The 427,382-nt window shown below is 62.3% G+C and carries 393 protein-coding genes, 1 tRNA gene and 1 pseudogene; 213 read left to right on the top strand and 182 right to left on the bottom strand.

Going from position 1 to position 427,382, the window contains the following annotated elements:
• Positions 1 to 18: 18 nt before the first annotated feature.
• Positions 19 to 1,062, bottom strand: a complete 1,044-nt coding sequence (locus AC1DYR_RS15780) for a porin (RefSeq protein WP_477705911.1) — start codon at positions 1,060 to 1,062, stop codon at positions 19 to 21.
• 468 nt (positions 1,063 to 1,530) lie between these two features.
• On the opposite strand from AC1DYR_RS15780, the gene AC1DYR_RS15775 reads away from it, so the two are divergent.
• The 6 genes from AC1DYR_RS15775 to AC1DYR_RS15750 all read left to right on the top strand — a co-directional run bounded on the left by AC1DYR_RS15775 (position 1,531) and on the right by AC1DYR_RS15750 (position 7,172).
• A complete protein-coding gene (locus tag AC1DYR_RS15775) occupies positions 1,531 to 2,502 on the top strand; it encodes an ABC transporter permease (protein ID WP_477705910.1) in 972 nt (323 codons plus the stop codon).
• Positions 2,503 to 2,518: 16 nt separating this feature from the next.
• Positions 2,519 to 3,460 carry an ABC transporter permease gene (locus AC1DYR_RS15770; protein WP_477705909.1) on the top strand — a complete coding sequence of 314 codons (942 nt, stop codon included), beginning with the start codon at positions 2,519 to 2,521 and terminating at the stop codon, positions 3,458 to 3,460.
• Entirely contained in the window at positions 3,457 to 4,431 is a 975-nt protein-coding gene (locus AC1DYR_RS15765) for an ABC transporter ATP-binding protein (protein ID WP_477705908.1), read from the top strand. Before AC1DYR_RS15770 ends, AC1DYR_RS15765 begins: the two co-directional genes overlap by 4 nt.
• The gene (locus AC1DYR_RS15760) at positions 4,428 to 5,432 is read left to right on the top strand and encodes an ABC transporter ATP-binding protein (RefSeq protein ID WP_477705907.1); all 1,005 of its coding nucleotides are present in this window, start codon (positions 4,428 to 4,430) and stop codon (positions 5,430 to 5,432) included. The genes AC1DYR_RS15765 and AC1DYR_RS15760 overlap by 4 nt, the downstream gene beginning before the upstream one ends.
• Before the next feature lie 73 nt (positions 5,433 to 5,505).
• Positions 5,506 to 6,402 carry an AraC family transcriptional regulator gene (locus tag AC1DYR_RS15755; protein ID WP_477705906.1) on the top strand — a complete coding sequence of 299 codons (897 nt, stop codon included), beginning with the start codon at positions 5,506 to 5,508 and terminating at the stop codon, positions 6,400 to 6,402.
• Positions 6,403 to 6,473: 71 nt separating this feature from the next.
• Positions 6,474 to 7,172: a B3/B4 domain-containing protein gene (locus AC1DYR_RS15750; protein WP_477705905.1), complete on the top strand. Its 699-nt coding sequence runs from the start codon at positions 6,474 to 6,476 to the stop codon at positions 7,170 to 7,172.
• Positions 7,173 to 7,341: 169 nt separating this feature from the next.
• On the opposite strand, the gene AC1DYR_RS15745 is transcribed toward AC1DYR_RS15750, so the two are convergent.
• From AC1DYR_RS15745 to AC1DYR_RS15730, 4 genes are all read right to left on the bottom strand, one after another.
• Positions 7,342 to 8,262, bottom strand: coding sequence for a hypothetical protein (locus AC1DYR_RS15745; RefSeq protein WP_477705904.1), 921 nt, complete (start codon positions 8,260 to 8,262; stop codon positions 7,342 to 7,344).
• Between the two features lie 238 nt (positions 8,263 to 8,500).
• Positions 8,501 to 9,400 (bottom strand): hypothetical protein, encoded by a 900-nt coding sequence (locus AC1DYR_RS15740; RefSeq protein WP_477705903.1) that lies wholly within the window; start codon positions 9,398 to 9,400, stop codon positions 8,501 to 8,503.
• A gap of 106 nt (positions 9,401 to 9,506) precedes the next feature.
• Positions 9,507 to 9,875, bottom strand: coding sequence for a hypothetical protein (locus AC1DYR_RS15735; protein WP_477705902.1), 369 nt, complete (start codon positions 9,873 to 9,875; stop codon positions 9,507 to 9,509).
• Between the two features lie 246 nt (positions 9,876 to 10,121).
• Positions 10,122 to 11,021, bottom strand: coding sequence for an AraC family transcriptional regulator (locus AC1DYR_RS15730; RefSeq protein ID WP_477705901.1), 900 nt, complete (start codon positions 11,019 to 11,021; stop codon positions 10,122 to 10,124).
• Between the two features lie 101 nt (positions 11,022 to 11,122).
• Between AC1DYR_RS15730 and AC1DYR_RS15725 the strand changes: the two genes are divergently transcribed.
• Positions 11,123 to 11,869 carry an SDR family oxidoreductase gene (locus AC1DYR_RS15725; protein ID WP_477705900.1) on the top strand — a complete coding sequence of 249 codons (747 nt, stop codon included), beginning with the start codon at positions 11,123 to 11,125 and terminating at the stop codon, positions 11,867 to 11,869.
• On the opposite strand, the gene AC1DYR_RS15720 is transcribed toward AC1DYR_RS15725, so the two are convergent.
• The 7 genes from AC1DYR_RS15720 to AC1DYR_RS15690 form a co-directional block, all read right to left on the bottom strand.
• Positions 11,861 to 12,676 (bottom strand): tRNA-uridine aminocarboxypropyltransferase, encoded by an 816-nt coding sequence (locus tag AC1DYR_RS15720; protein ID WP_477705899.1) that lies wholly within the window; start codon positions 12,674 to 12,676, stop codon positions 11,861 to 11,863. The two genes, AC1DYR_RS15725 and AC1DYR_RS15720, sit on opposite strands and share 9 nt — an antisense overlap.
• The gene (locus AC1DYR_RS15715; RefSeq protein ID WP_477705898.1) at positions 12,673 to 13,059 is read right to left on the bottom strand and encodes a VOC family protein; all 387 of its coding nucleotides are present in this window, start codon (positions 13,057 to 13,059) and stop codon (positions 12,673 to 12,675) included. The genes AC1DYR_RS15720 and AC1DYR_RS15715 overlap by 4 nt, the downstream gene beginning before the upstream one ends.
• Before the next feature lie 183 nt (positions 13,060 to 13,242).
• Entirely contained in the window at positions 13,243 to 15,972 is a 2,730-nt protein-coding gene (locus tag AC1DYR_RS15710; protein ID WP_477705897.1) for a polysaccharide deacetylase family protein, read from the bottom strand.
• Positions 15,973 to 16,332: 360 nt separating this feature from the next.
• Positions 16,333 to 17,241: a DNA adenine methylase gene (locus AC1DYR_RS15705; RefSeq protein ID WP_477705896.1), complete on the bottom strand. Its 909-nt coding sequence runs from the start codon at positions 17,239 to 17,241 to the stop codon at positions 16,333 to 16,335.
• Positions 17,242 to 18,666, bottom strand: coding sequence for a hypothetical protein (locus AC1DYR_RS15700; protein ID WP_477705895.1), 1,425 nt, complete (start codon positions 18,664 to 18,666; stop codon positions 17,242 to 17,244).
• Between the two features lie 124 nt (positions 18,667 to 18,790).
• On the bottom strand, positions 18,791 to 21,061 hold the full coding sequence (locus AC1DYR_RS15695; protein ID WP_477705894.1) for a UvrD-helicase domain-containing protein: 2,271 nt from the start codon (positions 21,059 to 21,061) through the stop codon (positions 18,791 to 18,793).
• A 2-nt stretch (positions 21,062 to 21,063) separates the two neighbouring features.
• Positions 21,064 to 21,903: a hypothetical protein gene (locus AC1DYR_RS15690; RefSeq protein WP_477705893.1), complete on the bottom strand. Its 840-nt coding sequence runs from the start codon at positions 21,901 to 21,903 to the stop codon at positions 21,064 to 21,066.
• A 235-nt stretch (positions 21,904 to 22,138) separates the two neighbouring features.
• Here AC1DYR_RS15690 and AC1DYR_RS15685 point away from each other — a divergent pair, with 235 nt between their 5' ends.
• Entirely contained in the window at positions 22,139 to 22,555 is a 417-nt protein-coding gene (locus AC1DYR_RS15685; protein WP_477705892.1) for a YybH family protein, read from the top strand.
• 124 nt (positions 22,556 to 22,679) lie between these two features.
• Here AC1DYR_RS15685 and AC1DYR_RS15680 read toward each other — a convergent pair whose 3' ends face one another.
• On the bottom strand, positions 22,680 to 23,465 hold the full coding sequence (locus tag AC1DYR_RS15680) for a DUF4189 domain-containing protein (protein ID WP_477705891.1): 786 nt from the start codon (positions 23,463 to 23,465) through the stop codon (positions 22,680 to 22,682).
• Between the two features lie 242 nt (positions 23,466 to 23,707).
• On the opposite strand from AC1DYR_RS15680, the gene AC1DYR_RS15675 reads away from it, so the two are divergent.
• On the top strand, positions 23,708 to 24,085 hold the full coding sequence (locus AC1DYR_RS15675; protein WP_477705890.1) for a nuclear transport factor 2 family protein: 378 nt from the start codon (positions 23,708 to 23,710) through the stop codon (positions 24,083 to 24,085).
• A 41-nt stretch (positions 24,086 to 24,126) separates the two neighbouring features.
• On the opposite strand, the gene AC1DYR_RS15670 is transcribed toward AC1DYR_RS15675, so the two are convergent.
• The 4 genes from AC1DYR_RS15670 to AC1DYR_RS15655 all read right to left on the bottom strand — a co-directional run bounded on the left by AC1DYR_RS15670 (position 24,127) and on the right by AC1DYR_RS15655 (position 26,254).
• Complete coding sequence (locus tag AC1DYR_RS15670; protein WP_477705938.1) at positions 24,127 to 24,513, bottom strand: Hsp20/alpha crystallin family protein; 387 nt, start codon at positions 24,511 to 24,513, stop codon at positions 24,127 to 24,129.
• A gap of 112 nt (positions 24,514 to 24,625) precedes the next feature.
• Positions 24,626 to 25,063 carry an Hsp20/alpha crystallin family protein gene (locus AC1DYR_RS15665; RefSeq protein WP_477705889.1) on the bottom strand — a complete coding sequence of 146 codons (438 nt, stop codon included), beginning with the start codon at positions 25,061 to 25,063 and terminating at the stop codon, positions 24,626 to 24,628.
• Positions 25,064 to 25,350: 287 nt separating this feature from the next.
• Positions 25,351 to 25,596 (bottom strand): GlsB/YeaQ/YmgE family stress response membrane protein, encoded by a 246-nt coding sequence (locus AC1DYR_RS15660; protein WP_457282025.1) that lies wholly within the window; start codon positions 25,594 to 25,596, stop codon positions 25,351 to 25,353.
• Positions 25,597 to 25,669: 73 nt separating this feature from the next.
• Entirely contained in the window at positions 25,670 to 26,254 is a 585-nt protein-coding gene (locus AC1DYR_RS15655) for a DUF4142 domain-containing protein (RefSeq protein ID WP_477705888.1), read from the bottom strand.
• Between the two features lie 304 nt (positions 26,255 to 26,558).
• On the opposite strand from AC1DYR_RS15655, the gene AC1DYR_RS15650 reads away from it, so the two are divergent.
• From AC1DYR_RS15650 to AC1DYR_RS15640, 3 genes are all read left to right on the top strand, one after another.
• Entirely contained in the window at positions 26,559 to 27,191 is a 633-nt protein-coding gene (locus AC1DYR_RS15650; protein ID WP_477705887.1) for a helix-turn-helix transcriptional regulator, read from the top strand.
• A 260-nt stretch (positions 27,192 to 27,451) separates the two neighbouring features.
• Positions 27,452 to 29,551 carry a D-(-)-3-hydroxybutyrate oligomer hydrolase gene (locus AC1DYR_RS15645; protein WP_477705886.1) on the top strand — a complete coding sequence of 700 codons (2,100 nt, stop codon included), beginning with the start codon at positions 27,452 to 27,454 and terminating at the stop codon, positions 29,549 to 29,551.
• 198 nt (positions 29,552 to 29,749) lie between these two features.
• The gene (locus tag AC1DYR_RS15640; RefSeq protein ID WP_477648761.1) at positions 29,750 to 29,944 is read left to right on the top strand and encodes a CsbD family protein; all 195 of its coding nucleotides are present in this window, start codon (positions 29,750 to 29,752) and stop codon (positions 29,942 to 29,944) included.
• A 122-nt stretch (positions 29,945 to 30,066) separates the two neighbouring features.
• Here AC1DYR_RS15640 and AC1DYR_RS15635 read toward each other — a convergent pair whose 3' ends face one another.
• From AC1DYR_RS15635 to AC1DYR_RS15610, 6 genes and pseudogenes are all read right to left on the bottom strand, one after another.
• Positions 30,067 to 31,275, bottom strand: coding sequence for an NnrS family protein (locus AC1DYR_RS15635; RefSeq protein WP_477705885.1), 1,209 nt, complete (start codon positions 31,273 to 31,275; stop codon positions 30,067 to 30,069).
• Positions 31,276 to 31,348: 73 nt separating this feature from the next.
• Positions 31,349 to 31,816, bottom strand: coding sequence for an RrF2 family transcriptional regulator (locus AC1DYR_RS15630; RefSeq protein WP_477695111.1), 468 nt, complete (start codon positions 31,814 to 31,816; stop codon positions 31,349 to 31,351).
• 85 nt (positions 31,817 to 31,901) lie between these two features.
• Positions 31,902 to 32,093, bottom strand: a pseudogene (locus AC1DYR_RS15625) (hypothetical protein); the annotation flags it as partial.
• Between the two features lie 41 nt (positions 32,094 to 32,134).
• Positions 32,135 to 32,422 (bottom strand): DUF2249 domain-containing protein, encoded by a 288-nt coding sequence (locus AC1DYR_RS15620; RefSeq protein ID WP_477705884.1) that lies wholly within the window; start codon positions 32,420 to 32,422, stop codon positions 32,135 to 32,137.
• 295 nt (positions 32,423 to 32,717) lie between these two features.
• Positions 32,718 to 33,122, bottom strand: coding sequence for a response regulator (locus AC1DYR_RS15615; RefSeq protein WP_477705883.1), 405 nt, complete (start codon positions 33,120 to 33,122; stop codon positions 32,718 to 32,720).
• A gap of 170 nt (positions 33,123 to 33,292) precedes the next feature.
• Entirely contained in the window at positions 33,293 to 33,769 is a 477-nt protein-coding gene (locus tag AC1DYR_RS15610) for an FKBP-type peptidyl-prolyl cis-trans isomerase (RefSeq protein WP_477648765.1), read from the bottom strand.
• 218 nt (positions 33,770 to 33,987) lie between these two features.
• Here AC1DYR_RS15610 and ypfH point away from each other — a divergent pair, with 218 nt between their 5' ends.
• Positions 33,988 to 34,635, top strand: coding sequence for an esterase (ypfH, locus tag AC1DYR_RS15605; protein ID WP_457282039.1), 648 nt, complete (start codon positions 33,988 to 33,990; stop codon positions 34,633 to 34,635).
• A 514-nt stretch (positions 34,636 to 35,149) separates the two neighbouring features.
• Here ypfH and AC1DYR_RS15600 read toward each other — a convergent pair.
• The 3 genes from AC1DYR_RS15600 to AC1DYR_RS15590 are packed head-to-tail and all read right to left on the bottom strand — an operon-like array spanning position 35,150 to position 37,434.
• Positions 35,150 to 35,815, bottom strand: coding sequence for an SPOR domain-containing protein (locus tag AC1DYR_RS15600; RefSeq protein WP_477705882.1), 666 nt, complete (start codon positions 35,813 to 35,815; stop codon positions 35,150 to 35,152).
• Entirely contained in the window at positions 35,809 to 36,705 is an 897-nt protein-coding gene (locus tag AC1DYR_RS15595) for a biotin--[acetyl-CoA-carboxylase] ligase (RefSeq protein ID WP_477705881.1), read from the bottom strand. The genes AC1DYR_RS15600 and AC1DYR_RS15595 overlap by 7 nt, the downstream gene beginning before the upstream one ends.
• A gap of 48 nt (positions 36,706 to 36,753) precedes the next feature.
• Positions 36,754 to 37,434: an SET domain-containing protein gene (locus tag AC1DYR_RS15590; protein WP_477705880.1), complete on the bottom strand. Its 681-nt coding sequence runs from the start codon at positions 37,432 to 37,434 to the stop codon at positions 36,754 to 36,756.
• Positions 37,435 to 37,508: 74 nt separating this feature from the next.
• Here AC1DYR_RS15590 and AC1DYR_RS15585 point away from each other — a divergent pair, with 74 nt between their 5' ends.
• Positions 37,509 to 38,042 carry a TlpA family protein disulfide reductase gene (locus tag AC1DYR_RS15585; protein WP_477705879.1) on the top strand — a complete coding sequence of 178 codons (534 nt, stop codon included), beginning with the start codon at positions 37,509 to 37,511 and terminating at the stop codon, positions 38,040 to 38,042.
• Positions 38,039 to 40,993 carry a DNA topoisomerase III gene (locus AC1DYR_RS15580; protein ID WP_477705878.1) on the top strand — a complete coding sequence of 985 codons (2,955 nt, stop codon included), beginning with the start codon at positions 38,039 to 38,041 and terminating at the stop codon, positions 40,991 to 40,993. The genes AC1DYR_RS15585 and AC1DYR_RS15580 overlap by 4 nt, the downstream gene beginning before the upstream one ends.
• A 139-nt stretch (positions 40,994 to 41,132) precedes the next feature.
• On the opposite strand, the gene AC1DYR_RS15575 is transcribed toward AC1DYR_RS15580, so the two are convergent.
• The 7 genes from AC1DYR_RS15575 to AC1DYR_RS15545 all read right to left on the bottom strand — a co-directional run bounded on the left by AC1DYR_RS15575 (position 41,133) and on the right by AC1DYR_RS15545 (position 48,735).
• Positions 41,133 to 41,792, bottom strand: a complete 660-nt coding sequence (locus AC1DYR_RS15575; protein ID WP_477687568.1) for an HAD family hydrolase — start codon at positions 41,790 to 41,792, stop codon at positions 41,133 to 41,135.
• 2 nt (positions 41,793 to 41,794) lie between these two features.
• The gene (locus AC1DYR_RS15570; protein ID WP_477705877.1) at positions 41,795 to 43,168 is read right to left on the bottom strand and encodes an aldehyde dehydrogenase family protein; all 1,374 of its coding nucleotides are present in this window, start codon (positions 43,166 to 43,168) and stop codon (positions 41,795 to 41,797) included.
• The gene (locus AC1DYR_RS15565; RefSeq protein WP_477705876.1) at positions 43,146 to 43,964 is read right to left on the bottom strand and encodes a gamma-glutamyl-gamma-aminobutyrate hydrolase family protein; all 819 of its coding nucleotides are present in this window, start codon (positions 43,962 to 43,964) and stop codon (positions 43,146 to 43,148) included. Before AC1DYR_RS15565 ends, AC1DYR_RS15570 begins: the two co-directional genes overlap by 23 nt.
• Before the next feature lie 235 nt (positions 43,965 to 44,199).
• Positions 44,200 to 45,333, bottom strand: coding sequence for an iron-containing alcohol dehydrogenase (locus AC1DYR_RS15560; protein WP_477705875.1), 1,134 nt, complete (start codon positions 45,331 to 45,333; stop codon positions 44,200 to 44,202).
• Positions 45,330 to 45,851, bottom strand: coding sequence for an N-acetyltransferase family protein (locus tag AC1DYR_RS15555; RefSeq protein ID WP_477705874.1), 522 nt, complete (start codon positions 45,849 to 45,851; stop codon positions 45,330 to 45,332). Before AC1DYR_RS15555 ends, AC1DYR_RS15560 begins: the two co-directional genes overlap by 4 nt.
• Positions 45,838 to 47,223, bottom strand: coding sequence for a glutamine synthetase family protein (locus tag AC1DYR_RS15550; protein ID WP_477705873.1), 1,386 nt, complete (start codon positions 47,221 to 47,223; stop codon positions 45,838 to 45,840). The genes AC1DYR_RS15555 and AC1DYR_RS15550 overlap by 14 nt, the downstream gene beginning before the upstream one ends.
• 21 nt (positions 47,224 to 47,244) lie before the next feature.
• Positions 47,245 to 48,735 carry an amino acid permease gene (locus tag AC1DYR_RS15545; RefSeq protein WP_477705872.1) on the bottom strand — a complete coding sequence of 497 codons (1,491 nt, stop codon included), beginning with the start codon at positions 48,733 to 48,735 and terminating at the stop codon, positions 47,245 to 47,247.
• Positions 48,736 to 48,925: 190 nt separating this feature from the next.
• Between AC1DYR_RS15545 and AC1DYR_RS15540 the strand changes: the two genes are divergently transcribed.
• Complete coding sequence (locus AC1DYR_RS15540) at positions 48,926 to 49,882, top strand: helix-turn-helix domain-containing protein (protein ID WP_477705871.1); 957 nt, start codon at positions 48,926 to 48,928, stop codon at positions 49,880 to 49,882.
• Between the two features lie 162 nt (positions 49,883 to 50,044).
• Here AC1DYR_RS15540 and AC1DYR_RS15535 read toward each other — a convergent pair whose 3' ends face one another.
• The 5 genes from AC1DYR_RS15535 to AC1DYR_RS15515 form a co-directional block, all read right to left on the bottom strand.
• Positions 50,045 to 51,163 (bottom strand): 2-aminoethylphosphonate--pyruvate transaminase, encoded by a 1,119-nt coding sequence (locus AC1DYR_RS15535; RefSeq protein WP_477705870.1) that lies wholly within the window; start codon positions 51,161 to 51,163, stop codon positions 50,045 to 50,047.
• A 32-nt stretch (positions 51,164 to 51,195) separates the two neighbouring features.
• A complete protein-coding gene (locus tag AC1DYR_RS15530; RefSeq protein WP_477705869.1) occupies positions 51,196 to 51,708 on the bottom strand; it encodes a DinB family protein in 513 nt (170 codons plus the stop codon).
• Between the two features lie 7 nt (positions 51,709 to 51,715).
• On the bottom strand, positions 51,716 to 53,431 hold the full coding sequence (locus AC1DYR_RS15525; RefSeq protein WP_477648791.1) for a putative 2-aminoethylphosphonate ABC transporter permease subunit: 1,716 nt from the start codon (positions 53,429 to 53,431) through the stop codon (positions 51,716 to 51,718).
• Entirely contained in the window at positions 53,431 to 54,483 is a 1,053-nt protein-coding gene (locus AC1DYR_RS15520) for a putative 2-aminoethylphosphonate ABC transporter ATP-binding protein (RefSeq protein ID WP_477705868.1), read from the bottom strand. Before AC1DYR_RS15520 ends, AC1DYR_RS15525 begins: the two co-directional genes overlap by 1 nt.
• A gap of 135 nt (positions 54,484 to 54,618) precedes the next feature.
• Complete coding sequence (locus tag AC1DYR_RS15515; protein ID WP_477670581.1) at positions 54,619 to 55,677, bottom strand: putative 2-aminoethylphosphonate ABC transporter substrate-binding protein; 1,059 nt, start codon at positions 55,675 to 55,677, stop codon at positions 54,619 to 54,621.
• 189 nt (positions 55,678 to 55,866) lie between these two features.
• Between AC1DYR_RS15515 and AC1DYR_RS15510 the strand changes: the two genes are divergently transcribed.
• The 6 genes from AC1DYR_RS15510 to AC1DYR_RS15485 all read left to right on the top strand — a co-directional run bounded on the left by AC1DYR_RS15510 (position 55,867) and on the right by AC1DYR_RS15485 (position 63,537).
• Positions 55,867 to 56,673, top strand: coding sequence for a phosphonate utilization associated transcriptional regulator (locus tag AC1DYR_RS15510; protein ID WP_477705937.1), 807 nt, complete (start codon positions 55,867 to 55,869; stop codon positions 56,671 to 56,673).
• Positions 56,660 to 57,898 carry a phosphonoacetate hydrolase gene (gene phnA / locus AC1DYR_RS15505; protein WP_477705867.1) on the top strand — a complete coding sequence of 413 codons (1,239 nt, stop codon included), beginning with the start codon at positions 56,660 to 56,662 and terminating at the stop codon, positions 57,896 to 57,898. Before AC1DYR_RS15510 ends, phnA begins: the two co-directional genes overlap by 14 nt.
• 98 nt (positions 57,899 to 57,996) lie before the next feature.
• Complete coding sequence (phnY, locus tag AC1DYR_RS15500; protein ID WP_477705936.1) at positions 57,997 to 59,418, top strand: phosphonoacetaldehyde dehydrogenase; 1,422 nt, start codon at positions 57,997 to 57,999, stop codon at positions 59,416 to 59,418.
• A 128-nt stretch (positions 59,419 to 59,546) separates the two neighbouring features.
• Positions 59,547 to 60,116, top strand: coding sequence for a phosphonate degradation HD-domain oxygenase (locus tag AC1DYR_RS15495; RefSeq protein ID WP_477705866.1), 570 nt, complete (start codon positions 59,547 to 59,549; stop codon positions 60,114 to 60,116).
• A complete protein-coding gene (locus tag AC1DYR_RS15490; RefSeq protein WP_477705865.1) occupies positions 60,106 to 60,963 on the top strand; it encodes an EamA family transporter in 858 nt (285 codons plus the stop codon). Before AC1DYR_RS15495 ends, AC1DYR_RS15490 begins: the two co-directional genes overlap by 11 nt.
• Before the next feature lie 36 nt (positions 60,964 to 60,999).
• Complete coding sequence (locus AC1DYR_RS15485) at positions 61,000 to 63,537, top strand: GcvT family protein (RefSeq protein ID WP_477705864.1); 2,538 nt, start codon at positions 61,000 to 61,002, stop codon at positions 63,535 to 63,537.
• A 100-nt stretch (positions 63,538 to 63,637) separates the two neighbouring features.
• On the opposite strand, the gene AC1DYR_RS15480 is transcribed toward AC1DYR_RS15485, so the two are convergent.
• The 3 genes from AC1DYR_RS15480 to AC1DYR_RS15470 all read right to left on the bottom strand — a co-directional run bounded on the left by AC1DYR_RS15480 (position 63,638) and on the right by AC1DYR_RS15470 (position 66,612).
• On the bottom strand, positions 63,638 to 65,095 hold the full coding sequence (locus AC1DYR_RS15480) for a sensor histidine kinase (RefSeq protein ID WP_477705935.1): 1,458 nt from the start codon (positions 65,093 to 65,095) through the stop codon (positions 63,638 to 63,640).
• Positions 65,096 to 65,320: 225 nt separating this feature from the next.
• A complete protein-coding gene (locus AC1DYR_RS15475) occupies positions 65,321 to 65,995 on the bottom strand; it encodes a response regulator (protein ID WP_122954839.1) in 675 nt (224 codons plus the stop codon).
• A 107-nt stretch (positions 65,996 to 66,102) separates the two neighbouring features.
• On the bottom strand, positions 66,103 to 66,612 hold the full coding sequence (locus AC1DYR_RS15470) for a MarR family winged helix-turn-helix transcriptional regulator (RefSeq protein ID WP_477705934.1): 510 nt from the start codon (positions 66,610 to 66,612) through the stop codon (positions 66,103 to 66,105).
• 176 nt (positions 66,613 to 66,788) lie between these two features.
• On the opposite strand from AC1DYR_RS15470, the gene recA reads away from it, so the two are divergent.
• The 3 genes from recA (at position 66,789) to AC1DYR_RS15455 (ending at position 70,537) form a co-directional block, all read left to right on the top strand.
• Complete coding sequence (gene recA, locus AC1DYR_RS15465; RefSeq protein WP_477705863.1) at positions 66,789 to 67,925, top strand: recombinase RecA; 1,137 nt, start codon at positions 66,789 to 66,791, stop codon at positions 67,923 to 67,925.
• 104 nt (positions 67,926 to 68,029) lie between these two features.
• Positions 68,030 to 68,527 (top strand): recombination regulator RecX, encoded by a 498-nt coding sequence (gene recX / locus AC1DYR_RS15460; protein WP_477705862.1) that lies wholly within the window; start codon positions 68,030 to 68,032, stop codon positions 68,525 to 68,527.
• Positions 68,528 to 68,683: 156 nt separating this feature from the next.
• On the top strand, positions 68,684 to 70,537 hold the full coding sequence (locus tag AC1DYR_RS15455; RefSeq protein WP_477705861.1) for a tetratricopeptide repeat protein: 1,854 nt from the start codon (positions 68,684 to 68,686) through the stop codon (positions 70,535 to 70,537).
• A 39-nt stretch (positions 70,538 to 70,576) separates the two neighbouring features.
• Here AC1DYR_RS15455 and argC read toward each other — a convergent pair whose 3' ends face one another.
• Positions 70,577 to 71,488: an N-acetyl-gamma-glutamyl-phosphate reductase gene (argC, locus tag AC1DYR_RS15450; RefSeq protein ID WP_477705860.1), complete on the bottom strand. Its 912-nt coding sequence runs from the start codon at positions 71,486 to 71,488 to the stop codon at positions 70,577 to 70,579.
• A 239-nt stretch (positions 71,489 to 71,727) separates the two neighbouring features.
• Between argC and sucC the strand changes: the two genes are divergently transcribed.
• From sucC to AC1DYR_RS15390, 12 genes are all read left to right on the top strand, one after another.
• Entirely contained in the window at positions 71,728 to 72,888 is a 1,161-nt protein-coding gene (gene sucC, locus AC1DYR_RS15445) for an ADP-forming succinate--CoA ligase subunit beta (RefSeq protein ID WP_477705859.1), read from the top strand.
• A gap of 16 nt (positions 72,889 to 72,904) precedes the next feature.
• Positions 72,905 to 73,798 carry a succinate--CoA ligase subunit alpha gene (gene sucD, locus AC1DYR_RS15440; RefSeq protein WP_477705858.1) on the top strand — a complete coding sequence of 298 codons (894 nt, stop codon included), beginning with the start codon at positions 72,905 to 72,907 and terminating at the stop codon, positions 73,796 to 73,798.
• 147 nt (positions 73,799 to 73,945) lie between these two features.
• Positions 73,946 to 74,647 (top strand): TerC family protein, encoded by a 702-nt coding sequence (locus tag AC1DYR_RS15435; protein WP_477705857.1) that lies wholly within the window; start codon positions 73,946 to 73,948, stop codon positions 74,645 to 74,647.
• A gap of 321 nt (positions 74,648 to 74,968) precedes the next feature.
• Positions 74,969 to 77,689: a CHASE2 domain-containing serine/threonine-protein kinase gene (locus tag AC1DYR_RS15430; RefSeq protein ID WP_477705856.1), complete on the top strand. Its 2,721-nt coding sequence runs from the start codon at positions 74,969 to 74,971 to the stop codon at positions 77,687 to 77,689.
• 13 nt (positions 77,690 to 77,702) lie between these two features.
• Positions 77,703 to 78,488: a Stp1/IreP family PP2C-type Ser/Thr phosphatase gene (locus AC1DYR_RS15425; protein ID WP_457282073.1), complete on the top strand. Its 786-nt coding sequence runs from the start codon at positions 77,703 to 77,705 to the stop codon at positions 78,486 to 78,488.
• 37 nt (positions 78,489 to 78,525) lie between these two features.
• Positions 78,526 to 79,182: an FHA domain-containing protein gene (locus AC1DYR_RS15420; RefSeq protein ID WP_477705855.1), complete on the top strand. Its 657-nt coding sequence runs from the start codon at positions 78,526 to 78,528 to the stop codon at positions 79,180 to 79,182.
• Between the two features lie 59 nt (positions 79,183 to 79,241).
• Positions 79,242 to 81,491, top strand: a complete 2,250-nt coding sequence (locus AC1DYR_RS15415) for a CHASE2 domain-containing protein (RefSeq protein WP_477705854.1) — start codon at positions 79,242 to 79,244, stop codon at positions 81,489 to 81,491.
• Between the two features lie 35 nt (positions 81,492 to 81,526).
• Positions 81,527 to 82,318: a 3',5'-cyclic-nucleotide phosphodiesterase gene (locus AC1DYR_RS15410; RefSeq protein WP_477705853.1), complete on the top strand. Its 792-nt coding sequence runs from the start codon at positions 81,527 to 81,529 to the stop codon at positions 82,316 to 82,318.
• Positions 82,315 to 84,720: a GspE/PulE family protein gene (locus AC1DYR_RS15405; RefSeq protein WP_477705852.1), complete on the top strand. Its 2,406-nt coding sequence runs from the start codon at positions 82,315 to 82,317 to the stop codon at positions 84,718 to 84,720. Before AC1DYR_RS15410 ends, AC1DYR_RS15405 begins: the two co-directional genes overlap by 4 nt.
• Positions 84,721 to 84,866: 146 nt before the next feature.
• Positions 84,867 to 85,367 carry a pilin gene (locus AC1DYR_RS15400; protein ID WP_477705851.1) on the top strand — a complete coding sequence of 167 codons (501 nt, stop codon included), beginning with the start codon at positions 84,867 to 84,869 and terminating at the stop codon, positions 85,365 to 85,367.
• 57 nt (positions 85,368 to 85,424) lie between these two features.
• Positions 85,425 to 87,236, top strand: a complete 1,812-nt coding sequence (locus AC1DYR_RS15395) for a PglL family O-oligosaccharyltransferase (protein ID WP_477705850.1) — start codon at positions 85,425 to 85,427, stop codon at positions 87,234 to 87,236.
• Between the two features lie 130 nt (positions 87,237 to 87,366).
• Complete coding sequence (locus AC1DYR_RS15390) at positions 87,367 to 88,959, top strand: PglL family O-oligosaccharyltransferase (RefSeq protein WP_477705849.1); 1,593 nt, start codon at positions 87,367 to 87,369, stop codon at positions 88,957 to 88,959.
• A gap of 8 nt (positions 88,960 to 88,967) precedes the next feature.
• On the opposite strand, the gene moaC is transcribed toward AC1DYR_RS15390, so the two are convergent.
• Positions 88,968 to 89,456 (bottom strand): cyclic pyranopterin monophosphate synthase MoaC, encoded by a 489-nt coding sequence (gene moaC, locus AC1DYR_RS15385; RefSeq protein WP_477705848.1) that lies wholly within the window; start codon positions 89,454 to 89,456, stop codon positions 88,968 to 88,970.
• A gap of 42 nt (positions 89,457 to 89,498) precedes the next feature.
• Here moaC and tfpZ point away from each other — a divergent pair, with 42 nt between their 5' ends.
• Both tfpZ and AC1DYR_RS15375 read left to right on the top strand, forming a co-directional pair.
• Entirely contained in the window at positions 89,499 to 90,278 is a 780-nt protein-coding gene (gene tfpZ / locus AC1DYR_RS15380; protein WP_477705847.1) for a TfpX/TfpZ family type IV pilin accessory protein, read from the top strand.
• 64 nt (positions 90,279 to 90,342) lie between these two features.
• Positions 90,343 to 91,896, top strand: a complete 1,554-nt coding sequence (locus AC1DYR_RS15375) for a M48 family metallopeptidase (protein ID WP_477705933.1) — start codon at positions 90,343 to 90,345, stop codon at positions 91,894 to 91,896.
• On the opposite strand, the gene AC1DYR_RS15370 is transcribed toward AC1DYR_RS15375, so the two are convergent.
• From AC1DYR_RS15370 to AC1DYR_RS15360, 3 genes are all read right to left on the bottom strand, one after another.
• On the bottom strand, positions 91,852 to 92,205 hold the full coding sequence (locus AC1DYR_RS15370; protein WP_477705846.1) for a phage holin family protein: 354 nt from the start codon (positions 92,203 to 92,205) through the stop codon (positions 91,852 to 91,854). The genes AC1DYR_RS15375 and AC1DYR_RS15370 overlap by 45 nt on opposite strands.
• 167 nt (positions 92,206 to 92,372) lie before the next feature.
• On the bottom strand, positions 92,373 to 92,822 hold the full coding sequence (locus AC1DYR_RS15365; RefSeq protein ID WP_477705845.1) for a hypothetical protein: 450 nt from the start codon (positions 92,820 to 92,822) through the stop codon (positions 92,373 to 92,375).
• Between the two features lie 79 nt (positions 92,823 to 92,901).
• Positions 92,902 to 93,630, bottom strand: a complete 729-nt coding sequence (locus AC1DYR_RS15360) for a TerC family protein (protein WP_477705844.1) — start codon at positions 93,628 to 93,630, stop codon at positions 92,902 to 92,904.
• Positions 93,631 to 94,143: 513 nt separating this feature from the next.
• Between AC1DYR_RS15360 and AC1DYR_RS15355 the strand changes: the two genes are divergently transcribed.
• Together AC1DYR_RS15355 and AC1DYR_RS15350 are read left to right on the top strand one after the other, a co-directional pair.
• Entirely contained in the window at positions 94,144 to 94,611 is a 468-nt protein-coding gene (locus tag AC1DYR_RS15355) for a DUF3717 domain-containing protein (RefSeq protein WP_477705843.1), read from the top strand.
• Positions 94,612 to 94,688: 77 nt separating this feature from the next.
• Positions 94,689 to 94,994 carry a DUF2007 domain-containing protein gene (locus AC1DYR_RS15350; RefSeq protein ID WP_477705842.1) on the top strand — a complete coding sequence of 102 codons (306 nt, stop codon included), beginning with the start codon at positions 94,689 to 94,691 and terminating at the stop codon, positions 94,992 to 94,994.
• A 293-nt stretch (positions 94,995 to 95,287) separates the two neighbouring features.
• On the opposite strand, the gene purB is transcribed toward AC1DYR_RS15350, so the two are convergent.
• Positions 95,288 to 96,679 carry an adenylosuccinate lyase gene (gene purB / locus AC1DYR_RS15345; RefSeq protein WP_477705841.1) on the bottom strand — a complete coding sequence of 464 codons (1,392 nt, stop codon included), beginning with the start codon at positions 96,677 to 96,679 and terminating at the stop codon, positions 95,288 to 95,290.
• Positions 96,680 to 96,855: 176 nt separating this feature from the next.
• On the opposite strand from purB, the gene AC1DYR_RS15340 reads away from it, so the two are divergent.
• Positions 96,856 to 97,473, top strand: a complete 618-nt coding sequence (locus tag AC1DYR_RS15340) for a glutathione S-transferase family protein (RefSeq protein ID WP_477705840.1) — start codon at positions 96,856 to 96,858, stop codon at positions 97,471 to 97,473.
• A 626-nt stretch (positions 97,474 to 98,099) separates the two neighbouring features.
• Here the strand turns inward: AC1DYR_RS15340 and AC1DYR_RS15335 are convergent.
• Complete coding sequence (locus tag AC1DYR_RS15335) at positions 98,100 to 98,684, bottom strand: glutathione peroxidase (protein ID WP_477705932.1); 585 nt, start codon at positions 98,682 to 98,684, stop codon at positions 98,100 to 98,102.
• Positions 98,685 to 99,100: 416 nt separating this feature from the next.
• Between AC1DYR_RS15335 and AC1DYR_RS15330 the strand changes: the two genes are divergently transcribed.
• The 3 genes from AC1DYR_RS15330 (at position 99,101) to rfaE2 (ending at position 100,836) form a co-directional block, all read left to right on the top strand.
• Positions 99,101 to 99,970: a ferritin family protein gene (locus tag AC1DYR_RS15330; RefSeq protein ID WP_477705839.1), complete on the top strand. Its 870-nt coding sequence runs from the start codon at positions 99,101 to 99,103 to the stop codon at positions 99,968 to 99,970.
• Positions 99,970 to 100,320 carry a Rid family hydrolase gene (locus AC1DYR_RS15325; RefSeq protein ID WP_477705838.1) on the top strand — a complete coding sequence of 117 codons (351 nt, stop codon included), beginning with the start codon at positions 99,970 to 99,972 and terminating at the stop codon, positions 100,318 to 100,320. The genes AC1DYR_RS15330 and AC1DYR_RS15325 overlap by 1 nt, the downstream gene beginning before the upstream one ends.
• A gap of 96 nt (positions 100,321 to 100,416) precedes the next feature.
• A complete protein-coding gene (gene rfaE2, locus AC1DYR_RS15320) occupies positions 100,417 to 100,836 on the top strand; it encodes a D-glycero-beta-D-manno-heptose 1-phosphate adenylyltransferase (protein ID WP_477705837.1) in 420 nt (139 codons plus the stop codon).
• Positions 100,837 to 100,904: 68 nt separating this feature from the next.
• Here rfaE2 and AC1DYR_RS15315 read toward each other — a convergent pair whose 3' ends face one another.
• The 8 genes from AC1DYR_RS15315 to glnE all read right to left on the bottom strand — a co-directional run bounded on the left by AC1DYR_RS15315 (position 100,905) and on the right by glnE (position 113,203).
• The gene (locus AC1DYR_RS15315) at positions 100,905 to 102,137 is read right to left on the bottom strand and encodes a beta-ketoacyl-[acyl-carrier-protein] synthase family protein (RefSeq protein ID WP_477705836.1); all 1,233 of its coding nucleotides are present in this window, start codon (positions 102,135 to 102,137) and stop codon (positions 100,905 to 100,907) included.
• 26 nt (positions 102,138 to 102,163) lie between these two features.
• Positions 102,164 to 102,403, bottom strand: coding sequence for an acyl carrier protein (locus AC1DYR_RS15310; RefSeq protein ID WP_477705835.1), 240 nt, complete (start codon positions 102,401 to 102,403; stop codon positions 102,164 to 102,166).
• Between the two features lie 114 nt (positions 102,404 to 102,517).
• Positions 102,518 to 103,564: an SDR family oxidoreductase gene (locus AC1DYR_RS15305; RefSeq protein ID WP_477705834.1), complete on the bottom strand. Its 1,047-nt coding sequence runs from the start codon at positions 103,562 to 103,564 to the stop codon at positions 102,518 to 102,520.
• A gap of 156 nt (positions 103,565 to 103,720) precedes the next feature.
• Positions 103,721 to 106,843, bottom strand: a complete 3,123-nt coding sequence (locus tag AC1DYR_RS15300; RefSeq protein ID WP_477705833.1) for an efflux RND transporter permease subunit — start codon at positions 106,841 to 106,843, stop codon at positions 103,721 to 103,723.
• 10 nt (positions 106,844 to 106,853) lie between these two features.
• A complete protein-coding gene (locus AC1DYR_RS15295; RefSeq protein WP_477705832.1) occupies positions 106,854 to 108,032 on the bottom strand; it encodes an efflux RND transporter periplasmic adaptor subunit in 1,179 nt (392 codons plus the stop codon).
• Between the two features lie 49 nt (positions 108,033 to 108,081).
• On the bottom strand, positions 108,082 to 109,608 hold the full coding sequence (locus tag AC1DYR_RS15290; protein WP_477705831.1) for an efflux transporter outer membrane subunit: 1,527 nt from the start codon (positions 109,606 to 109,608) through the stop codon (positions 108,082 to 108,084).
• A complete protein-coding gene (locus AC1DYR_RS15285) occupies positions 109,595 to 110,353 on the bottom strand; it encodes a DUF1956 domain-containing protein (RefSeq protein WP_477705830.1) in 759 nt (252 codons plus the stop codon). Before AC1DYR_RS15285 ends, AC1DYR_RS15290 begins: the two co-directional genes overlap by 14 nt.
• Positions 110,354 to 110,398: 45 nt before the next feature.
• A complete protein-coding gene (gene glnE, locus AC1DYR_RS15280) occupies positions 110,399 to 113,203 on the bottom strand; it encodes a bifunctional [glutamate--ammonia ligase]-adenylyl-L-tyrosine phosphorylase/[glutamate--ammonia-ligase] adenylyltransferase (RefSeq protein ID WP_477705829.1) in 2,805 nt (934 codons plus the stop codon).
• A 73-nt stretch (positions 113,204 to 113,276) separates the two neighbouring features.
• On the opposite strand from glnE, the gene AC1DYR_RS15275 reads away from it, so the two are divergent.
• From AC1DYR_RS15275 to AC1DYR_RS15260, 4 genes are read left to right on the top strand one after another with little or no spacing between them, the layout of a single operon-like run.
• The gene (locus AC1DYR_RS15275) at positions 113,277 to 117,482 is read left to right on the top strand and encodes a YhdP family protein (RefSeq protein WP_477705828.1); all 4,206 of its coding nucleotides are present in this window, start codon (positions 113,277 to 113,279) and stop codon (positions 117,480 to 117,482) included.
• A gap of 2 nt (positions 117,483 to 117,484) precedes the next feature.
• Positions 117,485 to 118,291, top strand: coding sequence for a carbon-nitrogen hydrolase family protein (locus tag AC1DYR_RS15270; protein ID WP_477705827.1), 807 nt, complete (start codon positions 117,485 to 117,487; stop codon positions 118,289 to 118,291).
• A 10-nt stretch (positions 118,292 to 118,301) separates the two neighbouring features.
• A complete protein-coding gene (locus tag AC1DYR_RS15265) occupies positions 118,302 to 120,395 on the top strand; it encodes a two-component system sensor histidine kinase NtrB (RefSeq protein ID WP_477705826.1) in 2,094 nt (697 codons plus the stop codon).
• A gap of 10 nt (positions 120,396 to 120,405) precedes the next feature.
• Entirely contained in the window at positions 120,406 to 121,032 is a 627-nt protein-coding gene (locus AC1DYR_RS15260) for a response regulator transcription factor (protein ID WP_477705825.1), read from the top strand.
• Positions 121,033 to 121,051: 19 nt separating this feature from the next.
• Here the strand turns inward: AC1DYR_RS15260 and AC1DYR_RS15255 are convergent, their stop codons facing one another.
• The gene (locus AC1DYR_RS15255) at positions 121,052 to 121,255 is read right to left on the bottom strand and encodes a hypothetical protein (RefSeq protein ID WP_477705824.1); all 204 of its coding nucleotides are present in this window, start codon (positions 121,253 to 121,255) and stop codon (positions 121,052 to 121,054) included.
• On the opposite strand from AC1DYR_RS15255, the gene mltA reads away from it, so the two are divergent.
• Together mltA and AC1DYR_RS15245 are read left to right on the top strand one after the other, a co-directional pair.
• Entirely contained in the window at positions 121,245 to 122,390 is a 1,146-nt protein-coding gene (gene mltA / locus AC1DYR_RS15250) for a murein transglycosylase A (RefSeq protein ID WP_477705823.1), read from the top strand. The genes AC1DYR_RS15255 and mltA overlap by 11 nt on opposite strands.
• Positions 122,391 to 122,425: 35 nt before the next feature.
• The gene (locus AC1DYR_RS15245; RefSeq protein ID WP_477705822.1) at positions 122,426 to 122,764 is read left to right on the top strand and encodes a hypothetical protein; all 339 of its coding nucleotides are present in this window, start codon (positions 122,426 to 122,428) and stop codon (positions 122,762 to 122,764) included.
• A gap of 81 nt (positions 122,765 to 122,845) precedes the next feature.
• On the opposite strand, the gene AC1DYR_RS15240 is transcribed toward AC1DYR_RS15245, so the two are convergent.
• Together AC1DYR_RS15240 and AC1DYR_RS15235 are read right to left on the bottom strand one after the other, a co-directional pair.
• Positions 122,846 to 123,502 carry a hypothetical protein gene (locus AC1DYR_RS15240; protein ID WP_477705821.1) on the bottom strand — a complete coding sequence of 219 codons (657 nt, stop codon included), beginning with the start codon at positions 123,500 to 123,502 and terminating at the stop codon, positions 122,846 to 122,848.
• 137 nt (positions 123,503 to 123,639) lie between these two features.
• A complete protein-coding gene (locus AC1DYR_RS15235; protein ID WP_477687518.1) occupies positions 123,640 to 124,125 on the bottom strand; it encodes an Lrp/AsnC family transcriptional regulator in 486 nt (161 codons plus the stop codon).
• Between the two features lie 185 nt (positions 124,126 to 124,310).
• Here AC1DYR_RS15235 and AC1DYR_RS15230 point away from each other — a divergent pair, with 185 nt between their 5' ends.
• The 5 genes from AC1DYR_RS15230 to AC1DYR_RS15210 all read left to right on the top strand — a co-directional run bounded on the left by AC1DYR_RS15230 (position 124,311) and on the right by AC1DYR_RS15210 (position 133,877).
• The gene (locus AC1DYR_RS15230; RefSeq protein WP_477705820.1) at positions 124,311 to 127,877 is read left to right on the top strand and encodes an indolepyruvate ferredoxin oxidoreductase family protein; all 3,567 of its coding nucleotides are present in this window, start codon (positions 124,311 to 124,313) and stop codon (positions 127,875 to 127,877) included.
• Between the two features lie 230 nt (positions 127,878 to 128,107).
• Positions 128,108 to 128,449 carry a preprotein translocase subunit YajC gene (gene yajC, locus AC1DYR_RS15225; protein WP_477656808.1) on the top strand — a complete coding sequence of 114 codons (342 nt, stop codon included), beginning with the start codon at positions 128,108 to 128,110 and terminating at the stop codon, positions 128,447 to 128,449.
• Between the two features lie 68 nt (positions 128,450 to 128,517).
• Positions 128,518 to 130,392 (top strand): protein translocase subunit SecD, encoded by a 1,875-nt coding sequence (gene secD, locus AC1DYR_RS15220; protein ID WP_477705819.1) that lies wholly within the window; start codon positions 128,518 to 128,520, stop codon positions 130,390 to 130,392.
• Positions 130,393 to 130,429: 37 nt separating this feature from the next.
• Entirely contained in the window at positions 130,430 to 131,383 is a 954-nt protein-coding gene (secF, locus tag AC1DYR_RS15215; protein ID WP_477705818.1) for a protein translocase subunit SecF, read from the top strand.
• A gap of 28 nt (positions 131,384 to 131,411) precedes the next feature.
• Positions 131,412 to 133,877 (top strand): DUF1631 family protein, encoded by a 2,466-nt coding sequence (locus AC1DYR_RS15210; RefSeq protein WP_477705817.1) that lies wholly within the window; start codon positions 131,412 to 131,414, stop codon positions 133,875 to 133,877.
• A 61-nt stretch (positions 133,878 to 133,938) separates the two neighbouring features.
• Here AC1DYR_RS15210 and AC1DYR_RS15205 read toward each other — a convergent pair whose 3' ends face one another.
• The 3 genes from AC1DYR_RS15205 to AC1DYR_RS15195 all read right to left on the bottom strand — a co-directional run bounded on the left by AC1DYR_RS15205 (position 133,939) and on the right by AC1DYR_RS15195 (position 136,988).
• The gene (locus AC1DYR_RS15205; RefSeq protein ID WP_477705816.1) at positions 133,939 to 134,451 is read right to left on the bottom strand and encodes a Smg family protein; all 513 of its coding nucleotides are present in this window, start codon (positions 134,449 to 134,451) and stop codon (positions 133,939 to 133,941) included.
• Positions 134,452 to 134,510: 59 nt separating this feature from the next.
• Positions 134,511 to 135,659, bottom strand: coding sequence for a DNA-processing protein DprA (gene dprA / locus AC1DYR_RS15200; RefSeq protein ID WP_477705815.1), 1,149 nt, complete (start codon positions 135,657 to 135,659; stop codon positions 134,511 to 134,513).
• 105 nt (positions 135,660 to 135,764) lie between these two features.
• The gene (locus tag AC1DYR_RS15195; RefSeq protein WP_477705814.1) at positions 135,765 to 136,988 is read right to left on the bottom strand and encodes a LysM peptidoglycan-binding domain-containing protein; all 1,224 of its coding nucleotides are present in this window, start codon (positions 136,986 to 136,988) and stop codon (positions 135,765 to 135,767) included.
• Between the two features lie 216 nt (positions 136,989 to 137,204).
• On the opposite strand from AC1DYR_RS15195, the gene def reads away from it, so the two are divergent.
• The 6 genes from def (at position 137,205) to pyk (ending at position 143,019) form a co-directional block, all read left to right on the top strand.
• The gene (gene def / locus AC1DYR_RS15190) at positions 137,205 to 137,726 is read left to right on the top strand and encodes a peptide deformylase (protein ID WP_477705813.1); all 522 of its coding nucleotides are present in this window, start codon (positions 137,205 to 137,207) and stop codon (positions 137,724 to 137,726) included.
• A 76-nt stretch (positions 137,727 to 137,802) separates the two neighbouring features.
• The gene (gene fmt / locus AC1DYR_RS15185; protein ID WP_477705812.1) at positions 137,803 to 138,789 is read left to right on the top strand and encodes a methionyl-tRNA formyltransferase; all 987 of its coding nucleotides are present in this window, start codon (positions 137,803 to 137,805) and stop codon (positions 138,787 to 138,789) included.
• Positions 138,786 to 139,571: an AzlC family ABC transporter permease gene (locus tag AC1DYR_RS15180; RefSeq protein WP_477705811.1), complete on the top strand. Its 786-nt coding sequence runs from the start codon at positions 138,786 to 138,788 to the stop codon at positions 139,569 to 139,571. The genes fmt and AC1DYR_RS15180 overlap by 4 nt, the downstream gene beginning before the upstream one ends.
• Positions 139,568 to 139,903, top strand: a complete 336-nt coding sequence (locus tag AC1DYR_RS15175; protein WP_477647217.1) for an AzlD domain-containing protein — start codon at positions 139,568 to 139,570, stop codon at positions 139,901 to 139,903. The genes AC1DYR_RS15180 and AC1DYR_RS15175 overlap by 4 nt, the downstream gene beginning before the upstream one ends.
• 309 nt (positions 139,904 to 140,212) lie before the next feature.
• Positions 140,213 to 141,406 (top strand): phosphoglycerate kinase, encoded by a 1,194-nt coding sequence (locus tag AC1DYR_RS15170; protein ID WP_477705810.1) that lies wholly within the window; start codon positions 140,213 to 140,215, stop codon positions 141,404 to 141,406.
• Positions 141,407 to 141,585: 179 nt separating this feature from the next.
• A complete protein-coding gene (pyk, locus tag AC1DYR_RS15165) occupies positions 141,586 to 143,019 on the top strand; it encodes a pyruvate kinase (protein ID WP_477705931.1) in 1,434 nt (477 codons plus the stop codon).
• Positions 143,020 to 143,143: 124 nt separating this feature from the next.
• On the opposite strand, the gene AC1DYR_RS15160 is transcribed toward pyk, so the two are convergent.
• Positions 143,144 to 143,887, bottom strand: a complete 744-nt coding sequence (locus AC1DYR_RS15160) for a phosphatase PAP2 family protein (RefSeq protein ID WP_477705809.1) — start codon at positions 143,885 to 143,887, stop codon at positions 143,144 to 143,146.
• Between the two features lie 128 nt (positions 143,888 to 144,015).
• On the opposite strand from AC1DYR_RS15160, the gene AC1DYR_RS15155 reads away from it, so the two are divergent.
• From AC1DYR_RS15155 to AC1DYR_RS15140, 4 genes are all read left to right on the top strand, one after another.
• Positions 144,016 to 144,711 carry a response regulator gene (locus AC1DYR_RS15155; protein WP_477705808.1) on the top strand — a complete coding sequence of 232 codons (696 nt, stop codon included), beginning with the start codon at positions 144,016 to 144,018 and terminating at the stop codon, positions 144,709 to 144,711.
• A complete protein-coding gene (locus AC1DYR_RS15150) occupies positions 144,708 to 146,045 on the top strand; it encodes a histidine kinase dimerization/phospho-acceptor domain-containing protein (protein ID WP_477705807.1) in 1,338 nt (445 codons plus the stop codon). The genes AC1DYR_RS15155 and AC1DYR_RS15150 overlap by 4 nt, the downstream gene beginning before the upstream one ends.
• Positions 146,046 to 146,191: 146 nt before the next feature.
• Positions 146,192 to 147,256, top strand: a complete 1,065-nt coding sequence (gene fba, locus AC1DYR_RS15145) for a class II fructose-bisphosphate aldolase (protein ID WP_477705806.1) — start codon at positions 146,192 to 146,194, stop codon at positions 147,254 to 147,256.
• A 122-nt stretch (positions 147,257 to 147,378) separates the two neighbouring features.
• Entirely contained in the window at positions 147,379 to 148,287 is a 909-nt protein-coding gene (locus AC1DYR_RS15140; protein WP_477705805.1) for a phosphoribosylaminoimidazolesuccinocarboxamide synthase, read from the top strand.
• A 111-nt stretch (positions 148,288 to 148,398) separates the two neighbouring features.
• Here the strand turns inward: AC1DYR_RS15140 and trxA are convergent, their stop codons facing one another.
• A complete protein-coding gene (trxA, locus tag AC1DYR_RS15135; protein ID WP_477705804.1) occupies positions 148,399 to 149,298 on the bottom strand; it encodes a thioredoxin in 900 nt (299 codons plus the stop codon).
• Between the two features lie 167 nt (positions 149,299 to 149,465).
• Between trxA and purE the strand changes: the two genes are divergently transcribed.
• From purE to AC1DYR_RS15105, 6 genes are all read left to right on the top strand, one after another.
• Positions 149,466 to 149,987 carry a 5-(carboxyamino)imidazole ribonucleotide mutase gene (gene purE, locus AC1DYR_RS15130; protein ID WP_477705803.1) on the top strand — a complete coding sequence of 174 codons (522 nt, stop codon included), beginning with the start codon at positions 149,466 to 149,468 and terminating at the stop codon, positions 149,985 to 149,987.
• A complete protein-coding gene (locus AC1DYR_RS15125) occupies positions 149,984 to 151,252 on the top strand; it encodes a 5-(carboxyamino)imidazole ribonucleotide synthase (protein ID WP_477705802.1) in 1,269 nt (422 codons plus the stop codon). The genes purE and AC1DYR_RS15125 overlap by 4 nt, the downstream gene beginning before the upstream one ends.
• On the top strand, positions 151,252 to 152,247 hold the full coding sequence (locus tag AC1DYR_RS15120; protein ID WP_477705801.1) for an L-threonylcarbamoyladenylate synthase: 996 nt from the start codon (positions 151,252 to 151,254) through the stop codon (positions 152,245 to 152,247). The genes AC1DYR_RS15125 and AC1DYR_RS15120 overlap by 1 nt, the downstream gene beginning before the upstream one ends.
• Positions 152,248 to 152,328: 81 nt before the next feature.
• Positions 152,329 to 152,616, top strand: a complete 288-nt coding sequence (locus tag AC1DYR_RS15115; protein WP_477705800.1) for a hypothetical protein — start codon at positions 152,329 to 152,331, stop codon at positions 152,614 to 152,616.
• Between the two features lie 39 nt (positions 152,617 to 152,655).
• Positions 152,656 to 153,279 (top strand): LysE family translocator, encoded by a 624-nt coding sequence (locus AC1DYR_RS15110; RefSeq protein WP_477705799.1) that lies wholly within the window; start codon positions 152,656 to 152,658, stop codon positions 153,277 to 153,279.
• 78 nt (positions 153,280 to 153,357) lie between these two features.
• Complete coding sequence (locus AC1DYR_RS15105) at positions 153,358 to 153,846, top strand: glutaredoxin domain-containing protein (RefSeq protein ID WP_477705798.1); 489 nt, start codon at positions 153,358 to 153,360, stop codon at positions 153,844 to 153,846.
• On the opposite strand, the gene cutA is transcribed toward AC1DYR_RS15105, so the two are convergent.
• The 3 genes from cutA to dacB form a co-directional block, all read right to left on the bottom strand.
• Complete coding sequence (gene cutA, locus AC1DYR_RS15100; RefSeq protein WP_477705797.1) at positions 153,816 to 154,313, bottom strand: divalent-cation tolerance protein CutA; 498 nt, start codon at positions 154,311 to 154,313, stop codon at positions 153,816 to 153,818. The genes AC1DYR_RS15105 and cutA overlap by 31 nt on opposite strands.
• A 149-nt stretch (positions 154,314 to 154,462) precedes the next feature.
• Positions 154,463 to 154,726 carry a SemiSWEET transporter gene (locus AC1DYR_RS15095; RefSeq protein WP_457282398.1) on the bottom strand — a complete coding sequence of 88 codons (264 nt, stop codon included), beginning with the start codon at positions 154,724 to 154,726 and terminating at the stop codon, positions 154,463 to 154,465.
• Positions 154,723 to 156,228, bottom strand: a complete 1,506-nt coding sequence (dacB, locus tag AC1DYR_RS15090; protein WP_477705796.1) for a D-alanyl-D-alanine carboxypeptidase/D-alanyl-D-alanine endopeptidase — start codon at positions 156,226 to 156,228, stop codon at positions 154,723 to 154,725. The genes AC1DYR_RS15095 and dacB overlap by 4 nt, the downstream gene beginning before the upstream one ends.
• 176 nt (positions 156,229 to 156,404) lie before the next feature.
• Here dacB and tsaB point away from each other — a divergent pair, with 176 nt between their 5' ends.
• From tsaB to AC1DYR_RS15075, 3 genes are read left to right on the top strand one after another with little or no spacing between them, the layout of a single operon-like run.
• Positions 156,405 to 157,160, top strand: coding sequence for a tRNA (adenosine(37)-N6)-threonylcarbamoyltransferase complex dimerization subunit type 1 TsaB (gene tsaB / locus AC1DYR_RS15085; RefSeq protein ID WP_477705795.1), 756 nt, complete (start codon positions 156,405 to 156,407; stop codon positions 157,158 to 157,160).
• Positions 157,157 to 157,636, top strand: a complete 480-nt coding sequence (gene rimI / locus AC1DYR_RS15080) for a ribosomal protein S18-alanine N-acetyltransferase (RefSeq protein WP_477705794.1) — start codon at positions 157,157 to 157,159, stop codon at positions 157,634 to 157,636. The genes tsaB and rimI overlap by 4 nt, the downstream gene beginning before the upstream one ends.
• Positions 157,633 to 158,412: a uracil-DNA glycosylase family protein gene (locus tag AC1DYR_RS15075; protein ID WP_477705793.1), complete on the top strand. Its 780-nt coding sequence runs from the start codon at positions 157,633 to 157,635 to the stop codon at positions 158,410 to 158,412. Before rimI ends, AC1DYR_RS15075 begins: the two co-directional genes overlap by 4 nt.
• Before the next feature lie 153 nt (positions 158,413 to 158,565).
• On the opposite strand, the gene AC1DYR_RS15070 is transcribed toward AC1DYR_RS15075, so the two are convergent.
• From AC1DYR_RS15070 to AC1DYR_RS15060, 3 genes are all read right to left on the bottom strand, one after another.
• Positions 158,566 to 159,456: a DMT family transporter gene (locus AC1DYR_RS15070; RefSeq protein WP_477705792.1), complete on the bottom strand. Its 891-nt coding sequence runs from the start codon at positions 159,454 to 159,456 to the stop codon at positions 158,566 to 158,568.
• A gap of 234 nt (positions 159,457 to 159,690) precedes the next feature.
• Positions 159,691 to 160,470: a hypothetical protein gene (locus AC1DYR_RS15065; protein WP_477705791.1), complete on the bottom strand. Its 780-nt coding sequence runs from the start codon at positions 160,468 to 160,470 to the stop codon at positions 159,691 to 159,693.
• Between the two features lie 21 nt (positions 160,471 to 160,491).
• Positions 160,492 to 161,316, bottom strand: a complete 825-nt coding sequence (locus tag AC1DYR_RS15060) for a cupin-like domain-containing protein (RefSeq protein ID WP_477705930.1) — start codon at positions 161,314 to 161,316, stop codon at positions 160,492 to 160,494.
• Between the two features lie 269 nt (positions 161,317 to 161,585).
• On the opposite strand from AC1DYR_RS15060, the gene pyrF reads away from it, so the two are divergent.
• Positions 161,586 to 162,425: an orotidine-5'-phosphate decarboxylase gene (gene pyrF / locus AC1DYR_RS15055; protein ID WP_477705790.1), complete on the top strand. Its 840-nt coding sequence runs from the start codon at positions 161,586 to 161,588 to the stop codon at positions 162,423 to 162,425.
• Between the two features lie 105 nt (positions 162,426 to 162,530).
• Here pyrF and AC1DYR_RS15050 read toward each other — a convergent pair whose 3' ends face one another.
• Entirely contained in the window at positions 162,531 to 163,433 is a 903-nt protein-coding gene (locus AC1DYR_RS15050; protein WP_477705789.1) for a LysR family transcriptional regulator, read from the bottom strand.
• A gap of 163 nt (positions 163,434 to 163,596) precedes the next feature.
• On the opposite strand from AC1DYR_RS15050, the gene AC1DYR_RS15045 reads away from it, so the two are divergent.
• A complete protein-coding gene (locus AC1DYR_RS15045) occupies positions 163,597 to 165,045 on the top strand; it encodes an MFS transporter (RefSeq protein WP_477705929.1) in 1,449 nt (482 codons plus the stop codon).
• Here the strand turns inward: AC1DYR_RS15045 and AC1DYR_RS15040 are convergent.
• On the bottom strand, positions 165,035 to 165,964 hold the full coding sequence (locus tag AC1DYR_RS15040) for a DMT family transporter (RefSeq protein WP_477705788.1): 930 nt from the start codon (positions 165,962 to 165,964) through the stop codon (positions 165,035 to 165,037). The genes AC1DYR_RS15045 and AC1DYR_RS15040 overlap by 11 nt on opposite strands.
• Positions 165,965 to 166,028: 64 nt before the next feature.
• Entirely contained in the window at positions 166,029 to 169,067 is a 3,039-nt protein-coding gene (uvrA, locus tag AC1DYR_RS15035; protein ID WP_477705787.1) for an excinuclease ABC subunit UvrA, read from the bottom strand.
• 209 nt (positions 169,068 to 169,276) lie between these two features.
• Between uvrA and AC1DYR_RS15030 the strand changes: the two genes are divergently transcribed.
• Both AC1DYR_RS15030 and ssb read left to right on the top strand, forming a co-directional pair.
• Complete coding sequence (locus AC1DYR_RS15030; protein ID WP_477705786.1) at positions 169,277 to 170,509, top strand: MFS transporter; 1,233 nt, start codon at positions 169,277 to 169,279, stop codon at positions 170,507 to 170,509.
• Between the two features lie 22 nt (positions 170,510 to 170,531).
• Positions 170,532 to 171,023 carry a single-stranded DNA-binding protein gene (ssb, locus tag AC1DYR_RS15025; RefSeq protein ID WP_477705785.1) on the top strand — a complete coding sequence of 164 codons (492 nt, stop codon included), beginning with the start codon at positions 170,532 to 170,534 and terminating at the stop codon, positions 171,021 to 171,023.
• Between the two features lie 76 nt (positions 171,024 to 171,099).
• On the opposite strand, the gene AC1DYR_RS15020 is transcribed toward ssb, so the two are convergent.
• The 3 genes from AC1DYR_RS15020 to AC1DYR_RS15010 all read right to left on the bottom strand — a co-directional run bounded on the left by AC1DYR_RS15020 (position 171,100) and on the right by AC1DYR_RS15010 (position 173,100).
• Entirely contained in the window at positions 171,100 to 171,489 is a 390-nt protein-coding gene (locus AC1DYR_RS15020; protein ID WP_477705784.1) for a nuclear transport factor 2 family protein, read from the bottom strand.
• A gap of 4 nt (positions 171,490 to 171,493) precedes the next feature.
• The gene (locus AC1DYR_RS15015; protein WP_477705783.1) at positions 171,494 to 172,393 is read right to left on the bottom strand and encodes an MBL fold metallo-hydrolase; all 900 of its coding nucleotides are present in this window, start codon (positions 172,391 to 172,393) and stop codon (positions 171,494 to 171,496) included.
• A gap of 68 nt (positions 172,394 to 172,461) precedes the next feature.
• Entirely contained in the window at positions 172,462 to 173,100 is a 639-nt protein-coding gene (locus AC1DYR_RS15010; RefSeq protein ID WP_477705782.1) for a DsbA family protein, read from the bottom strand.
• Positions 173,101 to 173,186: 86 nt separating this feature from the next.
• Here AC1DYR_RS15010 and AC1DYR_RS15005 point away from each other — a divergent pair, with 86 nt between their 5' ends.
• A complete protein-coding gene (locus AC1DYR_RS15005; protein ID WP_477705781.1) occupies positions 173,187 to 174,146 on the top strand; it encodes a LysR family transcriptional regulator in 960 nt (319 codons plus the stop codon).
• A gap of 202 nt (positions 174,147 to 174,348) precedes the next feature.
• Here AC1DYR_RS15005 and AC1DYR_RS15000 read toward each other — a convergent pair whose 3' ends face one another.
• Together AC1DYR_RS15000 and AC1DYR_RS14995 are read right to left on the bottom strand one after the other, a co-directional pair.
• A complete protein-coding gene (locus AC1DYR_RS15000; RefSeq protein ID WP_477705780.1) occupies positions 174,349 to 174,810 on the bottom strand; it encodes a universal stress protein in 462 nt (153 codons plus the stop codon).
• A 70-nt stretch (positions 174,811 to 174,880) separates the two neighbouring features.
• The gene (locus AC1DYR_RS14995; RefSeq protein WP_477705779.1) at positions 174,881 to 175,276 is read right to left on the bottom strand and encodes a TraR/DksA family transcriptional regulator; all 396 of its coding nucleotides are present in this window, start codon (positions 175,274 to 175,276) and stop codon (positions 174,881 to 174,883) included.
• Positions 175,277 to 175,520: 244 nt separating this feature from the next.
• Here AC1DYR_RS14995 and AC1DYR_RS14990 point away from each other — a divergent pair, with 244 nt between their 5' ends.
• From AC1DYR_RS14990 to AC1DYR_RS14975, 4 genes are all read left to right on the top strand, one after another.
• Positions 175,521 to 176,126, top strand: coding sequence for a hypothetical protein (locus tag AC1DYR_RS14990; RefSeq protein ID WP_477705778.1), 606 nt, complete (start codon positions 175,521 to 175,523; stop codon positions 176,124 to 176,126).
• Positions 176,127 to 176,156: 30 nt separating this feature from the next.
• A complete protein-coding gene (locus AC1DYR_RS14985) occupies positions 176,157 to 178,706 on the top strand; it encodes a cation-translocating P-type ATPase (protein WP_477705777.1) in 2,550 nt (849 codons plus the stop codon).
• Between the two features lie 153 nt (positions 178,707 to 178,859).
• Positions 178,860 to 179,390, top strand: coding sequence for a flavodoxin family protein (locus AC1DYR_RS14980; protein WP_477705776.1), 531 nt, complete (start codon positions 178,860 to 178,862; stop codon positions 179,388 to 179,390).
• 54 nt (positions 179,391 to 179,444) lie between these two features.
• Positions 179,445 to 180,095, top strand: coding sequence for a poly-beta-hydroxybutyrate polymerase N-terminal domain-containing protein (locus AC1DYR_RS14975; protein ID WP_477705775.1), 651 nt, complete (start codon positions 179,445 to 179,447; stop codon positions 180,093 to 180,095).
• A gap of 2 nt (positions 180,096 to 180,097) precedes the next feature.
• On the opposite strand, the gene AC1DYR_RS14970 is transcribed toward AC1DYR_RS14975, so the two are convergent.
• From AC1DYR_RS14970 to AC1DYR_RS14910, 13 genes are all read right to left on the bottom strand, one after another.
• The gene (locus AC1DYR_RS14970; protein ID WP_477705774.1) at positions 180,098 to 181,027 is read right to left on the bottom strand and encodes a ribose-phosphate pyrophosphokinase; all 930 of its coding nucleotides are present in this window, start codon (positions 181,025 to 181,027) and stop codon (positions 180,098 to 180,100) included.
• Between the two features lie 11 nt (positions 181,028 to 181,038).
• Entirely contained in the window at positions 181,039 to 182,568 is a 1,530-nt protein-coding gene (locus AC1DYR_RS14965) for a thymidine phosphorylase family protein (protein ID WP_477705773.1), read from the bottom strand.
• Between the two features lie 76 nt (positions 182,569 to 182,644).
• The gene (locus AC1DYR_RS14960; RefSeq protein WP_477705772.1) at positions 182,645 to 184,126 is read right to left on the bottom strand and encodes a bifunctional aminoglycoside phosphotransferase/ATP-binding protein; all 1,482 of its coding nucleotides are present in this window, start codon (positions 184,124 to 184,126) and stop codon (positions 182,645 to 182,647) included.
• A gap of 157 nt (positions 184,127 to 184,283) precedes the next feature.
• Entirely contained in the window at positions 184,284 to 186,848 is a 2,565-nt protein-coding gene (mgtA, locus tag AC1DYR_RS14955; RefSeq protein WP_477705771.1) for a magnesium-translocating P-type ATPase, read from the bottom strand.
• 13 nt (positions 186,849 to 186,861) lie between these two features.
• A complete protein-coding gene (locus AC1DYR_RS14950) occupies positions 186,862 to 187,236 on the bottom strand; it encodes a hypothetical protein (RefSeq protein WP_477705770.1) in 375 nt (124 codons plus the stop codon).
• Positions 187,237 to 187,401: 165 nt separating this feature from the next.
• Positions 187,402 to 188,055: a BON domain-containing protein gene (locus AC1DYR_RS14945; protein WP_477705769.1), complete on the bottom strand. Its 654-nt coding sequence runs from the start codon at positions 188,053 to 188,055 to the stop codon at positions 187,402 to 187,404.
• Between the two features lie 131 nt (positions 188,056 to 188,186).
• The gene (locus AC1DYR_RS14940; protein ID WP_477705768.1) at positions 188,187 to 189,599 is read right to left on the bottom strand and encodes a trypsin-like peptidase domain-containing protein; all 1,413 of its coding nucleotides are present in this window, start codon (positions 189,597 to 189,599) and stop codon (positions 188,187 to 188,189) included.
• A gap of 82 nt (positions 189,600 to 189,681) precedes the next feature.
• The gene (gene arcC / locus AC1DYR_RS14935) at positions 189,682 to 190,608 is read right to left on the bottom strand and encodes a carbamate kinase (protein WP_477705767.1); all 927 of its coding nucleotides are present in this window, start codon (positions 190,606 to 190,608) and stop codon (positions 189,682 to 189,684) included.
• A complete protein-coding gene (gene argF / locus AC1DYR_RS14930) occupies positions 190,605 to 191,603 on the bottom strand; it encodes an ornithine carbamoyltransferase (RefSeq protein WP_477705766.1) in 999 nt (332 codons plus the stop codon). The genes arcC and argF overlap by 4 nt, the downstream gene beginning before the upstream one ends.
• Before the next feature lie 41 nt (positions 191,604 to 191,644).
• Positions 191,645 to 192,853 carry an arginine deiminase gene (locus AC1DYR_RS14925; RefSeq protein ID WP_477705765.1) on the bottom strand — a complete coding sequence of 403 codons (1,209 nt, stop codon included), beginning with the start codon at positions 192,851 to 192,853 and terminating at the stop codon, positions 191,645 to 191,647.
• Complete coding sequence (arcD, locus tag AC1DYR_RS14920; RefSeq protein ID WP_477705764.1) at positions 192,853 to 194,337, bottom strand: arginine-ornithine antiporter; 1,485 nt, start codon at positions 194,335 to 194,337, stop codon at positions 192,853 to 192,855. Before arcD ends, AC1DYR_RS14925 begins: the two co-directional genes overlap by 1 nt.
• Positions 194,338 to 194,398: 61 nt before the next feature.
• Positions 194,399 to 194,821, bottom strand: a complete 423-nt coding sequence (locus tag AC1DYR_RS14915) for a universal stress protein (RefSeq protein ID WP_477705763.1) — start codon at positions 194,819 to 194,821, stop codon at positions 194,399 to 194,401.
• A 39-nt stretch (positions 194,822 to 194,860) separates the two neighbouring features.
• Positions 194,861 to 195,304 carry a universal stress protein gene (locus AC1DYR_RS14910; protein ID WP_477705762.1) on the bottom strand — a complete coding sequence of 148 codons (444 nt, stop codon included), beginning with the start codon at positions 195,302 to 195,304 and terminating at the stop codon, positions 194,861 to 194,863.
• A gap of 502 nt (positions 195,305 to 195,806) precedes the next feature.
• Between AC1DYR_RS14910 and AC1DYR_RS14905 the strand changes: the two genes are divergently transcribed.
• Genes AC1DYR_RS14905 through AC1DYR_RS14885 form a run of 5 tightly spaced genes read left to right on the top strand, consistent with a single transcriptional unit; the run spans position 195,807 to position 199,536 of the window.
• Positions 195,807 to 196,235, top strand: a complete 429-nt coding sequence (locus tag AC1DYR_RS14905; protein WP_477705928.1) for a DUF1924 domain-containing protein — start codon at positions 195,807 to 195,809, stop codon at positions 196,233 to 196,235.
• 31 nt (positions 196,236 to 196,266) lie between these two features.
• On the top strand, positions 196,267 to 196,746 hold the full coding sequence (locus AC1DYR_RS14900; protein ID WP_477705761.1) for a diheme cytochrome c: 480 nt from the start codon (positions 196,267 to 196,269) through the stop codon (positions 196,744 to 196,746).
• A complete protein-coding gene (locus AC1DYR_RS14895) occupies positions 196,718 to 197,473 on the top strand; it encodes a cytochrome b/b6 domain-containing protein (protein WP_477705760.1) in 756 nt (251 codons plus the stop codon). The genes AC1DYR_RS14900 and AC1DYR_RS14895 overlap by 29 nt, the downstream gene beginning before the upstream one ends.
• A gap of 33 nt (positions 197,474 to 197,506) precedes the next feature.
• Positions 197,507 to 198,178 (top strand): winged helix-turn-helix domain-containing protein, encoded by a 672-nt coding sequence (locus AC1DYR_RS14890; protein WP_477705759.1) that lies wholly within the window; start codon positions 197,507 to 197,509, stop codon positions 198,176 to 198,178.
• Positions 198,178 to 199,536 (top strand): ATP-binding protein, encoded by a 1,359-nt coding sequence (locus AC1DYR_RS14885; RefSeq protein ID WP_477705927.1) that lies wholly within the window; start codon positions 198,178 to 198,180, stop codon positions 199,534 to 199,536. Before AC1DYR_RS14890 ends, AC1DYR_RS14885 begins: the two co-directional genes overlap by 1 nt.
• A gap of 275 nt (positions 199,537 to 199,811) precedes the next feature.
• Here AC1DYR_RS14885 and AC1DYR_RS14880 read toward each other — a convergent pair whose 3' ends face one another.
• Together AC1DYR_RS14880 and AC1DYR_RS14875 are read right to left on the bottom strand one after the other, a co-directional pair.
• Positions 199,812 to 200,501: a VIT1/CCC1 transporter family protein gene (locus AC1DYR_RS14880; protein WP_477705758.1), complete on the bottom strand. Its 690-nt coding sequence runs from the start codon at positions 200,499 to 200,501 to the stop codon at positions 199,812 to 199,814.
• A 33-nt stretch (positions 200,502 to 200,534) separates the two neighbouring features.
• Positions 200,535 to 201,083: a cytochrome b gene (locus AC1DYR_RS14875; RefSeq protein ID WP_477705926.1), complete on the bottom strand. Its 549-nt coding sequence runs from the start codon at positions 201,081 to 201,083 to the stop codon at positions 200,535 to 200,537.
• 269 nt (positions 201,084 to 201,352) lie between these two features.
• Between AC1DYR_RS14875 and AC1DYR_RS14870 the strand changes: the two genes are divergently transcribed.
• From AC1DYR_RS14870 to AC1DYR_RS14805, 14 genes are all read left to right on the top strand, one after another.
• Positions 201,353 to 203,650 (top strand): heavy metal translocating P-type ATPase, encoded by a 2,298-nt coding sequence (locus AC1DYR_RS14870; protein WP_477705757.1) that lies wholly within the window; start codon positions 201,353 to 201,355, stop codon positions 203,648 to 203,650.
• Positions 203,651 to 203,788, top strand: a complete 138-nt coding sequence (gene ccoS / locus AC1DYR_RS14865; RefSeq protein WP_431095040.1) for a cbb3-type cytochrome oxidase assembly protein CcoS — start codon at positions 203,651 to 203,653, stop codon at positions 203,786 to 203,788.
• Positions 203,789 to 203,853: 65 nt separating this feature from the next.
• Entirely contained in the window at positions 203,854 to 205,287 is a 1,434-nt protein-coding gene (gene ccoN / locus AC1DYR_RS14860) for a cytochrome-c oxidase, cbb3-type subunit I (RefSeq protein WP_477705756.1), read from the top strand.
• Between the two features lie 21 nt (positions 205,288 to 205,308).
• A complete protein-coding gene (gene ccoO / locus AC1DYR_RS14855; protein ID WP_477705755.1) occupies positions 205,309 to 205,938 on the top strand; it encodes a cytochrome-c oxidase, cbb3-type subunit II in 630 nt (209 codons plus the stop codon).
• 11 nt (positions 205,939 to 205,949) lie between these two features.
• A complete protein-coding gene (locus tag AC1DYR_RS14850; RefSeq protein ID WP_477668804.1) occupies positions 205,950 to 206,087 on the top strand; it encodes a cbb3-type cytochrome oxidase subunit 3 in 138 nt (45 codons plus the stop codon).
• Between the two features lie 68 nt (positions 206,088 to 206,155).
• The gene (gene ccoP, locus AC1DYR_RS14845) at positions 206,156 to 207,073 is read left to right on the top strand and encodes a cytochrome-c oxidase, cbb3-type subunit III (RefSeq protein ID WP_477705754.1); all 918 of its coding nucleotides are present in this window, start codon (positions 206,156 to 206,158) and stop codon (positions 207,071 to 207,073) included.
• 7 nt (positions 207,074 to 207,080) lie between these two features.
• Positions 207,081 to 208,508 carry a cytochrome c oxidase accessory protein CcoG gene (gene ccoG / locus AC1DYR_RS14840; RefSeq protein ID WP_477705753.1) on the top strand — a complete coding sequence of 476 codons (1,428 nt, stop codon included), beginning with the start codon at positions 207,081 to 207,083 and terminating at the stop codon, positions 208,506 to 208,508.
• A 10-nt stretch (positions 208,509 to 208,518) separates the two neighbouring features.
• On the top strand, positions 208,519 to 208,776 hold the full coding sequence (locus tag AC1DYR_RS14835; protein ID WP_477705752.1) for a nitrogen fixation protein FixH: 258 nt from the start codon (positions 208,519 to 208,521) through the stop codon (positions 208,774 to 208,776).
• A gap of 27 nt (positions 208,777 to 208,803) precedes the next feature.
• Entirely contained in the window at positions 208,804 to 209,055 is a 252-nt protein-coding gene (locus AC1DYR_RS14830) for a hypothetical protein (RefSeq protein WP_457281521.1), read from the top strand.
• A gap of 27 nt (positions 209,056 to 209,082) precedes the next feature.
• Positions 209,083 to 210,357, top strand: coding sequence for a PAS domain-containing sensor histidine kinase (locus AC1DYR_RS14825; RefSeq protein WP_477705751.1), 1,275 nt, complete (start codon positions 209,083 to 209,085; stop codon positions 210,355 to 210,357).
• Positions 210,354 to 210,998 (top strand): response regulator, encoded by a 645-nt coding sequence (locus AC1DYR_RS14820; RefSeq protein ID WP_477705750.1) that lies wholly within the window; start codon positions 210,354 to 210,356, stop codon positions 210,996 to 210,998. Before AC1DYR_RS14825 ends, AC1DYR_RS14820 begins: the two co-directional genes overlap by 4 nt.
• A gap of 146 nt (positions 210,999 to 211,144) precedes the next feature.
• Positions 211,145 to 211,990 (top strand): universal stress protein, encoded by an 846-nt coding sequence (locus tag AC1DYR_RS14815; RefSeq protein ID WP_477705749.1) that lies wholly within the window; start codon positions 211,145 to 211,147, stop codon positions 211,988 to 211,990.
• 111 nt (positions 211,991 to 212,101) lie between these two features.
• On the top strand, positions 212,102 to 212,572 hold the full coding sequence (locus AC1DYR_RS14810) for a response regulator (protein ID WP_477705748.1): 471 nt from the start codon (positions 212,102 to 212,104) through the stop codon (positions 212,570 to 212,572).
• Entirely contained in the window at positions 212,563 to 213,336 is a 774-nt protein-coding gene (locus AC1DYR_RS14805) for a helix-turn-helix domain-containing protein (RefSeq protein WP_477705747.1), read from the top strand. The genes AC1DYR_RS14810 and AC1DYR_RS14805 overlap by 10 nt, the downstream gene beginning before the upstream one ends.
• Positions 213,337 to 213,341: 5 nt before the next feature.
• Here the strand turns inward: AC1DYR_RS14805 and AC1DYR_RS14800 are convergent, their stop codons facing one another.
• Positions 213,342 to 214,442 (bottom strand): fatty acid desaturase, encoded by a 1,101-nt coding sequence (locus AC1DYR_RS14800; protein WP_477705746.1) that lies wholly within the window; start codon positions 214,440 to 214,442, stop codon positions 213,342 to 213,344.
• A 206-nt stretch (positions 214,443 to 214,648) separates the two neighbouring features.
• On the opposite strand from AC1DYR_RS14800, the gene hemN reads away from it, so the two are divergent.
• Both hemN and AC1DYR_RS14790 read left to right on the top strand, forming a co-directional pair.
• A complete protein-coding gene (gene hemN, locus AC1DYR_RS14795) occupies positions 214,649 to 216,031 on the top strand; it encodes an oxygen-independent coproporphyrinogen III oxidase (RefSeq protein WP_477705745.1) in 1,383 nt (460 codons plus the stop codon).
• Between the two features lie 14 nt (positions 216,032 to 216,045).
• Complete coding sequence (locus AC1DYR_RS14790; RefSeq protein WP_477705744.1) at positions 216,046 to 216,726, top strand: sulfite exporter TauE/SafE family protein; 681 nt, start codon at positions 216,046 to 216,048, stop codon at positions 216,724 to 216,726.
• A 31-nt stretch (positions 216,727 to 216,757) separates the two neighbouring features.
• Here the strand turns inward: AC1DYR_RS14790 and AC1DYR_RS14785 are convergent, their stop codons facing one another.
• The 4 genes from AC1DYR_RS14785 to AC1DYR_RS14770 form a co-directional block, all read right to left on the bottom strand.
• Positions 216,758 to 218,119, bottom strand: a complete 1,362-nt coding sequence (locus AC1DYR_RS14785) for an MBL fold metallo-hydrolase RNA specificity domain-containing protein (protein ID WP_477705743.1) — start codon at positions 218,117 to 218,119, stop codon at positions 216,758 to 216,760.
• A gap of 165 nt (positions 218,120 to 218,284) precedes the next feature.
• The gene (locus AC1DYR_RS14780) at positions 218,285 to 218,746 is read right to left on the bottom strand and encodes a DUF2917 domain-containing protein (RefSeq protein ID WP_477705742.1); all 462 of its coding nucleotides are present in this window, start codon (positions 218,744 to 218,746) and stop codon (positions 218,285 to 218,287) included.
• Between the two features lie 30 nt (positions 218,747 to 218,776).
• Entirely contained in the window at positions 218,777 to 220,603 is a 1,827-nt protein-coding gene (locus AC1DYR_RS14775) for an AfsR/SARP family transcriptional regulator (RefSeq protein ID WP_477705741.1), read from the bottom strand.
• 8 nt (positions 220,604 to 220,611) lie between these two features.
• Positions 220,612 to 220,887, bottom strand: coding sequence for a DUF4242 domain-containing protein (locus AC1DYR_RS14770; protein WP_477705740.1), 276 nt, complete (start codon positions 220,885 to 220,887; stop codon positions 220,612 to 220,614).
• A 234-nt stretch (positions 220,888 to 221,121) separates the two neighbouring features.
• Between AC1DYR_RS14770 and AC1DYR_RS14765 the strand changes: the two genes are divergently transcribed.
• A complete protein-coding gene (locus tag AC1DYR_RS14765; RefSeq protein ID WP_477705739.1) occupies positions 221,122 to 222,537 on the top strand; it encodes a MipA/OmpV family protein in 1,416 nt (471 codons plus the stop codon).
• A 73-nt stretch (positions 222,538 to 222,610) separates the two neighbouring features.
• On the opposite strand, the gene mnmA is transcribed toward AC1DYR_RS14765, so the two are convergent.
• Complete coding sequence (mnmA, locus tag AC1DYR_RS14760) at positions 222,611 to 223,825, bottom strand: tRNA 2-thiouridine(34) synthase MnmA (protein WP_477705738.1); 1,215 nt, start codon at positions 223,823 to 223,825, stop codon at positions 222,611 to 222,613.
• Between the two features lie 111 nt (positions 223,826 to 223,936).
• Here mnmA and AC1DYR_RS14755 point away from each other — a divergent pair, with 111 nt between their 5' ends.
• Complete coding sequence (locus tag AC1DYR_RS14755) at positions 223,937 to 225,538, top strand: OpgD/OpgG family glucan biosynthesis protein (protein ID WP_477705737.1); 1,602 nt, start codon at positions 223,937 to 223,939, stop codon at positions 225,536 to 225,538.
• 73 nt (positions 225,539 to 225,611) lie between these two features.
• On the opposite strand, the gene AC1DYR_RS14750 is transcribed toward AC1DYR_RS14755, so the two are convergent.
• Both AC1DYR_RS14750 and AC1DYR_RS14745 read right to left on the bottom strand, forming a co-directional pair.
• On the bottom strand, positions 225,612 to 226,127 hold the full coding sequence (locus AC1DYR_RS14750) for an NUDIX hydrolase (protein WP_477705736.1): 516 nt from the start codon (positions 226,125 to 226,127) through the stop codon (positions 225,612 to 225,614).
• Between the two features lie 8 nt (positions 226,128 to 226,135).
• Positions 226,136 to 227,137 carry a LysR family transcriptional regulator gene (locus AC1DYR_RS14745; protein WP_477705735.1) on the bottom strand — a complete coding sequence of 334 codons (1,002 nt, stop codon included), beginning with the start codon at positions 227,135 to 227,137 and terminating at the stop codon, positions 226,136 to 226,138.
• Between the two features lie 137 nt (positions 227,138 to 227,274).
• Between AC1DYR_RS14745 and AC1DYR_RS14740 the strand changes: the two genes are divergently transcribed.
• The 6 genes from AC1DYR_RS14740 (at position 227,275) to AC1DYR_RS14715 (ending at position 234,727) form a co-directional block, all read left to right on the top strand.
• Positions 227,275 to 228,810: a CoA-acylating methylmalonate-semialdehyde dehydrogenase gene (locus AC1DYR_RS14740; protein ID WP_477705734.1), complete on the top strand. Its 1,536-nt coding sequence runs from the start codon at positions 227,275 to 227,277 to the stop codon at positions 228,808 to 228,810.
• A gap of 251 nt (positions 228,811 to 229,061) precedes the next feature.
• Complete coding sequence (locus AC1DYR_RS14735; protein WP_477705733.1) at positions 229,062 to 230,177, top strand: Re/Si-specific NAD(P)(+) transhydrogenase subunit alpha; 1,116 nt, start codon at positions 229,062 to 229,064, stop codon at positions 230,175 to 230,177.
• An 82-nt stretch (positions 230,178 to 230,259) separates the two neighbouring features.
• On the top strand, positions 230,260 to 230,586 hold the full coding sequence (locus AC1DYR_RS14730; protein ID WP_477705732.1) for an NAD(P) transhydrogenase subunit alpha part 2: 327 nt from the start codon (positions 230,260 to 230,262) through the stop codon (positions 230,584 to 230,586).
• Positions 230,583 to 232,007 carry an NAD(P)(+) transhydrogenase (Re/Si-specific) subunit beta gene (locus tag AC1DYR_RS14725; protein ID WP_477705731.1) on the top strand — a complete coding sequence of 475 codons (1,425 nt, stop codon included), beginning with the start codon at positions 230,583 to 230,585 and terminating at the stop codon, positions 232,005 to 232,007. The genes AC1DYR_RS14730 and AC1DYR_RS14725 overlap by 4 nt, the downstream gene beginning before the upstream one ends.
• 162 nt (positions 232,008 to 232,169) lie before the next feature.
• Positions 232,170 to 233,858, top strand: coding sequence for a long-chain-fatty-acid--CoA ligase (locus AC1DYR_RS14720; protein ID WP_477705730.1), 1,689 nt, complete (start codon positions 232,170 to 232,172; stop codon positions 233,856 to 233,858).
• A gap of 110 nt (positions 233,859 to 233,968) precedes the next feature.
• The gene (locus AC1DYR_RS14715; protein WP_477705729.1) at positions 233,969 to 234,727 is read left to right on the top strand and encodes a 5'-methylthioadenosine/adenosylhomocysteine nucleosidase; all 759 of its coding nucleotides are present in this window, start codon (positions 233,969 to 233,971) and stop codon (positions 234,725 to 234,727) included.
• A gap of 96 nt (positions 234,728 to 234,823) precedes the next feature.
• Here AC1DYR_RS14715 and AC1DYR_RS14710 read toward each other — a convergent pair whose 3' ends face one another.
• Positions 234,824 to 235,813: a magnesium and cobalt transport protein CorA gene (locus tag AC1DYR_RS14710; protein WP_477646712.1), complete on the bottom strand. Its 990-nt coding sequence runs from the start codon at positions 235,811 to 235,813 to the stop codon at positions 234,824 to 234,826.
• A gap of 242 nt (positions 235,814 to 236,055) precedes the next feature.
• A complete protein-coding gene (locus AC1DYR_RS14705; RefSeq protein WP_477705728.1) occupies positions 236,056 to 237,270 on the bottom strand; it encodes a patatin-like phospholipase family protein in 1,215 nt (404 codons plus the stop codon).
• Between the two features lie 461 nt (positions 237,271 to 237,731).
• On the opposite strand from AC1DYR_RS14705, the gene hpf reads away from it, so the two are divergent.
• The 3 genes from hpf to hprK all read left to right on the top strand — a co-directional run bounded on the left by hpf (position 237,732) and on the right by hprK (position 239,760).
• Positions 237,732 to 238,061, top strand: coding sequence for a ribosome hibernation-promoting factor, HPF/YfiA family (gene hpf / locus AC1DYR_RS14700; protein WP_007872838.1), 330 nt, complete (start codon positions 237,732 to 237,734; stop codon positions 238,059 to 238,061).
• Between the two features lie 241 nt (positions 238,062 to 238,302).
• Positions 238,303 to 238,776: a PTS sugar transporter subunit IIA gene (locus AC1DYR_RS14695; RefSeq protein WP_477705727.1), complete on the top strand. Its 474-nt coding sequence runs from the start codon at positions 238,303 to 238,305 to the stop codon at positions 238,774 to 238,776.
• A gap of 33 nt (positions 238,777 to 238,809) precedes the next feature.
• The gene (gene hprK, locus AC1DYR_RS14690) at positions 238,810 to 239,760 is read left to right on the top strand and encodes an HPr(Ser) kinase/phosphatase (RefSeq protein ID WP_457281495.1); all 951 of its coding nucleotides are present in this window, start codon (positions 238,810 to 238,812) and stop codon (positions 239,758 to 239,760) included.
• Between the two features lie 201 nt (positions 239,761 to 239,961).
• Here hprK and fur read toward each other — a convergent pair whose 3' ends face one another.
• Positions 239,962 to 240,414 carry a ferric iron uptake transcriptional regulator gene (fur, locus tag AC1DYR_RS14685; protein WP_457281494.1) on the bottom strand — a complete coding sequence of 151 codons (453 nt, stop codon included), beginning with the start codon at positions 240,412 to 240,414 and terminating at the stop codon, positions 239,962 to 239,964.
• A gap of 127 nt (positions 240,415 to 240,541) precedes the next feature.
• Between fur and AC1DYR_RS14680 the strand changes: the two genes are divergently transcribed.
• The 6 genes from AC1DYR_RS14680 (at position 240,542) to AC1DYR_RS14655 (ending at position 246,509) form a co-directional block, all read left to right on the top strand.
• Positions 240,542 to 241,114: an outer membrane protein assembly factor BamE gene (locus AC1DYR_RS14680; RefSeq protein ID WP_477705726.1), complete on the top strand. Its 573-nt coding sequence runs from the start codon at positions 240,542 to 240,544 to the stop codon at positions 241,112 to 241,114.
• Positions 241,111 to 241,953, top strand: a complete 843-nt coding sequence (gene dapB / locus AC1DYR_RS14675; protein ID WP_477705725.1) for a 4-hydroxy-tetrahydrodipicolinate reductase — start codon at positions 241,111 to 241,113, stop codon at positions 241,951 to 241,953. The genes AC1DYR_RS14680 and dapB overlap by 4 nt, the downstream gene beginning before the upstream one ends.
• A gap of 40 nt (positions 241,954 to 241,993) precedes the next feature.
• Positions 241,994 to 242,644: a MotA/TolQ/ExbB proton channel family protein gene (locus AC1DYR_RS14670; RefSeq protein ID WP_477705724.1), complete on the top strand. Its 651-nt coding sequence runs from the start codon at positions 241,994 to 241,996 to the stop codon at positions 242,642 to 242,644.
• 106 nt (positions 242,645 to 242,750) lie between these two features.
• Entirely contained in the window at positions 242,751 to 243,197 is a 447-nt protein-coding gene (locus AC1DYR_RS14665; RefSeq protein ID WP_477705723.1) for an ExbD/TolR family protein, read from the top strand.
• 125 nt (positions 243,198 to 243,322) lie between these two features.
• Positions 243,323 to 245,965: a leucine--tRNA ligase gene (gene leuS / locus AC1DYR_RS14660; protein ID WP_477705722.1), complete on the top strand. Its 2,643-nt coding sequence runs from the start codon at positions 243,323 to 243,325 to the stop codon at positions 245,963 to 245,965.
• Between the two features lie 37 nt (positions 245,966 to 246,002).
• Positions 246,003 to 246,509 carry an LPS-assembly lipoprotein LptE gene (locus tag AC1DYR_RS14655; protein WP_477705721.1) on the top strand — a complete coding sequence of 169 codons (507 nt, stop codon included), beginning with the start codon at positions 246,003 to 246,005 and terminating at the stop codon, positions 246,507 to 246,509.
• A 13-nt stretch (positions 246,510 to 246,522) separates the two neighbouring features.
• On the opposite strand, the gene rocF is transcribed toward AC1DYR_RS14655, so the two are convergent.
• The gene (gene rocF / locus AC1DYR_RS14650; protein WP_477705720.1) at positions 246,523 to 247,437 is read right to left on the bottom strand and encodes an arginase; all 915 of its coding nucleotides are present in this window, start codon (positions 247,435 to 247,437) and stop codon (positions 246,523 to 246,525) included.
• Positions 247,437 to 248,525 (bottom strand): ornithine cyclodeaminase, encoded by a 1,089-nt coding sequence (locus AC1DYR_RS14645; protein WP_477705719.1) that lies wholly within the window; start codon positions 248,523 to 248,525, stop codon positions 247,437 to 247,439. The genes rocF and AC1DYR_RS14645 overlap by 1 nt, the downstream gene beginning before the upstream one ends.
• A gap of 139 nt (positions 248,526 to 248,664) precedes the next feature.
• Here AC1DYR_RS14645 and AC1DYR_RS14640 point away from each other — a divergent pair, with 139 nt between their 5' ends.
• The 26 genes from AC1DYR_RS14640 to AC1DYR_RS14515 all read left to right on the top strand — a co-directional run bounded on the left by AC1DYR_RS14640 (position 248,665) and on the right by AC1DYR_RS14515 (position 280,537).
• Positions 248,665 to 249,087, top strand: coding sequence for an Lrp/AsnC family transcriptional regulator (locus AC1DYR_RS14640; RefSeq protein ID WP_431098733.1), 423 nt, complete (start codon positions 248,665 to 248,667; stop codon positions 249,085 to 249,087).
• Positions 249,088 to 249,096: 9 nt separating this feature from the next.
• Positions 249,097 to 250,206, top strand: a complete 1,110-nt coding sequence (gene holA, locus AC1DYR_RS14635) for a DNA polymerase III subunit delta (RefSeq protein ID WP_477705718.1) — start codon at positions 249,097 to 249,099, stop codon at positions 250,204 to 250,206.
• A 57-nt stretch (positions 250,207 to 250,263) separates the two neighbouring features.
• On the top strand, positions 250,264 to 252,219 hold the full coding sequence (locus AC1DYR_RS14630) for a type IV pili methyl-accepting chemotaxis transducer N-terminal domain-containing protein (RefSeq protein WP_477705717.1): 1,956 nt from the start codon (positions 250,264 to 250,266) through the stop codon (positions 252,217 to 252,219).
• The gene (locus tag AC1DYR_RS14625; RefSeq protein WP_477705716.1) at positions 252,206 to 252,913 is read left to right on the top strand and encodes a response regulator; all 708 of its coding nucleotides are present in this window, start codon (positions 252,206 to 252,208) and stop codon (positions 252,911 to 252,913) included. The genes AC1DYR_RS14630 and AC1DYR_RS14625 overlap by 14 nt, the downstream gene beginning before the upstream one ends.
• Positions 252,914 to 253,074: 161 nt before the next feature.
• Positions 253,075 to 254,337, top strand: a complete 1,263-nt coding sequence (locus AC1DYR_RS14620) for an MFS transporter (protein WP_477705715.1) — start codon at positions 253,075 to 253,077, stop codon at positions 254,335 to 254,337.
• Between the two features lie 28 nt (positions 254,338 to 254,365).
• Positions 254,366 to 256,030, top strand: coding sequence for an MFS transporter (locus AC1DYR_RS14615; protein WP_477705714.1), 1,665 nt, complete (start codon positions 254,366 to 254,368; stop codon positions 256,028 to 256,030).
• 50 nt (positions 256,031 to 256,080) lie between these two features.
• Positions 256,081 to 259,899, top strand: a complete 3,819-nt coding sequence (locus tag AC1DYR_RS14610) for a nitrate reductase subunit alpha (RefSeq protein WP_477705713.1) — start codon at positions 256,081 to 256,083, stop codon at positions 259,897 to 259,899.
• Positions 259,896 to 261,428: a nitrate reductase subunit beta gene (gene narH, locus AC1DYR_RS14605; RefSeq protein ID WP_477705712.1), complete on the top strand. Its 1,533-nt coding sequence runs from the start codon at positions 259,896 to 259,898 to the stop codon at positions 261,426 to 261,428. The genes AC1DYR_RS14610 and narH overlap by 4 nt, the downstream gene beginning before the upstream one ends.
• Positions 261,429 to 261,431: 3 nt before the next feature.
• Positions 261,432 to 262,139 carry a nitrate reductase molybdenum cofactor assembly chaperone gene (gene narJ, locus AC1DYR_RS14600; protein ID WP_477705711.1) on the top strand — a complete coding sequence of 236 codons (708 nt, stop codon included), beginning with the start codon at positions 261,432 to 261,434 and terminating at the stop codon, positions 262,137 to 262,139.
• The gene (narI, locus tag AC1DYR_RS14595; protein ID WP_477705710.1) at positions 262,136 to 262,858 is read left to right on the top strand and encodes a respiratory nitrate reductase subunit gamma; all 723 of its coding nucleotides are present in this window, start codon (positions 262,136 to 262,138) and stop codon (positions 262,856 to 262,858) included. Before narJ ends, narI begins: the two co-directional genes overlap by 4 nt.
• Positions 262,859 to 262,883: 25 nt before the next feature.
• Positions 262,884 to 263,744 carry a peptidylprolyl isomerase gene (locus AC1DYR_RS14590; protein ID WP_477705709.1) on the top strand — a complete coding sequence of 287 codons (861 nt, stop codon included), beginning with the start codon at positions 262,884 to 262,886 and terminating at the stop codon, positions 263,742 to 263,744.
• Positions 263,741 to 264,436 carry a carbonic anhydrase gene (locus tag AC1DYR_RS14585; protein ID WP_477705708.1) on the top strand — a complete coding sequence of 232 codons (696 nt, stop codon included), beginning with the start codon at positions 263,741 to 263,743 and terminating at the stop codon, positions 264,434 to 264,436. Before AC1DYR_RS14590 ends, AC1DYR_RS14585 begins: the two co-directional genes overlap by 4 nt.
• A complete protein-coding gene (locus AC1DYR_RS14580; RefSeq protein WP_477705707.1) occupies positions 264,414 to 265,670 on the top strand; it encodes an NAD(P)H-dependent flavin oxidoreductase in 1,257 nt (418 codons plus the stop codon). Before AC1DYR_RS14585 ends, AC1DYR_RS14580 begins: the two co-directional genes overlap by 23 nt.
• The gene (locus tag AC1DYR_RS14575; protein ID WP_477705706.1) at positions 265,667 to 268,093 is read left to right on the top strand and encodes an adenosylcobalamin-dependent ribonucleoside-diphosphate reductase; all 2,427 of its coding nucleotides are present in this window, start codon (positions 265,667 to 265,669) and stop codon (positions 268,091 to 268,093) included. Before AC1DYR_RS14580 ends, AC1DYR_RS14575 begins: the two co-directional genes overlap by 4 nt.
• On the top strand, positions 268,090 to 269,412 hold the full coding sequence (locus tag AC1DYR_RS14570) for an NnrS family protein (RefSeq protein ID WP_477705705.1): 1,323 nt from the start codon (positions 268,090 to 268,092) through the stop codon (positions 269,410 to 269,412). The genes AC1DYR_RS14575 and AC1DYR_RS14570 overlap by 4 nt, the downstream gene beginning before the upstream one ends.
• A gap of 9 nt (positions 269,413 to 269,421) precedes the next feature.
• Positions 269,422 to 270,093: a nitroreductase family protein gene (locus AC1DYR_RS14565; RefSeq protein WP_477705704.1), complete on the top strand. Its 672-nt coding sequence runs from the start codon at positions 269,422 to 269,424 to the stop codon at positions 270,091 to 270,093.
• A gap of 21 nt (positions 270,094 to 270,114) precedes the next feature.
• On the top strand, positions 270,115 to 270,519 hold the full coding sequence (locus AC1DYR_RS14560) for a ribonucleotide reductase subunit alpha (RefSeq protein WP_477668754.1): 405 nt from the start codon (positions 270,115 to 270,117) through the stop codon (positions 270,517 to 270,519).
• 10 nt (positions 270,520 to 270,529) lie between these two features.
• On the top strand, positions 270,530 to 271,099 hold the full coding sequence (locus tag AC1DYR_RS14555; RefSeq protein ID WP_477705703.1) for a hemerythrin domain-containing protein: 570 nt from the start codon (positions 270,530 to 270,532) through the stop codon (positions 271,097 to 271,099).
• 33 nt (positions 271,100 to 271,132) lie between these two features.
• The gene (locus AC1DYR_RS14550) at positions 271,133 to 272,443 is read left to right on the top strand and encodes a glutamate-5-semialdehyde dehydrogenase (protein ID WP_477705702.1); all 1,311 of its coding nucleotides are present in this window, start codon (positions 271,133 to 271,135) and stop codon (positions 272,441 to 272,443) included.
• 86 nt (positions 272,444 to 272,529) lie between these two features.
• Positions 272,530 to 273,273, top strand: coding sequence for an FkbM family methyltransferase (locus AC1DYR_RS14545; RefSeq protein ID WP_477705701.1), 744 nt, complete (start codon positions 272,530 to 272,532; stop codon positions 273,271 to 273,273).
• Between the two features lie 138 nt (positions 273,274 to 273,411).
• The gene (locus tag AC1DYR_RS14540; RefSeq protein ID WP_477705700.1) at positions 273,412 to 273,594 is read left to right on the top strand and encodes a hypothetical protein; all 183 of its coding nucleotides are present in this window, start codon (positions 273,412 to 273,414) and stop codon (positions 273,592 to 273,594) included.
• Complete coding sequence (gene gshA / locus AC1DYR_RS14535; protein ID WP_477705699.1) at positions 273,567 to 274,862, top strand: glutamate--cysteine ligase; 1,296 nt, start codon at positions 273,567 to 273,569, stop codon at positions 274,860 to 274,862. Before AC1DYR_RS14540 ends, gshA begins: the two co-directional genes overlap by 28 nt.
• Before the next feature lie 421 nt (positions 274,863 to 275,283).
• Positions 275,284 to 277,152, top strand: a complete 1,869-nt coding sequence (locus AC1DYR_RS14530) for a potassium transporter Kup (RefSeq protein ID WP_477705698.1) — start codon at positions 275,284 to 275,286, stop codon at positions 277,150 to 277,152.
• Between the two features lie 159 nt (positions 277,153 to 277,311).
• Positions 277,312 to 278,169 (top strand): creatininase family protein, encoded by an 858-nt coding sequence (locus AC1DYR_RS14525; RefSeq protein WP_477705697.1) that lies wholly within the window; start codon positions 277,312 to 277,314, stop codon positions 278,167 to 278,169.
• Positions 278,170 to 278,489: 320 nt separating this feature from the next.
• A complete protein-coding gene (locus AC1DYR_RS14520) occupies positions 278,490 to 279,398 on the top strand; it encodes an RNA ligase family protein (RefSeq protein ID WP_477705696.1) in 909 nt (302 codons plus the stop codon).
• Complete coding sequence (locus AC1DYR_RS14515) at positions 279,395 to 280,537, top strand: AAA family ATPase (RefSeq protein ID WP_477705695.1); 1,143 nt, start codon at positions 279,395 to 279,397, stop codon at positions 280,535 to 280,537. The genes AC1DYR_RS14520 and AC1DYR_RS14515 overlap by 4 nt, the downstream gene beginning before the upstream one ends.
• A gap of 32 nt (positions 280,538 to 280,569) precedes the next feature.
• On the opposite strand, the gene AC1DYR_RS14510 is transcribed toward AC1DYR_RS14515, so the two are convergent.
• The gene (locus tag AC1DYR_RS14510) at positions 280,570 to 281,994 is read right to left on the bottom strand and encodes a hypothetical protein (RefSeq protein ID WP_477705694.1); all 1,425 of its coding nucleotides are present in this window, start codon (positions 281,992 to 281,994) and stop codon (positions 280,570 to 280,572) included.
• Entirely contained in the window at positions 281,994 to 283,274 is a 1,281-nt protein-coding gene (locus AC1DYR_RS14505; protein WP_477705693.1) for an SPFH domain-containing protein, read from the bottom strand. The genes AC1DYR_RS14510 and AC1DYR_RS14505 overlap by 1 nt, the downstream gene beginning before the upstream one ends.
• Positions 283,275 to 283,482: 208 nt before the next feature.
• On the opposite strand from AC1DYR_RS14505, the gene AC1DYR_RS14500 reads away from it, so the two are divergent.
• From AC1DYR_RS14500 to AC1DYR_RS14485, 4 genes are all read left to right on the top strand, one after another.
• On the top strand, positions 283,483 to 284,208 hold the full coding sequence (locus AC1DYR_RS14500; protein ID WP_477705692.1) for a response regulator transcription factor: 726 nt from the start codon (positions 283,483 to 283,485) through the stop codon (positions 284,206 to 284,208).
• Positions 284,205 to 286,334 (top strand): sensor histidine kinase, encoded by a 2,130-nt coding sequence (locus AC1DYR_RS14495; RefSeq protein ID WP_477705691.1) that lies wholly within the window; start codon positions 284,205 to 284,207, stop codon positions 286,332 to 286,334. Before AC1DYR_RS14500 ends, AC1DYR_RS14495 begins: the two co-directional genes overlap by 4 nt.
• A gap of 203 nt (positions 286,335 to 286,537) precedes the next feature.
• Positions 286,538 to 286,996, top strand: coding sequence for an Lrp/AsnC family transcriptional regulator (locus AC1DYR_RS14490; protein WP_092132085.1), 459 nt, complete (start codon positions 286,538 to 286,540; stop codon positions 286,994 to 286,996).
• A gap of 134 nt (positions 286,997 to 287,130) precedes the next feature.
• Positions 287,131 to 288,480, top strand: coding sequence for a PQQ-dependent sugar dehydrogenase (locus tag AC1DYR_RS14485; RefSeq protein ID WP_477705925.1), 1,350 nt, complete (start codon positions 287,131 to 287,133; stop codon positions 288,478 to 288,480).
• 97 nt (positions 288,481 to 288,577) lie between these two features.
• Here AC1DYR_RS14485 and AC1DYR_RS14480 read toward each other — a convergent pair whose 3' ends face one another.
• The 14 genes from AC1DYR_RS14480 to AC1DYR_RS14415 all read right to left on the bottom strand — a co-directional run bounded on the left by AC1DYR_RS14480 (position 288,578) and on the right by AC1DYR_RS14415 (position 299,377).
• Complete coding sequence (locus AC1DYR_RS14480; protein WP_477705690.1) at positions 288,578 to 289,738, bottom strand: hypothetical protein; 1,161 nt, start codon at positions 289,736 to 289,738, stop codon at positions 288,578 to 288,580.
• A 76-nt stretch (positions 289,739 to 289,814) separates the two neighbouring features.
• A complete protein-coding gene (locus AC1DYR_RS14475; RefSeq protein WP_477705689.1) occupies positions 289,815 to 290,483 on the bottom strand; it encodes a histidine phosphatase family protein in 669 nt (222 codons plus the stop codon).
• A gap of 52 nt (positions 290,484 to 290,535) precedes the next feature.
• Complete coding sequence (locus AC1DYR_RS14470; RefSeq protein ID WP_477705688.1) at positions 290,536 to 291,537, bottom strand: threonine dehydratase; 1,002 nt, start codon at positions 291,535 to 291,537, stop codon at positions 290,536 to 290,538.
• A gap of 55 nt (positions 291,538 to 291,592) precedes the next feature.
• Positions 291,593 to 292,231 carry a LysE family translocator gene (locus AC1DYR_RS14465; protein ID WP_477705687.1) on the bottom strand — a complete coding sequence of 213 codons (639 nt, stop codon included), beginning with the start codon at positions 292,229 to 292,231 and terminating at the stop codon, positions 291,593 to 291,595.
• Position 292,232: 1 nt separating this feature from the next.
• A complete protein-coding gene (locus AC1DYR_RS14460) occupies positions 292,233 to 292,946 on the bottom strand; it encodes a VOC family protein (protein WP_477705686.1) in 714 nt (237 codons plus the stop codon).
• Between the two features lie 15 nt (positions 292,947 to 292,961).
• The gene (locus AC1DYR_RS14455) at positions 292,962 to 293,876 is read right to left on the bottom strand and encodes a PhzF family phenazine biosynthesis protein (RefSeq protein ID WP_477705685.1); all 915 of its coding nucleotides are present in this window, start codon (positions 293,874 to 293,876) and stop codon (positions 292,962 to 292,964) included.
• A 35-nt stretch (positions 293,877 to 293,911) separates the two neighbouring features.
• Entirely contained in the window at positions 293,912 to 294,532 is a 621-nt protein-coding gene (locus AC1DYR_RS14450) for a glutathione S-transferase family protein (RefSeq protein ID WP_477705684.1), read from the bottom strand.
• Between the two features lie 21 nt (positions 294,533 to 294,553).
• Positions 294,554 to 295,747: an aminotransferase-like domain-containing protein gene (locus tag AC1DYR_RS14445; RefSeq protein WP_477705683.1), complete on the bottom strand. Its 1,194-nt coding sequence runs from the start codon at positions 295,745 to 295,747 to the stop codon at positions 294,554 to 294,556.
• A 183-nt stretch (positions 295,748 to 295,930) separates the two neighbouring features.
• Positions 295,931 to 296,575, bottom strand: a complete 645-nt coding sequence (locus AC1DYR_RS14440; RefSeq protein WP_477705682.1) for a DJ-1/PfpI family protein — start codon at positions 296,573 to 296,575, stop codon at positions 295,931 to 295,933.
• Positions 296,576 to 296,614: 39 nt separating this feature from the next.
• Positions 296,615 to 296,944: a DHCW motif cupin fold protein gene (locus AC1DYR_RS14435; protein ID WP_477705681.1), complete on the bottom strand. Its 330-nt coding sequence runs from the start codon at positions 296,942 to 296,944 to the stop codon at positions 296,615 to 296,617.
• A 5-nt stretch (positions 296,945 to 296,949) separates the two neighbouring features.
• Positions 296,950 to 297,411, bottom strand: a complete 462-nt coding sequence (locus tag AC1DYR_RS14430) for a RidA family protein (protein WP_477705680.1) — start codon at positions 297,409 to 297,411, stop codon at positions 296,950 to 296,952.
• Positions 297,412 to 297,480: 69 nt separating this feature from the next.
• Positions 297,481 to 297,813: an antibiotic biosynthesis monooxygenase family protein gene (locus AC1DYR_RS14425; protein ID WP_457281414.1), complete on the bottom strand. Its 333-nt coding sequence runs from the start codon at positions 297,811 to 297,813 to the stop codon at positions 297,481 to 297,483.
• Positions 297,813 to 298,769: a DMT family transporter gene (locus AC1DYR_RS14420; RefSeq protein WP_477705679.1), complete on the bottom strand. Its 957-nt coding sequence runs from the start codon at positions 298,767 to 298,769 to the stop codon at positions 297,813 to 297,815. The genes AC1DYR_RS14425 and AC1DYR_RS14420 overlap by 1 nt, the downstream gene beginning before the upstream one ends.
• Entirely contained in the window at positions 298,766 to 299,377 is a 612-nt protein-coding gene (locus tag AC1DYR_RS14415; protein WP_457281412.1) for a LysE family translocator, read from the bottom strand. The genes AC1DYR_RS14420 and AC1DYR_RS14415 overlap by 4 nt, the downstream gene beginning before the upstream one ends.
• A gap of 121 nt (positions 299,378 to 299,498) precedes the next feature.
• Here AC1DYR_RS14415 and AC1DYR_RS14410 point away from each other — a divergent pair, with 121 nt between their 5' ends.
• The 5 genes from AC1DYR_RS14410 (at position 299,499) to AC1DYR_RS14390 (ending at position 313,607) form a co-directional block, all read left to right on the top strand.
• Entirely contained in the window at positions 299,499 to 300,989 is a 1,491-nt protein-coding gene (locus AC1DYR_RS14410) for an aminotransferase-like domain-containing protein (RefSeq protein WP_477705678.1), read from the top strand.
• Positions 300,990 to 301,656: 667 nt separating this feature from the next.
• Entirely contained in the window at positions 301,657 to 302,157 is a 501-nt protein-coding gene (locus tag AC1DYR_RS14405) for a hypothetical protein (protein WP_477705677.1), read from the top strand.
• A 118-nt stretch (positions 302,158 to 302,275) separates the two neighbouring features.
• The gene (locus AC1DYR_RS14400; RefSeq protein WP_477705676.1) at positions 302,276 to 304,921 is read left to right on the top strand and encodes a beta strand repeat-containing protein; all 2,646 of its coding nucleotides are present in this window, start codon (positions 302,276 to 302,278) and stop codon (positions 304,919 to 304,921) included.
• A 116-nt stretch (positions 304,922 to 305,037) separates the two neighbouring features.
• Entirely contained in the window at positions 305,038 to 311,076 is a 6,039-nt protein-coding gene (locus AC1DYR_RS14395; protein WP_477705675.1) for an SdrD B-like domain-containing protein, read from the top strand.
• A 71-nt stretch (positions 311,077 to 311,147) separates the two neighbouring features.
• The gene (locus tag AC1DYR_RS14390; protein WP_477705674.1) at positions 311,148 to 313,607 is read left to right on the top strand and encodes a hypothetical protein; all 2,460 of its coding nucleotides are present in this window, start codon (positions 311,148 to 311,150) and stop codon (positions 313,605 to 313,607) included.
• A 253-nt stretch (positions 313,608 to 313,860) separates the two neighbouring features.
• Here the strand turns inward: AC1DYR_RS14390 and fusA are convergent, their stop codons facing one another.
• From fusA to AC1DYR_RS14375, 3 genes are all read right to left on the bottom strand, one after another.
• A complete protein-coding gene (gene fusA / locus AC1DYR_RS14385; RefSeq protein WP_477705673.1) occupies positions 313,861 to 315,966 on the bottom strand; it encodes an elongation factor G in 2,106 nt (701 codons plus the stop codon).
• Between the two features lie 128 nt (positions 315,967 to 316,094).
• Positions 316,095 to 316,799 carry a glutathione S-transferase family protein gene (locus AC1DYR_RS14380; RefSeq protein WP_477705672.1) on the bottom strand — a complete coding sequence of 235 codons (705 nt, stop codon included), beginning with the start codon at positions 316,797 to 316,799 and terminating at the stop codon, positions 316,095 to 316,097.
• A gap of 40 nt (positions 316,800 to 316,839) precedes the next feature.
• The gene (locus AC1DYR_RS14375; protein WP_477705671.1) at positions 316,840 to 317,418 is read right to left on the bottom strand and encodes a methylated-DNA--[protein]-cysteine S-methyltransferase; all 579 of its coding nucleotides are present in this window, start codon (positions 317,416 to 317,418) and stop codon (positions 316,840 to 316,842) included.
• A 324-nt stretch (positions 317,419 to 317,742) separates the two neighbouring features.
• Here AC1DYR_RS14375 and AC1DYR_RS14370 point away from each other — a divergent pair, with 324 nt between their 5' ends.
• Positions 317,743 to 318,306, top strand: a complete 564-nt coding sequence (locus AC1DYR_RS14370; protein ID WP_477705670.1) for a bactofilin family protein — start codon at positions 317,743 to 317,745, stop codon at positions 318,304 to 318,306.
• Positions 318,307 to 318,360: 54 nt separating this feature from the next.
• On the opposite strand, the gene AC1DYR_RS14365 is transcribed toward AC1DYR_RS14370, so the two are convergent.
• The 9 genes from AC1DYR_RS14365 to purU all read right to left on the bottom strand — a co-directional run bounded on the left by AC1DYR_RS14365 (position 318,361) and on the right by purU (position 327,636).
• Entirely contained in the window at positions 318,361 to 319,146 is a 786-nt protein-coding gene (locus AC1DYR_RS14365) for an LrgB family protein (protein WP_477705669.1), read from the bottom strand.
• Complete coding sequence (locus AC1DYR_RS14360) at positions 319,139 to 319,510, bottom strand: CidA/LrgA family protein (RefSeq protein ID WP_477705668.1); 372 nt, start codon at positions 319,508 to 319,510, stop codon at positions 319,139 to 319,141. The genes AC1DYR_RS14365 and AC1DYR_RS14360 overlap by 8 nt, the downstream gene beginning before the upstream one ends.
• Positions 319,511 to 319,603: 93 nt before the next feature.
• Complete coding sequence (locus tag AC1DYR_RS14355) at positions 319,604 to 320,884, bottom strand: serine hydrolase domain-containing protein (protein ID WP_477705667.1); 1,281 nt, start codon at positions 320,882 to 320,884, stop codon at positions 319,604 to 319,606.
• 59 nt (positions 320,885 to 320,943) lie between these two features.
• Complete coding sequence (locus AC1DYR_RS14350) at positions 320,944 to 322,446, bottom strand: FAD-linked oxidase C-terminal domain-containing protein (RefSeq protein WP_477705666.1); 1,503 nt, start codon at positions 322,444 to 322,446, stop codon at positions 320,944 to 320,946.
• A gap of 275 nt (positions 322,447 to 322,721) precedes the next feature.
• Positions 322,722 to 323,948 (bottom strand): S1C family serine protease, encoded by a 1,227-nt coding sequence (locus tag AC1DYR_RS14345; RefSeq protein ID WP_477705665.1) that lies wholly within the window; start codon positions 323,946 to 323,948, stop codon positions 322,722 to 322,724.
• 24 nt (positions 323,949 to 323,972) lie between these two features.
• On the bottom strand, positions 323,973 to 324,533 hold the full coding sequence (locus AC1DYR_RS14340; protein WP_477705664.1) for a DUF2846 domain-containing protein: 561 nt from the start codon (positions 324,531 to 324,533) through the stop codon (positions 323,973 to 323,975).
• Positions 324,534 to 324,670: 137 nt separating this feature from the next.
• Positions 324,671 to 325,459, bottom strand: coding sequence for a carbonic anhydrase family protein (locus tag AC1DYR_RS14335; protein ID WP_477705663.1), 789 nt, complete (start codon positions 325,457 to 325,459; stop codon positions 324,671 to 324,673).
• 280 nt (positions 325,460 to 325,739) lie between these two features.
• Entirely contained in the window at positions 325,740 to 326,639 is a 900-nt protein-coding gene (locus tag AC1DYR_RS14330; protein WP_477705662.1) for a LysR substrate-binding domain-containing protein, read from the bottom strand.
• A gap of 148 nt (positions 326,640 to 326,787) precedes the next feature.
• Positions 326,788 to 327,636, bottom strand: a complete 849-nt coding sequence (gene purU, locus AC1DYR_RS14325) for a formyltetrahydrofolate deformylase (RefSeq protein ID WP_477646659.1) — start codon at positions 327,634 to 327,636, stop codon at positions 326,788 to 326,790.
• 140 nt (positions 327,637 to 327,776) lie between these two features.
• Between purU and aptA the strand changes: the two genes are divergently transcribed.
• Positions 327,777 to 329,117 carry an omega-aminotransferase AptA gene (gene aptA, locus AC1DYR_RS14320; protein WP_477705661.1) on the top strand — a complete coding sequence of 447 codons (1,341 nt, stop codon included), beginning with the start codon at positions 327,777 to 327,779 and terminating at the stop codon, positions 329,115 to 329,117.
• Between the two features lie 31 nt (positions 329,118 to 329,148).
• On the opposite strand, the gene AC1DYR_RS14315 is transcribed toward aptA, so the two are convergent.
• The 4 genes from AC1DYR_RS14315 to AC1DYR_RS14300 form a co-directional block, all read right to left on the bottom strand.
• Positions 329,149 to 330,012: a ChaN family lipoprotein gene (locus tag AC1DYR_RS14315; protein ID WP_477705660.1), complete on the bottom strand. Its 864-nt coding sequence runs from the start codon at positions 330,010 to 330,012 to the stop codon at positions 329,149 to 329,151.
• A gap of 281 nt (positions 330,013 to 330,293) precedes the next feature.
• Positions 330,294 to 330,575, bottom strand: coding sequence for a BTH_I0359 family protein (locus tag AC1DYR_RS14310; protein ID WP_477705659.1), 282 nt, complete (start codon positions 330,573 to 330,575; stop codon positions 330,294 to 330,296).
• A 156-nt stretch (positions 330,576 to 330,731) separates the two neighbouring features.
• The gene (locus AC1DYR_RS14305; RefSeq protein ID WP_477705658.1) at positions 330,732 to 331,811 is read right to left on the bottom strand and encodes a DUF3108 domain-containing protein; all 1,080 of its coding nucleotides are present in this window, start codon (positions 331,809 to 331,811) and stop codon (positions 330,732 to 330,734) included.
• Positions 331,808 to 332,620 (bottom strand): IclR family transcriptional regulator, encoded by an 813-nt coding sequence (locus AC1DYR_RS14300; protein ID WP_477705924.1) that lies wholly within the window; start codon positions 332,618 to 332,620, stop codon positions 331,808 to 331,810. The genes AC1DYR_RS14305 and AC1DYR_RS14300 overlap by 4 nt, the downstream gene beginning before the upstream one ends.
• Positions 332,621 to 332,794: 174 nt before the next feature.
• Between AC1DYR_RS14300 and AC1DYR_RS14295 the strand changes: the two genes are divergently transcribed.
• Entirely contained in the window at positions 332,795 to 333,790 is a 996-nt protein-coding gene (locus AC1DYR_RS14295; protein WP_477705657.1) for a fumarylacetoacetate hydrolase family protein, read from the top strand.
• 93 nt (positions 333,791 to 333,883) lie between these two features.
• Here the strand turns inward: AC1DYR_RS14295 and AC1DYR_RS14290 are convergent, their stop codons facing one another.
• The 3 genes from AC1DYR_RS14290 to AC1DYR_RS14280 are packed head-to-tail and all read right to left on the bottom strand — an operon-like array spanning position 333,884 to position 336,100.
• Positions 333,884 to 335,059: a toxin-antitoxin system YwqK family antitoxin gene (locus AC1DYR_RS14290; protein WP_477705656.1), complete on the bottom strand. Its 1,176-nt coding sequence runs from the start codon at positions 335,057 to 335,059 to the stop codon at positions 333,884 to 333,886.
• Entirely contained in the window at positions 335,056 to 335,661 is a 606-nt protein-coding gene (locus AC1DYR_RS14285; protein WP_477705655.1) for a MarC family protein, read from the bottom strand. Before AC1DYR_RS14285 ends, AC1DYR_RS14290 begins: the two co-directional genes overlap by 4 nt.
• A gap of 16 nt (positions 335,662 to 335,677) precedes the next feature.
• The gene (locus AC1DYR_RS14280; protein WP_477705654.1) at positions 335,678 to 336,100 is read right to left on the bottom strand and encodes a VOC family protein; all 423 of its coding nucleotides are present in this window, start codon (positions 336,098 to 336,100) and stop codon (positions 335,678 to 335,680) included.
• 297 nt (positions 336,101 to 336,397) lie between these two features.
• On the opposite strand from AC1DYR_RS14280, the gene AC1DYR_RS14275 reads away from it, so the two are divergent.
• Both AC1DYR_RS14275 and AC1DYR_RS14270 read left to right on the top strand, forming a co-directional pair.
• Positions 336,398 to 337,255: a PhaM family polyhydroxyalkanoate granule multifunctional regulatory protein gene (locus AC1DYR_RS14275; protein ID WP_477705653.1), complete on the top strand. Its 858-nt coding sequence runs from the start codon at positions 336,398 to 336,400 to the stop codon at positions 337,253 to 337,255.
• Between the two features lie 37 nt (positions 337,256 to 337,292).
• Entirely contained in the window at positions 337,293 to 338,570 is a 1,278-nt protein-coding gene (locus AC1DYR_RS14270; protein WP_477705652.1) for an FIST signal transduction protein, read from the top strand.
• A 111-nt stretch (positions 338,571 to 338,681) separates the two neighbouring features.
• Here AC1DYR_RS14270 and AC1DYR_RS14265 read toward each other — a convergent pair whose 3' ends face one another.
• Both AC1DYR_RS14265 and AC1DYR_RS14260 read right to left on the bottom strand, forming a co-directional pair.
• A complete protein-coding gene (locus AC1DYR_RS14265) occupies positions 338,682 to 339,839 on the bottom strand; it encodes a hypothetical protein (protein ID WP_477705651.1) in 1,158 nt (385 codons plus the stop codon).
• A gap of 232 nt (positions 339,840 to 340,071) precedes the next feature.
• The gene (locus AC1DYR_RS14260) at positions 340,072 to 340,803 is read right to left on the bottom strand and encodes a helix-turn-helix domain-containing protein (protein WP_477705650.1); all 732 of its coding nucleotides are present in this window, start codon (positions 340,801 to 340,803) and stop codon (positions 340,072 to 340,074) included.
• Positions 340,804 to 340,915: 112 nt separating this feature from the next.
• On the opposite strand from AC1DYR_RS14260, the gene AC1DYR_RS14255 reads away from it, so the two are divergent.
• The 6 genes from AC1DYR_RS14255 (at position 340,916) to AC1DYR_RS14230 (ending at position 346,842) form a co-directional block, all read left to right on the top strand.
• Positions 340,916 to 341,827 carry a hypothetical protein gene (locus AC1DYR_RS14255; RefSeq protein WP_477705649.1) on the top strand — a complete coding sequence of 304 codons (912 nt, stop codon included), beginning with the start codon at positions 340,916 to 340,918 and terminating at the stop codon, positions 341,825 to 341,827.
• A 15-nt stretch (positions 341,828 to 341,842) separates the two neighbouring features.
• On the top strand, positions 341,843 to 343,801 hold the full coding sequence (locus tag AC1DYR_RS14250) for an MFS transporter (RefSeq protein WP_477705648.1): 1,959 nt from the start codon (positions 341,843 to 341,845) through the stop codon (positions 343,799 to 343,801).
• Between the two features lie 113 nt (positions 343,802 to 343,914).
• Positions 343,915 to 344,379, top strand: coding sequence for a YiaA/YiaB family inner membrane protein (locus tag AC1DYR_RS14245; RefSeq protein ID WP_477705647.1), 465 nt, complete (start codon positions 343,915 to 343,917; stop codon positions 344,377 to 344,379).
• 26 nt (positions 344,380 to 344,405) lie between these two features.
• Positions 344,406 to 344,864, top strand: coding sequence for a hypothetical protein (locus tag AC1DYR_RS14240; RefSeq protein ID WP_477705646.1), 459 nt, complete (start codon positions 344,406 to 344,408; stop codon positions 344,862 to 344,864).
• 48 nt (positions 344,865 to 344,912) lie between these two features.
• Entirely contained in the window at positions 344,913 to 345,728 is an 816-nt protein-coding gene (locus tag AC1DYR_RS14235; RefSeq protein WP_477705645.1) for a DUF2145 domain-containing protein, read from the top strand.
• A 43-nt stretch (positions 345,729 to 345,771) separates the two neighbouring features.
• The gene (locus AC1DYR_RS14230; protein ID WP_477705644.1) at positions 345,772 to 346,842 is read left to right on the top strand and encodes a serine endopeptidase; all 1,071 of its coding nucleotides are present in this window, start codon (positions 345,772 to 345,774) and stop codon (positions 346,840 to 346,842) included.
• A gap of 89 nt (positions 346,843 to 346,931) precedes the next feature.
• On the opposite strand, the gene AC1DYR_RS14225 is transcribed toward AC1DYR_RS14230, so the two are convergent.
• Positions 346,932 to 347,933, bottom strand: coding sequence for an aldo/keto reductase (locus AC1DYR_RS14225; RefSeq protein ID WP_477705643.1), 1,002 nt, complete (start codon positions 347,931 to 347,933; stop codon positions 346,932 to 346,934).
• A 253-nt stretch (positions 347,934 to 348,186) separates the two neighbouring features.
• Here AC1DYR_RS14225 and AC1DYR_RS14220 point away from each other — a divergent pair, with 253 nt between their 5' ends.
• Positions 348,187 to 348,660: a hypothetical protein gene (locus AC1DYR_RS14220; protein ID WP_477705642.1), complete on the top strand. Its 474-nt coding sequence runs from the start codon at positions 348,187 to 348,189 to the stop codon at positions 348,658 to 348,660.
• 47 nt (positions 348,661 to 348,707) lie between these two features.
• Here AC1DYR_RS14220 and AC1DYR_RS14215 read toward each other — a convergent pair whose 3' ends face one another.
• The 6 genes from AC1DYR_RS14215 to queA are packed head-to-tail and all read right to left on the bottom strand — an operon-like array spanning position 348,708 to position 355,414.
• Positions 348,708 to 349,520, bottom strand: coding sequence for a YiiX/YebB-like N1pC/P60 family cysteine hydrolase (locus AC1DYR_RS14215; protein ID WP_477705641.1), 813 nt, complete (start codon positions 349,518 to 349,520; stop codon positions 348,708 to 348,710).
• A gap of 55 nt (positions 349,521 to 349,575) precedes the next feature.
• Complete coding sequence (locus AC1DYR_RS14210; RefSeq protein ID WP_477705640.1) at positions 349,576 to 351,378, bottom strand: ArnT family glycosyltransferase; 1,803 nt, start codon at positions 351,376 to 351,378, stop codon at positions 349,576 to 349,578.
• Positions 351,365 to 351,904, bottom strand: coding sequence for a GtrA family protein (locus AC1DYR_RS14205; protein ID WP_477705639.1), 540 nt, complete (start codon positions 351,902 to 351,904; stop codon positions 351,365 to 351,367). The genes AC1DYR_RS14210 and AC1DYR_RS14205 overlap by 14 nt, the downstream gene beginning before the upstream one ends.
• Positions 351,905 to 351,914: 10 nt before the next feature.
• A complete protein-coding gene (locus AC1DYR_RS14200; RefSeq protein ID WP_477705638.1) occupies positions 351,915 to 353,147 on the bottom strand; it encodes a glycosyltransferase family 9 protein in 1,233 nt (410 codons plus the stop codon).
• Positions 353,147 to 354,310, bottom strand: a complete 1,164-nt coding sequence (tgt, locus tag AC1DYR_RS14195; RefSeq protein ID WP_477705637.1) for a tRNA guanosine(34) transglycosylase Tgt — start codon at positions 354,308 to 354,310, stop codon at positions 353,147 to 353,149. Before tgt ends, AC1DYR_RS14200 begins: the two co-directional genes overlap by 1 nt.
• A gap of 42 nt (positions 354,311 to 354,352) precedes the next feature.
• Positions 354,353 to 355,414, bottom strand: coding sequence for a tRNA preQ1(34) S-adenosylmethionine ribosyltransferase-isomerase QueA (gene queA / locus AC1DYR_RS14190; RefSeq protein ID WP_477705636.1), 1,062 nt, complete (start codon positions 355,412 to 355,414; stop codon positions 354,353 to 354,355).
• Between the two features lie 17 nt (positions 355,415 to 355,431).
• Between queA and recG the strand changes: the two genes are divergently transcribed.
• The 4 genes from recG (at position 355,432) to ubiA (ending at position 360,106) form a co-directional block, all read left to right on the top strand.
• On the top strand, positions 355,432 to 357,582 hold the full coding sequence (recG, locus tag AC1DYR_RS14185) for an ATP-dependent DNA helicase RecG (protein WP_477705635.1): 2,151 nt from the start codon (positions 355,432 to 355,434) through the stop codon (positions 357,580 to 357,582).
• Positions 357,583 to 357,629: 47 nt separating this feature from the next.
• A complete protein-coding gene (locus AC1DYR_RS14180) occupies positions 357,630 to 358,628 on the top strand; it encodes a LysR substrate-binding domain-containing protein (protein WP_477705634.1) in 999 nt (332 codons plus the stop codon).
• Positions 358,629 to 358,719: 91 nt separating this feature from the next.
• A complete protein-coding gene (locus AC1DYR_RS14175) occupies positions 358,720 to 359,232 on the top strand; it encodes a Dps family protein (protein ID WP_477646630.1) in 513 nt (170 codons plus the stop codon).
• Positions 359,233 to 359,245: 13 nt separating this feature from the next.
• A complete protein-coding gene (gene ubiA, locus AC1DYR_RS14170) occupies positions 359,246 to 360,106 on the top strand; it encodes a 4-hydroxybenzoate octaprenyltransferase (protein ID WP_477705633.1) in 861 nt (286 codons plus the stop codon).
• 102 nt (positions 360,107 to 360,208) lie between these two features.
• Here the strand turns inward: ubiA and AC1DYR_RS14165 are convergent, their stop codons facing one another.
• From AC1DYR_RS14165 to AC1DYR_RS14145, 5 genes are all read right to left on the bottom strand, one after another.
• Positions 360,209 to 360,421 carry a hypothetical protein gene (locus tag AC1DYR_RS14165; RefSeq protein ID WP_477666459.1) on the bottom strand — a complete coding sequence of 71 codons (213 nt, stop codon included), beginning with the start codon at positions 360,419 to 360,421 and terminating at the stop codon, positions 360,209 to 360,211.
• A 239-nt stretch (positions 360,422 to 360,660) separates the two neighbouring features.
• Complete coding sequence (gene proC / locus AC1DYR_RS14160) at positions 360,661 to 361,497, bottom strand: pyrroline-5-carboxylate reductase (RefSeq protein WP_477705632.1); 837 nt, start codon at positions 361,495 to 361,497, stop codon at positions 360,661 to 360,663.
• Positions 361,498 to 361,503: 6 nt separating this feature from the next.
• Positions 361,504 to 362,688, bottom strand: coding sequence for an esterase-like activity of phytase family protein (locus AC1DYR_RS14155; protein ID WP_477705631.1), 1,185 nt, complete (start codon positions 362,686 to 362,688; stop codon positions 361,504 to 361,506).
• Between the two features lie 73 nt (positions 362,689 to 362,761).
• Positions 362,762 to 364,255, bottom strand: a complete 1,494-nt coding sequence (gene glpK, locus AC1DYR_RS14150) for a glycerol kinase GlpK (RefSeq protein ID WP_477705630.1) — start codon at positions 364,253 to 364,255, stop codon at positions 362,762 to 362,764.
• Between the two features lie 48 nt (positions 364,256 to 364,303).
• The gene (locus tag AC1DYR_RS14145) at positions 364,304 to 365,071 is read right to left on the bottom strand and encodes a DeoR/GlpR family DNA-binding transcription regulator (protein ID WP_477705629.1); all 768 of its coding nucleotides are present in this window, start codon (positions 365,069 to 365,071) and stop codon (positions 364,304 to 364,306) included.
• Between the two features lie 268 nt (positions 365,072 to 365,339).
• Here AC1DYR_RS14145 and AC1DYR_RS14140 point away from each other — a divergent pair, with 268 nt between their 5' ends.
• From AC1DYR_RS14140 to AC1DYR_RS14015, 26 genes are all read left to right on the top strand, one after another.
• A complete protein-coding gene (locus AC1DYR_RS14140) occupies positions 365,340 to 366,425 on the top strand; it encodes an ABC transporter ATP-binding protein (protein ID WP_477705628.1) in 1,086 nt (361 codons plus the stop codon).
• Positions 366,426 to 366,464: 39 nt separating this feature from the next.
• Positions 366,465 to 367,544, top strand: a complete 1,080-nt coding sequence (locus AC1DYR_RS14135) for an ABC transporter ATP-binding protein (RefSeq protein WP_477705627.1) — start codon at positions 366,465 to 366,467, stop codon at positions 367,542 to 367,544.
• A 172-nt stretch (positions 367,545 to 367,716) separates the two neighbouring features.
• Positions 367,717 to 368,607, top strand: a complete 891-nt coding sequence (locus AC1DYR_RS14130) for a carbohydrate ABC transporter permease (RefSeq protein WP_477646620.1) — start codon at positions 367,717 to 367,719, stop codon at positions 368,605 to 368,607.
• The gene (locus tag AC1DYR_RS14125) at positions 368,604 to 369,425 is read left to right on the top strand and encodes a carbohydrate ABC transporter permease (protein ID WP_477646619.1); all 822 of its coding nucleotides are present in this window, start codon (positions 368,604 to 368,606) and stop codon (positions 369,423 to 369,425) included. The genes AC1DYR_RS14130 and AC1DYR_RS14125 overlap by 4 nt, the downstream gene beginning before the upstream one ends.
• 132 nt (positions 369,426 to 369,557) lie before the next feature.
• The gene (locus tag AC1DYR_RS14120) at positions 369,558 to 369,866 is read left to right on the top strand and encodes a DUF2160 domain-containing protein (RefSeq protein ID WP_477668673.1); all 309 of its coding nucleotides are present in this window, start codon (positions 369,558 to 369,560) and stop codon (positions 369,864 to 369,866) included.
• 84 nt (positions 369,867 to 369,950) lie between these two features.
• Positions 369,951 to 371,681 carry an ABC transporter substrate-binding protein gene (locus tag AC1DYR_RS14115; protein ID WP_477668672.1) on the top strand — a complete coding sequence of 577 codons (1,731 nt, stop codon included), beginning with the start codon at positions 369,951 to 369,953 and terminating at the stop codon, positions 371,679 to 371,681.
• Between the two features lie 130 nt (positions 371,682 to 371,811).
• Positions 371,812 to 373,398 carry a glycerol-3-phosphate dehydrogenase/oxidase gene (locus AC1DYR_RS14110; RefSeq protein ID WP_477705626.1) on the top strand — a complete coding sequence of 529 codons (1,587 nt, stop codon included), beginning with the start codon at positions 371,812 to 371,814 and terminating at the stop codon, positions 373,396 to 373,398.
• Between the two features lie 429 nt (positions 373,399 to 373,827).
• A complete protein-coding gene (gene rplN, locus AC1DYR_RS14105; RefSeq protein ID WP_007869247.1) occupies positions 373,828 to 374,196 on the top strand; it encodes a 50S ribosomal protein L14 in 369 nt (122 codons plus the stop codon).
• A 9-nt stretch (positions 374,197 to 374,205) separates the two neighbouring features.
• The gene (gene rplX / locus AC1DYR_RS14100) at positions 374,206 to 374,526 is read left to right on the top strand and encodes a 50S ribosomal protein L24 (protein WP_477705625.1); all 321 of its coding nucleotides are present in this window, start codon (positions 374,206 to 374,208) and stop codon (positions 374,524 to 374,526) included.
• A 1-nt stretch (position 374,527) separates the two neighbouring features.
• The gene (gene rplE, locus AC1DYR_RS14095; protein ID WP_092130238.1) at positions 374,528 to 375,100 is read left to right on the top strand and encodes a 50S ribosomal protein L5; all 573 of its coding nucleotides are present in this window, start codon (positions 374,528 to 374,530) and stop codon (positions 375,098 to 375,100) included.
• An 8-nt stretch (positions 375,101 to 375,108) separates the two neighbouring features.
• Positions 375,109 to 375,414 carry a 30S ribosomal protein S14 gene (gene rpsN / locus AC1DYR_RS14090; RefSeq protein WP_188709725.1) on the top strand — a complete coding sequence of 102 codons (306 nt, stop codon included), beginning with the start codon at positions 375,109 to 375,111 and terminating at the stop codon, positions 375,412 to 375,414.
• 17 nt (positions 375,415 to 375,431) lie between these two features.
• Positions 375,432 to 375,827: a 30S ribosomal protein S8 gene (rpsH, locus tag AC1DYR_RS14085; RefSeq protein WP_371436766.1), complete on the top strand. Its 396-nt coding sequence runs from the start codon at positions 375,432 to 375,434 to the stop codon at positions 375,825 to 375,827.
• A gap of 24 nt (positions 375,828 to 375,851) precedes the next feature.
• Positions 375,852 to 376,385 (top strand): 50S ribosomal protein L6, encoded by a 534-nt coding sequence (rplF, locus tag AC1DYR_RS14080; RefSeq protein WP_457281396.1) that lies wholly within the window; start codon positions 375,852 to 375,854, stop codon positions 376,383 to 376,385.
• An 11-nt stretch (positions 376,386 to 376,396) separates the two neighbouring features.
• Positions 376,397 to 376,762, top strand: a complete 366-nt coding sequence (gene rplR, locus AC1DYR_RS14075; protein ID WP_457281395.1) for a 50S ribosomal protein L18 — start codon at positions 376,397 to 376,399, stop codon at positions 376,760 to 376,762.
• Positions 376,763 to 376,779: 17 nt separating this feature from the next.
• On the top strand, positions 376,780 to 377,298 hold the full coding sequence (rpsE, locus tag AC1DYR_RS14070; protein WP_457281394.1) for a 30S ribosomal protein S5: 519 nt from the start codon (positions 376,780 to 376,782) through the stop codon (positions 377,296 to 377,298).
• 13 nt (positions 377,299 to 377,311) lie between these two features.
• Entirely contained in the window at positions 377,312 to 377,494 is a 183-nt protein-coding gene (gene rpmD / locus AC1DYR_RS14065) for a 50S ribosomal protein L30 (protein ID WP_122954340.1), read from the top strand.
• A 13-nt stretch (positions 377,495 to 377,507) separates the two neighbouring features.
• Positions 377,508 to 377,939 (top strand): 50S ribosomal protein L15, encoded by a 432-nt coding sequence (rplO, locus tag AC1DYR_RS14060; RefSeq protein ID WP_122954339.1) that lies wholly within the window; start codon positions 377,508 to 377,510, stop codon positions 377,937 to 377,939.
• 19 nt (positions 377,940 to 377,958) lie between these two features.
• Entirely contained in the window at positions 377,959 to 379,278 is a 1,320-nt protein-coding gene (secY, locus tag AC1DYR_RS14055) for a preprotein translocase subunit SecY (protein ID WP_348045246.1), read from the top strand.
• 18 nt (positions 379,279 to 379,296) lie between these two features.
• The gene (infA, locus tag AC1DYR_RS14050) at positions 379,297 to 379,515 is read left to right on the top strand and encodes a translation initiation factor IF-1 (protein WP_007869286.1); all 219 of its coding nucleotides are present in this window, start codon (positions 379,297 to 379,299) and stop codon (positions 379,513 to 379,515) included.
• A gap of 30 nt (positions 379,516 to 379,545) precedes the next feature.
• Entirely contained in the window at positions 379,546 to 379,659 is a 114-nt protein-coding gene (gene rpmJ / locus AC1DYR_RS14045; RefSeq protein WP_028820150.1) for a 50S ribosomal protein L36, read from the top strand.
• Positions 379,660 to 379,683: 24 nt separating this feature from the next.
• Positions 379,684 to 380,049 carry a 30S ribosomal protein S13 gene (gene rpsM, locus AC1DYR_RS14040; protein ID WP_074579313.1) on the top strand — a complete coding sequence of 122 codons (366 nt, stop codon included), beginning with the start codon at positions 379,684 to 379,686 and terminating at the stop codon, positions 380,047 to 380,049.
• Positions 380,050 to 380,062: 13 nt separating this feature from the next.
• Entirely contained in the window at positions 380,063 to 380,467 is a 405-nt protein-coding gene (rpsK, locus tag AC1DYR_RS14035) for a 30S ribosomal protein S11 (protein WP_007869288.1), read from the top strand.
• Positions 380,468 to 380,599: 132 nt separating this feature from the next.
• Positions 380,600 to 381,223 (top strand): 30S ribosomal protein S4, encoded by a 624-nt coding sequence (rpsD, locus tag AC1DYR_RS14030; protein WP_477705624.1) that lies wholly within the window; start codon positions 380,600 to 380,602, stop codon positions 381,221 to 381,223.
• A gap of 95 nt (positions 381,224 to 381,318) precedes the next feature.
• Positions 381,319 to 382,308, top strand: coding sequence for a DNA-directed RNA polymerase subunit alpha (locus tag AC1DYR_RS14025; RefSeq protein ID WP_122954336.1), 990 nt, complete (start codon positions 381,319 to 381,321; stop codon positions 382,306 to 382,308).
• A gap of 85 nt (positions 382,309 to 382,393) precedes the next feature.
• Positions 382,394 to 382,795 (top strand): 50S ribosomal protein L17, encoded by a 402-nt coding sequence (gene rplQ, locus AC1DYR_RS14020; protein ID WP_122954335.1) that lies wholly within the window; start codon positions 382,394 to 382,396, stop codon positions 382,793 to 382,795.
• An 18-nt stretch (positions 382,796 to 382,813) separates the two neighbouring features.
• Positions 382,814 to 382,890: transfer RNA gene (locus AC1DYR_RS14015), tRNA-Met, on the top strand.
• Between the two features lie 144 nt (positions 382,891 to 383,034).
• Here the strand turns inward: AC1DYR_RS14015 and AC1DYR_RS14010 are convergent.
• The 8 genes from AC1DYR_RS14010 to AC1DYR_RS13975 all read right to left on the bottom strand — a co-directional run bounded on the left by AC1DYR_RS14010 (position 383,035) and on the right by AC1DYR_RS13975 (position 391,351).
• Entirely contained in the window at positions 383,035 to 383,430 is a 396-nt protein-coding gene (locus tag AC1DYR_RS14010; RefSeq protein ID WP_477649086.1) for a RidA family protein, read from the bottom strand.
• A complete protein-coding gene (locus tag AC1DYR_RS14005) occupies positions 383,427 to 383,864 on the bottom strand; it encodes an acyl-CoA thioesterase (RefSeq protein ID WP_477705623.1) in 438 nt (145 codons plus the stop codon). Before AC1DYR_RS14005 ends, AC1DYR_RS14010 begins: the two co-directional genes overlap by 4 nt.
• On the bottom strand, positions 383,861 to 385,522 hold the full coding sequence (locus tag AC1DYR_RS14000; protein ID WP_477705622.1) for a benzoate-CoA ligase family protein: 1,662 nt from the start codon (positions 385,520 to 385,522) through the stop codon (positions 383,861 to 383,863). The genes AC1DYR_RS14005 and AC1DYR_RS14000 overlap by 4 nt, the downstream gene beginning before the upstream one ends.
• A complete protein-coding gene (locus tag AC1DYR_RS13995) occupies positions 385,519 to 386,700 on the bottom strand; it encodes an acyl-CoA dehydrogenase family protein (RefSeq protein WP_477705621.1) in 1,182 nt (393 codons plus the stop codon). The genes AC1DYR_RS14000 and AC1DYR_RS13995 overlap by 4 nt, the downstream gene beginning before the upstream one ends.
• 26 nt (positions 386,701 to 386,726) lie before the next feature.
• Entirely contained in the window at positions 386,727 to 387,581 is an 855-nt protein-coding gene (locus AC1DYR_RS13990; RefSeq protein WP_477705620.1) for an enoyl-CoA hydratase family protein, read from the bottom strand.
• Entirely contained in the window at positions 387,578 to 388,066 is a 489-nt protein-coding gene (locus AC1DYR_RS13985) for a MarR family winged helix-turn-helix transcriptional regulator (protein WP_477666480.1), read from the bottom strand. The genes AC1DYR_RS13990 and AC1DYR_RS13985 overlap by 4 nt, the downstream gene beginning before the upstream one ends.
• 37 nt (positions 388,067 to 388,103) lie before the next feature.
• On the bottom strand, positions 388,104 to 390,443 hold the full coding sequence (locus AC1DYR_RS13980) for a bifunctional salicylyl-CoA 5-hydroxylase/oxidoreductase (protein WP_477705619.1): 2,340 nt from the start codon (positions 390,441 to 390,443) through the stop codon (positions 388,104 to 388,106).
• A gap of 158 nt (positions 390,444 to 390,601) precedes the next feature.
• A complete protein-coding gene (locus AC1DYR_RS13975) occupies positions 390,602 to 391,351 on the bottom strand; it encodes a 2OG-Fe dioxygenase family protein (RefSeq protein ID WP_477705618.1) in 750 nt (249 codons plus the stop codon).
• A 141-nt stretch (positions 391,352 to 391,492) separates the two neighbouring features.
• Here AC1DYR_RS13975 and AC1DYR_RS13970 point away from each other — a divergent pair, with 141 nt between their 5' ends.
• Positions 391,493 to 391,795, top strand: coding sequence for a DUF1840 domain-containing protein (locus tag AC1DYR_RS13970; RefSeq protein ID WP_436156923.1), 303 nt, complete (start codon positions 391,493 to 391,495; stop codon positions 391,793 to 391,795).
• A gap of 83 nt (positions 391,796 to 391,878) precedes the next feature.
• Here AC1DYR_RS13970 and AC1DYR_RS13965 read toward each other — a convergent pair whose 3' ends face one another.
• The 9 genes from AC1DYR_RS13965 to AC1DYR_RS13925 form a co-directional block, all read right to left on the bottom strand.
• Positions 391,879 to 392,832 (bottom strand): Bug family tripartite tricarboxylate transporter substrate binding protein, encoded by a 954-nt coding sequence (locus AC1DYR_RS13965; protein WP_477705923.1) that lies wholly within the window; start codon positions 392,830 to 392,832, stop codon positions 391,879 to 391,881.
• A 231-nt stretch (positions 392,833 to 393,063) separates the two neighbouring features.
• A complete protein-coding gene (locus tag AC1DYR_RS13960) occupies positions 393,064 to 394,059 on the bottom strand; it encodes a tripartite tricarboxylate transporter substrate-binding protein (protein WP_477705617.1) in 996 nt (331 codons plus the stop codon).
• Positions 394,060 to 394,235: 176 nt separating this feature from the next.
• A complete protein-coding gene (locus AC1DYR_RS13955; RefSeq protein WP_477705616.1) occupies positions 394,236 to 395,495 on the bottom strand; it encodes a phenylacetate--CoA ligase family protein in 1,260 nt (419 codons plus the stop codon).
• 145 nt (positions 395,496 to 395,640) lie between these two features.
• Positions 395,641 to 396,450, bottom strand: coding sequence for an ABC transporter ATP-binding protein (locus AC1DYR_RS13950; protein WP_477705615.1), 810 nt, complete (start codon positions 396,448 to 396,450; stop codon positions 395,641 to 395,643).
• Between the two features lie 190 nt (positions 396,451 to 396,640).
• Complete coding sequence (locus tag AC1DYR_RS13945) at positions 396,641 to 397,975, bottom strand: ABC transporter substrate-binding protein (RefSeq protein WP_477705614.1); 1,335 nt, start codon at positions 397,973 to 397,975, stop codon at positions 396,641 to 396,643.
• A 202-nt stretch (positions 397,976 to 398,177) separates the two neighbouring features.
• Entirely contained in the window at positions 398,178 to 399,254 is a 1,077-nt protein-coding gene (locus tag AC1DYR_RS13940; protein ID WP_457281379.1) for a branched-chain amino acid ABC transporter permease, read from the bottom strand.
• Between the two features lie 25 nt (positions 399,255 to 399,279).
• The gene (locus AC1DYR_RS13935; RefSeq protein ID WP_477649096.1) at positions 399,280 to 400,209 is read right to left on the bottom strand and encodes a branched-chain amino acid ABC transporter permease; all 930 of its coding nucleotides are present in this window, start codon (positions 400,207 to 400,209) and stop codon (positions 399,280 to 399,282) included.
• 164 nt (positions 400,210 to 400,373) lie between these two features.
• The gene (locus AC1DYR_RS13930; protein ID WP_457281377.1) at positions 400,374 to 401,156 is read right to left on the bottom strand and encodes an ABC transporter ATP-binding protein; all 783 of its coding nucleotides are present in this window, start codon (positions 401,154 to 401,156) and stop codon (positions 400,374 to 400,376) included.
• Between the two features lie 148 nt (positions 401,157 to 401,304).
• Positions 401,305 to 403,251, bottom strand: a complete 1,947-nt coding sequence (locus AC1DYR_RS13925; RefSeq protein WP_477705613.1) for an AMP-dependent synthetase/ligase — start codon at positions 403,249 to 403,251, stop codon at positions 401,305 to 401,307.
• Between the two features lie 175 nt (positions 403,252 to 403,426).
• Here AC1DYR_RS13925 and AC1DYR_RS13920 point away from each other — a divergent pair, with 175 nt between their 5' ends.
• Entirely contained in the window at positions 403,427 to 404,140 is a 714-nt protein-coding gene (locus AC1DYR_RS13920) for a Crp/Fnr family transcriptional regulator (protein WP_477705922.1), read from the top strand.
• 204 nt (positions 404,141 to 404,344) lie between these two features.
• Here the strand turns inward: AC1DYR_RS13920 and AC1DYR_RS13915 are convergent, their stop codons facing one another.
• Genes AC1DYR_RS13915 through AC1DYR_RS13905 form a run of 3 tightly spaced genes read right to left on the bottom strand, consistent with a single transcriptional unit; the run spans position 404,345 to position 406,300 of the window.
• Positions 404,345 to 404,701 carry a hypothetical protein gene (locus AC1DYR_RS13915; RefSeq protein WP_477705612.1) on the bottom strand — a complete coding sequence of 119 codons (357 nt, stop codon included), beginning with the start codon at positions 404,699 to 404,701 and terminating at the stop codon, positions 404,345 to 404,347.
• Complete coding sequence (locus AC1DYR_RS13910) at positions 404,698 to 405,366, bottom strand: HD domain-containing protein (RefSeq protein WP_477705611.1); 669 nt, start codon at positions 405,364 to 405,366, stop codon at positions 404,698 to 404,700. Before AC1DYR_RS13910 ends, AC1DYR_RS13915 begins: the two co-directional genes overlap by 4 nt.
• Before the next feature lie 4 nt (positions 405,367 to 405,370).
• Positions 405,371 to 406,300: a LysR family transcriptional regulator gene (locus AC1DYR_RS13905; RefSeq protein ID WP_477705921.1), complete on the bottom strand. Its 930-nt coding sequence runs from the start codon at positions 406,298 to 406,300 to the stop codon at positions 405,371 to 405,373.
• Positions 406,301 to 406,405: 105 nt separating this feature from the next.
• On the opposite strand from AC1DYR_RS13905, the gene AC1DYR_RS13900 reads away from it, so the two are divergent.
• The 12 genes from AC1DYR_RS13900 to AC1DYR_RS13845 all read left to right on the top strand — a co-directional run bounded on the left by AC1DYR_RS13900 (position 406,406) and on the right by AC1DYR_RS13845 (position 420,309).
• Positions 406,406 to 407,191, top strand: coding sequence for a sulfite exporter TauE/SafE family protein (locus AC1DYR_RS13900; protein WP_477705610.1), 786 nt, complete (start codon positions 406,406 to 406,408; stop codon positions 407,189 to 407,191).
• A 43-nt stretch (positions 407,192 to 407,234) separates the two neighbouring features.
• Entirely contained in the window at positions 407,235 to 407,399 is a 165-nt protein-coding gene (locus AC1DYR_RS13895; RefSeq protein WP_477705609.1) for a hypothetical protein, read from the top strand.
• Between the two features lie 218 nt (positions 407,400 to 407,617).
• On the top strand, positions 407,618 to 407,716 hold the full coding sequence (locus AC1DYR_RS13890; protein WP_457281368.1) for a potassium-transporting ATPase subunit F: 99 nt from the start codon (positions 407,618 to 407,620) through the stop codon (positions 407,714 to 407,716).
• Positions 407,716 to 409,515, top strand: a complete 1,800-nt coding sequence (gene kdpA, locus AC1DYR_RS13885) for a potassium-transporting ATPase subunit KdpA (protein WP_477705608.1) — start codon at positions 407,716 to 407,718, stop codon at positions 409,513 to 409,515. The genes AC1DYR_RS13890 and kdpA overlap by 1 nt, the downstream gene beginning before the upstream one ends.
• A gap of 25 nt (positions 409,516 to 409,540) precedes the next feature.
• Positions 409,541 to 411,616 carry a potassium-transporting ATPase subunit KdpB gene (kdpB, locus tag AC1DYR_RS13880; protein ID WP_477705607.1) on the top strand — a complete coding sequence of 692 codons (2,076 nt, stop codon included), beginning with the start codon at positions 409,541 to 409,543 and terminating at the stop codon, positions 411,614 to 411,616.
• A 24-nt stretch (positions 411,617 to 411,640) separates the two neighbouring features.
• Complete coding sequence (kdpC, locus tag AC1DYR_RS13875; protein WP_477705606.1) at positions 411,641 to 412,213, top strand: potassium-transporting ATPase subunit KdpC; 573 nt, start codon at positions 411,641 to 411,643, stop codon at positions 412,211 to 412,213.
• A 221-nt stretch (positions 412,214 to 412,434) separates the two neighbouring features.
• Positions 412,435 to 415,143, top strand: coding sequence for a DUF4118 domain-containing protein (locus AC1DYR_RS13870; RefSeq protein ID WP_477705605.1), 2,709 nt, complete (start codon positions 412,435 to 412,437; stop codon positions 415,141 to 415,143).
• A 19-nt stretch (positions 415,144 to 415,162) separates the two neighbouring features.
• Positions 415,163 to 415,867, top strand: coding sequence for a two-component system response regulator KdpE (kdpE, locus tag AC1DYR_RS13865; RefSeq protein ID WP_477668642.1), 705 nt, complete (start codon positions 415,163 to 415,165; stop codon positions 415,865 to 415,867).
• An 84-nt stretch (positions 415,868 to 415,951) separates the two neighbouring features.
• The gene (locus AC1DYR_RS13860; RefSeq protein WP_477705604.1) at positions 415,952 to 416,812 is read left to right on the top strand and encodes a pseudouridine synthase; all 861 of its coding nucleotides are present in this window, start codon (positions 415,952 to 415,954) and stop codon (positions 416,810 to 416,812) included.
• Between the two features lie 110 nt (positions 416,813 to 416,922).
• Positions 416,923 to 417,300 carry a response regulator gene (locus AC1DYR_RS13855; protein ID WP_477668640.1) on the top strand — a complete coding sequence of 126 codons (378 nt, stop codon included), beginning with the start codon at positions 416,923 to 416,925 and terminating at the stop codon, positions 417,298 to 417,300.
• Positions 417,301 to 417,567: 267 nt separating this feature from the next.
• Positions 417,568 to 418,794 carry a serine hydrolase domain-containing protein gene (locus tag AC1DYR_RS13850; RefSeq protein WP_477705603.1) on the top strand — a complete coding sequence of 409 codons (1,227 nt, stop codon included), beginning with the start codon at positions 417,568 to 417,570 and terminating at the stop codon, positions 418,792 to 418,794.
• A gap of 171 nt (positions 418,795 to 418,965) precedes the next feature.
• Complete coding sequence (locus tag AC1DYR_RS13845) at positions 418,966 to 420,309, top strand: esterase/lipase family protein (RefSeq protein ID WP_477705602.1); 1,344 nt, start codon at positions 418,966 to 418,968, stop codon at positions 420,307 to 420,309.
• 34 nt (positions 420,310 to 420,343) lie between these two features.
• Here AC1DYR_RS13845 and AC1DYR_RS13840 read toward each other — a convergent pair whose 3' ends face one another.
• The 7 genes from AC1DYR_RS13840 to AC1DYR_RS13810 form a co-directional block, all read right to left on the bottom strand.
• Entirely contained in the window at positions 420,344 to 420,865 is a 522-nt protein-coding gene (locus AC1DYR_RS13840) for a hypothetical protein (RefSeq protein WP_477705601.1), read from the bottom strand.
• Between the two features lie 261 nt (positions 420,866 to 421,126).
• Positions 421,127 to 423,223, bottom strand: a complete 2,097-nt coding sequence (locus AC1DYR_RS13835; protein WP_477705600.1) for an SdrD B-like domain-containing protein — start codon at positions 423,221 to 423,223, stop codon at positions 421,127 to 421,129.
• Positions 423,220 to 423,963 (bottom strand): COG1470 family protein, encoded by a 744-nt coding sequence (locus AC1DYR_RS13830; protein ID WP_477705599.1) that lies wholly within the window; start codon positions 423,961 to 423,963, stop codon positions 423,220 to 423,222. Before AC1DYR_RS13830 ends, AC1DYR_RS13835 begins: the two co-directional genes overlap by 4 nt.
• A gap of 80 nt (positions 423,964 to 424,043) precedes the next feature.
• Positions 424,044 to 424,535, bottom strand: a complete 492-nt coding sequence (locus AC1DYR_RS13825; RefSeq protein WP_477705598.1) for a hypothetical protein — start codon at positions 424,533 to 424,535, stop codon at positions 424,044 to 424,046.
• Complete coding sequence (locus AC1DYR_RS13820; RefSeq protein ID WP_477705597.1) at positions 424,532 to 425,194, bottom strand: hypothetical protein; 663 nt, start codon at positions 425,192 to 425,194, stop codon at positions 424,532 to 424,534. Before AC1DYR_RS13820 ends, AC1DYR_RS13825 begins: the two co-directional genes overlap by 4 nt.
• An 83-nt stretch (positions 425,195 to 425,277) precedes the next feature.
• Positions 425,278 to 425,925 carry a hypothetical protein gene (locus AC1DYR_RS13815; RefSeq protein ID WP_477705596.1) on the bottom strand — a complete coding sequence of 216 codons (648 nt, stop codon included), beginning with the start codon at positions 425,923 to 425,925 and terminating at the stop codon, positions 425,278 to 425,280.
• A gap of 28 nt (positions 425,926 to 425,953) precedes the next feature.
• A complete protein-coding gene (locus AC1DYR_RS13810; protein ID WP_477705595.1) occupies positions 425,954 to 426,601 on the bottom strand; it encodes a hypothetical protein in 648 nt (215 codons plus the stop codon).
• Between the last annotated feature and the right edge of the window lie 781 nt (positions 426,602 to 427,382).

Here is a 427,382-nt window from a genome sequence, read left to right as displayed (position 1 = left end):
TACGCCAGCTCCTGGCGCTCAGAAGTTGTGCTGAATGCCAACCCCGTAAACACGGATCACGTCATTGGCGACGCGGTTGTTGGGATCGTTCCGGTCGTAGAAGGCGTACAGCGAAGTGCGGTTGCTCATCTTGTAGGAATAGCCCGCCTGGAAACGCTTGAGCTTGGCCGCAGGATCGCTCTGCACATCCTTGCGGATGTAGTTGGCCATGACCTTGCTGCTGGGCGTGATGTCCCAGGAGGCGCCGATCATCTGCGCCGCCACCTTGCTGCGCGACAGCGCGTTGCCCTCAAAATTGTCACGGTTGTAAACCGCCCAGGCCCGGATATCACCGAAGTCATAGGAGCCCACCAGCATCCACTTGTTCCTGAAATCATTGAGCAAGGCACCACCGCGTTTGCTGTCCCTTCCGTAGCCGACGCCCAGGCCCAGCGGGCCGCCGCCTTCGCCGTAGCTCAGCGAGACATCGGTCTGCTTGTAGTCGCTCTCAAAGCGGACCGGGCCGGCCGGGGCTTCGGTCAGGCCTTCACCGTTGAAGTAATGGCCGGCGCGGAAGACGAAGTTGCTGATCACCGGGCTGGCGTAGCCGATGGCGTTCGAGACACGTGTGCGCGCGTTGAAGATGGAGGAGCCAATCGCGGTGGCACCGGCATCGTGGATGACGTACTCCACATTGCGGCCCAGGATCGCATAGATCGGCGTGCGGCTGGGCGCGGCTGAGTCGATGCGCCCGATATTGACCACCCCGAAGTCGCCGCCTAATCCCACGAACGAATTGCGGTACATCGGCGAGGTCGTCGCTCCGGTGTCGGAAGAGATCGCGGCCTCGATCCCAAAGAAGGCTTTAAGCCCTCCGCCCAGGTCCTCGGTTCCCTTGAAGCCGAACCGGGACGCGTTGCCCGTGATCAGCGTCTGCGAGACCGAGCCGGTCTTTGAGTTCTCAAAGCTCGTGTCAACCCTTCCGTATAGGGTTACTGTGCTTTGCGCCAGCGCGGCAACAGGGGCTATTGCGGTTATTGCGCCGGCGCCAATCGCAGCCAGGCAGGCTATCTTCAATTTCATTTCTCACTCCTGAAAAGTTTTGTAAATGGCGGCGAATCATTCGCCGCCGCACGGGTGTTCACGGGCGCAGTTCGCCCTGGTCTTTCCTGCTTCCCTCCTCGCCGACCGTCATAAATCCTGAAAAATTCGCTTGCTTTGTTGTATTGACTAGCGATACACTGTATCAAACAGCGTTACAACTAGATCATGAAGCGGTGATGACTGTCAAGAAATTTCGCGGCGCTGTTGCCGCGAATGCACAAGGTGAAAGCTGGCAAGGGTGTTGGTTGGCCCCTAAATTGCGAGCAGTTGTGCGAACGTGACGTATCAGCGGGAGGCCTCCCGCTGACTGGAGTTTTTGATGAAAGTGACGTGCAATAGGGGGCCTGTTGCGGCCTCCCCGGGTGGAGGCCGCGGGCTCGAGCGAAGCGGCGTGCGATGTGGGCGGGTGTTGGCCCGTGTCGCAGGCAGAGATAAGGACGCAATCTGATGTTTGGCCCCATATTCCAGCGAATGCGCGACAGTCTCGTCGTTGTTGCGCTGATGTCTGCCATCGCGTTTACGGGCATTCATCTCATTGGCGACCCCATACACCTGCTCGTCAGCCCGAATGCCTCCACCGAAGAGGTGGAGGTCGCGGCGCGCAGCCTGGGGCTGGACCGGCCGATCTACGAGCAATACGCGCTGTTTGTGAAACACGCTGCCGAGGGAGACCTTGGCAAATCGTTTGTCTTCAACCGGCCGGCGCTGGGAATTGTCCTGGAGCGCATGCCCGCAACCCTGGAGATGGCGTTTGTCGCGCTGATACTGGCGCTGGCCATCGGTATCCCTCTCGGGCTCGTCGCGGGCTTGATGCCGGACTCCTGGGTTCACAAGCTCATTGCCGGATTTTCGATCGCGGGGGTCACCATTCCCACCTTCTGGAAGGGGCTCATCCTCATCCTCATCTTTTCCGTGAACCTGGGATGGCTTCCGTCGGGCGGGCGAGGTGACACCGAACAGCTCTTCGGCATCGCCTTCAGCTTCCTGACATGGGACGGCCTCAAGCACATGATTCTTCCGGCGACGACGCTCGCCATATTCCAGATCGCCATGGTGATCCGCCTGACGGAGACCGGAACCCGCGATGTGGTGCAACAGGAATACGTGCGGTTCGCGCGTGCCAAAGGCGTGTCCGGGCTAAGGCTCCTGATGAGGCACATTGCCCCGAATGTGATGATCCCCGTTGTCACCGCCGTCGGGCTTGAGTTCGGTCACCTCATCGCTTTCTCCGTGGTGACCGAATCGGTCTTTGCATGGCCGGGCATGGGCAAACTCATCATTGACTCGATCCTTCATCTCGACAGGCCGGTTGTCGTGGCCTACCTGATGGTCACCGTCCTTCTGGTGGTCTCCATCAACCTTCTGGTCGATCTCCTGTATGTGATTCTTGATCCCCGGCTCAGAGCCCGCAGCAAATAAAAAAAGAGGTGACCCCATGATCCAGACCGAATCATTGAATCCGGAAAAAAAACCGGCGGACCCGCCGGCACCGCAGCCGGCGCAAACCCCCTGGAGCCGCATCCGTCGGCAATTCCTGCTCAGCAAAATTGCATTCGCAGCGCTTGTGGTCTTCGGGCTGCTGCTCATCGTGGCATTGGGCGCACCGCTTTTCTCACCGCAGAATCCGTACGACCTGGCCTCCGTATCCATCGTGGACGCCGAACTCATTCCGGGTGCGCGCAGCGAAGTGAGCGGGATGCTGCACGTCCTCGGCACCGATGGCGCCGGGCGGGACCTGATCAGCGCAATCTTCTACGGGCTTCGCATCAGCATGGCGGTCGGCCTTCTGAGTGCACTGGCCGCGCTTTGCATCGGAACAACAGTGGGGCTGACGGCCGCCTATTTTGGCGGGCGTGTGGATTCATTTTTCATGCGCATCGTCGACTTGCAGCTGAGCCTGCCGGCCATCCTGATCGCCCTGGTGCTTTTGGCGTCGCTGGGCCAGGGCGTCGACAAGACCCTGCTGGCCCTGATCATTGTTCAATGGGCTTACTACGCCCGCAACGTGCGCGGGGCCGCGCTGGTGGAGCAACAGAAGGAGTACGTGGAGGCCGCGATGGGGCAAGGCCTGCCTCCCAGGCGGATCATGTTCAGGCACGTGCTGCCGAACTGCATGGGAACGCTGATCGTCACGGGCACCCTGCAGACGGCGCACGCCATCAGCCTGGAGGCAACGATGAGCTTCCTGGGCATAGGGCTTCCCCAGACAGAACCTTCGCTGGGGCTGCTGATTGCCAATGGCTTCGAGTACATGCTCACGAACAAATACTGGATCTCGGTCTATCCGGGGTTGGCATTGGTGCTTCTGGTGGGGTCGATCAACCTGATCGGTGATCGCCTGCGTGTTGTTTTCAACCCCAAGCTGGATCAGGTATGAGCACAAGTGCGTTAAAGGTCAGTGGGCTCACGACCCATTTCGAGACCAAGGCCGGTGTCGCCAAGGCGGTGAACGACGTTTCCTTCTCCGTCGGGCAAGGGCAAATCGTTGCCCTGGTGGGCGAGTCGGGATCGGGGAAGTCCGTGACGGCAATGTCCCTGATGAACCTGGTGGATCCTCCCGGTCGAATCGTTGCCGGTGAAATCCTCCTTCGGGGAAATAACCTGCGCTCCGTCTCCGCACGCGAATGGAACAGGATTCGGGGCAAAGAGATGGCGATGGTTTTCCAGGACCCCATGATGTCGCTCAACCCTGTTATCCGGGTAGGAGACCAGTTGACGGAAACCATCCGGATTCACGCCAAAGTATCCCGGTCAGATGCCACGGAGCGGGCATGCGCTGCGTTGGCCGCGGTGGGAATACCAGCGCCGGCCGAACGGATGCGGGCGTATCCGCATGAATTGTCGGGTGGCATGCGCCAGCGAATAGCGATCGCAAACGCCATCGTCAATGAGCCGGCCGTGATCATCGCCGACGAGCCAACGACCGCCCTCGACGTCACGATCCAGGCGCAGATCCTTTATCAGATCCGCAAGCTGACAAAGGAGCGAGGAACGGGACTGGTATGGATAACGCACGATCTGAGCGTGGTGAAAGACCTCGCGGACTACGTGTGTGTGATGTATGCCGGCCGCATTGTCGAGAAAGGCGCGGTCGCAGACGTGATCAGGTCGCCAAGACATCCTTACACACGCGGGTTGATCGACTCATTGCCCAAGTCACAGGATCGCGGCTCCCTGCTCAAGCCCATTCCCGGAAGTACGCCACCCTTGCTCAACCTGCCGTCCGGTTGCGCGTTCGCACCCCGATGCAGCCGGGCAACGCAAGCGTGCACAAAGATGCCCGGCCTGACCCGGACAGATGACCGGGAGTTTCTTTGCTTTCATCCCTATACCACCCACAACTCATGACCACGATACTTGAAGCTGCCAATGTCTCGAAACGGTTTGGTGCCGCGCAAACCTGGAGCGGGCAACTGGCGCATAAATTGAAGCTGGCCCGCAAGACACCAAAGCAGGTGTCCGCAGTGAGTGACGTCAGCCTGCAGATCGAGGCGGGGGAGGTGGTCGGCCTGGTGGGTGAGTCGGGCTGCGGAAAATCAACCTTCGGGCGGATTGTGGCGGGCATTCTGGAACCGTCCAACGGTGACGTTGTGGTTCACCAGGTGCCAGGCAAGCCCTATCTTTCGGATGTCCATCGAAACGTCCAGATGGTCTTTCAAAACCCCTATGGCTCGCTCAATCCGCGGTTGCGTGTTGACCAGCTCCTCAGCGAGGCGGCGATCTATCACGGGCTGATTTCCGCAAAGGACAAGGCCCCGTTCGTGAGAGGCCTCCTGGAACAGGTGGGTCTTGACGCCAGTTACGGCGAACGCTATCCGCACCAGTTCTCGGGTGGGCAGCGGCAGCGAATCGCCATCGCAAGGGCGCTGGCCCTGAAGCCGTCGCTTGTCGTCTGTGATGAGGCCGTTTCGGCGCTTGACGTGTCCATCCAGGCGCAGGTTCTCAATCTCTTCCAGAAGCTCAGGCGGGAGCAGAACCTTGCCTACCTGTTCATCAGCCACAACCTGGCGGTGGTGGAATACCTGGCCGACCGGGTCGCGATCATGTACCTCGGCCGCATTGTGGAGCTGGCCAAAACAGAGACGCTCTTCAATCAACCCAACCATCCCTACACGAAGGCACTCATTGCCGACGCGCCGCGCATGGATGCAAAACCGCTGACGTACAGGCCGATTGCAGGCGAGATGCCGAGCCCGATGAACGTGCCCAGCGGCTGCGCATTTCACCCCCGGTGTCCGCATGTCATGCCCATTTGCCGGGAAGTCCGGCCGGCCCTGATCGAAGTCGCGCCGTCGCACATCTCGGCCTGCCATCTGAATACCACCGTTTCAAAAGCCGCGGAGCCCTGACACCGGGCGCCGTCTTGAGGGAGGGCGCCGGGAGGGCTGGTGCGTCGCGTATTCCCGAGGCATCATGGCGCCCATGCCCTCCTCAGCTGCACCACCCGCCCACCAGGGCCGCGTCTTCGGCTCGCCGTGGGCCGGCATTTACGCCACGCAGATGGAAAGCGCGCGCCACTTCGGTCGCCACTGGCATGCGGTGTATGGCGTGGGGCTGATGGAGCAGGGCGCGCAAAGCTCGGCCAGCGGGCGCGGCCTGGTCAATGCCTATGCGGGTGACGTCATCATGTGCAACCCTGGTGAGGTGCATGATGGCCGGCCGCTGGGCGGCCCTTCGCGTCGCTGGCGCATGCTGTACTTTGAGCCCGCGGTCATCGCGTCCCTGGTGGCCGATGCGCCAGGTAGCTCGCTGGCCACAGACATCGAACTCACGCGCCCCGTCACGCAAGACGTGCGCCTGCGCACAGCGTTGCAACACCTGCTCGGCCGCCTGCAGCAGTGGGACGCCGGTGCGGGGCGCAGCGGGGTGGATGCCCTCGCGTGTGAAGAGTCGCTGGTCCGCGCCTGCGCCCTGCTGCTACACCGCCATATTGTTTCACCCGTCACGCCATCGCAAGTCTCATCGCACACATCAGCTCTTTCATCGTCTTCACCTGAGCTGCTCCGCGCCCGCGACTACCTGGCCGCAGACTTGCTTGCCCCGCCCACGTTGACGGAGCTGGCGCGCACGGCTGGCCTCAGCAAGTTTCAGCTGCTGCGCCGTTTTGAAAAAGCTTTTGGCCTCACGCCCCACGCCTGGTTGCTGCAGAAGCGTGCCGAGCGTGCGCGCAGCCTCATTCGCAGCGGCGCCGGGCTGGCGCAAGTGGCCGCCGCCTGCGGCTTTGCCGACCAGAGCCACATGACGCGACTGTTTGCCCGCCAGTTTGGCTTTACGCCCGGCGCGTGGCAGCAGGCCATGAATAAAACCCCGCTGCAATAACGTTCAAGACGGCCGGCGTACGCGGCGGCATGCTGGCCGCTGTGTCACTTTTTAAAAGAAGGCAGCCGCGCATGTTCTTCCGCCATTCCCCGGCCATCTGGGCCGACTACCCCGAACTGGTGCCTGGTGTGCTGGCCGTCAGCGGCATCACGGCCGACGCAGACGTCTCAGCCCAGGTTGCCCGCTTCAACGCCATCGCCGCTGGCCGCCTGGCCACGCGTGCCGAAGGCGAGCTGCCCGAAGTGCAGGCCTGGCGCCGTACCTTTTCAAGAATGGGCCTCAAGCCCACGCAATACCGCTGCGCATCTGAATCACTGCTGCGCCGCTTCCGCAAGGAAGGTTCGCTGCCGCAGCTGCACCCGCTGGTTGACCTGTGCAACGCCGTGTCAATCGCGTTCGCCATTCCCATCGCCGTGTTTGATGTCACGCATGTGGCGCAGCAGCTGGAGGTGCGCTACGCCACCGGCGCTGAACACTACCTCACCTTCGGCCACGAAACAGAAAACCCCGAGCCGCACGAAGTCATCTTTGCCGACGCAGCCCAGCCGCCCGCAGCCCACGCCCGCCGCTGGACTAATCGGCAAAGCGGTCTCTCGGCCGTCAGCGCCGCCACGCACAGCGTCCTCATCGTGGCCGAAGCCCTGCACGCCACGGCGGCAGACGACGTGCGCCACCTCATCAGCACACTCGCTGCCGAGCTGGGCGCCACCTGGCCGGCCGCGCCTGTCACCGCGGTACTGAGCAGCAGCGCGCCGCAGTTTGATTTTTAGCGTGCTGGAAGGCTGCGGCAAGCTTGCCAGGCCGTCTGGGGCATATTTTTGACCTGTTTTGGTCGTTTTCAAGGGTCAAAAGGGGCTGCGGCCCAATCAGCGCATGCACGAGCAGCTATTAATTTGGTAGCAGCGTGAGGCTGCCCCGCGCAGCCAATGTGAACTGGATTTACTTCTCCGTGCCGGGAAAGTACGGCGCCCCCTGCATCGCCGTTAGCGGCAGGTAAAACGTTTTCACCGGCACCAGGGGTGCATTCTTCACCACCACCTTGCCAATGGCCGCTGCGGCTTTTTCTGCCGCTTCTTCTTCGCTGCCCTCTTCCGCCGGGCGTTTGGCGCCCGGCACCAGCGCCGGCCGTATGCAGGCTGCGCGTATGCCTTCAAGGATTTCGCCCGGCAGCTCGTCGCGTTTGCCAAAGCGGCTGCCGTCCACATGCAGCACCTCGCCCTTCAGCGTGGCAGAGAGGTTCAGCGGCGGGTTGCCAAACGACTGGTCGTAGCCCACGGCCAGCGTGTTCGCGTCGCCGCGCCGGTACTGCACCACGCGCAGCCGTTTGGGCTGGCGGTTGGCGTCCACCTCCACGTCGCCTATATAAAAGTAGCGCACCTGCGCCACCGGCAGGGGCGGCAGCTTGTAGCTGTCAGACCAGTTGCTCTGGTCTTCCTTGAACAGCGGCCGCAGCGTAGTGGGCAGCGCGTCGTTGCCGGAAGTGGCAAACACGGCAGACGTTGCGTTGGAAAGCGAATAGCCGTGAAAGTCAAACGCCACCGTCTCTTTCTGCTCAGGCACCTGTTTGCCGTAGGCGGGGAAGATCGCACCGTTTTGCCGAACTTCCTGCAGGCGCACACCGTTGCCCTCGGCCTTCCAGCGCCCGCCGGCCAGCATGTCGAGCGAGCCGCCCATGAAGGTAAAGCAGAAGGTGTTGTCGTCCAGCAGCATCAGCTGCGCACGCGAATCGACCGAGCCTTGCGTGTAGCCACCCACATAAGGCTTTTCATCCGCGGTCACCGCGTGCGCGCCGGCCATCGGCAGCAAGGTGAGGGCGAAGGCGGCAAGCGTGGTGCCAAGAGGCTGGGAGATGGAGCGCATGGGCAGTGAGTCCGGTGGGTGTTGAAGCCCATGAATGTATTACAGCGGGTGCCCTGGCTGCGCCGGTATCAATAACAGGACTTCAGTGCGCTGAAGCGGCCCGGGCAGTGGAAACAGGCTTGTAGAGCATTTTCAGGCATCAAATATGCCTGCAGCCCAATAAGAATGTGCGCGAGTCGCTATTAATTCAGGAGCAGCGGGTGGCCGCTCTGGCAGCCACTCCGGCAAATCATCCGGCCTACTTGTCTTCAGAAAAGTAAGGCGCGCCCTGCAGGGCCGTCAGCGGCAGATTAAAAGTTTTCACCGGCACCAGCGGCGGCTGTTTCACGGACGTCGCGCGTCCGGCCGCTATCTCTGCGGCTTCTTCTTCGCTGGGGCGTTTGGGCTCGGCCAGCGCTGGCCGTATGCAGGCCGAGCGTATTCTTTCCAGGGCTTTTTCCGGCAGCTCCTTGCGCGGGCCAAAGCGGCTGCCGTCTACATGCAGCACCTCACCATCTTTCAGCGTGGCAAGCTGGTTCAGCGGCGGGTTGCCAAACGCCGGGTTGTAGCCCACGCGCAGCGTGTTCGCGTCGCCGCGCCGGTACTGCACCACGCGCAGCTGTTTGGGCTGGCCGTTGGCATCCACTTCCGCGTCGGCGATATAAAAGTAGCGCACCTGCGCCACCGGCATGGGCGGCAGCTTGTAGCTTGATGACCAGCCGTTGTGGCCGTCCTTGAAGAGCCGGCGCAGGCTGGTCGGCAAGGCCTCGTCGGTGCCCGTGGCAAACGCGACCGACGCCGCGCGCGAGAGCGAGTGGCCATGAAAGTCAAACTCCACGGTCTGTTTCTGCTCAAGCACCTGCTTGCCAAAGACAGGGAAGACGGAGCCGTTTTGCCGTACCTCCTGCAGGCGCACACCGTTGCCCTCGGCCTTCCAGCGCCCGCCGGCCAGCATGTCGAGCGAGCCACCCATGAAACTAAAACAAAACGTGTTGTCGTCCAGCAGCATCAGCTGCGCACGCGAATCGACCGAGCCCTGGGTGTAGCCACCGACATACGGCTGTTCAGCCGGGGTAACCGCCTGCGCGCCGGCCAGCGGCAGCACGGTGAGGGCGAAGGTGGCAAGCGTGGTGCAAAGAGGCCGGGAGCTTGGGCGCATGGGTATCCAGAAGGTGAAGAAGGAAGTGACTGTATTGCAGCGGCAGCATGGTTGCGCCGGGCTCAATGCAAGCAGATGTCAGTACGCGGACCAAGGCACCAAGGCACTAAGGCACAAAGCGCGAAGCCACAAACGCCAGCCCCGCCAGCCCGCCCCACAGCAGCGCCGTTACCAGCCGGTTGCGTTCGTTTTCATGGTGCGTCATGAAGAGGTGGCCCAGCAGCCAGGTGATGCCGTTAAAGCCAAACAGCAAACCAACCAGCGCGGCCGTGCCTGCGTACACACCGTGCATCCACAGCGGGATCGACAGGAAAACGTACGCCATGCCGCGTGACGGATAAAGCAGGTACAGGCCCAGAAGCAGTGACACTTCAAAAAGCGGCACCGCCACCAGCGCAGCCACCAGCCGCCACAACAGGCCTTCGCTCTCGTCCGACGAAGAAGGCCGCTTGCGCAAGTAGGTGGGTCTGTTCATGAATAGGTGCTGAGTTGATGGCTGATAGTGTGGACGATGTGGCAATGAGGCTGCGTGCGCCGTTTGCGTTTCGCGGGCCGGCTAAGGCGACGCTGAATAAGTCCCCGCGATGCGGCGCGCCCTGCATGGGGATGGGATGCAAGGCGCAAACCGCAGCCATAGCCATAGCTATGGCGAGGATTTGCAACGCCGCAGACCGTTCCAGGCAGGGATGCGCAGCGCGCGCGGGACTTGTTCAGCGTTGCCCTAAGCCTGCTCCCTGGCATAACGCCCCGGCGGCAGCCCAACATACCGGGTGAACGCCACGTTGAACGTGCTGGCCGAGCTGTAGCCGACGCGTTGCGCCACTTCGGCAATGCCAGCTTCCTTGCGGCGCAGCAGGTTTTTGGCCATGGCCATTCGCCAGGCCAGCAGGTATTCCATCGGCGCGACACCCACGGCACGGCTGAAGCGCTCAAAAAAAGTCGAGCGGGAAAGGGCGGCTTCTTTTGCCAGTTGCGCGACTGTCCAGGGCTGGGTCGGGTTTTCGTGCATCTTTCGAATGGCCACCGCGAGCCGTGCGTCGGCAAGCCCGCGCACGAGGCCTGGCGACGCCGCGGTTCCAGCGCTTGACCGGAGGGCTTCAATAAACAGCACCTCCAGCAAGCGCGCCAGGATGACATCGCGCGCAGGCCGCTGCGCGCGGGACTCGTCCACCACCAGCTGCACCAGGGCGGCCAGCCGGCTCTCGCCGCGAACATGCACGAGTTCTGGAAGGAGCGTCACCAGCAGGGCCGCATCCGGCGAGCCAAAGGCGCAATAGCCCACCAGCAAACGAACGTCGGGCGGGCCGCCCGGAATGCCGTGCCGCGTTTCACCCTCAAGGAAGGAGATGGTTGAGGGGTCAACCCCATCAGGGGTCGGCATTTCAAGGCTCGACATCGTGAAGCCATGCGCCGACGGAATCAACACAAAGTCGCCTTCCTGCAGAGTGATCGGCTCCTGGCCGTCAGCGTCGAGCCGGCAAGAACCCTCCAGGATCACGCAGTAAAAGGGCCGCCCCGCTTCTTCGCGGCGCACAGCCCAGGCGCCTGCGCCGCTGACGATCTTGGACAGCTGGGCCCCCGGTTGGAGCAGTGTGACCACCTCAGTGAGCGGATCAGTCATGGACGGACTCTCAGACAAGAAATACGGACTTTTGGTTGTAGAAAGTCCGGCCATTAAGCCCTAATCTTCCCGGTACCGCAACTACTGAGATGGATTTTGGTATGAAAACCGTTCTGATTACCGGATGCTCATCCGGCTTTGGCCTTGAGACCGCCAGGTATTTTCTGGACCGTGACTGGCATGTCGTCGCCACGATGCGCACCCCGCGTGAGGACGTGCTGCCCCGCTCCGAGCGCCTGCGCATCCTCGCGCTCGACGTCGCCGATCCGGAAAGCATCCGGCAGGCCGTGGCAGCCGCAGGGCCCATCGACGTGCTGGTCAACAACGCGGGCATCGGCTTGCTGGGTGTTTTTGAAGGCAGCTCCACCGCGCTGGCCCGCGAGGTCTTCGAAACCAACACGATGGGCACGTTGATGATGACCCAGGCAGTGCTGCCCCAGTTCACGCAGCGCAGGTCGGGTGTTATCGTGAATGTCTCGTCAAGCACCACCCTGAAGCCGCTCCCGCTGCTTTCGGTGTACACCGCCAGCAAGGCGGCCGTCAACGCCTTCACCGAGTCGCTTGCGCTTGAACTCCAGCCCTTCAATGTCCGCGTGAACCTCGTCCTTCCCGGGCGGTCTCCTGAAACGCCTTTCAGCAAAAACGCCCAGCTCCGCATGCAGGCAGGGGCACCAGAGGCGTATGCCGGTTTTGTGCAGAGTGTCTTCGCCGCGATGGGGCAGTCGTCGGGCCCGGTCACGCACGCGCGGGACGTGGCAGAAGCAGTGTGGCGAGCAGTCACTGACCCTTCGTGTCCGCTTCGAATTCCCGCCGGTGCAGATGCCGAGGCACTTGCTCAGTTACGCTGAAGCCGAGCCGCAAAGCTGCGCAATGCTGGCAGATGCCAGCCCGCGCAGTCGCTGGTGTGCCGCATCTTCCAGATCCAAAGGCTGTTGCTGCTTGGCTTTTAAATAGCGGTTGGTAAACACATCCAGGTAAGCCTCCAGCGTTTGCGCTGCATGTGTTTCACCGGCCAGCTCCAGGCACAGGGCGGCCACTTCAGACGTGCAGAAGTGCGTGTCGCGTTGCGAGCGGCGCAGCTTGTAGCGAGAGAGCTGTTCGCTCTGCAAACTCAGCACCGGCAACTTGTCCAAGTAGGGGCTCTTGCGAAACATCTTGCGTGCCTCGGGCCAGGTCGCGTCGAGCAGCACAAACAGCGGACGTTTGGCGCGTTTGGCATTCTGGCTATCTGATGAGCCGGCAGGCAACACATCCGCCACCACCCGCTCAGCCGCCACAAACTCGCCCGGAAACACCAGGTAGGGCTGCCACTGCGGGTCGGCCAGCAGGGCAATCAACGCAGGGTCTACCTCGGTGCGCGCCCACTCAAATGCAAACGTGTCCGCCACCACATCGGCAATCAGCCAGCCCGTGTTGCTGGGTTTCAGCGCCTCGATGTCTGCCATGATCAGGCACACACCCGCGCGCGTGGGCACGGTGGGGCGAAGGGCACACATGCAGTGGCTGGCCATCAGGCGGCAACCGTCGCAGCGCGCATTGCGCGGGCCGCCACGGGCCAGGAATGGTTTGGAGGCGCGCGCCAGCCGCGCAGTGCGCAGGCGCGAAACCGCATGGGGGAGCGGGTGTGCCGGTGTTGCCGAAAGGCTGACGTTCATTCTTTAGGGGGGCGGTACATCGCGCAGAGCTTGTTGCCGTCAGGGTCACGCAAATAGGCCAGGTAAAGCTTGCCCCCCACCGGGCCGTCACGAAAGCCCGGCGGCTCTTCACAGGTGGTGCCGCCATGGGCGATGCCCGCCGCATGAAAGGCATTCGCCTGTTCTGGCGACGCCATGGTGAAGCCAATGGTGCTGCCATTGCCATGGCAGGCGGCTTCACCATTGATGGGCGTGGAGATCGCAAAGGTGCCCGTCGGGCTGCGGTAGAAATAGCGGTTCTTGTTGGCATACCCGGGTTTGATTCCGAGCGTGCCGAGCAGTGCGTCGTAAAACTTCCTTGAAACTTCAAGGTCGTTAACGCCAACCATGACATGACTGAACATTGTTGTCTCCATTGACCTCGCGTGGTGCGAGTGAAAGCAAATGGTAGTCGATGGAGCGCGCCGGGAACCTGTGCAAATGCGTCCGCCATCACCAGGCAAACACCCGCGCGCCAGGTGGGCGGTGCGCAGGTGCGGGACGGCGTAGGCAAGCAACGGTCACGGGCGAGGTATTGCCGGGCTGCTTCACGCCTTCTCTAGCTCTTGCTTTGCATGGGCTGCGCCCGGCCCGTTCGGTGCCAGCTCCAGGTAGTTGCGAAAAGCCTTCTTCGCCTTCTCGCCATCGCCTGCCCGCGCATGGGCGTCGCCCAGGTTCAGGTAGGCAATCGCACGCGACGGGTCCATCTTCACGGTGTTCTCAAACCAGCGCGCCGCTTCCTTGAACTTGTCTTGTTTGAAATACACAAACCCCAGGTTGTTGGCGGCCAGCGCAAAGTCGGGGCGCAGCTTCAGCGCTTCGGTGAACTGGGCTTCGGCCTCGGCATACAGCTTTTCTTTATAGAGTTGCAGGCCGCGGTCATTGGCGCGCTGGGCCAGCTGCCGTGCCGAGCTGGGCACCGCCAGCGGCGTGGTGATTTTCTGTTCACCGCCCTGCAGGTCTTTCACCACCACGGTTGCCGTGGGCGGTGCCGCCACCGGCGCGTCACTGCCGGCGGTCGGCGCGGCAGCGGGCGGGCGTGTGGCGTCCAGCTTGCTGTTCAGTGCAATCGCATCGCCAGACAACTGGCTTGTCTGCGCGCTTAAAAACTCGGCCTCTGCCGGCAGCGCAAATACAAAGTCGCCGCCTTCCGAACCCGGCAGGCTGCCAAAGGCCGGCGTCTGCCGCGACACCGACGCCACGGCCGGTGCCACATACGCGGCCAGCTCGGTCGCGGTGATCAGCCCGTCACCATTCAGGTCGGCCTTGCCGCCCATCGCCTGCAGCAGCGTCCAGGTAAACACCGAATGCCCGTTCGGCCCGCCGTCGGCCACCAGCTGGTCGGCGCCGCCGGCCGTCAGCATCTGCCGGCCCAGGCGCTTGGCGTTGTCACGCAGAAAGTTGCCCGAACCCGCGCCGCGCGTCAGGCCCAACCCGCTGTAGCAGGCGTCCATCACAAACAGCACATGCTTGGCCGTCAGGCTTTCGGCAATGTTCTGCAGCTCTGTCATCGGCACCGCGTCAGTCGCAATCTTGTTCGGGTCTGAATCTGCCGGAATGATGTAGCCCAAATCGCGGCCCGAGCTCAGCTGCCGTGTGGCGCCGTGCCCGGCAAAAAACACAAACAACCGGTCGTTTTTCTTCATGCCGCTGTGAGCCAGCTTGTCGTTAAAGGCGGCCAATATGCCGGTGCGTGTGGCCTCACGGTTTTCCAAAGAAATCACATGGTCGGCAGCAAAGGCAAAGCGCTGGATCAACGTTTCGCGAATGGCACGCGCGTCACGCACCGCATACTGCAGCTTGGGCCAGCTGGCGTAGTCGTCAATGCCAATCACAATGGCCCAAGAATCGCTGTAGCCAGGGTTGGCCGCCTGCGGGGCGGGCGCCACGCCCGCGCCCTTGGCTACGGTAAAACCGCTGCCGTCCCAGCTCGCAAACTGGTAGCCGTCGGCCACCAGGCGTTCCAGAATGGCCGGCAGCGCCTTGACGGTGCGTTCATGAATGTCATGAAACAGCACAATGCCGCGGCCTTCTTTTTCTACTGACTTCAGCACGCGTTCCACAATCGAGCTGGGCACCGGGTCAGCCCAGTCGAGCGAGTCAATGTTCCACATGACAGAGCGCAGGTGCGCGGCTGACAGCACATCAAGCCCTTCGTCGTTACGCGCGCCATACGGAAAGCGGAAGAGCGGCGAGCGCCGCGCATCCACCGCTTTCAGCAATTCATCAGTGCCCAGCATTTCTGATTTGAGGCCCGCGCCGTTGAGCCTGGAAAGCTGCGCGTGCGTCATGCTGTGGTTGGCCAGCGTGTGGCCGGCTTCCAGCAGCTTGCGGCTGATGTCTGCGCGCGGCCCCAGCTTGGTTTTGCCGTCAGCCGCCACCGTGCCCAGGTTGCTGCCCACCTGAAAGAAGATGCCCGGCGCGCTGTACTGCTTCAAGATGGCCGCAATCTCATTCGTGTAAACGCCGTGCGGGCCGTCGTCAAACGTCAGCACGATGGTCTTGGGGGGCAGGCTGTAGCCAAACACCTCGCCCTCTTCCTCGTCTTTGCTTTTGCGCGTGGTGGGCTTGGGCAACGCGTATGGCATCACCACGCCAAAGTCTTTCAGAATCTGCTCGCGCGTGTAGCGCTTCTTCAGGCTGGCAACATAGTCTTCCCAGCGCTCACGCTTCAGCTCAATCGCGCGCGGCTCAAAGCGGCCGAACACCAGGCGAATTTCTTTCTCGTAGTTGCGCTCAATTTCAACCAGCGCGTCCAGGTCTTCACCAATGCGCTTGTGCAGCTTGATGGCCGGCAATGACGAGTCAGCCGCCACACTGGCCTGCAGGCTGCGCAGCAGCTCCCGAAAAGCCAGCCGGTCTGCATCAAAGAGGCTCTTGTCGCTTTCCACATAGTCCAGGATGCCCGCAATCGCATCAAAGCGCTGCGCACTGCCAGAAGCCACCAGCGCCGCCAGCTGCGCCTCAATCTCCGCTACCCGCGCACGGTTGTCATGAAACAGCCCCTGCCCCATCTGGTTGGCCATGGCCCGCTCACCCGCACCCAGCTTTTTCTCATCGGCAAACAGCACAATGATTTTTCGGTAGCTGGCCAGCAGGTCCTGCATGCCTGACAGGATTTTGCTGGTGTCGAGTGGCGCGGCGGCCAGAGTGATGGCCGGCGGTGGTGCGTCTTTCTTGCTACGGTCAGAGTCGAGGGTAATGACGATGGCGGTGGCCACTACCAGTAACAGGGCCCCTCCGGCTGCGACGAGTGCGATCTTGGTTTTTTTGTTCATGGGTTGTTTTTATTCAGCCTTGGACTGGGCTTTTTTGAATCTACCATCCGGCGTTTTGTACTAACCCTGTTGTTGAGGTTCAGCGCCTCGATGTCTGCCATGACCAAGCACATACTTGTGCGTGTGCATGCTTGGGCGCAGCGCGCACTGCATGGGCCGTCTTGAAATAGGAAGGGTTTGGAGGCGCGCACCAAGCGTGTGGCGCGTCGGCGGAAGACGGCGTAGGACATGGAGATGATGGGAGCCCGCTACGGATCGAGATTTGCAGCGGCAACCAAGTCGTGTAACACACAGAAAAATTTACCAAGCAATAGTGGTTAAAGCGGTGACTATTGATCAGTGCTGGCCGCTCCATATCGCTTAAGCATGCAGAGTCAGCTCACGTGTACGAGACCCTTCATAAACTGGTGGAGGAATGACCAAATTAGAAATAACAAGTTCCTGTGCGGTTCTATTTGATTTCACTTTGTAATCCAAGTAGATGGGCTGCATCTGGTTGTTTGCATAAAGCTCACGAATTCTCGGATGATCGTCGTAACTTAAGAGCCAGGGATAGCCTTGAGTGCGAATGAATTCAGCCAAAGTTGCATGATCTCGATCAGAGTAAGAATGCCTATACAACTTTTTCCCCTGGAGATAGTAAGGGGGGTCAATGTAGACGAATGAGAAGTCCGCGCTAATGCGTTCAGTATTAAGACGTAGGAATTCGATGGCATCGCCAAAATGAATTGAAATCCGATCAGAGAACCTCGCGAGAGTTTTTATCTTAGAAATGATCCTTTCCTTGTTAAAGCGACAGTCGATCTTGTAAATTGATTTCTGACTTTCCCCACCGATTGGCCCCGCGCCAATGATGCCGGAGAAGTTCGTTCGGTTAAAAAATAGCCCGGCAGCTCCCAGCTGTAGGAGTGTGAAATTTGAAGCGTGRGGATTGTCAACATCTCGTGTCGACTGAAGAGCTTGCCAAGTTTGTATGGTTACCGGGCATGCCGCGATCGCGTTGCACAGAGCCTCGGTATCATGAAATACGCTCCACCAAAATGCGTACACCAGCGGATCTCTTTCTATTAGTACCGCCCGAGCCACGAATCCAAGGCGCAGTAACTCAAGAGAGACTGAAGCCCCTCCTGCATATGGCTCATATAGCGTACATCCGGAAAGAAGATTCTCTTCGATTACGCCACTGACGTAAGCAGTCAAGAGGGCTTTGCCTCCAGGGTAGCGTAATGGGCTAATCGGCTCACGCCTTAATAGCTTATTTTTCTTCATTTAATGGCCTGCAAGGATGTATTGAATTATCTGGCGAAGATTGTTGGCCAAAGACTCTAGCGTTCTGGCGTCCGCCTCTTGATACTTCAAATGAGCAATGGCGTCGAGATAATTCTTGGCCTGCACTGTAGTGTGGCTTCTTAGTGCTTTGCAGATATTCTGTTCCGAGAAAACCCCATTATTAAAGCTCCCGCAGAATCGAATAATTTCCGCTAGGCCAGGATCTCTTCCTTCTGACTTGATTAATTCACCCCAGCGTTTCATCTTCTGGAGCTTATAAACCAGGGCGCACTCAAATATTGCGCGCGTCAATAGCGATGCCGTGATTGGCATTTTTTCGTGATTTATGGATTTGATTTCTTGAGAGAGCTTAATCAATCGGTCATCTTGAATATGGCATTCCAGATTTTCAAAGAAGACCGACGCCTTTGGTGTGGTGGGCCGGCTACCTCCTGCATGAGTGGGGCCACCACGGTACGGTCCGTCGCGAGTCGTCGGTGGATCGGTGTCCTTTTTACTATCGTTGGTCGAACTCGGGTCTGTAACACCTGCAGCTTTTCCCTCTGGGGAGTTGATAAGTGCGGTGAAGTATTTAGTCGGATCTGTTCGGGTATCGCAGCGCGGGCGACCGGTTGCCGGATCTGGAATAAGAAAATCACGAATGATGCGTTTCATTTGCTCTTGAAACACTTTCGCCGGTAAAGCACTCACGATATTTTCATCGTCGTCAAAATGTATTTGCAAAACTTCTTTAGTTACGCTGAGTGTGAAGAAGCGGGTATACGGATTCGTCTTCAGTTTTTCGTCTTCAAGCACCTTACGCTCATCTTCTGACCAGCCCTTCAAATCCATGGCGTATTTAAGTAAGCGATATGGACGAACCAGTTTCTTCACTTGGGATTTTGATGTGCCGAGTAATTGCGCAACTTCCTCCACCGATAAGCGATCCAATAAACGAACCGCTCGGCGCATTTTGGCAACCGGTGACCATGGCTTAACTCCACGCTCGGTGTGTCTTTTTGTCAGAATTGGTTCTGCGACTTCTCTAGTTGGGGCTATGTCTGATGACAGTTGTGAAATCGTCGCTTTTGTAGAAGATGACGCGCTGGGAAATCGCAATTTGAATGTTGCGGGGACTAAGGTGGGATCGAGCAGCATCTGGCAAGCCGCTACACGCCGATTTCCTTCCAAAACCACTTGCCTTCCTTTTTCGACAACAGTGATAATCCTTTCCCCATAAAAAAGCCCACCGCTCTTGTCGATATTTCTAGCTAGGTCCAATACATCTTCAAACTCCAAAAGCTTCAGTCGAATCTCGCTCTGAGTCGAGTTGGCGTCTACTTCGATTCGAGGATTTTTGGCATCAAGCAGAATCTTTAATGGATCTAGGTTGCTTGTTTTCCAGCTGGTCGTCTTTGTTGCCACTTCAATTCCTTCTTGAGCTATTAAAACGGAGTTGCTTTTAATCGGATGATTCGGAAGGGAGTTCTATCTGCGCCACGTTGTCGCTACATGTTCCAGACAGTCACGGACCAGGTAGCCAGCAAGGTCACTCTCGTCCGAGTTGACGCTCATCGACTGTCATAATCGCCTTTGCTAGTACTGCTCGGGACATGATTGACGCGACACCGCCGTGCTCTTCTGAAGCATAAAACTCGAGCTGCCGTTCGGCTCGACTTGCGCCTAAATACACCTGTGAAACAAACTTCCGCAATGCTGCTGCGGCATACGGTCCAGTTGGAACTTCGCCTTGATTGACTTCGATAAGAAGTACGGTGTCAAACTGGAGGCCTGCTACAAATTCCGGCATGCTGAAAAGAAATTTTCGGGTACTGAGCGGAATTCCAGAAGCCTCGTCTCGAGATGTGACTGCAACAAAATAATCGCGTAGATCCTTGAATTCCAGATAGCGCTTGAATAACTCAGTGCTTGCGCAAAGGACGGCAACTCGTCCGCTCTTTCCAAGATCTTTCTGAAGCGCACGAGCTCTTCTAAAAGTCAATGTATAGGTGGCGACTGTTGATTTGGTCGTGCATATGATTGGTATGGGACCATCATCAGTCCGCGATATGCCGCTGTACTTCGGCCAGTCGTCGTCGAGATCTTGCCCGGGGAATGATTCATCGATGCATGAGAGTGCTCTAGTAATTTGCGGAGAGTATCGAAACACATCTACCAACTCGATCTTCTCTACTTTTCCGAGCTTCGCATCTCGCCAGAAGTCGAGCTGGGCGCTGTCAAGCCCGGGTAGTTTCAGGAACGTATCTCTTGGGGATTGCTTCGCGTCGTATGCCATGTACACCGATGGCGCACCTATTGGCGACCTCAGAAGATGCCTGAAAACCATCCTTTCCTGTCGATTGAACAAATGAAGCTCATCAACAAAGACGGCATCAAAACCCTCTTGATCTCTTGTCGCCTCCCAGCGAAAGCTATCAAGGTGATTAAGAAAATCCGTAACCATCTGATCGCCACCAATGGCTTTGAACTCTCTAATCGCGGAACGAAACTTGTCATAGAGATTTAAGACGACTTCCCGCTCTTCTTTGGAAGAGAGCACCATCATCCAGTTCTTCCGTTTCTCGCCTAGATACTGTTCTCTCCGAGCCATGCTACTGCGAACACCTTCAGCGTCAAGAACACAGGCGAATTCGTTGAGAAGCTCCCAAAGGAAAAATCGACGCTCGGCGGATTTGTGATCGGCTTCCATGTACGCCGCGAATGGCGGAGTGCAGCCAGACTTAAATGCAATCCAGTCGCCGCTGCGATACTGTTCAATGACTTCATTTAATACATCCGCCTGAAAAGCACGACCTTCATGGCCGTCCAACGAAACTGGTGTTAGATCGTCCAAGTCGTATCTCATTTGCCGATTAGCTAGGGCATAAAGCGTAGTAATCACTAGCCTAGGTTTGTCTGATGCAATAAGTTCAATTCCAGACTCCGGTTCCATGCTTAAGACAAGGTTTTCAATTGCTGTTGCAGTCACGGAGGCATGTGTAAGAAACAGAAAGCGCTTTGGGAGTCCGTCAGACTTGGATTTTTTGATCTCCCGAAGGCATTTAACAATTAGCGCAACAGTTTTTCCTGTTCCTGCTGGACCCACAAGTCGAACGCTCCCATCGTGGGGATGATCAACAAACTGACGTTGTGCCTTGGTGAGTCGGGTGCTGTACCAATCGTCCGACGTGAGATGACCTCGCAATTTGGCTGGCAAGTCTGTGTCAAGTGTTACCGCGTTTCCAAGCTCTCCGGGAGCGCTTACTGGTTCAGATTGAACCAGTGCTTCGCTTACTCCGTTGAGTGCGTCCTTCTGTAGTTGTGTGTCGGGGAGATAGATGCTTAGGTCGTTTGCGCCACTACGATCCAATAAGAACGCGAAGATGCGTTGACCCGAGTCCTGGGACATCTCAACAACGATTCTTCCCGCGTCAGTGCGACCACCATTGTTACTTCGAAGCAGTCGGTCGGCTTGAAAGGACAACCGATTTTTGCTGTGAAATGCCCGCCAACTTGTAGGGATGAATTTTGTTCGCCCTGTCACTAGCATGGTGGTGCAGCGGATTAATCGTCCAAGCGCTTCTTGACGAGCCTCCGGTGTGAGACTATTGATAGGTCCGTCTTCGGCAAACGAAATCGTTAGAAGCGCGTCGTTCGGCTGAAATGATCGCGAGAGGACATACCCATGATTTCCAACTTGCACGCATTTCGTTATAGCGTCTGATACTGGCAGAGAAAGCTCACTGCAGAGTGGATCGAGATCAAGTTGTCCGGCTGATGCCGCAGATACGGATTTCTCATCGATGGTGATGCTAAGCACGGCTACTCCCAGGTGTAGTTGCTGATATTCTGAATTGCATCGCGGCATCTGGTCTCATATTCAGTGGGCAGGCCAATTCTTGAATATAGAGATCCAAACGCTTGCGACACCGCATACTTGAATGTGGGGTTTAGGCGACCAACGCGAAGATACTTATCACGCGTTGTCGCATCGGTTGATCGATAACAAACTGCGTCATAAGCAATTCCAAAGACCTCACGCAACATGATGACTGCGGCGAGCTCTTGGATCTGGGGAAGACTCGGAAGTAAAAATATGTCGTCCGGAATAGTTTCGCTTTGGGCTTGCTTTACCGCGGCTTGACGACAGAGATGAAAGTTTTGTTTGGTAATCGCAGATTTATATGTGACGTACTTGGCGAGAGTGTCGTTTTCTGCGGCGTCATCCAGCGCAATCAACGCCCCCCGAGACATGGATAGAGCCGCATGAAACTTCTTTAGCTCATCCTCAGGGACCTGAAGATATTGAGAAATCACTTCTGGAGTATCTCGACGAATCCACGCGATAACGGCGTCCGTTGTTAACTGGCTCTGGGACCCTGTGAGGCGCGTATGCCATTTCGCGACTTGCGCGCGCAACTTTTCGGCCTCGTCCTCGCGGAGTCTTTTCAACTTCTTCTCTGCCCATACATCGCGGACGTAGCTGTCGAGACCAATTATTCGAAGGCATGCAAGGTGGCGGCCAAATTTGTTTTTGCTGATGTCGCAATCTGCCGTTATGACGACGCATATCTCATCAATCTTGCTGGATATCGGCTCTCGGGCGATCAACACATCTCCTTGTCGAACAGCTGTGTTCGGGTCTGGAACGAAAAACTCCATGCATTTCCCCTTTCGCCATCTCTGCGTTTAACATTTTGTGACAACCATCATGGACCTGAAGTCGCGTCGCAGCTAGGGTGCTTCTGCGGTAACGGACTCTAGAACGCATGTATTTCGTAGGTGAATATTCACCAAACTCCTGTCGCGGTGCGATTTCTCCGCTTTCCCCCTCATCCCTTGTCCTACGCCGCTGCCCATGCGCCGGGCTTACGTTGTTCTTTTAAGGAGACGCAAGATGAGCAAACAGCAGCAGGATTTCAAAACCCTTATGAAAGAGCGGCAGCACGTCGCAGCCGCATATGTCAGTGGTGACGCAGCACCGCTGGGGCGTGTTGTGGCGCAGGAATCACCGGCCACTTTTATGAGCCCGGGCGGCGGGGTGGTGCGGGGCACGCAGGAAGTGTGGTCGCGCTACCAGCAGGATGCCGGCCGGTTTGAGCCGGGCAGCACAACCCAGCTGGAGATTCTTGACATGGCGGCGGGCGATACCGTTGCCTTCTGGACGGGTATTCAAAAAGCGCAGGCCCGCATGAAGGGTGAGCCAGAGCCCGTGGCAAACAAGCTGCGGGTGACCGAAGTGTTCAGGCGCGAAGGTGATGCCTGGAAGCTGGTGCACAGGCATGCGGACCCACTGGTTGAGGCGAAGCACTAGCGCCCACGGTCGCTCACTTCGTGTAGCTTCCCCCCCCCCGAGGAGGCCATAGGGCGGGCGGCCCCTTTTTCCGTGCAAGGGGCAGGGACCCGCCGCAGGCTCGCAGTGGGGGAGCGTGGGGGCTCTATTTCCGGCTGATCACCACGGCGCCACCGGCGCCCTTGGCGTCGGAATTCTGGCCACGCAGCAGGTTCTGGCTGCCGATGTTCAGGGTGTAGTTGTCGGCGTTGTATTTGCCGGTGCCCAGCAGGTACACCGGGTTGCTGCCGTTGAGTGTCACGGTGTCGCCTTGCACGGTGATCATTGCGTCTTGCTGCACCCGCTTGGCCTGGCCTTCACTGTTGGTAAAGCCCAGCACCAGTACGCCGCGGAAGCTGCCATTGCCAAGGTTCTCCCTCACGCGCAGGGTGCCGTTGGCGGTGTAGCCCGTGCTTGAAACATAGTCCACCAGCCACTCACCCATCATGGGAAAGCCGCCACCGGCCGCCTTGTTGTTGCCCTGGGGCGTGGGCTGTGATTCGGCAGACGCCTTGACGGCGTCGCAACCCCACGCACGCACCTTGCAGCTGGAACCGCCCTTGTCCCGGCATTCCGACATGGCCCGCGCCTGGGTATTGGCGCTGGTGGTGCCGGTGCCCCAGCCGTACGCGTTGGATCCCTTGGCCTGGTCGGCGGCATAGGCGCCGCACTGGCCGGCAAAGCGCAGCACGATGGAGCAGTCAGTACCGCATTCGCGGATAGAGCGCTGGTCGGCCAGGTCCGAACTGGGGTGGTTGAATGAAAAGCCATACTTTTCACCCTGCAGGGTGTCAATGGCCAATGAACCTGCCGCCATGGCCTGGCTGCCGGCAGTGGCCAGCAGCAGACTCACGGCAAACCGGGCGACGAGCGTTTTCAGTCCTGAAGTCATCATGTTTCCCTCCAAGGAAATATATTTGTAGGTACCTGCCTGGAGAATGCCGGCGCGCGGTGCTGCTTGCCGACAGGCCCATCGGGATTATCCGCCTGGTTTTGATCGGCGAAGCACGTATACAGGGGGCCGCCTGCGGCAAAAGCCGGGGCGTGCAACACTTGGGTTCATCTGCCTTGGCCCGCGCACCGCGCCGCGAAAGCCGAAGCGCATCAACAGCCAAACAAGCGAAGGAAACCCGCATGCCCACGCCTGAAACCGTAGACCGCTTTGTTGCCCGCGTTGAACAGAACGCGCACACCGAAGCGATTGAAGAGTTCTACACGCCCGACGCCACCATGCAAGAGAACCAGCAGCCGCCGCGCCGCGGGCGCGACAAGCTGGTGGAAGGTGAAGCAAAAGTGATGGCACGCGTGAAGTCGGTCACGTCAACCTGCGTGCGGCCGGTGTTCATCAGCGGTGACAAGGTCGTCATCCGCTGGGTGTTCAATTTTGTGTGGTCCGATGGCAGCACCATGCGCATGGAAGAGCTGGCGTACCAGCGCTGGGAAGGCGAGCGCATTGCCGAAGAAACATTCTTCTACGACCCGGCCCAGCGCACGCCGGTGCCGGCCCCATAAGCAGGCCGGCTGGCCGGCGCGGCCGTTCAGCAGCGCCGCGATCAAGCTGCCTTGATCTCGATGCGCCGGGGCTGTGCGTGCTGCGCCTTGGGTATGCGCAGCTTCAGCACGCCGTTGGCGAGCTCGGCGCTGACCTTCTCGGTGTCTAGCTCCTTGCTGAGCGTGAACACGCGGTGAAAGCGGCCCAGCCCCACTTCGGTGTGGGTTGACTGCAAACCTTCGGGCGCAGACAGGGCCGACTCGGCGTCAATCGTCAGCGTGTCGGCCTCTACCTGCAGGTGCAGCTTGTCGCGCGGCACGCCGGGCAAATCGGCATACAGGGTGATGCCGGTGCTGTCTTCCAGCACATCGACAGGTGGCGTCAGTGCGCCATTGGCGTAGCGCGATGTGTCTTTCTGCGCCACTTCGCCCGTCTGGCTGGTTTGCATGCTGCGGCCGGAGGTGCTGCCGTTGTTGGCGCTTCCATTACTGCTGCTGCGTGCGGCGCCGCTGTCGCCGCCGGTTTGTTGGGTGTTTGCGTAGTTCATGGTTTGCCTCCTTTCACTGGATGGTGATGCGGCGCGGCTGGGCCGATGCGCGCCGCTGGATGGTGATGTGCACCAGACCGTCCTTGAAGCTGGCGTTCACGGCCTCGGGGTCGGCGTCGTCGGGCAGGGTGAGCACGCGGCGGAAGCTGCCGGCAAAGCGCTCGTTGATGTGCAGCGTCGATTGCGCGCCCGCTTCGGGCAGCCCGGTTTTGCGCTCACCGGCAATGGTGAGCAGGCCGCGCTCCAGGCTGACGTCGAGTGACTTCGGGTCAATGCCGGGGGCAAAGGCATACACCTCTACGGTTTGCGGCGTGCCGCCAATGTTCAGGGCGGGAAAGCTGCTGCGGCCAAAGCCGCGAATGCTGGGAGACAGATCGAAGGCCTGCTGCACGTCGCGCTGCAGGCGATCGAGTTCGGCGAACATGTCGCGCGGAAATAACGATCGGTACATGGCGAAAACCTCCATTCGGGTTGAACATCAGTGCGCTGGAAAACCGCCAAAAAAGCGGCTTCCGGCGCCCGGGAAGAGGATGTAGGAATTGCCCAAAAAATTTCAAGAGGGAATTTGCGCGCGTTAACTGCAGGCGCAGCGGGCCTGCAAAAAGGGCGGCCCAGACAGCAGCGTTGCGGTCAGGTTTAAAACTTTTTTCGCAAATTGCATGCGGGTGAGCCGCACAGCACAACGCCCCGGTGCACGTGAATGCACCGGGGCGTCTGGCTGGCGTTTTTACGGCCTGCTCAGCGCTTGGCGATCAGGCGGTAGCCCAGCAGCAACACGATAGAGCCGAGCACGGCGGCGATGAAGCCGGCCGTTTCGCCTTGCTGGTACCAGCCCATCGCCGCGCCCAGGTAGGTGGCAAGGAAGGAGCCCGCAATACCGATGAGCACGGTGATGATGAAGCCGCCAGGGTCGCGGCCGGGCATCAGGAACTTGGCGACAAAGCCGATGATGAAGCCGATGATGATGGTCCAGATAATCGACATAGCGTCTTTCTAAAAAAAATGGGGAAACCCAGGGCGCGGGCAACAGCCCGCGATGACTGGCTTACCTGGCGGCTTACTTGGTCGGTACTAAGGCCTTGGCCATTTCCAGGTGGCCTTCCACCTTGGGCAGCATCTTGCCGGCCAGCGCCTTCAGGTCGGCGTCTTTGGCCTCCTTCTGGATCTTGGTCAGCAGCTTGATGGTGGCTTCGTGGTCGCCCACACCGGCGCGCTTGGCGTATTCCGTGTCAAACAGGTTGCCTGACAGGGCCTTCATTGCGGTGGCCTTGGTTTTGGCCATCACGCCGGGGCCGTCGGGCAGGGTCACGCCTTTGGCGCGGGCCAGCGCCTGCACTTCGGCCAGGGCGCTGTTGTGGTCGTCAATCATCTGCTGCGCAAATTTTTTGATCTCGGCGTTCTGTGATTTTTCGAGCGCCATCTTGCCGGACTCGATCTCGGCGATGTTGGCCTGGGCCAGGTCGTCCAGCATGCCCTTGTCGGCACGGGCCAGCTTGCCGGCGTCGGCCGCTGTTGATGTGCCTGCGGTGGTGCTGGTCTGGGCCGTGGCGGGCAGGGCCGCCAGCGCCAGGGCAGAAGCGGCCACGGCTGCCAGCGCCACGCTGCTGAGTTTGAATTTTGATCGGTTCAATCGGTTCAACATGAGGGCCTCCTTTGAAGGGGTGGTTGTTGATGGGTTGAATGGGTATGAGGAACAGACACCGCGAAGATAGGAATTAGCAAGCCAGCAAGCCGCGGCAGATAGCGTTGTACTTTCGCTGCTGTGGCGGCCGTGCGTTGCAGGAGGCCGGGCAGGCTCTGTGTAGGAATTTGCTTGCGTGTGGTGTGCGGCTACCGCGCACGGGCGCCGGCCTTTTGCTCCATACATGCCGCGTGGTGCGATACGATGGCCGCCTGGACAATTTGTCTGAAATTTGAATCGCCTGACTCGCCGGAGGCCGCGCACCATGAAAAAACCCAGCAACACGCCCAGCAACAAACATCTGCTCGCCGAGCTGAAAAACATTGCCGAAGGCCTGGGCAAAACGTTTGCGCCGTTCTGCGAAGTGGTGGTGCATGACCTGACGCACCCGAAGAACGCGATCCTGGCGATTGAAAACAACCTGAGCGGCCGCCGTGTGGGCCAGCCCGCCACCGAGCTGGGCCTGGCGCGCATCCAGGACCCGGACTACCCCGCGGTGATTGCCAACTACGCCAACCAGTTTGCCGACGGCCGCAAGGTCAAGAGCACGTCGGTGGGGATTCGCAATGAAGAAGGCGAGTACGTGGCGGCGATCTGCCTGAACGTGGACCTGACGCTGTTCAACGGCTTCCAGGCGGCGATGTCGCAGTTCACCGCGATTGAAAGCAGCGCCGTCACTGAAACGCTGGACGCCGCCAATGCCGACCGCATACAGCAATGCATTGACGAATTTGCCGCGGCGCGCGCCACGACATCACGCTCGCTCAAGCCTGCCGATCGCAAGCAGCTGGTGCAAGACCTCAAGAAAGCCGGCTACCTGGAGATTCGCCGCGGCGCCGAGATAGCCGCCGCGCACATGGGCGTTTCGCGCGCCACGGTGTACAGCGACGCAAAGTAGGCGAAAACCAGCCGAAAAAGCCCCGTACAGCCAAAAATTGGCCGGTTTGAGCATGAAATTGGCCGTCAGCCCAATCAGAATCTGCGCGAGCAGCTATAAAAAAGATAGCGACCACGGGGCAGCGCACACGGGGCAGCGCACACAGCAAGGCGTTGAGGCAAAACCCTTACAAAAGAACTCTTACAAATCCCACAGCGGCCAACGTCCACGCGGACGCTATTGGGATGATGATGACGTACGAATAACCTGAGGAGGACGACATGAAATTCACCCTGATCAAAACAACCATGGCCCTGGCGGCAGTGGTCGCGCTGGGCGGCTGCGCAAGCGGTGTGGGCGTGCAGCCCAACATCAAACCGGTCTGGCTGGGCGGCATCACCACCGGCGTGTACGACGGCGGCAACGACGACTTGCTGACCGCAGGCCTGGGCAAGAGCGGCCTGGCCGCAACGGCGCCGCTGCCGGTCGACCCCCTGAACCCGAGCGCGGCCGAGCTGCGCCGGATTGCGATTTACAACAACTACCGCGCCATCCTCGACATTTCCGCCGGCGGCGGCTATGGCACCTTGTACGGCCCCAATGTGGATGCCAAAGGCAACATCACCGCCAGTGAAGGCAAGATTGCCGGCACGGAATACATCGCCTATTCAGACGACGGCAGCGGCCGGCAGAACGTCACGATGATGGTGCAGGTGCCGGCCAGCTTCAACCCGGCCAGCCCGTGCATCGTCACCGGCACCTCGAGCGGGTCGCGCGGTATCTACGGCGCCATTGGGTCGTCTGGCGAATGGGGCCTGAAAAACGGCTGTGCCGTGGCCTACACCGACAAGGGCACCGGCAGCGGCATGCACGACCTGCAGAACAACACGGTGCACCTGCAGAACGGCCTGCGTGCCGATGCCGTGGCGGCCGGCGCGGCCTCCAACTTCACCGCCAACCTGACGCAGGCTGAACGCACAGCCTTCAACGCCGCCACGCCCAACCGCTTTGCCGTCAAGCACGCGCATTCGCAGCAGAACTCTGAAAAAGACTGGGGCCGCTACACGCTGCAGGCGGTGGAGTTTGCCTACTTCGTGCTGAACGAGCGCTATGGCAAGCCCTCGCCCGACGGTGGCGGCCGCCTGAAGACGCTGAACCCGTCGAACACCATCGTGATTGCCTCCAGCGTGTCCAACGGCGCCGGTGCGGCGCTGGCCGCTGCCGAGCAGGACACGCAGGGGCTCATCAGCGGCGTGGCCGTGGGCGAGCCGCAGGTGCAGCTGGTGCCCGATGCGCGGCTGAGCGTGCGGCGCGGCGGCAGCACGCTGGCCGGCACCGGCAAGCCGCTGTATGACTACACCACGCTGGCCAACCTGCTGCAGCCTTGTGCCGCGCTGGCCTCTCCAGGCACCAATGTCTTCAACACCATCAACCCGGTCATTGCCGCGAGCCGCTGCAGTGCGCTCAAGGCCAACGGCATGGTCGCGGGCAACACCACGGCCGAGCAGGCGGGCAGCGCCATGGCCACGCTGGTGCAGGCGGGCTGGCAACCCGAGGGCAACGACCTGCAGGCATCGCACTATTCGTTTGCCACCCTGCCGGTGGCGCTGACGTACGCCAATGCCTACGGCCGCGCCGGCGTGCAGGACAACCTCTGCGGCTACAGCTTTGCCGCCACGGCGCCTGCCGCTTCGCCCACGCCCAACCTGCCGGTGCCTGCGCCGGCGGGCCCGCTGGCCACGTCATTCGGCACCGGCAACGGTGTGCCGCCCACGGTGGGCATCAACATCGTCAACAACGCCAGCCTGGGTGGCCCGATGCTGGATGCGGCTTCCATCTCTGCCGGCAACGTGCAGGACTACAACAGCGCCGGCGCCATGTGCCTGCGCAACCTGGCCACGGGAAGCACCCCCGACGCCCTGCGCGTGCGCGAGGGCATCCAGCAGGTGCTGCGCACCGCCAACCTGCAGGGCAAGCCCGCGCTGATCGTGCATGGCCGCTCTGACACGCTGGTGCCGGTGGCGTTTACTTCGCGCCCCTACTTTGGCCTGAACAAGATGGTGGAGGGTTCGCGCAGCAAGCTCTCGTACATCGAAGTCACCAACGCCCAGCACTTTGATGCCTTCCTGGGATTCCCGGGCTACGGCCAGCGGCTGGTGCCGCTGCACCGCTACTTCATCCAGGCCATGGACATGATGTATGCCCACCTCAAAACCGGCGCACCGCTGCCGGGCAGCCAGGTGGTGCGCACCGTGCCGCGCGGCCTGAGTGGCACCACGCCCAACCCGATCTCGCCCGCCAATGTGCCGCCCATCAAGCTGCAGGCGGACGCGCCGGACCGGATCACGTTCTCCGGCAATGTGGTGACGGTGGCTGATTGAGTGATGAAGGCGTACACGCAAACAGGCGCCGACATGCGTTTGGGTGCTTGGCCTACGCTGCGTTCCCGGCAGCCCGGTATCTTGGTAACTGGCTGACGTGACACGACGAACGTTGGCCCGGGATACCCCTCGCGATGACCTCGCAAGGGTCTCGCCAGGGTTTCCTGGACCTTCCCGTCGAATTCATCAGGAGTCATCATGAACAAGGATCAAGTCAAAGGCGCAGCCAAAGACGCAGCTGGCAAGGCACAGGAAGCTGCCGGCAAGCTCGTGGGCAGCAAGGACCAGCAAGCCAAGGGTCTGGCCAAGCAGGTGGAAGGCTCTGTGCAGAAGAACTACGGTGATGCCAAGGAAGTCGTGAAAGACGCGACCAAGGGCAACAAAGGCTTCTGAGGCGTTTTAGGCTTCGGAGCCAGCACGCCCGGCTTGCCGGGCAGCCAGAACAGCGGCGCATTGGCGCCGCTTTTTTATGGGCGTTTGTTTTTAGCCCTGCCGCGGCAGACCCGGCCGGCCACCTAGCCGGGATGTCCGTCCGCTCGCGCACGGGTCAGGATTGGCCAGTAGCCCACGGCATACAGCGCGAAGCCGGCGGACCACAGCGCGGCCGAAACCAGCACGGCGTGCAGCGTCTCGGCCGGCGCGATGATCGGCACGAACACGCGCACCAGCGCCGAAGCGAGGACAAGCACATAGCAGGTGACTTCGGTACGGCCCGCCTGGAGCGGCCGGCCGGTATGGCCGAGCGCGGTACGGGTCATCATGCCGATGATGAGCCCGCCGATGGCGCCTACCGTCAACGCGTGGGTTGCCGCTGAGGGTGTGACCCAACCGGCCGCAGCCAGGACACGCAGCGCCAGGTGCACAGGAATCCAGAAGTAGGCGGCATGCAGCACCCAGGCCAGCGGCGTGTGCGTGGTCTTCCATGGTTGCCACAGTGCCCAGCGCGCAAGGTGTGCGGCCGCACAAACACCGGCCAGCGCCGCCAGCGGTGCGCCTTGCAGCTGCAGCGCATCGGCCAGCAGCAGCGCCAGCACCGAGCCCAGCGCTGCTTTCTCGAGCCAGGGGCGGCGGGTGGCGTTGGCGCCCGGCACGCCGTTGTTGGTGAACATGGGGATCACGCGGCCACCCATCACGACCATGATGAAGAGCATGACGTCAAGCGCGGCCTGAATGCCGACCCAGCCGGGCAGCTGCATGAGCCCGAGCTGTGCAAGGTGCACCGCCAGCACGGCCACCGCCATCAGCAGCAGCAAGCCGATGAAAAAGTAGTTGCGGCGATTGCGCGCGGCGATGAAGGGAACCGCCAGCGCGACGGCCGCGGCCAGCGGAAACGCGACGTTGACCGCCGCCGCAGCCCAGCCGAAGGGCGTGAGCACAAGCACCCGCCCGGCCACCCAGAGCGCCGCCAGCGCGGCCAGGGGCAGGCCGGTGGGCGTGGGGCGGTTGGACCAGTTGCGCCCGGCCGTGAACAGGAAGCCCACCACCACGGCCAGCGTGAAGCCGAACAGCATTTCGTGCGCATGCCACATCGGCCCCTGCAGGTAGGGCTGGCCCAGCCAGCCGGCGAACTGCAGCGCCCACAGGCCAATCGACAGCGCAGCGAACACGCTCGCCAGCAGGTAGAAGGGCCGAAAGCCGGTTTGCCAGAGCGCGATGCCCTGTGTTTGCGCCGATGGAACAGGAGCGCTTTTGGGCGGGTTTTTGAACTGGATGGGCTGTGTCATGCGGGAATATCCGTGGGTCTCGTGGTGGGCGGCGCGCTGTTGCTGACGCGCTCCGCGACGACAGGGACTGCGCTCATGAGGCGCGCCCGGCTGGCGAAGCGGGTGCCGTCCTGCTGGTGAAGAAGCTGGCGAGCGACTGACGGTTGCGAACGAGGTCTGCCAGCGTGTAGCGGTCGAGCACGCCGTAAAAGGCGTCGACCGCTTCGCCGAGCACGCCGCGCAGGCGGCAGATGCGGGTGATGGCGCAATGGCCGCCCGCCGCTTCAAAGCATTCGGCGGGCACGTCCGTTCCTTCGGTTGCACGCACCACCTCGCCCACAACGATCAGCTCCGGCGCTTTCGCCAGTGCCAGCCCGCCACCCTTGCCGCGCACGTTGGCCAGCCAGCCGCTCTTGCCGAGGAAGTGCACGACCTTGGTCAGGTGGTGTTCGGACACGTCAAACGCGTTTGCAATCCCGGCGATGGTGGCGCGCCGCTCTGGCTGCGCCGCCAGGTAGATCAACACACGCAGGCTGTAGTCGGTGAAGGCCGTGAGTTTCATGGCGGTTTGCCGGGTCAGGGCCCCGCCGTTGCGGGTACCGCGGTCATGCCGGCCGGCTGCACGGCCGCCCAGACGCTGCCTTGCTGCTGGCCAGCCAGGCCCGCTGCCCTCTTTGCACCTGCTCGCCCGTGAAAAGCACGTCGCCTGTGGTGCTGACGACGGCTGTGGGGATGGGTGGTGCGGTCAGGTAGATCTGCCAGCCGAGGTAGCCGAGCGCCCCGAAGGACAGGACGAATACGAAGCCGAGCCAGCGCCACAGCATGTTGTTGTTTTTCATCGGGTTTCCCCTGGGAAGTCGTGAGTGGGAATGCGTGGAAGTTAGCCGCCGCCACAGGCGCCGCAGCACTGCTTGCTACCCTGCGCGGGTGCAAGCCGGGTGATGGCAACGCGCCAGGTGTCGGGCCCGTGCTCCAGGTAGTCCCAGGAGAATCTGCCGGGCAGGTCCACCATGAACCGCGCATGCAGGGGCTTCGGGTTGTGGTCGTTGATCAACTCCATGGCCTGGCCAGTGCCGAGTTGGTCGAATGTCGAAAAGACCAGCGGATGGCGCTCGCCGGGCGCGAGCTCGCGGAGATCGACCCTGATGTGGGAAGCGGTGTGTGTCATGGGGACTCTTTCAAAGGAATCGCGAGTGGTCTTCATAAGATGCATTCGAGATACACCTATGGTTAGCCATCGGTCCCTGGGCGCTGTTGATCCAGATCAAACGGAGCCGCCGCAGGCAGCACTTTTCTGGTTTTGGCGCGGAAGCCGGCGTGGAGTGCGGGCGATGCAGCGCGCCCAGGCGGGCTTTCACATCAGGGCCTGCCGGGCAGCGAGAGTCGCGGCATGGCGCCGCTTTTGTGTGTGGGCTTGTTTTAGCGGGCGCCTGAGCAGAACGCCTGCCGCTTGAACGTGGGGATTACTGGGGCAGCAATGGGGCCGTGCCGCCCAGGGCGGCCGCATGGGCCTGGCAATAGAGCACCAGTTTTTCCACGTCTTCCGACTTGTTGAACACCTCGTCGGCGCCCAGCTCGCGGCAGTAGTGCAGGATGTTTTCCTGGCTGTGGCTGGTCAGCACCACGACCTTTTGGCGGGAGCTGCGGTGCTGGCAGTCTTTCAGCACCCCAAAGCCTGAGCCTTCGGCGAGAAAGAGGTCGACGATTGCGAGGTCCCAGTCTTCGTGGTGGGAACCCAGCCACTGGCGGGCGCTGGACTCGGAATCGGCGTGGCCGACGAAACGCAGGGGTGCGATTTCTTCCATGGCCTCAACCAGTGTTTTGCGTATGTCCGGCTTGTCTTCGACAAGAAACGCGTTGATGACCATGGGTACCTCTGAAGTTAATCCATGAAGTTAGCCGTCATCCTTTGCCGGGGCTGTGGTCGCGCATCACCGGGGGATGTAGGCTCAATCCCACTGTAGTTCAGCGGGCCCCCCGGAGCGGTAACGGTACGTAACGCTAACGACTTAATCGCCGAACGGTCACGTTGCGCAGATTAGTGGTGGTGGCCGTGCTCGCCGTGCACATGGCGGTGGGCAATTTCTTCTTCCGAAGCGGCGCGCACGTCAGTCACTTTCAGGGTGAAACGCAGGGCCTTGCCGGCCAGCGGGTGGTTGCCGTCCAGCAGGACGGTGTCGCCCTTGATCTTGGTGACGTTGAAGACATGCTCGCGGCCGTCGTCGCCCCGGCCTTCGAGCTGGCCGCCTACCTTGACCCCGGGCGGAAACTGCGTGCGGGGAATAGTGCGCACCAGGCTTTCGTCGCGCAGGCCGAAGGCGTCCGCCGGCTCCAGGGCCAGCACGGTCTGGAAGCCTTTTTCCTGGCCGTCCAGAGCCTCTTCGATCTTGGGAAGGGTGTTGCCGTAGCCGCCGTGCAGGTAAACCATGGGTGCGCTGCTTTGCTCAACCAGCTTGCCCTGGGCGTCTGCCACCTTGTAGCTAAGGGTAACGGCGGTGTCTTTTCCGATTTTCATGGTGTTTTTCCAGATCTCTGGTGCGTGAAAAACGCTGATTCTCGCCGACCCGGGCCAAAATTGTCCGGACGGCCGGAACAGGGAGACGTTGTGCGGGGGCAGGACGGCTGATGTTGAAAGCTGCCGGGGAGGCCCCAGATGCGTTTTTTCCCCCCCCCGCCTTCCTGCCTGCTTCCGCCCGCTTTTGCCTGTTTTTTTTTTGATCACGACGCCCTGCCATGAACCCCATCGACACCGAAACCATTGAACTGCTTCCGGCCACCGCCGTACCGCGGCAGCTGTTTGTGCTGCTGCACGACGCGGGCGGCACGGCGGCCGACATGCTGGAGCTGGGCAACCTGCTGGGCGGTGCGTTTCCCGAGGCGGCCGTGCTGATTCCGGAAGGCCTTTCGGGTCCGCATGCCGATGCGGCAGGCGCTACCGCTGCGGGCAAAGATGACGCCGCTGCGCTGGCCGCGCGCGTGGAAGTTCTGGCGGCTTTTGTGCGTGCGCAGCAGCAGCGCTTTGAGATCCTGCAGTCGGACACCGCGCTGGCCGGCTTTGGCGCCGGTGCCAGCCTGGCGCTGGCGCTGAGTGATGCACACGACGGCCTGGCCGGCCGCCTGCTGGCCTTCGGCGGCGGCTACCAGATCTGGCCGGCAAAAGCGCCCGCACTCACCACCCTGCATCTGCTGCACGGACAGAACGACGACGTGGTGCCGCTGGCACGCACGCGCGGCGACTTCGACCACCTGATGGAACTGGGCGCCGACGCCACCCTGGACGTGGCCGCCAGGCTGGGCCACGAGCTACACCCCGCGCTGATGGACCAAGCCGTGACGCGTCTGCAGACCTGTGTGCCGCTGCGGCACTGGAAAGCAGTTTAGAGAATCACCCCCGTCCAGGCTCACTGCGTGTAGCCTGTTCCCCCCTCAAGGGGGCGGTGAACCGGTACACCCCTATCGGGCTCACTGCGTGTAGCCCTTTTCCCCTTGCAGGGGACGGTGCCTGCGGCCCGGCAAAGCCGGTTCCGCGGCACCCGCTGGCTTGGAATCGGGTGCGGTGGCTCAGGTATTCCTCAAGAAAATAGTGCTGAGAGCCAAGCGGAACGGGTGCAGGCAGCTCCTAAATCAATAGCAACGGGGTGCGCACCGGATACGGAGCCTTCGACAGGCTCGGGATGATCGGATCGCGCTGTGCAACCGCGGCGAGCTCTTAAGCCAGCATGAGCCGTGGAACCGGCTTTGCCGGGCCACAGGCGGGCGGCCCCCGAGGGGCTGGAGCCCGCGGCTCCAAGCCTGCCTGCGCAGGCTTGGACGGGCGACAGAGGCGAAGCGTCTCGCGAGCCGCGGCCTGCAAGGCCTCGGAAGCTACACGCAGTGAGCGACCGTGGGGGCTCGGCTAGCAAGGCCGCAAGGCCTTGCCCGCCAACTGCGGCTTGAGCAACTCCAGTTTGGCCATGAGCGGCGCATCAACGGCCGGGAGTTTGAGCAGCTGGCCGCGTATTTCAGGCTGCTCCTGTACCACCTTGGCGGTGCGCACGCCGCGCGTGGCGACCTTGGCCAGTTCACGCTCGGCGTCGGCCTGGGAACTGAAATGGCCCAGCGAGAGGCCTGGTCCCAGCGAGGAGTTGAGCAAGGGCTCAAACGACACGCCCATGCCGCGCAGCTCGCTGCGCTTTTTGGCCAGCGTGTCCTCGTTGGTGTATTTGCCCATGTAGACGATCCATCGGCCCGGCTCCGAGCTGTTCTCGAGTGACCAGCTGCCGATGGGCAGGCCGGCCTCCAGGCCGAAGCGCAGGGCGATGGTCTGCTCGGGGGTGAAAAGGCCGGCTTGCAGGCATTCAGGGGCGGGCGGCGGCGCTGCAGCGGCGGTGCTGGTGCTTTCCAGCTGGCCGGCATCGGTGGCGCTCAGAAGGCGCATCGCCTTGGGCCGGATTTGCTGCGTCAGGCGCTGGGGTTCGGCCTGCACGGCGGGTGCAAAACCGTAGTCGGCCAGCAGGCCTTGCGTCCAGGCGAAGTAGCCCGCGTTGGCCAGGACCAGCGCCAGCACCAGCAGCCTCAACATGGGCGCGCATCCTTCGCAGGCTGCGCCGCCACGGGCCGTACGCTGACTTCGGAACTGGTGATTTGTTTCATGCCAGCCGCAGTATGCACCAGCAGCGCGCCGTTTTCGCCTACGCCGTGGGCTGTGCCTTCCATGCCGTTCTGGCCGTCAGACAGCTGCACGGCCCGGCCTGCCAGAACGTCGCGCGCCGCAAAGCGCGCCTGGAAAGGCGCAAAGCCAAAGCGTTCAAACGCCTGCATCGCCTGTACCAGCGGCGGCACGATGCGCAGCAAGGTGGCGGGTGCGTCCAGCGCCGGCAGCAGCGTCTGCAAGCCGCCCGGCGGAATGCCGGGCATGGCGGGTGCGGCAGCCGCAACGGGGATGTCCACCGCGCGGATGTTGATGCCGATGCCGACCACCACGTAACGGACGCCTTCCCAGCTGGCGGTTTCCACCAGGATGCCGGCCAGCTTGCGGTCGCCTTCGGGTGTGGACAGCCAGAGGTCATTGGGCCATTTCAGGCCGATGCGGGGTTTGGCGGCCTGGCCGGAGGCGCTGCCGGCGAACGGCTCGAGGCTTTCGGCCACGCTGATGCCGGCCACCAGGGAGAGGCCGGACCAGTCGGCGGGCGCAAGCGGCAGGCCCAGCGAAAACGTGAGGCTGTCGCCGCGGCGGCTTTGCCACTGGCGGCCCAGCCGGCCGCGCCCGGCGGTTTGCTGTTCGGCCACCAGCAGCAGGGGCTCTGGACGGGGCAGGACACCGGGGCTTCCGCGAAAACGCCGCATCAGCTCGGTGTTGCTCGAATCAATCTCGGGCAGGACTTCCACCGTGAACCCCGGCAAGGACGGCGCCAGGGCCTCCCAGAGAGCTTCGGCGGGCCAGCGGATGGGGGATGTAAGGGGAGTGCTCATGAGAAGGTTGCAGCCGCTTGCGCAGGCGGCATGGCCTGTGAAGCGGGCTCAGTCCTTCTTTTTCTTTTTGGGTTTCTTGCCGGCCTTTTTATCGGCTGCCTTTTTGTCGGCCTTGGCTTCAGCCTTTTTGCCGGCTTTTTTGTCGGACTTCTTTTTGTCCTTGCTCTTGTTCTTTTTCTTGCCTTCGTCGTCCTTGGGCGCCAGCAGGGTGCCGCGGCAGTTTTTGGCGCCGCACCAGCAGGGGTATTCGGCCAGCAGCTTCTTGGTGTAGGGCGCGTCGATGATCAGGCCGTAGTCATAGAACAGCTCTTCGCCGGCCTTGATGTTGCGCAGCGCCTTGATGAAGACGCGGCCGCTCTCTTCGTCGGCTTCGCAGTTGGGCTTGCAGCTGTGGTTGATCCAGCGCGAGGAATTGCCGCCGTGCTTGGCGTCGATCACATGCTCTTCGTCGATGTGGAAGTAGAACGTGTGGTTGGGGTCCTTGGGGTCGTGCGGGTGACGGCGCAGCGCCTCTTTCCAGTTGATGATTTCGCCGACGTATTCGATCAGCGTTTCACCTTCAGCCAGGTCCTGCACGGCGAACACACCCTTGCCGTGGACGCCGGAACGCCGCGTCTGGATGCGGCGCCCGTCGGCAGCCGGAGCCGCGGGTTTGGAAGGAGATGCGGGGACTGCGGAAGCCTGGGTTTTTGACACGACGTATTTTTTTGGTATGGTTAATTCATGCATGTGCGCGTGCGTGCGCACCCGCGCGCGTACATGCGCGAGAGCCGCTATTGTAGTGATGCGCCCAAGGAGTCCCCGTGTTCAACCGCAGAAACCTGATGCAGACCGCTGCTGCCCTTGCCTTGCCGACCGTGGCGGGGCTGGGCCTGCCGGCGTGGGCCAAAGGCGGGGAAAGCCCCTTGCCCAAGGCCGGCAGCACCCTGCCTTTGCCCGCCGTCACGCTGCTGGACGGCAGCGCCTGGAAGCCTGCCGAGGTGGCCGGAAAGACGCTTGTGGTGTACTGGTGGGCCAGCTGGTGCCCTTTTTGTGCGGTGCAGTCGCCCCATATAGAAGCTTTGTGGCGGGCCCAGAAGGCCAACGGGCTGGAGGTGCTGGCCCTGTCGATTGACAAGCAGCCGGCAGCCGCCGCTGCCTATATGAAGACCAAGGGCTACAGCTTTCCCGCCGGGATGCTGACCCCCGAGGTCGCCAAATCCCTGCCCAAGCCGGTGGGCCTGCCCGTGGTGGTGGTGCTCAAGGTGGCGGCGAACGGACGCGAAGGCAAAGTCGTATTTGCCGAAAGCGGGGAAATGTTCCCCGAAGATGTAGAAGGTTTGAAGAAGTACTTATGAAAACTCTGGTGATTGCAGAAAAACCCTCGGTCGCACAAGACATTGTGCGGGCGATCACGCCTACGGCCGGCAAGTTTGAAAAGCACGACGAGTACTTTGAAAGCGACGAGTGGCTGGTCACTTCGGCCGTGGGCCACCTGGTCGAGATCCAGGCGCCGGAAGAGTTTGACGTCAAGCGCGGCAAGTGGAGCTTTGCCAACCTGCCGGTCATTCCGCCCTACTTTGACCTGAAGCCCATGGACAAGACGAAGACGCGGCTCAACGCGATCGTCAAGCTGACCAAACGCAAGGACGTGGGCGCCCTCGTCAATGCCTGCGACGCGGGCCGCGAAGGCGAACTGATCTTCCGGCTGATCCAGCAATACGCCAACAGCAAGCACCCGGTGAAACGGCTGTGGCTGCAGTCCATGACGCCGGCAGCCATCCGCGACGGCTTTGAGAGCCTGCGCACTGAAAAGCAGATGCAGGGCCTGGCCGATGCGGCGCGCTCACGCTCGGAAGCCGACTGGATGGTCGGCATCAACGGCACGCGCGCCATGACGGCCTTCAACTCGCGCGACGGCGGTTTCTTTTTGACCACCGTGGGCCGGGTGCAGACGCCGACGCTGTCGGTGGTGGTGGAGCGCGAGGAAAAAATCCGCAAGTTCGTGAGCCGCGACTACTGGGAAATCCACGCGACCTTCCTGGCCGAGGCCGGCGAATACCCCGCCAAGTGGTTTGACCCGAAGTGGAAAAAAGCCGCGGCCAATGCCGACAACACGGAGCCCGATGCCGAACTGAAAGCCGACCGGGTCTGGTCCGAGCGCGAAGCCATGGCCATTGCCGAAGCCGTGCGCGGCAAGTCCGCCACGGTGACGGAAGAAAGCAAGCCCACCACGCAGGCCGCCGGCCTGCTGTTTGATTTGACCTCCTTGCAGCGCGAGGCCAACGGCAAGTTCGGTTTTTCGGCCAAGACGACGCTGTCGATTGCGCAAAGCCTTTATGAACGCCACAAGGCCCTGACTTATCCGCGTACCGACTCGCGCGCGCTGCCCGAAGACTATTTGCCGGTGGTCAAAAAGACCTTTGAAATGCTGGAAAGCAGCGGCATGAAGCACCTGGCGCCGCACGCGGCGACGGCGCTGAAGGGCAATTACATCAAGCCCAGCAAGCGTATTTTTGATAACGCAAAGGTGAGCGACCACTTCGCCATCATCCCAACGTTGCAGGCGCCTAGCGGCCTGAGCGAAGCCGAACAAAAGCTGTATGACCTGGTGGTGCGCCGCTTTATGGCGGTGTTTTTCCCGAGCGCCGAATACCTGGTCACCACGCGTATTTCACAGTCGGTCGGCCACAGCTTCAAGACTGAAGGCAAGGTGCTGGTCAAGCCGGGCTGGCTGGCGATTTACGGCAAGGAAGCCGCCGACGAAGTAGCCGACGCCAAGGACGGCGACAAGGGCCAGAGCCTGGTGCCGGTCAAGCCGGGCGAAATGGTGCGCGCCGAGGTGGTCGAAGCCAAGGGCCTCAAGACCCGCCCGCCCGCCCGCTATTCAGAAGCCACCCTGCTGGGCGCGATGGAAGGCGCCGGCAAGACGATTGACGACGACGAGTTGCGCGAAGCCATGCAGGAAAAAGGCCTGGGCACGCCGGCCACGCGCGCTGCCACGATCGAAGGGCTGATTGCCGAGAAATACATGCTGCGCGAAGGCCGCGAGCTGATCCCCACGGCCAAGGCCTTCCAGCTCATGACGCTGCTGCGCGGACTGGACGTGCAGGAGCTTTCAAAGGCCGAGCTCACCGGTGAGTGGGAATTCAAGCTGGCGCAGATGGAACACGGCAAGCTGAGCCGCGAAACCTTCATGGCCGAAATTGCCACCATGACCGAGCGCATGGTGGCCAAGGCCAAGGGCTACGACAAGGACACGATCCCCGGCGACTACGCCACGCTCTCGGCACCCTGCCCCAACTGCGGCGGCGTCATGAAGGAAAACTACCGGCGCTACACCTGCACCGGCAAGAACGGCGACGACGGCTGTGGTTTCAGCTTCGGCAAGACGCCGGCGGGCCGCACCTTTGAAGTGGCTGAGGTTGAGCAGTTCCTGCGCGACAAGAAGATCGGCCCGCTGGACGGCTTCCGCTCCAAGGCTGGATGGCCTTTCACCGCCGAGATGGTGATCAAGTTCGACGAAGAGACGAAGAACTACAAGCTCGAATTCGACTTCGGCGACGACAAGAATGCCGAGACCGGCGAGATCGTCGACTTTGGCGACCAGCAGTCGTTGGGCCCCTGCCCGCGCTGCGCCGCGCGGGTGTTCGAGCTCGGTAAAAACTACGTCTGCGAAAAGTCGGTGCCCACGCTGGCCCAGCCCACGCCCAGCTGCACCTTCAAGACCGGCCAGGTGATCCTGCAGCAGCCGATTGAGCGCGAGCAAATGCACAAGCTGCTGGAAACCGGCAAGACCGACTTGCTCGACAAGTTTGTCTCCATGCGCACGCGCCGCCCCTTCAAGGCCATGCTGGCCTGGGACAAGGAGGCCGACAAGGTGAACTTCGAGTTTGCGCCGTCCAAGTTCCCGCCGCGCAAACCGGCGGCCGCCAAGACCGGCACGGTCAAGACGCCTTTCGGCAAAACGGTCGCCGCGAAAACGGCAAAAGCACCGGCAGCCAAAAAAGTCGCCGCCAAGAAAACGCCCGCCGCCAAAACCGCCAAGCCCAAGACGCCTCGCGTCGCCAAGCCGGGGGCTGGCCTCAAGCCCAGCGACGCGCTGGCTGCGGTGATTGGTGCCGAACCGGTGGCACGCACCCAGGTCATCAAAAAGCTCTGGGACTACATCAAGGCCGAAGGCCTGCAGGACGCGGCCAACAAGCGCGCCATCAACGCCGACGCGAAGCTGCTGCCCGTGTTCGGCAAGCCGCAGGTGACGATGTTTGAGCTGGCCGGGATTGTCGGCAAGCACCTGAGCGCGGAATAAGCGGGCAGGTGCGGGCGTAACTGCTATTGTTTTAATAGCTGCTGACGCCCGCCCTGATTGCCTTGCAGGCCATTTTTATACTCAAATGAGGCGGATGCAGCCCTCTCCGGGGCTGTTTCAGCTGCGCAGGCCGGGCTGCTCAGTGCAACTGCAGCGCGGGCCAGCCGCGCTCAGTCCCAATCGCTGCCAGCGTCGCATCGGCATTCACAGTCACCGGGTGTTTCACGGCTTCCAGCAGCGGCAGGTCGTTGATGGAATCGCTGTAGGCGGTGGTCTTGCAATCCTTGAAGCGCAGGCCGCGTGCGGTGAGCCAGGCATGCAGGCGCTCGACCTTGCCTTCGCGCATGTTCAGCACGCCGGTGGTGCTGCCGGTGAAACGGCTGCCCTGCATCTCGGGCTCGGTGGCAATCAGGTGCTCGATGTCGAAGTAGATGGCCGTGAGCTCGGTGATGAAGCGGTTGGTGGCCGTCGTCATGACCACCAGGTCGCCGGCTTCCAGGTGCTTGTCGACCAGCGCGATCGCGGCTGGCGTGATGCGCGGCACGACCCATTTGGCCAAAAACTCCTGCCGCATCGGCTCCCACTCCTGGGCCGTGCGCCCGGCCAGGGTGCCCACATAAAAATCAGCGAACTCCTTCAGGCCCACGGTGCCCGCCTTGTAGCGCGCCGCCATGTCGGCATTGCGCGCAGTGAATTCGGTCTTGCCCAGATAGCCCTTTTCAATCAGGAAGTCGCACCACAGCACATCGCTGTCACCGTTGAGGACGGTGTGGTCCAGGTCGAAAAGGGTGAGCTTCATGTTCAGGCTTGACGGAGATGCCAGGCCTTTGGCCGGGTGAATGTCTGGATACCGTAGGTGGACAAGGTCAGGCCCACACCGGAATCACCGTAGCCGCTCCAGGGCAAACGCGGGCTGACGCGGTCGCAGCAGTTCCAGTAAACGCTGCCGGCGTTGACCTGGGACAGCAGCGTCCTGGCGCGCTTTTCGTCGGGCGTGAAGACGCCGGCGGTCAGGCCGTAGCGTGTGTCGTTCATGAGTTTGACGGCTTCTGCATCGCCCGACACTTTCTGGATGCCGATCACCGGCCCGAAGCTTTCCTCACGCATCAGCTCCATGCTGTGGTTGACATTGCTGAACACCGTGGGTTCATACCAGGTGCCGGGTCCAGCGCCGCGCTTGCCACCTGCCAGCAGGGTCGCCCCTTTGGCTTTGGCATCGGCGACCTGGGCATCCAACACCTCTAGCTGCGGCGCGCGGGTGATGGCCCCGATATAGGTGTCTTCGCTCATCGGGTCGCCGGTCTTGAAAGTCTTCACGGTGTCTACAAAGGCGGTGACGAACGCGTCGTAAATTTTTTCGTGCACGTAGATGCGCTCGACCGAGCAGCAGCTCTGGCCGGTGTTGTACATCGCGCCGTCGGCCAGTGATTCGGCGGCGTTCTTCACGTTGGCGTCTTCGGTCACGTAAGTCGGGTCCTTGCCGCCCAGCTCCAGTTGCAGCTTGACCATGCGCGGGCCGATGGCTTTTGCGATCTTTGCACCGGTGGCATAGGAGCCGGTGAAAAAGAGGCCGTCCACCGGCTGCTCCATCAGCGCCGCACCAACTGCGCCGCCGCCGATCAGCAGCACAAACACGTCTTGCGGAACACCTGCCGCATGCAGCAGGCGCGCGATGGCCTGGCCCGTCATGGCCGCATATTCGGAAGGCTTGTAAAGCACGGCATTGCCTGTCAGGAGCGCGGGAATGAATACATTGCCGCCGACAAACCAGGGGTAGTTCCAGGCCGAAATATTGGCGACCACGCCCAGCGGGGTGTGCTCGATCTGCTCGCTCATGCCGCCATCGGAAAACACGGTCTGCGTGGCCGTGGAGGCGTCAAGCTCTGCCAGGAAAAAATCAATACGACCCAGCAGGCCGTTGAGTTCATTGCGTGACATCTTGATCGGTTTGCCGGTCTCTCGCGTCATGACGGCCGCCAGGGTGTCGAGCTCTGCAACGATGCCGGCACGAAAGCGCGTGATGCAGGCCTTGCGCTCGGCCACCGGCACGGCGGCCCACGCAGCCTGCGCGGTGCGCGCCTGCTTTGCCTTGGCAGCAACAGAAGCCGCGTCGTCAGCAGGCAGTTCGGTGATCATCTCACCTGTGGCGGGGTTATGAATGGCGAGTTTGGTCATGTTTGTTGGCTTTGCTTTTGGCCGCCGCTACGGCGGTGAGGAAATCATCGAGTACGGCGGCGTCGTCAATCGTGTCGGAGCCGGGTTTATGGAATTCGGGATGCCACTGGGTGGCGGCGATATAGCTCTTGGTTTTGTCCTTGCGGCGTATCGCTTCCACGATGCCGTCGTCCACGCTGAAAGCCTCGGCTTCAAACTCGGGTGACAAATCCTTGATGCCCTGGTGGTGGATGCTGTTCACGCGCACGCGCTCCACGCCGGGGTACATGGCGGAAAGCCTGGAGCCCTGCACGATGTTCACGCTGTGGAAGTTCTGGTCGTAAGTGACGGCGTCCCGGTGAACGAAAGAGTTGGGAATCTGCGTGTTGATGTCCTGGTAGAGCGTGCCGCCGAATGCAACATTGAGCAATTGCAGGCCGCGGCAAACGCCAAACACCGGTTTGCCGGCTCTTTCAAACGCGGCTACCAGTGCCTTGTCGTATTCGTCACGCACACGGTCGCCCGACCATTTTTCTTCCAGCGGCTCTTCACCGTAACTGCCGGGCCAGACGTCGGCGCCGCCGTGCAGTACCAGGCCGTCCAGCCACTGGGCATAGTGCTCATAGGTCACGTCGCCGCGCTGCGTGCTGCCCGTCGGGCAAGGCACCATGACGACCATGGCGCCGGAAGACATGACCCAGTGTGCGATCGACTGCTCGACGTATTGCAGCGTCTTGCCGGTGAAGAAGGAACGAGTCGGATCGGCATGCGAAAAACACGCCGACAACCCGATTTTGAGACGACTGGCGGAAGTCATAGAGCCCCCACGCTTTTCACTTCGTGTAATGCGCGAGGCCTTGCAGGCCGCGGCTCGCGAGACGCTTCGCCTCTGTCGCCCGTCCAAGCCTGCGCAGGCAGGCTTGGAGCCGCGGACTCCAGCCCCTCGGGGGCGCTACGCCTGCGGCCCGGCAAAGCCGGTTCCGCGGCGCCTGCTGAACAGGGAACCTGTATCGCACGACGCATAGTCATCACGAGGGTTGCCATGTCGGTGTTCATAAAGCAGTCTCGAACAATCGTTGGAAGTCTTCTGACTTGCAGGGCCGTGGATTGGTCTGGTGGCAGATATCGGCGGTGGCGATCTCGACCAGGCGCGGCAGGTGTTCGCGCTTGACGCCGTGCGCCGACAACGGGCCGGTGATGCCGACGCTCTCCTTGAGCTGCTTGAGCCAGGCTACAAAAGCCTTGCCACCGCCGGCCACGCCACATACGTGTGCCAGCTCGTCAAATTTGGCGGGCGCCGATTCGTAGTTCCATGCCAGCACGGTGTCGATCATCAGCGCATTGGCCAGGCCGTGGTGCAGGTCGCACACGGCGCCCAGCGCATGCGCGCAAGAGTGCACGGCGCCCAGGTCTTTCTGGAAGGCAATGGCGCCCATCATGGAGGCCATCATCATGTCGCTGCGCGCCTGCAGGTTGGAAGGTTCCTTCACGGCCTTGAGCAGCGCATGCGCCGCGATGCGCGTGCCCTCGAGTGCAATGCCGTCGCAGAGCGGGTGATAGGCCGGTGAAAGATAACTTTCGATGTTGTGCGTGAGCGCGTCCATGCCGGTGGCGGCCGTTACATGCGGTGGCAGGCCCAGTGTGAGTTCGGGGTCGGCAAACACCACTTTCGCCAGAATTTTTGGACTGAACACCACGCGCTTGAGGTGGGTGTCGTTTTCGCTCACAACCGAGGAGCGGCCGACCTCGGAGCCGGTGCCCGAGGTGGTGGGCAGGGCCACAAAATAAGGCAGCTCGTTGACGATGGGCCGTACCTGGGGGTGGTCCCAGACGTATTCCAGGATGTCGCCCGCGTGCGTGGCGGCGATGCCGACCACCTTGGCCACGTCCAGCGCCGCGCCGCCGCCGAAACCAATCACGCAGTCGGCCTTGTGGGCCTTGTAGGCCGCCGCGCCGTCCATGACCTGGCTGCAGGTCGGGTTGCCGAAGACGCCCGAGAACACGGCCACGTCCAGGCCGGCCAGGTGGGTCTTGAACTCGGCCAGCACGGGCAAGGCGCCCAGCGCCTTGTCGGTCACGATGAGCGGGCGTTTGCAGCCGGCTTCTTTCAGGGTGTCGGCGACGAGCTTGCGCGCGCCTGCGCCGAACTTGATGGTGGTGGGGAAGGAAAAACCGGTGATGCTCATAGTGGTGCGACCTGGAAGTACATGTGTTGTTTGCCGTAAGAGACATTGTTGACCCGAATCGCGTCGGGCTCTATGCCGAAGGATTTAAACCCGCATTTCTCGTAGAGCGCCGTCGCCTCGCGGTTGCCGGCGGTGACCGTCAGCACCACGAGCTCCACGCCACCGGCGCGTGCCTCGTCCAGCACCTTGCCGACCAGCGCCCGGCCTATGCCATGCCCCTGGTATTCGGGCGCGACGTACATCGCGACCAGCGTGGCCTTGTGACGGTTCTTCAGCCGCGTCTCCCGGTTCAGCCCTGCCACGCCGGCCATCGCGCCGTCCACAAAGGCGGCCCACATGACGGTGTCGCCTGCGGGCGAAAGGCGCTTTTCGGTGTCGGCCAGCACGCGCAGGTTTTCTTCCTCGAAGCTGGAGGTGAAGGCGTCCGCATGCTCGCGCAGGCCGCGCAGGCGGAATTCGCGGTAAATGGCGGCGTCGGGCACGGTGAGCCTGCGGATGAGGAGGTCAGATGATTTCAAAATAGCGTTTCATTTCCCAGTCGGTGACGGCGTCCAGCCATTGGCGCCATTCCCACTCGCGCGTTGCCGCGAAGTGATCCACGAAAGTATCGCCCAGCCAGTCGCGCGCGATGTCCGATTTCTGGAAAATACGTGTGGTCTCGATCAGGGTGCGCGGTGCGCGGGCAATGTGTTCGGCTCCCTGGTTGGTGCCGGTGATCGGCGCGCCCAGCTTGAGGCCTTTTTCGACGCCGTCCAGTCCCGCAGCGATGACGGCCGCCATCGCCAGGTAAGGGTTCACGTCGGCGCCGGGGCAACGGGTTTCCAGCCGGGTGGCTTTGGCGCTGCCTGCGATCACGCGGAAACTTGCAGTGCGGTTATCCATGCCCCAGGTCGGCTTCACAGGCGCCCAGAAGCCGTCGACCAGGCGCTTGTAGCTGTTGATGGTGGGCCAGATCATGGGGCCAAACTCCATCATGCAGGCAACCTGGCCGGCGACGTAGCTCTCGAACAGCTTGCTCATCTTGCGCGGGTGCTTTGCGTCGAAGAACAGGTTGGTCTTGCCGTCCGACAAACTCTGGTGGATGTGGCCGCTGCAGCCCGGCAGCTGCTGGTGGGGCTTGGCCATGAAGCTGGGCATGATGCCAAAACGCGAGCCGATCTCTTTGGCGCCGGTCTTGAACAGGATGGCGCGGTCGGCCTGCTCCAGTGCCTCGCTGAAGCCAATGGCTACTTCATACACGCCCGGCCCGGTTTCGGTGTGCAGGCCTTCGATCGGGATGCCGAAGGCCAGCATCTCGTCCATGATGGCGTTGAAGAAATCCTGGTTCTCGTTCATGCGCAGCAGCGAATAGCCGAACATGCCGGGCGTGAGTTTTTCAGCCCCTACGCCGTTTTTCGCGGCCCAGCTGTGCGGCGTTTCCAGGAAGTTGAACCATTCGAACTCCATGCCGGTCATGGGCATGAAGCCCATTTTTTCGGCGCGCTTGAGCACGCGCTTGAGCGTCTGGCGTGGGCACACGGCGTGCGGTGTGCCGTCGGCATTCACGAATTCACCCAGCACAAAGGGCACGTTGTTGTCCCAGGGCACGTGGCGTGTGGTGGCCAGATCCAGCCGTGCCAGTGCGTCCGGAAAGCCGTGCTGCCACCCTGTCACCGAGGTATTGTCGTAGCAGTTGTCCATCATGTCCCAGCCCAGCACCACGTCGCAAAACCCGAAGCCCCCGGCGGGGTAGGGTTCGGCCGCACCGAAGAATTTGTCTTTGTGCAGGTATTTGCCGCGCAGCACGCCGTCGATGTCGCTGACGGCAACCTTCATCTTGTTGGCGCCCGACTTGCGCAGCATCTCAAGAGCCGGGTGGGGTGCGGAGGGTTTGGAGGTCTTTTTGGGCATGGTGGTGGGCGCCTGGTGGGGTTAAGGGTGGGCGCTTGCCCGGCCTTTTTCGGCCAGGCCAATCGCAAATTCTTCTTCCGGCGAGAGGATCAACCGGTGCCGGCCCATCACCGCGAAGTAGGTGATGCCGATGGCAAACCACAGCGCCACCCACAGCACGCCCACGCGGTAGATCGGGTCACTGAGCTGAAAGTAGATGGTGACCAGAGCGATGAGCAGGGTCAATACGGCACCCGTGACACCGAGCGGGCTCCGGTAGGGTCGCTCCATATTCGGCAGCTTGCTGCGCAGCCGGATGAACGACAGCGCCTGCATGACGTAGGAAAACATGGCACCGAAGACCGCCATGTTGAGCAGGGTGCCACCGATCACGGCAGAGCCTTTGTCAACGCCCAGCGAAAACCACAGCACAAACATGACCACCAGCGCCACCACCGAGCCGACGATCATGGCGATGTGCGGTGTCTTGCGGCTGCCGTGCGTGACCGACAGCGCCGAAGGAAAGTATCCGGCACGGCTTAACGAATAGATCTGCCGGCCTTTGGCAAAGATGATGGTGTGAAAGCTCGCCACCAGGCCCAGCACGGCGACCAGCGCCAGTATCTTGGCGATGCCGTTGCCGTAAATTGCCTTGAAGCCGTCGAGCAGCGGCTCACCCGAGGTGCTCAGCGCGTGCGAGCCTATGCCTGCGACCGAGGGGTTGAGCCAGAGGATCATGAAGGCCGAGAGGATGAGCGTGAAGATGCCGGCAATGATGCCGCGCGGCATGTCACGGCGCGGGTCCACCGACTCTTCAGCCGCCAGCGGTAGCTGCTCGATTGCCAGGAACAGCCACACCGCAAATGGCAGCGACGCCAGCACGCCGGCGAAGCCCAACGGCAGGAAGGGGCCGCGGCCCTCGGGCAGCACGGCGCCGCCGGCGCCGACATTCATGGCCCAGCGTGCGAAGTCGATCTTGGGAAAGGCGCTGATCCAGAAGGCCACCAGGCAAGCCAGCGCCAGCAGCGTAACCGCCAGTGTGATCTTGAACGACAGCTCGACACCGATGATGTTCAGGCCGATGAAGACGATGTAAAAACCTATCCACCATAAAGGCTGCCAGGCCGGTGGTGTGCCGAAGATGCTGCCCATGTAGCTGCCGATGAAGAACACGATGACGGCCGGTGTCAGCACGTATTCCACGTTTTCGGCCAGCCCCGTCAGGAAGCCGCCCCAGGGCCCCATGGCGGTGCGTGCGAAAGAGTATGCGCCACCAGTGTGGGGCAATGCGGGTGACATCTCGGCCAGCGAAAAGGTCAGGCCCAGGTACATCACGGAGATGATGATGGTGGCCAGCAGCATGCTGCCCCAGCCGTTGGCCAGCCCGAGGTTCCAGCCGGCAAAGTGGCCGGAGATCACGGCGCCAACGCCGAGTGCCCAGAGCGACCAGACGCCGGCATAGCGGCGCAGCCCCCTCTTTTCAAAATAACTGCCGTCGACTTTCGCGTATTGCACGCTGGAACGTTCTGACATGGTGGCTCCCTTATAGGTTGCAAGGTTGAGGGCCCGGTGGGGCTGTCTTGCATCGTAGGGCGAGCGTAGGTGCGCTGAAATCCCATTTCGGCAAGTAACGCAGCGAGATTGAGCTTAAAGAGATGGCGAGTAAGTCGAAGTGTTTCAAACCGTTGCTTGCACACGGCACGAATCCTGCAAGAATGCGGCCATGGTCCACACGCCCGACACTCTCCAGCCAGCCCTGCTGTCCCGCGCGTCGTTCGCCGATGCAGACGAGCAGGCGGCGGCACTCACGGGCTGGAACCAGAGCTACCTCCAGCTGTCTCGCGGCGCGTTTGGCGGGGAAGTGCGCCAGCTGGAATTCGCGGGCCTTCGCCTCTTTGTGGAAAGCCTGCGGGAGTCGGTGTACCAGACCGGACGAATACGCGATGGTGCCCTGGCCTTGGGGCTGCCGCTTCAGGTCGAAGGCCCCAGCGTTTTTTGCGGCGCGCCCAGCGACGCTGGTGCATTGCATGTGTTTTCGGGGGCGTCGGGTTTTGAGTTCCGCTCTTCCCGGCGCCACGTGATGCTGGGGCTTGAGCTTGACGAAGCTGCCTGGCGCCGCTGCGGAGAGCATGACCCGGCGCTGCACGCCCGGCTGGGTGCGCAAGCCGGCCTGCGCAGGCTGGACGCTGCGGCTCAGGCAGGTCTCAGGCAGTGCCTTACCGGTGTGCTGGATACGGTGGAGGCGGCACCGGCATTGCTGCAGTCGCCTGCCGTGCAGGCCGCCATGCTTGATACCGTGGTGGAACAACTCGGCCGTGTTCTTGCACCAGCCGGTGGTGTGGAGTGTGCCGGCACCCATGGGCATTGGACGCTGACGCGCCGCGCGCGCGAACTGGTGCATACGCAGCTCGATCAGCCGCCGACAGTGCTGGCGCTGTGCGAGCAGCTTGGCGTGAGCCGGCGGACCTTGCAAAACGGTTTCCAGACCGCACTGGGCATCAGCCCGCTGGCCTATTTGCGTGCTGTGCGCCTGAACGCTGCCAGGCAGGCGCTGAAGACCGCCACGTCTGTGACGGCGGCTGCAACGCACCTTGGGTTTTGGCATTTTGGTCATTTCGCGCACGACTACCAGCAAATGTTCGGTGAACTGCCCTCAGAAGCGTTTCGCCGTTACCACTAAGCCCCCACGCTCCCCACTTCGTGTGGTTCGCTGCCCCCCGAGGGGGCGCTGCGCCTGCGGCCCGGCAAAGCCGGTTCCGCGGCCCCTGCTGGGTTAAGAGTTCAGGGGGTTCAACCAGCGGGGCCGAGGGTACGGCTTTGCTGGCCCTAGGCGCCGCTTTGCTCAGGCGGCCGGCGCGGCGGACGTGATGCCCATGTCCTGCAAGGCGCCCGCAACCGCCAATACGGCCTGCTCGATTTCATTCGGGCCGATCGCACCGATGCAGCCGACCCTGAAAGTTTCTACCTGTGTGAGCTTGCCCGGGTATAGGACAAAACCGCGATCTCGTGCAGCGGCATAGAACTTCTTGAACTCGTAGCGGCTGTCGGCCGGCGCGTGGAAGGTCACGATGATGGGCGCCTGGATGGCTGGATCCAGGAAGGGCTTGAAGCCGAGCTTTGCCATCCCGGTGACCAGGGTGTTGTAGTTGGCGGTGTAGCGTGCCAGTCGCGCGGGCTGGCCGCCTTCTTCCTCGAATTGCGCAATGGCTTCGGCCAGCGCCACCACCACGTGGGTGGGCGGCGTGAAGCGCCACTGCGTGGTTTTTTCCATGTAGGCGTACTGGTCGTGCAGGTCCATCGCCAGTGACTGGCTGCGCCCGGCACAGCCGTCCAGTACGGCCTTGCGGATGAAGACAAAACCCATGCCGGGCACGCCTTCGAGGCATTTTCCGCTGGCCGCCACCAGTGCGTCGAAATGCACCTTGCGCGCGTCGATGTCTATCGCGGCGAAGGAACTCATGGCGTCCACCAGCAGGCCCTTGCCATGGGTTTTGCAGACATCGGCCACTTCCTTCAGCGGGTTGAGTACCCCCGCGCCGGTCTCGCAGTGGATCAGCATGACGTGGGTGATGCTGGTGTCGGCTTCCAGCATGGCGTCCAGTGCGGCGGGAGAGACCTGTGCAGCTTCGTCGAAGGGCATGATGGTGCAGCGCCGTCCCATCAGCGTGGTGAGCCTGGCTGCGCGTTTGCAGTAGGCACCGTTGTCCATCACCAGCACGTGGCCGTCGCGCGGCACCACGGTGGCCACCGCCGCTTCCACGCTGAAGGTGCCGCTGCCCTGAAGCGGAACGACGACGTGCGAGTCCTGCCCATGGATGACGGCCAGCAGGCTTTTGCGCACACTCGCCGTGACGGCGTTGAAATCGCTGTCCCAGGAGCCCCAGTCTTTCAGCATCGCGAGCTTGGTGCGCAGGGTGGTGGTCAGCGGCCCGGGGGTGAGGAGGATTTTGTCTCTGTCCATTTGTTATGCCTGTGGTCTTCGTTGCGGGCGATTCAATTCAGTCGGGCCGGGTATCCCTGCAGGAATATGGGCAGGTCCATGCCTGGGGGGCGCGCCGGAACCTGGTAGATCATGTCGGCCACGTAGCCCCGGTGGTAGGTCTTGTGGTTGACAACGTGCAGCAGCATGTCTCCCCGTGTCATGGCGCTCGCGTCGCCATCGATGAACTTGAAATGCACGATCTCGTCGAGTGCATCGGAGCTCAGGGTGTCCGCGTATTCGATGTACCAGGTGTCGATTTGTCCCTGAGCCGTGCACAGCGCTTCCAGTGTGGGAGTGGCCTCTGTATTGCGGGAGGTGAAGCCATGCGGCCGCCCCTGCAGGTGCGCCTGCCAGATGAGATCCACCACATAGGCGTGGTTCAGCGTACGAAGCATGTTGCCAAAACCTGTCGCGCGCGGCGCCAGGAGTTCAGCTGCAGGAAGCTGTTTTAATGCGCCGAACAGGCGATCGTTGGCCCACGCGTTGTAACGCGTGAGCATGCGGATGTTGCGTTGGGCTGTCATGAAGCGCCTAGCGCGAGCTGGTTCGCCACGCCTGCGTACGGCGGTTGACCCACCAGGCCAGCGCCATGAAAAGCAGGGTTGCAATCGTTGATGCCATACCGATCAGGACGGCCATGGCTGCGGCAGCGCCCATTTCGCCGGCTTCATCCAGGTTCAGGATGGCGATCGACGCAACTTTGGTTTCGGGCGAATAGAGAAACACCACGGCGGAGATGGTGGTCATGGCGTTGATGAAGAAGTAGCGCGCAATGTCGACCAGCGCCGGCGTGCAGATAGGCAGGGTGACGCGCCAGAAGGTCTTGAAGAAGGGCACCTTGAGCGAGGCGCTCACGGCCTCGAATTCCCCGTCAAGGCTCTTGAGCGCGGTTACGGCCGTCAGGTGGCCGGTGGTGTAGAAGTGCACGATGGTGCACAGCGTAAGCAGGGTCAGCGTGTGGTACAGGCCGTTCAGCGGATTGCCGGGCGCATTGAAAAAGAAGATGTAGCCCAGGCCCAGCACCAGACCGGGTACGGCCATGGGCAACATGGCCAGCATGCGCACAAAGCCGCGCAGGCCGTCCATGCCTTTGGTTTTTTCGAGCAGGTAGGCGCTGCAAAACACCAGCGCGGTGCCGAAGAAGGCCGTGCCCGCCGCCATCTTCAGGCTGTTGAGAAAACCGACGCCGACTTCCGCGTCGATAAGGCCCATGGTGTAGTGGCGCAGGCTGGGCGTAAGGTTGTAGGGCCAGAAGCTGGCGAAGGATGCGAACACCGCCATGCCCAGCATGGCCAGCACCAGGAAGGCGATGGCGCAGCAGTACAGCGTCATGACCCGGTCGTAGCCGAGCGAAGGCGTGGGCCGGTAGGGCACGGCACGCGCCGTCAGCATCGCGGTCTGGCGTTTGCTGACGTAGCTGTCCACCGCGAATGTCAGGACGGCAGGCGCCAGCAACAGGATGGCGACCACTGCGCCCTTGGCGAAATCCTGCTGGCCGATCACCAGCTTGAAAACGTCGGTGGCCAGCACGTTGAAGTTGCCGCCTATCACCTTGGGAATGCCGAAGTCCGTCATGACCAGGGTGAAGGTGACGAGCGCTGCGGAGATGAGACCGTATTTGGCGCCGGGCAGCGTGATGGTGAAGAACTTGCGCCTGGCGCTGGTGCCCATGGCATTGGCTGCCTCGTACAGCCGAGCGTCGGACAGGCTGAGCGCGGTGACCAGAATCATCAGCGCATGCGGAAACACCGCAAAACATTCGGCCACCACAATGCCGGGCGCACCATAAATCTGGTCGATACCGATACCCTGCATCCAGCCCTTGAGCACCCCCTGGTTGCCAAACCAGTAAATCAGCGAAATGGCTGACAGCAGGGAAGGTGCCAGCAGGGGAACCAGCGTGATGCCGCGAAAGAGCGCCTTGTATTGCATGCACGAACGGGTCAGCGCATAGGCAAAACCAAACGCCAGGGGTACCGCAATCAGGGTGACGGCGCCTGAAATCCAGAGACTGTTCCACAGGCTTTCCAGTAGAGCCGGAGTCTTGGCGTACTCGATGAAGTTGTCAAGCCAGATGAAGTCTCCGGCCTTGTCTTGTACGGCCTGCTGCAGGATGGCCAGCAACGGGGCTGCCAGAAATGCTATCAAAATAATAGCTGCCAGCGCAAGGGCGGCGTAGGCCAGGTGGTCAATCCAGTGCACGCGCTGCCGCACCAGGGGCAAAGCAGGAGGTGTATAGACGGGCATCAGAACACCTTGATGCGCTCTGGCAGCAACTTGAGGGGAAGGGACGAGCCGACCTGCAAGGATTGCTCCGACAGGAAATTGAGCGAGAGGTAAACCGTGAGCTTGTGGCTGCCCAGTGCAGGAGAGGCCACGTGAACGTGGCAGAAGGAGCCGAGGAATTCGATCTTTTCGATGGTGGCGTCGAACACGTGGGCATCGCCCGCCGCAATGGGGCGGGCCAGCACATCTTCCGGGCGCAGGTAAACCTTGACCTCGCGGTCGGCGCCGTCGCAAGGCAGGCACAAGGTGCCGAACCTCATCTGGCCGCCGCTGACCTGCGCCGGCATGACATTGACCTTGCCGACAAAGTCCGCCACAAAGGGCGAAGCCGGCTCGCGGTAAATCTCCATCGGCGTGCCCACCTGTTCGATCAGGCCGTGGTTCATCACCACAATGCGGTCGGCGACGCTTAAAGCTTCTTCCTGGTCGTGCGTCACCATGATGGTGGTTACGCCCAGTTTTTGCTGCAGCGCACGGATCTCCTGTCGCAGGCGTACGCGCTCCAGCGCATCGAGCGCCGACAGGGGCTCGTCCAGCAGCAGCAAGCCTGGCGAGGTGGCCAGTGCCCGCGCCAGCGCGATGCGCTGCTGCTGGCCGCCTGACAATTGGCTGGGGTACTTGGCTTCACTGCCCGGCAGGCCCACGAGCTTGACCAGCTCGCTCACGCGTTGGGCCGCTTCAGCCTTGGGCGTCTTGCGATTGACCAGCCCATAGGCCACGTTGTCCGCCACGCTCAGATTGGGAAACAGTGCATAACTCTGAAACACGATGCCGTAGTCACGCAGCGCCGGCGGCAGCCGCGAGATGTCGCGCCCACCCTGGTGCACTTCACCCGACGTCTGCACTTCCAGCCCGGCGATGATGCGCAACAACGTCGTCTTGCCGCAACCCGAAGGCCCCAGAAAACAAACGAACTCGCCCTTGCGGATGTCCAGGTTGATGTCTTGCAGCGCGGTGAAGCCGCCGAACTCCTTGCGGATATGGCGCAGGTTCAGAAAGGTGTCGTTGTTCATTCGTGAGCCATACATGTATTACCTGAACGGTCAGCGCCGGCGCAAAGGCAAGCAGCGGCGTGGAACCGGCTCCGCCGGGCCACAGCGGCTGTCCCCCTGAGGGGGAGAGGCGGCCGACAGGCCGCCTACAGGAGGCTACTTCTTTTCTGTTTTGGAGTTGTAGCGCTTCGTCCACTCATTCAGGATGCGCTCGCGGTTGTCCGCTGCCCAGCTGAAATCCATCTTGACGAGGCGGGCCTCATAGTCTTTTGGCACGTTGGCCAGCGGCGGTGCCAGTCCGGGCTGCGCGGTGATCGCGAAGTTTTTGCCGTACAGCATCATGGCGTCCTTGCTCGAAGCCCAGTCAGCCAGTTTCTTGGCGGCGTCCAGTTTCTTGGTGCCTTTGTGGATGGCAAAGGCTTCCAGGTCCCAGCCCAGGCCTTCCTTGGGGAACACCAGGTCGATAGGCGCACCCTTGGCCTTGTTGGTGTTGCCGCGGTATTCAAACGAAATGCCCGCCAGAAACTCTCCGGCGGCCGCCATGTTGCAAGGCTTGGAGCCTGAGTGGGTGTACTGTGCGATGTTTTCGTGCAGGGCGTCCATGTACTTCCAGCCGCCGCCCTTGCCGTCCTTGTCGCCGAAAAGCGTGAGCCAGGCGGTCACGTCGAAGTAGCCGGTGCCGCTGGAGGCGGGGTTGGGCATGACGATCTGGCCTTTGTAAATGGGCTTGGTCAGATCCTGCCAGGTCTCGGGTGTAGGGATGTTTTTCTTCTTGGCTTCGACGGTGTTGAAGCAGACGGTGGCACCCCATACGTCCATGCCGAACCAGGCGGGGACTTTTTTCTTGTCACGGTACTGGCTCATGATGCCGTCAAGGTTGATCGGCGCGTAGGGTTCGAGCATGCCCTGCTTGTCGAGCAGGGCCAGGCTGGAGGCGGCCACACCCATGATGGTGTCGGCCTGGGGGTTGGATTTTTCGGCCAGCAGCTTGGCGGTGATCACACCGGTCGAGTCGCGGACCCATTTGATTTCGATATCGGGGTAGACCTTGTTGAAGCCCTCTTGATAGGCCTTGATCTGGTCGGTTTCCAGCGCGGTGTAGACCAGCAACTGGGTTTTCTGGGCGAATGCGCCGGTGGCGGCGGTGAGCAGGCCAAAAAAGCCGATAAGAGCGATCGCCTTTGGCAGGGATTTGAGATGGGTAGCCAGCTGCATAAAAAGTCCTTTATGGAAAACCTGCAATGTTGTGACCTGTTCGTGTCGGGGCAGTGACACTGCGATGACCGACCTGTGTTCAGGTCATATCAACCCAGCTCAATATTTATTTAACGCTGCCCCTTTTATCTTGTCAATTGTTTTTTGCAGATTGTTGACAATCCTGTGTTTTGTGCTTCAATGCAGGGCATGAATGCCGTGTTTCATCCCACTATCGCGCTGTTGCAGACCAGTTCCCTCACCACGGTGGTGCAGCAGGAAATCGAGCGCGCCATTCTTGTTGGCGAATACGAACCGGGCAGCAAACTCATTGAGGCAGCGCTGGCTGAAAAGATGGGCGTCTCCCGCGGGCCGGTGCGTGAAGCCTTCCGAATGCTGGAGGAAGCTGGCCTGGTGCGCAACGAAAAAAATCGCGGCGTCTTCGTGCGTGACATCCCCATCGAGGAAGCCGTCGAGATTTTCGACCTGCGCGCTGCGATGGACGAACTCGTAGGCCGCCAGCTTGCCAGGAACATCACGCCGGCCCAGCTCAAGGAAATCCGGGGTCTCGTCGACTCGATGGAAAAGGCCGTGAAGGCAGAAGACGCCTACAACTATCACCTGCTTAATCTGAGGTTCCACGACCGGCTGGTGGAAATGGCCGGCAACAGCAAGCTCACGGCCATTTACCGCAAGCTCATCAAGGAACTGTCGCTGTTCCGGCGCCTGAACCTGGCCGACGGCTGGCTCATGCCGATCTCGGCCAACGAACACCGGCAGATCGTCAAGGCCATCGCCTCCGGTGACGCGGACGTCGCAGGCCGGGCCATGTATGACCACGTGATCGAGAGCAAAGAGCGCACGATTGAAAACGACCTGCGGCGACAGGCGCGCCTGCAGGCCAGCCCCGCTGCCCGTGCGGCACAGGCCAGGGCGTCGCATCTGGTCGATGACGACATCGCAAAAGGCTCGGAGAAAAACATGGACAAGGGAAGGCTCCAACGTGGCAGTCGCTGATAAAAAGACCGAAGTGAAAGTCAATGGCCGGGCGTACCGATTGCCGACCCAGCCCGTCGTGGTGGTGTGCGTTGACGGCTGCGAGCCCGACTACCTGGCGCAGGCTGTGGCCACCGGCCACATGCCGTGGCTCAAGCGCACCCTGGCGCTGGGTTCGGGCCTGACAGGTGACTGCGTGGTGCCCAGCTTTACCAATCCCAACAACCTGTCCATCGTGACGGGCGCACCGCCCAGCGTGCACGGCATCTGCGGCAACTACCTGTTCGATACCGCCACCGACACCGAGGTCATGATGAATGACCCCAAGTGGCTGCGTGCGCCCACGCTGCTGGCTGCCCTTGCAGACGCGGGCAAGTCCCTGGCGGTGGTGACAGCCAAAGACAAATTGCGCAAGCTGCTGGGCCACAAGATGAAGGGCATCTGCTTTTCGTCCGAGAAGGCCGATCAGGTCACGCTGGAAGAAAACGGCATTGAAGACGTGCTGGGCCTTGTGGGTCAGCCGCTACCCAGTGTCTACAGCGCAGACCTGTCGGAGTTCGTGTTTGCCGCCGGCGTGAAGATCATGCAGAAATACAAACCCGATGTGATGTACCTGTCGACCACCGACTACGTGCAGCACAAGCACGCGCCCGGCACCGACGGCGCCAATTCCTTCTACCGCATGATGGACGGCTACATGCAGCAGCTCGAAGACCTGGGTTGCGTGATAGTGCTCACGGCCGACCACGGCATGAATGCCAAGGTCGCCATGGACGGCACGCCCGACGTGATCTACCTGCAGGACTGGTTTGACAGCTGGCTGGGCGCGGGCGTTGCGCGTGTGATTCTTCCGATCACCGACCCCTATGTGGTGCATCACGGCGCGCTGGGATCCTTCGCCACAGTCTATCTGCCCGAAGGCACCAACATCGAGGCCGCCCGCAAGCGGCTGGCGGCGCTCAAGGGCATGGAGCTGGTACTTTCGCGTGAACAGGCCGCCGAGCGCTTTGAACTCCCGGCCGACCGGATCGGCGACATTGTGGCGGTGTCCGAACGCTTCACTGTGATCGGCACATCGGCCTCGCGCCACGATCTTTCTGCGCTCGAAGTGCCTTTGCGGTCCCACGGCGGCATGAGCGAGCAGCGTGTGCCGCTGATCGTGAACCGGGACTTGCCGGGCCTGAACCGCAACCGGCGTTTTCGCAATTTCGATGCCTTCGATCTGGCGCTCAATTACGCCCAATAGACATCCGGCAACAAACCCAAGAAGCGTGTCCGCACATAACCTGTCCTGAAAGCCGCAGAGTGATTGACCAGTACATCCGCGACCACCAGCTCAATGCCATGCGACTGGCCGGCCGCAAGGTTGGCGCCGGCCGGACTGGTGACCGCGCGATCGAGGTGTTCGATCCGTACACGGCCAAGCTGCTGGGGAGCGTGCCCAAGGCCACACTTGAAGAGGTCCGTGAGACCTTCGCCAAGGCGCACGCCTGCAAGCCCCAGCTGAGCCGCTATGAACGCGCAACCATCCTCAACCGTGCGGCGGCCATCGTCCAGTCGCGGTTGATGGAGGTAGCGAATCTCATCACGGCGGAGGCAGGGCTGTGCCTGAAGGACTCCATCTACGAAGCCGGCCGCGTCAGCGACGTGCTGCTCTTCGGCGCGACCGAAGTGCTCAAGGACGACGGCCAGATCTTCAGCTGCGACCTCACGCCGCACGGCAAGAAGCGCCGCGTCTACACGCACCGCTCCCCGCTCCTGGGCGTGATCACCGCCATCACGCCTTTCAACCACCCGATGAACCAGGTGGCGCACAAGGTGGTGCCCAGCATCGCGACCAACAACCGCATGGTGCTCAAGCCGTCCGAGAAAGTGCCTTTCTCTGCCCTCCTGTTCGCCGACATCCTTTATGAGGCGGGTCTGCCGCCCGAAATGCTCAGCGTGATAACGGGGGACCCGCGTGAGATTGCGGACGAATTGATCACCAACCCATTGGTCGATCTAGTGACATTTACGGGCGGCGTGGCCATCGGAAAGTACATTGCCGGCAAGGCAGGCTACCGGCGCGTGGTGCTGGAGCTGGGCGGAAACGACCCCATCATCGTGATGGAGGATGCCGATCTCAACGAGGCCTCCACGCTGGCCGTGCAGGGCTCATACAAAAATTCAGGCCAGCGCTGCACGGCCATCAAGCGGCTCATGGTGCATGAGGCGGTGGCAGGCGAGTTTGTGGAGCAGGTGCTGGCCAAGACCCTGGCCTGGAAATACGGCGACCCGGCCGACAAGGCCAACGACATGGGCACGGTGATTGATGAGCCGGCAGCCATGCTGTTTGAGTCGCGCGTGAATGAGGCGGTGGCGCAGGGCGCGAAATTGCTGGCGGGCAACCATAGGCGCGGCGCGCTTTATTCGCCTACGCTGCTGGACCATGTGTTACCGCAGATGACGGTGGCGCGCGAGGAAACCTTCGGGCCCGTCTCACCGATCATACGTTTCAAGAATATCGACGAAGCCATTCAGATTTCCAACGGAACAGCCTACGGTCTTTCAAGCGCTGTTTGCACCAACCGCCTGGACTACATCAACCGGTTTGTCAGCGAGCTGCACGTCGGCACCGTCAATGTGCGGGAGGTGCCTGGTTACCGCCTCGAACTCACGCCTTTTGGGGGTATCAAGGACTCGGGCCTGGGCTATAAAGAGGGCGTGCAGGAAGCGATTAAAAGCTTCACCAATCTAAAGACCTATTCGCTCCCATGGAGCTCATGATTCACCCCCGAAGCGCCTTCGCGCCTCCCCCTTCCAGGGGGCGCAGCCTGCGGCCCGGCAAAGCCGGTTCCGCGGCGGCCACTGGCGAAAGCATTCTTCTGTCCGCATTCATTTATCGAGGAATTGACGTGCTGAGCTTTGACGACATCGAACACCTCTTCATAGAGCGCGGCGGCGAACAATACAGCGGCGAGCCCGTGACGCAACTGCAGCACGCGCTGCAGACTGCGGCACTCGGCGAAGCCGAAGGCGCGAGCGATGCGCTGGTGACCGCAGCGCTGTTGCATGACCTGGGGCACCTGCTGCACGACCTGGGCGAAACACCGTCGCTGCGGGGTGTGGATGATGTGCACCAGTACCGCGCGCTGCCCTTTCTTCGGGGTCTTTTCCCCGACGAAGTGCTGGACGCCATCAAGCTGCATGTGGACGCCAAGCGCTATCTGTGCGCAGCGCGGCGCGGCTACCATTCAAGCCTTTCGGTGGACTCCAAGCGCAGCCTGCAGCTGCAGGGCGGCATCTTTTCCGCTGAAGAAGCTGCGCGCTTCATCGCGCAGCCCGGTGCCGGGGATGCGGTGAAGCTGCGCCTCTGGGACGATCTCGCGAAAGATGCGCACAAGACCACGCCGCCACTGGCGCACTACCTGGCACGGGCCAGGCGCTGTGCCCTTCCCGCCGCAGAGCCCTCGCTTGCCGCCTGAAATCCTGGCACTGACGTGGCCGGTGCTGGGCGCTGTGCTGTTTGGCGCGCTGCTGCACGCAGGCTGGAATGCCCTGGTGAAGTCCAGTGCCGACAAGGCGCTGGACATGGCGGTCATCCACCTGATCGGGTCGGTGCTGGCGTTGCCGCTGGTGCTGCTGGTCGGCTGGCCGCGGGCTGAGGCCTGGCCATTCATCGGGGCGTCGGTACTGATTCACATCGGCTACTACGTTGCCACCACGCGCGCCTACCAGCATGGCGACCTGGGCCTGACTTACCCGCTGATGCGCGGCGTGGCGCCGCTGCTGGTGGCGCTGTCGGCCAGTTTCACCCTGGGTGAAACGCTCACGCCGCTGGCCTGGGCAGGCATCCTGGGTATCTGCTGTGGTGTGCTGGTACTGGGCCTGAGCCGCCACGCCCTGCATGCGCCCAAGGCCGTCGGCTTTGCGCTGGCCAACGCCGTCATCATCGCCGTCTACACCGTGGTCGATGGGCTGGGTGTTCGCGCTTCAGGCAACGCCCTGCAATACGTTGCAGCCCTCTTCCTGTTTGATGGCTGGCCATTCGGCCTCCTGATGATGGCGCGGCGGGGGCGCGCCATGGGCCACTATGCGCTGCATCGCTGGCCGGTGGCCACCGGCGGTGCGCTGGCATCGTTGGGCTCCTACGGAATCGCGCTGTGGGCCATGACACGCGCGCCCGTAGCCACGGTCGCGGCGCTTCGCGAAACCTCGGTGCTGTTTGCGGTGCTGATCGGCTGCTGGCTGCTGAAAGAAGCTTTTACCGTGCGGCGCTTTGTGGGCACTTGCGCCATCGTCGGCGGTGTCATGGCGATACGGTTGGCGTAGCTCTGTACTTATTTCCTTTGATGTGAGGCCTGAACCATGACTGCCACGACGCTTCCCAGCCACGCAGAAATCGTGATCGTGGGCGGCGGCATCGCCGGTTGCTCGGTGGCTTACCACCTGGCCAAAATGGGCAAGACCGACGTGCTGCTGCTCGAGCAGGGCAAGCTCACCAGCGGCACCACCTGGCACGCGGCCGGCCTGGTCGGCCAGATGCGGCCCAACCGCAACATGACGCAGATGAGCAAGTACGGCATTGAGCTGTATGCGTCGCTGGAAGCTGAAACCGGTCTGGCCACCGGGTGGAAACAATGCGGCAGCGTCAATGTGGCGCGCACGCCGGAGCGCATGAAGGTGCTGAAAAAGCAGGTGGCCATGGCCAACAGCTTTGGCGTGGAATGCCATGAGATCTCGCCACAGGAAGCCGGCGACAAATACCCCATCATGCGCACCGACGACCTGCAGGGCGCGATCTGGCTGCCGGGCGACGGCAAGGCCAATCCGGCGGACCTGTGCATGTCTCTGGCCAAAGGTGCGCGCAACTGTGGCGTGAAGATGACCGAAGGCATCGAGGTGACCGGCGTCCTCATTGAAAACGGCAAAGCCGTGGGCGTGAAGACTGCGCAGGGCGACGTGCGTTGCGAAGTTCTCGTTAATTGCGCCGGCCAGTGGGCGCGGCAACTCGGCAAGCTTGCGGGCGTGAATGTGCCGCTGTATTCGGCCGAACACTTCTACATCGTCACCGGCAAGATTCCGGGCGTGCACCCCATGCTGCCGGTCATGCGCGATCCGGACGGCTACATCTACTACAAGGAAGAAGTCGGCGGGCTGGTGATGGGCGGCTTTGAGCCCCAGGCCAAGCCCTGGAAGATGGACCCGATTCCGGCTACCTTCCAGTTCGAGCTGCTGGACGAAGACTGGGACCAGTTCGAACCGCTGATGACCGCCGCGCTGCACCGCACGCCATGCCTGGAGACGGCCGAAGTCAAGATGCTGCTCAACGGCCCCGAAAGCTTCACGCCGGACGGCAACTTCATCCTGGGTGAAGCGCCAGAATTGCGAAACTACTTTGTCTGTGCGGGCTTCAATTCAGCCGGCATCGCCAACAGCGGCGGCGCGGGCCGGCTCATGGCCGAATGGATTGTGGGCGGCGAGCCCAGCACCGATTTGGGGGACGTGGACATACGCCGTTTCGGCAGCTTCACCGGCAACCGCAAGGCGCTGGCTGAACGCACCGGCGAGACGCTGGGTTTGCACTACGCCATGCGATGGCCGCGGCAGGAGCTGGAGACGGCGCGGCCGCTGAGGACTTCGCCGCTGTATGACATTCTTTCGGCGAAGGGTGCGGAGTTTGGCAGCAAGAATGGCTGGGAGCGGGCGAGTTATTTCAAAGCCCGAGCGGATGGAGTTTCTCCCTCCCCCGCTGGGGGAGGGCAGGGGTGGGGGCAGGCTGCTGTCGATACTGCCGCTGCGGCCCCCATCCCAACCTTCCCCCAGCGGGGGAAGGAGCAATACCAAGCCCGTCCGGACTACACGCTAGGCAAACCCGGCTGGCTCCCCTGGATGCTCGAAGAGCAGAAAGCCACGCGCGAAACAGTAGCCCTCTACGACCAGACCTCTTTCTCCAAATACCTGCTGCAGGGCCGCGATGCGCTGGCCGTGCTGCAGCGCCTGTGCGCGAACGAGATGGACGTGCCCGCCGGCAAAATGGTCTACACCGCGATGCTGAATGAGCGCGGCGGCTTTGAAAGCGATCTCACGGTAATGCGACAGGCCGCGGACCGTTTCATGATCATCACCGGCTCCGCGCAAACCGTGCGCGACTTCGACTGGATCACGCGGCATATCGGCGACGCAGAGCATGCGGTGCTGACGGACGTGTCGGCGATGTACTCGGTGCTGTCGGTGATGGGGCCGAAGGCGCGCGAGTTGCTCGCACTCGTTAGCCCGGATGATCTGTCACCCGAGGCGCTGAAGTTCTCATGGACGAAAGAGATCGACGTGGGTTTTGCCCGCGTGCGCGCCGCCCGCATGAGTTACGTGGGCGGGCCGGGTTTTGAGCTTTACACGCCAATTGAAATGGCGCGCCACGTTTACCTCGCGCTGATGGAGGCCGGCATGGCGCTGGGCATTCGTGACGCGGGCTACTACGCGCTGGATGCGCTGCGCATTGAGCAGGGCCGCCGCGCCTGGGGCGCAGAGCTAGGCCCCGATGAAACACCGTGGGAGGCCGGGCTGGGCTTCAGCGTCAAGCTCGACAAGCCGGCCGATTTCATCGGCAAGCCTGCGTTGCTCAATTCACAAGGCCTGGCGCTGCGCAAGAAGCTGGTCACGCTGGTGTTCGATACGCCGGACGCCTTTGCCTGGGGTGGTGAGGCGATCGTGCTGGGCGGGCAAACGGTGGGCGAGATCTCGTCGGTCGGCTGGAGCCCGCTGGCCGGCGCCTGCGTAGCGCTGGGTTATGTGCGTGGCAACAGCGCCAACCATCCGCATGCCGGAACGCCGGCAGACATCGAGCTGTGGGGCGAGCGCGTGGGCGTGAAGCTTTATGACAAGTGGCCAGCCGCCAAACCCTGATTTGCTACTATTTTGATAGCCGATAGCCAAGGTGCTGCCTGGGCTAGAGGCCTTTTTTCCTTAAGAAATCTGGCGCGAATACACGGATGCGGCGGGGCGGCTACTGCCCATCAGGCAAGTCCATCCCGACAAAACGCACCGTGACGCGCGTGCCCGGCGTCTGCGGATGCCCGGCCAGTGTGGCGTCCTCAATCGTGATGGTCGCGCCATGCTGCTTGGCGATTTCCAGCACGATCGCCAGGCCCAGGCCTGAGCCGTCAACGTTGGTGCCCAGCGTACGGTAAAAGGGCTGGAACACCAGCTCGCGCTCCGACTCCAGAATGCCCGGCCCCGAGTCTTCCACCAGCAGCACCAGCACGCCGCTGAAGCGGTCTGTCATCAGACGCAGCGTGACCTGGCCTTTTTCCGGCGTGTAGTTGATGGCGTTGTCCAGCAGGTTGCGCACCAGCTCCTTGAGCAGGGTGGCATTGCCTTCGAGCTGCGTGGCCTGCTCGCCGGCTTCAGGGCCGTCGTAGCCCAGGTCGATCTGCTTTTCGAGCGCGCGCGGCACCGAGTCGGCCATCACTTCCGAGACCACATGCACCAGGTCGATGTGCTGCTTGGCCAGGCTGCGGCCGGTGGTTTCGGCGCGCGCCAGCGCCAGCAGCTGGTTGACGGTGTGCGTGGCGCGAATGCTGGCGCGGCCGATGTGTTTGAGTGACTTTTTCAGCTCATCGGCGTCGGTCTCGCGCTGCGCCAGATCGGCCTGCATGCGCAGTCCCGCCAGCGGCGTCTTGAGCTGGTGGGCCGCATCGGCGAGAAAGCGTTTTTGTGTGGTGAGCGACACCTTGAGCCGGCTCAGCAGATCGTTGATGGACGACACCAGCGGCGCGACTTCTTCGGGCACCGCGGTTTCGTCCAGCGGGCTCATGTCGTCAGACTTGCGCGCGCGGATGCGCTTTTCGAGCTGGGCCAGCGGCTTGATGCCGCGCACCAGCGCCAGCCACACCAGCAGCACCGCCAGCGGCAGCGTGACGAACTGCGGCACCATCGTGCCCTTGACGATTTCGGTGGCCAGCGTCTTGCGTTTTTCCAGCGTCTCGGCCACTTGCACCAGCACCATCTGGCTGGGGGCGGCTTCCGGTGCGGCGTTGCCCTTGTCACCGCGTGGCGTGGCGGGCTTGGGCGCCGGCGCCGCGGCTTTGACATCAACCTTGAGCCAGGTGTAGGCCACGCGCACGTCTTCGCCCTGGATCACGTCTTCGCGCAGCCGCACCTCGCCGTTGGTGGGCTTGTCTTCGTCGGGCGGCGCGGGCAAATCGTGCTCGCCGCTCAGGTGTTCGCCGTGCGTGCCCATCACCTGGTAGTAGACAAGGTCGGTGTCGTCGGCACGCAGGATCTCGCGCGCCGGCGCCGTCAGGTTGAACTGCACCTGGTTGTTTTTGACCACCACCAGCTTGGCCAGCGCCTGCACGTTGTATTCGAGCGCGCGGTCAAAAGGTTTGCCGGCGATGTTCTGCGCCACCAGCCAGGTCAGCGCCAGGCTGATCGGCCACAGCAGCAGCAGCGGCGTGAGCATCCAGTCGAGGATTTCGCCGAAGAGGCTTCGGCGCTCGCGTTGGAAAAGTCTTAAGGCCACTGTCTGAGGTGCTCCAAATCAAGGGCCTTCTGGTTTTGCTCCTTCCCCCGCTGGGGGAAGGTAGGGATGGGGGCTGACGGTGATGGATAGCCCCCGCAGTTCAGGTTGGGGTGGCCGCGGGCCCCCATCCCAGCCTTCCCCCAGCGGGGGAAGGAGCAAGAGGGGTCAGCCTGGGATTTTCTCAAGGCAGTAGCCCAGGCCGCGCACGGTCGCGATCCGCACCGGGCCCTTTTCAATCTTCTTGCGCAGCCGGTGGATATACACCTCGATCGCGTTGTTGCTGACTTCTTCACCCCATTCGCACAGGCGCTCAACCAGCTGGTCCTTGCTGACCAGGCGGCCCGCACGCTGCAGCAGCACTTCGAGCAAACCGAGTTCGCGCGCCGACAGCTCCAGCATCTGGCCGTCGATGGTGGCCACGCGCCCGGCCTGGTCGTACACCAGCGGGCCGTGCTTGATGGTGCTGCTGGCGCCGCCCATGCCGCGGCGGATCAGCGCGCGCACGCGGGCTTCGAGCTCCTGCAGCGAAAACGGCTTGGCCATGTAGTCGTCGGCGCCGTAGTCCAGGCCTTTGACGCGCTCTTCCACGCTGTCGGCGGCGGTGAGGATCAGCACCGGCATGGACGAGCCGCGCGCGCGCAGGCGCTTGAGCACTTCGAGCCCGTGCATGCGCGGCAGGCCCAGGTCCAGGATCAGCAGATCGAATTCGGTGTTGGTGAGCAGCGCGGCGTCGGCTTCAGTGCCGCTGGCCACGTGGTCGGCCGCGGCGCCCGAGGCGCGCAGCGTACGCAAAAGGCCATCGGCCAAAACCTGGTCGTCTTCGGCAATCAGAATGCGCATGGTTGTCTCCGGATATCAGCCCCTGTTGCAGGCCTGCGGGGGCGGTTTGGTGTTCTAAGACAAATTCTAGGCTTTTGCAGCAGCCGTTTGCTGACACGGCCATGTGGTCAAGCACCTGCATACGCCTCCAGCCCCAGCGCCACCACGGTCGCTACATCTTGCCCTACCGCCTGGCGGAACTCGTCTTCGGCCTGACGCACGGCCTGGTGAAAGGCCTCCAGCCAGAGCAAACCCGATTCCGTGAACACCACCTGCCGGGCGCGTTTGTCGTGCGGATCGGGCTGGCGCGTCACCAGCCCCCAGGCTTCGCATTGGTCGACGAGGTCGCCCATGGCTTGCTTGCTCATGCCGGCGCTTTGCGCCAGATCGGTGAGGCGCGAGCCGCCGACCGCCAGGTGGCGTGTGATGTGGATGTGCGCGGCGCCGACCTGGTCGCGTGCGGCCAGGTTTGAGAGCGCCAGCGGCACCTCAATGCTGCTGGCCATGAGCGACAGCACGCGCTCGTCGAAGCGGCGCAGCGCATGGCCCATCAGGCGGCCGAGGTGGGTCTGACGCCACCCGGCTTCGGTGGCGCCAAAGGGGCTGGAGATGTGAGGCGGATTGAGGGCTTCGGGCATGAAATCATGGTAACGCATGAGGTTGAGATTGATCAGGTAAACTGACTAAAAATAGGGTTTACTTATTTCTATAGCGCCCATAAAGTACTGGTCATGCATCCAGCGCTGTGATTAAAAGCAGAGACACTGGAACCCCGGCAACAAGTTTTACATCATTGATTTTCAAGGAGTTTTTCATGGAACTGACCAGCAAGTTGAACCCCGCCCAAAACCCTGTACAAAGCGCCGCCCTGAACACCGAAAAGGCCAAGGCCCTGCAAGCCGCCCTGGCCCAGATCGAAAAGCAGTTCGGCAAAGGCACCATCATGAAGCTGGGCGACGGCGAGGTGATTGAAGACATCCAGGTCGTTTCCACCGGCTCCCTGGGCCTGGACATTGCCCTGGGCGTCGGCGGCCTGCCACGCGGCCGTGTCGTTGAAATCTACGGCCCGGAATCGTCGGGCAAAACCACGCTGACCCTGCAGGTCATCGCCGAAATGCAAAAACTGGGCGGCACCTGCGCCTTTGTGGACGCCGAGCACGCGCTGGACATCCAGTACGCGCAAAAGCTGGGCGTGAACCTGCAAGACCTGCTGATCAGCCAGCCCGACACCGGCGAGCAGGCGCTTGAAATCGTCGATTCGCTGACCCGCTCCGGCGCGGTTGATCTGATCGTGGTCGACTCGGTGGCGGCCCTCACGCCCAAGGCCGAGCTCGAAGGCGAAATGGGCGACTCGCTGCCCGGCCTGCAGGCCCGTTTGATGAGCCAGGCGCTGCGCAAGCTCACCGCCACCATCAAGAAGGCCAACTGCATGGTCATCTTCATCAACCAGATCCGCATGAAGATCGGCGTGATGTTCGGCTCGCCCGAAACCACCACCGGCGGTAATGCGCTGAAGTTCTACGCTTCGGTGCGCCTGGACATCCGCCGCATCGGCTCCATCAAGAAGGGCGAAGAGGTGATCGGCAACGAAACCCGGGTCAAGGTGGTCAAGAACAAGGTGGCGTCGCCGTTCAAGACGGCGGAGTTCGACATCCTCTACGGCGAGGGTATCAGCCGTCTGGGCGAAGTGCTGGACCTGGGTGTGGCCGGCCACATCGTCGAGAAAGCCGGCGCCTGGTATGCCTTCAATGGCGAAAAAATCGGACAGGGGCGCGACAATTCGCGTGAGTTCCTGAAAGAAAACCCCGAACTTGCGATCGAGATCGAAAACAAGGTGCGCGAATCGCTGGGTATTCCGCTGGTGCAGGCTGCGGTCGGCACCGAGCCAGCACCGGCTGAAAAGGCGTCCAAGGCCGAGAAAGCCGAAAAGCCGGCCAAAGCAGCCGCTTGAGCCTCTTTTTGAATGCCAAATAAGGTCGTGGCCCAATCACAATCTGCCTGGGTAGCTATCAAAAGCGTAGCGCTTGCGCTGCCGTCTGGTGGAGTCCTTTGAGCATGGAAAACCCGGCAGGCGACTCCCCCGCCAAACCCGCCCGCCGTGCGGGTTTCGGCCTTTCTCTCAAGGGCCGCGCATTGCGTTACCTGGCAGCACGCGAGCATTCGCGCGCCGAACTTGAACGCAAGCTGGCTCCGCATGAAGAAACGCCTGGCCAGCTGAAGGTGGTACTCGACGACCTTGAGCTCAAGGATTTCATCAGCGAAGAGCGTGTCATCGATTCGGTCATCAACCGGCGTTCCGGCAAGCTGGGCGCTTCGCGTATCCAGCAAGAGCTGCAGGCCAAAGGACTGGACGTGACGGCCATACGGGAAGCGGTTGGGCAGCTCAAGGCCACCGAGCGCGAACGGGCGCGAGACATCTGGCGGCGAAAGTTTGGCACAGCCCCGGCCAACCCCGCAGAACATGCCCGGCAAGTCCGATTTCTGGCGGGAAGAGGTTTTACACTGGAGGTTGCATCGTGGGTGCTCAAAAATCCCGATAACGAAGGAGATTGAGATCCAGGCTGCAGTGGCCCTTCCTCCCAAAGTCTGGCCCGGGAATGTGAAAGCTTTCAGGAGTCAGCCATTTTCCAGAGTATCCGCACCCTTCTGGCACGCAATAAAAGTGCCGTACCTGCCGGCCCGGTTGTCCCGGGTGAAGATGCCCAGCCATTGCGCTCACGTGGCAACGAGTTGTTGGCACAAGGCAGGATTTCCGAGGCCACCGACTGCTATCGCCAGGTAGTCGCCATGACACCAAACGATGGTTTGGCCCATGTCAACCTGGGTTATGGCCTGATGGAACTGGGCCAGTTGCGGGAAGCTGTTGATAGTTTTCACCATGCGATCCGGCTGGACGCAACACTGCTGGATGCCCATTTTCTGTTGGGTCAGGTACAGATGCAGTTGCACTTGACGGAGGAGGGCATCCACAGCTTCAGGACGGCGCTGGCGCTCAAGCCGGACTTTGATTTCGCCTGGTTCGAGCTGGGCCGCGCCTTCGAGGACCTGGGCCAGCCGGTGCCGGCACTGGATGCGTATGCCCAGGCGCTACGCATCAACCCGGGTTTTACCGACGCGGGCTATCGTCGCATCAGCCTGTTGCTTGCGCATGAACGCTGGCAGGAGGCCATTGATTTTGCTGATCAGCAATCCGCTGCTGCGGCCCACCCGGTTTTCCCCATGGAGAAAGCTTGCGCACTGAACGGCCTGGAGCGCCACGAAGAGGCCTTGACCATCATCGACAGGTCCTTGGCAGCAAATCCGGACGACGTGCCTGCACTGAGTGGAAAAGCCGCAGTCCTGGCGGCAATGATCCGGCATGAGGAGGCTTTGGAGATTTATGAAAAGATCATTGCCCTTCAGCCTGAGAATGTGGATGCCCTGTCCAATGCTGGCGCGGCCTGCGACCGGCTCAGGCGGTTTGAGCAGGCGATGGGTTTTCACCGCCGCGCGCAGCATCTCCAGCCAAGGAACCCTGATGTTCTCTATAACCTGGGTTGCACCCTGCTGAGCTTGAGGCAATGCGATGAAGTGGTGGCCATTTGCGAAACCGGGCTGGCTGTGGATGCCCGGCATGCCAATCTGCACTGGAACAAGGCATTTGCACAACTGCTGCTCGGCCAATGGGAAGAGGGGTGGAAGGAGTATGAGTGGCGCTGGTATGCCCATGCGCTGGGCCCGCGCACGCTCAAGCCCGTGTTGTCCCAGCCGATGTGGTCAGGGGAGCCCCTGAAGGGAAAGACCATCTTTCTGTATGCGGAACAGGGCTTGGGCGACTCTATCCAGCTGCTGCGCTATATCCCGGTGATTCTGGCCATGGGCGCACGGATTTTCCTCTATCTGCCGGCGCCACTGCGGCCCCTTTGTGCGGATTGGAAGAGTGGCTGTACTCTGGTGGAAAGCAGGGAGGGCAAAGATATTGCGGCGTCTTTCGACTTTCAATGTCCGATGTTCAGTCTGCCACTGGCTTTTGGCACGCGCGTCACCAATGTTCCCGGTGCGCCCTATTTGCGAAGCGACCCGGTTCTCAAGCAGGCGTGGGAGGCCAGATTGCCCGCGCGTGACGGCCCGCGCGTAGGTTTGGTCTGGTCCGGCAATGTGGCACTCAAGACTGCGCTGAACCGCTCGATGTCGATGGCCATGCTGCATGAAGCGATGCCGCCCGGCTATCAGTTCATCAGTCTGCAGAAGGATGTGAACGAGCCGGATCTGGCTGCGCTGGAGGCATCGGGTATCTTCCACGCCGGGCAAGAGTTGCGGACCTTTGCCGATACCCTGGCTCTCGCCGATTGCGTTGATATGGTGATCAGCATTGATACCAGCGTCGCCCATCTCGTAGGAGCCCTGGGCAAGCCGTTGTGGGTCATGCTGCCTTTTCGTCCGGACTGGCGTTGGTTGCTCGACAGGGAGGACTCTCCCTGGTACCCCAGTGCGCGGCTTTTTCGCCAAGGCCAAAATCGCAGCTGGCAGGACGTGGTCGACCGGGTCGGCAGAGAGTTGCCGCAGGCGCTACCGCTGCCCTGAGCTTCCCCGGGAGCTGCCGTTAGCCGCTGGATGCACGGCCTATAGACCCAGCATCAGCTTCAGGTTTTGCACCGCAGCGCCGGATGCGCCCTTGCCCAGGTTGTCCAGCCGCGCCACCAGCACCGCATGGCGGTATTCTTCATTGGCAAACACGCGCAACTCCATCTTGTTGGTGTCGTTGAGCGCCAGCGCATCCAGCTTTCCCGACTCGGGCGCAGCTTCGGCGGTTACCCATTCGCTGCCGGCATAGTGTTTGGCCAGTATGTCCTGCAACTGCGCCCCGGTTGGTTTGCCGGGCAGCAAGTCAAGGTGCAGCGGTAATTGCACCAGCATGCCCTGCTTGAAGTTGCCGACCGACGGAATGAACACCGGCCGGCGTGTGAGCCCTGTGTATTTCATGATTTCGGGCAGGTGCTTGTGTTTCAGGCCCAGGCCGTAAAGTTCAAACAGGGGAGCGGTGCCAGCTTCGTAGTCTTCAATCATCTGCCGGCCGCCGCCGGAGTAACCGCTTACGGCGGGAAGGCTCAGCGGGAAGTCGGCCGGGATGATCCCAGCGTCAACCAGCGGGCGGATCAGCGCGATCGCACCGGTAGCGTAGCAGCCGGGGTTGCCCACGCGGTCGGCAGCGGCCACGGCGGCGCGCTGGGTCCGGGTCAGTTCGGGAAAGCCGTAAACCCAGCCGGACACGGTACGGTGAGCCGTGGAGGCGTCAATGATTTTGGGCTTTTTGCCGGTCAAGCTGTCAATCATGGCGACCGACTCGCGTGCCGCGTCATCGTGCAGGCACAGGATTACCATGTCCACCTGCGCCATCAGGGCGCGCTTGGCGGCCGCGTCCTTGCGCAGCTCGGGCGCGATGCTGACGAGCTCGATTTGCGGCATGGCTTGCAGCCGCTCGCGGATTTGCAGGCCCGTGGTGCCGGCTTCGCCGTCAATAAATACTTTAGGCATGAGCTTCCAGGTACAAAACAAAGTGGGGCGGCTGGGCGCCCCAGAGGTCAATTTCGGCCCATTTCGGGGTGTAAGGCGGGCACAAGAATTGTGCGTCGCACCATGATACAGTTCTGCGTTGCTGCCTGCAGTGACCGCCGACGTGGTTTTTTGGGCCGGTGTGGCCTGTTTCCGACACCCCATTCCTCTGCCCAAATCCCTGTTGCACCCCCTCTTTTACTGAATTCTGAAGGTCTTTCATGAAAATTCACGAGTACCAGGGCAAGGAAATCTTGCGCAATTTTGGTGTGCCAGTGCCGCGCGGCATCCCGGCCTTCACGGTGCAGGAAGCGGTGGAAGCCGCCCAGAAACTAGGCGGCCCGGTGTGGGTGGTCAAGGCCCAGATCCATGCGGGCGGCCGCGGCAAGGGCGGCGGCGTGAAGGTTGCCAAAACCATCGACGACGTCAAGCGCATTGCCGGCGAAATCCTCGGCATGCAGCTGAAAACGCACCAGACCGGCCCTGACGGCCAGAAAGTCCGCCGCCTCTATATTGAAGACGGCGCCGACATCAACAAGGAATACTACATCTCGGCCGTGACCGACCGCGAGTCGCAAAAGGTGGCTTTCATCGCTTCCAGCGAAGGCGGCATGGACATCGAAGAGGTGGCTCACTCCAACCCCGAAAAAATCATCAAGGTGTTTGTCGATCCGCTGGTCGGCATGACGGACGCCCAGGCGAAGGAAGTCGCCGCCGGCATCGGCATGCCCGCTGATTCCGTGGCGCAGACCGTCGACATCCTGAAGAAGCTCTACAAGTGCTACATGGAGACCGACGCATCGCTGGTTGAAATCAACCCCTTGAACCGCAACAGCAAGGGCGAAGTCATGGCCCTGGACGCGAAGTTCAACTTCGATGCCAACGCGCTGTTCCGCCACCCCGAAATCGTGGCCTATCGCGATCTGGACGAAGAAGACCCGGCCGAAGTCGAAGCCAGCAAGTTCGACCTGGCCTACATCAGCCTGGACGGCAACATCGGCTGCCTGGTCAACGGTGCAGGCCTGGCCATGGCGACCATGGACACCATCAAACTGTTCGGTGGCGAGCCGGCCAACTTCCTGGATGTGGGCGGCGGCGCAACGGCTGAAAAAGTCACCGAAGCCTTCAAGATCATGCTGAAGAACCCCGACGTCAAGGGCATCCTGGTCAACATCTTCGGCGGCATCATGAAGTGCGACACCATCGCCGACGGCGTGATCACCGCCTGTAAGGCCGTGAACCTTTCGGTTCCGCTGGTCGTGCGCATGAAGGGCACCAACGAAGACCTGGGCAAGAAGATGCTGGCCGATTCTGGCCTTCCCATCATCGCCGCAGACACCATGGCCGAAGCCGCGACCAAAATCGTCGCCGCTGTCAAATAAGCCCGGAGCCAAGAACATGTCCATCTACATCAACAAAAACACCAAAGTCATCACCCAGGGCATCACCGGCAAAACCGGTCAATTCCACACCCGCATGTGCCGCGACTACGCGAACGGCAAAGAAGCTTTTGTGGCCGGTGTGAATCCCAAGAAAGCCGGCGAAGACTTCGAAGGCATCCCGATTTTTGCCAACGTGACCGAAGCGGCTCAGGCCACGGGCGCGACGGTTTCGGTGATTTATGTACCGCCCGCAGGCGCTGCCGCCGCCATCTGGGAGGCTGTTGAAGCCAACCTGGACCTGGCGATCTGCATCACCGAAGGCATTCCGGTCAGGGACATGCTGGAAGTGCGCAACCGCATGAAGGCCAAGGAAGCCGCCGGCGGCAAGAAAACCCTGCTGCTGGGCCCCAACTGCCCCGGTCTGATCACGCCTGAAGAAATCAAGATCGGCATCATGCCCGGCCATATCCACCGCAAGGGCCGTATCGGCGTAGTCAGCCGCTCCGGCACGCTGACCTATGAAGCTGTGGCGCAACTGACTGAAATTGGCCTGGGCCAATCGAGTGCAGTCGGTATCGGCGGCGACCCGATCAATGGCCTCAAGCACATTGACGTAATGAAAGCCTTCAATGATGATCCGGACACCGACGCCGTGATCATGATCGGCGAAATTGGTGGCCCTGATGAAGCCGAAGCTGCACAGTGGTGCAAGGCCAACATGAAAAAACCAATCGTCGGCTTTATCGCTGGCGTGACGGCTCCGGCCGGCAAGCGCATGGGTCACGCGGGTGCGCTGATCTCTGGTGGCGCCGATACGGCGGATGCCAAGCTGGCCATCATGGAGGCTTGCGGCTTCACCGTGACGCGCAACCCGTCGGAAATGGCCAAATTGCTCAAGGCGCTGCTGTAAGGCGCCAGCGAAAAAAGTGATTTAAAAACTTGACCGCGGTCAAGCAGGTAAGCAGTAATACCAATCGGGATTGGTCTATTGCGGCTTAGACTCTCCAAAACAAAAAAGCGCTTTCCGGCGCTTTTTTAATTGATAACAGGAGCTGCCATGTTTTTCGGACTGGACCTCGCGTCCCCCCTTTTCTGGAGTGCTTTCGGCTCCATCCTTCTTGCCAACATCGTGCTGTCTGGCGATAACGCCGTGGTAATTGCCATGGCTGCGCGCACACTCAAACCCGAGCAGCGCGGCAAGGCGATCTTCTGGGGAAGTGCTGCCGCGATCGTGATGCGTATCGTGCTGACCATCGTGGCCATTCAGCTGTTGAGCTTGCCGTACCTGAAGATGATCGGTGCGGTTCTGCTGGTCTACATTGGCGTGGACCTTCTCAAAGGCGAAGAAGATGAAGACGGTGAAGGCCACGAAATCAACGGCATGATGGCTGCGATTCGCACTATCCTGATTGCCGATCTGGTAATGAGCCTGGATAACGTTCTGGCGGTGGCCGCCGCTGCCAAGGGTAATCTGCCGCTGCTGGTACTGGGTCTGCTGGTGAGCATCCCACTGATTATTTTCGGCGCCACCTTGTTGACCAAGGTGATGGAGCGCTTCCCCATCATCATTACCATCGGCGCTGCTCTTTTGGGCTTCCTGGCGGGTGAGATGTTGCTGACGGATCCTGCGGTAGTGAGCCATTTTGGTGCCGTTAGCGACCATACGGTGACTGCCGGTGGGATTGTGGGTGCCGTGCTTGTGGTGGCACTGGGCACTTACCTGACCAAACGGCAGCAGACAAAGGCGCCTTCCGCCTGAACCGGGATACCGGTCCAGCCGCCACACCTCTTCCGGTGGCTGGGTCTTTTTTTTAGCGCTCGCCATCTGCGGCGAGCCGGATGCGCGCCGCGCATACCAGAAAACCACTTATTTGCAACAGTCGGTACGGTTGTGGTGCAGAAGTCGCTTGTCCAGCCGCACCCCGTCTGTTAATGTCCATTGTCAGGAGACTTGTAACCTGCCGAAACAGTCGGCGGGCGGTATCCGGCGCACGAAATTTGCTGCCAGAGCACCGATAGTACAAAGCAATTACAAAAATGGCTGGGGCTATGCATAGCGAATCAGGACAAGGGACGGGAAGTGGCCAAAACATCTAGGAAATTGAGTCAGTTCTGGCGGGCCGACTGGTTTGTGGGCGTTCTGGTGGTGCTGGCCGTTCTTTTTCTGCATGGCCTGACCGATTTTTTCGGCACACTTGAGCGCCGCTATTATGACTTTGCCAGCACCAGCAGCAATCGCCAGCCCTCAGACCGCATAGCGGTCATTGCGATTGACGACCAAAGCATCGCGAATATAGGCCGTTGGCCCTGGCCCCGTGACGTCCACGCGCAGCTGATAGACCAGTTAACAGCCGCCAAGGCCAAGACAATCGTCCACACGGCCTTTTTCTTTGAGCCTCAAACCGACCGAGGTCTTGCTTTTATCCGCAAGATGAAAGAGGTCCTCGGCGACCCTGCTGTCGCGCAAACTGGTATTGGCGAGCAATTGAGCAAGCTGATTGCGGATGCCGAGGTGGCGCTGGATAGCGATGCCAAGCTGGCCGCCAGCATGGCTCATGCCGGCAATGTGCTTGTGCCTTCGGTGTTTACCCTTGGCGAGCCGCAGGGCAGGCCAGACAAACCGCTGCCGGCCTACGCGCTCAAAAGTGCGATTGACGAGAGCAACGGCTTTTCCATTGCAGCAATACGCGGCACCCAGCCGATTGAAGCCATAGGCAACGCCGCCGCCGGTATAGGCCACCTGAACCAGATACAGGATCCCGTTGATGGGGCAGTTCGCCAGGAGCCGCTGCTCATTAATTACTACGGCAAGGGTGTGCCCTCTATGGCGCTGCTGGCTGCCGCAAAAAGTCTCAACCTCAACACCTCTGATATCAAGCTCAACGTGGGGGAGTCTGTGCAAATCGGCAAGCTCCGAGTGCGCACCGACGAGTCGGCCCTGATGTTGCCGCAGTTTTATAAAGGTAGCGGTGGCAAGCCTGCTTTTGCAGTTGACTCCTTCTATGACGTGCTGACTGGCAAAATCCCTGCCACCAAATATGCGGACAAGATTGTCGTGATCGGCGCCACGGCACAGGGCGTGGGTAGCCTCTTTACGACGCCGGCCGGTCCGGGGCTGTCACCGGCAGAGACCATTGCGCATATCACTTCCAGCATCCTGAGTGAACACTTCATTGTCCAGCCGACTTGGGGTGTCTGGGCTACGTTGGCTGTTCTGCTCGTGGTTGCTGCTTACCTTATCGCCGGATTGCCTCGCCTCTCCGCTGGTAAGGCTGCAGTCATCACGTTGGCACTGTTCCTGGTGTTGCTGGTGGTTGAGTTCGGCCTGCTGTCGGCGGCCGCGACCTGGCTCAAATTTGTCTTTCCCGCGGCCCTGCTGGTAATCGGCCATTTGGCGTTGACGACCAAGCGCTTCCTCGTGACCGAGGCTGGCAAGCTCAAGTCCGACGAGGAGTCGGCTGAGACCAATCGCATGATGGGTCTTGCGCTGCAAGGCCAAGGCCAGCTCGACATGGCGTTTGACCGCTTTCGCCGCGTACCTTTCACCGACGCGCTGATGGACAACATGAACAACCTGGCGCTGGATTTCGAGCGCAAGCGCCAGTTCAACAAGGCTCAAGCCGTGTACGAGTACATGGCCACCTACAACAAGAACCACAAAGACCTGCAGTCCAAGCTCAATCGGGCCAAAAACCTGTCGGAAACCGTCATTTTGGGCGGTGGCGGCGCGCACCCGGGCGGGACCATGCTCCTTGACGGTGGGGGTGTTGAAAAGCCCATGTTGGGCCGCTATCAGGTTGAAAAGGAATTGGGTAAGGGCGCCATGGGCGTGGTGTACCTCGGTAAGGACCCAAAGATCGGTCGTGTCGTCGCCATCAAGACCATGGCCTTGAGCCAGGAGTTCGAGGGCGAGGAGCTTGACGATGCGCGGGAGCGCTTCTTCAGGGAAGCCGAGACCGCTGGCCGGCTGCAGCACCAGAACATCGTCACGATTTTTGATGCGGGTGAAGAACACGACCTGGCATTCATTGCCATGGAGTTTCTGAAGGGCAAGGATCTGGCAGATGTCACCAAGGACGGCCATTTGTTGCCGGTCCCGAAGGTCCTGTCCATCGTGGCACGGGTGGCTGAAGCCCTGGCTTACGCGCACAAGCAGAATGTGGTGCACCGGGACATCAAACCGGCCAACATCATGTATGAAATCGAAAGCGATACGGTGAAGGTGACCGACTTCGGCATCGCCCGCATTACGGATTCAAGCAAAACGAAGACCGGCCTTGTACTGGGGACGCCCAGCTTCATGTCGCCGGAGCAGATTGCCGGCAAAAAAGTCGACGGGCGTTCGGACCTGTACTCGCTGGGTGTCATGCTGTTTCAGATGCTGGCTGGGGTGTTGCCATTCCGGGGCGATTCCATGGCCGAACTGATGTACAAGATCGCGAACGAAGAAGCCCCCGATATCCGTATCATCCGTAAAGAGCTGCCGGAGCGACTGGCCGAGATTGTTGCGCTGTCTCTGGCCAAAAAGCCGGAGCTGCGATATCAGGATGGTGATCGGTTGGCGGCAGATCTGCGTGCCGTCATTGCCGCGATGGAAGGTGCTGCGCCGGCTCCGTCGTTTGCCCCTCCACAGGGTGCGCCGGCAGCCCAATTTGACGCCACAGTCGTGCAATCAGCGGCTACACCAGCTGCCGGCCCGAGGACCTATGATGCGACCCAAGCCGTGAATGCCGACGGCACCCAGACGTTTGAGAAAACCGTGGTTTCCAAAGCACCTGCTTCCGATACCGACATCCAGTGATCACGCGAACAAGATGAACTACGAGATTTGTACACATACCGACCCGGGGTTGACGAGGGACAACAACGAGGATGCGGTCGCTTTTGATGCTGCGACGCGGCTTTGTATCCTGGCTGACGGAATGGGCGGCTATAACGCAGGCGAAATTGCAAGCGGCATGGCTGCCGCTTTCATCAAGTCGGAAATGGGCCGTTGGCTTTCCCAGGCGGGCAGGCATGCCAATGCCAAGGAAGTGCGCCGGGCTCTGGAAATCTGCGTGGAAAATGCCAACCATTCGATCTTCAACGCGGCAAATTCCAACCCCCAGTACGCGGGAATGGGTACCACGCTGGTGGTGGGGGTGTTCCAGGACGGGCGACTGATGCTGGGTCATATTGGCGATTCCCGTTGTTATCGCCTGCGCGGCCAGGAACTACAGCAAATCACCAAGGACCACTCGCTGTTGCAAGAGCAGATTGACGCCGGGCTGATAACTCCCGAGCAGGCGCTGACTTCCCTGAACAAGAATCTGGTCACTCGCGCCTTGGGCGTCGAAGACACGGTGCTGGTTGAGGTCAATGAGCATCGTGTGGACGCAGGAGACCTTTATCTGATGTGTTCGGATGGGCTCTCGGACATGGTTGCGGATCCGGGCATTGCGGCTATCCTTACAGGCGCAGGGACCCTTGAACAAAAAGCAAAGCAGCTGATTGTTGCGGCGAATGAGGCTGGTGGACGCGATAATATTTCCGTGCTGTTGGCATATGCGAAAGAAGACTCGACCAAGCGCGGCCTTTTGTCCAGAATGCTGGGAAAATAACGATGACTGAAATATTACAAACAGACAGGAGTCGGCCATGCCGAAAATGATCGTCTCTATTGACGGCGTTGTGATCAAGGAAGTCCAGTTGACGAAAGACCGGACTTCTTTGGGGCGCAGGCCTTACAACGACATCGTCATCGACAACCTAGCTGTCAGCGGGGAGCATGCTGTACTGCAAATGTCCGGCAATGAGGTCTATCTTGAAGATCTCAACAGCACCAATGGCACCTATGTCAACGGCAAGGCCGTCAAAAAACTACTGCTGCAAAACAGTGACACCGTTGAAATCGGCAAGTACAAAATCAAGTACGTCAACGAGGCTGCACCCGCGGGCTTCGAGAAGACCATGATTATCAAGGCCGGCTCCGCAGGTCTTGTGCCCCCGGCGCCGGCAGGTTCGCCAGCGGCACCAGCTGAAGCCGGTACGGGCCTCACGGCGGCTATCAAGGTGATGTCGGGCGCTGCAGCTGGCCGCGAAGTGGCATTGGTGAAAGTAGTTACCACCATCGGAAAACCCGGGGTTGCGGTTGCCGCCATTACCAAGCGGCCTCAGGGTTTTGTCGTTGCCCATGTGGAAGGCACTGGCAAGCCGACGCTTAACGGAGCTCCCATCGGTGCAGAGCCGGTTGTCCTGAAAAATGGGGACATGCTTGAACTGGCCGGAACGCAAATGCAGTTCGTTCAACACTGACATCGGTGCTATGCGGTCTCGCACCACGCGGACTGCAAGCACCCTTCAAACGAGGTCGCATGAGACTCCTCTCCCGGCACTGGCCTCGTATCGCCGTCACGCTGATTCCGCTGGTGTTTGCATTGATGCATGCCAGCGGAGTCGTTCGCATTGGCGTACTGCAAAGGTTGGACGACATCATCTACGATGCACGCCTTCGTGCGACTATGCCGCATACGCTGGACGAACGCATTGTTATCGTTGACATCGATGAGAAGAGCCTTGCGGAGGTAGGGCGCTGGCCTTGGGGCCGTAACAAGTTGGCGGAGCTGGTCGAAGAGCTGCAGGATCGTCAAAAAACGGCGCTGTTGGGATTTGACGTCGTATTTGCCGAGGCTGATGAGAGCTCGGGTTTAAAGCGGCTCAGGCAGCTGGCACAGGCGGAGCTGAAAGATCAACCGGGTTTCTCGGAAAAACTCAGCCAGCTGCAGAGCAGCCTGGATTACGACGGAGTTTTCGCGAAAGCGATTGAGAAACGCCCTGTGGTGATGGGGTATTACTTCACCAGCGACAGAGATGGTCGGGTCAATGGAGTTTTGCCGCCCCCGGTGATGAGCAGCGATGCGCTTGGTGGCCGCCCTATCAAATTCACCAGCTGGAACGGATACGGGGCCAACATAGAGTTGCTGGCCAAAGCGGCCCCTTTGGGAGGCTTCTTTAACTCCATTACCGAGGGCGATGGTGTGGTGCGCTCTATTCCCCTGCTGGCGGAGTTCAAGGGGCAGTACTACGAGTCATTGGCGCTCGCCATGTTTCGCATGCTTGCAGGGTTGCCCAAGGTCGAGCCTGGTTTTCCGCAGGAGAAATTCCTGACCCGGAACTACCAGGGGCTGGAAAGCATTCTCCTCAAGCAGGGCAACAAAACCCTGGCGATTCCGGTCGATGATCGCGTCGCCACTTTGGTGCCTTTCAGGGGTAATGGTGGTGCGAACGGCGGCTCGTTTCGGTATATCTCCGCGGCGGATGTCCTGGCCAAGCGCCTTGCCCCTGGCACGCTCAAGGACAAGATCATCCTGGTCGGCACCACGGCGCCCGGTCTGCTCGATTTGAGAGTGACCCCGGTGGGGGAAACCTATCCGGGGGTGGAAACACATGCCAATGTTATTTCCGGTTTCCTTGACGGGAAGGTGTTCGTCAAGCCCGACTACGCCATCGGATTCGAGGTAGTCATCCTGCTTTTTTCGGGATTGACGCTGGCTTTTGCGCTACCCCTGCTTTCAGCTTCCCGTGCGGTGCTGGTCAGCTTGGCGGTGATTGCCGCCATAGCCGGCTTGAATTTCTGGCTCTACTCTGGTTACGGTCTGGTGCTGCCGCTGGCCAGTGCGCTGGTTATGGCCTTGACTGCATTTGCGTTGAACATGAGTTATGGGTATTTCGTGGAAAGCCGATCCAAGCGGGAGTTGGCCCATCTGTTCGGCACCTATGTACCCCCCGAACTGGTTGACGAGATGGTAAAAGATCCCGACAGCTACAGCATGAAGGCGACCACCAAAGAGCTGACGGTCATGTTTTGCGACATGCGAGGCTTTACCAAAATGTCGGAGTCGATGGAGCCTACCCAGCTGCAGGCTTTGCTGAACAGTGTTTTCAGCCGGCTGACAGACCTGATTCGTAGCAATCGCGGCACCATAGACAAATACATGGGTGATTGCGTGATGGCTTTTTGGGGGGCTCCTGTCGACACGCCAGATCATGCTGGTCTTGCAGTCAAAACGGCACTTGAGATGTCGAATGCTGTCAGGAAGATCAACGAGGAACACAAGATCAAGGGTTTACCCGAGATTGGCATAGGTATCGGTGTCAATACRGGCACGATGTGTGTCGGTGACATGGGTTCGGATATCCGCCGCAGCTACACCGTGATTGGCGATTCGGTAAATCTGGGTTCGCGTCTGGAGGGGCTGTCAAAAACCTATGGAGTGGATATCGTGGTCAGTGAGTCCACCCGAAAGCAGGCGAATGATTTTGCATGGCAGGAACTCGACAAGGTTCGCGTGAAAGGCAAAGATCAGGCGGTTTCCATTTTCTGGCCGTTGGTGCCGGTAGACCGGATCGACAATGACATTGCGGCTGAGCTGAAGACCTGGGGAATGGCGTTAAAAGCTTACCGCGCGCAGGATTGGGATCAATGCGATGTGCAATTGCTTAATTTACATCGGATAAATGGCAAAAAGTTCCTTTACCGGCTGTATGCGGAGCGTGTAGCCTCTATGAGGCTGTTGCCTTTTGATCCGGAATGGGATGGCGCAACCAATTTCGAAACCAAATAGCACAGTCCTCCAAGTCAGGCCAACCGGAAAACCTCATGAAAGTACGTGTACTCGGCTGCTCGGGAGCCATTGCCAAAGACTGCCGGACCACGTCTTTTTTGCTTGACCATGATTTGTTGGTTGATGCCGGTACGGGAGTGGGAGATCTCACGCTGGATGAGATGGCTGGTGTTGACCATGTCCTGTTGACGCATTCGCACCTCGATCACGTGGCCGCGTTACCGTTGATGGTGGACGCCATTGCAGCCCGGAGAACAACACCTATCCAGATTCATGCGCTGCAGGGCACGATTGACGCACTGAAGGCGCATATTTTCAACAACACCATTTGGCCCGACTTTTCCCGCATTCCCAGCCCCGAGGCCCCGTTTGTCAGTTTTCACCCTCTGGAAATCGGACAAACCTTGTTATTGGCTGGTAAGCAAATAGAGGTTCTACCTGCCGTTCATACCGTTCCGGCTGCAGGCTATGCGGTGGCCACGGGCAAGGGGTATTGGGTGTTCACGGGCGACACGGAACAGAACCCGGCTCTGTGGGCCCGCATTAATCAGATAAAGGTTGCCATGCTGGTCATCGAAACGGCATTTAGCAATCGAGAGCGCGACCTTGCCAAGCGGAGCCTACATCTTTCTCCTCATGCGCTTGCCAATGAGCTCGATTGCATCGAGCGAGGAAACAGTTATCCCATCTACATTACCCATACCAAGCCGGCCGAGACCGACCTGATCATGGCCGAGATACAGCGTTTTGACCAAACCCGCCCGTTTGGCCCGAATGTATCGCACGACATCCGGTGGTTGAGGGCGGGTCAGGAGTTTGAGCTATGAGTGCCGTATTGCAACGTGACCCCCAGGATGAGTTTTTTGACTCGCAAATGCTGCCTCCCCAGGAGCGGGGCGTTACTTTTGAAGCCCTGTATTTCCGGCAGCTTCAGCTAGTTACCAACCGGATTCATGAGACGGAAAATGTCGAGCAGATCATGCTTGAGGCCAGCCAGGACATCTGCAAGCTTTTTAATGCGGACCGGTTAACACTTTATGCAGTCAACGAAGACCGCAGTTCCATTGTTTCCAAGGTCAAGACGGGGCTCAATACCAGCCGCGACCTGAAACTTCCGGTTAGTGCTCAGAGCATTGCGGGATACGTAGCCATGGCTCGCCAGATGGTGAATATCGCGGACGTCTACGATGAGGAGGCACTGAAGAAAATTCATCCTGCATTGAGCTTTCTCCAGGAAGTCGACAAGCGATCCGGGTATAGAACCAAGCAGATGCTGGTGGCGCCCGTCATGGACGGAGACACGTTGTACGGCGTTCTGCAGGTTATCAACAACCGGAGCGATCAGCCTTTTGGAAAGCTTGAGGAAGACGGAGCACTGCAGCTATGCAAGACTTTGGGTATTGCCATACGTCAGCGCATGCAAAAAGCAGGGGACAGCCAAAGGCGCAAAGCCACCAAATATGACGGTCTCGTGACCGAGGGCGTGTTGTCTCAGGAAGAGTTGCAGCAATGCATCCTCCAGGCTCGAGAAGAGGGCAAGTCGGTCGAGCATATGCTGATGGCCAGCTTCCACATTCGGCCTACCCAGATCGGTGCGTCGCTCGCCAAATTTTTCGGCGTTGCCTACGAACCATTCAATGCCGGGCGGATCCGCTCGGAAATGCTGCACGGAGCATTGAAACGGGACTTCATTGAACAGCAAGGCTGGATTCCACTGGAGGAAACCACGGACGGCCTCGTGATCATGTGTGTGGATCCGGAAGCAGTGCGAGGGGCGCGCGTGGTTCCCCAGGTGTTTCCCCGCGTCTCCAAATTTTCTTACCGCGTTACAACCCAGACGGAATTTGAGGAGACCCTGGGACAGCTTTTTGGCATGGCTGCAGACAGTAGCACCATCGACCAACTGCTTGCAGACATGGACTCGCCGCTGGAGAGCGAGTCCAGTGATGACTCTTCCCTGGAGTCTGCGGCGGCCGACAATGAGCTGGTCAAATTCGTCAACAAGGTCATCATCGACGCATATAACCAGAAGGTGTCGGACATTCATATCGAGCCCATGCCGGGCAAGGCCAAAACCGGTATCCGCTTTCGCATTGACGGTACCTTGCAGCCCTACATTGAAGTGCCGGCGCAGTTTCGCCAGGCCATGGTCACGCGGCTCAAGATCATGTGCGACCTTGACATTTCTGAAAAGCGCAAACCGCAAGACGGGAAGATCAAGTTCAAAAAATACGGCCCACTCGACATCGAGCTGCGTGTGGCTACGATTCCCTCCGCCGGTGGCGTGGAAGATGTGGTTATGCGGATTTTGGCCGCGGGCGAACCGATTCCACTTGAAAAACTCGGGCTGACGGCACACAACAAAGAGCGACTGGAAAAAACTGTTTCTAAACCCTACGGCCTTTTCTATGTATGTGGCCCCACGGGCTCCGGCAAGACCACCACGCTGCATTCCATCCTGAAATTTCTCAACACGCCGGATACCAAAATCTGGACCGCCGAAGACCCTGTGGAAATTACACAGAAGGGTTTGCGCCAGGTGCAAATCAACCGGAAGGCGGGCATCGACTTCGCGCTGGTCATGCGTGCTTTCCTGCGAGCCGATCCCGACATCATCATGGTCGGAGAATCGCGAGACAAGGAAACCGTGGCCATGGGGGTGGAGGCCTCACTGACGGGTCACATGGTTTTCTCGACACTGCACACCAATTCCGCCCCTGAATCCATTACGCGCTTGCTGGACATGGGTATGGATCCTTTTAATTTTGCAGATGCGCTGCTGGGTATCCTGGCCCAGCGCCTGGCCAAAAAACTCTGCGACTGCAAAGAGGCGTATCAACCGAGTGCGCAGGAAGTCAAGGATTTCATCAAGGAATATTCGGAAGAATTGCGTAATACCGAAGCCTGGAAGGCCGATCCTGGCGGCGAGTCACAAAAGCTGTATGAAGACTGGATGGAGCGCTACGGAAAAGACGACAAACTGACCTTGTACCGCGCGGTCGGCTGCGACAAGTGCAACAAAACCGGCTACAAAGGCCGGGTTGGTTTGCATGAACTGATGATTGCGGATGACGCTGCCAAAAAACTGATCCAGGAGCGGGCTCGCGTAGCGGAGCTGTTTGCAAGCGCTGTCAACAGCGGCATGCGCACGCTCAAGATGGACGGCATGGAAAAAGTGCTCATGGGCTTGACGGATCTCAAGATGGTCCGATCCGTTTGTATCAAGTGACAAAAATGTCGTTAGATTTTGGGGTACGGGTCAAAAAAGTAAGTTGTCAGTCTTTTACGGTCCAAAAATCACGAAAAAGAAGGCTCTTTAACGTGGCATAAAAACTGCTGAGAAGTTGAGCTAGTTTTTTTAACCAAGGAGTTTTTATGAAACGTTCAATCCAAAAGGGTTTTACCCTGATCGAATTGATGATCGTCGTGGCGATTATCGGTATCCTGGCTGCGGTGGCGCTGCCTGCTTACCAGGACTACACCATTCGTGCAAAAGTGTCTGAAGTGATTCTGGCTGCATCACAGTGCCGTACCAGCATCACTGAAACTGTGCAATCTTCCGCCAGCACGGTCCTTCCTACGGCCAATAACTGGGGCTGTGAAAAGAATGCCAGCACTCCGACAGCCGCAAGTGCGCCCACGAAATATGTTTACCAAATCTCGACCACTGCCGCTGGTGTGATTACTGTGGTTACGCAACCTGCTACCGATCTGAAAGATGCCGCCAGTACGCAGGTCCAGCTGGTTCCGTTCAAGGATTCCAGTACGGCACTTGCCAGCACCGATGTCGGTGCAACCATTTACAAATGGGTTTGCGGTCCTGGAACAACAGCTCCAACACCTACCAAATACCTGCCAGGTTCTTGCAGGGGTTAATTGCAGCGCTGCTGCCTAAAACAGCAGCCCGGTATTGCATGTAAAACGGCGCGTCGAATGACGCGCCGTTTTATTTTTGGCGCGACCCTAAAAATATCAATGGGAGTTTACAAGTTGATCTCGGAAACCTGGGTACGACAGAGGGCTTTCACGTGGTTGTCGGCCCTGGCATTTTTTGCGTATTTATTGCCTAACCACTATTCGCCCTGGCTTACCGCCCATCAAGAGTGGACGATGGCCTTGGCGTTCTTGCCCCTAACCTTATGGGCGGCAATCTATCGCGTGCAAAGTGTGCCGCTACTATCGTGCGCTGCCTGGGTTCTGGCGATAGTGCCTATAGTGCAATACTGCTTTGGGTTGGTGGCCTTTAGAGGCGATGCGGTGATGGCATTTTTGTACCTCCTGGGGTTCGGACTCGCCGTTTTCACGGGCTCCCGCTATGTCAAGCCTCATGGTGATCGTCCGGTTGATCTGACGCGCGTTACAGGTCTGTGGCTCGCCATTTCGATGGCGGCAATTGTGTCCATGGGCATCGCGTTTCACCAATGGCTGGATCTGGGCAAGCTCGCGATTTTTGTAATTGGCCTTGAGCCGGGCGCACGAGTCTACGCCAATCTGGCTCAGCCGAATCATTTCGCCACGTTATTGCTACTCGGCCTGACTGGGCTGCTGTTTTTATTCGAAGCAAGAAAAATACAAGCCACGGTTGCGATGGGCGCGGCCCTTTTGCTGGCATTGGGTCTGGTCATGACCGGCTCCCGCTCTGTCTTGTTGGCATGGGCTTGGCTTTTGGTTTTATATGTACCGTTGCGTAAGCGATGCCAACTGCGTATCAGCGCAAGCGCAATTGGCCTGGTCGCGGTCTTCTATTTTGCCGTTGCGTTCGCATGGCCTGCGATCAATCAATGGCTGCTGCTTGGAGATGATGCAAGAAGMATTGCCAATCGTCTGGCCCCTGGAATCAGAACCATTTATTGGCAATCAATGACAGAGGCGGTTTCGCGGGCCCCATGGCAAGGTTACGGGTGGGCGCAAATAGCCGCGGCGCAGCAGGCCACGGCACTTGCCTTTCCTCCCACCTACACATTCTTTGAGAGCGCCCATAATCTTTTTCTCGATTTAGTGCTGTGGAACGGCCTGCCAATTGGGCTTGTGGTTACCTTGCTAGTGACTATGTGGTTTTTGTGGCAGTACCGGATTGTTTGCGATTCCCTGTCCTGGTGTCTGTTGCTCGGTACGGGTTTCGTGTTCAGCCACGCGATGGTTGAACTTCCCCTGTATTACGCCTACTTTCTGCTGCCCGTAGGATTTTGGATGGGGGCTTTAAGTGCCAAGCCAGACGTAATTCTGGGGCTATGGAGAATACCCGGAGGAAATCTTCTGCGCTCCCTTGTGCCCGCTGTCACAGCCATCACAGTGGTGCTATTTATCCTGATCACGAAGGAGTACCCGGCATTCGAAGAAGATTGGCAGGCCATGCAATTTGAAGACCGCCGCATCGGCATTGATACAAAGCACGTCCCTCCCCGTGCATTTTTGTTAACCCAGCTGGAGGCGCTGCTCCGGTTTACGCGTACGGAGGCCAGCCCAAACATGACGGCAGAGCAACTCGACTGGATGCGCCGGGTGGCCACACGATATGCGTACTCTTCCTCTCTTTTTAGCTATGCCCTTGCGGCTGGCCTGAATGGTGCTGACGGCGATGCCGTCCAGACCCTGCGGCTTCTGTGCAGCATGCATCCTCCGAAGAAGTGCAGGGAAGCCAAAGAAGCGTGGGTAGAACTCTCCGGGACAAAATGGCCGCAACTGTCAAAAATTCCGTTTCCGACCCCGCCAGCCAGTAGTAATGCAGCGTCAACCCGGGAATAGGGCCCACACCATATTTCAGCCGACGGGTCGTCGGGAATCGTGCGAACCGTAAGCTCATACACTTGCAGTATCGCCAAGTACCGGGCTTGTTGCCGATACCCTCGCACGGTGTGGATGCACCCCAAAAAGAATGAAATTCTCCGCTGATACGTGGAAGGTGCCTGTCACCTTGCTGGTCCTGTTGCCTTGGTTGAATCCGTTCGCTCCCGGCCCGTCGCCCAATGTTGTTCCGTTGCTGATAAGCCTCGCTGCCGTCGCTGGCCTGATCTTTCTTCAGGTCATCTTGCCGAGTATCGACAAAGCGGCAAGCAACGCTCCGTTCACCCGGTACTGGACCGCCCCGGTTTCCTGCGCGTGGATTCTGGCAGGAACAATCAGCAGTATTTTTGCCTTGTTGCAATATTCTGGCCATGYCGATGCTTTCGCTCCCTGGGTGGCCAAAGCCGGTTTGGGTGAGGCATTCGCGAACTTGCGCCAGCGTAATCAATTTGCCACCCTTGCCAATATTGCCCTGGCTGCGGTGATCTGGTGGATGGTGAAGGATACGGGGCGCCATGCCTTCGTTGGGAAGACCGATTGCCGGCGGCTACTGGTACCTGTCTTTTGTGTTGGGGTACTTGCGCTGGGAAATGCCGGCTCCTCCTCTCGCACGGGTATGGTTCAGCTATTTTGTGTAGCTGCATTGTGGTGGCATTGGGGTGCACTGCGAGCGTCTCCTGCCCGCTGGCTACTGGGGATGGCAGTGGTTGTATACGTGTTGGGCATACTTTTCCTGCCATGGCTGGCCGGACTCGACCCGTCGCTGTATGGGGCAGCGGCCCGATTTCTGACCGGCGATGAACTCTGTGTTAGCCGCTGGACGCTCTGGTCGAACGTGTGGAACCTGATTGCCCAGAAACCGTGGTTTGGCTGGGGATGGGGTGAGCTGGATTACGCGCACTACATCACCCTCTACAACGGCCCGCGGTTCTGCCAAATACTCGACAACGCCCACAATTTACCGCTGCAACTCGCTGTTGAGCTAGGGCTTCCCGCCTCGCTGTTCGTCTGCGGTGCCTTTACATACTGGACAATCCGCCGCGCGCCATGGCGCGAGACTCATCCGGCGCGCCAGCTCGCATGGACCGTGCTTCTTGTGATTCTGCTCCACAGCATGCTCGAGTATCCGCTATGGTATGGCCCATTTCAGATGGCTTTTTGCCTTTGCATCGCAATGCTCTGGAGGCGCGAGAATGCGGCCCCGATTGCGGTGACCCCCCCCAAACCTGGCCGAGTATCAGCCATGGGTATGTCTTTGCTGGGGGGCGCCCTGGCAATAGCCGTTGTCTATGCTGCGTGGGACTACCGCCGCGTAAGCCAGATATATCTTCCGGTGGACAAACGGGCTGCCGCCTATCGCAGCGACACGCTTGCCCAAATTGAGGGCTCGTGGTTATTCGCCGATCAAGTGCGCTTTGCCCAGATATCTCTCACACCGCTGACTCCTGCAAACGCCCAGTGGATATTTGATACCGCGAGCGCATTGCTGCACTACTCGCCGGAGCCACGAGTCATCGAAAAGCTCATTGAAAGTGCAGTGATGCTCGGCTCTGATGATGTGGCTGTCGAGCATCTGGCGCGCTACAGGGCCGCTTTCCCGATGGAATACGCACAGTGGACGCGGCAAAACAGCAAATTTATACCGGGGCAGGCTCCATCGACGGGAGCGGCGGCAGCCAGATGAAGACGGTACTACAAGGCTTCGTGGACAAAACTGCCCGATTTGCCGCCGTGTTTTTCAAGAACATGCACGTCGGTGATGGTCATGCTTCGATCTACGGCCTTGCACATGTCATAGATCGTCAACAGTGAAATTTGCACCGCAGTCAGTGCTTCCATTTCGACGCCCGTTGGACCAACCGTCTCCACTGTTGCGGAACAGGCAATGCAAGCGGTTTTCTCATCCGGAGTGAATTTGATGGATACCCGTGTCAAAGCCAAGGGATGGCACAGCGGTATCAGGTCGCTGGTTCTTTTAGCAGCCATGATCCCGGCGACGCGAGCAATGCCCAGCACATCACCTTTTTTTGCGCTACCGGCGAGGATGATGGACAGCGTCGCGGAATTCATTACGATACGGCCCTGCGCGATGGCCACACGATGCGTGGAAGTTTTACCGGATACATCCACCATATGGGCCTGGCCCTGAGCGTCAAAATGGGTGAGTGGTGAGTCGGACATCGTGCAGCAAGAACCTTTACATGTATCCAGCATCATAAGACCATGGTCAAGAACTCAGAATTTTGGAGGAGCCGGCTTCAGGCTTCCGGTATTCATTTAGGCATTAGCCTGGCAATAGCCTTGTTCGCGGCGTTGCTGGTTTTTGTCGTTTGGTACCCCTATCCTTATCGTGAAATATCGGGGGGGCGCGAGCTCTTCCTGTTGGTCATTACGGTGGATGTGATCATGGGTCCGCTGATGACCCTTGCTGTATTCAACACTGCCAAGCCGCGTAAGGAGTTGCGCCTGGATTTGTGCGTGATCGGACTGTTGCAGCTGGCTGCGCTCGCTTATGGAGTATGGACGGTCGCAGTGGCCCGTCCCGTGCATCTGGTTTTTGAAGTTGATCGGTTTCGCGTCGTTCACGCCATTGAAATTGAGTCGAAGCTTCTTTCGCTTGCGCCCGAAGGCCTGCGGCAACTGCCGTTGACCGGGCCTACGCTGTTGTCTGTGCGGGAGTTCAAAGACCCCAAGGAAAGCTTTGATGCGACCATGGCCGCGCTCAATGGCGCGTCTCTGGGTGCTCGTCCCGATCTATGGCAAAGCTATGAAACGGCCAAGCCGCAGGTCCTGAGACAGGCCAAGCCCCTTGCAGAACTCAAAACCCGTTTTCCGGTGCACGTTGTTAATATCGATAACGCATTGGCACCAGCGTTGGCATCGGGTCGCAAGATCAGCGATATTGGCTATATCCCGATGATCGGACGCAAGACTTTCTGGACTGTCCTCATCGATACCAAAACGGCAGAGGTAATTGCATTTGTACCCATTGACTCCTTCTAGGCGAACTGTGTCCGTGAAGCCGCGTCCGGCCCTGAACCGCCTTGCCCTGGCCTGCATCGTTCTCATGGCTTTGGGCGGCTCCTCGCTGGCTCAGGCGCCCATCGGTACGACCGGAGGCTCGACGGGTTCATTGCCATCGCTGGGTGAAACTTCCGACCTGGCAGCGGCAGCAGAGCGGCGTATTGGAGACCGTATTGCCGTCAGCATCTACCGCGACCCTGACTACATTGATGATCCGGTGCTCGGCGATTACCTTCAGAGTATCTGGTTGCCGCTGGTGGCCGCTGCAAGGGCCCGGGGCGAGCTCAATACCGAACTTGAAGAGCGTTTTGCCTGGCAGGTTTTCCTGATCCGGGATCGCAGTATCAATGCCTTTGCATTGCCCGGGGGCTACTTTGGCGTGCACCTGGGCCTGCTGGCCGCGGTGGGAAGTGCCGATGAGGTGGCCGCGGTGATGGGCCACGAACTCAGCCATGTCACCCAGCGGCACATTGCGCGCATGCTAACGCAACAGTCGCGCCAAACTCCCTGGATGATTGCCGCCATGATTCTTGGCGTGCTGGCTGCCGGGAAGAGCAGCAATGCCGGCAGCGCCGCCGTGGTCGGCGGGCAGGCGGTCGCGATGCAGAACCAGCTCAACTTTTCCAGGGACATGGAGCGGGAGGCCGATCGCGTGGGTTTCGGGGTCATGACCGATGCGGGCTTTGAAAGCCGCGGTGTTTCGGCCATGTTCGAAAGGCTGCAGCAGGCCTCGCGCCTGAATGACAACGGCTCCTTTCCCTATTTGAGATCCCATCCGTTGACGACCGAGCGAATTGCCGAAGCGCGGGCGCGCGTGCAACTGTCTTCAACGGACGCGGCAAAACCCTCGCGCGAAAAAGAAATCGAGGCCGGCAGGGCCCGCGTGCTGCACGCCATGATGGCATCGCGGGCACGCATCCTGGCCGCTCCGGGGGTTGATGTTCTGCGCTCCATGGTGGCGGAGGCCCAGCGCCAGACTGGCCCTGTTGCCGCACTGCAACCGCTTCCCACGGCCGACAATGTGCGCGATGCCGGAGTTTTGTATGGTGGCGCTTTTGCGGCGGCCCGGCTGCGCGATTTCACCACGGCGAAAAGCTTGCTGGAACGGTTGAAGCCGCTTGCTGCGGGTGTTCCACATGTCGCCAATGCGGTGGATCTGCTGGCCGTTGAAATTGACCTGACGGCCGGCTTGGTTCCCCCTACGGCGCCATCTACCGACATTTCCAGGGCCACATCTCGCGCTGAGGTACTGCTGCAGTCCCAGTCTCTGATGGCTGCGAACCGTGCACAGGACGTTTCGGGCCGGCTGCAAAGCTGGGTGACGCTGCATCCCAAGGACGCGATGGCCTGGCAGCTGCTTGCGGTGGCGTATGGCAAGCAAAACAAGCAGGTCCAGGCGATTCGCGCCGACGCGGAAAGCCGCGCTGCCCAGATGGACTACCCGGCCGCGCTGGACCGCTTCAAGGCGGCGCAGGGCTTGATGCGCAGCAACCCCGGCAGCGCAGATTATGTGGAGGGTTCAATCATCGATACGCGAACCCGCCAGACGGAACTACTTGTTAAAGAGCAGGCGCTCCAGGACAAAGTCGATCGCTAGCTGGAGCACCGAATAAATCAGCGAGCCTATCAGCGCGGCGGTAAAACCCGTGACATTCAGGCTGCTGATCAGGCTGGCCGCGGCCCAGAACATCAGCGCGTTGATGACAAACAGGAACAAACCCAGCGTCACCAGCGTGACGGGCAGCGTCAGCAAAACCAGAATCGGGCGCACCACCATGTTGAGCGCACCGAGCACCGCCGCGGCAATCAGCGCGCCGGTGAAACTGGTCACTACGACCCCGGGGTAGAGATAGGCAACGGCCAGCAAGGCCGCCGCGCTTAAAAGCCATTTGAGGATAAGTTTCATGGGCAAAGAATACCACCGGTCTGCCCGATTCGGCCCCTCATCCTTCTGGCGAGTAGAAGCTGCATTCCCGGGTGGCCCAGGCATTTTTCAGCCAGCGCGCAGCCCGATTTCAGCGAACCAGACCGGGGAAGTAACCCCCCCGGGATTACAGCACGAGGTGAAAGCCGTCAGTCGCTTGCGACCAGCAGCCCGGCACCTGCCAACGCCGTGGCATAACCCAGAATGCCGTGACTCTCCTGGGCCTGTGTTGCCGTGACCGGTTGCATGTCCTGGCCGAATTTCGGCCGCCGGGCATCCAGCACACGTGCAACGCCATACTGCCTGATGAGGCCCTCGGTCTGGGTGACCAGGGTGGTCTGCGCCAGCTGAGTCAACACGGTGTTGCCTTCTTTTTGAAGAAGAGGCATCAGCTGTGCGAACACCTTCTCGGCCCACTTGCCGCGCCAGCTTTCCCGCGCACTGTGTGTCACCCATTTGCTGACGCGGTGCGTCACGCGGGGTGCGCAGCCGACCACGATCCAGCGGGTGGGGCTGTGGGCCTCGCCAGCCGGCAGCATGGGTTGCAGCATCTGCAGGGCATATGCGGCATCGTCAATGTACACAATGATGTTGTCCATAAAGTTCTCCTAGAGTTGTCGTCGTTTTAGAAGCTTACTGGCTGAAAGAGGGGCGTATGCCCCCCACGGGTTGCTGGTTTCAGTGCGGAATCAGGTCGGCATCCCGCGCGGACCGGGAGCGCCGCGAGGCCCACCACCCTGCGCCCAGCACGCCTGCCACCGCAAGGGCGTACGTTGCCCACTGCGCGGCAAGGTGCAGGGTTTCAGCGGAAGGCATGGTGCCCGGGCCGCCGTAGATCGGGTCGAGCAGCTGTTCGCTCACAATCATCTTCGCGGCGGTAAAGGCCAGAACGGCGGCGCCGACGTTGATGATGATGGGGAAACGCTCCACGAGCTTGAGCACCATGGTGCTGCCAAACACCACGATCGGGATGCTGACCAGCAGGCCGATGACCACGAGGTCAAATGAGCCGTGCGCGGCGCCAGCCACACCCAGCACGTTGTCGATGCCCATCAGGGCGTCGGCCACGACGATGGTTTTCATGGCGCCCCAGAAGGTGTGGGCAACCGGGCCGTCGTGCTCCTTGTCACCCTGGTCGGCCAGCAGCTTGTAGGCAATCCACAGCAACCCCAGGCCGCCCACCAGCATCAGGCCGGGAATTTTCAGCAGCCACACCACACCAACCGTCATGGCAGAGCGGACCACAATGGCGCCGACCGTACCCCAGACGATGGCTTTTTTCTGCAGATGGGATGGCAGGTTGCGCGCGGCCAGTGCGATCACGATGGCGTTGTCGCCGGCGAGCACCAGGTCAATGAGGATGATCGCCAGCAGGGCGGACCACCAGGGGGCAGTAAATAGTTCCACGTCACACTCCATGTCAAGTTTCGACTTGGAAATCCATGCGACGGCGCACGACGGATTCCCGGCTTCGTGAAACCGGAACGGGTGTGATGGGTGGCTGGGACGGCGTAACTGGGCGCCGCGAATGCCTCGATCAAACCTGTTCAGGTTTCAATCGAAGGTCTGGCTCGACATGCAGTGTCGCTGCATGCCCAACAAGCCGGAAGTGTGAACTTCGTAATGACGACTTGTTGTTAGCGATTTTGCTGTGGTGTCTGTTTTCGTATATTGCAGCAAAACGAGGGAGTTACTCCCCTTCGTCTGGGTATTTGACAATAAAAAAAGATTTTTTGCAACCCGGCCCCGCGGCGCACCGGCGCACCGGCGCGATGCGGGGGCATGCCTCAATTTCCCCACAGGCTGGCTGGCCGGCCCGTCTGGCCGATAATGAACGGCCCGGCACTGCCACTTCCTGCCTCTTCGCCACTTCGCGCTCGCTTCATCCGCTCAGCGGCAGCCCCCTAGACCCACCGTTCCATGCCCGGCATCCACATCACCGATATTGAAGCCGCCATCAACTACTGGCGCGACATAAAGCCTTCGCCCGACGGGGTGACGCTGGCCCCTGAGCTGCGTGCGCTCGCCGAGGTCTACGCGCTCCTGGTTTTCTACCATGAGGACGAGGCCGATGAAAAAAGCTTTCCGCCCAAGGCGCTGGCGGCGTGGCGGACCTGGTATGACACAACCGCCGACACGCCCTGCATTGCCATTTGTTCAACCAGCCAGGGGGACGCCCTGTGCAAGGGCTGCGGCCGCACGTTTGACGAAGTGCAGCACTGGCCCGAGATGACGCCCGCCGAGAAGCGCGGTACCTGGCGCCGTATCACGCAGGAAGCAATTGCATGGCGGTTTGGCCGCTACGCTGATCGCGCGCTTGAAAACAGGGACAAGGACGCGCAGAAAGATGCCGCGCCCGTTGCCCTTGTCGCCACGCCAAAAATCTAAGCCTTTTTGGCTTGCAGCCCATAAACGGCGAGCGCAGGCAGCTATGAATTTGATAGTGATTTCGCTACACTGACGGCATGCTCAGACTGACGCGTGCTCCCAATATCGCCATCGCTGCGCTGTGGGTCGATATGCTGCAACAAGCCGGCATTGCCGCCAGTGTGCAGCGTTATTTCCTGGGCAGCGTCGCTGGAGAGCTGCCGCCGGACCAGTGCCAGCCCGAAGTCTGGCTCACGCACCACGAAGAAGAGCCCCGCGCCCGCGAGTTGCTTGACCACCTGCAGAACATGCCGCAGCGGCGCTGGCTGTGCGCCTGCGGTGAAGTCGTTGAAGGTGGCTTTGAGCAGTGCTGGAATTGTGGACTAGCCCCCACGGTGGGGTAAGCACCCCCACGCTCCCCCACTTCGTGTGGGTCGCTGCCCCCGGAGGGGCCGCCCGCCTGTGGCCCGGCAAAGCCGAACAATGGGCACACCCCTATCGGGCTCACTGCGTGTAGCCCTTTTCCCCTTGCAGGGGACGGCGCCTGCGGCCCGGCAAAGCCGGTTCCGCGGCCCCTGCTTGCTCGAAGAGTTCTGTGGGCACAACCAGTGGTGCCGTGGGACTGGCTTTGCCAGACCGCAGGCGCCGCCCCCTTGCAAGGGGGGAACAGGCTACACGCAGTGAGCCTGGACGGGGGTTAGACCCTCTTCGCCAGTTCGGCCGCCATGCCGACATAGCTGCCGGGTGTCATCTTCAGCAGGCGCTCTTTTTCCGTGTCGGGAATTTCCAGCGAACGGATCAGCGCGTGCAGGTCTTCGGCCTTCACGGTTTTGCCGCGCGTGACTTCCTTTAACTTCTCGTAAGCGCCCTGCACGCCGTAACGGCGCATCACCGTCTGGATCGGTTCGGCCAGCACTTCCCAGGAGGCATTCAGGTCGTCGCCCAGTGCTTCGCGGTTGAGTTCGAGCTTGTTCAGCCCCACACCCATCGAGTTGTAGGCCAGCACGGCATAGCCGAGCGCCACACCCATGTTGCGCAGCACGGTCGAGTCGGTCAGGTCGCGCTGCCAGCGGGAAATCGGCAGCTTTTCGCTCAAGTGGCGCAGCAGCGCGTTGGCCAGCCCCAGGTTGCCTTCGGCGTTTTCAAAGTCAATCGGGTTGACCTTATGCGGCATGGTCGAGGAACCGATCTCGCCGTCCTTCAGGCGCTGCTTGAAGTAGCCCACGCTCACGTAGCCCCAGATGTCGCGGGCCAGGTCGATCAGGATGGTGTTGGTGCGGGCTACCGCGTCAAACAGCTCGGCCATGTAGTCGTGCGGCTCGATCTGGATGCTGTAGGGCTGGAAGGTCAGGCCCAGGCCCAGCGGTTCCGGCGTTTCGATCACGTTGCGGCTGAAGGCCTCCCAGTCAAAGTCGGGCCAGGCCGAGAGATGCGCGTTGTAGTTGCCCACCGCGCCGTTCATCTTGGCCATCAGCTTGATGCCGGCGATTTTGTCGCGTGCATTGGCCAGGCGCACCACCACGTTGGCGATTTCCTTGCCGACCGTGGTCGGGCTGGCCGTCTGGCCGTGCGTGCGGCTCAGCATGGGTTCTTCTGCATAGATGTGGGCCATTTCGCGCAGCTGCGCAATGACCTTGTCCAGAGCCGGCAGCACCACCAGGTCGCGGCTGCTTTTAAGCTGCAGCGCGTGGCTGGTGTTGTTGATGTCCTCGCTGGTGCAGGCAAAGTGCACAAATTCGCTGGCGCCCTGCAGCTCCGGCCGGGCTTCGAACTTCGACTTGATCCAGTACTCCACGGCTTTCACGTCGTGGTTGGTGGTTTTTTCGATTTCCTTGATGGCCGACGCATCGGCCTCCGAGAAGTTTTTGACCAGACCCAGCAAATAGGTGCGGGCACCCGGGCTCAGCGGCTTGAATTCGGCGAATTTGGCATCGGACAGCGCGATGAACCACGCCACTTCGACCTGAACGCGGCGGTGCATATAGCCCTGTTCGGACATCAGGGGGCGTAACTGGTTCAGTTTGTTCGCGTAGCGGCCGTCCAGTGGGGACAGGGCGTTGATCGTGGAAAAAGGGGGGGGAGAGCTCATGGCCCAATTGTAGGCCGGGTGCCTGCCGCGCCCGCCGCGCCGGGAGCCTCTGCCGCAAGCCCGAAAAGATGTGCATATTTGCGAATCTTCTTGCCCGCCGCGTTACACCCCCGTCAGCCCGGCTGCCGGCTTACTCGATAGAATGCTCTTCCCCCGGACCACGATCTCACACCATCATGAAACTCATCGGATCCGCTACCAGCCCCTATGTGCGCAAAGTGCGCATAGTGATGGCCGAGAAAAAGCTCGACTACCAGTTTGTCCTGGAAGATGTCTGGGCAGCCAACACCACCATCCAGGCCTCCAACCCGCTCGGCAAGGTGCCCTGCCTGGTCATGGAAGGCGGCGAAGCCGTATTCGATTCCCGCGTGATCGTCGAATACCTCGATACGCTGTCACCCGTCGGCAAGCTCATCCCCAGCCAGGGCCGTGAGCGCGCTGAAGTCAAAACCTGGGAAGCCCTGGCCGACGGCCTGATCGACGCCGCCATCCTGGCGCGCCTCGAAGCCACCTGGGCCGGCCGCAGCGTCAAGCAGCGCAGCGACGCCTGGATCGACCGCCAGATGGGCAAGATCGAAGCCACCCTCAAGGCCATGAGCACCGGCCTGGGCGACAAGTCGTTCTGCAGCGGCATCCACTTCAGCCTGTCCGACGTCGCGGTCGGCTGCGCGCTCGGCTACCTCGATTTCCGCTTTACCCAGATCAACTGGCGCGAGATGTACCCCAACCTGGCCAAGCTGCAAGACAAGCTGATGCAACGGCCGAGCTTTGCGGAAACGATTCCGCCGGGTTGATGCGGGGGTGGTGGAGGAGATGGCACTACTCGCCGACGCCAAATCACCTATAAACGCAAGACACCACCGGCTGTTGCTATGTATTTAATAGCTTCTTGCGCGCGCCTTTATTGGGCTCTGGCTACTATTCGCGTTTGAAAGCAGTCCAAAAACAGGCTCAAGGCCTCTGTTAACGCCTCTTGAGCGGCCCTTTTCAGGTGTTTTGAGGTCGAGATGGCCTGATTTCAGGCATAAAAATGGCTCCTGGCCCAATCAGAACAAGCGCAAGCAGCTATCAAAATAATAGCGCTTGCGGGGACTTCGCGGGTTTCCCGGTCATCACGATGGAAGTCCACCAGGCCATCGGCGGTGAACTTCAGGCGGGCGCAACGCATGTGTTGGCCCTGGCCCGGCAAGGGGCCGGAATATAAAAATGCTGCGAAGCGCCCCGGCGCGAACGAGGGAGGGAGGGAGGAGGAGGAGCGCCCCGGGATTGCAGCTGAACCTGGACGGCTCAGAAGGCTTCGCAACAATGAAACTGTTCTCTTGCCAGCGCTACCGGTGAAGGCAAATCGCGCTTGCAGAAGTATGAGAGCACAAGTGCGGGGTAGTTCCCGCAAATAAAAGGTCTCCCAGGTAAATTTTTGTTAACGGGCCGCGGGCTTGATAGCCAGCTGTTTTTCAATCTCTTTGACCAGCGCGCCGCCGGCCGGGTCGGCCATGGAGTTGAAGCTGGTGACGCTGGCGCCGTCGCGTGCAATGACGTATTTGTAAAAATTCCAGCGCGGCGTGGTGCCTGTTGTGGCCGCCAGCTTCTGGAACAGTGGGTTGGCGTCCTTTCCGGTCACGCTGGTCTTGGTGAACATGGGGAACTTCACGCCGAAGGTGTTTTCGCAGAAGTCCGCGATCTCCTTGTTGCTACCCGTTTCCTGCGAAAAATCATTGGACGGAAAACCCAGCACCACCAGGCCCCGGTCTTTGTATTTGGCGTAGAGCGCTTCAAGCCCCCGGTACTGCGGGGTAAAGCCGCAAAAACTGGCGGTGTTGACCACGATCACCACCTGTCCACTGTATTGGCAAAGTGTTTGGGGCTTTTCGTCCTGCAGACGTAAAAACGTCTGCTGCAGCAGCGCGGGGCATGTTGCCCGTGCCGGCGCGGCGGGCGCTACTGCAGGTGCCGGTGGCGCCGCCAGCGCGCCGCGGGAGGCCAGCAGCGCGGGGGCACCCAGCATGATCAGCAAAAGGAACTGGGCCGCCTGGCGAGGGGCGTAAAAAGAGGCAGTGGCAGTCATTGGGTAAACTCGCGGGCTGGTGATCGGGCTGATTCAGGTTTATTCTGGCGCTGTCATACATGTTTCACAACATGCCCTGACGATACGCCCGTATCGCGGTGAATGGATTCAGCGGGAATTCAGCCCCGGACTATCCGGGGTCTGCATGGCATTATTTGGCACAATGCAGTCCGAAAAAGAGCACTTGTGTGGTCCAACGCGCCGGAATGGGGTCCGAATTACCCTGATTTGCCGGTAAATAGCGCATAAGTCGCCCGTTGTCACATTAGCCGCCTAAAATCGTTACAAGTACCCAGGATGCTCCCGCAGGACATCCGAGGCAGATATATCTGCATATCCCTTGCGAAGGAGTTCTCATGCTTTATCCCGAACTGTTCAAACAACTTGAATCCGTCCGCTGGGACATGGACAAGGACATTCCATGGGCAAGTTTTGACGCGTCCAAGCTGACCGACGAGCAGGCCCAGACCATCAAGATGAATGCCATCACGGAATGGTCTGCGCTGCCCGCCACGGAAATGTTCCTGCGCGACAACAAGGACGACAGCGATTTCTCGGCCTTCATGTCCATCTGGTTCTTTGAAGAGCAAAAACACTCGCTGGTGCTGATGGAATACCTCAAGCGCTTCCGCCCGGACCTCGCCCCCACGGAAAAGGAATTGCACGAAGTGCGTTTCGAGTTTGAACCCGCGCCCGCGCTGGAAACGCTGATGCTGCATTTCTGCGGCGAGATTCGCCTGAACCACTGGTACCGCCGCGCCAGCGAATGGCATACCGAACCCGTCATCAAGCAGATCTATACCCAGTTGAGCCAGGACGAAGCCCGCCACGGCGGCGCCTACCTGCGCTACATGAAGCGCGCCATCAACAACTTCGGCAATGAAGCCAAGTCCGCATTCACCAAGGTGGGCGTACTGATGGCCAGCGCACGGCGTACCGCCCAGGCGCTGCACCCGACCAACCTGCACGTGAACAAAAGCCTGTTCCCGCGCGACACCATCCAGAGCCGCCTGCCCAACCCCGAGTGGCTGGAGCACTGGCTCGACACGCAGATCAAGTTTGACGCGGTGTGGGAGGGCAAGGTGGTCGAGCGCATCCTGCACAATCTGAGTCTGCTGCTGAACCAGAGCTTCAAGACCGTGCAGGAGTTGAACCGCTACCGCAAGGAAGTCGCCAGGGAACTGGCGGAGTCCATCGCCGCCAAGCCGGCACCTGCCGGCGCCTGATGCAGGACGTCCGCTGGCCGAGTGCCTCGGGCGGCAGAAGCCGGGTGGTAGCCCGCGGCGCGCAGGTGTTTGCAGTAGCCAATGCCAGCGATGCCTCCCTGGACTTTGCCGGGCAGCTTTCGCAAACCCTGGCGATGCTTGACGCCCACCTTTTGCATGCAGGCGCTTCACGCGCCTCGCTGCTCAGCGTGCAAATATTCCTGGCGGACATGCAGCACAAAAAACAACTGGATGCGGCCTGGCGCGAGTGGATTGGCGACGACAGCAGCGCCTGGCCGCAGCGCGCAGTGGTCGGTGCGCAGCTCGATGGCGGCTTGCAAGTTGAGGTCGTGGCCCAGGCCTTCCGTTAAAGTGGCGGGATGCCCAGCGAGCCCCCTACCCCCTCCTCTGCCCACTTCCTGCAAAAAATAGTCCCCCGCGAAGAAGCGCGGCAGCGGCTTGCTTCAATGCCGCATCCCATTGTCTTTACCAATGGGGTGTTTGATGTCTTGCACCGCGGGCATGCCACCTACCTGGCCGATGCACGCGCGCTGGGCGCGAGCCTGGTGGTGGCGCTGAATACCGATGCCTCCGCACGGCGGCTGGGCAAAGGCCCCGACCGGCCGCTCAACAACGAACACGACCGCGCCGCCATGATGGCTGCGCTGGAGTCGGTGAGCCTGGTCACCTGGTTTGACGAAGACACGCCGCTTGAGCTGATCCGTGAGCTCCAGCCGGATCTGCTGGTGAAGGGCGGAGACTACGACATGGACAAACTGGCAGAAACCGCGGTGGTCAAGGCGTATGGCGGCAGTGCGCGGGCGATCCCGTTTGTGGAGGGCTATTCGACGACGGCCCTGGTGAAAAAAATCCGCGCTGCGCGCTGATATCAACCGGCATCGGGCATCGGGCATCGGGAGAGCCCGGCCGGCTTTTCTTCGGAGGGTGGTCGCCCTCAGGCGGACTTCGCCACCAGCACGGCGTTGGAGCCGCCAAAGGCAAACGAGTTGGACATCACCGCGCGCAGGCCGTTCGCATCGCGCGCTTCCAGCGGTATGTAGTCCAGGTCGCAACGCGGGTCGGGGTTCACCAGGAAGGCCGTCGGCGGCAGTTGCCCGGAACGCAAGGCCATCACGCTGGCGATAAATTCCATGGCCCCCGCAGCGCCCATGGCGTGGCCGTGCACCCCTTTGCTGGAGCTGATGGGCAGGCGCCCGGCCAGATCCTTGAAGGCCAGCTTGATGGCGCTGGTTTCGACGACATCGCCGACATCGGTGGCGGTTCCGTGGGCATTGAGGTAGCCGATATCGGCGGCCTGCAGTCCCGCGTCTTTCAGCGCCAGCGTCATGGCGAGTGATTGCCCCTGGGCGTCGGGCTGCGTCAGGTGATGGGCGTCGGTGGTGGATGCGTAGCCGCAAAGTTCGGCCAGGATATTGGCGCCGCGCCGTTTGGCGCTCTCCCACTCTTCCAGGACCAGCATGGCGGCACCTTCGGCCAGCACCAGGCCTGAGCGGTCAACGGAAAACGGACGGCATGAGGTTTCGGCGCCGTCGGCATGCGGCCTGGCCAGCGTATGCATGGCTTGCCAGGCCTTGATGGTGCCGCGGTTCAGCAAGGCTTCAGAACCACCAGCCAGCATGGCGTCGGCGTAACCGTGGCGGATCTGCCGGAAGGCTTCTCCAATGGATGTGGCCGACGATGCGCAGGCATTGGAAACCGTGCTGCTGGGGCCCTTCAGCCCGAACTCCATGGACACATGGGCGGCAATGGCGTTGTGCATGGCCAGCACGACCGTCATGGGGCGCAGCCGCGCCACTTTTTGCTCCAGCAATGCCGTGTAAGCCACATCCGTGGATCCTGCGCCACCGCTGCCTGTGCCCAGCGAGACGCCGAAACGCTCGGGTGCGAAGCCACCTTCAGGGCCCCATCCCGCCTGCGCCATGGCTTCACGGCCAGCCACCACCGCGAGCTGGCTGACCCGGTCCATGGTCAGGAGCCGGGCGCGGGGGAAATGCTGGTCGGAGTCGAACTGGACGGCACCGGCCAGCACGCTTTCGCTGCCGGTGGGAAAGCCAATGTCAATGCCCCGGATGCCGGAGCGGGCGGAAAGCAGGGACTCGAAGAATGCAGGAGTGCCGGTTCCAACGGCGGAAACAACGCCAAGACCCGTGATGGCTACGCGACGCATGGGCGGTCTGGCGGGCCCGTCAGGGCTCAGGCGGTGGGCTTGCCTGATGGCAGCAGGGGTTCAATCAGTTGAACCATTTCAGCAAGGGTGCGCGGCGGGCTTGCCTGGTCCGGAATCTGGATGCCAAACTGGTCCTCAATCTGGAACAGAAATTCGATGACCGCGAGGGAGTCAAGGCCCAGGCTCTCCAGCGTGGCATCCGGCAGCAGTTTTTCCTCGCTGATGCCAAATGTCTCGGCAAAAAGATTAATCAAATCAGAATTCATCACGAACCAGTAAATATGTAATGCGAACCGCCATTGTCCCACCATCGATATGACGGCCGGCCTCTTCGGACCTGTAGGGGCATTTTACAAAAGCAGCCGCGTTGTTTTCGTACCTCAGGGCGTGTACATCTGCCTGACGGCGTCCGACAGGCTGAAGGTCCCCAATAATTCACCCAGATAACTGATGGGCGCCGGCGCAACGGCCGCCGCGCCAATTTCTGCCCGCAGGCGAGCATTGCTGAACACCGCATCGGCGGTCAGGAAAGGCAAATACGGCTGCAATGCTTCAAACATCCAGCGCTGGCGGGCAAACTTCGGCGTGGGCACGAAGTCCCTGCCACGCATCACCATCTTGCCGATACCGGGCATGCTGGCTTTCAATTCTTCGGCCAGCGCTGCGAAGGTCATGGAGTCTTCCCCCGTAGACACGTGATAGCAATCGTGCCGGAACTCGTCCTTGAGCAGCATTTCGGCAAAGGCGCCTGCGATGAAATCCACCGGCGCGAAATCGAGTTTGCCCAAGGGATCCAGCGGCACATCACCGAGTTCGGCCATGACCGGGATGGACCACAACATGTTGCGGGCCAGTTTGGCGTCGTCAATCCCGCGCGACAGCACAATGCCGGGGCGCAGGCTGACAAAAGGATGGCCTTTGCCGCGCAGCAGGGTTTCGGCATCGCGTTTGGACCTGATGTAGTCGTTGGCATAGCCGGCAAACGGCATGTCTTCGGTAATCACGCCGCGCGGCTCGGTGGTCACTGCCGCCGTTCCAACAAAAAAACCGCGTTGTGAGGGTCGCAGGTCTTTCAGGATGCCGGAAAAATGCTCGGCGGCCTTGAGATTGATGGGATAGACCCCGGCGCCGGGCTTGAACGAGGTGCTGGCCGCTGAATGCAGGATGACATCGGCCGATTGGAGAACTGCCGCGCTGAGGCCAAAACCGGGCTCGATCACATCGCCGGCCTCGGCAGACACCATGTCGGCAAATTCAGGCCTCCAGAGGACGCTCTTTTTCAGGCGATCCAGCAGACGGTCACGGGCCTGGTTCGAATCGGTAGCGCGCACCACAGCAGTGCTGTAGACGCCGCGCGCAGCCAAAAGAAGCATTAATTCGCCGCCAATCAGGCCCGTTGCGCCCGAAAGCAGTACGCGTTTTGACATGTTAAGAAATGTAAAGCTGAACCTGCAAGTATAAGCGAGGGGTATTGGACGGGCAGCCCTAATTCACTCGGACGGACCGGTCCAAATCAGCAAAATTACACGTCTGATCCGCTTTTTACAAAGCGGTACGCGACTGTATGTGCATTATTTCGCAGCTTATGGAGCGCCTGATTCAGCAGCGGGTTGGCCGTTTTCAGGCTTTTCACTGCCATGGCCGCGCAACCTTGCCGCCATGCGTTTGATCAGCCGCTCCAGGTCATCGATATAGGTAAACACCGCAGGTACGACCAGCAGGCTGAGCACGGTGGAGGTGATCAGGCCGCCGATCACCGCAATCGACATCGGCGAGCGAAAGCTGGAATCGGCCGCGCCGAAGCCCAGGGCAATCGGCATCATGCCCGCGCCCATGGCCAGCGTGGTCATGATGATGGGCCGCGCGCGCTTATGGCAGGCGTCCAGCAGCGCATCCCAGCGCGACAGGTTGTGGTCACGCCGCGCGACGATCGCGTATTCCACCAGCAGGATGGAGTTTTTGGTCGCGATGCCCATCAGCATGATCAACCCGATCAGCGAGGGCATGGAAAAACTCTTCTGCGCGATCAGCAAGCCGACGAAGGCGCCACCCAGGGAAAGGGGTAGAGCGGCAAGAATGGTCACCGGGTGCAGGAAGTCCTTGAACAGCAGCACCAGCACGATGTAGATGCAGAGCACGCCCGTCAGCATGGCCAGGCCGAAGCTGGCAAACAGCTCGCCCATGACCTCGGCATCGCCGACTTCCACTACCTTGACGCCGGCTGGCAGATTCTTGACGGACGGCAGCAGTTTCACGGCTTCGGTGATGTCGCCCAGCGCCCGGCCCGACAGCTCGATCTCGAATTTGACATTGCGGGAACGGTCGTAGCGGTCGATCACGGCCGGGCCGGCCGTGATCTCCAGGCTCGCCACCWGCCCCAGCATGACGGGGCCGATACCCGGCTTGACGCTCGGAACCGCGAGGCGTTCCAGCACGCTGAGATCCTTGCGCGCTGCTTCGTCCAGCTTGACGACGATGGGCACCTGCCGCTGCGAAAGGTTGAGCTTGGGCAGCGACTCTTCGTAGTCGCCTACCGTGGCGATGCGCAGGGTTTCACCCATGGCTGAACTGGTCACACCCAGGTCTGCTGCCCGGGTGAAATCCGGCTTGATCGCAATTTCGGGACGCACCAGGCTGGCGCTGGATGAAATATTGCCCAGGCCGGGAATGGTTCGCAGGTCTTTTTCAATCGCCAGCGCCGCGGTTTGCAGGGCATTGGAGTCTTCAGCGGTCAGCATGAGGATGTAAGCCTCTCCCGAGCCGCCCAGCCCCACCTTGCTGCGCACGCCCGGAAGGGTTTCCAGCGCTGTCCGCATCTTGCTTTCAATGCCCTGCTTGCGCGGCCGTTCGCTGCGCTCGTCCAGCAACACTGTCAGCGTGGCTTTTCGGGTTTCCGCCGCGCCCTGCATGGCAAACGGGTCGGTACCAGCTGATCCGCCACCGATGGTGGTGTAGACGCTCTTGACGTGCTCGACCTTGCTGATCAGCAGGCGTGCATGTTCAGCCGAGGCTTTGGTCTGCGCCAGCGAAGCGCCTGGGGGAAGCTCGAGGTAAACCTGGGTTTGCGAATTGTCATCGGGCGGAATGAAGCCGGTCGGCAGCAACGGTATCAGCATCACCGAACCGAAGAAAAACACCGTGGCGGCTGCCATGGTGGCCACGCGGTGTTTCATGCACCAGGCCGCTGCGCGCATATAGGTGTTCATCCACTTCGGGTCGGCGTGTGTACCCACCACGGGCTTGAGGATGTAGGCCGCCATCATGGGGGTCAGCACCCGCGCCACCACCAGGGAGGCAAACACCGCCAGGGAGGCCGTCCAGCCGAACTGTTTGAAGAATTTTCCCGCCACGCCGCTCATGAAGGCGGTGGGAAGGAACACGGCGATCAGCGTGAACGTGGTGGCCACCACGGCCAGGCCGATTTCGTCGGCCGCCTCCATGGCGGCTTCGTACGGCGACTTGCCCATGCGCAGGTGCCGCACGATGTTTTCGACCTCGACGATGGCATCGTCGACCAGGATACCGATCACCAGTGACAGCGCGAGCAGCGTGATGACGTTGATCGAAAAGCCGAGCAGGTGCATGCCGATGAAAGCCGGGATCACCGACAGCGGCAACGCAACGGCCGATACAAAGGTGGCGCGCCAGTCGCGCAGGAACAGCCACACCACCAGCACCGCCAGGATGCCGCCTTCGTACAGCAAGTGCATGGAGCCGTCATACTCCTCCTGCACTGGCGTGACGAAATTGAAGGCTTCGTGGACTTCCACTTCAGGGTATTGCTGCTTCAGCTCGGCCAGTGCCGCCTGCACGGCAGCGCCGACCGCCACTTCGCTTTCGCCCCGGCTGCGGGACACCTCAAAGCCGACAACAGGCTTGCCGTCGAGCAGCGCGGCGGCGCGCGGCTCGGCGGTCGTGTCGCTCACTGTGGCGACCTCGCTGAGGCGGATACGCCGTCCGTCGCTGAGCGCCAGCTCAAGCTGAGCCAGCTCCTGTGCGGACTTCACCGTCGCCAGCGTCCGCATGGGTTGCTCACTGCCGCCGAGGTCGGCGCGCCCACCGGCGCTTTCAGTCTGCACCTGCCGCAGTTGGCGGGAGATATCCGATGCCGTCGCGCCCAGGGCCTGCAGCTTGGAGGGATCCAGCGCAATGCGCACTTCGCGCGAGACGCCGCCCACGCGGTTGACCGCACCAACGCCGCGCACGGCCAGCAGCTTGCGGGAGATGTCGTTGTCGACAAACCAGGACAGCGCCTCCTCGTCCATACGCGGCGAGCGGATGGTGAAGGCCAGCACCGGCTGGCTGGCCAGGTCCATCTTGCTGACGACCGGATCGCGCACGTCGCCGGGCAATTCGCTGCGCACTTTCGACACGGCCGCCCGCACGTCATCCACGGCTTCCTGTACCGGCTTTTCAAGCCGGAATTCGGCGGTCACGGTCACACCGCCGTCCTGTACCTTGGTGTAGATGTGCTTGAGGCCCTGCACGGTGGCAATGGAGTTTTCAAGTTTGCGGGCCACTTCCGTCTCGAGCTGGGCGGGTGCGGCGCCCGGCAGCGATGCCGAGACCGTTACGGTCGGCAGGTCGATGTCGGGAAAGTTTTGCACCTTCATCGCCTTGAACGACAGCATGCCAGCGAACGTCAGCAGCACAAACAGCATGACGGCGGGTATCGGGTTCTTGATTGACCAGGAGGAGACGTTCATTGAATCCTCCTTATTTGATAGCTGCTTGCGCACGGCTGGCGGGCGCTGTAGTCGGATTGACCGTAACTCCGGGGGTGGCGTCGCTGACCCGGACCAAGTCGCCGTCATTGAGGAAACCCGCCCCGCTGACGATCACCCTTGTATCGGCAGTGAGACCGGAGGTAATTTCGACCCGGTCGCCGGCGAGCCGGCCGGTCTGCACCTTGAGCTGGCTGATGCGGTTGTCCGGGTTGAGGCGAAAGACGTAATTGAACCCATCGCGCACGACCAGCGCAGGTTGCGGGATGGTCAGCGCGGAGGTGCTGCCCAGATCGAATTCGCCGCGGGCAAACATGCCGGCCTTGGCTGGCGAGGCCATGCCTGCCGAGACCGGAAGGTCCACATAGACCAGGGCCGCGCGGGTCTGCGGGTCCACGCTCGGGGCGATCATGCGCACCCGGCCCTTGAGTTCGGCGCCGCTGGCCGCCACCACGCTGGCGACTGTCCCGGCCTTGATCCGGCCCAGCTCGGCCGAGGTGACTTCCGCACGCCATTCGAGGCGGCCGCCGCGGATCAGGCGGAACAGCTCGGTGCCTGCCGGCACCACCGAGCCTACCGTTGCGGTGCGTGCGGAGATCACGCCGTTGTCGGGCGCCAGCACCTGCGTGTTTTTACCGCGTACCTGCTGCACCTCAAGGAGCGCCCTGGCCGCCTCGACACGCGCCTTGGCCGTTTGCTCGGTGGTGTTGTACTGGTTGATCTGCTGCTCGCTTAAAGCGCCCGAATTCGCCAGCGTGCGCGCACGCGCGGCGTTGTCCGCCGCGTCAGCCGCGTTGGCCTGGGCCTCAATCAGGCTGGCTTTGGCCTGGGCCGTGTCCGCCTGCACGCTGTCACCCGAGAACACCGCCAGCACCTGCCCGGCCTTGACCTGGTCGCCCACATTGGCCTGCACTTGCACCAGCCGCAGGCCGTTCGATTCGGAGCCGATCACGGCCTCCTGCCAGGCGGTGATATTGCCGTTGGCGCTGAGTTTCACCGGCAAGGTCATTTGAGACGGCAGCGCGGTGGCGACCGTCAGTGCCGGCTTTGCGGTGACTGCCTTGTCTTCTTTTGCGTTGGCCTTCAGAAGAAAAAAAGCTGCGGCCCCGGCAACGAGCACGGCACCAGCGATCACAGCGAGCGCGACGGGTTTGAGTTTGAAGTTTGGCATGGTGTTCAAAGAATCTGTCATAGGTGTGGCGGGGTCGGCAAACCGCGCCTCAGGGGGCTGTGAGGGCAGCAGGGGTGAAAGGTGCCGGCATATCAGACGCCAGTGGCGGTACCGGGGGTTCGGCGGTGGTCCAGCCGCCGCCGAGCGCCCGGTACAGTGCAACCCAGGCGCTGCGCCGGTCACGTTGCAGCGTGACCAGGGCGCTCTGTGCGGCCAGCAGGGTGCGACGGGCGTCTTCAAGTTCGACCAGGCTTGCCAGCCCGCTCTTGTACCGGGCTTCGGTGCCGACGAATGACGCGCGGTAGCCTTGAGTGGCGACCAATGCATCCTGGCTGCGCTCGGCGGTGCTTTGCAGGTTGACCAGCGCTTCCTCGACTTCCCGCACGGCCTTTCGCACGCTGCCGCGGTATTGGGCGGCGGCGTCCTCGTAGCGCGCCTTGGCGGCTTCTACATTGGCCTCGCTGGCGCCGCCGTCAAAGATCGGGATGGTCAGCTGTAGTGGCCCGACGGTCCAGGTGTCAAAGCGTTGCGTGGTACTGGCCGTGTACGACTTGGAGGCTGCTATCGAGCCGCTCAGGTTGAGCCTTGGAAAGCGCTGTGCGCGTGCGCTGCCGACCTCCAGGTGGGCGGCGTCCACCTCGCGTGCAGCATTGAAGATATCGGGCCGCTGGGCCAACACTTCCGCCGGCACGCTGATGACAGGCGCTACCGATTCCAGAGTCAGGTCGACCGGTGTGCTGGCCAGTTTTTGCCGCAGTGCGGGTTCGTCGATGGCAGTCAGGGCTACCAGTGCCTTGACATCCAGGTCGCACAGTGCGCGCTGCTGGATGGCGTTGCTGTTGCCTTCGGCCGCGCTGGCCCTGGCCAATGCCGCGGTGGCGGGAGCCTGAAAACCTGCCCTGGTGCTGAGTTCCGCCAAACGTGCAGTTTCACCCCGGGACGCGGCATCGGAGCGCGCAACCTCGAGCAGCTTTTCGCAAGCGCGCAGGCTGTAGTACTGGGTGGCGACCTCGGCGGCAACCGATACACGCGCCGAATGCCACAGCGCCTGGGAGCCCTCCAGCCGCTGCTGATCGGCATCCCGGCTCGCGGCGTACTGACCGAAGAGGTCGATTTCCCAGGAGGTCTGCAAACCCACCTGGGCGGTTGTGGAAATGGGTGGCGCTGAACGGTTCACGGGTGCCGAACGTCCGCGGCTGACGCTCGCGGTGCCATCGAGTGTGGGAAGCATGGCTGCGCCCGAGGCCACGCGTGAAGCCCGCGCCTGCTCGATGTTGGAGCGCGCGGTGGAAACGGTCGGGCTGACCGATTCCGCCGCCATGATCAGTTCCACCAGCAAGGGGTCATTTTGCTGTTGCCACCATTGCGACAGCCCTTTCAGGCTGCCGCCGTGGGGCAATGCCGCTGTGGTGCCCGCCGTCGGTAAAGGTGTTTGCCATTGCGCGGGAATCGAGACGGAAGGGGGTGTGTGCGGATTGTCGGAAGCGCAGCCGCCCAGCAACAGCGCGAACGCGCCGAACAGCGGCGCCGCTGTCAGCAAGCGCAAGCGTTCGCGTCCGGAGTCAGTTTTTTTCATGGTGTGCTGTTTTCAGTCGCGGCATGTCAGCCGCGGGGTAATCGGAAAGGTGATTTCGGCGTGCCATTTCGACGCCCACCATGGCTTCGGCATAGGCCACCAGGCTGACAGCCCACTGCTCCAGGGCCTCGGGTGTTCCGAACAGCTGGGGTCGGATCGCCTCCACGACCTCGCGGCTGAGGAACATCTGAAGTGCCAGCCCGGTAATGGAAAACGCCAGCCTGTGCACTTCGTCGTCGGCTTTTGTGACGCCCAAATGGCGGCAAAGCACGGTGACCAGCGCGGTATGCGCCGGCTTGATGCCCTGGTCGATTTCTTCGGCCCACAGGCCTGTGGGTTCCAGCATCTCGCGAAAGTGGAGCTTCATGCACAACTGCACCAGTTCACCTTGGCGCAAAGGTTCGAGGAAGCTCGAAAAAAAGCCTTCAAGGGACTGCCGCAAGGTGAAGTGGGGCTGGTTGTACAGCGCAATGTCATCGCGCGCGCTGCCCAGCGGTTCGGTGAAAACGGCCCGGTACAGGCCGGCTTTATCGCCGAAGTAATAGCTGATCGCCGCCACGTTGGCCCCCGCGGCATGGGCGATATCGCGAATCGAGGTTTTGGCAAACCCTTTTTCGGAAAACAGCCTGAGTGCCGCGAGCAACAGATGCGCCCTGGCATGGGCGCCGTCGGAGCGCTGTTTTCGGCTTTCGCCTTCAGGCTTGGCTGAGCGCGAAGGTGTTTGAGAGGGCAGGTCGGGTGTCATGTGCCCGGATTAGAGCACATTAATCAAACAGGCGATTGAATTAAATCAATTGTTTGATTTGAAGGTGGCGACCCACAGTTGCTGGATCGCGCTTCGCTCTGCCTCAAGCGCAGGCGGGTTGACCTGCGTGGGTTCTTCGTTGAGGCGTGCGCGGTGCTGGACACGCCGCAGTTCGCGGTAGGCGCTTGCCGCCCGCTGGCCGACGCCGGCCGGCAGCAGGCCGGCAGTTTCTGCGCGTTGCAGCAATGAAATGTTGCCCACGTTGTCCCTCAATTCCGGGTGCCGGGCTGATTGGGAAAGCACCAGGAACTGCACCGCGAACTCGGCGTCCACCATGCCGCCCGCACTGTGCTTGACGTCAAATTTTTCAGCCTTGAGCGGAGGCGGGCTCCCGGAAGACGGTGTGTGAATGCTCTTGACCGGATGGGCATCGCGCACCTTCTCACGCATGGCCACAATTTCATTGCGCAGCGCAACGATGTCGCGCGGTGCAGTGATGACGGTTTGCCGGACTTCGTCAAACCGCAGGCGCAGCGACTCATCACCCAGCACGAAGCGGGCACGTGTCATGGCCTGGTGTTCCCAGGTCCAGGCGGTATTGCTGCCGCGCTGCTGCTGGTAGCGGGTATAGGCCTCAAAACTGGTGACCAGCAGGCCCGAATTGCCATTGGGGCGCAAGGCGGTGTCAATTTCAAACAGGTCGCCTTCACCGGTCTTGATGGTCAGCCAGTTGATGAGCTTGCGCACAAATGCCGCATAGACTTCGGGGGCCCGCTCGTCGTCGTCCTCATAGACGAACACGATGTCGAGATCGCTGCCGTAACCCAGTTCTTTGCCGCCCAGTTTGCCGTAGGCAATGATGGCGAACTGCGGTGTCTCACGGTGCCGGTTCTTCAGGCGCTGCCAGCACCAGTCGGTGGTGATGCTCAGCACCGCTTCGGCGAGAGCCGTCAGATCATCGGCCACCTGCTCGACGGTGAGTACGTCTTCCAGATCGCGCGCCAGGGTGCGGAACACTTCCGCATGGTGGGCGCGGCGCAGCAGGTTCAGGCAGGTTTCCTCGTCGTCCTCGCCGGTGCTCCTGAGCGCGGCCAGGCGCTGTTGCAGGTCACGCGCGAAGGCTGTGCCGTCAAAGCGTTCCCTGAGCAGCTCGTCGCTGGCCAGCTCGTCAATGACGCCGGGATGCTGCAGCAGGTAGCGTGCGGGCCATTTGGCGGCCCCCAGCAGGCGCAGCAGGCGCTCATGCACCGCAGGCCGTTCCAGCAGCAGCGCCAGGTAGCTCTCCCGCCTCAGGAGCGGCTCTATCCAGTCGATGATGCGCACCGCCGCTTCCTCGGTGACCGTGCCTTCCGCCAGCCAGGCGGCGGTGCGCTGCACCAGCCGCGCCAGACGGGCGCGGGAATCTTCGCGCAAGGCGAGCACCCGCGGATGCTGGCGCCACAGCGCCAGGCGCGCGCGAAACTGTTCCGGCCATTGTTCCGACAATTGCTCCAGCAAGTCTTCGAGCTGCTGCGGCGCCGCCTTGGCCGTTTTTCCGCAGCCTTTGCAGTCGGGCTTGCCGCCCAGCAATTTGTCGAATTCCCCGGCCACCAGCTCCCGGTGGGTGTCGAGCTCACTGAGGAAGGGGCAGCAATTGCTGTAGCCCAGCGTTTCTGCGATCCACGCCAGGTCGTCATCACGCGTGGGCAGGACATGAGTCTGCTGGTCATCGAGATACTGGATGCGATGTTCCACCCGGCGAAGAAAATCATAGGCCCGTGCCAGCGCATCGGCGGTTTCCTGCAGCATCAGGCCCGCGCGTGCCACGCGCTGCAAGGCGTCGACCGTGGGGCGGGTGCGCAGCTCGGGAAATTGCCCGCCGCGAACCACCTGGAGCAATTGCACGGTGAATTCGATTTCGCGAATGCCGCCGCGTGACATCTTCACGTCGTTGGCCCGCTCCGGGTGGCCGGCGCAGCGCTTGGCGGCATGCTCGCGGATTTGCCGGTGCAAGGTGCGCAGCGCATCGAAGACGTTGTAGTCAAGATAGCGCCTGAACACGAAGGGCAGCACGGAGCCGCGCAGGGCCTGCGCCGAGCCGTCCTGCACGCATTCAAGCGGTGCCACCACCCGGCTCTTGAGCCAGGCAAAACGTTCCCATTCGCGACCCTGTGCCTGGAAATACTCCTCGAGCGCGCTCAGTGAAATGGCCGCAGGCCCGGAGCTTCCATTGGGCCGGAGCGCCAGGTCCACCCGAAACACAAAACCGTGCTCCGTGGCATCGCCAATCAGGCTAAAGACGGCCTTGACCTGGTGCGCGAAGTACTCGTGATTGGATATCTGCCCGCGGCCATCGCTGCGCCCCCGGGTTTCGCCATCGTGGTCGTAGACATAAATGAGGTCGATGTCACTGGAAACATTGAGTTCGCGCGCACCCAGCTTGCCCATGCCCACGACCCACATGCGTGCACGCTCCCCGTCGGGGCCTTGCGGTGCGCCATGCAGCCCGTCAAGTTCGGCGCCCGACTCGCGCATGGCGACATCCAGGGCCAGCTCGGCGAGCTCGGTCATGGCGCAGGTCACCACGGCAAGCGGGGCCTGGCTTTCGAGGGCACCGTCACAGTCGAGAACCACCAGCCTTTCCATGACCAGCTGGCGAAGCACCCGGAGCGCCGCGCCTGTCGCCATGCCCTGGGCCAGTAGCGCGTCCAGTGCGGCCTGCATGCCGGCGCGCACAGGGGCTCCCGCAGGCAGGAGGGGGAGCTGATCGGCATAGCGGCGGCGAATGCGCTGGACGAACCGTGAATAGTCCGACGTGGCCGGCCCGGCGGCGAGTAAGGTATCAGGGCGGGCGGTTTGAGCGACGGTCATCACACTACTTCACAAAACTTCATGGTTCACTGCCGGGCGAACGCTGGCCCCGGCGGTCATAATTCTCATGTCAATGGAGCCAACGATCCCCAGCCTGCCTACCCCGCCGCCGCAACGACTGCGCTGGCTTGCTCTCACCCTGCGCGTGTTGCTGTGGCTTGTTGCCACGGCCTGGGTGCTCGTTGGCCTGACCTGGTTCGTGCTGCATGGCTGGATTGTGCCGCGAATCGGGGAGTTTCGTCCGCGTCTGGAAATAGAGGCCAGCAAGGCTCTGGGGGTGCCTGTTCGCATTGGCGGAATCACCGCACATTCCCAAGGGATGATTCCTTCGTTCGAGTTGCGCGACGTGACCCTGCTCGACGCCCAAGGGCGCGAGGCCCTGCGGCTGCCGGTGATTCTCGGCGCCCTGTCCGCTTCTTCGATCTGGGGGCTGGGCTTCGAGCAGCTTTATATCGACAAGCCCGAGCTGGACATACGCCGGACCGCTGACGGAAAGATCTATGTCGGCGGCCTCGATGTTTCGCAGAACCGGGCGGCCGGCGAGAGCGCCGCTGCGGACTGGTTCTTCTCGCAGACCGAGTTTGTCATGCGAGGCGGCACCGTGCGCTGGACCGATGAAATGAATCCGGCGCCGCCCTTGGCGTTGACGCAGGTTGACTGGGTGATGCGCAATACGCGGCGGCGCCATCTCATGCGCCTGGATGCCACACCCCCTGCAGAATGGGGTGACCGCTTCACTGTCAGGGGCATATTCCGCCAATCGCTGCTGTCAAGCAGCGCCGGTGATTTTGATGCCTGGACCGGCCAGCTATTTGCCGGGTTCGACCGGGTGGATGCGTCCCGCATCAGGCCGTACCTCAACCTGGACGCACTGGGCATTGAGCTGACACGCGGGAATGGCGCGCTCCGCGCATGGGCAGATATTTCCCAGGGCCGCGTGACCGGCGGCACGGCCGATGTGGCATTGCAGGATGTAGACGCCCGCCTGGGTGCCAGGCTGCAGCCTTTGGCCTTTGATTTTGTCGCCGGGCGTGTGGGTGGCGGCCAGCGTACCAATGGTTTTGATTTCAATACCGAAGGCTTGCGCTTTCTTACCCGCGACGGCCTGCAATGGCCGGGCGGCAATGTGGCGCTGGTGCACACAGGGGACGAGGCCGGCGTTGCGCAGCACACCGAACTCAAGGCAGACAAGCTCGATCTTGCCGCGCTCGCGCAGATTGCCAATCGCCTGCCGCTCGATGCTTCCGTCCATGGCCTGATCGCTTCTTTTGCCCCGAAGGGGCTGGTCGAGAGCGTAGAGGCCCGCTGGCAGGGACCGCTGGATGCCCCTGCCATCTACGCAGCAAAAGGGCGCGTCGCCGGACTGAGCATTGCTGCCATGCCCGCGCCGCCAGGTCCGGCGGCAGTGCATCCCAAGCCCGGCAGGCCGGGAATCAGCGGCGCCACCATTGACTTTGACCTGACGCAAGCGGGTGGACGGGCCGGGGTCAAGATACTCAACGGATCTCTCGACCTGCCGGGCGTGTTTGAGGATTCGCTGGTGCCGTTTGACCAGCTTTCCGCCGAGACGCAATGGAAATTTGCGGGCCGGAAAATCGAAGCGCAGCTGAACAATCTGCGATTTTCCAATGCCGACGCGCAGGGAGAAGCGCAAGCCGCATGGCATACCGGCGATGTGGTTTCCAGCAAACCGCATGTCGCAGATGCAGCAGACCCCAGGTTCCCGGGTGTGCTGGATCTGCAGGGCGTTTTGAGCCGCGGTGATGGCGAGCGGGTGCACCGTTATTTGCCGCTGGTATTGCCGGACCGTGTGCGCCACTATGTGCGTGACGCGGTCGTGCAAGGCCAGGTCAGCGACGTGAAGTTCAAGGTCAAGGGGCCGCTGGCGCAATTACCTTTCACCAACCCGGTGCAAGGAGACTTCCGGGTGACCGCCAAGGTGCGAAACGGTCACTATGCCTATGTGCCCAAATCCATACAGCCGGCCGGAGCGGCAGGGTGGCCGGCATTGACTGAACTCAACGGCGAACTGGTGTTTAACCATGCGGCACTTGAGGTCAACGACGTCACCGGCAAGGTCAATGGCCTGCCGGGTTTGCAGCTGGTCAAGGGTAATGCGCGTATCCCTGACCTGACCCATGACACCACTGTCGAGGTGAACACACACCTCAAGGGGCCGCTTGCTGATGCGCTGGGGTTCGTCAACCAGTCCCCGGTTGCCGGCATGACCAACCATGTGCTGGCCAAGGCGGTTGCAGCCGGAACGGGCGAATACCGGTTTCGGCTGGACTTGCCTATCCACACGATCGATAAATCCCGGGTGGACGGAACCGTCACGCTGCCCGGCAATGACCTGCAATTTAGCCCGGATACCCCAGCGCTGACAAAACTCAAGGGCGTTGTGACCGTGAGCGAACGCGGTTTCACCGTGACGGGAGCCCAGGCCCGGCTGCTTGGCGGCGACGTCCGTTTTGACGGTGGCACGCGGGTGCAGGCGCGATCGCCCGGCAATGCAGAGCCGGAAAGCCTGGTGGCATTCAAGGCGCAAGGCGTTGTCACCGCTGAAGGGTTGCGCCAAGCCAGGGAGCTCGGCGCGCTTTCGCGCATGGCTCAAAATGCCACGGGCAGCACGGCTTATACCGCCTCGTTGGGTTTTCGCCGTGGCGTGCCTGAGCTGGTTGTCGCCAGCAGCCTGCAAGGCATGGCGCTCAACTTGCCCGCGCCCCTGAGCAAGACAGCGGAAGCGGCATTGCCGCTGCGGTTTGAGAATTCGCTTTTGCCGACCTCCATGGGGCCAGGGCAAAAGCTGGAGGACCACCTGTCGATGACCATAGGCCGTGTGGCGTCCATCATGTATGTGCGCGACGTCAGCGGCAGTGAGCCTCGTGTGATACGGGGCGGAATCGGTGTTGGGCTGGAGCCGGGGGAGACAGTGCCCGTGCAGGAAGCCGGTGTGGCGGCCAATATCAATCTGGCCCACGTGGATCTCGATGCCTGGCAAAAAATACTGGAAGATTCTTCTTCCGGCAGCGCGCTCCAGACACCTCCGCCGGCGGCAGCTACTGCGGCGACCAATCGGGCCGCCGCGAACGCATCCCTGACTTATTTACCGACCTCCATGGCCATTCGCGCAAAGGAGCTGGTGGTTGAAGGGCGCAAGCTGAACAACGTGGTGGTGGGTGGCTCCCGTGAAGGCCTGACATGGCGTGCGAATATCGACGCTTCAGAGCTCAACGGATATGTCGAATTCCGGCAGCCAGGCGGCATAGGCGCCGGGCGGGTCTATGCACGGCTTTCCCGTTTGAGCCTGGCGCCAGGTACGGCCAGTGACGTGGAAGCTATCCTGAACGAGCAGCCCGCCAGCATCCCTGCCCTGGACATCGTGGTGGAAGACCTGGAGCTACGCGGAAAAAAACTGGGTCGGGTCGAGATCGACGCCGTCAACCGCGGAGCCTCTACCGCGGCCCGCGAGGGCGTGCGCGAATGGCGCCTGAACAAGTTCAATGTGATCCTTCCCGAGGCGGTGCTGACGGCAACGGGCAACTGGGTGGCGATCAATGCGCAGGGCCTTGCGGCGGGCGCGCCGCGTACCGCGCGAGCGGTTTCCGAGCGCCGTCGCACCGTGATGAATTTCAAGCTGGACATCGCCGATTCGGGTGAGTTGCTCAAGCGCTTTGGTATGGGCGAGGTCATTCGCCGCGGCAAGGGCAAACTCGAGGGGCAGGTCGCCTGGATGGGATCACCCCTCAGCCTGGACTATCCGAGCATGAGCGGACAGTTCAATGTCAATGTGGAGTCCGGGCAGTTTGTCAAGGCTGACCCAGGCATCACAAAACTGCTGGGCGTGCTGAGCCTGCAGTCTTTGCCCAGGCGACTGACGCTGGATTTTCGGGACGTTTTTTCCGAAGGTTTTGCCTTTGACTTTGTCCGCGGCGATGTCAACATCAATCAGGGCGTCGCCTATACCAACAACCTGCAGATGAAAGGCGTGAACGCGGCCGTGCTGATGGAGGGCAGTGCCGATATTGCGAAGGAGACGCAAAACATCAAGGCGGTCGTGGTGCCGGAGATCAATGCCGGTACGGCTTCCCTGATTGCCACAGTCATTAACCCTGCCATCGGCTTGGGCAGCTTCCTTGCCCAGATGTTCCTGCGCCGGCCTTTGATGCAGGCGGCGACCCAGGAATTCCACATTGAGGGAACCTGGTCTGACCCGAAAATCAACAAGGTGGATCGCAAGGCGCAGGCCGCAGCAGAACCTGTTCAGGAGGCCCGTTAACCATGAAGATAGCTGCCGTCCAGATGGTCTCAGGTACGCGCGTGCAGGACAACCTGGCCGCGGCGCGCCGCCTGCTTGAACAAGTTGCGGCCCAGGGCGCTGAACTGGCCGTTCTGCCGGAATATTTCTGCATCATGGGCTTCAAGGATACCGACAAGTTGAAAGTCCAGGAGAGTGTCGGGACGGGCCTGATACAGGACTTCCTGAGCCGGTCGGCGCGTGAGCTCGGTTTGTGGATCGTCGGTGGCACGCTGCCTGTGGCCACAGCTGATCCGGCGCGCGCGCGCAACTGTTCGCTGGCCTATGCGCCCACGGGCCAATGCATCGCGCGGTACGACAAGATCCATCTTTTTCGCTTTGCGCAGGGTCAGGAAGACTACGACGAAAGGCGCGTGCTGGAGCCCGGTGCAGAGCCCGTCAGGTTTGACCTGGCTTCCCGGGATGGCCATGTCTACGCTGTTGGCATGAGCATTTGTTATGACCTGCGCTTCCCGGAGCTTTACCGCGCCCTGAAGGCCGATGTATTGCTGGTGCCCAGTGCTTTTACCTACACCACTGGGCAGGCGCATTGGGAAGTGCTGCTGCGTGCACGTGCCATTGAAAACCAGGCTTACGTCATCGCGGCAGCGCAGGGCGGCACGCATGAGAATGGTCGCCGTACCTGGGGCCACAGCATGCTGGTGGATCCATGGGGTGAGGTTGTGGCCCAGCAGGCGGAAGGCGCAGGCGTTGTTCTGGGTGAAATCTCCAGCACTCACACGGAAGGCGTGCGAAGCCGTTTGCCTGCATTGAACCATCGTTTCCTATGAGGCCGGCCGCGTGAGGCTTCCGTTTGCAAATGGCGTCAGCCGTGCCAGCAAGCGCTGGTCCCTGTGGGCGCTGCTGGTGGCGCTGCTGGTGGCGCTGCTGGGCATTCTGGTGTGGCTGGCCGGGCGGTATGAGTCCAGCATGGTGCAAAGCCGGCTGGAGCATGACGCGGCGGAAGCCGTGACCGACATTCGCTCGGGACTGACGCGCAATATCCAGACCTTGCAGGCCCTGCAGTCCAGCGACCGCACGCCGGAGTCGTGGCATTTATCCGCCGCCGAGCTGCTTCGCGAGCGTCGTGAAATCATGCGGCTTGAATGGCGCAACGAAGCGCTCGATGTGCTCGGGTTTGTGGAAACACCCTATCGCACTTCGGTGTTCGAGCGACTCGGACGAGGCACCTTGCAAACCGACGTGGGCCTGACCTGCACTACGGCCCGGCGCCTGAGCGGTGCGGCCTACTCCATCAGTTATTTCATGCCGCAGCGCGATGGCCTGGGCCTCGAAGTGCTCGACATGTGCCTGCCCATCATGGTGTCAGGGCGCCTCACGGGGTATAGCGTGGTCACCTATTCGCTGCAGGACATGCTGGGGGAGCTGGTCGGGCGCCAGCTCGCCCGGGGCATCGGCCTGTCCTTCACTGAGGCGGACGGTACACGCCTGGCCCTGCACGGTGTGCCTTCGCGCGGCAGCCGGATTTATATTGCGCAACAGTTGCTGGACCTGCCCGGCAATACGCTCGTGGTCAGGATGGAAAGCCGGCTGGGCACCCCGGCCCTTTTCCCCAATGTGCTCACCGCGCTGGTAACCGCCATGTCCCTGGCGCTGCTTGCCGTGCTGTATCTCCTCGCAAGGGATATGCGCCGCAGGCTGAAAGTCGAGCATGACCTCGGCGAAGCCCTGGCTTTTCGCAAGGCCATGGAGGACTCTGTGCTGACCGGCCTGCGCGCGCGCGACCTCCAAGGGCGCATCACTTACGTGAATCCGGCGTTTTGCAAGATGGTTGGCGTGGACGCCAAGGACCTGCTCAACCAGAGCTTTCCCTCGCCCTACTGGCCACCCGAACTGGCCGGCGTTTATCAGCAGCGCCAGGAAATCCGGCTGGCGGGCAACAGCCTGCCCAGGGAAGGCCACGAATCGGTGTTCATGCGGCGCGATGGCACGCGGTTCCCCGTGCTGATCATGGAGGCCCCGCTGATCAACGCTGTGGGCAAGCACACCGGCTGGATGAGCGCGATTCTGGACGTCAGTGAACAGCGACGGGTGGAAGAGCTTTCCCGTGCCAGCCAGGATCGCCTGCAAGCAACCGCACGATTGGCGATGGTTGGCGAAATGGCCTCGCTGCTCAGCCACGAACTTAACCAGCCGCTGGCCGCCATTTCAAGCTACGCCACCGGCTCGCTCAACCTGCTGCAGGATGGCATGGATCATGACAAACCGCTGGCTGCGAATGCAGGCTCAGCCGTCGCACCGTTGTCGGAAGATTTGCAGCTGGCCATGCGCCGCATTGCCGAGCAGGCCGAACGCGCGGGAAAGGTCATCAAGAGCGTGCATGATTTCGTCAGGCGGCGCGATCAGGTGCGGGAAGCCGTGCAGCCTCGCGCCCTGCTGGACGCCATCATGCCACTGGTGACCCTTCAGGCACGCAAGCTCGGCGTGCGTGTGGTGATCGAGGTCGACGAGACCTGCACGCCCGTGCTGTGTGACCGTACCATGGTTGAGCAAGTGCTTCTCAACCTCTCACGCAACGGCATGCAGGCCATGCAGGCTGCGAGCCACGAAGGCGGGTCGGCAGAGGCGGCCCCGCGGGAAAAAGTGCTGACGCTGCGTATACGTCCGGCCGCATCGAACGCGCAGAGCCGCTGGGTGGAATTTTCGGTGACGGATTGCGGTGAAGGCATTTCCAGTCAAGTGGCCGAGCAGCTCTTCACGCCATTTTTCACCACCAAGGAAGAGGGCATGGGGTTGGGCCTGAGCCTGTGCCGCACGGTGATTGAGCAGCACGGCGGCTTCCTGGGGTTTGAGCCCGCCCAGCCGCGGGGTACGATTTTCAGTTTCACCCTGCCGGCGGCCCTGCCGCATGATGCGGGTGCGCATACAGCCTGAAGGACACAGCATGGAACCCATACAAAATGCCACGGTTTATATCGTCGACGACGACGCCAGCGTGCGTGATGCGCTGGCCTGGCTGCTGCGCTCACGCCGATTGCTGAGCGAAACCTTCGACTGTGCAGAGGCGTTTGATGCACGCGTATCACAGCACTTCGCGGTCAAGTCGCCTTCCTGCGTGCTGCTGGATGTACGCATGGCAGGCCTGAGCGGACTGGCCATGTTCGAGAAGCTGATTGCTTACGGCCTGCTGCCCACCCTGCCGGTGATCTTTTTAACGGGCCATGCAGACGTTCCCACGGCGGTCGACGCGGTCAAGCGCGGCGCTTTTGATTTTTGCGAAAAACCCTTTTCAGACAACGCATTGGTAGACCGCATTGAACAGGCCCTCAACCATTCCGCCGGGGCACTGGCGCAGCATAGCGAGTCGACGGGCCTGCAGGCCCGTCTCGACGGCCTGACAGACCGGGAGCGTGATGTGATGAAGCTGGTGGTGGGTGGGTTGCCCAACAAGCTGGTAGCGGACCAGCTTGACATCAGTGTGCGCACGGTGGAAGTCCACCGTGCCCGGGTTTTTGACAAAATGGGTGTCAAGTCGGCGGTGGAGCTGGCCAATCTGCTGCGTAACGTGTAATTGCAGCGCTGCGCCGGGCTTATTTTTTTTTCGGCTCTGCAGGGGTCTCTGAATGGACCGATTCCTTCAATTCGCCATTTTTACGGCCCGAAAACATCGTCCACCACACAATGAATACCAGCAGCAGCAACGCCCCCAGGGCTTCGAGCAAAAGTAGGGCCATGACATTTCCTTGGATTTCAAAAAAGGCTTCGATGCCTGTGCTGCCGTCAATGCGTTCCATGCGGCTTGTCCCAATTATCGCCATGGTGGCGCTGCTTGCTTCCTGCGCAAGCCCGCCCCGGCCGCCTTCGACCGTCCCGGCGGGCGAGCCCACAGCCCCGGGTGTGCGCGCCGGCGATACCGGCCCATTGCCTGCGCCCATGCTGCAGGGGAAAAGCCGCTGGGTCGCGGTCCGTTGGGCCGAGTTGCCCGGCTTCGAGGAAGACGCGCTGTTTGAGGCCTGGAATGCCTGGCTCAAGAGCTGTGAGCGTCCCGGCCCGGGTTTTGCGCCGCTGTGCGGCGAGATCCGGCGTCTCAGCATTGCGTCCGCCGATGAGCAGCGCAACTGGATGGTCAGGCGCTTGCAGCCCTACCGGGTGGAGAGCCTTCAAGGCGTAACCGAGGGGCTGCTGACCAGTTACTACGAGCCAGTGCTCAGGGCCAGCCGGCAGCCCGTCGCGGGTTACGAGGTGCCGCTGTACCGCCCTCCCGCATCACTGGGCAGCCGCAAACCGTGGTTCTCCCGGCAGGAAATCGACACCCTTGCTGAAGCCAAAGCGGCGTTGCGTGGCCGCGAGATCGCCTGGCTGGCCGACCCGGTTGAGGCGATGTCGCTGCACATACAAGGCTCGGGCCGCCTGAACATCACCGAAGCCGATGGCTCACAGCGCGTCGTGCGCGTGGCCTATGCCGGCTCGAACGAGCAGCCGTTTCGCAGCGTGACCCAATGGTTGCTGGAGCAGGGCGAAGGCCGCATGACGGCGCCTTGGGTGGAGTCCACCAAGGCGTGGGTTGCGAAAAATCCGCAGCGCGCGCAACAAATGCTCTGGAGCAACCCGCGCTACACTTTTTTCCAGGAGCAGCCGTTGGGTGAACTGGACACCGCCTTTGGACCCAAAGGTGCGCAGGGCGTGGCGCTGACACCGGGCCGCTCGATTGCAGTTGACCCGGGAAGCATTCCCTACGGCACGCCGGTGTGGCTGGTGTCCCGTGGCGGCGCGGCCAACCTTCAGAAGCTGGTGCTGGCGCAGGACACCGGCAGCGCCATCGTGGGTGCGGTCAGGGCCGATTATTTTGCCGGAACCGGCCCCGAAGCCGGCCTGCTGGCGGCACGTGTCAACCAGCCGCTGCGGCTCTGGGTGCTCTGGCCGAAGTGAGTGCTCAAAACGTTGGGCAAGCTGAAGGAGATTCCATGAAACAACTGTCGACGCGAACCGGGATGGCCATGGTGGCGGTAACCGGATCTCTTGTGCTGGCAGCCTGCGCGGCGGGTGGCGGGCCTTCGTCTGCCGCGCAGTACCGCTGCGAACACGGCGCTGACTTCAAGGTGAAGTTTGTGGACGACACCGCCGTGCTGGATAGCGCCGGCGGCTCGGACCTGCTGTTTCGCGACGCAGGCGGCCAGGGTGCGCAGCAGACGGTGTACAGCAATCCGCGTATACGCGCCGAGTTTGGCCTGGGAGCCAGCGGCCGCGAGGCGGTGCTGCGTTATCCGCTGCTGCCGCTGACGGCGCGCTGCGTACGCGACTGATTCCCTGGAAAAACCTCTTCGCGTTGTTGCGCGGACCTGCCGTGCCAAAACCGCTTCACCGCGATTTTTGGACGGCTTCTTCTAGCGCACGGAGAGGCGGACTTCCACCCTCATACCGTCCCGACGGGTCGATTGCCGGCTGTCGGCGATGCCGCTGCTGCTGCCGGCGCCCGCATCGTCCGACTCGGCCACGGTGACCCACTCCCCGAGGCGAACGGTCAGCGAGGTGCTGGTGGACGATGAGGACAAGGGAGCCTGCGGCGACGAGCCTGTGCGGCTGGCCTGCCCCGCGGCCAGTTCCAGCTCCACGTTGTCGCCACCGTACCAGATGGGTTTGGCTGAAAAGCCGCTGTTGGCCTCGATGAACACGGTGCTGGCCTGGCGCGCCTGCACCAGCCGCAACGGCTGGCTGTTGCCCAGGTTGATGTTGGCGTTGCGGCCATTGAGCACCAGCACGCGCTGCACCAGGTCGCGTGAATCGCTGCGCTGGCTGTCCTGGGCTGTGATCTGGGCATTGAGGCCCGAGCGGCCCGGTTGCAGCACAACACCGCCCTGGGCGCCCAAGGCACTCTGGGAGCGCAGGCTGCTGCCGGCCTGCCGTACTTCGATCTGCAGGTTGCGCATGGGCAGTGCCTCCGGGCTTGCTCCTGAATTGATAGCTGGTTGCGCTTGCAGGACGGGCGTCAGAGCCATAAAAAGCATAAAAACCAGAGAGACAGGGCTGGAAAATGGTTTCATGTGAGGCTCCTTGAAGGCGTTGTCTTGCAGGTGTTTCATGCGGCGACCATTGTGCATGGCGAGCGAGTTTGATGCTATTAAATCAATAGCTGGTTGCGCCCGTCAGTAAAGGGTTGAAGGCGCTATTTTCTTGAATTTTAGGCTGTAACCCGTGTCAGGTGCCCGAGCGGCAAGGCGCTGCTCGCCTTGACCTCGCCGAGTGAAAAGCTGGTGTGCAGGTCTTTCACATTGGGCAGGTTGATCAGGTTCTGCAGCGCAAACTTGCTGAAGGCCTCAAGGTCTTGCGCCACCACCTGCAGCTCAAAGGTGCCGGTGCCGCTGATGTAGTGGCAAGAGACGATTTCTGGCAGTTTTTTGATGGCTTCCTCCAGCTGGCGGGTGGCGTCACCGCTGTTGCGGTCGGCGTCCAGCCGCACAAAAGCCAGCACGCCCAGGCCGATCTTGTGGCGGTTGATCTCGGCCCGATAGCCGGTGATAAAGCCCGACTCTTCCAGCGCCCGCACCCGCCGCCAGCAGGGCGCAGCGGACAGCCCCACGCGAGAGGCGAGTTCCGTGTTCGTCAAACGCGCATCCAGTTGCAACTCATTCAGGATGGCGATATCAAACTTATCTAATGTTTCCATATTCGTCACTTTACAGCAATATTCTTTCTGGAAGTGGCCTAAATCGGGCAAACAAAGCAAAGACATATCAGGGCTGGCGGCATACACTTTGCATGCAACTAGAGGGCGCCCCCTACCCGGGTTTGACCCTTCTGCCAGCCTGCCCACAAGGCGGTACTAAAAAACAGTCCTGGAGACCCACGAATATGAACGCCCCGCTACCCGAACACATCCGCAAGGCCCTTGAAACCGTCACCTTGGATGACAAGTACAGCCTGGATCATGGCCGCGCCTTCATGAGCGGCGTCCAGGCGCTGGTCCGTCTGCCCATGCTGCAGCGCACGCGCGATGCCATCGAGGGCCTGAACACGGCGGGCTTTGTCAGCGGCTACCGCGGCTCGCCTTTGGGCGGCTACGACCAGGCCCTGTGGGCCGCCAAAAAGCACTTGGCCGCGCAGAACATCGTGTTCCAGCCTGGCGTCAATGAAGAGCTGGGCGCCACCGCCGTCTGGGGCACCCAGCAACTCGACCTGTACCCGCAAAGCAAAAAATTCGACGGCGTGTTCGGCATCTGGTACGGCAAGGGCCCGGGCGTGGACCGCTGCTCTGACGTCTTCAAGCATGCCAACATGGCTGGCACCGCCAAACACGGCGGCGTGATCGCCATCGCCGGCGACGACCATGTGTCCAAGAGCTCCACCGCCGCGCACCAGAGCGACCACATCTTCAAGGCCTGCGGCCTGCCGGTGTTCTTCCCGTCGAATGTGCAGGACATCCTGGACATGGGCCTGCACGCGTTTGCCATGAGCCGCTTTTCCGGCGTCTGGTCGGGCATGAAAACCATCCAGGAAGTGGTCGAGTCGTCGAGCTCCATCCTGGTCGACCCCGACCGCGTGAAGATTGTCATTCCCGAAGATTTCGAGATGCCGCCCGGCGGCCTGCATATCCGCTGGCCTGATGCACCGCTGGAGCAGGAAGCCCGGCTGATGGACTACAAATGGTATGCGGCGCTGGCGTACATCCGCGCCAACAAGTTGAACTACAACGTCATCGCCGGCCCCAAAGACCGTTTCGGCCTGATAGCCAGCGGCAAGGCTTTCAACGACACCCGCCAGGCGCTGGCCGACCTGGGCCTGGACGAAGACACCTGCCACCAGTTGGGCATCCGCCTGCACAAGGTCAACGTGGTCTGGCCGCTGGAGGCCACCATCACGCGCGACTTCGCTGAAGGCCTGCAAGAGATTCTGGTGGTCGAGGAAAAACGCCAGGTCATCGAATACCAGATCAAGGAAGAGCTCTACAACTGGCGTGCCGATGTGCGCCCCAATGTGCTGGGCAAGTTCGACGAGCCCGAAGGCGACCAGTCGGGCGGTGAATGGGGTCGCTCCAACCCGAGCGACAACTGGCTGCTGCGCGCCAAGGCCGACCTGACGCCGGCCATCATCGCCAAGGCGATTGCCAAACGCCTGAAGAAGCTGGGCGTACCGGCCGACATCATTTCCCGCATGGATGAGCGCCTGGCCATCATCGAAGGGCGCGAGCGCGCCCTGGCTGCGGGCAAGGCCGACACCGGTGAGCGCGCCCCCTGGTTTTGCAGCGGCTGCCCGCACAACACCAGCACACGCGTGCCCGAAGGCTCGCGCGCCGTGGCCGGCATCGGCTGCCACTACATGGCGACCTGGATGGATCGTTCCACCTCCACCTTTACCCAGATGGGCGGCGAAGGCGTGACCTGGGTCGGCCAGGCGGCCTTCACGACCGATGAACACATCTTTGCCAACCTGGGCGACGGCACGTATTTCCACAGCGGGCTGCTGGCGATCCGCCAGGCCATCGCCTCGGGCGTGAACATCACCTACAAGATTCTGTACAACGACGCGGTCGCGATGACCGGCGGCCAGCAGGTCGGCGAGCGGCCCGAGGGCCACTCGGTGCTGCAGATCATGCAAAGCCTGCGCGCCGAAGGCGTGGCCAAGCTGGTCATCGTGACCGATGAGCCCAAAAAATACGACGGCGCTGCGCTGTTGGACGGCGTGACGGTGCACCACCGCGACGAGCTGGATCGCATCCAGCGCGAGTTCCGTGAGCTCAAGGGCACGACCGCCATCATTTACGACCAGACCTGCGCAACCGAAAAGCGCCGGCGCCGCAAGCGCGGCACGCTGGCCGATCCGGAAAAGCGCGTGGTCATCAACGAGCTGGTGTGCGAAGGCTGCGGCGATTGCTCGGTGCAGTCGAACTGCCTGTCGGTGGAGCCTCTGGAAACCGAGTTCGGCCGCAAGCGCCGCATTAACCAGAACACCTGCAACAAGGATTACTCCTGCGTGAAGGGCTTTTGCCCGAGTTTTGTCACCGTTGAAGGCGGCCAGCTGAAGAAGCCCAAAAAAGACAAGAAGGGCGCACCCAGCAGCCTGTTTGCGGTTCCCGAGCCCGTGCTGCCCGTGGCTGAAAACGCCTGGGGCATCGTGGTGGGCGGCGTGGGCGGTACGGGTGTGATCACCATCGGCCAGTTGCTCGGCATGGCGGCCCACATTGAAGGCAAGGGCGTGGTCACGCAGGACGCGGGCGGCCTGGCGCAAAAAGGCGGCGCGACCTGGAGCCATATCCAGATCGCCAACCGGCCCGAAGCCATCTACACGACCAAGGTCGACACCGCCAAGGCCGACCTGGTGATTGGCTGCGACCCCATCGTGGCCGCCAGCAAGTACACGCTGACGGTCATGCAGCCGGGCCGCACCTATGTGGCGATGAACTCGCACGGCACGCCGACGGCGGCCTTTGTGACCAACCCCGCCTGGCAGTTCCCCGGCGGCAATTGCGAAACGGCCGTGACTTCCGCAGTGAGTGCTGACTTGCTGGGCAGCTTCGATGCGGAGCAGGTGGCGGTGCAACTGGTGGGAGATTCGATTTACACCAACCCGCTGATGCTGGGCTTTGCCTGGCAAAAAGGCCGTGTGCCACTGTCGCACGCCGCATTGATGCGCGCGATTGAACTGAACGGTGTGCAGGTTGACAACAACAAGGCCGCTTTTGAGTGGGGCCGGCGCTGCGCGCACGACCTGGCTGCGGTGCAGGCCTTGTTCAAGGCGGCCCAGGTGATCGAGTTCGTGAAGCGGCCTGCATTGGCCGACATGCTGGTCAAGCGGGTGGACTTCCTGACGGCTTACCAGAATGCGGCTTATGCACAGACCTACCAGGCCTTCGTCGAGAAGGTGCGCGCGGCTGAGGCCCCGCTGGGCAAGACGCTGCTCACCGAGGCGGTAGCCCGTTACCTCTTCAAGCTCATGGCTTACAAAGACGAGTACGAAGTGGCACGCCTGCACACCGACACCGGCTTCCTGGAGAAGGTCAACGGCATGTTTGAAGGTGACTTCAAGCTCAATTACCACTTGGCGCCTCCCATGATTGCGTCCAAAAACGACAAGGGCGAGCTGCAAAAGCAGCAATTCGGCCCGTGGATGCTGGGCGCCTTCAAGGTGCTGGCGCGCCTGAAGGGCCTGCGCGGCACGCCGCTGGACGTTTTTGGCCGCACCGAAGAGCGCCGGACTGAGCGGGCCCTGATTGAGGAATACAAGGCGAGCCTGCAGGACGTGATGGCTGGCCTGACGGCCGAAAACCACGCCACGGCGTTGGAAATCGCCCGGATTCCAGAAATGATCAAGGGTTATGGCCATGTCAAGGCACGCCACCTGGCCGCAGCGCGGCCCCAGTGGGCCGCGTTGATGGAGTCCTTTCGTACCCCCGGATCTACCGTTCAGCGGGAAGCGGCTTAAAGCCCGGACCGGCGCCGGCCTCGCCGCCGGTCCGGTGTTTCCTTCATGGAGCGGCTTTGCTGCGGAGCTTGCAGCAGCCCTTTGCGCGCAACCCCGGCTTGAAAAGCCCCTGGCGCGCGCCAGTTACCCCCTTCTGCGGATGCCCCGCCGCATACAATCGTTAACTCTGTGCGCTGTCCGTGCCGGATGGCGCGCGCCAGTGTGTCTTTTAAATCGTTGTGGAGTTAGCCGTGTTCATTTCTTCCGCCTTTGCCCAAACCGCTCCCGCTGCCGCTGCCGGCGGTGACATGATGTCCTCGCTGACGGGCATGCTGCCTCTGGTGCTGATGTTCGTGGTCCTGTACTTCGTCATGATCCGCCCGCAGATGAAAAAGCAGAAGGAGCACCGCGCCATGATTGAGGCGCTGGCCAAGGGCGATGAAGTCGCCACCGCAGGCGGCCTGCTGGGCAAGGTGACCAAGCTGGGCGACGTGTACCTGACCCTCGAACTGGCGCCAGGCGTTGAAGTCCAGTTGCAGCGCAGCGCGATCATCCAGGTGCTGCCCAAAGGCGCTATCAATCCAGCCAAATAAGGCCTTCGCCGACCGCAACGGCCGCCAGGCCTGACATTGTTCATTCGTCCACCAGGAACAGCCCTCTCATGAATCGTTATCCGGCCTGGAAGTACGCCATCATTGTGATCGCGCTCATCGTCGCAGCCCTGTACACGCTGCCCAACTTTTTCGGCGAAGCGCCTGCGGTCCAGGTTTCCAGCGCCAAGTCCACCGTCAAGATCGACAGTACGACGATGGCGAAAGTGGAGCAAACACTGAAGGAAGCCGGCATTGCGGCGGATGTCATCACCCTGGACGGTAATTCCGTCAAGGCGCGGTTTGGCGATACCGACACGCAACTCAAGGCCAAGGACGCGATCCAGAAAGCGCTGGCCCCTGATGCAGGGGACTCCGGTTATGTGGTGGCGCTTAACCTGTTGTCCCGATCGCCTGCCTGGCTGACATCGTTGCATGCAAACCCCATGTATCTGGGGCTGGATTTACGCGGAGGCGTGCACTTCATGCTGCAGGTGGACATGCAGGCCGCGCTGACCAAGCGTGCCGAGTCCCTGGCCGGAGATGTTCGGGTATCGTTGCGCGAAAAAAATATCCGGCACGGCGGCATCGCCCGCAACGGCCAGGCTATTGACGTCAAGGTGCGTGACTCTGCCACGCTGGCATCTGCCAAAGGCCTGATTCAGGACCAGTTTCCAGACCTGCAGACGGTGGAGGTGCCGGAAGGAACCGAGTACAAACTGACGGCCACGATCAAGCCCGAGGCTGCGCGCCGCATCCAGGACCAGGCGCTCAAGCAGAACATGGTGACGCTGCACAACCGGATCAACGAGCTCGGGGTGGCTGAGCCGGTGATCCAGCAACAGGGCGCAGACCGCATTGTGGTGCAGCTGCCGGGCGTGCAGGATACGGCCAAGGCCAAGGATATTCTGGGGCGCACGGCGACCCTCGAAATGAGGCTGGTGGATGACAGCGCTGGGGCCCGCGCAGCCATGACCGGGGGAGGCATGGTGCCCTTCGGTTCGGAAAAATTCCCTGATATCAGCGGCAATCCGGTGATTGTGAAGAAACAGGTCCTTGTTACCGGCGAGAGCCTGACGGATGCCCAGGCTGGTTTCGATTCGCAAAAACAGGAACCCAATGTATCCCTGACGCTGGATGCCAAGGGTGGGCGGGTGATGCGCGAAACGAGCCGCGAGAACATGGACAAGCCGATGGCCATCCTGCTGTTCGAAAAGGGCAAAGGGCAGGCTATTTCGGTGGCAACCATTCGTGGTGAATTGGGTACGCGGTTCAGCATCTCCGGCGCCATGAACATCAACGCAGCCAACGATCTCGCCCTGTTGTTGCGTGCGGGCTCGCTGGCCGCTCCCATGGAAATCATTGAAGAGCGCACCATTGGCCCGACGCTGGGCGCCGACAACATTACCAAGGGCTTTCACAGTGTGTCGTGGGGCTTTGTCGTGATCGTGGCGTTTATGGCGATCTATTACATGCTTTTTGGCCTGTTTTCCGGTTTGGCGCTTGCCGTCAACCTGCTGTTGCTGGTCGCGGTGTTATCAATGCTGCAGGCTACCCTGACCTTGCCTGGCATGGCGGCGATGGCGCTTGCGCTGGGTATGGCCATCGACTCCAATGTGCTGATCAATGAGCGTGTGCGGGAAGAGTTGCGAAACGGTGCCTCCGCGCAAGCGGCGATTCATGCAGGTTATGAGCGGGCCTGGGCAACCATTCTGGATTCCAACACCTCGACATTGATTGTGGGTCTTGCCTTGCTGGCTTTTGGTTCCGGCCCGGTCCGCGGCTTTGCTGTTGTGCATTGCATCGGTATTCTGACCAGCATGTTCTCGGCAGTGTTTTTCTCGCGCGGCCTGGTCAACCTCTGGTACGGCCGCCAGAAGAAGCTCAAGACGGTTTCCATTGGCACCGTATGGCGGCCCGCCACTTCGGGTGTGGTTGCGAAGTAAGCCCCACCCTTTTCCCTGAATTTCCCAAGGACTCCAGATGGAATTTTTCAAAATCCGGCGTGACATTCCGTTTATGCGGCATGCCCTGATCTTCAATGCCATCAGCTTTGCCACGTTCGCTCTGGCCGTATTCTTCCTGTTCTCGCGCGGCTTGCACCTGTCCGTCGAATTCACCGGCGGCACCTTGATGGAGGTGAATTACACCCAGGCTGCCAATGTCGGAAAAATCCGAGATACGGTGGCGGGGTTGGGCTTCGCCGATGTGCAGGTCCAGAATTTCGGCACCTCACGCGACGTGATGATCCGCCTGCCGGCACAAAAGGGCGTGAGCACTGCGCAGCAAAGCGACAAGGTGCTTGCGGCCCTGAAAGCTGCCAGCCCGGATGTGACGCTGCGGCGCACCGAATTCGTCGGCCCGCAGGTGGGCGAGGAACTCGCCCACGACGGGCTGAAGGCGCTCGCCATGGTGGTTTTCGGCATCATGGTCTATCTGGCTTTCCGCTTCGAATGGAAATACGCCGTGGCGGCCATCATCGCCAATTTGCACGACGTCGTGATCATTCTGGGATTCTTCGCTTTCTTCCAATGGGAGTTTTCACTGGCTGTGCTGGCTGCTGTGCTGGCGGTGCTGGGCTACTCGGTCAATGAATCGGTGGTGATCTTTGACCGGATTCGCGAGAATTTTCGCCGGTACCGCAAGATGAATACCACCGAGATCATCGATAACGCGATCACATCCACTATCAGCCGTACCATCATTACCCACGGTTCCACCCAGATCATGGTGCTGTCCATGCTTCTCTTTGGCGGGCCGACCCTGTTTTACTTTGCCTTGGCGCTGACCATCGGCATCCTTTTCGGAATCTATTCGTCGGTATTTGTGGCCGCTGCAATCGCCATGTGGCTTGGCATTCGCCGTGAAGACCTGGTGAAGGGGCCGGCCAAAAAAGACGAAGATCCCAATGACCCCAACGCCGGGGCCACGGTGTAAGCTATGACTTAATCATCCTAGGGCGGTCGTGGCTCCAAGTAACAAAAATAACAGGCTTCTGGTCGAGCAGGCACGTGCGCTGTTCACGGAGCGTGCTGTACGTGTACTGCCTGCGCTGGCGAAAACCATTCAAGACAGGCTCACCGCCGCAGTTGATCAGCCCGGCAGCGTCCGCGAGATGCAGGACCGGCGTGATGCCTGGATGGCTTTCCAGAAAAGCGGCGCCACCTGGGTCCGTGGCACAACCGCCGCATGGACCACTGCCCAGACGATTTCCGCGCCAAATTCGCCCTCAAGGTTTGCCGACAGCGGCAAATTTGAATTGATGGGTAACGACGTGATGGAGGACAAAATCCTCGCTTCGCGGCTTGCGCTCCGGCTGCTGGATTTTGCGAGTTGGGAGTTGAACGACCTCCGGCTGCGCATCCAGAACCTCGAAGCCATCGCGGAACTGCACAAGCAGGACATTCTTCGGCCCGAGGTGCTTGCGCAGCACATGGTTGAACAGTGGAGTCTTGCATCGCTGCCGCGGGATGTCTGGCTTGTTGTCCAGGATGTCATTCAGAAGGACATGGGTACACACCTGCTGGAGACTTACCATGCCACCAACGAGTTTTTGGTGCAGCAGGGGGTGATGGCGGAAATTGATCTACGGCCGTTGGTCAAGCGCACTCCCTCCGCAGCGGATGCCGGGGCGTCTGCCAGGAAAGTCTCCAGTCCTGAGAAAGAACGCGGCAAATTCGGCGGCGAAACCGGCTCCAGGACCGGCGGGTCTGAAGGCGGTGGCGCACGTGGTTTTGGCGGAGGCCAGGGCGATGGGCCTGTTAGCCGTGTTCAGGGTATGGGCGGCGGGCGATCTTCAGCCTCTGCCGGCCGCCAGGGTGCAGCTTTTTCAGGTGCTGCGTCCGAAGGAGCAGGGTCGCAGCCAGCAGGTGTATCCAGGCAAGGCAGCGCAGTCTACGATGAAACCCGCATGCAAACGGCGACCACGCCGCTCGCCAGGGCACGTATGAGGGCCCAGGGTGTGATGGGGCACCTCAAGCGTTTGCTGTCGAACCAGGTCGCAGGCTTCGACGATACCCGCCCCACGCAGGCTTCGCCTCAGCTTGCGCAGGCGATGGTGAGTGTGCAGAAGCAGGAAGAAACCGGTGTAGAGCGTACCTTGCTCGCAGATGCGCAAGGGCAGATCTATGGCCAGGTGCATGTCGACAATGCTGCAACTGCATTGCGGGAACGAACCAATACGCTCAAACAGGCGGCGTCCACCTCATCCGAGAAAGCGACGATTGAAATTGTGGCCCTGATGTTCCAGAGCATTCTTGCCGAAGACCGCATTCCACCAGTGATCCGGGTCTGGTTTGCCCGTTTGCAGATGCCGGTATTGCGTGTGGCGATTTCCGAGCCCGAGTTTTTTGAGTCGTTGCAGCACCCTGCTCGTCGCCTGATTGACCGTATGGGTTCCTGCGTGCTGGGCTTTGACGTTACGGTCGCCGGCGGTGCCATGGAGTCTGAAGTCAAGCGCATCGTGCAGGTGATAGAGCAGTATCCCGAAACAGGGCGCCGGGTGTTTCAGCTGGTTTATGACGAGTTCGAAAAGTTTTTATCCAAATTCCTTTCCGAGCATGGCAGCGCCGCCCGTGTTGTGAGCGTCGCCCAACAGGTCGAACAAAAAGAGACCATGACGATCCAGTACACCATTGAGATGCGGAACATGCTCAATGACATGCCGGTTCGTGACGAGATCCGCGAATTCCTCTTCAAGGTATGGGCCGAAGTACTGGCAATCGCCGCGATGAAGAACGGGCCGCAGCACGAGGAAACCATCACGCTCAAGCGGGCTGCCGCTGATCTGGTGTGGGCCGCGAGCGCTAAACCGAACCGCAACGACCGTGCCCGCGTGATTGCGGACCTGCCGAAATTGCTGCAGCTGTTGCGCCTGGGCATGTCCATGCTGGGCCTGGGCGTGCCTGAACAGGATGGGCATCTGAAGGTTATCAGCGATACGCTGGCCGATGCATTCATGTCGAAGACCGACACCATTTCCCAGGAGCGGGTGGAGATCATGGCCAAACGGCTGATGAACCTGGAAGATTACCTTTCCGATGAGGACGTCGGAGACCTGCCGCTGGATACGGACAGCCTGGTCACCATGATCGGAATCGATGCGACCGATATTGAAGTGATTGCCGATGGCGGCAGTCAGCCTACGGAAGCCATGCGCGCATGGGCCCGGGAGCTCCAGGTAGGTACATGGTTCAGCCTGGACCACAACGGCAAGATCAGTCATGTGCAGTTTGCCTGGTGCAGTGATCGCAAGCAGTTGCACCTGTTTGCTTCTGCCGATGGCCGGAACTTCCTGATCCAGGCCCGCCGGCTCGCGGCCTACCTGCAGTCGGGTTTGCTGGTGCCTACGGAAGAGGAAGCACTTACGGTGCGCGCAACGCGAGACGCGCTCGCCAAACTGGATGCGAACCCCGAGCGTTTACTCGGCTAAGGTTCGGCCGACACTGCCGGAAGCAGCTCAAAAAATACGGATTTTCGCGCTGTAGCGCTGCTCAGTGGGCGAGGCGACCTTCCGAGTCGTCGCACAATTCGTCCAGAACCAGCGCATCGGGTTCTTCACCGAAACTCCAATAAACCATCAACACGATGATTTTCAGGTCATCCAGCGTGACCGGATCGCCTGGTGCTGCCATGGCGCGGTCAATCACAATCTCGCGCATGTGCGGAGGCAGCACGCCGGACGACTCAAGGAAGCTCACAAATCCCAGGCTCTGTGCGCCAAGTTGTGTTTGCTCGGCAACCGAATAAACGCGAAGGCTGTCGGGGGATTGGGGCTGAATGACAGGATGCACACCTGGCTCAGCGAGCTCTGACGGGGCAGTCGCCGGCAGGCTGATTTGCGTGCCTTGGGCGGCGATATTCAAGCCGTCGAGCCAGACGAGGGCCGCCTGGATTTCCTCCGCTTCAAAACCCGCCGCTGTCAGTTTGCGGCCGAGCCGCTGAAGTTCGGGGCAAGCGTCACCTTGCCAGTAATTTTCGTAGACGTACACGAGTACTTCGAACATGCGTCCAATATAACGCAGTTGGCGGCAGCATTGTCAAGCCAATGAAAAGAGTGCGGTGTTTACGCATCAGCACGTCGCTGGAACAGGCCGCCAGGCAGCCTGAAGAGCTGTCCGTCGAGTTCCAGCTCAAGCAGCTGTGCCTGCAGCTTGGCGGTGTCGATCCCGGTCCGCGCCTGCAGGGTGTCCAGGCTCACCACGTCGAATCCCAGTGCGGCGATCAGGGCGGTAGATGAGGGGGACTCGACCAGAGGCCCGGTTTTTTCATCAGTTGGTGCATATTCCGCTGGACCCGGCGCCACGCCGTGCGCGAAGAGATTCAATTCCTCCAATATGTCCTGCGCAGTTTCCACCAGCTTGGCCCCCTGCTTGATCAGTGCATGGCAGCCGCGTGATTGGGGTGAATGGATGGAGCCGGGTATGGCAAACACTTCTTTGCCCTGTTCGGCAGCCAGCCGCGCGGTGATCAGTGAGCCGGATTGCATAGCCGCCTCGACGACCAGGGTGCCCAGCGACAGGCCGGAAATAATGCGGTTGCGTCTCGGGAAGTTCGCGGTCAGCGGTGGCGTGCCTAGCGGGAATTCACTGATGAGCATCCCTTGCTGCGCAATACGGTGCGCCAGCTCGAGATGTTTTTTGGGATAGACGCGGTCAAGTCCGGTACCCACCACGGCAATGGTATCTCCCCCGCCTTGCATGGCGCCATCATGCGCCGCACCGTCAATACCCAAGGCCAGTCCTGATACGACGCACAGGTTGGCACCGGCGAGCGCTTTGGCGAACTGTCGCGCATTGGTTTCACCTTGTGGTGTGGGATTGCGGCTGCCTACGATGGCAATGAGAGATGCGCTGCGCTCCGACGGGGCCTGTGGCGAGCGTGCATGCTTGCCCAGCATGTAAAGCATCAATGGGGGATCTGCAATGTCGAGCAGGGCTGCCGGATAGGCCGCATCTCCAAGCGCGACCACACGCCGGTCATCGCCGGCTTGCAGCCACTCCAGTGTTAATTGCAGCTGGCCCGCCAAATTTGCAGGCTTCGTCAGGAGGGTTCGCGCCAGTTTCTCCGACCCGAGTTGTCCCAGCGCGGCCGAACTTTGGTCGAAAATCGCCTGCACTGAGCCGAACGCGGCCAGCAACTTGCGGGAATTCTCATTGCCCACTCCCGTCGAGAGGGTCAGGCGCAACCAGGCCTGGAGCTCTTGTTTTTCCACGTGATCGCCAGGCCTAAAAAGAAGAGTGGGTCACCGGCTTCGAGGGCATGCCCCCGAATGTCGACGGACCCGGACTACCCAAATACGCGCGCTGGTGTCCGCCGTTTAATTGGGATTGGCGAAGCGATCCCCCACCTTCACGCCGTCGGTCGCCTGAAGGACGAGCGCATAGGAAAGGGCATCAAACGTGCGAAACACTATCAACAAGCCATTTCGCTCGTTGGGCAGCTTGATCTGTGGCCGGCTGCTGTCGGTCCTGTCTTGTAATCGTGCGCCGTCTTTGAGAATGGCCATGACATGGCCACGTTCCATGCCATCACGGGCGCCGCGATTAATGACTACAACCTGGTTCTCGGCTGCATTGGTCACGGCACTTCCGTAAATCGAGACTATCTGTCCTGCAACAGTCGAAGCAGGCGCGTGCGGTATGTAGTTCAGCAGCTCGCGCGGGGGTTCAACCAGCAGACGGTCGCCTACCCGCATTTCTTCCTTGGTGGCCACGATATCGATCGTCGCGGGCACGATTTCAGATTGCATTTTTCCGTCTTTGCCGGCTATTTCCGCAACCGATTCACCGCGCGCTAGCTCCGCCTTGCCGACGTATTGCGCCTCATACCCCAGGATGGCCTGGGTGGTCGGGTCTTTCAGCGGCGTTGCGTTGCGAAACACCCGGTAATTGACCGGTTCGCCTTTTTCGATGCTCAAGGGCTTGCCGGTGGTGTTGCCGGCACCGTATTGGCTGCGCGCATAGGCGCGATCTCCACGGCTCAGCAGGACACGGCCTTCCTGTGCCGCGACGATGCGGGGCGCACTGGAAATCATGGCCTCGTCAACAATCAGCGCCTCATTCAGGAAGGGCTCGATCATGTTGGGCGCCAGCGTGGGAATGGAGGCGTCCGCCAGGGTTTCAAAGCGGGTGCGTGGAGAAACGCGTACCGTGTCTGTCGGCGGGCCATCAGTTTGGGCCTGGCGGGTCCGTAAAACGGCGCGCCCATTGGATTTCTCCAGATAGAGCTGTTGTCCCGGGTAAATGCGGTGAGGGTTGCGGATGTCCTGGAGGTTCATGCCCCACAGTTCGGGCCAGCGCCAGGCGTTTTTCAGGAATAAACCGGAAATTGCCCACAAGGTGTCGCCGCGCTTCACGGTGTAGGTATCGGGCGCATTGGGAGCCAGGTCGCCCAAGGGAACGCCAGTCTGGGCCACTTGGGCTGCTGTGGCTTTTTGGTCGGCTGTGATGGGAAAGTTCTGAGCATGCAAGCCGACCGAGATGCCCAAAAGAGCTGCAGCGGCTATTGAAATTTGACTGAAACGACCAGAAATTGTTTGCATCTTGTAGGCCTTCGGCGCTTTTATGGGGCTAATACAGCGTTTTCGGGGTGCAACCCCGCGAAAAAACCGTGTTTATATCTTGATAAATCACTAACGATTTTGTACCTAAGCCCTTGATTAAGCAACGAATACACGATTCTGGGAATATCAGGATGCCGAAAAACAGAGAAAAGTGGCGAAAATAGCGACATCTCACCCATTGCCCAGCCTTCCTCCATGAGCCAGTTAACCATTCTTCGTTACCCCGACCCCCGTCTGCACACGGTTGCCAAGCCTGTGGCTGCCGTTGATGCCCGCCTGCGCAAGCTGGTCGACGACATGCTCGAAACCATGTATGAAGCGGCGGGCATCGGCCTGGCGGCAACCCAGGTGGATGTGCATGAGCGCCTGGTCGTGATTGATGTCAGCGAAGACCGGACCGAGCCCCTGGTGCTGGTCAATCCCGAGATCGTCTGGGCCAGCGAAGAAATGCGCGTGGGTGACGAAGGCTGTCTGTCGGTGCCTGGTATTTATGACGGCGTCGAACGCTCTACCGCCATCAAGGTACAGGCGCTGGACCTGGACGGGAAGCTGCAGGTGCATGCAGCCGAAGGCATGCTGGCGGTCTGCATCCAGCATGAAATGGATCATCTGATGGGTAAGGTGTTTGTGGAATACCTGTCCCCGCTGAAACGCAACCGCATCAAAACCAAGATGATCAAGCAGAAAAAAGACGAGGAACGGGACTCGGTCCGCTAACCCTGCCCGTACTCTGGCCGCCGTGCCGCGCGCCGGAACCACGGGATTTCCCTAGGAGTCTTTAGAATCGGACTCCATGCGTGTCATTTTTGCCGGTACCCCTGAGTTCGCCCGTGTGGCCGTTGAAAAACTGCATGCGGCCGGTTTTGAAATTCCCCTCGTACTGAGCCAGCCTGACCGTCCCGCAGGCCGCGGCATGAAACAGCAGGCTTCGCCCGTCAAGCAATGGGCCGAAACCTCACACACGCCCATCGCCCAGCCGAAGAGTTTGCGGCTGGACGGCAAATTCCCTGACGATGCCGCCGCGGCACGTGAAGCCATCACCGCAGCGCGCGCGGACGTCATGGTAGTGGCGGCCTATGGACTCATTCTTCCGCAGTGGGTTCTGGATGCACCGCGGTTGGGCTGCCTCAATATCCACGCGTCGCTGTTGCCGAGATGGCGCGGCGCCGCACCGATTCACCGGGCCATCGAAGCCGGTGATCCGGAAACCGGCGTCACCATCATGCAAATGGATGCCGGGCTGGACACGGGCGACATGCTCCTGATGGAAAAGCTGCGCATTGCGCCCGGCGACACCACGGCTTCGCTGCACGACAGGCTGGCCAATCTAGGCGGGCGGCTCATCGTTGAGGCCCTCGAGATCGCTGAATGCGGAAGTCTGCAGGCGGTCTCTCAGCCCGCAGACGGCGTCACTTACGCACACAAAATTGAAAAACATGAAGCATGGCTGGACTGGTCGCAAAGCGCTGCCGTACTCGAGCGGCGCATCCGGGCGTTCAACCCGTTTCCCGGCGCGGCCGGTGTTGTAGACGGGCAAACCCTCAAGTTCTGGCGTGCCGAAATTCTGGCGAATGCGCGCCGGCCAGGGGAGGCCCAGGCCGGTGAAGTCCTTGCCGCAGGGCCACAAGGTGTGGACATTTGTGCCGCCGACGGCGTTCTACGTGTGAGCCGGCTTCAAAAAGCCGGCGGCAAAGCGCTGGATGCGTCCGAGTTTTTGCGGGGTTTTGAGATCCGTCCCGGCATGGTCTTCATTCAACCGCATACCGCCAAGCAGGGGTGAAAAAAAATGACGAGACAGAAAAGGGCGGGTTTTTTGTGAAGACATTCTTCAAGCATCCGGACTTCCGGCTCGGGGTGAGTGAGCTCGCCACTGTCGCGCCGGGTATCGCCGCCTGGGGCCTGATGACGGGTGTGGCAATGGTGAAGTCGGGCATGAGTCTTATCGAGGTGCTGCTGATGGCCATCCTGGTATTTGCCGGCAGTTCCCAACTGGCAGCCTTGCCTCTCATCGTGGCGGGCGCACCCATGTGGGTGATTCTGGCCACTTCGTTTTGCGTCAACCTGCGCTTCATGGTCTTCAGCGCCCACCTGCGCCCCTATGTGATGCACCAGAGCCTGTGGCGCCGCATGGCTTTTGGCTACGGCATGGCGGACCTGAACTATGTGCTCTTTACCAAACGCTTCCCGCATCCGGCCACCGATGTTGCCGGCATTGAAGCCCAGGACGCCTACTGGGTCGGCAGCTGCGGCATGAGCTGGGTCAGTTGGGTGGGCGCCACGCTGGTGGGCATTGCGCTGGCCAATTCCATTCCGCTGTCCTGGGGCCTGGGCTTTGCCGGAATCCTGGCGCTGCTGGGCATCATGTGGTCGCTGGCCACCACCCGCCTGCGAGCGGTGTCTGCAGCCATCGCGGGTGCCGCCGCTGTCGCCACCTTCGCCTTGCCGCTCAAACTTAATATCCTGGTGGGTATTGCCGTTGCCGTCATCGTCTGTCTGGTGCTGGAAAAATCATCGCCGGCCAAGCCTGTGGTATCCACTCCCGGAACCGGAGACGCAGCATGAACCAGACCGATCTCTGGACGGTGGTGACCATCATCGGCATGACGCTGATGACCGTCCTCACGCGCTCCTTCTTTTTTCTCTCCAGCAAACCCTGGACGCTGCCTGGCTGGGCGCAGCGCGGTCTGCATTACGCGCCCATTGCTGCGCTGGCCGCAGTGATCGTGCCGGAAATGGTGATGACGCAGGGCCATTTCATCGCAACCTGGAAAGACGCGCGGCTGTTTGCGGTAGTCGCCGGCACCGCCTGGTATTACTGGCGTCACGGCGTGCTGGGCACCATCCTGGCCGGCATGGCGGTGTATTTGCCGTTGCATATGGGGTTGGGCTGGTGAATATGGCCCCCACAGTCGTTCACTGCGTGTAACTCCTTGCCCCCCGAGGGGGCCGCCCGCCCTCCGGCCCGGCAAAGCCGGTTCCGGGGCTCATGCTGGCCTGGTACGGCTCGCTTCGCATCGCGGTTGATGGTGGGCGCTATCAAATTAGTAGCTGCTTACGCACGTTTTGCATGGGCTGGAGGCTGATTTGATGCCTCAATTTACGCTTTTCCGGCTTTGTCTGACGGGCCCAAGCACATACAGGCACCTACAATTTAGGGCTTTGGGCGCTGTGGCCCAAAGCCTTTTTTATTCTGCGAGCGATTTATGAACTTCATCCGTTTCTCCGACCTGTGTGCCAGCGGCAAAGTTGCCGGCAAGCGCGTGTTCATCCGTGCCGACCTCAACGTGCCGCAGGATGACAGCGGCAACATCACCGAAGACACGCGAATCCGTGCCTCCATTCCCTGCATCCGGATGGCGCTGGATGCCGGCGCCGCCGTGATGGTGACTTCCCACCTCGGTCGGCCGGTGGAGGGTGAGTTCAAGCCGGCCGATTCGCTGGCGCCTGTGGCCAAACGAATGGGCGAGTTGATGAAGCGCGACATTCCCCTGGCCTCCGGCTGGGTAGACGGTGTGGATGTCAAACCCGGCCAGCTGGTGATGCTGGAGAACTGCCGGCTCAACAAGGGCGAGAAGAAAAACAGCGAAGAGCTGGCGCGCAAGATGGCTGCGCTCTGCGATATTTTTGTGCACGACGCTTTCGGCACGGCGCACCGCGCCGAGGCTTCCACCTATGGCATTGCGCAGTACGCGCCCGTGGCCAGCGCCGGCCCGCTGCTGGCCGCCGAAATGGACGCCATTTCCAAGGCCCTCTCCAACCCGCGCAGGCCGCTGGTGGCCATCGTGGCCGGCAGCAAGGTCTCGACCAAGCTCACCATCCTCAAGTCGCTCGCTGCCAATGTGGACCAGCTCATCGTGGGCGGGGGCATTGCCAACACTTTCATGCTGGCCGCCGGTTTGAAAATCGGCAAAAGCCTGGCCGAAGCCGATCTGGTGGCTGAAGCCAAAGCCGTGATCGACGCCATGAAGGCGCGCGGCGCCGAGGTGCCCATCCCGACCGATGTCGTCACCGCCAAAGCCTTTGCCGCTGACGCGCCGGCCACCGTCAAGGCGGCCACTGACGTCGCCGATGACGATCTGATTCTTGATATCGGCCCGCAAACCACCGCGAGGCTCGCGGCGCAGCTCAAGGCGGCCGGCACCATCGTGTGGAACGGCCCGGTCGGCGTGTTTGAGTTTGATGCGTTCGCCAAAGGCACCGAAGGCATTGCGCGCGCCGTTGCGGACAGCAGCGGGTTCTCCATCGCCGGAGGCGGGGACACGCTGGCCGCCATTGCCAAATACGGCATTGAAAAGCAGGTCGATTACATCTCCACCGGCGGCGGCGCTTTTCTGGAAGTGCTTGAAGGCAAGACGCTGCCGGCCTTCGAAATCCTGCAGAAGCGCGCGGGCCATTGAGGCGCTACTTGCAAGATACGGCAAACCGCGGCTTGCAGCTTCAGGGCCCGACACGCTGCATGCAGCGAGCCACCCTCCGGCTTCTGGCCAATACCCCGGATGCGGCGATGGCCTGGTAACCGCTACGTAACTCATTCGTGTAAAAATAAGAAACTAAATTACAGGAGACAGACATGAAGATGCAGCGCCGCGGCACCAAAATCGTTGCCACCCTTGGTCCCGCCTCCAGCGATCCGGCCTTGCTTGAGCAGATGATTCGCGCGGGCGTCAACTGCGTGCGGCTGAATTTCAGCCACGGCACGGCGCAAGACCACATCGACCGTGCCAGGCTGGTGCGAGAGGCCGCCACCCGCGCCGGGCGCGAGGTCGCCATCATGGCTGACCTGCAGGGCCCGAAAATCCGTGTCGGCAAATTTGCCGAGGGCAAGGTGCAGCTTGAGCAGGGCATGAAGTTTGTGCTCGACGCGTCCCGCGCCGAGCTTGGTGACATCAACGGCGTGGGCCTGGACTACAAGGAACTGCCGCGCGACGTCAAGGCCGGTGACACCCTGCTGCTCAACGACGGCCTGATCGTCATGACTGTTGACAGGGTCTTGGGCGAGCAGGTCCATGCGACGGTCAAAATCGGCGGCGTGTTGTCCAACAACAAGGGTATCAACAAGCAGGGCGGCGGCCTGACGGCGCCGGCGCTGACGGCCAAGGACATGGAAGACATTCGCACCGCCATGAGCTTCCAGGCCGACTATGTCGCGGTGAGCTTTCCGCAGAACGCCAGTGACATGGAAATGGCGCGCCAGCTGTGCAATGTGGCCGGTGCCGAGCACCGCCACAAGCCGGGCTTGATCGCCAAGATCGAGCGTGCCGAGGCGATTCCCAATCTGGAGGCCATCTGCAGGGCCAGCGACGGCATCATGGTCGCGCGCGGCGACCTGGCCATCGAGGTCGGCAATGCCGCTGTGCCAGCGCTGCAAAAACGCATGATCCGCATGGCCCGTGAGCTGGACAAGGTGGTCATCACCGCGACCCACATGATGGAATCCATGATCACCAACCCGGTGCCCACGCGCGCCGAGGTCAGCGACGTGGCCAACGCGGTACTCGACGGCACCGACGCCGTTATGACCTCGGCTGAGACCGCCGCCGGCCGTTATCCGCTGGAGACCATTGTCGAGATGGCCAACATCTGCGCCGAAGCCGAAAAAGCCGAAGACGTGAAACTCGACGCCGACTTCACCGGCATGACCTTTGACCGCATCGACCAGTCCATCGCCATGGGCGCCTTGTTCACCGCCCATCACCTGGGTTGCAAAGCCATTGTGGCGCTGACCGACTCGGGCTCTACGGCGCTGTGGATGAGCCGCCACCGTATCCATATCCCCATCTACGCCCTGACGCCCAAACTGGCGACCCAGCGCAAGATGGCGCTGTACCGCAATGTCAGGCCACTGCTGATGGACCAGAGTGTCGAGCGCGACACCGCGCTCGGCGATGCCGAGGCGCACCTGAAAAAACGCGGGATCGTCGAAAGCGGCGACATCTACGCCATCACCTGCGGCGAGCCCATGGGCGCGCCGGGCGGTACCAATATGCTGAAGATCTGCAGGGCGGCGTAGATATGGCCCCCACGGTCGCTCACTGCGTGTAGCTCCCTGCCCCGAGGGGCCGCCCCGCCTGTGGCCGGCAAAGCCGGTTCCACGGCTCATGCTGGAATACCAACCCCCTCATCGGCAGCTGGGTCTATGGCCTTGGTGTGACGAGGGCAGGCACTTGTGCCTGAGCGGATGAGGGCCTTTGTGAAATCATCTGGCTGACGATGTTGTCGACCAGAGCCGCTGAGGCCCAGCACAGCCAGGCGGTCCAAAGCGTGTGGCTCATGTAGTGGGCGCCGCGCACCTGCTGTGCCAGGCCCAGTACCCAACCCGCCAGAATGGCGCCGGCCAGCCAGTGCCGCGCCGTCCGGGGCAGGGCGTGGCGGAATGCAAAAAAACCGCCGACAAAAGCAAAACCCGCTGAGGCATGGCCGGCCGGAAAGCAGCCACCGCTGCCTCCGTCGCGCACGCCCCAGGCCCAGTGCGACACATAGGCCACAGTGCCGCCGAACTCACGCAGTTCCCAGGGGCAACTCGTGAGGCTGTGCAGCTTGAGGGTGGACACCACCAGCAGCGCGATCAGGGTGGTCAGCGCCAGCTGGACGCGGCGCTCGACGGCCAACCAGCGCATGGCACCGAAAGGCCGCGCGACGGCCGCCAGCAGCGCCAGTTCCACCCCCCAGGGCAGCCAGCGGATATCGTCGTGCAGGCCGCCGCGCCAGAACCAGTGGTCTTCATAGACAAAACCGGTGGCGGAGCCAAACCAGCGCGCCGTCCACAGATCCAGGCCTGAATGGTCCCAGATCAGCAGCAGTGCGAGGCTCAGCAGGGTTACCAGGAAAATACGGGACGAGGGGGAGGCGCTGTCGCCAGCGAAGGGGGTAGCGGTCATGAGAATTTCGCGCGAGCGGGTGGGCAGAGGAAGCCGCAAGATAGTGGGAGCTTCTTAACTCACCCTTAAGGCCTTGCAGACGGTCTGCGATACCCCCCGCCGCAGCCTGAAGCGCCGACAATGGGTCCATGCGAATCCTGGTGGTGGAAGACGATGCCGGCATCGCCCTGGGCCTGCGGACCAACCTGCAGCAGCGGGGCTATGCGGTCGATGCCTGCGCTAGTCTGGCCTCGGCGTGGACGGCCCTGTCCAGTGAGTCCTTTGACCTGGTGCTTCTGGACCTCGGGCTGGCGGACGGCGACGGCGGTGATCTGCTGCTGCAGCTCAGGCGGGCCCGCGCGGGCGCAGACGGGCCGTTGCCCGACCCGCTGACGCCAGTGCTCATCATGACCGCGCGTGATCAGGTCGCCGACCGTATTTTGGGACTCAACCTCGGCGCCGACGACTACCTGGTCAAACCTTTTGACCTAGATGAGCTTGAGGCTCGCATGCGCGCGCTGCTGCGGCGCGCAGCCGGCCGTGCCCATCCGCTGCTGGTCCATGGTGATCTGGTGATAGACCCGGCGGCCCGCACGGTACTGCGTGCAGGGGCGGCCGTTGAGCTGGCACCGCGCGAGTTCACTCTGCTGCTCCTGCTGCTGGAATCGCGCGGCCGGGTGCTGTCGCGCCAGCAGCTTGAAGCACGCCTTTACAACTGGCAAGACGCTGTCGGCAGCAACGCGGTCGAGGTGCACGTGCACCACTTGCGGCGCAAGCTGGGCGAAAGCCTGATCCAGACCATGCGCGGCGTCGGCTACTTCATTCCACGGGATGACCGCCCATGATGCCGGCTATGCGTTCGCAGCCTTCGCTTATGCGCCGCCTCCTGCTGTGGGTGCTCGCGGCGCTGCTGCTGGTGTGGGCCGGCTTCGTCGCAGTGGGCTACCGCACCGGTGTCCATGAGGCGGGCGAGCTGACCGATGGGCATCTCGCCGGTACGGCTGCCCTGATGCTCAACCTGGACCTGCCGCGCTTTGTGGATGCGGCACGGGAAACCGCCCGTCCTGTACTTCCCGCGCTGAAGAGCCACGACTACCAGCCTTCACTCAGCGTGCTGGTACGCGACGCCAGCGGCCGGCTGCTGGCCCGCTCGGGCGATGCGCCTTTGCCGCCATTCAGCGGGCAGTCCGGTTACGCCGATCTCGAACTGGGCACGCCGCTGGCCACCTGGCGCAGTTTTTCGCAATGGGACGCTTCGCACGCGCGACAGGTCATGGTGTTGGTGCGCGCCGACGAGCGCGACGAAATGGCCGCCGATGTCGCCGGCCAACTTGCCGAACCGGGGCTGTGGCTGCTGCCGGTGGTGGCGCTCGCGCTGGGCGCGGCCATCTGGCGCGGCCTGCGGCCGCTGCAGGTGCTGTCGCGCGACGTGGCCGAGCTTGAGGTGGACAAGGCCGAACGCCTGGAGGCCCGCCACCCCTACCGCGAATTCAACTCAGTCGTGCGTTCCATCAACACGTTGATGGGTCAGCAACAGGCTTCACTGGAGCGCGAGCGCCAGCTGGCCAGCGAGGTCGCGCATGAGCTGCGCACCCCGCTGTCCTCCATTGCCCTGCAGGCGGCCTCGCTGCGCGGAGAGCTTTCGCCCTCCGCGCGCGAGCAGGCGCTGGCGCAGATAGGAGCCGACGCGATGCGCGCCGGCCACGTCATCACACAGTTGCTCGCGCTGGCGCGGGCCAGTCGCGCCGATCTGCAGCAGCAGATGCAGCGCCTGGACCTGGGTGCCCTGGCCGGACAGGTGGTGGCCGGCTACGCGCAGGCCTCATGGGAAAGCGGGCACACGCTCAGCGTGCAGGGAGAGGACGGGCTGCAGGTACTGGCCCATCCGCTGTTGCTGGAGCTGGCCCTGCGTAACCTCGTCGGTAACGCGCTGCAGCATACGACCCGGGGCACAGCCGTCTGTGTCCAGTGGGGCCGTGATGCCGGCGCGGTGTGGCTGCAGGTGTGCGATGACGGCTTGGCCCGTCCGGGCGACGCGACGCCCTCCATTGAAAGGTTGGGGCTGGGCCACAAAATCGTAGGCCGCGTGATGGACGTGCATGGCGGCCGCTTTGCACAGACACCCGCGCCGGCACCTTTTACACGCTGTTACCGCATGATTCTGCCGCTAACTCCCTGAAAAAATGGCCTTTACGCAACCGTTAGAATGAAGGCCTCGGTTACTTCGCGGTTACGGCCTATCCAGGCAGCCCTCCATGCTGCGTGGCCTTCCGCCGGGAGCCCGCCTTCTTCTGGCAGCGTTTTTAACTTTCTGGGGATCTGATCATGGCACTCGTTTCGATGCGCGAGCTGCTGGACCATGCAGCAGTCAACGGCTACGGCATTCCGGCTTTTAACGTCAACAACCTCGAGCAGGTGCAAGCCGTCATGGAGGCGGCCAGGGAAACCGGCGCACCGGTCATCCTGCAGGCCAGCGCAGGCGCCCGCAAATACGCCGGCGAGCCGTTTATCAAACACCTGATCGAGGCGGCCATCGAGATGTATCCCAACATCCCTCTGGTCATGCACCAGGACCACGGCCAGAACCCTGCCGTTTGCCAGGGCGCCATCGACCTTGGTTTTTCGTCCGTGATGATGGACGGCTCGCTCGAAGCCGACGGCAAGACCATCGCCAGCTATGAATACAACGTCGACGTGACGAAGAAGGTCTCGCAGTTGGCCCACAAATACGGTGTTACCGTCGAAGGTGAGCTCGGCTGCCTGGGTTCGCTGGAGACCATGAAGGGCGACAAGGAAGACGGCCACGGCACCGATGCCACCATGACACGCGAGCAGCTGCTGACCGACCCCGAGCAGGCCGCCGACTTTGTCAAGCGCACGCAAATCGACGCGCTGGCAATCGCCATCGGTACCAGCCACGGCGCCTACAAGTTCACCCGCAAGCCCACCGGCGACATCCTGGCGATCGACCGCATCAAGGAAATCCACAAGCGCATCCCGAGCACCCACCTGGTGATGCACGGCTCGTCCTCGGTGCCGCAGGAAATGCTGGCTGTCATTCGCCAGTACGGCGGCCAGATGAAGGAAACCTACGGCGTGCCCGTCGAGGAAATCCAGGAGGCCATCAAGCACGGCGTGCGCAAAATCAACATTGACACCGACATCCGCCTGGCCATGACCGGCGCGGTGCGCAAGTTCCTGGCTGAAAACCCCGAAAAATTCGACGCCCGCGAGTGGCTCAAGCCCGCCCGCGAAGCCGCCAAGGCGCTGTGCAAACAGCGCTACATCGAATTCGGCTGCGAAGGCCAGGGCGCCAAGATCAAGGGTGACACCCTGCAGGTCGTGGCGACCAAATATGCCAAGGGCGAGCTCGCCCAGGTCGTGCATTAAAAAGCATCGTAAATTCCCGCCGCCCGCCCGCGCGGATTGGCGATAATTCGAAGCCCGTGGACTCTTTCAGAGTCGCGCGGGCTTTTTACTTTGACTCACTTCCGTTACGTTGCCGCCCCATCATGACCCAAGCTCTCCATACCTCTGCCCTGACCTCCCTGCCCCTGCTGGCGCGCGGCAAGGTGCGCGACAACTACGCCGTGGGCAAGGACAGGCTGCTAATGGTGGCCAGCGACCGGCTGAGCGCGTTCGATGTCATCCTCGGCGAGCCGATCCCCGGCAAGGGCGCGCTGCTCACGCAGATGGCGCTGTTCTGGTTTGGCAAGCTCGGCCACATCTGCCCCAACCACCTGACCGGCGAAATACCCGAAAGCGTGGTCACGCCGGCCGAGGTGCCGCAGGTCGTGAACCGGTCCATGCTGGTCAAGCGTCTCAAGCCCATCCCGGTCGAAGCCGTGGTGCGTGGCTACCTGGCCGGCAGCGGCTGGAAGGAATACCAGGAAAGCCAGGCCGTCTGCGGCGTGCCGCTGCCGGCGGGCCTGAAGAACGCCGGCAAACTGCCCGAGCCCATCTTCACACCGGCCGCCAAAGCCGAAGCCGGCGAACACGACGAAAACATCACTTACGAGCAGGTGGTGAAAGTTGTCGGCGCCGACATGGCCGCGCAGATCAAAAAGATCAGCATCGAGATTTATAGCACCGCCGCTGCCTTTGCCCTGACCAAGGGCATCATCATTGCCGACACCAAGTTCGAATTCGGTCTCGACGAAAACGGCACGCTCACCTTGATGGACGAGGTGCTGACGCCCGACTCTTCACGCTACTGGCCGGTGGAGGGTTATGAAGCCGCCTACGCTGCGGGCCAGAATCCGCCCAGTTACGACAAGCAGTTTGTCCGCGACTGGCTGGAAAGCGTGCGCATCAATGGCAAGCCCTGGGACAAGACGCCTCCCGCACCGCACCTGCCGGCCGATGTGGTTGCCAAGACCGCCGCCAAGTACCAGGAGGCCCTGGCCCGCCTGACGGCCTAAGTAACAGGTTCTCCCCTGTCTCGGCTCACTTCGTGTAGCCGGAACCCCCTCAAGGGGGCAATACCTGCGGCCTGGCAAGCCAGTTCTGCGGTATTTCCTGATAAGAATCCCTTAACTCAATACGACGCTGGACAAGCGCCGACGGTAGGTCGCTACGGTTGGGTCTTCAGGCGGAATCTGCCCATCGGCCACTTTCGGTTTGGGCGCTTCCATGACATCGAGCACGGCGATGTAGGTCTTGCGTGCCAGGTCGTCGTTCCAGGATTTGTCGCGCATCAGGATTTCCAGCAACTCGTCCAGCGCCTCGGTCCAGCGCTGCTGCGCCATGAGCCAGCGGGCCTTGTCGAAGAGGGTTTCAAAATCCCGTTTGTTGAGCGCAATTTTTGCATCAAATTGGCTTCCGGCTGAAGTTCCATATGCATTTGTAGCTACAAAATCCATAGCATCCATCCAGCGCTTGAGCGAGTCAAAACGCCGCACCACTGTGGTTTGTGCAATCACGGGCGCGAATGCCACCTTGGCGTCGTCTTCGCGGCCCAGCTGCAGCAAGAGCTTCACGTAGTCAAAGCGGGCATTGTCGTCGGCCGGGTTGGCGGCGACGGCATGTTGCAGCTTTTCGAGCACAGCGGCCGGGGCAGAGCTTTCCTCTTCGAGCGCGAGTTCCTGTTCTTCGGGCTGTTCTTCGGCCGGCGGCAGATGCTTGTCCAGGAATTCCTTGACCTTGCCTTCGGGCAGGGCGCCGGCAAAACCGTCCACCGGCTGGCCGTTCATCATCAATATGCAGGTCGGGATGCTGCGGATGCCGAAAGCGGCGCCCAGTTGCTGCTCCTGGTCGGAGTCGATCTTGACCAGCTTGAAGCGGCCGGCATATTCCACTTCCACTTTTTCAAGGATGGGCCCGAGTGACTTGCAGGGGCCGCACCAGGGCGCCCAGAAGTCGATCAGCACAGGCGTGGTCATGGACGCGGCAACGACTTCCGCTTCAAAGTTGGCAATGGTGACGTCGATCATGGTCTTGCAGAGTTGGGGTGTCAGGGGTGCTTTTTCAACCGGTTCGGCGCAGTGTGGCGCCCGGGAGGCAAGAGCGTAGCACGCGAGGCACAGCCCACCGGTGGCCTGCCCTTAAAATCAGGGTTACGGCAACGCAACCTGCAACCCCGGCCTTGAAGGTCCCCTAAATGACAACAAGCAACAATTCGACGACCTCTGGAGTTGTACCCCTGGTGGGCGTGGTGATGGGATCCAGCAGCGACTGGGAGACCATGCAGCACGCCGTGCAGATCCTGACGCAATTCGGCGTCGCGCACGAAGCCCGGGTGGTGTCGGCCCACCGCATGCCCGACGAGCTGTTTGCCTATGCGGAAGGTGCCGGCGGACGCGGCCTGCAGGCCATCATTGCCGGCGCCGGCGGCGCAGCGCACTTGCCCGGCATGCTGGCCGCCAAAACCACTGTGCCGGTGCTGGGCGTTCCCGTGGCCAGCAAACATCTGCAGGGCGTGGACTCGCTGCACAGCATCGTGCAGATGCCCAAGGGCATTCCGGTCGCCACCTTTGCTATCGGCAATGCCGGCGCCGCCAATGCGGCCCTGTTCGCGGTGGCCATGCTGGCCCTGCACAACCCGGCGCTGGCCGCCCAACTGCAGGCTTTCCGGGCAGAGCAAACCGCTGCTGCGCACGCCATGACGCTGCCRCCCGCATGAGCACCCCTCATTCTTCACGGGCCGCCTCCAGCTTGCCGGAGTTGCCCATTTTCCCCGGCACGGCCTCGGCCTCCGGCCAGCCCGCTACCCTCGGCGTGATGGGCGGCGGCCAGCTGGGCCGCATGTTTGTGCATGCCGCGCAGCGCCTGGGTTATTTCACGGCGGTGCTGGACCCCGATCCGCAAAGCCCGGCGGGCCTGGTGAGCCACCACCACATCCAGGCCGGCTACAGCGATGAAAAAGGTCTGGCCGAGCTGGCCGCACTGTGCGCCGCCGTCACCACCGAATTTGAAAACGTGCCCGCCGGTGCGCTGCAGGCGCTGGCCGCCAGCCGGCCCGTGGCACCCGGCGCCGCTGCCGTGGCCATCGCGCAAAACCGCATCGAGGAAAAATCCCACTTCACTGCCAGCGCCGCCGAATCCGGCGTGCTGGCCGGCGTCACCTGCGCGCCCTATGCCGTGATTGAAACGGCCGAACAGCTGAAGGCCGTGCCCGCCGGTTTGCTGCCCGGCATCCTCAAGACCGCGCGCATGGGCTACGACGGCAAAGGCCAGGTCCGCGTCAAGAATGCTGACGAACTGGCCACTGCCTGGGCCGGCCTGAAGCAGGTCCCCTGCGTGCTTGAAAAAATGCTGCCACTCAAAGCCGAGTGCTCGGTCATCGTGGCGCGCGGCTGGGACGGCAGCGTCGTGGGCTTCGCGCCCCAGTTGAACGTGCATGTCGACGGCATTCTCGCGGTGACGCAGGCTTATGAAGGAAATATGCCCGCAGCGCTTGCCGATCGTGCGCAAGCAGCTACCAGAACCATAGCAAAACACATTGACTATGTCGGCGTGCTCTGCGTCGAGTTCTTCCTGGTGGACGACGGCAGCGCCGATGGTGCGCTCATCGTTAATGAAATGGCGCCGCGCCCCCATAACAGCGGCCACTACACGATGGATGCCTGTGACGTGTCGCAGTTCGACCTGCAGGTGCATGCCATGGCCGGCCTGCCGCTGCCGCAGCCGCGCCAGCATTCACCGGCCATCATGCTCAACCTGCTTGGCGATGTGTGGTTTGACACCCATGGAAAGATGCGCACGCCCGACTGGCAGGCCGTGCTGGCACTGCCCGGCACCCACCTGCACCTCTACGGCAAAACCGAGGCCCGCACCGGCCGCAAGATGGGCCATCTCAACATCACAGGCCCCGACGTCGCTTCAGTCAAGGCCTCAGCGCGGCAGGCTGCATCCATTCTTGGTTTGCCTGGCCTGGACCCCCTTTGATGATTCTTCCCGGTTCGGACCCTGAAGCCATTCTTGAAGCCGCAAGCCGCATCCAGGCAGGCGGGCTGGTGGGCTTCCCGACGGAGACGGTATACGGCCTGGGCGCCGACGCTTCCAGTGATCAAGCCGTCGCCGGCATCTTTGAAGCCAAGGGCCGTCCATCCGACCATCCGCTCATCGTGCACGTGGCCGATGCGGCACACGTAGAGGCTTACGCCAGCAGCGTGCCGCCGTTTGCCGCGCGCCTGATGAAAGCCTTCTGGCCCGGGCCGCTCACCGTGATCCTGCCGCGCAAGGAAGGCGTGGCGGCGGCCGCGGCCGGCGGCCAGGATTCGATCGGCCTGCGCTGCCCCTCGCATCCTGTCGCGCTGGCTTTTTTGAAAGCATGTGATACGGGTGTCGCCGGCCCCAGCGCCAATCGCTTCGGCCGCGTCAGCCCCACCACCGCGCAGCATGTGCAGCAGGAGTTTGGCGACAGCCTGCTCGTGCTCGACGGCGGGCCTTGCGATGTCGGTATCGAGTCCAGCATCGTCGACTGCACGCGCGGGCAGCCCGTGTTGCTGCGCCCGGGCATCCTCACGCGTGCGCAACTGGAAGCGGCCTGCGGCGAAGCCGTACTGGACAAGGACGAATTTGAGCAGCAAGCCCTGAGTGCAGGCGCTGCGCCGCGCGCTTCCGGAACGCTGGAGGCGCACTACGCGCCCGACGCCAAGGTGCGCCTGATGGACGCCGGCCCGATCCAGACCGCGCTCGATTTGCTCGGGGCCGACGCCGCCCACATCGCGGTCTACGCGCGCAGCATCGTGCGCATCAAGTCCGACAAGGTGTTGTACCGCCGCATGCCTGACGACGCGCTGGCCACAGCGCAGCAGCTGTTTGCCGTGCTGCGCGACTTTGATGCCAGGGGCGTCAAGCTGATCTGGATTGAAAATCCGCCGGCCGATGGCGCGTGGGACGGCGTGCGCGACCGGCTGCAGCGGGCTGCCGCTAGCTGAGGCGCGTTTGCCGCCGCGCCGCTATGATGGGCGGCACGTCGCAGTACAGCCTACAAAACCGGCGCGGGGAGGCGCCACACCATGAAGCAACAGGTTTCACGTTTTTCTCCGCACCAAAATGGCAAGGTTTTCGGCGTTCTCATGGCGCTGGGTTCCCTGGTGTTCGTGCTCCCCTTCATGCTGGTCATGATGGCATTCACACCCTCCGGCGGGGAAGGCGCGCCGCCGATGTTGATGTTTCTCTTCATGCCGGTCATCTATCTGGTGTTTGGCTATCTTTCTGTGGTCATCGGCTGCGCCCTTTACAACTTCATGTTCAAGTATCTGGGCGGCATAGAGTACGAAGCCAGGGGTGACGAAAACACTTGAAGTGCACCACCGGCTCGCACCAATCTCAAGAGGTAAGCCATGCTCTCCATCCTCCTCGCCATCTGGTTCCTCCACGTCGCGGCCATGATGAGCCCCGGCGCCAACGTGCTGCTGGTCTCGCAGCTCGCGGCCAGCGACCGGGCGCGCAGCGCGGTGTTCGCGGCGCTGGGTGTGACGGCCGGGGCTGCCATCTGGGCGCTTTGTGCGGTGCTGGGCGTCAACGCCGTCTTCCAGGTCTTTCCGGGTCTGCGCCTGGTGCTGCAGGTGGCCGGCGGCCTCTATCTGCTCTATGTGGCCAGCCGACTCTGGCGCTCGGGCGGCCTTGCACTGGGCGATGGCGCCCCGGCGGTGTCATCGGCAGCGGCGTTTCGCCTGGGGTTTCTCACCAACGTCACCAACCCCAAGTCGGCGCTCTTTTTCAGCAGCGTGTTTGCCGCGTCGTTTCCGGCCGCTCCCAGCGTCGCCTTGCAAACGGCTGCGGTCGTCATGATTGTGCTCAACGCCCTGTGCTGGCACATGCTGCTGGCTTACCTGTTCTCGCGCCAGCGCGTGCGCACTGCGTACTCTCGCACACGCAACGTTGCCAACCGTGTGGCCTCGGTTGCGGTCGGGGCTTTGGGCCTGGGCTTGCTGACGGCTACTGTGCGCGAAGCCAGCGTTTGATGCAAACATTAAAAAAAGCGATGCAACCGGCCGTGCTCCTGCACAGCTATGCTGCTGTCACTTGACCGAAGCGTTCTCATGAAATCACTCCGCATTGGCGTCCTTCTGCTTCTTGGTGCGCTTTCAATGGGGACTGCCAATGCCCAGACGCTGTACAAGTCTGTTGGGCCCGACGGGAAAACCGTTTACAGCGACCGGCCGCCAGCCGATGGGCGAATCCAGAAAACGCTCAAATTTGAAAACCTGCCCACCAGCGCCTTGCCGGCAGCGAGCTCTTCTTATGTTGAGCAATTGCGCAGGATGCAGGCTGCCGCAACCCCTCCAGCTGCGACCACCGGAGTGGTGTTGTATTCCGCCGTGTGGTGCGGCTACTGCAAGCTGGCCAAAGCCTACCTGGGAAGCAAGGGTGTCCCGTACCAGGAAGTCGATATCGATACCAAGGCCGGAATTACCGCATTGGTTCAAGCGGGCGGCGGCAAAGGCGTGCCGCTTCTGGTCGCGGGCGAACAGCGCGTACAGGGCTTTTCCGCTCCGGCCTACGACGCTTTTTTTGCCGGCCGCAAATAGCGCGCCCGCGTCAAACCCGGCCGGAATTTTCCATGCGTGCCAGCAAGGCGCAGTCGTGCCTGGTCTCCTGTGCTGTCATCGAGCCATTGCAGATAGCCCGACGAGCCGGCGGTGATGGGAAGCTGAACGATTTCCGGTGTGTCGTAACTGTGGTGTGCGCTGGTAAAGCGCGCCAGCTCGTCGAACTTTGCGTACCGCCTCTTGATGAGCAGTCGGAACTCGGGCTCGTTGCACACCCTGCCCTGCCAGCGGTAAATGCTCTGGATGGCTTCGATCTGCACGCAGGCGCCCAGCCGCGCGTCGATGATCCGGCGGGCCAGGCTTTCGGCTGCCCGGCGGTTGAAACCGTGGCCAGAACCACGCCGTAGCCGGCTTCTGGCCCGGCGTTGGATGGATTCAAGATAGCCATGGCGCTGCTCCGGTTCAGCCTGCCGGGCCTGGCAGGCGTTTGCCCAAATTTCGGGCATTGTGGCGCAATGCCGCGCCAAGCGGTGTTTTTGTCCACAAGTCCCGCCGCCATCAACAGCCTTGTCCACAGGCGGCAGGGATAACTTGCAGGCACGTCGATGAAAGCATCCGTGCCTGCGCGCGCGGGGTGTATGTGGCGCCGGGCTATTCAGTCACCGCGTCCGTACACCAGCTTCATCACCAGAATGGCCAGCGCCAGGCCCAGCGTGACTGCGTTCGCCAGCACGATGGGCCAGGCGCCCGCCAGCACGCCGTAGGCCAGCCAGAGCGCCACGCCAACGGTAAAGGCGCTATACATCGCCAGTGAAATGCCGCTGACATCGCGGCTGCGAAAGGTCAGCCAGGCCTGCGGCGCAAAGCTCGCCGTGGTCAGCACGGCGGCCAGAAAGCCCACGATGTCTGTTGCGTTCATCGCTTGCCCTCCTTGACGGCCCATTCCAGCATGGCGTCCAGTGCCGGGCGCGCTGCGGGCGCGTTCGGGTGGTTGATCAGCCCCACCACGATGTAGCGTGCGCCGCTGTTGCCATTGGCATAACCGGCAACCGCGGTCACGTCGCGCAGCGAGCCGGTCTTGACGAAAGCCAGCCCGGCCACCGGCCTGGCGCGTTCGCGCATGGTGGCGTCGGTGCCGGCCACCGGCAGCGAATCGGCGAGATCAGCGGCAAAAGGGCTTTTGGCGGCGTGTTGCAGCAGGGCCGACAGGCTGGCGGCACTGATGCGCTCCTCGCGGCTCAGGCCCGAGCCGTTGTCCATCAGCGGGGGCGTGCTGCCGGGCAGGCTTTTGCGCCACCAGGCGGTGAGCGCTGCGCGGGCGGATTCAAGCGTGCCGGCTTTGGGCTGGCCCAGGCCGGCCCAAAGCCCAAGTGTCAAAAAGAGGTGCTGGGCCATGATGTTGTTGGAGTATTTGTTGACGTCGCGCACCATTTCCAGCAGTGGCGGCGACTGGTATTCAAACCGCACTGCGGCCTTTTCGCCCGAGAGGGTACCGGTCCTGTGCAGCATGGCCAGCTCTGCCGGCGTGGCGTCGCGCACCGTTCCCGTCAGCAGGCCGCCCAGCTGGCGCCACGACCCTTCGATGGCGCGTGCCGCAAAGCTCGCGGGGTCTGCATAGGCGCTGGGCCACACTTTTTCGCCGCAGGCCGAAGAATAGGTACCCAGGAATTCGATGTTGACGGGATTTTCAACACTGGCGCGCAGCTCGCTGCGCCAGTCGCCGCAACGCGCCACACGCACGATCGGCACCGTCGCGCCCACCTGCACACTTGCCAGCGGCGGCTCATAACGCACCAGTGCACGGCCGTTGGGCAGGTCCGGCGTGAAGGTCATCACGATGGTTTTGAAATTGATCAGCAGCGCATCGGGCCGGGCGTTGTAGGGCCGCAGCGGCTCGCCGTCAAATTCGCCCGGGTCGGTGGGCGGCACGCTGAAGGCGCTGCGGTCCAGCACGATGTCGCCGCGGATCGCCCGCGCCCCGCCGGCCTGCACCTCGGCCAGCAGGGCCTGCAGGCGCTCAACGACCAGCTTGGGGTCGCCGCCGCCCTGCACCACCATGTTGCCGTTGAGCAGGCCGCCCGAGGTGCTGCCGTCCAGTATCACCTTTGTCTTCCAGGTGAAGTCGCGGCCCAGCGCGTCGAGCGCCGAATACGTGGTCACCAGTTTCATGACGGAGGCAGGGTTCATCGGCACATCGGCGCGCCAGCTCAGGCGCGGCACCGGTTTGCCGCTGCCGGCTTCCACCACCAGCATGGACACCGCATCGCGCGGCACCCTGGCGCGCACCAGGGCTTTTTCAATCGGGGCCGGCAGGCGTGCGGTTTGTGCCAGGCCAGGGCTCGCGGCCAGGGCTGCCATGGCCGCCAGGGCAGCCAGCGCAACAGTGTGTGTCGTGCGCGGGCGCAGCAAGTCGTGGGTCATGCGGGGATTATCGCGGTTGAGCGTTTTGCAAGGCGCTGCCGGTGGGTGCGGGGGTGGCGGGCCGTTGGCGCGGATAATCAGGGCTTACCCATCGGCCGCAGCCTCCGGGTGTCCGTATATTGCTATCAATTTAATAGCTTCTCGCGCTTGCTATATAAGGGCTGAAGCCCGATTTAATGCCTGAATTTGTGAAATTCCTCGCTTTTGATACAAGCACCGACCGCATGTCCGTGGCGCTGACCGACGGTGCGCGCGTCTGGCAACACAGTGGCCCGGGCGGCGCGCAGGCTTCCACCACGCTGATTCCCGCCATCCTGGCGCTGCTGGCCGACGCCGGCCTGGCGCTGGGCGAGCTGGATGCCATCGCCTTCGGGCGCGGCCCCGGCTCCTTTACCGGCCTGCGCACCGCCTGCGCGGTGGCGCAAGGCCTGGCGCTGGGCGCCAACCAGGGCGCCGGCATTCCTGTGTTGCCTGTCGACACCTTGATGGCTGTGGCGGAAGAGGCACGCTTCCAGCGTGACGGTGCCTCGATGCAACCCCTGCGGGTGATGGCGCTGCTGGACGCCCGCATGGACGAAATGTATGTGCAGGGTTTTGAATTCGGCGGCGGGCACTGCCGGGCGCTGGGCGAATGCGGGCTGGCCCGGCCTGAAAACCTGGTGCCGGACGCTGCGGCCGGCTTGTTCGCGGGCAATGTTTTTGCGGTATACGCCGGACGTTTGCCGGGCAGCCTTGCGGCATTTGCACAGGCCGAGACCCTGCCCACCGCCACCGCCATGCTGCGCCTGGCGCCGCAGCTGGCTGCTGCCGGGCAATGCGTCAGCGCCGACCTCGCCCTGCCGCTCTACGTTCGCGATAAAGTAGCGCTGACCACCGAAGAGCGCGACCAGGTCAAGGCCGCCAAACTGGCGGCCGCCCCACCCCTTTCATGAACGCCATCCTCAAGCCCCTCGAAGCCCAGTTCGAAGCCATGACACCTGCATGGCTGGATGAGGTGGTGCGCGTGGAAAAGACCGCGTATGACCACCCCTGGACGCACGGCAATTTCAACGATTCGCTCAACGCCGGCTACCAGGCGCAACTGCTCACCGCCGGCAATGCGCCGGGCGCCGTGCTGCTGGGCTATTTTGTGGCCATGAAGGGTGTTGACGAAGTACACCTGCTCAACATCACCGTGGCCCCCGAGCACCAGCGCCAGGGCTGGGCCCGCATCATGCTGGATGCGCTGGCCCTCTGGTCCCGCGGGCAGGGCGCGCAGTGGCTGTGGCTGGAAGTGCGCGTGAGCAATGTGCGGGCCAAGGCCATCTATGAACGCTACGGCTTTAGCCATGTCGGCACGCGCCGCAACTACTACCCGGACGGCGCTTCCGCGCGCGAAGATGCGGTCGTCATGAGCCTGGCGCTATGAGCCTGGATCTCGACAAACGCCAGCGCGCCATGCTGCGCGAAATGGGTGTGCGCGTGTGGCTGCCGGTTGCCGCTGCGCCCGCTGAAGTTGCTGTTGCTATTGATTTGGTAGCTGCTGGCGCACGACCAGTGACGGTTGCAAGTGAATTTGATCAAAAAATCGGTGCGCCTTCCACGTCCGCTGTACCGCGAGAGGTTGCGCGGCCCGTGCAGGCGCCGGCTCGCCCGCAGGCCGAAGCGCGCGAAACCGCTGCCCCCGGCCCAACGGCTGCGTGGCGCATGGCCGACGCGCAAGCCCTGTACGCCGACGCCGCCCATGCTGAAGGCGCCCGCTGGCTGGTGCTGGCCGAAACGCCGGCGGCTGCGCTGCAGCGGGAGCCTTTCAACCCCTTTGAGGGCGATGCCGGCAAGCTGCTCGACAACATGCTGCGCGCTGCGCGCCTGCACAAGGCCGGCATGGTGCTGCTGGCGCCGCTGGTCCGGCAGGCGGCATCCGGTGCGGGCGCCGGCCTGCCCCAAGCGCTGCCCGCCCTGGTGGCCAGCGCGCAGCCCGATGTCGTGCTCGTCATGGGCCGCCTGGCCGCGCAGGCGGTGTTGCAATCGACTGAGCCTTTCGGCAAACAGCGCGGCCAATTGCACAGCCTGCATGGAGCCCGCATGGTCGTGACCTACGACGCCACCTATTTGCTGCGCAACCCGGCCGACAAGGGCAAGGCCTGGGACGACCTGTGCCTGGCCGTGAGTCTGGTACTGCCATCCGGAAGTATCGAAACATGAAAGCGCGTCTTCGCACCCATGGCAGCGTTGCAACCCTTGCGAAGGCGTATAGCCTTCGCTGCGGCTTGCGCCTCGCCGTGGGCGCGAATCCATCACTTTCATTGTGTTTCGCTACTTCCGGGTGGCAGTACTAGCGCCCTCGGCTGATTTTCGTCAGGCCTTTTCAGGTACTGTGCGGCTGGGCGCCAGCACTGAAGCAATCGCCACCACCATCAGCACCACGGCAGCCCAGTCCTGCCAGTGCAGCACTTCGCCCAGGCCCAGAGCGCCTGAAAACACCCCGAGGACGGGGATCATCATCACGCTCAGCGTGGAAGCCACCGGCGGCAGCGCGCGCGCCAGCGTGAACCACGCCGCGTGTGCAAAACCGAAAATCAGCACCGCGTTGTAAAGAATCGCGCCCCAGGTCGTGGGCGAAGGTGCCTTCCACTGCGGCATCTCAAACACGACACCCAACACGGTCAGCATCACGGCAGTCATCACCGTCATCCAGAACGACAGCGTCAGCGTCGCGGCAGGTATCGTGGTCTTGCGCAGCAGCTGCGTGCCCAGCGCCCACACCGCGGCCGCCACCAGCGCGCACAGCACACCCAGGGGGCTGCCCGACAGGTTGGTCATTTCATTCCACAGCAGCAGCGCCACGCCCAGCGCGGCGGCGGCCACACCCAGCCAGTTGCGGGGCTTGAGCTTCGCGCCAAAAAACCACGCGCCCAGCAGTGCCGAAAAAATCGGCATGGTGTAGCCCAGAATCGCCGCCCGCCCGCTGCTGAGGTTTTTCACGGCGAGGATGATCAGTGCATGCCAGACAAACATGTTCGCCGCCGCCAGCCAGAAGAGCTCACGCCACTTGCCCCGCGGCACCCCAAACGGCACCTTCAGTACCACCATGGCAATGCCCAGCACCGGAATGCCCAGCCAGATCGACATCGCCCGAAACGTCAGCGGCGGAAAGTCCGCAATCCCCAGCTTCATCACCGGCCAGTTCAGGCCCCAGACCAGGGTGAGCAGAACCAGCAGGATGAGTTGGCGTTGGGAGAGTTGCATGGAACTATTGTGCCCCCACGGTCGCTCACTTCGTGTAGCTTCCTGCCCCCCGAGGGGGCCGCCCGCCTGCGGCCCGGCAAAGCCGGTTCCGCGGCTCATGCTGGCTTGAAGAGTTCTGTGGGTGCGACCAGTGATGGAGGTATTTCGCCAGCCCCAGGCGCCGCCCCCTTGAGGGGGAACACGCTACGCGCAGTGAGCTGGGTCTGGCATGGCTACGCAACACAGGTTGAATTGCTACGCCGCCTCTGGCTCAGCGGCAGACTCTGTTCGTGCGGGCACCCCGTCGTCTTCTGGAATGGCGTAGCGCGGCGCCAGTGCTGCAAGCGACCTCAACACCGGGACGGGTGTCCAGCGAAATAGCGGCGTGAGCCAGGGATACGGCACCCTGGATTTCAGAATGGCGCCGTAATCACACGAGGCTTCGTGGGGGAAGTAGTTCTCACGCACGGCCACAACCTGACAAAACCCCTTGCCGTGGTAGTAGCGCAGCTGTGGATCAACCGGCAAACCGGCCCGCGTAGTCCGTGCATAAGCCTCTACCGATGCGCCTGGTTTTCGTTGCAAATGACGCTTGAGCCCGGGCATGGGAGAGCCCAGAAACACTTCACGAGTGCCACATTTGACCGCATACAGATAGTTAAATGCGATCAGCTGCAAGGCCGCACCGGCATCCACGCTGGTCAGGCTGATGCCAAACAGGCAGCGGGAGGCGTGCTTGTTCTTCGGCCCCTTGCCGTCCAGGGCGGCACTCTTTTGCCAGTCGCCCGGGTTGACCCACTCTGCCTCTGTGGTGGGCTTGCAAAACACCGATGCCAGCAATTCGCCCGTTTCTGCGCAAAATGCACCCCCGCTCAAATCGGGATGCGCGGCAATGCGTGATCGAAAGTCTTCTGCGGTGGCTTGCTGCTCTTGCGTCCATTGCTTGCGCTCCAGATCCAGCAAGGACGGAATATCGCCGATACGCAAATTGCGGGTGATGTAGCTGCGCTTTTTGATGGTCGGTTGGGTTGTCATGGGTAACGGTATGCGTGGGTGTTAAAGGAGTTGATTGCCCGGAACATCACGGGCTGGTGCCGGGCGTGCGGTTCCTGGGTGGCAGGCGCAATTGCGAGTACCCAATGGCTGGAAGTCATGCATCAGCTGCACAGCACCTGTGGCGAGCCACAGCCGGGTGACCCGGGCCTTGTTGCCGAAAAATCCGCTCAGAAAAATGCTGGCTTGCAAATTCACCACCTCATGCCACCAGCCATGAGGCACGTAGATGGCATCACCCGGGTACAGATCGACAGCAAACAGTGCGTCTGCCGGCACATCGCTTTGCGCCAGGCCGCGCATGCCCACCGATGCCAGTTTGGCCCAGCGGTCATACTTCTTCGACATCGCACCCAAGTGCTCCACGGTGCCGGGGCGGGCCAGGTAAAAGCGTTTGACTCCGCGCGTGAGCACCGCCAGGTTGTCCAGCAAGTCGTAATGCAATCCCGTGTGGGCGCCTTGCGGGCCAATCCATGCGCTGCTGGAGACGATGTTGCCCGGCGGGAATAATGCGTCTTGCTGCACGTCCTGGCGCAATGAGGGTATCTCCTTGAGCAGATCGAACTCTTTGAGGTAGCCGATATGCGAGCCTTCTCCCTGTGTGGCTGTCTGCAACTCCAGCTGTGCCACATAGCGGTCAAGTGTGGACGTCACAAACCGGGTACTGGACTTCTCCCGATTCCCCACCACCAAGGTCACAGGCCTGGCCCCACCCAGACGGGCAAGGTGTTGAAATGTCCAACGCTCCAGCGCTGCCCAGTTGCGCCCCATGCCCCGCAAAACGACAGGGCCATGACCGACCCACTCATGCCCCCGGGGAGACACCATCTCTGGCACAGCCCCGAGCCTGGAACGAGGTATTCCCAGCGGGCATTCGCCTTGACTGATCCGCAAATTCACAACGACCTCCAGCACTTGCAATGCGGTGATCGTAAAAATTCACTGTGAAATCCTCATGACGCTAGCGCCTGTTTTTTGTTGCATCGTGTAAACGCCAGACAGGTAGCCCCTGGAGACAGTCGTGCGTTTGGCATACAAGGGGTCTCCCCCAGGGGGCGCGGCGCAAGCTGCGGAGATCGTGGAGCTTAAAATGGGACATGACTTTTCTCGACATGCTGGGCGTCGCAGAACGCCAGAACCGCTCCATGCTCTGCGTCGGCCTGGACCCTGAACCCACGAAATTCCCCGGCAAGCTCAGGGGCGACGCCAACAAGATCTACGATTTCTGCGCGGCGATTGTTGACGCCACTGCCGACCTGGTGATTTCCTTCAAGCCACAAATCGCCTACTTCGCCGCACACCGCGCCGAAGGCCAGCTTGAACGCCTGATGGAACACATGCGCCGCGTGGCGCCGCAAGTGCCCATCATCCTGGACGCCAAGCGTGGCGACATCGGCAGCACGGCGGAGCAATATGCCAAGGAAGCCTTTGAGCGCTACGGTGCCGACGCGGTGACGCTCTCGCCCTTCATGGGGTTTGACTCGGTGGCACCGTATTTGAAGTACGAAGGCAAGGGCGCCTTCCTGCTGTGCCGCACCTCCAACCCCGGCGGCGACGACCTGCAGAACCAGCGCTTCGCCTCGATTGAAGGCCAGCCACTGCTGTACGAGCATGTGGCGCGCCTGGCGCAAGGTCCCTGGAACCTCAATGGCCAGCTGGGGCTGGTGGTGGGAGCGACGTACCCGGCGGAGATCGAGCGGGTGCGTTCGGTGGCGCCTACCTTGCCTCTGCTGATTCCGGGTGTGGGGGCGCAGGGTGGCGATGCGGTGGCGACTGTGAAGGCGGGCTGGCGAGCCGGCGCTCCCATCATCGTGAACTCGTCGCGCGCGATTATTTATGCCTCTTCGGCGGATGATTTTGCCGAAGCTGCGCGGCGCGAGGCGGTGAAGACTCGGGATGTGCTGGAGGCGGCGCGGGGTGAGGCGTTAAAGGCGTAGTTTTTTCCTGCGCGGGCGGTGGGGCTCTTCTGAGAGTTACTGGCCGGGCTACCCCGGCCAGCAGCTCTCAGAAAAAGTGCGGCCACAACATTACCAACCACTCGATCAGGCGAGGGGCAGCCCTGCGCAAACCTCCCGAACACACCCCCGCAGCCACCGATGCCCCGGATCCGCATCCAGCCGTGGATGCCAGAGCAACGACACCGTGATCACCGGTGTAGAAACCGGAAGCGGAAAACTGTGCATTCCGGCGCGCAGGTTCCCGGTGTGCCGTTCGGGAACCGTGGCGATCAGGTCGGAAGACCGGGCCAGTGCCAGTGCCGCCGCAAAGCCGCCGACGATGGTGCCGATCTCCCTTTCGAGCCCGAACGGGTGCAAGGCTTCATCCACCGGCCCCTTGCCCTGGCCCCGTCGCGAGACGTCGATATGCCGGCCGGCGGCGTAGCGGGCGGGCGTGATCTCGCCCTCGGCCAGCGGGTGCCCCATTCCCACGACGCCGATGAACCGGTCCCGGAACAAGGCTTGCACGCGCAGCTCCGGTGCCGCTGTTTTTCCCACCACGCCTGTTTCCAGGTCGACGGTCCCGTCGCGAAGCGGCGTGCTGTCCTTGTCAAGCTTCTGTACGAAGCACAGCCGTACGCCGGGTGCTTCATTCGCAACGCGCGCAATAAGCTCCGGCCCGAAGTTCTCCACAAAACCTTCGCGCGTGCGCAGCGTGAACGTGCGGACCAGCTGTTTGAGCTTGAGCTTTTTGGCGGGGCGCAGCACCGCTTCTGCGTCTTGCACAAGCTGACTGACGCGCTCACGGAGTTCGACGGCGCGCGGTGTGGGAACGAGGCCGCGTCCAGCCCTGACCAGCAGCGGGTCGCCGGTCGTTTCGCGTAATCGGGCCAGCGCCCGGCTCATCGCTGACGGGCTCAGCCGCAGGCGCCGGGCTGCGCCCGCCACGCTGCCTTCCGCGAGCAGCACATCCAGGGTGACAAGAAGGTTGAAATCGGGCGCAGCCATGCATCGACCATAGCGCAAATTGGCCATGACATGGCGTTAAATGCACTTATAAAGTGCAAATGATGCGTCTTCCGCCATGTCAGGTAAAGAACTACGCTCCCAAAGAGCTCCATTTCGGGGAGCCACAACCGCATTACCGCTTTACCCACTTGCACACTGGACTATCTTGATCACTCCCCTTACGCCCACCTGCCTATCAAAAAACGCCAACACGGGACCGGCGCCATCGGTCCGATGGGTGCTGGCCAGTCTTTCGCTGTCCATGCTGCTGTCCTCGCTCGGCACCAGCATCGCCAACGTGGGTTTGCCGGCGCTGGCTCAGGCGTTCAACGCCTCTTTTCAGGAAGTGCAGTGGGTGGTCCTGGCTTACCTGCTGTCCATCACCGCCCTGATCGTCAGTGCCGGACGGATGGGGGACCTGATGGGCCGAAAGCGCTTGCTGCTGGCTGGCATCTTCCTGTTCTCGGTGGCCTCGGTCCTGTGTGCCATCGCGCCCACGCTCTGGCTGGTGGTTGCCGCCCGGGCTGTGCAAGGCCTGGGGGCGGCCGTGATGATGGCGCTCACCATGGCGTTTGTTGGCGAGGCGGTTCCGAAGGCCAGAACCGGCAGTGCCATGGGGCTGCTCGGAACGATGTCCGCGGTCGGCACCGCGCTGGGGCCATCGCTGGGCGGTGTCCTGATCGCCGTATCGGGGTGGCAGGCCATTTTTCTCGTCAACGTACCGCTGGGTATCCTGACTTTTTTCCTGGCGCGTCGCTACTTGCCTGCTGACCGCAAGGAGCGGAAGGCGGATCACCCCCGCTTTGATCACCTGGGCACGCTGCTGCTGGCCCTGACACTCGCGGCCTACGCCTTGGCCATGACAACGGGGCGCGGTCATTTCGGTCCACTCAACATGGCGCTGCTGCTGACGGCTGTCGTCGGCGCCGGCTTCTTCGTGCTCGTCGAGTCGAAAGCGAAATCCCCGCTGGTTCGGCTCGCGATGTTCCGCGCCCCAGGCTTAAGTGCAAACCTTTGCATGAATACGCTCATTGCGACCGTGATGATGGCGACACTTGTCGTCGGGCCGTTTTACCTGTCCCGCGCCCTCGGCCTCAACGCCGCGCTGGTCGGCATCGTCATGTCGGTCGGCCCCGTCATTTCAGCATTGAGCGGCGTTCCGGCCGGTCGCATGGTCGACCGCCTGGGTGTGCCGCTCATGGCCGTCGCTGGACTCATCGCTGTAGCCACGGGCGCAGCGGCCCTGGCCGCGCTCCCTGCGATGTTCGGTGTTGCGGGCTACGTGGCTGCCATCTTCATCCTGACCCCCGGCTATCAGCTGTTCCAGGCCGCCAACAATACGGCTGTCATGACGGATATTCCTTCAGACCAGCGGGGTGTCATTTCCGGCATGCTTAACCTGTCGCGCAACCTGGGCCTCATGACCGGTGCCTCCGCGATGGGCGCCGTGTTCGCGTTCGCCTCGGCGGCAACCGACATCACGACCGCGGGTGCCGGGGCCGTTGCCACCGGCATGCAGGCCACATTCGCGGTTGCGTCGGTGCTGGTTGTCGTCGCAATCGCCATCGCTGTCGGGAGCCGCGTGCGCGCAAAACCCAGGCTCAGCCGGTAGCCTTCTCTTCTTTCGTCACCAGCCAGATCCCATAACAAACCAGTAACAAGGCCAGGCCGTTTTTCCACTCCAGGAAGCGCTCATCCAGAAACACCGCCGACAGCAGTGTCCCAAAAATAGGTATCATGAAATTGAACACGGTGATCATGCTGACCCGGTTGTACTTCAGCAAAGTCGTCCACAGCGAAAACGCGGCCGACGACAGTACCACGAGGTACACCATCAGCAATGTGGACTTGAGCGTGAAGCCCGATAGCGTGCCGCCGCTGGCAAAACCGATAAGCAGCAGCGCCAGGCCGCCTATGGCCAGTTGCCAACCGGTCAGCACCACCGAGTCCACGCGCTGCGACACCTTCTTGCCGTAAATACTGGCGGCCGACAGCACAAAGGCGGCGATCACCACAAAACCTTCGCCGAGCAGCGTGAAGTCGAAAGCCAGCAGGCCGTCGCTGAAGTTCACCACCATGACGCCGGCAAAACCCACTACACAACCCAGGACCTTGTTGAAACTGAGCCGGTCATTCTTGTAGATGTAATGCGCCAGCAGCACGCTGAAGAAGGTGCCCGTTGCATTCATGATCGAGCTCTTCACGCCGGTGGCGTACGCCAGGCCGATGTAGAAGAACACATATTGCAGGCTTGTTTGCGTGAGTCCCACCAGCGCCACCTGGCCGAAGGTGCGGCGATCCAGGTTGAACACCGGCTTCTTGCTGATCGCCGCAAATACCAGCAGCACCAGGCCAGCAAAAATAAAGCGCCAGCCCGCGAACACCAGCTTGGAGGGAATGTCGTTGGCGGCGATATGAAACAGCGCATAGCCGTTCTTGATGGCCGGGTAGGCGCTGCCCCACAGCAAGCAGCACAAAGAGGCCAGCAGGAAAACCACTTTGCGCTGGGTGAAAAACGTGGAGCTGTACAAACCGGGATCCCGTGAAAAGAAGACCGCGCCGGACGCGGCAGGCGCCTGGACGTGGCAGGGAAACTCAGAGCAGGCGCGCCAGGTATCGCCCAGTATGGCTGGCCGGGTTGGCAGCGATGTCTTCCGGTGTGCCGACACCCACCACCGTGCCGCCGCCGGCACCACCCTCCGGTCCCATGTCGATCAGCCAGTCGGCCGTCTTGATGACGTCGAGGTTGTGCTCGATCACCACAATCGTGTTGCCTGCGTCGCGCAGCTGGTGCAGCACCTTGAGTAGCAGGTCGATGTCGGCAAAGTGCAGGCCGGTCGTCGGTTCGTCGAGGATGTACAGCGTGCGGCCGGTGTCGCGTTTGCTCAATTCCAGTGCGAGTTTGACGCGCTGCGCCTCGCCGCCCGAGAGCGTGGTCGCGGCCTGGCCCAGCTGGATGTAGGAAAGACCCACGTCGAGCAGGGTGTGCAGTTTGCGCGCAATCGTCGGCACGGCCTTGAAGAACTCGGCGGCCACCTCGACGGTCAGATCCAGGATCTGTGCGATGTTCTTGCCCTTGTACTGCACTTCCAGTGTCTCGCGGTTGTAGCGCATGCCTTTGCAGACATCGCAGGGCACATACACGTCGGGCAGGAAGTGCATTTCGACCTTGACCACGCCGTCGCCCTGGCAAGCTTCGCAGCGGCCGCCGGCCACGTTGAAGCTGAACCTTCCGGCGCCGTAGCCGCGCTCCCTTGCCGTGTTCATCTCGGCCATCAGCTCGCGGATCGGCGTGAAGAGGCCGGTGTAGGTGGCCGGGTTGCTGCGCGGCGTTCGGCCGATGGGCGACTGGTCGACATTGATCACCTTGTCGAAATGCTCAATGCCTTCAATGGCTTCATGCGGAGCCGGCTCTTCATGGGCGCGGTACAGCGTGCGCGCCACAGCGGCATACAGCGTGTCGTTCACCAGTGTGGACTTCCCGGAGCCAGAGACGCCGGTCACGCAGGTGAGCAGGCCTACCGGGAATTCGACGCTCACGCCCTTCAGGTTGTGGCCGGTAGCGTTGATGACGCGCAGAGCCTGCATGTCGCCCAACGTGGCCTGGTGAATGGCTTCGCGCGCGGCGCGGCGCTCTGCGGCTGGGCTCTGCGGAAAGCGCGAGGCTTTCTTTTTCTCTGCCGCTTCCACGGCTTTGACCGTCGGCAGCCAGGGCGTGCGGTGTTTGGGCACGGCGATCTTCAGCGTTTGCGCCAGGTACTGGCCCGTGAGCGAGTCGGGGTTGTTCTTGACTTCGTCAAACGTGCCTTGCGCCATCACGCGCCCGCCGTGGATGCCGGCACCCGGCCCCATGTCGATGACGTGGTCAGCCGCGCGGATCATGTCTTCGTCGTGCTCGACCACCAGCACGCTGTTGCCGATGTCGCGCAAATGCTTGAGCGTGCCGATCAGGCGGTCGTTGTCGCGTTGGTGCAGGCCGATGCTGGGTTCGTCGAGCACATACATCACGCCCGTCAGGCCCGAGCCGATCTGCGAGGCCAGGCGTATGCGCTGTGACTCGCCACCCGAGAGTGTCTCGGCGCTGCGGTCCAGGCTGAGGTAATTAAGGCCCACGTCGTTGAGGAACTTCAGGCGCAGGCCAATCTCGCGCACTACCTTGGCCGCAATCTCGGCCTTGGCGCCCTGCATCTTCAGCGCGTTGAAATACTCGAAGCTCTCGCGCAACGTTGAGTGGCTGATTTCATAGATCGCCTTGCGCCCAGGCTTGGTGCCATCGGGCACCGATGCGTCAACGCCGTCTTCAGGCGCGCTCACCAGGTACACGTGGCGCGCCTCGGTACGCAGGCGCGTGCCCTCGCAGTCAGGGCAGGGCTGCACGCTGCGATAGCGCGCCAGTTCCTCGCGCACGGCGGCAGAATCGGTTTCGCGGTAGCGCCGCTCAAAGTTGGTGATGACGCCTTCGAAGGGATGCTTCTTGGCGATCTTCTTGCCGGCAAAGTTGCCCGAATCCATCACATAGCTGAACTTGATTTCTTCCTCGCCCGAGCCATACAGGACAACTTGCCGCACGGTGTCGGGCAGGTTTTCAAAGGCAGCGTCGATGTCGAACTTGTAATGTTTTGCGAGGCTTTCCAGCATCGAGAAGTAGTAGCCATTGCGCCGGTCCCAGCCCTTGACGGCGCCGCTGGCCAGGCTCAGCGACGGGAAGGCCACCACGCGCGCCGGGTCGAAAAATTCCATATGACCCAGACCGTCGCAGGTGGGGCAGGCGCCGACGGGCGAGTTGAAAGAGAAGAGCCGCGGCTCCATTTCGCTCAGCGAATAGTCGCAGACGGGGCAGGAAAACTTTGCGCTGAAGAGGTGCTCTTTGGCGGTGTCCATTTCCATGGCGATCGCCTTGCCGTCGGCCAGGCGCAGCGCGGCCTCAAAGCTTTCGGCCAGGCGCTGCTGCAGGTCTGCGCGCACCTTGATGCGGTCAATCACCACATCGATGTTGTGTTTTTCGGTTTTCTTGAGCTTGGGCAGGTCGTCGTACTCATAGGCCGTGCCGTCGACGCGGAAGCGCACATAGCCTTGCGACTGCATCTCGGCAAACACGTCCACGAACTCGCCCTTGCGGTCGCGCGCCACCGGCGCCAGGATCATCAGCTTGGTGTCCTCGGGCAGCGCCAGCACCGTGTCGACCATCTCGCTGACGCTTTGGGCCTGCAGCGGCAGGTCGTGGTTCGGGCAATAGGGCGTGCCGGCCCGCGCAAACAGCAGGCGCAGGTAATCGTGGATTTCAGTGACCGTGCCCACGGTGGAGCGCGGGTTGTGCGAGGTGGCCTTCTGTTCGATGGAGATCGCAGGCGACAGGCCTTCGATCATGTCCACGTCGGGCTTGTCCATGAGCTGCAGGAACTGCCGCGCATAGGTGGAGAGGCTCTCAACGTAGCGGCGCTGGCCTTCGGCGTACAGCGTGTCAAAGGCGAGAGACGACTTGCCCGAACCGCTCAGCCCGGTGATCACCACCAGCTGGTTGCGCGGAATATCGAGATCGATATTTTTAAGGTTGTGCGTGCGCGCCCCGCGGATGCTGATCCGCTGGGCCGCAAGCGCTTTGGCAAGGTATTTGCTGTCGTCAGGAGAGTTCAAGATGTGCCAGCCGCAAAACTCTCCATCATAGACCGAAGCACCGTTTCAAGCACAATAGCCGGTTGGGCAAGCCAGGGGCTGCCGGGCTTGCCGCTCGCAGTCGGTCAATCCCGGGTTTTTGCCCTGTTCCGGAGCTTTTTAGCTATTTTTTGGCCATTTTTGCCCTTTTAATCCCCTTGACTGCGCCTACAGCCCCCATGTCGTTTCCAATGACCGCTACCGAGCGGCGCGCCAGCGTTTCGCTGGCTTCGATCTTTGCGCTGCGCATGCTCGGCCTCTTTTTGGTGCTGCCGGTGTTTGCGCTGGAGGCGGCCAAATACCCGGGGGGCGATGACCCGGCCCGGATTGGCCTGGCCATGGGTATTTACGGCCTGACGCAGGGCATCCTGCAAATTCCTTTTGGGATCGCCTCGGATTGGTGGGGGCGCAAGCGTGTCATTATTTCCGGCCTGGTCATTTTTGCGCTGGGCAGCCTGATCGCCGCCTGGGCGCCCGACCTGAACTGGCTGATCGCCGGCCGGTCGTTGCAGGGGGCGGGGGCCATTTCGGCTGCCGTTACGGCGCTGCTGGCCGACTCCACCCGCGACGAAGTGCGTACCAAGGCCATGGCGCTGGTGGGCGGCAGCATTGCCCTGATGTTTGCGCTTTCGTTGCTGGCCGCACCCCTGCTCGCCGGCGCTATCGGCCTGCACGGGCTGTTTGCCCTGACTGGCGCACTGGCACTGGGCGGCATTGCCGTGGTCGTCTGGTGGGTGCCACCCGAACCGGTGGAGCACGTCAACCGGCCGCGCGGCAGCGTGGCGGAGGTGCTGAAGGACACCGCGCTGCTGCGGCTGAATTTCGGCGTGTTCGTGCTGCATGCCGTGCAGCTGGCCATGTGGGTGGCGATCCCGGCTTTGCTGGTGAATGCCGGGCTCGACAAGGCCGCGCATTGGCAGGTCTACCTGCCGGCGGTGCTGGCCTCTTTTGGGGTGATGGGAGCCACACTGTTTCCCCTGGAAAAACGGGGCTACCTGCGTGCCGTGTTCCTGGGGGCTGTCGGCCTGATCTTGCTGGTTCAGCTGGGCTTGCTCTCGGTGGCCTCGTCTACCTCGGCGCCGCCCGGCCTGGGCATCCTGGCCGTGCTGCTGTTCCTGTTTTTTTGCGGCTTCAACGTCCTGGAGGCCACCCAGCCCAGCCTGGCCTCCCGGGTGGCGCCAGCCCATGCCCGCGGCGCGGCGCTGGGGGTTTACAACACCTTGCAATCGCTGGGGTTTTTTGCCGGCGGAGCCGTCGGCGGCTGGATCACCAAAACGCATGGATCCAGCGGGCTTTTTCTGCTGTGCGGCTGCCTGATGCTTGTCTGGTTGGTAGTCGCCTGGCCCATGAAGGCGCCGGGCCGGCAGGCGGCAGCCGTTTCGGGCGATGCTGGTACACCGGCAGCCCAGCCAGTTAAACTCTGAAGATCGATCAGGAGAACACCTCATGGCATCCGTCAATAAAGTCATCGTCGTCGGCAATCTGGGCCGGGACCCCGAAATGCGCAGCTTCCCCAGCGGTGACCAGGTCGCCAACGTCACCATTGCCACCACTGACAAGTGGAAGGACAAGCAGACGGGTGAAATGAAGGAGGCCACCGAATGGCACCGCGTGGTGTTCAACGGCCGTCTGGCTGAAATCGTCGGCCAGTACCTGCGCAAAGGCTCGCAGGTCTATGTCGAAGGCAGCCTGCGCACGCGCAAGTGGACCGACAAGGACGGCCAGGAAAAGTACACCACGGAAATCCGCGCCGACCAGATGCAGATGCTCGGCAGCCGTCAGGGCATGGGCGGCCCTGGCGGTGATGACGGTGGCGGTTATGAAACGCCGCGCCAGTCCGCACCTGCTGCACGTCCACCGGCCGCCGCACCGCGCCCGGCTCCGGCCGCCAAGGCCGCCAGCGGCTTTGACGACATGGACGACGATATCCCGTTCTAAATACGAACCGTCTTTGTCGATGGAGGCCCATTCTTCGAAAGGAGAGTGGGCTTTTCGTTTGCAGGCGCCCGGATGATCAGCTCATCGCCTGACGGACAAGCAGCGTGTCCGTGAACTGCTCGAAGGCCACGACCTTCCCGTCCTGCAGGTGCCAGACATGGGCCACACGGGCCTGCATGTCCTTTCCCGTGGCGCGGTAAGTGCCGTGGTAGGCCCCCACCCCGAGGATGTGGTCACCACCGTCGATGAGGCTTTGCAGTTCGAAGCGATAACCGATCCAGTCCCTGCCCAGCACGGCAAAGACGTTGTCGACAACCGCTTGAGGCCCGACCCAGGTACCCGCGCAGGGAAAGCCCGCCATCTCGGTCCAGCGCACCTGGGGCGAGACATGGGCCATCATCTCGTTGACGTTTCCCTGGGCCGACGCCGCGTAATGGGCACGGACGATGTCGATATTCGACATCATGGCTTCAGCCCCACTTCATCTCGCCCTTGGCGACTTTGGCGCCGATCTGCAGGGCCACGCCCATGCTGGCGTTCGGATAACGCTTGGTCATCGCCGCGATAAGGGCGGCGCTGTCCGCGGCCTTGGCCTGCTCTTCCTCGAAAGCAACAAGGTAGTCGCGCGTGTATTTGATCGCGCTTGCGTCCACCGCCGCCGAGACCGCCATGTGACCGGGAACCACCACGGCGGGTTTGCGCGCAGCCATGGCGTCAAGCGCCTTCACCCATGCGGCACGGCTCTCGGCGCCTTGTGTGTCGGCGGTCCACACGTGAACGCCAGAGAAAAGCAACACGCCGCCAAAGATGGCGTTCAGCGAAGGCACCCAGATGTAGCGGCGGTTGGCCAAGCCATCCGCATCGGTGATCTCGATGGCCTGACCTTCCAGGGTGAGGCTGCGGCCGTCGAAGGCTTCGGGCATCACGATGTCCGCCAGCGCCTGTGGGCCGTTTTCCTTGAGTTGGGGGCCCCAGGTTGCCAGTTTCTTTTCCACGTTGCCCTTGATGGCCGCTATCGTCGCCGGTGCGGCGATCACCTTAGCCAAGGGGAACGCTGCCTTGATGGGGGCCAGGCTGAAGTAGTAGTCGGGATCGCTCTGGCTGATGTAGATGGTCGTGAGTTTTTTGCCGGTGGCCTTGATGGCCTCGGCCAATGCCTTGCCGTCGGGAAGCGTAAAGCCCCCGTCGATGAGGACAGCCTCACGTTCGCCGGAGATCAGCACCGGGGCGCGGAAGAATCCGTGTTCGCCGGCGGGGAAATGTTTCCAGGTCAGGTTGGTATTTGCAGCCATAGCGCTTTTCACTCCTAAGATGGCCGTCGCGACAGCCGCGCCGGCTACAGTTTTGATTGCTTCTCTTCGTGTTGTCATGGTTTTTCTTTCTAACGGTAACTCAAAAGGGATTGCGGAGATGAGGGTGGCAGGGGCTGCCGCCGGAATCAGACGGCTTCCAGTTCACTGATCAGCGCACGCGGGTTGGAATAGAAAGCCGCGTGATTCACGATCCAGCGCTTGGCGCCCGACTCGGCAATCAAGGTGGGCACGCCCTGCGCGCCGAACTCCCGCATCAAGCCCTGTGCGCGGTCCATGCGGGCCCGGTTGGCTGCGACAATATCTTCATCGGGCTGCGTCACCATTGCGGCGGCCTGCTCGAGGCCGAGCCCGCGCAGCACGCCGGCCAGCGTTTCCAGTGAGGTCGTGTCCTTGCCATCCACGTAGCGCGCATTCTGGATCGCCTTGAGGGCTTCCAGTTCCCGATCCGGCGCCGTCAATGACACGGCCGTCAGCGCCACCGTGGCGGGGGCGCTGTCAAACAGCCGCTGGCGGTCACCGAGAACCCGCTCGCGATACAGCTCGGTGAAGCGCTGCCCCGTCAGGCGCTCAATGCGCTGGTCGTTGGACCAGGCATAGGCGGCGAAGTCACTGTTCATGGGTCGTGCGCCCTCGCCCGCGAACAGCCCGGTCGGCAGCAGTTCGATGTGGACAGCGGGAGTTTCAGCCAATGCCGAGAGCGCCGGCATGGCGCCGTAGCACCAGCCGCACAGCGGGTCGAACAGGTAATGGAGAGTCTTGGTCATGGGGGTTCTGGCGTTTTTTTGCTCACTGATCGTGATCGTAGGCGCTATCCATTGACTGTTAAAGACATCTCTGATAAACACAATGTATGCTTAAAGCAAACAATCAAGACGAAGGCGGCCTCGGTGGGTTGGGAAACCTGAGGCGCCTGGCCTACTTTGCGGCAGTGGTGGAAACCGGCTCCTTCACAGCGGCTGCGGATCGTCTGGGGATCACCAAGGCGGTGGTCAGCCAGCAGGTTGCGCGGCTGGAGCGCGAATTCCGGACATCGCTGCTCGTCCGCACGACACGCAAGGTGCAGCCCACCGAACTGGGGCAAGCCTTCTACCTGCGTTGCGCGCTGATCCTGCGCGAGGCCGGGGACGCCTTCGACGATCTGGCCGAGACATCCGCAGAGCCCTCTGGCATGCTGCGGCTCACCGCGCCCTTCGACTATGGCGTCGGCATCGTGGTGCCGGCCATTGCGGCCTTCACCCAGCGCTACCCCGCGTGCAAGGTCGACGCAATTCTCAGCGACCAGACGCTGGACCTCATGTCCGGCAACATCGAATTGGCGATCCGTGTGGGCTGGCTGGCTGAAACCAGCCTGCAGGCGAGAAAAATAGGCTCCTTCCGGCAATTGCTCGTAGCGTCGCCGGCCATGAAGCCACAAGTGGCGCAGCTTGCCCATCCGCAAGACATAGCCAATCTGCCCTTCATCGCCAACACTGCCTTGCGTGATCACCTCACATGGAACTTCTCGCTGAACGAGTTCGAACGTCAGGTCGTGAACGTGCAGGCCTCAATTTTTCTCGATGCCACACTCGCCGTGCGCGAAGCCGTGTGCCAGGGCGCGGGGCTGTCGGTGCTCCCGGACTATTCGGTAGCGGATGATCTTGCGGCCGGCCGTCTCATCCAGGTCCTGCCGCAATGGCGCCTGCCTTCGGGCGGTATCCATGCCGTGTTTCCGGCCGCGCGCTTTCGTCCCGCGAAGGTCCGTGCCTTTGTCGACTTGCTGGCAGACAGAGAACAACAACGGCAGGCCGCCAGCGCGTCAAATGAAAGCTGACGCCCGGCCTGTCGCGTGGTGGGAATGGTCCGGGGGGGCCACACAGGGGACCGGGCATCCGACAGGGGGTTCAGAGCAGGCCCCGGCAGCCAAGGTCGCCAGTGGCTTTGACGGCATGGGCGACGATATCTCGTTATGGGAAATTGCTATCGTTTTGATAGCTGCTTGCGCGCGACCGACGTACGCAAGCAACTATTTTCGTTTATGCCTGCGCCGAGGGCGCATCGCGGACGACCAGCACAGGCACCGGCGCCAGCCTCAGAATCTGCTCGGCGCCACTGCCCAGCAGCACCCGTCCCAGTCCGCGCCGGCCGTGGGAGCCGACCACGATGAGATCGGCATTCCAGAGCCTGGCCGCCTCGGCCACCGACTCTCCCAGTCGTTTGCCCGGTTCATCGCAAAGTATCTGGCTTGCCGTGACCCCGGCCGACTCGGCGATGGCCGTCGCATCCGTCAGGATTTTGGCGCCGCTTTCGCGCATCATGCCGACCAGATCGGCTGAATAGGTGCCATAGGGGTCGACTCCACCCAGGTAAGCCGCCTCATTGAAGGCGTGCAGCAACCGTACGCTGGCGCTGGTCTCCCGCGCCAGCGCCAAGCCGGCGATAAGGGCCTTGTTGGAGGTGTCGCTGCCGTCCACGGGAATCAGAATTCGCTTGAACATGGTGAATGCCTCATGTGAGTTGAAACGTCATCCATGGTGGCGATTTTTGGGATCCGGATGTTGATACTGGTCAAGTGCGGATTGATTTGTGATGGACGGCCGATGTTTCTTCGCCGGCGGTCTGACAGGTCAAACAGAGCGCTGCGGCCGGCAGGGCTTCCAGGCGGCGCAGGTCAATCGGTTTGCTGCATTCCGTGCATTGGCCGTAATGACCCTCCTGGAGGCGGCGGCGGGCAGCAAGCACCTGGGCCAGTTCTTCCGTGACGCGCGCCGCATCCAGGGCCGCCATGTCGAACTGCAACTCCCGCTCGGCCAGGTCCTTGAAGTCCCGCACCTCTGCATTGCCGGCTTCTTCGGCTGCGAGTTCCTCATGACTGCCGGTATCCAGGGCGGCCCTTAATTCGGCTTCGCGCCGGGCCAGGATGTTGCCGAAGTGTCCTGCAAGTGAATTGTCGTAGTGCTTCATGAAGAGGCCTGAAAAAAGTGGATGATCTTTGTGTCTGCTCCAGCCGTGATTTTCATGCTGCTTCAGCAAGTCGGTGTTGATCTGGCGCAAGCAGGGATGAACCAGGGGCCGTGCCCTTCGGCGTTGAAAATCGCGCTTCCAATCCGGTATGAAAACGCGATTGCACGCCAGTTGCGCCAGGTCAAATGCTTTGCCGCCCGATCTGGCCATCATGGGTGACCCCAACTTCGTTAAAAGGCCCACCGTGAATATCCAAACTTTTGTGATGGCCGCCGCCTTTGCCGCAAGCGCCATGGGCTACGCGGCAGGTGACGCCCGGGCCCAGGCCCCTGAAAAGGCCCAGGTGCCTGCCGGGGCCTCCAGTGCGCCGGTGGGTGTGGCCGCGCGTTCAAAGGCGGCTGCACAAAAGGCCGCGCAAGAGGCGGCCGATTCCGCGCGTGCAGCGGCAGACCTGGTCAAGCTCACGCTGCAGTTGACTGAAACCGCCGCCCAGGATGCTTCGCAACGGGCCGCCGCAAATATCCGGGAACAGGCGCTCAAAGCAGACGAAGCCGCAAGAAGGGCTCGCGAGAAAGCCGAGAAAGCCTCCGCCACCGCAACCGACAGCATGAAGAAATTGACGGCTAAAGCTGCCGAAGCGGCCCGACGGGCTGCGTCTGCCGTGCGCGCGGCATCGGGGCGCGCCGAGGAAGCGCTGCGCAAGTCAGGCCAGCCCGATCAGGCAGAAACGCTGAAAGCCATGAAGGCAACGCAGGATGCATTGAGAAGCGCGGAAAAAGCTGCGCAGGAGTCGGCCGAAGCCAGCAAGCAGGCAGCGGACAAGGGCGCAGACTCAGGTCCGAAAAAATAGGGTGGATTTCCCCGTGGATCGGCTGAAGACATGACTGCTGCGGTTCAAGCCGTCGGCCTCCCGTGCGAGCCGACATCCGAGGCCTTGGGACTGAGCGGCGAGGAGGCCGCTGCGCGCCTCAAGATCGACGGGCCCAACGTGTTGCCCGGAAGCGAGCCCCAAGGCTACTGGCGAATGGCCCTGGGTGTTGTCAAGGAGCCCATGTTTTTGATGCTGCTCGCAGCGGGTGCGGGCTATTTGGTGCTGGGTGATACGGCCGAAGCCATTTTTTTGCTGGCCTCGGTTTTTCTGATTGTTGCATTGACGTTTTTTCAGGAGCAAAAAACACAGCGGGCGCTCGAGGCTTTGCGCGAGTTGTCAGCGCCTCGCGCTATGGTCTTGCGGGCCGGCAGAGAGCTTCGCATCGCCTGCCGCGAGGTAGTGCGGGGTGATGTTCTGGTATTGCGCGAAGGCGACCGCATTGCCGCCGACGCAGCCTTGCTGGAGGGAGCCCTTGAGGTCGACGAGTCGGTGCTGACGGGCGAGTCTGTGCCCAGACCCAAGCTGCCTGGGTCAACGCAGCAACGAGGCCATGAACCCGATGGCGAAAGCGATGAGTTGATTTATGCCGGCACTGTGATCACGCAGGGCCGGGGGCTGGCCCGAGTGCTCGCCACGGGCAGCCGGACCTCGATGGGCCGCATCGGTGTGGCGCTTGCGAAGGCACACGCCCCGACCTCGAAGCTGTACCAGCAGTCACGGCGTATCGTGCGGGGATTCGCCGGCGCCGGGCTGACGGTGGCCGCGCTGCTGGTCCTGCTGGGCTGGCTCAGGGACGGGCAGGGTTTTGTCGCCAGCCTCCTGCCGGCCATCGCCTTTGCGATGGCGGTGCTTCCGGAGGAGATCCCCGTCGTTCTCGCGGTGTTCCTCGCCCTTGGGGCCTGGCGCCTGTCACAGCAGAAAATTCTCACCCGCAGGGTCGATGCAATCGAGGTGCTGGGCGCGATCACGGTGCTGGCTGTGGACAAGACCGGGACCCTTACCCTCAACCGCATGGAACTCGTCGAGCTGGTGGGTGTGAGTGTGGTGTTCAGGGCCGATAGCGATGCGCCGCTTCCTCCGGCGCTCACGGAACTGGTTGAATGCGCCGTCCTGGCCACGCCGCCGAATCCTTTTGACCCGATGGAAAAAGCCATTCAAGCTGTCGGGAACGCCCGCCTGGGCCTGGATTCAAGGGCGCGGCAAGGCGTGGAGCCGTTGCGGCAGTATTCGCTCACGCCACAGCTTCTGGCCGTCACCCATGTCTATGGCAGCGGTTCTCCCGGGCGGTGTTTTCTGGCCTCCAAAGGGGCGCCCGAAGCCATCGTGCGCCTGTGTCGGCTTGAGGTACACAGACGCGAGGCCATACAACTGCAGGTGCAGAACATGGCCGCCAGAGGCTTGCGCGTTCTCGGTGTGGCGTGTGCCGATTGGGAGGGCACCGGGTTGCCTGAAAGCCAGCAGGACTTCACCCTGCGCTTTGTCGGTTTGCTCGGTCTGGCTGATCCGCTCCGGCCCACGGTACCGCAAGCGGTCCAGGATTGCGGCGAAGCGGGAATCCGCGTCATCATGATGACGGGAGACCACCCCGTGACGGCCAGCGCGATTGCCCGCCTGGCGGGCCTGCCGAATCCATCCGACGTGCTTACGGGAGCGGATATCGATGCCCTGGACGATGCTTCGCTGCGGACCCGGTTAAGGAGCGCTGCCATCTGTGCGCGGCTCAGGCCTGAACAGAAACTGCGGCTTGTGCACGCGCTGCAGGCCGACGGTTGTACGGTGGGCATGACAGGCGATGGTGTCAATGATGCGCCCGCGCTCAAGGCTGCCGATGTCGGGATCGCCATGGGGGAGCGTGGGACCGACGTGGCCCGCGAGGCCGCCGCCCTGGTGCTGCTGGACGACAGCTTCGCCAGCATCGCGACAGCCATAAGCCAGGGCCGCCACATCGACGACAACATCCGCAGCGCCGTGCGATTCATCTTCGCCGTGCACGCTCCCATCGTGGCGCTTGCCCTGATTCCAGCCCTGCTTCGCTGGCCCCCCTTGTTGCTGCCTGCGCAGATCATCCTGCTTGAACTGATCATTGATCCGGCTTGTTCGATACTGTTTGAAGCGCAGCCAGCAGATCCGAAGTTAATGCGTCGCCCGCCCAAGCCGGCCGCGGACTCACCGTTCGCCTTGCGCAACATGACTTATGGCTTGTTGCAAGGCCTTGGACTCGCTGCGGTGCTGCTCACGGCCAACTGGTACATGCTGGAGCAGGGATGGCGCGTCGCGGAGATCCGTACGACGTTGTTCGTGAGCCTTGTCGCAGGCCTGTTTCTTCTGGTGCTGATTCATCGCCATTCGATAAATATTCTCAGGAATCCGTGGCTCCCGCGTCTGGCCGCCGCTGTTGCCTCGCTTGTTTCGCTTGTGCTGTGGCAGCCCTGGCTGCGAGGGGTTATGGGCTTTGTGGCCCCGTCCAGACAGGGCTCCGCCTGGCTGTTGGTGATTCTGGGCTCCATGACGCTTTGGCTCATGGCATTGCGCTACGTTCAGCGACGCAGCAACGCGTAACCCGGAGGAAAGGGCTTCAGGCAAGGTCGCCGCCCTTGATTTACGTCAAGTGGTGAGTTTGACGTCCGCCATACCCTTTGCTGGTGGTCGGTGCCTGCGCAGCGCCCGGCCGACCGCAGCTTTGTTGCGCGTAACCATTTGAGGAGCAGAACCATGTCCGAGAGAACTCTCATTGTTTCGTATTCCAACACCGGGACGTCGGCCCGCGTGGCCGATCTCCTGTCTGGAAAATTCCAGTGGCCGCGTGGTGAGATCAGCGAGGCGCGCCCGCGCACGGGAGTCGCGGGAACGCTGCGCTGCGTGGCGGATTCGCTGTTCGGGCGTCATCCCGCCATTCGTTATGAAGGGCCAGACCCGACGGGTTTTGATACGGTGATCCTGATCGCACCGATCTGGCTTTACCAGCTGGCCGGACCTATGAGAAGTTTTGTACGAGACCGGGCCGCGGGCCTCAAGCGGGTGGCGGTCATCTCGGTGATGGGCGGGCAGGGCGCTACCAACGCCTTCGCCGAAATCGATCAGATACTCGGCCGGCCGCCCATCTTATCGACGTCATTCACCGCACGCGAAGTGGACGACGGCAGCTATTCGTCCGGCCTGGAGGTATTCGGCAACGCGGTCCGGGACAACGCGAAGAAGGACGAGGCGGTACGCCCCACGGAATTGTCGCCGAGCGCCGTTTGAGCATGCTCCTTATCGTTCCTAACCTGCCATTTTTAACCCATCGAAAACCGGGCCGTGCCTGTTGAGCCGATGCTCCCGCTCGCCGGGCCAGGACTACCGCCCACGGGCTCATCAGCCGCAGATTTGCCGCTGCAGATTTTCCTGGCCCGCATGGCCAACGGCATCTCGCCCGCGTCCGTGCTGCTGGCGCAAGCCGACTGGCTGAGCCACCTGGTCGCATCGCCGGGCAAACAGTCGGAGTTGGCGGCCAGCGCCTGGCACAAGCTGCTCCAGTGGATGCACTATGCTGGCCATTCCTGCTACGGCGATTGTCCCGGCTGCATAGAGCCCGAGCCGCGCGACAAGCGTTTCTTCGCGCCGCAATGGAGCCTGCTGCCCTACAAACAGCTGGCCCAGGCCTTCCTGCTGCAGGAGCGCTGGTGGGCCGAGGCAGGCGCGGACGTTCGCGGGGTATCGCGCCACCACCAGGAGGTGGCCGCGTTTTCGGTGCGGCAATGGCTGGACATGTTCGCGCCGTCGAACTTCGTGCTGACCAATCCCCAGGTGCTGGGAAAAACTTTGCGCACCGGCGGCGCGAACCTCGCCGGCGGATTCTCGAACTGGTGGCAAGACGCCATCGAGCGCGGCGACCAGGCCAACGCGCTTGACGAGGTTGCCACCGACACCGCCGGGCAGGGCAGTGGAGGGCAGGGGAGCAGGTACTGAATTCATGCGATCTCCTTTGATTTGCCGGCAGGCTCTATAGATGTGTCGTTGCGAGCGTTGATCTGCCGCACGGCGCGGGCCAGCGAGGGCGCCATGCGAATGGCATTGGAAGGGTGGGTGACCGTGTCGCAGCTCAGCACGCGCGACACGCCGTCTTCAAGCAGCCGGCGCTGGGCCTCACCGTCAAACAGCGCGTGCACAGCGACGCACACGGGCGCGCCCAACCCGGCTTTGCCCAGCAGGCGTGTTGCGGCGAGCATGGTCTCGCCCGTGGAAACGATGTCGTCGAGCAGCACCGGCACGCGCCCCGGCCAGCGCTCGCGGCTGGCGAGCCTGACACCTACGTCCCGGTCGCCGCGCCGCGTTTTGCGCAACACCGTCCATGGGGCGCCAACGAGCCGGGCCACTTCAGCAACCCACTGACCGCTTTCCTGATCGGGCCCGATCAGCCAGGGTGATGGGATATGGCTGCGCAGCCAGCGGGCGATCAAGGGGGCGGCTGGTACGACCTGCGTCCGGATGGAATAGATCTCGTCCAGCCTGCGCACGCGGTGCAAGTGCGGATCGACCGTCACCAGAAAGTCCAGCGACGCGGACAGCAGCCGCGCATAGCTGCGTGAGGTGACGGCTTCACCGGGATGAAAACGTTTGTCCTGCCGCATGTAGGCCAGGTAAGGTGCAACCAGACCAACCTGCGAGGCGCCCAGTTCGTGCGCCGCGTCCGCCGCAAAAATCAGGGGCAGGGTCTTGGCATCCGGCTGGTTCAGGCTGCCAGCCAGAATGACGCAGCAGCCCTCGACTGCGGCGTCGATACGCACGCCGGTTTCACCGTCGGGAAAGTTATGCAGTGCCAGTTCGCTCCAGCCGCAGCGCAGGCTGCGCGCGAGCCGCGCGGCCAGTTGTGCGCAGCCGGGCAGGGCTACAACCAGCATGGGCCCGCGCTTCATCTCGCATCCTCCATCACATGCACGGCTTCAGCCTGCGCGGTGGCGTATTCCAATGCGTAGGTCAGCTCGCCCGGTGAGGCCGCGTGCAACGTGAACAGGGGTTGGCCGCGTTCCACGACCGCGCCCAGCTGCACACTCATGGCGATTCCGGCACACGCAGAGGTGGGCGCCCCCGCGAGTTTGGCGATGCGGGCCAGACGCCGGTTGTCGATGGCGATCACGGTGCCGGCGCGCGGCGAGGGCACGGGCTGCTGGCAGGCAGCTACCGGGGGTTCACGCAGGCCGCCCTGTGCTTCGCAAATCTCCTGAAATTTCTTCCAGGCGCGTCCGTCCTCCAACACGGACGTAGCCAGCGCGATGCCGCCGCCCACCGGCGCCGCGCCGCCAAACTCAAGAATTTGCCCGGCCAGATGCAGAGAGCGCTGCGCGAGGTCGGTTGGCGCAGTACCCTCGCGGCGCAGCACGGCCAGCACGTCACGCGCTTCCAGTGCGGGGCCGATGCCACGGCCCACAGGCGCCACACCGTCGGTTTGCACCACGCGCATTTGCAGGCCCAGCGCCTGGCCGACTTGCTCAAGCTGCCGCGCGAGCTGGTTGGCCGCATGCGCGCTGCGAACTTTGGCGGTCAGGCCGACTGGCATGTCGATCAGCACGTGCGTAGCGCCGGCCGCGGCCTTCTTCGACAGGATGGATGCGACCAGCTGCCCCTGGCTGTCGAGGTCCAGCGGTCGCTCGACGCGGATGAGAATATCGTCGGCCGGGCTGAGCCGCACGGAGCCGCCCCAGACGATGCAGCCACCGGTGCGCTCGACCACGCGGCGTATCTGCGCCACGTCCAGGTCCACGGGTGCCAGCGTCTCCATGGTGTCGGCCGTACCTGCGGGGGAGGTGATGGCGCGCGATGAGGTCTTGGGCATCCGCAGCCCGCAAGCCGCGATGATGGGGACGATGACCATGGTGGTCCTATTGCCGGGCAAGCCTCCCACGCAATGTTTGTCCATAACCAGCCCTTCGCCCCAGTGCATGCGTTCGCCGGCATTGACCATGGCGCGCGTGAGCGCGATGGTTTCGTTCATGTCCAGGTGCTCGCCCGCGCAGGAGGTGATGAAGGCCGCAAGCTGCAGGTCCGAATAGCGGCCTGCCGCCACGTCCCCGATCACTGCATCAATGGCTGCCTGCCCCAGGCGCTTTCCGTAAACCTTGGCGCGCACATGGCCCAGCGATTCGAGCGGCGCGGGGTGGCGCAGCGAAACCTCCGCGCCCGGCCGCGCGTTGAGCAGGCGCCAGGCGGCCTCGGAAAGGCCGGCTTCATCCGGCGACAGGAAATCGCCGCTGACGACATTGAGCGTCGCGACGATGGTTCGGTCGTCCAGCCGCAGCTCCACCCGCGACTGGGCTTCGAAACCTTCCGAACGGCATACAGGGCAGTCGCGGTGCATGTACAGCACCGGTTCCTGGTAGGTGTCTATGCCCAGCCTGCGCAAGCGCAAGCGATTGGCGACGGGCGTGTGGGGAGGTTCGTGCATGGTGGCTTTTCTTGCCACTGTAGGCGCGGCAAACGCCGACAGCCTTGATAAAACGCAAATCCGGGCTATGTGCGCGTCATCCGGCCGGAGGCGGCGAGCCACCTGCCGCCGGCGCCTGCGTGAAAGCGCGTTCCTGTGCCGACAGTGCTTGCGCCGTCTCCCGCAGACGGTCCAGCACGGTGCCGTCAGCTTCAGAAGCATCTCCCCGGCGAGCCAGCAGGCGCGTGCGCAGCACGGCCAGGGGTGCTTCGCAGTCGATGATGTAAAACGGCACTCGCTGGGCCAGTGCCAGCGCATGCGCCTGGTCGCGCTCAGTACGGCGCAGGAAAGCGGCATCGAGAACGACCGGATACCCCGCTTGCAGGGCTGTGCGCGCGATGGCAAAGAGGTGTGCGTAGGTGCGCCCGGTTGTGTCGGCCTGGTACAGGTCCACTCCTCGTGCCCGCGAATCCTCCAGCGTGCCCAGACCATGCAGGCGTTTGCGTTCGACGTCGGAGCGCAACCGAATCGCGCCTTCGCGCTCGACAATGCGTTGCGAAGCGAAGGTTTTTCCCGAACCCGGCAAGCCATGGGTAATGAACAGCCTGGCATTGCCGGGTGCGGCCCAGGTCAGCGCCGTGTCCAGATAACGGCGCGCGGCAGGGTTGGCGGCATCGCGCAGCTGCTCTACCTGGGCTCGAATCAATGCCCGATAGACGACGGAAAAGCGCAAGGCCGGCACGCTGCCGTGGTCACCTGTGCGGTCCAGCCAGGCATTGAGGAAACGAAAGCACAGATCCTTGCGCTGATAGGTCCAGAGATCCATCACCACGAAGGCGATGTCGTCGAGAATGTCGATCCAGCGCAGTGCCGGATCGAACTCTATGCAATCGAAGGCTGCGACACCGCCATCCAGGCGCACGATGTTGGCCAGGTGCAGATCACCATGGCATTCGCGCACATGGCCGTCCGCCTGCCGCGCGGTCCACAGCGGTTCGAGGGCAGCCGCCTCGGTGAGTAGCCAGGCCTTGAGCGCGCCGTGCGCGGCCTCGTCCATCAGCGGCAGGGAGCCTTCCATCGCGGCAAGCGCGGTCTGCCGTCGTTGGCGAGCGCTGGCAAAGCCACTGGAGGCCGAGGCGCGGGGCGCGTTTTCATGGAAGCTGACCAGCAGTGCGGCGAGTTCGTCAATATCATTCACACCCAAATCGCCCGCAACGGCTTTTTCACTGAACAGGGCACCTGGCGCAAAGCGGCGCATGCATACCGCATGCTCAAGCACAGGCCCCTCACCGTCCAGCGCTGGCGAGTACGACGTTCCCGTGATGCGCGTGACCCCAAGGTAAAGCGAAGGGGCGAGCCGCCGGTTCAGGCGGACTTCTTCTTCGCAGAACCGCCGCCGGGCCTGGAGGCTCGCATAGTTGACGAAAGGCAGATGGACCGGCTTTTTGACTTTATAGGCCTTGTCCTTTCCCAGCAAAATCCAGGAGATGTGCGTCTCTATCAACTGCGCATGCAAAACGCCGGCCAGCGCATGAACCTGGTCGCGTGCGGAAGGGAGGGCATCGTCTGAGGCATGCATGGGAAAACAATACTCCGGGTCCGAAAGCTTCCCTTGACGCTGGTCAAGCGGCGTGAAATCAAGGATCAGATGAGAGAAGCGCGCGAAATTTCTGGCTGACTGGCATGTGAGCTCGAGAGCGCGCCCATTAGATGGCCTCGTCAAACCGGCAGGCATCCTAAAGGTGCGCCATCACCCTTCGCCTGAACCTGCGGGGCGCCGCCATCCGGACGTAGAAGAAGCGCTTGGCCCCCTCGGCCAGAGCCAGGTAGGCCGGCACCATCACCAGCAGCCAGGCAAAAAAAGCCGAGGGTGGCGGCTCGAAGTGAAAGATCCGGCCCAGTGGCGTGAAGGGCAGTAGCAGCGCCACGGCCACAATGGCCAGCGAGGTGGCCGCCAGCACCGCGCTGGGACGGCTGGCCCAGGGCCTGCCGCGCGTGCGGATCACGAAGATGACCAGCACCTGAGTCACCAGCGACTCGATGAACCAGCCGGTGTGAAACAGGACTTCGTCCGCATGCAGCACCCGCAGCAAAATCCAGAATGTCAGCAGGTCGAAGGCGGAGCTGACCAAGCCGAACAACCACATATAGCGCTGGATGAAGGCCATGTCCAGCGCCCGCGGGCGGCGCAGGTCGCCGGGGTCGACCCGGTCCAGGGGGATGGCCGCCTGCGACAGGTCGTAGAGCACGTTGTTAAGCAGGATCTGCGCCGGCAGCATAGGCAGAAAGGGCAGAAATAGCGAGCCGGCGGCCATGCTCAGCATGTTCCCGAAGTTGGAACTCGTGCCCATCATGATGTACTTCATGACGTTGCCGAAGGTGCGCCGGCCTTCGAGCACGCCTTCGTACAGCACCGAGAGGTCGTGGTCCAGCATCACCATGTCGGCCACTTCCCGCGCCACGTCGACGGCGGAGTCCACCGTGATGCCGACGTCGGCCGAGCGCAGCGGCGGCGCGTCGTTGATGCCGTCGCCCAAGTAGCCGACCACGTGGCCGCGCGCCTTGAGCGCCAGGATGATGCGGTTTTTCTGGGCCGGGTTGACGCGGCAAAAAAGCGTGATGCGGCCCACGCGCGCGCGCAGCGCCGCCTCGTCCATGTGCGCAATCTCCTGCCCGGTCAGGACGCCCTTGACCGGCAGCTTCAGCAGGCCGCACAGGTGCTGGGCGACCAGCTCGCTGTCGCCGCTGACGATCTTCACCGCCACGCCGCTTCGCGCCAGCGCGGCCAGCGCGGCGCCGGCGCCGGCCTTGGGCGGGTCCATGAAGGCGGCGAAACCGGCGAAGACCAGCTCGCTCTCGTCGCGGATGTCGGCATGCGGATGGTCTTTGGGCACCTCGCGCCAAGCGACGCCGAGCACGCGCAGGCCCTCGCGCTCCAGCGCGTGGCAGCGCTCGCGCAGGCTGCCCCGTGCGGCCTGGTCAAGCGGCGCCGGCGCGCGGCCTTCGTCCCCCTCGCGGCGATTGCACAGCGCCAGCACATCGTCGGGCGCCCCCTTGACGACCAGCCAGCGCGCGTCCCCGCGGTCGACCAGCACCGACACGCGCCGGCGCTCAAAGTCAAAGGGCACTTCGTCGATCTTTTGCCAACCCGAAACGTCCACCCCACGCGCGAGGATGGCCTCATCCAGCGGGCTCCTGAGGCCGCTTTCGAACACGCTGTTGAGGCTGGCCAGCATCAGCACGCGGGGCGCGTCGCGGCCGTCCGCGTCCACGCAGCGCTCAAGGCTGATCTTCGCCTCGGTGAGCGTACCGGTCTTGTCGGTGCACAGCACGTCCATGGCTCCGAGGTTCTGGATGGATGCCAGGCGCTTGACGATCACGCGGCGCGCCGCCATGCGCAGTGCGCCGCGCGACAGCGTGACGGAGACGACCATGGGCAGCAGCTCGGGCGTGAGGCCGACCGCGAGCGCCACGGCAAACAGGAAGGAGTCGAGCAGCGGCCGGTGCAGCACCTGGTTGACCAGCATGACGAACAGCACCAGCAGCAGCGTGATGCGCATTAACAGCATGCCGAAGCGGTGCATGCCGGTTTCGAAGGCGGTGGGCGGCGGCTCGGCCTGGATGCTGCGCGCTACCTCGCCGAGTGCCGTGGCGGGGCCGGTCGCCATGACCCGCATGCGGGCGCTGCCGCTGACCACGGTGCTTCCCATGAAGGCCGCGTTGAGGGCTTGCTGCAGCTCCACGGCGCCGCAGTCCAGCGCGCCGGGGCGTTTTTCGACGGGATAGGACTCGCCGGTCAGCAGCCCCTGGTTGACGAAGAAGTCGCGGGCTTCGACGACCCGGCCGTCGGCCGGCACGCGGTCGCCGGCGGACAGCAAGACCAGGTCGCCGGGCACAAGGTCGGGCACCGGGACATCCTGCACGCACCCCTCGCGCAACACACTGGCGCGCAGGGCCACCGAGTCGCGCAGCTTCCCGGCAGCCCGGCCCGCGCGATGCTCCTGCACAAAGTCCAGCGTGACGCTTAGCAGCACCATCAACATGATGATGACAAAGTTGGCCACGTCGCCGGTGGCGGCGGAGATGGCGCTGGCGGCCAGCAGTACGAGCACCAGCGGGTTGCGAAAGCGCGCCAGGAACTGCAGCGCCAGCCATTGCTTTTTGCGCGCTTCGAAGCTGTTGGGGCCGAAGCGCGCCAGCGCCTCCTGCGCCTGAGCCTGCGACAGGCCGGGGCTTCCGGCCGGCGCCAGCTCCAGCCACCAGGGCCGGGCTGCCCGGGCGGAGGCTGTGGCCCCGTCCATCACCGGTACGCCGTCAATGGCCGGTGACCAGGCCTGCGGCCGCCTGGTGCCGCCGCTGCCGGCCCAGCGCCAGCAACTGGGCCTCGCTCGGGTGGTCCACGGTCTCCCAGGCTGTGATGCGCGGCGCCAGGGCAGGGCGATGTTTGTCGACGTAGTGGCGGAAGTCGGCCTGCGCCGTGTGCCCTCCCGTCACCAGGACAGACTCCATGCCGTCCAGCGCATCGCAGATCTGGCCGAAAAATTCATGCCGGGTGCGTACCTCGCTGCCGTGCTGGGGTGTGGCATGGGAATGCGTGTGAAGCTTGCGTGCCTCGGCCTGTTCGGCGTCGAACTGGATCAGTTGGGCCTGGTGATGGTCCAGCCAGACCACGGCGTGAAAAAAGGGCATGTAGGACTCCTGATGCGGCGCGCGCCGGCCGCGTTGGGTTGCAAGATGGACTGTCTGTTCGATGAGCTCATCCACTCTAGGGAACAGCCGCAGGCGGGGGCTTGATCTAGCGCAAGGCCGCGCTCCTGAGCGGTCCGCCGGGCACGCCGCCGCTTCGAACGATGTTCAGGCGCCGACTTCCAGCTTGTTGACGATGCGGGTCACGCCCCTGGCGGCGAATGCCGCGCCGGCGGCGGCTTCGCGCTCGGCCAGCGAATGCACCTTGCCGTGCAGGGTGACGACGCCGCCCTTCACGTCGATCTGGATGTGCCGGGCTTCGCGGTCGGCCTGGCGTTCGAGCGCGGCGCAGATCTCCGCCGCGACGTCGCGCGTGCTGACGGTAGGCTTGACCGCGATGTTGTTGGACAGGCCGCGCACGCCCACCAGGCCGCGCACGCATTTTTCGGCGGTGCGGCATTGGTAGGCCCAGTCGACGTCGCCGGTGAGGGTGACCCAGCCTTTTTCCACCTCAACCCGGATGCGGTCGGGCGGCAGCAGTGCGCTCCAGCGCAATGCGGATGCGGCGACCGAGGCGATCTCGGAGTCGCTGCGATGGTGGGCCGCCACCAGCTTCACGTCCAACTCGATCGCCAGCCCACGCACACCGGCCACACGGCGCGCGGCCCGTTCCGCTGCGATTTTTTCGGCGAAGGTATTCAGATGTCCCGTGAGCGTCACTACACCGTCATTGACGAGCACGCCTATGCTGGCTGAATTGACGGCGGGGTCCCAGGCCAGTTCGGCGCTAACGTCGGCCTTGAGCTGCATATCGGTTTTCATGGCTTGTTCCTTGGATGAAGTGATCACCACCACAGCGTGATGATGCCACTGTAGACAGACGAGGGGGTGCCTGTTTTGATATTCCTCAAGCGCTTGCTTGTCGCACAAGCCGTCGCCTGTTCCAGGAGCCGCTAAAGTTTCTTCGCTGCGGGAATGCGCAGCGGCACGTAGGCTGCGTGGCCGTCCCGCAACACCAGCAGTGCGACGCCGGCGCCGGGCTCCAGGCGCGACAGCACGTGATCAAAATCTGCCACGCTGTCCAGCCTGAGCTCGTTGGCGGCGATGATCACGTCACCGGCCTGCAGGCCCTCGCTGCGCGACAATCCCGCGGTCTGGCGCACCAGCAGGCCGCCGTCTATGCCCAGCTGCGCCTGCAGGTCCTTGCCGGACTCGGTCAGCGACAGGCCTAGGCGGGGGAGGTCGCCGGCATCCAGCGCGGCCAGGGGGTGCGCAGCGCTGGCGGGGGCTTCCGACAGCGTGACGCTTGCCGCCTTTTTTCGGCCCTGGCGCCAGATCTCCAGCGCGGCGGGAACCCCAGCGCCGTGGTCGCTCATCTGCAGCGCCAGGCTGCTGAAATCCCGGATCTTGGCGCCGTCAAAAGCGGTGATGATGTCTCCGCGCAGCAGGCCGGCCCGCTCCGCGGGGCCGCCGGGCGTGACCTGTACCACCAGCGCACCGGTGGGGTCCCGTACCCCGAAAGAATGCGCCAGCGCGGGTGTCATGCCCTGCAGCTTTGCCCCCAGCCAGGCACGCCGTATCCGCCCCTGCAAGCGCAGGCGCGAAGCGATGTCGACGGCCAGGTTGACGGGCACGGAGAAAGATACGCCCATGTAGCCGCCGCTGCCGCTGTAGATCAGCGAGTTCAAGGCGACGATCTCGCCGTCGGCATTGAAGAGCGGACTGCCCGAGCTGCCCGGGTTGATGGCCACGTCGGTCTGTATGAAGGCGGTCTCACCGCTACCGGACAGAAAGCGGTTTTTCGCGCTGACGATGCCCGCGGTGACGGAGCCCGGAAAGCCGAAGGGCGAACCAATCGCCGCGACCCAGTCGCCGACGGCAAGCCTGGAGGAGTCACCTATCGGAGCGGGCGACAGGCCCGTGGCCTCGATTTTCAGCAAGGCCACGTCGGTGATGCGGTCCATCCCGATCAGCCGGGCGGGAAAATGACGCCCGTCCTGAAGCCGGACTTGGGCTTCCTCCGCATCCCACAGGACGTGCGCGCTGCTGACGATATAGCCATCGGCCGTGAGCACAAAACCGGACGCCAGGTCGCGCACCTCACCACGCGCGAGGCTGATGGGTTGCGGCCTTGCCATCCGATCGCCGAAGGTGTCCGGCGGAGCGAATTCGGGTTCCGGGTCGTCGCTCCCGCTGCGCGCCCATGCGCTGATGGTGCTGATTTCCACGACACCTGCTCCGCGGCTGGCCACCACGGCGCCCGCCGAGACAACGTTGCGGCGGGTCAGCGGATCGGCATGTGCGCCCTGCAAAGCCAGCATGGTGCTCGTCAGCAGGCCTGCCAGCAAAAGACGGTAAGGTTTCATGGGGTCATTGAACACGGCGCCTGGATCAAGCCGTTTGCGCCACCTCAAGCCGTCTTGAAAAATGCAACGGAAGCGTTCCGCCTCAATCTGCGCAGCCGCCATCGGGACTGACTTCGGTACCGGCACGGCCCGCCAGCATTTCCTCGATCTGGGCCAGCGAGCCTATCAAGGCCTTCTTGCCGGTCTTGAGCACGAAGCCGGCGGCGGCCTGCACCTTGGGGCCCATGGAGCCTGCGGGGAAGTTATGGGTCAGCAGTTCCTGCGGCCTGACCTTGCCGGCGGCGCGCTGCGACGGCGTTCCCCAGCCCAGGTAGACAGCGTCTACGTCGGTGGCGATTACCAGGCAATCGGCTCCCAGTTCCTGCGCGAGCAGGGCTCCCGTCAGGTCCTTGTCGATCACGGCATCGATGCCTCGAAGAGAACGCCCGCTGGCAGCGCGCACCACTGGGATGCCGCCACCACCCGCGGCGATCACCACCGCCTCATGCTGCAGCAGCCAGCGGATCGGGTCCATGCCCAGCACACATGTTGGGAGAGGCGAAGCCACCACGCGCCTGAAGCCTGCCCCGTCCGGCGCAACATGCCAGTGCATGGATTGCTCAAGCCGTTCGGCTTCCTCCCTGGCATAGACGGGCCCGATAGGTTTGGTGGGCTTCCCGAAAGCCGGATCGGCGGGGTCGACTTCCACACGCGTAAGCAGGGTGACCACAGGGCGGCCGGGTGGAAGGTGATTGGCAAGTTCCTGCTCCAGCAGGTAGCCGATCATGCCTTCGGTTTGCGCGCCCAGGATATCGAGTGGATAGGGCGCCACTGCCGCGTAGGCCGAGTTCTGCAGGGCCAGCAGGCCTATTTGCGGCCCGTTGCCGTGCGTCACCACCAATTCATGCTGCAGTGCGACGCGGGCCAATTGGGCCGCCACGCCCTGGATGTTTTCCAGCAGGTGCTGCGCGCTGAGTGACTGGCCCCGGCGCAGCAAGGCATTGCCGCCCAGCGCCACGACCAGCTTCATGCGAGGGTGGCCACGAGTACGGCCTTGATGGTGTGCATGCGGTTTTCCGCCTGCGTAAACACAACGGACGCATCGGACTCGAAGACCTCATCGGTCACCTCGATTTCGCTGAGGCCGTAGCGCTCGTGGATCTGACGTCCCACTTCAGTGTCCAGGTTGTGAAAGGCCGGCAGGCAATGCATGAAGCGGGTACTCGGCTTGCCGGTGGCCTTCATCAGGGCGCTGTTGACCTGGAAGGGCAGCAGTTGCTCGATACGCAGTTTCCAGGTGTCGTCGGGCTCACCCATGGACACCCAGACGTCGGTGTAGAGAAAGTCTGCATTCTTGACTGCTTCGGTTGGATCGTTGCTGAGGGTGATGCGTGCGCCTGTTGTCTTGGCCAGCTCTCGCATTTCGCTCACCAGTTCGGGCGGTGGCATCAGTGCCGCGGGAGCGGCGATGCGCACGTCCATGCCCATCTGCGTGCCGCCCACCAGCAGCGAACAGCCCATGTTGAAGCGGGCGTCGCCCAGGTAGCAAAAGGACAGTTCGTGCAGCGGCCTTTCGCCGAACTCCTGCATCGTCAGCAGGTCTGCCAGCACCTGGGTCGGGTGCGACTCATCCGTGAGCCCATTCCAGACCGGGACGTGCGAGAAGCGCGCGATTTCTTCCACCACCGTCTGGTGAAAGCCGCGGTACTCGATGCCGTCATATAACCGGCCCAACACCCGGGCAGTGTCCTTGAGAGACTCCTTGTGCCCCAGCTGCGAACTGACCGGGTCGATGTAAGTCACATGGCCACCCTGGTCGTGCACTGCGACTTCGAAGGCGCAGCGCGTGCGGGTGGATGCTTTCTCGAAAATCAGCGCGATGTTTTTGCCCTTGAGGCGGGCGAGTTCATTGCCCGCGTATTTGGATCGCTTGAGCTCGGCGGCCAAGTCCAGCAGGAAACGGATGTCACGCGGGGAGAAATCCTTGAGGTCCAGCAGACTGCGGTTGTGAAGGTTGAAGCTCATGGGTAGCCGTCTTTCGTGGATGCCTCAATGGCGGGAAAGGATCAGGCGGCGTCGCGCTCAATCGGGCAGGACATGCAGTGGCTGCCGCCGCGTCCGCGCCCCAGCTCACCGCTGGGGATGGTGATGACTTCGACGCCGGCCTTGCGCAGCAAGGTGTTGGTGTGGGTGTTGCGGTTGTAGGCCATGACCACGCCGGGCGACAGCGCCAACACGTTATTGCCGTCGTCCCACTGTTCGCGTTCCGCCTCATAGGCGTTGCCGCCGGTGGCGACGACCCGCAACTTCGGCAGGCCCAGGGCTTGTGCGAGGACGTCGAGAAATGGTTCGGCTTCCGCCCTGACGTCGAGTGAGCCTAGTTCATCGCCGGGTCTGAGACTGAACACACGTACGGCCTGCACAATATCCGGGAACACAGTCACCAGATCCCGGTCGCAAAAGGTCAGCACCGTGTCCAGGTGCATCGCGCCGCGTGATTTGGGCAACTGGGCAGCCAGCACGCGGGCTGCGGCGCCGCGGGCAAACAAGTTGCGCGCGAGCTGGGTCACGGCTTGCGGCGAAGTCCGCTCACCCATCCCGACCAGCACCAAGCCATTGCCTAGGGGCATTACGTCGCCGCCCTCAAGCGAGGCCTGTGGATGCGGCTGCTCCGGGTCGCCCCACCATTCAGTCACCTTGCCGGCGTACGCAGGGTGGAAGCGGTAGATCGCCGCCATGAGCAGGCTTTCCTGGCGGCGCGCGGGCCAGTACATGGATCCCAGCACCACACCGTCGCCAATCCAGCAACTGCTGTCGCGCGTGAAAAGGGTGTTGGGAAGGGCGGGCAGCAGCAGGTCCGATGGGCCGGCGCAGGCGGCCGTGAGGCCGGGCAACTTGAAAGGCAGGTCCGCCGGCGTCAGCCCGCCGATCAGGAACTCGGCCAGGCGAGCCGGTGGTAGTTCCTGCAGCCAGGGCCGCAGCACCCCCGCAGCTTCAAAGTCGGTGCCGGCAAGTTCGTGGTCCAGCAGCCGGTCGCGCGCCAAGGGGTTGCCGAGCGTGACCGCCAATAGGTCATGCAGTTCCAGCACTTGCACGCCTTGCTCTGTCATGGCGCTGGTGAACGCAAAGTGATCGTTTTTGGCCTGGGCGACCCACATCACGTCGTCAAACAGCATGTCCCGGCAGTTCGCGGGTGTCAACCGCATGTGTGCCAGGCCCGGCCTGCAGACCAGCACCTTGCGCAGCCGGCCCGTTTCTGAATGGACGCCAGCCATCACAGGCTCAGCTTGCCGGTAGCCAGCATCCAGCCTGCCACCACCGCGAGTCCGAACACCGCCGCGAGGATGATTTTCTCGCCTGCGGTGAAGGGCTGTTTGCGGGCTTGCTGTTTGGCAATGAAGTAAAGAGCGGCGCCTGGAGCGTAAAGCAGGGCGCTCAATAGCAGGTATTTGGCCCCGGCGGCATACAGCAGCCACAGGCAGTACACCGACGCGAGCGCGGCCACCGGCAGGTCCAACGATCCACGGGTGCCTTGCTGCGCCCGGCCTCCACCTTCATCGCGCACGGCCAGCTGCAGGCCGTAAAGCGCGCTGAACAGGTATGGCAGCAAGATCATCGCGGTCGACAGCGAGATCAGCGCCAGGTAGGAAGCCTTGGACACCAGCGTGACGATGAGGAAGACCTGCACCATGGCGCTGCTTAACCACAGGGCATTGGCCGGAACACCCTCGCTGCTCTGGCGGCCCAGCCATTCGGGCATCACGCCGCTGTTGGCCGGCGTGAAGAGCGACTCGGCTGCCAGCAGCGTCCAGGCCAGGAAGCCGCCGCCCACGGAGACGATGAGGCCTATGTAGATCAGCACGGCGCCCCAAGTGCCGACAGCTTTTTCAAGGACGCCCGCCATGGAGGGATTTTTCAGCCCGGCCAGTTCTGGCTGTGTGAAGATGCCCAGGGACAGCAGGGAGACGGTCATGAGGAGAGCCAGACAGATCAGAAACCCTATGACAGTGGCCTTGCCGACATCCTTGCGCTGCCGTGCGCGCGCTGAATAGACGCTGGCGCCCTCGATGCCGATGAAAACCCACACCGTCACCAGCATGGTGCTCTTGACCTGGTCGAGTACGGAACCGAGTTTGGCGCCGCCCCAGAAGTCCAGGCTGAAGGTGGGTGCCTGGAAAGCGGCGGCAGCCAGCACGATGAACAGCAGCAAGGGAATGACCTTGGCGACTGTGACAATTGCGTTGACCCAGGCGGCGGTGTTGATGCCGCGTAACACCAGCGCGTGGACTACCCACAGCACCACCGACGCGCAGGCAATAGCTGCAGGGGTGTTGCCCTCGCCAAAGGCCGGGAAGAAATAGCCGAGCGCGCCAAACGCGGCCACCAGGTATCCGACGTTGCCTATCCAGGCGCTGATCCAGTAACCCCAGGCCGAGTTAAAGCCGATGTAGTCGCCCGACAGCGCCTGGGCATAAGCGTAGACACCGTTGTCCAGTTCGGGCTTGCGCAGCGCCAGCATCTGGTAGACGCGCGCCAGCACCAGCATGCCCGCGCCCGTGACCAGCCAGCCGATCAGGATGGCGCCTGCGCCGGCGCCTGCCGCCATGTTTTGCGGCAAGCCAAAGATTCCGCTGCCGATGATGGAGCCAATCACCAGTGCGACCAGCAACCCGAGGCCCAAGGTGCCCTGGGACTGCCGCGCGGTGGGAATGGCCCGCGGTATCGACGAAGGGGATGGGGTCGTTGACAGTGTGTTCATGGGATTCTTTCAGGAGGATTTCTGCGTTGGCGGTGATTGGTCGAAACAGGTGTCCGATGACTTACTGAACCAACAGCACCGGCACGTCGACATCCGCCACCACGCGCTGGGCGACGCTGCCGAGCAGGGCGCGGCCGAACAAGCCATGGCCGTGGGTTCCCATGACCAGCATGTGAACCTTATCGCGCTTCGCGGCCTGCACGATTTGTGTGGCCGGTGTACCCGCGACCCAGGAGGCCCGGAAGGGGATCTTGTGGCGCTTGAGGAAACGTTCGATGGGCTCCAGCACCTTCCGGGCTTCGTCCTGATAGTAGGCATGGACGGTGGCTGCGCCCACCATGGTTTTGACGCGCGGAGAAACGGCAACCTGCACGTTCAGCACGACCAGTTCAGCGTCGGGGCCCATCAGGGTTTCATGGGTGACCAGGAAAGCGAGCGCCTTCTTGGTGAATTTGCTGCCGTCGACGGCCAGAAGGACTTTCATGGTGTTCTCCAGAAAATATGCAAATGAAACGGCGCACGCTCAACGCAGGACCAGTACGGGGATGCTGCTGTGCGTGAGCACCTGCTGGGTCTCGCTTCCGAGCAGGATGCGCGAGAGACCTTTACGGCCGTGCGATGCCATGACGATGAGGTCGCACTTGTTCTTTTTGGCCGCAGCCAGGATGGCGGTGGCGACGAGGTCGGATTTGGCGATGACGGCCTTGGCCGTGACGCCTGCGGCTTGCGCGGACTTCTGCACCGCATCGGCGACGGCCTGGCCCTTGTCGGCCCATTCCTTTTCGATGCGACCGACTTCCTGCGGCGAGATGGTGGCGCCGCCTTCGAAGTAGCTCATGGGATAACGCGGCACGACGTTGAGTGCCACAAGGCCGGCGCCCAGGGACGCGGCAAGTTCGATGGCGTCCTTGACCGCTTTTTTGGAAAGTGTGGAGCCGTCGGTGGCAACAAGAATGCGCTTGTACATGGTGGTTCTCCTGTGTTGGTGTGTCGCAGTCTAGGAGCGCCCAAGCGCCGCGGGCTTGATCCAGGTCAATAACACAACTGCTGTACAGGTTTTAGAACCTGGGCGCAGTGCAGCAGGCTTTGCGCGCGTCCCACCGCGAAGGCCGGGATCACATCACCAGGTCATCGGCGCCGTCCAACTACGAAAGCGGTTTGAACACCAGGTCGCCGGGATGGCCTATGTCCCCGGAGAACAGGATGGAGAGCGACTCGTTGTCCGGCCGCACATGCAAAACACCGGCCAGCGCATGAACCAGTTCCGAACAGACAAAAGGGCATGTCTGCGGTGTGTTTGGGAAGAGGATAGGTCGCGGCCGAGAACTCCGTTTAGTTCCGGTCAAGCGGGCGTATCAAACACGGTCGGAGTCGTATGCGGCCGCAATTTCGGGCACAGCGTATTCCGCTTAAGAAAACCCTAAGGACGGCGCAACATCATGAAGTCATTCAAAAAAGAGGTGCTCTCCATGAACTTTTCGTCATCACCCCCATGCCGCAGGGGTCTCTGCCTCACAATCGCCGCAGCCTGCCTCGCCGGCACGGCATATACACAGGTCGCCCAGGCAGCCACGCCGGCGGAGATGTTGGGCAGCTACACCGCCCAGGCTGGTGCGCCTGCCGTGCCGGCCCGGGGCCAGCAGCTGTTCACCACACGACAGGGCCGCGAATGGAGCTGCGCCTCTTGCCATGGCGCCGGGCCCACGCAGGCCGGCAAACACGCATCCACCGGCAAGTCGATTGGCCCGCTAGCGCCGGCCTTCAATCCTGAGCGTTTCACGGATGCAGCGAAAACCGAAAAATGGTTTCGCCGCAACTGCAACGACGTGTTGGGCCGCGAATGCAGCGCGGCCGAAAAGGCCGATGTGCTGAGCTGGCTGCTCACGCTCAAGCCCTGACGCCGGCAACACCCTCCTGAAAGGAAAACACATGATTCGCCGCCTTCGTTCCCGCTTCTACAAATACTGCGCGGGCCTGCTTGCCGCAGTGGGCGTTGCGCACACCGCTCTGGCCGATGGCGGGCGTCTGGTTCCGCTGCTGCCCAAGTACCAGCAGGAATGCGCGGCGTGCCATGTGGCTTACCCGCCGGGCATGCTGCCAGCCGCGTCGTGGCGGCGCGTGATGGGCAACCTGAAGAACCACTACGGCACCGACGCTTCGCTGGACGCCGCCACGGTCAAGGACCTGTCCGTCTGGTTGGACACCCACGCGGGTACCTATAAACGCGTGACGCAAGAGCCGCCGCAGGATCGCATCACCCGATCCGCGTGGTTCATTCGCAAGCACGATGAGGTGGCACCCGCCACCTGGAAACTGCCGGCGGTCAAAAGCGCGGCCAACTGCATCGCCTGCCATACACGAGCTGACCAAGGAGAATTCAATGAGCGCGACATCCGCATCCCCCGCTGATCCGGCGGGCACGCTTTCGGCTGAAATACCAGATCAGGCCCAGGCCGTGAGCAAGGTACTTGTCTGGGACGCTCCGGTGCGTGTTTTCCACTGGTTGCTGGTGCTCAGTTTTACGGGGGCCTACATCACCGCCGAAAGCGAAAGCTGGCGACTGCTGCATGTCACGCTGGGCTACACCATGGCCGGTTTGGTGATCTTTCGTGTGCTCTGGGGCCTGATCGGCACGCGTCACGCGCGCTTTTCCAGCTTTGTGCGCGGACCGCGCGCGGTGGCAAGCTACCTGCGTGCCCTGCTGCGGCGCCGGCCGGAGCACCATATCGGACACAATCCGGCCGGCGCGATGGCCATCGTGGCGCTCCTGGGGCTGGCCGCGCTGATCGCGGCGACGGGCTGGGCCACCTACAACGATTTTGGCGGCGGCTGGCTGGAAGACCTGCATGAGCTGGCCGCCAACACCATGCTGGCGGTGGTGGGACTGCATATTGCCGGCGTGCTGGCTGCCAGCTGGTTGCACCGTGACAACCTGGTGTGGCCCATGGTCACCGGCTACAAGACCGGCCGCCCTCAGGACGCTGTTGCACGGGCCTGGCGCAGCGTGGCAATCCTGATGCTCGTAGCGGTGCTGGGCTTCTGGTGGCTGCAATGGCAAGGCGCTCCCTCAGGCCGCCTGATGGACCGGCCCGCGGCAGCGACGAAAGCTGCCGGCCTGCAGGGTGATGACGACTGAGCGTCCCCATGGAACAAATGGGAGAATTACCGCATGCGCATCCTGCTTGCTGAAGACGACATGCTGCTTGGTGACGGCCTGCAGTCCGGCCTGAGGCAGCTCGGCTTTCAGGTTGACTGGGTGCGCGATGGCATGGCCGCAGAACGCGAGTTGCGCGCACAGGTTTATGACGCAGCCGTGCTCGATCTCGGATTGCCGCGCAAGGACGGCCTGGAGGTTCTGGGCGGCCTTCGGCGGGGGGGCTTCTTAACGCCAGTGCTGGTACTAACGGCCCGCGACGCGGTGCCGGACCGCATACGCGGGCTTGATGTCGGGGCCGACGACTATGTGGTCAAGCCGGTCGATATGCAGGAGCTGGCCGCCCGCCTGCGGGCGCTGGTGCGCCGTGCGCACGGCCAACCGCAGGAGTGCCTGCGTGCGCAGGATGTCGTGCTCGACCCGGCCGCCCGCTCCGTGCACCAGGCCGGTCAGTCCGTCACACTGTCCACCCGCGAATTTGACCTGTTGCAAGCGCTCATGCTCAGTGCCAACCGTGTCCTCTCCCGTGAACAGCTTGAGCAGCAGCTCTACAGCTGGGGCAAGGAGGTAGAGAGCAACGCCGTGGAAGTTCATGTCCACAACCTGCGGCGCAAGCTGGGCAGCACGCTGATCCATACGGTGCGTGGTGTCGGTTATATGTTGCAACGCGACGCGCCGAGATCGTGATTCCGCGGCCGCGCTCCCTGCAGGGCCGCCTGACGGCCATGGTGCTTTCCGTGATGCTGACGGTCTGGCTGGCGACCGCGGCGCTGACATGGCTGGATGCGAGCCATGAGCTTGACGAACTGCTTGACGGCCACCTGGCCCAGGCTGCCGCCCTGCTGGTGGTGCAGCAGGCACAGGAGCTGGAGGAAGGCGACCGTGGCGTTGATACGCCCACACTGCACCGCTACGCGCCCAAAGTGATGTTCCAGGTGTTTCATGAGAACCGGCTTACGCTGCGTTCTGCCAACGCACCTGTCACGCCCATGGTCGAGCGCAGCAAACATTTCAAAACCGGCTTCACCACCGCGCAGATGGCCGGTTCAGCGTGGCGGGTGTTTGCCACCTATGGCGCAGAGGACGACGTGCAGGTGTATGTAGGAGAGCAAACGGGCTCCCGCAACGACATCTTGCTGGCGGTGCTGCGCAGCACGCTGTGGCCCATGGCGCTGGCTCTGCCTTTGCTTGCCCTGGCGCTGTGGTGGGCCGTGTCCCGCGGCGTTGCACCCATGCGCCGGCTTGGCCACGCGCTGGCCGAGCGGCAACCGGCGGCCGTACTGCCGCTCGCCCTGAACGACGTGCCATCGGAGATGGTGCCTATGGTTGATGCCCTGAACGCCCTGTTTGTGCGCATAGCGACGCTGCTGGAGTCTGAGCGGCGCTTTACCGCCGATGCCGCCCACGAATTGCGCACACCGATTGCCGCCATCCGGGCGCAGGCCGAGGTGGCGCTGGGCGAAACCGCCGAAGGCCCGCGAAGGCACGCGCTGCACAACACGCTCGAGGGTTGCGACCGGGCGGCCCGGCTTGTGGAGCAACTGCTGACCCTGTCGAGGCTGGACGCCGCCGTACTGCCGGCGTCTGCGCCCGTGGACATGAGTGCACTGGTGCGGCGCGTGGTCGCAGAGCTGGCACCCAAGGCCATCAGCAAAAACCAGACGCTAGAGCTCGACGCCGCGGAATCCTGCCACCTTCAGGGCGACGAAATCCTGCTGGCCGTGCTGGTGCGCAACCTCGTAGACAACGCGGTGAGATACAGCCCCGGGATGGCGCGCGTGAAGGTGTCGGTTCAGCTGCAGGATGGACGGGTGGTTTTGCGTGTGGAAGACAGCGGCCCGGGCATGACCGAAGGCGAACTCAAGCGCCTGGGTGAACGGTTTTTCCGGGTGACCGGCAACACCGAAAGCGGCAGCGGCCTTGGCTGGTCCATTGTGCGGCGCATCGCGGCCGTGCATGGGATGCAGTTGCAAGTTGAAACTTCGACCGAGCTGGGCGGTCTTGTGGTGCGGGTGCTTGGGCCGCAGGCATCGAGCCCGCTTTAAATGGCTGCGAGGATTCCGGTTGTTGGACCTTACAGTGTTGAGCCCCGTGGTCCAGTCCGAAGGGTTCACTCCGGGCATGTATCAACCTGGAGGTCTTCCGGCAGCAGGGCCTGCTCTTGCGCATCCAGGCCGGGCGACCTGGCCGCCATGCCAAGCCGACGAAACCGATGGCGACCAGCACAATACAAGGTACCTGCCGGGCAACCCGGTTGGGGAGGGTCAGTTCATAGAGTGACTATGCATGGGGAATCAAAGGTGTCGGTTCGCCAGCAGACTTAAACCACAGCGCCAAACAGCACGCCCACACCCGCGGTAACGCCCATGGCCAGTGCGCCCCAAAAAGTCACGCGCCACGCGCCTGGCAGCACTGCCGCGCCGCCCGCCCACGCGGCCATCGCGCCCAGGGATGCCAGAAATACCAGAGAGGTTCCGGACACCCACCAGATCAGCGCTCCGCCAGGCGCCACCGCGGCGACTGCCAGCGGCAGAAGGGCCCCAAACGCGAAGCTGGCCGCGGACGCGAGCGCGGCCTGCAGGGGCCGGGCGGCCATGCTGTCGTGAATTCCCAACTCGTCGCGCGCGTGTGAACCCAGAGCGTCATGAGCCATGAGCTGCTCCGCAACCTCCCGTGCCAGCGTCGGGTCCAGCCCGCGCGCGACGTAGATGGCGGTCAGTTCGCGGTGTTCAGCCACGGGGTCTTTTTCAAGTTCAGCGCGCTCCCGGGCCAGGTCGGCCTTCTCGGTGTCGGACTGCGAGTGCACCGACACGTATTCGCCCGCGGCCATGGACATCGCCCCTGCCACCAGGGCCGCCACGCCCGTCATCAGCACATTGCCGTGTGTGGCGCTGGCGGCGGCCACTCCCACGATCAGGCTGGCGGTCGATACGATGCCGTCATTGGCGCCCAGAACGGTAGCGCGAAGCCATCCGATGCGTGAAGTCCTGTGCCATTCAATATGTCTCATGCACTCATCCTTCGTTCGGGGGGGTAATTTGAATCAGCGGCGGCCCGGAAGCATGCGGGTCAGTGTGTTGTCACGCAACAGGTAGTGGTGGTACAGGGCCGCCAATGCATGCAGGCCCACGAGGAAATACCCCGCTGTCGCTCCCACTTCGTGGATGTCCTTGATCCAGCCCGCCGCATTTTTGCTCTCGGCCATCAACGCGGGCAGTTGCAGCCCGAAAAAAGGGATGGGCTGGCCGCGGGCGCTGAGTATCAACCACCCGGCAAGGGGCATTCCTATCATCAGCGCATAAAGGCCCGCCTGCACCAGCCAGGCCAGGCGGCTTTGCCAAAGCGGCGGCGCCGGATCGACGGGTGGGGCGCGGTTCCAGAGATTGACCGCGAGGCGAAGCCAGGCCAGTACGAATACAGACAGGCCCAGCATGTAGTGCCAGGTCTTGAGCCCGTTGCGCATGTCGCTTCCTTTGGGGAAAGCGTCACTGATCTCCATGCAGATGTAGACCGCCGCCAGCAGGACCAGCATGAACCAGTGCAAGCCGATGGAGAGCGCACCGTAGCGGTTTTCCGGGTGGGTTTTTAGCATCATCGTATCTTCCCGCTGTCGTTCAGGTGAGGTGTTCATCGCGGAACCCCAGCCGCGGCCGTTTCGCGCATCGGCGCACCCTACCAGGTTGCCTGGGGCGGTGGCAACAGGCGAGCCGCCCAACTGGAAACTGCGTTTGACATTTTCCGGTCAGGGTATCTTAAGATCATCCCCCGCCTGTTTGTCCTGGACCTGACGATAGCGCGCCGCAGCGGCCCGGGCTTGATCCATGTCAAGGGCGCGGCACTCCGCGCGGCTACGCTTGCGTAATGCAAACCGCTACCGTCCCGGTCCCCGCCGGTTTCCCCCCCGCCGAGGCCAGCCGCGCCGCCGCGTGGGCCGCGCTGGACGAGCCGGCCGAGTGGGAGGGCTTCAGCCGGCCGGTGGAGGGGCGCGAGGGCTGGTGGGAGTCCTGCCTGGCGCTGGAAGGCATGCACTGCGCGGCCTGCGCGCTCACGGTCGAGGCGGTGTTGCGCAAGCTGCCCGGCGTGGACGCGGTTCAGGTCAACGGCGTCACCGCCACGGCGCGGCTTCAGTGGCATCCGCAGGCCACGCGGCCCTCGGTCTGGATGGCCGCGCTGCGCCAGGCCGGCTACGGCGCCTTGCCGGCCGGCGACCTGCTGCTGGCCGGAAACCGGCTGCGAGCCCAACGCGTGATGCTGTGGCGCTGGCTGGTGGCCGGCTTTTGCATGATGCAGGTCATGATGTACGCGGCGCCGGCCTACCTGGCGAGGCCCGGCGAGATCACGCCCGACATCCAGGCGCTCCTGGGCTGGGCCTCTTGGGTGCTGACCTTGCCGGTGTTGCTGTTTTCCTGCTGGCCTTTTTTCTCGGCGGCGCTGCGCGACCTGCGGAACCTGCGCATAGGCATGGACGTACCGGTGGCGCTGGGCGTGCTGATCGCCTTCGGGGCCAGCACGGCCGCGACCTTTGACCCGGCCAGCGCCTGGGGCGAGCATGCCTCCTACGACTCGGTGCCCATGTTTGTGTTTTTCCTGCTCTCGGGCCGCCTGCTGGAGCAACGCCTGCGCGACCGCACCGCCGGGGCGCTGGAGGCGCTCATGCGGCGCCTTCCGGACAGCGTGGAGCGGCGGGAGGCTGATGGCAGTTTCCGCGCGGTGGCCGTGCGCCGCCTCTTGCCGGGCGACCTGGTTCGCGTGCTGCCGGGCCAGGCCTTTCCCGCTGACGGGGCGGTGGAGGGTGGCGAGAGCCGCGTTGACCAGTCGCTGCTGACTGGCGAATCCAAACCCTTGCTGCGGCGGGTGGGCGACGGCGTCATCGCCGGTAGCCATAACCTCACGGGGGTGTTGCTGGTGCGCGTTGAGCGGGTGGGGCTGCAAACCCGTTACGCCGAAATCGTCGCCCTGATGGAGCAGGCCTCGGTCGAAAAACCCGGCCTGGTGCAGTTGGTGGACCGCATCGCCAGCCCTTTCCTGGTGGTCGTGCTGCTGGCGAGCGCCTTCGCAGCCGTGTGGTGGTGGCCTTTTGGTCAGGCGCATGCGATGGCGGTTGCGGTTGCGGTGCTCATCGTGACCTGCCCTTGTGCCTTGTCGCTGGCCACGCCGGCGGCCATGCTGGCCGGCGCGGGCGCGTTGGCACGGCGTGGCGTGCTGGTGCGCAAGCTGCAGGCGCTGGAAAGCTGCGCTGCCATCGACACCGTGATCTTCGACAAGACCGGCACGTTGACAGAAGACCGCATGCAGGTCGTCATGGCCCATGTGCCTAGCGGTGTGAACCGCGACGAGGCTTGTGACTGGGCGGGCGCTCTGGCCATGCACTCGTTGCATCCGGTCTCACGCGCCATCGCTGCCCGCTTTCCCGCGACGGATTGGGTGGCCAGCGAAGTGGAGGAGATCACAGGTCGCGGCCTGCGCGGTAAGGTCGCCCGGTTGGATGGCAGCGAGCCACACTACCTCTACCTGGGGGCGGCCTTTTTTTGCCGCGTGCCTGTACCGGGCCGTGATGTGCCGGTGCTGCAGGCCCACCTGTCCGACGGTGACCATTACCTCGCGGGTTTCGAGCTTGACGAAGCGATGCGGCCCGACGCGGCCCAGGCCGTGGGCGACTTGCTCAAACTCGGTGTCCGCGTGCAACTGCTTTCGGGCGATACTGGCCAGGCCGTGGCTCACCTTGCGCGCCGGGCCGGCATCGAATGGTGCTTTGGCGAATGCACGCCGGAGGTCAAACTGGAACATGTGCGCCGCCTTCAGCGCGAGGGCCATCGCGTCATGATGGTGGGCGACGGCATGAACGACGGGCCGGTGCTGGCCGTGGCTGATGTGTCCGTCGCCATGGGCGAGGCCGTGCCGGTGGCCCAGGCCAGGGCGGATTTCATCATGACCGGCAACCGGCTGCTCACGGTGCCAGCCCTTGTCGCGCAGGCGCGGCGCACCCGGGCGGTAGTGCGGCAGAACCTGTTGTGGGCAGCGGTTTACAACGTGGTCTGCGTACCGCTGGCCATCCTGGGCTACATGCCGATCTGGCTGGCCGGCTTCGGCATGGCGGCGAGCTCCTTGCTGGTGGTCGTCAATTCCGCGAGGCTGGCGCGCGGCGTGTCGGAACACTGAATGGACATCCTTTTTTTACTGATTCCGCTGTCCGTAGTACTGGCGTTGCTTATCATCGGCGCGCTGGGCTGGGCAGTATGGCGCGGGCAGTTTGAAGCGCTTGAGCAGGAAGCCGAGCGCATTCTTCACACTGATTGACTTGTATCAAATGGCGCGCTGCCCGCCGCGTCGACACTTTGAAGCATCAAGACAAAAGGTGCTTCATGAACGAAGAAACGACGCAAAGGATCGCCTATCACGACACGGTGGTTCGCCAGTTTTCACTGGCAGCTGTGCTCTGGGGCGTGGTCGGCATGGCAGTGGGCCTTTTCATCGCCGCCCAGCTGGCATGGCCTGAACTGAACTTCGGCATTCCTTGGCTCAGCTACGGCCGGCTCAGGCCGCTGCACACCAATGCCGTCATCTTCGCCTTCGGCGGCTGTGCGTTGATTGGCAGCAGCTACTACGTGGTCCAGCGCACCAGCAGCGTGCCGCTGTTTGCACCGCGGCTGGCAGCCTTTACCTTCTGGGGCTGGCAGCTGGTCATCCTGGGTGCCGCGATCAGCCTGCCGCTGGGCTACACCACCGGCAAGGAATACGCCGAACTTGAATGGCCTATCGACATTCTGATCACCCTGGTCTGGGTGTCCTATGCCATCGTCTTTTTCGGCACATTGGGAATCCGCAAGGTCAGGCACATCTACGTGGCCAACTGGTTTTACGGCGCGTTCATCCTGGCGGTGGCGGTGCTGCATGTGGTCAACAGCGCGGAGATTCCGGCCGGCTGGATGAAATCCTATTCCGCTTATGCGGGTGTGCAGGACGCCATGGTGCAGTGGTGGTACGGCCACAACGCCGTCGGCTTCTTTCTCACGGCGGGCTTCCTGGGGATGATGTATTACTTCATCCCGAAGCAGGCTGAGCGGCCGGTCTACAGCTACCGCCTGTCCATCGTCCACTTCTGGGCGCTGATCTTCACGTATATGTGGGCGGGCCCGCATCACCTGCACTACACGGCCTTGCCTGACTGGACGCAATCGGTGGGCATGGTGTTCTCGCTGATCCTGCTGGCGCCCAGTTGGGGCGGGATGATCAACGGCGTGATGACGCTGTCCGGCGCCTGGCACAAGCTGCGCGACGACCCCATCCTGCGCTTCCTGATCGTGTCGCTGTCCTTCTACGGCATGAGCACCTTCGAGGGCCCGCTGATGTCCATCAAGACCGTCAATGCGCTCTCGCACTACACGGACTGGACCGTGGGCCACGTGCATTCGGGCGCGCTGGGCTGGGTAGGGCTGATTTCCATGGGCACGCTGTATTACCTGATCCCCCGCCTGTTCGGGCAAAAGCAGATGTATTCGATGCGCGCCATCGAGGTGCATTTCTGGACCGCCACCGTGGGCATCGTGCTGTACATCGCCGCCATGTGGATCGCCGGCGTGATGCAGGGCTTGATGTGGCGCGCAGTCAACGCCGACGGAACCCTGACCTACACCTTTGTCGAAGCGGTCAAGGCCACCTATCCCTTCTATGTGGTGCGCTTCTTCGGCGGGCTGCTGTACCTGGGCGGCATGCTGCTGATGGCCTGGAACGTCTGCATGACGGTGGCCAAGGGTCGCCCCGTCCGGGTGCTGGTGCCCGCACTCGCCCACGCATAACAAGAGAAGAAAGTACATCCCATGAAAGACGAAACTCCCTCTGCGACCGGCTTCTCGCACGAGAAGATCGAAACCAACAACTTCCTGATGATCATCCTGATCCTGCTGGTGATCGCCGTCGGCGGCCTGGTGGAAATCGTGCCGCTGTTCTTCCAGAAGTCGACCACCGCGCCGCTCGAAGGCGTCAAGCCCTATGGCGCGTTGCAACTAGCCGGCCGCGACATCTACCTGAGGGAAGGTTGCTACAACTGCCACTCGCAGATGATTCGCCCGTTTCGCGCAGAGACGCTGCGCTACGGCCACTATTCGGTGGCCGGGGAATTTGTCTACGACCATCCCTTCCAGTGGGGCAGCAAGCGCACCGGGCCCGACCTGCACCGCGTGGGCGGCAAGTACACCGACGAATGGCACCGTATCCACCTGAACAATCCGCGCGACCTGGTCCCTGAATCCAACATGCCGGCCTATAGCTGGCTGGAGAAGAAACCCGTCGACCCCACCGACATGGCGCCCCGCATGACAGCACTGCGCAGGGTGGGGGTGCCTTACACCGACGCCGAAATCGCCGAGGCCGCTGGTGTGGTGAAGGGCAAGACGGAAATGGATGCCCTGGTGGCCTATCTGCAAGTTATGGGCAAGGCCCTGAAGTAAAGGAGAGCACCATGGACGTCAACACGCTGCGCATCATCGCAACCCTGCTGTGTTTTGCCACCTTCGTCGGCTTGCTGGTGTGGGCCTATTCCAGCCGCAACCACAAACGCTTTGAAGAGGACGCAAAGATCCCCTTCCTGCAGGACTAGGGGAACCGCGCCATGCAAACCCTCTTCACCGGTTTTTTCTTTACCGCACAACTCATCAGGTGTGACGTATGAGCGATTTCACTGACAACTTCTGGTCCTGGTATGTGGCCGCGCTGACCCTGGTCGGCATCCTCGGCGCCTTGGTCCTGCTGTGGGCCACGGCCCGCAAAAAGATGCCCGAGCGCAGCGACAACACGACGGGCCACGTCTGGGATGAAGACCTGCGCGAGTCCAACAACCCGATGCCGCGCTGGTGGATGTGGCTGTTCGTGATCAGCGTGATCTATTCCTTGCTCTACCTGGTCGCCTACCCGGGCCTTGGTGCTTACCCGGGCGAAATGGGCTGGAGCACGCGTGGCGAATACAACACCGCGATGGAAAACGCAAACAAGGAACTTGCGCCGCTGTATGCCGGCTTCACTGCCAAAAGCGCGGACGAACTCGCGGGTGATGCCCATGCCATGGCAGTGGGCGAACGCCTCTTCATGAACAACTGCGCCCAGTGCCACGGCTCGGACGCGCGCGGCAGCAAGGGCTTTCCCAACCTCGCCGACAACGACTGGCTGCACGGCGGTTCAACCGAAAAAATCAGGGAAACCTTGACCTTGGGTCGCAAGGGTCAGATGCCGCCCATGGCGGCCGCTGTAGGAACGCCTGATGATGTCAAGAACGTGGCGAATTACGTGCTGAGCCTTTCCGGTGGTCCCCACGATTCACTGCGCGCGCAGCTCGGCAAATCCAAATTCACCGCCTGCGCGGCCTGCCACGGCATGGACGGCAAGGGCAATACCGCGATAGGCGCGCCCAACCTGGCCGACGACATCTGGCTGCACGGCTGGGGAGAGCAGGCCATTGTTGACATTGTTAACAAAGGCAAAACCAACGAGATGCCTGCGCAAGCCGGCAAGCTCACGGAAGCGCAGATCCATGTGTTGACAGCCTACATCTGGGGGCTATCCAACAAAGCCGCCGCGGCAAAGCTTTGAGGCGACAGTGACCCAGCTGCCCTTGCGAAAAATCATTCCCATCGTGCCGGCGGCGGAACCGGCAGGGGAGTCGTTGTACGAGGCGCAAAAGAAGATCTACCCCCGTTCCGTTAGCGGGCTTTTCGCGCGCTGGCGCTGGGCCTTTGTGGTTCTGACCCAGCTGTTTTTCTACGGCCTGCCCTGGCTGCAGTGGGGCCAGCGCCAGGCCGTGCTGTTCGACCTGGAGGCGCGGCGCTTTTATCTCTTCGGTTATGTGCTGTACCCGCAGGACTTCATCTACCTGACCGGCCTGCTGGTCGCCAGCGCCTTGTCGCTGTTCCTGTTCACGGCGGTGGCGGGTCGCCTGTGGTGCGGCTTTGCCTGCCCGCAGACGGTGTATACCGAAATCTTCCTCTGGATAGAGCGCAAGGTGGAAGGTGACCGCACCGCCAGGCTGCGGCTGGACGGTGCGCCATTCTCGCTGGAAAAGCTGGTCAAGAAATGGTTCAAGCACATCCTCTGGATAGGCGTGGCAATGTGGACCGGCTTTACCTTTGTCGCCTATTTCGTGCCGGCCCGCGAGCTGATCCTTCAGTTCCTGCAGACCAAAATGGGTGGATGGGAAATCTTCTGGGTCTTGTTTTACGGTTTCGCCACATACGGCAATGCCGGTTTCTTGCGCGAGCAGGTGTGCAAATACATGTGCCCCTATGCGCGCTTCCAGAGCGCGATGTTCGACAAGGACACGCTGATCGTGAGTTACGACCCCGCGCGGGGTGAACCGCGCGGCGCCAGGTCGCGCCACGCCGACGCCGCGGCATTGTCCTTGGGCGCATGCGTCGATTGCACCCTGTGCGTACAGGTTTGCCCGACGGGCATAGACATCCGCGAGGGCCTGCAGTACGAGTGCATAGGCTGCGCCGCCTGTGTGGACGTGTGCGACGGCGTGATGGACAAAATGGGTTATGCGCGGGGTTTGATCCGCTTCACGACCCAGAACGCGCTCGCCGGAAAATGGGGTGCTTCACGCATGCTGCGGCAAGTGCTGCGCCCGCGCGTACTGGTCTATACGGCGCTGCTCGGCGTACTGTGCCTGACACTTCTCTGGAGCCTGGTGGCGCGCATGCCATTGAAGGTCGACGTCGTGCGGGACCGCGCCGCGCTTTCGCGCATCGTGGCGGGCGGGCGGCTGGAAAATGTTTACCGGCTGCAGATCATGAACGCCACCGAGCAGCCGCAGCGCTACACGATTGCGGCCGCCGGACTGGAGGGCCTGATGGTCGCCTCAGAGGCTGAAGTCAGCGTGGGACCCACTGAATCCCGCTGGGTCGCAGTGCGGTTGCAAATTCCCTACGGCTCGGCGCAGGCCGGCTCGCACCCCATCGTGTTCCGGATAGGCGACGAAAGCGGGCATGTCCACATCGAAGAAAAATCCGTGTTCCTGGTTCCGCGATGAAAGGCCTCTCATGAATACCATTCCCACCCAAGCCTCCCCCTGGTGGAAGCACGGCCATGTCTGGCTGGTGATTTCAGGGCCCGCCGCCGTGGTCGTGGCAGGCGTGGTGACAGCCTTCCTGGCCGTCAAGTACCCGGATGCCGTGATAGGCGGACAGGAGCCGGCGCGGGCCTCGCGGACCAATGCGCTGCATCAGCCCAGGGCGCTGGCGCCGGCCCTGGAAGGGCGCAACCACGCGGCCACACCCGAAAAAACACCTCGTCCCTGATCGCCTGCAACACAAAGAGGAGACGCCATGATTTCAGCCAACAAGATACTGGGCATCGCCTGGCCGGCCTTTCTGTCGGCCTGCCTGCTGGAACTGCTGCTCTTCGGACTGTTCGACCCTGAGGAAATGCTGCGTTACGGGCAACCCGCGGGGCTGTCCCGGCTGGCGCTGCAGACCGCCGCCTTTTTTGTATTCTGGCTTGCCTGCGCGGCCTCCAGCGCCTTGACGGTGCTGCTGATGGGGCCTGTGCCGGCTTCCGCAGAAAGGGCCGGGCGGTAAGATCGGGTTCCACTCCCGAAGCTGCCCATGTCCTTGTTCCCCCATGTCGGTGACGCGGTGCCCAAGCGCCGGCGCTCCATGGCCATCGCACTGGCCGTGATGGCAACCCTGACGCTGCTGGCAACCGTCCATCTGGCGTCCAGCCCACAGTCGCTGCCGGGCCTGCCGCTGGTTACGGCGCTGGCCGCCGCCACTTGCGGCATCGCCTGGCTGCTGGCCGGACGTGACGCGGCGCGAGACCGTATCGGCAAGCAAGCGCTGGAGGGCGCGGACGCGAGGCTGGCCGGCCTGCTGGATTCGGCCATGGACGCCATCATCACCGTGGACAGCGAGCAGCATGTGATTCTCTATAACAAGGCCGCCGAAAAGATCTTCGGCTGGCCCACGCACGAGATGCTGGGCCAGCCGCTCACGCGCCTGATCCCGCGGCGGCACCAGGGTGCGCACGGCGAGCAACTCAGGCGTTTCGGCCAGACCGGCACGACCTCGCGGCGCATGGGGGATGGCACTGTGCTCTACGGGCTCAGGGCCAGCGGCGAGGAGTTCCCGCTGGAGGCCTCGATTTCGCAGCTCGATACCGCGCACGGCAAGCTTTACACCGTGATCCTGCGCGACGTGACTGAGCGGGTGCGTGCCAGCGAGGAACTGAGCGCCTTCGCCTCGGCGGCCCACGCCATCCGCGAGAGCGAGAAAACACGGATCGCGCGCGAGCTGCATGACGAACTCGCGCAGTCGCTGACGGCGATCAAGATGGACGCGACCTGGATCCGGGAAGCCTTGCCCTTGGGTGCGAGCGCCGTACGGGCCAAACTCGACGACATGCTCGGCTTGCTGGACACCACGGTCGCCGCCACGCGCCGCATCGCGTCGGACCTGCGGCCGCTGCTGCTGGACGACCTGGGCCTGGTGCCGGCCATCCAGTGGCTGACCCACAACTTCACCCAGCGCTACGGCGTGCCGTGCCGGCTCTCGCTCGATGAAGAAGTGGAGCTTGCAGAACCCTATGCCACGGCGGTGTTCCGCATCGTGCAGGAGTCGCTGGTGAACGTGGCCAAGCATGCCGGTGCGTCCCAGGCCGAAGTGCGCATCGAGCGGACGGCCGCGGCCGTGGTTCTCGAAGTGGTCGACGACGGTGCCGGATTCGCCCTGGACGCGCCGCGCAAGCCCAGTTCGCTGGGCCTGATGGGCCTGCACGAGCGGGCCCGCCTACTGCAGGGGACGGTGGACATAGACACCGCGCCGGGCCAGGGCACCCGCATACGGGTCAGCATCCCGGTGCCCGAAACAGGAGACATCACGTGATCAGGATTGTGATTGCCGACGACCATTCCATCGTGCGGGAGGGGCTCAAGCGCATCGTGTCCTCCATCGAGGACATGGAGGTCGCCGGGGAGGCTGGCAACGGAACGGAAGTCATGCAGCGCGTGCGCGAACTGGCCTTTGACGTACTGGTGCTGGACCTCTCCATGCCGGGGCGCAGCGGCATGGAGCTCATCAAGCTGATTCGCGGCGAAAAGCCGCAACTGCGCGTCCTGGTCCTGAGCATGCACCAGGAGCTGCAGTACGCCGTGCGCGCCATCAAGAACGGCGCCAGCGGCTATCTGACCAAAGAGAGCGCGCCGGACCAGCTGGAGCTGGCGATACGCAAGGTCGCTTCGGGCGGCGCCTTCATCAGCGCCGAGGTCGCCGAGCAACTCGCGCTGGGCGCAATGCCCGGCAGCCAGGCGGTTCCGCACGAAAGCCTTTCCAATCGTGAGTTTGAAGTGCTGCAATTGCTGGTGGCCGGCGTTTCCCTGACGGACATCGGGACGAAGCTGAACCTGTCGGTCAAGACTGTCAGCACCCACAAGACCAATCTTATGCAAAAAATGGGCTTGCAAAATCAGAGCGAGCTGATCCGCTATGCGCTCAAACATGGACTGACCGAGCCGCTGGACCCCTAAGAACCTGTTCACGGCCCCGTTTAGACCGTGAGCAGGTTCTAAGGCCGGTCTGCTGCGGAAAGCGCCATGTGTTGACAAGAGTCAACACGGCCCCGGGCGTATCTTCCTACAGTCAGGGTATCCAAACTCTGCAGCGGAGATGTTCCATGAGCAATGAACTCAAACAACTGCTGGTCCATGCCGATGCTTCGCCGCAATTCGCGCAACGCCTTGAATTTTCCTGCCGGCTTGCCGCGCAGCATGGCGCCGCCATCACGGCGCTGTATGCATCGCCTTCAGCCTCGGAGGCGCTCCCCGTCGCCTCCGGCATGGGCCCCGGCTTGGCCGTGAGGCGGGAGAGCGTGCAGGACACCGAACTGGCGCGGGCGCGCTCGGTGTTCGAGCAACTCCGGCCTGCGGGGCTGTCGGCCGCCTGGGCTGAAGTCCATGAATTCCCGCTGGTGTCGGCCTTTGCCGAGCAGGCGCTCTATGCCGACCTGCTGGTGCTGGGCCAGCACGGCCCGGGCGAGGGCTGGTCCACACTGATGCCGGCGGATTTTCCGGAGGCCGTGATCGCCCTGAGCGGGCGGCCGGCACTGGTGCTGCCCTACACGTCGGCAAAACCGGGTTTGCCGGGCAATGTGGTGATCGCCTGGAAGCCCACCCGCGGAGCCGCACGCGCGGTGACGGCGGCCCTGCCCATCCTGCGCAACGCAAACTCGGTACATGTCCTGAGTTGGGGCGTCGATGCCGTGGCGGCGACGGGCGCAGGTCCGAATATCGTCTCCTACCTGAAGACCCACGGTGTCCAGGCCAACTGGCACCGGGAAAATGTGGAAGGCGCGGAACCCGGGAACCTGGGCGACCTGCTGCTGTCGCGCGCGTTCGACCTGCAGGCGGACTTGCTGGTGATGGGCTGCTATGGCCGCGCCCGCGCCTATGAATGGGTATTGGGCGGCGCATCCCGGACCGTGCTTAAAAGCATGACGCTGCCGGTATTGATGGCGCACTAGTGGTGCATCAGCGGCGCGCCAGCGGCGAAAACTCGGAAATTTCCGAGCCTGCCTCGGAGCGCCTGCGCTGGTGAACCAGCTTTATCCGAGCTGGCCTTTCAGTAAAAGACGATGTCCCTGCCGCGCCGCCTGCGCGACAGTAAGGGCATGCAACACACCGCTTCACCCACCCGGGTATTTCTGGCCGACGACTCTGCGCTGAGCCGCCGCAGCGTTGCCGAAATGCTTACCGCGCGGGGCGTGGTGGTCGCGGGTCAGGCCGATACGCCGGAGTCTGCGGTCTCGGGCATCCTGGCGACGCAACCCGATGTGGTGGTGCTCGACGTGCAATTCGAGAAGGGCACGGGCATGCAGGTGCTGCAGTCCGTCCTCAAAACCACGCAAGACATTCCCTTCATTATCCTCAGCAACCATGCCGAGGCCGCCTACCGTGCGCGCTACCTGGCTGCGGGTGCTGCCTGCTTTCTCGATAAACACGCCGAGTTTTATCAGCTCGGCGACGCCGTGGCCATGCTTGCGCTGCCGCGGCTTGTGAATCAATCTGCTTCTTCCTCCCAATCCAAGGAGTCATCATGCCCGTAGCCTGTTCATCCACCAGCGGCACTTCATCCGTCGGCGGCATTTCTTCCGCCGCCATCCTGCCGCTGAAGACTCCCTGCTCGAACTGCAATCTGCGCGACATTTGCCTGCCCTGCGGCATGAAGCCCGCCGATGTGGGGGGACTGGACGATCTCCACTTCAGCCGGATCAAGGTCAAGGCGGGGCAGACGCTCTACCATGAGGGCCAGGCTTTCCGCAACATTTATGCGGTGCGCATCGGCACCTTCAAATCCAGCCTTACGCTTGCGGACGGCCGTGAGCAGGTCAGCGGCTTCCAGATGGCCGGTGAGCTGATGGGGCTGGACGGTATTGCCAACGGCGCGTATGCCAGCAACTCCACCGCGCTCGAAGACACTGAAGTCTGCACCATTCCCTACGACCAGATCAGCGGCCTGGCCGCGACCAGTGTCGACATGCAGCAGGCCGTCGGCCGGCTGATGAGTCGGGAGATCGTCAAGGAGCACAGCCTGATGATGCTGCTGGGCAGCATGAACGCCGAAGAGCGGCTGGCCGCCTTCCTGCTCAACCTGTCACAGCGGCTCAAGTTGCGCGGCTACTCGGCCAGCGAGTTTCACCTGCGCATGTCGCGCGCCGAAATCGGCAGCTACCTGGGCATGAAACTGGAGACTGTGAGTCGCACCTTTTCCGCCTTCCAGCAGCAAGGCATCCTTGAAGTCGACAAACGCCACATCCGCGTTCTCGACCACGCGGCCCTCAAACACGTTTTCGACACGCGCGTTCACTGAGGCATTCACTGGGGCGGCGAAACGGTGCCGGCCATCTTTTCCGGGCTCGAATTGCCGCAGAAATCCGTCCATTGCCGCCGCTCGAAGTCATAAAGCTTGCAGCGGCGCGCCGTGTCAAAGTACCAGTGCCAGGAAAAAGGCTGTACAACGATATGGCCGGGCAGCCTGGCCTCCAGGACGGCCTGGGCCTGCTTCAGGCGGTACAGCGGCACGCCCATGTCGACATGGTGGGCGGTGTGCTCCATGATGTGGTGCAGCGCTGCGCCAAAGAACGAGTTGAAGGTCAGGTGCACAGTGGTGGAGACAAAGGGGTTTGCGTCGGACCAGCTCTTTTTGTTGTCGTACCAGGCGATCTGGGTGTGCGTGTGGTGCACGTAGACCACAAAGCCTATAAGGCCGTTCCACACCAACAGCGGCAGGAAAAAGCCGACAGCCAAAAGCCAGAGCGTTGACTGGCCGGTAGACCATGCCGTGACCACCAGGCCCGCGATCCAGGCAGCGGCAGCGGCGGTGACCAGCACGCTGTCCGCGACAAAAATGCCGCGCCGTGTAGGCATCACGACTTTGGACGGGAAGTAAAGCCGCTTCCACCAGATTTCCACGAGGTAATAGAGCCAGGGCGCCCAGCCGCTGCGGTAGACGCGCTCCAGCCATTGTCTCCAGGCGGGCAGGCGTTCATAGGCCTCAAGAGTCGCGGGCTGCCAGACGAAATCAAAGCCGCTGAGGTTGGTGTAGCCGTGATGCACGATGTTGTGCCCGACGTCCCACAGGCTGTAGGGTGTGAGCGAGGGCAGAAAAAGCAGGCGGCCCAGCCAGCGGTTGAGTTTGCGGTGTGGGGTGAAGCTCTGGTGGCACGCATCGTGGCCGAGGATAAACAGCCTGGCGATCATGAACCCCGCCAGCAGGGCCATGAGCACCTGGAGGGCAGGGTGGTCCGCGAGCACCGCTCCGGCCATGCATGCAGCGAACAGGGCAAGGTCCATCAGGGCCAACGCCAATGCGAGGCCGGTGTTTTTGGTCGAGACGGAAAGAAGCCACGAACGCAGGACTTTTCGGTGCGGAAGGACGGTGGCTTGGTTTTGTTGGATTGCTTGTGACAGGGACATGAGATGAAGGGTTGGCAGCCGGGGCCGTCCACCCAGGGCAATGGGGAAGCCGCCAGCTTACGGGCTGGCCTTCGCGGCGATTTGACGCAGGTCAAGAACAGGGCAGACGCGTCCGGCAGCCCCACCTTGCGCCCTCGTTGATCCACATCAACGCAGCCGGGGCGGAGGGGCGGCACAGTGGAGGCTTCATATTCCCTGAACATTCCATGCCCGCTGTATTACCCCAGGCCCTCCGACGGTTCGACATCTCCGGGCCGCGCTATACCTCCTTTCCCACAGCGGACCGTTTTGTCGAGGCCTTTACCGCCGTCGACCATAGCCACGCGCTGGACGACAGACGTGTGCGGGCCGAGACATCGGCGGCGCCGCTGTCGCTGTATGTGCACATCCCGTTTTGCGAATCGCTTTGCTACTACTGCGCATGCAACAAGATCATCACCAAGCAGCACAGCCGCGCCACCGCCTACCTGGGCTATCTTGAGCGCGAAGTGGCCCTGTACACGGCGCACCTGGGGCAGGGGCAGCCCGTTAGCCAGCTGCATCTGGGCGGAGGCACGCCGACTTTTTTGTCCGACGCGGAGCTCGCACAGCTCATGGACATGCTCAGACGCAACTTCGACATCGCGGCCAGTGCGGAAATGGCCATCGAGGTAGACCCACGCACTGTGGACAACATGCGCCTGGCCGCGCTGGCTGCCCTGGGCTTTAACCGCCTGAGTTTCGGCGTGCAGGATTTCGACGCCGACGTGCAAAAAGCCGTGCACCGCGTCCAACCCGCCGAACAGGTGTTCGCGCTGGTCGCGCAGGCGCGCGCGCTCGGGTTTGAATCCATCAATGTGGACCTGATCTACGGCTTGCCGCGGCAGACACAGACGTCCTTCGCGCGCACCATACGCCAGGTCGAGGAACTCAGGCCGGACCGCATTGCTCTGTATGCCTATGCCCATTTGCCGGAGCGCTTCAAGCCGCAGCGGCACATCCCAACGGCGCTGCTGCCCGCGGCCGAGGACAAGGCGGCCATGCTGGCCGAGGCTATGCAGCGTTTGCAGGGTGCGGGTTACCGCTACATCGGCATGGACCACTTCGCGCTCGAGAACGACGCGCTGGCCGTGGCCAGCCGCGAGGGTCGGCTGCACCGCAACTTCCAGGGCTACAGTACCCAGCCCGACCGCGACCTGGTGGGCCTGGGCGTGTCGGCCATAGGCGCGGTCGGCGCCACCTACAGCCAGAACGCCAAAACGATGGAGGAATACTGCGACCTGCTCGACCAGGGACGCTTTCCGGTTACGCGCGGCCTGGCGCTGAGCCGGGACGACCTGGCGCGCCGCGCGGTGATCATGGCCATCATGTGCCAGGGCCAGGTGTGGTTCGAGTCGATAGAGCTCGCCTGGATGCTGGACTTCAAGACCTACTTTTCGGCGGAACTGGAGCGCCTGCGCGAATTGGAGGACGCCGGGCTGGCCGTGCTTTCCGACACCGGCATCAAGGTGACGCCCGAAGGCCGGTTTGTGCTGCGCGCGGTGGCCATGGTGTTTGACCGGTACCTGCAGGCGGACCTCAACCGCAGCCGGTTTTCGCGCATTATTTGATTGCGGCGCCGCCCATGTCTTACGCACTCGCCATGACGGCCTTGCTGATGGGGCTGGCCGGCGGACCGCATTGCGCCGTGATGTGCGGCGCTGCCTGTGGCGGTCTCCGGCGCGTGGGCCCGCAGCGGCAGGCGCATTCACCGCTGGTCTTTCAGGCCGGGCGGCTTGTCGGCTATTCAAGTGCGGGCGCGGTTGCAGCGACGGCAGTGCAAAGTTTTGCCTGGATCACGGAGCAGGCCGCCGTGGTCAAGCCGCTATGGGTGCTGTTTCACCTGGCCGTGCTGGGCTGGGGCCTGATGCTGGTGGTGAAAGCCAGTCAGCCGGCCTGGGCCGACCGGGCAGGGCGCTCTGCCTGGTCCCGAGTGGGGGCCGTGGCCGCATCGCGCGGCGGCATGTTCTCGGTGGGCGCGCTGTGGGCCTTCATGCCCTGCAGCCTGCTTTATTCGGCGCTGCTGGTGGCGTCGCTCAGCGGTGGGTCGCTGCAAGGCGCGCTGGCCATGGCGGCTTTTGCCGTGGGCAGCGGTGTCTCGCTGCTGCTGGCGCCCGGGCTGCTGGCCGCGCTGCGGCGCGCCGGTAACGGGCTGGGCGATCAACTCGGCGTGCGCCTGGCCGGCGGTGTGCTGATGCTGGCCGCCGTGTTCGGCTTGTGGAGCGACATGACGCATCGCATCGCGCAGTGGTGCGGGCTGGCCTGAGGCTGTCCTTGCCGCTGGCTTGCGAATTGCATCAGCTGAGAGAGACCGACTCCAGATAGCAAGGCAGGTGGCATGGCCAGTGCAGCTCGCGTTCGATGCGCTGGCGCATGGCATCGGCAGCGGCGGGCTCGCCGTGAGTAATGAAAGTCTGTTTCGGTGCCGACTTGAAGCCGCGCAGCCAACCCATGATTTCAACCGCATCCGAATGGGCCGACAGATCGTCCAGCATCGCCACTTCTGCGCGCACCGGCACGTCCTGGCCGTGGATGCGCACCGAGGGCGCACCGCCGGCGATGAGCGCGCCGCGCGTGCCGCCGGGCTGGAAGCCGGCAAACACGATGGTGTTGCGCTTGTCGGGCGCGAAGGCTTTGAGATGGTGGACCACACGTCCGCCGGTCGCCATGCCGCTGGCCGCGATGATGACCATGGGACCATGTTTGGCATTGAGCAGGCGCGACTCCTCCGGCGACTCAACGATGTGGGCGGTATGTGCCATGGCTTCGCACTCCGCGGTTGTCAGCCGCAGTTCGGCCTTGTGCTTCATGTACACCTGCGTGGCATTGGCCGCCATGGGGCTGTTGAGGTAGATCGGCAGGTTGCGTTGTATGACACCTTGCGCCTTGAGCACCTGAACGCAGTGCAGCAGGCTTTGCGCGCGCCCCACTGCAAAAGCCGGGATCACCACCACCCCGCCGCGCGCGGCTGTGCGGTTGATTACCTGACCCAGCGCCAGCAGAGGGTCGGAGTCCTTGTGCAGACGATTCCCATAAGTGGATTCCACCACCAGGTAGTCGGCGCCGTCCATCTGCGAAGGCGGCTTGAGCACCAGGTCGTTGGGGCGGCCTATGTCCCCCGAAAACAGGATGGAGCGCGAGCCGTTGTCCAGCCGCACAAAAGACGAGCCCACCATATGGCCCGAAGGTGTCAGGCTGGCGTTCAAGCCCGGCGCCGGGTTCCAGTGTTTGCCGCTGGGCACCGGGTGCAGCAGCTTGAGGCAGCGCAGCGCGTCTTCGCGTGTGTACAGGGGCAGCGCCGGCGCGTGCTTCGAAAAGCCGTGGCGGTTGGCGTATTCAGCTTCTTCTTCCTGCAGGTGGCCGGCGTCGGGCAGCAGGATGCGGCACAGGTCGGCCGTGGCCGGGGTGCAGAACACCTTGCCTTTGAACCCTTGTCGCGCCAGCAGCGGCAGGTAACCGCTGTGGTCGATGTGGGCATGCGTCAGGATCACGGCATCAATGCCAGCCGGATCCACCGGCAACGGCGACCAGTTGCGCAGCCGCAATTGCTTGTAGCCCTGAAACAGCCCGCAGTCGACCAGCACCGTGGACTCCCCGTACCGGACCAGGTATTTGGAGCCGGTGACGGTATCTGTGGCACCTAGGAATTGGATCTTCATGTCTGCAGCGTAGGTGAAAAAGGTATGTGGGTATTTGATGTGGCGCAATATCCAGCACGTTGCAATGCCTCGGGGAAACCCGGACAGAAGCCAGTCGAAGCGGATTTTGCTATTGATTTAATAGCTGCTTGCGCCCGCTATGCATGGAGTTGAAGCTGTTTTCTTTCAGAGGCAGCGGCCTGACTCCCGCCTCCTGCCGCCTTCCAGTGTGACGAATACAGCATGGCGGTCGCAGGTCTCGCCATGGCCATGCGCGCGTCTTGCGCCTGCCGCGGCGCTGAGGGCCAGCGCCGCGAAGCCGCGGGCCGCCACAAAGGCCAGGAAGGCCGTGCCGCTCAGGGGCCGGGCGAGCAAGGCACGGACGAAGCCAGGTCGACAAGGCTCCCAGTGCAGACTCACGCCCTGCGCGGTTCCTGCGGGCTCAATTATCGCGTTGTCATCGGCGCCAAGGCGCACGCGCTGGCCGGCTTCGATGAAATGATCGCCGGGATCGTTGTGGCGTGTCAGCCAGAGCCGGCCGCGCAGCACCGTCAGTTCGCCGCCGCGCCGCGGCAAACGCAGTGCCTGGCCGGGCACCAGGCGCCGGATGCCGCTGAGCGATACGGCGTTGTTTGATTTCGCATTCATCATCAGCCTCTTTGGATGTGGCCACTGCAGTCATAGCCCGGCAAGGGCGTGCAGCGCGGGGTTGTCGATCTGGCCGGCGAGCAGCTTCGCCGCCGCCGCGCTCGCACTGTCGCCGAGCGCCGCGCGGTGCAGGCAGGCGTGCACCGTCAGTTCGCGCATGCCGCTGCGCGCAGCGAGGTCCTGCATTTCGTTGATCCAGGCCGAGGCCTGGGGCATGGCTTGTGCCACAGCGACATCACACAGCGCGTCGAGGGCATATGCCTTGGCCCATAGGTAGGCATCAGGAAGGCGTACGCAGCGCGCCAGGGCGTCTGTGAGTATTTCGACGGCGCGCTGCGGTTCCCCGCGTGCCATCGCCACGCGCCCCAGGCCTCGGCCGGCAATGCCTTCCCAGCACGGGTCGCCGAGCTGGCAGCCGAGCGCGAAGGCATGCTCGAAGCGGCTCGCGGCGGCATCCACGTCGCCGCGCAGCAGGTCGATTTCGGCTCGCAGCGATTGCGGCCACGGCACAAAGGCGGTCCAGCCTTGCCGGGCCAGTGCCACCGAGCGGTCCAGGGCGTCGGCGGCGGCCTCGGGTTCGCCGTGCAGCAGCAGCGCGCGGCCCAGCATCGACAGCGCGTAGGCAAGTTGCCGGCTGTCGCCGACGCTAACAGCCAGCGCCTCAGCTTCGCGCAGCTGGCTGATGGCGGCCGTGTAATGCGCAGTGTCGCTGAGCGCAGCGCCGTACACGGTGGCGATGCGCGCCTGCTCCGCGTGGTCGCCGGCTGCCATCGGCGTCGCGCGTTGCAGCCAGGCCAGCGCGCGTTCATAGCGGCCGCGCAGGAATTCGACATAGCCAAGTTCGCGGCACGCGGCGGCGGCGAGTACCGGCGAAGCCTCGCGGCCGACTTCCAGTGCTTCGTGAAGCGCCGTGGCACCTTCTTCGTCGCGTCCGCGGGCGGCATGCACCAGCGCACCGCCCAGGGCCACACGGGCGCGCGCACGCAGTGCCGCGTCGCCGGTGGCATCGGCTTCCACGATCGCGCGGCGCAGGCATTGCAGGCCGGCATCGAGCGCGCCGGCGCTGATGGCTGCTTCACCGGCTTCGAGTTGCGCCAGCGCCGCCGCGCGCCCGGTGGCGGGCCGCGCGGTGGGCGCTGCGGTGAGCGTGCGCAGGGCCGCGTCCAGCGTGGCGCCGGGTTGCACGCCGAGTTCGCGCTGGAACAATTCACGGCAGGCTGCGGCCTGGCGCGCGGCGCCCACGCCGTCGCCCGAGGCCGCGAGGCTGCGCACCAGCAAAGCCTGGTAGTTCTCGTCGAGCGGGTTGTGCCGCACCAGCCGGCCAGCCAGTGTGGCTGCTTCTGTCATGGCGCCCGCGGCCATGCGAGCCAGGGCGGCTTCGCGCAGCACAGCCTCGGCGGCGGCCTGAAGGTGGCGGCGCTCCGTGGCGAGCCAGACCTCGAAGGCCGGGCTGCCCGAAAAATTCATGCCTTCCAGTAACTCGTGATCCAGGCCGGGCACACACAGGGCTTGCGCCCAGCTGCCCGACAGCACGGCGCCGAGGTCGATGTAGGTGGCTGGCTCCAGTGAAAGCGCCAGCAGATCGCCGCGCAAATCTGCGGTGTCGAGAAGGCGCCGCAACTCACTGAGGTTCCAGCGCAGGGCGGCCAGCGGATCTTCGGCATCCTCGAACAGCAGCTGCGCCAGGTGCTTGCGGCTGACCGGCGCATCGCTGCGGACCAGGTAGGCGAGCAGGCCCCAGACTTTGTGCCCGCGTGGCGCCGGCACGGGCTGGCCTCCGCGCTCCGCCCGCGGCGGGCCGAGCAGGTGGATGGCCAGCCCCAAAGGCGGCGCGTCGTTCGGGGCTGGCGAGTTCACCGGCGGCCTCAGGCTTCGGCGGTGGTGGGGTCTATGGTGGTGGTGACCCGCGAGACAGAGTCCGCTGGAAAGCCACCCCTGCGCGCGTGTTCCCTCACGAGTTCCTCGCTGGCCGCGTTGTAGATGCAGTACATCTTGCCGCCCGTCACGTAGCTTTGCACCCACTGCACGTCAGGCCCCAGTTCCTGCAGCACACCGCAGGATTTCTGGGAGATGGATTGCAGCTCGGCGGGCTTCAGGGTCCCGAGTCCGGGGATGGTACGTTCGATCACGAATTTGGGCATAACAGGCTCCGTTAAGTTAGTGGAGACCCGAAGATAGGCAGTGTACGTGTGAGCCGGCGTGTGAGAAAGACGCCCGGATCGAATCAATAAGGGGAATGGCGCGGTGTCGGCCTATCCGATTTGTACCCGTTTTCTTACAAATCGACCGGAGCGAATGCGCTGTTCGTGGATAGCATCGGAGTGTGTGCTCCCTGCCCGGCTGCTGCAACATCCCCCACCTTCAAAAAAAACATGATGAATCGCTCCCCTTTGTTCCTTTTGCCACACCGAGTTCTGCGCGGAGCTGCTATTGCGGCTGCCGGGCTGTGCGCGGCCCTGCCGGCCTTTGCCGGCGGCAACACAGAGCCGCTCACCGACATCCTTTCTTCGCCGGGCAGTGCCGGGCTGGGTCTCGTGACCCGGATCGAACGTTCGCCCTATAAGGATGCCGGCACACGCTACGACCTGCTGCCGCTTTACCTGTATGAAGGTGAGCGGCTTTTCCTGCATGCCAACCGGGGCGGCATCAAACTGCTCAACGGCACCGAAAAGCGGCTGGACCTTTTTGTGGAGCAGCGCCTGGAGGGCTTCCCCACCGAGCGCCTGCCCGCCAGTCTGGCCGGCATGTCGCCGCGCGACTCGGGCCTGGACCTGGGCCTGGCCTATCGCTGGCGTCAGCCCTGGGGAACGCTGCAGGCCGAGCTGGTGCATGACATCAGCAACACCTACAAGGGCAACGAGTTCCGTCTGGGCTACACCTACGACTGGCGCTCGGGCCCCTGGATGTTGCGCCCCAGCGTGACCGTGGGGGTGCGCGACGCCAGGCTCAACAACTATTACTACGGCGTGCAGGCCAGTGAGGCAACGGCCGGGCGACCTGCTTATGCGCCGGGCTCGGGTGTGCAGACCTCGATTGGCCTGTACGGCTCCTATGACCTCACCGAGCGCTGGCGCCTGCTGGCCGGTGTGTCGGCCACCTTGCTGGACAACAAGACCAAGAACAGCCCCATCGTGCAAAAGAGCGTGCTGCCCGCCGTGTATGTCGGCGCGGCCTATGATTTTGGCGGCCACAAGCGCGAGTGGGCAGAAGACGGCTCGCCCACCTACTTCAAGCTGCTGTACGGCAAGTCAACCGAAGACGGCTGTCACCTGGCCAAGATCATCACGGCGCAGTGCCTGTCGACGGCGAAGGTCAATTCGACCCGCATTACCGGCATTCAGGTGGGCAAGCCCTTCCTGAACAATGTGAACGGCTGGCCGCTAGACTTCGTCGGCTACGTAGGCCTCACGCACCACGATGAGCGGGGCTTGCAGGCTAATGGCGTGCAACTGGACCTGTTCATGAAGGCCGTGTACTCGGGCTTCCCCTGGAGTGATCGGGTCAAGACGCGGCTGGGCCTGGGTGTGGGTGTGTCGATGGCGCAGCGGGCGCCCTACATCGAGTCGTCCAGCCTGGCGGCAAACGGCAAGTCGGCCTCGCGCATGCTTAACTACCTGGACCCGACCATTGACGTGAGCCTGGGCGACCTGATCGGCTACCGGCCGCTCAAGGACACCTACATAGGCTTTGGCGTGTCGCACCGCTCCGGCATTTTTGGTTCGTCGCGTTTGCTGGGCAACGTCAACGGCGGCTCCAACTACATCTACACCTACGTCGAAACGGCGCTTTGAACCGTATTTGCTATTGATTTGATAGCTTCTAGCGCATGGTTATAAAGGGCTGCAGCCTGATTTGACTGAAAAATCAGGCGTACGCGGCCCTGGCAGGCATGGCTGGCTGGTTTTGCACATTGCTGGCAGCAATCACGCCGCCACCCAGGCAGACATCGCCCTGGTAGAGCACAGCCGACTGGCCCGGCGTCACCGCCCACTGGGCATCGGCAAACTCCAGTTCGCAAGCCGCGCCGGTAGCGCTGCGCAGTTCGCAGGGCGCGTCGGCCTGCCGGTAGCGTGTCTTGGCCGCCATGACACCGGGCCTCGGTGCATGTCCCGCCACCCAGCTGCAATCCTGCGCCTGGAGCACCGTGGATTCCAGCCACGGGTGATCATGGCCCTGAACCACCCACAGCGTGTTCGTTTCAAGGTCCTTGCGTGCCACAAACCAGGGTTCGTGCTCTCCGATGCCGCGCAACCCGCGTGCCTGCACGGCCTTGAGCTCGGCTCCCTTGGCCTTCACGCCGCCTATGCCCAGGCCCTGGCGCTGTCCCAAGGTATAGAAGGACAGGCCCACATGCTCACCGAGTACGCGGCCCTTGTCGTTCTTGATTGGGCCGGGCTCTTTGGCGATGTAGCGATTCAAAAATTCGCGGAAAGGCCTCTCGCCGATAAAGCAGATGCCTGTGGAGTCTTTTTTCTTCGCGTTGGGCAGGCCGATCTCGTCGGCAATGCGCCGGACTTCGGTCTTGCGCAGCTCACCCACGGGGAACAGCGTTTTGGAGAGCTGAGCCTGGTTCAGCCGGTGCAAAAAATAGCTTTGGTCTTTGGCTGGATCAAGGCCTTTGAGCAGCTCGTGCAGGCCGGTGGCTTCGTTGTGGCGAACCCTGGCGTAATGCCCGGTCGCGATTTTTTCGGCGCCCAGGCGCATGGCATGGTCCAGAAACGCCTTGAACTTGATTTCGGCGTTGCACAGGATGTCAGGGTTGGGCGTACGGCCAGCCTGGTATTCGCGCAGGAACTCGGCGAAAACGCGGTCCTTGTAGTCGGCCGCGAAGTTGACGTGCTCGATCTCGATGCCGATCACGTCGGCCACGGCGGCGGCGTCGACAAAATCAATGTTGGACGAGCAGAACTCGCTGTCGTCGTCATCTTCCCAGTTCTTCATGAAGATGCCGATAACCTCGTGGCCCTGCCGTTTGAGCAGGTGCGCCGTCACGGCGGAGTCCACGCCTCCGCTCAGGCCGACGACGATCCGTTTGCGCTTGCCGTCGTGGCTGTGTGTGTTGATTTGCGGGTTGCCCATGGCTCTATTGTAAAAAGATGAAAGCGTTTGCGCCTGTCCGGGCTTTTCGGCCCTGTTGGCCGTGCGGCCGGCGGCACAATGGAATGCCCCTTTCCTGCAGGAGCTGCCACTTTGCAACGACGTCAATTTCTTTCTCGCACCGGCCAGGCCGTCACGGCGGCCGGCATCGCCACCGGGCTGCCATGGCTTTCGTCACTGGCCCAGGCCGCGGGCCTGAAACCCGTGGGCAAGGCCCAAGCCTTCGACTACGCGATGCTCAAGGGCCAGGCGCGCGACTTGTCGGCCAAACCCTACCGGCCCCGGTCAACGGCCTTGCCGGCGGGTATTTCGGACTTGAACTGGGACCAGCACCAGGCCATCCGCTTTCGGGACGACCATGCCTTGTGGGGCGACGACAAGCTGCGCTTCGTGGCCAAGTTTTTCCACCTCGGCCTGTTCTTCAAGACGCCGGTGCGCATGCACGAAGTGAGCAATGGCCAGGCACAGGAACTGGCCTATGACCCGGCCATGTTTGATTACGGGAAAAGCGGCGTGCGGGGCGACAAACTGCCCGCCGACCTCGGTTTTGCCGGTTTCCGGCTGAATTTCCACACCGATCCGGTGCGTGACGTGGCGGCCTTCCTCGGCGCAAGTTACTTTCGCGCGGTGGGCGGCGAATGGCAGTACGGCCAGTCGGCGCGGGGCCTGGCCATCGACACGGCGCAAACTTTCCCGGAAGAGTTTCCGGATTTCATCGGTTACTGGCTCGAAAAGCCGGACCCGAAAGCGGCTTCACTGACCGTCTACGCCCTGCTGGACTCGCCGAGCGTCAGCGGCGCCTACCGCTTTGTGATCACGCCGGGTGACACGCAGATCATGGACCTGGACGTGGCGCTGTACCCGCGCAAAACCATTGACCGCATGGGCATCGCGCCATGCACCAGCATGTTCCAGACCGGCGAAAACGACAGACGCATGGGCTGGGACTGGCGCGGCGAAATCCACGACACCGACGGCCTGGCCATGCACAGCGGCACGGGCGAATGGCTGTGGCGCCCACTGACCAATCCGGCGCAATTGCAGTTCAACGCCTTCCAGGACGAGAACCCGCGCGGCTTTGGCCTGATGCAGCGCGACCGCAACTTTGACCACTACCAGGACGACGGCGTGTTCTATGAAAAACGCCCGAGCCTGTGGGTTGAGCCCAAGGCGGGCTGGGGTGCGGGCGCGATACAGCTGGTGGAAATTCCGACCGCGGACGAAACTTTTGACAACATCGTGGCCTTCTGGAACCCCAGGGACAAGCCGCAGGCAGGGCAGGAATTGCTGTTTTCCTACCGGCTGCACTGGGGCGGCGAGCCGCCCGCCGCACAAGGGCCGCTCGCGCGCTGTGTGGCCACGCGCACCGGCCTCGGCGGCGTGGTCGGGCAAAAGCGCACGGCCTACACGCGGCGTTTTGCCGTCGATTTTGCGGGCGGCGACTTTGCCTTGCTGAACCGCGGGGCCCAGGTCAAAGCCGTGATCACCGCATCGCGCGGCACGATTGAATTGACGTCGGCCCGGCCACTGGAGGCCATCAAGGGGTGGCGAGCCATGTTCGACCTGCGCCCCGATGGCGACAGCGTGGCACCCATCAACCTGCGCATGCATTTGCAGGTCGACGGCCAGTCATTGACGGAGACCTGGTTGTACCAGTGGACGCCGCCGCCGGTGGCGCAACGAATTCTTTATTGAGGACTGCGCTGGCTGTCAGCGGGAAAGCGGGGTCCTGTTGGCGCTGCCAAATCATCCACGGCAGCGGTGCTTCCTACCTCTGGCTCAGCGGTGCATGCACGCTGGCATCCGTGGTCACCAGATCAAGCGGGAAGCGCCTGCCTGCCAGGTAATCTTCCATGCAGGTCAACAAGAGGGGGCTTCGATGCATGTGAGCGCTCGCTCTTATTTCGTCGGCCGTCAGCCAGACCGTGCGCACAATGCCTTCATCCAGCGTCTGGCCCGCGACATGCTCGCCCAGTTCGCCGCAGAACGCAAAGCGCAGGTAGGTGATGTCTTCGGATTCTTCCTGCCCGATGAGGGCCCGCTCAAAGCGGGAGAGATAGACACCCACAATGGCGGTGGGCGTGAAATGGAAGGCGGTTTCTTCCAGCGTCTCGCGAACGCAACCCTCAAAGGGGCTTTCACCGGGATCCAGGTGGCCGGCGGGGTTGTTGAGCTTCAGGCCGTCCCGCGTTTCCTCTTCGACCAGCAGGAACCTGGAGACACCGTCAATCTTTTTTTCAATCACCGCAGCGACCGTGACGCTGGGCTTCCATCGTTTAATCATGCGCCGGATTATCCGTGGCCTTGATGACCGGGGTCCTGACGCGCCAGCCCGGTGTGTTGGCCGGCCGAAAATCCGGCAGCGAAACTCTCGCGCAAATGGGCCACAAGGCATTGCACCGCCTTGGGCACTTGCTGCGACCAGGGCCTGAGGGCGTAAATGCGCTCGCCGAAAAATCCCTGCACCTGCCACTCGGGCAGCACCTGCACTAGCGGCGATGGCGATGGCTCCGCGCTGCCACCTGCGGGTGCGCTGAAATCCGGCAGCAGGCCGATGCCGAGGCCCGCCACCAGCGCTTCGCGCAGCACTTCGCTGTTGTTGGCCTTCAGGGTGCCCGTAATGTTCACGCCGACCTGCTCGCGGGATTTGCGCTTGCCGCTGCGCACGAAGGTCCAGCTGGCGGTGTTGTGGTTGCCCAGGTAGAGCAGGCAGTCGTGCGCGCCCAGGTCTGACGGCTGCGCAGGCACGCCGCGTCGCGCCAGGTAGTCGGGGCTGGCCAGCAGGATGGAGCGCGTTTCGCAGAGCACCCAGGCCACATGGGTTTCGGGCGGCGCATTGGTGTGGCGTATCGCCAGGTCGAAGCCTTCGTTGGCAAGGTTGACAAAGCGGTCGGTGAGTTCCAGTTCGATATGGATTTCGGGATAGCGCTTGAGGAAGGCCGCAACGCAGGGCGCCAGGTGCTGACGCCCGAGCGCGACAGGTGCTGTCACGCGGATCAGCCCGCGCGGGGTTTCCACCAGGTCCTTCACGGCGGAATAGCTCTCGCTGATGCGGTTAAACGCCGGCTGCATGTCGTTCACCAATTGCTGGCCAGCCTCCGTCAGGCCTACGGAGCGCGTGGTGCGCCGCACCAGCGTCACGCCGGCGGCGCGCTCCAGCTCACTGATGCGCATGCTGGCCGAGGCCTTGGACATCCCGAGGCGTCGCGCCGCTTCGGTAAAGCTGCGTGTAGCCGCCAGGATGGTCAGCAGGTGAAGGTCGGCGACGAGGGGCGATAGCTGGTCGGAAGACATGGAGGTCGAGAAGCCTATTGTTCAAAAATATGAACAATGTAATCACAAAACAGGGCATTATCAATTGGGCTGCGCAGCCCTAGACTGCGGTTAAACCCACACGGCCGGCCCGGCCCCGTACCTTTCAAGGATTGCAAATGTCTTTATCCCCTGCTGCCTCTGCTTCACAAGCCACCATCGGCCACTACCTGAATGGCCGTGTGGCCGCGCCGTCTTCCGGGCGTAGCCAGGAAGTCTTCAACCCTGCAACGGGCGCGGTGTCGGGTCATGTCGCGCTTGCCAGCGGAGTGGAGGTCAATGCGGCCGTGGCGTCAGCCCAGGCCGCATTTCCCGCCTGGGCCGACACGCCGCCGCTGCGCCGCGCACGCGTGATGTTCAAGTTTCTGGAACTGCTCAACCTGAACAAGGACAAGCTGGCCCACATGATCACCGCCGAGCACGGCAAGGTGTTCACCGACGCCCAGGGCGAGGTCTCGCGCGGCATCGACATTGTTGAATTCGCCTGCGGCATTCCGCAGCTGCTCAAGGGCGACTTCACCGACCAGGTTTCCACCGGCATCGACAACTGGACGCTGCGCCAGCCGCTGGGTGTGGTGGCTGGTATCACGCCCTTCAATTTCCCGGTGATGGTGCCGATGTGGATGTTCCCGGTGGCGATTGCCGCCGGCAACTGCTTTGTGCTCAAACCCAGTCCCATCGACCCCAGCCCCAGCCTTTTCATGGCCGACCTGCTCAAGCAAGCCGGCTTGCCCGATGGCGTCTTCAACGTGGTGCAGGGGGATAAAGAGGCGGTCGACGCCCTGCTGGTGCACCCGGACGTGAAGGCCGTGTCCTTTGTCGGCTCCACGCCGATTGCCAACTACATCTACGAAACCGGCGCACGCCACGGCAAGCGCGTGCAGGCCCTGGGCGGCGCTAAGAACCACATGGTGGTCATGCCCGACGCCGATCTGGAGCAGGCGGTGGATGCATTGATCGGCGCCGGCTACGGCTCGGCCGGCGAACGCTGCATGGCGATCTCTGTGGCTGTGCTGGTGGGCAATGTGGCCGAGAAGCTCATTCCCATGCTGGAAGCGCGCGCCAAAACACTGGTGATCAAAAACGGTGTGGAGCTTGACGCTGAAATGGGCCCCATCGTCACATCGGCCGCGCACCAGCGCATTACCGGCTACATCGACACTGGCGTGAAGGAGGGCGCCAAGCTGCTGGTGGACGGCCGCACCTTCACGGGCGCCAAGGCCGGCCCGGGCTGCGGCAAGGGCTTCTGGATGGGCGGCACGCTGTTTGACCACGTGACCCCCGACATGCGCATCTATAAAGAAGAGATCTTCGGCCCCGTGCTGGGCTGCGTGCGCGTGAAGGACTTCGCCGAAGCGGTGGACCTGATCAATGCCCATGAATTCGGCAACGGCGTGAGCTGCTTCACCCGTGACGGCCATGTAGCACGCGAATTCAGCCGCCGCATCCAGGTCGGCATGGTGGGCATCAATGTGCCGATCCCGGTGCCCATGGCCTGGCATGGCTTCGGTGGCTGGAAAAAGAGCCTCTTTGGCGACATGCACGCCTATGGCGAAGAGGGCGTGCGCTTCTATACCAAACAAAAGTCCATCATGCAGCGCTGGCCCGAGAGCATCGGCAAGGGCGCCGAATTCGTGATGCCGACAGCCAAATAGAAATAGCACGCCAGCCATCAAGGCAAACCGGCCCCAACCGCCAGGTATTGGTGAGCGGGGCTTTTTTATTGCGTGGCTTGACTCGGGTCAAAAACGGTAGACTGCCCGGACAAAAATTTGCAAAAATCTCATGTAAGCTTCATGACAGGTGCAAAAACGGATACGCAGACACACATCGAAGCAGATCACGCGCAAGCTCACCCTTGGGCTGACGTCAACCAAACCAACACCAACGTACTGAGGAGAGACCCATGCTCATTGGGGTACCCGCCGAAATCACGGCCGGAGAAACACGCGTCGCCATCACGCCCGAAACGGCCAAAAAGCTCAAAGCGCAGGGGCACACCGTACGTGTGCAGTCGGGCGCCGGCGTCGCCGCCAGCGTTACCGACGAAGCCTACACGGCGGTCGGCGCAGAGATTACCGACGCGGCGGGTGCCTACGGCGCTGATATCGTGCTCAAGGTGCGTTGCCCGCTCGATAGCGAAATGCCGCTGGCCAAAGCCGGCGGTGTACTGGTCGGCATGCTCAATCCATTTGATGCCGCAGGCCTGCAACGCCTCGCAGCGGGAAAATTGACGTCTTTCGCACTGGAGGCCGCGCCGCGCACCAGCCGGGCGCAAAGCATGGACGTGCTCTCCTCGCAAGCCAACATCGCGGGCTACAAGGCCGTGATGATGGCTGCGGCTGAATACCAGCGCTTCTTCCCCATGCTGATGACGGCGGCCGGCACGGTCAAGGCCGCGCGTGTGGTGATCCTGGGCGTCGGCGTAGCCGGCCTTCAGGCCATTGCCACCGCCAAGCGCCTGGGCGCCGTGATTGAAGCCAGCGATGTGCGCCCCAGCGTGAAGGAACAGGTCGAATCCCTGGGCGGCAAGTTCATCGATGTGCCCTACGAAACCGACGAAGAGCGCGAAGCCGCCGTCGGCGTGGGCGGCTATGCCAAGCCCATGCCGCCCAGCTGGCTTGAGCGCCAAAAGGCCGAAGTCGCCAAGCGCGTCGCGCAGGCCGACGTCGTCATCACCACGGCACTGATTCCGGGCCGCCCTGCGCCCGTGCTGGTCACAGAAGACATGGTCAAAGCCATGAAACCCGGCAGCGTGATCGTCGATCTGGCTGCGCCGCAAGGCGGCAACTGCCCGCTGACCGAGCCTGGCAAGACCGTGGTCAAGCACGGGGTGACGCTGATCGGTGAAACCAACGTGCCGGCCCTTGTCGCAGCGGACGCCAGCGCGCTCTACGCACGAAACCTGCTCGACTTCCTCAAGCTCATCATCACCAAGGAAGGCACGCTCAATGTCGACCTGGAAGATGACATCGTCGCCGCCTGCCTGATGACGCAGGGCGGCGAGATCAAGAAGAAGTAACCCATTCGGGACCCATCGGATCAATTGGATTTAATCGGACAGGCCGGGTTCAAGCCGGCGCAGCCCCCTCACGGAGAAGACCATGGATGCAGTGTCACCCACCATCATCAACCTGATTATTTTTGTACTGGCCATCTACGTGGGTTACCACGTGGTGTGGACGGTTACGCCTGCCCTGCACACGCCGCTGATGGCGGTGACCAATGCGATTTCGGCCATCGTGATCGTGGGCGCCATGCTCGCGGCCGCGCTGACCGAAACATCGCTGGGCAAAACCATGGGCGTGCTGGCCGTGGCGCTGGCGGCCGTCAATATCTTCGGCGGCTTTCTGGTGACGCGCCGGATGCTGGAGATGTTCCGCAAGAAAGAAAAGAAAGTCGCCGCGCCCGCTGAAGGAGCCGCCAAATGAGCATGAATCTCGTCACGCTGCTGTATCTGGTGGCTTCTGTTTGCTTCATCCAGGCGCTCAAAGGCCTGTCACACCCCACCAGCTCGATCCGCGGCAACCTGTTCGGCATGGTCGGCATGGCGATTGCCATGCTGACGACGGCAGCGCTCATCGTTGAAATCTCGGGCGGCAAAGCCCTGGGCATGGGTTACGTCCTGCTGGGCTTGGTGATCGGTGGGGGCTATGGCGCCTGGCGCGCCAAGACGGTCGAAATGACCAAGATGCCTGAACTCGTGGCCTTCTTTCACAGCATGATCGGCCTGGCCGCGGTCTTTATCGCCGTGGCCGCCGTCGCCGAACCCTACGCTTTTGGCATCGCGGCCAAAGGCAGCCCCATCCCCACCGGCAACCGGCTGGAGCTGTTCCTCGGTGCGGCCATTGGCGCCATCACCTTCAGCGGCTCGGTGATTGCCTTCGGCAAACTGTCGGGCACGTACAAGTTCCGCCTGTTCCAGGGCGCGCCGGTGCAGTTCGCCGGCCAGCACAAGCTGAACCTGGTGCTGGGCCTGCTGACCATCGGCCTGGGGCTGGTGTTCATGTTCACGGGCAGCTGGCCCGCCTTTTTCGCGATGCTGGCAATGAGCTTCGTGATGGGCGTGCTGATCATCATCCCGATCGGAGGCGCCGACATGCCGGTGGTGGTGTCCATGCTTAACAGCTACTCGGGCTGGGCCGCGGCGGGCATCGGGTTTTCGCTCAACAACTCCATGCTGATCATTGCCGGCTCGCTGGTCGGCTCATCGGGTGCCATCCTCTCGTACATCATGTGCAAGGCGATGAACCGTTCCTTCTTCAATGTGATCCTGGGCGGCTTCGGCGGTGAGGCCGGTACGGCCGCCGCAGGCGCCAAAGAGCAGCGCCCCGTCAAGTCGGGCTCGGCTGATGACGCTGCCTTCATCCTGGGTAATGCAGAAACCGTGATCATCGTTCCGGGCTACGGCCTGGCCGTGGCGCGCGCCCAGCATTCGGTCAAAGAGCTGGCGCAAAAGCTCATCGACAGGGGCGTCAACGTCAAGTACGCGATCCACCCGGTGGCAGGCCGCATGCCCGGCCACATGAACGTGCTGCTGGCCGAGGCCGAAGTGCCCTACGACCAGGTGCATGAAATGGAAGACATCAACGCCGAATTCGGCCAGGCCGACGTCGCCATCATCCTGGGCGCCAACGACGTGGTGAACCCTGCCGCGCACGTCAAGGGCAGCGCCATTTATGGCATGCCCATCCTGGAGGCCTACAAGGCCAAGACGGTCATCGTCAACAAGCGCTCCATGGCGGCCGGCTATGCGGGCCTGGACAACGAACTCTTTTACATGGACAAGACCATGATGGTGTTCGGCGACGCCAAAAAGGTGATTGAAGACATGGGCAAGGCCATCGAATAAGGGTAATGGCAGCCCCTGAGCGGCTGCGACTTGCCTGCATGTCATGAATTAGAGGGGCGCCCCTTCTAATTTCCCGGGTTTCCTAGGGAAAACGCAATAGCCACGAAGAGGGCACGCCATGAGAATCCGTGGCAGTAAGCAAAACGTAATGGAGAGACACACATGAATGCAGCGACCATTGACCGCCCGTGGCTCAAGGCCTATCCACCGGGCGTTCCTACCGATATCGACGCGTCCCAGTACCCGTCGCTGGTCGCATTGATGGAGGAAAGCTTCAAGAAACACGGCAGCCGGGTAGCCTACAGCTTCATGGGCAAGGACGTGACCTTCGGTCAGACCGACAGCCTGTCGCTCGCCTTCGGTGCCTACCTGCAAAGCCTGGGCCTGGCCAAAGGCGACCGCATTGCCATCATGATGCCCAATGTGCCGCAGTATCCGGTGGCTGTGGCCGCCATCCTGCGCGCCGGCTATGTGGTGGTCAATGTCAACCCGCTGTACACCCCGCGCGAACTGGAGCATCAGCTCAAGGACTCCGGTTCGAAGGCGATCGTCATCATCGAAAACTTCGCCAACACGCTCGAGCAATGCATTGCCGCCACGCCCGTCAAGCACGTGGTGTTGTGTGCCATGGGCGACCAGCTGGGCATGCTCAAGGGTGCGCTCGTCAACTACGTGGTGCGCAACGTCAAGAAGATGGTGCCGGCCTTCAACCTGCCCGGCGCCGTGCGTTTTAATGACGCTGTGGCGCAGGGCACGCGCCTGACGCTCAAGCGGCCCGACATCAAACCCGACGACGTGGCTGTGCTGCAATACACCGGTGGCACCACCGGTGTTTCCAAAGGCGCCGTGCTGCTGCACCGCAACGTGATCGCCAACGTGCTGCAGTCCGAGGCCTGGAACAGCCCGGCCATGGCGGCCCTGCCGGCCGGCGAGCAGCTCACGTATGTCTGCGCGCTGCCGCTGTATCACATCTTCGCGTTCACCGTGAACATGATGCTGGGCATGCGCACCGGCAGCAAAAACATACTGATCCCCAATCCGCGTGACCTGACGGCTGTGCTTAAAGAGCTCTCCAGGCACAAGATCAACAGCTTCCCCGCGGTCAACACGCTGTTCAACGGCCTGGCCAACCACCCTGACTTCAACACCGTGGACTGGTCGCACCTGAAGATTTCACTGGGTGGCGGCATGGCTGTGCAAGGCGCGGTGGCCAAGCTGTGGCTCGAGAAAACCGGCTGCCCGGTCTGCGAAGGTTACGGCCTGTCCGAGACATCACCCTCGGCCAGCTGCAACCCGACCAACAGCAAGGCCTTCACCGGCACCATCGGCGTGCCGATTCCCGGCACTTACTTCAAGCTGCTCGATGACGACGGCAATGAAGTCCCGCAAGGCCAGCCCGGCGAAATCGCCATCAAGGGTCCGCAGGTCATGGCCGGCTACTGGCAGCGCCCCGACGAGACCGCCAAGGTCATGACGCCCGACGGGTACTTCAAATCGGGCGACATCGGCGTGGTCGATGAAAACGGCTTCTTCAAGATCGTCGACCGCAAAAAAGACATGATCCTTGTGAGCGGCTTCAATGTTTATCCGAACGAAATTGAAGACGTGGTGGCCAAGCTCGACGGCGTGATGGAATGTGCCTGCGTAGGCGTCGCCGATGAAAAGTCCGGCGAAGCCGTGAAGCTGGTGATCGTGAAAAAGAATCCAGAGCTGACGGAAGCGCAGGTGCGGGAATACTGCAAAACCAATCTCACAGGCTACAAACAACCGAAAGTGGTGGAGTTCCGTACCGATCTGCCCAAGACGCCGGTTGGCAAGATCCTGCGCCGCGAACTGCGCGACAAGAAATAAACGGCAAGTTTCAGAGCTCGCCGCGATTGCGCGGCAGGTTTTCTAGAGGGCAGCGCAAGCTGCCCTTTTTTCTGCGCCCCCGGTGTTGAAAGCGCGGGCAAAATCAGGGCATGACTTCGGTTGACACCTTTCCCCACGCAGCCACTGCCATTCTCAGCGCCCTTGCTGAAGAACAGTCCGGCCTGATTGACCTGCTGGAAAACGCGCGGCAGGTAAAGCGCGCTGGCCGTGAATTCTGGCTTGGTACCCTGCACGGCCGCCCGGTCGTGCTGGTGCTCGCACGCATCGGCAAGGTAGCGGCGACCACCACGACGGTGGCGCTGATAGAGCACTTCAAAGTAGGCCGCATTGTCTTCACCGGTGTGGCCGGTGGGCTGGGTGAAAGCGTGAATGTGGGCGATGTGGTGGTAGCCGACAGTTTTGTGCAGCATGACATGGACGCGTCACCGCTGTTTCCCCGCTATGAGGTTCCGCTGTATGGCAAGACGGTTTTTGAAAGCAACGCGGCTTTGACGGCGTTATTGCACGCGGCGGCGCTGGCTGCCGGTACGGTGCCGGCGTATCCGTCTGCGCGTGTCCACCGCGGGCTGATGATCAGCGGCGACCGTTTTGTCTGCGGCGCGCAGGAAGCCGACCGTATCCGTGCGGCGCTGATTGCAGCTGGCCACACGCCGCTGGCGGTCGAGATGGAGGGCGCGGCCGTGGCGCAGGTCTGCCATGACTACGGCGTGGCGTTTGCGTCGGTGAGAACGATTTCCGACCGCGCCGACGACGCCGCGCACGTGGACTTTCCGGCATTCGTGGCGGAAGTGGCCAGCGTCTATGCGCGTGCCATTGTTGAAAAGTTGCTGCCGGCGATTTCCGCTTGAAGTTTTGCTATCTATTTAGTAGCAAATTGCGCATGTAAATACTGGGTCACAGCCGATTTCATATCTAAATGCGGCTCGCCGGCGGCTTGGAAGTGCCTATTTCAGCCAGCCCCGCTTGCGGAAATAGATCATCGGCACCAGTGCACTGGCCACCATCAGCGCAATCACATACGGATAAGCCGCCGGCCCCAGAAGCTGCAGCTCCGGGAAAGTCATGTTCATGCCATAGATGCTGGCGATCAGGGTCGGTGGCAGCAAGGCCACGCTGGCCACCGAGAAGATCTTGATGATCTTGTTCTGGTTGATATTGATGAAGCCGACCGTGGCGTCCATCAGGAAGTTGATCTTGTCGAAGAGGAAGGCGGTGTGCGAATCGAGCGAGTCGATGTCGCGCAGAATCTGCCTGGCTTCCTCGAACTGCTCGGCGTTGAGCATCTTGCTGCGCATCATGAAGCTGACGGCACGGCGCGTGTCCATCATGTTGCGGCGAATGCGGCCGTTCAGGTCTTCATGGCGGGCAATGGCGCCCAGCACTTCGCCGGCCAGGGCATCGGTCACGTCGCCCGACAACACCTGCGCGCTGACTTTTTCGAGCTCGACATAAACGCCTTCCAGCGTGTCGGCGGAATACTCGGCGTCGGCGTCAAACAGCTTGAGCAGCACCTCCTTGGCATCCTCGATCAGCCCCGGGGCGCGGCGCGCGCGCATTCGCAGCAAGCGGAACACCGGCACGTCCTCGTCGTGAATGGAAAACAGCACACCCTTGCTCTTGAGGTCGTCGTTGACCAGGTTCAGGATGAAAGCCACCCGCACGGTGCGCGGCTCCTCATCGTCGGCAATCAGGAAGTCGGAGCGGATGTGCAGCTCGCCGTTGTCTTCCTCGTAGAAGCGCGCGGACTCTTCAATGTCCTCGTCCATCGCGTCCTCCGGAATGGACAATCCGTAGTACTGCTTGATCCAGCGTTTTTCTTCGAGGGTGGGAGACTCCAGATCCACCCAGATGGGCTGGAATTTGGAGAGTTCTTCCAGGGATTCGATTTCTTCCTGGAAAAGCCGGCCGTTGGCCAGCGTGAAAATATTGAGCATGACTGACTGCCTATCGGTTCAGGGGCCAGCACAAGGCGAACGCTCAGGCCTTGCGCGAAAGCGCGGTAAAAGGGCGGTGGGATATGGCATCGCTTTCAACCCCCTTTCAACATGAGCCTTTGCAAGCCTGGCGTCAGTCTGCGGTGTTGAAAGCTAGCAACTAGGGCTGCTTTCCAAGGATTTCTCCGTAATGAATAAGCGGCGATTATGGCATTTCACACATGGTTTATCCACCGCCAGGGCTACATAAAAAACTCGATGAGTTCGCTCTTTCGCGCGTAAGCATCCTGTTCACCCAGTGCCATCAGCGCCTTGACAAACCCCGGCTCGAAAAGCAGATAGCTGGCCAGTGCGGCGCCTCCCGGGCTGCCTTTGGCGCCCAGCGCACCCAGGCCGGCCAGCGCGTTGTAGGTCCCCCGCGGTAATTCGCCGGCGTGGGCTTGCGCCAGCGCGTCGAGCGACTGTGACGGTGCAATCGCCAACACGTCGACGGGCCGGTAGGGCATGACAGCCGCGATTTCGCGCGGCATCTGCCGCACGGTTTTGCTCACGCGCTGGGCCTGCTCCACATCGGCCTGCAGCGTGTCCTGAAACACACTGGCCATGGCATGGCCGGCAATGGCGCCCAGTGTGGGCCGGCCGCTCACGTTCGGCCCGTTGCTGCCGACGAAACCGGCGCGCTCGGGTTGCCCCACGCCGATCACCAGCACCTTGCTGGCCCCAAGGTGCAGGGCGGGTGAGAGCGGGGAGCTCTGGCGCATGGAACCATCGCCAAAGAACTCGCGGTGGCCGTCCACCCAGAGCGGCGTGGAGGGAAACAGGAAGGGAATGGCGCTGGACGCCATCAGGTGTTCGATGGTGACTGGCTGGAACTCTGCACGCCGCCCTGGCCGGCTCCAGAGATCGGCGTGGCGGCCGGCGGCCATCTGGCAAAACGTCCAGTGCACGCCGCTGCTGTAGCTGGAGGCCGTGATGGCCAGCGCGTGAAGGGTTTTATCCTGCAGCGCCTGCTCGATGTGGCCCAGCGAAACGGCATGGTGCAAGGTGTCAACCAGCGGCGTGTTGTCCAGCAGGGATTGTTGCGCCCGCACCTGCTGCGACAAAAACAGCGCCGCCGCAATCCGGCTTGAGCGAATCCACGAGGGAACCTTGAGCTGGTAAACCTGCGATGAGCGCAATGTGGTCCAGAAATTGGCCAGCCGGCCGAATGCCTGCAAGCCTTCACCCGCATGGCTTGCCAGGAAGGCCGCGTTCAACGCACCGGCCGAGGTGCCCACCAGGATTTTGAACGGGAATTTCGGGTCAGCCGCACCGCCCTGCACGCTGAGCATGGTTGACAGGGCGTGAAGCACTCCCGCCTGGTAGGCCGTGCGTGCACCGCCGCCCATGAGGACAAGGGCATTTTGTGCCTCGTCAGGGCGGGTTAACGCAGAAGAAATGATGGTCTCAAGCGACATGGCCGGGCCAGGTATGCGGCGGACGTGGTGAAAGCAGGGGGAGGCATGAGCTTGATCGGCAGGTGTTATGGTTTTTTCGCCATGGTGCGCTGTTTCAGTCTTTGCCATTGCCTTGTTGATGGGCCGGCCGGCTGCGGGCAATTGTGTCAGCATGATGCCGCCGCGAAAGACTTCCTGCAAGTCCGCTGGCTTGGCCGCTACACCGCTTGTCTTCGTAAAAAACCAGAAGAATCAAGGACCTTCAGGCGCTGCCGGGGCGGCATGCCGGCGCGCTGCGCATGCAGTGAAATGGGGTCAAGGGGTTTTTCATAAGGTTTCATTATTTATTGCGGCGCAAGGTTGCAATTGCGGGGCATCGGGCGCATAGTAAATCCAAGAGAGTGTCCCCGTCCGCTGCCTCGCCTTCATGGGCCCGGCAGTGTTTTCAACCCAGCTCCAACCTTGGAAAAAGGAGTCTCTTTATGAACTTGACGATCAGCGGCCACCATCTTGAAGTTACCCCCGCGCTACGCGGTTATGTGACAAGCAAGCTGGATCGGATTACCCGGCATTTTGACCAGGTAGTAGACGTAAAAGTCCTGTTGACAGTGGACAACATGAAAGAAAAGGAAAGACGCCAGCGGGCCGAATGCAATGTGCATGTCAAGGGCCGCGACCTGTTTGCCGAGAGTTCCCACGCTGATCTTTACGCCGCAGTTGATGAATTGACAGACAAGCTGGACCGTCAGGTTGGGCGTTACAAAACCAGAACCCAGGATCACCACCACGTTGCTGCCAAGCGCCAGGCCTGAAGGTTTTTTCGGGCTGACCCTTTTCAGGGGGCGCAGCCTCTCCTCGAAGGGCCGCATCTCATCAATGGCGTGCAGGCGGAAGAACCTGCCTTGCACGTGTTCTGCCGCGGCGAATCTGCAGGGCATCTGCAGGTGCGCCAAACCAGACGCCGAAGCCGCTTGTGGCGCCAAGCGGCTTTTTAATGCCTTTTTTGCGGTCAACCCGCTGCAAAGTGCATAATTCGGCGACTAAAAGATTGTTATGAACCGTCTTTCGCAAATTTTGCCCCCCTCCCAGGTTCTGGTCAGCGTTGAAGCAACCAGCAAGAAGCGTGCTTTCGAGGAAGCCGGTCTGCTGTTTGAAAACCAACATGGCCTGAACCGCGCATTGATCACGGACAGCCTGTTCGCCCGCGAACGCCTGGGCTCCACCGGGCTTGGCCATGGCGTGGCGATTCCGCACGGCCGGATCAAGGGCCTCAAGGCCCCCATGGCTGCCGTTTTCCTGTTGCAGGCGCCCATTGGCTTCGATGCGCCGGACGAACAGGCCGTGGCACTGCTGATTTTTCTGCTGGTTCCCGAAGCAGCCACTCAAAAGCACCTCGAAATTCTTTCGGAAATTGCCGAATTGCTCAGTGACAGCTCTCTGCGCGAGCAACTCAAGACCAGCACCGATGCCGCTGCGCTGCATAACCTGATCGCTTCCTGGCATTCCGTCCACGCAGTCAGCTCTTAGACCCTTGCGGTCTTTCCCACATCACAGGATGGCATGAAGCCCACCGTTGTCAGCGCTGACGTTTTATTTGAAGACCACCGCGCCGCCCTGAAATGGGAATGGGTCGCCGGACTCGGGGCCTCCGAGCGGCGTTTTGACGAAGTCGCCGTGCGGGCTGCACGCTCCGGTGCTGACCTGGTCGGCTACCTCAACTACATTCATCCCTACCGCGTGCAGATCCTGGGCGAACGCGAGGTCGCTTACCTCACGAATGCCAGCCCCGAAGACTGCGCCCGGCGCATTTCCCGCATCATCACGCTGGAACCGCCAGTGCTGATCGTCGCCGACGGCCAGACCGCGCCGGACACGCTGCTGTCGATGTGCGAACGCGCCCAGTTGCCGATGTTCGCCACGCCCGAATCGGCGGCTTTCGTGATTGACGTGTTGAGGGCCTACCTGTCCAAGCATTTTGCCGACCGTACTTCCATGCATGGCGTGTTCATGGACATCCTGGGCCTGGGCGTCATGATCACCGGTGAATCCGGCCTGGGCAAAAGCGAACTGGGGCTGGAACTGATTTCGCGCGGACACGGCCTGGTGGCCGATGATGCGGTAGACCTCTACCGGATCAACCAGACCACGATTGAAGGACGCTGCCCGGAACTGCTGCAGAACCTGCTGGAAGTACGCGGTATCGGCCTGCTCGACATCAAGGCCATTTTTGGCGAGACGGCGGTGCGCCGCAAGATGCGCCTGAAAATGATCGTGCACCTGGTGCGCCGCGAAACGCTGGAGCGCGATTACGAACGCATCCCGTATGAGCCGCTGACGCAGGACGTGCTGGGCATCCCGGTGCGCAAGGTCATCATCCAGGTGGAAGCCGGCCGCAATATCGCCGTGCTGGTCGAGGCCGCCGTGCGCAATGCGATCCTGCAGTTGCGCGGCATCAATACCTACCAGGATTTCGTGGAGCGGCACCGCCGCGCCATGGAACAAGACGACTAGAAGGTGCGAATAAACCTACTGCGCAACCCGATCTTGCACCTGCGGTCCTCGCCGTACGCAAGTACGGCTCCGGTCCTCGATGCAACCTCGGGCTGCTCGCTACGGTTTCTTCACACCTTCTGCGCCGTAGTTTTACTTGCTATTGAATCAATAGCTGCTTGTGCTTGTATATAAAGGGCGGCAGGCCATTTTTGCTAAAAATTAAGCGTGATGGTGTCGTACAGGCGCGCCGTTGCGGTTGGGGCACTTGTCCTTGGTGCAGTTGGCGTAGATCGACAGCGAATGGTCGGCAATGGTGAAGCCCTTGGCTTTGGCGACGGCATTCTGGCGTTTTTCTATCTCGGCGTCGTAAAACTCCTCGACCTTGCCGCAATCGAGGCAGACCAGGTGGTCATGGTGCTGGCCTTCGTTGATCTCATAGACCGCTTTGCCTGATTCGAAATTGCTGCGGTTCAGCAGTCCGGCCTGCTCGAACTGGGTCAGCACCCGGTAGACCGTGGCCAGGCCGATGTCCGAGCGGTCTTCCAGTAGCACCCGGAACACATCTTCGGCTGTCATGTGGCGCTGTTTGCCCGCCTGGAAGATCTCCAGGATTTTCAGGCGTGGCAAGGTCGCCTTGAGGCCGGTGTTTTTCAGTTCGTCGATGTTGCTCATGGGAAAACTCTCTGGGTGAAACCGCTGTGTAAAGCGGTGGTGCGACCCTTCTGGGCAGGTGCCGGCCGGGGGCCCCCAGCCGCTACAATGAACGATCATATCGCTACACCCCCTCACTATGTCAGCCATGCCTGCAAATCATCGTTACAGCGCCAAAACCGCTTTCCTGCTCCTGGCCTGCACGGTGCTGGCGTCCTGCAGCAGCCTGAGCAACATGAGCAGCAGTTCGATCAACCCGGTCAACTGGGTCACGCCCTACAAGGTGGACGTCATTCAGGGCAATTTTGTCTCCAGGGAGCAAGTTGAGCTGCTTCGCCCCGGCATGACGCGTGAACAGGTCAAGGCCATCATGGGAACGCCCCTGATGGCCAGCCTGTTTCATGGCGACCGCTGGGACTACGTCTTTACGCTGAAGCGCCAGGGCGTGGAACCCCAGTCTTACAAATACACCGTGTTTTTCAAGGGCGACCAGCTGGAGCGCTTTGAAGGCGACGCCATGCCGAGCGAAACTGAATTCATTGCCAAACTGGGCAACCGACGCAAACTGGGCGATGTGCCCGTGCTGGAAGCCACCGAAGAGCAGCTCACCAAGGCTTCCACAAAGGTCAAAGCCAATCCGGCCGCCACTTCGGCGCCCACCAGTGCGCCGGCGGGCTCTCCGTCTGCTTCCTATCCGCCGCTCGAAGGCCCGAAACAGTGAGCGGAGCCGGCTCAATCCAGGCGACCCAGGCCAGACGGCACCGGGTCGCGGTAGCGGGCGCCAGCGGCCGCATGGGCCAGATGCTGATTGAGGCCGTCGGCGCCAGTGCCGATTGCCAGCTGACAGGTGCGCTCGATGTGGCTTCCAGTCCCGCCATCGGCAGCGATGCCGCTGCGTTTTCGGGACGCATGAGCGGCGTCCTGATCAATGCCGATCTTCGGCAGGGCCTGAAAGATTCCGGCGTGCTGATTGATTTCACGCGTCCCGAAGGCACGCTGGCCCATCTGGCGGCTTGCCGCGAGCTGGGCGTCAAGCTGGTGATCGGCACTACCGGATTTTCCGACGCGCAGAAGGCCGAAATAGCCGCGGCGGCCAAAGACATCGCCATTGTCATGGCTCCGAACATGAGCGTAGGCGTCAACGTCACGTTCAAGCTGCTCGAGATGGCGGCTCAGGCCCTGTCTACCGGCTACGACATCGAAATCATCGAGGCGCACCATCGCCACAAGGTAGATGCGCCGTCCGGCACCGCACTCAAGATGGGTGAAGTGATTGCCGGTGCGCTGGGGCGCGATCTGAAAGACTGCGCCGTCTATGCCCGCGAAGGCGTGACGGGCGAGCGCGACCCATCAACCATTGGCTTTGCTGCAGTGCGCGGCGGCGACGTGGTGGGTGACCACACCGTGATGTTTTTGGGCACCGGCGAGCGCATCGAAATTTCCCACAAGTCATCCAGCAGAGCCAACTATGCCCAGGGCAGCCTGCGCGCCGCCCGCTTTCTCGATTCGCACGCCACCGGCCTCTTTGACATGTTTGACGTGCTGGGCCTGAAAAAATGACTGCGGTGCCGGCCACGGCAGTTTCGGAGGCTTTAACCTGATGGACTTCTTCAGCCTGATGACCCAGGGCGGCATCGTCAGCCAGCTGGTGGCGGCCTTGCTGTTGGCCATGTCAGTCGCGAGTTGGGTCGTGATCCTGTGGAAGGCCTGGCTGCTTCAGCGTGCTGCCAAAGACGTGGCACGCAGCACCGCTGCTTTCTGGCAGTCAACCTCTGTAGAACAAGCCCGGGAGAAAGTCGCCGCCTTCGACCGCGAGGCGCTGGTGTTGCCTCTCATTGCTGCCACGGACATCCAGGCCGGCGGTACGCTGGCGTCGGCGGGCGACAAGTCCCCGCAACTCACCCGCGTGTTGCGCGACGCCCTTCATGACATCCTGGACAAGCTGCAGTTCGGCCAGGTGCTGCTGGCTACCGTCGGTTCTACCGCACCCTTTGTGGGGCTGCTGGGTACGGTCTGGGGCATCTACCACGCACTTGTCGGCATCGCTTCAGCCGGCCAGATCACCATTGACAAAGTCTCCGGCCCCGTCGGCGAAGCGCTCATCATGACGGCGGCAGGCCTCGCGGTGGCGATTCCAGCCGTGCTGGCGTACAACATTTTCGGCCGTCGCGTCGGCCGTATCGAGGCCGACCTCGAAGGCTTTGCCCGCGATCTGCGCGAACTGTTTTTATCAACAGCGTCATCGAAATGAAAAGCACATTTTTTCGATGGGCCGCCCCTGAAAAAAATAGCTCCAAAATTTGGGGAAATGGGCAGCGTACCGCCGTAGGCACACGAAGTGAAAAGTGTGGGGGCTCATGAGTTTCGGTCGCCTCGAACGCACCCCGGGCCCGCAGCCCATGAGTGACATCAACGTCACGCCGCTGGTCGACGTGATGCTGGTGCTGGTGGTCATTTTCATCATCACAGCTCCGCTGCTGGCCAGCACCATCCGGCTCGATTTGCCGAAAACCGAAGCGGCCAAGCCGGCAGATGTACCGAAATTCGTCACCCTGGTGGTCGACAGGGCCGGCCAGGCTTTCCTGAATGACAAGCCCCTGGGCCTGGGTGAACTTGCCCGCCGGTTGGCGGAAACTGCCAGCCAGAATCCCGACACCGAAGTGCAGTTGCGCGCGGACGAAGCCGTGCCTTACGGGAAAGTCGTGGAAGTCATGGGCGTGGCGCAAAAAGCCGGGCTCAACCGCATCGGCTTTGTGGCAGATCCTGCTCCGTCCGCAGCTGCCAGTCCTGCGGCGGCCCGGTAACCTGCGCAGAGCCGCCCAGCATCTAAAATCGGGGATCGCCGTTTGGCCGCGTGGCCCCGTATGGCGGGGCCCAGCGCCTTTTACGGCTTCCATTTTGTTATCCCGTTTCGCCTTCCCGGTTCTCCATGCAAGACAAATACAACCACCTCGACGTTGAGCGCGACGCTCAAGCCCACTGGACCGCAGCCGACGCCTATCGCGTGACGGAAGACGCCAGCCGCAAGAAGTACTACGCCTGCTCCATGCTGCCCTACCCCAGCGGCAAGCTGCACATGGGCCACGTGCGCAACTACACCATCAACGACATGCTCACGCGCCACCTGCGTATGAAGGGCTACAACGTCTTGATGCCCATGGGCTGGGACGCCTTCGGACTGCCAGCCGAAAACGCCGCCATGAAAAATGGCGTGCCGCCGGCGAAGTGGACCTACGACAACATCGCCTACATGAAAAAGCAGATGCAGGCGATGGGGCTGGCCATCGACTGGAGCCGCGAAGTCGCCACCTGCGATGCAAGCTACTACAAGTGGAACCAGTGGCTCTTTTTGAAGATGCTCGAAAAAGGCATTGCCTACCGCAAGACCCAGGTCGTGAACTGGGACCCGGTCGACCAGACCGTGCTGGCCAACGAGCAGGTGATCGACGGCAAGGGCTGGCGCACCGGCGCCGTGGTGGAAAAGCGCGAGATCCCCGGCTACTACCTCAAGATCACCCAGTACGCCGATGAGCTGCTCGACAGCGTCAGCCACAAGCTGCCCGGCTGGCCCGAGCGCGTCAAGCTGATGCAGGAAAACTGGATCGGCAAGAGCGAAGGCGTGCGCTTTGCGTTCACGCACGACATCCAGGATGCGTCCGGCAAGCTGATCGGCGATGGGAAGATGTATGTCTTCACCACGCGCGCCGACACCATCATGGGCGTGACCTTCTGCGCCGTGGCGCCTGAGCATCCGCTGGCGCTGCATGCCGCCGCTACCAACGCCAAAATCGCCGCCTTCATTGAAGAATGCAAGGCCGGCGGCACGACCGAAGCCGAGCTCGCCACGCAAGAGAAAAAAGGCGTGCCCACGGGCCTTTTCGTCACGCATCCGCTGACCGGCGACAAGGTCGAAGTGTGGGTCGGCAACTACGTGCTCATGAGCTACGGCGACGGCGCCGTGATGGGCGTGCCTGCGCATGACGAGCGTGACTTCGAGTTCGCAAAAAAATACAAGTTGCCCATCAAGCAGGTGGTCGATGTCAAAGGCCTCGCCTACAGCCTGGACGCGTGGGCCGACTGGTACGGCGACAAGCAGCAGGGCGTGACCATTCATTCCGGCAAGTACAACGGCCTGGGCTTCAAGGCAGCGGTAGACGCCGTGGCTGCCGACCTGGCCGCCAAAGGCCTGGGCGAAAAGAAAACCACCTGGCGTCTGCGCGACTGGGGCGTGAGTCGCCAGCGCTATTGGGGCACGCCGATTCCCATCATCCACTGTGAAGAGCACGGCGCCGTGCCTGTGCCTGAAAAAGACCTGCCCGTGGTGCTGCCGCAAGACTGCGTACCGGACGGTTCGGGCAACCCGCTCCACAAACACGCGGGCTTTCACGCCGGCGTGGTCTGCCCCGTCTGTGGCAAGCCTGGCCGCCGTGAAACCGATACCATGGACACCTTTGTCGACTCGTCCTGGTACTTCATGCGCTACTGCGACCCGAAGAACGGCGACAAGATGGTGGCAGAAGGCGCCAACTACTGGATGCCGATGGACCAGTACATCGGCGGTATCGAGCACGCCATTCTGCATTTGCTTTACGCCCGCTTCTGGACCAAGGTGATGCGTGACCTGGGCCTGGTGAAGGTCGACGAGCCTTTCACCAAGCTGCTCACACAGGGCATGGTGCTCAACGAGGCTTTCTCGCGCGTGACCACCGGCAAGCAGTATTTCTGGGCGCACGAACTCGACATCGTGCGGGACGAGCACGCCAAGGTGATCTCCGCTACTTCCAAGGCCGACGGCCTGCCGGTGCCTTACGAGGGCTGGACCACGATGTCCAAGTCCAAGAACAACGGCGTCGACCCGCAGGACCTGATCGAAAAGTACGGTGCCGATACCGCGCGGCTCTACACCATGTTCACTGCGCCGCCCGACACCACGCTGGAGTGGAATGATGCTGCGCTCGAAGGCTCCTACCGCTTCCTGCGCCGCGTCTGGAATTTCGGTGTAAAACTTCATGCTATGAATTCAGGAGCTGGTGGCGCACAGACATCGGGCGCAGCAGCCTCTTTTGACAAGAAAACCAAGGCGCTGCGCCTGGAAATTCACACGGTGCTCAAGCAGATCGACTACGACTATCAGCGCATGCAGTACAACACGGTGGTGTCTGGCAACATGAAATTGCTGAACGCCATGGAAGACTTCAAGGGCGCGGCCTCTGCCGGTTCGGACGCGGCCTTGCGCGAAGGTTTCAGCATCCTGTTGCGTTGCCTCTACCCGGCCACGCCGCATCTGGCGCATGCGCTCTGGTCGCAGCTCGGCTACGCGGCGCAGCAAGGCGAGCTGCTCGACGCGCCCTGGCCCGAAGTGGACGACAGCGCTCTTCAGCAGGACGAAATCGAGCTGGTGTTGCAGATCAACGGCAAGCTGCGCGGCTCCGTCACCGTTCCCGCCGGTGCCGACAAGGCCACTATTGAGGCAGCCGCGCTGGCGTCGGAGGCCTTCACCAAACAGGCTGCGGGTGCGCCCGCCAAGAAGGTGATCGTGGTGCCTGGCCGGCTGGTCAACATCGTCATTTAGGTCATTGAGACCGCTTCAAACACACAGAAAGCAAGCCATGCAGCGTCGCGCATTCCTCACACTGTCGGCCTCTGCCGCCACACTGACCTTGAGCGGCTGCGGCTTCGCATTGCGCAAGGCGCCCACCTTTGCCTTCACTACGCTTTATTCGGGCTTGGCCGAGACTTCGCCGCTGGGGGTGGAGCTCAGGCGTTCACTGCAGGCGACGCGCAAAGTGGAGGTGATCACCGAGGCCCGCAGGATCAATGAGGCGCAAGTCATCCTCGATGCACTGGGCGATCAGCGCGAAAAAGTTATCCTGAGCCGCAATGCTTCGGGCCAGGTGCGCGAGTTTCAGTTGCGCCTGCGCTTTCGCTTCAAGCTGCGTACCCTGGCGGGTAAGGAACTCATCCCCGACACTGAAATCATGCAGCAGCGCGACATCAGCTTCAATGAGTCCGCGGTATTGGCAAAGGAGGCCGAAGAAGCCCTGCTATACCGCGATATGCAAAGCGATGTCGTCCAGCAGATCATGCGCCGCCTGGCGGCGGTGACGGAACTCTGAAACCCTTAACTCGTCAAGCCCGCATCAAGGTGCTTTTGCCGAACAGGCTTTCGATCAGATCTACCGCCACTTCGGCCGTGCCGTTGCGCACGTCCAGCGCCGGGTTGAGCTCCATCACGTCGAGCGAGCCGAGCAGGCCGGTGTCGGCAATCATCTCCATGCAGAGCTGCGCCTCCCGGTAGGTGGGGCCGCCCTTGATGGCTGTGTCCACGCCCGGCGCGATGGAGGGGTCGAGAAAGTCGACGTCAAAGCTCACATGCAGGTGGGTGTTGGCGTCCATGCCGGCCAGTGCTTTTTCCATGGTGTGTCGCATGCCCATCTCGTCGATGTAGCGCATGTCGAACACCTCCAGGCCCTCTTGCCGCACAAAGCGCTTTTCGCCCTCGTCCACGCTGCGGATGCCGATTTGCCGTATCGCTTTGGGGCTCATCGCTGGCACCGTGCCGCCGATGCTGGTGAGCTCGGCCGGGCCGTGGCCACACAGCACAGCCACGGGCATGCCGTGCACATTGCCGGTGGGCGTGAGGGTGTTGGTGTTGAAGTCGGTGTGGGCGTCCAGCCAGAGCACGCGCAGCGTTTTGCCGGTGTTACGGCAGTGGCGCGCCACGGCGCTGATCGAGCCAATCCCAAGGCAGTGGTCGCCGCCCAGAAGAATAGGCAGGTGGCCGGCTGCCAGGCTCTGGTACATCGCCTCATGCACCGACTTGTTCCAGGCGACCACCTCGTCCAGATGCCGGTAGCCCTCGTCGGGCGGCAGCCAGGGGTTGGTGGGGCCGGCGAGATTGCCGGTGTCGACCACCTCCAGCCCCCGGCCGTGTAGCGCTTCGCGGATGCCCGCCACGCGCAAGGCTTCAGGGCCCATGGACGCGCCGCGGCTGCCCGCGCCGATGTCGGTGGGCGCGCCAATCAGTGCTACGGAAGTGGTCATCAACGGGCCATTTCAGGAATAGAGGAATTACGCGGCGCCTTGGCGGCCGGCGCTGCAGCCGGGACGAGCAGGCCAAACAGGTCTTTGGGATTGTCCAGGTGCGGCACCAGGTCAATCTGGCGGCGATTTGCTTCGTCTGCCAGTTGCAGCTTGTGCAGATGGCGCAGCGCCGAATAGTCTTCCAGCGCGAAACCGACCGAATCAAAAATCGTGACCTCTGCGGGCGATGCACGCCCTTTGGCCGTGCCCTTGAGCACGTCGGCAAATTCCGCCACCTTGAAGTCTTCCGGCATTTGCTGGATCTCGCCTTCGATGCGCGACTGCGGCTCGAACTCAACCACCACGCGCGCGTCCTCGCGCAGCAGGATGTCGGCATGCAGCTCGGTCTTGCCGGGGCAGTCGCCGCCCACGGCATTCAGGTGCATGCCGGGTTGGATCATCCCGGGCGTCAGGATGACGGCGTTGCGTTTGTCGGCGGTGATGGTGGTCACGATGTCGGCTCCTTGCACGGCGTGGTCCGCAGACTGGCAAATCGTCACGCTGAGACCCTGCAGCCCCATCGCATGCAGGTTACGGGCCAGTTTATCGCTGGCTGCCGCGTCAATGTCAAACAGGCGCATCTCGCGGATGCCCAGCATGTGGTGAAAGGCGATCGCCTGGAATTCGCTTTGTGCGCCGTTGCCGATGATCGCCATGACGCGGCTGTCAGGGCGGGCCATCCACTTGGCGGCCAGCGCCGACATGGCCGCCGTGCGCAGCGCGGTGGTGATGGTGAGCTCTGACAGCAGCAAGGGATAGCCGGTGTCCACATCGGCCAGCACGCCGAAGGCAGTTACCGTCAGCAAACCCAGCTCGGTGTTTTTCGGGTGGCCGTTGACGTACTTGAACGAGTACTGGTGCCCATCGCTGGTGGGCATGAGTTCGATCACGCCGTCGGGTGAATGGATGGCGTGGCGCGCCGATTTGTCAAAGTCGTTCCAGCGCCGGTAGTCGTGCTCTATTTCGCCGGCCAGGCCTTCGATAAAGGCGGCGGCGCCGCGCTGGCGGACGATTTTCTGAATGCTTTCAATGCCAATGTAGTCAACCATGATGGGGCTCCCGGTCTTTATGTTGAATTCCATTGTCCGCAGCCGCTGCGCTAAAGAAAAGTCAGTAAGTTGATCAAATTCATGCATTGCTTGAGCAAATAGCCAATTTTAATTGGCGATTTGGCAATAAAATTGCCGGATGGACGACACCGACCGCCAATTGCTTTCCCTGTTGCGAGACGACGCCCGGGCCTCGGTGGCCTCCATCGCCAAGGTATTGCGCGTCTCACGCGGCACGGTGCAAAACCGGCTCGCCAAGCTGGAGGCCGATGGCACCATCACTGGCTACACCGTACGCCTCAAACCCCAGGCCGAGGGCCACCGCATACGCGCCTTCATGACGGTGGCGGTGGAAGGCAACCGCACCGACGCGGTGCTGGCCGCCTTGCGCGGCGACCCGGCCGTGAGCGCGCTGCACACCACCAACGGCCGCTGGGACATGGTGGCCGAGCTGCAGGCCGACAGCCTGGAAGCCTTTGACCGCGTGCTCAGCCGCATCCGCCTGCTCGAAGGCATTGCCAACACCGAGACCAGCCTGCTGCTGTCGACCACCAAGCTTTAAACTCCCCTTATGAATCTGGCTCCCGCCCAATTCCAGGAACACCTCAAGCGCGGCTTGAAAAGCCTGTACACCCTGCATGGCGATGAGCCTCTGCTGGTGCAGGAGTTTGCCGACGCTTTGCGCGCCGCGGCGCGCGAGCAGGGCTACACCGAGCGCACGGTGCATACCGTGGCCGGCGCGCATTTCGACTGGAGCGAGGTGCTGGCCAGCGGCGGCTCGCTGAGCCTTTTCGCCGACAAGCAGATCGTCGAAATCCGCATCCCCAGCGGCAAGCCTGGAAAAGACGGCTCCGTCGCGTTGCAGCAAATCGCCGAACGCGCACAGGGCGACGACTCCACCCTCACTCTGGTCATGCTGCCGCGGCTGGACAGCATGACGGCCAAGGGTGCGTGGTTCGGCGCGCTCGAAAGCTTCGGCGTCACCGTCAAATTCGACCCGATAGACCGGCGCGGCCTGCCGCAGTGGATAGCCCAGCGCCTGCAGCAGCAGGGCCAGCGCGTGGCTGCCGACGAAGAAGGCCAGCGCACGCTGCAGTTTTTTGCCGACCGGGTGGAGGGCAACCTGCTGGCCGCGCACCAGGAAATCCAGAAGCTGGGGCTGTTGTACCCGGCACAGCCCGACAGCGTCCTGAGTTTTGACCAGGTCGAAAACGCCGTGCTCAACGTGGCGCGCTACGACGTGTTCAAGCTTTCTGAAGCCGTGCTGGGCGGCCAGTCGGTGCGTGTGGCGCGCATGCTCGACGGCCTGCAGTCCGAGGGCGAGTCTGAAGTACTGGTGCACTGGGCGCTGGCCGAAGACATCCGCAGCATGAAGCGCGTGAAAGACGCTATTCAAGCAGGGCGCCCCATGCCCATGGCGCTGCGCGAAAACCGCGTCTGGGGCATCAAGGAAAAACTGTTTGAGCGCGTGCTGCCGCAAATTGGTGACACCACTTTGTCCAATCTATTGCACGCCGCACACAAGGTTGACGGCATTGTCAAAGGCCTGAAGCAGCCCGACTGGCCGGCTGATGGCTGGCAGGCGCTGCATCGGTTGGCCAGTATGGTCTGCGCTGAGTGCGCGGCGCCGTCGCCCGCGTCCCGCAGGTCGCGTGCCATGGTGGACGGCTCAAGAGCCTAGCAGCAGCTCCCAGGGGCATGGGTGGCGCGCCACTCTGATCGGGGTTACGCTCCTGACATGCAACAGACGGCGTCCCTGTCCAAAAAACTCATTCGCATAGGTGCCAGTCTTCTGATCGTCGCGTTGGCGTCCATAGGGTTGACCCTGTGGGTGACCTGGCAACTTGAAGGAGGTGCCGCGGCGGTCAACGAGGCCGGGCGTATGCGCATGCAAACCTGGCGGCTGGCCAGCGCGGCGCAGGCGGGGGTGGAGCATGCCGAGCGGCAGAGCCTGGTGACCCGGTTTGACGAGAGTCTGGCGTTGTTGCGCGAGGGCGATCCGTCCCGGCCGCTGTTTGTGCCGTGGGACGACCAGGTGCACCAGCGTTTTGCCGATGTCGAGTCCTTGTGGTTTGCTCAGCGGCCGCTATGGCTGGCCGAGCCGGCCCCGCAGGCGCAGATCCTGCTGAAGGCCGGCGGCGAGTTTGTTGAAGCCAGCGACCGCCTGGTGCTGGCGATCGAACAACACCTGTCCCGCCTGACAGCCATCTTGAACCTGTTCCAGCTCCTGATGATGGCATTGGCTATCGGCGGGGCGGTCATCATGCTTTACACCGGCTACATGTATGTGATCAATCCCTTGGGACAGCTCCGGCAGGGTTTGCACAAGCTGGAGTCAGGGGATTTCAGGACGCGCATCGAAGTCGACACCGTGGATGAATTTGGCCAGGTGGCCGCCGGTTTTAACCATATGGCTGCCACCTTGCAATCGCTTTATGAAGGACTGGAAGCCAAGGTCGAGACCAAAACACGGCGTATTGAGGCACAGCGCGTTCGACTGGAGGCACTCTACAAGGTCAGCGCTTTCCTGGCCCAGGCGGGTAGCATTGACGAACTGGCGCGCGGCTTTGCCCAGCGCGTGCGCGCCGTGATGAAGGCTGATGCCGCCGCGGTCCGCTGGTCCGACGATGCCAACCAGCGCTATCTGATGCTGGCCTCCGACTGTTTTCCGCAGGACCTCGTGGAAGAAGAGCGCAGCCTGCTGGCCGGGGCCTGCGCCTGTGGCAACCTGCGGCCGGACGCGCGCACACGGGTGATCCCGATTCTCAGCCACGATGAAGCACCGGTGCGCCATTGCGCCAAGGTGGGGTACGAAAATGTGGTCAGTGTGCCGATACGGTTGCAGCAACGCCTGCTCGGCGAATTCAACCTGTTCTTTCGCTCGCCTGTTTTGCTGAGCGCCGATGAAATCGAATTGCTGGACGCGCTGGCCAGCCACCTGGCCAGCTCCCTGGAGGGATTGCGCGCCGACGCCCTGGACCGGGAGGCAGCGGTCGCGGAGGAGCGCGCCCTGCTGGCGCGCAACCTGCACGACTCGATTGCCCAGTCATTGGCATTTCTCAAGATCCAGGTGCAGTTGCTGCGGGCCGCCGTACAGAAGGGCCAGACTTCGCAGATGCAGGGCGCTCTTGATGAACTGGACATTGGGTTGCGCGAAAGCATCGGCGATGTCCGCGAACTGCTGGTGCATTTCCGCACGCGCACCAACACTGATGATATTGAGCAGGCGCTGCAGGAAACACTGCAGAAATTCCAGAGCCAGACGGGGCTGTCCGGGCAATTGCAGGTCCATGGCCAAGGGCTGCCGCTGCCATCCGATGTGCAGGTTCAAGTGCTGCATGTGGTGCAGGAGGCGCTGTCGAATGTGCGCAAGCATGCCGGTGCCGCGCAAGTCGAGCTGGAAGTAGTCAAAGGCGCACGTTGGCGTTTCGTGGTGAGGGACAACGGTGCCGGCTTCGACACCCAAAAGCACCCGGGGGAGTCACATGTCGGTCTCAACATCATGCGGGAACGTGCCGGGCGTATTGGCGCTGAAGTGAATGTTGTCTCCGCCGCGGGGCAAGGAACTACGGTCACGCTGACATTGCCGCCTCATCCCGAGGTCGGGGGCGGCGTGGCGGCGCAGTCCGCGGGGCCGGCACCAACTGCAGCACTTCACACGGCAGCTCAGGGAGCCCTCAATGAAATCCGTTGAATTGCTGGTGGTGGATGACCACACACTGTTTCGCCGAGGGCTGGTGGCGCTGCTGCTGCAGGACGGCCGTTTCGACGTGGCGGGCGAGGCCGGCGATATCGGCGAGGCATTGCGCTGCGTAGCACGCAGCAAACCTGATCTGATCCTGCTTGACAATCACCTGCCGGGGGTTCTGGGTGTGGATGGCATCGCGGCGCTCAAGCATGCGGCACCCGGCACTCGCATCCTGATGCTGACGGTCAGCGAAAACGAAGGAGATCTGGCCACAGCGCTGCAAGCCGGAGCCGATGGCTACCTGCTGAAAACCGTGGAGCTGGACCATTTGTCGGAGTCCATCATCAAGGTCCTTGAGGGCGAATCGGTCGTGAGCCCGGAAATGATGACCAAGCTGGTGGCGGTCTTCCGGTCCAGACCTGCTTTGCCCGCGACCAGCGAGGCCGTCCCCTTGGAAGCGAACCCCAACGAAAGCGGGCCTGCGACGGGGCCGGACGATTCGACCCTTGCGCTGCTGTCGGCGCGCGAGCGGGAGGTGCTCGCATTGATTGCGAACGGCGACAGCAACAAGGTGATCGCCCGCAAGCTTGATATCGCAGAGACAACCGTGAAGATTCACGTCCAGCACATCCTGCGCAAGCTGCAGCTCAGCTCGCGCGTGCAAGCGGCAGTTTACGCGGCAAGCCGCGACCTGACTTGACAAAAATCAAGGCTGACGCAGTTTGAGCCGGCAGTAGTTCTTCAGAACGAGGCGACGGGCTTCGTCACCGCTTTTTTCTGTGTCGTCTCCCTGTTCCTAAGGAGGATATTCAGCGGCGCGCTTAAAGCCGACAGTCATGCCATGTCTCAGGAGAAACATGCATGAACTCTGAACTCGGTAATTCAAGGAAGGCCTGGTCGGTGCTGATTGTCAGCACGCTGGCCTTCACCGTCTGCTTCATGGTCTGGATGATGTTCGGCGTGATCGGCATCCCGATCAAGAAGATGCTCAACCTCAACGCCACCGAGTTTGGCCTGCTCGCCGCGACGCCCGTGCTGACGGGCTCATTGATCCGCGTCCCGCTGGGCATCTGGACCGACCGCTACGGCGGGCGCATCGTCATGGCGATCCTGATGGCCATCACCGTGCCCGCGATCTGGCTCATGAGTTACGCCACGGCCTACTGGCATTTCCTGGTGATTGGCCTCTTTGTCGGCCTGGCCGGTGGCTCCTTTTCGGTGGGTACACCTTATGTAGCGCGCTGGTTCCCCAAAAACCGCCAGGGCATGGCCATGGGCGTGTACGGCGCCGGCAACTCGGGCGCGGCCGTCAACAAATTTGTGGCGCCGGTGTTGCTGGTGGCCTTTGGCTGGGCCATGGTGCCGCAGACGTACGCCGTCATCATGCTCGGCGCGCTGGTGCTGTTCTGGCTGTTCAGCTACAGCGATCCTTCGCACCTGGTGCCCAGCCGCGTCAAGTTCAGCGACCAGCTCAAGGCACTGAAAGACCCCAAGGTGCTCAAGTACTGCCAGTACTACAGCATCGTGTTCGGCGGCTATGTGGCCTTGTCGCTCTGGATGGTGCAGTACTACGTGGGGGAGTTCGGCCTGGACATCCGCGTGGCAGCGTTGCTGGCGGCGTGCTTCTCCTTGCCCGGCGGCGTGCTGCGTGCCTTTGGCGGCGTGCTGTCGGACAAGTATGGCGCGCACAGCGTGACCTGGTGGGTGATGTGGGTGAGCTGGGTCTGCCTGTTCCTTTTGTCTTACCCGCAAACGGACTTCACCATACTCACGGTCAACGGGCCAGCCACTTTCCATCTGGGGCTGAACGTCTACACCTTCACCGCGCTTATGTTCGCCCTGGGCATTGCCTGGGCTTTCGGCAAAGCCAGTGTTTTCAAGTACATCAGCGACGACTACGGCGCCAACATCGGCGCGATCAGCGGCATTGTCGGATTGGCCGGCGGCCTGGGCGGCTTCGTTTTACCGATCATTTTCGGCGTGCTCATGGATGTGACTGGCATCCGTTCAAGCGCCTTCATGTTCATGTATGGCGTGGTCTGGGTCTCGCTGATCTGGATGTACTGGACGGAAGTGCGCCGCACTGAGGTCATGGGTTCGAACGCAAGCGGCGCATCGGCCTGATGCGCTCATCTTCTTCAAGGGAAAAATCATGAGTACCAAGTCCGCAGCGAGTGCTGCCATTCCGGCTCTTCAACCGCATTCCTCTGGCGCCGACATCACCGACTGGCGCCCTGAGGACGAGCAGTTCTGGGAAAGCACCGGCAAACGCATTGCTTACCGTAACCTCTGGATTTCCGTGCCCAGCCTGCTGTGCGGTTTTGCCGTCTGGGGTATGTGGGGCATCATCACCGTGCAGATGCTCAACTTGGGCTTTCCCTTCACCCAGGCCGAACTCTTCACGCTCACAGCCATTGCGGGCCTGGCCGGCGCCACCATGCGCATTCCGGCCTCCTTTCTGATCCGGCTGGCTGGCGGGCGCAACACCATCTTCCTGACAACCTCCATGCTGCTGGCACCGGCCATCGGCACCGGCATCGTGCTGCAGCACCCCGAGTGGCCGCTGTGGTCTTTCCAGCTGATGGCGCTGTGGTCGGGCGTGGGTGGCGGCAACTTCGCCAGCTCCATGTCCAACATCAGCACCTTTTTCCCCAAGCGCCTGCAGGGCACGGCACTCGGCCTAAATGCAGGCTTGGGCAATTTCGGCGTGACGACCATGCAGATCGTCATCCCACTGGTGATGACTCTAAGTCTCTTCGGAGGCTTTGCGGGCGAATCGACGACACTGGTCAAGGACAGCGGCTGGATCTTTGGCAAGATTGTTGCGGGCACACCCACCTGGATCCAGAACGCCGGTTTTGCCTGGCTGTTGTCGCTGGTGCCGCTGTCCGTCATCTGCTTCTTCGGCATGAACAACCTGAAGACCGTCTCGCCCGCCATTGGCGGCACGATCCCGGCCTTCCTCAAGATCATCTGGCTTTACACCCTGTCTTTTGTGCCGGCAGGCATCGGCCTGTACCTCTACCTGCCCAAACCCACGGGCTTGGGCTTGCTCAACATGTGGATCGCCATGCCCTTGATTGTGGCGAGCACCTTGCTGGTGCTCAAGCTCACTGCTTTTGGCACGATGAAAGAAAACATCACCAAGCAGTTTGCGATCTTCAGCAACAAACACACCTGGTCACTGACTCTGCTGTACATCGTGACTTTCGGCTCCTTCATCGGATTTTCGATGGCCTTGCCGCTGGCCATCACGGTGATCTTCGGCATCAGCCACGTGCCGGACGCCGCTGGCGTCATGCAGCACACGCTGAAGAACCCGAATGCGCCGTCGGCGCTGACCTTTGCCTGGATAGGCCCATTTGTCGGTGCGCTGATCCGGCCCGTGGGCGGCTGGGTCTCGGACAAGGTGGGCGGCTCCATCGTGACCCAGATCATTTCTGCCGTCATGGTCGCGGCCTCCGCAGGCGTGGGGTACGTCATGCTTCTTGCCTACAAGTCGGCCACGCCCGAGGAGTATTTCTTACTCTTCATGGTGCTGTTTATCGTGCTGTTTGCCGCCAGCGGCATTGGCAACGGCTCCACCTTCCGCACGATTGGCGTCATCTTCGACCGCCAGCAGGCCGGCCCCGTGCTGGGCTGGACATCGGCCATCGCCGCCTATGGTGCCTTCATCGCTCCGGTGGTCATAGGCGCGCAGATCAAGGCCGGCACGCCGGAAAACGCTATGTACGGCTTTGCCATCTTCTATGCCCTGTGCCTGGTGCTGAACTGGTGGTTTTACCTGCGCCGCGGCGCCGAGATCAAAAACCCCTGAGCCGCCGCTGCGCCCGCCTCTACCGCTTTACCGCTTTAACGGAGAATTCAATGAGTCATTTTCTCGATCGACTGAGCCACTTTTCCAACCCCAGGGAGTCCTTCTCCGGGGACCACGGTGTCACCACTGCCGAAGACAGAACCTGGGAAGACGCCTACCGCAACCGCTGGGCACATGACAAGATTGTGCGCAGCACCCATGGCGTGAACTGCACGGGATCGTGCTCGTGGAAGATTTATGTCAAGGGCGGTATCGTCACCTGGGAAACCCAACAGACCGACTACCCACGCACGCGCTGGGACATGCCCAACCACGAGCCGCGCGGCTGCTCGCGCGGCGCCAGCTACAGCTGGTACCTGTACAGCGCCAACCGCGTCAAATACCCCATGGTGCGTGCGCGCCTGCTCAAGCACTGGCGCGAGGCCCGCCTGACGCTGCCGCCGGTCGAGGCCTGGGCCGCTGTGGTGCAAGACGACGCCAAGCGGCGCGACTACCAGAGCGTGCGCGGCCTCGGTGGGTTCGTGCGCTCAAGCTGGGACGAAGTCAACGAGATCATTGCGGCCTCCAACGTTCACACGATCAAGAAGCACGGCGCCGACCGCATCATCGGCTTCTCGCCAATCCCGGCGATGTCCATGGTCAGTTACGCCGCCGGTTCGCGCTACCTGTCGCTGATAGGCGGCGTGTGCATGAGCTTTTACGACTGGTATTGCGACCTGCCCCCGTCCAGTCCGCAGGTCTGGGGGGAGCAGACCGACGTGCCGGAATCGGCCGACTGGTACAACTCCGGCTTCATCATTGCCTGGGGCTCCAACGTGCCGCAGACGCGCACCCCCGATGCGCACTTCTTCACCGAAGTCCGCTACAAGGGCACCAAGACCGTCGCCATCACGCCTGACTATTCCGAAGTCGCCAAGCTCTCCGACCTGTGGCTGCACCCCAAGCAGGGCACCGACGCCGCGGTCGCCATGGCCATGGGCCATGTGATCCTGAAAGACTTCTATTTCGGCGGCAACGGCAAGCCGCGCTCGGCCTACTTCGACCACTACGCACGCCGCTACACCGATCTGCCCATGCTGGTGATGCTCAAGGAACACCAGCTGGAAAGCGGCGAAACCGTCATGGTGCCGGACCGCTACGTGCGCGCGTCCGACTTCAACGGCAAGCTGGGCCAGGCGAACAACCCGGAGTGGAAAACCGTGGCCTTCGATGCGCAGGGCAAGGTCGTGTTGCCGCACGGCGCCATTGGCTTTCGCTGGGGCCCTGATGGCCGCGCCGACGCCGGGCAGTGGAACCTGGAGTCCAAAGAAGCGCGCCAGGGAGATGAGGTCTCGCTCAAGCTGTCGGTGATGGAGGGTGATGCCCCCAGCGCCGATAGCGCCAGGGTCGGCTTTCCGTACTTTGGCGGCATTCACCATGACCATTTTCAGAACAACGAGCAGGGTGATGTGCTGGTGCGCACCGTGCCGGTGCAACGCATTTCACTGGGCAAGGCCGGTGAGGAGCGCTCGGCCCTGGTGGCGACGGTGTTCGACCTGCAGGTTGCGCAATACGGCATTCCCCGCGGCTTGCCCGGTGAACTGGTCGCCGCCGACTTTGACGACAACAGCCCCTACACCCCGGCCTGGCAGGAGCAGATCACCGGTGTTCCGCGCGACCAGATCATCGCCGTTGCACGCCAGTTTGCCGACAACGCCGACAAGACCGAGGGCCGTTCCATGGTCATCATCGGCGCTGGCATGAACCACTGGTACCACAGTGACATGAATTACCGCAGCGTCATCAACATGCTGATGATGTGCGGCTGTATCGGCAAAAGCGGCGGGGGCTGGGCGCACTACGTGGGCCAGGAAAAGCTGCGACCGCAGACCGGATGGACCCCGCTGGCCTTCGCGCTCGACTGGATTCGCCCGCCCCGGCAGATGAACTCCACCAGCTTCTTTTATGCGCACACCGACCAGTGGCGCTACGAGAAGCTCGGCGTGGATGAGGTGTTGTCGCCGCTCGCCGACAAGAAGCTTTACGGCGGCAGCATGATCGACTACAACGTGCGCGCCGAACGCATGGGCTGGCTGCCGAGCGCACCGCAATTGCAGACCAACCCGATGCAGGTGGTCAAGGATGCGCAGGCTGCGGGCCTGGATGCCAAGGACTATGTCGTCAAGTCGCTCAAGGACGGCTCGCTCAAGATGAGCTGCGAGGACCCGGACCACCCGGACAACTGGCCACGCAACATGTTTGTCTGGCGCTCCAACATCATCGGTTCGTCGGGCAAGGGGCATGAGTATTTCCTCAAGCACCTGCTGGGCACCGACAACGGCGTGCAGGGCAAGGATTTAGGAACGGAGGAGGGCAAGCCCGAGGAAGTGGTGTGGCACAACAAGGCGCCCGAGGGCAAGCTGGATCTGCTGGTCACGCTCGACTTCCGCATGAGTACCACCTGCCTCTACTCCGACATCGTGCTGCCGACCGCAACCTGGTACGAAAAGAACGACCTCAACACCAGTGACATGCATCCCTTCATCCATCCGTTGTCCACGGCAGTGGACCCGGTGTGGCAATCGAAAAGCGACTGGGAAATCTACAAGGGCTTCGCAAAAAAATTCAGCGAGCTGTGCGAAGGCCATCTCGGTGTCGAAAAGGAAATGGTGCTGACCCCGGTGATGCACGATACCCCGGGTGAGCTGGCCCAGCCTTTTGAAGTGAAGGACTGGAAGCGCGGCGAGTGCGAATTGCTGCCCGGCAAGACTGCGCCCCAGATGCAGGTGGTTGAACGCGACTATCCCAACGTCTACAAACGCTTCACGGCTGTCGGCCCCCTGCTCAACAAGGTCGGCAACGGCGGCAAGGGCATTTCGTGGAATACCGAGACCGAGGTCATGCAGCTCGGCCAGCTGAACGGCCTGGTGACTGAGCCCGGCGTGACCCAGGGTATGCCACGCATCAACAGCGACATCGACGCCTGCGAAATGGTGCTGCAACTCGCGCCTGAAACCAACGGCCACGTGGCAGTCAAGGCCTGGGCGGCACTGGGCAAGCAGACCGGCCGTGAACACACCCACCTGGCGCTGCACCGCGAGGACGAGAAGATCCGCTTTCGCGACATCCAGGCGCAACCGCGCAAGATCATCAGCTCGCCGACCTGGAGCGGCATCGAATCGGAAACCGTGTCGTACAACGCCGGCTACACCAATGTGCACGAACTGATTCCATGGCGCACCCTCACGGGCCGCCAGCAGTTCTACCAGGACCACCCGTGGATGCTGGCTTTCGGTGAGGGCCTGGCCAGCTACCGGCCGCCCGTGAACCTGAAGGCCACCGCCGGTGTGCACGGCATCCGCAGCAACGGCAACACCGAGATACTGCTGAACTTCATCACGCCGCACCAGAAGTGGGGCATTCACTCGACCTATACCGACAACCTGTTGATGCTCACGCTGAGCAGGGGCGGACCCATCATCTGGCTCAGTGAAGATGACGCCAAGCTTATTGGCGTGGAAGACAACGACTGGATCGAGGCCTACAACGTTAACGGTGCGATTGCCGCTCGGGCTGTCGTCAGCCAGCGCGTCAAGCCCGGCATGGTGATGATGTACCACGCGCAGGAAAAGATCGTTAACACCCCGGGTTCGGAGATCACCGGTCAGCGTGGCGGCATCCACAACTCGGTCACGCGCATCGTGCTCAAGCCGACCCACATGATTGGCGGCTACGCGCAGCTTTCCTACGGCTTCAACTACTACGGAACCATAGGCACCAACCGCGACGAATTCGTCGTGGTGCGCAAGATGGACAAGGTGGACTGGCTGGACACGCCGCGCGATGATGACAAAGCGTTTGCCGTGCAGCAAATGGGAGAAGCAGCATGAAAGTACGCGCACAAATCGGCATGGTGCTGAACCTGGACAAGTGCATCGGCTGCCACACCTGTTCGGTCACCTGCAAAAACGTCTGGACCAGCCGGCCCGGCATGGAATACGCCTGGTTCAACAACGTCGAAACCAAGCCCGGCGTCGGTTACCCCAAGGAGTGGGAAAACCAGGACAAGTGGAACGGCGGCTGGATACGCAAGGCCGACGGCTCCATCGAGCCGCGCCAGGGCGGCAAGTGGAAGCTGCTGATGCGCATCTTCTCCAACCCGAACATGCCGCAGATCGACGACTACTACGAGCCCTTCACCTTCGACTATGACCATCTGCAGTCGGCGCCGGAAATGAAGGCCACGCCGACGGCGCGGCCGCGCAGCCTGATCACCGGCAAGCGCATGGAAAAAATCGAGTGGGGCCCGAACTGGGAAGAAATCCTCGGCGGCGAATTCTCCAAGCGCAGCAAGGACGCCAACCTGGCGAACTTCGACCAGGTCCAAAAAGACATGGTCGGGCAGTTTGAAAACACCTTCATGATGTATTTGCCGCGCCTGTGCGAGCATTGCCTGAACCCGGCCTGTGTGGCCTCCTGCCCTTCCGGCTCGATCTACAAACGCGAGGAAGACGGCATCGTGCTGATCGACCAGGACAAGTGCCGCGGCTGGCGCATGTGTGTTTCGGGCTGCCCGTACAAGAAAATTTATTACAACTGGAAGAGCGGCAAGGCCGAGAAATGCACCTTCTGCTATCCGCGCATTGAAGCCGGCCAGCCGACCGTCTGCAGCGAAACCTGCGTGGGCCGCATCCGTTACCTGGGTGTGGTGCTGTATGACGCCGATCGCATCCAGGAAGCGGCCAGCGTGGAGGACGACAAAGACTTGTACCAGGCCCAGCTCGACATCTTCCTGGACCCGAACGATCCGAAGGTGATTGAACAGGCGCGCAAGGACGGCATTCCTGAAGCCTGGCTGGAAGGCGCACGCCGCAGTCCTGTCTACAAGATGGCGGTGGAATGGAAGGTGGCGCTGCCGCTGCACCCCGAGTACCGCACGCTGCCCATGGTCTGGTACGTGCCGCCGCTGTCGCCCATCACCTCGGCGGCCAACGCCGGGCACATAGGCGTCAACGGCGAGTTGCCAGATATCGCCCAGATGCGCATTCCCGTGCAGTACCTGGCTAACCTGCTGACCGCCGGCGACACGGCGCCGGTAATCCGTTCCCTGCAGCGCATGCTGGCCATGCGTTCCTACCAGCGCAGCAAACATGTGGACCAGGTGCAGAACCTGGCGGTGCTGGAGCAGGCCGGGCTGACGGTGACCGAGGTCGAGGAGATGTACCACATCATGGCGATTGCCAACTACGAAGACCGCTTTGTGATCCCGACCACCCACCGCGAATACGCTGAAAACGCTTTCGACATGCGCGGCGGCTGCGGCTTTACCTTCGGCAATGGCTGCTCCGACGGCGCCAGTGATGTCAGCCTTTTCGGCGGCAACAAGAAACGCACTATTCCCATCAAGGTGGAGGTCTGAACCATGGCACTTTTCAACAACACCCCCGCTACGGCTTCGAAGAGCCTGCGCGTGCTGGCCCGGCTGCTTGCGTATCCCGACGCCGAATTGCGCAGCCACCTGAGTGCGATGCGAGAAGTCCTGCACGAAGAGCGCGCACTGCAACCGCAGCGGATGGCCGAGCTGGACGCACTGATCGAAGCGCTTGCACTGGCACCTGCGCTCGAGACCGAGGCGGCTTACGTCGAACTGTTCGACCGGGGCCGCGCCACATCGCTGCACCTGTTCGAACACGTGCATGGCGATTCGCGCGATCGTGGGCCGGCCATGATTGACCTTGCGCAGACCTACGAGAAGGCCGGCATGTACCTGGCCGAGGGGGAAATGCCGGACTTCCTGCCGGTGGTGCTTGAATTCACCTCGACCCAACCGCCGCGCGAAGCGCGCGAGTTTCTGGTCGAGATGGCGCATATCTTCAACTCGATTTTTGCAGCGCTGCAGCAGCGCGAAAGTGCCTATGCCTCTGTGCTGGGGGCCTTGCTGGAGCTGGCCGGGGAAAAGGCCCAGCCGGTGCAGATTGCCGCGGAAGAACCTATCGACGCGGTCTGGGAAGAGCCGGTCGTCTTTGACGGCTGTTCGTCCAAGGGCCAGGCCAGGCCGGACCAGCCGCAGCCCATCCATATCGTGCCCCATGTGCGCAAGGCACGCCCCATCCAAGGAGTACAAGCATGAGCCCCGGACTTCACGGATTTCTTTTTGGCGTCTACCCCTACATCTGCCTGACGGTGTTCCTGCTCGGCAGCCTGATCCGCTTCGACCGCGACCAGTACACCTGGAAAAGCGACTCTTCGCAGCTGCTGCGTACCGGCCTGCTGCGCTGGGGCAGCAACCTGTTCCATGTGGGCATCCTGTTTCTGTTTTTTGGTCACTTGGTCGGCCTACTGGCACCGCACGCGTTCTATGCCCGTTTCCTGGAAGCGTCGGTCAAGCAAAAGATCGCCATCTACTCGGGCGGTGCTTTCGGCATCCTGTGTTTTATCGGGCTGTCCATGTTGATCTACCGCCGTGTGTTTGACCCACGCATCCGCTATACCAGCCACAGAACCGACTTGGCCATCCTGTTGATTTTGTGGGTGCAACTGGTGGTCGGCTTGATTACCCTGCCTTTTTCCTGGGCGCACTCCGACGGCAGCGTGATGCTGATACTGGCCGACTGGGCGCAGCGCATCCTCACCTTGCGCGCGGTGGATTCCGCGGTGCTGGCGGGCCTGCCCTGGCCCTATCTGCTTCACCTCGTATTCGGGATGACCATCTTCCTGCTGTTCCCATTCAGCCGCCTGGTGCATGTGTGGAGCGGCTTCGCGTCGGTCGGCTACCTGCTTCGCCCTTACCAGGTCGTGCGCAGCCGCCGGCTTGGCGTTCCCCGGGCCAAGTCGCCCGGCGCTCCTTGACCTCACCATGAACCAGGGACTCTCCATGACCAGTCAAACGCTTTCTTCACCCGCCGCGGCCCAAGGCTGCGGCAGCGGTTCCTGCCAATGTGCTTCTGCGCCAGCCCAGCCCGCTGTGCCAGACGCGCTGGTCAATGGCATCGCCCTGCATGCAAGCGGGCAGCGCCCGGACACGGCGACGCTGCGCGAGCTTGCCTACACCGAATTGCTGCGCCAGCAAGCGGTGTCGCAAGACCTGCTCCCGCGCCACATCGGTCTGACCGCCCCGGAACTGGGCCAGGCTGAACGCGAAATCATCGAGGCCATGGTGGACCGGCAAGTAGTCAGCCCCCTGCCTGGCGACGAAGAAGGCCGGCGTTATTACGAAGCCCACAAGGCGCAATTTCTGGTGGGCCAGGCGCTGCATGTGCGGCACATCCTGTTTGCGGTCACGCCCGGTGTCAATGTCCAGGCACTTACCGTGCATGCCGAACGCGCCTTGCTGGAGCTGTCACACAAGGGCGTCGCCCCGGAGAGGTTTGCCCAGCTGGTCGCTGAACTCTCCAACTGCCCGAGCAGCACGCAGGGCGGTGACCTCGGCTGGATCACGCCGGACGACTGCGCGCCCGAACTGGCGACGGAACTGTTTCACCTGCAGCATGCGCAAACCGGCACCGGCGTGCAACCGCGCCTGTTTCATACACGTTTCGGCTTCCACATCATCGACGTGCTGGAGCGCCGCAGCGGCACCCAGCCCGCCTATGAGGAAGTACATGAGCGCATTGCCGCGCTGCTGACCATGCAGTCGCGCGCCAGGGCTTTGCATCAGTACATGAGCCTGCTCATTGGAGAGGCAGACATTGAAGGTATTGCTCTTGAGGGAGCGGATTCACCTCTCGTGCAATGAACAAAAAAAACGCCGCACCCACCGACGAGCTCTTGTTGCGGCTGCGGCGTTTTCACTCCGACTATTTTCCCCTGCATCAACAGCGCTTCCAGGACCTGGTGGCACAGGGCCAGCATCCGAAGACCCTGTTCATTGGCTGCTCGGACTCGCGTGTGGTGCCCTACCTGCTGACCGACGCGGGCCCGGGCGAACTGTTCATCGTGCGCAATGTGGGCGCCTTCGTTCCGCCCTATGACGGCTCGCACGGCTTGCACGGCACCACGGCGGCGATCGAATTCGCGGTGCTCAGCCTGCATGTGGAACGCATCGTCGTTTGCGGTCACAGCCACTGCGGCGCCATCCGCGCCGCGTACGAAGGCGTTCCAGAGGAAGCAGTAGCCCTGCATGCGTGGCTCAAACTGGCCAGCGAGGCCTTGCTGCCCGTGACCGCGAGCCCCGAGGCCCTGCGCCGCACCGAACAACGCGTTGTGGTGCTGCAACTGGAGCGCCTGATGGCTTATCCCATGGTGCGGCGCGAAGTCGAAAAAGGCGTATTGACATTGCATGGGTGGCATTACGTGATTGAGGACGGTGAAATCCACGTCTTTGATCTAAAACAAGGAAGCTTTGTACCCGCCGCGATAGCCTTCGACAGCGGCACTGGCCCGTACCAACCTTATGTGGAGCACGATGGACAAATCATCAGCAATTGACCTTGCCGCGAAGGCGAGCGTTAATCCGATCACGGCGGCAGCAGCGTTGCAGGCACTTGCCCACGACTCGGGCCTTCGGCCCTGGCGCATTGGCGGCGAGGAGTTGATCCCGGTGGTGCAGGGTGGGATGGGCGTGTGCGTCTCTGCGGGTGGCTTGGCTGGCACGGTGGCACGCCTGGGTGGCGTGGGTACCCTGTCGTCCGTGGACTTGCGGCGCCTGCATCCTGATCTGATGGCCAAAACACGCCATCTGAACAAGGAGCCTGATGCCCGGGCCTTGATCGATGCCGCCAATCTTGAAGCGCTTGACCGGGAAATTCGCCTGGCCCGTCAGCTGTCACAGGGCCGCGGCCTGATTGCCGTGAATGTCATGAAGGCCCTCAATGCCTACGAAGACTATGTGGGCCAAGCCATGGCCAGCGGGGCCGATGCGCTGGTGGTCGGTGCCGGTCTGCCGCTTGATTTACCGGAGCTGGCGCGCGACTATCCCAACGCGGTGTTGATCCCCATTCTGTCGGACGCGCGTGGCGTGCAATTGCTGGTGCGCAAGTGGCAAAAAAAAGGGCGCCTGCCTGATGCCATCGTGATTGAGCATCCCGGTCTCGCGGGTGGCCATCTGGGCGCCGCCAAAGTCGCGGATCTGCATGACAAGCGTTTCGATTTCGAGGTCGTCATTCCGCAGGTGCTGGAATTCTTCAAAACGGCCGGCATCGAACGCGAGATCCCGCTGATTGCCGCCGGCGGCATCAACTGCAGGGACGACATCCTGCGCTTGCAAGCCCTGGGCGCTTCGGCCGTGCAGCTTGGCACGGCCTTTGCCGTCACCAAGGAGTGTGATGCCGATCCTGCCTTCAAGAAGGTGCTGGCCGAGGCAAAACCGGAAGACCTGGTGGAGTTCATCAGTGTGGCCGGCTTGCCCGCCCGCGCCGTGCGAACACCATGGCTGGACAAATACATGCGGCTGGAACCCCGGCTCCAGGCGGCGGCCCATGTCAAGGCCAAATGCAACATGTCGTTCGACTGCCTCGCCCACTGCGGCCTGCGCGATGGCGTGGCCGGCATGGGACAGTTCTGCATCGACCAGCAGCTCGGCCATGCCTTTGAGGGCGACGTCCGTAAAGGCCTTTTCTTCCGTGGTACCGCCCGGCTGCCGTTTGGCGAACAGATCCGTTCGGTGCAAGAATTAATGCAATGGCTGCTCGGCGGAGTTCGGCCAGCAGGAGCACCAGCATGAAACGCGAACAATTCGGCCGACCGCAGGACCTGACGGCCACCCAGCCCATCAGCCAGGACGTGCTGAAGGAAAAATACCTCAAGCCCGGCGAAACGGGCATGGAAGATATCTACCGGCGTGTGGCGCGCGCTCTGGCTTCGGTCGAACCGGAGGCGGAGCGCGCTCAACACGAAGCGTTGTTCCTGGAGAACCTGCACGCGGGCGCGATCGGCGCAGGCCGCATCATGAGCGCAGCGGGCACCTCCATCCAGGCCACGTTGATCAACTGTTTTGTGCAACCAGTGGGTGACTGCATCCAGGGTGTTGACGACGGCGGCTACCCCGGCATCTACGAGGCCCTGCGCGAAGCGGCCGAAACCATGCGGCGCGGTGGCGGCGTGGGTTACGATTTTTCACGCATACGGCCGCGCGGCGCCGAGGTCAAAGGCACCGCTTCCATGGCCTCCGGGCCGTGCAGCTACATCAACGTCTTTGACCAGTCTTGCTCCACCGTGGAGAGCGCGGGTTCCCGGCGCGGCGCGCAGATGGGTGTGCTGCGCATCGATCACCCGGATGTGCACGAGTTCATTACCGCCAAGCGCACGCCTGGGCGCTGGAACAACTTCAATGTGTCGGTCGGCATGCCGGACACCTTCATGCACGCGCTCGCCGAAGACCAGCCCTGGGAGCTGGTGCACAAGGCCAGACCCGGCGCCCCGTTGATCGCGCAGGGCGCCTTCCAGCGCGCGGACGGCCTATGGGTCTACCAGACCGTGGCGGCGCGCGATTTGTGGGATACCGTGATGCGCTCGGCCTATGATTTCGCCGAGCCAGGCATCCTGTTTCTGGATCACATCAATCAGGACAACAACCTGCGTTATTGCGAAGACATCGCGGCGACCAATCCCTGCGGCGAACAACCGTTGCCCCCCTATGGCTGCTGTGACCTCGGGCCCATTATTCTCACGCGTTTTGTGCGTCACCCTTTTAGCTTCAACGGCGTGCCGGCCTTTGATTTCGAAGCCTTTTCGAAATCGGTGGCGACCCAAGTGCGTGCGCTCGATAACGTGCTGGACGTCACCTTCTGGCCGCTGCCGCAGCAGCAGGCCGAATCCGCCGCCAAACGCCGCATCGGCGTCGGTTTCACCGGGTTAGGCAATGCACTGGCCATGCTATGCCTGCGCTACGACGCACCCGAGGGCCGCGAGATGGCGGCGCGTATCGCCGTGTGCCTGCGCGATGCGGCGTATGCCGCGTCGGTGGCGTTGGCAAAGGAAAAGGGCGCATTCCCGAAGTTCGATGCGGCAGGCTACCTCGCCCCAGGCACCTTTGCCAGCCGGCTTCCTGCAGCCTTGCAGCAATCCATCCGCGCGAACGGCATCCGCAACAGCCACCTGCTGTCGATTGCCCCGACCGGTACCGTCAGCCTGGCCTTTGCCGACAATGCATCGAACGGCATCGAGCCTCCGTTCTCGTGGATGTACCGGCGCAAGAAACGCGAGTCTGACGGCAGCACCACCGAGTACGCAGTGGAAGACCATGCATGGCGCCTGTACCGCGAACTTGGCGGCGACGTGGACAAGCTGCCTGGTTATTTTGTGTCGGCGCTCGAAATGTCGGCGGACAGCCACATTGGCATGATGGAAGCGGTGCAGCCGTTTGTGGACACGGCGATTTCCAAAACCGTCAATGTGCCGGCCGACTACGCCTACGAAGACTTCAAGGGCCTGTACCAGCAGGCCTGGCGCGCCAAGCTCAAGGGTTTGGCCACTTATCGGCCCAACGCCATTCTCGGCTCGGTGCTGGAAACCCATGCGGACCCCGCAGCCCTGCCAGCAGCCGCGCCCGCCGTGGACCCGATGCGCACAGTGATCGAAAGCCGGCCCAAGGGCGCATTGTCGGCGGTGGCGGAAAAGGTGGATTACTGGACGCAGGAAGGGCGCAAGACGCTCTATATCGTGGTGTCCTTTCTGCCCGTGCCTGCCGCCATGGGGGAAGGCACGGTCGAACGCGCGATCGAATTTTTCATGCCCGTGGGGCAGAGCGGCGAGTCGCAGCAATGGATCACCTCCAGCATGCGCATGCTTTCGCTGGCGGCACGCGGTGGTTTCCTGGAACGTGCACTCAGTGACATGCGCAAGGTGGCCTGGGACCGCGGCCCGGTGCGACTGGGAACTTACGAGAAAGCCGACGGCACGCGCGTGCCGTTATGGCACGACTCTGAAGTGGCGGCCATTGCCTATGCAGTGCAAAACATCATCGCGCGGCGGGCCGGGCAGCATGCTGCCTGGGCAGCACCCGTGGCGGAGCCACAGGTCGACATGGCGCTTGCCCCTCCGGTGATGGCGGGCAAGAAGTGCCGCGAATGCGGTGCCCATGCCGTGATCCGCAAGGACGGTTGCGACTATTGCACCCAGTGTGGCCATCTGGGGGTGTGTGGATGAGTAAAGGCCCGGTCATCGCCCTGCGGGTGAGTCCGGGCAAGCCGTCGGCCAGTGAGCGCGCCAGGGTAGACCGGCGCTGGCGTGCAGGCCATCTGTTGCTGGCGCCGCACCGGCTGGGGTTTTTCCTTGCGATGGTGGTGCTGGTGGGGACCGGTGCGTGGTGGGCACTGGTGCAACTGGACCGTGTCAGTCCCGCGCTGAACCTGCCTTACGCGCTGTCGCCTTCGCTGGTGCACGGGACGCTGATGACCTTTGGCTTTCTGCCGCTCTTTTTTTCCGGATTTCTTTTTACGGCTGGCCCCAAGTGGCTGGGCGTGCCGTCACTCGCGACCCGGCAACTGCGGGTGCCGTTGCTGCTCCAGGCGGCAGGCTGGCTGCTATGCCTGGCCGGTGCTCACCTGCATGGCTTGACAGCCCTCGCCGGGCTGGCGATGGCCGCGGCCGGCCTGGGCTGGGTGACGGCCTTGTTCTGGGGCCTGCTCCGGCGCAGCCCGGTTGAAGACCAGGTGCATGCACGCACCATAGGTGTGGCCTGCGTGGTCGGTTGTCTGGCGCTGGCCGGGCTGGTGCTCAGCCTGCTGCTGGGCGCACCCGCCGTGGCACGGGCCTGCCTGCTCACCGGTTTGTGGGGTTTTGTCGTCGTGGTGTATGTCTCGGTAGCGCACCGCATGATTCCGTTTTTCACCTCCAGTGCTCTGCCTTTCATCGATGTCTGGCGGCCCTTCTGGGTGTTGCGGCTGATGCTGGCTGTCGCTGCTGTTGAGGTGGCCGCCGTGTGGATCGAGTTTGATGGCCAGCCGCAGGGTGACGGGGGCATGGCCTGGACGGCCATGCGCGGTGTTTTTGAACTGGCTGCCGGAGGTGTTTTCCTCTGGCTGGCCGTGGTGTGGGGCTTGATGCAAAGCCTGAAGAACCGGCTGCTTGCCATGCTGCACATCGGTTTTCTGTGGTTCGGCCTGGCGTTCGTTCTGGAGGGTGTGGCGCAACTGCTTGGCCTGGTACAGGATGCCCCCGTCCTGGCACTCGGCGCGCTGCACGCCCTGACCATGGGTTGCCTGGCCTCGCTGATGCTGGCCATGGTGACACGCGTGTCCTGCGGCCACAGCGGGCGCGCGCTGGTGGCCGACCGGCTGGTATGGTCGCTTTTCCTGCTGCTGCAGGCAGCAACCCTGCTGCGTATTGGCGCGGCCGCGCAAAGTGCTTTTGCCGCGTGGCTGCTGCTGGCGGCCGTCCTGTTGTGGGCCGGGGTCATGGGCGTGTGGGGTGTGCGTCTAGGCAACTGGTACGGCCGCGTGCGTGCCGACGGCCGACCCGGCTGAAAGCGATAGATGAACCTGCTTGCCTTTCCCGGTCAACCCCCCGCAGTCGCCCCGGTTGACGCTGATCCGGCACAACTGGCTGCAGCCCTCATGCAATCGCGCCAGACCATTTTGCCGAAGCGGCTGGTAGCACCCGGTCCCGATGCGAAGCAGCTCGACATGATCTTGCGTGCCGCTGCCACGGCACCCGACCATGGGCAGCTTCTGCCCTGGCGTTTTGTGCTGGTGCCGCAAGCGGCGCGCGCGCAGCTGGCCGCGGTCTTCGGTGCGGCGCTGGTCGAACGCGACGCGCAAGCCACGCCTGAACAGCTTGCACAGGCGCGCGAAAAAGCGCATCGTGCCCCTTTGCTCATGCTGGTCGTGGTCGATGGCGCGTGTGGTGATGCCGGGATCGACCTGGCTGAACGCCTGGTCTCGGCCGGCTGTGCGGTGCAGAACATGCTGCTCATGGCCACAGCCCTGGGTTATGGTTCGTCACTGACCAGCGGCAAGGCGCTGAAGTCCGGGGGGCTGCGCCGGCTGTTTGGCCTGGCAGGCAGTGAACATGCCCTGTGTTTTGTCAGCATGGGCACCGTCCAGTCGCGCAAGCCCGCCCGCCTGAGGCCGGTGCCTGCTGATTTTGTAAGCAGCCTTTCTGCCGACAGCGCCGCACCGGGATACGGGCCGGCGGATTCTTTTTAATTCCTGTGACTGGATGAAGCCATGGACATTCTGAGTTTTGACGACCTGCTGCAGGCCGCCCGCGCGCAACCCGAACCGCAGCGCCTGCTGTTTGTATTTACCGGTGTCGAGTTGCCCGAGGACAGCACCCCGGCGCAACGTAAACGTTTTGAGGCCGGCCAGGGCGGCGCGCTGGTCCCGCTGATGTGTGTCGACAAGCGCCCGGAGGACCTGAGCTCGTTTGCCGCCCTGGTGCAGGAGTCCAGCCAGTTCGGCCACAACTGGGGCCTGGTGTTTGCCGCGGCCATGTCGGGCTCAGTGAACCGTGCGCCGACCACCGAAGATGCGGAAGAACCACTGCAGCGCATGGTCGAGTCCATCAAGCAGGGCCAGATCGGGGCGTTTATTCCGTTTGACCCGCAGGGTCAGCCCGTGCAGTTCGGCTGATATGGGCGTGGTGCGCCGGGTCACGTGGCCTGCTTCCCTGCCCGGCGTGCATGCACCGGGTGCCGGACTCGAGGCGCCTTTCGACATGTTGGCCGCTTGCCATGAGCGGGTGGAACGCATGCTCGTACTGCTGGCGCGCCTGCAGCAGTACCTGCTTGAACACGGCCGTGACGAGTCTGCGCGCCAGGCGGCGCGCGATGTGATGCGCTACTTCGACCTTGCCGCACCGTTGCATCACCAGGATGAAGAGCGGCATGTGTTCCCGCCATTGCTGGCCGGGCCGGATGCCGGCCTGCGCATCCTGGTGCAGCGCCTTTTGCAGGATCACCGGGACATGAACACGGCCTGGCTCCCGGCGCGCAGCGTGCTGCACGAGATCGCCGAGAGCCCGGTGGCTGAGGCTGCGCTGACTGCGACCCAGACTGCCGCACTGGACCGCTTCGCCGGCCTGTACGAACGGCACCTGGCGGACGAAGACCGTCTTGCCTACCCCGCTGCGCAGGTGGTGTTGACGACGCAAGCCTTACAGGCCATGAGTCAGGACATGATGCAGCGCCGCGGTGTTCGCTCCGGCAACTGATCCTCCGGCCATGATTAGAGGCAAAATGGCAGGATGAACGCGCCCGACTCCCCCACCGCCCTGACTGCCCGCAGCGACGTCTCGGACCTGATGCAGGCCATGGGCTCACGGGCAAAAGTAGCTTCTGCCCTTATGGCACGGACGCAGGCAGCTATCAAAAACAGAGCGCTTTTGGGCTTGGCCGGCTTGCTGCGCAGCCAGATTGGGCCATTGCAAACAGCCAACACCCTGGACCTGGAGCGCGCAAAAGCGGCCGGCCTGGCCGGGCCCATGCTTGACCGCCTCAAACTGACACCCAAAATCATCGAAACCGTGGCGGTGGGCTGCGAACAACTTGCCGTGATGCCCGACGTGATTGGAGACATCATCGGCATGAAAGAGCAGCCCAGCGGCATCCGCGTCGGCCAGATGCGCGTGCCCATCGGCGTGTTCGGCATGATTTACGAGAGCCGGCCCAATGTGACGATCGAAGCCGCATCGCTGGCGATCAAGAGCGGCAACGCCTGTATTTTGCGCGGCGGTTCCGAGGCGATTGAATCGAACAAGGCGCTGGCTGTGCTGGTGCAGCAGGCGCTGGTGGCCGCCGGCCTGCCCGCCGACACCGTGCAGTTGGTGCCCACCACCGACCGCGAAGCCGTGGGCCATTTGATCGCCATGCCGCAGTATGTGGACGTGATCATCCCGCGCGGCGGCAAGGGCTTGATCGAGCGCATCAGCCGTGATGCCAAAGTGCCGGTCATCAAGCACCTGGACGGCAACTGCCATGTGTATGTCGACGACCCTTGTGACATCGAGATGGCGGTGAAAGTGGCCGACAACGCCAAAACCCAAAAATACAGCCCCTGCAATGCCAGCGAAGGTTTGCTGGTCGCGCGCGGCGTGGCGGAGCAGTTTTTACCCAAAATCGGCGCGATTTACGCCGCCAAAGGTGTTGAAATGCGCTGCGACGCCGGATCGCAGGCCATTCTGGCTAATGTTAAAGGCGCGAACCTCAAAGACGCCACCGAGCAGGACTGGTACGAGGAATACCTCGCGCCCATCATCAGCATCAAGGTGGTGGCGGGTATCGACGAAGCGATCGCCCACATCAACCAGTACTCCAGCCACCACACAGACGCCATTCTCACGCGCGACCACATCAACGCCCAGCGCTTTTTGCGCGAGGTGGATTCAGCGAGCGTCATCGTGAATGCGAGCACCCGCTTCGCCGATGGATTCGAGTTTGGGCTGGGCGCCGAAATTGGCATCAGCACCGACAAGTTCCATGCGCGCGGGCCAGTCGGTATTGAGGGGCTCACCTCCCTGAAGTACGTGGTACTGGGGCAGGGCGAAGTCAGGACCTGATTCTTTAACCTGACAGACAGGAATCTGTATTCATGATACTTACGCGCCGCCCATTGCCCTTTGTACTGGCAGCGTCTCACCACGGGATGATGATCGTCAATCGCAATGATTACAAAGATACCCCTGAAGGCAGGTACGGTGTCGGCCACCAGGTGCTTGAATATGCCTCCTTTGATCCTGCTGAAGTTGATGACGTGCTTCAGTTGCTGGACATGCGACACGAATTCTTCGGGGATGGTCTCGTAGCGATCGATGGCGGCGCCAATATTGGCGTGCACACCCTCGAATGGGCCCGGCACATGCAGGGATGGGGCAAAGTAGTTGCATTCGAAGCACAGGAGCGGGTGTTTTATGCACTCGCCGGAAATATCGCCCTGAACAACTGCTTTAACGCCACCGCCCATTACGCGGCTTTGGGGTCGCAGGAAGGCAGCATCACTGTGCCCATGCTGGATTACGGCCAGCCTTCCAGCTTTGGGTCACTTGAACTTCGCAAGAAGAGCCAGAACGAGTTCATCGGCCAGGACATTGATTATTCCGAAGCTGCTGGAAAAAAAGTGCGGATGATGACTATTGACGGCCTTGACTTGCCACGCCTTGACTTCGTCAAGCTTGACATTGAGGGCATGGAGATCGAAGCACTGACTGGGGCACTGCAGGCCCTGCAGAAGCACAAACCCATGATGGTGATCGAAGTCATCAAGTCCAATCGCTCGGATTTGACGCAACTTCTGGAGCGTTGTGGCTACACGACCCGTCCTATGGGCGTGAACATCATCGCGCTCCATTTGACAGATCCCGCCTTGGCCCGTCTGGATTCGACCCCCTGACCTGCGCGGATTTTTCTGTTTTGAAAATTCCAGTCACGCCTTGTAACCCGCCGGCCCGTCCCAATATCCCTAAAATCCGGTCAGATATAACCGAACACGGGCCTGCCGGGTTCAGGTCTTAAAAGCGAAAATCGACCCTTGGCGAGGACAATTTTTGACGATTTTGCAGGCCCATATCTGCACATGGGTCAAGAAAGCGGCGAAAAACAGACCGCTGCGGCTGATTTGCAGCCGACGACTTTTGAGCCCCGGCAGACTATTGACAACAACATCCCGCAGCAGAAAGTGGCCGCATGGTTCCGCACCTCATCACCGCCCTGAACGGCCCCATCAACGAACTCGAACAACGTGTCCTGGACTCCACCCCTGCCATCGAGCGCTGGTTCCGGCTGGAGTGGATGGAGCACACGCCGCCGTTTTACAGCTCGGTCGACATCCGCAACGCCGGCTTCAAGCTTGCCCCGGTCGACACCAATCTCTACCCCGGCGGCTGGAATAATCTGACGCCCGAGATGCTGCCGCTGGCGGTGCAGGCCGCCATGGCCGCGATCGAAAAAATCTGCCCCGAGGCGCGCAACCTGCTGGTCGTGCCCGAGAACCACACCCGCAACAGCTTTTACCTGTCCAACGTGTTGCAGCTCAAGCGCATCTTTCACCAGGCTGGCCTCAATGTGCGTTTCGGTTCGCTGAGCTCCGACATCAAGGAGCCCACTACGCTGAACCTGCCGACCGGAGAGACCATCACGATCGAGCCATTGATCCGGACAGACCGCCGCCTGGGCCTGAAAGACTTCGACCCCTGCACCATCCTGCTGAACAACGACCTGTCGGCCGGCATCCCCGGCATCCTCGAAGACCTCAACGAGCAGTACCTGTTGCCGCCACTGCATGCCGGCTGGTCGGTGCGCCGCAAGTCGCGGCACTTCAAAGCCTACGAAGAAGTTTCCAAACGCTTCGGCAAGCTGCTGGGCATAGACCCCTGGCTCATCAACCCCATGTACGCCCAGTGCGGTGAAGTCAATTTTTCTGAAGAAACCGGCATGGACTGCCTGACCACCAACGTCGATGCGCTGCTGACCAAAATCAAGCGCAAATACAAGGAATACGGCATCAACGAAAAGCCTTTTGTCGTCGTCAAGGCCGACAATGGCACTTACGGCATGGGCATCATGACGGTGCGCGACGTGAAAGACCTGGACGCGCTGAACCGCAAGACAAAAAACAAGATGAGCACGACGAAAGACGGTCAGCCGCTGTCCGAAGTGATCATCCAGGAAGGCGTGCTGACCAACGAGCGCGTCAATGACGCCGTGGCCGAGCCCGTGGTCTACATGATGGACCGCTACGTGGTGGGCGGCTTTTACCGCGTGCATGCCGAACGCGGCGTGGACGAAAACCTCAACGCGCCCGGCGCCAGCTTTGTGCCGCTGGCCTTTGCCGACAGCGGCCGCCTGCCGCAGCCCGGCGAGAAGCCCGGCTCCAGCAGCCCCAACCGCTTCTATATGTATGGCGTGATCGCCCGACTGGCGATGCTTGCTGCGAGCTATGAACTCGAAGCCACCGACCCGGACGCCGAGGTGTATGACTAACACCCCTATCGTTCTCACTTCGCTACGCTTTGTGTAGTGCCGTTTCCCCTTGCAGGGGACGCCGCAAGGCATCCGGCAAAGCCGGCCTGCCTGCGGCCGCTCTGAAAGTCGGGGAGCTTGTATCCCCCGAAACGGCCCGAATTAGGAGTCTTTTAGGCCTCTAGCCCAAGCAGGCCGTGCGCAAGCAGCTATTAAAAAAGTAGCACCCACAATTCGCCTGTCTGCGCCGGCTTCCCTGGTACCCGTGGGCCCGCTTTGTTACAAGTTGTTGCGGTGCAACAAAATCGGGATTAGTTGGATTTAGGGGTGTCCGCCGACTTGCAAGCCGGGTACCTGGGCGCAAAATAGCGTTCCCAAAGGTAACCATTCCCGCCGCTTTGGACCCGCTTGAACGGGCCGAGTGCAAAGACGGGAAGTTTTTGTGTCCAGTAAAAAATCATCACTCGCGGCGCTCACCCTGGGCGCCATTGGTGTCGTCTACGGCGACATCGGAACCAGCGTCCTGTATGCCGTCAAGGAAGTTTTCGGTTCCGGGCATGTTCCCTTTACCCCCGACAACGTCTACGGCATCCTGTCTATCTTCTTCTGGACGCTGACCGTCATTGTCTCGATCAAGTATGTGGCGCTGGTGCTGCGCGCCGACAACAACGGCGAAGGCGGCCTGATCGCCATGCTGGCGCTGGCTTCTACCGCGGTGAAAGACCGGCCCCAGCTGCGCAAAACCCTGCTGATCGTCGGCATCTTCGGCACATCCCTGTTCTATGGCGACGGCGTCATCACCCCGGCGATTTCGGTCCTGTCGGCCGTTGAAGGCCTGGAGGTCGTCTCGCCAGCCTTCAAGCAGGGCGTGATCCCGATCACCCTGGTCATTTTGTTTGCCCTTTTTGCGGTGCAGAAGCACGGCACGGCCGGCATCGGCAAATTCTTCGGGCCCATCACACTGGTCTGGTTCGGCGTGCTGGCGTTGCTGGGCATCTCGCAGATCGCCACCAACCCCCACATCCTGGTGGCGCTCAGCCCGCACTATGCGGTGATGTTCATGTGGAACAACCCGGGCACCACCTTCATCATCCTGGGCGCGGTCGTGCTGTGCGTGACGGGCGCGGAGGCGCTTTACGCCGACTTGGGCCACTTCGGCAAAAAGCCGATTCGCCTGGCGTGGTTTTCCGTGGTCATGCCTTCGCTGGTGCTTAATTATTTCGGCCAGGGCGCGCTGCTTATCGGCAACCCTGCCGCGGTGAAGAACCCGTTTTTCCTGATGGCGCCCGAGTGGGCGCTGCTGCCGCTGGTGGGCCTGGCCACCATGGCCACCGTCATTGCCTCGCAGGCGCTGATCACCGGCGCCTTCAGCGTGACCAAGCAGGCCATCCAGATGGGCTATCTGCCGCGCCTCAACATCCAGCACACCAGCGTGCGGGACACCGGCCAGATCTACATGCCTTTCGTCAACTGGGGCCTCTTTATCACCATCGTGCTTGCGGTGGTGATGTTCCGCTCCTCCAGCAACCTGGCGGCCGCTTACGGCATTGCGGTGTGCACCGACATGCTGATCACCACCATCCTGACTTTCTACGTGATCCGCTACGGCTGGAAATACCCGCTGAGCCTGTGCATCGCCGCCACCGGCGTTTTCTTTGTCGTTGACTTCGCGTTCTTCGCTTCCAACCTCATGAAGCTGTTTGCGGGCGGCTGGTTCCCGCTGGTGATTGGGGGCGCGGTCTTCACGCTGATGATCACCTGGAAGGAAGGCCGGCACCTGCTCAATGAAAAGCTGCGAGCCGATGCGATCGATTTACCCAGCTTCCTGGACGCCGTCTTCGTCAGCCCGCCGGCCCGTGTCGAAGGCACAGCCGTATTCCTGACGGCCGAACCCGGCAGCGTGCCCAATGCGCTGCTGCACAACCTCAAGCACAACAAGGTGCTGCATGAGCAGAACCTGTTCGTGACGGTGCGCAACCATGAGATCCCGTGGATCGGCATGAACAAGCGCCTGGAAATCGAATCACTGGGCCACGACTGCTGGCAGGTCAACGTGCATTACGGCTTCAAGAACGACCTGGACCTGCCCAAAGCGCTGCAGCAGATCAAGGGCCGCGGCTGCGAGCTGGAGTCGATGACGACCAGCTATTTCCTCTCGCGCGACACGGTGATCCCGACCATCGGCAGCGGCATGGCGCCCTGGCGTGAGAAGCTGTTTGCGCAGATGCACCACAACGCCAGCGGTGCCGCCGACTTCCTGAACCTGCCGAACAACTCCGTGGTGGAGCTGGGCAGCAAGATCGAGATCTGAGTATCTGTATGAGAATTGGCCCTCAGAGCCAATAGGAACAAGCGCGGGAAGCTATTGAATTGATAGCGTATGTGCCCCTTCCCTGGCCGTGCAAACTGCTCAAACCGTGGCCTGGCACCGGCTGCTGACGCCGGCACCCAGATCGCTGAAAATACCGTCATGACTCTCAAAGCCGCCAACCCCACACGCTTCTGGTCCGACTTGAAGAGCCCTGACTTTGCCGACTGGGATTTGGCCCGCTGCATCGCAGTGCTGCCGGTGGCCGCGATTGAACAACATGGCCCGCACCTGCCGCTCAATGTGGATGCGACGTTGGTGGATGGCGTGATTGCAGCCGCCTTGCCGCATTTGCCCGCTGCACAACCGGTGCTGTTCTTGCCAACCCAATCCGTGGGCTTCAGCCCTGAGCACACCCGCTTCGCCGGAACACTGTCGCTGAAGGCCGAGACCGTGATCCGGCTCTGGACCGAGCTGGCCGAATCCGTTGCGCAAACGGGTGTCAGGAAACTGGTGCTGCTCAATTCGCACGGCGGCCAGGTTGGCCTGCTTGATGTAGTGGCGCGCGACCTGCGGGCCCGGCTGGGCATGCTGGTCTACAGCGTGAACTGGTTTAACCTGCCGCTCACAGGTGAGGATGGCAAGTCCGTGAATGATTTGTTCAGTGCCGAAGAGCACCGCTTCGGCATCCACGCCGGCGAGATCGAAACCTCCATGATGCTGGCGCTCAAGCCGGATCAGGTCGACATGGCCAAGGCGCAGAACTTTCACTCCACTTCGCAGGACAGGGCGGCGAAGTTCAGCATCCTGGGTGACGGCCGCAGCGCCAAGCTGGCCTGGCAGATGCAGGACTACAACTCGCAAGGCGCCGTTGGCAATGCGGCTGCGGCCACAGCGGAAAAGGGCCGCGCGGTGCTGGGTGCCGCGGGCCGCAGCCTGGCGCAACTGCTGGGGGAGATCGATCAGCTACCGGCGGATACCTTGCGCCTCCACACGCCGAACCAAGTTGAACCAGGCTGATCAGGGTGTTGTTTTGACGCCATCTTTCGCTTCCCGATCTCGCGGGCAGGGCCTGTTTTGCTTAAACTCCACGGCTTTCCTTTCACCGCACCTTCACGGAGTTCACGTGTTTTTCATCGTCGCCATCCTTTAACCGACGCCCGCCACCCGCTCAGGCCAATGGACTGATTCCATCAGCCGCTCACTCCCGGTCACATGAGCAGGCCGCCGCCGAAGCCGGACGTGCCCATGCCGCCAATGCCATTGCGGCGCATGCCACCCTCCCGCCCCGCAGCGCGCAAGCACGTCGTCGGTTCATTCCACTGAACCAGGAGACGACCATGTCTGCATCTTTCTCGTTGCCCCTTGACGGCAACACCCCTGTCCAGTCGCTGGACATCCTCAAATACCCGCGCACACCGCACATAGAAGGCTCACGCCTGCAGCCTGGCGATGAAGGGCAGGATCACACTCCGCTCGCGTCGCTGAAAGGCCGGCACGCCGTCTTTGAAGAAAAACTCGACGGCGCCAACGCCGCGGTTTCGTTTTCCTCTGCGGGCCAGTTGCTGTTGCAGTCGCGCGGCCATTACCTCACGGGGAGCAGCCGCGAGCGGCAGTTCGCGCCGTTCCGGCAATGGGTTCATGCGCAGGAGGACCGCCTGCTCACCTTGCTGGAAGACCGCTATGTGATGTACGGCGAATGGCTGTACGCCAAACACTCGGTCAGCTACGACCAGTTGCCTCACTACTTCTGCGAGTTCGACATTTTCGACAAGCATGAACAGCTGTTCCTGAGCACACCCCGCCGGCGCGCGTTGCTGGCAGGTTCGCCCGTGGTAAGCGTGCCGGTTCTGCACGAAGGCCTGTTGCCCATCCGCGCAAAGGCTTTCCCGGCGATGATGCGCCGGTCCCTGGCCAAGAGTCCAGCGTGGCGGCAAGCGCTGGAAAGCACAGTGCACCGTCAGAGACTCGACCTCGACTTGTGCTGGAAGCGGACCGACAAGTCGGATCAGGCGGAAGGGCTTTACATCAAGCTGGAAGACGCGCAGCAGGTGCTGGCGCGCTTCAAATGGGTAAGGCCCGACTTTGTGCAGACCATCCTGGACTCCGGCTCACATCACAGCACGCGGCCCATCGTGCCCAATGGCCTGGCGGAAGGCGTGGACCTGTTTGCGCCGTTGCCAGCCGTCGGCTGGCCAGAAGCAGGCAGGCCTGAAGCCGGCACCTGGGAGCAGGAGACCTGGTCATGAACTACTTGCAAATCCAGTCCTTGTGTCCGCAGGGCGACGGGAAGACCTACGACTGGGCTGAGTGCTGCGACGTATTCCCCCGGTTGCGCAGGCTGGAAACCACGCCGCAGAGCAGCCGCTACCACGCAGAAGGCAATGTGGGCATCCATACCCGCATGGTGCTGGACTGCCTGCTGGACTCCGCGCACTATCGCAGCGCGGATGCCGGCAGGCGTGAAGTGCTGTTTTTGTCGGCGCTGTTGCACGACCTGTGCAAGCCGGAGACCACGGTCACCGATCCAGTCACCGGCGATATCGGGCAACCCGGGCATTCCAGGCGGGGTGCCGTAGATGTGCGCGCCCTGCTGTGGGAGGCCGGTTTCCCCTTCGACGCCCGCGAAGCCGTTTGCCGCATCATCGCCGCCCACCAGGTGCCGTTTTACGCCTTTGATTCCCGGCGCGGAGAAGCACCCGAGTTCATCGCGCGAAAATTGTCCTGGGGCGTTTGCCTGGCAGACCTGATCTGCGTGGCGCGTGCCGACATGCAGGGACGTATCTGCGTGGACCAGCAGGCCCGGCTCGACGACATCGATCTATTCGAAGAGCTTGCACGTGAGGACGGATGCCTGGACCAGCCCCGGCAGGCGGCCTCAGCGCACACCAGGCTGCACTACGCGCGCGGTGCTCAGATCCACCTCGACAGCGCGCTCTTCCAGCCTGCAGGATCGTCCGTGACGGTGTTGAGCGGCTTGCCGGCATCCGGAAAAGACACCTGGGTCCGGGCCCATGCGCCCGGGCTCGACGTGGTGTCCTTTGACGACGCGAAGCAGGCATTGGGATTGAAGCACGGCGAGAACGATGGCATGGCGGCGCATTGGGCGATAGACAAGGCCAAGGGCCTGCTGCGGCAGAAAAAGTCGTTTGTGTGGAACGCTACCCACCTGAGCGAGCAAATGCGCAGCAAGACACTGGACCTCCTCTATGCCTATGAAGCGGAGGTTCGGCTGGTTTACCTGGAAGCGCCCGTGCATGCCGTCTTCTCGCGCAACCAGAAAAGGGACTCCACGCTGTCGAACACGGCCTTGTCGCGCATGCTGCATCGCTGGGAAATACCCCTTCCCTGGGAGGCGCATACCGTGACTTATCAGGTGGAGTCTTGACCGAACCCTGAGGGGCGCCTGGTCGGCATGCTTCACCGCAAGCTGACCGTCTGTTTCTTCCAGCCCGCGTCCTGCCATTTGCCGAAGGCCACCAGCAGCGACGGGTCACCGGCCTGTTTCTCGGCCGTCAAGCTGTCCATGCGCGCCACCTCGAAGCTGCGGCGCAGGCGCCCGGCAATGCGGGTCTCGCGGGCCAGCAGCATGTGAGGCGTGCCGCGCACCCAGCCGGCAAATTCCACATAGCCCAATTCGGGGCCGTTGCTGGCGGGCGGCAGCACCTCAATCGTCCATTGCCCGGATTTCTTGCGAAACACCCACAGCTCGCGCCAGGCGTCCAGCGGCTGCACCGCGAGCGCCAGGGCCTGGCCATCCGGGTGGGCGCTGGCGGACGCGGCCCACACGATGCCGTAGGTGCAGCGCCTGGCCACGGCCTCCTTGCCGGGTTTGCCGTCGGCCTTGTTTTCATACAGCGCCACGCAGGTTTCGCCGGCCTGGCCCGTCTCGGTGGCTACCGTCAGTCTGGTGAAGCGGGGAAGCGCGGTTTCAGCACCCCATCGCGAGGCGCCCACGCGAATCGCCGCGTCGTTGTAATCCTGCCTGTCGTTGTCCGTCAGCTCCAGCTTGTTCACCGCCGCGAGTTCCGCCAGGGCACGCTGGGCGGCTGCCGTGGGTGCTTCGGCCCGGCGCGCCTGCTCGAACGCCAGGCTGGCGTGCACGCCGGCACGGCGCAGGCGCAAACGGTTTTTGCTGACTTCAGGCAACTGGGCGAACTGCACGGCGCTGACCTTGTCCAGCACTTCGGCGCGCCACTGGTCTTGCGTGAAGCGGTCCTGCGGGTGCAGGTCGGGGCTCATGCAGTCAGGGCGGGTCACAGCCAGTGCGGCACGTGCGCGCTGCTCGGCGTCGGATGGCAGCGCCAGCACGCGGCGAAAGGCTTCGCCGTTGTAGCAAAGCTGCATGCTTCCGTTCTGCTCATAACCCTTGAAGTTCACGCCATAAAAGGTGGCCACTTCCATGTGCGCAGAGATCACGTCGCTGGTGGCCTTGCCGTGCTTCATGGAGGCGCGGCGCGCCAGGCGTTCGGCCATGGTGCCCAACGCATCAAAGGCTTCCGCGCCTATGGCGTCTGCCGGCGCGGCCTTGAGGTAAGCGGCCGTGTACGCAATGCCCAGGGCTTCAGCGCCCGGGCTTTCGCGCAGGAAGCGCACCACCGAGAGGAGCTGTGGCGCGTCCTCGGGCTGCAGCGAGACAGTGCGCACCTGGCTCACGTGGACAAAACCCGCGCGCTCCCGCCGGTGGTCATAGACCTGCAAATAATCCATGCGCTGGCCGCGAATCTCGAGCGTGTCGCCTTGCCACAACGCCGCCTGCTGTGCAGCCGAATCGCGCGGTGCGGCGCGCAGTGTGGCCTGGTCTTGTGTCACGATGGCCAGCGTGAGGAGTGCGGTGGTAATCATTATTCGGCTTCCTGGTTGTCCTGGCTGTCTTGCGTGCCGGCGCCGCGGGGAGCTTGCGCTACGGCACGGCCCCTGGGCGCGCCGCCCAGCAAGCCGGCGCCCACAAAGCCGCCGTCGGTGGACGGCGGGGCAATGATCACGGTGATCTTGTCGCTGAGCTTGTCGGCCATGGTTTTCTGGATCAGCAGCGGGTGCCGCGTGATCAGCACGCCTTCGCGCGCCATCTGCTCGCTGTTGATCTTGCCTACGCGGTCCAGCCGGTAGGCTTCGGCATCCGCCAGTTTCTGGCGCGAATCCGCTTCGCCCGAGGCTTCGATGCGCCTGGCCTGCGCGCTGCCCTCGGCTGTGCGGATGCGGGACTGCTTGTCGGCTTCAGCTTCGAGCTGGCGTTGCTCGATCTGCTTTTGCTTGAAGGGCAGGACATGCTTCATGGCCTCTTCCTGCGCTTTGGCTGCAATCACCTGTTCGCTGGCGGCGGCTTGCGCGTTGGTTTCGCGGCGCACTTTTTCGGCCATCGCATCCAGCTCGGTTTCCTTCACGCGCTTTTCCTTCAGCGCCAGCGTGTAGCGCATCTTTTCTGTCGCAAGCTCCTCGGCCAGCAGCTTGTCCATGCCCTGGCGATAGTCCGCCGGCAGGTCCACCTTGCCCATCTGCACCGTGCGCAGCAAAATGCCGTCGGCTGCGAGTTTGGGTTTGAGTTCAGCTTCGATAAGCTGCTGGATCTCGGCACGCTTGCTTGAGAAGATCTCCCGCACGGTGTAGCGGGTGAAGGTCTTGTAGATCACGCCTTGCACGGCCGGCTGCACGATCTGGCCGGCGATGTCGTCGGGCAGGTTTTTCGACAGCGCATTCACCTTGGCCGGGTCCAGCGCATAACGCACCGTCAGGTCCACGCCCAGCGACATGCCTTCGACCGACTGGAAGGGCGAGGGGCCGTCGGCCCGGCTGCTGCCTTCGGGGCGATAGACCTGGTCGCGCAGCGAGAAGGTACGCACTTCGTGCAGGCCGGGCAGCAGCAGCAGGGAACCTTCGCGGAATTCGTCGACGCCGCCGGTCAGCTGGTTGGTGCGGATCGCCACGTCGCCGCGCGCCACCGACTCCATGGGAGGGTGCACCCACAGCAGGTAGCCGACCGCGCCCGCCGCGGCGGTGGCGATCATCAGGCCGCTGGCGCTGGCGGCGCGCTGCACCCCTGTGGAAGCGATACGGCGGGTGCTGCGCACCCCTCTGGAAAAGATGGCGCGGATGCGCAGGGAAATACGGCTAAGGCGTGGGTTCATGATGGGCTCCTCCGGTTGGTTTGGCGAGAGGCGCGGGTTGCGCTTTCTCTGGCCTCCATTGTTCGAATCGGGCCCGGAGCATTCAATGCGCCTGCGCGGTGTCTTTGCGCGGTTTGGCGGCAGCTACCCTCCGCCAACGGAAGAAACACTCACACGGCCTGGCGCAGGCCACACCCATAATGGCGGCACCCCATCCTCTTGAGGCCTCATGACCAAAATTGCCGTAATCGAAGATGACCTGCCCATGAGCAATCAGCTCAAGGGCTGGATTGAATCGGCCCGTCCGGGCATCCAGGTCGACCAGTGGTTCAACCGTGACGACGCGGAAGCCGCCATCGCCCGCGAGGGCTATGACGCGGTGGTGCTGGACATCGAACTGGGGCGTGAACGCCATGCCGGCGTGGCCATCATCAACGCCATCAACAAGCAGCGGCAGGGCACGCCCGTGCTGGTGGTGTCCGCCATGCCGGCCGCCATCTACCGCAGCATCATGAAAGCCCTGGACGCCTGGGACTACCTGCAAAAAACCACGTTTGAGGAGGCCGACTTCATCGAGACTTTCCTGGACATCCTGCGAACCGCCAAGGCCAAACCCCTAGGCAGGGCGCCAGCCGGCGACAGCCAGGAACTGCAGCTGGACCCGCTGCGCCAGAACACCGCCATCTGGCGCGGCCAGCGCGTGAACCTGCCGCTGACGGCGCAACGCATCCTGGCGGCGCTGCACGCGCGCCGCGGCGAGGTCGTGAGTTACGACGACCTCTACCAGGTGGTCAAGAGCGGCCGCAACCGCGACAACATTCGCAAGCACGTCAGCACGATTCGCGACGCGTTCAAGGAAATCGATGCGGCCTTTGACGGCATTGAAAACATCCCGATGCGCGGCTTTCGCTGGGCCGAGGCGCCGGAGCCCCCGCGCGGCAGAGGCAAGGCGTGAAGCTGCCCACCCGACTGGATGTTGAGCGCCTGCTGCCGGCGCGCGTGCCCTTCGGCCTGCGCGTATTTTTTCGCGGCGCTTTTTTTCTGCTGGCGATGGCCACCGTCGCCCTGGCTATCGCCGTGTTGCAAGACGAAAAGGAGCGCAGCTACCGAAATTACCAGGACGGCTTTCGCAAGAACCAGGCGCAGATCGCCGCCAAGCTGCGCCATCCCACGGGCCAGCTGGTGCTGCTCAACCCCACGGCCTACGAGCATGAGGTGACGCCGCTGCGCCCGCTGGTGCTACCTTTTTCGGCCCTTGATTTCGACGATCGCAACAAGGCCCAGCAGGCAGTGGAGATGGCCGGCTGCCTGGTGCAATACCCCGATGCGGCGTCGATGTGCGTGGCCGTCGGCAACAACCCCTTTGCCGGCGGTTTTCTCTATGCCGTCGGCAGCTTCAACAGCGGACCCCTGGTGTCGCACACCTCCGGAACGCTGGATTTAAGCCAGGCGCATCGCGCCCGCATCACGGTCGACATGCGCGGGCAGCGCTACCGCTGGATCGCGCCTTTCCAGGCCATGCACGCGATGGACGAGGGCCGCAACGCCTCGCCTTTTGCCAATGCCAGGGGCCGGCTGGTGGGCTTTGCCGATGAGGGCCCGATCACGCCGGCCAGCCGGCCCGTGCGCGACTTTCGCGGCTGGCTTTGGCAAGACAGCCGCTGCGCGGACGGTACGCTGGCGGCAGATCCGGGTTGTGCCCGGCGTGCCTTTGTCAGCGTGCGCCTGCCGGTTGAGCTGTTTCGCGAAGCCCTGTTTGCCAAAGGGCCTGCGGGCATCGTCTGGCCGCCGGCTGACCTGGACCAGATCAAGGTGCAGGTGGAAATGCTGGCCCCCGGCGAGGGAAAGCCCCTGTTCGACAGCAATGCCGGGGGCGCCACCGCACCTTTTTCATGGTCTGAGCTGACCCCTTTGCTGTTGCCCGGCGAGAAGCTGCGCATCCGCAGGCTGGGCAGCGCGGGTGCCAGCCCGGACGTCGTGTCGCTGTCCGGCGCGGAGACGACGGAGCGATCCTCGCCGCTGATTGCCTGGTTGATACGCCGGCTGCAAGTCGATGGTTATGACGCACCCGTCACGAGCGCCGACATCATCAGTACGCCGCTCGGGCGTTATGAACTCTCGCTGACCGGTGACATTCGCAGTGTCAACAAGGCCCTCACGGCCGTGGCCACCCGCGTGTCCTGGTTTGTGGGCGGCATGCTGCTGGCCATCTTTGTGACCTGGCTGGCGATTGAGCTGCGCATCATCCGCCGCATCACCGAACTCACCCGCCGCGCCGCCACCGTGTCCAAGGGCGTGCGTGCCAGCGACAACCTGGCAACGGTTGACCTGGCCGACCTGCGTGGCGGCGACGAGCTGGGTGTGCTGGCCGGTGGCTTGCAAGACCTGCTGCAGCGCGTCAATGAAGACGTGCGCCGCGAGCAGATTCGGGTCGCCCAGGAAAAAGACACCTGGCACGCGGTAGGCCATGAAATCATGTCGCCCCTGCAATCGCTCATGGTGCTGCACGGAAGCGCCGACGACCCGGCGCACCGCTACATCAGCCGCATGCAGCAGGCCGTGCGCGTGCTCTACGGCAGCGCGTCGCCCAGCGAAGCCTTTGAATCCACCGCGCTCAATGTGCAGACGCTGGACGCCAATGAGTTTCTGAGCCATGTGGCGCGCAACGCCGCGGCCGCGGGCATTCCTGGTGTGGCCTTTGATCCGCTGGCCCTGCCGGTCAGGGTGCGCGCCGACGAGTATTCGCTGGAAGATGTCGTGTCGCATGTGCTGCGCAATGCCGATCGGTACCGTTTGCCCGGCAGCCTGATCCGCATCACGCTGTCACAGCAGGCGCAGGAAGGCACTGCGCCCGAGGCGCTCATCACCATCAGCAACCTGGGCCCGCAGATCGAGGCCGGCCTGCTGGACAAGGTTTTCGAATATGGCGTGTCTGACCAGCCCGACACGGGCGCAGCAGGTCAGCGCGGGCAGGGCCTGTTTGTTGCCAAAACCTATATGGCCAAGATGGGCGGCACCATCACCGCGCACAACCGGGACGGCGGCGTTTGCCTGGAGTTGCGCCTGCAGTGCGCGACCTGATCCATTCCACACCATAAAAATCAAGGCCCCCAGAAAGCGGTAACTCGCTGGAGGCTTTGTCTTGCCAGACGGACCGATAAGCCCGCTGCCATGGAAGAAAGTATCTCCCGGGTGGGGCCGAATAATTTGCCTGATTTGCTGCTGAATTTCCCATAAACAGATAAAAAATCTGTGAAACTGGAAATTTCAGATAAATTACCTGAATGGATACTTTAGACCGGAAAATCCTTCAGGTTTTGCAGGCCGACGCGCGCACCAGCCTGCAAGACATCGGCCAGGCCGTGGGCCTGAGCCCCTCGCCCTGCTGGGGCCGCATCAAGAAGATGGAGGAAGCCGGCGTGATCGAGGGCTACACCGTGCGGCTCAATGCGCAGGCGCTGGGCCTGGGCGACACGGTGATGGTGCAGGTCACGCTGGATAGCCATTCCGACAACACGCTGGAGAAATTCGGCGAGACGCTGGCGGCGATTCCCGAGGTGATAGAGGCTTATCTGGTGTCCGGCGAGTACGACTACCTGCTGCGCATCGCGGTCCACGACACAAAGGACTACGAGCGCCTGCTGCGCGAGCGGCTCTACAAGATCAAGGGCATACGCCACAGCAAGTCGAGCTTTGTGCTGCGCACGCTGAAGAAGGCCGACCTGCCGCTGTTGCCCGGCTGAGCCAGGGGGAAGGTCAGCGCTGACAGCGGCCGGTGGGGCCGACTGACAGCTGCGCGGACCTCACCCGCCCACACTGACGATTGCCCCGCACCATGCAGGGCGTCGGCATTGCCGTCATTTCTTCAGGGGGTTTTATGCGATCGATTGCCTGTCAACGCGTCTGGCATGTTCTGGCGCTGTGCGCGGCATGCGCCTGTACGCTGGCCGCGTGCGGCGACACTGCCCTGTTACCGCCGGAGGCCGGTATGGGCGCCAATCCAACCCTGCCCAAACCCAACAAGACCCTGTTTCCCACGGTGAACATCGCGCCGGCCAAGGGCTGGCCGGAGGGTGCAATGCCCACGCCCATGGCGGGCCTGGGCGTCACGGCCTTGGCCAGCGGACTGGACCATCCGCGCTGGGTTTACGTGCTGCCCAACGGCGACGTGCTGGTGGCTGAAAGCAATGCGCCGCCCAAGCCGGAAGACGAGAAATCGGCTCAAGGCATCCGCGGCTGGTTCATGAAAAAGGTGATGGGCCGGGCCGGCGCCGGCGCGCCAACGGCCAACCGCATCACTTTGCTGCGCGATGCCGACGGCGACGGCAGGGCCGAAAGCCGGAGTGTGTTTCTGGAAGACCTCAACTCGCCCTTCGGCATGGTGCTGGTGGGCAACGATTTTTATGTTGCCAATACCGATGCCGTGGTGCGCTTTCCCTACCAGCCGGGGCAAACCAGCATCACGGCTGCGCCCATCAAGGTGGTGGACTTGCCTGCCGGCCCCATCAACCACCACTGGACCAAAAACATCATCGCCAATGCCGACGGCAGCAAACTCTATGTGACGGTGGGCTCCAACAGCAACGTGGGCGAACGCGGCATGGAAGCCGAAGCCGGCCGCGCCGCCATCTGGGAGGTCGACGCCAAAACCGGCAGCCACCGCGTATTTGCCTCGGGCCTGCGCAATCCCAACGGCATGGGTTGGGCGCCCGGCAGCGGCGCACTCTGGACGGTGGTGAACGAGCGCGACGAGATCGGCAGCGACCTCGTGCCCGACTACCTGACTTCGGTGCGCGATGGCGTGTTTTACGGCTGGCCCTACAGCTATTACGGCCAGAACGTGGATGACCGCGTCAAGCCGCCGCGTCCGGACCTGGTGGCGCAAGCGGTTTCACCGGACTATGCACTGGGCTCCCATGTCGCGCCATTGGGCATGGTGTTTTCAGAAGGCAATGCGCTGCCGCCATCACTGGCCATGGGCGCGTTTATTGGTGAGCACGGCTCCTGGAACCGTGTGCCGCACAGCGGCTACAAGGTGGTGTTCGTGCCTTTTCGCCAGGGTTTGCCGGCTGGTTTGCCGGTGGATGTGCTCACGGGTTTCCTGAGTCCCGAAGGCCATGCCTACGGTCGGCCGGTGGGCGTGGCGATGGACAAGCGCGGCGCGCTGCTGGTGGCCGACGATGTGGGCAACGTGGTCTGGCGGGTGAGCGGTAGTCAGCTGAAATAGAAGGTCGGGATGTTTTAAGAGAAAAATGCCCGTAGCCCATATGTGACGACCGCAAGCAGCTATTGATTTAATAGCAATCGTGCCGCCCGCAATCGCTTCAAGCGGGTGGCAACACCATGTCGGCGGTACCCGGGCAGACCCAGCGGGGGTGTTCCCGCGAGGTGTCTATGCACCCGCCCGATGCATACACGCCCTTGGATTCGCGCATGCGCAGCATCAGTTCCAGGATTCGCGCCGTCTCGGCCGGGTCGGTGCTGGAGGCCTTGACGCCGGCCTCCACAATGCTTTCATTGATACGCAACTCGCCGGCTTCGTCGGTGTAGGTGGCATGCCGCCAGTGAAACAGCTCCAGGCATTTGGCCGTCAGGGTGTAGGGCTGCTCGCGTTTCCAGAAGTTGGTGAACTGCCCGTTGCCGATGTAGAACACCCAGGAGCCTTCATAACCCGAAACGTCCGAAGAGTGTTCATCGGGGTTTCGGAACCATAGCCGGTCGCCGGGCACGTAATACTTGGGCGGCAGGGGTTGTTCCATCGTGCCGTATTCGCGCAGGAACACGTCATGGAATTTGCCCGACATGATGGCGCGGCGCTCCCAGCGCTGCTGCAGCGCGGCCAGCAACGGCGGGTTGCAGGTTTCGAGTTCCTGCGCGATGGCCAGCAGGATCACGTATTCGGTCGCGCGGTAGCAGGAAAAGGAATACAGCTTGCCCGAGGCCTCGGGTTGGGTGGCTTTTTGCAGGGCGGGAATCAGCGCGTGACCGGGCTTGACGGTAAAGCCAGCGTCTTCCGAGTAGGTCCAGCAGTCCTCCGGCCGGTTGACTTCGGTGGTGTGGAATTCCAGTGCAGTCTTGCGTGCGGCCAGCACGATGTTTCGGCGTATGCGCACTGCCGATGCCAGCTCCGCATGGCTGGGAAATTCAAAGGCGACCGGGCTCAGCAGCATGGCCAGAAGAATCTCCCGTTCCAGGTCTTCGCTGTTGTTCAGCGTATCCAGCTGCAGCCGTTCCGCCAGGCCCAGGGTGTCCAGGCCGGGCGCCCATTGTGCCGTCAGCGCCACGGGCAGGCAAAAACGCCGTGCGGCGCCGGCTCCTGCGCGAGGGGGCAGCTCGGTGGTTTCCACGGCATCCTGCAGGCCGAGCTGCTCAAGCTGCACCAGGAAGCTGTAACTGGAAGCAGCCAGCGCATCGGCGCTGTCAGTGCACAGAACAATGCCCACAGGGTGCGGGCCGGCGGCAGAAGAGTGGGGTGCGGCGGTCATGCTGCCAAAGAGTATCTTTGCTTGACGCAGTCCCGGCAATGGTGGAAATACCACGGAAGCCGGTGAAAGCTTTGCGTCAGGCGTAGGTAATCCAGCTTGCGTGTTCCGGCGCATCCAGGTGCGGCAGCGTGTTGTAGGTCACCAGCATGTGGCGCTTGGGTGTGAACGCAAACTCCGTGACCGAGCAATTGCGGATGCGCAGGTTGAGCTCAATCGTGGTTTCGGGGCTGGTGCCCAGCACATGGCCGACGGCGGTCGAGATGGGCCCGCCGCTCGAAACCAGCAGCACGTTGCCGGTGTGTGTGGTGCGCACATGGTCCAGCACATCGGTCACGCCCGCGACAAATTCGGTATAGCTCGGCATGCCCTTGGGGCTGACCACACCTGCCATCCACTGTGCCAGCCCGTCACGCAACAGCCGGAAGTGGCCGCGGTATTCCTCGGGCGTGGTGGGTTTTTCGAGCTTGTGCGGGTGGATGGCACCGATGACGGCGTGGCTGTCATATTCATTGAGCCCGGGGCGCTGTGTGGCTTGCATGGTGACACTCGTGCCTTCACAGATCCCGGCAAAGGTATTGATCTGCCGTTGCAATGTGCCGGTGAAAGCGGCGTCAAAGGTGATGCCCTTGTACTTGAAGTACTCGCCCAGACGCACGCTTTGCTGGCGCCCCATAGGGCTGAGCACGTCGTAGTCGTCTTCGCCAAATGAGGCCTGGCCGTGGCGCACGAGGTAGAGGGTTCCCATGGGCGGATTGTGGCGAGGCGGCGGCAGGCGCCCAGTCTCGCGTGTGACCGGCTCAGGCCCCGGCTAGCACCTTGGCGACAGTGGTGGTGTCTACATTGCCGCCGCAGAGGGTGGTGCCCACCACCAGGCCCTTGAGCTGGCTGCGCTCCTGCATGGCCGCGGCAAAGCTGGCCGCGCCCGCGCCTTCGGCCACGTTGTGGGTGTCGGCGTACAGGTGGCGCATGGCCTGGGCCACTTCGTCGTCCGTCACTTTCACGATGCGGTTCAGGTGCGGCAGCAAGATATCCAGCGCCGCAGGGTCGGCGACGCGGCAGGCCATGCCGTCGGCCAGCTGAGTGGTCACTGGCGCCTCGACCACACGCCCCGCCGCCAGCGAGTCAGCGTAGGTGGTGGCATGCGCGCTCACCACGCCCACGATGCGCAGCTTGCGGCCCAGCGCGAGTTTGGCGGCAATGGCTGAGCAGGCGCCCGAGCCCTGACCGATGGGCACATACACCACGTCGAGCTGCGGCACGGCCAGCATGAATTCCCACCAGTAGGTGGCAACGCCGCGCAGCAGGCCGGCATCAAAGCTGGGCACCATGTGCGCGCCGCGTTCGGCCGCCAGCGCCATCGCAAATTCGCGGCTGGCCTGGAAGTCGTCGCCGTGCTCGATCAGGGTGACGCCCAGCGCGCGCATGGCGGCGTTTTTTTCCACCGAGTTGCCGTGCGGAACCACGATGGTGCAGGGCACGCCGTGCGCGCGGGCGGCCCAGCCGATGCTCTGGCCGTGGTTGCCGCGTGTGGCGCTCATGACTTCTTTCGGCATCTCGCCGCGTTGCCTGAGCCCGTCAAAGTAGGTGAGGCCGCCGCGCAGCTTGAACGCGCCCACCGGCGTGTGGTTCTCATGCTTGATCCAGCAGTCGGTGCCCAGCCGCTGGCTGGACAGGCCCCAGCGGTACTGCGGCGTAGCCTGGAATTCGTGGTAGACGACGCGTGCCGCATCTTCGATGTCCTTCAACGAAGGCAACATGCTGCTGCCCAGCGCCGGCGCGTGGTCAAGGACGGCGCTCATTGGGAAGCCTTCGCTCTGCGAGCTGCGGCATTCGCCTTGGGAACTGCCAGGCGGCTCATGCGGCCGCCCGCTTTTCAGCCAGCAGGCGCAGCGCCAGCAGGCCCAGCACCGTGCCCATCACGTAGCGCTGCACGCGCATCCAGCTGATGTTGCGATTGAGGAAGCCCGCAATCGCAGCGGCAAAGCAGATCAGCACAGTGTTCACGGTCGTGCTGACGCTGATCTGCACGGCGCCCAGCGTCAGGCTTTGCAGCAGCAGGCCCCCGCGCTCGGGGTGCAAAAACTGCGGGAAGAACGAGAGGTAAAACATCGCCACCTTGGGGTTGAGCAGATTGGTCATGAAGCCCATGAGAAAGAGCATGCGCGGCGGGTCGTTCGGCAGCTCGCGCGTTTCAAAAGGCGCCAGGCCCCCGGGCTTGACTGCCTGCCAGGCCATCCAGAGCAAATAGGCCGCGCCCGCCACCTTGATCGCATCAAAGGCCAGCGGCACGGCCAGCAGCAGTGCGGTTAGCCCGAACGACGCGGCCAGCAGATGGACGACAAACCCCAGCGCCACGCCGCTGAGCGATATCAGCCCGGCGCGGGGGCCCTGGCACAGCGTGCGTGAGATGCAGTAAATCATGTTGGGCCCGGGCGTGAGCACCAGCACCAGGGCGGCGAGAGCAAACCAGGCGAGTTCAGTGGACGTCAACATTTCAGGCTCCTTTGGATTCCAGGGTGACGAGGCCGCGCGGCGTCTGCAGCGTGGCGATAAGATTGGGCGGGCCCTGCGACAGGCCCACGCCGGCCAGCCCTATGGCCTCGTAGCCGCCGCGCAATGCGTCGGGGCGCGGGTGGCTGGCGTGCAGCGATTGCAGCGTGACGCCTGAGGGCGCCATGCCATCGGCCGGATGCACGTCGCCCCACTGGATCAGCGTGGGCAGCGCGCCGTAAAACAGCCTCTGACCATCTTCACGCACGGTAATTTTCCAGCTGAGCTGGCCTTGCGGCGTCATGCGCGAGACGTCCAGCGCCTCACCGCGATCCAGCCCCAGGCGGGAAAGTGCCCGCACCGCTGCGATCACACGGGGCGTCGAAGCAACAAAGTGCGCGAGCTGCGGGCCAGTCTTGCTCAGCCGAAGCTGCAACTCTTGATCATCCAGGTCAAACCAGCGTCTGGCCGGTGCCGTACGCGGGGTTTGCTTGTCCGGATTGATTGCAATGATTTCGAAATAGGCGCGTGGAAAGGCCGGCGAGGCCACTGTGAAGAGCCGGTTGTGCGTGCCCATCAGCGGATGCTCGCCGCCCGGCCCGGGCGTGATGCCCAGCACGCGTTCGCACCACTGCACGCCTTCGGCGAGGCTGGCCGCCACCACCACGAGGTGGTCGACCTGCGAGGCCAGCGGCGGGAGTGCGGTGCTGTGTTCCATGGTCAGGGCTGGTTCCTAAAGCGTCACGCTTCCGTCAATGCAGGTCACCGATTCGCCGCCCACCCACACCTGGCCGGCTGCATCGCGCTCGATATGCACCTGGCCGGCGCGGCCCAGGCAGACGCCTTGCGAGGCGGTGTAGCGCTCGGGTGCGTGGCCTTCGGCGATCAGCCACTGAGCCAGGCTGGCGTTCAGGCTGCCGGTGACGGGGTCTTCGTCAACGCCGATGGGGGAAGCGAAGGCGCGCACTTCGAAATCGGGAGCTACGGCAGGTGCGGAGGCTGCGAACGCCTTGGCTTCGCGGTTGGCGCGTGCAATCAGCGGCGCGGTTTCCTCACGTGGGTAGCGCGCCACCACGCCGACTTTGGTGCCCAGCTTGGCCAGCGCCTTGTGATCGGGCGCCAGTTGCAGCACGATCTCAGGGCTGTCCAGCAGCAGGCCCAGCCACATCGGGCCGTTGTCCAGGCACTGGGCAGCGAGGATGCTTGTCGCTTTTAATCCCAGCGCGCCGGCTACCTGCGCCAGCAGCGAGGGGCTGGGCGCGGAGCGCTTGAGGGCCGGTGCGGCAAATGCGAGGCGCTTCGTGCCGGTCTCGCGCCGAATTTTCACCAGGCCTACTTTGCACTCCTGCACGATGAAGTCTTTGCTGTGCGCTTGCCCACCGGCTTCCAGCCAGCTGTGGCAACTGCCCAGCGTGGGGTGGCCGGCAAAAGGCAGTTCGCCGCCGGGCGTGAAGATGCGTACGCTGTAATCAGCCGTGGCGTCTGTGGGTGGCAACAGGAAAGTGGTTTCCGAGAGGTTGGTCCACTTGGCAAAACGCTGCATGGCAGCGTCATCCAGGCCGCTGCCGTCGATTACCACGGCCAGGGGGTTGCCGAAGTAAGGGGTGGGTGTGAACACGTCGACTTGCTTGAATGCGCGCTGCTTCATGGGGTTTCTCGGTTTTCCGGGGTAGGTTTGAAGATTTATGACAAAGGCAGGTCCAGCACGCCGCGCGTGGCGGGCCGTGCCAGGAGGGTTTGGTACCAGCGGTCCAGGTGGGGCCGAAGGGGCCGCGGCTGGGGCAAGCCGAACCAGCGGTGCATTTCGCAGCCCAGCGGAATGTCGGCCATGCTGAACTGGTCGCCGCCCATGAACGCATGGTCAGCCAGGTGCGCATCGAGCAGTGTTAGCAGCGCTTCGGTGGCGGCTACGGACTGCGCAATCAGTTCTGTAATGCGCTGCTCCACTGGCGTGCGAATCCACTGCACGAAAGCCGTGCGTCCGGCCGGGTTGAAGGTGGTCTGCTGCCAGTCCATCCATTGCTCGGCGGCAAAGCGTTGCGGCAGCGCTGTGGGATAAAAATTGCCTGGCGAGTGCTTGGCGCACAGGTAGCGCACGATGACATTGGATTCCCAGATGAGCACCTCACCGTCTTCCATCAGCGGCACGAGTGCATTCGGGTTCTTGGCCCGGTAATCGGCCTCCTTGACGATACCGAACTGGCCGCCGGCGTCGGTTCGCTGCATCGTGAGGCCCAGCTCCTGCGCGGCCCACACGACTTTTCGCACGTTGATGGAGCTGATGCGCCCCCAAAGATGAAGCATGTCAGACCTCTTTCGTGTTCATCATGCTGCCGCGCGCAGTTGGGGCACGCCGGCAGGCAGTTGCTCGCGTATGGCTGCCGCCAGCGCGGCGATGCCGATGTTGATCTGCTCCACGCTCGATGTCACAAACGACAGCCGCAGGGTACGGGCGTCGGCGTGATCGGCGTAAAAAGCCCAGCCCGGTACAAAGGCCACATTGCGTTCCACCGCTTTGGGCAGCAAGTCGATGGCGTTCATGCCTTCGGGCAGGCGCACCCACAAAAACATGCCGCCGGCCGGTGTGTTCCAGCTCACACCTTCGGGCATGCCCTGCTTCATCGCGGCCAGCATCGCGTCGCGCTGCGACTTGTAGAGCGCGCGAATGGTCGGCACGTGGCGGTCCAGGAAGTTGTTTTTCATGGTCTCGACCACCATGCGCTGGTTAAAGCCCGGCGTGTGCAGGTCGGCCGCTTGCTTGGCTTGCAGCAGCTTGGGGTAGAGCGACTTGGGCGCGACCAGAAAGCCCAGGCGCAAACCCGGCGCCAGGATTTTGGAGAATGAGCCCATGTAGACGCAGCCTTCCGGGTTGCGCGCGGTGAGCGGCAGCGGCGGCGGCGTGTCAAACCACAGGTCGCCATAAGGGTTGTCTTCGACGATGGGCAGGCCCAGGCGCGCAGCCTCGGCGCTCAGCGCGGCACGGCGCGCCTCGGTCATGGTGCGGCCGGTCGGGTTCTGGAAGTTGGGCAGCACGTAGAAGAAGCGCGCGCCAGCAGCTTTGCTGGCGAGATCCTTGATGTCCACGCCTTCGTCATCGCTGGCCACGCCGACGATTTCGGGCTCCATCGGTGTGAAGGCCTGCAGCGCGCCCAGGTAGGTGGGCGTTTCCACCAGCACGCGGCTACCGGCGTCGATCAGGATCTTGGCGATCAAATCCAGGCCCTGCTGCGAGCCGGTGGTGATCAACACCTGCGCTGGGTCCACATCCCAGGGCAGCATGGCGGCCACCATCTCGCGCAGTGGTGCGTAGCCTTCACTGGCCGCGTACTGCAACGCCGCATGACCGTCTTCACGCAGCACCTTGTCACAGGCTTCGCGAAAGGCGGTGACCGGAAAGGTCTTGGGCGAGGGCAGTCCGCCGGCAAAGCTGATGATGCCGGGCTTCTCGGTGACCTTGAGGATCTCGCGGATCACCGAGGGGTTCATTTTTTTGGCGCGCTGCGCTTGGGTCCATTCCATTTCACTCTCCTCCTGATGGGCTGTCAAAGACAAGCCTGGTCACAAAAAACTTCTGCATGGTTTCAAAAGGTGCCGCCCCGGCGGCTGCCAAAAGGCAAGAATGATTCAACGCTTTCATTCTGCACCTCCTCCTTGCGCATGTCCCTGTTCCCGCCTCTGCGTTTGCATGGCGTGGATCAGGCGTCACGATGCACCGGACGTTTCCTGTGTCATTCGCTGTTCCTGTAGATTTGCTTTCAGGTGTGCAAGTCCCCGCGTGACGTATTCTTCTTTCTCGCCAACGGGGGCAAAATAGTGCAGCACCTCCCGGGCGTCTTCAATGCCCTTCAGCCGGGCAATCAGCCATGCGGAAACATATTGCGCGGACATGCAGCCTCCCGCGGTTGCCAGGTTGCCCTTGGCGAAGAAAGCCTGGTTCAGGATGCTCACCCCGGCTGCCTGGACCCAGGGCTTGCTGGTCAAGTCCGTGCATGCCGGCATTTGGCCAACGAGCCCCAGCTTGGCGAGCAAAAAGGTCCCGGAGCACTGCGCCGCGATGAGCTGCCTTTGCGGGTTGAGCTGCAGTTGACCGAGGATGGACACATCATTGGCAACTTCACGCGTTTTCATTCCGCTGCCTATCAGCACGGCATCGGCCTGGTTGGCTTCCTTCAGGCCGACGTGTGCGTCGATGGTGAGGCCGTTCATGGACGTCACCCGCTCAGTAGGGCTGGCAATGCTGACTTTCCAGCCGGCATCACCCCGCAGTGAAATGCGGCTGAGCATGCCGTAGGCAATCAAGGAATCCAGTTCGTTGAAGCCGTCGAAGGTAAGGATGGCGATATGCATGAAAGCTGTCCTGATGCGGGTCAAAAAGCGCTACTTGGGTCAGTCCACGATAAACAGTTTGGCGCCCAAAGGCGAGGTTGACCGGTGGGCTTCGGCGCTGTCTGCCACCTGGTAACTCATGCCGGGCAGCAGCACGTGCACACTGCCGTTGTCCAGTTCCGTCTGCAGCTCACCTTCCAGGCAAAGCAGGATGTGGCCTTTGCTGCACCAATGGTCGGAAACATAACCGGGTGTGTACTCCACCATGCGCACACGCACATCACCAAACTTGCGGGTGCGCCAGAAGGCCTTGCCCTCCAGGGCGGAATGCTCGGTGCGCTCCACGCTGGACCAGTCGGTGGTGCCGAAGGGGATTTCGTTGATTTGCATGCTGCTTACTCCGTGACTGAGATAATGGCTTCAACTTCCACCGCAAAGCCGCGCGGCAGGGAGCCCACGCCGACTGCCGATCGCGCATGGCGGCCCGCGTCGCCGAAGACCTGCACCAGCAGGTCAGAGCAACCGTTGATGACTTCGGTGTGGCCCATGAAATCGGGCGCCGCATTGACCATGCCCAGCAGCTTGACCACACGCCGCACGCGCGAAAGTTCGCCCAGGGCGGCCTTTATGGTGGCAATCAGGTTCAGTCCGACGCCGTGGGCATGTTTGCGGGCTTCCTCCGCGCTGATCTCGCGCCCGACCTTGGGCACCACAGCGAGGTCTTGCCGCAGCGGCGAGCCCTTGCCCGACAGGTACAGCATGGAGCCGTCCAGCACCCATGCATCGAAGTTACCGCGCGGTGCGGTCACCGGTGGAAGGATCAGGCCGAGTTGCTGCAGGCGTTGTTCGGGGGTCATCGATGGTTCCTTGTTATAGGAGATATCCTGGAAAGAAGTGCAAAAGCGGCGGGCCGCCTCAAGCCCACTTCATGCCCGTTTCCGCTGGTTGGGCGTGATGTGTGCAATGGTGCCGTCGCCGTAAGAGCGCAACACCTGTGAGATGACGATGTGAAAACCTTTGTACCACTGCGTGTACTGGCGTTTGGCTTCCAGGTGCTTGGGGTGTGCTGAAAAAACGCGCAGCGATTCTTCGGTTTCCCAGAAGTAAGTGGCATTGGTCAGCACGCCATCCGGCGAACGCCAGGACTCCGCGCCCAGGTAGCCAGGCGTGGCCTGGGCGGCTTCTTCGATCAGCGCGTCCAGCGTGTGGAACCGTTCGTCGTAGGTGCCGGGTTCAAAAATAAAGGCGGCTGAGTACATCACAACTTTCTGGTGTTAAGCAAAGAGCCAGGTTCGGCGGCCCGGACGCGAGCGCCTGACTGCACCGGCATTTTTTTGCCTATGAAAACGGTGGCAATCACGGCCAGCCCGAAGCCGACGGTGACGGCGTCCAGGTGCTCGCCAAGCAGCGGCACAGAAAACAACATGGACAAAAACGGCTGCACCAACTGCACCTGGCTGACACGCACCGTACCGCCGAGCGCCAGGCCGCGGTACCAGGCAAAAAATCCCAACCAGGCCGAGAACACCGCCACGTAGGCAAAGCCGGCCCAGGCGCTGACCTTGAGTGGTGCTGTGGGCCAGCTGAGAAGGGACAGCGGCAAGGTCAGAGGCAGCGAGAGCACCAAGGCCCAGCAGATCACGTGCTCGGCGCGCATGTGCTGGGACAGCCGCGCACCGTAGCCGTAACCGACGGCCGCGCACAAACAGGCGGCCAGCAACAAAAGGTCAGCAAAATGGATGGACAGCCCGCCCACACTGTTTGAACGCAGCATGGCGAACAGAACCACCAGCGCGCTGCCCAGTGCCGCACACAGCCAGAAGCCGGCAGACGGACGCTGGCGGTGCAGCAGGGCGCCCACCGCCGCGGTGGCCAGGGGCAGCACGCCGAGAATGACGCTTGCATGCACGGCTTCCACGTAGCGCATGGCAATCGAGGTGAAGAGCGGAAAACCAAACACCACGCCGCCCGCGGTGACGGCCAGCGGCAGCCAGTCCTTTCGCTGCGGCAGCGCTGCGCGGGTGGCCAGCAAAAACACCGCCGACAACACGGCCGCCACCGTGGCCCGCCCGAGCGCGATGAAAACGCCCGACATCTGCGGCGCATCCGGCGTGCCCACGGCCAGGCGTGTCATGGGCAGCGTGACGGCAAAAATCACGATGCCCAGCAAGCCGAGCCATAGCCCTTTGGTTGTGTCGGCAGATGTGGACGTCATATAAAAAGCATCCAGATGGCGGTAGCCACGAGTACCAGCGCCATGGCGCGGTTGAACCACTGGAGCCGACGCCCGCTGCCGGACGGGCCGGTCAGCCACTCGCGCAACAAAGATCCGGCGAGCGCGTAAGTGAGGTTGCTCACAAAAGCGTAGGCCAGCATCACAGGTAATACGATGGCCAGTCGCGCGGCCGGCGCCTCGCGGCCGGCAATCCAGCCGCTCACGATGGCCAGCGCCAGCATCCATGCCTTGATGTTGACAAACTGCAGTGCGGCGCCTTGCCAGAAAGTGACGTTCAGGCGCGCCGCGTCCGCCTCGCTCAACTGGCGCGACTGTGAAATCTTCCAGGCCAGCCACAGCAAGTACGCCACGCCGATGATCTTCACGGCCCAGCTCAGCAAGGGCACGGCCAGCACCAGGGCGCCCAGCCCCAGGGCACACACCAGCAGCAGTACGCCCCAGCCGACCGGCACCGCGCAGACAAAAGGCAGCGCGCGTTTCAACCCATGGTTGGCTCCCAGTGCGGTTGACAGCGTCGTGTTGGGTCCCGGCGAAAAGCTCATCGCCGTTGCCAGCACCAGTAAGGCCGTAAATTCTTGCCAGTTCATGCTTTCAACTTTATAGTTGAAAGCAATACACCACCAGTACAGTTGTTGGTACAAATTCCCAAACTGTATTGGTTAAATTGTCAGCACACATGCCGCCTGCAGGGCGTGCCAAGGCCACACCATGTTGATGAAAACCGCTTCACAGTCCCTGACCGAACAGCTGTCGGCGCGCTTTGCCGAACGCATCCGTAGCCGGCTGTTGGCCCCTGGTGCTCGCCTGCCTTCTGTGCGGCTGTGCGCCGAGCAGCAAGGTGTAAGTGCCTCCACCGTGGTGGCGGCTTATGACCAGTTGCTGGCGCAAGGCCTGGTGGTGGCGCGCAAGAACCGCGGTTTTTTTGTCCGTGATACTTCGCTTAATGCGGCGCTGGCACAGGCCCCTAAAGCGCCGGCAGCTATAAAAAATATAGCAGATGCAAAAACTGGTGCGCCCGCGGGCCACACCCCCCCGGGCGCCTGGAGCACTGCGACCTGGATGGCCACGCGCCAGGCGCCGGTGGATGCGACGGCGCTGATCCGCGGTATGTTCCACAAAGTCAGCAACAAGCCGCAACCCGGCATGGGCGTGTTTCCACCAGACTGGCTCGAAACCACCTTCATGCCGGCCGCCGTCCGCAAAGTCACCAGCGTCAGCGCGTTGCGGGACTTTTCGCTCCAGTACGGTGAGCCCATGGGCGACAGCGGCCTGCGCCGCGCGCTTTCGCAGAAGCTCAGTGCACTCAATGTGCACGCCGCGCCCGAGCAGATCATCACCACTGTTGGCGCCACCCATGCGCTCGACATCGTCAGCCGCACGCTGCTGCGTGCCGGGGACTGTGTGATGGTGGAGGAGCCCGGCTGGGCGGTGGAGTTCGCCCGGCTCGACGCCTTGGGCATGCGCATCCTGCCGGTACCGCGCCGCGCCGACGGCCCGGACCTGGCGGTGATGGCCCAATACTGTGAAATCCACCAGCCCAAGCTGTTTGTCAGTGTCAGCGTATTCCACAACCCGACGGGCTACTGCCTCACGCCCGGCAGCGCCCACCGCGTGCTGCAGTTGGCGATGCAACACAACTTCCACATTGTTGAAGACGACACCTACAGCCACCTGGCGCCTGAGCATGCCACGCGGCTATGCGCCCTCGATGGGCTGCAGCGCACGATTTATGTCAGCGGCTTCGCCAAGATCCTGGCACCCGGCTGGCGCGTCGGCTTCATGGCCGCACCCCCCGACCTCATCGAGCGCCTGCTGGACACCAAACTGCTGGCCACGCTGACCACGCCAGCCCTGTTGGAGAAGGCGCTGGCCTGGTGCATAGACCAGGGCCAGTTACGCCGGCATGCCGAGCGTATTCGCACCCGGCTTGACGGCGCGCGCGCGCGCAGCGTCAAATTGGCCCTGGCTTACGGCTGCACATTTGCCGCGGAGCCCGCTGGCCTGTTCGGCTGGGTGGACACAGGCGTCGACACCGATGCGTTGTCCCAGCGCATGCTGGACGAGGGCTACCTGATTGCGCCTGGCGGCTTGTTTCACGCGGCGCGCAAACCCAGCACATTGATGCGCATCAACTTTGCAACCACGCAGGAGGCTGCGTTCTGGAAGGTGTTTGCTCGCTTGCGTGATGCCGTGAGGTAACTTTCCTCCTTTTTTCGCGGCTTGCCCTGGCAGAACGGGGCCAGCAGTGAAGAAGCGATCTTTGAGCGAGCTTGGCGCCGAGTCCGGGCAGGCCACGCTGCCCGCCGGGAACGGCCGCGACTATGCGGTTATGTCTCCCGCCCGCCATTCTCCGCGTTGGAGTTCACCTGGCTTGTTGCGCCTGGGTGTTGCTCTTCCTCCCTTTTCTCCTTGTTTTCCTCATCCTCCGGCTTCCCCGTTGGCACCGCCCGGCTACCTATCCCCTTTCGAAAACGAAACTCGGCTTGGCCGGTAATCCGATAGTCGTTTCTATTGGTTACGAGTTAACTCTAATTGATCAACTGTAGATCCGGTTTTTAGTTAATTCCCATTAGTTTCTTCGGGGTTTTTGATGGATTTCCCATGTTTTAACATGTAACTTACTGTTTCAATTGCTTTGATTGAACGCCGAATTTCAACTAAATACGGACGCTTATGCGATTTTTCTCACGAAATTTTTGTTTTTATTCACATCTATTGCGTTCGTGTGAAGTAATCGAGGCTCAAAAAGTTGATAAGTAACATAAAGTTACGTCTCAAACACATATCGATGCGCATATGTTGCCGGCCCTACATGGATCTGCCTCCGAGCCAGCCATTTGCCGAGAGTCACGAAAGGACGTTACCCATGAAATCTGCCCTGAAACTTTGTATTTTTGCCGTCGGGCTGGTGTTTGGCCAGGCCGTGCTGGCCCAAGCCTCGCCGGTGTCTTCCCAGCTCCTGGCGCAGCGCGTGGAGATGGTGGGCGGCAAGCCCGTGCTCAAGCCTGCCGGCGATGGCAAACCGGGGGATGTCCTGCAGTACAGCGCAACCTACCGCAATACCAGCGCCGCTGCAGCCGGCAAGCTTCTGGCAACCATACCGGTGCCTCCGGGCACCACCTTTATCGCGGCAAGCGCCGAACCTGCACAGGCCCTGGCCTCAACGGATGGAACCGTCTTCGCACCCATGCCACTGACGCGCATGGTCAAGCAGGCCGACGGCAGCGTGCGCAAAGAGCCTGTTCCCCTGGCTGACTACCGAGCCTTGCGCTGGGAAACCGGCACCCTGGCCGCAGGCGCCAGCACCGTGGTCAGTCTGCGTGTGCGTATCGATTCACCTCCAGCCGCACCGGCTGCCAAGCCGTGATGACGGCCAGCTTCCCTCGCAGCTGCGCCTCCCGCCATGCGGGTGGCGCATTTCGCCTTTCCGTTCCCCGTTAATTGTTTGTTGATTCACCGTTGTTAAGTAGCCAGGAGAAAAAGCCATGTATGCCAATCCTTCGAGTCCGCAGCCTTTAGGGTTGCAGCACTTCTTCACCCACTGGATTGTGGGATTGTTTGTCGCGCTTGCGCTGGCTCTGGCCGGCCTGGCGGCCCATGCCGCGCCGCCGCCCGCAGGCACGTCCATCAGCAACCAGGCGTCGGCCACGTATTCGGATGCATCCGGCATTACGCGCACGGTGACGTCGAACGTGGTGCAGACCACGGTGCAGCAGATCGCCAGTCTGACGCTGACCGCCAACGGCGCGCAGAACGCGACGCCTGGCAGCGTGGTGTACTACCCGCATACCCTGACCAACACGGGTAACGGCACGGACACGTTCAACCTGACCACCAGCAACTCTGGTCCTGGGTTCACGATGGCGAGCGTGCAGATTTTTGCCGACAACGGCAGCGGTACACCAACCGGTCCGGCGATCACTTCGACGGGCGCGCTGGCGGCAGGCGGCCTCTTCAAGTACATCGTGGTCGCCACCTTGCCGGGCACGGCCACGGCGACGCAGACCAACAACATCACGGTGACCGGCGCCAGCGTGTTTGACCCGACCAAGACACAGTCGAACACCGACGTGACCACGGCCACGACCAACGCGGTCGTCACGCTGACCAAGTCGGCAAGCGTGTCCAGCGGCTCCGCCGGCACGGCCATCACCTACACCCTGACCTACACGAACACCGGTAACAGCACGGCCACCGCCGTGGCGATCACCGACGTTCTGCCGGCAGGCCTGACCTACACCGCGGGCTCCGCACGCTGGAGCGTAACCGGCGCCACGGCGCTGAGCGACAGCGGCGCTTCCAGCGGCTCGGCACCCAACACCCTGACTTCGGGCTACACCTTGGGCACCAAGACCCTGCTGGTCACGCTCAACCAGGTGACGGCCGGCCAGTCGGGCACCATCAGCTTCGGTGTAACGGTGGCCGGAGGCACCGCACCCGGCGTACTCAACAACACCGCCACGACGTCCTACAACAACGGCGCTACCACGGTAACGGGCGGCTCCAATACGGTGCCGTTCACGGTGCTGCAGACCGCCGCCGTGACGCTGACCGGCACCACGGTGCCCGGCCCGGCAGCGCCCGGCTCGACGGTGAGCTTCACCAACACGGTGACCAACACCGGCAATGGCTCCGACACCTTCAACATCACGCTGAGCACGGGCAACTTCCCGGCTGGTACGACCTTCCAGCTGTACAAGAGCGACGGCGTCACTCCGCTGGTCGATACGAATAGCGACGGCACGGTTGACACCGGCCCGCTGGCCGCAGGCGCAACCTACAACGTGATCCTCAAGGCCACGCTGCCTCCGAACGCGACCAACGCCGGCGCGCCTTTCGTCATTGTCAAGACGGCCACCTCGGTGTTTGACCCGACCAAGACGGCCACCACCAACGACCAGTTGACCGCCGTGACTGCCGCAGCGGTTGATGCCACCAACAACCTGCCGACAGCGGTGGGTGTTCCCGGCGTGGGCGTGTTCGCCAACGGTGAAGGCGCAGCACAGGTCACCAACACGCTGAACCCGGGCGCTTCGACGGTCTTCACCATCGTGGCCAACAACACCGGCCCTTCGCCGGACAGCTATAACCTGGGCGCCAGCACGGTGAATACCTTTGCCAGCGTGTCGTTGCCGGCGGGCTGGACGGTCAGCTTCCGTGCCGACGGCGGCGCAGGAAACTGCTCGACCACCGGTGCGACCATCACCAATACGGGTTCCGTGGCCGCCGCAGGCAACGTTGTCGTCTGCGCGGTGGTGGGTGTGCCTGCCGGCTTTGCTGCGGGCACCACGCAGCTGTACTTCCGTACGCTGTCGCCCACGTCGAACGCTTCGGACACGCTGCATGACGCGGTGGTCGTGAACGCTGTGCGCTCCGTGACCCTCACGCCCAACGGCGCCGGCCAGACCTATCCAGGCGGCTCCTACGTCTACAGCCACACCTTGACCAACACCGGCAACGTGCTGGAAGGTAATGGCACGGTCAGTACGCTGACCCTGGCCGGCGCCGATAACCAGGCCGGCTGGACTTCCGCGCTGTACTACGATGCCAACGCCAACGGCGTACTCGACGCGACCGACCCTCAGATCAGCAGCACCCTGCATGCCGCGGGCGTCCTTCCTGCGGGTCTGGCTCCCGGCGCATCGATCACGGTGTTCAACAAGGTGATCGCTCCTAGCGGCGCAACCCCCGGTGCAGTGGACGCCACGACCATCACGGTCACCACCACCAATGGCAGCTACGCGACGACAGTTCCTGCCGTGGCTACCGCGGTTGATAGTACGACCGTGATCGCCGGCAACCTGACGCTGACCAAGGCGCAATCCCTGGACACGGCTTGCGCTGGCGCCAACGGCGGCACGGTTTACGCGGCGGCTACCCTGAGCGCCCGTCCCAACCAGTGCGTGCTGTACCAGATCACCGTAACCAACGTCGGATCCGCGAATGCGACCTCCGTTGTGGTGTCCGACGCGACGCCTAGTTACACCACCCTGAGCAGCGCTGCGGCAAGCACGGTAGGTACCGTGACCGGCCCCTCCGCAGGCGCAGCGGGCACCGTCACCGCGACGATCGGCACCCTGACCCCTGGTCAGTCGGCTGTCGTGACTTTCGGTGTACGCATCAACCCTTAACCCGGGACTGACCCCAAGCGCGGGAAGCGAAAGCTTCCCCGCTTTTCAAAGGGCACGGCTGCGTGCCCTTTGGAAAGCGACGCCCTGTCGAAAACCGAACAACAAGCCCATCAACCATGCTTCCTCGCCCGCTGCGCAAGCTGCTGATATCCTGCATGTTGCTGCTCTTCTGGGCAGCAGCACAGGCAGCGCCGACCCCGGCGGGGACGGTGATCAGCAACACGGCGACGGCGACTTTTGTGGACGCTGCGACCGGTCTGACGGTTCACCTCAACTCCAACACCGTGAACACCACGGTGGCGACGCTTGAAGCGCTCACGCTGGCATCCAGCCAGAACCTGTTGATCGGCGTAGGTTCGTCATTCACGATCAGCCATAACCTTGCCAACACCGGCAACAGCACGACGAACTACCTGATCACGGCCAGTGTGGCCGGCGGTAGCGCCTTCACACCGCTCAATCTCCAGGTGGTGCTGGACGTCAATGGCAACGGTCTGGTAGATGCGGGTGAACCCGTGGTTCCTGCCGGAAGTCCCGTGATGGTTGCCGTTGGCGCCAATGCCGGATTGTTGATCACGGGCCAGATCCCACCGGGCGCGACGCCTGGCCAGACGGCCCAGATTACCCTGAGGGCGTTGAGCCAGATCCAGGGGGCCAGCGCGACCAACACCGATACGATCAATCTCACCAATGGTGCGGCAATCCAGGTCAGCTATTCAGCCTCGTCGGCCACCGCCACTCAGGGTGGTGCTCTCAGCTTTACGGCAAGGGCCATCAACAACGGAAACATGGCGGCCAGCCCGGCGAATGTGCTTGTCAATGGCGCACCGGTGGCGCTTTTTATCCTGCGCGCCCCGGTGCCGGTCAACACGGCCTTTGTCTCGGCCCTGCCGTCTACCAGTCCCGGTGCCCAGACGCTGTATCACCTGCTGGGCGGCGCGACCAACAGCTATGTCACGGCAATACCCGGTGGTGCCACGGTGGATGCCGTTGCCTGGGGCATTGCCGCGTTGCCCCAGGGCGGATTGTTCCAGGGAACATTTAATGTCAGCGTGAATGCCAACGCGTCTGGCAATGTGTCGGGCACGGCCTATGCGGACTGGACTGACGCCGCTGCACCGTTGACGACCACCAGCAATATGGTGGTGCTGCCGTTGCCGGCATACGCGGCGGACATCCTTTTCTACAGCAACGCCTCTTATGCCAACCGGACCGCCCTCGGTACGCCGGGCCATCCACTGTTTGTGCAGGCCAATGCTGCTGTGTGCAACGCTGACTCCACGACAGTAGGTACGGTGCCCATCACGCTGGTGAGCCGGCTTACGGGAGATTCGGAAACCTTTACGGCTGTGGAAACCGGCCCCAACACCGGCATCTTCCGCATCATGCCGAATGTTCCCACAGCCAATGCGGCGACGCACATCGTGGCTTCCGGCGACGGCATACTGGAAGTGCTGCGAAACGACACGGTGACGGCCACGATTTCCTCCTGCGGCGGCATCACCGTCTCGGCGACGACCACGCTGCTGGTGGATCCTTCCGGCATCGTGTTCAATTCATCCACCAACCAACCTGTTGCCGGCGCCACGGTAGCGCTGATCGACGTCACCGGTGCCGGCAATGGCGGGGTTCCCGGTGGGCCAGCCGTCGTGTTCCAGGTGGATGGCGTAACGCCGGCTCCCAGCGTTGTGGTGACAGCTACCGACGGGTTTTATGAATTTCCGCTGGTGGCCAACAGCACATACCGGCTGGTAATCACCCAACCGGCGGGCTTCACCTTTCCATCGCTGCTTCCTGCCGGGGTACAGCCTGCGGGTCGGCTGATCGATACACCGGGCTCTTACGGAGGCAATTTCCTCGTGGCGGGTGCGCCTGTGCATTTCGACGTACCCCTGGATCCTGGTGCGAATGCGGGTGGCCTGTTTATCCAGAAAACAGCCAACAAGAAGACGGCAGAAATCGGGGACTTTGTCGACTACTCGATCAAGTTCAACAACGTCGGCGCAGGGGCGCTCCCCGGTGTTGTGGTCAGCGACAGCCTGCCTGCCGGCTTTGCCTATGTGCGCGGCACGGCACGGCTCAACGGCGCGCCCCTTGGGGACCCTTCAGGCGGTGCGGGTCCCAGCCTTCAGTTTGCGGTGGGTGCCATCGCCTCCGGCTCACAGCCGACGCTGACCTACCGCGTGCGCGTCGGCGTGGGCAGCCAGGGCGGCGACGGCATCAATACCGCACAGGCCGCCAGCGGAGTGGTGCGGTCCAACCGGTCCAGCGTTCGCGTCCAGGTTGTCGGTGGTGTGTTTTCCAACAAGGCCTATGTGATCGGCAAGGTGTTTGCCGATTGCAGCCGTAATGGTGTGCAGGACGCTGGCGAACCGGGTATTCCGGGCGTTCGGATTTATCTGGAAGACGGCACCTATGCCGTGACGGACGAGGAAGGCAAATACAGTTTCTACGGCCTCGAGCCACGCACCCATGTCGCCAAGATCGACAGCATCACATTGCCTGCAGGTGCTTCGCTCCAGGTGCTCAACAACCGGAATGCCCTGGATGCGGCCAGCCGTTTTGTGGACCTGACTAATGGCGAACTCCACAAGGCCGACTTTGCCATCGCCGAGTGCACGGCCGCAATTCAGGAGCAGATCGCTCTGCGCCGCAAAGCGTTAGGCAATTCTTCGGAGATCACTCAGGCCGCCGGCCAGTTGTTGCAGTCCAGCCGTGCAGCCTCGGTGGACAGCCGGACGCTTCCCTCCAGCGGCGCGCTCGGTCTGCCCGGGGCACAGAAAAACAATACCCCCGCAGGTTCAGCGGCACCGCTGCCGGGCACCCTGGGCGCCGTGGGCGATCCGGGCGGACCATACGCGCCCAACGCCCAGGGGTTGGCCAAACCTATTTACACGCCTTTGGAGGTCGCGTCGGAGTCTGTGCCACCTTCCGCGGTTCCCGCGGCCGAATCGCTACAGGCAATCGTTCCACTGGAAGATCTCCTGCCGGAGCTCAATGGTGAAACTGGTTTTGTCGGGCTGGTCAACGAGCAGGTGTTGCCTTCAGCCCAGACCCGCGTCCGGGTGAAAGGCCCGCTAGGCGCCACGTTTGAGGTCACCCTCAATGGGCAACTGGTACCCGCCACGCAGGTAGGCAAGAAGAGCAGCCTTGAGAAGAACCGCGTCGTCGCGTGGGAATACATCGGTGTTGACCTCCGGCCCGGCCGCAACACGCTGGGCGTGCGCGCTGTTGACGGTTTTGGGAACGCGCGTGGAACCGCACAAGTCACGGTTTTGGCTCCGGGAACTTTGGCAAGAATCGAAATCGATGCGCCGAAACAGCTGATTGCTGACGGCGTGACTGCCGTTCCCGTCACCATCTCCCTGCGCGATGCGCAAGGGCTGCCGGTGGCTGCGCGTACCCAGGTGACGCTGCAGGCAAGCCTTGGCCAGTGGCAGACTCCCGACCTGGATGCACGCCAGCCCGGCACGCAGGTCTTTGTCGAAGGTGGTGAGGGCCGCTTTTTGTTGTTGCCACCCGCCCAGCCCGGAAAGGCGGAGCTTGGTATTGCCAGTGGCACCGTCAAGTCTGTGGCGGCCATCGAGTTCATGCCCAACCTGCGGCCCATGATTGCGGCCGGTATCGTGGAGGGCACCCTCAACCTGCGCAGCCTCAATCCTTCCGCATTGCAACCCACGCAAAGCGGCGATGTTTTTGAACGGCAGATCCGGAGCACGTCGCGCAGCTTTGCGGCTGGCAAGGGCGAAGCGGCTGCGCGGACTGCGCTGTTCCTCAAAGGCAAGGTGCTCGGTTCTTCACTGCTGACGCTGGCCTACGATTCCGACAAGCCTTCCGATACGGCGCTGTTCCGCGACATCCAGCCCAATCAGTTTTACCCGGTGTATGGCGATTCGTCGGCGCGTGGCTTTGACGCCCAGTCCACCGGCAAGCTCTACGTGATGCTGCAAAACGGCACCAACTACGCACTGCTGGGCGACTATTCAACCCAGAGCGACAACGCCGCACGTCAGCTCACGCAATACGCGCGCGCGCTGAACGGTGTCAAGGGCCGTTACCAGGAAGGCGCAGTGACCGTGGAAGGCTTTGCAAGCCGCACGGCGACGACACAGCTGGTGCAGGAATTCCGCGCCAATGGCACTTCCGGGCCGTTCCGGCTCAACATCAACGGCGTGGTCAATAGCCAGCAGGTCGACATCCTCACGCGCAGCCGCAGCCAGGCATCGGTCGTCATCAATGACACGCCGTTGGCGCAGTTCACCGACTACGAAATCGAACCCTTCAGCGGCCAGCTCCTGCTCAAGACTCCGGTTCCGAGCGTGGACGCCGACCTGAACCCGATCTTCGTGCGGGTCAGCTATTCGGTGGACTCGGGCGGCCCCAAACATACGGTCGCCGGCGCCGATGCGCGCCTGGAAGTCGTTCCGGGTATAGCGCTCGGCGCGACGGCGGTGCAGGACACCGACCCCGCCAATCGCCAGAACCTCAGCGGATTGAACGTGACGGCGAAGCTGGGCGAAAAGACTGTGGCCACCGGTGAAATCGCTCGCAGCAGTACAGATCTGCAGGGCAACGGCTCAGGCCAGCGCGTGGAAGTCCGCCATGACGACCAGGCGCTGCAGGCGCGTGTCTGGGGTGCGCGCACCAGTGCGGGTTTTTACAACCCCAACAGCGTGCAGTCGGCCGGGCAGTCTGAATACGGCGCAAAAATCGGTTACGCGGTGGATGACAAGAACAGGCTTGTCGCTGAAGCGCTGCGCACTGCAAACAGCGTGACAGGCGCGGCACAAACCGGCGCGGACCTGAAGCTCGAACACAGCCTGCCCGGAAATGTGAAGGTGGAGGTTGGCGTGCGCTACAGCAGCGCCAACACCGCCGCTGCGCTTTCCGGTCCGGCCTTGCCTGGCAGTACCGTTCCGGTGACGCCTTCCGCGACGGCGCTGGCTTCAGGCTCTTCCGAAGAGGTGGGCTACACCACAGCGCGGGTCAAAGTGACGGTGCCGGTGCCGAACGTACCCCAGGCCGACGTTTATGGCCTGGCCGAATACGCCATCGACGGCAGCGGCGGACGGGAGGTCGGCATCGGCGGCAACTATGCCATCAATTCAACAACCCGCCTGTATGCGCGCCATGACTTCATCAACAGCCTCAAGAGCATTTACACGCTCAATGCGTCGACTTCGCAATACACCACCGTTGCCGGTCTCAATACGGAACTGTCGGACAGCACACAGCTGTTCAACGAATACCGCATGGGCGATAGCATCAACGGCCGCAGCAGCGAGGCCGCGGTCGGGCTGCGCAGGCTCTGGCGCCTGGACAACGGCGTCGGCCTGACCGCCAGCTTGCAGCGCATCAAACCGTTGTCGGGCGTGACCATCGACGACTCCAGCGCCGTCACCATCGGAGCCGACTACACGGCCGCGGCCACCTGGAAAGCGTCCGGCCAGGTGCAGTGGCAGACATCGACCACTTCGAGCAGCTGGCTGCTGACCGGCGCGCTGGCCAACAAGCTGGACGACAGCTGGACCCTGCTCAATCGTGGCCTTTACAGCGAGCAGACCAACCTCGGCGCCACGGGCGGCAAGCGTGAATTGATTACAGCCCAGTCCGGCGTGGCCTATCGCCCGGTGAGCACTGACGTGTGGAATGCGCTGGGCCGTGTCGAATACAAAAAGGATTCGGACAGCACCCTGGGCCCGGGCGTCAGCCGCGATGAATCCGGGCTGATTCTTTCCACCCACCTCAATATCCAGCCCAGCCGCAGCTGGGTGACGAGCGCACGCTATGCCGCCAAATGGGGCCGCGACAAGTCCAACGGCATCAGCAGCCGCTCCTTTACCCAGTTGATTGGCGGCCGCTCCACCTGGGAGCTTACCGAGCGCTGGGACGTCAGCCTGCAGGCCTACCGCATGTGGGGTAACGGCGCTGCGGAGACCGCGGTGGGCGTGGAAGTCGGCTACCTGGCCTGGAAAAACATGTGGGTGTCACTGGGCTACAACATCAAGGGCTTCCGGGCCGCTGACCTGGCAGGCGAGGCCTACACCCAGCGTGGTGTCTACCTGCGTGTACGCTTCAAGTTTGACGAGAATGTGTTTGAACCGGCTGGCGCGGCCACCGCCTCACCTTCCAACACGGCGGGCCCCAAATCATGATGTTTTTTCAACGTCCAGGCGTTTCCTCTTTTGCCAATGGCTTGCGTCCGCAGTCGTGCACGGCGGGCCGCATGGCATGGGCCGCCGTCATCATGCTGGTGGCTGCGCCGTGGGCAATGGCGCAGACGACCTTTAACTACACAGGCGCGTTGCAAACCTATACCGTGCCGGCGGGTGCTGGCGGCGTGATAATCCAGGCCAACGGCGCGGGGGGCGGCAGCGGCGGCAATGACCTGAACGGGGACGGCGGCGCTGGCGCCGCGGGTGCACGGGCCACCGGCACTTACTACATCGCCCCCGGCACCGTGCTCAATGTGGCCGTCGGGCAAGGTGGCCGGCCCGGCAACACATCGCAAGGTGCTTTTACCTGCGCCAACGCGGCGGGCGCGGGCGGCCTTGCGGGCGGTGCTCCGGGCTGGGCCGGCGGCTCCGGTGGCCAGGCCGGCTGCAGCGGCTGGTCCGGCGGCGGTGCCGGTGGCGGTGCCGCCAGCGTGGTGGCCACGGCCGCCAATGCCAGGCTGATCATCGCCGGCGGCGGTGGCGGCGGGCAGGGCGGCGCACTGGATGTGCCGGGCCGGGCCGGCCTGCCGGCAGCGATAACGATCGGCACCTTGCAAGGCGGGGCCGGCACCGCCGGCACGACGCGTGTCGGCGACGGTTCCGGCGGCGGCGGCGGTGGCGGCGGTTGTGCGGCCGGTGTGGGTGGCGCGGAACTGGTGGACAGCAGCGGTGCCAACGCCACCCGCCAGGCCACGGGAGGCGGCTCCTGCCGCGACACGGTGCTGATTTCAGCCTTCACCGCGAGCGCCTCGGCGGGCGGCGCGGGCGGCGCGACCGTCCCCGGCAACACGTCGCCGGGCACCGGCAATCCCGGAGGCGACGGCTCCGTGACCATCACGCCCATCTACCCCACGCTGACCGTCACCAAGTCGCAGCCCAGCCCTGCGTTGCAGGTGGGCATCAACAGTGTCTACACCCTTACCGTGGCAACCACCACCACCACGCCGGCCTTTGTGGCGCGGGTGGTGGATCAGCTTCCCGTCAACATGGCGTATGTCAGCAGCAGCGGCACCGGCTGGACCTGCTCGAGCGCGGCCAACGGCAGCGGCACGCTGGTGACCTGTAATTTTGTCGGCACCATCGCCGCCAGCGGCGGCACCTCGACCCTGCAGATCACGGCAAGACCCACCAGCAACATCACGGTCACCAATTACACCGCCGTGGATCCGGCCGGCGGCACCACTCCGCCGACACCCACCACCGGCGCCTACGGCTTCACCAACATACAGCAGGGTAACTATTGCCTGATCGTGGACGGCAACAACACGCTGAGCGACATCGCGGCTGCGTATCCCGCCGGCTTCATCGGTACGCAGAACCCCACCGGTGTGATCCAGTTCAGCATCGTGGGCGCACCACCTGCGCCGCAGAACTTCGGCCTGTACAGCGGCAGCACGCTGAGCGGCAATGTGTTTGCCGACAACGGCGCGGGCGGCGGCACCGCCAACAACGGTGTGAAGGCCGGGACGGAGCCCGGCCTGGCCGGTATCACCGTCAATGCCATGCAGGGCGCGACGACGGTGGACACCGAACCCACAGCCAGTGACGGCAGCTTCATGTTGTGGATACCGGCGACCACCAGCGGCACCGTGGTCCTCACGCCGGTGCTGCCGTCCGGCTATACCGCCACCGGCGGCTCGGCCGGCACCACGGGCGGCAGCTACACCCGGCCCAGCGTCAGCTACACCGCCGGCTCCGGCGTGGCCCGCACCGGCATCAGCTTCGGCATGGTGGCGCCTAACGCGCTGAGTCCCAATGGCGCGCAGACCGCCCAGCCCGGCACGGTCGTGTTCTACGCCCACACTTACACCGCCGGCACCAGCGGGTCAGTCACCTTCTCGATGGCCAACACCGCCACGCCGGCCAGCCCGGCCTGGAACCAGGTGCTGTACCAGGACAGCAACTGCAACGCGGCGCTCGAAGCCAGCGAGACGCAGGTCACCACGGCCCTCACCGTCACCGCAGGGCAGACCATCTGCCTGGTCATCAAGCAGTTTGTGCCGGCCGGCGCCGGCCAGGGCGCACAGAACACCGTTACGCTGAGCGCCGCTTTCACTTACACCAACTCGGCTCCGGCATTGGTCGTCAGCACCCTACTTGCCACCGACATCACCACCGTCGGCCAGGCAGGCGACCTCCTGCTGGCCAAGCTGGTGAGCAACGTCACCCAGGCCATCGCCTCTGCCACCAGCGTGAACGCCAACCCTGGCGACACGCTGCAGTACACCTTGACGGCCACCAACAACGGCACGCAGGCGCTGTCCACGCTGTTTGTGAGCGACGCGACCCCGGCGTTCACCGGCTTCGTCTCCACCGCCTGCCCGGGCGTGCTGCCGACGGGTATCACGGGCTGTGTCGTGACGACGCAGCCGGCCGTGAACGCGCAAGGGGCGCTGAAGTGGACCTTCACCGGCTCGCTGGCTTCCGGGGCCCAGATCGTCGTCACCTACCGGGTCAAGGTCGACCAGTAGGCCTCCCGATGACGGGAGCTTGTATGTGCAATTCCCTGGTGATTTTGGCCTTCTGGGCAATAGGGACAGGCGCAAGCAGCTATCAAATCAATAGCGTGGCGTTGAGCCGGCATTGAGTTCAGCAGACGATAACAGCGCGGGGTCGCTTCGGTCCCACTCGGGAGGATGAGAAAAAGAGTGCTCATTTGCTATCAAATCGATAGCTGTTTGCGCTCGTCCCTATTGGCTAAAAGCTCAAAAGCTTGCCATCCGGCTAGGCACCCTTGCCGCGCATGATGGCTGCGGCCACGTCGGCCGGCGCCTCGGCATATCGCTTGAATTCCATCGTGTAGGTCGCGCGGCCCTGCGTGAGTGAGCGCAAGGTGGTCGAGTAGCCGAACATCTCCGACAGCGGAACCTCGGCGCGCACCAGCTTGCCGCCGCCGCCCGCAATGTCTTCCATGCCCTGCACCATGCCGCGCCGCGACGAGAGGTCGCCCATGACATTGCCCATGAAATCTTCGGGCATTTCAACCTCGACCGCCATCACGGGCTCCAGCAGCACCGGCTTGGCGCGACGCATGGCTTCCTTGAAGGCGAGCGAGCCGGCCATGCGAAAGGCGTTCTCGTTGGAATCGACGTCGTGGTAAGAGCCGAACACCAGCGTGGCCTTGACGTCGACCACCGGGTAGCCCGCCAGCACGCCGGCCTTGAGCGTTTCCACAATGCCTTTGTTGACGGCCGGAATGTATTCGCGCGGAATCACGCCGCCCTTGATGGCGTCGACGAACTCATAGCCTTTGCCTGAAGGCTGCGGCTCCAGGTTGAGCACGGCGTGCCCGTACTGCCCGCGCCCGCCCGACTGCTTGATGAACTTGCCTTCAACATCGTTCACCGCCTGCCGGATCGTCTCCCGGTAGGCCACCTGTGGCTTGCCCACATTGGCTTCCACGCTGAACTCGCGCTTCATGCGGTCAACCAGGATCTCCAGGTGCAGCTCGCCCATGCCCGAGATGATGGTCTGGCCAGACTCTTCGTCGGTGTGCACGCGAAATGATGGGTCCTCCTGCGCGAGGCGGTTCAGCGCAATGCCCATCTTTTCCTGGTCGGCCTGGGTCTTGGGTTCTACGGCTTGTGAAATAACAGGTTCAGGGAACACCATCTTCTCCAGGATGATGACGTGGGCCGGGTCGCATAGCGTGTCGCCGGTGGTCGCCTCTTTCAGGCCCACGGCGGCGGCGATGTCGCCGGCATACACCTCCTTGACTTCGTTGCGTTCATTGGCATGCATCTGCAAAATGCGGCCCAGGCGCTCGCGCTTGCCCTTGACGGGGTTGTAGACCGTGTCGCCGGCCTTGACCACGCCCGAGTAAACGCGAAAGAAAATCAGTTGACCGACATAGGGGTCGGTCATGATCTTGAAGGCCAGCGCGGAGAAGGGTTCGTCGTCTTTCGGATGACGCTCGGCCTCGCCGTCGTCTTCGGTGTGGCCCAGGATGGCGGGAACGTCCACCGGCGAAGGCATGTAGTCGATCACCGCGTCCAGCATGGCCTGCACGCCCTTGTTCTTGAAGGCGCTGCCGCAGAGCATGGGCACGATCTCGTTGGCGATGGTTCGCTGGCGCAGGCCCTGCTTGATCTCGTCCTCGCTCAGGGGTTCGCCCGCCAGGTATTTGTTGAGCAATTCGTCGTTGGCTTCGGCGGCCGCCTCGATCATCTTGGTGCGCCACTCGTTGGCGGTGTCCACCAGATCCGCAGGGATATCACCGTATTCAAAATGCAAGCCCTGGCTGGTGTCGTCCCAGATGATGGCCTTCATCTTGACGAGGTCGACCACCCCCTGGAAGTGGTCCTCGGCGCCCACCGGGATTTGCACCGGCACGGCTACACCCTTGAGGCGCTCGCTGATCTGGCGTTGCACGCGGAAAAAGTCCGCGCCCACGCGGTCCATCTTGTTGACGAATGCCAGGCGCGGCACCTTGTATTTGTTGGCCTGGCGCCAGACGGTTTCTGACTGCGGCTGCACGCCGCCCACGGCGTCATACACCATCACGGCGCCGTCGAGCACGCGCATGGAGCGCTCCACCTCGATGGTGAAGTCGACGTGGCCGGGAGTGTCGATGATGTTGATGCGGTGCTCGGGGTAGTTGCCGGCCATGCCTTTCCAGAAGGCGGTGGTCGCTGCCGAGGTGATGGTGATGCCGCGCTCTTGCTCCTGCTCCATCCAGTCCATGGTGGCCGTACCTTCATGGACTTCGCCGATCTTGTAGTTCACACCTGTATAGAACAGGATGCGTTCGGTCGTGGTGGTTTTGCCGGCATCAATGTGCGCGCTGATGCCGATGTTGCGATAACGCTCGATGGGGGTGTGGCGGGGCATGACGGACTCCTTTTTTGCCGGTCCGCGCTTGTTGGATTTGTTTGCACGGCCAGCTCGCCAGTTTGCGCCAAAGCGCCGGTTTTTGCTCGGTTTTCCCCGAGCACCCACGTCGGGTGTGGGCCCTGGTGTCAGGCCACTTGCAGCATTTCGGCCATGAAGGCAGGCAAAGGCCTGCCGTCCGACAACAGGTATTTCGCCATGGGAATCACCGCGCTCTGCACCGAAGGCCGCGCACTCATCCTGTCGCGCCATGCCAGCAGCAACGGTGTGGCCGGTGTAAGGGGCGCGCCCAGGCGTTCGCCAAACAGTATTGCCATGTACAGGGCGATATCGGCAAACGAGAAGCTCTCCATCACGAACTCCCGCCCTTGCAGGAGATTTTCAAGCCGCGTGTAGAAGGCCCGCGCACCATCAATCGCGGCGACCGCTTGCGGATCGTCAAGGCTGTGCTGCAGCCCCATGAGCCGGATGATGTGAGGAAAGTAAACCTCGTCCGACATGTGCTCCATCTGGCGGGCGCGGGCGCGGGCGGCGATCCCGGCCGGCCACAGCGCAGGCTGCGGTTTCAGGTCTTCCAGGTACTCCAGGATCTGCGTCGAGTCGAACAGCTCCAGGTCGCCGTTGATCAGTACGGGCACCTGCTTTTTTGGGTTGATTCGCACGACCTCCGGGTGCTTGGGCGAATAGCCCTCGGTCTGCGTGAAGGGCACCATGACGATATCGAGCGGTATGCCTTTTTCAAACGCGGCGATCTGCACCTTGGCGCCGAACATGCTGAGGCGGGCTGAATAGAGACGAATCGCGGGCGTTTTTTCTGTAGAGGTGTGCGGCATGGGTGGGTGAGTTTCGTGGTGATGGGCGTTTGTTCAATGACTATGAGGTGGAGGGCGGCGGCTCACGGTCAAACAGGCCGGGTGCGCCGCCGATCTCGGCGCCTTCAATCAGTAGCATGCGCAGCTTGGTCGAGACGCCGCCAGGCGCGGAAAAACCACCCGACTGCGCGCCAGCCGCCAGAACGCGGTGACAAGGCACGATGATGGGAAACGGATTGTGCCCCAACGCCTGACCCACGGCACGCGCCGAACCGGGTTCGCCAAGCTCGGTGGCGATATCACCGTACGTTCGGGTCTTGCCTGGAAGAATCTCCTGCGCAATCGCGTACACCCGGCGGTTGAAAGAGGGGACGTGACGCAGGTCCAGTGTGCAAAAGCGCAAGTCACGGGCCTCACCTGCCAGCAGGGCTGTCATGGCGTCTATGGCCAGTTGCATGCCGTGCGGCGGCGCGGCAGGGGCCAGCTGCGCAAACTTCCCGTGCAAACGGGACAGCATGCGGCTCTCCGATGTTTCGGGCAGCCGTACGGCCGCAATCCCGTGTGCGTTCCACACCAGCGCGCACTGCCCAACGGCAGTGCCGAAAAGTGCGAAGGCGTGAAGTTCACTGTCAGTGGCCATGGTGTCCGACATGCTACACGCGACCCCGGTATCTGAGGTTTGAGGCATTTCAATAGGGGAGGTCGGTGCTGCGAACTGCGGCCAACGCCACGTCAAAAAAATCGTCGTACCGATACGAAACGGGCAGGTCTCGGGTGTCAATTGGACGGAGTTTTCCTCATGCATTGCCAGCCGCACATAGGCGCGCATAGAGCCTGTTGTTATTGCCGCAGGGTGAATGTAAACAAGGGAATGTAAGAATTAATTTCGTTACCTATCTTGCATACCACTGAAGCTTTTAATTTTCTGCAGACGTACCATGCGTTCTTTTTGAAGGAACTCACAATGGCAACACCGTTCTTTGGCAAGCGAGAAAACGAGACACCAACGGGCTTGCGTCATGGCCCGGGAAATGGCTATGGGACCACGGGCACGTCCAGTGCTTCCGGCGCGCTGCAGTCGGGAGCGTCGTCCACAAATGTGAACCAGCAAAACACCGCCAAGGCGGTCAATGAAGCGCCTGCGAGCACGGTAAAAGAAGGCGGCAGCAAATTGACGGTCGGCCCGAACATCAAACTCAAGGGCGTGGAGATTACGGACTGCGATACGCTGGTGGTCGAAGGCCTGGTGGAGGCCACCATGGATTCGCGTGTGATCCAGATTGCCGAGCAGGGTGCATTCAAGGGCTCCGCAGAAATAGATGTGGCGGAAATCCGCGGCGAATTCAACGGCAACCTTACAGTGCGGCAGAAACTGGTGATTTACTCGACCGGGAAAGTCACGGGCATCATCCGCTACGGCAAGCTGGTGATTGAAGAAGGCGGACAGCTCTCGGGCGAGATCCTGTTCGGTGCACTGGCTTCGGCCAAGCCGGCGAGCGTGGTCAAACCAGGTTTGCAGGCGGTGTAGGAGACTTAAAGCAACAACAGGGCGCGTTTCAAACGCGCCAGTGAACCCTCCACATCACTTCCCTGTTGCTCGCGGCAGGAAGGTGATGCGGAGTTTTCGTGTTTGCCGTTCGGGCTGTAGCCACCGGAATACCAACGGTATCAGCGCGGACGCCAGAACCACCTGCAGGCCCAACGCCAACCCGGCGTAGGCGCCTGCATCGGCATTAACCTGCAATGCCCGCGCGGCGCCCAGCCCATGAGATGCCGTGCCCAGTGCAAAACCACGTGCGGCCCATCCCGCAGCGTCAACGGGAATTCGCAAGGCGTCAAAAAGATATTTGCCGCTGAGCGCACCCACGAGGCCAGTGACCACGGCAAACACAGCCGCCAGCGCAGGGATTCCGCCGATCTTCTCCGCAATACCCATGGCGACCGGTGCGGTGACAGATTTGGGCGCAAGCGACAGGGTAACTTCGACGGGCAAACCTACGGCCCATCCCAGCAGCAACGCCGATCCGCTGGCCGCAGCACCACCGGCCAGAGCCGCAAGCAGCAGGCGGCCCCAGCGCCTGCGCAGTTCTTCGCGCCGCAACCACAGTGGCCACGCCAGTGCCACCACCGCAGGGCCGAGCAGGAAATGTATGAACTGGGCGCCCGCAAAATAGGTGGGGTAAGGCACACCGGTGGCCAGCAGGGTGCCGGCCAGGCAGACGACCGTCCACAACACGGGATTGGCCCAGGGCGCTTGTCCGAGACGAGCATAAACAGCTTGCGCGAGCACATACACCACCAGCGTCGCGGTCAAGCCAAACAGGGGTGTGGCCGACAGGTAGACCCATAACTCCACAAATTTAGGCATGTGGAGGATCCTGGGGAGGGGTGTCGCTATGGTCCCGCAGCAGGTGCAGCACCAGCACGGTCACGAGCAAACCCGCCAAAGTGGACACCACCACGACCAGCAGCATGCGTGCGCCGTACTGGCTGACCAGTGAAAGATGGGTCATGACCCCGACGCCGACAGGCACAAAGAGTAACGAAAGGTGCGAGAGCAGGAAGTCTGCGCACACTGCCACAGGGGTGCGCACCGTGTATGACTGGAGGCCCAGCAGGAGCAAAACCATGCCGATCACGGGACCCGGAAACGGCAGGGAAAAACCGCGAGAAAGAAGTTCCCCTGTGGACTGAAAAACGAGTAACCAGGCCAAACCCCGCAATGCTGTCATGCCGTGATTTCCACGGCGGGCGAATGCACTCTCGATGCGAGGGCATCGCCCGGAATTGCTCGAATGGTCATGGCAATACCCACACTGGAAAGTTTAAGGATTGGCAAAAAGATCCCCTTGCGGCCACTCCCGTACCGCATTCGCCGCGTCCCACAGCGCCTGGTCGATGTCGTTGAAGAAGGCGCGGCGCCCGGATGGGTCCGGCCTGGAATTGAAGGCCACCACCCATGCATAGCCTTGCCGGGTCCGAAGCGCCAGGGTCTGCAGGCCCGGCTGGCTGCCCGTGTGCCACCAGTTATCGCCCTTGTCACTCCTGACGACGTGAATGCCTGCCGCATAAAAGCTGCGCGGATTGCCATCTTTTTCCAGCGTCGGCTCGCTGCGCATGGTCCGCAACGAGTCCTCATTCAGGAGGCGTTTTCCCCGTGCACCGTCGATCGCCAGGAAAAACTTCAGCACATCTGTTGGCGTCGCGATCCAGGCGCCCAGCGCGTCCATGTTTTCGACGGAGTAGGAGCCGTAAGGGCTGGGCACATTCGCGTTCGTAACACCCGGTGCGCCGCGCTGCAGCGGCTCTCCGGGATACGCGTAGTACTTCGTCTCGCCCTGCCGGCTCTCGGTGCTGCTTGCGGCCTGAAAGCCTTTGCCGGTGGACGGCATCAGAAACTCCCGGCTGCTGAAGGCTCGGTAGGATTCGCCGGTGACGATTTCCACAACCCTTCCGAGCATGCAGTAGCCGGTGTTGGAATAGGCGAAGCGCTCGCCGGGCGTGAAGTCCAGCTTGTCCTGCAGGGAGTCCCGGATGATCGCATCGCAGGTAACGGGCGCGACGCCTTGCCGGCGGGCAACGTCCCTGAGCCGGGGCTGAAAAAAAGGATCGCCAGAGCGCTCCCGATCGAACCCGCCTGAATGCTGAAGCAGGTGCCGGATGCGGATGTCCCTGGCGCGCGGGTCAGCGGGGGAGCCGGGCGCTATCCCGGCTTTCTCGAAGAAGGGCAGCACCGGGTCGTCCAGCTTCAGCTTTCCATCCTCTGCCAGCTTGAGCACCATGACCGCTGTCAATGTCTTGTTGATGCTTCCCATGCGGAACAGGGTTTGCGGTGTCATGGCGTCCTGCTTGTCCCTGTCGGCATAACCGTAGCCTTTGGCAAGGAGCAGCTTGCCGTCCTTGGCCACGGCCAGGCTGGCGCCCGGGACATCGTGCTTTTTCATGATCTCCAGCATGGCCCTGTCGAAGGGCTCGAGGTGGGGCAATGACTGCCCTGCCTCGACACACCAGCCCCACTGCGGGACGAACGCCAGCAACGCGACTGACAAGCCGCGACAGAGCTGGCGGCGCATGGTGGGAAAACCGCTGAACGGTATTGCATGCATTTTTTTGCCGTGGGTTGTCCGCGCAGTCTACGAGGTTCTTATGCGGCTGCGTCTTTCGCCTAAAAGCGCGGTAAATCGGGGTGCTTGATCTGCCCGCCCCGTACCAGCATTTTTCCGTATTCGGCGCAGCGGTTCAGCGTCGGGATCACCTTGCCCGGGTTGAGCAGGCTTTTGCTGTCGAACGCGCGTTTGACACCGAACATCTGCTCGTTTTCCTCGGTGGAGAACTGCACGCACATGGAGTTGAGTTTTTCCACGCCCACGCCGTGCTCGCCCGTCACGGTGCCGCCCATCGCGACACTGGTTTCCAGAATGTCTGCGCCGAAGAGTTCGCAGCGGTGCAACTGGTCGGGGTCGTTGGCATCAAACAGGATCAAGGGGTGCAGGTTTCCGTCGCCCGCGTGGAACACATTGGCGCATCGCAGCTGGTACTTCTTCTCCATCCCGGCAATCGCCAGCAGGATGTCGGCCAGGCGCTTGCGCGGAATGGTGGAGTCCATGCACATGTAGTCGGGGCTGATGCGTCCCGATGCCGGGAAGGCGTTTTTGCGGCCGCTCCAGAAGCGCAGGCGTTCAGCTTCGTTCTGGCTCACGGCAATGGCCGTGGCGCCACAGCGGCGCAGCACGTCGGTCATGCGGCCGATTTCTTCTTCAACTTCCTCCGGCGTGCCGTCGCTTTCGCACAGCAGAATGGCTTCGGCGCTGAGGTCGTAGCCGGCGTGCACAAAGTCTTCCACGGCGGCCGTCATCGGCTTGTCCATCATCTCAAGGCCGGCGGGAATGATGCCCGCCGCAATGACGGCGGCTACGGCATCGCCGGCTTTGCGCAGGTCGGCAAAGCTGGCCATGATGCAACGCGCCAGCTGCGGCCTGGGTATCAGTTTCACCGTCACCTCAGTGGTCACGGCCAGCATGCCTTCGCTTCCGATGATGACGCTCAGCAGGTCATAGCCTGCTCCATCGAGTGCATCACTGCCGAATTCAACTTCCTCGCCTTCAATGGTGAGGCCTTTGACCTTGAGCACGTTGTGCACCGTCAGCCCGTACTTGAGGCAGTGCACGCCGCCGGAGTTCTCGGCCACGTTACCGCCTATGGTGCAGGCGATCTGGCTGGAAGGGTCGGGCGCGTAATAAAGGCCCAGCGGCGCGGCCGCCTCGGAGATCGCGAGGTTGCGCACGCCGCCTTGCACCACGGCCGTACGGCTGATGGCGTCGAGCTTGAGAATCTTGTTGAACTTGGCCAGCGACAGCGTGACACCCAGCGCGTGCGGCATGGCGCCGCCCGAAAGTCCGGTGCCTGCGCCCCGCGCGACCACCGGCACCTCCAGCGCGTGGCAGGTCTTGAGTACGGCTTGTACCTGCGCGTAGGTTTCGGGCAGCGCCACCACCAGCGGCCGCTGGCGATAGGCGGTCAGCCCGTCGCATTCGTAAGGGGTGGTGTCTTCGGTATTCCAGAGCAGCGCGTGTGCCGGCAGCACCGCCTGTAGCGCGCCGACCACCTGGACCTGGCGTTCACGGCGTTCAAGCAGGTGCTGTTGCCTGGATTCAGCGGATGCGTTCATGGGTGGCCTTCGGGGATGAAACCGGCTCTCGCCGGTCATGAAGGCACTTTAATGCAAAGCTGGGGCTGGTGGCGTGAAGAAAATGAGGGTGTTTTGTGAAAACGAATTTGCTATTCATTTGATAGCTGTTCGCGCACGAAAACAAAGGGCTAGCGGCATAAAAGACTGGATGCCCAGGGCGAAAATACTGGCCGTGCAACGTTTTCAGCCACTTGGCTAAAGTTTCCCTTGATTCTGCGGCCTGCCATGCCAGTGCGCCGTACTTCGCCCTCGGGTCACTCTTTGCGGATGTCAAATAGTTCCAGAGCCTCGTCGACAAGAAAGAAAGTGGTGCCGCTTGCGCCGCGCGCTTTTGCATCAAATCGCACAACGCGGCCAAGTTCGGGGGCGTACCACGCGTTGGCGGTGTATACGGCGCTGGTCCTGGTGTAAATCCCCCGTGTTGTAAACCCGGTGAATTCGACCCGCATGATGCCAAACTCGCGGTCGCCAATGCGCATTGTCGATTCATCGGTTGCGCGGGCCGTGAGGTCCATTTCGATTTGCTGGTTTTGCATCCGGGTTTCATACCGAAGCTGCCATGTCTGTCCGCGCTCCGGTGTCTTGGTGATCCAGCCGCGCGGCGGCGTGGCCAACTCATATTCTCCGGCAATGGCGCTGACGAGTGTGACAACCTCGCCACCGGCCCGCTCCACACGGCTTCCCTGGTTGAAGATCAGTTGGTCTCCGTCCATGCGGTCCAGACGGTACCTGATGTTCTGCGTCAACCCGGTGGTTCGATCGCGCAGCCGGTACTCGAAGACTTGCGCGCCTCCTGCCTGGGTCGCCGTGGCGGGTTTGTTGCGTTCACTGCGCGCGGCCAGCGCTGCCGCTGCGCGCGCAGGGACTTCGGCAATCCAGGTAGCCGGGAAGGCGAAATTCAGGTTTTGGGCATCGCGGCGGATAAGGGTGGTGATGCCAATCAGGCGGCCTTGCGCGTCGAAAAGGCCGCCGCCGCTGGAACCAGGCGAAATGGGTACGGAGATTTGCAGCGCGACGAGCTCATCATTGTCTGCACGGCGAATGCCGGACAGAAGACCATCGCTGATCGTCATTTCCCACCCGCGCGGATTCCCGATGGCATAGACCCTGGAGCCGACCTTCGGTATTTCCGTCGCGATGGTGACCGCCGGTGCATTGAAATTGGCCACCTTGAGCTGGCACAGGTCGCGCGCGGGGTCTGCGTGCTCAAGGGTGGCGCCGTAAGCGATGTTCTCGCGTGTCACCGCAACCTTGCGTGCCTTGACCAGCACATGGCAATTGGTGATGAGCGTGCCGGCTCCGATGACCACCGCGCTGCCCGTGGCGATTAGCTTTCCCGCGTCATCAAAGGTCTTGACAACCCAGATGCTGGGTGACAAACGCTCGAAAAGCTGTTCCGGGCTTGGTGTCGCATTTTGCGCAAGGACATTGCAGCCAACAAGAAGCAGGCCTATGCCGTGAAGCATGAATTGACGTCTCACAGTGCACCTTTTGGAGCGTTCGATTTACCGTACGGGAGGCAGCAGGCCACTCAGGTCGTCGAGTGTCACGGGGCCGGATGCGCGGGTTCGTACATCGGTGCTGCGCCCCGCGATGCCGTTCGCCGAACCGGCACGCGGTGTGCCCGGCACGAGTGGAATAGGGCCGGTATAAGCCAGGCCAGGCAGGTGTTGCAAGGCCGTACTTTCGTTTTGAAGGCCGAAGGTGGGGTGGCCCACAAAGAGGCCCATCGTGACGCCGGTTTGCAGATAGGTCGTGCGACCGTCCTCCAGTTCGACGTCCGCGGTCGCCTCGATTTCAGTGCGGGCACTGACTGTGTACTTGCCTGCCGTGCGATCGACAAAGAAAAAACCTTTGGGTTGAGACTTGCCGATCACTTCACCATTGAGTTTGATCTCCGGCTGGACTGCCATCCCGAGCCCGCCCGAGCGATAGACCACAAGACGCGCATAACCCGAGAGCAAGGTAGGGAAGTTGGCCTCGACTTCGTCATATCGGGGGCCAGTGGCCGCACACCCGGTAAGAAAAATGGCGGCAACAATGGCAAGCAATCGAAAAATCCGCATCAATCCTCCCCCCGACGTTGTTCTTGAAATCGCGCGAGTCTAACATTCAGTCGGCTTGACGAATGGCCTCCCGGGAAGCAGGCCTGGCCGATGAACCGGCACATGACCTGGAGCCGGTCAAAGCCTCAAAAAGGTGCTCAGGATTTGGTGCCAGGAGCGACCTTGCCGGCGCCGGGCGCGTCATAAAACTTGACCTTGCCGGTTTTCACGTCGTACATGGCGCCCACGATCAGAATTTCACCCTTTTGCTCCATCTCGCGCAGGATGGGGCTTTTCTCGCGGATCGTCTCCACCGTGAGGCGTACATTGCTCTCGGCCACCATCTCGACAAAAGCGTAGTTCTTCGAGGTGCGATCCTTGATGTCGGCGGAAACGAGACTCACGGCCGGCTTGATCTTGCCGATGAGACCCGTCAGGTTGCCCAATTGGGCGTCGTCGCAAGCACCCTTGATGGCGCCGCAGCTGGTGTGACCCATCACCACCAGCAGTTTGGCGCCCATGACTTTGTGCGCGAATTCCAGACTGCCCAGGATGTCTTCATTGACGATGTTGCCGGCCACGCGCGCGTTGAAAAGGTCGCCTATGCCCTGGTCAAACACAATCTCGGCCGGGGCACGCGAATCAATGCACGACACCACACTGGCCAGCGGGAACTGGCCGTCCGCGGTGGCCTTCATTTCCTTGAGGTAGTTCTGGTGGCGCGGCTTGCCGGAAACAAAACGCGAATTACCGGCCTTGAAGCGCGACAGGATTTGCGTGGGCGTCACGGCTTCCTGGCATGCCTTGGCGTCCTGGATGGTACAGAAGGTGCCGGGTTTGACAGCCTTGGCTGCGGCGGCCTTGCCTTCGGCGTGAACCGCAGGCGAAAGTGCGAGCATGGAGAACAGGATGCCGGCCACGCCGGCGGCCAATTGATTTTTCCGCATGAGAATCTCCCTCATTAAACAAGTTGGTTTTTGACTATGTGCCGCTGGCCGGACCCTCAACCGGTGTCACGGCCAGCTCATGATAGGTATGCGCCGGCATGGGCGCAAAACCACTTGTCGGACGCCTGGGGCTTGCTAATGCTATTGGCGTACGCAAAATGCGCTACAAATCAAAAGGCCTTGAGCAAGGTGAAAAACCTAGGCAGGGTGGACCCACGTTAAGGCTTTGCAACGCCGGGTAGCCGGGTAGGGGAGCTCTCATTCAAACGCCCTTGGGGCCCTAGCCCAAGCTTTTTCGCAGCCAGTCGGCAAAAGCCGCGCATTCCCAGCGGTCCATGGTGCCGGTGCGCCAGCACAAGTAGTGCGCATGCGGGCTGGGAATATTTCCTGAAAATACCGCGTTGTTCCCCAAGCGCACCAGCGAGCCATTTTCCAGCCAGGGCGCGCCCAGCTTGAGACGTATCAACGCGATACCCATACCGGCCGCGGCGGCATCACACATCAGGCCGATGTCGTTGAACTGGGAGCCGTCGGCGGGTTCGGGCCAATCAAGTTTTTGGGCCGAAAACCAGGTGCGCCAGGGTTCCAGCGGCGAGCGCAACAGGCTTTCGCCTTCGAGATCTTCAGCCGCCTCAAAGGGGCCGTGTTCGCGCACAAAAGCCGGTGAGGCGAGTGGCGCGACCTCGTCCTTGCTGAGGCAGACGTGCTCCAGGTCCGCATAGCGGCCGGTGCCGAAGCGCACGATGAGGTCGGCATCCTCGGCCACCACGTCCAGTAGCGGGATGGACACCTGCAGCGTCAGGTCGATTTCAGGGTAGGCATCGGTAAACTGGCGCAGGCGCGGAATCAGGATGGAGCGTGCGAACGTGGGCGTGACCGCCAGCCGTAACTTGCGCTTGCCGGGGGCGGCGCTTTGCCCGGCCGCACCGGGAAATTTCTGCAGCGTGGCCAGGCCCTCGCGCACATGCGCCAGGTATTCACTGCCTTCTGTGGTCAAGGAGAAATCGGCACGGCCAAACAGCTTGGTGCCGATGATCTGCTCCAGCTGCTTGACGCGGTGGCTGACCGCGCTGGGCGTGACGCAGAGTTCTTCGGCCGCCTGCGTCACGCTGCGCAGCCGCGCCAGCGCCTCGAAGGTCAGCAGGCATTGAATGGGTGGGATTCGGGCAGGAGTAGCCATGTCTGCTAGTGAACGCTACGTATCGTTTGCGACGCTTCTTTGCAAGCAGGGACCGCGGAACCGGCTTTGCCGGGCCGCAGGCGAAGCGTCTCGCGAGCCGCGGCCTGCAAGGCCTCGGGAGCTACACGCAGTGAGCGACCGTGGGGGCTCATTTAAAGATGACAGTCTTGTGGCCGTTCAAAAGCACACGGTGCTCGCTGTGCCACTTGACGGCGCGTGCAAGCACCCGACTTTCGGTGTCCTTGCCGCGGGCGGTCAGGTGCTCGACGGTGTCTTTATGGTCGACCCGGGTGACATCCTGTTCGATGATCGGGCCTTCATCAAGATCGGCTGTGACATAGTGCGCAGTCGCACCGATCACTTTCACGCCGCGTTCGTGCGCCTGGTAATACGGCCTCGCGCCCTTGAAGCTCGGCAGCATGCTGTGGTGGATATTGATGGCACGCCCCGAGAGTGATCCGCACATCTCGTTGCTGAGTACCTGCATGTAGCGCGCCAGCACGACCAGCTCGGCACCTTCTGCCTCGATGATCTCAAGCTGCTTCGCTTCGGCCTGCGCCTTGGTGGCCGCCGTCACCGGGATGTGGTGGAAAGGAACGTTGTAGCTCGCAGCCAGCTGGTAAAAATCGCGGTGGTTGCTGATGATGGCGCGCACATCCAGCGGCACCATGCCGGACTTCCAGCGAAACAGCAGGTCGTTGAGGCAATGGCCGTCGCGGCTGACCATGATCACGGTACGCATGGCTGCTTCTGTCGAGTGAAGCTTCCACTTCATGCTGAACGGTGAGGCGAATGCTTCGAGTTGCGTCTTCAGTTCTTCCTGGGTCAGCTGGTCGCAGGCAAACTGAACCCGCATGAAGAAGAGTCCGGTGTCATGGTCGTTGTATTGCGCGGCTTCTTCAATATTGCCGCCGTTCTGCAACAGGAAACCAGAGACGGCGTGAACAATGCCCATACGGTCCGGGCAGGACAGGGTAAGGATATAAGCGTGATTCATAGGGGGTGAATTGTCGCAGGTGAAGGCTGTGTCTGCCCGGCCTGCAGGCAATTGCAGGTGCAGGGCGGCGGCAAGAGTGCCAGAATGCGAGATCAAGCGCTGCTATCCCAGCTTCAAACCTTTCGACGCAGGAAACCACCATGGCCTACCAGAATTTCAACATGGAGCACCAATGGCTCCCGTTCACGCCCAACCGCAGCTTCAAAAAAGACCCGCGCGTGTTTGTGGCCGCGGACGGCATGCATTTCACGACGCACGACGGGCGCCAGGTGATCGACGGTATTTCCAGCCTGTGGTGTGTGGGCGCCGGCCACAACCGCAAGCCCATCAACGAAGCCATCAAGAAGCAGCTCGACACACTGGACTACGCGACCGCTTTCCAGGCCAGCAACGACCAGGCCTTCAAGGCTGCCGAGATCATCGCAGGCATGGCGCCCGGCGACCTCAACAAAGTGCTGTTTTGCAATTCGGGCTCGGAGGCCGCGGACACGTCGTTGAAGGTCGCGCTGGCTTACCACCGTGCGCGGGGCGAAGGCCACCGTAATGTATTCATCGGCCGCGAAAAGGGCTACCACGGCGTTGGTTTCGGCGGCATGAGTGTGGGCGGAATTCCGGCCAACCGCAAGGTGTATGGCGCCGCGTTGCTGCCTCGCGTGGACCACATGCGCTTCATCCATGACCCGGTCAACCACGCCTATATCAATGGTGTTGAGCCCGTGTGGCAGGAAGACCTGCTGCTGGAGCTGGAAAATCGCATCCTTCCGCTGCACGATCCGAGTAACGTGGCCGCCGTCATTGTCGAGCCGGTGTCGGGCAGTGCGGGCTGGTACCTGCCGCCCAAGGGCTACCTGAAACGCCTGCGCGAAATTTGCGACAAGCACGGCATCCTGCTGATTTTTGATGAGGTCATCACGGGCTTCGGCCGTTTGGGCACCGGTTTCGGGGCGGACTATTACGGTGTTGTGCCCGACATGCTCAACTTCGCCAAATGCGTGACCAACGGCGTCATCCCTCTGGGCGGCGTGATCTGCTCCGACCGCATCTATGACGGCATGATGAATGCCAATGCCGGTGCACCCGAGCACGCCGTGGAGTTCTTTCATGGCTACACCTACTCCGGCCATCCGGTGGCTTGCGCGGCCGCTATTGCAACGCTGGAGCTGTTCAAGGAAGAAAAGCTGTATGACCGTGCCGGCCAGATGGGCAAGGTATTGGGCGACGCGATGCACAGCGGCCTGAAGGGCCTGCCCAATGTGATCGGTATTCGCAGCCTGGGGCTGGCCGGTGCGGTTGAGCTGGCGTCGGTGGCGGGTGTGCCGGGCAAGCGCGCCTATGACATCTTTATGGACTGCTTCCACAACGGTGTGCTGGTGAGGCCAGCGGCTGACAACGTCGTGGTCTGCCCGCCCTACATCGTCGAAAAAGAACATATCGACCGCATCGTCAACGTGGTCGCCGACGCCATCCGCAAAAACGCCTGATTCCCCCGCTGCCAGAGCCCCAAAAGGCCCTTCAGGGTTTGGGGGCCAGCTGCTTCTGCAGCCCTGCGCAATAGTCGGTCTCCGGGAGCGGGGCCGTTGCCCACACCGCATCGAAAGCGTCTGCCCTCTCGGCATTCGCGGGGTTCCCGGCAAGCAGGCGCACTGCCTTGGCCTTTATGTCCGTCGGCAGGTGTTGCGGCACGCCCAGTTGCCGGTTCGCATGGCCGCTTCCGGCCAGCAGCAGCACTGTCTTGCCGGGCAGTACGGCCTGCCCCAGGGTGTTGGCCATGGTGATGTCCTTGGCAATCTGGATGCGTGTCATGGGCGTGATCTGGCTCTCGGGCAACAGGTTGCAGTGGCCGAGACGGATCAACTGCTGCTGCGCCTTGATGGCGGGGCCTGGCAAGCGCGCGTCAAGCCGGCTGTCAGCCATGCTTTCCGGCATCTGCGCCCGGGGCAGATTGGCGCCCATCACGGGGACACCGGCGCGCACCGCGGTCATCACGGCAGGGCCGTAGGCCGTCCAGGGCCAGCCCTTGTCGTTCCAGTTGAGCGCATTGCGGACCTGTTGCTCGGTGGCACTGGGCCTGAGCGCGGAAGTGCTTGCACCCGTGTCGGCCATCTCAAGGGCTACGGCAGCCAGCACCCCTTTGGCCGCCAGGGCGGCGACCACCTGTTGTTCGATTGTCTGGTGCTCAGCGGCATCGTGCTGCTCCCCGAGGATCAGGACGTCAGCAGGGAGCAGCGCCTCCAGCCGGGTGGATGTCTGTGCGGCTTCGCTGCCCTGCGCCTGCAGGATGGGCGCTTCGGGCCGTCCCGCGCAGCCTGCCGCCAAAGCCGTCGTGGCGGCGCAGACAAGGCATGCCAAGGCACGAGGGGTGAGGAGGTGGTGCATCGGTGGATACTACCGCTTCCAGGGGCTTCTGTTCCGCGCCGCCCAGTCCCCACCCTTGCGCCTTTGCTCTGGATGATCGGCCCCTTGCTGGCGACGGCGGTGGTTTCAATGCTGGGCGGACCCGCGGCCAACTGGACGCCGCTACGCACTGGGGCTGTACCCACGCCGCAGATGGTGGTGCAGGCTAAAAGCCACCAGCGGGTTGATCGGCGATGGGGCAGAAAGACACACGCCGCCGATGGGAGCAGTGAGCTACATAAAATGAGCGCCCGAGGGCGCCATCAGTGCAGCGATATTGGCGTATTGGCCAGCCCGCTGTAGCCTTCCAGCGTGTCTTCGATTTCTTCCTGTGTGGGAGTGTTTTGCGCCCAGGCGCTCAGGCGCTGCTGGAACATTTCAGCCCAGGAGCCGTCCAGATAGACCTCTTTGCCCGAACGTTTGTCGACGATTTCGAAGCCATGCCGGGCCAGTTGCGGAACGGCCGGGACGGGCGCTGATTCTTCCGGCGCATTGGCGTGGATCTGCATGACAACAAAAGATTCCGAGTCGTAAAGCATTTGCATGGTGTAGGTCCTTTAGCTTCAGATAGCAACGATGAGGCCAAGTTCAAGGGCCCGGGGGGTTAAGTGCGAAAGCATGCGGTAAAGGCGCGTAGTGCGTGTAAAACCACACATAAAAAGGGCGCCTCCGTGCGGTATAACAACGCCGGTTTGTTGAACTCAGCTCTTGGTGATTGCGCTGAGCTGCTGGTCAATGAAATCCCCGTTGTGCTGGGTGATCCTGCTGCGAACGGGAAGATAACCCAATGAGGGGGCGTACCAGAGTTCCACTTTCTGATCGAACTCACGCCGGGGCTGACGGGTGAGTTTGAGCGTATTCAGCTCGCCATAGGGAAGTGCCATTTTCTCTTCGGCTTCCACCCGGAAGGTCCAGGTGTCTGCATCCCGCGGCCCCACGGTGTAAATCGAAATGGTGGATCCCGCCGGAAAGCCGGTCGGGTTGCCCGCCAGCATGGCAGCCAGCTGGATGAAGACGCTGACCCGGTCCTGCGCACCCTTGATCCAGGGGACCGCAGGCGTATTGGCGCTGAAGGTGATTTGTCCCTTGTCCGGTTCAAAATGCGCGGCCACTTCGCTTCTTGATTTGTCGGAAAAGCGGGTCGGCGCCAGGCCTTCCGGGCCCACCTGTCCGGTGCTTGCCATGCTGCGTGAACCCAGAAACAGTGCGCTGACGCGCATGGAGGCGCTGTAGTTGTCGCCGGAATAGCGCCATCCAAGTTCGGCGTCTGCGTGGTAGTTGAGGCCTTTTGCGCTGCCTGTCATTTTGTATTCCAGTCGCGCGCTATCCGGCAAAACCACCGCCGTCACTGTCGACTGGCTTGGTTCGGCTATCGCGGGGGCGCTGGCAGCCGCGATTGTGGGCGTCGCCTGCGCGGGCAGGCTTTCCGGATTTTTTGCCTCTGGCACGCTGGATGTCATCGCCTCGGAAGATGGAGTTGCTATCAAATCAGTAGCTGGCTGCACAGGACTTTCCTGAGCTTCAACGGGCTTCTTCTTGAAAATCCTGGGTTTTGGAGGCGGCGTGGAGGGCGCGGGTGCAAGCGCTGTCAATGCGGGAGGCGGTGCGATGCTGCGCGTTGCGAAGATCTGGCTGCGCGGGGAGGTGGCAGTTTGCTCGGGGCCGAATCGTAACGGCGATGACTTCAGCATCAGCGTGTGGACAGCCAGCACCCCTGCAGCCAGCGCTGCAAGCACACGCCAGCGAGGCGCCGAAGGATAGCGGTCGGTGGACGTGGTCACGCCTGTGTGAATCCAAGATCACCGGAAAGCTGCCGGGCGGCGGCGGCCAGCGGCCGTGCCACCGCGCCGTCCCAGTCCGGATCAAACGTTGCAAGCGAACCCAGCGCCACAATGCCGAGCGCGAGGTGGCCGTCGGCATCGAACACCGGCGCACAGAAGCCGGCTACGCCGGGCAGCAGGGTATTGACTGCGCGCGCCATGCCGCGGCGGCGGATTTCTTCCAGCAAGGCATTCAGCTCGGCCATGGTGGCGGGAACATCTTTTCGCGCCAGCTTCTGGTTGCGTGCCAGTTCAGCCCTGGCCAGCAGTGCCAGCCGCCCCTGTGGTTTGGCTTTGGCCGTGGGCAGGCTGGAAGACAAAAATGCGGCGAAACACAAGCCCGTGGCGGATGACAGCAGCGGCATGACATCGCCCAGCCGCAGCTTGACCGTCGCAGACTGCGGCGATTCTTCCCAGTGGACGAGGGTCGGGCCCTGGTTGCCCCAGACTGCCAGTGCCAGGGTCTGGCCGGTTTGTACCATCAGGCGTGGCATGAGCTGGCGGGCCAGCTTCACGCTGTCCAGTCTCGAAAGGGAAGCGAGTCCTAACTTGAGCGCAGCCGGGCCGAGGTCATATCGGGCGGTTGCCTCGTCCTGGACCACCAGTGCCAGCCGCTGAAAACTGACGAGATAACGGTGCGCCTTGGCCGCGCTCATGCCCGCTGCGGCTGCCAGGTCGCGAAGCATCAGCGGGCCGGGTGAGGTAGAGAGCGACTCCAGCAAGCTGAAGCCAACCTCGACCGACTGAATGCCCGCGCGTTGCGGCGGCAGGCTGCTGCGTGCTGTGGCGGGGGCGCCTGGGCTGACTTTCATGGGCTTGACTAGAATTTCAGGTTCGCCGTGAGACTGTGGATGCATGGATCGTAACGCGGGGCCTGATGCCACCGCCGGCCACGGCACAATCAGGCCTTCTGCGAAAGCCGACAGCCACCAATCAGGATATTGATGAAACTTGCCACTTACAAAGATTCTTCACGCGACGGCCAGCTGGTCGTGGTGTCGCGCGATCTTTCAACAGCCCATTATGCGACGGGCATCGCGGGCAAATTGCAGCAGGTGCTGGACGACTGGAACTTCATGTCGCCGCAGTTGCAGGATTTGTACGAGACATTGAATCAAGGCAAGGCACGGCACGCTTTCCCGTTTGAGCCGTCGCGCTGCATGGCGCCATTACCGCGCGCCTACCAGTGGGCAGACGGCTCGGCCTACATCAACCATGTGGAACTGGTGCGCAAGGCACGCAATGCCGAAGTGCCGGAAAGTTTTTACACCAACCCGCTGATGTACCAGGGCGGTAGCGACGATTTCATTGGGCCCTGCGACGATGTGGTGGTGGCGAGCGAGGAGTTCGGCATTGACTTTGAGGCCGAGATCGCCGTGATCACCGGCGATGTGCCCATGCGCGCCACCCCCGAGCAGGCGCTGGAAGGCGTGCGCCTGCTGATGCTGGCCAACGACGTGTCCTTGCGCAACCTGATCCCCGATGAACTGGCCAAGGGCTTCGGTTTCTTCCAGAGCAAACCGGCAACCGCTTTCAGCCCGGTGGCAGTGACGCTGGACGAAGTCGGCGACGCCTGGGACAAGGGCCGCCTGCACATGACCCTGCAAAGCACCTGGAACGGCCGCAAGGTCGGCATGTGCGAAGCCGGCCCCGAGATGACATTCAGTTTCGGCCAGCTGATCGCCCACATTTGCAAAACCCGCAATGTGCGCGCCGGCAGCATCGTCGGCTCGGGCACCGTCAGCAACAAGGACTGGAGCCACGGCTACAGCTGCATCGCCGAAAAGCGCGCGATCGAAACCATCGAGGATGGCAAGCCCAAAACCGAGTTCATGAAGTTCGGCGACACCATCCGCATCGAGGCCAAGGGCAAGGATGGGTTGTCGGTATTCGGCGCGATTGACCAAAAAATAACCCCCACGGTCGCTCACTGCGTGTAGCTCCCTGCCCCCCGAGGGGGCCGCTGCGCCTGCGGTCTGGCAAAGCCAGTCCCGCGGCCCCGGCTGGGCTGGAGATCCCTCGCGGTCTGCTGGCTACCTTGAGTAAGTTTTTCTTGAGCCGTCTTCAAAGACGGCATCGTCACGTAACGGCTTGCCTTCGTCATCCCAGGTCTTCTCGCGCGTGATGCGGCCGCGTTCGTCGTAGCTCGATTCGGTCACCAGCCTGCCGGCTTCGTTAAAGCGCTGATGCGTACCCTGGGGCAGTTGCCGGTAGCGGTTGGAGGCTGTGTAGCGGCCGGTGGCGGCGATTTTTCCGCTGTCGAAGAAGTCGGTGGTTTGCACCCAGGCGGTGTCGCCGTCGCCGCCGTACTCGGTTTTGCTGCGCGGCTGGCCGTTCAGGTAGTAAGTCTGGTCGCTGACCGGCTTGCCCGCCGACCAGCGCCTGTCGCGCGTCAGGGTGCCGCTGTCGGCGAACTCCTGCTCGCGCTCCTTGAACGAGGTTTTTGACGGGTTGGTCTCCAGCAGCCACTGGACTTCGCGCCGCTTGACGCCGGCGTCGTTGAAATAGCGTTCAGTGCGAATGTTGCCCGACACTTCATCCTGGTAATCTGGTTTTCCGCCGTCACCCAGCGTTTCATGGCGAATGCGTTTGCCGGCCAGGTAACTGCTGCTGCCGTTCAATACCCCCTTGCCGCTGAACAGTTCGACCTTCGAGGCACCCCCCGAAAAACCGCACCAGCGGGCGTCCTCGGCCGGCGCTGCCAGCAAGGGCTTGTCGCCGCAGCGCAAGGCCTGGAGCTGGCCGCGGTCATTGAATTCGGCATAGGCCTGCTCGATGCTGCCGCCTGCGCGCGGCCCATAAAACACGATGCGCCGCAACTGCCCGTTGGGGTGAAAGTTGCGCGAAAGGCCACTCTCGCTGCCGTTGTTGTAGACGGTGTCGCGCAGCACCTGGCCGCCGGGCGCAAATTCGCGTGCGCGGCCGTGCCGGTTGCCGCGTTCGTTCTCGCTGTATTCACGCTGCAGCTTGCCATCCTGGTAATAGCGCATCAAGCCCATGAACTTGCCGCCTTGCAGCTCCTGCTCGCGCACCAGCTGTCCGGAGTCGCGCTCCTTGCAGCGCATGATGCCGGTCTTGCCGGCCGTGGTGTTGCCATTGTTGGGGTTGACGCTTTCGCCGTTGACTTCGCAGTCCTGCACGGCATGCACCAAGGGCCAGGCCAGTGCACAGGCACAAAAAAGGGCCAGCCATTGCACGGTTTTTTTCATGATGCGGCTCCGGTTTGGGTGATGAACAGCCGTATACCGCGCAGGAACATTTCAACCGAAATGGCCACGAGGATCAGGCCCATCAGGCGCTCGAAAGCCATCATGACGCGGTCACCCGCCACCCGCTGGATACGCTCGGACAGCACCAGCACCACAGCGCATACGGCCATGGTCACGCACAGCGCCGCGATCCATTCGAGCCGCCGCGCCGGCGCCTGGGACACCAGCAGCATGACCGTGGCCAGCGCCGAAGGGCCGGCCAGCGCGGGAATCGCCAACGGCACAATCAGCGGCTCGCCCTGTAGCGGCGCAGCCTCGGGCTGGTCCGACGGGAAAATCATGCGCAGCGCGATCAGGAACATGACAACGGCGCCGGCGATCTGCAGCGACAAATCGCTGAGGTTCATCAGGCGCAGGAAACCGTCGCCGACAAACATGAAGGCCAGCAGCAGCAAAAACGCGATCAGCACCTCACGCAGGATGACGCGCATGCGCCGCTCCGGCGCCACACCCTTCAGGGCGTTGACAAAAATCGGAATATTGCCGAACGGATCGGTGATCAGCAGCAGCAACACCGTGGCGGAAGCAAAGGTATAGGCCATATGTATGTCAGATATGTCAGGCCGTGTTAGCCGAGTAAAGGGCCTCAAGTGATTTGAAACCCTTGATCTCGATGGGGTTGCCGAAGGGGTCGCAGAAAAACATGGTCCATTGCTCGCCAGCTTCGCCGGCAAAGCGCACCTGCGGCTCCAGCACAAACTCCATGCCGCCGGCCTGCAGGCGCTCGGCCAGCGCCTGCCAGTCGGCCAGGGCAAGCACCAGGCCGAAATGCGGCATGGGAACAAGCTTGTCGCCGACATGGCCGGTGCGCGCTGTCTTGAACGGTTCGCCCAGGTGGAGCGACAACTGGTGTCCGAAAAAGTCGTAGTCGACCCAGGTAGGGGCCGAGCGGCCTTCCGCGCATCCCAGGACCCCGCCATAAAACTGGCGAGCCACGTTGAGGTCTCTGACATTGAAGGCAAAGTGAAAGAGGCTTTTCATGGTGCAAGCTTATCAGGGCATTTGCCCGAAAGAGACGCTTTTGCGGCCCGGCCGGCAACAGGCAGGCGGCAGACCTGCCGATGATTGCTATGAAATAGATAGCTGCTTGCGCAAGTCAGTAAGGGGTTGCGGGCGTTTTTTCCTTGAATCCGAATCGAGGCCGGTTCGGCCCTTGTGTTTGCCTGCTGAAAACACAAAAAGCGGTTGACGCGCTGCTGCGGCGTTGCACAATGAAGGCGTGCGCTGGATCGCCCAGCCGCCCGATGCAAATCGTGCACAACCTGCCAGGAGACATTCATGAGTGACGCGGACAACCCTTCTTTCCCCGGTTTCGGCAAGCTGGTGCCCGGCTTTGACTTTTTGCAGAACCTGGCCAAACAAGCGGCAGGCAGCGCCACACAAAGCATTCCGCAGCTGCCCAACCTCGGTAACTGGGTAGCGCCCACGCTGAATGTCGAAGAGCTCGACAAGCGCATCGATGAACTCAAGGCCGTCCAGTTCTGGCTCGACCAGAACGCCACAGCGCTCAAGGCGACCATCCAGGCGCTGGAGGTGCAGAAGATGACGCTGGCTACCCTTAAAGGCATGAACTTCAACATGGGCGACGTGGCCAATGCCTTCAAGCTCAAGGTGGCCGACAGCGTGGCCGGTGGTGTGCAGCGTGTGGCCGACAAGGCCCGCACGTTTTCGGGACTGGAGGTCCCGCCGACGAGCTTTGGCGCGGGCAAGCCGGCCGCCACATCCAAGGCCAAGGCACCCGCCGCGGCCAAGGCCGGCACGCCGCCGGCCGGCGTGGTGGACCCGATGCAGTGGTGGGGCGCGCTGACCCAGCAGTTCCAGACGATTGCGGCAGATGCCATGAAGGATGCCGCCAAAAAAACGGCCATGGACACCACCAAAAGCCTGGCGACCGGCCTTGCCAAGGACGCGATGAAGACCGCCACCGGCATGGCAACGGGCATGGCCCGCAACATGGCGGAGTCCGCCGGTAAAACTGTGGCGGGCGGCGCACGCGCGGCCATGAACACGGCCCTGCGCAGCAGCCAGGCCTGGCCCACACCGGCCGCCGGTAAAACTGCCGCCAAAACGAAACCCAAGGCCAAGGCGCCGGCGCGCAAGGCTGCAACCAAAACCGCACGCAAAACCACGCGTTGATACAGGCTGACTTTTCGCTGAATTTCACCAGGACGCCATGAAGCTTTTTCCCTACGGCCACGCCACCCATCCGCAATGGCAGATGGCAGCAGGCCTTGTGCTGGCGCAACTGCGCGCCTACCTCGCATTGCCCGGCTACGCCAAATCACCCACGCTGGCGCTGCTCTACATCACCGATCACTATGCGGCACATGCGCAGGACATTCTTGACCACCTGAGCGCCGAATTGCCCGACATCACCGACTGGAGCGGCACGGTGGGTGTGGGTATCGCCTCCAACAACGTCGAGTACTTTGACGAGCCGGCGCTCACGGTCATGTTGTGCGAGCTTCCGCACGACCAGTACCGTGTGTTCTCTGGAGTCTCACCCTTGCCCCCGGCCAGCCAGGGAAGGTTCAAGGCGCATACGGCACTGGTGCATGCGGACGCCGGAACGCCCGACGTTGCCGAACTGATCGACGAAATGGCGCAGCGCACCGGCAGCGGCTATGTGTTTGGCGGCCTGGCCTCCAGCCGTTCCAGTACGGTGCAGTTTGCCCTCAGCGGGCACGGCAATGTCAAGGGGCAGGGCGCGGCCGGCGGTGTCTTCACGGGCGGCCTCAGCGGTGTGGCTTTTGGCCAGGGCGCGGCGCTGATGTCACGCATCACCCAGGGGTGCAGGCCCGTGTCTGCGCATCATGAGATCACGGCCTGCGAGTCCAATGTGGTGACGGAGCTCGATGGACAGCCGGCACTGGAAGTAATGCTGGCAGACCTGGACGTGTCGCTTGATGAGCCGCGGGAGGCTCTGGCCAAAGTGCGGACCACGCTGGTCGGCCTGAGCCGCCCGGCGGACATTCCCCATGACGGCGCCGGCCGGCACGGCCAGTTTGGCGCCGAGGTGCTGGTGCGCCACCTGATCGGGCTGGATCCGGCGCGCAAGGGGATTGCCATTGCGGAGGTGCCCGTCGTGGGCATGAAGCTGGCTTTCTGCGAACGCAACATGGAAGCCGCGCGCGCCGACCTGGTGCGTGTGTGCGCCGAGATTCGGGAAGAGCTGGAACCGGAAGAAGTCACGCTGGAAGTTGCCAGCGCCTTGAGCGCGTCAGAGGCCGAGTCCGCGCCGCACGCAGCCCGGCGCATAGCCGGCGCGGTGTACGTCAGTTGCTCCGGCCGCGGCGGCCCGCACTTCGGCGCGCCCAGTGCCGAACTGCAGATCGTGCGGCGGGCCCTGGGCGATGTGCCGCTGGTTGGTTTTTTCGCCGGCGGTGAGATCGCCCGGCACCACCTTTACGGCTACACCGGTGTGCTGACCGTGTTTACTTCGATTACCTAGGTACCCCTATCGGACGCTCACTTCGTGTAGCGCCTTTTCCCCTTCCAGGGGACGGGCGCCTGCAGCCGGCGAAGCCGGACCGCGGCCCCCGCTTGAAGAAACCGTGAGGCCTTACAGAACCTGGGCTTCGAGTAACTCCACCGGATCGCCGTAACGCGCGGCCATTGCCACCACTGACGGGTCGCGCAGCGCGCACAAAAAACCGTCCTTGATCAGGGTCTGATTACCTGCAGTCACGGTGCCGTCCAGCGTGATGAGGTCCATGTGCACCGGCGGTTCTTCCCAGTCAGGCATGACGCGGCGTATGTAGTCGCTGGGTTGTGCCAGGTCGATGCCGAAGTGCAGCGCGCCCGGCGCGTTCGAGCCGGCTGGGTACACCGTGTGGCGCGGCGCCTTGGGGTTGAAGCCGCAGCCGCCACCTTCGATCATGCGGCCGCCGACCAGCATCTCGCGCAGGATCACCGCTTCTTCTGAAATTCCGTCGACCGAAGAAATCGTGTCGCCTTCAAAATGCACGGCGATTTTTTCCTCGAACGGTTTGGCAAAACCAACCGCCCATTGCGGGTATAGCACGCCGGCCATGGGCACTACCGCCTTGAAGTCGTTCTTGACCGAGTTGTGGTCCCACAGGTTGGGGCCGTGTGTCGGCAGGTAGTGCACATAACAGCCGTCTTCCTCAGCCGTCATCTGTCCGCGCCAGCGGTTGGTGGCGAGCTGGTTGGCGCGCATCGCCTGCGTGAAGCTGATGCGGAAGTCGCTGCCGCGCGGATCGGTGAAGCGCAAGTCAAAATCGCCTTCGGTCGGGTAACGGCTGGCCGTGCCGCGAATGATCTCGCCGATGACATCGACCGGAAAGCGCGCCTGCGGTGTATGCAGCAGATCCAGGTTGCGAAAGTAGGTGATCTTGACCCAGCGTTGGCCGGCGCGGCGCAGGTTGATGCAGAAAGGGTCGAGGATGGAGCAGAACCAGGTTGAGACCACAAAGGTGGCCTTCTTCAGCATGGCATGCACTTCTTCAGGTACGGCGGTCACTTGCGTGCTCGGCTCCATATAAACGCGCACCTCGGCGCCGCGCGATTTGGCAATGCCGATCACGGCGTCGATCACACGCGGGTCCAGCAGAGGGTCGGCCAGCATCAGGACCCGGTCCCCGGGGCGTATCGCCATCACCCGCGAGAAGTTGTCCAGCGCCTGGAAAAAGTATTTGGTGTCGGTCAGATTGGCCGCAACCGGGATGGGAAGGCCAGCATAGGTGGAGGTGTTGTTCATCGTGATCCCGCCAAAATTGCATGCATGAAATAGCCTCGCAGGCCGTAATCAGCTGAATATTATCAGTAAGTGCTGAATTTACTTAGCTTGCTAATATAATTGCATGCAATAGGCTCGGGCGGCGACCTGAACTGAATACCAGCAGGCCCCGCGGAACCGGCTTTGCCGGGCCGCAGGGGGCCGCCCCCTTGAGGGGGGAGCAGGCTACACGAAGTGAGCCTGAACGGGGGTGCTACCGTCGAAGCGCAGCGAAAGCCTCGAATTCCCAGCCCCGCATGGCCAGCAGCAAGGTGAACCCTTCGCGGTCCTTGTCGCCCAGCTTCTGGTCGGTCTGGTGTTGTTGGGCAAAGTCCTGCGCCACCCGCTGCATGCGCTCCAGGAACGAAGGCGCCAGGCCGCGGCTGATGGAGCCGTGCACCAGCAGCAGGCCTTCGCCGTTGCCGTCAAATCCACCGGAAAAATAGTCAAGCAGGGCATTTTCGCGGAAGTAGTCCATGACCGGCCCGTGCGGTCGCCAGCGGAAGGTCTTGGCGAGCTTGAGCCGGTAGCGGTTCAACGGCTTGAGCTCGATGATGCCGATGCGATCGAGTTGCGCAAGGTATTTGATGCACTCGGCTTCGGTCAGCCGGTAACTCGTGGTGATTTGCTCCAGCGTCCATTGCGACAGCACGCAGATGGCGGCCAGCAACAGCTTCTTGTCGGCCACCACGGCTTTTTCCTGTGCTTCGGTCAGCTCCGCCAGCAGGGGCTGGGTGTCGGCGATGCGCCTGGCCAGGTCGGCAAAGTCCAGCTTAAGCGCACGGCAGATCGCGTCGATACGCGAGAGAGGCATATCGCCCCTGGCCAGCATGCGCTTGACGCTTGATTCGGCCATGCCGAGTTTGACGGCCAGGTCGGCGTACGTCATGCGCGCCGCCTTGAGTTCTTTTTTGAGGACGGTGACAAGATCCGCGGTAGTGCTCATGAGTATCGATTATCAGTACTTTAAGGCTGAACGGCGGGAACTGGTTCTAATTTCGGTGCTTTTTAGGCACTTGGCCTGCACAGTGCGGCTTCATTCACACAGGAGTCTGTCCATGCCAATCAGCCTGAAAACCGCCCACCGCCGTGTTGTGCCACCGCCTTCCTGGTTCGCGCCGATGAAGGTGTCGGGCTGGAAAGCACCGCCCTGCCGCCGCGAATGCGCGCTCGCCGGCGTGTTGCTTGCGATGCTGGCGGCGGCATTGCTGGGGCCGTCGGTGGCGCAGCCTTTGCACTATCACGACTTCGCCGACCAACGAGCCTGGGGATGGTTGCCCCATGCGATGGACGTCCTCAGCAACCTGCCGTTCGCGCTGTGGGGCGTGGTGGGTGCCTGGGCCCTTGTGCGTGCGGTGAAGGCGCGGGCTGTCAGCGCCGCGGCCGCAGGTTTCGCAGGGCTGTTCTTTGCCGGCTTGGCCCTCACCTCCGTGGTTTCTGCGGCCTACCATCTGCAGCCGGGAGATGCCGGGCTGGTCTGGGATCGCGGCGGCATGGTGTTTGCCTTCGCCGGCTTGCTCGGGCTTGGCACCATGCAGGCCGTCAGCACCCGTGCCGGTTTGGCGGTGGCTGCAACAGTCCTCGTTCTCGGACCGTTGTCCGTGCATCTGTGGTCGCAGACGGGCAATGTGCTGCCCTGGGCCGTTTTGCAACTCGGTGGCATGTTGCTGATTGTCGGCGTCGCCTGTTTGCGGCCCACGCTGGCAGGGCGGGTGTTGCCCATCCGCTGGCTGCTGGTGGTGGCCATTTATGCGCTGGCCAAGCTGCTCGAGCTGGGTGACCACGCGGTGTTCGAATGGACGGGTCAGCTGCTTTCGGGCCACACCCTGAAGCACGTGTTGGCCAGTTGTGCCGCCTGGCCCGTCGTTGCGGCGCTTATGGATGCCCGAAAATTCAAGGCAGAATCCACAGCAGCATTCAAAAACAGAGCAGGCAGGCCATCTCGCCACAGCTTGCCGCACAACAACTGAAAAGAGGAGTCAAGCATGCCTGTTGATATGGCCGCCGCGGTGTCGCCACCCCCCGTTCACGCGCATCCGAACCAGTTCGCGCTCCTCAAGCAGCGCCGCTTCGCGCCATTCTTCTGGACGCAGTTTTCAGGCGCGGCCAACGACAACCTTTTCAAGTTTGCCTTCACCGTGATGGTGACCTACCAGCTCAGCGTGAGCTGGCTGCCTCCCGCGTTGGCGGGGCTGGCTATTGGCGCTTTGTTCATCCTGCCGTTTCTGCTGTTCTCGGCCACCAGCGGGCAGCTCACCGACAAGTTCGAGAAGACGCGCGTGATCCGCTTTGTCAAAAACCTGGAAGTGGTGATCATGCTGATCGCTGCCGTCGGCTTCATGAGCCGCAATGCCAACGTCCAGGTGCCCGTGCTTTTGGGGTGCACGTTTTTGATGGGGCTGCATTCCACGATATTCGGTCCGGTCAAATTTGCCTACCTGCCGCAGGCGCTCAACGAGCGCGAGCTGACCGGCGGCAACGGCATGGTTGAGATGGGCACCTTTGTGGCCATTTTGCTGGGCCAGGTGGTGGGCGGGCTGATGGTGGCCGTACCCCAGGTCGGCCCCGACTATGTGGCTATTGCATGCATCGGCCTCGCGCTGGTTGGCCGGCTTGTCTCGCAGTTCATTCCGCTGACGCCTGCGACTGACCCGGGCCTGAAAATCAACTGGAACCCGGTGACAGAAACATGGCACAACCTCAAGCTTGCCAACGGCAACCTGGTGGTGTTCCGCTCCATGCTGGGTATCAGCTGGATGTGGTTTTTTGGTGCGGTATTCCTGAGCCAGTTTCCGAGTTTTGCCAAAGAGGTGCTGCACGGCAATGAGCAGGTGGCGTCTTTACTGTTGGTCGTTTTCTCCATCGGCATCGCAACCGGGTCGCTGCTCTGCGAAGTGCTCAGCAAACGCCACGTGGAGATCGGCCTGGTGCCGGTGGGCGCCATCGGCATGAGCGTGTTCGCGATCGACCTTTACTTCGCTAGCGGTGGCCTACCCCAGTTTTTTGTCCCAACCACGTTGAACGCGATGGAGTTCCTTGCCATTTCCGCGCACTGGCGCGTGATGATTGATCTCGCGCTGCTCAGCCTCTTTGCCGGCCTTTACAGCGTGCCGATGTACGCGCTGATCCAGCTGCGCAGCCAGTCCACGCATCGGGCGCGCATCATCGCCGCAAACAACATTCTCAATGCGCTGTTCATGATCGTCAGCGCCATCCTGGCCGGCGCCCTGCTCAAGGCCGGGTTCAGCATTCCGCAAATCTTCCTGTTCGTTGGATTGGCCAATGCGGTGGTGGCGTTCTATATCTTCATGCTGGTGCCCGAGTACCTGCTGCGTTTCATCGCGCTGATTGCTTCGCGCCTGGTCTACCGCTTCAAGATCACCGGCGACGACAACATCCCTGCCGCCGGCGCCGCCGTGCTGACCTGCAACCACGTCAGCTTTGTCGACCCGGTGCTGCTGATGGCCGCCAGCCCGCGCCCCATCTACTTTGTGATGGACCACCGCATCTTCAAAATGCCGGTTCTGGGCTGGCTGTTCCGGCTGGCTAAGGCGATCCCGATTGCACCGCGCACGGAAGACCCGGCGCTGTACGAGGCGGCTTTCGAAGCCGCGGCCAAGGTGCTGCGTGACGGCGACCTGCTCGCAATATTTCCCGAAGGCGGGATAACCAAAAACGGCGAACTGCAGGCCTTCAAGGGCGGCATCATGAAGATTCTCGAGAACGCCGAGCGCGACGGCCTGCAGGTGCCGGTGGTTCCCATGGCGCTGACGAACCTGTGGGGGTCGTTTTTCAGCCGTGCGGAAAAAGGCAGTGCCATGGTGCGCCCGTTCCGGCGCGGCATGTTCAGCCGTGTCGGGCTCAATGCGGGCCCAGCCCTGGCACCGGCAGACGTGCAACCCGAAGTCCTGCACTCCCGCGTTGCCGCACTTCTGGCGAAGTAAGGTATCAAATATTGATACCGCACGGTGATTGAAAGAAAACTGTATCGCTTTATGCATGACTTTTGAGGCAGGAGGCGCACATTACGTGCACCTCCACAACCTCAAAGGTTTTTATGCAGACGCTGATACACCGTGATTCCAAACCCTGGCAACTCCAGGTCTGGGTTTCTTTCCTGATCGCCGTTTTCCTGTGCGCCGTAGGCTTGTCCTGGTTGCCCGGCAAGGACTTGGACCGCGCCTTCATGGTCATGGGTTATTTCTTCTGCCTGTCGGCGGCTTTCGTGCTGGCCAAGTATGTGCGTGACCAGGAGCAAAGCAAGGCCGAAGGCAAGCTGGCGGACACCCCGATGTTCAAGCTGGTGGTGTGGGGCGGCTTCTTCCTGGCCATGTCGCTGACCGGCTGGGGCCTGTGGCGCATGGAGATCAACGAGACCTACAAGGCCTTCCTCGGCGTGAGCTGGCTCTACCTGATCACCTGCAGCTTCACCCTGGCCAAGACCCTGCGTGACCGGCACGAAGCCGACCTGAGCGAAGCCCGCTTGGGCCGCGCATCCCGCGGTCACACGGCCAGCGAATAGTAGCGACGTCATTCTTCAGGATCATCATGAAAAAATCATTTGCTACATATTTGATAGCTACTTGCGCAGGCTTGGCATGCGCCATGGCTCCTTTTTATGCTCAAGCTCAGTCCGAGGCTTCCGCGCTGAGTGCTGTGTCGACGCTGCCGGTGGCTTCCGTTGTCGTGACGGCCAGCGCCGCAGCGGGTGCGGTGGTCGCCGTCCCTTTGGTTCTGTCCACGGCCGGTACGGTGCTGGTGGTCAAGACGGTTGAGAGCACGGCACGAGGAACGGTGTACGTGCTGGAGCGAGCCTCCGACGGCGCCCGCGCCAGCATCGAGGTGGCCGGCCAGGGTGTTGCCGCTGGCTCCATGGTGGCCGGTACCGCCGTGATGGTCAGTGTGGTGGGCGCGGGGGTGGTGTTGTCCGCTGCCGGTGAGGCGATCGCCTTTATCCCCAATGCCCTGGGCCGTGCCCTGTTGCATAACGAACGGCTGACTTACTGAATGGCCGTATCCATTGCCGACGAAATCCGGAAACGGAAAACCCTCCCCATGAAAATCCTGAAATCCCTCTGGCCGCTGCTGCTGGCGGCCGTCTGCCTGGGTTTGGCGCCTGCCGCCCATGCCGGGCGCCCTTGCGAAGCCCGCAAGACAACGACGCAGACCGTCGAGCGCGGCATGATGCTGGCCGAAAAGACTCTGGCCTCACTCAACGCCAGTGGCGAGAAAGTCGTGCTGCTGGCGCGTGCCGGCCAGGACCTGGGCAAATACGGTGTGCGCTATTCGCACCTGGGCCTGGCCTACCGGGTGCCTGAAGGCCAGGGGGGAACCACCTGGCACGTGCTGCACAAGCTCAACAGCTGCGGCACCAGCGACTCGGCCATTTACCGCCAGGGGCTGGGCGAGTTTTTCCTGGACGACCTGTGGCGTTTTGAGGCTGCCTGGGTGGCGCCGACACCGGAAATCCAGACCCGGCTGCTGGCCTTGCTGCAGGACCCGGGCCGGACTGTCAGCATGCACCACAAGCCCTACAGCATCGTGAGCTACGCCTGGGGCCGCAAGTACCAGCAATCCAATCAGTGGGCCATCGAAACACTGGCCGCGGCCATGGAGCCGGGCATCACCACACGCGAGAGAGCTCAGGCCTGGCTGCAGTTCAAGGCCTACGAGCCAGCGGTGCTGACTCTCGGCCCGCTTACGCGTCTCGGTGCGCGTGTGAGCGCCGCCAATGTGGCGTTTGACGACCACCCCAATGAGAAGCGGTTTTCTGATCGCATTGAAACCGTCACGGTGGACTCGGTATTCAACTGGCTACCGCGCGCTCAGATGTCGGCCCCCGGTAAGCCACTGACGGTAGTGCGGTTGTAGCCCCTTCCTGATTTTTTATTCCCTTCACGAAACGGAGACTGCCATGGCCAATGCCTTGCGATTGACAGAAAAGTGGATGCACCGAGGCCTGTGGCTGGTGGCTCTGGTGTTTGCCGGCTTTCTTATCGGGCTGGGCGGCACGGTCGTCAGCGACCTGCCCAAAGTTGAAAAGCGGCTTTCGCTCGACGACTTCATGGACGCCGCCGCCAGCACTGCCCTGCGCAATGCCATCAAGGCGGCCGAGCGTGCTGAGCGGGACGCTGAAACGGCGCTGGAGCAAGCCCAGCTCAAACGCCGGGCAAGCCAGGCCGACTCCATGGCCGCCCGGGAAACTTTCAACAACTGGCTGTCAACCCGCCGCGCCACGCAGCTCGCAGACCAGGATCCCGAGCTGGTGTCGCGCACCCATGCGCTCGATGCGTTGAAAGACCGGGAGCGCGCAGCGGGCGTGGCTGTCGAGGCTCAGCAGCAGGCGGCGCTTGATGCGCGGCAAGGGGCTGCGCGTGAGCGGCTCAAGCTCGCAGAGATGGAAGAAGCCGCGCAACTGCAGCTCAACGCCGAATACCGCCGCGTCGAGCTGCGTGTCTTCTTGTACCGGCTGGTTCTGACGCTGCCGCTGCTCGTGGCAGCCGGGTGGCTGTTTGCCAAAAAACGCAAGAGCACCTACTGGCCTTTTGTGTGGGGCTTCATCTTTTTTGCCGTGTTCGCCTTTTTTGTCGAACTGGTGCCCTACCTGCCCAGCTACGGTGGTTACGTGCGCTACATCGTGGGCATTGTCGCCACGGCGCTGGTCGGCCGGCAGGCCATCATTTCGCTGAACCGCTACCTGGAAAAGCAGAAGCTGGCCGAGCAACTGCCGGACATGCAACGCCGCGAGGAGCTGAGTTACGACACCGCGCTGAGAAGACTGTCCAAGGGCGTGTGCCCGGGCTGTGAGCGGGCGGTGGACCTGAAGAACACGGAAATCGACTTCTGCCCGCACTGCGGCATTGGCCTGTTTGACCACTGCACCCAGTGCACCACTCGCAAGAGCGCATTCGCGAAGTTTTGCCATGCATGCGGCGCCGATGGCCGACGGCCTGCGGCTTTGCCTGACCCAGCTGCCGCTGCCTGATAGTGGCGGGTTGGCATGCAAAAAAAACAGCGAAAATGGCTGCGGCCGTTTACCAATAAGCGCAAGCAGCTATTGTTTTAATAGCAAATTCAGATCGGGCGACCGAAAAACGGGTAGCCTGGATCGTTGTAGCCATGGCTGGACGCATGGCCGGGCACCACCAGGTCATTGATAAAGGCCTCGTCCTCCGTGTCCAGCACAAGTTCCACCGCACCATACACATCCTCCAGATGCGGCAGGGTGCGCGGGCCGACGATGACCGAACTGATCAGTGGATTGGTCAGCACCCAGGCTGCGGCGAACTGGCCGGGGACCTGGCCCCGGGCTTCGCAGCGCGCCTTGATCTTCTGCGCGATAACGAGTGACTCTTCGCGGAACTCGGTCTCCAGGATGCGCTTGTCGCCGCTGCCTGCGCGCGTGCCTTCGGCAGGCGGCTGGCCGGGCGGGTACTTGCCGGTCAGCACGCCGCGCGCCAGCGGGCTATAAGGCACCACTCCAATGCCGTAGTGGCCGCAGGCCGGCAGGATTTCAACCTCCGGGCCGCGGTTGAGCAGGTTGTAGTACGGCTGGCACACCACAGGCTGCGGCACACCCAGCGCTTTGCACAGGTGCACCACCTCGGCGATGCGCCAACCCCTGAAGTTGGACAGACCAAAACTGCGAATCTTGCCCGCATGGATCAGGTCGCCCAGCGCGCGCGCGGCTTCCTCCAGGTTGGCGTCGTGGTAATCGCGGTGCAGGTAAAGAATGTCCAGGTAGTCGGTTTGCAGCCTGGACAGAATGGCCTCGGTTTCCTGCACCAGCCAGCGGCGGGAGTAGTGGCCTTCATTGATGGCCTCGCTGACAGGGTTGCCCAGCTTGCTGGCCAACACCCAGTGGTTCCGCTGGCCTGCGAGCAGCTTGCCCAGGTCTTTTTCGGACTGCCCCTGGTTGTAGACATCGGCCGTATCGATGAAGTTGAGCCCGTGCTCGCGCGCCGACGCCACGATGCGGCCCGCTTCTTCAAACGGCGTCTGCTTGCCGAACATCATGGTGCCCAGGCACAGGACGGAGACTTTGAGGTTGCTGTTTCCAAGGCGGCGGTATTGCATGGTCATCTTTGCAAAAAAAGTGGGCAGGATCGTCGATGGTGCCTGAGCCTGAATCTTTGCGCTGCACGTCGGCTATTTGGCGACTGCAGCCCCCGCCGTGAAGATTTACTGTCTACATGCCGGTTTTCGATAAAGTATCTTTATTTGATCCTAATCGTACTAATTTAATGATCTTGTATCTTTCAGCGAAACTTTTAAGGCATTCCGCTCCACACTGCCTCTACAAGCATGTGCTTGGGCCTTCGGGTTATTTATGAAGATCGATTCCTCCCTGTTCTCCCTGTCACGCCTGACGCGTCGCACGGCTTTGGCCGCTGCGGTGTTGGGTGCCACTGCCCTGACGGGCTGCTACGTCGTGCCGGTCCAACCCGGCCATCCGCCGGTGTCCTCCACGGTGTATGTCACACCGGCCATGCCGATAAGCACGACCTTTGCGGCGCGGCTGTACCCGGCGAACGACGCTGCCCGGGCCTACGGCATGGTGGGCGCGGTGGTGACCAATGACATGAACGGGCGCGGCACCTTCACCACCAATATCAACGGTGAAAGCTTTAACGGGGAAGCTACGCGCATCGCGGGCTCTTCAACGCGTGAAGGAGTGGCCAACGGCTCCGGCAGCCGGGGCAGCTATATCAGCTGCCGTTACCAGATGAACTCATCGACGATGGGGACGGGGCAGTGCAAGCTCTCCAACGGCGCGCAGTTCACCATGCACATCGGCGGTTGAACCAGCTGAAGTGGCCGTCGCCATAACGACCGCAACAGCGGCGCCGGCTACTGCTGCATCTGCTCGACGGCGACGATCTGGGGCGCCGCCTTGAGGTGCCCCACATACCGCAGCGGCTTGTGAATCATGATGGAGGGCACATCGCCCTCCCGCATGTGCAGCAGGTCGCCGGGGTTGATCAGCCGGGGGTCGGCGTCGGTCAGCGGCAGGCCGGCGCTACGGTAGGCCTCCAGGATGAATTGCGAACAGAAGAACTGGTCATTGCGTCCCAGCCCCAGCTGCACGGCTGCGATGCCGCGAATACAGAAGTCGCGCACCATGGAAGGCACCAGCGGCAGCTCGCACATGCGGCGCTCCAGCGCGAAAGGCGCCTGCAGCATCACGCCGACATAGTTGTATTTCTTGCCTTCATGGCTGGCCGCGAAGGTGTTGATCTTGATGGCCTGTTCGGCGGTAAGGTCGGGATGGCGAAACGCCACCACCGTCGCCTCATCATTGAGCAGCGCGTCCATGCTGCGCACGCGGATACCCGAGCCCACGGCTTCGGCGATCTGCCGGTTGCCCATATATATCGCAGCATGGCTGACCGGCGATAGCGTGATCAGGCGAATACCCACCGAGTTGATGCCGTTTTCGGCGGTAAGGATGATGTCGCCCGGCAGCAGGACATCGGGCCTGATCAGCTCTCCACCATTGCCGGGGTTCAGGGCCATGTTCTGAAAACCCAGCATAGGCGCACCCGTCTCCGCATGCGGCTTGATGGCCGTGGCGCAGCCGCCAAGCGCAAGGAGCAGGCTGCCCAGGACAGTCACCAGGGACAGCAGACGGGCCATCGTGACCTGCGGTGAGGTTTTCGGCATGCGCAGGGCTCCAGTCAAATACGGGGTTGGAATGAACAAAACAAACAGCGGACGCTCAGGGCGCGACGCGCTCGACCAGGTATTCTTGGGCGTACCAGAAGGTTTCGGGCGACTTGAACGCGCCCAGCGTGCCTTCTTTTTCGTCCTGCCGTGAGCGCAGGTCCCAGCGCTGGTCGATGATGCGGCAGCCGTCGCAGGGCTTTTGCCCGGCACGCCGCTGCACCAGGGCGTAGCGCGTGTTCTTGAACAGCGCATTCACGTCTTCGTAGTCCACCGGCTGCGCGGCAAAGTAAGGAACGATTTTGGCACCCGGGATGATGAACTCATAGCGCTCAAAGTGCCCATTGAAATTGCTTGGCACCGACACGGACTGGCCTCTGAGCAATGCATCGGTATCGGCGCGAAAATGGCCCATGTCGCCGTTGAAGGGCAAGGTCACCCATGCGAGCGCAAAGAGTACGGCGAAGCTGCTCAGCGCCGCAATCGGACGCGTGAAGGCGGGCTTGAACATGCCTGCTACGCAAGCAAGCGTCAGTGCTCCCAGGAAGAGCCAGTAGAGCGGTGAGTACAGCCATGGATCCTGTGTAGCCCGCACCCCGCCAAAGCCGATCAGCCCCATGGCCAGCGCGCCGCCCAGGCAGATCAGCAGGGTCAGGCTGAACCAGATGCGCGAGATACGCTCCCAGTACAACGCGATCAGTACCGCCAGCGCGGGCATGGCGGGGATCAGGTAACGGGTGGAACGCTGGGTGGGAACCATGAACACCAGCGCAAAGGCCAGCATCCAGAGCCACATGGCTTTTTCTGCATCACTGACGGTCTTGCCAGTGCCCTTGCGCTGCCGCCAGGCGCGCCACGCCGCCACAAAACAGCCCACGGCAACGGGTAGCAGGAAAAGGGCGTTGGAGAAGTAACCCGTCAATATCGTCAACACGCCGCTGCTGCCGCTGAACGCAATGGCAAAGTAGCCCTTGGACGAATTCATCTTGCCGGCGTTTTCGCCGACAACGAACTCGCGCCAGACTTCTCCCGGTTGCGGGTCGATGGCAAACCACAATCCGAAGATTGCAAGTGCCAGCACGCAGATGGCTGTGACCTTGATGCCGTCGGTGATGATCCCGGGCCGGGAAATTGCCCAAGGGGCTTTTTGCGCACCCAGCATCTGGTAACACAAGGCCAGGCCGAACCCGACCGGCACCACCATGACAAATGATTTGTAGAGGCAGCCTATGCCGATGGCCAGGCCGGCGAGCAATGGAAACTTCCAGCGAGAGGCCAGCAACTTTGCCGGCGCCCAGGCAACGGCAAACAACACGCCAAACAGCCAGAAAGTTTCGGGCGCGCTGGTGAGGTAAGGCCTGCCATAGCGGTAGGTGCTGAAGAAAGACAGGTACACGATGGCCGCGATGGCGCCCATGGCCAGGGCATGGCGGCCGGTGATTGAAGCGGCCTGGCTGACCGGCTCTTCAGAGACAGTGCCGTTGGCGGTGGCTGTGTTGCGAACGATCTTCCAGGTCAGCAGCCCGACCATGAGCGAAATTGCCCACGTATAGACCACGCTCGGCAGGCGCAGGTTGAGCAGCGTCCAGTGCCCGCCCCATCCGCCGGCGACCATCGCCTGCCAGAACAGCACGGGTGGCTTGGTGTTGCGCATGAAATCGTAGGAGCTGACCAGGGGCAGCCACTTGCCGGTCTCCGCCGTTAGCCGCGCGATATGGGCATAGACCAGCTCGTCGCCGTTGCGCGGAATGTGGTCACCGGCAAGGCCAAACAGGTAAGCCAGTGCGACCAGCAGCGCCAGCGTTATCCAGATGCGGTGGGCCGGGATACGATTTTTCAGGGGCTCAAGGCTTGTCATGGATATCGGTGGAAGGCGGCGCAACGCCATCGGCATCAGGGGTGACGATTTTCGCGCGGCGCCGGCGAAATGTCATGCGGTCATTGGCCACAAAGTTACACACGCTGGACAAGGCAATCGCCAGCACGTTGGCCAGGATGTAGTGCACGTACAGCGCCAGCCATTTGGTCAGCAGTGACTGCAGCACGATGGCCAGGCCGGCCGCCATCACGTACTTCGAAAACAGGAAAAGTGCCGAGTGGTGCACCTCATGCTTGCGGTCGCGCCAGGTCAGCCGCCGGTTCCAGTAGAAATTGCTGATGGTGGCGATGGTTATCGCCAGCGCAATGGAGTAGTTCAGCCGGGAATGGAAGTCGGCAATGTGGCTGAACAGGAATTCCTGGGCAACGTACAGCACGGCGACATTCACCACCGTGCCGCTGGCGCCCACCACACCGAACTTGATGAAGCGCCAGCGCGCCATGGGCTGCAGGCGCTCTGGCAGGTGGCTGACAAGAGCCTCTGCTATGGATCGGAGTGTTGTCATCGGAATGGGGTCAGGGGGTTGCCAGGCATTCGCGCGCCTTGGCCAATACGGCTTCGGGCGCAATGACTTTCAGGCACTGGTTGTCGCCGTCGCAATAGGACGAGCGGTGGTTATAGGCAGTGAGGCAAGGCGAGCATGGCCACTGGCTGTAAAAGGAATGGCACTGCGGTGTAAGCGGCGCATACAGGCCCGGGGTCTCGGGGCCAAACAGCATCAGTGTCCAGATGGGTGTGAGCGCCGCGAACTGGCCAGGCCCACCGTCGTTGGTGACCAGCAGGCGTGCCACATGAAAGAGCGCCAGCAGTTCGGAAATGGATCGCGTATAGCCGGTCAGGTCAATCACGGGGCTGCCCGGGAAGGCAGCCTGCACATTGGCTACCAGCTGCTGCGCCAGTGCCTGGTCGTCTTTCAGGCCGATCACGGCCACGGCACAGCCGTCGGCCACCAGGCCTTCACACAAGGCGGTGTAGGAGGCCAATGGCCAGGCGCGTATCGGCAAGATGCCGCCGCCCGGATAGACCAGCACGAGAGGCTTGCCGGCAATCGCGGGAAAGTCCTGAGCCAATCGCGTCCGGATGCCTGGCACCAGCGCGGCATCCAGCTGTACGTGCGGCGGTGGTTTTCCGGTGCCTGCAGCGGCCAGATTCGCGGGCAGTTTGGACTTGGGAACGGCCGTGGAATCAATCGCGCGCGCCAGCGTCAGAAACTGCGCGCTGATGTGCTGGTAAGGGTTGTAGGGAACGGGCCGGTTGATGTGCGAGCCGCGGTACAGGCCTTCTTGCGTGTGGCGGTGAAAGCCCACGCGGATGCGCGCGCCGCTGGCATACGACAGCAGGCTGCTGATCCGCGAGAACAGCTCGCAGTCAATCGCCACGTCAACATTCGCGCGGCGCAGCTCGCCAATCGCCTTCCACAGGCTGGACAGCAGGCCGCCCAGCGACTTGTCGTCCACCGTGTGCACGTTGGCCGGGTCAAGCACCTGCATGAGGTCGAGGATTTCGCGGTTCTTGCCGAAGAGCAGGGCATGCAGCGGCGCGTCGGGATACCGCTGCTTCAGGCGCGCGAACATGTCATGGGCCAGCACCAGGCTGCCCATCTCCGACAGCAAAATGACCACGATGGCACGCGGCGCGGGATCGGCGCCGGAGCGGAATTGCCGCAGCACGGCATCGACGCCCGATACCGCAGCACACAGCGGAATGCCGACCCAGCGGTCAATCCAGCGTTGCAGGTTGATGTTCATTACACGCCTCGCTGCCGGTCGGCCCGGAACTGCGCGGTGAACTCGCCAAAGCGCCTCGCATCGAGCGCATCGCGGACTTCCTGCATCAGGTTGAGGTAGTAATGCAGGTTATGGATGCTCGACAGCATGGGGCCCAGCATCTCACCGCAGCGATCCAGGTGGTGCATGTAGGCGCGCGAGAAATTCTTGCAGGTGTAGCAGCTGCAGGTGGCATCAACGGGTTGGTCTTCCGTCTTGTAGCGCGCATTGCGGATCTTCAGGTCGCCAAAACGCGTGAACATGTGGCCGTTGCGCGCATTGCGCGTCGGCATCACGCAGTCAAACATATCAACACCGGCTGCCACGCCTTCGACCAGGTCTTCGGGTGTGCCCACACCCATCAGGTAGCGCGGCTTGCCTGCCGGCAGGCGATGCGGCGTGTGCGCCATGATGCGCTGCATTTCTTCCTTGGGCTCGCCTACGCTCACGCCGCCTATGGCGTAACCGGGCAGGTCCAGTTCAACCAGCGCGTCGAGTGATTCCTGGCGCAGGTTCTCAAACATGCCGCCTTGCACGATGCCGAAGAGCGCGTTGGGATTTTCAAGCTTCTTGAACTCCGCAATGCAGCGGCTTGCCCATCGCAGGCTCAGCTCCATCGAGCTGCGCGCTTCGCCTTCAGTGGTGATGTGGCCCTTGGTGTCGTAAGGCGTGCATTCGTCGAACTGCATCACGATGTCGCTGTTGAGCACGGTCTGGATCTGCATCGAGATCTCGGGCGTCAAAAAGAGCTTGTCGCCGTTCACGGGCGACGCGAACTTCACACCCTCCTCGGAAATCTTGCGCATCTCGCCCAGCGACCAGACCTGGAAGCCACCGCTGTCGGTCAGGATGGGCTTGTTCCAGCTTTCAAACTTGTGCAGGCCGCCGAACTGCTGCATCACGTCCAGGCCGGGCCGCATCCAGAGGTGGAAGGTGTTGCCCAGGATGATTTGCGCGCCCATGTCGTGCAGTGACTGCGGCATCACGCCCTTGACCGTGCCATAGGTACCGACCGGCATGAAGATGGGGGTTTGCACCACACCGTGGTTGAGCGTCAGCTTGCCGCGCCGGGCGTAGGAGCCGAGGTAGGCGCCAGCCCCATCGCCGGCCGGGGCATCGGTCTTCAGAACTTCAAATTCGAGCATCTTGGGATTGTCGCAGGTGTACGCGGGGAGATTCAGGCACCCTCAGGTGTTCCCCAGAGGGGTTTTACGGGCCAGCAACATGGCATCGCCATAGCTGAAAAAGCGGTATCGCCCGGCTATCGCATGCCGGTACAGCGCCATGATGTGTTCGTAGCCCGAAAACGCGCTGACCAGCATCATCAGCGTGCTTTTGGGCAGGTGAAAGTTGGTCAGCAGCAGGTCAACCACGGCAAATTCAAAGCCCGGGGTGATGAAGATGTTGGTGTCGTTGCAGTCGGGGCCGAATTTGGCGTGCGACTCCAGCGCCCGCACGGTGGTGGTGCCCACGGCCATCACGCGGCCACCACGCGCCTTGCACGCGGCAATGGCTTGCTGCGTGGCCAAAGGGACCTCAAAACGTTCGAAATGCATGGTGTGGTCGGCAATGTTTTCAGCCTTGACGGGCTGGAAGGTGCCGGCACCCACATGCAGCGTCACGCTCGCGCGCTGGATGCCGCGCGCTTCGAGTTGCGCCAATATGGCTTCATCGAAGTGCAGTGCCGCGGTGGGCGCGGCGACGGCGCCCGGGTTTTTGGCAAACACCGTCTGGTAGCGTTGCTCGTCGTCCGCGGAGTCGGTATGGGTGATGTACGGCGGCAGCGGCACGTGGCCGTGCTGCGCCATCAGTGCATACGGGTCGCTGCTCAGGCGGAAACGGTACAGAGGTCCGCTTTCCTCGGGCCAGCGGCCCAGCAGCGTGGCGGTGAAGCCGCCGTCCATTTGCAGCACCGCGCCCGGCAGGGGCTTTTTGCTGACCTTCATGTGGGCGGCGACTTCATGGCCGGCATCCGCATGGGGCGACAGCACGCGTTCGATCAGCAGTTCCAGTTTGCCGCCGCTGGCTTTCTGGCCGAAGAGCCGGGCTTTGACGACTTTGGTGTCGTTGAAGACCAGCAAGTCGCCCGGCAGCAGCAGGCCGGGGAGTTCGGTGAACCGTCGGTCCACCGGCAGGTCTTCACGCCCGTCAAGCAGGCGCGAGCCGCTGCGCTGGGCGGCAGGGTGTTGGGCAATGAGTTCTTCGGGCAGCGTGAAATCAAAATCGCTGAGGGTGAAATGGGTGCTCATGAAGGCACAATTGTCCCATGTCGCCACCTGGTGCCTCCGCCCGAAAAACTGTCCCGCCTGAGGCCGCGGCCGGGAACACGGCCGCGTCTCAGGCCAAGGCCGAAAAAGCTCCGCCCAAATCCCCTGCGCAAAAAGCCCTGGAGAAGCTGGGCCTGCGCCGTGACATCGATCTGGCCTTGCACCTGCCGCTGCGCTACGAGGATGAAACCCGCATCGTGCGGCTGGCGGACGCGCGGGACGGCGAGCTGGTGCAAATCGAAGGCCAGGTGACGCACAGCGAGATCGCCTTTCGCCCGCGTCGACAGCTGCGGGTGACGGTAGACGACGGCAGCGACACCTGCGTGCTGCGCTTCATCAATTTCTACCCGGCTCACCAGAAAACGCTGAGCACAGGCGCCCATGTTCGGGTGCGGGGTGAAATCCGCGGCGGCTTTCTCAGCCGTGAAATGATCCACCCCAGCTTCAGGCTGGCCGGCGGCGAGCTGCCGGGTGCGCTGACGCCGGTATATCCCACCGTGGCCGGACTGCCGCAAACCTACCTGCGTAAAGCCGTGCTTAGCGGCCTGGCGCGGGCCGACCTGTACGAGACCTTTCCGCCTGAAGTTTTAAGTGAAAACAGGCTGCAGCCCTTATGGAGCCTGCGCGAGGCGCTACAGTTTTTGCATCACCCCGCGCCAGATGTCTCGCTGGCCACGCTGGAAGACCGCAGCCATCCGGCCTGGCAGCGGCTTAAAGCCGAAGAGCTGCTGGCCCAGCAGCTGTCGCAGCTGCAGGCCCGGCGCATACGTGCGGCCATGCGCGCGCCGGCGTTGGCGGGCCCCGCCATGCGCGGCACGCAGTGCACGCTGCATGACCAATTGCTGGAGCGCCTGCCTTTCCGGCTGACTGCCGCCCAGCAGCGCGTGTGCAACGAGATTGAAGCGGACCTAAAAAAAAATATTCCCATGCACCGCCTGCTGCAGGGCGATGTCGGTGCCGGCAAAACCGTGGTGGCGGCGTTGGCCGCGGCACGCTGCATGGACGCGGGCTGGCAGTGCGCGCTGATGGCGCCTACGGAAATCCTGGCCGAGCAGCATTTCAGCAAATTGATCGGCTGGCTGGAGCCGCTGGGCATCAAGACCGCCTGGCTGACCGGCAGCCAGAAAACAAAAGAACGGCGCGAGATGCTGGCGTTGATCGAGAGCGGGGAGGCCGGCCTGGTCATAGGCACCCACGCCGTGATCCAGGAGAAAGTCCGGTTTAAAAACCTGGCGCTTGCCATCATCGATGAGCAGCACCGCTTTGGCGTGGCGCAGCGGCTGGCCCTGCGCAGCAAAATGACTGAAGGCGGGCAGGAGCCCCACCTTTTGATGATGACCGCCACGCCGATTCCGCGCACGCTGGCTATGAGTTATTACGCCGACCTCGATGTGTCCACCATCGACGAGCTGCCGCCCGGCCGCACGCCCATCGTGACCAAGGTGGTGAGCGACGCGCGGCGCGACGAAGTGATCACGCGCATACGCGGTCAGCTGGCGGAAGGGCGGCAGATTTACTGGGTTTGCCCGCTGATTGAGGAAAGCGAGTCCATCGACCTGGTCAATGCCACGCAAACGCATGAAGCGTTGAGCACGGCCTTGCCCGGCATTACTGTGGGGCTGCTTCACTCTCGCATGCCTGTCGCGGAAAAGAAGGCTGTAATGGGCCAGTTCACCGCCGGGAAAATGGGCGTGCTGGTCAGCACCACGGTTATTGAGGTGGGGGTCGACGTGCCCAATGCCTCCCTGATGGTGATCGAGCATGCCGAGCGCTTCGGCCTGAGCCAGTTGCACCAGTTACGCGGCCGGGTCGGGCGCGGCGCGGCGGCATCGGCCTGCGTGCTGCTGTTTTCGACCGGCGATGCGTCCCGGCTCGGCGAGATGGCGCGCGAACGCCTCAAAGCGATGGCGCAAACCAATGACGGCTTCGAAATCGCCCGGCGCGACCTGGAAATCCGCGGGCCCGGCGAGTTCCTGGGGGCGCGGCAGTCGGGGGCGCCGCTGTTGCGGTTTGCGGATCTGGAAACCGATGCCGCGCTGCTGGCCTGGGCGCGCGAGCGGGCTCCGCTCGTGCTGGACCGGCATGCGGAGCTGGCCCACCGGCACATCCTGCGCTGGCTGGGGGGCAAAGCCGATTACCTGAAGGCCTAAGCAACATCCGGCGATGCAGCGATTGAGAAAAGCAGCACAATAAGCCCATGACGCTGACCGAACTCAAATACATCGTCGCTGTGGCCCGCGAAAAGCATTTTGGCAAGGGCGCCGACGCCTGTCACGTCTCGCAGCCCACCCTCAGCGTGGCCATCAAGAAGCTGGAGGAAGAGCTGCAGGTCAAGCTTTTTGAGCGCAACGCCAACGAAATCACCGTGACGCCGCTGGGCGAAGAAATCGTGCGCCAGGCCCAGAGCGTGCTCGAACAGGCCGACAACATCCGTGAAATTGCCAAGCGCGGCAAAGACCCGCTGGCCGGCGCGCTGCGGCTGGGCGTGATCTATACGATTGGCCCCTATCTATTGCCCGACCTGGTGCGCCAGGCGATAGCGCATACGCCGCAGATGCCGCTGATGCTGCAGGAAAACTTCACCGTCAAGCTGCTGGAGGAGCTGCGGACCGGTGAAATTGACTGCGCCATCCTGGCCGAGCCCTTTCCCGACACCAACCTGGCCATTGCGCCGCTGTATGACGAGCCTTTCATGGCGGCTGTGCCCAGCGCCCATGCGCTGGCGTCACGCAAGAGCGTGACGGCCGAGGAGCTCAAGAAGGAAACCATGCTGCTGCTGGGGACCGGCCATTGCTTTCGCGACCACGTGCTCGAGGTTTGCCCCGAATTTGCACGCTTTTCCAGCAGCGCCGAAGGCATCAGCAAAAGCTTTGAAGGTTCGTCGCTGGAAACCATCAAGCACATGGTGGCGGCGGGCATGGGCATCACGCTGGTGCCCCGACTGGGCGTGCCCAAGGAGGCTCTGGCCGAGCAGGCCGCAGCCAAAAAGACCGCGAAGGGCAAACCCACCGCAAGCCGCAGCAAAGTGGCGGCAGAGCAACCTTCGTTCATCAAATACCTGCCGTTTGACGGCGATGTGCCGAGTCGGCGCGTGGTGCTGGCCTGGCGTCGCAGTTTTACGCGCTATGAGGCCATTGCCGCGCTGCGCAATGCCATCTACGCCTGCGAGCTGCCCGGCGTCATCCGCCTGTCTTGAATCCAGTCTATGACGGGCATTGACGGCGGCTGTTGCGGCCGTCGTCCTGATTTCGTTAAAGTTATCCCTGAATTTTAAAAAAGGAAACACCATGGCCAAGTCTTCCGCCAAACCTGCCAGCAAAGCCGCACCGTCCATCAACATCGGCATCAATGAAAAAGACCGCGCGGCGATCGCCAAGGGCCTGAGCCGCCTGCTGGCCGACACCTACACGTTGTACTTGACCACCCATAACTTTCACTGGAACGTGACGGGGCCGATGTTCAACACGCTGCACCTGATGTTCATGACGCAGTACACCGAACTCTGGGCTGCGGTCGACCCGGTGGCCGAGCGTATCCGCTCCCTGGGCCATCCTGCACCGGGCTCTTACGCCCAGTTCAGCAAGCTGGCTTCCATCCCCGATGTACCTGTGGTGCCGCCCAAGGCGCTGGAGATGGTGCGCATCCTGGTGCAGGGCCATGAAGCCGTCGCTCGCACGGCGCGCGAATTGTTTCCTCTGGCCGACAAGGCCAGCGACGAGCCGACTGCGGACTTGCTGACGCAGCGCCTGACGGTGCACGAGCAGACGGCCTGGATGCTGCGCTCTTTGCTCGAAGAGTAAGGTGCATCCTGGCTTGTTGAAACAAAAGCTCGACCTCTACCTTCAACTGATCCGCTGGAATCGCCCGGCGGGTTGGTTGCTGCTGCTGTGGCCGACCTTGTCGGCGCTGTGGGTGGCTTCACATGGGTTTCCGGGCTGGCACCTGGTGGTCGTGTTCACCTTGGGCACTTTCCTCATGCGCAGTGCCGGCTGCTGTGTCAACGATGTGGCCGACCGCGATTTTGACCGCCACGTCAAGCGCACGGCCGAGCGCCCCGTGACCAGCGGAGCCCTTTCTGTCAGAGAGGCCCTGGTTCTCGGCGCCGTGTTGGCTTTGCTGGCTTTCGGCCTGGTACTCACCACCAATGCCGCCACCATCGCCTGGTCATTTGCCGCGCTGGGGATCGCGCTGGCCTATCCGTATGCCAAGCGTTTTGTCTCCATGCCGCAGGCGGTGCTGGGGGTGGCTTTCAGTTTTGGCGTTCCGATGGCCTTTGCCGCCGTGCAGTCGCGCGTGCCGCTGCTGGCCTGGGTGCTGTTGCTGGGCAACCTGTTCTGGGTGATTGCCTACGACACGGAATACGCCATGGTCGACCGTGACGACGACCTGAGGATCGGCATGAAAACGTCGGCCATCACACTGGGGCGGTTCGATGTGGCGGGTGTCATGCTCAGCTATCTGATTTTTCTATCGATTTGGGCTGTAGCCCTTATGGATCGTGCGCAACCAGCTATTTATTTGATAGCAATTGGGGTGGCGTTCGGGCAGGCGCTGTGGCACGGCTGGCTGATCCGCAAGCGCGAGCGCGATGACTGTTTCAAGGCATTTCGCCTCAACCATTGGCTGGGCTTTACGGTATTTGCGGGAATTGCGCTGTCGTACCTGGGCCTTTGAGCCTGCGCCGAAACAGGCGGCCATAAAAAAAGCCCGCAGATGCGGGCTTTTTCAATTCCTGCGTCGCCGGATCGAGGGCTCAGCAGAACTCCATCCGGCGAATTACACCGATTTTTTGGCTTTTGCCTTGGCCTTGTGCTTGACCTTGTGTTTGGCTTTTGCCTTGGCTTTTGTGGGTGCGGCGGCTTTTTCAGCAGGTGCGGCGGCAGGGGCTGCTGCGGGGGCGGCGGCCTGGGCCGCTGCTGGCGTGGAGATCACGGCCAGGGGCATGGCAAGGACGGCTGCGCTGATGAGGGTGGACAGTAATTTGTTCATGGTGAAGCTCCGGATGTTGGAAAAGTTATGGTGCGGGTGTTGCCGGGTGAACCGTCCACAAAGGACCAGGATAGCCGTGACAGACGCTCCTCTTCAACGTCTTCCCTCCCGGGGCGGTTGACTTGCCGGCAAATTCCCTGGCCCTGTGCGGTCGCGGCACAAGCATCATGTTGCTATTAATTGGATAGCCGCTTGCGCACGTCTATATTGGGCTTCGGGCGATTTTTGTTTAATTCCCTTCAACCCGCACCAAACTCGTCACCCAATTCACCGGCACGCTGCCTTGCCGTGTGGATGGCGCGCATGAACTGCATCTTGACGCGGTCCTGCTCCATCGAGGTCAGCGCGGCGTAGGTGGTTCCCCCTTTGGACGTGACCTGGGCGCGCAGGGCCTGCGGCGTTTCGTCGGACGCCTGCAGCAGCGCCGAAGCGCCGACAAAGGTGCCGACGGCGAGCTTGCGCGCCTGTTCCGGCGCAAGGCCCATGTCGGTGCCGGCCTCGATCATGGCTTCCACAAAATAAAAGACGTAGGCCGGGCCGGAGCCCGAAATGGCGGTGACCGCGTCCAGATGAGCTTCTTCGGTGAGCCACAGGAAAGCCCCTGTGGGCTTGACCACCTGCTCGACGGCCAGTTTGTCGTCGTCTGTCACGGCATCCCGCGCAAACAGCGCCGTCATGCCTTTGCCGACCAGCGCCGGCGTGTTGGGCATGGCGCGCACCACACGTTCGGTGCCCAGCCAGCGCGCGATGCTGCTGGACCGCACGCCGGCTGCCACGCTCAGGTGCAGGGCGGTTTTGGTGTGAAAGCGTGTTTGCAGGGCTGCATCCTTGAAAGTCTGCGGCTTGACGGCCCAGACGACCAGGCCAGCGCTGGTCAGTGGAGCGCCGGGTTTTTCATGCACCTGCACACCGAATTGCCGGGTGAGCTTGTTGCGCTGTTCTTCAAAAGGCTCGACCACCTGGATCTGGCTGGCAGGCATGCCCTGTTTAAGCAGGCCGCCAATGATGGCGCTGGCCATGTTGCCGCCACCTATGAAGGCGATGTGTTCGTTGCTTGTGCGGGAAGTGGGGGTCATGCGTTGTCAATCCAAAAATTCAAAGGCCAGCCACTGGCTGACTTGCCGGGAGCTGAAATTGTCGTCGCTAATGAAGACCAGGCTGCGATTTCCGTTGGGCAGTACCGGACCCCAGGCCATGCCTTCCGTATTGTCCAGACGCTCCAGCCGGAGGCCGGGTCCCGAGCCGGTGAAGGTGGAAAAGTCGGCGATCAGTGTTTTGTCGGCCGCGCGGTAGGTGCCAGTCTGCAGGACAGGCGTTGCGAGCGTGTCGGACCCCTGCCGCGTATCGATGAGGTACAGGCGCAGCGAGTTACCTGCCTGCGGGCCCCATCCAGCCATATAGGCCCGCTCCAGCACGAGCATGCGGTCAGCATCGAGCATCAGGATTTCCACCACGCCGTTGTCAGCATGGGTGGCCGGCGCGACAGGTGCGCGCGGAATGGCGTCGGGCACATAGGCAATTTGCCGCAGGGCTTTCCCATTGGTCAGGTCCAGCTGGGTGAACCGGCACGGCCCGCCGGCTGCCCGTACGGTCGGCGGCGGGCCGTCCTGGCGCATGGCGTTTTCCATGGCGATCCAGGCCCGGTTGCCGTCCGGGCTCAAGGCCAGGCCTTCCAGCGCCAGATTGATGCGCGGCCCCCGGGTGAGATGAAAATCAAACATGGCCGGCAACGTAAATTCGCGAACCAGTGTCCCGTCAGCCCGGCTTTCGCGCAGCTCCGGCGCCACGCCCGTCAGGGAATGCCCCTCGGTGACCCACAGCAGCGTCTGGTTGTCGGGGCGCCAGCGAATCGACTCCGGGTCGGGGGCCTGCACGCTCCGCAATACGGCCTCATACGTGCTGCTGTTGCCCTGGCGCAGGGGGGTGACGCCCAACAATTCCGGCTGGCCCAGGCTGTTCATGTCCAGCGCGATGCGTGCGGTGTAAAACCGCACGGGGTTGATGCTGGAGGCGTCGTCGCTGATCAGGTAATACAGGTTGTTGGCGGCGTCGTAGTCAATGCCTGAGAGACCGCCCACCGTGGTGCCCTGAAATTGCAACCGGTGTGGAATGCGGGACTCACCAATCAGGCGCAGACGTGTGCGGACCGGCTGGGTGGCCGCTGCTGCCGGCTGCGGTGCCTTGCCGCCGGCCAGGCCCAGCACTGCGGCTGCGCCGGCTCCGAGGACCAGCCGGCGCCTGGAGGGTGCTGTGACATAGGGGTTCATGCCGCCAAGTCTAGCGGCCGCGCTTGTGGGAAATGTGACAAGGGCAGGGCGCGCAGACCGTGCCGTGCCGCGCTTACTGCAGCACGGTCTGCCGCACTGCGTGTTCCCAGCGCGCCATCAGCTCAGCGGCCCGGTCCGCGCCCAGCGTAGGCAAAAACTTGCGCTCGGCGCGCCACATGCCCGACAGCTCGTCGATGCTGCTGTAGACGCCGCTGGAGAGCCCCGCCAGGTAGGCGGCGCCCAGTGCTGTGGTTTCAATCACGGCCGGGCGGATCACCGGTATGCCCAGCAGGTCGGCCTGGAACTGCATCAGCAGGTCGTTGACGCAGGCCCCGCCGTCTACGCGCAGCTCGGCCACGGGCGCCGCACCGGCGCTCACCGCGTCGCGGCTCATGGCCTGCAACAGGGCGGCGCTTTGGTAGGCGATGCTTTCGAGTGCGGCGCGCGCGATATGGGCGACGGTGGTGCCGCGCGTGAGGCCGGTGATGGTGCCCCGCGCATCCGGTTTCCAGTAGGGCGCACCCAGGCCGGTGAAGGCCGGCACCATCATCACGCCGCCTGAATCTGGCACGCTTTCGGCCAGCGCCTGCACTTCGGCGCTGCCCTTGATGGCGTGCAGGCCGTCGCGCAGCCACTGAACCACGGCGCCGCCGACGAACACGCTGCCTTCAATGGCGAACTGGGTTTGCGCCGTGGCCTGGGCCGCGCTGGTGGTCAGCAAGCCGTTGTGGGAGGTCTGGAATTGCCCACCGGTGTGCATCAGCATGAAGCAGCCGGTGCCATAGGTGTTCTTGGCCATGCCGGCCTTGAAGCAGGCCTGGCCGAAGAGGGCGCTTTGCTGGTCGCCGGCGACGCCGCCTATCGCAACGGCATGACCCAGCAGGTCGGGCCGCACCTCGCCGTAATGCGCGCTCGAAGGCAGTACCTTGGGCATCAGCGAGGCCGGGATGCCCAGCAGCTCAAGCAGCTCGTCGTCCCACTGGTTGGTATGCACGTTGAACAGCATGGTGCGCGAGGCGTTGCTGACGTCGGTGGCATGCAGTGCACCGCCCGTGAGTTGCCACATCAGCCAGCTGTCGATGGTGCCGAAGGCCAGTTCGCCGCGCTCGGCCTGCGCGCGGGCGCCGGGCACGTTGTCGAGCAGCCATTTGAGCTTGGTGCCGGAAAAATAGGCATCGATCAGCAGCCCGGTTTTGGACTGGATCAGCTTTTCCTTGCCGCGCTCACGCAACTCGGCGCAGGTGACTTCCGCGCGCCTGTCCTGCCAGACGATGGCGTGATGAACCGGCATGCCGGTCTTGCGGTTCCAGAGGGCGGTGGTCTCGCGCTGGTTGGTGATGCCCAGGGCGCGGATATCGCTGGCCTTGATATGGGCCTTGGCCAGCACTTCGCGCGCCGTCGCCAGCTGGGTGCGCCAGATTTCATTCAGGTCGTGCTCGACCCAGCCGGGTTTGGGGTAGATCTGCGGCAGCTCTTGCTGCGCGAGGGCCACGATGTGGCCATGTTCGTCAAACACGATGCTGCGGGAACTGGAGGTTCCCTGGTCGAGTGCGAGAAGGTATGTCATGCGCTGGAGTGTATGAAAGGGCGCTGGCGGCGCACAAGTGCGGCGGGCTTAAGAATGGGCAACTTCACAGTTGACGTCCGCCTCTTCCAGCAAGGTTGGAAACGGCTCGGGCGGGGGCATGTCGGTGAACAGCCGGTCAATTTGGGAGAGCGTAGCGAGCTCCACCATGGCAGGCCGGTTGAACTTGCTGCTGTCGGCTGCCAGCCAGACTTCGCGGGCATGCTCGATGATGGTCTGGGCAACTTTGACTTCGCGGTAGTCGAAGTCGCGCAGGGAGCCGTCAGGCTCGATCCCAGAGATACCGATGACGGCGATGTCGACCCGGAACTGGCGTATGAAGTCGACCGCCGCCTCGCCCACGATGCCCCGGTCGCGCGAGCGCACCACGCCGCCCGCCACGATGACCTCGCAGTCGGTATTACCGCAAAGGATGCCCGCCACATTCAGGTTGTTGGTAATGACCCGCAGCCCCTTGTGGTGCAGCAGGGCCTTGGCGATGGCTTCGGTGGTGGTGCCGATATTGAGGATCAGCGAGCAGTCGTTCGGAACACGCCTGGCCACTGCGCGCGCGATGCGCGCCTTGCCTTCGGCATGAAGGCTTTCACGCTGGCGGTGCGCAATGTTTTCGATGGTGGAGCTGGGCACTCGCACGCCGCCGTGAAAGCGCGTCAGCAGGCCGGCCTCCGCCAGTCGCTGCACGTCCCGCCGGACGGTCTGCAGGGTCACGTCCAATTTTTCTGCAAGCTGCTCGACCGAGGCCGAGCCGTGGGTTCGCACGACGTCGAGGAGCTTGATTTGCCTGGGATTGGAGTTCACGCGGATTCAAGTTTGAAGGGAGTCGGGGAGGTCTGGAAACTTTATATCGAAACAAAAGGAAACAGATAAGGGAAAACAATTAGACAAAGCAATCAAAAAAGAAGAAAAATAGAAAAAAACCGAACTTCTTCAAAGTTTCGCCGGGAGCCTTCCTCTTGTCTACTGTTTCCTTTTGTTTGCCTGCCACTGCCCTGGCACAGGAGCTCTGCCGCCGTTTGGGGTTGCTGCAACGCATCTGCAATGGCCGGTTGCACGGAAGGCGCGCGTGATGCAGCTGACCCTGGACCACATCAGCAAAAAAGTTGGCGCCGAACAATGGCTTTATGAAATGAACCTGGCGCCGCGCAGTGGCGAAGTCACTGTGCTGTTGGGTGCGACGCAGGCCGGAAAAACCAGCCTGATGCGCATCATGGCGGGCCTGGACGTCCCCACGCAGGGAAAAGTCCTGGTGAACGAAATCGACGTGACCGGCATGCCGGTTCGTGAGCGGAATGTCGCCATGGTCTACCAGCAGTTCATCAACTACCCCTCGCTGCGGGTGACGGACAACATCGCCTCGCCCCTCAAGTTGCGCGGGGAAAAGAACATTGACCAGACAGTGCGAAAACTGGCCGAGCGCCTGCATATCGAGATGTTCCTGGACCGCTACCCTGCGGAGTTGTCGGGCGGGCAGCAGCAGCGGGTGGCCCTGGCCCGCGCACTGGCCAAGGGGGCTCCCCTGATGCTGCTGGACGAACCGCTGGTCAACCTGGACTACAAGCTGCGCGAGGAACTGCGTGAAGAACTGACGCAGCTTTTTGCGGCCGGCGATTCCACCGTGATCTATGCCACCACCGAGCCTGGCGAGGCTCTGCTGTTGGGAGGGTATACCGCCGTGATGGACGGTGGCGAGCTGCTGCAGTACGGCCCGACCGCCGAGGTATTTCACTCGCCGCGGTCCTTGCGCGTTGCGCGTGCCTTCAGCGACCCGCCCATGAACCTGATGGCAGCACTGCCCGCGCCGCAAGGCCTGCAACTGGCGGCGGGGCCGACCTTGGTGCTGGCTTTGCCCGATGCGCCGGCGCAAAACCTGGTCACCCTCACGGCCGGTGTTCGCGGCAGCGCCCTGCGCATCCAGGCGCGCGAAGGCGATGTGGCGTTGCCGGGAAAGGTCGAGTTGGCCGAAATTTCGGGTTCCGACACTTTTGTTCACGTCGCCACGGCGGTGGGTGAACTGGTGGCCCAGCTGACCGGTGTGCATTACTTTGAGCTGGGCGCGCCCATCACCTTGTTTCTCAGTCCAGCCCAGGTATATGTCTTTGATGCAACCGGCGCCTTGTTGCTGGCGCCTGAGCGCAGGGGAGGACTTGCATGAAGCACCTTTTTGCATCGGCTGCGGTGTTGTGGAGGCCTTATGGCGCGTATTGATCTCGATCTGGCCCATGCCTATCGGCCGAATCCGCGCGAAGACAGCGACTACGCGTTGCTCCCGCTCACCATGAGTTTTCGCGATGGCGGCGCCTATGCGCTGTTGGGCCCCTCAGGCTGCGGCAAGACGACCATGCTTAACATCATGTCGGGCTTGCTGGTGCCGTCGCAGGGCACGGTCAAATTCGACGGCGTGGACGTGACACATGCGACGCCGCAGCAGCGCAATATCGCGCAGGTGTTCCAGTTCCCGGTGATCTACGACACCATGACGGTGGCTGAAAACCTGGCGTTTCCACTGCGCAACCGCAAGGTGCCGGAAGACCAGATCAAAAAACGCGTCGGTGAAATTGCCGAGATGCTGGACATGAGCGGCCAGCTCAACCACCGCGCGGCCGGGCTGGCAGCAGACGCCAAGCAGAAAATCTCGCTGGGACGCGGCCTTGTGCGCCCTGATGTATCGGCCGTGCTGTTTGACGAGCCCCTGACGGTGATTGACCCGCACCTCAAATGGCAATTGCGGCGCAAGCTCAAGCAGATTCACCATGAATTGAGGCTCACCCTGATTTATGTGACGCACGACCAGGTGGAGGCGTTGACCTTTGCCGAAGAGGTAGTGGTAATGACGCGCGGCCGTGCTGTGCAGACGGGTTCGGCCGATGCGCTGTTTGAGCGCCCCCGCCATACGTTTGTAGGCCACTTCATCGGATCACCCGGCATGAACTTTTTGCCGGCCACCGTCGTCGGTGGCGCGCTGCGCGTCGCGGACCGGCCGCTGGCGCTGCCGCCTGAACGCGCCATGCCCGACAGCGAACTCAAGCTGGGTGTGCGTCCTGAATACGTGGTGAAGACGGCACCCGGTGATCCGGCGGCGCTGCCGTTCACTGTCACGCTGGTGCAGGACATTGGCACCCACTGGATGCTGACGGCCCGGATCGGCGAACACACCCTGAAAGCCCGGTTGAACCCGGCCTCACGCGCGCCGCAGGCAGGCGAGGAGGTCTGGCTGCAGGTCATGGGGCCGCACACCTGCCTCTATATCAACGACGAACTGGTGACAGCATGAGCGCAGCGCAGAACCGCTTCGAGCAAGCTCCGGCCCCCTCGGGGGGCAGCGCAGTACACGCAGTGACAAGCGTGGGGGTAAATCCATACGCAGCGCAGAACCGCTTCAAGCAAGCTCCGGCCCCCTCGGGGGGCAGCGCAGTACACGCAGTGACAAGCGTGGGGGTAAATCCATGAGCACAACGACTAAACCGGTGAACCAGAAGGCTTGGCTGCTGGTGCTGCCGGTCATCATTTGCGTGGCGTTCTCCGCCATTTTGCCGCTGATGACGGTCGTCAACTATTCTGTGCAGGACATCATTTCGCCGGAGCGGCGCGTATTCGTCGGTACGGAATGGTTTGCATCGGTGATGCGCGACGAAGAGCTGCATGCGGCGCTATGGCGGCAGCTCACGTTTTCGCTGGCGGTACTGGCAGTCGAAATTCCCTTGGGCATCGCGCTGGCGCTGTCCATGCCCGCTCAGGGCTGGAAGGCCTCGCTGGTGCTGGTGCTTGTGGCGTTGTCCCTGCTGATCCCCTGGAATGTGGTGGGCACCATTTGGCAGATTTATGGGCGGGCCGACATCGGCCTGCTGGGGGCCATGCTGCAGAAAATGGGGTTTGACTACAGCTACACCGGCAACGCCGTGCATGCCTGGGTGACGGTGCTGCTGATGGACGTGTGGCATTGGACGCCCTTGGTGGCGCTGCTGGGCTACGCCGGCTTGCGCTCCATTCCCGACGCCTACTACCAGGCCGCGCGCATCGACGGCGCCAGCAAGTTCGCGGTGTTCCGCTACATCCAGCTGCCCAAGATGCGCGGCGTGCTGATGATCGCCGTGCTGCTGCGCTTCATGGACAGCTTCATGATTTACACCGAGCCTTTTGTGCTGACCGGTGGCGGGCCGGGCAACGCCACGACATTCCTTTCGCAATACCTCACGCAAAAAGCCGTCGGCCAGTTCGACCTGGGCCCGGCGGCGGCTTTCTCGCTGATTTACTTTTTGATCATCCTGCTGCTGTGCTTCATCCTCTATAACTGGATGCAGCGTGTCGGTACGCAAGAGAAGGAGGGCGTGGAATGAATTCACTCAACGCACCCAGGTTCCAGGCGCGCACGCTGTTCCTGATTGCCTACATTTTGTTCGCGCTGTTGCCCATCTACTGGATGGTCAACATGAGTTTCAAGACAAATGCCGAAATTTTGTCGAGCTTCTCGTTCTTTCCCCAGGAGTTCACCTGGAACAACTACAAGACCATCTTCACCGACCCGTCCTGGTATTCGGGCTACATCAACAGCCTGATTTATGTCGCCATCAACACGGTGATTTCGGTGACTGTGGCTTTGCCGGCCGCCTACGCATTCTCGCGTTACAGCTTTCTGGGCGACAAGCACGTGTTCTTCTGGCTGCTGACCAATCGCATGACGCCGCCTGCGGTGTTCTTGCTGCCGTTCTTTCAGCTCTACACCACGGTAGGGCTGATGGACACCCACATCGCTGTGGCCTTGGCTCATTTGCTGTTCAACGTACCGCTGGCGGTGTGGATCCTGGAAGGTTTCATGAGCGGGATTCCGCGCGAGATTGACGAGACCGCGTACATCGACGGCTATTCATTTCCCCGCTTCTTTGTACGCATTTTCCTGCCGCTCATCAAGGCCGGTGTCGGCGTGGCGGCGTTCTTCTGCTTCATGTTCAGCTGGGTCGAATTGCTGCTGGCGCGCACGCTGACCAGCGTCAACGCCAAGCCCATCGTCGCGACCATGACGCGCACTGTGTCGGCTTCGGGCATGGACTGGGCCACACTGGCGGCGGCCGGTGTGTTGACCATCGTGCCGGGCGCCATCGTGATCTGGTTTGTGCGCAACTACATCGCAAAAGGCTTCGCGATGGGCAGAGTTTGATGCACCCCCGAAGCGCCTTCGGCGCCTCCCCCTCAAGGAACGCCACCTGCGGCCCGGCAAAGCCGGTTCCGCGATGGCACTTGAATGGGGTCAGATTGGTGGCTAGGGCCATTGCGTTTAAGGAGATGAAAGATGTTTGAGTGGATGGCCTGGACGACGCCTGTGGCAATTTTCTTTACCTGCATCGTGCTGATGCTGGTGGGCATGACGGTATGGGAGTTGAAATCCCCGACAACGATGCGGCGCGGATTTTTGCCGCTGGAAACCACCCGCGGCGACCGGCTTTTCATCGGCCTGCTCAGCGCGGCCTACGTCAACCTGATTTTTGTGGGCATCAGCGGCAAGCTGGCGGGGTGGCTGGGTCTGGAGGGCGATCCGTCGATCTGGATCAGCTTCGTGTTGTCAATGGCCTTGCTCGCATTCGTCATGCGCAAGGGATAGAAGTCAGAAAAGGAACCCGGCTCATATTCCCCGGAGCCGAACAAGCCTTCAACCACGGGGAGTGAACCAATGAGGAGACAAATCATGAAGATGCGTTATACGGCTCTGGCCCTGGCTGCGGCATGTGCCATGGCCAGCCCTGGCTGGGCAGGCGAAGCTGAGGCGAAAAAATGGATTGACAGCGAATTCCAGCCCTCTACGTTGTCCAAGGACAAGCAGCAGGCTGAGATGAAGTGGTTTATCGATGCGGCCAAGAAGCTGCAGGCCAAGGGCGTGAAGGAAATCTCGGTCGTGTCCGAGACCATCACGACCCACGAATACGAATCGAAGACGCTGGCAAAAGCCTTTGAGGAAATCACCGGCATCAAGGTCAAGCACGACATCATTCAGGAAGGCGACGTGGTTGAAAAGCTGCAGACGTCCATGCAGTCGGGCAAATCGATTTACGACGGCTGGATTTCCGACTCCGACCTGATCGGCACCCACTACCGCTACGGCAAGATTCTGGCGTTGTCCGACTACATGGCCGGTGCGGGCAAGGAATACACCAACCCGGGCCTGGACCTCAAGGACTTCATTGGCACCAGCTTCACCACGGCGCCTGACGGCAAGCTCTACCAGTTGCCCGACCAGCAGTTCGCCAACCTGTACTGGTTCCGCGCCGACCTGTTCGCGCGCAAGGACCTGCAGGACAAGTTCAAGGCCAAATACGGCTACGACCTCGGGGTGCCGCTGAACTGGAGCGCCTATGAGGACATCGCCGAGTTCTTCACCAACGACGTGAAGACCATAGACGGCAAGCCGATTTACGGCCACATGGACTACGGCAAGAAGGACCCCTCGCTGGGCTGGCGCTTTACCGACGCATGGCTGTCCATGGCCGGCACCGCCGACAAGGGCATCCCCAACGGCATGCCGGTGGACGAGTGGGGCATTCGCGTGGCGGCCGACAAGTGCACGCCTGTGGGCGCCTCTGTTGCGCGTGGCGGGGCCACCAATTCACCTGCTGCGGTCTACGCGCTGACCAAGTACGTGGACTGGATGAAGAAGTACGCGCCCAAGGAGGCCAGCGGCATGACCTTTGGTGAAGCCGGCCCGGTGCCGGCCCAAGGGCAGATCGCCCAGCAGATCTTCTGGTACACGGCCTTTACCGCCGACATGACCAAGAAGGGCCTACCTGTGGTGAACGCCGACGGTACGCCGAAGTGGCGTATGGCGCCCGGCCCCAACGGCCCGTATTGGAAGCAGGGCATGCAAAACGGCTACCAGGACGTGGGCTCCTGGACCTTCTTCAAGGACCATGACCCCAACAAGGTGGCCGCGGCCTGGCTGTACGCGCAGTTCATCACCTCCAAGACCGTTTCGGCCAAGAAATCGGTGGTGGGCCTGACCTTCATCCGCGACAGCGACATCCATCATGAGTACTTCACCAAGAATGCCGCCAATTACGGTGGCCTGATTGAGTTCTACCGCAGCCCGGCCCGCGTGGCCTGGACGCCGACGGGCAACAACGTACCCGACTACCCCAAGCTGGCGCAGCTGTGGTGGAAGAACGTGGCCCAGGCCGTAACGGGTGAAAAGACCCCGCAGGGTGCGATGGATACGCTGGCCGATGAGATGGATCAGGTGATGGGTCGTCTGGAGCGTGCCGGTATGGCCCACTGCGCGCCCAAGCTCAACCCCAAGGGTGACCCCGCCAAATGGCTGAGCGACAAGGGTGCGCCATGGGCCAAGCTGGCCAATGAAAAACCCAAGGGCGAAACCATCAACTACGACAAGTTGCTGCAGGCCTGGAAAGACGGAAAAGTACGCTGATCGCGTGGCCGTGCAGTGCGCAAGTGCTGCACGGCCGTTTTTTTTCAGGATTCAGGTTATTGCAACAAGCGCCGGGTAAGCTCGGCGCTCTTTTACCGATGGGTTTGTATGGAAACGGGAAGCAAGGCCCATGACGACTGATTTAGCGCCTGCGCAGACGCGGCGCCAGGATTTAATGGCCCGGCTTGCCGAGCCGCACCACTACGACATCGCGATCATTGGCGGCGGCGCTACCGGCCTGGGAGTCGCGCTGGATGCGGCCGCCCGCGGGTTTTCCGTCGTGCTGGTCGAATCGCACGACTTTGCCAAGGGCACATCGTCCCGCGCCACCAAACTGGTGCATGGCGGCGTGCGCTATCTGGCGCAGGGCAATATCTCGCTGGTGCGTGAGGCCTTGCACGAACGCACCACGCTGCTGGCCAATGCGCCGCACCTGGCACAGCCTTTGCCCTTTGTCATGCCTTCCTACAAGTTCTGGGAGGCACCTTTTTATGGCGTGGGGCTCAAGATGTATGACGCCTTGGCCGGTAAGGCCGGCTTGGGTGCCACGGAGTTTTTAAGCAGGCAGGAAACCCTGGCTTGCCTTCCCACGGTACAGCCACAGCACCTCAAGGGCGGCGTCAAATATTGGGATGGCCAGTTTGACGATGCGCGCCTCGCGCTGGCGCTGGCCCGCACGGCGGCCCGCCAGGGCGCGCTGCTGGTCAATTACTGCGAAGCATCGGGCCTGATCCATGAGGGCGGCAAGCTGGTCGGCCTGCATGCACGGGACCAGGAAACGGGCCGCACATTCGAAATCCGCGCCAACTGCGTGGTGAACGCGGCTGGCGTCTGGGTGGATCAGCTGCGCCTGCAAGATGGGCAGGCCACCGGGCGCGACCCCAAGCCCATGGTGGCACCCAGCCAGGGTGTTCATATTGTGGTGGACCGCTCGTTTTTGCCTGGCGACCACGCCTTGCTGGTTCCCAAGACGGCCGACGGCCGGGTGTTGTTTGCCGTGCCATGGCTGGGTAAAACCATTTTGGGAACCACCGACACGCCGCGCCACGACCTGGCGCGTGAACCGCTACCCTTCAAAGACGAGGTCGATTTCATCCTGCGGGAATCGGCGCGCTATCTCAGCCGTGCCCCGGGCCCGGCGGACATCAAGAGCATCTGGGTGGGGTTGCGGCCGCTGGTGAAACCGCCGGATGACGACGCCGGCAGTACCCAGGCCTTGTCTCGGGAGCATACGGTGCTGGTCAGCAAAAGCGGCCTTGTTACGGTGACAGGCGGCAAGTGGACGACTTACCGGGCAATGGCTGAAGATGTTTTGGCGAAATGCTTCGGCGCGGCGCTGCTGCCTTCGCGCCCGGCAGATGCCACCATAAACTTGAAGTTAGTGGGCGCTCAGGCCTCGAGCCATAAAATCAGCGAAAGTCCTGGCATTCACCTATATGGAAGTGAATCTGCGGTGGTGCAAGACCTGCCGGGCTCAGGGCGGGAACTCGGCGGCGGGCTAACGGAGGCCATGGTGCGATTCGCCGCCCGTCATGAATACGCCCGTACCGTGGAAGATGTGCTGGCCCGCCGTTCCCGTTTGCTGTTTCTTGATGCGGCGCTGGCGAGGACGCTGGCGCCCGAGGTGGCAGCCCTGCTCCGGGAGGAAAACGGGATCGACCCGCAGCTCGGGGCTTTTGTGGCGCTTTGTGCTCAATACCTTACTCCGCCAGCCTGACGTCAAGCCGGGTGTAGGGGCAAAGCTCATGGGCAAAAAGGCTACAGCCTTCCCGGCATACCCTGGCGGTTTGCGGCAATAACGACTGAGAATCGGCTTTTTGCTATTAAATTAATAGCAGCTTGCGCTTGTCCATATTGGCCTTGAGGCGTATTTTTTAGGGAATCGAATTGTGCGCACCGAACGGGTCTGTCTGTCCGATGTTTATCCGGGATAAGCAGCCACTGGGTGGTGTTGCCGGTTATTTCGCAACAGTCGGTTGACAGCCCGAAATGATTTAGTGATAATCGTGGGCTTCGCTCTAAAAGGCGAGGAATTCTGCCTAACGGAAGCACTGCAAGTGGTTTGCGGTGTGGACGACGGGCCCAAGACTGATTGGCTGGTGATCCCAAGGGGTTGCCTTCCGGTGCAAGTTGGGAACACATTTAAATGATTCAAACGCAATCCAAGCTCGATGTTGCTGACAACACGGGTGCCAAGTCCGTGATGTGCATCAAGGTTCTGGGCGGCTCCAAGCGCCGGTACGCCAGCGTTGGTGACGTCATCAAGGTGAGCATCAAAGAAGCCGCTCCGCGTGGCCGCGTCAAAAAAGGCGAGGTTTACAGCGCTGTGGTCGTTCGCACCGCCAAAGGCATCCGCCGTGGCGATGGCTCCCTCGTCAAATTCGACGGCAACGCAGCAGTGTTGCTTAACGCCAAGCTGGAGCCAATCGGCACCCGCATCTTCGGACCAGTGACGCGCGAACTGCGCACTGAAAAGTTCATGAAGATCGTGTCCCTGGCTCCTGAAGTTCTGTAAGGACTCGCCATGAACAAAATCCGTAAAGGCGACGAGATCATCGTGATCGCCGGTCGCGACAAAGGCAAGCGCGGCAAGATTTCGCTGCGTAAAGACGATAGCTATGTGCTGGTGGATGGGATCAACCTGGTGAAAAAACACACCAAGCCCAACCCGATCAAGGGTACCACTGGCGGCATCGTCGAAAAAAGCATGCCGATTCACCAGTCGAACGTGGCAATTTTCAATGCCGCTACCGGCAAGGCGGATCGCGTTGGCATCAAGCTCCTGGCAGACGGCAAGAAAGTGCGCGTCTTCAAGTCCAGTGGCGAAGAAATCAAGGTTGCATAACATGGCAAAGACCGCACCTGTACAAGCTGCTTCGCAGGCCCGCCTGCAAGCTCAGTACCGCGAAAAAATCGCCCCCGGCCTGATTGAAAAATTCGGCTATACCTCGCCCATGCAGGTTCCCCGCATCACTAAGATCACTCTCAACATGGGTGTGAGCGAGGCTGTTGCCGACAAGAAGGTCATGGACAACGCCGTTGGCGACATGACCAAGATTGCCGGTCAGAAGCCTGTTGTGACCAAGGCCAAGAAGGCTATCGCTGGTTTCAAGATCCGCGAAGATTTGCCTATCGGCTGCATGGTTACCCTGCGCGGCGTGAAGATGTATGAGTTCCTCGATCGTTTCGTCACCGTGGCCCTGCCCCGCGTGCGTGACTTCCGCGGTATTTCCGGCCGGGCCTTCGATGGCCGCGGAAACTACAACATCGGCGTGAAAGAGCAGATTATTTTCCCTGAGATCGAGTACGACAAGGTTGATGCCTTGCGTGGCCTGAATATCAGCATCACCACAACGGCAAAGACCGATGAAGAGTGCAAGGCACTCCTCACCGCCTTCCGTTTTCCGTTCAAGAACTGAGGCGGGACATGGCAAAACAAGCTTTACTGCAACGTGAACTGAAGCGCGAGAAACTCGCCGCGAAGTTCGCCAAGAAATACGCTGAACTCAAGGCGACGTCCAACGACGCCAAGCGCTCTGATGAAGAGCGTCAGCTGGCTCGCCTCGAGCTGCAAAAACTGCCCCGCAATGCGAACCCGACCCGCCAGCGTAACCGCTGCGCGATCACGGGCCGCCCGCGCGGTACTTTCCGTCAATTCGGTCTGGCTCGCGCCAAGATCCGTGAGTTGGCATTTGCTGGTGATATCCCTGGTATCACCAAGGCAAGCTGGTAAGCATAGGAGAACACAAAATGAGCATGAGTGATCCTATCGCCGACATGTTGACCCGCATCCGCAATGCGCAAATGGTTGAAAAAGCCGTTGTGCTGGTGCCTTCGTCAAAAGTCAAAGTTGCCATCGCGCAGGTTCTGAAGGATGAGGGCTACATTGATGGCTTCTCCGTCAAGACCGATGAGGGCAAGTCCCAGCTGGAAATCGCCCTGAAGTATTACGCAGGCAAGCCCGTGATTGAGCGCATCGAGCGCGTCAGCCGCCCCGGCCTTCGTGTTTACAAAGGCCATGGCGCCATCCCCCAGGTCATGAATGGCCTTGGTGTGGCAATTGTCACGACCCCGCAAGGCGTCATGACCGATCGTAAAGCCCGCGCTACCGGTATCGGTGGTGAAGTGCTTTGCTACGTGGCCTAACGGCGGCATTGAGGAGAAACTGAAATGTCTCGTGTAGGAAAAATGCCAGTGACCGTACCTCAGGGTGTGGACGTGGCCATGAAAGCAGACCAGATCAATGTCAAGGGCGCTCTCGGCACCCTGGCGCTGACACAGAACGCGCTTGTCACCATCAAGAACGATGCGGGCAAGCTGACTTTTGTGCCGGCCAATGATTCGCGTGAAGCCAATGCCATGAGCGGCACGATGCGCCAGCTCGTGAACAACATGGTGACGGGTGTCACCAAGGGCTTCGAGAAAAAATTGAGCCTGGTCGGCGTGGGCTACAAAGCCCAGGCCCAAGGCGCCAAGCTGAACCTGACCGTGGGGTATTCGCACCCTGTGATCATGGACATGCCTGCTGGCATCACTGTTGCAACCCCGACTCCCACGGAAGTGGTGATCAAGGGTTCCGACCGCCAGCGCGTCGGCCAGATCGCCGCTGAAGTTCGTGCTGTTCGTCCTCCCGAGCCTTACAAGGGCAAGGGCATCCGCTATGTGGATGAGAAGATCACGATCAAAGAAACCAAGAAGAAATAAGGAGCTGCATCATGTTGACCAAAAAAGAGCAGCGCCTTCGTCGTTCACGCCAGACCCGCATTCGCATTGCTACGCAAGGTGTTGCCCGTTTGACCGTGAATCGCACCAATCTGCATATCTATGCCAGCGTTATTTCTGGCGACGGCACCAAGGTCCTGGCTGCTGCTTCCACCGCGGAAGTGGAAGTCCGCAAGGAAATCGGCGCTTCGGGTAAAGGTGGAAACGTTGCTGCTGCGCAAGCCATTGGCAAACGCATTGCCGAAAAGGCAAAAGCAGCAGGTGTTGAAAAAGTGGCGTTTGATCGCGCCGGTTTTGCGTACCACGGCCGCGTCAAAGCGTTGGCTGAGGCGGCTCGCGAAGCTGGTTTGCAGTTCTAAGCAGACTGGAATTAAGTATGGCTAAGTTTCAAGCAAAACAGCAAAACGACGCTCCAGACGATGGTCTGAAGGAAAAAATGATCGCGGTTAACCGCGTGACCAAAGTCGTGAAGGGCGGTCGTATCCTCGGTTTCGCCGCGTTGACCGTCGTGGGTGACGGCGATGGCCGCGTCGGCATGGGCAAGGGCAAGTCGAAAGAAGTGCCGGCAGCCGTGCAAAAGGCGATGGAAGAAGCGCGCCGCAACATGACCAAGGTTTCGTTGAAAAACGGCACCATTCACCACAATGTTTTCGGCCACCACGGTGCAGCCAGCGTCATGATGGCGCCGGCCCCCAAGGGTACCGGCATCATTGCTGGCGGTCCAATGCGCGCCGTTTTCGAAGTCATGGGCATCACCGACATCGTGGCGAAGAGCCATGGTTCGAGCAACCCTTACAACATGGTGCGCGCCACCATGGACGCACTGAATAATTCCACGACCGCTTCTGAAATTGCGGCCAAACGTGGCAAATCGGTCGAAGAGATCTTCGGCTAAGGCGGCATTGAAAATGACCAAAGAAACCAAAGTCAAAGTCCAGCTGGTTCGCAGCCCGATTGGCACCAAGGAATCGCATCGCGCCACTGTGCGCGGTCTGGGCCTTCGTGGCGTCAACAGCGTCAGCGAATTGCAGGATACGCCCGCAGTGCGCGGCATGATCAACAAGATCAGCTATCTGGTCAAGATTGTCTGAGCGGAGACTCAAAATGGAATTGAACGGAATCAAGCCTGGCCAAGGCGCTAAACATGCCAAGCGACGCGTCGGTCGTGGCATTGGCTCCGGTCTGGGTAAAACATCTGGACGCGGCCATAAAGGTCAGAAATCACGTGCTGGTGGCTACCACAAGGTGGGCTTCGAAGGCGGTCAAATGCCTATGCAGCGCCGTTTGCCAAAGCGTGGCTTCAAGTCGCATCTGCTCAAGTTCAACGCCGAGGTTACCCTGAGTGCGCTGGAGCAGCTGGGTCTGGCTGAAGTTGATTTGCTGGCACTGAAGACTGCCGGCCTGGTGGGCCAGCTTGCCAAGAACGTCAAGGTCATCAAGTCGGGGGAGCTGTCCAAGGCTGTCAAGCTGAACGGCATTTCCGCCACGGCAGGGGCCAAGGCCATTATTGAAGCCGCCGGCGGCTCTGTCGCTTAAATACCTGACTGGAAACTCAGTGGCAACCAACTCAGCTCAAATTGCGAAGACCGGCAAGTACGGTGATTTGCGCAACCGGCTTGTGTTTTTGCTGCTGGCTCTCGTGGTGTACCGCATTGGCGCGCACATCCCGGTGCCAGGGATTGATCCTGGCCAGCTCAAAGAGCTGTTCAAGGGCCAACAAGGCGGCATATTGAACCTGTTCAATATGTTTTCTGGTGGGGCCCTGTCGCGCTTTACGGTTTTTGCCCTGGGCATCATGCCGTACATCTCGGCATCGATCATCATGCAGTTGCTGACGTACGTCGTTCCGACGTTCGAGCAGATGAAAAAAGAAGGCGAAAGCGGCCGACGCAAGATTACGCAGTACACACGTTACGGCACGCTGGCTTTGGCACTGTTCCAGTCTATGGGCATTGCCGTGGCGCTGGAAAGCTCGCCAGGCCTGGTGCTGGCACCCGGTTTTGGTTTCCGCATGACTGCAGTGTTCAGCCTGACGGCCGGCACGATGTTCCTGATGTGGCTGGGTGAGCAGATTACAGAGCGCGGTTTGGGTAACGGTATTTCGATCCTGATTTTCGCGGGTATCGCGGCCGGGTTGCCGAATGCGATGGGCGGTTTGCTGGAACTGGTGCGTACTGGCGCGATGAGTATTCTGGTGGCCATTGTGATCGTCGCGGTGGTCGTGCTGGTGACCTATTTCGTGGTGTTCGTAGAGCGTGGGCAGCGCAAGATTCTTGTGAACTATGCGCGGCGCCAGGTGGGTAACAAGGTTTACGGTGGGCAGTCATCGCACTTGCCGCTGAAGTTGAACATGGCGGGCGTGATCCCACCGATTTTCGCTTCATCGATCATTTTGCTGCCTGCCACGGTTGTGGGCTGGTTTAGCACCGGTGAAAGCATGCGCTGGCTCAAAGACATCGCCAGCACGCTGACGCCGGGCCAGCCCATCTATGTGATGCTGTACGCCAGCGCGATTGTGTTCTTCTGCTTCTTCTATACGGCGCTGGTGTTCAACAGCCGTGAAACGGCAGACAACCTGAAAAAGAGCGGTGCGTTCATTCCGGGTATTCGGCCGGGTGATCAGACAGCCCGCTACATTGACAAAATCCTGGTGCGTTTGACGCTGGCGGGTGCGGTTTACATCACATTCGTGTGTCTGCTGCCGGAATTCTTGATTTTGAAATACAACGTGCCGTTCTATTTTGGCGGTACGTCGTTGATGATTATTGTCGTGGTGACCATGGATTTCATGGCCCAGGTACAGAACTACATGATGTCGCAACAGTATGAGTCGTTGCTTAAAAAGGCGAACTTCAAGACGTCACTGGGCGGTTAACTGGGTATTTGATGGGATATGTCTAAAGACGATGTGATCCAGATGCAAGGCGAGGTTGTAGAAAACCTCCCCAATGCGACTTTCAGGGTGAAGCTGGAAAATGGACATGTTGTACTGGGGCACATCTCGGGAAAAATGCGTATGCACTACATCCGCATTCTTCCCGGTGACAAGGTAACGGTTGAGTTAACGCCTTACGATTTATCGCGCGCACGAATTGTTTTCCGTGCCAAGTAAGCACAGAGTGAAAGTTTAGGAGTAATAGAAATGAGAGTTTCAGCTTCGGTCAAGAAAATTTGCCGTAACTGCAAAGTTATCCGTCGCAAGGGCGTTGTCCGTGTGATTTGCACGGATCCACGTCACAAACAGCGTCAAGGCTGATTTCAAGAGTTTTAGAGGACGAACATGGCTCGTATCGCTGGTATCAATATTCCGCCGCAGCAACACGCCGAAATCGGCTTGACTGCTATCTTTGGCATCGGTCGCACACGTGCTCGCAAAATTTGCGAAGCATGTGATATCGCTTACGCCAAAAAGGTCAAAGACCTGACCGATGGCGACCTGGAAAAAATCCGTGAGCAGATCGCCCTGTTCACCATCGAAGGTGACTTGCGTCGTGAAACCACGATGAACATCAAGCGCCTGATGGACATCGGCTGCTACCGCGGCTTCCGCCACCGTCGTGGCCTGCCCATGCGCGGTCAGCGCACCCGGACCAATGCCCGTACCCGCAAGGGCCCGCGCAAGGCCGCTGCAGCTTTGAAGAAATAATTGAGAGGTCGTCATGGCAAAATCACCAAGCAATAACGCCGCACAGCGCGTTCGCAAGAAAGTTCGCAAGAACGTGGCCGATGGTATCGCCCACGTCCACGCTTCTTTCAACAACACGATCATCACCATAACGGATCGTCAGGGCAATGCTTTGTCCTGGGCATCTTCCGGTGGTCAGGGTTTCAAGGGCTCGCGCAAATCCACCCCATTCGCAGCGCAGGTCGCTTCCGAAGTGGCTGGTCGCGCCGCCATTGAGCAAGGCATCAAGAATCTTGACGTTGAAATCAAGGGTCCTGGTCCAGGCCGTGAATCATCTGTTCGCGCTTTGGGCGCACTCGGCATCCGGATCAATTCGATTGCCGACGTGACCCCGGTTCCGCACAACGGCTGCCGCCCGCAAAAGCGCCGCCGCATTTAATTCCCCGTGCCCAGGTACCCGACGGGTTGTTTTAGTCCGTCAAATACCAGGCATTTTTACCAAGCCCACCGCCGCAGGTTACGACCTCCGGCTCCTGCAATTCATTGCAGCAGATGACAAAAGGACACTCAAGTGGCACGTTACCTAGGCCCCAAGGCCAAACTATCCCGCCGTGAAGGCACCGACCTGTTCCTGAAGAGCGCACGCCGCGCTATCAGCGACAAGGCCAAATTCGACTCCAAGCCAGGTCAGCACGGCCGTACCTCCGGTACCCGCACCTCCGACTTCGGCCTGCAACTGCGCGAAAAGCAAAAAGTCAAGCGCATGTATGGCGTGCTCGAAAAGCAGTTCCGGCGTTATTTCGAAGAAGCGGATCGTCGCAAGGGCAATACCGGCGCCAATCTGCTGTTCATTCTTGAGTCGCGTCTGGACAACGTTGTGTATCGCATGGGCTTCGGTTCGACCCGTGCTGAAGCGCGTCAGCTGGTCTCGCACAAGGCCATCACGGTCAATGGCGGATCTGTCAATATTCCTTCGTACATGGTCAAGGCCGGTGACGTCATCGCCGTACGCGACAAGTCGAAGAAGCAGACCCGCATCACGGAAGCCCTTGAGCTTGCAAAACAGGTTGGCCTGCCCGCTTGGGTCGATGTGAACGCCGACAAGGGAGAAGGCACCTTCAAGAAGGTACCCGATCGCGACGAGTTTGCCGCCGACGTCAACGAATCGTTGATCGTCGAGTTGTACTCGCGCTAATTTTTCGTTCCTGCGATACGGGGCACCGTATCGCCAGGGTGTGCTTCGCCGGCCTTATCGGTGTAACGAACCGAGGGTATTGAGAGGAAGACTGCATGCAGACCAATTTGTTGAAACCAAAAACCATTAATGTTGAGCAGCTTGGCGCCAACCGCGCCAAGGTGACTCTGGAACCGTTTGAGCGTGGCTACGGCCATACGCTGGGCAACGCGCTGCGCCGCGTACTGTTGTCTTCCATGGTCGGCCACGCCGCCACCGAAGTCACCATCGCGGGCGTCCTGCACGAGTACTCATCTATCGACGGTGTGCAGGAAGACGTCGTCAACATCCTGTTGAACCTCAAGGGTGTGGTGTTCAAGCTCCACAACCGCGACGAAGTCACGCTGAGCCTGCGCAAAGACGGCGAAGGCCCAGTCACTGCCGCCGACATTCAGACTCCGCACGACGTGGAAATCATCAACCCTGAACACGTGATCGTGAACTTGTCGCACGGCGGCAAGATCGACATGCAGATCAAGGTTGAAAACGGCCGCGGCTACGTGCCCGGCAACCAGCGCCGCTATGGCGATGAGTCGCCAAAGTCGATTGGCCGGATTGTGCTGGACGCGTCTTTTTCGCCCGTCAAGCGCGTGAGCTACATCGTCGAAAGCGCCCGCGTTGAGCAGCGCACCGACCTCGACAAGCTCGTGCTGGAAATCGAAACCAACGGCGCCGTGACGGCTGAAGATGCTGTCCGTGCCTCGGCCAAGATCCTGGTGGAGCAGCTGGCCGTGTTCGCACAGCTCGAAGGCAATGAACTGGCCGCGTTTGACGCACCCGTTCAGCGCAGCTCGCAGCAGTTCGATCCGATCCTGCTGCGCCCTGTCGATGAGCTCGAACTTACCGTGCGTTCGGCGAACTGCCTCAAAGCGGAAAACATTTACTACATCGGCGACCTGATCCAGCGCACCGAGAACGAGTTGCTGAAGACGCCGAACCTGGGTCGTAAATCGCTCAACGAAATCAAGGAAGTGCTTGCATCGCGCGGCCTGACCCTTGGTATGCGCCTGGAAAGCTGGCCACCCGCCGGCCTCGACAAGCGTTAATTTGAACCACAAGATCCCGCCTGAAAGGGGATCTCGCACGGGCAGTACCTGATACGGCTGCCTGGATTTTAAAAAAGGAAACACCATGCGCCACGGACACGGATTACGTAAACTCAACCGCACCAGCGAGCACCGCCTCGCCATGCTGCGCAACATGATGAACTCGCTGCTGCAGCACGAAGTCATCAAGACTACTCTGCCCAAGGCCAAGGAATTGCGCCGCGTGGTCGAACCCATGATCACCCTTGGCAAGGAACCTACTCTGGCCAACAAGCGCCTGGCATTTGACCGCCTGCGCGACCGCGACATGGTTGTCAAGCTGTTCGCTGAGATCGGCCCACGCTACAAGGCACGTCCCGGCGGCTACACGCGTATCCTGAAGATGGGTTTCCGCGTTGGTGACAACGCGCCCATGGCGCTGGTCGAACTGGTGGACCGTCCTGAAGTGTCGGAAGACACTACAGCTGACACGGCCAAGGCAGAGTAAGCTACAATACTCACATACCGCGCGGTGGAGCAGCCTGGTAGCTCGTTGGGCTCATAACCCAAAGGTCGTAAGTTCAAATCTTGCCCGCGCAACCAACACGTTAGCCTCTCAAGGCCAACAGCAAAACGCCTGCATCAAGCAGGCGTTTTGCTTTCCGGCCTTCATTCGGCGTTCAGCGATTCTGCTGCCAGTAGCATCGCTGGCAGTCATTGCTTGCGGCTGGCCTGTATAGCGGTTGCTCAGTCCGGCACAACTGCTGTCACTTCAATTTCGACCTGGGCGCGGTCTTCAACCAGCGCCGCAACCTCGACACATGTCATGGCCGGAAAATTCTTTCCCATGACTTCGCGGTAAACGCCACCCAGTTCCTTGAGTCTGGCCACGTACTCAACGCGGTCCACTACATACCAGGTCATGCGGACCATATGTTCGGGCCCGGCGCCGCCGGCCTTCAGCACGGCCGCAATGTTCAGCAGCGCCTGGCGCGTCTGCGCGATGAAATCGTCGCTCTCGAACTGTTGCTGCGCATTCCAGCCAATCTGGCCGCCCACAAAAAGCAGGGCGCCGCGTGCAAGGATGCCGTTGGCATAACCTTTGGGCTCGGCCCATCCGGGTGGTTGTAGTTTCTTGATCATGAGCTTCCTGAGGGTGTTTTTAAATAAGGTAACAGGGCGCTGCGCATTCGTTCGGGAAGCGGCAGGGGCTTGCCATTGGGGAGCTCTGAATAGACCACCACGCCATGCGCTTTCAGCTTGATGGTCACCCCGGCGCTGCCAACTGGGCTGCCATGGATTTCGTACTGCATACCCATGCTCGCGTTGCCAAGACGGGTCAGTTCCAGCGTGATTGTCAGTGGGTCGCCATGGCGGCACATGCCCAGAAACTCGACCTTCAAATCCACAATCGGCACACCCGTGCCTCCGGTAATCAGGACATGCTCGGGAAAGCCGATGTGGGCCAGGAAGTCTTCCTGCACCTCATGCAATAGATAGAGAAACTGCGGGTAAAAAACGATGCCGGCCGGATCACAATGGTGAAACCTGACGAGCTTTTGCGCGGTGAACTTCATGATTCGCGCAGCTTGAAGCGTTGCAGCTTGCCGGTTTCGGTGCGCGGGAGCTTGGTCACGAATTCGATCTGCCGGGGATATTTGAAAGGCGCAAGCGCCGCCTTGACATGGTCTTGCAGGGCTTTTGTCATGGCGTCATCTGCTGCCTGATCAGGCTTGAGCACCACAAAGGCTTTGACGACCATCCCCCGATCGTCGTCGGGCAAGCCCACCACGCCGCATTCAGCCACGGCAGGGTGCTTGAGCAGGGCATCTTCCACCTCTGGGCCCGCCACGTTGTAGCCGGCAGTGATGATCATGTCGTCTGCGCGCGCCTGATAGAAGAAATAACCGTCGGCGTCCTGCATGAAGGCGTCGCCCGGGTAGTTCCAGCCGTCCTTCACATAGTTGCCCTGGCGCGCATCATCGAGGTAGCGGCAGCCGGTCGGGCCCACCACGGCCAGTTTGCCTATGGTGCCGCGCGGCACTTCCGTGCCGGTGTCGTCCACCACCCTGGCGGTGTAGCCTGGCACTACCTTGCCGATGGCACCGCGGCGCACGTCGGCGCCGGCTGCGGAGATAAAGATGTGGAACATCTCGGTCGCGCCTATGCCGTCGATCATTTCAATACCGGTGGCGTCCTTCCATAGCTGCCGCGTAGCATCCGGCAGGCTCTCGCCGGCGCTCACGCACATCCGCAAGCCGGGCACGCCGTGCTGTTTGGCGAACGCAGCCATCTGCCGGTAAAACGTCGGTGCCGTATAGCAAATCGTCGCGCCGACCTGGTTGATCAGCTTGACCATGGCCTCCGGCGTATAGGCAATGGAGGGGTAGTAAACCGAGGCGCCGGCCCACATCGGGAAAATCAGCATGCCGCCCAGGCCGAAGGTGAAGGCCAACGGCGGCGAGCCGATGACGATGTCGTCCGGCCTTGCCTTGAGCACGTGGCGCGGCCAGGCCTCGCAGGCGGCCAGCACGTCGCGGTGTGTGTGCACCGCGGCTTTGGGTTTTCCCGTGGTGCCCGAGGTGAAGGCCATCAAGGCGATGTCGTCGGCGGCTACCGGGCAGGGCGTGAATTTGCCGTCCTTCTGCGCCGACAGAACCGCGAGCGAGCCCGGTGCATCCATCAGGTTGAAGGGCACGATGAGGGGCAGCGTATCGCTCTGCACCTGCGCCGCCTGCAATTCCTCCAGCAGGCCGGCATCACACAAAGCCAGCGCGGGCCTGGCTTTGTCAATGATCTCGCCCAGCTCCTTGGCGCGCAGCAGTGGCATGGTTGCCACCGCCACCAGCCCGGCCTGCACCACGCCCAGCCAGGCCAGTGCCATGCCGATCGAGTTGCCGCCGCGCAGCAACACCCGGTTGCCGGGCTTGAGGCCGAAGTCTTCCGTCAGTACCTGCGCGATGCGGTTCACGCGATCCAGCGCATCGGCGTATGTCAAAGTGATCTTGTCCGAACGCAGCAGCGGCTTGCCTGCGTGTCCTTCCCGAAAGGCCTTGTCGAACAAGGCCTGCACCAGATTGGCCTGCGCCGGGATGCACAGCTCGGGCAGTGCGTACACCATGCGGGGAAGCTGCTCATACAGCGGCAAACGGTCGTGTACAAAGCGGTCCGTCTGTGCGGACGGTACTGCGGCAATGCTTTCGATGGAGTCGGAGACGGAGACGGAGTTGCTCATGATTGCAATACGGCCTTTCCAATGATGAGTTGCTGTACTTCGGTCGCGCCTTCGTAAATGCGCAACGAGCGTATGTCGCGGTACAGGCTTTCCACCTTGGTGCCAACCTTCACGCCCAGGCCACCATGCATCTGCAGCGCCATATCGATGACTTTCTGGGCGTTTTCGGTGGCCGTCATTTTGGCCATGGCCGCCTCGGCAGTGATGCGCGCACCGCTGCCCAGGCGTTCGCTTTCGTCGCGCATCCAGGCGGCGCGATAGGTCAACAGCGCGGCCGCATCGATCAGCGCGGCCATCTCGCCGAGCTTGGCCTGTGTGAGCTGGAAGTCAGCCAGGGTCTGGCCGAACATCTTGCGTTCCTTCGAGAAATGCACTGCCTCGGCCAGGGCACGGCGCGCCATGCCCAGCGCTGCAGCGGCCACGGAAGCGCGGAAGATGTCCAGCGTCTGCATTGCCAGCTTGAACCCGCCGTGCAGCGCGCCCAACTGCGCGTCCCGCGGCAGCTTGCAATGCGCAAACTTCAGCGTGGCTAGCGGGTGTGGCGCCATGACGGCGATGTGCTCGCTGCTGTCCATGCCCTTGTTTTCCGCATCGACGATGAAGGCCGTAATGCCGCGCGTGCCGGCCTGCGGATCCGTCTTGGCGAAGGTCACGTAAAAATCCGCGATGCCGCCGTTGCTGATCCAGGTCTTGCTGCCGTTCAAAGCCCAGCCGCTACCCGTGTCTGTGGCGGAGGTCACCATGGCACCGGCGTCCGAACCAGCTTCGGGCTCGCTCAAAGCAAAGGCCGCGATTTTTTTTCCACTGGCCACCAGCGGCAGGTACGCTGCCTGCTGCGCTGGCGTGCCCGCCAGCGTGATGGCTCCGCTGCCCAGCCCCTGCATCGCAAACGCGAAATCGGCCAGCGGGGAATAAAAGGCCAGCGTTTCGCGCAGGATGACGAGCGCGCGGGAATCCAATTTTTCAAGCGCGCCGCCCAGGGCGCCATCCTTGCCTGCCGGCACGCAGTAGCGCAGCCAGCCGTTGGCGCCCAGCAGGCTCACCCACTCCCTGCAAGCCTTGCGGTCGTCGCTCTCGTCGATATGCTGTTGCGGCGCCCAGTCAGCCAGGCGCAGGCCCAATTCGCGGTGACCTTCGTCAAAGAAAGGCAGTGCCAGATGGGCGGTGGTCGATCTCATGCGTGATCCTTGTCGTCCTGCCGCGCTCAATCGCCGCGGAACACTGGTTTTTGTTTGGCCGAAAAAGCCGCATAAGCGCGTGTGAAGTCCTGCGTCTGCATACAGATGGCCTGGGCCTGTGCTTCGGCTTCTATGGCCTGGTCCAGCGTCATCGCCCATTCCTGGTGCAGCATGGTTTTGGTCATGCCGTGTGCAAAGGTTGGGCCGTCGGCCAGCTCTTGTGCCAGCTTTTGTGCCTGCGCCAGCACATCTTGCGACTCGTGCAGCGCGTTGAAGAAGCCCCACTGCAGGCCTTCCTGCGCGCTCATGGATCTGCCGGTAAACAGCAGTTCCGAGGCGCGTCCCTGTCCGATCAGGCGCGGCAGCAACGCGCAGGCGCCCATGTCGGCACCGGCCAGGCCCACGCGCGTGAAGAGGAACGCCGTCTTCGCCTGGGCCGTGCCCAGCCGCATGTCGGCGGCCAGCGCCATCATGGCACCGGCGCCGGCGCAAATGCCGTCAATCGCCGCGATGATGGGCTGCGGGCACAGGCGCATGGCCTTGATGAGATCGCCCGTCATGCGCGTGAACTCCAGCAACTCGGGCATGGTCATCTTGGTCAGCGGCCCGATGATCTCGTGCACATCGCCGCCCGAGCAGAAATTGCCGCCCGCACCGGTGATTACCACCGTTTTAACGTCGGTGGCGGTATTCAGCGTGCGGAACAGATCGCGCAGCTCGGCGTAGGAGTCGAAGGTCAGCGGGTTCTTGCGCTCGGGCCGGTTCAGCGTCAGCGTCGCGACGCCGGCGTCGAAGGCGTAAGCGAAATGTTCCGCCTGGTGATGGGCCAGCGCATCAAACTGCGCATGCATGGGGTTGGCCAGGCCGATGTAGTGTTTCATGTCGTTTCCAGTTTGCTGTCGGTCAGCAGGGCGTTGTGGTGTTGCTTGACCTTGCCCAGCAGTTTGTGCAGGGACTCCACCTCGCGTGGTGACAAAGCCTCAAAGGCCGCGACGATCCAGGCTTCATGCTCGTTTGCCATTTCGTCGAACAGTTTTCGCCCCCGCGGGGTCAGGCGAACGCGATAGGCCCGGCGGTCACCCTCCACATCCACGCGCTCCACCAGCCCTTCGTTCACCAGCTGGTCGGTAATGCCCGTCACGTTGCCGCCGGTCACCATCATGCGGCGCGACAGCTCGTTCATCTTCAGCCCTTCCGGGCTGCGCTCAAGTTGCGCCATCAGGTCAAAGCGCGGCAAGGTGGTGTCGAACTGCTCGCGCAATTGGGTACGCACCTGCTTCTCGACCAGCTGCGTGCAGGTCAGCATGCGCAGCCAGAGCCGCAAGGCCTCGGGGTGTTCGCTGTGCCCTCTTGCTTCCATGTCCATGGCTTGTCTCCTTGGTGATTCTGCTTTTTAATGCTATCTATTTGATAGCAGCTTGTGCTTGCTCTGTCTGCGCCGCAAGCTCTTTTTGCTTTGATATTTCACGGTAGAGCTGGTCGCGGCCACTCAGGTAGGGTTGTGGCCAGTCCACATGGCGGCTTTGTAGTTTGGCCGCCTCATGCAGCGTCCAGGCGGGGTCGGCCAGGTGCGGGCGGGCAATGGCGCACAGGTCGGCGCGGCCGGCAGCAATGATGCTGTTGACATGGTCGACTTCCGAGATCGCGCCCACGGCGATGGTCTGTATGCCCACCTCGTTGCGAATACGGTCGGCAAACGGCGTCTGGTACATGCGGCCGTAAACCGGCCTGGCCGCGCGTGTGGTCTGGCCCGACGACACGTCGATGAAGTCACAGCCCACGGCCTTGAACATCCGGGCGACGGCAACGGCATCGTCGGCGGTGTTGCCGCCCGGTGCCCAGTCGTGCGCAGAGATCCGCACGCTCATCGGCAGATGCACCGGCCACACTTCACGCATGGCGGCAAACACCTCCAGCGGAAAGCGGCAGCGGTTTTCCAGGCTGCCTCCGTAGTCGTCGGTGCGCTGGTTGGTCAGCGGCGTGATAAAGCTCGACAGCAGGTAGCCGTGCGCGCAGTGCAGTTCCAGCCAGTCAAAGCCCGCTTCGGCTGCGTAATGCGTGGACTGCACGAACTCCGCCTTGACGCGGTCCATGTCGGCGCGCGTCATGGCTTTCGGCGCCTGGTTGGTGGGGCCGTAAGCCACGGCGCTGGCCGCCAGAAGCGGCCAGTTGCCGGCGACGAGCGGTTCATCGGGGTGCTCCCAGCCGACTTGTGTCGAGCCTTTAGGGCCGCTGTGTCCCAGTTGCATGCCGATCCTGGCGCCGGCACCTGAGGCATGCACAAAATCCACGATGCGTTTGAAGGCCTTGGCCTGCGTCTCGTTCCACAGGCCCGGGCAACTCGGTGTGATGCGGCCCTCTGCGCACGGTGCGGTCATCTCGACAAACACCAGCGCAGCGCCACCCAATGCGCGCGCGCCAAGGTGAACCAGATGGAAGTCCTGCGGCACGCCGTCTACCGCGCTGTAGGTAGCCATGGGCGAGACGACGATACGATTTTTCAATGAAAGCTCGCGTACCTTCAGCGGCAACAGCATGGGCGGGGGCGCCGGCTTGTTATCGGCTTGGCGTGCCAACCACTGCTCATAACCCTGCAGCCAGGCGGCATCGCGCACTCGCAGGTTCTCGTGGCTGATGCGCTGCGAGCGTGTGAGCAGCGAATAAAAGAACTGCTCGGCCTCCATGCCACTGTAGCGGTCCACGTTCTCAAACCACTCGGTGGAGTTGCGCGCCGCGTTCTGGATCTTCAGAACTTCGACTGAACGCAGCGCTTCATAGGTTTTTAGCGCCCCAGCAGCGTCGCCGTGCTGTGCGAAGCAGTTGGCCAGCTCAATCGCATCTTCGAGCGCCAGCTTGGTACCACTGCCGATGGAAAAATGCGCCGTATGCGCAGCATCGCCCATGAGCACGATGGGAACCTGTTTGCCGTTGATGGAAGCCTCATGCACCCAGCGCTCGCACACCACACGAGGAAAGCGTATCCAGATCGCCGAACCGCGCACATGCGTGGCGTTGTTCATCAGCGCGTTGCCGTCCAGGTATTTGGCAAACAGGCGCTCGCAAAATGCAATGCCTTCTTCCTGGCTCATCTGGTCCAGGCCGTGCGCCTTCCACACGGCCTCGGGTGTCTCGACGATGAACGTCGAGGTGTTCTCGTCAAACTTGTAGGCGTGCGCGGCAAACCAGCCGTGCTCGGTCTGCTCGAAGGCGAAGGTGAAAGCGTCGAACGTCTTGTGCGTGCCCAGCCAGACAAAGCGGCAGGCGCGAAGCTCCACGTCGGGCTTGAAGGTCTCCGCATACCGGTTGCGGATGCGGCTGTTCAGACCGTCGCTGGCGATCACCACGTCGGCGTTGTATTGCGCCGCAATCGCCTGGTCGTCCTGCACATCGGTTTCGAACACCAGGTCCACGCCCAGCGCTATGCAGCGCTCCTGCAGGATGTTGAGCAGACGCTTGCGGCCGATGCCACAAAAACCGTGGCCGCCGGAGCGCACCGAGCGCCCCTTGAAAAACACCTCCACGTCATCCCAGTGGTTGAAGGCATCGCCGATCAGTTGCGCGCTGACAGGGTCGGCCACGCGCAGGTTGCCCAGCGTCTGGTCCGACAGCACCACGCCCCAGCCGAAGGTGTCAAAAGGCCGGTTGCGCTCGACCACCGTCACCTGATGCGCCGGGTTTTGCAGCTTCATCAGCAGGGCGAAATACAAGCCTGCGGGACCACCGCCCAGGCAAAGAATGTGCATGAATGCGTACTCTCTGGATTAATTTAACCTTAATTGTTTAGGTTTAAACTAAATCCGTCAAGCGGGTTTTCCGATGTTTTTCGCAACACCGGAAAACGGGTGTTACCGCAGCGGGTAGAGGCCGCGGGGGTATTTACGGGTGTTGCGCGAACTGCGTTTCAGGGTGCCTGAAAGCCTGCTGCCCGGTAAGTGAGCACCAGCGTATCCCGAAAACCACCGCCGGCCCGATCGTCTGCCGGCAGTATGGGCGTGGTCTCGTGAATGACCCGGGCATCGTCCAGCAGAAGCGCCGTCAGGGGCTCCTGCATCACAAAGCGCACACCGTGCGGGCCGTTTGCATCGAACACCCGGGTTTCGCCGCCTTTGACGCCGTGCCGCGCCACCATCATCACCACCACGAAGTCCACGCCGTCGCGATGTGCGCCTTCAGGCGTAGGCCGGCCTACCCCGCCCGCGGTATCGATGCGGAACTGGTGCGCTTCAATATGCCAGCGCCCGGCGGGTTGCACTTGCGCAAACAGCTTGCCCAGATTAGCCAGCAGGTCCGTCCATGCCGGGGCCGTAGCTACCGCTGGCTCGACCGGGTCGAACCAGCGCTCGAAGCCGCCGTGCAGGGCGTTGTAGTCGGTCGGTTGCCAGTGGGCGCGGTGCGGGGTTTGCGTGAGCGTGCCTTCGGCCAGCTCCTGGACGAAGCAGGAATGACGGCGTTTGCGGTAGTGGCCGCCGTCCCTCAGATGGGCGTCAGGCGGCAAGCGGTTCCAGGAGTCTGTCAGCGCCTGCCAGCCTGATGTCCATGCCGGCGTCGGCAGTTCCAGTGTGGCCGTCAGCTCGGCGGGGTTGAGCAGGCTCAGCCCATCCTGGCTGAGCGCCTGGCGAGCCGACTTGGGGACAGTGGCGATATTGAACATGGGCCCTATTTTGCTTGAGCCGCGCGGCCGGCCCGGCAGCCGTAGCCGGAACCCCGAGGCCGCAACAGGTGAAACCTGCCTACATACACGGGTCCGAAAACTTTCCATAATGGCTCATCTGTCCAACTTGAGGAGCTATCCATGCTTTACAAATTCAAATCCAAAGATGCCGGCGATGTGATCATGCTCGAAGCCAACGGCCGCAAGGTCCTCGAAATCATCGGCAAAGACCCCGCCCCCAAAGGCATCATCCTGCCCGAGCAAATGCCCGCCGCGATAGCCGCCCTGCAGGCAGCGATCGCGCATGAAGAAGCCCACGACGCCAATGCCGAAGACGGCGTCGTCCCCGGCGACGGCCTGGGCCTGCGCCAGCGCGCCGTGCCTTTTATCGACATGCTGCAGCGCAACCTGAAGTCGGGGCATGAGGTGGTTTGGGGCGTTTAGGCTCAGCAGGGCCAGCGGTCGCGCCGACCCATATTAAAAAAGCCCTGGTGACAGGGCTTTTTGCGTGGTGAGTTGATATGCGTTCAGTCCACCTTCGCCCCCGAAGCCTTCACCACCTGCGCCCACTTCTTGTGTTCGGCGTTAATAAAAGCCGTGAACTGTGCCGGCGTATTGCCGCTCGGAATCGCACCCTGGGCCAGCAGTTTCTCTTTCATCGCAGGCGTGCCCAGCGCCTTGGCGGCTTCCTGCTGGATGCGGTTCACGATGTCGGGCGGCGTGCCGGCGGGGGCAAGCAGGCCGAACCAGGAGCTCGCGTCGAAACCTTTCATGGCCGGGCCGCCGGCCTGTTCTATGGTGGGGACGTCAGGCAGGGCGGCTGAGCGTTCTGAGCTCGTCACGGCCAGCGCCTTGAGCTTGCCGGACTTGATGAGCTGCATGGAAGACGGCAGGTTGTCGAACATCACATCCATGTCGCCACCCACAAGCGCCAGCAGTGCCGGGCCGGAGCCGCTATAGGGGAAATGGGTCATGTAAGTGCCGCTCATGGTCTTAAACAGTTCACCCGCCAGGTGGATGGACGTGCCGTTGCCGCTGGAGGCCATGTTGAAAGTGCCGGGCCTGGCTTTGGCCGCGCGTATGAAGTCCGTGACATTGTTGATGCCGGCGGCTTTCGCCTTTTCGGTATTCACCACCATCACGTTGGGTACGCCCGCGACCAGCGTGATGGGCGCGAAGTCCTTTTGCGGGTCGTAGGCCATCTTGCTGTACAGCGACTTGTTGATGCCATGCGTGCCCACGGTGCCCATCAGCAGGGTGTAGCCGTCAGGCGCGGATTTGGCGACCACGTCTGCGCCAATGTTGCCGCCGGCACCGGCACGGTTCTCAACCACAAAGGGCTGGCCGAATGCCTTGGAGAGTTCCGGCGCCATGGCGCGGGCCAGGATGTCGGTGGTGCCGCCTGGCGCGAAGGGCACGACGATTTTGACGGGCCTGGTGGGCCAGCTGGCGCTTTGCGCCCAGGCGGAAGGCGTGGCCATAAAGGTGGCGACGGCGGTCAGCGCGGTGGCCAGGAAAGCGCCGTAGCGACGGGAAAGAAAGGGCTTGCTGTTGTTGTTCAAGAGGGGCTCCAGGGATGGCCGGCGCGGCCGGGGGTCACATGAAGATAGCGTGCGTGGGTCCATGCTTCAAGAGGGTTTCAACCCAGCCACCCAAAAAAAGAAAAGCCGCCCGGCGTGAACCGGGCGGCTGGCAATCCAACAGTCAACAGATCAGTCGGCGAACTTGCCGGCGGCGTCGATCACGGGCTTGAGCTTGTTGATCTCGGCGGATACAAAAGCCTTGTGGGCGGCGGGCTCGACGCGCTTGTCGGTCACCACCACGGCGCCAAGGCCTTCCTGCTTCTTGATGAAGTCGGGGTCTTTGAGCGCCACTTTCAGGGCGTTGTTGAGCTGGGTCATCACGGCCGGCGGCGTTCCCTTGGGGGCGTACATGCCATGCCAGATCGTCAGGTCAAAGCCCTTGAGGCCCATCTCCTGCAGCGTCGGGTAGTCCTTGAGCAGCTTGTTGTTCTTCAGTGGTTTGGCGGTCGTGACCGCAAACGCCTTGACGCGGCCGGCTTCAATCTGGCCGGTGGTGTTGGTGGTCTGGTCACACATCATGTCGACCTGTCCGCCCACCAGTGCATTCATGGCCGGCGCCGTCCCGCCGAAGGGAATGGTGGTCATCGCGTCCTTGGCGTTGATGGCTGCCTGCCACATCAGGCCGCACAGGTGCGATGCGGAACCCAGGCCGGCATGGGCGATGTTGAGTTTGCCGGCATTGGCGCGAATGTAGTTCTCGAAATCGCGGTAGTTGTTGGCCGGCAGCTGCGGTTTGCCGATGATGGTCATCGGTACTTCATTGATCATGCCCAGGAACTCGAAGTCGTCCAGCACCTTGTAGGGCAGCTTGCGGTACAGGGCCGGCGCAGCCGCCATGCCGATGTGGTGCACCAGCAAGGTGTGGCCATCGGGTGTTGCGCGGGCTACCTTGGCCGCGCCGATGGTGCCGCCGGCGCCGTTGACGTTTTCCACCACGAAATTGGCGCTCCCGCCCATGGCTTTGCGCATGGCTTCGGCCAGGTCGCGTGCCACACGGTCGGTCGGGCCGCCGGCCGCGAATGGGACCACAAAAGTGACTGGCTTGGAGCCGGGGAAGGCTGGGGCTTGCGCGTGTGCAGCAAACATGGCCGTTGCAGCAGCGGCGAGGACTAACAGGCGTTTCATGGGCGTCTCCTTTAATGAACGCGCCAAGTTTACGGTCCCCTTACTGCGCAAACATCGCGGGAACTACGTAAGGGCAAGCCCCCGGTCCCTTTGCAGAGTGGCTTAGGCGTTCAAGCCAGCAGGGGCCGCGGAACCAGCTTTGCCGGGCCGCAGGCGCAGCTACAAGCGTGGGGGCTCTATTTGTAACTCCGTGCGTCCTCAATAACCTTTCCGTCGTTGGGGAGACTGCCGGGCGCCATCAGTTGCACTGTGCCGCGCAGTTTGGTGACGTCACGGATGGCGTCGCCGATACGCTGGTCCAGGCCATCCGGGGCGCAAGCGGTTTCAACCTGGAAGTGCATGTTGTCGCTCGCCATCTCTCCGCTGACCACCAGCCTGGCCTTGATCACTTCCGGAAAGCGCCGGGCAATGTCTGCGACCTGTCCGGGGTGTACAAACATCCCTCGGACCTTGACGGTCTGGTCGGCCCTTCCCATCCATCCCTTGATGCGCGCATTGGTGCGTCCCGTGGGGCAGGTGCCTGGAAGGATGGCGGAAAGGTCGCCCGTGCCGAAGCGAATCAGCGGGTAGCCGGGATTCAGGGTGGTCACCACCAACTCTCCCACTTCGCCTTCGGCCACCGGGTCACCTGTTCCAGGGCGCACGATTTCCACGATCACGCCTTCATCCAGCACCAGCCCTTCACGCGCTTCGGTTTCGTAGGCAATCAGGCCCAGGTCGGCCGAGGCATAACACTGGTAGCCCGCAATGCCGCGTTCACCCAGCCAGTCGCGCAGGCTGGGGGGAAAAGCCTCGCCTGAAACCAGGGCACGCGTCACGGTCGGCAGTTCCACCTTCATTTCGGCGGCCTTCTCCATGATGATTTTCAGGAAGCTTGGTGTGCCGATGTAGCCGGCCGGCCTGAGTTCCGCCATGGCGTGCACCTGCTGCTCCGTCTGGCCGGTGCCGCCCGGGAACACGGTGCAACCGAGGGCGTGTGCGCCGGTTTCCATCATGGAGCCTGCCGGCACAAAGTGGTAGCTGAAACTGTTGTGGATCAGTTGGCCGGTGCGAAAGCCCGCGGCATACAGGGCCCTGGCCATGCGCCAGTAGTCCTTGCGCTTGCCGCCGGGCTCGTAAATGGTGCCCGGGCTGGCAAAAACATGGGGCATGTGCGCGCCGTAGCGCAAGGCGCTGAAACCACCAAATGCGTTGCCACTGCCACCGGGTGAGCGCTCGGCCTGCTGGCGCTCAAGGAGCTCATGCTTGCGCGTGACGGGCAATCGCGCCAGCTCTGCACGTGATGTGATGGCTTGAGCGTCAACGTCCTTGAGAATGGCGGTGAAGGCAGGCGCCCGCGTCTTGGCATGCGCGATCTGCTGCGGCAAGGCCGTCAGCAGGGCCGCTTCGCGTTCCGCAGGGCTTCGCACTTCCAGTGCGTCGTAATGTGTTGTCATTTGAGATCTTCCAAACCTTGTCAATACCCTCGGTGCAATGCGGAGATTTCAAGCCAGCAGGGGCCGCGGAACCGGCTTCGCCGGGCCGCAGGCGCAGCGCCCCCTCGGGGGGCAGCGACCCGCGCAGCGGCGGAGCGTGGGGGCCTTATGCCAGCCACCGTTTGCGGCGCTTGTAGCTTTTAACGTCCTTGAAGCTCTTGCGCTCGCCGCCGCCCACGCCGAGGTAAAACTCCTTGACGTCTTCGTTGTTGGCCAGGTCGGCGGCCGCGCCGTCCATCACCACGCGGCCGCTTTCCATGATGTAGCCATAGTCGGCATATTTGAGGGCCATGTTGGTGTTCTGCTCGGCCAGCAGGAAGGTGACCTGCTCCTTCTGGTTCAGGTCCTTCACGATGTTGAAGACTTCTTCGACGATCTGCGGCGCCAGGCCCATGGAGGGCTCGTCCAGCAGCACCATGGAAGGACTGGCCATGAGCGCACGGCCGATGGCGCACATCTGCTGCTCCCCACCCGAGGTGTAGGCCGCCTGCGAGGTGCGCCGGGTTTTCAGGCGCGGGAAATAGTTGTAGACCTTGTCCAGGTTGGCCGCCACTTCGGCCTTGCTGCTGCGCGTGTAGGCGCCGGTCAGCAGGTTTTCCTCGATGGTCAGGTGGGCAAAGCAGTGCCGCCCTTCCATCACCTGCACCACGCCGCGCTGCACCAGGTCGGCCGGCGAGAGATTTTCAATGCGCTCGCCGCGCAGCTCGATGGAGCCTTTGGTGACTTCGCCGCGCTCACCCCTGAGCAGATTGGAAATTGCGCGCAGTGTGGTGGTCTTGCCTGCGCCGTTGCCGCCCAGGATGGCCACGATGCGGCCCTGCGGAACCTGCAGCGAGACGCCCTTGAGCACCAGGATCACATGGTTGTAGATGACCTCGATGCCGTTGACGTTGAGAACGATGTTGGGTGTGTCCATATTTTTCCTGACCAATCTTGAGGGCTGCTGGCAAGGCGATCAGCCCTCAAGGCTGGCGGCTCGCGAGAGCCGCGACCCTCCCGCCAGGCGGGAGGATTTCAAGGCAAGGGCACCGTGGATCCGGCTTTGCCGGTCCGCCAGTGCCGCCCCTTGAGGGGGAGGCGGCGCAGAGCGCCGCCACGGGGGGAGCCTAGCTTTGGCAGTCAGCGGGTGTGCGCGCCGTCAGTTTTTTCTCTGTTGCGTATTTGGCGGCGGTCGACTTGACCAGGGGTTTGATCACCTGCTCATCAGCCTGCAGCCAGTCGGAGGTGAATTTCCATTCCTTGCCGTCCCAGGTATGGATGCGCGCCCATGCCGAACCCATGTGGTCGGTGCAAGAGGTGCTGATCGGACGCATCACGCCGGCAAAGCCCAGCGCATCCAGCTTGGCCTGCGTCAGGTTCAGGTTTTCCAGGCCCCAGCGCACTTGCTCGCCTGTCATGATTTTTCCCTTGCCGAAACGGTCTTGCGCGGCGCGCAAACCCTCCACGCCCAGCATCGCGCTCATGGCGCCGCGCATGTAAAGCACCTGGCCGACTTCTTCCTTGGGGCCCGTGCCCTGGCCTTTGCCGTGCACCAGGGTCAGCATGTCTTTGGCCAGCTTGGAGTTCGGCTCGGCGCCGTGCTGCATCGTCACGGCGTTGTAGCCCTTGGCGCCTTCAGCCACGTCTTTCACGTCAGGCTCTGCGCCGGCCCACCACACGCCGTACATCTTCTCGCGTGGGTAGCCGGTGGCTTGCGCTTCCTTGATGGCGGTGGTGTTCATGATGCCCCAGCCCCACAGTGCAACGTAGTCTGGGCGCGACTGGCGAACCTGCAGCCAGGTGGCTTTTTGCTCGACGCCGGGCGCGGTAACAGGCAGCAGTTGCAAGGTAAAGCCGTGCATGGCGGCGCGTTCCTGCATCAGCGGGATCGGTTCCTTGCCAAACGGAGAGTCGTGATAGACCAGCGCGATCCGTTTGCCTTTGAGTTTGTCGAAGCCGCCTTCCTTCTTGGCGATGGCCTGGAGGATGGCGTCGGCGGCAACCCAGTAGGTGCCTGCGATTGGGAAGTTCCACTTGAAGATGGAGCCGTCCGCGCTCTCGCTGCGGCCATAGCCCACAGTCACCACAGGAATTTTGTCGACGGGGGCTTTTTCTGTGATGGCAAACGTCGCACCGGTAGACAGCGGTTGCACCAGCGTGGCGCCGCCGTTCTTGCCTTTCAGGCGTTCGTAGCATTCCACGCTTCGGGCCGTGTCGTAGCCGGTCTCGCATTCTTCAAACGAGATCTTCACGCCGTTGATGCCGCCGCGCGCATTGACCAGCTTGAGGTAGTCGACGTAGCCGTTGGCCCAGGGCACACCGTTGGGCGCGTAAGGCCCGGTGCGGTAAGACAGCACCGGAAAGAACTGCTCTTTCGCCTGGGCATATGCGCCGGTCGCCACCAAGGACGAGGCGCCGGTGGCGAGGATTGCCACCGCCAACATCACATTACGAATCTTCATTGTTGTCTCCTGGAAAATTTATAAACACCGTGAAAAAACTGACACCTCAGTAAACGACCTAACAATCCACCGCGCATCGGTGATTTCGAGCAGAAGCCCACTACCAGCCGGGGCCGCGGAACCGGCTTTGCCGGGCCGCAGGCGCAGCGCCCCCGCGGGGGGCAGCGTATTACACGAAGTGAAAAGCGTGGGGGCCATAGTTTCAGTGGGGGAATGGCCATAGCCGTAATTTCTGCTTTCCAACTGCCCACAGCTTGGCCAACCCGTGCGGCTCGACAATCAAAAACCACACGATCAAACCGCCGAAAATCATCAGTTCGGCGTGCGAGATGCCCGCCGTGGAGATCGAGATGCCCAGCCAGCCGGCCAGCACCGGCAGCAGCTGGCTCAGCACGATCGGCAGCACCACGATGAAGGCCGCACCGAAGAAGCTGCCCATGATGGCGCCCATGCCGCCGATGATCACCATGAACAGCAGGCGGAAGGAGTAGTCCACCGAGAAGGCCGCAGGTTCCCAGGCGCCCAGGTAGATAAAAGCCCACAGGCCACCGGCGATGCCGATGATGAAAGAGCTGACCGCGAACGCGCTGAGCTTGGCGTACATGGGGCGTATGCCGATCACAGCGGCGGCGACGTCCATGTCGCGAATGGCCATCCACTCGCGGCCGATCGCGCTGCGCACCAGGTTTTTGGCCAGCAGGGTGATCACCACCACGATGGCCAGGCAAAACAGGTATTTGCTCAGCGCGCTTTCGATGGGCAGGCCGAACACCTGCAGGTTGGACACCGACACCGAACCCGAAGGCGTGTCCATCGTGAACCACTTGATGCGCAAAAACATCCAGTCGCTGAAGAACTGTGCAGCCAGCGTCGTCACCGCCAGGTAGAGGCCTTTCACGCGCAAGCTGGGCAGGCCGAACAAAATGCCGAAGAGCATGGCGCACAAACCGCCCAGGATCAGCGCCGGAATCAGCGGCATGCCGGGAATACGCACAAAGAAGTTGTAGGCGCCGTAAGCGCCGACGGCCATGAAGGCACCCGAGCCCAGCGAAATTTGTCCGCAATAGCCCACCAGGATGTTCACCCCTACCGCCGCCAGCGAGAAGATCAGGAAAGGAATCAGGATGGCGCGGAACAGGTAGTCGCTGGCCAACAATGGCACTACAACGAAGGCGAACGCCAGCAACAGCCCGATGGCGATACGGTCTTGCAGAATCGGGAAGATTTGTTGGTCCGCCCGGTAGTTGGTTTTGAACTGGCCGTTTTCTCTGTAAAACATAATTTTTCTTTAGATAGAAACGGCGTCAGACGCGGTCAATGATCTTCTCTCCGAACAGCCCTTGGGGCCGAACGAGCAGAACGCACAAAGCCAGCACATAGGCAAACCAGATCTCGATACCACCACCGACATAGGGCCCGAGAAACACCTCGGCGAGCTTTTCACCAACGCCCAGAATCAGCCCGCCCACAATCGCGCCAGGCACTGAGGTGAGGCCACCCAAAATAACAAGCGGCAGCGCCTTCAGCGCCAGCACCGAGAGCGAAAATTGCACGCCCAGCTTGCTGCCCCAGATGACGCCGGACACCAGGGCCACGAAGCCCGCCACGCTCCAGACGATGACCCAGATGCGGTTCAGCGGAATACCGATGGATTGCGCGGCCTGGTGGTCGTCCGCCACCGCGCGCAGGGCACGGCCTGTGCTGGTGTACTGGAAGAAGGCGGCCAGCGCCGCCACCAGGGCGGTGGCGATCAGCGCGGCGACCAGGTCTTCCTGGTTCACCAGCAGGCCGCCCTGGAAGACACCTTCCAGCAGGAACATGGGGTCCTTGGGCATGCCCACGTCGATCTTGTAGATGCTGGAGCCGAAAATGGTCTGGCCGAAGCCGTCCAGGAAATAGGAAATACCGAGCGTCGCCATCAGCAGCGCCACGCCTTCCTGGTTCACGAGTTTGCTGAGCACCAGTTTCTCAATCAACCAGGCCACCACCACCATGATGGCCAGCGCGACCGCGAAGGCCAGTGCGTTGTTGATGAACTTGTTGTCCAGGCCCGTCCATTGCGGTATCCACTCGGAGAACCGCGCCATGGCCAGCGCCGCGAACAGCACCATGGCGCCCTGGGCGAAATTGAAGACGCCCGACGCCTTGTAGATCAGCACAAAGCCCAGCGCGACCAGCGAATACAGCATGCCCGACATGAGGCCGCCAATAATGGTTTCAAGAAATGAACCCATGTTATTGGCTCCCCCCTGTTGCGGGCTCACTTCGTGTAGCCGCCTCTCCCCCTCCGGGGGACGCCGCTTGCGGCCTGGCAAAGCCAGTTCCGCGGCGGCCGCTGGCTTGGGGTGCCGTGGGTTGCGGAGTGCGCTGCGATTTCATCTTGGTGTTCTCGTCCATATCAGTGGCTCGTTCCCAGGTAAGCCCGGATCACGTCTTCGTTGTTGCGTACTTCGTCGGGGGTGCCGTCGCCGATTTTTTTGCCGTAGTCGAGCACCACTACGCGGTCGGAGATGTCCATCACCACGCCCATGTCGTGCTCGATCAGCACGACGGTGGTGCCGAACTCGTCGTTCACGTCGAGCACAAAGCGGCACATGTCCTGCTTTTCTTCCACGTTCATGCCGGCCATGGGTTCGTCGAGCAGCAGGACTTGCGGCTCCATCGCCAGCGCACGGCCCAGGTCAACGCGTTTTTGCAGGCCGTAGGGCAGTTGCCCGACGGGCGTCTTGCGATAGGCCTGGATTTCCAGGAAGTCGATGATTTTTTCCACTGCCTCGCGGTGCATGATTTCTTCTTTTTCGGCGGGGCCTATGCGCAGCGCCTGCAGCAGCAGGTTGCTTTTGATCTTGAGGTTGCGGCCCGACATGATGTTGTCGAGCACGCTCATGCCCTTGAAGAGCGCCAGATTCTGGAAAGTGCGCGCCACGCCCATGACCGCCACCTGATGGCTGTTCATGTGCTTGAAGGTCTGGCCGCGGAAAGTGATGGAGCCCTGCTGCGGCGCATAAACGCCGTTGATGCAGTTGAGCATGGAGCTCTTGCCCGCACCATTGGGGCCGATGATGGCGCGAATCTCGTGCTCTTTCACATTGAAGGAAATATCCGAGAGGGCCTTGACCCCGCCAAAACTCAGGCTGATGTTGTTGACGTCAAGGATGACGTCACCGATCTTTTTAGTCATGCTGCTGCCTTCACGGGCGCAAACTTTGCCCCCACGCTTGTCACTGCGTGTACTACGCTGCCCCCCGAGGGGGCCGCCCGCCTGCGGCCCGGCAAAGCCGGTTCCGCGGCTCGAGCTGGTATCTGGGGGACTTGCTGTTGCTTGTTGTTCATGCTGCCGCCTTTATTGGCGCAAAAGTCTGTGTGTCGCTGATCTTCAGCGTCGCACTGACGCTGCCTGATCGGCCGTCTTCAAACTTCACGACGGTTTCAATGAACTGTTCGGTCTTGCCGCCATAAAGCGCATCGATCAGCGGCTGGTACTTCTCGGCAATGAAGCCGCGCCGCACCTTGTTCGTCCGTGTGAGTTCGCCGTCGTCGGCGTCCAGCTCCTTGTGCAGCACCAGGAAACGGCTGACCTGTGAGCCGGCCAGCAGCGCATCCACGCTGAGGTCGGCGTTGACTTTTTCGACACATTCCTTGATGAGCTGGTAGACCTCGGGCTTTTGCGCCAGGTCGGTGTAGCCGGCGTAAGGCAGGTTGCGACGTTCGGCCCAGTTGCCCACGGCGTCGAAGTCGATGTTGATCATCACGCAGACTTTTTCGCGGCCATCACCGTAGGCCACGACTTCCTTGATATGCGGGAAGAACTTGAGCTTGTTCTCCACATACTTGGGCGCGAACATGGCGCCGTCGTTGGCGCCACCCTTGATGCGGCCCACGTCTTTCACGCGGTCGATGATCTTGAGGTGACCGCTGGCGTCGATAAAGCCCGCGTCGCTGGTGTGATACCAGCCGTCGGCGCTCAGCACCTCGGCTGTCGCCGTGGGATTTTTGTAATATTCCTTGAGCAGACCGGCGGACTTCACCAGGATTTCCCCGTTGTCGGCCACCTTGATTTGCACGCCGCTGATCGGCACCCCTACCGTATCGGCGCGTGCTTCGTTGTCCGGCTGCAGGCAGACAAACACGGCGGTCTCGGTCGAGCCATACAGCTGTTTCAGGTTGATGCCGATGGAGCGGTAGAAGGTAAAGAGGTCCGGCCCAATCGCTTCACCCGCGGTGTAGGCCACCCGCACGCGAGAAAAACCCAGCGTGTTGCGCAGCGGGCCATAGACCATCACACTGCCCAGCGCATACAGCAGGCGGTCGAGCCCGCCCACCGGTTTCCCGTCCATCAACGAGGGGCCGGCACGTTTGGCCACGCCCATGAAATAGTTGAACATGCCGCGCTTGATGCGGCCCGCGTCTTCCATGCGAATCATCACGGTCGTCAGCAGGCTTTCGAAAATCCGCGGTGGCGCAAAGTAATAGGTCGGGCCGACTTCTTTCAGGTCGATCATCACGGTGCTCGCGCTTTCGGGGCAATTCACCACATAGCCGCAGGCCAGCCATTGCGCATAGCTGAAGATGTTCTGGCCGACCCACGCGGGTGGCAAGTAGGCCAGCACTTCCTCGCCGGAGGTGAGTTTGTCGAAGTCGGCACCGGCCCTGGCGCGGTCCAGCAGGGTGTTGTGGGTGTGGACCACGCCCTTGGGGTTGCCCGTGGTGCCCGAGGTGAAAAACATCGCGGCCACATCATCCGGCCGGGATTTTTCGACTTCGCTCTTGAAGAAGCCGGGTTGTTTCGCGGCAAAGGCTTCGCCTTTTTCCAGCAAGGCGTCCAGCGACTGCAGGCCGGCCTCGGCATAGTTGCGCAGGCCGCGCGGGTCGTCATAAATAATCTGCCCCAGCTGCGGGCACTGGCCGCGTATCTCCAGCAGCTTGTCGACCTGCTCCTGGTCTTCCACCAGCGCAAAACGTACATCGGCATTGTTGATGGGGAAGATGCATTCGGCGCCTACGGCGTCCTGGTAAAGCGGAATGGGTATGGCGCCCAGCGCCTGCGCGGCCAGCATGGTGGCGTACAGGCGCGGCCGGTTGGCGCCGATGATGACCATGTGCTCGCCACGCTGCAGCCCGGCTTCATGCAGGCCGCAGGCGATGCGCTCCACCAACTGCGCCATGCCGGCCCAGCTGTGCGCCTGCCAGATGCCGTACTCTTTTTCGCGCATGGCCGGGGCGCCGGGGCGCTCAGCCGCATGTTTGAGCAACAGTCTCGGAAAAGTGGTCTGCATGGTCCTTGTCTCGCGGTCGTTATGCCTTCGGGGAGTTGCTCGCTTGCCGGCTAGCCCGAAAGTTGTCTTGTGAATGCATGGTAGGCACGCGTTTGACGTTAGGTTGTCGTTCGGACGACAATTCAAGGGTGATTACTCCCCCGGACTTTCCCTTAGGACGGCGCGCATGGTGACGATGACAGGCCAATCGATGCAGATCCGTGCCCGCATGCCCGACGCGCAGGAGCTCGCCGGCATCCATTGGCTGAATGAGCTGTTACCGGCCGAGCGCGAGCGCGCCGTGGCCGGTGTGCGCGTCGGCGACGCCAACATCGGCGACTACGTGTGCCGTGTCGGCAAGCCGGTGACCTACTGGTTTGGCGTCGTCGAGGGCTTGCTCAAGATGAGCACGGACAGTGAGCAGGGCGCCACCATGACTTTCACCGGCCTGCCGCCGGGCGCCTGGTTCGGCGAGGGCACAGTGCTCAAACGCGAGCCCTACCGCTACAACATCCAGGCTTTGCGCAAGACCGTGGTCGCGGGGCTGCCTGTTGAGGACTTCCACTGGCTGCTGGACCATTCCATCAGCTTTAACCGCTTTGTGATGAACCAGCTCAACGAGCGCCTGGGCCAGTTCATCGTCGCGCGCGAAATCGACCGCATGAACAACCCCGACATCCGTGTGGCACGCAGCCTGGCCGCACTCTTCAATCCGGTGCTCTACCCCGGCGTGGGCGAAATCCTGCGCATCACGCAGCAGGAGATGGCCTACCTCGTGGGCCTGTCACGCCAACGCGTGAACGAGGCGCTGAGCACGCTGCAGGCCCAGGGCTTTATCCGTATCGAATACGGCGGCCTGCGCGTGCTCGACCTGGGCGCGCTGCGGTCCAGCGTTTTCTCAAGCAAATAAAGGTTGTAGGCCAATGGGGGTAAGCGTAAGAGGCTATTGAATTGATAGCAATCGTAGAGAGAAAACCGTCCCGGGAAGTCATTTTTAGGCACTTGGCGTGTGATTTTGGCATTTTTAGAGATCAAAAGCGCCTGCGGCCCAATCAGAACAAGCGCCGGTAGCTATGAAATCGATAGCACTCTGGTGCGAGGTCGGAGCCGCCCCTCAGGAAAGAAACGAAATAAAAACGGACACCGCGATGACCACCCAGTCGGCGCGGTTCGCGGCCTGGGCGTTCTCCTTGAGGATGGGCCAAAGCGCTTCGCGCTGCCATGCCCAGAGGTTGCAGGCTGCCGCCAGCAGGCAGCCCGACAAGCCGGCCAGCCATGAGCTGGTCAAAAAGCCGACAACGGTGGCAATCATCAACAAGATGGATGTCAGGACAAATATGCCACCGACGGCGCTGGCCAGAACATGCGAGAGCCCTCCGCACAAGGTGCAGGTGGCGGGACTGCCACGGCTGGAGAAGCGCTTTTCCCAGGTTTTGATTCCGGCCTGGCGGCAGTGGGGGCAGGTGTTCATTGTGCTGAAGAGCTGGTTGTCGAAGTCGTGCCGGCAATCGCCTTGCGCAGGTTCTCGCGCGCACGCGCTTCCAGTGTTTCGTGGAAATGCGCCGTGCTGTAGATCACAGGCCGGTCCAGAAAACCCTGCAGGATTTCGCCCCGCTTTTGCCGGAACACGGCCGCGGGCACAAAAGCGTATTCGTCCCGGATCTGCTGCTCGTATTCGGCAAACCTGGCTGGGCCGGCGCCCAGGATGGACAGATCGATATCGACCAGCAGCTGCTTGTCAGGCGAGTCCGGCAACGCCGTATGGCGGGTGGCCATGACCAGGTCATGAACGCGTTGGGCAGCGGCCGCGGCAGTGCCGTGCGCCAGCAGCACCTCGCGAGCCCAGTCGGCGCTTTTTTCTTCGTTGTCGTGGCGCTGCGTGTCATAAATCGCATCATGGAACCACAACGCCATCTCAACCTCTGCGGGCTGTTCGGCCAGGTCGCGGACGGCCTCGAAATGCGCGAGGCATTCCGTGAGGTGCTGCAGCGTGTGGTACTTGCGGTGCGGTTCCGAGTAGCGCGCCACCAGTTCATCAAACACCACAGGCCCGATCGGCCGTGCGGCAAGGGCGCCCGCGCAGCGCCGCCAGGATCTGGCCAACAGGTCTGTGGGTTCAGGGATTTGCATGGGCATGACTTTATCGTGTGGGTGCTTGGTGCGTGTGTGCGCGCTCCGGCGGCGCGGCAGGCGCGCACAGGGACTCGACCAATCTCAGCGCCGGCAGCGACAGCTGGTCAAAGCGGCGCGCGCAGATCAGCAATTGCCGGTCGGCCCATGGGTCGGTCAGCTTGAGGGTGCGCAGCTTGCCCGCACCGGCATGGCGTTCGGCCGCAACGGCCGGCACCACGGCCACGCCGACCCCGGCTTCCACCATGCGGCAGATCGCCTCAAAGCTGCGAAGCCGTATGCGGGTCCGCATGCGCAGCCCCAGGCGTTCGGCCTGCAGGTTCAGGTGCTGTTGCAGTGCGCTGTCTTCCCCCAGGCCGACGAAGTCATGGCTCAATGCTTGCCCGAACGGAACATGGCGCTGGCGGCCGAATCCGCTGCCGGCTGGAACCACCAGCACCAGCTTGTCGCGCCGGAAAGGTTTTGATTCAAGGCTGGAGATGTCGGCGGAGTCGGCCACGATGCCAATGTCGGCCACCTGGCCCAGCAACTGCGACACGATCAGGTGGCTGGGACGCTCCTCCAGGTCGACGTCGATGGCTGGATGGGTGTTAAGGAAATCCGCCAGCGCCTGCGGCAGGTAGTCGGTGATGGCGGCCGTGTTCGACAGCAAACGCACCTTGCCCGCCAGCCCGCCGGCATAGTCGCCGATCTCGCCGTGCATGCGCTCGATTTGCTGCAACACCAGCCGCGCATGGTGGGCCACGGCCAGGCCGGCCTTGGTCGGTTTGACACCGGCGCGCAGGCGCTCCAGCAACGGCACACCCAGGGCGTCTTCCATGCCGCGGATGCGTGCGCTGGCCGAGGCGAGCGCCAGGTGCGAGAGCTTGCTGCCCGCCGTGATGCTGCCGGTGTCGATGGTGTGCAGAAACAGCCGGAGGTCGACGAGGTCAAAGCGGATGGTGGCGGGCATGGGGTGCAGGCGTTTTAGCCTTCGGCAACGGCGAAGGATGTAAACGGATATTACCGCTTGAGCGCCAGCGCGCCGCTGCGCAGAATCGGCGGCATGAACTCGATGAACAACTTCGTGAGCGCAGGGAACGACACCCTCTTGATGGCCGCCGTCGCCGGCGTATTCCTGCTGGCCGGCCTGGTCAAGGGCGTGGTGGGCCTGGGGTTGCCGACGCTCTCCATGGGCTTGCTGGCCGGCGTGATGCCGCCTGCGCAGGCAGCCGTCATCCTGATCCTGCCTTCGTTGCTGACGAATGCCTGGCAGATGTGGGACGGCGCCGCGCTGGAAAGCCTGTTGCGGCGCCTGTGGCCGCTGCAGGCTGGGGTGGTCGCGGGGACGCTGTGGGCACCGGTCAGCCTGGTTACCCTTGATACGGACCTCGCGTCGGCAGGCCTGGGCGTTGCGCTGATCATTTATGCACTGCTGGGGCTGTGCGCACTGCCGCTGACGGTCCCGTCGCGCGGTGAGCGGGTTTTTTCCTTCGCTGCCGGCCTGGCGACCGGCGCCATCACCTCGGCCACCGGCGTGTTTGTCTTTCCGGCTGTGCCTTACCTGCAGGCCTTGTCGCTCAAGAAAGACGAGCTGGTGCAGGCGCTGGGCCTGTCTTTTACCGTGTCCACCGTCGCACTCTTTCTGCGCCTGGTGATGGAGGGCTCTTTTGCCATGGGCAGTATGCCGGGTGGCTGGAGTTTGCTGCTGCCATTGCCCGCTGCCTTGCTGGGCATGGCCGCCGGCCAGAAGCTGCGCGGGCGGGTGGGGGAGAAGGGTTTCAAGCGCCTGTTTTTCACCGGCCTGCTGTTGATAGGTGTCTACATGGTCGCTCGCAGCGCGATGCGGTAACCACGCCGGTGCGATGGAAAACCACGGCGAGGTTTCGCAGACTATGGAGGCGCTCCATGCCAAGGCCGCGCGTCTGGTCTTGCTGTTGGAGGAAGCGGGCGATCAGGGTGATCCCTTGCTGCCTTTGGCCTCGTCCCTGCTGGACGACATTGACGCCCTGCGCGCGCTGCACCTGCGCGTGGTGATGCGGTCTCACGCATCGGTTTGAACAGGGTTTGAACCCCTGATTTTTACGCTTTCTTTATACCGGCTACCGGTCTTTCATCCCCGTTTTTACACGCCGGATCCGAAACTTCTTCCATCGTTTGTTTGTTGGAGAAAGATCATGGATCTCGCGTTTATTCTTGGCGCCGCCGCCCTCTGGGGTGTGATGGTCTTGCTGGTCTGGGGCTTCCAGAAGCTCGAAAAGTCCGAAGGAGGCCGCTCATGATCAGCCTCGACGTTTTGTACGGCTTTGGCGGTGTCTGCGCTGTTCTGCTGCTCACTTACCTCGTCTATGCGCTGATCTGCGCCGAGGAATTCTGATGAGCAATTCGTCTTGGGGTCTGCTGGCCCTTTTTCTGGGTGTATTGCTGGCCACTGCGTGGCCGCTGGGCATCTGGCTGGCCCGCCTGTATTCCGGTAGCCTCCCCAACTGGATGCGTAAGGCAGAAGCGCCGCTGTATCGCCTGGCCGGTACCTCGGCCGATACCAACATGAAATGGTCGCAGTACGCGTTGGCCTTGCTGGCCTTCAATGCGCTCGGCGTGCTGGCCGTTTATGCACTGCAGCGCTTGCAGGTCTGGCTGCCGCTTAACCCGGCCGGCATGGCCGCGGTAACGCCCGACTCGGCCTTCAATACCGCCGTCAGCTTTGTCTCCAACACCAACTGGCAGGGCTATGGCGGCGAATCCACCATGAGCTACCTCACGCAGATGCTGGCGCTGGCGGTGCAGAACTTTTTCTCTGCTGCCACCGGCATCGCCGTGGTGTTTGCGTTGTTCCGCGGCTTTGCCGCGCGGGCGACCGGCGCGATCGGCAACTTCTGGGTCGATGTGACGCGCATCACGGCCTGGTTGCTGCTGCCGCTGTCGCTGGTGTTTGCCGTCTTTCTTGTGGGGCAGGGCGTCATCCAGAACTTTGATGCCTACAAAGACGTGAGCACGCTGGAGGTCACCGGCTACCAGCAACCCAAAAACGGCCCTGATGGCCAGGCGCTGAAAGACGACAAGGGCAATCCCGTGATGGAAGACGCCAAAACCGACAGGCAGACCCTGGCCATGGGCCCGGTCGCTTCGCAGGAAGCCATCAAGATGCTGGGCACCAACGGCGGCGGCTTCTTCAACGCCAACTCGGCCCACCCGTATGAGAACCCGACGGCGCTGAGCAATTTCTTTCAGATGCTGTCCATCTTCCTGATTCCGGCGGCGTTGTGCTTCGCCTTCGGCCGCGCGGTGGGCGACCAGCGCCAGGGCTGGGCCGTGCTGGCCGCGATGACGGTGATGTTTGTGATCGCGGTCGTGGCCATCACGCCCGCCGAGCAGGCCGGCAACCCCTTGCTGCCGCCTCTGGGTGTGGACCAGACGGCCAGCGCGCTGCAGGCCGGCGGGAATATGGAAGGCAAGGAAACCCGCTTCGGCATCAATGCCTCCAGCCTGTTCGCGGTCATCACGACGGCGGCCTCCTGCGGCGCGGTCATTGCCATGCACGACTCCTTCACGCCGCTGGGCGGCATGGTGCCCATGGTGATGATGCAGCTGGGCGAGGTGGTGTTCGGCGGCGTTGGCACGGGCCTCTACGGCATGCTGATCTTCGCCATCCTGGCGGTGTTCATCGCCGGCCTCATGATCGGCCGTACGCCGGAATACCTGGGCAAGAAGATCGAGGCGCATGAGATGAAGCTGACTTCGATCGCCATTCTGGTTACGCCTGTCCTGGTGCTGGCCGGCACGGCCATCGCTGTATTGGCCGGCGCCGGCAAGGCTGGCATTGCCAACCCCGGTGCGCACGGTTTTTCTGAAATCCTTTACGCGCTGAGCTCGGCCGGCAACAACAACGGCAGCGCCTTCGCGGGCCTGTCGGCCAACACGCCGTTCTACAACACGCTGCTGGGCATGGTCATGTGGCTGGGCCGTTTCGGCTTCATTGTTCCGGTGCTGGCCATTGCCGGTGCGCTGGCCGCCAAGAAACGCCTGCCGGTCACGGCCGGCACCATGCCCACGCACGGCCCGCTGTTCGTGGCGCTGCTGATAGGCACCGTGCTGCTGGTGGGCCTGCTCAATTACGTTCCCGCCCTGGCACTGGGCCCGGTGGTCGAGCACCTGATGCTGTGGCCCGGCAAATAACCGCAAGGCTCAAAGAGAAACCCATATGAGTACCCAAAAAACTTTAATGCTGCTGGACCCCGCGCTGCTCAAGCCGGCCATCATGGCTTCGTTTACCAAGCTGAGCCCGCGTGTGCAGTGGCGCAACCCGGTCATGTTTGTCGTCTACATCGGCAGCATTCTCACGACCTTGCTGGGCCTGCAAGCCCTGCAGGGCCAGGGTGAAGCATCAGCCGGATTCATCTTTGCCGTGGCCGTCTGGCTGTGGTTCACCGTGCTGTTCGCCAACTTTGCCGAAGCGCTGGCCGAGGGCCGTAGCAAGGCACAAGCGGCGTCGCTGCGAAGCCTTAAAAAAAGCACCTGGGCCAAGAAGCTCAAGGAGCCCCGGCATGGCTCAACCTTTCTGCCGCAAGAAGCTGAAAATCTCCGGAAAGGGGACGTGGTGCTGGTCGATGCCGGTGACATGGTTCCGCTGGACGGTGAGGTGATTGAAGGCGTGGCCTCGGTCGACGAAAGCGCCATCACCGGAGAATCGGCCCCGGTGGTGCGCGAGTCGGGGGGCGACTTCTCGGCCGTGACCGGTGGCACGCGCGTGCTGTCCGACTGGCTGGTGGTGCGCATCACCGTCAACCCCGGCGAGTCCTTCCTGGACCGCATGATCAGCATGGTCGAAGGCGCCAAACGGCAGAAGACGCCCAATGAAATCGCGCTGACCATCCTGTTGGTGGCGCTGACCATCGTCTTCCTGGTGGTCACGGTCACCTTGCTGCCGTTCTCCGTGTTCAGCGTGGGAGCCGTGGGGGCAGGCACGGTAGTGAGCATCACCGCACTGGTGGCGCTGCTGGTCTGCCTGATCCCGACCACGATTGGCGGCCTGCTGTCGGCTGTGGGTGTGGCCGGCATGAGCCGCATGATGCAGGCCAATGTCATCGCCACGTCGGGCCGCGCGGTTGAGGCTGCCGGCGACGTGGATGTGCTGCTGCTGGACAAGACCGGCACCATCACCCACGGCAATCGCCAGGCGTCGAGTTTTTTGCCCGCGCCCGGCGTGTCTGAAAAAGCGCTCGCCACCTGCGCCATGCAGGCCTCCTATGCCGACGAAACGCCGGAGGGTCGCAGCATCGTGGCGTTGGCCCTGAAGCTGGCCGTGAGTCAGTCGCCCATGGGGGCCGTGACCGAGGTTCCCTTTACTGCGCAAACCCGCATGAGCGGAATGGACGCCTTGAACCCCGATGGAAGCAAGCGGCAATTGCGCAAGGGCGCGGTCGATGCGATTCGCAAGCATGTGGAAGCACTGGGCGGCAGCGTGCCGGCCGAGGTGCTGCGTGCCTCTGACGAAGTGTCGCGCCGCGGCAGCACGCCGCTGGCCGTGGCCGACGGCAGCACGGTGCTGGGCATCGTGGAGCTCAAAGACATTGTCAAGGCCGGCATCAAGGAACGCTTCGGCGAGCTGCGCCGCATGGGCATCAAAACAGTGATGATCACCGGCGACAACAAGCTCACGGCCGCCGCCATCGCCGCCGAGGCGGGCGTCGACGACTTCCTGGCTGAAGCCACGCCCGAAGACAAGCTCAAGCTGATACGCCAGTACCAGGCTGAAGGCCGGCTGGTGGCGATGACGGGCGACGGCACCAATGACGCGCCGGCCCTGGCCCAGGCCGACGTGGCGGTGGCCATGAACAGCGGTACCCAGGCCGCCAAGGAGGCCGGCAACATGGTGGACCTCGACTCCAACCCCACCAAGCTGCTGGAGATTGTGGAAACCGGCAAGGCCTTGCTGATGACGCGCGGCTCGCTCACCACGTTTTCAATCGCCAACGACGTGGCCAAGTACTTCGCCATCATCCCGGCGATCTTTGTGACCACCTACCCGCAACTGGCCGCGCTCAATGTGATGCGACTGGGCAGCCCGTCGTCGGCGATTTTGTCGGCGGTGATTTTCAACGCGCTGATCATCATGTTCCTGATCCCGCTCGCGCTCAAGGGTGTGAAATACCGCGCTGTGGGCGCCGCCACGCTGCTGCGCCGCAACCTGCTGATTTATGGCCTGGGCGGTCTCATCGTGCCCTTTATCGGTATCAAGGCGATTGACCTGCTGCTGGTAGCACTGAACCTCGCCTGAACACCTGCATATCAAGGAATCCTCATGACAAATATTCTTCGCCCCGCAATTGTGATGTTCACCGTGCTGACCCTGGTCACCGGCGTGGCTTATCCCCTCGTAGTGACCGGCGCCGCGCAATCGTTGTTCCCGTCGCAGGCCGGCGGCAGCCTGATCCAGCGTGATGGCAAAGCCGTCGGTTCTTCGCTGATCGGGCAGAACTTCAGCGATCCCAAACACTTCTGGGGCCGCCCATCGGCCACTGGCCCCATGCCTTACAACGCGTCAGCTTCCAGCGGCTCCAACCAGGGTTCGCTGAATCCCGCGCTGGTCGATGCCGTCAAGGGCCGTGTCGAGGCACTGAGAGCAGCCGATCCCGGTAACACGGCTCAGGTGCCGGTGGACCTGGTCACGGCTTCTGCCAGCGGGCTGGACCCGCACATCAGTCCGGCTGCGGCTCGTTACCAGGTGGCCCGTGTGGCGAAAGCACGCGGCCTGCCGCTTGAGAAGGTTCAGGCCCTGGTCGGGCAGCACACAGAGCAGCCCCTGCTGGGCTTTCTGGGCGAGGCCCAGGTGAATGTGCTGCAACTCAACCTCGCGCTGGAAGCGCTTCGTTAAGAGAAATCGCCATGGACTCTGATCTTTTGCGGGTCTTGTGTGCGTTGGCCGCCTTTGGCGTGCCGCTGGCGGTGGCATGGTGGATCGCGGGCCGCAGCGACACGCGGACATCCAGTGAGCCGACAGGGGGCGGCCCTGATGCCCAGGAAGAACCTCCCCGGTGTTACCCTTTGCGAGGCGATCTTTGAAACTTTTGAATCACCCAGGAACGGCGCAACGGCATGGCCAGTTTTCCCGACTCCCGCCCTGACCCCGACGAACTTCTCGACCGCCTGCGCGGCGAGGAGGAAAAAGCGCGCCGCGGCCGTTTGCGCATCTACTTCGGCGCCAGCGCCGGCGTGGGCAAGACCTACGCCATGCTCAGCGCCGCGCAGCGCGAGCGCAAGGCCGGGCGGGATGTGCTGGTCGGCGTGGTCGAAACGCATGGCCGCAGCGAAACCATGGAACTGCTGGTTGGGCTGGAGCAACTGCCCTTGCAGGAGGTAGCCTACCGTGGGCACAGGTTGAAAGAGTTCGACCTGGACGCGGCGCTGGCACGCAAGCCGTCGCTGCTGCTGGTCGATGAACTCGCCCACAGCAATGTAGAGGGCTCGCGCCACGCCAAACGCTGGCAGGACGTGCAGGAGCTGCTGGAGGCCGGCATCGATGTCTGGTCGGCGGTCAATGTGCAGCACCTGGAAAGCCTCAACGGCACGGTGGGCGCCATCACCGGCATACGCGTGCATGAAACAGTCCCGGATACGGTGCTGGACGGTGCCGACGAAATCATCCTGGTTGACGTTACGCCCGACGAGCTGATGGCGCGGCTGAAGGCCGGCAAGGTGTATCTGCCGCAGCAGGCTGAGCGCGCGGCGCAGAACTTTTTCCGCAAGGGCAACTTGATCGCGCTGCGCGAAATTGCGCTCAGGCGCACGGCCGAGCATGTGGAAGACGACGTGCGCAGCTACCGCGTCGAGAAATCCATCGCACCGGTCTGGAACACCGAAGGCGCCATCCTCGCCTGTATAGGCCCGCGTGAAGGGGCCGAGCAGACCGTGCGCACGGCGGCGCGCCTGGCCGGCCAGCTCAATGTGCGCTGGCATGCAGCGTATGTGGAAACGCCGCGCCTGCAGCTGTTGGAGGTTGCCAGGCGCGACCGCATCCTGGCCGTTATCCAGCTGGCCGAAGAACTGGGCGCGGCCACGGCGGTACTGACCGGCAGCGATCCCGCCGCCGAACTGGTAGCGCAGGCGCAGCAACTCAATTGCGCCACGCTGGTGGTGGGGCGCCCGCAGCTGCCGGGCTGGCGCGCGCTGTGGGCCGGCTCCACCATGACGCGCCGGCTGGCAACGCTGGCGCCCACACTGGACATCGTGGAGGTGGGCCATGCCGACAGCGCGCGGCGGCTGGCGCGCGCCGTGCAGCGGTCTGCCGACGATGATGCCGCCGCGGCCTGGCAGGAGAGCCTGCCGCGATACGCATGGGCAATGGCTGGTAGCGCCGCCGTCACCTTGCTGGCTTTGCCTTTGCTCAGATTTTTTGACCTCGCCAACATCGTGATGCTGTTTCTGCTTGGTACGGTGCTGGTGGCGCTGAAGTTCGGACGCGGGCCGGCAGCGCTGGCGGCTTTCCTCAATGTGGCGGCGTTTGACTTTTTCTTTGTGCCGCCCCGCCTGTCGTTTGCCGTCAGCGATGTGCAGTACCTGTTGACATTTTCCGTCATGCTGATGGTGGGGTTGCTAACCGGGCAACTCACGGCAGGCCTGCGTTTTCAGGCGCGCATTGCGGCCGGCCGCGAGCGCCGCGCGCAGTCGCTGTTCGAGCTCACGCGCGACCTGTCGGCGGCGCTGCTGAGTGAGCAGGTCATGGAACTCGGCGAAGCGGCCGCGCAGCGCAACTTCGGCGGGCAGGCGGTGGTGATGGTGACCGACAGTCACGACCAGTTACTGCCGCCCGCCAAACCGCCCGCGGATTTCGATGCCAGCGTGGCCGACTGGGTGTTCCGCAACGAACAGCCGGCGGGGTTGGCCACCGCCACCTTGTCGGCCCAGGCATGGCATTACATCCCGCTCAAGGCGCCGATGCGCGTGCGCGGCGTGCTGGCGCTCAAGCCTGCGCAGGCGCGCTGGCTGCTGATTCCCGAGCAGATGCAGCAGCTCGAAACCCTGGCGCGGCAGATCGCCATCGCGCAGGAGCGCGTGCACTATGTAGAGGTGGCCCAGCAGGCGGTGGTGCAGATGGAGTCCGAGAAACTGCGCAACATGCTGCTGGCGGCGATTTCGCACGACGTGCGCACGCCGTTGACCGCGCTGATCGGCCTGGCCGACTCCCTGCAGCGCACGGCGCCGCCACTGAGTAGCGAACAGTCGCAGGCGGCGCGCGCCATCGCCGGCGAAGCGCGCCACCTGAGCGCGCTGGTCAACAACCTGCTGGACATGGCGCGGCTGCAAAGCGGTGCCGTTAACCTGAGGAGCGAATGGCAGTCGGTCGAGGAAATCGTCGGTTCGGCGATCCGCCAGGCACAGCACGCGCTGGCCGGCAAGGCTGTCACTGCGGCGCTACCCGCCGATCTGCCGCTGGTCGAATTTGATGCGGTGCTGATGGAGCGCGTGTTGGTCAACCTGCTGGAAAACGCCGCCAAGTACGGGCGGGCGCCCATAGAAGTCAGCGCAGAGGCGACGGAGCAGGCGCTGACGCTGGCGGTGCGTGACCACGGGCCCGGCCTGCCCGCGGCCCTCAAGGGCCGGGAGCACGAGCTGTTCGAGAAGTTCACGCGCGGCGAGGCCGAGTCGGCCACGCCGGGCGTGGGGCTGGGCCTGGCCATCTGCCAGGCAGTGGTGCAGGCGCACCGCGGGCAGATCACGGCCGCCAATGCGCCGGGCGGTGGGGCAGAATTCACCATCACCCTGCCGCGGCGCCCGCCGCCGCAGGGCCTGCCCGAAACCGCCTGACCTTTCTTCCTCTTTGCCCATGTCCCACCCCGCACCCGTTGCCGTTGTGATTGAAGACGAGCCGCAGATACGCCGCTTTGTGCGCGCGGCGCTGGAGGCCGAAGGCTGGCAGGTGTTCGAGGCGGACACCGGCAAGCGCGGGTTGACCGAGGCCGGCACGCGCAAGCCCGACCTGCTGGTGCTGGACCTTGGCTTGCCCGACGGCGACGGGCTGGAGGTGATTCGCGACGTGCGCGGCTGGTCGGCCGTGCCGATTGTGGTGCTGTCGGCGCGCGCGGACGAGGCTGACAAAATTGCCGCGCTGGACGCCGGCGCCGACGACTACCTGACCAAGCCCTTCGGCGTGGGCGAGTTGCTGGCCCGTGTGCGCGCCAACCTGCGCCGCCCGCGCGCAGCCAGCGCTGACGGGACGCCTGACGAACCGCTTTTTACCTTTGGCGATGTGGTGGTGGACCGCCAGGCGCGGCTGGTGCGCCGCGGCGGGGTAGAGGTGCACCTCACGCCTATTGAATACCGCCTGCTCACCGTGTTGATGACCAACGCCGGGCGGGTGCTGACGCATCGCCAGCTGTTGCGCGAGGTGTGGGGCCCCGCCCATGCCGGGCAAAATCACTACCTGCGCATCTACATGGGCCACCTGCGCCAGAAGCTCGAGGCCGATCCGGCGCAGCCCAAACACCTGCTCACGGAAACGGCTGTGGGATACCGCCTTTGGGTAGCCTGAGGGCCGTACCAGGCGGCATTTAGGTGCCAAATACGCCTGTGACCCACGAATAATCTGCGCGAGCAGCTATAAAATAGATAGCAAATGACTGAACCTCTCAAACCCGGCCCGAGGCCTGTCGGCGGCGCCGTACGAATCCAGAAAGCCGCGCCAGCAGCGGCTGCACCAGGCGCACCGGCCCCCACCGTGCGGCTGAACAAGCGCATGGCCGAACTGGGCCTTTGCTCGCGCCGCGAGGCCGATGACTGGATCGCCCGTGGCTGGGTGCGCGTGAACGGTGCACCGGCCGTTATGGGGCAACCGGTGGCCGTGGACGCACGCATCGAGATTGACCGCCAGGCCGAGCAGCAGCAGCGCCAGCAAGTCACCATCCTGATCAACAAGCCGGTTGGGTATGTCAGTGGCCAGGCGGAAGACGGGCATGAACCGGCCGTGGTGCTGGTGCAGCCGCAAAACCGCTGGCGCGAATGCAACAGCCGCATGCGCTGGGGCCACGAGCAGTTGCGTGGCCTGGCGCCTGCCGGGCGGCTGGACATTGACTCCATCGGGTTGCTGGTGCTGACGCAGGACGGCCGGGTGGCGCGCCAGCTCATCGGTGAAGACTCGGAGATCGAAAAAGAGTATCTGGTGCGTGTCAGCTACAGAACCGAAAAGGGGGACGAAACTGCCAACGTGCAGGCCTTGTTCCCGCGCGAAAAGCTGGCTTTGCTGAATCATGGTCTGAGCCTGGACGGCCAGGCGCTCAAGCCCGCGCAGGTGTCATGGCAAAACCCGGAGCAACTGCGTTTTGTGCTCAAGGAAGGCAAAAAGCGCCAGATTCGCCGCATGTGCGAGCAGGTGGGCCTCTTTGTCACCGGCCTGAAGCGCGTGCGCATCGGCCATGTCAACCTGGGCCACCTGCCGGTCGGCCAATGGCGCTACCTGGCACCGCACGAGCACTTCTAGTCTGCCCTGTCAGGCTCTGCCCGTCCTGTGGGCCGTGCGTCCCTCTGTCCTACCCGGATGCGCGTCAACGGATGGCAGTTTCCCGTAGGCCAAAGCCTAAAGTGGGTTGTATGGCACTAATTACTTACCTGGTAGAAGACAACGAAATCGTTCTTGAGAACCTGATAGAGGCGCTCAAGGAGATTGCCGCTGTCCAGGTAACGGGCCACGGTGCCACCCAGACTGAGGCCACCCGCTGGCTGAAGCTGCACGACGGCGAGTGGCATCTGGCCATCGTGGACCTTTTCCTGAAAGAAGGCAGCGGGCTGGGCGTGCTCGCAGGTTGCCGCAATCGGGAGCCCTACCAGAAGGTGGTCGTCCTGAGCAACTACGCAACGGATGAAATCCGCAGGCGCGCCGCCGAACTCGGGGCCGATGCGGTCTTCGACAAATCCAGTGAGCTCGAGGGCCTGTTTGACTATTGCCAGGAACAAACGACCCTGCACTAGCGTTTGTTAACAGGCCAGGCCCCCAGGGGGATCAGGCGCGCACCTGTCACTCACCTCCTGGCACAGGGGATGGGTGTCGTCAACGATGTGCATGCTGCTGATGCGATCGCTGTCTTTGCCGAAATCTAAAGACATCGACGCAGGTCAAATTGACCAGCCCCCCATCGTTCAGCGTCCAGCTGTACCGAAAGTAGTCCTCCAACAGAAGTAAGCTAGGGCCTGTTAACGGCATAACGGGCCCAGGTCCAACCACGGAGCGGTACACAGATGCACACTTGCCATCCTTTTTCAAAGCGTCCGCTGGCCCACAGGGTGGTGGCCTGCTGTCTGGCATTGGGTACCTGCGCGTCGCAGGCCCAGGTTGAACGGCCGGCGATACCGTCCGTGGTTGCCGCGCAAATCGACGCGCTGGTCGCCGAATATGTTCCGGGTGTGTTGCCCGGCCTTCAACTGGCGGTGGGCAAGGCCGGCATGGTGCTCTATGCGCGCGGATATGGCGCTGCTGATATCCAGGCCGGCGTGCCCATGACGTCATCCACGCCGGTGAAGATCGGCTCGGTCACCAAACAGCTCACTGCAGCGGCATTGCTGAAGCTGCAGGAACAGAAAAAAATCTCGCTGGCCGACCCGCTGTCGCGCTGGATCCCCGAGCTGCGTTACCGGCCCGACCCCACCATCGCCCAGGTCATGCAGATGGTGGCGGGCATTCCTGGCGCCAGGAAGGACCCCGACGACCTGCTGGTGGGCAGCGTGCCGGCCGTGCTGCAGGAGCCGCCTATTCCCAGGGAGGCTTTTTTTGCCAACCTCAATGCGCGCGGCCTCTATGCATCGCCGGGCACGGCCTACGACTATTCGAATGCCGGCTATATCCTGCTGGGCCGCGTGATTGAGCGTGCCAGCGGGCAACCACTGGAGACGGCCTTCACGCAGCTGCTGTTCCGGCCTGCAGGCATGTCGGCTTCCTATCTGCTGGGGCCGCAGCCGCGGCCTGAGGCAGCGCGCGGCTACTACCGCGTGAAGCCGGGTGACCGATGGCTGGTGTGCCCCGACCTCAACTCGGGCTTCGACGCGACAGGCGGCGTGGTGTCCACCGCGTCCGACATGGTGCGATGGAACGGCGCACTGAGAAGCGGCGCCATCGTGTCGGCCGACAGCCTTGTGCTGATGCGCACACCGGCGCGCCTGGCCAACGGAGAATCTGCGCCCATCGGCATGGGCCTGACCGCGCTGGGCGGGCCGGGCAGTTATGGTGCCGGCGGGCAGACGGTCAGCTTTGCATCGGTCGATGCGGGCTACGGCAGCGGCTATGACGTGGTGTTGCTGGCCAATGGCAGCAATACGGTGGGCGACGCCGCGTATCCACGCTTTGCGCTGGCGGCGCGCATCCACAATGTGCTGAACCCGGGCGCCCCCGAGCCTGTGCCGGTGGTTACACCCAACCCCGTGGGAGTTGAAACGGCTGCACCGACAGAGTTGCTGCACCTTTGCAAGTAAGGCGCTGAAGGGCAGGCAGGATGTTGCCGGCGATAAGGGTGTTCACGGCGTTGCTATTAAATTGATAGCTGCTCGCGTACACCTTTCTTGGCCAAACGGCATTTTTACTTATAAAACGCCCGCCATGCGGTATCGCTGGCGCGCGCGCTCTCCTGCCCCCACAATCGTGGGATGCGCACACCAGGCCCGACAGACACCGCCGCAGGCACTTCTACTTCTTCATCGAAGCTGTTGCCCACCTGGCTGCATGTCTCCGACATCCAGGGACTGGCCCAGCTTGCCACGCAGGCCACCCTGGGCGTCACAGGCCTGGCAGAAACCGTGCAGGGCAATGTGTACAAAGCCGTTGCCGCACCGTTTGGCCTGCTGGGTTCAAGGTTTGTCGACAGTGCGCCGGGAAGCAGCGGCGTCAGGCCTTCCGGCATCACGGGCTGGGTCTACGGCAGCATCAGGGGCGTCACGCGGCTGGCAGGCGGGGCGGCCAATGTGGTGTTGTCGCGGGCGGTGCCGCTGGCAGGCGCGCAGGCTTCTTCACCGCAGCGCGAGGCCATGCTTTCGGCCCTGAACGGCGTGCTGGGTGACCTGCTGCTGGACACCGCCAACCCGTTGGCCATCCGCATGAGCTTGCGCCATGAAGGCCAGCCGCTGGTGCTGGACCCAGAGGCGCTGGCCGCGCGGCTGCCGCAAGCGACGGGAAAGATTCTGTTGATGGTTCACGGGCTGTGCATGAATGACCTGCAGTGGTGCGGCAACAGCGCGCTGCCGCAGGGCCATGGCGGTCAGCTGGCGCGCGAGCTGGGTTACACGCCGGTGTACCTGCACTACAACACGGGGCTGCATACCTCGGCCAACGGAGAGCAATTGGCCGGCTTGCTGCAGCAGCTGGTCAAGGCCTGGCCGCAGCCGGTGCAGGACGTGACGCTGCTGGTGCACAGCATGGGCGGCCTGGTTGCGCGCAGCGCCTGCCACCATGCCGCCCGGGCAGGCCACAGCTGGCTGCAGCAACTCAAAGCCATGGTGTTTTTGGGAACACCCCATCACGGCGCACCGCTGGAGCGGTTGGGCAGCTGGGTCGACGGCGTACTGGGCAGCAACCTGGTGACGCGGCCCTTTGCCCGGATCGGCCAGGTGCGCAGTGCCGGCATCACTGACTTGCGCCACGGCAACGTGCTGGAAGCCGACTGGCGGCAGGCCGGGCGTTTTGAGCGCGGCCCCGACGTGCGGGAGATCGTGCCCCTGCCCGCGGGCGTGGATTGTTATGCGGTCGCCGCGACCACGTTGTCAGCCGGGTCAACCCGGAAAGGACCGCTCGTGCCGGTCAGGGAGGCCCTGGCGCGCAAGATGGTGGGCGATGGGCTGGTGTCGCTGGAAAGCGCCCTGGGCCTGCATGAAGAGGCGGCCCGCACGCTGGCGTTTGCGCCGGAAAACCAGTGGGTGGCACAAGGCATGAATCACATGGAATTGCTGGGCCGCCCCGAGGTGACGCGCCAGCTGGTGCAATGGCTGGGCCGCTAGCCTCCCTGGCGGCCGGGAGTTTTACGCAATCTGGTCAGGGGGTGACCAGGCTCACACTGACGGGCCAGCTGAAGTTGGCGGCCGAGGCGTCTGCGCCGGGTTTGCGTTCTTTCAGGCTGAAGGCGTGTTGCAGTGCCAGTTCAAAGCGGCCGGGACGCAATGCGCAGACCCGATAGCCGCCTTCGGCAGCCTCAACGCGGGTGCCCGCGCTGCCGCTGACGTTCAGCTGCCAGCCCGCGACTTGCTGCTGGTTGAGCTGCAGGTCCATGCAGAAGCCCTTGCCCAGGGTCGATACCAGCACCATGCGCTGCGTGGCGGAAATGAGGGAGCCCGTTGTGTCGGCAGAGAACAGCGCGGCCGGGTGGCTGTTTTCCAGGATACGGAGCACAGCCGGAATGACGATGGCGAAATCCAGCTTCGTGCTGGCCTGGGGTTTGTCAACACTCAGTATCTCGCCTGCACGTGAAATCTGCGGAATGCAGAACATGGCCACCAGCAGCGCCGACAGCGCCATGAGGCGGCTGAGAGACGTTGGGTAGCTGTGGCAGGAGGACATTGGGGCTGAACCAGGAAATGATTAAGTACGCCCCATAGTAACTAAATTGATAAAAGTGATGCAAGATATTAATGACAGCAAATATGTGACTTATTTACCGGTTTATTCGGTTTTTCAGCAAATTTCGGCTTAATTTTGCTTGTTTCATCAAATTCTTGCCGAGCGAACCCATCGATTTGTCAATTTTTGAGTTTTAAGAGGGCTGCCGCAGCCCCGAGCTCAGACGTCTTACGCGGGTTCCCCGTGGAGCGGAGGCGGTTTTCAGCGTTCGCGCTGCACGGCGAAGTCGAGTGAGTTGGTTTGGCGTACCAGAATGACCGTCTTCGCAGGATCGCGAAGAACCGGGCTCCAGGGCAGCGGGACGTTGTCTGGAGAAACTTCAATCAAATGCTCTCCGGCCGCCACATAGGGAAACTCGTAGCGTCCCTGGCTGTCGGTTCGCGTCACGTAGCGCCTGTCGAGGATGACAGTGACGCCAGGCACGCCGCCTTCGGAAGCTTCCCTGCGGCCATTGCTGTCTGCATCGAAAAACACCGTGCCCGTCAACCCGCCGGAGCCGGTTCCGGGCAGGCCGCCCAGCGGCGCGGTGGAAGTGCCTGCACGGTCTTCGTAGCGCAGCAGCAGCTGGATGCTGCGGTTGGTCTGGGTGGTTGCAATGGCCTGCTGCGTGGCTGCCGTCAGGGCCGAGACCACCAGCGCCGAGAGCGGCTCCTGCCCACGTGATTCCGTATACCGGAGGGAGAGCGACCAGCCGCCGTAAGGCTGCCAGGTCACGCCGACATTGGCATTGACCGACTCGCCGCCGTCGCTGCGGCGAGCACCCCGCACCGACCCATCCAGCGACCATTGCGACCACGGCGACAGTGTGCCAAGAATGCCCCAGATCAGGCCTGTGGTGGGGCTGACATTGCCGCTCATCCGCTCCCATGCCAGCGAGGTGCCGAAAGTGGCCGGCAAGACAACCGGCCAGCTTTGGTCTACCCCGAGCCGGGTCGTCCGGACGCCGGATGCATTGGCCAGGTCGGCGCGCCATTGGGTTTGGCCCCAATCACTGGCACGGCTCCAGGACAGCTGCGCCGACTGGCCGGGGCTGGTGATGGTGCGAAAGCTCAGCGCCGCGCCCACCGAGTTGCGCGAATCGAGCAGGTAGCGGCCATTGACGTTGATGAAGGCACTGCGTCCCGACGCGCTGCTGCCTGCGCCGGTACGGCTCACGCTGTCGCTCAGCTCGACCGCATACCCGGCTTGCCACTGCCGGGTGGAGGTGTCGGCCTGCCAGTAGACGCCTTGCAGGTCGCTGGCGAGAACTGTTGTGCCCCAGCGCAAATTGGGTTCAAAGCGGAAAACACCGGCTGTGGTGCGCCAGCGCTCGGTTCGCCATGCGGCGTCCAGCCAGAGGCCGGTCGCGACGCCGCCCTGCGTGCTGTCACTGCGTACCACGTTGGCCTGCATGCGCAAGCCGCCGATGCGCTCACTGGGCGACCCATAGCCTGTAGCCAGTCCCGTACCCCACGGCGCTGCGCCTTCCCAGGACGCCGCAGCAAAATAAGCGCGGGTGTTCAATGAGTTGCCGAAGCCTCCGTTGTCCGAAATATTTTTACCGTCGATCAACTGGAATGCGGCGTCAGTGCGACTTCCTGCCCCCAATGCGTCACCGGTGGGCAGCCGAAATTGCGCACCGGCAGACCCGATGCTGCCGCCGGAGGTCTGGAACCCGGCGGCATCCAGCCCGCTAAAGAGGCCGGTACGTCCCGCGGCTGCGTTCAGGTCGACCGCGTCGTTCAGGTACCACTGCCCACCAACACCCCGGATGGGCGTGGCCGGCACCGATACCCGCCCGGTACCGCGGGCAAGCCGGGTGCTGACGGTATTGATGTCGCCCGCGTTGTGGTTGGCAAACCAGCCGCCGTCCAGCGGCAGGGCGCGCTGGTCAATGCGCCAGGTGCTGCCGCTGTTTTGGGCCTGGTTTCCCGGCGCATTCGACTGCTGCTGGACCAGGTTGGCATTGATCGACAGTGCGCCGTGGTTCGGTGTGTCCAGGAAGCCGCCTATGCCCAACGCGCGGGAGGTGCTGTCGCCACCGCCACCGTTCTGCTTGAACAGGGAATAGTCAACACGCCAGCTTCGCGGCCAGCCGGCTTCGTTGTATTCGCTGGCCTTCAGCTGAAGGCCGCCGTCAGGGTCCGGCAGGCCCTCCATGACGCGGTCCACATAAGGCTGGCCTTCTGCGGGCGGGGCTGTTGCCTGGGCCAGGGCCGCAGCCGTTGCAAAACCGGCGCCAAGCCCCGCAAGGCCGATGCGCCACCACTTGAGTGGCAAGGAAAAAGGGATGATCGGCGTGTGCGCCCGTCGCTTCATGGGGCGAAGCGCTGCTCAATAGTTTGTGTTTGGCCTTTGCCCCATTCGAGCTTGCCGCGCACCGTGACGGGATAGCGAATTTGCGCCGCAGTGTCCTGGTCCCCCGGGCGTGTGGCGCTCAGTGGAATGGTGCGCGTCTCGCCGGGCAGTATGGGGGTGTTGGCGGGTGAGAATTCCAGTGAGGTGTTGGACGCATCGGTGCCGTTCAGGAAGCCGGTGACACGGCCGTGGGCGGTGCCGCTGTTGCGGATTTGCAAGACCGGTGTGGGCTTGCCGTTCACGGTCTGCACGCCCGAGCCGGCGACGCTCAGCTCCGGTGTGGCGCCGCCGATGGTGACGTACACCACCACGCCGAGACGCGCGGAAAATGGGATGGGGGGGCCCGACTCCATGCGGGTAACCTGCTCCTGGCCTTCCAGCATGATGGCAAAGCGGCATTCACCAGGCTTTGCATCGGGCGGTACGTTGACCTCAAAGCGAAACCGGTAAGGACGCCCACCCGCAACGGTGAGTTCGCGCCGCTCGATGGCCACCCATGGTCGGCAGCTGCCGGGTCCCAGTTCATCGTTAAAAGTGACGGAGTTGTCCATGCCAAGCCGCCAGTCCGCTGTCCTGATACTGAACGTTGAGGAAGCTGACGATGCGTTGGTGATTTCCATGATCTGGCGCAGGCGCTCGCCGGGTTTGACTTCGAGTTCAAACCGGGGAGGCGACACTGCCAATGCAAATTCGCTTGCCATTGCGCCAGGCGCAATCAGGGCGAATGCCAGGCCAACAAGGCCAGCCGCATACTGCCGCAGGGCAAGTAACCGGAGACGGATCATTGCGTATCTACCTCGAAATAAAACTGCAGGGCCTGGGAAGACGTCAGCGCGCGCCCATCGGTTCTGAGAATCAGCTCAACGGTTTCTTCCAGGGAAGCTGCACTGACGACACCGTCGAAGATCAGGGTGCGGCCGCCAGATCGCAGTGAGCCTGGCAGCAAACGCCCCTGGGTTCTCCAGGTAACAAAGATAGGCTCGCCCGGAACCGGGGCGAGCCCCATGTAAAGCCTGACCGGCTGGTTCAGCCAGCGCGAGAGGTTCAGGCGAAGCGCAACCCGCAGGCTGGCTTCCACGGAGTTGTCGGCCCCGCGGCCGGGAACCAGCTGCCGCCAGCGCATGGGGACGACGCTCTGGGTCGCGACGGTGCCGGTGTCATCCACGCGGGTCGTGGTGGCGGCTGCGTGTTGTGCCGCCAGCACGTTGGCAAGCAGCAGGAGGGCGGCAAATCCGATGAGGTGTGACAGGCTGACCGGTCTTTTCATCATCATGGGGAGGTCAGGGTGTAGCTGACGCGGCCGGTAAAGGTTCCCGAACCCACCAGTTGGGTATTGGCGTAGTTGAACTGCAGACAGCTTTCAAACCAGGTGTTGCGTGTAACGCTGAGCAGCGTTTGTGATGCACCGCCTACAAACGTTCCGCTGGGGATGGTGGGAGTCGGGTCTTGTGCACCGCCGGAAACCCAGGAGATGGTATTGAACGGAATGGTGTTGCCTGTGGCGTTGACTAACGAGGCCGGTGCGGTGGCGGTGAGTGTGGCGTTGGCGCCCGTGCCCGGTGTGCGGTAAAAGCCGCCGACGTAAACCTGCGCGGGCACCGTGCAAAAGGCAAAGCTGTCATAAGGGCTGGCGGCAACGGTGCTGTCGGTTGTCATGGCACTGGTGCCGGCTCCGATGTTGGCCGCTGGAATGGTGACCGAAACACGATTGATGGTGGAATTGTTGCCGGGCGTACCCCCGGAGCTGAAATTGCCGCCGGTCATGGTTCCGGCGCCTACCTGCAAAAATAATGACTTGGTGCCTGCGGTGATGGTGACGACAAAGGCTTGGGCGCCCGTGCAGGCCAGAGCGCCGGCCCCCAATGTGGCGATGCGCAGCACTTGCAACACACTGTTGCGAGTGGGCACGAAGAACAGGGATTGGGTGCGCATAAGTACCACTTTACGCTAACTCAGAAATATCAACAAAAATAAAAATGGCCCCGACAAGCGGGGCCATTTAAGGATTTAAGTAATCAGAGTTGTGTAGCGGTGTAGGTAACGCGGCCATTTTTGGCGATGGTGCCGCCGTAGGTGCCTGCTGCTGGCAAGGTCGCGTTGAGGTAGGTATAGGTCCACTTGCCTTCGACGCGGACCAGCTTGTTGGTGGCGGTCAGCGTCGTTGCGGTACCAGCACCGCCGCCTGCGCCCAGGTTGAACGCTGGGTGGGTGATGGCGGCATTGGTAAAGCCGGCGGTGGTGGCGCCCAGTGCTGCGCCGGCCACGTTGATCTGGCTCCAGGGAATCACTTCACCGGCGGTGCCGGTCGTCAACGGGCCGGTGGTGGCGGAGTTGAGGCTGATGTTGCCGCCGTTGCCATACACGCGCACTGTCACTGCACCTGCGGTCAGGTCACCGCCCACGCCAGCAATCACGGTGCTGTCGCCGACGTTCGCGCCTGGGACCGTGAAGGTGACGCTGTCAATCGTGCCATCGGTTGCCGTATTGCCGGAGCTGGTGCCGACACGCAGGAACAGCACTTGTGGGATGACGATGGTCATGTCCACGCGCGCTGTGGCGGTCGAATTGAGAATGGCGGGGTTGGTGAATGTAGATTCAGCGTGGGCGGTAGCGCTCAGCAGGCCGGTTAAGCCCAGGGTGCTGACAAGAAGGATTTTTTTCATGATGTGTCCTAAGGGTTAATGTTGAAAGTTAGAGCTGCGTGGCGGTATAGGTGATTCGGCCGTTTTTGGCGATGGTGCCCCCGTAGGTGCCGGCTGCGGGTAGCGTTGCGTTGAGATAGGTGTAGGTCCACTTGCCTTCGACACGGACAAGGCGGTTGGTGGCCGTCAGCGTTGTTGCTGTGCCGGTTCCGCCGCCTGCCCCCAGGTTGAATGCAGGGTGCGTAATGGCCGCATTGGTGAAGCCGGCGGTGGTAGCGCCTAGCGCCGCGGCCGCCACACTGATCTGGCTCCACGGGATCACTTCGCCGGCGGTACCAGTCGTCAACGGGCCCGTGGTGGTTGAGTTGAGGCTGATGTTGCCGCCGTTGCCATAAACGCGCACCGTCACAGCACCTGCGGTGAGGTCGCCGCCTACACCGGCGATCACAGTGCTGTTACCCACACTGGCGCCTGGAACCGTGAACGTCACGCTGTCGATCGTGCCATCGGTTGCCGTATTGCCAGAGCTGGTGCCAACACGCAGGAACAGCACCTGCGGAATGACAATGGAAAAGTCCAGCCGTGCAGTCGCTGTGGAACCCGTAATTGCGGGCGTGGTAAATGTGGACTCTGCATGCGCTGGCGCTGCCGCCAAACCGGCCAGGCCCAGGGCGCTTGCTAAAACAATTTTTTTCATCAAGGTCCTTTCCGCGGTAATTGAGGTGAATCGGATTTCAGGTTTTTCTGAACGTGAGTGGACTGTAACTAGGCGTTTCGAAAAAAGGTGGCTTTACATTCGTAACACGCACCTCAAATGGTAAATCCATCACGTTTAAGTCATTGAAAACAATGGATTTATACGAAATGGCGACAAGAAAGAAGCCCGCTGAGAGAGGTGTAACGAAAGCCGATGGTCGCTAACTGTGAGATATTTCCCAAATTACTGTAACGAGTCAGAAACAAATTACCGTCACCTGCTCGGCGGATGTTTTTCTCTGCTTTTCGCGAAGCAGTACGGTTGCTTGAGCGGTGGCGGTGGTCGATGAGCCCGTAGAACGCGCTGCTTGAAGCGCCAGCTCGAAGCGGGCATTCAAACGATCACGAGAGAAAGGAGCTTGGCTTGAGCAGTTGCCTGCGCTCCTAACGAGAAGGTCTGGCGCGCGAAGCTTATGAGGGTCTTTGTCCGTGGTAGCGATGAGTGCGCCGCTGGGATGGCGTGCTGCATTCGCAGGCGCGCAGACAACACAGCGGCAGAGGCTGGATCGCTGATCTGTTGGCTGTAGCGTGCGAAGAGTTATCGGCAGAACTGCAACGCTTAGTGTCGGCGTCACGGTAAATGCTGTGGGGACGTGTATTCCAGAGGCGCCAGCAGGTCGCCGTTCCTTTTGCGGAGATGGCGCTCAGGCGGTCAAGCGCGTAGCCGCACGCATGCTGATTGCCGACAGCAGCTTGAAGGCCGGATTCGCGAGGCGCGGAGC

The organism is Polaromonas sp. P1_F9 (assembly GCF_056405615.1).
The sequence above is the reverse complement of the archived record's forward strand: the minus strand, read 5'-3'. Positions and strand labels throughout refer to the sequence as shown.

Coding starts and splice junctions, on each gene's coding strand:
- AC1DYR_RS15780 (WP_477705911.1), bottom strand. CDS start 1,062: ATGAAATTGAAGATAGCCTGCCTGGCTGCGATTGGCGCCGGCGCAATA.
- AC1DYR_RS15775 (WP_477705910.1), top strand. CDS start 1,531: ATGTTTGGCCCCATATTCCAGCGAATGCGCGACAGTCTCGTCGTTGTT.
- AC1DYR_RS15770 (WP_477705909.1), top strand. CDS start 2,519: ATGATCCAGACCGAATCATTGAATCCGGAAAAAAAACCGGCGGACCCG.
- AC1DYR_RS15765 (WP_477705908.1), top strand. CDS start 3,457: ATGAGCACAAGTGCGTTAAAGGTCAGTGGGCTCACGACCCATTTCGAG.
- AC1DYR_RS15760 (WP_477705907.1), top strand. CDS start 4,428: ATGACCACGATACTTGAAGCTGCCAATGTCTCGAAACGGTTTGGTGCC.
- AC1DYR_RS15755 (WP_477705906.1), top strand. CDS start 5,506: ATGCCCTCCTCAGCTGCACCACCCGCCCACCAGGGCCGCGTCTTCGGC.
- AC1DYR_RS15750 (WP_477705905.1), top strand. CDS start 6,474: ATGTTCTTCCGCCATTCCCCGGCCATCTGGGCCGACTACCCCGAACTG.
- AC1DYR_RS15745 (WP_477705904.1), bottom strand. CDS start 8,262: ATGCGCTCCATCTCCCAGCCTCTTGGCACCACGCTTGCCGCCTTCGCC.
- AC1DYR_RS15740 (WP_477705903.1), bottom strand. CDS start 9,400: ATGCGCCCAAGCTCCCGGCCTCTTTGCACCACGCTTGCCACCTTCGCC.
- AC1DYR_RS15735 (WP_477705902.1), bottom strand. CDS start 9,875: ATGAACAGACCCACCTACTTGCGCAAGCGGCCTTCTTCGTCGGACGAG.
- AC1DYR_RS15730 (WP_477705901.1), bottom strand. CDS start 11,021: ATGACTGATCCGCTCACTGAGGTGGTCACACTGCTCCAACCGGGGGCC.
- AC1DYR_RS15725 (WP_477705900.1), top strand. CDS start 11,123: ATGAAAACCGTTCTGATTACCGGATGCTCATCCGGCTTTGGCCTTGAG.
- AC1DYR_RS15720 (WP_477705899.1), bottom strand. CDS start 12,676: ATGAACGTCAGCCTTTCGGCAACACCGGCACACCCGCTCCCCCATGCG.
- AC1DYR_RS15715 (WP_477705898.1), bottom strand. CDS start 13,059: ATGTTCAGTCATGTCATGGTTGGCGTTAACGACCTTGAAGTTTCAAGG.
- AC1DYR_RS15710 (WP_477705897.1), bottom strand. CDS start 15,972: ATGAACAAAAAAACCAAGATCGCACTCGTCGCAGCCGGAGGGGCCCTG.
- AC1DYR_RS15690 (WP_477705893.1), bottom strand. CDS start 21,903: ATGGAGTTTTTCGTTCCAGACCCGAACACAGCTGTTCGACAAGGAGAT.
- AC1DYR_RS15685 (WP_477705892.1), top strand. CDS start 22,139: ATGAGCAAACAGCAGCAGGATTTCAAAACCCTTATGAAAGAGCGGCAG.
- AC1DYR_RS15680 (WP_477705891.1), bottom strand. CDS start 23,465: ATGACTTCAGGACTGAAAACGCTCGTCGCCCGGTTTGCCGTGAGTCTG.
- AC1DYR_RS15675 (WP_477705890.1), top strand. CDS start 23,708: ATGCCCACGCCTGAAACCGTAGACCGCTTTGTTGCCCGCGTTGAACAG.
- AC1DYR_RS15670 (WP_477705938.1), bottom strand. CDS start 24,513: ATGCAAACCAGCCAGACGGGCGAAGTGGCGCAGAAAGACACATCGCGC.
- AC1DYR_RS15665 (WP_477705889.1), bottom strand. CDS start 25,063: ATGTACCGATCGTTATTTCCGCGCGACATGTTCGCCGAACTCGATCGC.
- AC1DYR_RS15660 (WP_457282025.1), bottom strand. CDS start 25,596: ATGTCGATTATCTGGACCATCATCATCGGCTTCATCATCGGCTTTGTC.
- AC1DYR_RS15655 (WP_477705888.1), bottom strand. CDS start 26,254: ATGTTGAACCGATTGAACCGATCAAAATTCAAACTCAGCAGCGTGGCG.
- AC1DYR_RS15650 (WP_477705887.1), top strand. CDS start 26,559: ATGAAAAAACCCAGCAACACGCCCAGCAACAAACATCTGCTCGCCGAG.
- AC1DYR_RS15645 (WP_477705886.1), top strand. CDS start 27,452: ATGAAATTCACCCTGATCAAAACAACCATGGCCCTGGCGGCAGTGGTC.
- AC1DYR_RS15640 (WP_477648761.1), top strand. CDS start 29,750: ATGAACAAGGATCAAGTCAAAGGCGCAGCCAAAGACGCAGCTGGCAAG.
- AC1DYR_RS15635 (WP_477705885.1), bottom strand. CDS start 31,275: ATGACACAGCCCATCCAGTTCAAAAACCCGCCCAAAAGCGCTCCTGTT.
- AC1DYR_RS15630 (WP_477695111.1), bottom strand. CDS start 31,816: ATGAAACTCACGGCCTTCACCGACTACAGCCTGCGTGTGTTGATCTAC.
- AC1DYR_RS15620 (WP_477705884.1), bottom strand. CDS start 32,422: ATGACACACACCGCTTCCCACATCAGGGTCGATCTCCGCGAGCTCGCG.
- AC1DYR_RS15615 (WP_477705883.1), bottom strand. CDS start 33,122: ATGGTCATCAACGCGTTTCTTGTCGAAGACAAGCCGGACATACGCAAA.
- AC1DYR_RS15610 (WP_477648765.1), bottom strand. CDS start 33,769: ATGAAAATCGGAAAAGACACCGCCGTTACCCTTAGCTACAAGGTGGCA.
- ypfH (WP_457282039.1), top strand. CDS start 33,988: ATGAACCCCATCGACACCGAAACCATTGAACTGCTTCCGGCCACCGCC.
- AC1DYR_RS15600 (WP_477705882.1), bottom strand. CDS start 35,815: ATGTTGAGGCTGCTGGTGCTGGCGCTGGTCCTGGCCAACGCGGGCTAC.
- AC1DYR_RS15595 (WP_477705881.1), bottom strand. CDS start 36,705: ATGAGCACTCCCCTTACATCCCCCATCCGCTGGCCCGCCGAAGCTCTC.
- AC1DYR_RS15590 (WP_477705880.1), bottom strand. CDS start 37,434: ATGCATGAATTAACCATACCAAAAAAATACGTCGTGTCAAAAACCCAG.
- AC1DYR_RS15580 (WP_477705878.1), top strand. CDS start 38,039: ATGAAAACTCTGGTGATTGCAGAAAAACCCTCGGTCGCACAAGACATT.
- AC1DYR_RS15575 (WP_477687568.1), bottom strand. CDS start 41,792: ATGAAGCTCACCCTTTTCGACCTGGACCACACCGTCCTCAACGGTGAC.
- AC1DYR_RS15570 (WP_477705877.1), bottom strand. CDS start 43,168: ATGACCAAACTCGCCATTCATAACCCCGCCACAGGTGAGATGATCACC.
- AC1DYR_RS15565 (WP_477705876.1), bottom strand. CDS start 43,964: ATGACTTCCGCCAGTCGTCTCAAAATCGGGTTGTCGGCGTGTTTTTCG.
- AC1DYR_RS15560 (WP_477705875.1), bottom strand. CDS start 45,333: ATGAGCATCACCGGTTTTTCCTTCCCCACCACCATCAAGTTCGGCGCA.
- AC1DYR_RS15550 (WP_477705873.1), bottom strand. CDS start 47,223: ATGCCCAAAAAGACCTCCAAACCCTCCGCACCCCACCCGGCTCTTGAG.
- AC1DYR_RS15545 (WP_477705872.1), bottom strand. CDS start 48,735: ATGTCAGAACGTTCCAGCGTGCAATACGCGAAAGTCGACGGCAGTTAT.
- AC1DYR_RS15540 (WP_477705871.1), top strand. CDS start 48,926: ATGGTCCACACGCCCGACACTCTCCAGCCAGCCCTGCTGTCCCGCGCG.
- AC1DYR_RS15535 (WP_477705870.1), bottom strand. CDS start 51,163: ATGGACAGAGACAAAATCCTCCTCACCCCCGGGCCGCTGACCACCACC.
- AC1DYR_RS15530 (WP_477705869.1), bottom strand. CDS start 51,708: ATGACAGCCCAACGCAACATCCGCATGCTCACGCGTTACAACGCGTGG.
- AC1DYR_RS15525 (WP_477648791.1), bottom strand. CDS start 53,431: ATGCCCGTCTATACACCTCCTGCTTTGCCCCTGGTGCGGCAGCGCGTG.
- AC1DYR_RS15520 (WP_477705868.1), bottom strand. CDS start 54,483: ATGAACAACGACACCTTTCTGAACCTGCGCCATATCCGCAAGGAGTTC.
- AC1DYR_RS15515 (WP_477670581.1), bottom strand. CDS start 55,677: ATGCAGCTGGCTACCCATCTCAAATCCCTGCCAAAGGCGATCGCTCTT.
- AC1DYR_RS15510 (WP_477705937.1), top strand. CDS start 55,867: ATGAATGCCGTGTTTCATCCCACTATCGCGCTGTTGCAGACCAGTTCC.
- phnY (WP_477705936.1), top strand. CDS start 57,997: ATGCGACTGGCCGGCCGCAAGGTTGGCGCCGGCCGGACTGGTGACCGC.
- AC1DYR_RS15485 (WP_477705864.1), top strand. CDS start 61,000: ATGACTGCCACGACGCTTCCCAGCCACGCAGAAATCGTGATCGTGGGC.
- AC1DYR_RS15480 (WP_477705935.1), bottom strand. CDS start 65,095: ATGCTCACGCCGCTGCTGCTGCTGTGGCCGATCAGCCTGGCGCTGACC.
- AC1DYR_RS15475 (WP_122954839.1), bottom strand. CDS start 65,995: ATGCGCATTCTGATTGCCGAAGACGACCAGGTTTTGGCCGATGGCCTT.
- AC1DYR_RS15470 (WP_477705934.1), bottom strand. CDS start 66,612: ATGCCCGAAGCCCTCAATCCGCCTCACATCTCCAGCCCCTTTGGCGCC.
- recA (WP_477705863.1), top strand. CDS start 66,789: ATGGAACTGACCAGCAAGTTGAACCCCGCCCAAAACCCTGTACAAAGC.
- recX (WP_477705862.1), top strand. CDS start 68,030: ATGGAAAACCCGGCAGGCGACTCCCCCGCCAAACCCGCCCGCCGTGCG.
- argC (WP_477705860.1), bottom strand. CDS start 71,488: ATGCCTAAAGTATTTATTGACGGCGAAGCCGGCACCACGGGCCTGCAA.
- sucC (WP_477705859.1), top strand. CDS start 71,728: ATGAAAATTCACGAGTACCAGGGCAAGGAAATCTTGCGCAATTTTGGT.
- sucD (WP_477705858.1), top strand. CDS start 72,905: ATGTCCATCTACATCAACAAAAACACCAAAGTCATCACCCAGGGCATC.
- AC1DYR_RS15435 (WP_477705857.1), top strand. CDS start 73,946: ATGTTTTTCGGACTGGACCTCGCGTCCCCCCTTTTCTGGAGTGCTTTC.
- AC1DYR_RS15425 (WP_457282073.1), top strand. CDS start 77,703: ATGAACTACGAGATTTGTACACATACCGACCCGGGGTTGACGAGGGAC.
- AC1DYR_RS15420 (WP_477705855.1), top strand. CDS start 78,526: ATGCCGAAAATGATCGTCTCTATTGACGGCGTTGTGATCAAGGAAGTC.
- AC1DYR_RS15410 (WP_477705853.1), top strand. CDS start 81,527: ATGAAAGTACGTGTACTCGGCTGCTCGGGAGCCATTGCCAAAGACTGC.
- AC1DYR_RS15405 (WP_477705852.1), top strand. CDS start 82,315: ATGAGTGCCGTATTGCAACGTGACCCCCAGGATGAGTTTTTTGACTCG.
- AC1DYR_RS15400 (WP_477705851.1), top strand. CDS start 84,867: ATGAAACGTTCAATCCAAAAGGGTTTTACCCTGATCGAATTGATGATC.
- moaC (WP_477705848.1), bottom strand. CDS start 89,456: ATGTCCGACTCACCACTCACCCATTTTGACGCTCAGGGCCAGGCCCAT.
- tfpZ (WP_477705847.1), top strand. CDS start 89,499: ATGGTCAAGAACTCAGAATTTTGGAGGAGCCGGCTTCAGGCTTCCGGT.
- AC1DYR_RS15375 (WP_477705933.1), top strand. CDS start 90,343: ATGGCTTTGGGCGGCTCCTCGCTGGCTCAGGCGCCCATCGGTACGACC.
- AC1DYR_RS15370 (WP_477705846.1), bottom strand. CDS start 92,205: ATGAAACTTATCCTCAAATGGCTTTTAAGCGCGGCGGCCTTGCTGGCC.
- AC1DYR_RS15365 (WP_477705845.1), bottom strand. CDS start 92,822: ATGGACAACATCATTGTGTACATTGACGATGCCGCATATGCCCTGCAG.
- AC1DYR_RS15355 (WP_477705843.1), top strand. CDS start 94,144: ATGCCCGGCATCCACATCACCGATATTGAAGCCGCCATCAACTACTGG.
- AC1DYR_RS15350 (WP_477705842.1), top strand. CDS start 94,689: ATGCTCAGACTGACGCGTGCTCCCAATATCGCCATCGCTGCGCTGTGG.
- purB (WP_477705841.1), bottom strand. CDS start 96,679: ATGAGCTCTCCCCCCCCTTTTTCCACGATCAACGCCCTGTCCCCACTG.
- AC1DYR_RS15340 (WP_477705840.1), top strand. CDS start 96,856: ATGAAACTCATCGGATCCGCTACCAGCCCCTATGTGCGCAAAGTGCGC.
- AC1DYR_RS15335 (WP_477705932.1), bottom strand. CDS start 98,684: ATGCTGGGTGCCCCCGCGCTGCTGGCCTCCCGCGGCGCGCTGGCGGCG.
- AC1DYR_RS15330 (WP_477705839.1), top strand. CDS start 99,101: ATGCTTTATCCCGAACTGTTCAAACAACTTGAATCCGTCCGCTGGGAC.
- AC1DYR_RS15325 (WP_477705838.1), top strand. CDS start 99,970: ATGCAGGACGTCCGCTGGCCGAGTGCCTCGGGCGGCAGAAGCCGGGTG.
- rfaE2 (WP_477705837.1), top strand. CDS start 100,417: ATGCCGCATCCCATTGTCTTTACCAATGGGGTGTTTGATGTCTTGCAC.
- AC1DYR_RS15315 (WP_477705836.1), bottom strand. CDS start 102,137: ATGCGTCGCGTAGCCATCACGGGTCTTGGCGTTGTTTCCGCCGTTGGA.
- AC1DYR_RS15310 (WP_477705835.1), bottom strand. CDS start 102,403: ATGAATTCTGATTTGATTAATCTTTTTGCCGAGACATTTGGCATCAGC.
- AC1DYR_RS15305 (WP_477705834.1), bottom strand. CDS start 103,564: ATGTCAAAACGCGTACTGCTTTCGGGCGCAACGGGCCTGATTGGCGGC.
- AC1DYR_RS15295 (WP_477705832.1), bottom strand. CDS start 108,032: ATGCCAAACTTCAAACTCAAACCCGTCGCGCTCGCTGTGATCGCTGGT.
- AC1DYR_RS15290 (WP_477705831.1), bottom strand. CDS start 109,608: ATGAAAAAAACTGACTCCGGACGCGAACGCTTGCGCTTGCTGACAGCG.
- AC1DYR_RS15285 (WP_477705830.1), bottom strand. CDS start 110,353: ATGACACCCGACCTGCCCTCTCAAACACCTTCGCGCTCAGCCAAGCCT.
- glnE (WP_477705829.1), bottom strand. CDS start 113,203: ATGACCGTCGCTCAAACCGCCCGCCCTGATACCTTACTCGCCGCCGGG.
- AC1DYR_RS15275 (WP_477705828.1), top strand. CDS start 113,277: ATGGAGCCAACGATCCCCAGCCTGCCTACCCCGCCGCCGCAACGACTG.
- AC1DYR_RS15270 (WP_477705827.1), top strand. CDS start 117,485: ATGAAGATAGCTGCCGTCCAGATGGTCTCAGGTACGCGCGTGCAGGAC.
- AC1DYR_RS15260 (WP_477705825.1), top strand. CDS start 120,406: ATGGAACCCATACAAAATGCCACGGTTTATATCGTCGACGACGACGCC.
- mltA (WP_477705823.1), top strand. CDS start 121,245: ATGCGTTCCATGCGGCTTGTCCCAATTATCGCCATGGTGGCGCTGCTT.
- AC1DYR_RS15255 (WP_477705824.1), bottom strand. CDS start 121,255: ATGGAACGCATTGACGGCAGCACAGGCATCGAAGCCTTTTTTGAAATC.
- AC1DYR_RS15245 (WP_477705822.1), top strand. CDS start 122,426: ATGAAACAACTGTCGACGCGAACCGGGATGGCCATGGTGGCGGTAACC.
- AC1DYR_RS15240 (WP_477705821.1), bottom strand. CDS start 123,502: ATGAAACCATTTTCCAGCCCTGTCTCTCTGGTTTTTATGCTTTTTATG.
- AC1DYR_RS15235 (WP_477687518.1), bottom strand. CDS start 124,125: ATGGAAACATTAGATAAGTTTGATATCGCCATCCTGAATGAGTTGCAA.
- AC1DYR_RS15230 (WP_477705820.1), top strand. CDS start 124,311: ATGAACGCCCCGCTACCCGAACACATCCGCAAGGCCCTTGAAACCGTC.
- secD (WP_477705819.1), top strand. CDS start 128,518: ATGAATCGTTATCCGGCCTGGAAGTACGCCATCATTGTGATCGCGCTC.
- secF (WP_477705818.1), top strand. CDS start 130,430: ATGGAATTTTTCAAAATCCGGCGTGACATTCCGTTTATGCGGCATGCC.
- AC1DYR_RS15205 (WP_477705816.1), bottom strand. CDS start 134,451: ATGTTCGAAGTACTCGTGTACGTCTACGAAAATTACTGGCAAGGTGAC.
- AC1DYR_RS15195 (WP_477705814.1), bottom strand. CDS start 136,988: ATGCAAACAATTTCTGGTCGTTTCAGTCAAATTTCAATAGCCGCTGCA.
- def (WP_477705813.1), top strand. CDS start 137,205: ATGAGCCAGTTAACCATTCTTCGTTACCCCGACCCCCGTCTGCACACG.
- fmt (WP_477705812.1), top strand. CDS start 137,803: ATGCGTGTCATTTTTGCCGGTACCCCTGAGTTCGCCCGTGTGGCCGTT.
- AC1DYR_RS15175 (WP_477647217.1), top strand. CDS start 139,568: ATGAACCAGACCGATCTCTGGACGGTGGTGACCATCATCGGCATGACG.
- AC1DYR_RS15170 (WP_477705810.1), top strand. CDS start 140,213: ATGAACTTCATCCGTTTCTCCGACCTGTGTGCCAGCGGCAAAGTTGCC.
- pyk (WP_477705931.1), top strand. CDS start 141,586: ATGCAGCGCCGCGGCACCAAAATCGTTGCCACCCTTGGTCCCGCCTCC.
- AC1DYR_RS15160 (WP_477705809.1), bottom strand. CDS start 143,887: ATGACCGCTACCCCCTTCGCTGGCGACAGCGCCTCCCCCTCGTCCCGT.
- AC1DYR_RS15155 (WP_477705808.1), top strand. CDS start 144,016: ATGCGAATCCTGGTGGTGGAAGACGATGCCGGCATCGCCCTGGGCCTG.
- AC1DYR_RS15150 (WP_477705807.1), top strand. CDS start 144,708: ATGATGCCGGCTATGCGTTCGCAGCCTTCGCTTATGCGCCGCCTCCTG.
- fba (WP_477705806.1), top strand. CDS start 146,192: ATGGCACTCGTTTCGATGCGCGAGCTGCTGGACCATGCAGCAGTCAAC.
- AC1DYR_RS15140 (WP_477705805.1), top strand. CDS start 147,379: ATGACCCAAGCTCTCCATACCTCTGCCCTGACCTCCCTGCCCCTGCTG.
- trxA (WP_477705804.1), bottom strand. CDS start 149,298: ATGATCGACGTCACCATTGCCAACTTTGAAGCGGAAGTCGTTGCCGCG.
- AC1DYR_RS15125 (WP_477705802.1), top strand. CDS start 149,984: ATGAGCACCCCTCATTCTTCACGGGCCGCCTCCAGCTTGCCGGAGTTG.
- AC1DYR_RS15120 (WP_477705801.1), top strand. CDS start 151,252: ATGATTCTTCCCGGTTCGGACCCTGAAGCCATTCTTGAAGCCGCAAGC.
- AC1DYR_RS15115 (WP_477705800.1), top strand. CDS start 152,329: ATGAAGCAACAGGTTTCACGTTTTTCTCCGCACCAAAATGGCAAGGTT.
- AC1DYR_RS15110 (WP_477705799.1), top strand. CDS start 152,656: ATGCTCTCCATCCTCCTCGCCATCTGGTTCCTCCACGTCGCGGCCATG.
- AC1DYR_RS15105 (WP_477705798.1), top strand. CDS start 153,358: ATGAAATCACTCCGCATTGGCGTCCTTCTGCTTCTTGGTGCGCTTTCA.
- cutA (WP_477705797.1), bottom strand. CDS start 154,313: ATGCCCGAAATTTGGGCAAACGCCTGCCAGGCCCGGCAGGCTGAACCG.
- AC1DYR_RS15095 (WP_457282398.1), bottom strand. CDS start 154,726: ATGAACGCAACAGACATCGTGGGCTTTCTGGCCGCCGTGCTGACCACG.
- dacB (WP_477705796.1), bottom strand. CDS start 156,228: ATGACCCACGACTTGCTGCGCCCGCGCACGACACACACTGTTGCGCTG.
- tsaB (WP_477705795.1), top strand. CDS start 156,405: ATGCCTGAATTTGTGAAATTCCTCGCTTTTGATACAAGCACCGACCGC.
- rimI (WP_477705794.1), top strand. CDS start 157,157: ATGAACGCCATCCTCAAGCCCCTCGAAGCCCAGTTCGAAGCCATGACA.
- AC1DYR_RS15075 (WP_477705793.1), top strand. CDS start 157,633: ATGAGCCTGGATCTCGACAAACGCCAGCGCGCCATGCTGCGCGAAATG.
- AC1DYR_RS15070 (WP_477705792.1), bottom strand. CDS start 159,456: ATGCAACTCTCCCAACGCCAACTCATCCTGCTGGTTCTGCTCACCCTG.
- AC1DYR_RS15065 (WP_477705791.1), bottom strand. CDS start 160,470: ATGACAACCCAACCGACCATCAAAAAGCGCAGCTACATCACCCGCAAT.
- AC1DYR_RS15060 (WP_477705930.1), bottom strand. CDS start 161,316: ATGGTGTCTCCCCGGGGGCATGAGTGGGTCGGTCATGGCCCTGTCGTT.
- pyrF (WP_477705790.1), top strand. CDS start 161,586: ATGACTTTTCTCGACATGCTGGGCGTCGCAGAACGCCAGAACCGCTCC.
- AC1DYR_RS15050 (WP_477705789.1), bottom strand. CDS start 163,433: ATGGCTGCGCCCGATTTCAACCTTCTTGTCACCCTGGATGTGCTGCTC.
- AC1DYR_RS15030 (WP_477705786.1), top strand. CDS start 169,277: ATGACCGCTACCGAGCGGCGCGCCAGCGTTTCGCTGGCTTCGATCTTT.
- ssb (WP_477705785.1), top strand. CDS start 170,532: ATGGCATCCGTCAATAAAGTCATCGTCGTCGGCAATCTGGGCCGGGAC.
- AC1DYR_RS15020 (WP_477705784.1), bottom strand. CDS start 171,489: ATGATGTCGAATATCGACATCGTCCGTGCCCATTACGCGGCGTCGGCC.
- AC1DYR_RS15015 (WP_477705783.1), bottom strand. CDS start 172,393: ATGACAACACGAAGAGAAGCAATCAAAACTGTAGCCGGCGCGGCTGTC.
- AC1DYR_RS15010 (WP_477705782.1), bottom strand. CDS start 173,100: ATGACCAAGACTCTCCATTACCTGTTCGACCCGCTGTGCGGCTGGTGC.
- AC1DYR_RS15005 (WP_477705781.1), top strand. CDS start 173,187: ATGCTTAAAGCAAACAATCAAGACGAAGGCGGCCTCGGTGGGTTGGGA.
- AC1DYR_RS15000 (WP_477705780.1), bottom strand. CDS start 174,810: ATGTTCAAGCGAATTCTGATTCCCGTGGACGGCAGCGACACCTCCAAC.
- AC1DYR_RS14995 (WP_477705779.1), bottom strand. CDS start 175,276: ATGAAGCACTACGACAATTCACTTGCAGGACACTTCGGCAACATCCTG.
- AC1DYR_RS14985 (WP_477705777.1), top strand. CDS start 176,157: ATGACTGCTGCGGTTCAAGCCGTCGGCCTCCCGTGCGAGCCGACATCC.
- AC1DYR_RS14980 (WP_477705776.1), top strand. CDS start 178,860: ATGTCCGAGAGAACTCTCATTGTTTCGTATTCCAACACCGGGACGTCG.
- AC1DYR_RS14970 (WP_477705774.1), bottom strand. CDS start 181,027: ATGCTGGTTGTAGCCCTGCCCGGCTGCGCACAACTGGCCGCGCGGCTC.
- AC1DYR_RS14965 (WP_477705773.1), bottom strand. CDS start 182,568: ATGCACGAACCTCCCCACACGCCCGTCGCCAATCGCTTGCGCTTGCGC.
- AC1DYR_RS14960 (WP_477705772.1), bottom strand. CDS start 184,126: ATGCATGCCTCAGACGATGCCCTCCCTTCCGCACGCGACCAGGTTCAT.
- mgtA (WP_477705771.1), bottom strand. CDS start 186,848: ATGGACGGGGCCACAGCCTCCGCCCGGGCAGCCCGGCCCTGGTGGCTG.
- AC1DYR_RS14950 (WP_477705770.1), bottom strand. CDS start 187,236: ATGCCCTTTTTTCACGCCGTGGTCTGGCTGGACCATCACCAGGCCCAA.
- AC1DYR_RS14945 (WP_477705769.1), bottom strand. CDS start 188,055: ATGAAAACCGATATGCAGCTCAAGGCCGACGTTAGCGCCGAACTGGCC.
- AC1DYR_RS14940 (WP_477705768.1), bottom strand. CDS start 189,599: ATGAAACCTTACCGTCTTTTGCTGGCAGGCCTGCTGACGAGCACCATG.
- arcC (WP_477705767.1), bottom strand. CDS start 190,608: ATGAAGCTGGTCGTGGCGCTGGGCGGCAATGCCTTGCTGCGCCGGGGC.
- argF (WP_477705766.1), bottom strand. CDS start 191,603: ATGAGCTTCAACCTTCACAACCGCAGTCTGCTGGACCTCAAGGATTTC.
- AC1DYR_RS14925 (WP_477705765.1), bottom strand. CDS start 192,853: ATGGCTGGCGTCCATTCAGAAACGGGCCGGCTGCGCAAGGTGCTGGTC.
- arcD (WP_477705764.1), bottom strand. CDS start 194,337: ATGAACACACTGTCAACGACCCCATCCCCTTCGTCGATACCGCGGGCC.
- AC1DYR_RS14915 (WP_477705763.1), bottom strand. CDS start 194,821: ATGAAAGTCCTTCTGGCCGTCGACGGCAGCAAATTCACCAAGAAGGCG.
- AC1DYR_RS14910 (WP_477705762.1), bottom strand. CDS start 195,304: ATGTACAAGCGCATTCTTGTTGCCACCGACGGCTCCACACTTTCCAAA.
- AC1DYR_RS14905 (WP_477705928.1), top strand. CDS start 195,807: ATGAACTTTTCGTCATCACCCCCATGCCGCAGGGGTCTCTGCCTCACA.
- AC1DYR_RS14900 (WP_477705761.1), top strand. CDS start 196,267: ATGATTCGCCGCCTTCGTTCCCGCTTCTACAAATACTGCGCGGGCCTG.
- AC1DYR_RS14895 (WP_477705760.1), top strand. CDS start 196,718: ATGAGCGCGACATCCGCATCCCCCGCTGATCCGGCGGGCACGCTTTCG.
- AC1DYR_RS14890 (WP_477705759.1), top strand. CDS start 197,507: ATGCGCATCCTGCTTGCTGAAGACGACATGCTGCTTGGTGACGGCCTG.
- AC1DYR_RS14880 (WP_477705758.1), bottom strand. CDS start 200,501: ATGAGACATATTGAATGGCACAGGACTTCACGCATCGGATGGCTTCGC.
- AC1DYR_RS14875 (WP_477705926.1), bottom strand. CDS start 201,083: ATGCTAAAAACCCACCCGGAAAACCGCTACGGTGCGCTCTCCATCGGC.
- AC1DYR_RS14870 (WP_477705757.1), top strand. CDS start 201,353: ATGCAAACCGCTACCGTCCCGGTCCCCGCCGGTTTCCCCCCCGCCGAG.
- ccoS (WP_431095040.1), top strand. CDS start 203,651: ATGGACATCCTTTTTTTACTGATTCCGCTGTCCGTAGTACTGGCGTTG.
- ccoN (WP_477705756.1), top strand. CDS start 203,854: ATGAACGAAGAAACGACGCAAAGGATCGCCTATCACGACACGGTGGTT.
- ccoO (WP_477705755.1), top strand. CDS start 205,309: ATGAAAGACGAAACTCCCTCTGCGACCGGCTTCTCGCACGAGAAGATC.
- AC1DYR_RS14850 (WP_477668804.1), top strand. CDS start 205,950: ATGGACGTCAACACGCTGCGCATCATCGCAACCCTGCTGTGTTTTGCC.
- ccoP (WP_477705754.1), top strand. CDS start 206,156: ATGAGCGATTTCACTGACAACTTCTGGTCCTGGTATGTGGCCGCGCTG.
- AC1DYR_RS14835 (WP_477705752.1), top strand. CDS start 208,519: ATGAATACCATTCCCACCCAAGCCTCCCCCTGGTGGAAGCACGGCCAT.
- AC1DYR_RS14830 (WP_457281521.1), top strand. CDS start 208,804: ATGATTTCAGCCAACAAGATACTGGGCATCGCCTGGCCGGCCTTTCTG.
- AC1DYR_RS14825 (WP_477705751.1), top strand. CDS start 209,083: ATGTCCTTGTTCCCCCATGTCGGTGACGCGGTGCCCAAGCGCCGGCGC.
- AC1DYR_RS14815 (WP_477705749.1), top strand. CDS start 211,145: ATGAGCAATGAACTCAAACAACTGCTGGTCCATGCCGATGCTTCGCCG.
- AC1DYR_RS14810 (WP_477705748.1), top strand. CDS start 212,102: ATGTCCCTGCCGCGCCGCCTGCGCGACAGTAAGGGCATGCAACACACC.
- AC1DYR_RS14805 (WP_477705747.1), top strand. CDS start 212,563: ATGCCCGTAGCCTGTTCATCCACCAGCGGCACTTCATCCGTCGGCGGC.
- AC1DYR_RS14800 (WP_477705746.1), bottom strand. CDS start 214,442: ATGTCCCTGTCACAAGCAATCCAACAAAACCAAGCCACCGTCCTTCCG.
- hemN (WP_477705745.1), top strand. CDS start 214,649: ATGCCCGCTGTATTACCCCAGGCCCTCCGACGGTTCGACATCTCCGGG.
- AC1DYR_RS14790 (WP_477705744.1), top strand. CDS start 216,046: ATGTCTTACGCACTCGCCATGACGGCCTTGCTGATGGGGCTGGCCGGC.
- AC1DYR_RS14785 (WP_477705743.1), bottom strand. CDS start 218,119: ATGAAGATCCAATTCCTAGGTGCCACAGATACCGTCACCGGCTCCAAA.
- AC1DYR_RS14780 (WP_477705742.1), bottom strand. CDS start 218,746: ATGAATGCGAAATCAAACAACGCCGTATCGCTCAGCGGCATCCGGCGC.
- AC1DYR_RS14770 (WP_477705740.1), bottom strand. CDS start 220,887: ATGCCCAAATTCGTGATCGAACGTACCATCCCCGGACTCGGGACCCTG.
- AC1DYR_RS14765 (WP_477705739.1), top strand. CDS start 221,122: ATGAATCGCTCCCCTTTGTTCCTTTTGCCACACCGAGTTCTGCGCGGA.
- mnmA (WP_477705738.1), bottom strand. CDS start 223,825: ATGGGCAACCCGCAAATCAACACACACAGCCACGACGGCAAGCGCAAA.
- AC1DYR_RS14750 (WP_477705736.1), bottom strand. CDS start 226,127: ATGATTAAACGATGGAAGCCCAGCGTCACGGTCGCTGCGGTGATTGAA.
- AC1DYR_RS14745 (WP_477705735.1), bottom strand. CDS start 227,137: ATGTCTTCCGACCAGCTATCGCCCCTCGTCGCCGACCTTCACCTGCTG.
- AC1DYR_RS14740 (WP_477705734.1), top strand. CDS start 227,275: ATGTCTTTATCCCCTGCTGCCTCTGCTTCACAAGCCACCATCGGCCAC.
- AC1DYR_RS14735 (WP_477705733.1), top strand. CDS start 229,062: ATGCTCATTGGGGTACCCGCCGAAATCACGGCCGGAGAAACACGCGTC.
- AC1DYR_RS14730 (WP_477705732.1), top strand. CDS start 230,260: ATGGATGCAGTGTCACCCACCATCATCAACCTGATTATTTTTGTACTG.
- AC1DYR_RS14725 (WP_477705731.1), top strand. CDS start 230,583: ATGAGCATGAATCTCGTCACGCTGCTGTATCTGGTGGCTTCTGTTTGC.
- AC1DYR_RS14720 (WP_477705730.1), top strand. CDS start 232,170: ATGAATGCAGCGACCATTGACCGCCCGTGGCTCAAGGCCTATCCACCG.
- AC1DYR_RS14715 (WP_477705729.1), top strand. CDS start 233,969: ATGACTTCGGTTGACACCTTTCCCCACGCAGCCACTGCCATTCTCAGC.
- AC1DYR_RS14710 (WP_477646712.1), bottom strand. CDS start 235,813: ATGCTCAATATTTTCACGCTGGCCAACGGCCGGCTTTTCCAGGAAGAA.
- AC1DYR_RS14705 (WP_477705728.1), bottom strand. CDS start 237,270: ATGTCGCTTGAGACCATCATTTCTTCTGCGTTAACCCGCCCTGACGAG.
- hpf (WP_007872838.1), top strand. CDS start 237,732: ATGAACTTGACGATCAGCGGCCACCATCTTGAAGTTACCCCCGCGCTA.
- AC1DYR_RS14695 (WP_477705727.1), top strand. CDS start 238,303: ATGAACCGTCTTTCGCAAATTTTGCCCCCCTCCCAGGTTCTGGTCAGC.
- hprK (WP_457281495.1), top strand. CDS start 238,810: ATGAAGCCCACCGTTGTCAGCGCTGACGTTTTATTTGAAGACCACCGC.
- fur (WP_457281494.1), bottom strand. CDS start 240,414: ATGAGCAACATCGACGAACTGAAAAACACCGGCCTCAAGGCGACCTTG.
- AC1DYR_RS14680 (WP_477705726.1), top strand. CDS start 240,542: ATGCCTGCAAATCATCGTTACAGCGCCAAAACCGCTTTCCTGCTCCTG.
- AC1DYR_RS14670 (WP_477705724.1), top strand. CDS start 241,994: ATGGACTTCTTCAGCCTGATGACCCAGGGCGGCATCGTCAGCCAGCTG.
- AC1DYR_RS14665 (WP_477705723.1), top strand. CDS start 242,751: ATGAGTTTCGGTCGCCTCGAACGCACCCCGGGCCCGCAGCCCATGAGT.
- leuS (WP_477705722.1), top strand. CDS start 243,323: ATGCAAGACAAATACAACCACCTCGACGTTGAGCGCGACGCTCAAGCC.
- AC1DYR_RS14655 (WP_477705721.1), top strand. CDS start 246,003: ATGCAGCGTCGCGCATTCCTCACACTGTCGGCCTCTGCCGCCACACTG.
- rocF (WP_477705720.1), bottom strand. CDS start 247,437: ATGACCACTTCCGTAGCACTGATTGGCGCGCCCACCGACATCGGCGCG.
- AC1DYR_RS14645 (WP_477705719.1), bottom strand. CDS start 248,525: ATGGTTGACTACATTGGCATTGAAAGCATTCAGAAAATCGTCCGCCAG.
- AC1DYR_RS14640 (WP_431098733.1), top strand. CDS start 248,665: ATGGACGACACCGACCGCCAATTGCTTTCCCTGTTGCGAGACGACGCC.
- holA (WP_477705718.1), top strand. CDS start 249,097: ATGAATCTGGCTCCCGCCCAATTCCAGGAACACCTCAAGCGCGGCTTG.
- AC1DYR_RS14630 (WP_477705717.1), top strand. CDS start 250,264: ATGCAACAGACGGCGTCCCTGTCCAAAAAACTCATTCGCATAGGTGCC.
- AC1DYR_RS14625 (WP_477705716.1), top strand. CDS start 252,206: ATGAAATCCGTTGAATTGCTGGTGGTGGATGACCACACACTGTTTCGC.
- AC1DYR_RS14620 (WP_477705715.1), top strand. CDS start 253,075: ATGAACTCTGAACTCGGTAATTCAAGGAAGGCCTGGTCGGTGCTGATT.
- AC1DYR_RS14615 (WP_477705714.1), top strand. CDS start 254,366: ATGAGTACCAAGTCCGCAGCGAGTGCTGCCATTCCGGCTCTTCAACCG.
- AC1DYR_RS14610 (WP_477705713.1), top strand. CDS start 256,081: ATGAGTCATTTTCTCGATCGACTGAGCCACTTTTCCAACCCCAGGGAG.
- narH (WP_477705712.1), top strand. CDS start 259,896: ATGAAAGTACGCGCACAAATCGGCATGGTGCTGAACCTGGACAAGTGC.
- narJ (WP_477705711.1), top strand. CDS start 261,432: ATGGCACTTTTCAACAACACCCCCGCTACGGCTTCGAAGAGCCTGCGC.
- narI (WP_477705710.1), top strand. CDS start 262,136: ATGAGCCCCGGACTTCACGGATTTCTTTTTGGCGTCTACCCCTACATC.
- AC1DYR_RS14590 (WP_477705709.1), top strand. CDS start 262,884: ATGACCAGTCAAACGCTTTCTTCACCCGCCGCGGCCCAAGGCTGCGGC.
- AC1DYR_RS14585 (WP_477705708.1), top strand. CDS start 263,741: ATGAACAAAAAAAACGCCGCACCCACCGACGAGCTCTTGTTGCGGCTG.
- AC1DYR_RS14580 (WP_477705707.1), top strand. CDS start 264,414: ATGGACAAATCATCAGCAATTGACCTTGCCGCGAAGGCGAGCGTTAAT.
- AC1DYR_RS14575 (WP_477705706.1), top strand. CDS start 265,667: ATGAAACGCGAACAATTCGGCCGACCGCAGGACCTGACGGCCACCCAG.
- AC1DYR_RS14570 (WP_477705705.1), top strand. CDS start 268,090: ATGAGTAAAGGCCCGGTCATCGCCCTGCGGGTGAGTCCGGGCAAGCCG.
- AC1DYR_RS14565 (WP_477705704.1), top strand. CDS start 269,422: ATGAACCTGCTTGCCTTTCCCGGTCAACCCCCCGCAGTCGCCCCGGTT.
- AC1DYR_RS14560 (WP_477668754.1), top strand. CDS start 270,115: ATGGACATTCTGAGTTTTGACGACCTGCTGCAGGCCGCCCGCGCGCAA.
- AC1DYR_RS14550 (WP_477705702.1), top strand. CDS start 271,133: ATGAACGCGCCCGACTCCCCCACCGCCCTGACTGCCCGCAGCGACGTC.
- AC1DYR_RS14545 (WP_477705701.1), top strand. CDS start 272,530: ATGATGATCGTCAATCGCAATGATTACAAAGATACCCCTGAAGGCAGG.
- gshA (WP_477705699.1), top strand. CDS start 273,567: ATGGTTCCGCACCTCATCACCGCCCTGAACGGCCCCATCAACGAACTC.
- AC1DYR_RS14525 (WP_477705697.1), top strand. CDS start 277,312: ATGACTCTCAAAGCCGCCAACCCCACACGCTTCTGGTCCGACTTGAAG.
- AC1DYR_RS14520 (WP_477705696.1), top strand. CDS start 278,490: ATGTCTGCATCTTTCTCGTTGCCCCTTGACGGCAACACCCCTGTCCAG.
- AC1DYR_RS14515 (WP_477705695.1), top strand. CDS start 279,395: ATGAACTACTTGCAAATCCAGTCCTTGTGTCCGCAGGGCGACGGGAAG.
- AC1DYR_RS14510 (WP_477705694.1), bottom strand. CDS start 281,994: ATGATTACCACCGCACTCCTCACGCTGGCCATCGTGACACAAGACCAG.
- AC1DYR_RS14505 (WP_477705693.1), bottom strand. CDS start 283,274: ATGAACCCACGCCTTAGCCGTATTTCCCTGCGCATCCGCGCCATCTTT.
- AC1DYR_RS14500 (WP_477705692.1), top strand. CDS start 283,483: ATGACCAAAATTGCCGTAATCGAAGATGACCTGCCCATGAGCAATCAG.
- AC1DYR_RS14490 (WP_092132085.1), top strand. CDS start 286,538: ATGGATACTTTAGACCGGAAAATCCTTCAGGTTTTGCAGGCCGACGCG.
- AC1DYR_RS14485 (WP_477705925.1), top strand. CDS start 287,131: ATGCGATCGATTGCCTGTCAACGCGTCTGGCATGTTCTGGCGCTGTGC.
- AC1DYR_RS14480 (WP_477705690.1), bottom strand. CDS start 289,738: ATGACCGCCGCACCCCACTCTTCTGCCGCCGGCCCGCACCCTGTGGGC.
- AC1DYR_RS14475 (WP_477705689.1), bottom strand. CDS start 290,483: ATGGGAACCCTCTACCTCGTGCGCCACGGCCAGGCCTCATTTGGCGAA.
- AC1DYR_RS14470 (WP_477705688.1), bottom strand. CDS start 291,537: ATGAGCGCCGTCCTTGACCACGCGCCGGCGCTGGGCAGCAGCATGTTG.
- AC1DYR_RS14465 (WP_477705687.1), bottom strand. CDS start 292,231: ATGTTGACGTCCACTGAACTCGCCTGGTTTGCTCTCGCCGCCCTGGTG.
- AC1DYR_RS14460 (WP_477705686.1), bottom strand. CDS start 292,946: ATGGAACACAGCACCGCACTCCCGCCGCTGGCCTCGCAGGTCGACCAC.
- AC1DYR_RS14455 (WP_477705685.1), bottom strand. CDS start 293,876: ATGAAGCAGCGCGCATTCAAGCAAGTCGACGTGTTCACACCCACCCCT.
- AC1DYR_RS14450 (WP_477705684.1), bottom strand. CDS start 294,532: ATGCTTCATCTTTGGGGGCGCATCAGCTCCATCAACGTGCGAAAAGTC.
- AC1DYR_RS14445 (WP_477705683.1), bottom strand. CDS start 295,747: ATGGAATGGACCCAAGCGCAGCGCGCCAAAAAAATGAACCCCTCGGTG.
- AC1DYR_RS14440 (WP_477705682.1), bottom strand. CDS start 296,575: ATGCATATCGCCATCCTTACCTTCGACGGCTTCAACGAACTGGATTCC.
- AC1DYR_RS14435 (WP_477705681.1), bottom strand. CDS start 296,944: ATGCAAATCAACGAAATCCCCTTCGGCACCACCGACTGGTCCAGCGTG.
- AC1DYR_RS14430 (WP_477705680.1), bottom strand. CDS start 297,411: ATGACCCCCGAACAACGCCTGCAGCAACTCGGCCTGATCCTTCCACCG.
- AC1DYR_RS14425 (WP_457281414.1), bottom strand. CDS start 297,813: ATGTACTCAGCCGCCTTTATTTTTGAACCCGGCACCTACGACGAACGG.
- AC1DYR_RS14420 (WP_477705679.1), bottom strand. CDS start 298,769: ATGACGTCCACATCTGCCGACACAACCAAAGGGCTATGGCTCGGCTTG.
- AC1DYR_RS14415 (WP_457281412.1), bottom strand. CDS start 299,377: ATGAACTGGCAAGAATTTACGGCCTTACTGGTGCTGGCAACGGCGATG.
- AC1DYR_RS14410 (WP_477705678.1), top strand. CDS start 299,499: ATGTTGATGAAAACCGCTTCACAGTCCCTGACCGAACAGCTGTCGGCG.
- AC1DYR_RS14405 (WP_477705677.1), top strand. CDS start 301,657: ATGAAATCTGCCCTGAAACTTTGTATTTTTGCCGTCGGGCTGGTGTTT.
- AC1DYR_RS14400 (WP_477705676.1), top strand. CDS start 302,276: ATGTATGCCAATCCTTCGAGTCCGCAGCCTTTAGGGTTGCAGCACTTC.
- AC1DYR_RS14395 (WP_477705675.1), top strand. CDS start 305,038: ATGCTTCCTCGCCCGCTGCGCAAGCTGCTGATATCCTGCATGTTGCTG.
- AC1DYR_RS14390 (WP_477705674.1), top strand. CDS start 311,148: ATGGCATGGGCCGCCGTCATCATGCTGGTGGCTGCGCCGTGGGCAATG.
- fusA (WP_477705673.1), bottom strand. CDS start 315,966: ATGCCCCGCCACACCCCCATCGAGCGTTATCGCAACATCGGCATCAGC.
- AC1DYR_RS14380 (WP_477705672.1), bottom strand. CDS start 316,799: ATGCCGCACACCTCTACAGAAAAAACGCCCGCGATTCGTCTCTATTCA.
- AC1DYR_RS14375 (WP_477705671.1), bottom strand. CDS start 317,418: ATGGCCACTGACAGTGAACTTCACGCCTTCGCACTTTTCGGCACTGCC.
- AC1DYR_RS14370 (WP_477705670.1), top strand. CDS start 317,743: ATGGCAACACCGTTCTTTGGCAAGCGAGAAAACGAGACACCAACGGGC.
- AC1DYR_RS14365 (WP_477705669.1), bottom strand. CDS start 319,146: ATGCCTAAATTTGTGGAGTTATGGGTCTACCTGTCGGCCACACCCCTG.
- AC1DYR_RS14360 (WP_477705668.1), bottom strand. CDS start 319,510: ATGACAGCATTGCGGGGTTTGGCCTGGTTACTCGTTTTTCAGTCCACA.
- AC1DYR_RS14355 (WP_477705667.1), bottom strand. CDS start 320,884: ATGCATGCAATACCGTTCAGCGGTTTTCCCACCATGCGCCGCCAGCTC.
- AC1DYR_RS14350 (WP_477705666.1), bottom strand. CDS start 322,446: ATGAACGCATCCGCTGAATCCAGGCAACAGCACCTGCTTGAACGCCGT.
- AC1DYR_RS14340 (WP_477705664.1), bottom strand. CDS start 324,533: ATGCGGATTTTTCGATTGCTTGCCATTGTTGCCGCCATTTTTCTTACC.
- AC1DYR_RS14335 (WP_477705663.1), bottom strand. CDS start 325,459: ATGCGGAAAAATCAATTGGCCGCCGGCGTGGCCGGCATCCTGTTCTCC.
- AC1DYR_RS14330 (WP_477705662.1), bottom strand. CDS start 326,639: ATGGCTACTCCTGCCCGAATCCCACCCATTCAATGCCTGCTGACCTTC.
- purU (WP_477646659.1), bottom strand. CDS start 327,636: ATGAATCACGCTTATATCCTTACCCTGTCCTGCCCGGACCGTATGGGC.
- aptA (WP_477705661.1), top strand. CDS start 327,777: ATGGCCTACCAGAATTTCAACATGGAGCACCAATGGCTCCCGTTCACG.
- AC1DYR_RS14315 (WP_477705660.1), bottom strand. CDS start 330,012: ATGCACCACCTCCTCACCCCTCGTGCCTTGGCATGCCTTGTCTGCGCC.
- AC1DYR_RS14310 (WP_477705659.1), bottom strand. CDS start 330,575: ATGCAAATGCTTTACGACTCGGAATCTTTTGTTGTCATGCAGATCCAC.
- AC1DYR_RS14295 (WP_477705657.1), top strand. CDS start 332,795: ATGAAACTTGCCACTTACAAAGATTCTTCACGCGACGGCCAGCTGGTC.
- AC1DYR_RS14290 (WP_477705656.1), bottom strand. CDS start 335,059: ATGAAAAAAACCGTGCAATGGCTGGCCCTTTTTTGTGCCTGTGCACTG.
- AC1DYR_RS14285 (WP_477705655.1), bottom strand. CDS start 335,661: ATGGCCTATACCTTTGCTTCCGCCACGGTGTTGCTGCTGCTGATCACC.
- AC1DYR_RS14280 (WP_477705654.1), bottom strand. CDS start 336,100: ATGAAAAGCCTCTTTCACTTTGCCTTCAATGTCAGAGACCTCAACGTG.
- AC1DYR_RS14275 (WP_477705653.1), top strand. CDS start 336,398: ATGAGTGACGCGGACAACCCTTCTTTCCCCGGTTTCGGCAAGCTGGTG.
- AC1DYR_RS14270 (WP_477705652.1), top strand. CDS start 337,293: ATGAAGCTTTTTCCCTACGGCCACGCCACCCATCCGCAATGGCAGATG.
- AC1DYR_RS14265 (WP_477705651.1), bottom strand. CDS start 339,839: ATGAACAACACCTCCACCTATGCTGGCCTTCCCATCCCGGTTGCGGCC.
- AC1DYR_RS14260 (WP_477705650.1), bottom strand. CDS start 340,803: ATGAGCACTACCGCGGATCTTGTCACCGTCCTCAAAAAAGAACTCAAG.
- AC1DYR_RS14255 (WP_477705649.1), top strand. CDS start 340,916: ATGCCAATCAGCCTGAAAACCGCCCACCGCCGTGTTGTGCCACCGCCT.
- AC1DYR_RS14250 (WP_477705648.1), top strand. CDS start 341,843: ATGCCTGTTGATATGGCCGCCGCGGTGTCGCCACCCCCCGTTCACGCG.
- AC1DYR_RS14245 (WP_477705647.1), top strand. CDS start 343,915: ATGCAGACGCTGATACACCGTGATTCCAAACCCTGGCAACTCCAGGTC.
- AC1DYR_RS14240 (WP_477705646.1), top strand. CDS start 344,406: ATGAAAAAATCATTTGCTACATATTTGATAGCTACTTGCGCAGGCTTG.
- AC1DYR_RS14235 (WP_477705645.1), top strand. CDS start 344,913: ATGAAAATCCTGAAATCCCTCTGGCCGCTGCTGCTGGCGGCCGTCTGC.
- AC1DYR_RS14230 (WP_477705644.1), top strand. CDS start 345,772: ATGGCCAATGCCTTGCGATTGACAGAAAAGTGGATGCACCGAGGCCTG.
- AC1DYR_RS14225 (WP_477705643.1), bottom strand. CDS start 347,933: ATGCAATACCGCCGCCTTGGAAACAGCAACCTCAAAGTCTCCGTCCTG.
- AC1DYR_RS14220 (WP_477705642.1), top strand. CDS start 348,187: ATGAAGATCGATTCCTCCCTGTTCTCCCTGTCACGCCTGACGCGTCGC.
- AC1DYR_RS14215 (WP_477705641.1), bottom strand. CDS start 349,520: ATGCCGAAAACCTCACCGCAGGTCACGATGGCCCGTCTGCTGTCCCTG.
- AC1DYR_RS14210 (WP_477705640.1), bottom strand. CDS start 351,378: ATGACAAGCCTTGAGCCCCTGAAAAATCGTATCCCGGCCCACCGCATC.
- AC1DYR_RS14205 (WP_477705639.1), bottom strand. CDS start 351,904: ATGACAACACTCCGATCCATAGCAGAGGCTCTTGTCAGCCACCTGCCA.
- AC1DYR_RS14200 (WP_477705638.1), bottom strand. CDS start 353,147: ATGAACATCAACCTGCAACGCTGGATTGACCGCTGGGTCGGCATTCCG.
- tgt (WP_477705637.1), bottom strand. CDS start 354,310: ATGCTCGAATTTGAAGTTCTGAAGACCGATGCCCCGGCCGGCGATGGG.
- queA (WP_477705636.1), bottom strand. CDS start 355,414: ATGAGCACCCATTTCACCCTCAGCGATTTTGATTTCACGCTGCCCGAA.
- recG (WP_477705635.1), top strand. CDS start 355,432: ATGTCGCCACCTGGTGCCTCCGCCCGAAAAACTGTCCCGCCTGAGGCC.
- AC1DYR_RS14180 (WP_477705634.1), top strand. CDS start 357,630: ATGACGCTGACCGAACTCAAATACATCGTCGCTGTGGCCCGCGAAAAG.
- AC1DYR_RS14175 (WP_477646630.1), top strand. CDS start 358,720: ATGGCCAAGTCTTCCGCCAAACCTGCCAGCAAAGCCGCACCGTCCATC.
- AC1DYR_RS14165 (WP_477666459.1), bottom strand. CDS start 360,421: ATGAACAAATTACTGTCCACCCTCATCAGCGCAGCCGTCCTTGCCATG.
- proC (WP_477705632.1), bottom strand. CDS start 361,497: ATGACCCCCACTTCCCGCACAAGCAACGAACACATCGCCTTCATAGGT.
- AC1DYR_RS14155 (WP_477705631.1), bottom strand. CDS start 362,688: ATGAACCCCTATGTCACAGCACCCTCCAGGCGCCGGCTGGTCCTCGGA.
- glpK (WP_477705630.1), bottom strand. CDS start 364,255: ATGACATACCTTCTCGCACTCGACCAGGGAACCTCCAGTTCCCGCAGC.
- AC1DYR_RS14140 (WP_477705628.1), top strand. CDS start 365,340: ATGCAGCTGACCCTGGACCACATCAGCAAAAAAGTTGGCGCCGAACAA.
- AC1DYR_RS14135 (WP_477705627.1), top strand. CDS start 366,465: ATGGCGCGTATTGATCTCGATCTGGCCCATGCCTATCGGCCGAATCCG.
- AC1DYR_RS14130 (WP_477646620.1), top strand. CDS start 367,717: ATGAGCACAACGACTAAACCGGTGAACCAGAAGGCTTGGCTGCTGGTG.
- AC1DYR_RS14125 (WP_477646619.1), top strand. CDS start 368,604: ATGAATTCACTCAACGCACCCAGGTTCCAGGCGCGCACGCTGTTCCTG.
- AC1DYR_RS14120 (WP_477668673.1), top strand. CDS start 369,558: ATGTTTGAGTGGATGGCCTGGACGACGCCTGTGGCAATTTTCTTTACC.
- AC1DYR_RS14115 (WP_477668672.1), top strand. CDS start 369,951: ATGAAGATGCGTTATACGGCTCTGGCCCTGGCTGCGGCATGTGCCATG.
- AC1DYR_RS14110 (WP_477705626.1), top strand. CDS start 371,812: ATGACGACTGATTTAGCGCCTGCGCAGACGCGGCGCCAGGATTTAATG.
- rplN (WP_007869247.1), top strand. CDS start 373,828: ATGATTCAAACGCAATCCAAGCTCGATGTTGCTGACAACACGGGTGCC.
- rplX (WP_477705625.1), top strand. CDS start 374,206: ATGAACAAAATCCGTAAAGGCGACGAGATCATCGTGATCGCCGGTCGC.
- rplE (WP_092130238.1), top strand. CDS start 374,528: ATGGCAAAGACCGCACCTGTACAAGCTGCTTCGCAGGCCCGCCTGCAA.
- rpsN (WP_188709725.1), top strand. CDS start 375,109: ATGGCAAAACAAGCTTTACTGCAACGTGAACTGAAGCGCGAGAAACTC.
- rpsH (WP_371436766.1), top strand. CDS start 375,432: ATGAGCATGAGTGATCCTATCGCCGACATGTTGACCCGCATCCGCAAT.
- rplF (WP_457281396.1), top strand. CDS start 375,852: ATGTCTCGTGTAGGAAAAATGCCAGTGACCGTACCTCAGGGTGTGGAC.
- rplR (WP_457281395.1), top strand. CDS start 376,397: ATGTTGACCAAAAAAGAGCAGCGCCTTCGTCGTTCACGCCAGACCCGC.
- rpsE (WP_457281394.1), top strand. CDS start 376,780: ATGGCTAAGTTTCAAGCAAAACAGCAAAACGACGCTCCAGACGATGGT.
- rpmD (WP_122954340.1), top strand. CDS start 377,312: ATGACCAAAGAAACCAAAGTCAAAGTCCAGCTGGTTCGCAGCCCGATT.
- rplO (WP_122954339.1), top strand. CDS start 377,508: ATGGAATTGAACGGAATCAAGCCTGGCCAAGGCGCTAAACATGCCAAG.
- infA (WP_007869286.1), top strand. CDS start 379,297: ATGTCTAAAGACGATGTGATCCAGATGCAAGGCGAGGTTGTAGAAAAC.
- rpmJ (WP_028820150.1), top strand. CDS start 379,546: ATGAGAGTTTCAGCTTCGGTCAAGAAAATTTGCCGTAACTGCAAAGTT.
- rpsM (WP_074579313.1), top strand. CDS start 379,684: ATGGCTCGTATCGCTGGTATCAATATTCCGCCGCAGCAACACGCCGAA.
- rpsK (WP_007869288.1), top strand. CDS start 380,063: ATGGCAAAATCACCAAGCAATAACGCCGCACAGCGCGTTCGCAAGAAA.
- AC1DYR_RS14025 (WP_122954336.1), top strand. CDS start 381,319: ATGCAGACCAATTTGTTGAAACCAAAAACCATTAATGTTGAGCAGCTT.
- rplQ (WP_122954335.1), top strand. CDS start 382,394: ATGCGCCACGGACACGGATTACGTAAACTCAACCGCACCAGCGAGCAC.
- AC1DYR_RS14010 (WP_477649086.1), bottom strand. CDS start 383,430: ATGATCAAGAAACTACAACCACCCGGATGGGCCGAGCCCAAAGGTTAT.
- AC1DYR_RS14005 (WP_477705623.1), bottom strand. CDS start 383,864: ATGAAGTTCACCGCGCAAAAGCTCGTCAGGTTTCACCATTGTGATCCG.
- AC1DYR_RS14000 (WP_477705622.1), bottom strand. CDS start 385,522: ATGAGCAACTCCGTCTCCGTCTCCGACTCCATCGAAAGCATTGCCGCA.
- AC1DYR_RS13995 (WP_477705621.1), bottom strand. CDS start 386,700: ATGAGATCGACCACCGCCCATCTGGCACTGCCTTTCTTTGACGAAGGT.
- AC1DYR_RS13990 (WP_477705620.1), bottom strand. CDS start 387,581: ATGAAACACTACATCGGCCTGGCCAACCCCATGCATGCGCAGTTTGAT.
- AC1DYR_RS13985 (WP_477666480.1), bottom strand. CDS start 388,066: ATGGACATGGAAGCAAGAGGGCACAGCGAACACCCCGAGGCCTTGCGG.
- AC1DYR_RS13980 (WP_477705619.1), bottom strand. CDS start 390,443: ATGCACATTCTTTGCCTGGGCGGTGGTCCCGCAGGCTTGTATTTCGCC.
- AC1DYR_RS13975 (WP_477705618.1), bottom strand. CDS start 391,351: ATGTTCAATATCGCCACTGTCCCCAAGTCGGCTCGCCAGGCGCTCAGC.
- AC1DYR_RS13970 (WP_436156923.1), top strand. CDS start 391,493: ATGCTTTACAAATTCAAATCCAAAGATGCCGGCGATGTGATCATGCTC.
- AC1DYR_RS13965 (WP_477705923.1), bottom strand. CDS start 392,832: ATGGCCACGCCTTCCGCCTGGGCGCAAAGCGCCAGCTGGCCCACCAGG.
- AC1DYR_RS13960 (WP_477705617.1), bottom strand. CDS start 394,059: ATGAAACGCCTGTTAGTCCTCGCCGCTGCTGCAACGGCCATGTTTGCT.
- AC1DYR_RS13955 (WP_477705616.1), bottom strand. CDS start 395,495: ATGACAACACATTACGACGCACTGGAAGTGCGAAGCCCTGCGGAACGC.
- AC1DYR_RS13950 (WP_477705615.1), bottom strand. CDS start 396,450: ATGGACACACCCAACATCGTTCTCAACGTCAACGGCATCGAGGTCATC.
- AC1DYR_RS13945 (WP_477705614.1), bottom strand. CDS start 397,975: ATGAAGATTCGTAATGTGATGTTGGCGGTGGCAATCCTCGCCACCGGC.
- AC1DYR_RS13940 (WP_457281379.1), bottom strand. CDS start 399,254: ATGTTTTACAGAGAAAACGGCCAGTTCAAAACCAACTACCGGGCGGAC.
- AC1DYR_RS13935 (WP_477649096.1), bottom strand. CDS start 400,209: ATGGGTTCATTTCTTGAAACCATTATTGGCGGCCTCATGTCGGGCATG.
- AC1DYR_RS13930 (WP_457281377.1), bottom strand. CDS start 401,156: ATGACTAAAAAGATCGGTGACGTCATCCTTGACGTCAACAACATCAGC.
- AC1DYR_RS13925 (WP_477705613.1), bottom strand. CDS start 403,251: ATGCAGACCACTTTTCCGAGACTGTTGCTCAAACATGCGGCTGAGCGC.
- AC1DYR_RS13920 (WP_477705922.1), top strand. CDS start 403,427: ATGACAGGCCAATCGATGCAGATCCGTGCCCGCATGCCCGACGCGCAG.
- AC1DYR_RS13915 (WP_477705612.1), bottom strand. CDS start 404,701: ATGAACACCTGCCCCCACTGCCGCCAGGCCGGAATCAAAACCTGGGAA.
- AC1DYR_RS13910 (WP_477705611.1), bottom strand. CDS start 405,366: ATGCCCATGCAAATCCCTGAACCCACAGACCTGTTGGCCAGATCCTGG.
- AC1DYR_RS13900 (WP_477705610.1), top strand. CDS start 406,406: ATGAACTCGATGAACAACTTCGTGAGCGCAGGGAACGACACCCTCTTG.
- AC1DYR_RS13895 (WP_477705609.1), top strand. CDS start 407,235: ATGGAGGCGCTCCATGCCAAGGCCGCGCGTCTGGTCTTGCTGTTGGAG.
- AC1DYR_RS13890 (WP_457281368.1), top strand. CDS start 407,618: ATGATCAGCCTCGACGTTTTGTACGGCTTTGGCGGTGTCTGCGCTGTT.
- kdpA (WP_477705608.1), top strand. CDS start 407,716: ATGAGCAATTCGTCTTGGGGTCTGCTGGCCCTTTTTCTGGGTGTATTG.
- kdpB (WP_477705607.1), top strand. CDS start 409,541: ATGAGTACCCAAAAAACTTTAATGCTGCTGGACCCCGCGCTGCTCAAG.
- kdpC (WP_477705606.1), top strand. CDS start 411,641: ATGACAAATATTCTTCGCCCCGCAATTGTGATGTTCACCGTGCTGACC.
- AC1DYR_RS13870 (WP_477705605.1), top strand. CDS start 412,435: ATGGCCAGTTTTCCCGACTCCCGCCCTGACCCCGACGAACTTCTCGAC.
- kdpE (WP_477668642.1), top strand. CDS start 415,163: ATGTCCCACCCCGCACCCGTTGCCGTTGTGATTGAAGACGAGCCGCAG.
- AC1DYR_RS13860 (WP_477705604.1), top strand. CDS start 415,952: ATGACTGAACCTCTCAAACCCGGCCCGAGGCCTGTCGGCGGCGCCGTA.
- AC1DYR_RS13855 (WP_477668640.1), top strand. CDS start 416,923: ATGGCACTAATTACTTACCTGGTAGAAGACAACGAAATCGTTCTTGAG.
- AC1DYR_RS13850 (WP_477705603.1), top strand. CDS start 417,568: ATGCACACTTGCCATCCTTTTTCAAAGCGTCCGCTGGCCCACAGGGTG.
- AC1DYR_RS13845 (WP_477705602.1), top strand. CDS start 418,966: ATGCGCACACCAGGCCCGACAGACACCGCCGCAGGCACTTCTACTTCT.
- AC1DYR_RS13840 (WP_477705601.1), bottom strand. CDS start 420,865: ATGTCCTCCTGCCACAGCTACCCAACGTCTCTCAGCCGCCTCATGGCG.
- AC1DYR_RS13835 (WP_477705600.1), bottom strand. CDS start 423,223: ATGAAGCGACGGGCGCACACGCCGATCATCCCTTTTTCCTTGCCACTC.
- AC1DYR_RS13830 (WP_477705599.1), bottom strand. CDS start 423,963: ATGGCAAGCGAATTTGCATTGGCAGTGTCGCCTCCCCGGTTTGAACTC.
- AC1DYR_RS13825 (WP_477705598.1), bottom strand. CDS start 424,535: ATGATGATGAAAAGACCGGTCAGCCTGTCACACCTCATCGGATTTGCC.
- AC1DYR_RS13820 (WP_477705597.1), bottom strand. CDS start 425,194: ATGCGCACCCAATCCCTGTTCTTCGTGCCCACTCGCAACAGTGTGTTG.
- AC1DYR_RS13815 (WP_477705596.1), bottom strand. CDS start 425,925: ATGAAAAAAATCCTTCTTGTCAGCACCCTGGGCTTAACCGGCCTGCTG.
- AC1DYR_RS13810 (WP_477705595.1), bottom strand. CDS start 426,601: ATGAAAAAAATTGTTTTAGCAAGCGCCCTGGGCCTGGCCGGTTTGGCG.